442 protein-coding genes, 10 pseudogenes, 1 riboswitch and 8 other annotated features (2 of these 461 cut by a window edge) are annotated in these 461,373 nt (G+C 34.3%); of the genes and pseudogenes, 104 read left to right on the top strand and 348 right to left on the bottom strand.

Annotated elements, in window-relative coordinates; genetic code table 11:
- The 4 genes from AABL52_RS15240 to AABL52_RS15255 all read right to left on the bottom strand — a co-directional run.
- Window positions 1–845: the 5' end (the start) of an ABC transporter ATP-binding protein gene (locus AABL52_RS15240; RefSeq protein ID WP_341517845.1), read on the bottom strand. 952 nt of this gene lie to the left of the window's left edge; 845 of the gene's 1,797 nt are visible here — the first part of the coding sequence; it begins with the start codon at window positions 843–845; its stop codon lies off the left edge, out of view.
- Complete coding sequence (locus tag AABL52_RS15245; protein ID WP_341517846.1) at window positions 838–2,592, bottom strand: ABC transporter ATP-binding protein; 1,755 nt, start codon at window positions 2,590–2,592, stop codon at window positions 838–840. The genes AABL52_RS15240 and AABL52_RS15245 overlap by 8 nt, the downstream gene beginning before the upstream one ends.
- 346 nt (window positions 2,593–2,938) lie before the next feature.
- Entirely contained in the window at window positions 2,939–3,823 is an 885-nt protein-coding gene (locus AABL52_RS15250; RefSeq protein WP_000528685.1) for a GNAT family N-acetyltransferase, read from the bottom strand.
- Between the two features lie 261 nt (window positions 3,824–4,084).
- The gene (locus AABL52_RS15255) at window positions 4,085–4,771 is read right to left on the bottom strand and encodes an MOSC domain-containing protein (RefSeq protein WP_341517847.1); all 687 of its coding nucleotides are present in this window, start codon (window positions 4,769–4,771) and stop codon (window positions 4,085–4,087) included.
- A gap of 157 nt (window positions 4,772–4,928) precedes the next feature.
- Here AABL52_RS15255 and AABL52_RS15260 point away from each other — a divergent pair, with 157 nt between their 5' ends.
- The gene (locus AABL52_RS15260; protein ID WP_098239437.1) at window positions 4,929–5,831 is read left to right on the top strand and encodes a LysR family transcriptional regulator; all 903 of its coding nucleotides are present in this window, start codon (window positions 4,929–4,931) and stop codon (window positions 5,829–5,831) included.
- Window positions 5,832–5,928: 97 nt separating this feature from the next.
- Here AABL52_RS15260 and AABL52_RS15265 read toward each other — a convergent pair whose 3' ends face one another.
- The 3 genes from AABL52_RS15265 to AABL52_RS15275 form a co-directional block, all read right to left on the bottom strand.
- Complete coding sequence (locus AABL52_RS15265) at window positions 5,929–6,192, bottom strand: hypothetical protein (protein WP_000912562.1); 264 nt, start codon at window positions 6,190–6,192, stop codon at window positions 5,929–5,931.
- Window positions 6,193–6,240: 48 nt separating this feature from the next.
- The gene (locus AABL52_RS15270; protein ID WP_000273362.1) at window positions 6,241–7,365 is read right to left on the bottom strand and encodes a C45 family autoproteolytic acyltransferase/hydolase; all 1,125 of its coding nucleotides are present in this window, start codon (window positions 7,363–7,365) and stop codon (window positions 6,241–6,243) included.
- A 153-nt stretch (window positions 7,366–7,518) separates the two neighbouring features.
- Window positions 7,519–8,562, bottom strand: coding sequence for an aspartate-semialdehyde dehydrogenase (locus tag AABL52_RS15275; RefSeq protein WP_341517848.1), 1,044 nt, complete (start codon window positions 8,560–8,562; stop codon window positions 7,519–7,521).
- 105 nt (window positions 8,563–8,667) lie between these two features.
- Between AABL52_RS15275 and AABL52_RS15280 the strand changes: the two genes are divergently transcribed.
- Window positions 8,668–9,558: a LysR family transcriptional regulator gene (locus tag AABL52_RS15280; RefSeq protein WP_002071708.1), complete on the top strand. Its 891-nt coding sequence runs from the start codon at window positions 8,668–8,670 to the stop codon at window positions 9,556–9,558.
- Window positions 9,559–9,618: 60 nt separating this feature from the next.
- Here AABL52_RS15280 and AABL52_RS15285 read toward each other — a convergent pair whose 3' ends face one another.
- Window positions 9,619–10,245, bottom strand: coding sequence for a PRK06770 family protein (locus AABL52_RS15285; RefSeq protein ID WP_341519729.1), 627 nt, complete (start codon window positions 10,243–10,245; stop codon window positions 9,619–9,621).
- Between the two features lie 190 nt (window positions 10,246–10,435).
- On the opposite strand from AABL52_RS15285, the gene AABL52_RS15290 reads away from it, so the two are divergent.
- Complete coding sequence (locus AABL52_RS15290; RefSeq protein ID WP_341517849.1) at window positions 10,436–11,197, top strand: arginase family protein; 762 nt, start codon at window positions 10,436–10,438, stop codon at window positions 11,195–11,197.
- A 35-nt stretch (window positions 11,198–11,232) separates the two neighbouring features.
- On the opposite strand, the gene AABL52_RS15295 is transcribed toward AABL52_RS15290, so the two are convergent.
- On the bottom strand, window positions 11,233–11,874 hold the full coding sequence (locus AABL52_RS15295; RefSeq protein WP_033656340.1) for an AAA family ATPase: 642 nt from the start codon (window positions 11,872–11,874) through the stop codon (window positions 11,233–11,235).
- A gap of 17 nt (window positions 11,875–11,891) precedes the next feature.
- A complete protein-coding gene (locus tag AABL52_RS15300; RefSeq protein WP_341517850.1) occupies window positions 11,892–12,779 on the bottom strand; it encodes a CPBP family intramembrane glutamic endopeptidase in 888 nt (295 codons plus the stop codon).
- 382 nt (window positions 12,780–13,161) lie between these two features.
- Between AABL52_RS15300 and cspD the strand changes: the two genes are divergently transcribed.
- Together cspD and AABL52_RS15310 are read left to right on the top strand one after the other, a co-directional pair.
- On the top strand, window positions 13,162–13,365 hold the full coding sequence (cspD, locus tag AABL52_RS15305; RefSeq protein WP_000176368.1) for a cold-shock protein CspD: 204 nt from the start codon (window positions 13,162–13,164) through the stop codon (window positions 13,363–13,365).
- Between the two features lie 86 nt (window positions 13,366–13,451).
- Window positions 13,452–13,637: a cold-shock protein gene (locus AABL52_RS15310; protein WP_000286198.1), complete on the top strand. Its 186-nt coding sequence runs from the start codon at window positions 13,452–13,454 to the stop codon at window positions 13,635–13,637.
- Between the two features lie 38 nt (window positions 13,638–13,675).
- On the opposite strand, the gene AABL52_RS15315 is transcribed toward AABL52_RS15310, so the two are convergent.
- Complete coding sequence (locus AABL52_RS15315; protein ID WP_000885373.1) at window positions 13,676–14,227, bottom strand: GNAT family N-acetyltransferase; 552 nt, start codon at window positions 14,225–14,227, stop codon at window positions 13,676–13,678.
- Between the two features lie 370 nt (window positions 14,228–14,597).
- Here AABL52_RS15315 and AABL52_RS15320 point away from each other — a divergent pair, with 370 nt between their 5' ends.
- On the top strand, window positions 14,598–15,146 hold the full coding sequence (locus AABL52_RS15320; RefSeq protein WP_144563563.1) for a hypothetical protein: 549 nt from the start codon (window positions 14,598–14,600) through the stop codon (window positions 15,144–15,146).
- 82 nt (window positions 15,147–15,228) lie between these two features.
- On the opposite strand, the gene AABL52_RS15325 is transcribed toward AABL52_RS15320, so the two are convergent.
- The 5 genes from AABL52_RS15325 to AABL52_RS15345 form a co-directional block, all read right to left on the bottom strand.
- Entirely contained in the window at window positions 15,229–16,629 is a 1,401-nt protein-coding gene (locus AABL52_RS15325) for a protoporphyrinogen oxidase (protein WP_341517851.1), read from the bottom strand.
- Window positions 16,630–16,689: 60 nt separating this feature from the next.
- Complete coding sequence (locus AABL52_RS15330) at window positions 16,690–17,418, bottom strand: alpha/beta fold hydrolase (RefSeq protein WP_341517852.1); 729 nt, start codon at window positions 17,416–17,418, stop codon at window positions 16,690–16,692.
- Between the two features lie 115 nt (window positions 17,419–17,533).
- Complete coding sequence (locus AABL52_RS15335) at window positions 17,534–17,683, bottom strand: aspartyl-phosphate phosphatase Spo0E family protein (protein WP_000424361.1); 150 nt, start codon at window positions 17,681–17,683, stop codon at window positions 17,534–17,536.
- Window positions 17,684–17,849: 166 nt separating this feature from the next.
- The gene (locus tag AABL52_RS15340; RefSeq protein ID WP_341517853.1) at window positions 17,850–18,797 is read right to left on the bottom strand and encodes a hypothetical protein; all 948 of its coding nucleotides are present in this window, start codon (window positions 18,795–18,797) and stop codon (window positions 17,850–17,852) included.
- Between the two features lie 25 nt (window positions 18,798–18,822).
- Entirely contained in the window at window positions 18,823–19,383 is a 561-nt protein-coding gene (locus AABL52_RS15345; RefSeq protein ID WP_270705433.1) for an XRE family transcriptional regulator, read from the bottom strand.
- A gap of 171 nt (window positions 19,384–19,554) precedes the next feature.
- On the opposite strand from AABL52_RS15345, the gene AABL52_RS15350 reads away from it, so the two are divergent.
- A complete protein-coding gene (locus AABL52_RS15350; protein ID WP_341517854.1) occupies window positions 19,555–20,442 on the top strand; it encodes a DMT family transporter in 888 nt (295 codons plus the stop codon).
- Window positions 20,443–20,480: 38 nt separating this feature from the next.
- On the opposite strand, the gene AABL52_RS15355 is transcribed toward AABL52_RS15350, so the two are convergent.
- The 3 genes from AABL52_RS15355 to catA form a co-directional block, all read right to left on the bottom strand.
- Window positions 20,481–20,993, bottom strand: coding sequence for a GNAT family N-acetyltransferase (locus AABL52_RS15355; RefSeq protein ID WP_341517855.1), 513 nt, complete (start codon window positions 20,991–20,993; stop codon window positions 20,481–20,483).
- A gap of 151 nt (window positions 20,994–21,144) precedes the next feature.
- Complete coding sequence (locus tag AABL52_RS15360) at window positions 21,145–22,089, bottom strand: GNAT family N-acetyltransferase (RefSeq protein WP_341517856.1); 945 nt, start codon at window positions 22,087–22,089, stop codon at window positions 21,145–21,147.
- Between the two features lie 202 nt (window positions 22,090–22,291).
- Window positions 22,292–22,942: a type A chloramphenicol O-acetyltransferase gene (catA, locus tag AABL52_RS15365; RefSeq protein WP_098239472.1), complete on the bottom strand. Its 651-nt coding sequence runs from the start codon at window positions 22,940–22,942 to the stop codon at window positions 22,292–22,294.
- Between the two features lie 199 nt (window positions 22,943–23,141).
- On the opposite strand from catA, the gene AABL52_RS15370 reads away from it, so the two are divergent.
- Window positions 23,142–23,324: a DUF4021 domain-containing protein gene (locus AABL52_RS15370; RefSeq protein WP_001060705.1), complete on the top strand. Its 183-nt coding sequence runs from the start codon at window positions 23,142–23,144 to the stop codon at window positions 23,322–23,324.
- A 47-nt stretch (window positions 23,325–23,371) separates the two neighbouring features.
- Here AABL52_RS15370 and AABL52_RS15375 read toward each other — a convergent pair whose 3' ends face one another.
- Entirely contained in the window at window positions 23,372–25,603 is a 2,232-nt protein-coding gene (locus tag AABL52_RS15375) for an MMPL family transporter (RefSeq protein WP_341517857.1), read from the bottom strand.
- A 122-nt stretch (window positions 25,604–25,725) separates the two neighbouring features.
- Between AABL52_RS15375 and AABL52_RS15380 the strand changes: the two genes are divergently transcribed.
- A complete protein-coding gene (locus AABL52_RS15380; RefSeq protein ID WP_141524388.1) occupies window positions 25,726–26,343 on the top strand; it encodes a TetR family transcriptional regulator in 618 nt (205 codons plus the stop codon).
- A gap of 127 nt (window positions 26,344–26,470) precedes the next feature.
- On the opposite strand, the gene AABL52_RS15385 is transcribed toward AABL52_RS15380, so the two are convergent.
- From AABL52_RS15385 to AABL52_RS15410, 6 genes are all read right to left on the bottom strand, one after another.
- Window positions 26,471–27,124 carry an MBL fold metallo-hydrolase gene (locus AABL52_RS15385; protein WP_341517858.1) on the bottom strand — a complete coding sequence of 218 codons (654 nt, stop codon included), beginning with the start codon at window positions 27,122–27,124 and terminating at the stop codon, window positions 26,471–26,473.
- Window positions 27,125–27,190: 66 nt separating this feature from the next.
- The gene (locus tag AABL52_RS15390) at window positions 27,191–27,598 is read right to left on the bottom strand and encodes a GNAT family N-acetyltransferase (protein WP_341517859.1); all 408 of its coding nucleotides are present in this window, start codon (window positions 27,596–27,598) and stop codon (window positions 27,191–27,193) included.
- A gap of 577 nt (window positions 27,599–28,175) precedes the next feature.
- Window positions 28,176–28,646 (bottom strand): DMT family transporter, encoded by a 471-nt coding sequence (locus AABL52_RS15395; protein WP_341517860.1) that lies wholly within the window; start codon window positions 28,644–28,646, stop codon window positions 28,176–28,178.
- Between the two features lie 16 nt (window positions 28,647–28,662).
- Window positions 28,663–29,358 carry a Crp/Fnr family transcriptional regulator gene (locus AABL52_RS15400; protein ID WP_340422843.1) on the bottom strand — a complete coding sequence of 232 codons (696 nt, stop codon included), beginning with the start codon at window positions 29,356–29,358 and terminating at the stop codon, window positions 28,663–28,665.
- Window positions 29,359–29,377: 19 nt separating this feature from the next.
- The gene (locus tag AABL52_RS15405; RefSeq protein ID WP_341517861.1) at window positions 29,378–29,803 is read right to left on the bottom strand and encodes a DMT family transporter; all 426 of its coding nucleotides are present in this window, start codon (window positions 29,801–29,803) and stop codon (window positions 29,378–29,380) included.
- Window positions 29,804–29,978: 175 nt separating this feature from the next.
- Window positions 29,979–30,464 carry a DUF2798 domain-containing protein gene (locus AABL52_RS15410; protein ID WP_341517862.1) on the bottom strand — a complete coding sequence of 162 codons (486 nt, stop codon included), beginning with the start codon at window positions 30,462–30,464 and terminating at the stop codon, window positions 29,979–29,981.
- Window positions 30,465–30,674: 210 nt separating this feature from the next.
- Here AABL52_RS15410 and AABL52_RS15415 point away from each other — a divergent pair, with 210 nt between their 5' ends.
- Both AABL52_RS15415 and AABL52_RS15420 read left to right on the top strand, forming a co-directional pair.
- Entirely contained in the window at window positions 30,675–31,277 is a 603-nt protein-coding gene (locus AABL52_RS15415; protein WP_341517863.1) for a DUF2441 domain-containing protein, read from the top strand.
- Window positions 31,278–31,314: 37 nt separating this feature from the next.
- Entirely contained in the window at window positions 31,315–32,253 is a 939-nt protein-coding gene (locus tag AABL52_RS15420; RefSeq protein ID WP_341517864.1) for a nucleoside hydrolase, read from the top strand.
- 153 nt (window positions 32,254–32,406) lie between these two features.
- Here the strand turns inward: AABL52_RS15420 and AABL52_RS15425 are convergent, their stop codons facing one another.
- Together AABL52_RS15425 and AABL52_RS15430 are read right to left on the bottom strand one after the other, a co-directional pair.
- Window positions 32,407–33,273 (bottom strand): MBL fold metallo-hydrolase, encoded by an 867-nt coding sequence (locus AABL52_RS15425; RefSeq protein ID WP_001186123.1) that lies wholly within the window; start codon window positions 33,271–33,273, stop codon window positions 32,407–32,409.
- Between the two features lie 79 nt (window positions 33,274–33,352).
- On the bottom strand, window positions 33,353–34,141 hold the full coding sequence (locus AABL52_RS15430; protein ID WP_341517865.1) for a class I SAM-dependent methyltransferase: 789 nt from the start codon (window positions 34,139–34,141) through the stop codon (window positions 33,353–33,355).
- Window positions 34,142–34,276: 135 nt separating this feature from the next.
- Here AABL52_RS15430 and AABL52_RS15435 point away from each other — a divergent pair, with 135 nt between their 5' ends.
- The gene (locus AABL52_RS15435; RefSeq protein ID WP_341517866.1) at window positions 34,277–35,014 is read left to right on the top strand and encodes a ZIP family metal transporter; all 738 of its coding nucleotides are present in this window, start codon (window positions 34,277–34,279) and stop codon (window positions 35,012–35,014) included.
- A gap of 82 nt (window positions 35,015–35,096) precedes the next feature.
- The gene (locus tag AABL52_RS15440; RefSeq protein ID WP_341517867.1) at window positions 35,097–36,797 is read left to right on the top strand and encodes a pyruvate oxidase; all 1,701 of its coding nucleotides are present in this window, start codon (window positions 35,097–35,099) and stop codon (window positions 36,795–36,797) included.
- Window positions 36,798–37,109: 312 nt separating this feature from the next.
- On the opposite strand, the gene AABL52_RS15445 is transcribed toward AABL52_RS15440, so the two are convergent.
- The 12 genes from AABL52_RS15445 to AABL52_RS15500 form a co-directional block, all read right to left on the bottom strand.
- The gene (locus AABL52_RS15445; protein WP_341517868.1) at window positions 37,110–37,955 is read right to left on the bottom strand and encodes a DUF2785 domain-containing protein; all 846 of its coding nucleotides are present in this window, start codon (window positions 37,953–37,955) and stop codon (window positions 37,110–37,112) included.
- Window positions 37,952–38,710, bottom strand: a complete 759-nt coding sequence (locus AABL52_RS15450) for an alpha/beta fold hydrolase (protein ID WP_341517869.1) — start codon at window positions 38,708–38,710, stop codon at window positions 37,952–37,954. The genes AABL52_RS15445 and AABL52_RS15450 overlap by 4 nt, the downstream gene beginning before the upstream one ends.
- Window positions 38,711–38,827: 117 nt before the next feature.
- Window positions 38,828–39,832, bottom strand: coding sequence for an ABC transporter permease subunit (locus AABL52_RS15455; RefSeq protein WP_120450134.1), 1,005 nt, complete (start codon window positions 39,830–39,832; stop codon window positions 38,828–38,830).
- Window position 39,833: 1 nt separating this feature from the next.
- Window positions 39,834–40,700, bottom strand: coding sequence for an ABC transporter permease subunit (locus AABL52_RS15460; RefSeq protein ID WP_097845116.1), 867 nt, complete (start codon window positions 40,698–40,700; stop codon window positions 39,834–39,836).
- A gap of 54 nt (window positions 40,701–40,754) precedes the next feature.
- The gene (locus AABL52_RS15465) at window positions 40,755–42,017 is read right to left on the bottom strand and encodes an MFS transporter (protein ID WP_236078348.1); all 1,263 of its coding nucleotides are present in this window, start codon (window positions 42,015–42,017) and stop codon (window positions 40,755–40,757) included.
- Window positions 42,018–42,255: 238 nt separating this feature from the next.
- A complete protein-coding gene (locus AABL52_RS15470) occupies window positions 42,256–43,287 on the bottom strand; it encodes an alpha/beta hydrolase (protein WP_341517870.1) in 1,032 nt (343 codons plus the stop codon).
- Window positions 43,288–43,559: 272 nt separating this feature from the next.
- Window positions 43,560–45,443 carry an ABC transporter permease gene (locus tag AABL52_RS15475; RefSeq protein ID WP_341517871.1) on the bottom strand — a complete coding sequence of 628 codons (1,884 nt, stop codon included), beginning with the start codon at window positions 45,441–45,443 and terminating at the stop codon, window positions 43,560–43,562.
- An 11-nt stretch (window positions 45,444–45,454) separates the two neighbouring features.
- Window positions 45,455–46,222, bottom strand: coding sequence for an ABC transporter ATP-binding protein (locus tag AABL52_RS15480; protein WP_341517872.1), 768 nt, complete (start codon window positions 46,220–46,222; stop codon window positions 45,455–45,457).
- A 252-nt stretch (window positions 46,223–46,474) separates the two neighbouring features.
- Window positions 46,475–48,394: a threonine--tRNA ligase gene (gene thrS, locus AABL52_RS15485; RefSeq protein WP_341517873.1), complete on the bottom strand. Its 1,920-nt coding sequence runs from the start codon at window positions 48,392–48,394 to the stop codon at window positions 46,475–46,477.
- Between the two features lie 44 nt (window positions 48,395–48,438).
- Window positions 48,439–48,661 (bottom strand) — a binding site (T-box leader).
- A gap of 37 nt (window positions 48,662–48,698) precedes the next feature.
- Window positions 48,699–48,922 (bottom strand) — a binding site (T-box leader).
- Between the two features lie 124 nt (window positions 48,923–49,046).
- Window positions 49,047–49,754, bottom strand: coding sequence for a pseudouridine synthase (locus AABL52_RS15490; RefSeq protein ID WP_001222159.1), 708 nt, complete (start codon window positions 49,752–49,754; stop codon window positions 49,047–49,049).
- A 186-nt stretch (window positions 49,755–49,940) separates the two neighbouring features.
- A complete protein-coding gene (locus AABL52_RS15495) occupies window positions 49,941–50,561 on the bottom strand; it encodes a YdbC family protein (protein WP_341517874.1) in 621 nt (206 codons plus the stop codon).
- A gap of 192 nt (window positions 50,562–50,753) precedes the next feature.
- Window positions 50,754–51,116 (bottom strand): hypothetical protein, encoded by a 363-nt coding sequence (locus tag AABL52_RS15500; RefSeq protein WP_341517875.1) that lies wholly within the window; start codon window positions 51,114–51,116, stop codon window positions 50,754–50,756.
- Window positions 51,117–51,244: 128 nt separating this feature from the next.
- Here AABL52_RS15500 and AABL52_RS15505 point away from each other — a divergent pair, with 128 nt between their 5' ends.
- Together AABL52_RS15505 and AABL52_RS15510 are read left to right on the top strand one after the other, a co-directional pair.
- The gene (locus AABL52_RS15505) at window positions 51,245–51,820 is read left to right on the top strand and encodes a hypothetical protein (protein ID WP_341517876.1); all 576 of its coding nucleotides are present in this window, start codon (window positions 51,245–51,247) and stop codon (window positions 51,818–51,820) included.
- Window positions 51,821–52,028: 208 nt separating this feature from the next.
- Window positions 52,029–52,148: riboswitch (glycine riboswitch) on the top strand.
- Window positions 52,149–52,255: 107 nt separating this feature from the next.
- On the top strand, window positions 52,256–53,623 hold the full coding sequence (locus tag AABL52_RS15510) for an alanine/glycine:cation symporter family protein (RefSeq protein WP_098239505.1): 1,368 nt from the start codon (window positions 52,256–52,258) through the stop codon (window positions 53,621–53,623).
- A gap of 47 nt (window positions 53,624–53,670) precedes the next feature.
- Here AABL52_RS15510 and AABL52_RS15515 read toward each other — a convergent pair whose 3' ends face one another.
- Both AABL52_RS15515 and AABL52_RS15520 read right to left on the bottom strand, forming a co-directional pair.
- Window positions 53,671–54,201 carry a DinB family protein gene (locus tag AABL52_RS15515; protein WP_000666443.1) on the bottom strand — a complete coding sequence of 177 codons (531 nt, stop codon included), beginning with the start codon at window positions 54,199–54,201 and terminating at the stop codon, window positions 53,671–53,673.
- A 14-nt stretch (window positions 54,202–54,215) separates the two neighbouring features.
- Window positions 54,216–54,983 carry a DUF3891 family protein gene (locus AABL52_RS15520; protein WP_098239511.1) on the bottom strand — a complete coding sequence of 256 codons (768 nt, stop codon included), beginning with the start codon at window positions 54,981–54,983 and terminating at the stop codon, window positions 54,216–54,218.
- A gap of 205 nt (window positions 54,984–55,188) precedes the next feature.
- Here AABL52_RS15520 and AABL52_RS15525 point away from each other — a divergent pair, with 205 nt between their 5' ends.
- Window positions 55,189–55,461 carry an HU family DNA-binding protein gene (locus AABL52_RS15525; RefSeq protein ID WP_001043907.1) on the top strand — a complete coding sequence of 91 codons (273 nt, stop codon included), beginning with the start codon at window positions 55,189–55,191 and terminating at the stop codon, window positions 55,459–55,461.
- Window positions 55,462–55,503: 42 nt separating this feature from the next.
- On the opposite strand, the gene AABL52_RS15530 is transcribed toward AABL52_RS15525, so the two are convergent.
- From AABL52_RS15530 to AABL52_RS15575, 10 genes are all read right to left on the bottom strand, one after another.
- Window positions 55,504–56,043 (bottom strand): cold-shock protein, encoded by a 540-nt coding sequence (locus tag AABL52_RS15530; protein WP_341517877.1) that lies wholly within the window; start codon window positions 56,041–56,043, stop codon window positions 55,504–55,506.
- Window positions 56,044–56,078: 35 nt separating this feature from the next.
- Window positions 56,079–56,828 (bottom strand): 4'-phosphopantetheinyl transferase Sfp, encoded by a 750-nt coding sequence (gene sfp / locus AABL52_RS15535; RefSeq protein ID WP_097845128.1) that lies wholly within the window; start codon window positions 56,826–56,828, stop codon window positions 56,079–56,081.
- A 67-nt stretch (window positions 56,829–56,895) separates the two neighbouring features.
- Window positions 56,896–58,335: an MDR family MFS transporter gene (locus AABL52_RS15540; RefSeq protein WP_341517878.1), complete on the bottom strand. Its 1,440-nt coding sequence runs from the start codon at window positions 58,333–58,335 to the stop codon at window positions 56,896–56,898.
- The gene (locus AABL52_RS15545) at window positions 58,335–58,559 is read right to left on the bottom strand and encodes an MbtH family protein (RefSeq protein WP_000184069.1); all 225 of its coding nucleotides are present in this window, start codon (window positions 58,557–58,559) and stop codon (window positions 58,335–58,337) included. The genes AABL52_RS15540 and AABL52_RS15545 overlap by 1 nt, the downstream gene beginning before the upstream one ends.
- The gene (locus AABL52_RS15550) at window positions 58,556–65,713 is read right to left on the bottom strand and encodes an amino acid adenylation domain-containing protein (protein WP_341517879.1); all 7,158 of its coding nucleotides are present in this window, start codon (window positions 65,711–65,713) and stop codon (window positions 58,556–58,558) included. The genes AABL52_RS15545 and AABL52_RS15550 overlap by 4 nt, the downstream gene beginning before the upstream one ends.
- A gap of 31 nt (window positions 65,714–65,744) precedes the next feature.
- Window positions 65,745–66,638 carry an isochorismatase gene (dhbB, locus tag AABL52_RS15555; protein WP_098239519.1) on the bottom strand — a complete coding sequence of 298 codons (894 nt, stop codon included), beginning with the start codon at window positions 66,636–66,638 and terminating at the stop codon, window positions 65,745–65,747.
- A 30-nt stretch (window positions 66,639–66,668) separates the two neighbouring features.
- A complete protein-coding gene (locus tag AABL52_RS15560; protein WP_341517880.1) occupies window positions 66,669–68,285 on the bottom strand; it encodes a (2,3-dihydroxybenzoyl)adenylate synthase in 1,617 nt (538 codons plus the stop codon).
- A 12-nt stretch (window positions 68,286–68,297) separates the two neighbouring features.
- Window positions 68,298–69,497, bottom strand: coding sequence for an isochorismate synthase DhbC (gene dhbC, locus AABL52_RS15565; protein ID WP_341517881.1), 1,200 nt, complete (start codon window positions 69,495–69,497; stop codon window positions 68,298–68,300).
- A 25-nt stretch (window positions 69,498–69,522) separates the two neighbouring features.
- On the bottom strand, window positions 69,523–70,308 hold the full coding sequence (gene dhbA / locus AABL52_RS15570; RefSeq protein ID WP_341517882.1) for a 2,3-dihydro-2,3-dihydroxybenzoate dehydrogenase: 786 nt from the start codon (window positions 70,306–70,308) through the stop codon (window positions 69,523–69,525).
- 633 nt (window positions 70,309–70,941) lie between these two features.
- On the bottom strand, window positions 70,942–72,144 hold the full coding sequence (locus tag AABL52_RS15575) for an L-lactate MFS transporter (RefSeq protein ID WP_000749494.1): 1,203 nt from the start codon (window positions 72,142–72,144) through the stop codon (window positions 70,942–70,944).
- A 482-nt stretch (window positions 72,145–72,626) separates the two neighbouring features.
- Here AABL52_RS15575 and AABL52_RS15580 point away from each other — a divergent pair, with 482 nt between their 5' ends.
- Entirely contained in the window at window positions 72,627–72,812 is a 186-nt protein-coding gene (locus AABL52_RS15580; protein WP_000646789.1) for a YkvS family protein, read from the top strand.
- A gap of 58 nt (window positions 72,813–72,870) precedes the next feature.
- Here the strand turns inward: AABL52_RS15580 and AABL52_RS15585 are convergent, their stop codons facing one another.
- Window positions 72,871–73,170, bottom strand: coding sequence for an ArsR/SmtB family transcription factor (locus AABL52_RS15585; RefSeq protein ID WP_000214798.1), 300 nt, complete (start codon window positions 73,168–73,170; stop codon window positions 72,871–72,873).
- A 330-nt stretch (window positions 73,171–73,500) separates the two neighbouring features.
- Here AABL52_RS15585 and AABL52_RS15590 point away from each other — a divergent pair, with 330 nt between their 5' ends.
- Window positions 73,501–73,674: a hypothetical protein gene (locus AABL52_RS15590; RefSeq protein ID WP_341517883.1), complete on the top strand. Its 174-nt coding sequence runs from the start codon at window positions 73,501–73,503 to the stop codon at window positions 73,672–73,674.
- 93 nt (window positions 73,675–73,767) lie between these two features.
- On the opposite strand, the gene AABL52_RS15595 is transcribed toward AABL52_RS15590, so the two are convergent.
- The 4 genes from AABL52_RS15595 to AABL52_RS15610 form a co-directional block, all read right to left on the bottom strand.
- Complete coding sequence (locus tag AABL52_RS15595) at window positions 73,768–76,857, bottom strand: SMC family ATPase (protein WP_341517884.1); 3,090 nt, start codon at window positions 76,855–76,857, stop codon at window positions 73,768–73,770.
- Window positions 76,854–78,011 carry an exonuclease SbcCD subunit D gene (locus tag AABL52_RS15600; RefSeq protein ID WP_341517885.1) on the bottom strand — a complete coding sequence of 386 codons (1,158 nt, stop codon included), beginning with the start codon at window positions 78,009–78,011 and terminating at the stop codon, window positions 76,854–76,856. The genes AABL52_RS15595 and AABL52_RS15600 overlap by 4 nt, the downstream gene beginning before the upstream one ends.
- Window positions 78,012–78,026: 15 nt before the next feature.
- Window positions 78,027–78,266, bottom strand: a complete 240-nt coding sequence (locus AABL52_RS15605) for a DUF2584 family protein (protein WP_000667352.1) — start codon at window positions 78,264–78,266, stop codon at window positions 78,027–78,029.
- Window positions 78,267–78,450: 184 nt separating this feature from the next.
- Window positions 78,451–78,708, bottom strand: a complete 258-nt coding sequence (locus tag AABL52_RS15610; protein WP_001119406.1) for a hypothetical protein — start codon at window positions 78,706–78,708, stop codon at window positions 78,451–78,453.
- A gap of 316 nt (window positions 78,709–79,024) precedes the next feature.
- Between AABL52_RS15610 and AABL52_RS15615 the strand changes: the two genes are divergently transcribed.
- Window positions 79,025–80,080: an enoyl-CoA hydratase/isomerase family protein gene (locus AABL52_RS15615; RefSeq protein WP_341517886.1), complete on the top strand. Its 1,056-nt coding sequence runs from the start codon at window positions 79,025–79,027 to the stop codon at window positions 80,078–80,080.
- A gap of 191 nt (window positions 80,081–80,271) precedes the next feature.
- A complete protein-coding gene (locus tag AABL52_RS15620; protein ID WP_097845140.1) occupies window positions 80,272–80,904 on the top strand; it encodes a LysE family translocator in 633 nt (210 codons plus the stop codon).
- 70 nt (window positions 80,905–80,974) lie between these two features.
- On the opposite strand, the gene AABL52_RS15625 is transcribed toward AABL52_RS15620, so the two are convergent.
- The 8 genes and pseudogenes from AABL52_RS15625 to AABL52_RS15660 form a co-directional block, all read right to left on the bottom strand.
- Entirely contained in the window at window positions 80,975–82,435 is a 1,461-nt protein-coding gene (locus AABL52_RS15625) for a CoA-acylating methylmalonate-semialdehyde dehydrogenase (RefSeq protein WP_000633353.1), read from the bottom strand.
- 36 nt (window positions 82,436–82,471) lie between these two features.
- A complete protein-coding gene (locus AABL52_RS15630; protein ID WP_000719432.1) occupies window positions 82,472–83,362 on the bottom strand; it encodes an NAD(P)-dependent oxidoreductase in 891 nt (296 codons plus the stop codon).
- Between the two features lie 16 nt (window positions 83,363–83,378).
- Window positions 83,379–85,088 (bottom strand): acyl-CoA dehydrogenase family protein, encoded by a 1,710-nt coding sequence (locus tag AABL52_RS15635; RefSeq protein ID WP_341517887.1) that lies wholly within the window; start codon window positions 85,086–85,088, stop codon window positions 83,379–83,381.
- A 306-nt stretch (window positions 85,089–85,394) separates the two neighbouring features.
- A complete protein-coding gene (prpB, locus tag AABL52_RS15640; RefSeq protein WP_000312646.1) occupies window positions 85,395–86,303 on the bottom strand; it encodes a methylisocitrate lyase in 909 nt (302 codons plus the stop codon).
- A 19-nt stretch (window positions 86,304–86,322) separates the two neighbouring features.
- Window positions 86,323–87,759: a 2-methylcitrate dehydratase gene (gene prpD / locus AABL52_RS15645; protein ID WP_000598119.1), complete on the bottom strand. Its 1,437-nt coding sequence runs from the start codon at window positions 87,757–87,759 to the stop codon at window positions 86,323–86,325.
- A 98-nt stretch (window positions 87,760–87,857) separates the two neighbouring features.
- On the bottom strand, window positions 87,858–88,979 hold the full coding sequence (gene mmgD, locus AABL52_RS15650) for a citrate synthase (protein WP_033656041.1): 1,122 nt from the start codon (window positions 88,977–88,979) through the stop codon (window positions 87,858–87,860).
- 397 nt (window positions 88,980–89,376) lie between these two features.
- A pseudogene (locus AABL52_RS15655) lies at window positions 89,377–89,566 on the bottom strand (HesB/YadR/YfhF family protein); the annotation flags it as partial.
- 71 nt (window positions 89,567–89,637) lie between these two features.
- Entirely contained in the window at window positions 89,638–90,783 is a 1,146-nt protein-coding gene (locus AABL52_RS15660) for an MFS transporter (protein ID WP_341517888.1), read from the bottom strand.
- Window positions 90,784–91,020: 237 nt separating this feature from the next.
- Between AABL52_RS15660 and AABL52_RS15665 the strand changes: the two genes are divergently transcribed.
- Window positions 91,021–91,302 (top strand): hypothetical protein, encoded by a 282-nt coding sequence (locus tag AABL52_RS15665; protein WP_341517889.1) that lies wholly within the window; start codon window positions 91,021–91,023, stop codon window positions 91,300–91,302.
- A gap of 70 nt (window positions 91,303–91,372) precedes the next feature.
- Here AABL52_RS15665 and AABL52_RS15670 read toward each other — a convergent pair whose 3' ends face one another.
- Entirely contained in the window at window positions 91,373–93,871 is a 2,499-nt protein-coding gene (locus AABL52_RS15670; RefSeq protein WP_341517890.1) for a transglycosylase domain-containing protein, read from the bottom strand.
- A gap of 469 nt (window positions 93,872–94,340) precedes the next feature.
- Between AABL52_RS15670 and AABL52_RS15675 the strand changes: the two genes are divergently transcribed.
- Window positions 94,341–94,547 carry a KTSC domain-containing protein gene (locus tag AABL52_RS15675; protein ID WP_000423628.1) on the top strand — a complete coding sequence of 69 codons (207 nt, stop codon included), beginning with the start codon at window positions 94,341–94,343 and terminating at the stop codon, window positions 94,545–94,547.
- 61 nt (window positions 94,548–94,608) lie between these two features.
- On the opposite strand, the gene AABL52_RS15680 is transcribed toward AABL52_RS15675, so the two are convergent.
- The 4 genes from AABL52_RS15680 to AABL52_RS15695 all read right to left on the bottom strand — a co-directional run bounded on the left by AABL52_RS15680 (window position 94,609) and on the right by AABL52_RS15695 (window position 97,129).
- Entirely contained in the window at window positions 94,609–94,821 is a 213-nt protein-coding gene (locus tag AABL52_RS15680) for a YqaE/Pmp3 family membrane protein (RefSeq protein WP_000990224.1), read from the bottom strand.
- A 187-nt stretch (window positions 94,822–95,008) separates the two neighbouring features.
- Window positions 95,009–95,668, bottom strand: coding sequence for a DUF6944 family repetitive protein (locus AABL52_RS15685; RefSeq protein ID WP_097845148.1), 660 nt, complete (start codon window positions 95,666–95,668; stop codon window positions 95,009–95,011).
- 185 nt (window positions 95,669–95,853) lie between these two features.
- Window positions 95,854–96,561 carry an SDR family oxidoreductase gene (locus AABL52_RS15690; protein ID WP_341517891.1) on the bottom strand — a complete coding sequence of 236 codons (708 nt, stop codon included), beginning with the start codon at window positions 96,559–96,561 and terminating at the stop codon, window positions 95,854–95,856.
- Window positions 96,562–96,793: 232 nt separating this feature from the next.
- Window positions 96,794–97,129, bottom strand: a complete 336-nt coding sequence (locus tag AABL52_RS15695) for a hypothetical protein (protein WP_341517892.1) — start codon at window positions 97,127–97,129, stop codon at window positions 96,794–96,796.
- A gap of 208 nt (window positions 97,130–97,337) precedes the next feature.
- Between AABL52_RS15695 and gerPF the strand changes: the two genes are divergently transcribed.
- The gene (gerPF, locus tag AABL52_RS15700; RefSeq protein WP_088091385.1) at window positions 97,338–97,553 is read left to right on the top strand and encodes a spore germination protein GerPF; all 216 of its coding nucleotides are present in this window, start codon (window positions 97,338–97,340) and stop codon (window positions 97,551–97,553) included.
- 215 nt (window positions 97,554–97,768) lie between these two features.
- On the opposite strand, the gene AABL52_RS15705 is transcribed toward gerPF, so the two are convergent.
- The 6 genes from AABL52_RS15705 to AABL52_RS15730 form a co-directional block, all read right to left on the bottom strand.
- Complete coding sequence (locus AABL52_RS15705) at window positions 97,769–98,104, bottom strand: YolD-like family protein (protein ID WP_098239531.1); 336 nt, start codon at window positions 98,102–98,104, stop codon at window positions 97,769–97,771.
- A 496-nt stretch (window positions 98,105–98,600) separates the two neighbouring features.
- Complete coding sequence (locus AABL52_RS15710) at window positions 98,601–99,008, bottom strand: hypothetical protein (protein ID WP_341517893.1); 408 nt, start codon at window positions 99,006–99,008, stop codon at window positions 98,601–98,603.
- 278 nt (window positions 99,009–99,286) lie between these two features.
- Window positions 99,287–99,505, bottom strand: coding sequence for a hypothetical protein (locus AABL52_RS15715; RefSeq protein WP_341517894.1), 219 nt, complete (start codon window positions 99,503–99,505; stop codon window positions 99,287–99,289).
- 506 nt (window positions 99,506–100,011) lie between these two features.
- A complete protein-coding gene (locus AABL52_RS15720) occupies window positions 100,012–100,863 on the bottom strand; it encodes a peptidylprolyl isomerase PrsA (protein ID WP_341517895.1) in 852 nt (283 codons plus the stop codon).
- 200 nt (window positions 100,864–101,063) lie between these two features.
- A complete protein-coding gene (locus tag AABL52_RS15725; protein ID WP_341517896.1) occupies window positions 101,064–102,071 on the bottom strand; it encodes a glycoside hydrolase family 25 protein in 1,008 nt (335 codons plus the stop codon).
- A gap of 525 nt (window positions 102,072–102,596) precedes the next feature.
- Entirely contained in the window at window positions 102,597–103,187 is a 591-nt protein-coding gene (locus tag AABL52_RS15730; RefSeq protein ID WP_340421809.1) for a hypothetical protein, read from the bottom strand.
- A gap of 276 nt (window positions 103,188–103,463) precedes the next feature.
- Between AABL52_RS15730 and AABL52_RS15735 the strand changes: the two genes are divergently transcribed.
- On the top strand, window positions 103,464–103,658 hold the full coding sequence (locus tag AABL52_RS15735; RefSeq protein WP_341517897.1) for a hypothetical protein: 195 nt from the start codon (window positions 103,464–103,466) through the stop codon (window positions 103,656–103,658).
- Window positions 103,659–104,455: 797 nt separating this feature from the next.
- Here AABL52_RS15735 and AABL52_RS15740 read toward each other — a convergent pair.
- From AABL52_RS15740 to AABL52_RS15770, 7 genes are all read right to left on the bottom strand, one after another.
- Window positions 104,456–105,067, bottom strand: coding sequence for a hypothetical protein (locus AABL52_RS15740; protein WP_341519730.1), 612 nt, complete (start codon window positions 105,065–105,067; stop codon window positions 104,456–104,458).
- 106 nt (window positions 105,068–105,173) lie between these two features.
- On the bottom strand, window positions 105,174–105,710 hold the full coding sequence (locus tag AABL52_RS15745) for a C1q-like domain-containing protein (protein WP_061679487.1): 537 nt from the start codon (window positions 105,708–105,710) through the stop codon (window positions 105,174–105,176).
- Window positions 105,711–105,953: 243 nt separating this feature from the next.
- Window positions 105,954–106,265, bottom strand: a complete 312-nt coding sequence (locus tag AABL52_RS15750) for a hypothetical protein (protein WP_341517898.1) — start codon at window positions 106,263–106,265, stop codon at window positions 105,954–105,956.
- Window positions 106,247–107,269 carry an anti-sigma factor gene (locus AABL52_RS15755; RefSeq protein WP_341517899.1) on the bottom strand — a complete coding sequence of 341 codons (1,023 nt, stop codon included), beginning with the start codon at window positions 107,267–107,269 and terminating at the stop codon, window positions 106,247–106,249. Before AABL52_RS15755 ends, AABL52_RS15750 begins: the two co-directional genes overlap by 19 nt.
- On the bottom strand, window positions 107,259–107,759 hold the full coding sequence (locus AABL52_RS15760) for a sigma-70 family RNA polymerase sigma factor (protein WP_341517900.1): 501 nt from the start codon (window positions 107,757–107,759) through the stop codon (window positions 107,259–107,261). Before AABL52_RS15760 ends, AABL52_RS15755 begins: the two co-directional genes overlap by 11 nt.
- A 632-nt stretch (window positions 107,760–108,391) precedes the next feature.
- Entirely contained in the window at window positions 108,392–108,643 is a 252-nt protein-coding gene (locus AABL52_RS15765; RefSeq protein WP_061678419.1) for a DUF3947 family protein, read from the bottom strand.
- Window positions 108,644–108,701: 58 nt separating this feature from the next.
- Complete coding sequence (locus AABL52_RS15770; RefSeq protein ID WP_341517901.1) at window positions 108,702–109,055, bottom strand: hypothetical protein; 354 nt, start codon at window positions 109,053–109,055, stop codon at window positions 108,702–108,704.
- A gap of 1,198 nt (window positions 109,056–110,253) precedes the next feature.
- On the opposite strand from AABL52_RS15770, the pseudogene AABL52_RS15775 reads away from it, so the two are divergent.
- The 3 genes and pseudogenes from AABL52_RS15775 to AABL52_RS15785 all read left to right on the top strand — a co-directional run bounded on the left by AABL52_RS15775 (window position 110,254) and on the right by AABL52_RS15785 (window position 112,154).
- Window positions 110,254–110,534, top strand: a pseudogene (locus AABL52_RS15775) (site-specific integrase).
- Between the two features lie 129 nt (window positions 110,535–110,663).
- Window positions 110,664–110,978 carry a thioredoxin family protein gene (locus AABL52_RS15780; RefSeq protein WP_166704314.1) on the top strand — a complete coding sequence of 105 codons (315 nt, stop codon included), beginning with the start codon at window positions 110,664–110,666 and terminating at the stop codon, window positions 110,976–110,978.
- Window positions 110,979–111,272: 294 nt separating this feature from the next.
- A complete protein-coding gene (locus tag AABL52_RS15785; RefSeq protein WP_000380387.1) occupies window positions 111,273–112,154 on the top strand; it encodes a cation diffusion facilitator family transporter in 882 nt (293 codons plus the stop codon).
- Here AABL52_RS15785 and AABL52_RS15790 read toward each other — a convergent pair.
- The 5 genes from AABL52_RS15790 to AABL52_RS15810 all read right to left on the bottom strand — a co-directional run bounded on the left by AABL52_RS15790 (window position 112,144) and on the right by AABL52_RS15810 (window position 114,887).
- Window positions 112,144–112,779, bottom strand: coding sequence for a phosphatase PAP2 family protein (locus AABL52_RS15790; RefSeq protein WP_000833365.1), 636 nt, complete (start codon window positions 112,777–112,779; stop codon window positions 112,144–112,146). The genes AABL52_RS15785 and AABL52_RS15790 overlap by 11 nt on opposite strands.
- Before the next feature lie 77 nt (window positions 112,780–112,856).
- On the bottom strand, window positions 112,857–113,612 hold the full coding sequence (locus AABL52_RS15795) for a sporulation protein (protein ID WP_341517902.1): 756 nt from the start codon (window positions 113,610–113,612) through the stop codon (window positions 112,857–112,859).
- On the bottom strand, window positions 113,594–114,415 hold the full coding sequence (locus AABL52_RS15800; protein WP_098239212.1) for a serine/threonine protein kinase: 822 nt from the start codon (window positions 114,413–114,415) through the stop codon (window positions 113,594–113,596). The genes AABL52_RS15795 and AABL52_RS15800 overlap by 19 nt, the downstream gene beginning before the upstream one ends.
- On the bottom strand, window positions 114,415–114,597 hold the full coding sequence (locus AABL52_RS15805) for a hypothetical protein (RefSeq protein WP_000473374.1): 183 nt from the start codon (window positions 114,595–114,597) through the stop codon (window positions 114,415–114,417). The genes AABL52_RS15800 and AABL52_RS15805 overlap by 1 nt, the downstream gene beginning before the upstream one ends.
- 110 nt (window positions 114,598–114,707) lie before the next feature.
- Window positions 114,708–114,887: a YozD family protein gene (locus AABL52_RS15810; protein ID WP_000658451.1), complete on the bottom strand. Its 180-nt coding sequence runs from the start codon at window positions 114,885–114,887 to the stop codon at window positions 114,708–114,710.
- Between the two features lie 150 nt (window positions 114,888–115,037).
- Here AABL52_RS15810 and AABL52_RS15815 point away from each other — a divergent pair, with 150 nt between their 5' ends.
- Entirely contained in the window at window positions 115,038–115,205 is a 168-nt protein-coding gene (locus tag AABL52_RS15815; RefSeq protein ID WP_000456535.1) for a DUF3930 family protein, read from the top strand.
- A gap of 4 nt (window positions 115,206–115,209) precedes the next feature.
- On the opposite strand, the gene AABL52_RS15820 is transcribed toward AABL52_RS15815, so the two are convergent.
- The 10 genes from AABL52_RS15820 to AABL52_RS15865 form a co-directional block, all read right to left on the bottom strand.
- Window positions 115,210–115,872 carry a hypothetical protein gene (locus AABL52_RS15820; protein WP_000101496.1) on the bottom strand — a complete coding sequence of 221 codons (663 nt, stop codon included), beginning with the start codon at window positions 115,870–115,872 and terminating at the stop codon, window positions 115,210–115,212.
- A 188-nt stretch (window positions 115,873–116,060) separates the two neighbouring features.
- Window positions 116,061–116,276: a YozE family protein gene (locus tag AABL52_RS15825; RefSeq protein ID WP_000750725.1), complete on the bottom strand. Its 216-nt coding sequence runs from the start codon at window positions 116,274–116,276 to the stop codon at window positions 116,061–116,063.
- Between the two features lie 72 nt (window positions 116,277–116,348).
- A complete protein-coding gene (locus AABL52_RS15830; RefSeq protein ID WP_000995761.1) occupies window positions 116,349–116,621 on the bottom strand; it encodes a YokU family protein in 273 nt (90 codons plus the stop codon).
- On the bottom strand, window positions 116,618–118,039 hold the full coding sequence (ablA, locus tag AABL52_RS15835) for a lysine 2,3-aminomutase (protein ID WP_341517903.1): 1,422 nt from the start codon (window positions 118,037–118,039) through the stop codon (window positions 116,618–116,620). Before ablA ends, AABL52_RS15830 begins: the two co-directional genes overlap by 4 nt.
- Before the next feature lie 210 nt (window positions 118,040–118,249).
- Entirely contained in the window at window positions 118,250–119,635 is a 1,386-nt protein-coding gene (gene rocR, locus AABL52_RS15840; RefSeq protein ID WP_341517904.1) for an arginine utilization transcriptional regulator RocR, read from the bottom strand.
- A 98-nt stretch (window positions 119,636–119,733) separates the two neighbouring features.
- The gene (ablB, locus tag AABL52_RS15845) at window positions 119,734–120,579 is read right to left on the bottom strand and encodes a putative beta-lysine N-acetyltransferase (RefSeq protein ID WP_340421784.1); all 846 of its coding nucleotides are present in this window, start codon (window positions 120,577–120,579) and stop codon (window positions 119,734–119,736) included.
- A complete protein-coding gene (locus AABL52_RS15850) occupies window positions 120,576–121,844 on the bottom strand; it encodes a peptidase (protein WP_000436668.1) in 1,269 nt (422 codons plus the stop codon). Before AABL52_RS15850 ends, ablB begins: the two co-directional genes overlap by 4 nt.
- A gap of 15 nt (window positions 121,845–121,859) precedes the next feature.
- The gene (locus AABL52_RS15855) at window positions 121,860–122,522 is read right to left on the bottom strand and encodes a CoA transferase subunit B (RefSeq protein WP_340421781.1); all 663 of its coding nucleotides are present in this window, start codon (window positions 122,520–122,522) and stop codon (window positions 121,860–121,862) included.
- Complete coding sequence (gene atoD / locus AABL52_RS15860) at window positions 122,507–123,205, bottom strand: acetate CoA-transferase subunit alpha (protein ID WP_000208105.1); 699 nt, start codon at window positions 123,203–123,205, stop codon at window positions 122,507–122,509. The genes AABL52_RS15855 and atoD overlap by 16 nt, the downstream gene beginning before the upstream one ends.
- Window positions 123,202–124,512 carry an aspartate aminotransferase family protein gene (locus tag AABL52_RS15865; RefSeq protein WP_001205889.1) on the bottom strand — a complete coding sequence of 437 codons (1,311 nt, stop codon included), beginning with the start codon at window positions 124,510–124,512 and terminating at the stop codon, window positions 123,202–123,204. The genes atoD and AABL52_RS15865 overlap by 4 nt, the downstream gene beginning before the upstream one ends.
- A gap of 985 nt (window positions 124,513–125,497) precedes the next feature.
- Here AABL52_RS15865 and AABL52_RS15870 point away from each other — a divergent pair.
- Window positions 125,498–126,247: a DUF4397 domain-containing protein gene (locus AABL52_RS15870; RefSeq protein WP_098259251.1), complete on the top strand. Its 750-nt coding sequence runs from the start codon at window positions 125,498–125,500 to the stop codon at window positions 126,245–126,247.
- A gap of 33 nt (window positions 126,248–126,280) precedes the next feature.
- Here AABL52_RS15870 and AABL52_RS15875 read toward each other — a convergent pair whose 3' ends face one another.
- Window positions 126,281–127,414: a BA2291 family sporulation histidine kinase gene (locus tag AABL52_RS15875; protein ID WP_000425104.1), complete on the bottom strand. Its 1,134-nt coding sequence runs from the start codon at window positions 127,412–127,414 to the stop codon at window positions 126,281–126,283.
- A 233-nt stretch (window positions 127,415–127,647) separates the two neighbouring features.
- On the opposite strand from AABL52_RS15875, the gene AABL52_RS15880 reads away from it, so the two are divergent.
- The gene (locus AABL52_RS15880) at window positions 127,648–128,040 is read left to right on the top strand and encodes a YueI family protein (protein WP_000247566.1); all 393 of its coding nucleotides are present in this window, start codon (window positions 127,648–127,650) and stop codon (window positions 128,038–128,040) included.
- Between the two features lie 121 nt (window positions 128,041–128,161).
- Here the strand turns inward: AABL52_RS15880 and AABL52_RS15885 are convergent, their stop codons facing one another.
- Together AABL52_RS15885 and AABL52_RS15890 are read right to left on the bottom strand one after the other, a co-directional pair.
- Window positions 128,162–129,586 carry an aldehyde dehydrogenase family protein gene (locus AABL52_RS15885; protein WP_341517905.1) on the bottom strand — a complete coding sequence of 475 codons (1,425 nt, stop codon included), beginning with the start codon at window positions 129,584–129,586 and terminating at the stop codon, window positions 128,162–128,164.
- A gap of 132 nt (window positions 129,587–129,718) precedes the next feature.
- Window positions 129,719–131,074, bottom strand: coding sequence for a hemolysin family protein (locus tag AABL52_RS15890; protein ID WP_002108356.1), 1,356 nt, complete (start codon window positions 131,072–131,074; stop codon window positions 129,719–129,721).
- Between the two features lie 354 nt (window positions 131,075–131,428).
- Between AABL52_RS15890 and racA the strand changes: the two genes are divergently transcribed.
- Window positions 131,429–131,971, top strand: a complete 543-nt coding sequence (racA, locus tag AABL52_RS15895) for a chromosome-anchoring protein RacA (RefSeq protein WP_000456016.1) — start codon at window positions 131,429–131,431, stop codon at window positions 131,969–131,971.
- A gap of 96 nt (window positions 131,972–132,067) precedes the next feature.
- On the opposite strand, the gene AABL52_RS15900 is transcribed toward racA, so the two are convergent.
- From AABL52_RS15900 to gntK, 16 genes are all read right to left on the bottom strand, one after another.
- On the bottom strand, window positions 132,068–132,664 hold the full coding sequence (locus tag AABL52_RS15900) for a hypothetical protein (RefSeq protein WP_341517906.1): 597 nt from the start codon (window positions 132,662–132,664) through the stop codon (window positions 132,068–132,070).
- A 275-nt stretch (window positions 132,665–132,939) separates the two neighbouring features.
- The gene (locus AABL52_RS15905) at window positions 132,940–134,790 is read right to left on the bottom strand and encodes a hypothetical protein (RefSeq protein WP_341517907.1); all 1,851 of its coding nucleotides are present in this window, start codon (window positions 134,788–134,790) and stop codon (window positions 132,940–132,942) included.
- The gene (locus AABL52_RS15910; RefSeq protein ID WP_341517908.1) at window positions 134,780–136,600 is read right to left on the bottom strand and encodes an AAA family ATPase; all 1,821 of its coding nucleotides are present in this window, start codon (window positions 136,598–136,600) and stop codon (window positions 134,780–134,782) included. Before AABL52_RS15910 ends, AABL52_RS15905 begins: the two co-directional genes overlap by 11 nt.
- A 106-nt stretch (window positions 136,601–136,706) precedes the next feature.
- Window positions 136,707–136,967, bottom strand: coding sequence for a hypothetical protein (locus tag AABL52_RS15915; RefSeq protein WP_000391452.1), 261 nt, complete (start codon window positions 136,965–136,967; stop codon window positions 136,707–136,709).
- 75 nt (window positions 136,968–137,042) lie between these two features.
- Window positions 137,043–138,470 carry an arginine-ornithine antiporter gene (gene arcD / locus AABL52_RS15920; protein ID WP_000129473.1) on the bottom strand — a complete coding sequence of 476 codons (1,428 nt, stop codon included), beginning with the start codon at window positions 138,468–138,470 and terminating at the stop codon, window positions 137,043–137,045.
- 213 nt (window positions 138,471–138,683) lie between these two features.
- Complete coding sequence (locus AABL52_RS15925; protein WP_341517909.1) at window positions 138,684–140,195, bottom strand: ABC transporter permease/substrate-binding protein; 1,512 nt, start codon at window positions 140,193–140,195, stop codon at window positions 138,684–138,686.
- A 3-nt stretch (window positions 140,196–140,198) separates the two neighbouring features.
- Window positions 140,199–141,146 (bottom strand): ABC transporter ATP-binding protein, encoded by a 948-nt coding sequence (locus AABL52_RS15930; protein ID WP_341517910.1) that lies wholly within the window; start codon window positions 141,144–141,146, stop codon window positions 140,199–140,201.
- 100 nt (window positions 141,147–141,246) lie between these two features.
- A complete protein-coding gene (locus AABL52_RS15935) occupies window positions 141,247–141,804 on the bottom strand; it encodes a YdcF family protein (protein WP_341517911.1) in 558 nt (185 codons plus the stop codon).
- 86 nt (window positions 141,805–141,890) lie between these two features.
- Window positions 141,891–143,360 (bottom strand): RNA-guided endonuclease InsQ/TnpB family protein, encoded by a 1,470-nt coding sequence (locus AABL52_RS15940; protein ID WP_341517912.1) that lies wholly within the window; start codon window positions 143,358–143,360, stop codon window positions 141,891–141,893.
- Window positions 143,361–143,530: 170 nt separating this feature from the next.
- Window positions 143,531–144,760: an MFS transporter gene (locus AABL52_RS15945; RefSeq protein WP_341517913.1), complete on the bottom strand. Its 1,230-nt coding sequence runs from the start codon at window positions 144,758–144,760 to the stop codon at window positions 143,531–143,533.
- A 1-nt stretch (window position 144,761) separates the two neighbouring features.
- Complete coding sequence (locus AABL52_RS15950) at window positions 144,762–145,298, bottom strand: NADPH-dependent FMN reductase (protein ID WP_000780350.1); 537 nt, start codon at window positions 145,296–145,298, stop codon at window positions 144,762–144,764.
- 148 nt (window positions 145,299–145,446) lie between these two features.
- Window positions 145,447–146,598, bottom strand: a complete 1,152-nt coding sequence (locus tag AABL52_RS15955; protein WP_341517914.1) for a glycosyltransferase family 1 protein — start codon at window positions 146,596–146,598, stop codon at window positions 145,447–145,449.
- Window positions 146,599–146,632: 34 nt separating this feature from the next.
- On the bottom strand, window positions 146,633–147,853 hold the full coding sequence (locus AABL52_RS15960; RefSeq protein WP_098259046.1) for a tetratricopeptide repeat-containing glycosyltransferase: 1,221 nt from the start codon (window positions 147,851–147,853) through the stop codon (window positions 146,633–146,635).
- 271 nt (window positions 147,854–148,124) lie between these two features.
- The gene (gnd, locus tag AABL52_RS15965) at window positions 148,125–149,021 is read right to left on the bottom strand and encodes a phosphogluconate dehydrogenase (NAD(+)-dependent, decarboxylating) (protein ID WP_341517915.1); all 897 of its coding nucleotides are present in this window, start codon (window positions 149,019–149,021) and stop codon (window positions 148,125–148,127) included.
- An 18-nt stretch (window positions 149,022–149,039) separates the two neighbouring features.
- A complete protein-coding gene (locus AABL52_RS15970; RefSeq protein ID WP_000260199.1) occupies window positions 149,040–150,389 on the bottom strand; it encodes a gluconate:H+ symporter in 1,350 nt (449 codons plus the stop codon).
- 14 nt (window positions 150,390–150,403) lie between these two features.
- Window positions 150,404–151,942: a gluconokinase gene (gene gntK / locus AABL52_RS15975; RefSeq protein WP_341517916.1), complete on the bottom strand. Its 1,539-nt coding sequence runs from the start codon at window positions 151,940–151,942 to the stop codon at window positions 150,404–150,406.
- A 513-nt stretch (window positions 151,943–152,455) separates the two neighbouring features.
- Between gntK and AABL52_RS15980 the strand changes: the two genes are divergently transcribed.
- Together AABL52_RS15980 and AABL52_RS15985 are read left to right on the top strand one after the other, a co-directional pair.
- Window positions 152,456–153,358, top strand: a complete 903-nt coding sequence (locus AABL52_RS15980; RefSeq protein ID WP_341517917.1) for an ABC transporter permease subunit — start codon at window positions 152,456–152,458, stop codon at window positions 153,356–153,358.
- Window positions 153,355–154,374, top strand: coding sequence for an ABC transporter permease subunit (locus tag AABL52_RS15985; protein ID WP_141524397.1), 1,020 nt, complete (start codon window positions 153,355–153,357; stop codon window positions 154,372–154,374). Before AABL52_RS15980 ends, AABL52_RS15985 begins: the two co-directional genes overlap by 4 nt.
- A 130-nt stretch (window positions 154,375–154,504) precedes the next feature.
- On the opposite strand, the gene adhP is transcribed toward AABL52_RS15985, so the two are convergent.
- The 15 genes from adhP to asnB all read right to left on the bottom strand — a co-directional run bounded on the left by adhP (window position 154,505) and on the right by asnB (window position 168,589).
- Window positions 154,505–155,542: an alcohol dehydrogenase AdhP gene (gene adhP / locus AABL52_RS15990; protein WP_063262781.1), complete on the bottom strand. Its 1,038-nt coding sequence runs from the start codon at window positions 155,540–155,542 to the stop codon at window positions 154,505–154,507.
- Between the two features lie 360 nt (window positions 155,543–155,902).
- Complete coding sequence (locus tag AABL52_RS15995) at window positions 155,903–156,757, bottom strand: MurR/RpiR family transcriptional regulator (RefSeq protein ID WP_073518470.1); 855 nt, start codon at window positions 156,755–156,757, stop codon at window positions 155,903–155,905.
- 192 nt (window positions 156,758–156,949) lie between these two features.
- Window positions 156,950–157,597 carry a response regulator gene (locus AABL52_RS16000; RefSeq protein WP_000694652.1) on the bottom strand — a complete coding sequence of 216 codons (648 nt, stop codon included), beginning with the start codon at window positions 157,595–157,597 and terminating at the stop codon, window positions 156,950–156,952.
- Window positions 157,598–157,611: 14 nt separating this feature from the next.
- The gene (locus AABL52_RS16005; RefSeq protein WP_341519731.1) at window positions 157,612–158,709 is read right to left on the bottom strand and encodes a sensor histidine kinase; all 1,098 of its coding nucleotides are present in this window, start codon (window positions 158,707–158,709) and stop codon (window positions 157,612–157,614) included.
- 178 nt (window positions 158,710–158,887) lie between these two features.
- Complete coding sequence (locus tag AABL52_RS16010) at window positions 158,888–159,781, bottom strand: mechanosensitive ion channel family protein (protein WP_000055438.1); 894 nt, start codon at window positions 159,779–159,781, stop codon at window positions 158,888–158,890.
- Between the two features lie 296 nt (window positions 159,782–160,077).
- Window positions 160,078–160,626, bottom strand: coding sequence for a cysteine hydrolase family protein (locus AABL52_RS16015; protein ID WP_341517918.1), 549 nt, complete (start codon window positions 160,624–160,626; stop codon window positions 160,078–160,080).
- Between the two features lie 114 nt (window positions 160,627–160,740).
- Entirely contained in the window at window positions 160,741–160,995 is a 255-nt protein-coding gene (locus AABL52_RS16020; RefSeq protein WP_341517919.1) for a hypothetical protein, read from the bottom strand.
- A gap of 65 nt (window positions 160,996–161,060) precedes the next feature.
- A complete protein-coding gene (locus AABL52_RS16025) occupies window positions 161,061–161,549 on the bottom strand; it encodes a hypothetical protein (RefSeq protein ID WP_000713501.1) in 489 nt (162 codons plus the stop codon).
- A gap of 259 nt (window positions 161,550–161,808) precedes the next feature.
- Window positions 161,809–162,456 (bottom strand): nitroreductase family protein, encoded by a 648-nt coding sequence (locus tag AABL52_RS16030; protein ID WP_001105300.1) that lies wholly within the window; start codon window positions 162,454–162,456, stop codon window positions 161,809–161,811.
- Window positions 162,457–162,554: 98 nt separating this feature from the next.
- Window positions 162,555–163,430, bottom strand: coding sequence for a D-amino-acid transaminase (gene dat / locus AABL52_RS16035; RefSeq protein WP_341517920.1), 876 nt, complete (start codon window positions 163,428–163,430; stop codon window positions 162,555–162,557).
- Window positions 163,431–163,560: 130 nt separating this feature from the next.
- The gene (locus AABL52_RS16040) at window positions 163,561–164,523 is read right to left on the bottom strand and encodes an ABC transporter substrate-binding protein (RefSeq protein WP_341517921.1); all 963 of its coding nucleotides are present in this window, start codon (window positions 164,521–164,523) and stop codon (window positions 163,561–163,563) included.
- 133 nt (window positions 164,524–164,656) lie between these two features.
- Entirely contained in the window at window positions 164,657–165,511 is an 855-nt protein-coding gene (locus tag AABL52_RS16045; RefSeq protein WP_341517922.1) for a phosphatase PAP2 family protein, read from the bottom strand.
- A gap of 345 nt (window positions 165,512–165,856) precedes the next feature.
- A complete protein-coding gene (locus AABL52_RS16050; RefSeq protein WP_340421823.1) occupies window positions 165,857–166,186 on the bottom strand; it encodes a hypothetical protein in 330 nt (109 codons plus the stop codon).
- 48 nt (window positions 166,187–166,234) lie between these two features.
- Window positions 166,235–166,594 (bottom strand): GNAT family N-acetyltransferase, encoded by a 360-nt coding sequence (locus tag AABL52_RS16055; RefSeq protein WP_097844593.1) that lies wholly within the window; start codon window positions 166,592–166,594, stop codon window positions 166,235–166,237.
- A gap of 93 nt (window positions 166,595–166,687) precedes the next feature.
- Window positions 166,688–168,589: an asparagine synthase (glutamine-hydrolyzing) gene (gene asnB, locus AABL52_RS16060; protein WP_000333823.1), complete on the bottom strand. Its 1,902-nt coding sequence runs from the start codon at window positions 168,587–168,589 to the stop codon at window positions 166,688–166,690.
- Window positions 168,590–168,806: 217 nt separating this feature from the next.
- Here asnB and AABL52_RS16065 point away from each other — a divergent pair, with 217 nt between their 5' ends.
- On the top strand, window positions 168,807–169,271 hold the full coding sequence (locus AABL52_RS16065) for an Hsp20/alpha crystallin family protein (RefSeq protein ID WP_001288083.1): 465 nt from the start codon (window positions 168,807–168,809) through the stop codon (window positions 169,269–169,271).
- 35 nt (window positions 169,272–169,306) lie between these two features.
- Here AABL52_RS16065 and AABL52_RS16070 read toward each other — a convergent pair whose 3' ends face one another.
- Window positions 169,307–169,894 carry an SCO family protein gene (locus AABL52_RS16070; protein WP_341517923.1) on the bottom strand — a complete coding sequence of 196 codons (588 nt, stop codon included), beginning with the start codon at window positions 169,892–169,894 and terminating at the stop codon, window positions 169,307–169,309.
- Window positions 169,895–170,229: 335 nt separating this feature from the next.
- Here AABL52_RS16070 and AABL52_RS16075 point away from each other — a divergent pair, with 335 nt between their 5' ends.
- Window positions 170,230–171,204: an MBL fold metallo-hydrolase gene (locus tag AABL52_RS16075; protein WP_000167210.1), complete on the top strand. Its 975-nt coding sequence runs from the start codon at window positions 170,230–170,232 to the stop codon at window positions 171,202–171,204.
- 338 nt (window positions 171,205–171,542) lie between these two features.
- On the opposite strand, the gene AABL52_RS16080 is transcribed toward AABL52_RS16075, so the two are convergent.
- The 4 genes from AABL52_RS16080 to AABL52_RS16095 all read right to left on the bottom strand — a co-directional run bounded on the left by AABL52_RS16080 (window position 171,543) and on the right by AABL52_RS16095 (window position 174,104).
- The gene (locus AABL52_RS16080; protein ID WP_033656332.1) at window positions 171,543–172,385 is read right to left on the bottom strand and encodes a DegV family protein; all 843 of its coding nucleotides are present in this window, start codon (window positions 172,383–172,385) and stop codon (window positions 171,543–171,545) included.
- Window positions 172,386–172,537: 152 nt separating this feature from the next.
- Entirely contained in the window at window positions 172,538–172,789 is a 252-nt protein-coding gene (locus AABL52_RS16085) for a DUF2535 family protein (RefSeq protein ID WP_033656333.1), read from the bottom strand.
- Window positions 172,790–173,132: 343 nt separating this feature from the next.
- Window positions 173,133–173,876, bottom strand: a complete 744-nt coding sequence (gene tatC, locus AABL52_RS16090; protein WP_341517924.1) for a twin-arginine translocase subunit TatC — start codon at window positions 173,874–173,876, stop codon at window positions 173,133–173,135.
- A 42-nt stretch (window positions 173,877–173,918) separates the two neighbouring features.
- Entirely contained in the window at window positions 173,919–174,104 is a 186-nt protein-coding gene (locus AABL52_RS16095; protein WP_000492443.1) for a twin-arginine translocase TatA/TatE family subunit, read from the bottom strand.
- Window positions 174,105–174,317: 213 nt separating this feature from the next.
- On the opposite strand from AABL52_RS16095, the gene trhA reads away from it, so the two are divergent.
- A complete protein-coding gene (trhA, locus tag AABL52_RS16100) occupies window positions 174,318–174,974 on the top strand; it encodes a PAQR family membrane homeostasis protein TrhA (RefSeq protein ID WP_061679535.1) in 657 nt (218 codons plus the stop codon).
- Window positions 174,975–175,014: 40 nt separating this feature from the next.
- Here the strand turns inward: trhA and AABL52_RS16105 are convergent, their stop codons facing one another.
- From AABL52_RS16105 to AABL52_RS16130, 6 genes are all read right to left on the bottom strand, one after another.
- Entirely contained in the window at window positions 175,015–175,734 is a 720-nt protein-coding gene (locus AABL52_RS16105; protein WP_098259051.1) for a lysophospholipid acyltransferase family protein, read from the bottom strand.
- A 111-nt stretch (window positions 175,735–175,845) separates the two neighbouring features.
- Window positions 175,846–176,481: an FMN-dependent NADH-azoreductase gene (locus tag AABL52_RS16110; RefSeq protein ID WP_000170041.1), complete on the bottom strand. Its 636-nt coding sequence runs from the start codon at window positions 176,479–176,481 to the stop codon at window positions 175,846–175,848.
- Between the two features lie 242 nt (window positions 176,482–176,723).
- Window positions 176,724–178,709, bottom strand: a complete 1,986-nt coding sequence (pbpC, locus tag AABL52_RS16115; protein WP_341517925.1) for a penicillin-binding protein 3 — start codon at window positions 178,707–178,709, stop codon at window positions 176,724–176,726.
- Window positions 178,710–178,863: 154 nt separating this feature from the next.
- Entirely contained in the window at window positions 178,864–179,352 is a 489-nt protein-coding gene (locus tag AABL52_RS16120; protein WP_341517926.1) for a dihydrofolate reductase, read from the bottom strand.
- Between the two features lie 19 nt (window positions 179,353–179,371).
- On the bottom strand, window positions 179,372–180,328 hold the full coding sequence (locus AABL52_RS16125; RefSeq protein WP_326340919.1) for a thymidylate synthase: 957 nt from the start codon (window positions 180,326–180,328) through the stop codon (window positions 179,372–179,374).
- 115 nt (window positions 180,329–180,443) lie between these two features.
- The gene (locus tag AABL52_RS16130; RefSeq protein ID WP_341517927.1) at window positions 180,444–183,026 is read right to left on the bottom strand and encodes a family 78 glycoside hydrolase catalytic domain; all 2,583 of its coding nucleotides are present in this window, start codon (window positions 183,024–183,026) and stop codon (window positions 180,444–180,446) included.
- Between the two features lie 184 nt (window positions 183,027–183,210).
- Here AABL52_RS16130 and AABL52_RS16135 point away from each other — a divergent pair, with 184 nt between their 5' ends.
- Together AABL52_RS16135 and AABL52_RS16140 are read left to right on the top strand one after the other, a co-directional pair.
- The gene (locus AABL52_RS16135; RefSeq protein WP_341517928.1) at window positions 183,211–184,668 is read left to right on the top strand and encodes a serine hydrolase; all 1,458 of its coding nucleotides are present in this window, start codon (window positions 183,211–183,213) and stop codon (window positions 184,666–184,668) included.
- A gap of 123 nt (window positions 184,669–184,791) precedes the next feature.
- Entirely contained in the window at window positions 184,792–186,075 is a 1,284-nt protein-coding gene (locus AABL52_RS16140) for a S41 family peptidase (RefSeq protein WP_341517929.1), read from the top strand.
- Between the two features lie 35 nt (window positions 186,076–186,110).
- On the opposite strand, the gene AABL52_RS16145 is transcribed toward AABL52_RS16140, so the two are convergent.
- The 6 genes and pseudogenes from AABL52_RS16145 to AABL52_RS16165 all read right to left on the bottom strand — a co-directional run bounded on the left by AABL52_RS16145 (window position 186,111) and on the right by AABL52_RS16165 (window position 190,813).
- Entirely contained in the window at window positions 186,111–187,040 is a 930-nt protein-coding gene (locus AABL52_RS16145; RefSeq protein ID WP_000849643.1) for an aminoglycoside phosphotransferase family protein, read from the bottom strand.
- Window positions 187,041–187,102: 62 nt separating this feature from the next.
- A pseudogene (locus AABL52_RS27150) lies at window positions 187,103–187,297 on the bottom strand (VOC family protein); the annotation flags it as partial.
- Between the two features lies 1 nt (window position 187,298).
- Window positions 187,299–187,934 (bottom strand): HAD family hydrolase, encoded by a 636-nt coding sequence (locus tag AABL52_RS16150; protein ID WP_001174998.1) that lies wholly within the window; start codon window positions 187,932–187,934, stop codon window positions 187,299–187,301.
- A 105-nt stretch (window positions 187,935–188,039) separates the two neighbouring features.
- Complete coding sequence (locus tag AABL52_RS16155) at window positions 188,040–188,627, bottom strand: YpjP family protein (RefSeq protein WP_001134419.1); 588 nt, start codon at window positions 188,625–188,627, stop codon at window positions 188,040–188,042.
- A gap of 283 nt (window positions 188,628–188,910) precedes the next feature.
- Window positions 188,911–190,110 (bottom strand): ABC transporter permease, encoded by a 1,200-nt coding sequence (locus AABL52_RS16160; RefSeq protein ID WP_341517930.1) that lies wholly within the window; start codon window positions 190,108–190,110, stop codon window positions 188,911–188,913.
- On the bottom strand, window positions 190,103–190,813 hold the full coding sequence (locus AABL52_RS16165; protein WP_341517931.1) for an ABC transporter ATP-binding protein: 711 nt from the start codon (window positions 190,811–190,813) through the stop codon (window positions 190,103–190,105). Before AABL52_RS16165 ends, AABL52_RS16160 begins: the two co-directional genes overlap by 8 nt.
- 153 nt (window positions 190,814–190,966) lie before the next feature.
- On the opposite strand from AABL52_RS16165, the gene AABL52_RS16170 reads away from it, so the two are divergent.
- Window positions 190,967–191,398, top strand: coding sequence for a GNAT family N-acetyltransferase (locus AABL52_RS16170; RefSeq protein ID WP_000009787.1), 432 nt, complete (start codon window positions 190,967–190,969; stop codon window positions 191,396–191,398).
- 29 nt (window positions 191,399–191,427) lie between these two features.
- On the top strand, window positions 191,428–191,955 hold the full coding sequence (locus tag AABL52_RS16175) for an HAD-IIIA family hydrolase (protein ID WP_000181714.1): 528 nt from the start codon (window positions 191,428–191,430) through the stop codon (window positions 191,953–191,955).
- A 57-nt stretch (window positions 191,956–192,012) separates the two neighbouring features.
- Here the strand turns inward: AABL52_RS16175 and AABL52_RS16180 are convergent, their stop codons facing one another.
- The 6 genes from AABL52_RS16180 to AABL52_RS16205 all read right to left on the bottom strand — a co-directional run bounded on the left by AABL52_RS16180 (window position 192,013) and on the right by AABL52_RS16205 (window position 197,422).
- Complete coding sequence (locus AABL52_RS16180; RefSeq protein ID WP_097844607.1) at window positions 192,013–192,453, bottom strand: GNAT family N-acetyltransferase; 441 nt, start codon at window positions 192,451–192,453, stop codon at window positions 192,013–192,015.
- The gene (locus AABL52_RS16185) at window positions 192,450–192,923 is read right to left on the bottom strand and encodes an SAM-dependent methyltransferase (protein WP_341517932.1); all 474 of its coding nucleotides are present in this window, start codon (window positions 192,921–192,923) and stop codon (window positions 192,450–192,452) included. Before AABL52_RS16185 ends, AABL52_RS16180 begins: the two co-directional genes overlap by 4 nt.
- 87 nt (window positions 192,924–193,010) lie before the next feature.
- Window positions 193,011–193,709, bottom strand: a complete 699-nt coding sequence (locus AABL52_RS16190) for an aspartate/glutamate racemase family protein (RefSeq protein WP_000848584.1) — start codon at window positions 193,707–193,709, stop codon at window positions 193,011–193,013.
- A gap of 147 nt (window positions 193,710–193,856) precedes the next feature.
- Complete coding sequence (gene eutG / locus AABL52_RS16195; RefSeq protein ID WP_001158509.1) at window positions 193,857–195,059, bottom strand: alcohol dehydrogenase EutG; 1,203 nt, start codon at window positions 195,057–195,059, stop codon at window positions 193,857–193,859.
- Between the two features lie 52 nt (window positions 195,060–195,111).
- On the bottom strand, window positions 195,112–196,551 hold the full coding sequence (locus AABL52_RS16200; protein WP_098259058.1) for a GntP family permease: 1,440 nt from the start codon (window positions 196,549–196,551) through the stop codon (window positions 195,112–195,114).
- Window positions 196,552–196,759: 208 nt separating this feature from the next.
- Window positions 196,760–197,422, bottom strand: a complete 663-nt coding sequence (locus AABL52_RS16205) for an HAD family hydrolase (RefSeq protein WP_341517933.1) — start codon at window positions 197,420–197,422, stop codon at window positions 196,760–196,762.
- A gap of 196 nt (window positions 197,423–197,618) precedes the next feature.
- Between AABL52_RS16205 and AABL52_RS16210 the strand changes: the two genes are divergently transcribed.
- Together AABL52_RS16210 and AABL52_RS16215 are read left to right on the top strand one after the other, a co-directional pair.
- Complete coding sequence (locus tag AABL52_RS16210; RefSeq protein WP_016134364.1) at window positions 197,619–198,416, top strand: lipid II flippase Amj family protein; 798 nt, start codon at window positions 197,619–197,621, stop codon at window positions 198,414–198,416.
- Window positions 198,417–198,440: 24 nt separating this feature from the next.
- Window positions 198,441–199,016, top strand: a complete 576-nt coding sequence (locus AABL52_RS16215) for a nucleotidyltransferase family protein (RefSeq protein ID WP_341517934.1) — start codon at window positions 198,441–198,443, stop codon at window positions 199,014–199,016.
- A gap of 39 nt (window positions 199,017–199,055) precedes the next feature.
- On the opposite strand, the gene AABL52_RS16220 is transcribed toward AABL52_RS16215, so the two are convergent.
- The 4 genes from AABL52_RS16220 to AABL52_RS16235 all read right to left on the bottom strand — a co-directional run bounded on the left by AABL52_RS16220 (window position 199,056) and on the right by AABL52_RS16235 (window position 204,925).
- Complete coding sequence (locus tag AABL52_RS16220) at window positions 199,056–199,970, bottom strand: alpha/beta fold hydrolase (protein ID WP_341517935.1); 915 nt, start codon at window positions 199,968–199,970, stop codon at window positions 199,056–199,058.
- A 36-nt stretch (window positions 199,971–200,006) separates the two neighbouring features.
- Window positions 200,007–201,347, bottom strand: coding sequence for a sodium-dependent transporter (locus AABL52_RS16225; protein ID WP_341517936.1), 1,341 nt, complete (start codon window positions 201,345–201,347; stop codon window positions 200,007–200,009).
- A 116-nt stretch (window positions 201,348–201,463) separates the two neighbouring features.
- Window positions 201,464–201,712: a binding site (T-box leader), on the bottom strand.
- A gap of 172 nt (window positions 201,713–201,884) precedes the next feature.
- Entirely contained in the window at window positions 201,885–203,183 is a 1,299-nt protein-coding gene (aspS, locus tag AABL52_RS16230; RefSeq protein ID WP_341517937.1) for an aspartate--tRNA(Asn) ligase, read from the bottom strand.
- Between the two features lie 108 nt (window positions 203,184–203,291).
- Window positions 203,292–203,503 (bottom strand) — a binding site (T-box leader).
- Window positions 203,504–203,569: 66 nt separating this feature from the next.
- A complete protein-coding gene (locus tag AABL52_RS16235) occupies window positions 203,570–204,925 on the bottom strand; it encodes a UDP-N-acetylmuramoyl-tripeptide--D-alanyl-D-alanine ligase (protein ID WP_341517938.1) in 1,356 nt (451 codons plus the stop codon).
- Between the two features lie 246 nt (window positions 204,926–205,171).
- Here AABL52_RS16235 and AABL52_RS16240 point away from each other — a divergent pair, with 246 nt between their 5' ends.
- Entirely contained in the window at window positions 205,172–205,651 is a 480-nt protein-coding gene (locus AABL52_RS16240; protein WP_341517939.1) for a hypothetical protein, read from the top strand.
- Window positions 205,652–205,757: 106 nt separating this feature from the next.
- On the opposite strand, the gene AABL52_RS16245 is transcribed toward AABL52_RS16240, so the two are convergent.
- Entirely contained in the window at window positions 205,758–207,269 is a 1,512-nt protein-coding gene (locus tag AABL52_RS16245; RefSeq protein WP_016088089.1) for a M36 family metallopeptidase, read from the bottom strand.
- A 335-nt stretch (window positions 207,270–207,604) separates the two neighbouring features.
- On the opposite strand from AABL52_RS16245, the gene AABL52_RS16250 reads away from it, so the two are divergent.
- Window positions 207,605–208,189 carry a TetR/AcrR family transcriptional regulator gene (locus AABL52_RS16250; RefSeq protein WP_016088090.1) on the top strand — a complete coding sequence of 195 codons (585 nt, stop codon included), beginning with the start codon at window positions 207,605–207,607 and terminating at the stop codon, window positions 208,187–208,189.
- Window position 208,190: 1 nt separating this feature from the next.
- Window positions 208,191–209,276, top strand: a complete 1,086-nt coding sequence (locus tag AABL52_RS16255; RefSeq protein ID WP_341517940.1) for a DUF418 domain-containing protein — start codon at window positions 208,191–208,193, stop codon at window positions 209,274–209,276.
- Between the two features lie 52 nt (window positions 209,277–209,328).
- On the opposite strand, the gene ileS is transcribed toward AABL52_RS16255, so the two are convergent.
- The 13 genes from ileS to AABL52_RS16320 all read right to left on the bottom strand — a co-directional run bounded on the left by ileS (window position 209,329) and on the right by AABL52_RS16320 (window position 227,622).
- Window positions 209,329–212,430, bottom strand: a complete 3,102-nt coding sequence (ileS, locus tag AABL52_RS16260; protein WP_341517941.1) for an isoleucine--tRNA ligase — start codon at window positions 212,428–212,430, stop codon at window positions 209,329–209,331.
- A gap of 54 nt (window positions 212,431–212,484) precedes the next feature.
- Window positions 212,485–212,724: a binding site (T-box leader), on the bottom strand.
- 98 nt (window positions 212,725–212,822) lie between these two features.
- Entirely contained in the window at window positions 212,823–217,025 is a 4,203-nt protein-coding gene (locus AABL52_RS16265) for a tetratricopeptide repeat protein (protein WP_341517942.1), read from the bottom strand.
- A 317-nt stretch (window positions 217,026–217,342) separates the two neighbouring features.
- Entirely contained in the window at window positions 217,343–218,221 is an 879-nt protein-coding gene (locus AABL52_RS16270) for a class I SAM-dependent methyltransferase (RefSeq protein ID WP_341517943.1), read from the bottom strand.
- A gap of 176 nt (window positions 218,222–218,397) precedes the next feature.
- On the bottom strand, window positions 218,398–220,086 hold the full coding sequence (gene argS, locus AABL52_RS16275; protein ID WP_341517944.1) for an arginine--tRNA ligase: 1,689 nt from the start codon (window positions 220,084–220,086) through the stop codon (window positions 218,398–218,400).
- Window positions 220,087–220,131: 45 nt separating this feature from the next.
- Window positions 220,132–220,346 (bottom strand) — a binding site (T-box leader).
- A gap of 40 nt (window positions 220,347–220,386) precedes the next feature.
- Complete coding sequence (locus tag AABL52_RS16280) at window positions 220,387–221,163, bottom strand: class I SAM-dependent methyltransferase (RefSeq protein ID WP_341517945.1); 777 nt, start codon at window positions 221,161–221,163, stop codon at window positions 220,387–220,389.
- 49 nt (window positions 221,164–221,212) lie between these two features.
- Window positions 221,213–221,647 (bottom strand): BrxA/BrxB family bacilliredoxin, encoded by a 435-nt coding sequence (locus AABL52_RS16285; protein WP_000063705.1) that lies wholly within the window; start codon window positions 221,645–221,647, stop codon window positions 221,213–221,215.
- An 83-nt stretch (window positions 221,648–221,730) separates the two neighbouring features.
- The gene (locus AABL52_RS16290; RefSeq protein ID WP_000634892.1) at window positions 221,731–222,114 is read right to left on the bottom strand and encodes a thiol-disulfide oxidoreductase DCC family protein; all 384 of its coding nucleotides are present in this window, start codon (window positions 222,112–222,114) and stop codon (window positions 221,731–221,733) included.
- 3 nt (window positions 222,115–222,117) lie between these two features.
- Window positions 222,118–223,245: a conserved virulence factor C family protein gene (locus AABL52_RS16295; protein ID WP_341517946.1), complete on the bottom strand. Its 1,128-nt coding sequence runs from the start codon at window positions 223,243–223,245 to the stop codon at window positions 222,118–222,120.
- Window positions 223,246–223,379: 134 nt separating this feature from the next.
- Window positions 223,380–223,718 (bottom strand): single-stranded DNA-binding protein, encoded by a 339-nt coding sequence (locus AABL52_RS16300; protein ID WP_000982032.1) that lies wholly within the window; start codon window positions 223,716–223,718, stop codon window positions 223,380–223,382.
- A gap of 158 nt (window positions 223,719–223,876) precedes the next feature.
- Complete coding sequence (locus AABL52_RS16305) at window positions 223,877–224,131, bottom strand: DUF4318 domain-containing protein (protein WP_016134349.1); 255 nt, start codon at window positions 224,129–224,131, stop codon at window positions 223,877–223,879.
- Between the two features lie 144 nt (window positions 224,132–224,275).
- Window positions 224,276–225,007: a Bax inhibitor-1/YccA family protein gene (locus AABL52_RS16310; protein ID WP_001260655.1), complete on the bottom strand. Its 732-nt coding sequence runs from the start codon at window positions 225,005–225,007 to the stop codon at window positions 224,276–224,278.
- 75 nt (window positions 225,008–225,082) lie between these two features.
- Window positions 225,083–226,978: an ABC-F family ATP-binding cassette domain-containing protein gene (locus tag AABL52_RS16315; protein WP_341517947.1), complete on the bottom strand. Its 1,896-nt coding sequence runs from the start codon at window positions 226,976–226,978 to the stop codon at window positions 225,083–225,085.
- Window positions 226,975–227,622: an HD domain-containing protein gene (locus AABL52_RS16320; RefSeq protein WP_336181382.1), complete on the bottom strand. Its 648-nt coding sequence runs from the start codon at window positions 227,620–227,622 to the stop codon at window positions 226,975–226,977. Before AABL52_RS16320 ends, AABL52_RS16315 begins: the two co-directional genes overlap by 4 nt.
- 109 nt (window positions 227,623–227,731) lie before the next feature.
- On the opposite strand from AABL52_RS16320, the gene AABL52_RS16325 reads away from it, so the two are divergent.
- Window positions 227,732–228,520 carry a hypothetical protein gene (locus AABL52_RS16325; RefSeq protein ID WP_341517948.1) on the top strand — a complete coding sequence of 263 codons (789 nt, stop codon included), beginning with the start codon at window positions 227,732–227,734 and terminating at the stop codon, window positions 228,518–228,520.
- A gap of 628 nt (window positions 228,521–229,148) precedes the next feature.
- Here the strand turns inward: AABL52_RS16325 and AABL52_RS16330 are convergent.
- Both AABL52_RS16330 and spoVS read right to left on the bottom strand, forming a co-directional pair.
- Window positions 229,149–230,300, bottom strand: coding sequence for a hypothetical protein (locus AABL52_RS16330; RefSeq protein WP_341517949.1), 1,152 nt, complete (start codon window positions 230,298–230,300; stop codon window positions 229,149–229,151).
- 752 nt (window positions 230,301–231,052) lie between these two features.
- Window positions 231,053–231,325: a stage V sporulation protein SpoVS gene (gene spoVS, locus AABL52_RS16335; protein WP_000427792.1), complete on the bottom strand. Its 273-nt coding sequence runs from the start codon at window positions 231,323–231,325 to the stop codon at window positions 231,053–231,055.
- 482 nt (window positions 231,326–231,807) lie between these two features.
- On the opposite strand from spoVS, the gene AABL52_RS16340 reads away from it, so the two are divergent.
- The gene (locus AABL52_RS16340; RefSeq protein ID WP_097844632.1) at window positions 231,808–232,365 is read left to right on the top strand and encodes a preprotein translocase; all 558 of its coding nucleotides are present in this window, start codon (window positions 231,808–231,810) and stop codon (window positions 232,363–232,365) included.
- 165 nt (window positions 232,366–232,530) lie between these two features.
- Here AABL52_RS16340 and AABL52_RS16345 read toward each other — a convergent pair whose 3' ends face one another.
- From AABL52_RS16345 to exsG, 3 genes are all read right to left on the bottom strand, one after another.
- Window positions 232,531–234,114 (bottom strand): esterase/lipase family protein, encoded by a 1,584-nt coding sequence (locus AABL52_RS16345; RefSeq protein ID WP_423250481.1) that lies wholly within the window; start codon window positions 234,112–234,114, stop codon window positions 232,531–232,533.
- A 238-nt stretch (window positions 234,115–234,352) separates the two neighbouring features.
- Complete coding sequence (locus tag AABL52_RS16350; RefSeq protein ID WP_000830260.1) at window positions 234,353–234,562, bottom strand: hypothetical protein; 210 nt, start codon at window positions 234,560–234,562, stop codon at window positions 234,353–234,355.
- A 215-nt stretch (window positions 234,563–234,777) separates the two neighbouring features.
- The gene (gene exsG, locus AABL52_RS16355) at window positions 234,778–234,930 is read right to left on the bottom strand and encodes an exosporium protein ExsG (protein WP_000395678.1); all 153 of its coding nucleotides are present in this window, start codon (window positions 234,928–234,930) and stop codon (window positions 234,778–234,780) included.
- A 208-nt stretch (window positions 234,931–235,138) separates the two neighbouring features.
- On the opposite strand from exsG, the gene AABL52_RS16360 reads away from it, so the two are divergent.
- From AABL52_RS16360 to AABL52_RS16390, 7 genes are all read left to right on the top strand, one after another.
- Window positions 235,139–236,074, top strand: coding sequence for an excalibur calcium-binding domain-containing protein (locus AABL52_RS16360; protein WP_341517951.1), 936 nt, complete (start codon window positions 235,139–235,141; stop codon window positions 236,072–236,074).
- A 196-nt stretch (window positions 236,075–236,270) separates the two neighbouring features.
- On the top strand, window positions 236,271–236,978 hold the full coding sequence (gene ric / locus AABL52_RS16365; protein ID WP_341517952.1) for an iron-sulfur cluster repair di-iron protein: 708 nt from the start codon (window positions 236,271–236,273) through the stop codon (window positions 236,976–236,978).
- A gap of 208 nt (window positions 236,979–237,186) precedes the next feature.
- The gene (gene nirB / locus AABL52_RS16370) at window positions 237,187–239,592 is read left to right on the top strand and encodes an NADPH-nitrite reductase large subunit (protein ID WP_341517953.1); all 2,406 of its coding nucleotides are present in this window, start codon (window positions 237,187–237,189) and stop codon (window positions 239,590–239,592) included.
- A 15-nt stretch (window positions 239,593–239,607) separates the two neighbouring features.
- Window positions 239,608–239,925, top strand: a complete 318-nt coding sequence (gene nirD / locus AABL52_RS16375; protein WP_341517954.1) for a nitrite reductase small subunit NirD — start codon at window positions 239,608–239,610, stop codon at window positions 239,923–239,925.
- A gap of 58 nt (window positions 239,926–239,983) precedes the next feature.
- Entirely contained in the window at window positions 239,984–241,408 is a 1,425-nt protein-coding gene (locus AABL52_RS16380) for a uroporphyrin-III C-methyltransferase (protein WP_341519732.1), read from the top strand.
- Window positions 241,405–242,115 carry a sirohydrochlorin chelatase gene (locus AABL52_RS16385; protein WP_341517955.1) on the top strand — a complete coding sequence of 237 codons (711 nt, stop codon included), beginning with the start codon at window positions 241,405–241,407 and terminating at the stop codon, window positions 242,113–242,115. Before AABL52_RS16380 ends, AABL52_RS16385 begins: the two co-directional genes overlap by 4 nt.
- Window positions 242,108–242,581: a precorrin-2 dehydrogenase gene (locus AABL52_RS16390; protein ID WP_000282580.1), complete on the top strand. Its 474-nt coding sequence runs from the start codon at window positions 242,108–242,110 to the stop codon at window positions 242,579–242,581. Before AABL52_RS16385 ends, AABL52_RS16390 begins: the two co-directional genes overlap by 8 nt.
- Window positions 242,582–242,801: 220 nt before the next feature.
- Here AABL52_RS16390 and AABL52_RS16395 read toward each other — a convergent pair whose 3' ends face one another.
- The 9 genes from AABL52_RS16395 to moaA form a co-directional block, all read right to left on the bottom strand.
- Window positions 242,802–243,719 (bottom strand): AEC family transporter, encoded by a 918-nt coding sequence (locus tag AABL52_RS16395; RefSeq protein ID WP_341517956.1) that lies wholly within the window; start codon window positions 243,717–243,719, stop codon window positions 242,802–242,804.
- An 85-nt stretch (window positions 243,720–243,804) separates the two neighbouring features.
- Window positions 243,805–244,548, bottom strand: coding sequence for an amidohydrolase family protein (locus AABL52_RS16400; RefSeq protein ID WP_341517957.1), 744 nt, complete (start codon window positions 244,546–244,548; stop codon window positions 243,805–243,807).
- A gap of 467 nt (window positions 244,549–245,015) precedes the next feature.
- Entirely contained in the window at window positions 245,016–245,213 is a 198-nt protein-coding gene (locus tag AABL52_RS16405; RefSeq protein WP_242257129.1) for a PspC domain-containing protein, read from the bottom strand.
- A gap of 268 nt (window positions 245,214–245,481) precedes the next feature.
- On the bottom strand, window positions 245,482–246,651 hold the full coding sequence (gene narK / locus AABL52_RS16410; RefSeq protein ID WP_000841867.1) for a nitrate transporter NarK: 1,170 nt from the start codon (window positions 246,649–246,651) through the stop codon (window positions 245,482–245,484).
- A gap of 80 nt (window positions 246,652–246,731) precedes the next feature.
- The gene (gene moaD, locus AABL52_RS16415) at window positions 246,732–246,965 is read right to left on the bottom strand and encodes a molybdopterin converting factor subunit 1 (RefSeq protein ID WP_341517958.1); all 234 of its coding nucleotides are present in this window, start codon (window positions 246,963–246,965) and stop codon (window positions 246,732–246,734) included.
- Window positions 246,962–247,432 carry a molybdenum cofactor biosynthesis protein MoaE gene (locus AABL52_RS16420; RefSeq protein ID WP_341517959.1) on the bottom strand — a complete coding sequence of 157 codons (471 nt, stop codon included), beginning with the start codon at window positions 247,430–247,432 and terminating at the stop codon, window positions 246,962–246,964. Before AABL52_RS16420 ends, moaD begins: the two co-directional genes overlap by 4 nt.
- Window positions 247,433–247,476: 44 nt before the next feature.
- Window positions 247,477–248,766, bottom strand: a complete 1,290-nt coding sequence (gene glp, locus AABL52_RS16425) for a gephyrin-like molybdotransferase Glp (RefSeq protein ID WP_341517960.1) — start codon at window positions 248,764–248,766, stop codon at window positions 247,477–247,479.
- Window positions 248,767–248,808: 42 nt separating this feature from the next.
- A complete protein-coding gene (locus AABL52_RS16430) occupies window positions 248,809–249,822 on the bottom strand; it encodes a molybdopterin-synthase adenylyltransferase MoeB (protein ID WP_001158117.1) in 1,014 nt (337 codons plus the stop codon).
- A 17-nt stretch (window positions 249,823–249,839) separates the two neighbouring features.
- The gene (gene moaA, locus AABL52_RS16435) at window positions 249,840–250,853 is read right to left on the bottom strand and encodes a GTP 3',8-cyclase MoaA (protein WP_341517961.1); all 1,014 of its coding nucleotides are present in this window, start codon (window positions 250,851–250,853) and stop codon (window positions 249,840–249,842) included.
- A gap of 278 nt (window positions 250,854–251,131) precedes the next feature.
- Here moaA and AABL52_RS16440 point away from each other — a divergent pair, with 278 nt between their 5' ends.
- Window positions 251,132–251,824, top strand: coding sequence for a Crp/Fnr family transcriptional regulator (locus AABL52_RS16440; RefSeq protein ID WP_000013863.1), 693 nt, complete (start codon window positions 251,132–251,134; stop codon window positions 251,822–251,824).
- Between the two features lie 93 nt (window positions 251,825–251,917).
- Here the strand turns inward: AABL52_RS16440 and narI are convergent, their stop codons facing one another.
- Genes narI through AABL52_RS16460 form a run of 4 tightly spaced genes read right to left on the bottom strand, consistent with a single transcriptional unit; the run spans window position 251,918 to window position 258,323 of the window.
- Window positions 251,918–252,607 carry a respiratory nitrate reductase subunit gamma gene (gene narI, locus AABL52_RS16445; protein WP_000969207.1) on the bottom strand — a complete coding sequence of 230 codons (690 nt, stop codon included), beginning with the start codon at window positions 252,605–252,607 and terminating at the stop codon, window positions 251,918–251,920.
- Between the two features lie 17 nt (window positions 252,608–252,624).
- Window positions 252,625–253,155: a nitrate reductase molybdenum cofactor assembly chaperone gene (gene narJ / locus AABL52_RS16450; protein ID WP_341517962.1), complete on the bottom strand. Its 531-nt coding sequence runs from the start codon at window positions 253,153–253,155 to the stop codon at window positions 252,625–252,627.
- A 19-nt stretch (window positions 253,156–253,174) separates the two neighbouring features.
- The gene (gene narH, locus AABL52_RS16455) at window positions 253,175–254,650 is read right to left on the bottom strand and encodes a nitrate reductase subunit beta (RefSeq protein WP_341517963.1); all 1,476 of its coding nucleotides are present in this window, start codon (window positions 254,648–254,650) and stop codon (window positions 253,175–253,177) included.
- Complete coding sequence (locus AABL52_RS16460) at window positions 254,640–258,323, bottom strand: nitrate reductase subunit alpha (protein ID WP_341517964.1); 3,684 nt, start codon at window positions 258,321–258,323, stop codon at window positions 254,640–254,642. Before AABL52_RS16460 ends, narH begins: the two co-directional genes overlap by 11 nt.
- A gap of 555 nt (window positions 258,324–258,878) precedes the next feature.
- Between AABL52_RS16460 and AABL52_RS16465 the strand changes: the two genes are divergently transcribed.
- The 3 genes from AABL52_RS16465 to AABL52_RS16475 are packed head-to-tail and all read left to right on the top strand — an operon-like array spanning window position 258,879 to window position 263,280.
- Complete coding sequence (locus AABL52_RS16465; protein ID WP_341517965.1) at window positions 258,879–259,841, top strand: AAA family ATPase; 963 nt, start codon at window positions 258,879–258,881, stop codon at window positions 259,839–259,841.
- Complete coding sequence (locus AABL52_RS16470; RefSeq protein WP_341517966.1) at window positions 259,841–261,055, top strand: DUF58 domain-containing protein; 1,215 nt, start codon at window positions 259,841–259,843, stop codon at window positions 261,053–261,055. The genes AABL52_RS16465 and AABL52_RS16470 overlap by 1 nt, the downstream gene beginning before the upstream one ends.
- Entirely contained in the window at window positions 261,052–263,280 is a 2,229-nt protein-coding gene (locus AABL52_RS16475) for a transglutaminase TgpA family protein (protein ID WP_341517967.1), read from the top strand. Before AABL52_RS16470 ends, AABL52_RS16475 begins: the two co-directional genes overlap by 4 nt.
- A gap of 84 nt (window positions 263,281–263,364) precedes the next feature.
- Here AABL52_RS16475 and bsaA read toward each other — a convergent pair whose 3' ends face one another.
- Window positions 263,365–263,847, bottom strand: coding sequence for a glutathione peroxidase (gene bsaA / locus AABL52_RS16480; RefSeq protein ID WP_000219423.1), 483 nt, complete (start codon window positions 263,845–263,847; stop codon window positions 263,365–263,367).
- Between the two features lie 224 nt (window positions 263,848–264,071).
- Between bsaA and AABL52_RS16485 the strand changes: the two genes are divergently transcribed.
- The 4 genes from AABL52_RS16485 to AABL52_RS16500 all read left to right on the top strand — a co-directional run bounded on the left by AABL52_RS16485 (window position 264,072) and on the right by AABL52_RS16500 (window position 266,426).
- Window positions 264,072–264,281 (top strand): DUF3925 family protein, encoded by a 210-nt coding sequence (locus AABL52_RS16485; protein ID WP_000844973.1) that lies wholly within the window; start codon window positions 264,072–264,074, stop codon window positions 264,279–264,281.
- 97 nt (window positions 264,282–264,378) lie between these two features.
- Window positions 264,379–265,350 (top strand): MBL fold metallo-hydrolase, encoded by a 972-nt coding sequence (locus tag AABL52_RS16490; protein ID WP_341519733.1) that lies wholly within the window; start codon window positions 264,379–264,381, stop codon window positions 265,348–265,350.
- Between the two features lie 85 nt (window positions 265,351–265,435).
- On the top strand, window positions 265,436–265,870 hold the full coding sequence (locus tag AABL52_RS16495; RefSeq protein ID WP_001174526.1) for a hypothetical protein: 435 nt from the start codon (window positions 265,436–265,438) through the stop codon (window positions 265,868–265,870).
- A gap of 310 nt (window positions 265,871–266,180) precedes the next feature.
- Entirely contained in the window at window positions 266,181–266,426 is a 246-nt protein-coding gene (locus tag AABL52_RS16500) for a hypothetical protein (protein WP_000285969.1), read from the top strand.
- A gap of 54 nt (window positions 266,427–266,480) precedes the next feature.
- Here the strand turns inward: AABL52_RS16500 and AABL52_RS16505 are convergent, their stop codons facing one another.
- Together AABL52_RS16505 and AABL52_RS16510 are read right to left on the bottom strand one after the other, a co-directional pair.
- On the bottom strand, window positions 266,481–267,161 hold the full coding sequence (locus AABL52_RS16505) for a DUF3600 domain-containing protein (RefSeq protein WP_341517968.1): 681 nt from the start codon (window positions 267,159–267,161) through the stop codon (window positions 266,481–266,483).
- Window positions 267,158–267,736 carry a sigma-70 family RNA polymerase sigma factor gene (locus tag AABL52_RS16510; protein ID WP_341517969.1) on the bottom strand — a complete coding sequence of 193 codons (579 nt, stop codon included), beginning with the start codon at window positions 267,734–267,736 and terminating at the stop codon, window positions 267,158–267,160. The genes AABL52_RS16505 and AABL52_RS16510 overlap by 4 nt, the downstream gene beginning before the upstream one ends.
- 205 nt (window positions 267,737–267,941) lie before the next feature.
- On the opposite strand from AABL52_RS16510, the gene AABL52_RS16515 reads away from it, so the two are divergent.
- A complete protein-coding gene (locus tag AABL52_RS16515) occupies window positions 267,942–268,928 on the top strand; it encodes a quinone oxidoreductase family protein (protein WP_341517970.1) in 987 nt (328 codons plus the stop codon).
- 29 nt (window positions 268,929–268,957) lie between these two features.
- Window positions 268,958–269,596: a zinc dependent phospholipase C family protein gene (locus AABL52_RS16520; protein ID WP_341517971.1), complete on the top strand. Its 639-nt coding sequence runs from the start codon at window positions 268,958–268,960 to the stop codon at window positions 269,594–269,596.
- A gap of 44 nt (window positions 269,597–269,640) precedes the next feature.
- On the opposite strand, the gene AABL52_RS16525 is transcribed toward AABL52_RS16520, so the two are convergent.
- The 6 genes from AABL52_RS16525 to AABL52_RS16550 form a co-directional block, all read right to left on the bottom strand.
- Entirely contained in the window at window positions 269,641–270,024 is a 384-nt protein-coding gene (locus tag AABL52_RS16525) for a VOC family protein (protein ID WP_341517972.1), read from the bottom strand.
- A gap of 55 nt (window positions 270,025–270,079) precedes the next feature.
- A complete protein-coding gene (locus AABL52_RS16530; protein ID WP_341517973.1) occupies window positions 270,080–270,889 on the bottom strand; it encodes a sugar phosphate isomerase/epimerase family protein in 810 nt (269 codons plus the stop codon).
- 188 nt (window positions 270,890–271,077) lie between these two features.
- Complete coding sequence (locus AABL52_RS16535) at window positions 271,078–272,247, bottom strand: DEAD/DEAH box helicase (RefSeq protein ID WP_341517974.1); 1,170 nt, start codon at window positions 272,245–272,247, stop codon at window positions 271,078–271,080.
- Window positions 272,248–272,266: 19 nt separating this feature from the next.
- Window positions 272,267–272,794: a hypothetical protein gene (locus tag AABL52_RS16540; protein ID WP_149237467.1), complete on the bottom strand. Its 528-nt coding sequence runs from the start codon at window positions 272,792–272,794 to the stop codon at window positions 272,267–272,269.
- A 90-nt stretch (window positions 272,795–272,884) separates the two neighbouring features.
- On the bottom strand, window positions 272,885–274,573 hold the full coding sequence (locus AABL52_RS16545; RefSeq protein ID WP_012644371.1) for a formate--tetrahydrofolate ligase: 1,689 nt from the start codon (window positions 274,571–274,573) through the stop codon (window positions 272,885–272,887).
- Between the two features lie 94 nt (window positions 274,574–274,667).
- A complete protein-coding gene (locus tag AABL52_RS16550; protein ID WP_098258623.1) occupies window positions 274,668–275,348 on the bottom strand; it encodes a class I SAM-dependent methyltransferase in 681 nt (226 codons plus the stop codon).
- Between the two features lie 204 nt (window positions 275,349–275,552).
- On the opposite strand from AABL52_RS16550, the gene AABL52_RS16555 reads away from it, so the two are divergent.
- Complete coding sequence (locus AABL52_RS16555) at window positions 275,553–275,891, top strand: hypothetical protein (protein WP_001253205.1); 339 nt, start codon at window positions 275,553–275,555, stop codon at window positions 275,889–275,891.
- A gap of 30 nt (window positions 275,892–275,921) precedes the next feature.
- Here AABL52_RS16555 and AABL52_RS16560 read toward each other — a convergent pair whose 3' ends face one another.
- The 4 genes from AABL52_RS16560 to ytfJ form a co-directional block, all read right to left on the bottom strand.
- Window positions 275,922–276,134: a hypothetical protein gene (locus tag AABL52_RS16560; RefSeq protein WP_000798748.1), complete on the bottom strand. Its 213-nt coding sequence runs from the start codon at window positions 276,132–276,134 to the stop codon at window positions 275,922–275,924.
- A gap of 69 nt (window positions 276,135–276,203) precedes the next feature.
- Window positions 276,204–276,524 (bottom strand): hypothetical protein, encoded by a 321-nt coding sequence (locus AABL52_RS16565; protein WP_341517975.1) that lies wholly within the window; start codon window positions 276,522–276,524, stop codon window positions 276,204–276,206.
- A gap of 51 nt (window positions 276,525–276,575) precedes the next feature.
- Window positions 276,576–277,352: a hypothetical protein gene (locus tag AABL52_RS16570; protein ID WP_000014093.1), complete on the bottom strand. Its 777-nt coding sequence runs from the start codon at window positions 277,350–277,352 to the stop codon at window positions 276,576–276,578.
- A 160-nt stretch (window positions 277,353–277,512) separates the two neighbouring features.
- Complete coding sequence (gene ytfJ, locus AABL52_RS16575) at window positions 277,513–277,938, bottom strand: GerW family sporulation protein (protein WP_000349987.1); 426 nt, start codon at window positions 277,936–277,938, stop codon at window positions 277,513–277,515.
- Window positions 277,939–278,070: 132 nt separating this feature from the next.
- Between ytfJ and AABL52_RS16580 the strand changes: the two are divergent.
- Window positions 278,071–278,856: pseudogene (locus tag AABL52_RS16580) on the top strand (GNAT family N-acetyltransferase).
- 25 nt (window positions 278,857–278,881) lie between these two features.
- On the opposite strand, the gene AABL52_RS16585 reads toward AABL52_RS16580, so the two are convergent.
- From AABL52_RS16585 to AABL52_RS16610, 6 genes are all read right to left on the bottom strand, one after another.
- Window positions 278,882–279,706 (bottom strand): phosphotransferase family protein, encoded by an 825-nt coding sequence (locus AABL52_RS16585; RefSeq protein WP_341519734.1) that lies wholly within the window; start codon window positions 279,704–279,706, stop codon window positions 278,882–278,884.
- Between the two features lie 89 nt (window positions 279,707–279,795).
- Window positions 279,796–280,224, bottom strand: coding sequence for a GNAT family N-acetyltransferase (locus tag AABL52_RS16590; protein ID WP_098486394.1), 429 nt, complete (start codon window positions 280,222–280,224; stop codon window positions 279,796–279,798).
- Window positions 280,221–280,592 carry a cupin gene (locus AABL52_RS16595; protein WP_341517976.1) on the bottom strand — a complete coding sequence of 124 codons (372 nt, stop codon included), beginning with the start codon at window positions 280,590–280,592 and terminating at the stop codon, window positions 280,221–280,223. Before AABL52_RS16595 ends, AABL52_RS16590 begins: the two co-directional genes overlap by 4 nt.
- A 12-nt stretch (window positions 280,593–280,604) precedes the next feature.
- Window positions 280,605–281,090: a GNAT family N-acetyltransferase gene (locus AABL52_RS16600; RefSeq protein WP_073518551.1), complete on the bottom strand. Its 486-nt coding sequence runs from the start codon at window positions 281,088–281,090 to the stop codon at window positions 280,605–280,607.
- A complete protein-coding gene (locus AABL52_RS16605; protein ID WP_341517977.1) occupies window positions 281,087–281,647 on the bottom strand; it encodes a 2'-5' RNA ligase family protein in 561 nt (186 codons plus the stop codon). The genes AABL52_RS16600 and AABL52_RS16605 overlap by 4 nt, the downstream gene beginning before the upstream one ends.
- Before the next feature lie 6 nt (window positions 281,648–281,653).
- Window positions 281,654–282,220 carry a GNAT family N-acetyltransferase gene (locus AABL52_RS16610; RefSeq protein ID WP_340421590.1) on the bottom strand — a complete coding sequence of 189 codons (567 nt, stop codon included), beginning with the start codon at window positions 282,218–282,220 and terminating at the stop codon, window positions 281,654–281,656.
- A 137-nt stretch (window positions 282,221–282,357) separates the two neighbouring features.
- Between AABL52_RS16610 and AABL52_RS16615 the strand changes: the two genes are divergently transcribed.
- Window positions 282,358–282,984: a DUF1648 domain-containing protein gene (locus AABL52_RS16615; protein WP_001065173.1), complete on the top strand. Its 627-nt coding sequence runs from the start codon at window positions 282,358–282,360 to the stop codon at window positions 282,982–282,984.
- 26 nt (window positions 282,985–283,010) lie between these two features.
- On the opposite strand, the gene AABL52_RS16620 is transcribed toward AABL52_RS16615, so the two are convergent.
- Window positions 283,011–284,123 carry a metallophosphoesterase gene (locus AABL52_RS16620; protein WP_341517978.1) on the bottom strand — a complete coding sequence of 371 codons (1,113 nt, stop codon included), beginning with the start codon at window positions 284,121–284,123 and terminating at the stop codon, window positions 283,011–283,013.
- Between the two features lie 121 nt (window positions 284,124–284,244).
- On the bottom strand, window positions 284,245–284,667 hold the full coding sequence (locus AABL52_RS16625) for a GNAT family N-acetyltransferase (RefSeq protein WP_001025905.1): 423 nt from the start codon (window positions 284,665–284,667) through the stop codon (window positions 284,245–284,247).
- A 130-nt stretch (window positions 284,668–284,797) separates the two neighbouring features.
- Between AABL52_RS16625 and AABL52_RS16630 the strand changes: the two genes are divergently transcribed.
- Window positions 284,798–286,198, top strand: a complete 1,401-nt coding sequence (locus AABL52_RS16630) for a PLP-dependent aminotransferase family protein (protein WP_341517979.1) — start codon at window positions 284,798–284,800, stop codon at window positions 286,196–286,198.
- Window positions 286,199–286,244: 46 nt separating this feature from the next.
- On the opposite strand, the gene AABL52_RS16635 is transcribed toward AABL52_RS16630, so the two are convergent.
- Window positions 286,245–287,090, bottom strand: coding sequence for a YitT family protein (locus tag AABL52_RS16635; RefSeq protein ID WP_073518559.1), 846 nt, complete (start codon window positions 287,088–287,090; stop codon window positions 286,245–286,247).
- 169 nt (window positions 287,091–287,259) lie between these two features.
- Window positions 287,260–288,468, bottom strand: coding sequence for a macrolide family glycosyltransferase (locus tag AABL52_RS16640; protein WP_341517980.1), 1,209 nt, complete (start codon window positions 288,466–288,468; stop codon window positions 287,260–287,262).
- A 385-nt stretch (window positions 288,469–288,853) separates the two neighbouring features.
- On the opposite strand from AABL52_RS16640, the gene AABL52_RS16645 reads away from it, so the two are divergent.
- Genes AABL52_RS16645 through AABL52_RS16655 form a run of 3 tightly spaced genes read left to right on the top strand, consistent with a single transcriptional unit; the run spans window position 288,854 to window position 291,349 of the window.
- Window positions 288,854–289,732 (top strand): nitrate reductase, encoded by an 879-nt coding sequence (locus AABL52_RS16645; protein ID WP_341517981.1) that lies wholly within the window; start codon window positions 288,854–288,856, stop codon window positions 289,730–289,732.
- A 23-nt stretch (window positions 289,733–289,755) separates the two neighbouring features.
- A complete protein-coding gene (locus tag AABL52_RS16650; RefSeq protein WP_341519735.1) occupies window positions 289,756–290,643 on the top strand; it encodes a GNAT family N-acetyltransferase in 888 nt (295 codons plus the stop codon).
- A complete protein-coding gene (locus AABL52_RS16655) occupies window positions 290,636–291,349 on the top strand; it encodes a class I SAM-dependent DNA methyltransferase (RefSeq protein ID WP_341517982.1) in 714 nt (237 codons plus the stop codon). The genes AABL52_RS16650 and AABL52_RS16655 overlap by 8 nt, the downstream gene beginning before the upstream one ends.
- A gap of 20 nt (window positions 291,350–291,369) precedes the next feature.
- Here the strand turns inward: AABL52_RS16655 and alr are convergent, their stop codons facing one another.
- Entirely contained in the window at window positions 291,370–292,545 is a 1,176-nt protein-coding gene (gene alr / locus AABL52_RS16660) for an alanine racemase (RefSeq protein WP_097845664.1), read from the bottom strand.
- Window positions 292,546–292,716: 171 nt separating this feature from the next.
- Between alr and AABL52_RS16665 the strand changes: the two genes are divergently transcribed.
- Window positions 292,717–293,178, top strand: a complete 462-nt coding sequence (locus AABL52_RS16665) for a DinB family protein (RefSeq protein WP_341517983.1) — start codon at window positions 292,717–292,719, stop codon at window positions 293,176–293,178.
- Window positions 293,179–293,186: 8 nt separating this feature from the next.
- On the opposite strand, the gene AABL52_RS16670 is transcribed toward AABL52_RS16665, so the two are convergent.
- The 12 genes and pseudogenes from AABL52_RS16670 to AABL52_RS16725 form a co-directional block, all read right to left on the bottom strand.
- On the bottom strand, window positions 293,187–294,368 hold the full coding sequence (locus AABL52_RS16670; RefSeq protein WP_341517984.1) for an MFS transporter: 1,182 nt from the start codon (window positions 294,366–294,368) through the stop codon (window positions 293,187–293,189).
- Between the two features lie 174 nt (window positions 294,369–294,542).
- Window positions 294,543–295,088: a MarR family winged helix-turn-helix transcriptional regulator gene (locus AABL52_RS16675; RefSeq protein WP_341517985.1), complete on the bottom strand. Its 546-nt coding sequence runs from the start codon at window positions 295,086–295,088 to the stop codon at window positions 294,543–294,545.
- A 146-nt stretch (window positions 295,089–295,234) separates the two neighbouring features.
- Window positions 295,235–296,011 carry a Cof-type HAD-IIB family hydrolase gene (locus tag AABL52_RS16680; RefSeq protein WP_341517986.1) on the bottom strand — a complete coding sequence of 259 codons (777 nt, stop codon included), beginning with the start codon at window positions 296,009–296,011 and terminating at the stop codon, window positions 295,235–295,237.
- A 6-nt stretch (window positions 296,012–296,017) separates the two neighbouring features.
- Window positions 296,018–296,518: pseudogene (locus tag AABL52_RS16685) on the bottom strand (histidine phosphatase family protein); the annotation flags it as partial.
- A 141-nt stretch (window positions 296,519–296,659) separates the two neighbouring features.
- A pseudogene (locus AABL52_RS16690) lies at window positions 296,660–297,560 on the bottom strand (RNA-guided endonuclease InsQ/TnpB family protein).
- A 640-nt stretch (window positions 297,561–298,200) separates the two neighbouring features.
- Window positions 298,201–298,323: pseudogene (locus AABL52_RS16695) on the bottom strand (histidine phosphatase family protein); the annotation flags it as partial.
- Between the two features lie 180 nt (window positions 298,324–298,503).
- Window positions 298,504–299,808 (bottom strand): hypothetical protein, encoded by a 1,305-nt coding sequence (locus AABL52_RS16700; RefSeq protein WP_000715297.1) that lies wholly within the window; start codon window positions 299,806–299,808, stop codon window positions 298,504–298,506.
- A 304-nt stretch (window positions 299,809–300,112) separates the two neighbouring features.
- Window positions 300,113–300,802: a hypothetical protein gene (locus AABL52_RS16705; RefSeq protein WP_341517987.1), complete on the bottom strand. Its 690-nt coding sequence runs from the start codon at window positions 300,800–300,802 to the stop codon at window positions 300,113–300,115.
- A gap of 192 nt (window positions 300,803–300,994) precedes the next feature.
- The gene (locus AABL52_RS16710) at window positions 300,995–301,705 is read right to left on the bottom strand and encodes a hypothetical protein (RefSeq protein WP_341517988.1); all 711 of its coding nucleotides are present in this window, start codon (window positions 301,703–301,705) and stop codon (window positions 300,995–300,997) included.
- Between the two features lie 318 nt (window positions 301,706–302,023).
- A complete protein-coding gene (locus AABL52_RS16715; protein WP_341517989.1) occupies window positions 302,024–303,289 on the bottom strand; it encodes a hypothetical protein in 1,266 nt (421 codons plus the stop codon).
- Window positions 303,290–303,601: 312 nt separating this feature from the next.
- Entirely contained in the window at window positions 303,602–304,573 is a 972-nt protein-coding gene (locus AABL52_RS16720; RefSeq protein WP_097845786.1) for an SPFH domain-containing protein, read from the bottom strand.
- Window positions 304,574–304,575: 2 nt separating this feature from the next.
- The gene (locus tag AABL52_RS16725) at window positions 304,576–305,004 is read right to left on the bottom strand and encodes an NfeD family protein (protein ID WP_088029544.1); all 429 of its coding nucleotides are present in this window, start codon (window positions 305,002–305,004) and stop codon (window positions 304,576–304,578) included.
- Between the two features lie 273 nt (window positions 305,005–305,277).
- On the opposite strand from AABL52_RS16725, the gene AABL52_RS16730 reads away from it, so the two are divergent.
- Window positions 305,278–306,495, top strand: coding sequence for an MFS transporter (locus tag AABL52_RS16730; protein ID WP_341517990.1), 1,218 nt, complete (start codon window positions 305,278–305,280; stop codon window positions 306,493–306,495).
- Window positions 306,496–306,545: 50 nt separating this feature from the next.
- Here the strand turns inward: AABL52_RS16730 and AABL52_RS16735 are convergent, their stop codons facing one another.
- The 5 genes from AABL52_RS16735 to spoIIP all read right to left on the bottom strand — a co-directional run bounded on the left by AABL52_RS16735 (window position 306,546) and on the right by spoIIP (window position 311,307).
- The gene (locus tag AABL52_RS16735; RefSeq protein ID WP_341517991.1) at window positions 306,546–308,021 is read right to left on the bottom strand and encodes an amidase family protein; all 1,476 of its coding nucleotides are present in this window, start codon (window positions 308,019–308,021) and stop codon (window positions 306,546–306,548) included.
- Between the two features lie 187 nt (window positions 308,022–308,208).
- Entirely contained in the window at window positions 308,209–308,655 is a 447-nt protein-coding gene (locus tag AABL52_RS16740) for an NUDIX hydrolase (protein WP_000217582.1), read from the bottom strand.
- Window positions 308,656–308,678: 23 nt separating this feature from the next.
- Window positions 308,679–309,419, bottom strand: a complete 741-nt coding sequence (locus AABL52_RS16745) for a M15 family metallopeptidase (RefSeq protein ID WP_000747713.1) — start codon at window positions 309,417–309,419, stop codon at window positions 308,679–308,681.
- Between the two features lie 11 nt (window positions 309,420–309,430).
- Complete coding sequence (locus tag AABL52_RS16750) at window positions 309,431–309,928, bottom strand: GNAT family N-acetyltransferase (RefSeq protein WP_341517992.1); 498 nt, start codon at window positions 309,926–309,928, stop codon at window positions 309,431–309,433.
- A gap of 224 nt (window positions 309,929–310,152) precedes the next feature.
- Window positions 310,153–311,307 carry a stage II sporulation protein SpoIIP gene (gene spoIIP, locus AABL52_RS16755; protein WP_341517993.1) on the bottom strand — a complete coding sequence of 385 codons (1,155 nt, stop codon included), beginning with the start codon at window positions 311,305–311,307 and terminating at the stop codon, window positions 310,153–310,155.
- Between the two features lie 89 nt (window positions 311,308–311,396).
- Between spoIIP and AABL52_RS16760 the strand changes: the two genes are divergently transcribed.
- Together AABL52_RS16760 and AABL52_RS16765 are read left to right on the top strand one after the other, a co-directional pair.
- Window positions 311,397–311,693, top strand: a complete 297-nt coding sequence (locus AABL52_RS16760; RefSeq protein ID WP_097845793.1) for a hypothetical protein — start codon at window positions 311,397–311,399, stop codon at window positions 311,691–311,693.
- 4 nt (window positions 311,694–311,697) lie between these two features.
- Entirely contained in the window at window positions 311,698–312,003 is a 306-nt protein-coding gene (locus AABL52_RS16765; RefSeq protein ID WP_340421576.1) for a permease, read from the top strand.
- Here AABL52_RS16765 and AABL52_RS16770 read toward each other — a convergent pair.
- The 4 genes from AABL52_RS16770 to cbpA all read right to left on the bottom strand — a co-directional run bounded on the left by AABL52_RS16770 (window position 311,976) and on the right by cbpA (window position 315,340).
- Complete coding sequence (locus tag AABL52_RS16770) at window positions 311,976–312,503, bottom strand: DUF1572 domain-containing protein (RefSeq protein ID WP_000351100.1); 528 nt, start codon at window positions 312,501–312,503, stop codon at window positions 311,976–311,978. The two genes, AABL52_RS16765 and AABL52_RS16770, sit on opposite strands and share 28 nt — an antisense overlap.
- Before the next feature lie 17 nt (window positions 312,504–312,520).
- The gene (gene csaA, locus AABL52_RS16775; RefSeq protein WP_071721684.1) at window positions 312,521–312,850 is read right to left on the bottom strand and encodes a chaperone CsaA; all 330 of its coding nucleotides are present in this window, start codon (window positions 312,848–312,850) and stop codon (window positions 312,521–312,523) included.
- Window positions 312,851–312,918: 68 nt separating this feature from the next.
- Entirely contained in the window at window positions 312,919–314,256 is a 1,338-nt protein-coding gene (gene brnQ4, locus AABL52_RS16780; RefSeq protein WP_423250482.1) for a branched-chain amino acid transport system II carrier protein BrnQ4, read from the bottom strand.
- A 436-nt stretch (window positions 314,257–314,692) separates the two neighbouring features.
- The gene (cbpA, locus tag AABL52_RS16785) at window positions 314,693–315,340 is read right to left on the bottom strand and encodes a cyclic di-AMP binding protein CbpA (RefSeq protein WP_341517995.1); all 648 of its coding nucleotides are present in this window, start codon (window positions 315,338–315,340) and stop codon (window positions 314,693–314,695) included.
- A 244-nt stretch (window positions 315,341–315,584) separates the two neighbouring features.
- Here cbpA and AABL52_RS16790 point away from each other — a divergent pair, with 244 nt between their 5' ends.
- From AABL52_RS16790 to AABL52_RS16800, 3 genes are all read left to right on the top strand, one after another.
- Entirely contained in the window at window positions 315,585–316,454 is an 870-nt protein-coding gene (locus AABL52_RS16790) for a hypothetical protein (RefSeq protein ID WP_000055287.1), read from the top strand.
- Window positions 316,455–316,662: 208 nt separating this feature from the next.
- Window positions 316,663–317,970, top strand: coding sequence for a hemolysin family protein (locus AABL52_RS16795; protein ID WP_098258724.1), 1,308 nt, complete (start codon window positions 316,663–316,665; stop codon window positions 317,968–317,970).
- 1 nt (window position 317,971) lies between these two features.
- Window positions 317,972–318,454 (top strand): DUF456 domain-containing protein, encoded by a 483-nt coding sequence (locus AABL52_RS16800; RefSeq protein WP_000217326.1) that lies wholly within the window; start codon window positions 317,972–317,974, stop codon window positions 318,452–318,454.
- 24 nt (window positions 318,455–318,478) lie between these two features.
- Here the strand turns inward: AABL52_RS16800 and AABL52_RS16805 are convergent, their stop codons facing one another.
- The 4 genes from AABL52_RS16805 to cls form a co-directional block, all read right to left on the bottom strand.
- Window positions 318,479–319,099: an NAD(P)-dependent oxidoreductase gene (locus AABL52_RS16805; RefSeq protein ID WP_340421575.1), complete on the bottom strand. Its 621-nt coding sequence runs from the start codon at window positions 319,097–319,099 to the stop codon at window positions 318,479–318,481.
- A gap of 243 nt (window positions 319,100–319,342) precedes the next feature.
- Complete coding sequence (locus AABL52_RS16810) at window positions 319,343–319,522, bottom strand: hypothetical protein (RefSeq protein ID WP_001045960.1); 180 nt, start codon at window positions 319,520–319,522, stop codon at window positions 319,343–319,345.
- 187 nt (window positions 319,523–319,709) lie between these two features.
- A complete protein-coding gene (locus tag AABL52_RS16815) occupies window positions 319,710–320,168 on the bottom strand; it encodes a spore coat protein (RefSeq protein ID WP_000340555.1) in 459 nt (152 codons plus the stop codon).
- Between the two features lie 31 nt (window positions 320,169–320,199).
- Complete coding sequence (cls, locus tag AABL52_RS16820; RefSeq protein ID WP_341517996.1) at window positions 320,200–321,384, bottom strand: cardiolipin synthase; 1,185 nt, start codon at window positions 321,382–321,384, stop codon at window positions 320,200–320,202.
- 160 nt (window positions 321,385–321,544) lie between these two features.
- Between cls and AABL52_RS16825 the strand changes: the two genes are divergently transcribed.
- On the top strand, window positions 321,545–321,631 hold the full coding sequence (locus AABL52_RS16825) for a YjcZ family sporulation protein (protein ID WP_000505094.1): 87 nt from the start codon (window positions 321,545–321,547) through the stop codon (window positions 321,629–321,631).
- 126 nt (window positions 321,632–321,757) lie between these two features.
- Here AABL52_RS16825 and AABL52_RS16830 read toward each other — a convergent pair whose 3' ends face one another.
- The 8 genes from AABL52_RS16830 to cotH form a co-directional block, all read right to left on the bottom strand.
- Complete coding sequence (locus tag AABL52_RS16830) at window positions 321,758–322,264, bottom strand: acyl-CoA thioesterase (protein WP_000141166.1); 507 nt, start codon at window positions 322,262–322,264, stop codon at window positions 321,758–321,760.
- 195 nt (window positions 322,265–322,459) lie between these two features.
- Entirely contained in the window at window positions 322,460–323,329 is an 870-nt protein-coding gene (locus AABL52_RS16835; RefSeq protein WP_000488035.1) for a TIGR03943 family putative permease subunit, read from the bottom strand.
- Between the two features lie 3 nt (window positions 323,330–323,332).
- Window positions 323,333–324,229, bottom strand: a complete 897-nt coding sequence (locus AABL52_RS16840) for a permease (protein ID WP_000418724.1) — start codon at window positions 324,227–324,229, stop codon at window positions 323,333–323,335.
- Between the two features lie 198 nt (window positions 324,230–324,427).
- Window positions 324,428–325,369, bottom strand: a complete 942-nt coding sequence (locus AABL52_RS16845; protein ID WP_000932392.1) for a magnesium transporter CorA family protein — start codon at window positions 325,367–325,369, stop codon at window positions 324,428–324,430.
- A gap of 184 nt (window positions 325,370–325,553) precedes the next feature.
- Window positions 325,554–326,933: a putative polysaccharide biosynthesis protein gene (locus AABL52_RS16850; RefSeq protein ID WP_341517997.1), complete on the bottom strand. Its 1,380-nt coding sequence runs from the start codon at window positions 326,931–326,933 to the stop codon at window positions 325,554–325,556.
- A gap of 96 nt (window positions 326,934–327,029) precedes the next feature.
- A complete protein-coding gene (locus AABL52_RS16855; protein ID WP_000881202.1) occupies window positions 327,030–327,632 on the bottom strand; it encodes a DedA family protein in 603 nt (200 codons plus the stop codon).
- A 104-nt stretch (window positions 327,633–327,736) separates the two neighbouring features.
- Complete coding sequence (locus AABL52_RS16860; RefSeq protein ID WP_341517998.1) at window positions 327,737–328,354, bottom strand: NUDIX hydrolase; 618 nt, start codon at window positions 328,352–328,354, stop codon at window positions 327,737–327,739.
- A gap of 106 nt (window positions 328,355–328,460) precedes the next feature.
- Window positions 328,461–329,537, bottom strand: a complete 1,077-nt coding sequence (cotH, locus tag AABL52_RS16865) for a spore coat protein CotH (protein ID WP_097845801.1) — start codon at window positions 329,535–329,537, stop codon at window positions 328,461–328,463.
- A gap of 181 nt (window positions 329,538–329,718) precedes the next feature.
- On the opposite strand from cotH, the gene exsB reads away from it, so the two are divergent.
- Window positions 329,719–330,279, top strand: coding sequence for an exosporium protein ExsB (gene exsB / locus AABL52_RS16870; protein WP_048543130.1), 561 nt, complete (start codon window positions 329,719–329,721; stop codon window positions 330,277–330,279).
- Between the two features lie 45 nt (window positions 330,280–330,324).
- On the opposite strand, the gene AABL52_RS16875 is transcribed toward exsB, so the two are convergent.
- From AABL52_RS16875 to AABL52_RS16900, 6 genes and pseudogenes are all read right to left on the bottom strand, one after another.
- The gene (locus AABL52_RS16875) at window positions 330,325–330,936 is read right to left on the bottom strand and encodes a phosphoserine phosphatase 1 (protein ID WP_341517999.1); all 612 of its coding nucleotides are present in this window, start codon (window positions 330,934–330,936) and stop codon (window positions 330,325–330,327) included.
- 12 nt (window positions 330,937–330,948) lie between these two features.
- Window positions 330,949–331,494, bottom strand: coding sequence for a short-chain dehydrogenase (locus tag AABL52_RS16880; RefSeq protein ID WP_341518000.1), 546 nt, complete (start codon window positions 331,492–331,494; stop codon window positions 330,949–330,951).
- A 12-nt stretch (window positions 331,495–331,506) separates the two neighbouring features.
- Window positions 331,507–331,923, bottom strand: coding sequence for a FosBx1 family fosfomycin resistance bacillithiol transferase (gene fosB / locus AABL52_RS16885; RefSeq protein ID WP_088063110.1), 417 nt, complete (start codon window positions 331,921–331,923; stop codon window positions 331,507–331,509).
- A gap of 58 nt (window positions 331,924–331,981) precedes the next feature.
- Window positions 331,982–333,643 carry a peptide ABC transporter substrate-binding protein gene (locus AABL52_RS16890; RefSeq protein WP_088063109.1) on the bottom strand — a complete coding sequence of 554 codons (1,662 nt, stop codon included), beginning with the start codon at window positions 333,641–333,643 and terminating at the stop codon, window positions 331,982–331,984.
- 76 nt (window positions 333,644–333,719) lie between these two features.
- Window positions 333,720–334,732: pseudogene (locus tag AABL52_RS16895) on the bottom strand (DUF2628 domain-containing protein).
- A gap of 7 nt (window positions 334,733–334,739) precedes the next feature.
- Window positions 334,740–335,192: a methylated-DNA--[protein]-cysteine S-methyltransferase gene (locus tag AABL52_RS16900; RefSeq protein WP_000283891.1), complete on the bottom strand. Its 453-nt coding sequence runs from the start codon at window positions 335,190–335,192 to the stop codon at window positions 334,740–334,742.
- 134 nt (window positions 335,193–335,326) lie between these two features.
- Here AABL52_RS16900 and namA point away from each other — a divergent pair, with 134 nt between their 5' ends.
- Window positions 335,327–336,364, top strand: a complete 1,038-nt coding sequence (gene namA / locus AABL52_RS16905; RefSeq protein WP_341518001.1) for an NADPH dehydrogenase NamA — start codon at window positions 335,327–335,329, stop codon at window positions 336,362–336,364.
- Window positions 336,365–336,833: 469 nt separating this feature from the next.
- Here namA and AABL52_RS16910 read toward each other — a convergent pair whose 3' ends face one another.
- Both AABL52_RS16910 and AABL52_RS16915 read right to left on the bottom strand, forming a co-directional pair.
- Complete coding sequence (locus AABL52_RS16910; RefSeq protein ID WP_097864419.1) at window positions 336,834–337,493, bottom strand: oxidoreductase; 660 nt, start codon at window positions 337,491–337,493, stop codon at window positions 336,834–336,836.
- Window positions 337,494–337,608: 115 nt separating this feature from the next.
- Window positions 337,609–337,758 carry a hypothetical protein gene (locus AABL52_RS16915; RefSeq protein WP_000540924.1) on the bottom strand — a complete coding sequence of 50 codons (150 nt, stop codon included), beginning with the start codon at window positions 337,756–337,758 and terminating at the stop codon, window positions 337,609–337,611.
- A gap of 267 nt (window positions 337,759–338,025) precedes the next feature.
- Between AABL52_RS16915 and AABL52_RS16920 the strand changes: the two genes are divergently transcribed.
- Both AABL52_RS16920 and AABL52_RS16925 read left to right on the top strand, forming a co-directional pair.
- Window positions 338,026–338,976 (top strand): metal ABC transporter substrate-binding protein, encoded by a 951-nt coding sequence (locus AABL52_RS16920; RefSeq protein ID WP_341518002.1) that lies wholly within the window; start codon window positions 338,026–338,028, stop codon window positions 338,974–338,976.
- A gap of 134 nt (window positions 338,977–339,110) precedes the next feature.
- On the top strand, window positions 339,111–339,581 hold the full coding sequence (locus AABL52_RS16925) for a GNAT family N-acetyltransferase (protein WP_097845835.1): 471 nt from the start codon (window positions 339,111–339,113) through the stop codon (window positions 339,579–339,581).
- Between the two features lie 50 nt (window positions 339,582–339,631).
- Here the strand turns inward: AABL52_RS16925 and AABL52_RS16930 are convergent, their stop codons facing one another.
- From AABL52_RS16930 to AABL52_RS16940, 3 genes are all read right to left on the bottom strand, one after another.
- Window positions 339,632–340,378, bottom strand: a complete 747-nt coding sequence (locus tag AABL52_RS16930; RefSeq protein ID WP_341518003.1) for a VOC family protein — start codon at window positions 340,376–340,378, stop codon at window positions 339,632–339,634.
- 18 nt (window positions 340,379–340,396) lie between these two features.
- On the bottom strand, window positions 340,397–340,921 hold the full coding sequence (locus tag AABL52_RS16935) for a PadR family transcriptional regulator (protein ID WP_327805535.1): 525 nt from the start codon (window positions 340,919–340,921) through the stop codon (window positions 340,397–340,399).
- Between the two features lie 107 nt (window positions 340,922–341,028).
- Window positions 341,029–341,979, bottom strand: a complete 951-nt coding sequence (locus tag AABL52_RS16940; protein ID WP_063261328.1) for a CobW family GTP-binding protein — start codon at window positions 341,977–341,979, stop codon at window positions 341,029–341,031.
- Between the two features lie 166 nt (window positions 341,980–342,145).
- Between AABL52_RS16940 and AABL52_RS16945 the strand changes: the two genes are divergently transcribed.
- Window positions 342,146–343,048 (top strand): aldo/keto reductase, encoded by a 903-nt coding sequence (locus tag AABL52_RS16945; RefSeq protein WP_341518004.1) that lies wholly within the window; start codon window positions 342,146–342,148, stop codon window positions 343,046–343,048.
- A gap of 24 nt (window positions 343,049–343,072) precedes the next feature.
- Here AABL52_RS16945 and AABL52_RS16950 read toward each other — a convergent pair whose 3' ends face one another.
- Both AABL52_RS16950 and AABL52_RS16955 read right to left on the bottom strand, forming a co-directional pair.
- Complete coding sequence (locus tag AABL52_RS16950) at window positions 343,073–343,657, bottom strand: GNAT family N-acetyltransferase (protein WP_001068754.1); 585 nt, start codon at window positions 343,655–343,657, stop codon at window positions 343,073–343,075.
- An 84-nt stretch (window positions 343,658–343,741) separates the two neighbouring features.
- On the bottom strand, window positions 343,742–345,205 hold the full coding sequence (locus tag AABL52_RS16955) for a flavin monoamine oxidase family protein (RefSeq protein ID WP_341518005.1): 1,464 nt from the start codon (window positions 345,203–345,205) through the stop codon (window positions 343,742–343,744).
- A gap of 239 nt (window positions 345,206–345,444) precedes the next feature.
- Between AABL52_RS16955 and AABL52_RS16960 the strand changes: the two genes are divergently transcribed.
- Together AABL52_RS16960 and AABL52_RS16965 are read left to right on the top strand one after the other, a co-directional pair.
- Window positions 345,445–345,636: a DUF3896 family protein gene (locus tag AABL52_RS16960; protein ID WP_000815499.1), complete on the top strand. Its 192-nt coding sequence runs from the start codon at window positions 345,445–345,447 to the stop codon at window positions 345,634–345,636.
- A gap of 105 nt (window positions 345,637–345,741) precedes the next feature.
- Window positions 345,742–346,743: an LLM class flavin-dependent oxidoreductase gene (locus tag AABL52_RS16965; protein ID WP_341518006.1), complete on the top strand. Its 1,002-nt coding sequence runs from the start codon at window positions 345,742–345,744 to the stop codon at window positions 346,741–346,743.
- Window positions 346,744–346,788: 45 nt separating this feature from the next.
- Here the strand turns inward: AABL52_RS16965 and AABL52_RS16970 are convergent, their stop codons facing one another.
- The 3 genes from AABL52_RS16970 to AABL52_RS16980 all read right to left on the bottom strand — a co-directional run bounded on the left by AABL52_RS16970 (window position 346,789) and on the right by AABL52_RS16980 (window position 348,946).
- Window positions 346,789–347,733, bottom strand: coding sequence for an alpha/beta hydrolase (locus AABL52_RS16970; RefSeq protein ID WP_341518007.1), 945 nt, complete (start codon window positions 347,731–347,733; stop codon window positions 346,789–346,791).
- A 206-nt stretch (window positions 347,734–347,939) separates the two neighbouring features.
- Entirely contained in the window at window positions 347,940–348,395 is a 456-nt protein-coding gene (locus AABL52_RS16975) for a DUF3939 domain-containing protein (RefSeq protein ID WP_000488200.1), read from the bottom strand.
- 107 nt (window positions 348,396–348,502) lie between these two features.
- Window positions 348,503–348,946: a Dps family protein gene (locus AABL52_RS16980; RefSeq protein WP_000105194.1), complete on the bottom strand. Its 444-nt coding sequence runs from the start codon at window positions 348,944–348,946 to the stop codon at window positions 348,503–348,505.
- Window positions 348,947–349,187: 241 nt separating this feature from the next.
- Between AABL52_RS16980 and AABL52_RS16985 the strand changes: the two genes are divergently transcribed.
- Entirely contained in the window at window positions 349,188–350,228 is a 1,041-nt protein-coding gene (locus AABL52_RS16985) for a YkvI family membrane protein (protein ID WP_000370200.1), read from the top strand.
- Between the two features lie 36 nt (window positions 350,229–350,264).
- Here the strand turns inward: AABL52_RS16985 and AABL52_RS16990 are convergent, their stop codons facing one another.
- The 5 genes from AABL52_RS16990 to AABL52_RS17010 form a co-directional block, all read right to left on the bottom strand.
- Complete coding sequence (locus AABL52_RS16990) at window positions 350,265–350,633, bottom strand: DUF3979 family protein (RefSeq protein WP_061676460.1); 369 nt, start codon at window positions 350,631–350,633, stop codon at window positions 350,265–350,267.
- 296 nt (window positions 350,634–350,929) lie between these two features.
- The gene (locus AABL52_RS16995; RefSeq protein ID WP_000539576.1) at window positions 350,930–351,235 is read right to left on the bottom strand and encodes a hypothetical protein; all 306 of its coding nucleotides are present in this window, start codon (window positions 351,233–351,235) and stop codon (window positions 350,930–350,932) included.
- Between the two features lie 194 nt (window positions 351,236–351,429).
- Window positions 351,430–353,412: a HAMP domain-containing methyl-accepting chemotaxis protein gene (locus tag AABL52_RS17000; protein ID WP_341518008.1), complete on the bottom strand. Its 1,983-nt coding sequence runs from the start codon at window positions 353,410–353,412 to the stop codon at window positions 351,430–351,432.
- Between the two features lie 204 nt (window positions 353,413–353,616).
- Window positions 353,617–354,666, bottom strand: coding sequence for a ribosome small subunit-dependent GTPase A (gene rsgA / locus AABL52_RS17005; protein WP_341518009.1), 1,050 nt, complete (start codon window positions 354,664–354,666; stop codon window positions 353,617–353,619).
- A gap of 182 nt (window positions 354,667–354,848) precedes the next feature.
- Window positions 354,849–355,376 carry a DinB family protein gene (locus tag AABL52_RS17010; RefSeq protein WP_098872365.1) on the bottom strand — a complete coding sequence of 176 codons (528 nt, stop codon included), beginning with the start codon at window positions 355,374–355,376 and terminating at the stop codon, window positions 354,849–354,851.
- Window positions 355,377–355,572: 196 nt separating this feature from the next.
- Here AABL52_RS17010 and AABL52_RS17015 point away from each other — a divergent pair, with 196 nt between their 5' ends.
- Entirely contained in the window at window positions 355,573–355,920 is a 348-nt protein-coding gene (locus tag AABL52_RS17015; protein ID WP_000426313.1) for a DUF4257 domain-containing protein, read from the top strand.
- 84 nt (window positions 355,921–356,004) lie between these two features.
- Entirely contained in the window at window positions 356,005–356,229 is a 225-nt protein-coding gene (locus tag AABL52_RS17020; RefSeq protein ID WP_341518010.1) for a hypothetical protein, read from the top strand.
- 53 nt (window positions 356,230–356,282) lie between these two features.
- Here the strand turns inward: AABL52_RS17020 and AABL52_RS17025 are convergent.
- From AABL52_RS17025 to AABL52_RS17035, 3 genes and pseudogenes are all read right to left on the bottom strand, one after another.
- Window positions 356,283–356,490 (bottom strand): annotated as a pseudogene (locus tag AABL52_RS17025) (hypothetical protein).
- Window positions 356,491–356,538: 48 nt separating this feature from the next.
- Entirely contained in the window at window positions 356,539–357,714 is a 1,176-nt protein-coding gene (locus AABL52_RS17030; RefSeq protein WP_341518011.1) for an MFS transporter, read from the bottom strand.
- Window positions 357,715–357,763: 49 nt separating this feature from the next.
- Entirely contained in the window at window positions 357,764–358,699 is a 936-nt protein-coding gene (locus AABL52_RS17035; protein WP_341518012.1) for an aldo/keto reductase, read from the bottom strand.
- A 108-nt stretch (window positions 358,700–358,807) separates the two neighbouring features.
- Between AABL52_RS17035 and AABL52_RS17040 the strand changes: the two genes are divergently transcribed.
- A complete protein-coding gene (locus AABL52_RS17040; RefSeq protein ID WP_001259913.1) occupies window positions 358,808–359,116 on the top strand; it encodes an ArsR/SmtB family transcription factor in 309 nt (102 codons plus the stop codon).
- A gap of 311 nt (window positions 359,117–359,427) precedes the next feature.
- Here the strand turns inward: AABL52_RS17040 and galT are convergent, their stop codons facing one another.
- Window positions 359,428–360,912 (bottom strand): UDP-glucose--hexose-1-phosphate uridylyltransferase, encoded by a 1,485-nt coding sequence (galT, locus tag AABL52_RS17045; RefSeq protein WP_098258852.1) that lies wholly within the window; start codon window positions 360,910–360,912, stop codon window positions 359,428–359,430.
- A 731-nt stretch (window positions 360,913–361,643) separates the two neighbouring features.
- On the opposite strand from galT, the gene AABL52_RS17050 reads away from it, so the two are divergent.
- On the top strand, window positions 361,644–365,144 hold the full coding sequence (locus AABL52_RS17050) for an endo-alpha-N-acetylgalactosaminidase family protein (RefSeq protein ID WP_341518013.1): 3,501 nt from the start codon (window positions 361,644–361,646) through the stop codon (window positions 365,142–365,144).
- A gap of 273 nt (window positions 365,145–365,417) precedes the next feature.
- On the opposite strand, the gene AABL52_RS17055 is transcribed toward AABL52_RS17050, so the two are convergent.
- The 11 genes from AABL52_RS17055 to AABL52_RS17105 form a co-directional block, all read right to left on the bottom strand.
- A complete protein-coding gene (locus tag AABL52_RS17055; protein ID WP_341518014.1) occupies window positions 365,418–369,770 on the bottom strand; it encodes an endo-alpha-N-acetylgalactosaminidase family protein in 4,353 nt (1,450 codons plus the stop codon).
- 455 nt (window positions 369,771–370,225) lie between these two features.
- Window positions 370,226–371,233, bottom strand: a complete 1,008-nt coding sequence (lacD, locus tag AABL52_RS17060) for a tagatose-bisphosphate aldolase (RefSeq protein ID WP_341518015.1) — start codon at window positions 371,231–371,233, stop codon at window positions 370,226–370,228.
- 15 nt (window positions 371,234–371,248) lie between these two features.
- Window positions 371,249–372,184 (bottom strand): tagatose-6-phosphate kinase, encoded by a 936-nt coding sequence (lacC, locus tag AABL52_RS17065; RefSeq protein ID WP_341518016.1) that lies wholly within the window; start codon window positions 372,182–372,184, stop codon window positions 371,249–371,251.
- A 26-nt stretch (window positions 372,185–372,210) separates the two neighbouring features.
- Complete coding sequence (nagA, locus tag AABL52_RS17070; RefSeq protein WP_341518017.1) at window positions 372,211–373,359, bottom strand: N-acetylglucosamine-6-phosphate deacetylase; 1,149 nt, start codon at window positions 373,357–373,359, stop codon at window positions 372,211–372,213.
- Between the two features lie 20 nt (window positions 373,360–373,379).
- On the bottom strand, window positions 373,380–374,546 hold the full coding sequence (locus AABL52_RS17075; protein ID WP_341518018.1) for an SIS domain-containing protein: 1,167 nt from the start codon (window positions 374,544–374,546) through the stop codon (window positions 373,380–373,382).
- 64 nt (window positions 374,547–374,610) lie between these two features.
- Entirely contained in the window at window positions 374,611–375,507 is an 897-nt protein-coding gene (locus tag AABL52_RS17080) for an ROK family protein (RefSeq protein WP_341518019.1), read from the bottom strand.
- 107 nt (window positions 375,508–375,614) lie between these two features.
- Window positions 375,615–375,782 (bottom strand): DUF6903 family protein, encoded by a 168-nt coding sequence (locus tag AABL52_RS17085; protein WP_340421553.1) that lies wholly within the window; start codon window positions 375,780–375,782, stop codon window positions 375,615–375,617.
- Window positions 375,772–377,943, bottom strand: coding sequence for a 1,3-beta-galactosyl-N-acetylhexosamine phosphorylase (gene gnpA, locus AABL52_RS17090; RefSeq protein WP_341518020.1), 2,172 nt, complete (start codon window positions 377,941–377,943; stop codon window positions 375,772–375,774). The genes AABL52_RS17085 and gnpA overlap by 11 nt, the downstream gene beginning before the upstream one ends.
- 12 nt (window positions 377,944–377,955) lie before the next feature.
- Window positions 377,956–378,945, bottom strand: a complete 990-nt coding sequence (locus tag AABL52_RS17095) for a carbohydrate ABC transporter permease (protein WP_000449886.1) — start codon at window positions 378,943–378,945, stop codon at window positions 377,956–377,958.
- A gap of 14 nt (window positions 378,946–378,959) precedes the next feature.
- Window positions 378,960–379,850 (bottom strand): carbohydrate ABC transporter permease, encoded by an 891-nt coding sequence (locus tag AABL52_RS17100; RefSeq protein WP_341518021.1) that lies wholly within the window; start codon window positions 379,848–379,850, stop codon window positions 378,960–378,962.
- A 69-nt stretch (window positions 379,851–379,919) separates the two neighbouring features.
- Window positions 379,920–381,263, bottom strand: coding sequence for a carbohydrate ABC transporter substrate-binding protein (locus tag AABL52_RS17105; protein ID WP_341518022.1), 1,344 nt, complete (start codon window positions 381,261–381,263; stop codon window positions 379,920–379,922).
- A gap of 169 nt (window positions 381,264–381,432) precedes the next feature.
- On the opposite strand from AABL52_RS17105, the gene AABL52_RS17110 reads away from it, so the two are divergent.
- The 3 genes from AABL52_RS17110 to AABL52_RS17120 all read left to right on the top strand — a co-directional run bounded on the left by AABL52_RS17110 (window position 381,433) and on the right by AABL52_RS17120 (window position 384,594).
- A complete protein-coding gene (locus AABL52_RS17110; RefSeq protein ID WP_340421550.1) occupies window positions 381,433–382,293 on the top strand; it encodes an AraC family transcriptional regulator in 861 nt (286 codons plus the stop codon).
- Window positions 382,294–382,362: 69 nt separating this feature from the next.
- Window positions 382,363–383,226, top strand: coding sequence for a PucR family transcriptional regulator (locus tag AABL52_RS17115; RefSeq protein WP_340421549.1), 864 nt, complete (start codon window positions 382,363–382,365; stop codon window positions 383,224–383,226).
- Window positions 383,227–383,490: 264 nt separating this feature from the next.
- Window positions 383,491–384,594, top strand: a complete 1,104-nt coding sequence (locus AABL52_RS17120; protein ID WP_340421548.1) for an ABC transporter ATP-binding protein — start codon at window positions 383,491–383,493, stop codon at window positions 384,592–384,594.
- 209 nt (window positions 384,595–384,803) lie between these two features.
- Here the strand turns inward: AABL52_RS17120 and AABL52_RS17125 are convergent, their stop codons facing one another.
- From AABL52_RS17125 to AABL52_RS17135, 3 genes are all read right to left on the bottom strand, one after another.
- A complete protein-coding gene (locus AABL52_RS17125) occupies window positions 384,804–385,754 on the bottom strand; it encodes a serine protease (protein WP_341518023.1) in 951 nt (316 codons plus the stop codon).
- A 254-nt stretch (window positions 385,755–386,008) separates the two neighbouring features.
- Window positions 386,009–386,296: an AbrB/MazE/SpoVT family DNA-binding domain-containing protein gene (locus tag AABL52_RS17130; protein WP_000648284.1), complete on the bottom strand. Its 288-nt coding sequence runs from the start codon at window positions 386,294–386,296 to the stop codon at window positions 386,009–386,011.
- A gap of 115 nt (window positions 386,297–386,411) precedes the next feature.
- Window positions 386,412–388,292 (bottom strand): ABC transporter permease, encoded by a 1,881-nt coding sequence (locus AABL52_RS17135; protein WP_341518024.1) that lies wholly within the window; start codon window positions 388,290–388,292, stop codon window positions 386,412–386,414.
- Window positions 388,293–388,562: 270 nt separating this feature from the next.
- Here AABL52_RS17135 and nadE point away from each other — a divergent pair, with 270 nt between their 5' ends.
- Entirely contained in the window at window positions 388,563–389,381 is an 819-nt protein-coding gene (gene nadE / locus AABL52_RS17140; RefSeq protein WP_097843375.1) for an ammonia-dependent NAD(+) synthetase, read from the top strand.
- 199 nt (window positions 389,382–389,580) lie between these two features.
- Here the strand turns inward: nadE and AABL52_RS17145 are convergent, their stop codons facing one another.
- The 4 genes from AABL52_RS17145 to AABL52_RS17160 form a co-directional block, all read right to left on the bottom strand.
- Entirely contained in the window at window positions 389,581–390,042 is a 462-nt protein-coding gene (locus tag AABL52_RS17145) for an NUDIX hydrolase (RefSeq protein ID WP_341518025.1), read from the bottom strand.
- A gap of 30 nt (window positions 390,043–390,072) precedes the next feature.
- Window positions 390,073–390,270, bottom strand: a complete 198-nt coding sequence (locus AABL52_RS17150; protein ID WP_000362873.1) for a DUF4083 domain-containing protein — start codon at window positions 390,268–390,270, stop codon at window positions 390,073–390,075.
- Between the two features lie 103 nt (window positions 390,271–390,373).
- Window positions 390,374–391,534, bottom strand: a complete 1,161-nt coding sequence (locus AABL52_RS17155; RefSeq protein ID WP_341518026.1) for a transglutaminase domain-containing protein — start codon at window positions 391,532–391,534, stop codon at window positions 390,374–390,376.
- A gap of 146 nt (window positions 391,535–391,680) precedes the next feature.
- Window positions 391,681–392,433: a YwqG family protein gene (locus AABL52_RS17160; protein ID WP_341518027.1), complete on the bottom strand. Its 753-nt coding sequence runs from the start codon at window positions 392,431–392,433 to the stop codon at window positions 391,681–391,683.
- Window positions 392,434–392,656: 223 nt separating this feature from the next.
- Here AABL52_RS17160 and AABL52_RS17165 point away from each other — a divergent pair, with 223 nt between their 5' ends.
- Entirely contained in the window at window positions 392,657–392,803 is a 147-nt protein-coding gene (locus AABL52_RS17165) for a YjcZ family sporulation protein (RefSeq protein WP_000540425.1), read from the top strand.
- 87 nt (window positions 392,804–392,890) lie between these two features.
- The gene (locus AABL52_RS17170) at window positions 392,891–393,856 is read left to right on the top strand and encodes a patatin-like phospholipase family protein (RefSeq protein WP_341518028.1); all 966 of its coding nucleotides are present in this window, start codon (window positions 392,891–392,893) and stop codon (window positions 393,854–393,856) included.
- Window positions 393,857–393,964: 108 nt separating this feature from the next.
- Here AABL52_RS17170 and AABL52_RS17175 read toward each other — a convergent pair whose 3' ends face one another.
- Together AABL52_RS17175 and AABL52_RS17180 are read right to left on the bottom strand one after the other, a co-directional pair.
- Window positions 393,965–394,132 (bottom strand): DUF3933 family protein, encoded by a 168-nt coding sequence (locus AABL52_RS17175; protein ID WP_000816385.1) that lies wholly within the window; start codon window positions 394,130–394,132, stop codon window positions 393,965–393,967.
- 12 nt (window positions 394,133–394,144) lie between these two features.
- Complete coding sequence (locus AABL52_RS17180; protein WP_120449868.1) at window positions 394,145–395,590, bottom strand: PLP-dependent aminotransferase family protein; 1,446 nt, start codon at window positions 395,588–395,590, stop codon at window positions 394,145–394,147.
- Between the two features lie 115 nt (window positions 395,591–395,705).
- Between AABL52_RS17180 and AABL52_RS17185 the strand changes: the two genes are divergently transcribed.
- Window positions 395,706–396,320 carry a LysE/ArgO family amino acid transporter gene (locus AABL52_RS17185; protein ID WP_341518029.1) on the top strand — a complete coding sequence of 205 codons (615 nt, stop codon included), beginning with the start codon at window positions 395,706–395,708 and terminating at the stop codon, window positions 396,318–396,320.
- Window positions 396,321–396,373: 53 nt separating this feature from the next.
- On the opposite strand, the gene AABL52_RS17190 is transcribed toward AABL52_RS17185, so the two are convergent.
- The 23 genes from AABL52_RS17190 to AABL52_RS17300 form a co-directional block, all read right to left on the bottom strand.
- Window positions 396,374–397,603, bottom strand: a complete 1,230-nt coding sequence (locus AABL52_RS17190; protein WP_000913350.1) for an MFS transporter — start codon at window positions 397,601–397,603, stop codon at window positions 396,374–396,376.
- Window positions 397,604–397,840: 237 nt separating this feature from the next.
- The gene (locus tag AABL52_RS17195) at window positions 397,841–398,047 is read right to left on the bottom strand and encodes an alpha/beta-type small acid-soluble spore protein (RefSeq protein ID WP_000113545.1); all 207 of its coding nucleotides are present in this window, start codon (window positions 398,045–398,047) and stop codon (window positions 397,841–397,843) included.
- A gap of 126 nt (window positions 398,048–398,173) precedes the next feature.
- Window positions 398,174–399,016, bottom strand: a complete 843-nt coding sequence (locus AABL52_RS17200) for a sugar phosphate isomerase/epimerase family protein (RefSeq protein WP_341518030.1) — start codon at window positions 399,014–399,016, stop codon at window positions 398,174–398,176.
- A 154-nt stretch (window positions 399,017–399,170) separates the two neighbouring features.
- The gene (locus AABL52_RS17205) at window positions 399,171–400,301 is read right to left on the bottom strand and encodes an RNA-guided endonuclease InsQ/TnpB family protein (RefSeq protein ID WP_341518031.1); all 1,131 of its coding nucleotides are present in this window, start codon (window positions 400,299–400,301) and stop codon (window positions 399,171–399,173) included.
- Window positions 400,302–400,945: 644 nt separating this feature from the next.
- Window positions 400,946–401,950 (bottom strand): DUF6005 family protein, encoded by a 1,005-nt coding sequence (locus AABL52_RS17210; protein WP_341518032.1) that lies wholly within the window; start codon window positions 401,948–401,950, stop codon window positions 400,946–400,948.
- 44 nt (window positions 401,951–401,994) lie between these two features.
- Entirely contained in the window at window positions 401,995–402,249 is a 255-nt protein-coding gene (gene asbD, locus AABL52_RS17215; protein ID WP_001250754.1) for a petrobactin biosynthesis protein AsbD, read from the bottom strand.
- The gene (locus AABL52_RS17220) at window positions 402,246–403,484 is read right to left on the bottom strand and encodes an AMP-binding protein (RefSeq protein ID WP_341518033.1); all 1,239 of its coding nucleotides are present in this window, start codon (window positions 403,482–403,484) and stop codon (window positions 402,246–402,248) included. Before AABL52_RS17220 ends, asbD begins: the two co-directional genes overlap by 4 nt.
- Window positions 403,471–405,309 (bottom strand): IucA/IucC family protein, encoded by a 1,839-nt coding sequence (locus tag AABL52_RS17225; RefSeq protein ID WP_341518034.1) that lies wholly within the window; start codon window positions 405,307–405,309, stop codon window positions 403,471–403,473. Before AABL52_RS17225 ends, AABL52_RS17220 begins: the two co-directional genes overlap by 14 nt.
- Before the next feature lie 59 nt (window positions 405,310–405,368).
- Window positions 405,369–407,177, bottom strand: coding sequence for an IucA/IucC family protein (locus AABL52_RS17230; protein WP_341518035.1), 1,809 nt, complete (start codon window positions 407,175–407,177; stop codon window positions 405,369–405,371).
- 298 nt (window positions 407,178–407,475) lie between these two features.
- Window positions 407,476–408,024, bottom strand: coding sequence for a GNAT family N-acetyltransferase (locus AABL52_RS17235; RefSeq protein ID WP_002071419.1), 549 nt, complete (start codon window positions 408,022–408,024; stop codon window positions 407,476–407,478).
- Window positions 408,025–408,093: 69 nt separating this feature from the next.
- Window positions 408,094–408,774 (bottom strand): MgtC/SapB family protein, encoded by a 681-nt coding sequence (locus AABL52_RS17240; protein WP_000119503.1) that lies wholly within the window; start codon window positions 408,772–408,774, stop codon window positions 408,094–408,096.
- A 159-nt stretch (window positions 408,775–408,933) separates the two neighbouring features.
- Window positions 408,934–409,590: a YkyA family protein gene (locus tag AABL52_RS17245; protein ID WP_341518036.1), complete on the bottom strand. Its 657-nt coding sequence runs from the start codon at window positions 409,588–409,590 to the stop codon at window positions 408,934–408,936.
- A 14-nt stretch (window positions 409,591–409,604) separates the two neighbouring features.
- Window positions 409,605–410,426, bottom strand: coding sequence for a peptidoglycan-N-acetylglucosamine deacetylase (locus tag AABL52_RS17250; protein WP_000409392.1), 822 nt, complete (start codon window positions 410,424–410,426; stop codon window positions 409,605–409,607).
- Between the two features lie 101 nt (window positions 410,427–410,527).
- Window positions 410,528–411,889 carry a sensor histidine kinase gene (locus AABL52_RS17255; RefSeq protein ID WP_098873312.1) on the bottom strand — a complete coding sequence of 454 codons (1,362 nt, stop codon included), beginning with the start codon at window positions 411,887–411,889 and terminating at the stop codon, window positions 410,528–410,530.
- Window positions 411,886–412,575 carry a response regulator transcription factor gene (locus AABL52_RS17260; RefSeq protein ID WP_001142160.1) on the bottom strand — a complete coding sequence of 230 codons (690 nt, stop codon included), beginning with the start codon at window positions 412,573–412,575 and terminating at the stop codon, window positions 411,886–411,888. Before AABL52_RS17260 ends, AABL52_RS17255 begins: the two co-directional genes overlap by 4 nt.
- A 13-nt stretch (window positions 412,576–412,588) precedes the next feature.
- Window positions 412,589–413,836: a hypothetical protein gene (locus tag AABL52_RS17265; RefSeq protein ID WP_097843383.1), complete on the bottom strand. Its 1,248-nt coding sequence runs from the start codon at window positions 413,834–413,836 to the stop codon at window positions 412,589–412,591.
- A gap of 274 nt (window positions 413,837–414,110) precedes the next feature.
- Complete coding sequence (locus tag AABL52_RS17270; protein ID WP_000093639.1) at window positions 414,111–415,112, bottom strand: LCP family protein; 1,002 nt, start codon at window positions 415,110–415,112, stop codon at window positions 414,111–414,113.
- Between the two features lie 283 nt (window positions 415,113–415,395).
- Window positions 415,396–417,699: a glycoside hydrolase gene (locus AABL52_RS17275; RefSeq protein ID WP_341518037.1), complete on the bottom strand. Its 2,304-nt coding sequence runs from the start codon at window positions 417,697–417,699 to the stop codon at window positions 415,396–415,398.
- A 213-nt stretch (window positions 417,700–417,912) separates the two neighbouring features.
- Window positions 417,913–418,122 (bottom strand): DUF6366 family protein, encoded by a 210-nt coding sequence (locus AABL52_RS17280; protein WP_000846275.1) that lies wholly within the window; start codon window positions 418,120–418,122, stop codon window positions 417,913–417,915.
- 112 nt (window positions 418,123–418,234) lie between these two features.
- Window positions 418,235–419,128, bottom strand: a complete 894-nt coding sequence (gene thrB / locus AABL52_RS17285) for a homoserine kinase (RefSeq protein WP_341518038.1) — start codon at window positions 419,126–419,128, stop codon at window positions 418,235–418,237.
- A complete protein-coding gene (gene thrC / locus AABL52_RS17290) occupies window positions 419,125–420,183 on the bottom strand; it encodes a threonine synthase (protein WP_341518039.1) in 1,059 nt (352 codons plus the stop codon). Before thrC ends, thrB begins: the two co-directional genes overlap by 4 nt.
- On the bottom strand, window positions 420,176–421,471 hold the full coding sequence (locus tag AABL52_RS17295) for a homoserine dehydrogenase (protein WP_001066912.1): 1,296 nt from the start codon (window positions 421,469–421,471) through the stop codon (window positions 420,176–420,178). The genes thrC and AABL52_RS17295 overlap by 8 nt, the downstream gene beginning before the upstream one ends.
- Window positions 421,472–421,625: 154 nt before the next feature.
- Window positions 421,626–421,857: a binding site (T-box leader), on the bottom strand.
- 114 nt (window positions 421,858–421,971) lie between these two features.
- Window positions 421,972–422,203 (bottom strand) — a binding site (T-box leader).
- Window positions 422,204–422,437: 234 nt separating this feature from the next.
- Window positions 422,438–423,076 carry a pyridoxamine 5'-phosphate oxidase family protein gene (locus AABL52_RS17300; protein ID WP_341518040.1) on the bottom strand — a complete coding sequence of 213 codons (639 nt, stop codon included), beginning with the start codon at window positions 423,074–423,076 and terminating at the stop codon, window positions 422,438–422,440.
- 82 nt (window positions 423,077–423,158) lie between these two features.
- Here AABL52_RS17300 and AABL52_RS17305 point away from each other — a divergent pair, with 82 nt between their 5' ends.
- Window positions 423,159–423,767 (top strand): NUDIX hydrolase, encoded by a 609-nt coding sequence (locus AABL52_RS17305; RefSeq protein ID WP_000141351.1) that lies wholly within the window; start codon window positions 423,159–423,161, stop codon window positions 423,765–423,767.
- Between the two features lie 48 nt (window positions 423,768–423,815).
- On the opposite strand, the gene AABL52_RS17310 is transcribed toward AABL52_RS17305, so the two are convergent.
- The 5 genes from AABL52_RS17310 to AABL52_RS17330 all read right to left on the bottom strand — a co-directional run bounded on the left by AABL52_RS17310 (window position 423,816) and on the right by AABL52_RS17330 (window position 427,716).
- On the bottom strand, window positions 423,816–424,154 hold the full coding sequence (locus tag AABL52_RS17310) for an SdpI family protein (protein WP_120449859.1): 339 nt from the start codon (window positions 424,152–424,154) through the stop codon (window positions 423,816–423,818).
- Between the two features lie 72 nt (window positions 424,155–424,226).
- Window positions 424,227–425,054, bottom strand: coding sequence for a peptidoglycan-N-acetylglucosamine deacetylase (locus AABL52_RS17315; protein WP_341518041.1), 828 nt, complete (start codon window positions 425,052–425,054; stop codon window positions 424,227–424,229).
- Between the two features lie 117 nt (window positions 425,055–425,171).
- Window positions 425,172–426,044: an aminoglycoside 6-adenylyltransferase gene (locus tag AABL52_RS17320; protein ID WP_341518042.1), complete on the bottom strand. Its 873-nt coding sequence runs from the start codon at window positions 426,042–426,044 to the stop codon at window positions 425,172–425,174.
- A 131-nt stretch (window positions 426,045–426,175) separates the two neighbouring features.
- Complete coding sequence (locus tag AABL52_RS17325) at window positions 426,176–426,847, bottom strand: O-methyltransferase (RefSeq protein WP_341518043.1); 672 nt, start codon at window positions 426,845–426,847, stop codon at window positions 426,176–426,178.
- A gap of 149 nt (window positions 426,848–426,996) precedes the next feature.
- Window positions 426,997–427,716, bottom strand: coding sequence for a 3-ketoacyl-ACP reductase (locus AABL52_RS17330; protein WP_000818988.1), 720 nt, complete (start codon window positions 427,714–427,716; stop codon window positions 426,997–426,999).
- Window positions 427,717–427,912: 196 nt separating this feature from the next.
- Between AABL52_RS17330 and AABL52_RS17335 the strand changes: the two are divergent.
- Window positions 427,913–428,492 (top strand): annotated as a pseudogene (locus AABL52_RS17335) (DUF3139 domain-containing protein).
- Between the two features lie 23 nt (window positions 428,493–428,515).
- Here the strand turns inward: AABL52_RS17335 and hitS are convergent.
- The 3 genes from hitS to AABL52_RS17350 form a co-directional block, all read right to left on the bottom strand.
- Window positions 428,516–429,589 carry an envelope stress sensor histidine kinase HitS gene (gene hitS, locus AABL52_RS17340; protein WP_341518044.1) on the bottom strand — a complete coding sequence of 358 codons (1,074 nt, stop codon included), beginning with the start codon at window positions 429,587–429,589 and terminating at the stop codon, window positions 428,516–428,518.
- Window positions 429,586–430,263 (bottom strand): response regulator transcription factor, encoded by a 678-nt coding sequence (gene hitR / locus AABL52_RS17345; RefSeq protein WP_217993853.1) that lies wholly within the window; start codon window positions 430,261–430,263, stop codon window positions 429,586–429,588. The genes hitS and hitR overlap by 4 nt, the downstream gene beginning before the upstream one ends.
- Window positions 430,264–430,351: 88 nt before the next feature.
- Window positions 430,352–432,112, bottom strand: coding sequence for an ABC transporter ATP-binding protein (locus AABL52_RS17350; RefSeq protein ID WP_341518045.1), 1,761 nt, complete (start codon window positions 432,110–432,112; stop codon window positions 430,352–430,354).
- A 240-nt stretch (window positions 432,113–432,352) separates the two neighbouring features.
- Between AABL52_RS17350 and AABL52_RS17355 the strand changes: the two genes are divergently transcribed.
- Window positions 432,353–433,117, top strand: coding sequence for an alpha/beta fold hydrolase (locus AABL52_RS17355; protein ID WP_001194294.1), 765 nt, complete (start codon window positions 432,353–432,355; stop codon window positions 433,115–433,117).
- A 98-nt stretch (window positions 433,118–433,215) separates the two neighbouring features.
- Here AABL52_RS17355 and entFM read toward each other — a convergent pair whose 3' ends face one another.
- Complete coding sequence (gene entFM, locus AABL52_RS17360) at window positions 433,216–434,502, bottom strand: enterotoxin EntFM (protein WP_098237705.1); 1,287 nt, start codon at window positions 434,500–434,502, stop codon at window positions 433,216–433,218.
- 712 nt (window positions 434,503–435,214) lie between these two features.
- Here entFM and AABL52_RS17365 point away from each other — a divergent pair.
- Window positions 435,215–435,385 (top strand): hypothetical protein, encoded by a 171-nt coding sequence (locus AABL52_RS17365; protein ID WP_000789343.1) that lies wholly within the window; start codon window positions 435,215–435,217, stop codon window positions 435,383–435,385.
- Window positions 435,386–435,427: 42 nt separating this feature from the next.
- Here the strand turns inward: AABL52_RS17365 and AABL52_RS17370 are convergent, their stop codons facing one another.
- Window positions 435,428–436,030, bottom strand: a complete 603-nt coding sequence (locus AABL52_RS17370; RefSeq protein ID WP_341518046.1) for a nitroreductase family protein — start codon at window positions 436,028–436,030, stop codon at window positions 435,428–435,430.
- Between the two features lie 245 nt (window positions 436,031–436,275).
- Window positions 436,276–437,229 carry a D-alanyl-D-alanine carboxypeptidase family protein gene (locus tag AABL52_RS17375; RefSeq protein WP_097843398.1) on the bottom strand — a complete coding sequence of 318 codons (954 nt, stop codon included), beginning with the start codon at window positions 437,227–437,229 and terminating at the stop codon, window positions 436,276–436,278.
- A 188-nt stretch (window positions 437,230–437,417) separates the two neighbouring features.
- On the opposite strand from AABL52_RS17375, the gene AABL52_RS17380 reads away from it, so the two are divergent.
- Window positions 437,418–438,419 (top strand): S66 family peptidase, encoded by a 1,002-nt coding sequence (locus AABL52_RS17380; RefSeq protein WP_097843399.1) that lies wholly within the window; start codon window positions 437,418–437,420, stop codon window positions 438,417–438,419.
- A gap of 88 nt (window positions 438,420–438,507) precedes the next feature.
- Here the strand turns inward: AABL52_RS17380 and AABL52_RS17385 are convergent, their stop codons facing one another.
- The 12 genes from AABL52_RS17385 to AABL52_RS17440 all read right to left on the bottom strand — a co-directional run bounded on the left by AABL52_RS17385 (window position 438,508) and on the right by AABL52_RS17440 (window position 451,992).
- Window positions 438,508–438,954, bottom strand: a complete 447-nt coding sequence (locus AABL52_RS17385) for a DUF6376 family protein (RefSeq protein ID WP_000695195.1) — start codon at window positions 438,952–438,954, stop codon at window positions 438,508–438,510.
- Window positions 438,955–439,043: 89 nt separating this feature from the next.
- Window positions 439,044–439,265 carry a hypothetical protein gene (locus AABL52_RS17390; protein ID WP_000461288.1) on the bottom strand — a complete coding sequence of 74 codons (222 nt, stop codon included), beginning with the start codon at window positions 439,263–439,265 and terminating at the stop codon, window positions 439,044–439,046.
- Window positions 439,266–439,471: 206 nt separating this feature from the next.
- Window positions 439,472–442,033, bottom strand: coding sequence for a glycosyltransferase (locus tag AABL52_RS17395; RefSeq protein WP_341518047.1), 2,562 nt, complete (start codon window positions 442,031–442,033; stop codon window positions 439,472–439,474).
- A 445-nt stretch (window positions 442,034–442,478) separates the two neighbouring features.
- A complete protein-coding gene (cydC, locus tag AABL52_RS17400) occupies window positions 442,479–444,203 on the bottom strand; it encodes a thiol reductant ABC exporter subunit CydC (protein WP_341518048.1) in 1,725 nt (574 codons plus the stop codon).
- Between the two features lie 2 nt (window positions 444,204–444,205).
- Window positions 444,206–445,921 (bottom strand): thiol reductant ABC exporter subunit CydD, encoded by a 1,716-nt coding sequence (gene cydD / locus AABL52_RS17405; RefSeq protein WP_341518049.1) that lies wholly within the window; start codon window positions 445,919–445,921, stop codon window positions 444,206–444,208.
- Window positions 445,921–446,937 (bottom strand): cytochrome d ubiquinol oxidase subunit II, encoded by a 1,017-nt coding sequence (cydB, locus tag AABL52_RS17410; protein WP_063261808.1) that lies wholly within the window; start codon window positions 446,935–446,937, stop codon window positions 445,921–445,923. The genes cydD and cydB overlap by 1 nt, the downstream gene beginning before the upstream one ends.
- A complete protein-coding gene (gene cydA, locus AABL52_RS17415; protein WP_064476356.1) occupies window positions 446,924–448,327 on the bottom strand; it encodes a cytochrome ubiquinol oxidase subunit I in 1,404 nt (467 codons plus the stop codon). The genes cydB and cydA overlap by 14 nt, the downstream gene beginning before the upstream one ends.
- 617 nt (window positions 448,328–448,944) lie before the next feature.
- Window positions 448,945–450,000, bottom strand: coding sequence for an LLM class flavin-dependent oxidoreductase (locus AABL52_RS17420; RefSeq protein WP_341518050.1), 1,056 nt, complete (start codon window positions 449,998–450,000; stop codon window positions 448,945–448,947).
- Window positions 450,001–450,083: 83 nt separating this feature from the next.
- Complete coding sequence (locus AABL52_RS17425; protein WP_327939602.1) at window positions 450,084–450,527, bottom strand: MarR family winged helix-turn-helix transcriptional regulator; 444 nt, start codon at window positions 450,525–450,527, stop codon at window positions 450,084–450,086.
- A 147-nt stretch (window positions 450,528–450,674) separates the two neighbouring features.
- The gene (locus AABL52_RS17430) at window positions 450,675–451,004 is read right to left on the bottom strand and encodes a carboxymuconolactone decarboxylase family protein (protein ID WP_341518051.1); all 330 of its coding nucleotides are present in this window, start codon (window positions 451,002–451,004) and stop codon (window positions 450,675–450,677) included.
- Window positions 451,005–451,015: 11 nt separating this feature from the next.
- A complete protein-coding gene (locus tag AABL52_RS17435; RefSeq protein WP_341518052.1) occupies window positions 451,016–451,411 on the bottom strand; it encodes a tautomerase family protein in 396 nt (131 codons plus the stop codon).
- Window positions 451,412–451,452: 41 nt separating this feature from the next.
- Window positions 451,453–451,992 (bottom strand): DUF4865 family protein, encoded by a 540-nt coding sequence (locus AABL52_RS17440; protein ID WP_341518053.1) that lies wholly within the window; start codon window positions 451,990–451,992, stop codon window positions 451,453–451,455.
- A 120-nt stretch (window positions 451,993–452,112) separates the two neighbouring features.
- Here AABL52_RS17440 and AABL52_RS17445 point away from each other — a divergent pair, with 120 nt between their 5' ends.
- Entirely contained in the window at window positions 452,113–452,901 is a 789-nt protein-coding gene (locus AABL52_RS17445; protein WP_097843409.1) for a LysR family transcriptional regulator, read from the top strand.
- A gap of 96 nt (window positions 452,902–452,997) precedes the next feature.
- On the opposite strand, the gene AABL52_RS17450 is transcribed toward AABL52_RS17445, so the two are convergent.
- From AABL52_RS17450 to AABL52_RS17490, 9 genes are all read right to left on the bottom strand, one after another.
- Entirely contained in the window at window positions 452,998–453,951 is a 954-nt protein-coding gene (locus tag AABL52_RS17450) for an ABC transporter permease subunit (protein WP_141524191.1), read from the bottom strand.
- Window positions 453,952–454,000: 49 nt separating this feature from the next.
- Window positions 454,001–454,861: a branched-chain amino acid ABC transporter permease gene (locus AABL52_RS17455; protein WP_000382803.1), complete on the bottom strand. Its 861-nt coding sequence runs from the start codon at window positions 454,859–454,861 to the stop codon at window positions 454,001–454,003.
- Between the two features lie 21 nt (window positions 454,862–454,882).
- Window positions 454,883–455,584: an ABC transporter ATP-binding protein gene (locus AABL52_RS17460; protein WP_097843411.1), complete on the bottom strand. Its 702-nt coding sequence runs from the start codon at window positions 455,582–455,584 to the stop codon at window positions 454,883–454,885.
- Entirely contained in the window at window positions 455,562–456,335 is a 774-nt protein-coding gene (locus AABL52_RS17465) for an ABC transporter ATP-binding protein (RefSeq protein WP_341518054.1), read from the bottom strand. Before AABL52_RS17465 ends, AABL52_RS17460 begins: the two co-directional genes overlap by 23 nt.
- Window positions 456,336–456,426: 91 nt before the next feature.
- Window positions 456,427–457,644 carry a substrate-binding domain-containing protein gene (locus AABL52_RS17470; protein WP_098237695.1) on the bottom strand — a complete coding sequence of 406 codons (1,218 nt, stop codon included), beginning with the start codon at window positions 457,642–457,644 and terminating at the stop codon, window positions 456,427–456,429.
- A 234-nt stretch (window positions 457,645–457,878) separates the two neighbouring features.
- Complete coding sequence (locus AABL52_RS17475) at window positions 457,879–459,675, bottom strand: 6-bladed beta-propeller (protein ID WP_033656318.1); 1,797 nt, start codon at window positions 459,673–459,675, stop codon at window positions 457,879–457,881.
- Between the two features lie 62 nt (window positions 459,676–459,737).
- Complete coding sequence (locus tag AABL52_RS17480) at window positions 459,738–460,733, bottom strand: 3-oxoacyl-ACP synthase (protein WP_341518055.1); 996 nt, start codon at window positions 460,731–460,733, stop codon at window positions 459,738–459,740.
- A complete protein-coding gene (locus AABL52_RS17485) occupies window positions 460,733–461,149 on the bottom strand; it encodes a MaoC family dehydratase (RefSeq protein ID WP_341518056.1) in 417 nt (138 codons plus the stop codon). Before AABL52_RS17485 ends, AABL52_RS17480 begins: the two co-directional genes overlap by 1 nt.
- Before the next feature lie 4 nt (window positions 461,150–461,153).
- On the bottom strand, window positions 461,154–461,373 hold the end of the coding sequence (locus AABL52_RS17490) for an o-succinylbenzoate--CoA ligase (protein ID WP_341518057.1). 1,271 nt of this gene lie beyond the right edge of the window; 220 of the gene's 1,491 nt are visible here — the last part of the coding sequence; its start codon lies off the right edge, out of view — the gene reads right to left on this strand; its stop codon occupies window positions 461,154–461,156.

Below are 461,373 nucleotides of genomic sequence, written 5' to 3' on the forward strand. Positions count from 1 at the left end.
ACAAGTCCCATACCTAAGTTATTAATAAAGTTCATACTCGGAAAAATAAAAGCTGAAAATGTATCCGCCTTCGTAGCTGAAATTCTTAGCTGTTCATTAATTTTATCGAAATTTTGTACGGTTTCCTTTTCTTTCCCGTATAACGTTGTAACATCCGCTCCGGTTATAGCTTCCTCAATATAACCATTTAATTCTCCTAAATCTTTTTGGCGCTTTGCAAAGTTTTTACCACTATAAGCAACTAGTTTTTTTGTAACGAAAAACATAATAGGTACTGTAACTAAAGTAACAATCGCTAATATCCAATCTAATGCGAACATCGCAATCGTTACACCTATAAAGGTTAATGCTGATGAAATAATTTGTACAACACTTTGTGTCAACGCTTGATTCAAATTATCTATATCATTTGTCACACGACTCATTAAATCCCCTTGCGAACGTACATCAAAGAACCGTAAAGAAAGCGTTTGGATTTTCTCAAAAATATCTTGTCGTATTTTTTGTATCGTTTTTAATGCAACATTAACCATGACAAATGTTTGTAACCAAGTTAACAATACTGTTACACCGTAAATCGCGATAAGTAACAAACACATTCTTGCCGTACCGCTTAAATCTTTCGGTACAATATATTGATCTATAATTACTCCCATTAAATACGGACCTAACAGCCCAAGTAACGTCGTAACAAATACTAAAAATATAACGAACGTAAGAGCAGCCTTTTGGTACCCCATATAGTTCCATACTCTCATTACAGTTCCTTTCGTATTTTTAGCTTTACCCACCTTAGACGCGTTACGCCCACCTTTATTAGCAAATTGTCCTTGAAAATTACGCATGTTCTTTCCCACCTTCTTTATTTAAATTACCACCTTGGGAAAGATAAATTTCTTGATATACCTCACATTGTTCTAACAGTTCTTTATGTGTACCATCACCAACTAATTCACCGTTATCTAAAACGAGAATTTTATCAGCATCTATTATAGATGAGATTTTAGAGGCGATTAATAATGTTGTTGTTCCTTTATATTCTGTTCTTAATGCCGATTGAATGTTAGATTCTGATTTCGCATCAACTGCTGATGTAGAATCATCTAATATCAGAATGGATGGCTTTCTCACAAGCGCCCTTGCAATTGAAACACGTTGTTTTTGTCCACCTGATAAATTCGTCGCACCTTGTGTTAAATGATATTGATATGAATCTTCCAACTTGCTTATAAACTCAGTCGCACAAGCTGATGAAGCCGCTACTTCCAGTTCGTCATTCGTTGCATCTTCTTTACCATAACGTAAGTTCTCTTCTATGCTACCCGAAAACAACAATGCCTTTTGAGGTACAAACCCAATTGAAGCACGAAGTTTTTGTAAATCGTATGCTCTAACATTGATTCCATCAATGCATATTTCACCTTGATCAACATCGTATAAACGCGGTAATAGTTTTGCTAAAGTAGTTTTACCACTTCCTGTAGAACCAATAATTCCTACTTTTTCACCTTTACATATGTTAAATGAAATATCTTTTAAAACATATTCATTATTTTTCGTGTAACTATAACTAACGTTTTTAAAGTCAATTTGCCCCTCGATTTGCTTAGGTGCAACCGCATTTGTTTCGGTCGTAATTTCAACCTCAGTATTTAAAACTTGCTGTACACGATCCGCAGATGGAAATGCTCGCGCGATTTGCATAAATACCATACTTATAGACATAAGTGACATTAAAATAATATTCAAATAGTTTATAAACGCTAATATAGCTCCTACTTGAAGAGTTCCATCAAATACTTTTTCTCCACCAATCCATAGTGTTGCGACAATCCCGCCGCTTACAACTAACATAATGATTGGCATCATTATGGAAATTAGCTGCACCGCTCGAATATTTATCTTCGTTAAATTTGTATTAACATTTCCAAACTGAGTAATTTCATATTTTTGTCTTACATACGCTTTAATAACACGTACTCCAGATAAATTTTCTTGTAGCTTTGTATTCACTTTATCTAATGCTTCTTGCACTTTTTTGAACGTCCCGCTCGCTTTACTTGCAATGAATATAATCGCAAGTAATAAAATTGGAACAACTACAAGTAATATAGGAAATAACTCGCGTGCTGTTACAAAAACAATTATTATACTTCCGATAAATAACAAAGGACCACGAACAAGAACACGTAATGTCATCGTCATCGCCGCTTGAATAGAAGTAATATCATTTGTCACAATCGTTAATAACTTTCCAGTTCCGAACGAATCACGATTTTCGCTAGAAAATGTTTCTATTTTCGCAAACACATCTTTTCGTATGTCAGTAGCGAAATTAACAGATGCTTTTGTAGAATACATCATACACCCAAGTCCTCCAACTAAACCGAGTGCTGCTGCTCCTATCATAAGAAGCCCCATCTTTATTACATAATTCAAATCCCGATTTGCTATCCCAACATCAATAATATGTTGCATAATAGTCGGTTGAATTAAGTCCATCGCAACCTCAAGTACCATAAATAGCGGTCCAATTATAGCGAAGAACATGTATGGTTTTAAATACTGTAATAACTTACGAAATGATTTCATACATAATCTCCTTTTCCCATGAAATTACCACTGAATAATTCATATCCCTCCTTATTTAAGTGATATAGTTTGTAATTTCTTTCTTATTCCTATTATATTATGTAAATTAATATTTAACATTATTAAATGATACGCATTAATGACTTTTCGGTCAATAAATGTGCTTTATATTACACAATTAGAAAAACCGTATTCTTAAATTGAAAGAATACGGTTTTTATCTATATGAGTTAAACTACAAAATTTATTCTCAAATTCATTTTTTCAGGTAAACTTCAAATATATAAACCTATTTAAATAGTATTTATACTTATATACTCCCCCTCAAAAATATCTATATAAACATTTAAAACTCCGTTAACACTGGGAATTTTAATCCTTTAAATTCTAACTCTTTATTACTTCGAACCATTAAACACTTACTTGACTGTAATTCTGTAAATTGTACATCCTCAATCCCTAATTGATCTGGTGAGAAGTAAAATTCGATTTCTGTAAATCTTTCAGCGATTTCCCCGCATATTTCATCTAAAACTGGAATTACTGGTGCAAACACTCCATATAATTTCAACTTTTTATTATCTACTTCATACACAATTAGAGCATCTAGTTTCTCTGAATAATACAATTTCTCATTCCATTCCGAATCATACATATTCAAATAAAACGAAGGATGGAAGTTTAATGTTGAAAAATTATTTGAAAGTCTTTGGCTACTATCAATAGTTTCATGTATTAACTTTCTATCCTCTTCCATATAATAATCTAACTTTCTAAGTAAGGAATCATTATTATTCTTTTTATCATATAGAATAGTCATCAAATATTCCTGCACGACTTTAAATCCAAATGATTCATATAGTTCAGGTTTTTCTGTAAACAATAATGTACATTCACATTTCTTATCGATTTCTTCTATCATTTTATTCATTAATTGTGTCATGAATCCTTGTCTACGAAAATTAGGGTGAGTCATTACCGATTGAATTCCCGCTGCATTTATTCTTTCACCATTTACTAGCAATGGTAGCGAAAATGCCGCAACATTTGCAACCGCTTTGTCGTCATGTAAAAATGATAAAGCTTTGTATGTATTATCCCAATAACCTCTCTCTGAAAAATCATTCAATGTTTGAATTGAAATCCCAAACACTTCTTCAAATAAAGGAAATAACTGCTCTCTTTTCGGTTCTTCTAAAAGAAGTTTTTCAAAATTTTCAACATTCCCCATGTAGTCCCTCCATACGTTAATTCCATCAAATTAGATTTAGTTATATAACCTGCTCTTAATGTAATAGGTCTTACCAATCAATATACTAACATAAAACATAAAAAAATAGTCTAATTAATTTTATGTTTCGACTATTTGAAAATAAGTCGAATAAAACAATATTAAGATTTTTGAATATTAATAAGTTTATTATATAAAAATAGTGCTTTCTAAGTCGTTTTTACTAATAGAAATGCACCATTTATAAAAAATATTTTTTTATTATTTTTTTCCTTCTAGTCTCTCCTGCGTGTTAATTTCTTCTCCCCTCATTCGCTTTTCAAACGTTAGTCTCCAACTTGTAGAAAGTGCATGAACATCTAAAACCCTTTTTAATCCTTCTATATTTTGTTTTTCCTTATGCATGATACGATTAGCAAATGCTACTGTAACACCTTTCGGATCAGACTTTATTAACTTTAATGTATCAACAGGTGATACCCATCCTTCTTCTAATACCCGAAAATAAAACCCTGTATATCCTGTTTCTTGAAAATATAATGGTAACTTTGGAATATTGTATTTCTTAGCTAATTTAAAACATGGTTGCCTTGGCTGCGTTACTTGTACAATTGCTTCTCCAATTTGAAATGTATCACCAATACAAACATCCTCTTCACGCATATCACTAATTGTTATATTTTCTCCGAATGCTCCATATACAAGATCTTGATTCAACTCTTTTTCCCAATATCCATAATGTTCTCCCGAATATACGCACACCGCTTTATCTACTCCGCCATGATGCACTAAATCCGCCTGGCCATCCCCATTAAATTTTACAAAGGATAAAAACACCGCTTCCTTTACTTGTTTTTTATTTATGCCTGTATGAATTACCTTTCCGCCGTATGTAATCTCTTTTGGTAACCCTATATTTAAAGATAATAATTGATATTCATTTTTCATTCTATTTCCTCCTTTAAAGGTGTCACATGAATTTCTCTCTCGATTTATTTTCACAACTATCTCTGTTATATAAAGTTGATTATAAAACCCGAAAAATCATTGTTCAATCCAATTATTTATATAATAATGATAGGTATAACCTATCATTAAACTTGAGGTGATCCCCATCGAATTACGACAACTTGAATATTTTTTAGCTGTTACAAAAGAATTACATTTCACAAAAGCAGCTGAGAAATTAAATATTTCACAGCCTTCTCTAAGTCAGCAAATACGTGCATTAGAACATGAAGTTGGAATGCCACTTTTCGATCGCATTGGTAAAAAAATATCTTTAACTAACGCCGGAAGGATTTTATTATTACATAGTAAAACCATTTTTCATGAAGTCGAACAAGCTCGTTCTGCTATTCAAGATTTAAACGGGTTACAGCAAGGTTCCTTAACAATAGGATCATTGTTAACCGTCGTAAATTATTTACTACCACCCGCTATTTTAAATTTCAATCAATTATATCCCAATATAGAACTCTCTGTATTAGGGCTTCGTACAGGAGATATTCGCGAAAAATTATTACAAAATGAACTTGATATTGGCATTACATTTCTCCCGATGCAAGATAAAGAGATTATTTCTATCCCTCTATATAAAAGTGAACTTACATTAGTCGTACCAACCGGTCATCAATTAGCTGAACGTAATCATGTATCTATTGCTGAATTACAGAACTACCCTTTAATTCTATTACCTAAAAATTTCTTTTTAACCGAACTAATTACATCTCATTGTCACAAATTCAATTTTATACCAAAACCAATTTTAGAAATTAGTACGATGGAATCTTTAATCCAAATGGTTTCAAAAGGAATGGGAATTACAGTGTTACCAAAACCGTATATAGACTTTTTACAAAATAAAAACATTCAAGCTATTAAAATAGAAAATCCTACTCCAACAATAGAAATTGGGCTTATTTATAGAAAAGATAAATATATGTGTGCTGCAACCCGAGAATTTATTGAACAACTAAAAAGAACAGTACGTTCTTTACAAAGCTAAACGAACAAAAGAGATTATCCTATAAAATCGCTTCACAACGACCTAGTAGAATAATCTCTTTTCAAAATAAAACATCATATTAAGATTCATATAGATTTCAATGTACCTTTTTAGATATTGGAATATATTTCGTGAAATATGCTCCAACTAGCAATAATACGATTGAAATGAACCAAATAAAAATCCCTCCAAAGTTAAACCAATATGCAAACAAATTCAAGATTGCTAGTGTAAAGAAACAAATTGAAGTTAACGCACTCTTCAATCCTTTTATCCCTGCTTTTTTTCTTTTTTCATAAGTAATATACATTGAAACGGCAACAAATAAGATAAGAACAATCGGTAATATAATTTTTAGCAATGGCATTCCCTCCCGTATATACACCTTACTATTACCATTTTATCTCATTTATTCTTTTGGAATCAATTCATTATGCTCTTCTCTCCAAAAGTCAGCATACGTTTTATTTTTAAATTTCACATTCACCTCAGAAAAAGATAAACTTTCTCCAACTTTCAATGAGTACCAGTCGTTGAAAAGTGGAGATCCAAAACAAATATTCATTGTATGATTATGTAAATCAAATAAGACAGAATGCAAAGTTCCAAACCACTCTTCATAATTATGTACTGTCAGCCCAGTAGGATATTCTTTTTCTACTAATCCTTTTAAAGATTCCATACTCACTTGTTCATTTCGATTTAAATGATCATACAATGTGTGATATCTGTTTGTAGATTGTTCTAATCTCCTACTATTTAATTTTTGAATAGGTAAACTAATCGCATGGTTTGTTGATACGATAAAATCTTGGTTTTCCTCATTGATTGTGGTTATGGATTTATACCCGTCAAATATTTCAATTCTTGCTGCGTCTAAAGGATCCGCTACAATTAGATTAATATTACTTGCAATTGGCATTTCAACTATAAGTGATTTCGCCTCCTGCACATTTTTACATTTCTCTAATATTACTCGAATTACCGTAAAACATTGTAAACCACTTAACACTGGCTTTCTTAAACCTGCAATATTTCCTACCGGTTGACCACATGCTGAAAATGTAACGGATAACCCATGCTCATTAACACCCTCTGTTCGGCCAAAATAAAAAGTAGAAAAGCCACTATGAGCATATGCACCTTCAACATGCGTTGAGCAAAAACGCATATCATCTATTTTGGGCGACAAATCATAATTTCTTAATACATATGTGTGTTTTGAATCTGTCTTTTTAGGTAATAGGACACAATGACTACATCCAGCCTTTAATAAATTTTGATAATAATACATCATATGTTTAGAAGGAATTTTCAACACTTCACAAAAACCTTCAATTTCTTCATTAACTCCAGGACAATATTGATTTAATATATTTCTAGATTCTGCCCAAAAGTTTTCTGATACTAAATGATTTAATTGTATAAATTGTGGGATGAGATACGAATGATTTTTCACAAACTCTCCTTGTTGCTTTCCGATATCATAATGACTTCCTTTTAATGATGAAAAATACCCCTTTACTTCATACATCACATTTCCCCCTCACATTGAATATATCCATATCATACCAAATGAAATTTAATCATTCTTGATGTTTTTTACTGTCATTCAAATCAAATGTGGCTGGGATAAAATAAAAACTAGGAAACTGTAATCATTAACAGTTTCCTAGTTTTCTTAATACTAAATGATTCCCTCTTCCACCAACGTTTCTGCAATTTGAACTGAGTTCCAAGCGGCCCCTTTTAATAAATTATCGGAAACGATCCAAAGATGGAAACCTTTTGGTGTATCAGGGTCTTTTCTAATTCTCCCGACAAATGTATCTATTTTACCTTCTGCATATAATGGCATTGGATACAACTGTTCACTAGGATTATCTTGTAATATAACACCTGATGCATCCAGCAGTACTGCTCTTATTTCTGCAACAGTTGCTTCTTTTTCAAGTTCAATATAAACCGATTCTGAATGCCCTGAAACAACTGGAACACGCACACAAGTAGCTGCCATTTTTAAATTGGGATCTTCCAAAATTTTCTTCGTTTCTTGAATCATTTTTACTTCTTCAAATGTGAAATCATTATCTGTGAATATATCTACTTGTGGCAGTACATTAAACGCAATTGGATAATGGTTTTTATCTTTCTTCACAGGTAATATAGTACCCTTAACCTCTTCACCTGCAAGCATTGACTTAGCCTGTTCTTTTAATTCTTGAATCGCATGAATTCCTGATCCTGATACAGCTTGATACGTTGAAACGATAATTCGTTCTAAACCAAATGATTTTCGTATTGGCTGAAGAGCTGTTACCATCTGTAATGCTGAACAATTCGGAACTGCAATGATACCGTTATGCTCCTTTAAAGTGTGCGCATTTACTTCTGGAACAACGAGCGGTACATCGTGAGCCATTCGGTATTCACTCGTGTTGTCAATTACGATTGCACCACTAGACACTGCATGATTAACAAATCGTTTTGAAACTTCTCCTCCAGCGCTAAAAAAGGCAATATCTACACCTTCAAAACTAGTTGTTTTTGCCTCTTGTATCATTATCTCTCGTCCTTGAAACTGCACTACCTTACCAGCGGATCGTTTTGACGAAAGCAATGTAACTTCAACTATATTAAAATTAGTTTCTTTCTCTAACAGTTCAATAATTTTCTGTCCAACTGCACCTGTAGCACCCACAACAGCTACATGATAGCCCTTTTCAATCATCTTTTCTCCTCCAATATCACTTAAATGAATATTTTTACAATTTTATTTTATAAAGAATTTAACCATTTGGAAAATTGAAATACGTGATATAATCATTCACAAATCATGATAATAAAAGAGGAATCACTTATGGAAATGAGACATGTTAAAACTTTTTGTGCCATCGTTAAATATGGTAGTTTTTCTAAAGCTGCTCATGCATTAGGTTATGCGCAATCTACTGTAACAGCGCATATGAAAGCATTAGAAAACGATTTACACCTCCCTCTTTTTGATCGATTAGGGAAAAAAGTACTTCTTACAAAAGCAGGTCATCAATTTCATCCTTATTCTCTAGAATTACTAGCTATTTATGAAAAAGCGCAAGAAATCCCTCAAAATGGTGATGATTTAGAGGGAACATTAAGTATTACATCTAACGAATCATTAGCAGTGTACCGATTACCAAAATTATTACGTATGTACAAACAGGAGAATCCGAAAGTAAATATCGTACTGGAAACAACTACAAACGAACAAGCAATGAATAAGCTACGTGAAGGAGAATCAGATGTAATTTTTATAATTGGAGAAAGTATGGAACATAATGATTTTATTACGCGTACTTTTTGTAATGAATCATTTGGCTGGATTTTACCTCCCCAATACTCTACACACTCTAATCCATTTTGTTTATTAAAGGATACCCAGTTTATCTTTACAGAGCAATGCTGTGGCTATAGACCAATGGTAGATCGTTTTTTATGTCAAAGCGGGAATATTCCAGCTAAAACATTTGAAACTTCCAACGTTGAAGTCATTAAACAATCTGTCATGTGTGAGTTAGGAATTTCAATTCTTCCTTACATCGTTGTACAAGAAAGTTGTCAAAAAGAGCAACTCTATTTTCAGCCTATCGAAACGCCAACAGTTATTCAAAGCCATGTAATCTATCATAAATCCAGATGGATTTCACCCGTTTTACAATCGTTTCTTTCCTTACTAGAGAAAAACTAAAAAGTGCACAAAAAAAGAGTAATTGCCTAAAAAGCAATTACTCTCCTCCAATATATTATCTTATTTAGTAGCCTGTCCCCCGCCTGCAATTAATTTACTACCTGAATATGTACCTTTTTGCATAAACACTTGATTAATTAATTCTTTTTGTTCCGCTTCTGACATTACTCCTTTTCCTTCGCCTAAATTCCCGCTTTGTAATTTCCAAATCTTATTGTGATCCGCATCCATCTTTTCATATTTCCCTTGTTTCCATCTCTCTAAAATGTCTGCATATGTATTTCCTTGTACTAAATCATTACTCTTTACAATATCAAGTAAACTTTCAATACGTTCTTGTGTGATAAAAATATAGCCCCATTTTTGATCAGCTTTCGTTTTTTGATGAGCCATTTCATGTAATGCTGTCTGTATGTTCTCATCTGTCCACTTGAAGTTTTTATTAAAGCCGCTATTTGGCAATGAATGATTTCCATTTTCTAAAAGTTTTGCATCTTCAGCTTTTACATTACTATCAGCCAGTACCTCTGCTGCTGGAGCGGCTGGTGATGCCTTTTTCGCAGCTGGTTTACTATTATTCAAAAAATACAGCATGCCATATGTTACACCTACTCCGATTACCGCCATACCAGCTATTATACTTATTATTTTAAATAATGTTTTCATCTTGCTTGTTTCCTCCCACATATCCCATTTCATATTTTCTATTTCCTGAACCACATATGTATTTCCTTATATTATATTTCTTTCTTTTATAAATTGAAAGATTATTCTGTAAAAATAACCCATCTATTTCAAATACAAATCCACCTCTAAGCATTTCGTTTTAACTTTATAAAAATATATGCTAGCCTACATATAAAGGAGATGAATAAATATGAGTTTATTGTATAGCGGTTTAACTTTTTTGAACTTTGACGATACATATTCATTACAAAATAAACTTCGTTCTTATTCACATGAAGATATTGATTTTAGTCATATAGAGCACTCAAACCTGTATTGCGAGACTTCTTCTTTAATGCGGATAAAACAGGAGTTATATCGTAGAAAGCAAAAAGGAATTACTTTTATCGGTTCTGGAAATTATCATTATGTATCTTATTTACTACTAAAAGAAATAGATGAGCCATTTAGCCTTATTTTATTTGATCATCACACTGACATGAACTTAAAAGAAGAAAATGAACAAACTCTTATTTCTTGCGGCTCATGGGTATCATTCGCTCTTGAAAATAACCCGAAATTAAAGAAAGTAATTATGATTGGGCCTTCTTCTTTAACAATACATTCTAATGATCATTCATGCGTAGAAGTGTTCCCGATAGATACGTCAAATGAAATATCTACTCATACAATACTTTCGCATATTCATACAAACACTATATATGTAAGCATTGATAAAGATGTTTTAGATTCAAAAGTAGCTATTACAAATTGGGATCAAGGACATATGAAACTCTCTACACTTTTAAAATATATTCATGTTCTTATTAGAGATAAAAATGTCTATGGTATTGATATTTGTGGTGAACTACCGGTTTATCCTTCTCAGCTCTTTCTAGTTACATATACAAATGCCATTAAGAAAAATGAAGAAGCAAACTTACAAATTTTAAAATCAATTTATAATACATAAAAAATAACGAGCACCTTATAAAGCACTCGTTGTTTTTATGCACGTTGTTCTTTTAACCACTTCGTAATCGCATCTAACCTCGAAATATCAAAACGGCTCTCTTCAGACACATTTAAATCGTTTAAACTTTTCACAATTGCTAATTCATTCGATTTTACACTTTTCGCATCAATCATTTTGCAATACCCGTCTGTAACAGCATTTAAATTTTCATAATAACGTTGAAACGATTTTGATATTTGTAAATGTTTTTCAAAGTTTCTTCTTCTTTTTGTCTCGTCAGATTCTTTCCGTTTTCTAAGTTCTTCATCATTCGTATATAAATAAAAATATTGATCAGGAAAACCAATTTCCCTATGTATCAGCTTTTCTTTATAAAAGTTTTCTATTAAAGATAACGGCTGATTAAATACATCAAAATGGAAACACCAATTATAACTAAGTGGCTGATAAATATCACCATCAAGTATTACTAATTCATATTGCTCTGACATCTGCACTGCTATTTTCCAGCGTTCTACTTGCTTTTCAAGATACCATGTTCTATGTTCGTTTTTTGGTCTTTCAAATAATACATTCACTTCAGGTATAATGTATGCACCATAATTTTTTTCTAACTCACGACAAGTGCTGCTCTTACCAACAGCACTCGCTCCCTCAAATGCTATAATCCCCATTGTTTCTCCCACTTTCATTAACTTAGATCTCTTTGTTTTACTTTTCCCCCCCATAACTGTCTCCATAAAACAATTGAAGCGATAGACAGCATGATTGTTGTTATGATACTCCCCTCAATTCCGAACGAGCCTCCATGGAGGAATTCCGATCCGTTTGTTACAGGTTTAAAGAGTGGCATAGAATACATCGTCATTCCACTTACTGCAAAGCCATAAATATTAAACTGTGCCCAATTCCACAACGAATGCCACGCGCATATCCCCCAAAGACTACTGTCCTTCAAAACATAAAAAGCTGCAAATACACCAACTAATATTATATTCGAAATTGAAAGAATTGTAATACCTGGATTTAGTAAATGAAGAAAACCAAATAAAAAAGAAGTTACAACAATTCCGATCCATATACGGCTTCTAATAGAAAGCACTGGAAATAACCAACCTCGAACAACGATTTCTTCTGTTGCACCTTGTATTAAAAAAGCAACTAAAGATCCCACAATTCCAAGTATAGCGGTTGGCGTGATTTGTTGCATTTGTAGTTGTACATTTCCTGTTAATAAAAGTAGCATGACTGGTATTGAAATGAAAACAAAACCTATTAATGCACCTCTCAAATATTTTCTTATCCATTGATTTCTCCAAAAGCCAATAGATGCAATTGATCTTTTTTCTGCGAATCTAATCCATAAAAAAACAAAAAATATAGCACCGCCAAATGACAATATCATCTCAATATTGCTATAAATCGCCTTCATTAAAAGTGTTTCTGCTTTCGGTAAAAACAACATAAATAACATGAACAATTCACCTAAAGTTAAAAATACAATTGCAAGTATAACAGCAAATATTGGATGAACTTTTTTTCTTCCTTCTTTGGCTGATTCAATTATTTTAAATTGCAATATTCTCGCCTCCTTAACAAATACATCAGCACTATTCTTATACTATATATCGTTTTCCTAACACAAATTTCCAATAAAAACATTCAATGTTTAGCATAAACCCAAATTTGGAATAATATATAAATAAAAGAGATGACTTTGTGCGTTTTACTATTATCACCAAGATTATTCACTGGTATTACCAGCACTTGCTATTTCCCACCATTTGTTGTAAGATAGTAATTAAGGTCAATTTAACACTATATTTTCTTTGCATATTATCAAGTATCAATCAGGAACATTTTATACTCCTTATGGATTTTTGATAATATGTGAACTTTTATTTTTCATTCAAATAAGGCCGATCATATTGTAATCTTTTTAAATTTTAGGAGGCATTACCATGACATTAACAGGTAAAGTAAAATGGTTTAACAGCGAAAAAGGTTTCGGTTTCATCGAAGTTGAAGGCGGTAACGACGTATTCGTTCACTTCTCAGCTATCACTGGCGACGGCTTCAAATCTCTTGACGAAGGTCAAGAAGTTAGCTTCGAAGTTGAAGACGGTAACCGTGGACCTCAAGCTAAAAACGTTGTAAAGCTATAATTCAAACAATAAAAAGGTTGTTACCAGCTCGGTTAACAACCTTTTTAATATATAACTAAAATTTTTTACATAAAAGGAGTGGTTATATGTATCGCAATCGAAAGAACGATGTAGCAGAAGTACCACCAGAACAAACACCTGTTTGGGAATGTGAAGCAGAGGATTGTTTAGGATGGATGAGAAAGAACTTTTCATTTGAAGAAGAGCCTAAATGCCCTTTATGTAAAAGTAGCATGAAAAGCGGAGAACGTTTATTACCTAAATTAGGTTAATTTTTACTTAACCCCTCTTTTATAAGAGGGGTTTTTTATTATAAATTTATATTCTCTACATCCGTTCGAACTATAGAATACAATAGCGCATCATGTTGCTTATTTCCTTGATGAATGTATCCCCGTAATAACCCTTCCTTATGAAAGCCTATTTTAGATAACATTTTACAAGAAGTAACATTTTCAGGGTATGTAATAGCTCCAATTCTAAATAAACCTAAATCTTGAAATCCATAATGGATAATTTCTTGTGCCGCTTCTGACGCATACCCATTCCCCCAATAACGAGGATGTAAGTCATATCCAATTTCAGATCGTTTACTCCATAGTTGTAAATTATTTAATCCTATTGTACCTACTAAAGTATTTGTTTCTTTTAATAAAATCCCCCATCGTATTGCTTTTTTCTCGAAGTAATTTTTTGAAAAAGATTCAATCATACGTGAAGCTTGTCCAAACTCTGTAAAAGAATTCATACCGTAATAACATGTCACTTCATCCAATGAAAAAATTTCATATATTTTTTGACAATAAGATTGTTCTATTTCAACTAAACGTAAACGTTCTGTTTCTAATATAGGAAATGCCACAGGATCACTCCTTTCTTTCTACTTATTCATTATAGCAGAAAAAGTATTTATAATTAGGAAAGTCCTCAATGTCCCATTTATCAAATATTTCTAGAAAAGCTTATCCTCTTAATTCAATATGAACTAAGAGTAACCCTTCTTACTTTTGCATGAATAGAAAAAATAAAGAGATGATCAAAGTACTTTGATCATCTCTTTATTCTATATTTTTAAAATGAATTTTTTTCATTTCCATCATTCCGCTCGTAATAATATATCTAATAATTTCGATTACACACTCACTTTTCCCTTCTAAAATAACACCCTTCCCCATACATTTATGGTAAAATATAGTTAATATTATATTTTATTGTGGAGGTGTAACTGTTCTATGTATATATTCATCGGTTTGTCCCTCTTACTCATATTACTCATTTTTTTATTCGCAAAAAAGTTCGCCCCAAACTCATTTATGATGACTAGTTTTAAAGGCAATAGCTTTAAAACTTTTTCAATCGGCATTTTAATTGCAGCCACTCTTTCTCTTTCATATGGAATCTATCACGCAGCAACATATCAACCTAAACATTTAGATATCACACTACAAAATCAAAACTTTACTGTTTTCGGTAATGTTGGAGAGGTTGGATATTTCTCAGAAGAATTACTAAAAAAAGATAAAGAAGTTGAACTATATTTCGCCTCTTGGAAACCAATGCAATTGAATAGTCCAGAAATAATAGTAAACTATCCTTCGGGTAAACAAGAAACCTGGAAACCGAAGATTACATTAATTCCTGCCAATAAATTAAAAGAGCAACATAATATAAAAGAACTCTATCAACTCTCATCATATTCATTTAAAGAATCTGGGAACATAACCTTAACAATTACCGAGAATAATACAACAAATAAAAAGGTCTCAATTCAAGTTAAATAAATAAAATGTCCCTCCCGTATAACGGAGGGACATTTTATTTATTTATTTATTTATTTATTTATTTATTTATTTATACGTATTATTAATTGGACGGTTTATGTAATGTTGCCATTATTTCATTTGCAGTGTTCTTTCCATTTCCAATACACGCACCAATTCCGACACCATAATATGAAGCACCAGCTAAGTATACATTAGGATAAAGATCCGTCATTTTTTCTTGTAATGTTTGAACTGCTTGATTATGTTTTAAATGATATTTTGGCATTAAGTCTTTCCAATTTGTAACTTCAACTACTTCTGGTTCACCTTTAATTCCGAGACTCTTTTCAATATCATATAAAGCGACTCGTACTAATTCTTCTTCACTATAATTTTTAATCGTTTCATATACTGGATTGGTACTCTTATAAAACATTCTTACTAATAACTTTTGGTTTCCAGATGTATGTTTCCACTTTCGGCTTGTCCATGTACAAGCATCACAATGTAAATCACTATTCTCCGTTACGATAAATCCTGTGCCATCCGCTGGTAATTGTTCATCTAATATGTCAAATCCTAAGTAAATACTTATAAGAGATGAGTTTTTAAATGTATGGAACTGCTTGTTTAACTCATTAGACTGTAATAAAGTTTGTGCAATATCATGCGGAGTTGCTAAAACAACATAATCTGCTTGAATTGATTCATGATTTGCAAAGGAAATTTCATAGCGATCACCTTGTTTCCTTACAGCTGTCGTTATAGCGCCTTTCTTAACTACTGTCTCAGTCAGCACCTCTTCTAAACGATCGATAATCGTAGATAGCCCACCTTTAAATGATACGAACTTTTTGTTTCCTGCTGATTGAAACTGTTTTTTATTCTCTTCAAAACCTTTAATAATACTTCCATATTTATTTTTATAATCCAGTAAATACGGTAATGTCGATGCCATAGTAAGTTCATTCAATTTACCAGAATATACACCTGAAAGCACTGGGGCAATTTGTCTTTCCACTAATTCTTTCCCTAAAAAGCTTTCTAAAAATACAGCAAGTGAAGTATCTTTTGTAAACTCTTTATTTTTCGTTATGAAATCTTTTAAAGCAACAATTTTCCCTTTCGTTGATACTAGCCTACTGCTGAACAATGACTCGACACTCATCGGTATCCCAAATATAGTGTCAGAAGGAATTGGATGTAAAGTATTATCAGAATATATGTAAGAAATACCCGTTTCGTTATATACCATTTGTTCTTCTAAATTTAAATCTTTTACAAGTGGCATAACATGTTCATTACGAGCAACGATAGAATCTGCTCCTGATTCCATGATAAAATCTTTTTCTTCTACACTATGGATTTTACCGCCTAAATACTTTTCTTTTTCTACAAGGATTAAATTTAAATCAACATTATAATCCTTTTTTAATTTTTCTAAATAAAACATAGTAGAAAGTCCCGTTATACCTCCACCGATAACAACAACTGTTTTCATATGTGCTGCGCTCCTAACCGATACAATTAATAATTCCTTTATTATTATACCCAAAAGTCCTTATATTCGACTAGCAGCTTGTGCATTCTGTAAGAAATTAGACAATATATTCGAATAGATTTCCGGTTGATCATTATGCACTAAATGACCAGCAAACGGAATTACAGCAATATGTATATTGTCGTTTAATTGTTTGAACGTTGTAGCAGCTGTAACTTCATCTTCTGAATCTCCCCCAGCTATACAAAGTGTAGGAACTTGAAGATTAGCTACTTCACCTGTTTCATCAAATGGATACCAATCTTTAACTTGCCACGACTCAAGTAATGCTTTCCAATCACTTTTTTCATGAATTTGATTCATATAAGTTACAACTTCTTCATTTTCCATCAATTGCTGATGACACTTCGCTTCATACTCCTGAGACTCCTCCCAATTTTCTCTCTTAATCGGAAAGACACCTGAAAAAGTTAATGTTCTCACTCTATCTGGATATTTTTTTGCAAATAATAAAGCGATTAATCCTCCTAGAGAAACACCAGCTATATGACATCTATCAATTTGCAAATGCACTAACGTATCATGTAAATCCTGTACAGAGCGTAAGAAATAATTCTCCAATGTCCCCCCTGATTTTCCATGTCCTCTTAAATCTGGACGAATGACTTGATAGTTTTTTTCTCGAAAAAATGCTACCTGCTCTTCGAATTCTACTAAACCTGTCATACCTCCAGAATGTAAAAGCACAATTGGTTCTCCTTCACCTGAAATGTTCGTATGTAATATCATTTATTCCCCTCCTTTTCAAATTGAATATTCTATTAATTAACAGTATATAAAATATACATCTGAATTTCCAAATAAAAAAGAACTATAACATTTTCAAATCATGTCATAGTTCTTTTTATTTTAAAAACATAAAGTAATTAATTAATTTGTCTATTTCTTGGCTTAATGCTAATACTTTTTCATGTTGAATTCCGTAATCCGATACTAAATATAAAAGCTCTTCTTTCTTTATTTCAATGACTTTTTCCAATTTCACTAATTCCATGTCGTTTTACTTCTCTCTCCAATACTAAAATGTATGTATTTTAGTATAGCCTATTTACATAATTAGTAAAAGTAAAATACGCATGTAAAAATATTACAAATATTAAAATAATATACTATCAACAAGCAATTTTAATTGAGCCCTTTATATAAATCATTAAACTTCACTACGTATTAATAATAAATCGATATTTCTCTAATGTTATATCTTTATATTTTGGAGCCCTCTTAATATGATCAAAGTAACTATATGAGAATTTAAAGACATGTCCGAAATCCCAATCAAATGCACTATAGTCTTTTAACCAAAATTGATTTTCTGTTGGTAATACATGAGCACGTTTAGATTCAATTAAAGGTAAACGATCTATAGGTGAGTGCAAGTTTATTTCAGTATTCGGCATAAGATTTTGACTAGCACGTAACACGTATACTAGCTTTAACAGTGGACGCAACGCTCGGTAGAATATATCTCTATGCCCTAATTCATACATAATATTAATTGCATGAGAAAAAGTAAGTAGATGACCAATTAAATCATGGTGTGCTTCCGCTCTATAAATAATATGAAATTGCGAGAGCTCCTTTAAAATAAATGTAGATAATTGTTTCGGATTTCTTAATTCATTTACTATCTCATCATTTATATGTAATTGTTTTACTTCCTTTGTTGTAAAACCAATCCATGATCTGCCTGGAATTGTTTTTCGAAACGATAATATAAGATTAGTAATCCCTTCAATCTCTTGATTATCTCCCCATTTTTGTAACTCTTTTATAGCTAATAAACTTAATGCAGCATAAATGACATTATGCCCTACCCAATGAAGTTCATCAATTGTTTGTTCCAATGATTTTATAATCATTCTTTCAGCACTTTGAAAATCTATTTCTTCTTTTTTATCGATGACTTCACCTAGATTTTGCTTGATCAACATTATTTTTGTTTGGGAATACATATTATGAGTTATTTCTTCTTCCATATAGTTATCTTTCATGAAAAAATAACTAGCAATTGCAGCTGCTCCGAAATGTGCATGCCAAATATCATTTGTTAGTCTTTTACATCGAGAAATAATTGAAAGGCCATCTCTTAAAACCGTTTTATTTTCCATCTTTTTATCCCCCATCACTTTATACTCATCCTAAAGATGGCGTCAATACAAATAAAATATGATTAGATTCATCACTTTTATTTAAAAAACGATGTTTCACATTTGGCGGAATACGTACAACATCACCTTCTTCTAAAAAATATTCTTTTCCTTCTAATTCCACATACACTTCCCCTTTCATAACAACAGCAATCTCTTCCTTATCTTCATGTGAATAGTGACTTTCCGTTGTATTTGCTTTTTTATTTAAATCCATCATTAACATTTCAATACGTGCTTTCATAAAATCCGGTGTTAATACATCATATACAATGTGATCATTATTTTCCCGATATACTTTTTTTCGATCTTTTTTCTTAGATATGAGAGTATCTGTATCGATTTCATTAATAAAAAGTGTAAATAATGGTACATTTAATGCTTTCGCAATTAATTCCAATACACTTAAAGAAGGATTCGCATATCCTCGTTCAATTTGACTAATTAATGAAGTACTAATCCCAGCATAATCAGCAAATTCACGAATCGTCATATTATTTTTCTTGCGATAACTTAATACAGTTTGTCCGAGTCTATCATGTATCATTGTAAAAACTTCCTTTCGTCCATCATATTGCATGTTTCATTACCTTTGTGCTGACATAGTAAACAAAGGCAAATAATCCTTTCCTAACGTCTCAGGGACTTATATACTAACCATTGTACATTATATCGTATTTAGTTCATTATAATAAACATTCTATTGGAGGGACAAACTATGAAATCACCTATTCTTTCATATTGCATCTTATTTTTCGGCGTATTTGCCCTATCAACTTCAGCAATTTTTGTAAAATTAGCAGATGCTCCTGCGGCTATCATTGCTTTTTATCGATTATTATTTGCGGCACTCATTCTGTTACCCTTGTTACTTTTCAATAAAAATAATCGAAACGAGCTAAAAATAGTAACAAGAAGACAATGGGGGTTCGGTTTCATATCTGGATTATTTTTAGCTGCACATTATATACTTTGGTTTGAATCATTACAATATACTTCGGTAGCAAGTTCTACAGTTATCGTAACATTACAACCTTTATTTTCAATGATTGGTGGTTACTTTCTATTTAAAGAGAGATTTACAAAAGGAGCAATTATTGGTTGCCTCATCGCTATTTCAGGAAGTATTGTCATTGGATGGCAAGATTTCCAAGTTAGCGGAGAAGCTTTATACGGGGACATTTTAGCATTTATTGCGGCAGGAATTATTACCGCATACTTTTTCATTAGCCAACATGTTCGTAAAGATTTATCACTTATACCGTATTCGGTAATTAGTTATGGAAGTAGCGCCTGTTTTCTTGGTATATTTGCTTACATGCAAAACGAAGCTTTCATCCATTATTCTACACAAACTTGGGTGTGCTTTATTGGCTTAGCTTTCATTGCTACAATTTTAGGCCAAACAATTTTTAATTGGTTATTAAAATGGATGAGTGCTACTGTAATCTCTATGAGTATTTTAGGAGAAACAATTGGGACTTGTATACTAGCGTACTTTATATTAAATGAGACCATTTCTATACAACAAGGACTAGGCATTACAGTTATTTTTATTGGCTTAGCATTATTTTTAGTGCAACCAAAACTGCCTAACAACAACTAACAAATAAAAAGCATGACAGTATACTGTCATGCTTTTCACTATTCATTATGTACGATTAAACCATCAGGTCTAAAACGACTCATCATAATTTCATTTATAAACTTTCCGTGAGCCTTCAAATTCCCTATCTTTACTCCCTCTTCTACAAATCCGAATTTTTCATATAGTGACTTCGCTTTAGGATTCGTTTCTAAAACACCAAGCTCTACTCGCTCTAACATTAACCAATTATCAGCTAAATCAAGCATTTTAGTAAGAAGTGCTTTCCCAATGCCCTTATTTTGATATTCACTATCTACCCCTATAAATAAATCACCCGAATGAGATCTACGTCCCGGGCTTTGGGTTAACCCAACAAAACCAACAACTTCCCCATCATACTCTGCAACAAATTCAAATTGATTTGGCGCTAAATTTCGAATTCTATTTTCCATTGCATCTACACGCATGCTTGGTAAGAAAACCATATAAGGTAAAACATCATCTTGTATACATATACGATGAATAGCTCTAGCATCTTGAATTTCTACCGCTCTTACTTTGATCCCCATATCTTCTCTCCTCCATATCCATAACAATACATTTCCATTCTAGAACCCTGGGCGAAATCCCTTCTTCTCTTTATTTCTTTATGTTATTTTTACATAATTATTTCAATATAGCATCCGATTTACGAACACCTTACCTACACCGAATTACAGGTTAACTTTTTACTTTATTATATAACTCAAGAAGATTTTCAATTGGAATACCATTTATTTTCATACCAGTTATATCACAATTTTCTATTTCAATATTTTTCATATTACTATTACTAATCGTACTACCTTCTAAATCACATCTATTAAATAAAATAGGATTTTTATCTTCTCCAAGACTTGTATCTTTAAATTGAACTCCACCTAAAGTCACAAAATTAAATTTACTACCTGAAAGATTTAAATCTGCATATGAAGAACTTCTAAAATTTATATTTCTAAATTTTGATTGACTTACATTACAATTACTCATATCCATATGCATCATATTACTCCCAACAAATGAACTGTTTTTTGCATTCACTTGATAATACTCTGTATTTGCTAGATTACAGTTTTCGTATTGGCTATTTTTCATATCTTTATTCTTTATTAGGTTCCCTTCAACCGACTCTACAGTTATTCTTTTTACATAACAATACTCATCTTCAGATTTAAAAATTATTTCATAGCCCATTTTTTTATAAAAATGATGATTATTACGTTGTCTACTGGATGTTTCGAGATCCCAAATTCTTATGTTCGGATATTTCGCTTCTATTAATTTAATAACATGTGAACCAATTCCTTTTCCTTGATAAACAGGTTCTACAAAAATACGATCAATTCGGCCATATGACTTACCTGAGATCGTAACTATAATTCCCCCGATTATTTTTCCGCCCATTATCACTTTGTAACAATCCAATTCTTCAATCGAATATTTCATCATTTCAACTGAAGAATAACCTGGTGGTTGTATGTTATAGTCAATTACATCCCCTTGACCGCATAGCCATCGTTTTGCTTCTTCATCAAATGTTCTTGCCATTATTTCTGTTAATTTTTCTGCATCTAGAATTGAAGCTTTTTCTATAGATATTATTGTCATTTTTGTTTTCCCCTTCATTGTTACAAAATAATAAGTTTTGTGAACGATATAGATATAAAATACAGAAAATTAAAATCAATCATTCTATTTACTATTAAACTACAAATCAACCTATATCTTCCACTATTTATTAGTATTAATGAATAAAAAGAGACCATGCTATATAAACATGTTCTCTTCTTTTTTTCATTTTCAATTGTGTATAATTAAAGATTAGATATTAATTAAGCCACTCGTTACAACTATTACTTAACTTCTGTAAATCCTCTATAAATCGACTCGCATGATATCCATCACAAACCGAATGATGTACTTGCAATGAAACTGGTAGTATAACCTTATTCTCTTCATTAAAATATTTCCCACAAGTTATAATCGGTAATAGAAAATCACCATCATTATTAATATTTAGATTAAATCCAGTAAAACTAGCCCAAGGTATGCTAGAAATCGGAAAAACATTTGGCGGCATATTCTCTTTCGTGAAGAGACCATGCACATTAGTATAGCATCTCATATCTTCTTCGTAATTTTTATAGAATATGTGGAAATCACTAGAATAATCCGTCCATATACTTGAAAAAGACTTATCATCTTTATGGAAGATTGTATAACTTGGTATCATTTCCTCCCAATAGCCTAAAACTCCTTCATCGTTCAAACATGTTCGAAATTCTTTATGATTATTTATTACTCTAGAAATTAAATAAATAAAAACGGGATAAAATTTTATTCCCTTTTGATGTAATTCCTTTAATAACCTCGTAATATCAACATTCACAGTCACACTAAACGTACATTTCAACTTTAAATAATGTTCAAAATACTGCTCTCTATTCCAATTTTCTCTGTCAATTATATGAAACCTCATTTTAATAGCCTCCTAAAATTTCATTTTATTTTAGAAGGCTAACTTTCTTGTTCTCACCACAATTTTTCACTCCTTACAATTTAAATTTATCCTCAAGTTTTTATTAAATTATATAACATCTGCAAAAATCCGTTCACATATTTCTAGAAATACATCCACATACTATAAATAAATCAAATGAAATTCGGAGGATGCCTACATGAATAACAAAAATGTAAATAAAAAAGAAACTGTTACCGAAAACGCTACACCTATTCAAAATGATAATACTGCAAATCTTAATATCGAAGAACAAGCAATGAACGGCTTATATGGAATGCCAGAAACTATTATTGAAGATGCTGATCACACTGAAACTGAAGATTTAAATTCAAAAAATTAATGGACTACATAGAAAAAAGCCAAGGAAAATATCCTTGGCTTTCTTAACTATGCATCCACCTTTTGTACTTCTTCACTCTTTCTCGAAAGCTTTCCTGGCCAAAAAGCAAAGCGTCCTAGAACAACTGTAATTGCTGGTACAAGTAACGGTCTAACAATAAACGTATCTAGTAGTACACCAATTGCAGTTACAATACCAAATTGAACAAGAACTTGAATTGGAAGTGTACCTAATACCGCAAAAGTTCCTGCTAAAATTAAACCTGCTGATGTAATGACACTACCTGTTTGTATAACCCCATTTTTTACTGCATCCAAATGATTTTGTGTCTTTCTGTTTTTCCATATTTCTGAAACCATAAAAATATTATAATCTTCACCTAAAGCAACTAAAAATACAAATGCGTATAACGGTATTGCACCTTGAATGGCCGGCGCTCCCATACCATAATGAAGTAATAACCACCCTGCTCCTAATGCCGAGAAGAACGATAATACAACAGTTACAATTAAATAAATCATCGCAACAATTGATCGCAAGTAAACAAGTAATAATAAAGCTATAATACTAATCATTACTGGAATGATAACTGATTCATCACGTTCCGTAATTTGCTTTGTATCATATAATGACGCCGTTTCTCCGCCAATCCATAGTTGATCTTCTGCATTACTAACCCCAGCATCTTTTAATACTTTTTCTACACTGTTTTTCAATTTAGGGACTTGATCTAACGCTTCAATTGAGTATGGATTTTCAACTAAAGAAACCTCATACATTTGTATTTGCTTATTTTCTTTGCCCTCTTTTGGATCTTTCACAGTTTTTACGAAAGAAAACTTCTCTAGTTCTTCTTTAATAGGAAGCTCTTTCCCCTTCGAATCAACAGCAACTTTTACTGGCGCTAGTTCACCAGCTGAGAAATGATCACTAATTAACGTAAACCCTTCGCGTGAAGGCATATCTTTTGGAAACGATTCTAATAAGTCATATGTGTATTGAATACGTGGTACAAATGATGCCAATCCACCTAATACAAATACAGTAAGCATAATTATTGTCCACGGTCTTCGTACTACAACATCTCCAAGTTTTTTACTAAAGGCACCTTTTGATTTTTTAACTTTTACGACTTTCTTTTTCTTTCTTGCAAATTCTTCATTCATTGAAGCTGTTCTCGGTATAAATGGGAAGAATGCAGCTCTACCAAAAATTAATAATAACGCTGGTAAAATTGTTAAAGCAGCAATGCCCATTATGAATACAGCAACACTAAATGGTACTGCAAATCGATGAAAGGCACCATAATGAGCAAGTAATAATGTTCCTAATCCAAGTACAACAGTTAACGCACTCATTATAATTGCTCCACCAGAAGCTTTAATTGCAAGTTGCAGCGCCTTATATTTACTTTCTTCTTCTAGCAAGTACTCTCGATATCTTGAAATTAAAAATAAACAATAGTCCGTTCCAGCACCAAACAATAATACTGTCATGATTGATATCGCCTGAGCATCTACTTTAATCCATCCGTGATCAGCTAAAAAACCAAGCGTAGGACTAATAATACCGTATGCAAAGCCAACAACAAGTAAAGGTAAAATTGCTAAAATCGGTGAACGGTACAGTAAAATTAATAAAACTAATACGAGTAATACAGTAGCAATTAATAATTTCACATCTGCTTGACTAAATAAGCTAACTGCATCCGTTTGAATACCTACAGGTCCAGATAATCGTACGTGTAAGCCAGCGTCACTTAGTTTTCGTTTGAATGGATCTTCATCGATCTTACTATTCACTATGTTTTTTAAATCATCAAGATTTCCTTTTAATATATCTGTTCCAGCTTCCTTGTTAAAGAATACCGGTGTAACAAATGATGTACCATCTTTTGATGCACTTTTTGATAATACTTGTTCTGGTAATGTATCAAATGGCGGTAACGTTGATTGCTCCTTTAAAGGACTAGCTTTTAACTCTTTATAAACGTCTTGTATGAGTTTATAATCCTGTGACTGTAATCCACCATCCTTATACCATACTACTAATAAAGGATTCCCTGCATTATTCGGAAACTCTTTTTTCATAAGTGCTTCCGCTTGCTGCGACATAGCTGTTTCAGGTAAATTTTTCGGATTCGGTTCTTTCGTACTGTTTACTTGTGGCAATGTAAATGAAAGTACTAATGTAATAAGAATCCAAATCGATAAAGTTATCCACTGCGTATGCTTCCCTGCTACAAGCCTCCCTAACATATGTAACGGGTGCTTTTTCATAAAAACCCACCTTCCTTTTTTCCTCTACCATTAATTATATATACTGGTCGGTTAATTAATCAAGATTGAATAAAAATTTGTGTTATAATTATCTCAACAATACATGTCAGGAGCGAATGGATTTGGAACAAAAACAACGTCCTCTCGGAAGGCCTCGTCAAAATAAAAATACAAAATCTAAAAAAGAAATGATTTTAGAAGTTGCAACTCGGCTATTTCTTACTCAAAATTATCAAGTCGTTTCCATGGATGAAGTTGCAAAAGTTTGTGGTGTTACGAAAGCAACCGTCTACTATTACTATTCAACAAAAGCAGATTTATTTACCGCTACTATGATTCAAATGATGGTACGTATACGCGAAAATATGTCTCAAATCCTTTCTACAAATAAGACTTTAAAAGAAAGATTATTGGACTTCGCTAAAGTCTACTTACACGCAACGATGGATATTGATATGAAGAATTTTATGAAAGATGCAAAACTATCATTATCTGAAGAACAATTGAAACAATTAAAAAATGCTGAAGACAACATGTATGAAGTATTAGAAAAAGCACTTGATGATGCAATGCAAATTGGAGAAATCCCAAGAGGAAACGCTACTTTTGCGGCTCATGCATTCGTATCTTTATTATCAATTGGGAATTTTAAAGATGAAAATCACAATCCTATTCTTACAAATATAGATGAATTAGCCCAAGAAATCGTTTCTTTTTATTGGAACGGGTTAGGCCGTTAATCTTAAATAGATTTCATTTAATAAAAGAGCATGTTTGAAAAAAATTCAAACATGCTCTTTTATTATTTATTAACTATTAATTAGATTATACTTCATGACAGTTTAACAAAAAATTCCTCTTCAACTTTTACAAATTTTGAATTTGAATCTTTATATTCTCCTTACTTAATCCCCCATGGTAACAAACTACCGATTTAATATCTAGATTTGAATACTTCTTCAAAGACTGTTGTGCTTCCTTAACATTTAAAGTTGTTGGGGCGTGAATTCCTCCTAACTTTCCATTTACACTATACATAGAGTCACCCGCGATAAGAGTTTTACTTTGCTTCATATATAAACTAATATGACCAGGAGTGTGCCCTGGGGTATGTAAAATTAATATCCCACCGCAATATGGCAGTTCTTGCCCATCAATCACAGTATCACTCACTTTTCCTTTTGGTGGATTCTTTACTTGTCCATCCTTCAGTAAAGGAAACTCCCCTTCAATATAAGGTTTATCTAACTCGTGCGCATAAACTTTAATATCACTTACACCATTCTCCAATAAATCAGGAAGGCTACCTATATGATCTATATCCTGATGTGTCAAAATCACAACTTTTAGCTTATCAAAAGATACCCCAACTTTCTCCATCTCTATTTGTATATCTTCAAATTGTCCAGGGAAACCAGTATCTATTAACACTGCCATTTCATCATCCCATAAAAGAATTGGGTGAATAATAAATTCTTGAAACTCAAGTTGTAACATTTCTATCCCTTTAGCAATCTCCATACAGCAACTCTCCTTTATACTGAAGCTTGAAGATACGTACGAGTAAGCTGGAAATACAAAGCTCCACTATCTTATAATATGTTTTGTCATTCCAACAGAAAATGCCTCAAACCCTATAGATTCATAATAAGATTGCAATTTTTCCACACACATAAGTTGAGGAATAACCTTGTTTTGTTCACAGTGATGGATTAATCGTTCTACTATTTCTTTTCCAATACCAATGGACTGATACTCTGGCAATACACAAACACCACAAATAACGCCCGTAATTACACCATCCGATATAATACGTCCCATCCCTACTAACTTCTTATCATCAAAAGCATATATTACATACCAACTTTGTTTACACATTTGTTCTAATTCGTTAACCATTAATTGAAGAGAATTCCAACCTAAAGATTCATATACAGTTAATAATCCATTGAAATTTTTTGGGTGTTCTATTGTGTAATTTATACTATTATTCATGTAAATACTCCTAACTCTATCGATTGTTTATATTTTATAAAAGGGTAATTTTATAAAATATAAACAAACTTCCATAACAACAATATAATTCCTTCTCAACATAAAATAAAAAGAAGCTAACTTCTCCTCAGTTAACTTCTTTTATATAAATCCATCATTATATTATTAACCAAAAATCATACAACTACAGACGATCAGGACAAACAACACTAATAAACTGTTTGAGAAATAACCCATATAATACTACCCCTTTATTTCATTATGTTTTAGATTTTACCATAAATTTTTTTACAGCATAATAACTGAAAAAGACATTGTATTCATTAGTTTAATATACTAGGTAATATTTAATTTTAATCATAGACTACTTTATAGATACTTATCCTATTACGATAGTTCACATAACTTCAAAAGAATAAGTGCATATATAAGATCACAATTTATCTAAGGCTTCTTTACTTATTTTTCAACTGTGCTAATTGATAACTTACGATTTCCTCAAATAAATGTAATACCTTCACAAAAAGAGTATTCACTACTATTACTCTAATCATTCAAAACTCTCCCTGTAATGTATTTAAGCTCTATCCTCATTTATATTAATATCTTTCTTATTCGAAAAGATATTTTTAAAAATGCCTACTCCAAAAATTAATAAGCCTATACCAACTAACTTATTTATTTGTAATGGGACGCTCTCCATTCCGAACAATCCAAATGTATCAATGGATAACGCAACGACCAATTGAGTAATAAGGCTAATTAACACCGTATACGCTGGACCTAAACTCTTTATTGCACCCATTATACAAATAATTAACCCGATGCCAAACAATCCACTTACATAAAACAAATAATTTGTAGTATACACTTTAATGCTAATACTGTTTTCTGTAATGATATAAAATAGAATAGAACTTATGAGACCTATTCCAAGAACACATGCTGTTGTTAACCACTGTCCTACACTTTCATTTACCTTTGCATTAAAAACAGATTGTACGCTAATTAATACGCCAGCTATTATAGCTAAACTAAATCCAATCATATTCCCTCTCCCCTATTCATTGCTCATATATATTATTTTTAGCAACTTCCTTCATTCTAAAAAAATCTTTAATTACAATAACTCCATTGTTCTTTTCAATTAATTTTTCTTTATAAAATTTTTGTAACACCCGAATTACGTGCCGATAACTTACTCCTATAAAATCCGCAATACTTGATATCGAAGTTGCATCCAAATCTTTTTTATACATATTCCCGTTACTATCAGTAGAAATAGAAAGTAAATAACTAGCTACACGTACTTCTACTGGATAAAGTAAATTAAGAGCTGTAAAACGAGTCGATATTTTTAACGTGTTCGCAATATTTTCTAGCAAGAACCTCATTAATTTAGGATTTTGTAATAACTTGTTTTTAATAACCGTATGAGAAATAGAGATTGCTACAACTTCTGAACAAGCTTCAACCGCATTATGCGCTTTGCTATTTTGTATGAATTCAATATCACCAACAACCGCCAATGGATTGATAAAGCGCAGGATTAGTTTCTTTCCTTCTGGTGTAATCGTGTAAACTTTTACTTTACCTTTAACAACAAAATATAAACGATCCATTTCGTCATCTATATTGCAAATAAGCTCGCCTTTTTCAAAATGATTTAATTGAAAATAAGCTGTACCTATTTCTGAAAAAGCCTCGAGCGTTTTATTGGTTTTCAAATAATGAATAATTAAATCTGATCTGTTCTCCACATTCATTTCCTCCTTCCATTTACATATTAAATACAACAATCCCTATAATCATTACTATGGTTCCCACAATATGATATCTCTCCATCTGTATCTTTTTTATTTGAAATAATCCCTTCATTTCAATAAGAGTTGCTGTTAATAATTGAGCAACCATAAGTGTTCCAGCTGTTAATGTAACTCCCATTGAATGTATCGCTACTGTTTCTGCACAAATAATTAACCCGCCAAGTGCACCAGCTACTAAATATATTTTTTTCACATCCTTCAAATCCGCTATTTTCTCTTCTTTCTTTAACAAAAATATTGTTGTTGCAATAAGGAATCCAATGAAATGCGTAATAATACTCGTCGACCATATACCGATATGTGAACTAAGTTTCGCATTAAATGTGCCTTGTAGTGTAATAAGTACGCCAGCTAAAACAGCAAATATAATACCTTTCAAAGAATCATCTCCTAACCTTCTATTTCTGACTTAATTAAACGCTATATTCCTATAAAGGCAAAAGGACAAATGTCACATCAGTATGAAAATAACTGCGAATGAACAAAAAAACACACATCAAAATAATTGAGGTGTGTTTTTTGTTCATTAATATATATAATTTTAATAATAATAACTACGCTACATTAACAGGTTTATTCTTCATAACAAACTTTCCAAATATAAAACGCACAAGCGGCCCCATAATTATTAATTGTAATGGATACGCCATAATGAAATTTTTAATAAAAATTGAAAAATACATCGAAATAAACGAGTCTCCTTGTAGTCCACCATGTAAATACATCATAGCCATTCCGTAAAAAGACATAAAGAAAACCATTCCCATTACCATAGCTGTCGCCATCGCAATAATAATATTTACTTTTTTGGATTTATCAAACGGTAACGCGAGGACAAGTTTTTTCGCACAAGGTCCAACGATACATATTTCAATTAATAGTGCAATAATGAATCCAATTAGTAGTTCTAATGCGATCTCCTTAATATGAATTGGTCCCCCTGTTCCGTTCATGAATAAATTATAAAACGTCATTACAATAACCATCCCAAGGCACATCATCATACCAAACTGAAGGTTTTCCTTTCTTGTTGTTGGCAATTTCTATCATCCTTTCTGTTTAAGTCTTTGTCATTATATCGATTGTGGAAACCTCTTCGTAAGTGAACATTTTGTGAACAAATTTAAAGCGTTATCATATTTTCTTTCCTTTCTGCTCAAATTCACACGTTTACTTATAAAGGTTTTATATATTTCAATGTTGAATTACTAAATTTAACATTAAATAACATTACTACTAGGAGGATAACTATGTATGAACAAGAGTTTTACGCATATCACATCGTAACAAAGAAAAAAATGAAGATGGGACAAATCATTCATTTCAATAAAAATCAAACGAATACCCTATTTCAGTTCTTTTTTGAAAGAGAACATTTAAATTCTAACGGTGAAGATGCTATGCAAATTTTAAAAGAACATTATACAAATGAAGAATTACACATAAAGAATGAAAATGCTAAAGTAATTATGGATTATATGGATCAAACAATTAGAGCCGTTAGAGAAACGATTGTAGAAATGGTTAGGCTACAAGAATTCCCTGAATACCCTTCGAGATTATCTTGTTTATATGCTGCAAATAGCTATGAAGATGCTTTAAAATGGAAAGCATTATTTGATTCTTACAATCGAGAAGTTTTGCAGGTTGTTAAACTACGGGTAATTGGACATTGTTTTGAAGGTGATGGAAATCTTTTACCGAAAGAAGATGGTATTCCTTTTTCTCAAAAAATTGAACAAGCTAGAGAGTATTGGAGAGGAAACGTTAGTAATGAACTTCCTGAGTTACTGATCAATGAAAAAATTGAAATTGTGAAAATTATTGATGATTTTTCCGCAATTCATATTTAATTCCTAACTAAATCATATAGGATGGAGATTAACAAAGATGAAAAAAGTGTACTTCAATCATGATGCTGGTGTGGATGATTTAATTTCACTATTTTTATTACTCCAGATGGATAATGTCAAGCTTACAGGTGTTTCCGTTATCCCTGCAGATTGCTATTTAGAACCAGCAATGTCTGCAAGTCGCAAAATTATTGATCGCTTCGGCAATGGAAATATTGAAGTAGCTGCATCAAATTCCCGTGCGAAAAATCCATTTCCAACAGACTGGCGGATGCATGCATTTTATGTAGATGCTTTACCAATTTTAAATGAGTCTGGAAAAGTTGTAACACCTATAGCGGCAAAACCTGCACATCACCACTTAATTGAAACCCTACTACAAACTGAAGAGAAAACAACTTTATTATTTACAGGTCCGCTTACCGATTTAGCCCGTGCACTATATGAAGCACCTGTAATCGAAGAAAAAATTGAGCGCCTTGTTTGGATGGGAGGAACATTTCGTACTGCCGGCAATGTTCATGAACCCGAACATGATGGAACAGCTGAGTGGAATTCGTTTTGGGACCCTGAAGCAGTAGCTCGTGTTTGGGAATCAAAAATTAAAATTGACTTAGTGACACTAGAAAGTACAAACCAAGTCCCATTAACTATAGACATACGTGAACGTTGGGCAAAAGAGAGAAAATATATCGGTATTGATTTCCTTGGTCAATGCTATGCAATGGTCCCTCCTCTCGTTCACTTCTCAACGAACTCTACTTACTATTTGTGGGATGTATTAACTGCTGCGTTTGTAGGAAAACCTGATCTTGCAAAATTACAAACAATTAATAGTAGTGTTCATACAAATGGACCTAGCCAGGGGCGTACAGTGGAATTTGATGGTGGGCGACCTGTAAACGTAGTATATGATGTACACCACAATGGATTTTTTAACTATATAACTGAATTAGCCAAGAAAGCTTCTACTTAAACCACTATCTATACGAAAAAATAAATATAATGGCATTATTTCAGACGATAAACCCCTATTTAGAATGTGGTTGAAACTACATATTTAACTATTGAAAAGAGTATTGAATTATATTTCAATACTCTTTTTGTCCAATTTGATTAATGTAGTGTCTTACAGATTATTCATTTCATAACCATTTACAAAAAACGTTATTGTTTCTATTTCATCTTCATTTAATTCTCTATTTACGTTTTGTTTATATGCTTCCTTTATGCTCTCTTCAACGCCTTTATGAATTTCTGTATAAGTTCCCACTGTTTTTAATAAATGCATTTCTTGTAAAAACTCAGCCCGGCTTATAGCTGTCCCATGAGAAAGAATATAAGTTTCAGCATCAAATGCCTCCAACTCTTCTATTAATTTAAACGTTCGTTTCGTCGAATAGTTCCACTTTGAAGAAAAGATATTTGCATATATACAGTCTCCTAAAAATAATATCTTTTCTTCTTTCACGTAAATAACAACTGAATCATGTGCATGATCTCCGCCGACATGTTTTAACACGCATGTCACTTCACCAAGGTCTAATTCAATTTGATCCTGGAACGTTAAGGTTGGAGGAATAATTTTAATATTTCTCTCTTTTTCTTCAAACTCTTTCTTGATGCAATCCGCACAAAATGCAATTTCAGTACCCTCTTTTACGCGTGAGTCCAACGCTTCATCTGTCCATTCATAAGATACTAGTGATTGCATTTCTTTTTTCGTTTCAGCATGCGCAATAGTTAATGCATCTTGTAGTACAGGCAATCCAAAAATATGATCCCAGTGCCAATGCGTTAATGCTACGAAATCCGGACTTGGTACATTCTGTTCTTGTAGCATTTCTAGAAATAATTGTGCATGTTCTTCTGAATTCCCCGCATCAATCATTACAGTTTTTTCTTGTCCAACGACCATTCCTAATATAGGTCTATCTGTTTCAGAAACAGGTGTCATATACCAAAATGAGTTTCCTATTTTTTTAATTTGCTGCATAATTAGCTCCTCCATTTACTACTATTCTCTTCAATTATTATCTGTAAAACCTTCATCCAGCACATAGCATGAAATAACACTATTTTTTCTTCCGGCAAACTACTACCATAGAATAGCAGTCTTCCCCTAACTCATTTCCTTCCCAATCATTAAATATATGTAATAATTCAAAACCATTCGCTGCTAATAATCTTTCTAACTCCTGCGGATATGTATAGCGCAGATCAATCGTTGTTTTCAGTTCCTCTACTTGCCCATCATCCTCATAAAATCTTCTTGTTGTTATGTAGTGCTGTATTTGCTGAATTGAATCGTATGTCATTTCAGTATATAAATTACATTTTCTTCCCATTTCATCACTAATAGTTGTCCAATATTCTTCTGTAGATGGTTGTATTAATTCTTCTTTTGAAGGAAAACGTGTATCGAATATAAATATACCATTATCAGCTAACACATGATGGATAGATGTTAATAAATTATTTTGATCAGTATTCGTAAGAAAATGCTGAAATCCGTGGCCAACCATAAATGCTAACGGAATCGTTTCTTCAATCTTTAATTGTAAGCAGTCTTGTTGTAGCCATTTTACTTTTTTACACTCCGTAGATTTTCTCTTCGCTTCAGCAAGCATACCTTCATGTATATCTACACCAATCATTTGATATCCATTTTCTATAAATGGAATTGTAACCCTTCCTGTACCGCAGGCAATATCTAGAATCCATTCATTTTGTATATTTAGTTTTTTTGCCCATGATAGTAAAAACGGAAAATCTGATAAACTTTTATTTTCTATATCATATCGTTTTGGATTTTCATATTCAGATAGACTCCACTTTGTTTGCAAACGTATTCCCCATTTCATATTTCCACTTAAGTTTAATATATAAATTATAACGAATTATTAGTTTTTTCTCTATAATCAAACACAATTACTTGGACTAATCTAACTTTCCTTTTCGTAAGCTAAAAATAAGTGGAAGAATCGGAGTGTGATACGATGGAACGATTATGGATTCCTATGATAGTTACATTTTTTTCATTCGGTGGATTACTATTAGGCGGTGCTGTCGGCATTGCTACGCGCCAGCTAATTGAGGAAAAAATGCATCGTTTATATGCATTATGTGGCGGAATTTTGCTTGGGCTTTTATCCCTTGAAATTATTCCTGAAACATTTGCAAGCTATGAAATAATCGGCCCTATACTCGGTATAGCTATCGGTATTTTAGTTATGAGCTTATTAGATAACTATTGTCATCATCCAATGATACATAAAAAAGATCAACAAGCATGGCAAACTTTCCTTTTTCTTTCTTTTGCTATATTTATTCATAATTTGCCGAGTGGCTTTGCATTAGGTACAGCATTTATAAATCATAATGATTCTGCCATTCCTTTCTTACTTGCGATTGTAATTCACCATATTCCTGAAGGCCTAGCATTAATCATCCCCTTCCTCTTTACAAAGCATAAATACATTTCATTTTTATTAACGACTTTATTACTTTCACTTATTCTCGGAACTGGTACTGTTTTTGGCATTTTGATGGAAGGAAAGGCTCTACATTTACAAGGGCTCATTATGGGGAGCGCTATCGGTTCACTTGGCTATGTCACAATTCATGAAATGCTTTGGAAGGCTAAAAAACAGCTCTCCTTCCTTACATTTTTAACATGGGCAACTAGCGGTTTTTTACTAATAACAGTATTTACACTATTTACTGCTCATCATTAAAGATAATAATATAATCATTTGTATATTTTTCCTTTTTCTCCAAAACATAATAGTATCTACCTAATTATAAGGAGGAAAAATTATGTTTGGGAAAACAGCCGGTGAAGCACTAGTTGACCTATTAATTGACTGGGGGGTAGAACACATATACGGAATGCCTGGAGATTCCATCAATTCTATAATTGAAGCTTTAAGAAAAAAACAAGATAAAATCAAATTTATTCAAGTTCGCCATGAAGAAGCTGGCGCACTAGCTGCTGCTGCCTATGCTAAGTTAACAGGAAAACTCGGCGTTTGTATGGCAATCGCAGGGCCAGGTGCTATTCATTTATTAAATGGTTTGTATGATGCAAAACTCGATAAAGCCCCTGTTCTAGCAATTTCAGGTCAAGTAGAAACCGATTTACTCGGGACGGATTTTTTCCAAGAAGTAAACTTAGAAAGATTATTCGATGATGTTGCGGTTTATAACCAGCGCATTATGTCAGCAGAACAGCTACCAGCTGTCGTGAATCAAGCGATTCGAATGGCTTATACGAAAAAAGGTGTATCTGTTCTTACAATTCCAGATGATGTTCCGAAATTTGAAATAAAAAGTGGGGCTCGTGTTACAAATACTTCTTTTACATTACCTGAGTTATTTCCGCAAGAAGAAGATTTACATGCTGCAAAACTCGCAATAAATGAAGCGAAAAAGCCTGTTATTTTAGCTGGAAAAGGTGCGAAACATGCGAGAGAATCTTTACTTACTTTCGCGGAACACATTGGTGCTCCAATCGTACTTACATTACCAGCTAAAGGGATTATCCCTGATGAACATCCACTTTGCATCGGTGGATTAGGATTAATTGGAACGAAACCTTCTTATGATGCAATGAAACATGCAGATACTTTAATTATGATTGGTACTTCTTATCCGTTCACTGGTTTCTTACCCGAAAAAGCAAAAACAATCCATATCGATACTGATCCTGCCCAAATCGGAAAACGTTACGTAACAGATATCGGCTTAGCTGGTGATGCTGATAAAACATTAAAATGGTTAATTGAAAATGTAGAAAAACACGAGGACCATTCCTTCTTAGAGCATCATCAAGAAATGATGAAAAAGTGGGAGGAAAAATTACACAATCAAGAAGACGATTCTTCTACTCCAATTAAGCCACAACGTGTTTTGCATGCACTGCAACAAGTAGCTCATGATGATGCAATATTATCAGTCGATGTCGGAAATGTAACCGTTTGGACAGCAAGGCACTTCCGTATGACAAATCAGCAATTTATTATTTCTAGCTGGCTCGCAACTCTTGGCTGCGGTTTACCTGGTGCCCTTGCTGGAAAAATTGCTTTCCCGGATAAACAAGTATTTGCTGTTTGTGGTGATGGTGGTTTCGGAATGACAATGAACGATTTCGTAACAGCTGTTAAATATAAACTGCCAATCGTTGTCGTCGTTTTAAATAATAATAAGATCGCCATGATTAAATTCGAACAAGAAGTTATGGGGAATATCGAATTTGGTACAGACTTAACAAACCCTGATTTTGCAAAATACGCAGAGGCGTGCGGAGGTATTGGATACCGTGTTGAGAATGTAGATGAACTACTTCCTGCTTTCGAAAGTGCGGTAAAGCAAAATAGACCGTGTATTATTGATATAGTTGTTGATGCTAACGAAGCACCAATGCCAGCAAAAATCACATTTGGTCAAGCAGCTGGTTATACGAAGCATATGATAAAAGAATTATTTGAAGAAGGTAAGATTGATTTACCACCACTTTAAACGAAAAGACGAGGATAGATAAAGCAGAAAGTATTATGCATTATCTATCCTTTTTTGTACATGTACTAAAACACATTTTTAGGCCTTATTGAACTAAAGCATTCGTTAATTCAATAAGCTTTATAGAAATGCTGCCCTTTAGTTCAATGAGAAAAAACGGCCTTAATTGCAGCCATTGCCTCTCCTTTTGTGCGTGGTGGGTGGTACTTCCATTTTACCAATGGATGGTTTCTTTTTGTTTTTCTTGACATAAAAAGGGGCAAAGTCCCTCAGCCAATTTTCCATGGCTTTTGGGACGGCCCCTCTAACCCTTTAACTGAAAGAAAACCTGTTCAAAACTGCCTCAGTACTAAATATGACAGTGTTAAGCTCATTCCCTCGGCTATCTTTTCCCCTTCTGAAATAGAGACTGCGTAAAAAATTTTTGCTGTTCACGCGAGCAATCACCTGACTGCGACTTCTCGGCAAATTGCAGCATTGCGCTAAGCCGCTAATCCAATCAGCGATTTCTTGATGTGGAAGTAACTCTTTGTCAATCATCGTATCCACGATGTTTACCAACCGCTCATCATCCTCATCGCTAAAAATGTGTCTACCATTATGAAGCATGCCAGAAATAGCGACAAGAACCTCACGCAGCATTGCGACGCTGCTCTCCTCGCACTGCACCAGCTCGACAAAAACATCCGCACCATGAGACGCGCTGTGAGCCCAGCCTCCTACTGAAATGTAACCTCGCAGATCCTTCTCCTCTTTATAATAACGGAGCATCGCATGTATTAATTGCTCAATTTCCGCTTGATTAAAAAATGGATTCTGTCTGTGACGTTGCACAATCAAAGCGATAGGTAAAGCAGAGAACGTCCTTGTAAAAACTGACTGATCATCCTCGCTACCAATACTATAGAACAAATGGTTCTCATCAGTCAGAACAGTTAAGAGGCTTCGTAACTCCTCTTCACTGAATCTATTCTCTTCTCTAATCCAAATATAAAACATCGAATAAATCAGGTTATCCCGTAATTCTGGCTGAGGATCGCCAATATATTGAAGTAACAAAGGTAAGAAGTCTTGATGCCGCTCACCTTCGAGTAACTGATACTCATCCTTCTCAATTCTTTGCAAATCCAGCATCAATTTAGTCCTTGTATCGCTCATTTCTCCATCTCCTTCAACATTAACATAATCTCCTCTATAACAACTTCTGGCTCATCATGATGAATATAATGTCCACTTCGACTAGCAATCCGGTACTTGCTTGACGTTGATAGCCATTGGAATTCTGCTTGGAGTCTTTGCTCAATTCCCAATATTTCTTGAGATGGCCATCCCTCTTCAACATTGTCAGGTAAACCTCTTGTAATAATTACAAGAGGGAGGTTACTTTGCTTTGAATGATCAACGATTTGCTTATAACTTTGTATTTTATCAATCTTCTCACTATTCAACATAGGATTCTCGTAATATTCCCTATTTCTTGCAAGCAGATTTTCGGGTAGAACCTTTTCATAGGCAAGTTCTTTATATTCCGGTGCAGCGTCAACCAAAATCATACCGCAGATGTTCAGTGGATAAAGGCTGGCATATAATCTAGCGACCAAACCACCAAAAGAATGTCCCACCAATATATAGGGCTTCTCCACTTCAAGCGCTAGCAACAATTCGTTGAGCTCCTCGACTAGATCATAGCAAGTCGTCGGGACGGATGCGACTTGCCCCCTGCCAATACCCGACCTGTTATAGGAAAAGGTTGATGTTTTTTGCGATATTCGGTCTTGGACTTTATTCCATGTTTCATAGCTATCGCCTAACCCTGCTATGAAGATTACACTTGGAATACTGTTACGTGAATATTTATTTAATAGTCTATAGTTATCACATATATCAATTATCTTTTTATTTTGTTTAGTCACTTTTAATCACCCAGTTCAATTATAGGCTTTATGCTATCGATATCCCTACAATAATTTGATTATTATATATTTTTATAATTTTACTGCTTTTCATTTTGTAACTTCAGCTATCTCTCTTTATTTTTGTATCTCTCTATAGAAAGAAAAATCATTCACAGTATGCTGTATTTGTTTCTCTTCCTTCACTTCTTTATCCTTGTTCTTAGATATTCTTACATTCCCTAGTTTAATCGCATCTTGCATACTATTACTTACTAAATTCCCCGCCAATATTGTCATACTATAAAAAGCAATTGGTATAAGTACAATCCATGTATGTGTAGTTAAGTGACGGAAGTTTTGACCAATTAGGCCCGTCCATTCCTTTGTTACACTATCTGGATCCATTCCACTGAAGGTTATTGTTCCACCAAAAAATAATTGCAACAAACCCAGGTGTAAAAGAAGTAATAAAGTACTCACAAACTGTTGAGCTACTAATAAAAGAAATGATGGTAACATATGCGGCCATATATGGCGCTTCAACCTATGCCACTTACTTCCGCCGAGCACAGTAGCTGCCAACATAAATTCTTCTTTCTTAACACGCTTTACTTCTTGCGCTACATACAACATAACTGTTGGTACAGCAAGGCATACAAGTACTATAATTTGAAATGCCACACGCAAATATAATGGCACAACTTCTGCTCCACTATCAAACGTTAAAACTTCATTTAATATAAAATAAGAAATCATAACCATCGGTACAATACTAAAAGGATCAAAAAAGGATGAAATAACTGGAAAAGAACGTTTACCATACATACCAAGAAGTAAACCAATTCCCCCTCCAACTATAACTCGTAATATCGCTATAATTATACTCGCTCCAACTGTCCATTTCGCGCCTTCTATTATTAATTGAACAAGATCGCGGCCTTTCACATCACTTCCAAACCAAAATTTACTTGATGGTGAAAATGGAGCTGCCTCTAGTTCCCCTTTTTCGTTATACATCATCGTAAGTTCACGAATATTCCCATCAAAAAACACCGTATATCCAATACTAACAATCATTAGTACACTCAAAAAAGTAATACCTACCCAAAATCTCACATCTCTTTTTACAACTTGCCACATGTTACACACGCTCCTTTATCACATTTTGTAAAAGCGTATGTAATATACGAAATAGTATAAAAAGCGGTACATATAATATTACTAGACTCACTGTAAATATTTCTAATTTAGAATTTTCTTTTACAAAAACAAACATACCATATGTATTAAATATCCATTCAATAATATATAAATTGGAAAGCATAAATAAAATATTTGTTTTCGCATAATAAATTGTCGTCAATAAAACATTTCTTGAAATATGATGTGTCAAAATATGCCGTAAGCTTAACCCTTTACTCTTGGCAAACAAACTATATTCTTTCTCTAATTCTTCTTTAAATCGTAATAACAATAGTTTAATAAACAATAATGTTGTTGGTATTGTAAGACATATAATTGGTAACAAACGTATCCTTTCTTCCCCTAATCCAGCCAGTTTGACCGGCATAAATCCTGTTTTTTGAAACATAATTACGACAAGAAGTTGTGATAATAAAATAAGTAAAATATCCGGTATACTCTCAAACGTAAGAAAAACCCCGTTCCACATTTTCTGTTTCATATGAGAACGTTGCAATACCCAAACGACAAGTATATACGCTATAAGCAAAGATAGTAAAAACGCTGATAGAAATACAATCATCGTTTCAAAATAATGAATCCATATTTGCGGAAATAATTTTCTTGAGTCCCGAAATCCATATGTAATTTCACCCGGTTGTAGTAACTTCCCTCCAAGAAATACAATCGTGTTCCAAAAACCGATTAAATCGATTTGCAATCCCTTAAATAAACGTGGCAGCGCACCTAGGCAGATTATACATAAAATTGCAGCTACTAGTTGTAAACAAGTAACCCCACACCATTTAACAATTCGCATCAACATAACGATTTCCCCTTACCATCCGATAGAATATTCAGAAATCAAAAACCACATTTATTACATCTCTTCAACTATACCTTGCACACGTTTCTTCCCACTAGGTAAAATGGTTTGATATAAACACGTAACAAAAAATAATAAACCAAATAAAATAATAAACAACGTATCTGCACGAATCCATTTCGGGAACAACATCGCTATCGCACCGAGAGATAACAGCTGAAATCCTGTCGTTAATGGACTAAGTAAACTTTGAACACGTCCCATGAATGATTCTTCTACAATTTCATACATCCAGCCCATAATTGCAACATTAATAAACGGTAAAAAGAAAGTCGCAAAAGCGATACATACATAAAAAGACCATACGTGGTTTACAAAGTAACACATACCGAAAAAGACCCCTGAGCCTGCCATACCAAAGACAATAATAGGCTTGGGTGCATATTTCTTCCCTACACTTGTTGCTACTATACTTCCAATTAACAATGAAATCCCTCCAACTACACCGCCCACCATCGCTAAACTTTCATACGTTGCTGGTGCTAATTTATATTTTAATATGTAGGTAGTGGATACGCTTAAAATACCATTTAATAGTCCAAATACGATAAATCCTAAAAGTAATTTTTTTAAAGTGTCATTTTGATATATATACTTGATCCCTTCTTGAAACTCTGTTATTAACATCTTCAAATTAACTTCTTTCCATTTTGTTCTACCGTTTGGCAAACGCACTTTTTCTGGAATGGAAATCGTTTGAATCAAAATACCACTCATAATAAAAGTGAGCGTATTCACTAAAATACTCCCGTAAATTCCAAAAGTCCAATACACCATCGTTGCAATTCCTACACCAAACAAAGCATATAGACTATTTACCATTTGATTCACACCTGCTGCTGCACCGTATTGGTCTGATTCAACTACTCCCTGTATCATCGACTGTTCTGATGGAGAGAAAAATTGTATACATGCATTTTCCAAAAATAAAAATATAAAGACGAGTATAATCATTCCGTAATAAAGCGAAATTAGAATTCCAATATTACAGAGCGAACAACATATGTTACTTACCGTACAAATACGCTGTCTATCAAAACGATCCACTACTGTCCCTACTAATAGAAAAAAGATTAATGCAGGCAATGCCATCATAATTTGTGTCATCGTTGCGTAAACTGGCTGTTTTCCGTATTGATCTAGCAAATAAAACATTAAAGAAATTCCAGCAATCATAGAACCGAGTCGCTCTAAAATATTTGCTAGAAAAAAACGTGCATACACTTTGTTGCGAAATAACTGTAGCATTTCTTTCATACTTCTAACCCTTTCCCTCGACAAAATTTTATTTTTTTAGTCATTTCTCGGAAGTTATATTATATTTTTCGACCATTATCCAATCTTTTCCTTCTATATAGAGAACATTGTAAAAAGACTCTTGTCATTTATACAAGAGTCTTTTTATATAACTTCGCTTCAGTTAATACAATGTATCAAAAAATCTGGATACGTCTCACTACCTTTTTTAATTCTCTAAAATTCGGATATACTTTGTTTATTTTATGAATGTATCGCACATCCACTTATAAAATTTTTCTTTCTCTTCAAATTGTGGATAATGAGCTGATTTCTCAAAAGTAATAAATTCTTTTTGAACTGCTTCAATCTTATCAAAATATGTTTTTGCTGCATGATATGAAGTGTTATAGTCATATTTCCCCATAAGGAAATAAAACGGTAGCTTTATTTTAGTCACCTTATTAGGCAATGGATTCTTTAAATCCTTTTCTAATAAGACCGTTTGAGAATGTGATAGTCCAACGTTATAACGAATTACATCTAACAAGTTATATTCATTACTAAGTAACATCCCGATATTATCACCATCTGGATTTTCAATATGTCTTGATGTTCCACCATATTTCGCAACATAATTTCGCGGAGTGTATGTATCACCATTTTTAATTTTTTCAGTCAACCCATTTAAATAGGAAACCTCATCTGTATTCCCAGCATTTTGTGCCTGTTCAATCACATAGTTTAAACTATCCATTTCACTTTCTACTGTATCACTCATCTGCCCTATACCAACATATGCTTCATATTTTTCAGGAGCTTTATTGGCAGCTTGCATTCCAATATATGTACCGTAAGAATGACCAACCAATATTACTTTTTCTTTACCAAGACGTTTTGAAACATAATCTGTCATAGCTAATACATCTTCTACAAGAAAATCTGATGTAAGATTCGAATAGTCTTCAAAGAAATGATATGACTTCCCACTCGCTCTTTGATCGTAATTTACAACTGTGAAATTCTCTTCCAATAAGTTTTGGTATTTTTGCGCATATGGTATTTCTGAAGTTCCTGGTCCACCATGTACAAAAATAATAACTGGATTGTTCTTATCTTTTCCGCGTATCATAATTTCATGACCACTTCCATTTATCTCTACTTGCTCTAATATACTTATACTGTTATTCCCCTTTATTTGCGAGGTCCATGTAGGAAATATTAGTGCTACGATTAATAATAGTGTAGTGATGGCACCAATAAGTTTTATTAGTTTTTTTATCTTCTTCATAAGTAGTCTCCTTTCTTTAAAATTTATAAAAACATCAATTTAATTCTGTAAAACTCCCTCAAAATAATATGAATATATAACAATTTCTCTCTCTAATTTCATCTTGCTCGTTTGCACATTCTTAATATCCCATACACTTCTTAACTTTCCGCTATATAAACTCTTAATATTTTCTTAATTTTCAATACACGATTCGTAGAAAGACTCGTTCACAATGTATTACAAATATAGAAAAGAGTCCTTGTTTTCTAAACAAGGACTCTTTTCTATAACTATTTCGCTACTTCTTCTTTCGGCATTACCATACCTTTATAAAGTTGGACAGTAATCCAGTAATAGATGAAATAAATGACTAAGAAAATCCCAATCGGCACCCACACCTTTACAAACGGGTCAACTAATATAAAACTGAATAAGTTAAGCCCTACTAACACGTGGGAAATTCCAATAATCGCTGGGAAGATAAATAAATATGAAATTTCTTTATAAATACTTTTCGTTAACATACTACGTCTCACACCGATTTTTCGTAACATTTCATAACGGCGTACATCACGAGAAGCACCTGTTAATATTTTGAACATTAGTGAACTTGCCATCATTGCTAAAAAGGCAATTCCAAGGAAAAACCCCATAAACATTGTTCCACTCATGAAACTGTTCATAAACTGATAAATTGTCATTTTTGTAAATAAGTCTACTTTTGTACCTGTTGTTTTTTCAATTTGTTCTTTTTGTCTCTTGTCTATTTCAATTAACAACGGTTTATATTTTTTCATATCATCTACTTTTGCTAATGTTACACTATGTTCCGTTCCTTGAACTGCTTTGTAGTGTTCTTCATCAGCAATTCTTACAGGTTTTCCGTTAAATTGATTATGTGTAATTTGTATTTCTCTTACAACCGCATCTTCCCAATCCCTTGGCATACGAGGAAGTTTATTGGCTGCTTCGGGAGCTTCCAAAGCAGAATAAACAGGTTCAGTTAAAGGTTCAGCCACACGTTTACGAGCAGGCTCTTTTAAAGTTTTTGTATCAAAGTGATCGGAAACGAGTGGTGGTTTCTCAGTTAAGTCGTTACGTAAATAATAAACCGCTTCTCCATCTACTTTATACTTGTACTTACTTTCTTCAACAATTTCCATTTCTTTCAAGGCCGCTTTATCTTGTTCATTTGGATCATGAATTACAACATCATATACACGAGAAAAGTCTGTCATAATGCCGACATTTTTTTGAAACGCCATACCTGCCGTCATTGCCCCTGCACCTAATGCAATTAACATCGCTACCGTACCTAATACCCTCGATAAACTATTTACTCGAAAGCGTAACTGTGCATATGTAAAACTATTTAAGCCTGTTTCATTTCGTTTTTTATTCCCTTTAATTTTCATCACAAAAAATGGGAGCAATGAACTAAAGATAAAATATGTTCCAAGTGTTGTAACGATTGTCGCTATTATAAAACCGACTTCAGCAAACATTTTTATATTTACCATAAAATAGTATCCTGTACTTACTAGCAATATACCGAGTACTGTCATTATAATAATGCGAGTTTTACTTTTCTTCACTTCATCTAGTGTTTCATCTTCACGAATTAACTCCAGTTCTGTTTTACGTAATAACCGGATGCTATTCATTAAACCAGTAATAAAAAATAGTATTAAGAAGAAAATAGCTGTAACTAAGATTGCTGGTGTATATACAGATGAGTAACTACCTTTCGCTGAAATTTCCATACCATTCATTAAAAAGTTTCCTGCTACACTTGCAAGTAACATCCCTACTAAAATCCCGATAATAATACTGACAATACCCATACCGAATGTTTCAATAAATAATAATTGCGCTACTTTTTTCTTTTTCGCACCGAGCATCATATACATACCGAGTTCTTTTCTTCTTAATGTGAGCAAGAAAGAATTGGCATATATAATATAAAATACAGTAATGAACGATAATAGTATGGCACCTACCCAAAATACGAGTCTAATACTACTAATAAGACTATTATCCTTCGTAAATTCACTATTCATCGCCATCGTTTGGAACATGTAGAAAATACTAATACTAATAACGAGACCAATAAGTAAAACCATATAATCTTTTAGCATCTTTTTCATACTATGACGTGATAATTTGAATAACATAGTCTCGCCCCCTACTTAGACTCAGCGGCTGAGCCCATATGAGCGAGCACACCTAAAATGTCTTGATAGAAATCTTCTCGCGTTCCTTGACGCTTTAACTCTTTGTATAGAAGGCCGTCTTGAATAAATAAAATACGTTCACAATAACTGGCACTAAATGCATCGTGTGTAACCATTAAAATACTTACATTGTGGTTTTCATGTAAATCTTGCATCGCTTCTAATAAGCTTTTTGCATTTTTACTATCAAGCGCTCCTGTCGGTTCATCTGCTAATACAATTGCTGGATTATGTACTAAAGCACGAGCTGCCGCTGTTCTTTGCTTTTGCCCACCAGAAACAGCAGTTGGATATTTTGTTAAAATTTCAGTAATCCCTAACTTCTTCGCAACCTCATTCACCTTTCCAGTAATCTCGCTTGAAGGTACGCCTTGCAAAGAAAGTGGTAAAGCAATATTTTCATAAATTGATAAGTTTTCTAGTAAGTTAAAATCTTGAAAAATGAATCCTAATTTTTGAGATCGAAAATCTGATAAAGCATTCCCCTTCATTGAAGTAATATTTGTGCCAGCTATTGTCACACTGCCACCTGTCGCTTGATCCAGTGTACTTATCACATTAAGTAGTGTCGTTTTTCCAGAGCCAGAAGGACCCATAATCCCGACGAATTCCCCTTCTTTAATACTTAATGACACACCCCTTAATGCTTTTGACTGATTCTCGTTTCTTTTCCCATACGTTTTTTCTACACGTTCTACAGTAACTACGTTTGTTGACATCTCTTTCACTCCATCCCTTTTGTATAAAATGAATTTCTCACATATTTCTTATCTTTTTCTCATGTAAACCCTTAATAATTTTTTAATTTTTCAATCAGAAAGGATTACACGAGTTACGCAAACCTTTTTCCTATTTCATATTCTCACTTTTCTACAACTCGTTCCTTCGATTTCGCTTACATTTACCTTACATTTTTGTAAGGTAAAAAAGAAAACACACCCTTTTGAATTGGTGTGTTTTCTTTTTAAACTTTATTTCCGATTATTTATTTCCTCTTTCATACTTTCCACAAACCCATTTAGTTCAACAACCTCTGATTTTTCTTCCCCGTATTTACGTACATTTACAGCTCCGTTCTCCATTTCCTTATCCCCAATAACAAGAATATAAGGAACTTTTTGCATTTGTGCTTCTCTTATTTTATATCCTAACTTTTCATCCCGTACATCTCGTTCTACACGAACACCAGCTTGTTCTAATTTATCTGCAACTTCATCTGCATATTGTACATGGACTGCATTCGAAACTGGAATGACTTTCACTTGAACTGGTGCCACCCATGCCGGGAACGCACCTCCAAAGTGCTCAATTAATATTGCTAAGAAACGATCTAAAGATCCTAAAACTGCTCTGTGAATGACAACTGGCCTTCTCTTTTCATTCTTCTCATCTATATAATTTAAATCAAACTTCTCTGGCATTTGGAAATCTAGCTGGATTGTTCCGCACTGATGACTTCTATTTAAAGCGTCTTTAATATGAAAATCGATTTTCGGTCCGTAAAATGCACCGTCACCTTCATTTAGTCTATATTTATAATCCAATGAATGTAATACATTTTCTAATGATGCCTCTGCTTGCTCCCATAACTTATCATCACCCATTGAATCTTCTGGACGAGTAGAAAGCTCTACTTCATATTCGAATCCGAAAGTTTTATAAACGTAATCAATTTGCGCCATTACGGATTTGATTTCATCTTCAATTTGTTCTGGTGTTACAAATAAATGAGCATCATCTTGGCAGAAAGTACGAACTCTTAATAATCCGTTTAATGCCCCGCTAAATTCATGTCGGTGTACTTGGCCGAACTCGCACATACGAATTGGCAATTCGCGATAAGAGTGTAATTTATTTTTGAACATTAACATATGTCCTGGGCAGTTCATCGGTTTTAATGCGAAGCTTTTATTATCCACTTCAGAGAAATACATGTTGTCCTTGTAATGTCCCCAATGTCCCGATTTCTCCCATAACTCTTGGTTCATCATAAACGGAGTACGTACTTCTTGATACTTATATTCTTTTTGAATTTCTCTTAAAAATGCTTCTAATTCATTTCGGATAATCTGTCCTTTCGGTAAATAAAATGGCATTCCCGGAGCCTCTTCTGAAAACATAAATAACTCCAGCTCACTACCTAATTTACGATGATTTCTTTTTGCTGCTTCTTCAACGAAATGTAAATACTCTTCTAATTCTTTTTGAGAAGAGAACGCAACACCATATATACGCTGAAGCACTTGATTGTTACTATCACCTCGCCAATATGCACCAGAAACGTGAGTTAATTGGAATGCTTTCAAATATCCTGTTGACGGTAAATGTGGTCCTCTACATAAATCTACAAATTCACCTTGTTTATATAGTGTTACACTTTCCCCACTAGGAATTGCTTCTAACAGTTCTAATTTCAGGTGATCATTCATTTCTTGAAACAGTTTTGCTGCTTCTTCTCGAGAAACTTCAACTCGCTCTATTATTACATTTTCATTTATTATCTTTTTCATTTCTTTTTCGATTTTCGGTAAATCTTCTACGTTTACACTACTTGGAAGGTCCATATCATAATAAAATCCATTTTCAATAACCGGCCCTACACCAAGGTTTACATTGCCATACATTCTCTTTACAGCTTGCGCTAAAATATGTGCCGCAGAGTGTCTTGCAATTTCTACCCCTTCATTAGAATCTATAGTAACGATTTCTACTTCCGCATTTCCTTCAATATTTCGGCGTAAATCATATAACTGATTATTTACTTTCCCCGCTACTGCTTTCTTTTTTAAACTACTGCTAATGGATCCAGCAACTTCTTCTAAAGTAATTCCTTTTGCAAATTCTTTAACGCTACCATCTGGAAATTTAAGTTCAATCATTTGTTCTTTCATTTTTCATCTCTCCATTTCATAATAAAAAGCACACTCATCCCTAAAATAGGGACGAGCGTGCTTTTACCCGTGGTTCCACCCAGATTCCCATTGTAAATATACAATGGCTTCTTTTACGGTAACGTCGTTTACACGGCACTAGATACTTAATTTCCCCAGTGCAGCTCTAAGGTGGTAAGTTATTTTTCTGCGTTAGGAAGTTCTCAGCTTTCCTTCCTTCTCTGTATAACCGGGTAAAATAACTCGTGTCCTTTTCTTCGCTTATTATGAAATTGAATGCAAAAAAGCATATTCATCCCTAAAAATTAGGGACGAATATGCTTATATTCGTGGTTCCACCCAGATTCCCATCACAAAAAACATAATGGCTTCTTTTGCGATAACGTCGCTTACACGGCACTAGATACTTAATTTCCCTAGTGCAGCTCTAAGGTGGTAAGTTATTTTTCTGCGTTAGGAAGTTCTCAGCTTTCCTTCCCTCTCTGTATAACCGGGCAAAATAACTCGTGTCCTTTTCTTTGCTTTTATAAGTACATCCATTAATTGTTATTCACTATATCCTATTCATTTTATTATTGCAAGTGTTTAAAAAAGTTTTTTTATTTAATAGAAAAAGAAACCAAAATAGATTTTTGGTTTCCCCTTCTCAATTTTACCAATCTTGTGGTTCATAATTTAAGTCTGAAAATAGACGTCGTTTCTCTTTCTTCGATAAATCTCTCCACTGTCCAACAGGTAAATTATTCAATTCAATATTCATAATTCTCGTGCGTTTTAACGTGTATACTTGATAACCTAAAGCTTCACACATACGACGAATTTGGCGATTTAGCCCTTGTGTTAAAATAATGTTGAACTCATATTTTGATAACTGTGTGATCTCACAAGGAAGTGTTTTCGTTCCTAAAATCTTCACACCCGCTGCCATTTTTTCTAAGAAATCAGGTGTAATTGGCTTATCTACAGAAACGATATATTCTTTCTCATGTTTGTTTTCAGCACGTAAAATTTCGTTAACGATATCACCATCATTCGTTAACAAAATTAAACCGTCTGAGTCTTTATCAAGACGTCCAATATGACTAATTCGTAAAGGATGATTCACTAAATCGATAATGTTACCTTTTACAGCTTTTTCACTTGTACATGTAATACCTACTGGTTTATTTAAAGCAATATATACGTGATCTCGAGCAATACGAAGTTGCTCTCCATTTACGCGTACATCATCACCTGGATTGACTTGGTCACCAATTTTTGCAACCTTACCGTTAATAATTACTCTTCTCTCATTAATTAATTTATCTGCTCCACGTCGAGACGCTTTTCCAGCTTCACTAATAAATTTATTGATACGCAAATTAGGCACATCCTTTTCTAAACAAAATTTCAAGCTCACACTGCTTCTACCGTACAATACAAAAGGGTAAGCCTTCTATTATAACTTAAATATATTAACATGAAAGGGTATATAACGTCTTCTATTAATTACTCGTTTATAAGAAAATGTCTTTATTATACATTCATTTATGCACGTATTGTACACTTAATATACAAGCCACTCTCCCTTACATATAGCTTGTTTACCTCTTATATCTTTTAAATCATCATGAATATTAGCTAGTTTATACAACTCATGGAAAATCTCTTTTACATAATTTTGATGCGCCATTTCATCTTTCCAATAAGTTAACACTATGTAACGATTTTCAGCTTTTAAAGACTTCCCAACAAATCCAGCTAACATCCCTTTTTCTTTTTCCATTCCTGTATTCCAAATTGTTTCTTGTTTATGTAAGAAATACTTTTCCTTTCCCACCTTTACATCACATATAGCAACTCTTACGAATGTTCCTTTTGTAACAACATCTTTCAAAGACTTATCAGTAATATCATACAACGTTTGAAACAATTCAATTTCACATGAAAGAAACGTATCCTCTTGATTACTATTTACATAAATTATATCGTGTGCACCATTCATAAATGACTGATATGCACTTCGATCTTCCCATAAAGTAAATACACATGCCTCATCTTTATTCCATCCACCAAATTGTCCATGAAATCCATCTAGATGCTGTATATCACGCCATTTTTCTTGTGCGATTGAAAATAACTCTTTTTTCTCTTCTTCTACCTTACAGTATATTGTTTTTAGTAACATTTTTAGTTCCCCCTTAGGCTATAATTTATCTTCCACATACAACTTTTAGTTTACATAATAATTTTATGATCTCTTTATCCGTATATAGAACGAATCATATTTATCACTACTTCTATCAAACCATCTATCTGATTTTATTTCAAATAATTCAGAATAAAGAAAGATGTAACTCTTAATGAATTACATCTTTAGCTAGTCTCCCTTATTCATCTTTTTCTCAAATAAATAATACGTTAGTTCTCCCGGATAATGTAATACAGTTACCTTCCTCTCCCCCTTTTTAAAACTAAAAGTATGCCCGTTTTCCCCTAAGTTCTCCCATCCACTGGCCTTTGTAATAGGCATTACACTTATATATTTATAATCCTCTTCCTTTTCATCTTTAATATGGATTGCTGACATTGGTACTGGAAAATCTTCAATTTTAGATTCTTTGTCCAAATATATAAGTGCAAATAAACTAACTAATAACATAGCCATTGAAATATTTGAAACTATTTTTCTTTTATTCATTTTTACTAATAATCCTCTCTTCTCACATATAACTTTCATCATTTTACTAATATTAATTATTTATGTATAGAAAAAATATAATTAAAAGCAATTCCAGACTATTTTCTCTACCATTAACAACATTATTGCTATATATAAAAATCAAAAGATTTTTTTGGAGGTATTACCCGTTGAAGAAATTATTTTTTAATAAATGGACAATAGTTATTTCTATTTTTATTATTATCTGTACAATTTTCTACGCAATTAAAGATAAAAATAATAACGCAAAAACTACCGTAGAAACAGTTGATACAAAAAGTTTTAAAACTAAATTACAACCAAAAATTGATGAATTAACTACAAATTATAATGACATCATCGAAAAAGATTGGTTGCCTGCCTGGGAAGAAATTAACACGAACGGAGATTCAGTAGACAGAGATAAACTATTAGTCACAACGACTGCTATTTCCAAACAATTCGAAAAAATTATGAACGAAATAGACACTCTGAAAATTAAAGAAAACATATCGGAAGTACAAATACAAGAACAACTAATTTATTTCACAACTGAATTTAAGACTGCTTCTAAATTTATGAAAAACGCAGCAGATTTAATTATAGACGGAGCAAATAACTCTACTCCATCCAATGAAACAATTGAAAATACTAAACATGCTTTAGGACTTGCGGACCAACATATTGTACTCGCTTTATCTACTTTAACTGAAGTGGAAGATAAATTAGGGCTTTCTAAAAAATAAAACTTTTTACTATTTTAAAATAAAAAATGATTGCATTTCACATTTTGTCTGTCTATAATGTTTTTATTGATTTACAATCAATGTTCTTATAAATTTTATAATTCGGATGAACCATTCAGGAGAAGGTCTATTGATCTACCGACGGGGCAAAAAGTTGTACAACCAACTTTGAAACTCTCAGGTCTTGGTTACAAGTAGAACTGCATGGGGACGAATCTCTGGAGAGACTCCCTCTCGCTATATATAGCGCGGAGGAAAACGAGCACCGAAGGAGCAAATCCGCTACTATTGCGGATAATCTCTCAGGTAAAAGGACAGAGACAAGCGAAAGAAAAAGCCGATTTGTATCGGTTTATTTTTCTATCCCTTGTTTCTCCAGAGACCATTTCATTTACTTGAAGTGGTTTTTATTTTTTCTAAAAAAGGAGAATACAGATGGAGACAGTAAGTACAGTATTAGAACAAATCAATCACTATGTGTGGGGATTACCAACATTGTTGTTACTCGTTGGTACTGGTATCATTCTCACAGTGCGTTTAAAAGGTTTACAATTTAGTAAACTATTATACGCTCACAAACTAGCATTTAAAAAATCAGAAGATACATCTTCCTCTGGAGATATTAGCCACTTCCAAGCTCTTATGACAGCTATGGCGGCAACGATTGGAATGGGAAATATAGCCGGTGTTGCAACTGCTGTGACGATTGGTGGACCAGGTGCAATCTTTTGGATGTGGATTACCGCGTTATTCGGTATGGCAACAAAGTATGCGGAAGCAATTCTTGCGGTGAAATACCGAGTTAGTAATGAAAATGGTGAATATTCAGGTGGACCAATGTACTATTTAGAACGTGGTTTAGGCAAGAAATGGCTTGCTGTTTTATTCGCTATATTCGGTACAACTGCTTCTTTCGGTATCGGTAATATGGTGCAATCTAACTCAGTTGCAGAGGCAATGCGAATTAATTTCTCTTTCCCCCCTGCTTTAACTGGTATATTAATGTCGTTTTTAATTGCTATTGTTATTTTAGGTGGCGTTAAAAAAATTGGGAAAGTGACAGGATATATTGTTCCTATTAAAGCTTTCTTTTATATCATTGCTGGTCTTATTATTATTTTCTATCACTACGATCAAATTCCAGAAGCATTTTCACTTATTTTTTCTGGTGCGTTTACTGGTACTGCAGCTGCTGGAGGTTTTATCGGTGCAACAGTTGCATCAGCTATTCAAATCGGAATGGCGCGCGGTGTATTTGCGAACGAAGCTGGTTTAGGGAGCGCACCTATTGCAGCAGCGGCTGCAAAAACAGATTCGCCTGCAAAACAAGCTTTAGTTTCAATGACTGGTACTTTTCTAGATACATTTATTGTATGTACTATTACAGGACTTGTATTAATTACTACAGGTGCATGGAAGTCAGGAAAAACCGGTGTTGAAGCTACAACATTAGCATTCCAATCTGTATTTGGTACTGCTGGTAGTATGATTCTCGGTATCGCGATTATATTATTTGCCTACTCTACTATTTTAGGATGGTCGTATTACGGAGAGAAATGCGTGGCTTATTTATTTGGAGAAAGTGCCGTTAAATATTATAAAGCAATCTTTATCGTCATGATTGCAATTGGTGCAAATTTAAAATTAGGTATCGTATGGACATTTGCTGATATTGCAAATGGACTTATGGCAATTCCAAACTTAATTGGCCTGATTGGGTTAAGTGGTATTGTTGTATCTGAAACGAATCGCTTTTTACAAGCAGAGAAATTGAAAGAAAATCATAAAAAACAGGCAAGTTAATCACTAAAAAAAGAATGGCTTATCTATAATAGCCATTCTTTTTTTCTCTATTTCAATTCCTTTCCCTTTTGCACCATATGTAAATACAGCACAAAATCCGTCATTGTCGATGAATGACCAAGTTGACGAATCATTGCTGTTATATTTCCTCTATGATATGTCCCATGATTTACGACATGTTGTACTAACTCTAAAATTGAAGTTTCTAATTTCCCTGCATATGGATTCTCGATAACAAACACAGCATTCACGTCTTGTATTGTATTTAAAAAGTCTTTATATTGATTTACCATGTTTTCAAACATTTTTTCTAATTCATATAACGATTTATTTTCGATTTGTGTTCGTAAAATTTCTCGGTCTTGTATTGCTTCATTCATACTTTTACCATGCAATATGTGTAACCACACTTGATCTGTAATATACATATGTGCAAAAGTATCCTTAATTGATGGAAATACACTCTGTATCTGTTCATTAATAATAGTCTCATAGTTTGGTAATTCTTTTAGTCGATTTATTAATCGTATATTAGCCCAAGCATGGTAATCCACCTGTTTTAACATGTACTCTTTCAATCAAAATCGCCCCCCTATTGTATGAAATGAATGGTATGTTTCTTCACTTTTGATTCTCTATCAGCCTTTACAATTCCTTTTTCTTCAATTTCACGTTTATTTATAGTTTTATATTTTACATACGTATGAAATTCAGTTTGAAATGGAAACGGTGTAATCCGAATTGTTTCCTCATCTACCCATTCAGCTTGAATAGGTTTCCCTTCTTTACTATTAAACATTTCTGTTCCTTCAAAACCATCTTTAAACAAATCAATTTCATTTTCCTTTTCTACACCAGGTTTATTCATACATACATATAAAGAAAGTTCATCGCAAAATTTTAATAATCTATAATGTTTATCGAACATCGCAAATTGTTCTTTTGTTAACGTTTTCAATATTCTTTTTTGTCGTTCCAATTCCCCTGTATAAAATGACATCATCTCTTCATCTTCCTCATTTAATGGAAATGATAAAAAATGTTTACTACAAAGTAATGCTCCGTATGGATTTGAATCTTCAATTTCATTCAAACCAATTGTATAAAAAACAAAGCGTAATGAACTTGGACAGTCCATAAATGTATATGGGATATTTTTAGCATCATTCAAAATTGGAACTTTATCAAGTTCTATCCATCCTCTATCATGCTCATATATTGCATCAATAGCCGCTTTTAAATATTCGTCATCTTCAAAAAAATCTTCTTTTATATACTTCGCAATTTCCCCAGCTAAAAAACCGTGATCATGTTGACGAATTAATATACTTTCTTTCTCATCTTTTTCACGAAAAATCATCCGTATACTCCCCCTCATCCTCATATTACATTGTTTTCTATGCATCAATTCTTAATTAATCCCTAATTATTAGCAGGGATTCAGTTTCTTGCAACGAAATTAACATAACTATATAGCATTCTTTCTAACAATATAAATAGCTTTATCTTTACTATCCATTATACTAAATCATTCATTCCAAAAAATTTTTTTATGAGGTGAAAACATGAACAAAACAGAATTAATTAAAAATGTAGCACAATCAGCTGATATTTCTCAAAAGGATGCTTCTGCAGCTGTACAATCTGTTTTTGACACAATTGCTACTGCATTACAATCTGGCGATAAAGTTCAATTGATTGGCTTTGGAACTTTTGAAGTGCGCGAAAGATCTGCTCGTACAGGACGTAACCCACAAACTGGCGAAGAAATTCAAATCGCTGCTGGTAAAGTGCCAGCATTTAAAGCGGGTAAAGAGTTAAAAGAAGCTGTGAAATAAACAAGAAACCAGCCTATAAAATGGCTGGTTTTTTGTTTTCTATTAAAGCAGAGTTTTTATATTCTCTGCATGATACACTTCACAAATATAAAATATACATTTGCAGTTACTTACAATTTGATATTTTCTAGTTGGATACACATTCGCCGTAACAGAGCATCCATCAAACAATTCAATAATATTTCCAGATGGCTGATATCCTTCATATAATACGTTCCTTCTTACCTCCATCTTTTCTATAAGTTTTTCAACTGGAATGTTTCCCCTCTCTAACTCACACTTTATTGTATTTGGTAAAAACGAAGTATCGGCAAAAATGAGATTTTCAGATAATACTTTTCCTTTATAACTAACATTGGATACACGGTAAAGAAATGTTCCGTTTTTATCAAAAAAATTCTTTGCTTCTTTCGGGATGTACTGTCTATCAAGTACCTCTTGTTCGAGAACATCAAACTGAACTATATCATTCAAAAGCTTTTCTAAAGCATGAATAGATGATGTATCTCCAGAAAATAAAATATTTTTAATTGCTTGTACATTATAAGTGAATTCATTTGTTCTATTTTCCGCTACTAACATGAGGAACACCTCTTCTATAAGATTTTTTATTTAGCTTATTTATAATTTAAAAGCGCTACTGCATCTAACTGTGTGATTTCAGTTACTTCTTTACTAAATATTGCAATTGAAGCCATATAATCTACACTCGGCCTTATATCTGCTATCATTGTATTTTCTACTAATTCTTGCCTATCCTTAAAAACTAACAAATTTGGAGAATCATTTGGAGCCGATACAGTAATATGTACTGGCGGAATCATTAGTCCTTCACCTGTCGCTTTTAGTACTGCTTCTTTTCGGGTCCAATATGTTAAAAAACCTTCTATTTTCTTTTCATTAGGTAATTTCATAATTTGCGCTATTTCAATGTCCGTTAATACGCCCTCTGCCATTTTCATAACATCTACATTTGGATTCATTTGTTCAACATCAACGCCTACAGGCGCAGATTTAGTAAATGCAACAACAACCCACTCACCTGAATGTGAAACAGATAACTGCGGCATGCCTTCTGGTAATTGTGGTCTACCATGTTGTAACTTACATACTGGGCATATTCGACTAATCGGTACTTGAACAGGTGAAATAGAAAGTATTTGCCCAAGAACTAATCTACTAATTACACAACCTATTATAAAACGGACACGATCTGTCGAGTGGTGATAAGAATTTGCTTTCTCTCGTTCAACGTCATTTAGTAAATTGTAATGCCATGATTGTAAATCTGAAATTCTTGCCCACCATATTTGACAATCATTCTCACTAAGAGTTGGTACAGAATCTACAAATTTACTCTCTATCATGTAAACTCTCTCCTTCTAACAAACAATATCATTTTATTTCAAAAGAGTATTATTATTTTATAACTTATTAATTTACAACTTCTTTCTCTTTTGGTAATACAGGTAACGGCTTTTTCTTCTTCTTTGACATTATCTCTTTATCAGAAATACGTAAAGAAAATAGTAATGCTACGAGTAAAAATAGTGCAGATCCAATTAATGCAGCTTGATAAGGCAAGAAATCTGCCTGTGTATGATTCTGTATTTCATTACTTCCAAACCCAGATAATATGCTAGCTAATACAGCAACTCCTATTGCTGAACCTAATCGATTTTGCACATTGAATATAGTCGTTGCTCTTCCCATAGAAGGTGGCATTATATTGTTAAATGCAGAAAATTGAACTGCACCGACAGACTGACCTAAGAAAATACCGATACCAAACAATAATGTCCGTATTTGCCATGGATTCGTATCGTGATTTACAAAACTTAATAAAACAAAGATAACCGCTGTACAAGCTAATCCAATAGAAATTACCTTGCGAGCTCCTAATTTCTTATATGACCATGGTACAATCTGTGACGATATCATTAATCCAATCGCCTCTGGGAATGTCGTAAGACCTGATTCCAGTGCGGAAACTCCTATTACATTTTGATACATAAGCGGAAAAACAAATAACATTCCTAGTAAACCAGCGGATGAAAACAATGAAATTAGACTCATTTTTCTAAAGACTGGTTCTTTTAATAAGCGTAAATCTAACATCGGTTGCTGTACTTTAAGTTCAACAATGATAAACAATGTAATGAATATAATCCCAGCTATTCCAGTACATATAATCTCTGGAGAATCCCAGCCTTTTGATGGACCTTGGCTAAGTGCATAGATAAGCATCGCAAATCCTGGTGCTGAAAGAACAAAACCGAGAGAATCAAAGCGACCAGCTGATTTTTCAATATGCTCTTTTAAAAATAGTAGACCGAATAGTAACGCTACGATTCCAAACGGTACATTAATATAAAATGCCCAGCGCCAAGACATTTGATCTACAAAAAAACCGCCAATAATTGGTCCTACTGCCGGTGCGACAGCAATTGGCAACACAATAAACCGTGAAATTTTCGGCCTTTCCTCTGGTGAAAATGTTCGGAATAACATTGCCATCCCAACTGGTGTTAAAAGCCCCCCACCAGCACCTTGCATGATACGAAATATATTCAATGAAGTAATATCGTTTGCTACTCCGCATAATGCAGACGCAGTTGTAAATACGAAAAGAGCTGTTAGAAATACTCTTTTCGTACCGAAGCGATCTCCTAACCAACCAGAAATTGGAATAAAAACAGCTAAGCTAACTAAATACCCAACATTAACTGTCCCCATCGCAGATGGAGGAACTTGTAATTCTTTACTTATCGTTTGCAGTGCTACATTCACAATTGTTGCATCCATCGCAGCCATAAACATCGCTGTTATATATACGATACTTACAACTAGTTTTGGATTTATTTTTTCCTTCATTATCGTTTTCCTACTAATATTTTTTCGCCAACTTGATTACTTTTTGGATTCAAATCTTCCCAGTTATTTTCAACATATTGTAAACAATCATTCCTACTAGCCTCTTCATGTACGACATTCCAACCAATAGGTACATCGAGAAAGACAGGCCAGAGAGAATACTGACCCTCCTCATTTTTTAATACTTTATATGTGTAATTATCATTTTCGAATGGATTCGTCATACTGTACTTACCCCTTTCTTATCCTGCAAATATTTCGCTAATACTTGTCCAATTTCTGTAAGTGGTCCTGGTTGACATAAATCTTTATGTCTACAATCAATATCGTGTTGCACAATTTCCCCGTCTAAATAATTTAGCCACGTATTTGGAGAAATAGGATCAAACCAGTCTGGTATAACAGTAGATCTAAAGAATAAAATATCTCCGTTATAAACTTTCGGTACATATTTCCCTAACAATCCTACCGAATTTACATACGTTTCTTTCAAATTCAAAATCGTCTCTTCTTCAAGACTTGCTAATGCACTTCCATCTTTACGAAGTATTTCTGCTGCACTTTCCATCGTAAGTGGTTTACCATCCATATTATCTGGATCATATCCACCTAAAGCAAGTAAGGCGATTAATGCTTCTTCTTCAGTAGGTGCTTCCGTATTCGGTAAGAAGTGACCAGGATAAGAATCTAGCATAACGAGTAATTCTACTTCTTCCCCTTCATTTTGCAGTTGCGCCGCCATTGCATGCACAACATTTCCTCCGAGCGACCAACCGAGTATACGATATGGTCCGTGAGGCTGTACTTCACGAACGTGTTTTAAATAATCCGCCGCCATCTCCTCTAAACTTTTTGGAAGTTCTTCATTTTTAGCGATACCGCGTGCTTGGACACCGTAAATTGGATAATCTGTTCCTAAAGATTTCATAAGTCCTGCATAGCACCAACTTAATCCACCTGCTGGGTGTACACAAAATAGTGGCAATTGGTCTCCGCTTGCTCGTAATGGAAGCAACACATCAAGTGCACTTTGACTATTTCCCATTTCAAGTCTTTCTGCAAGCCCTGCAACAGTAGGTGCTGCAAATAAAGTTCCAATATTTAATTCCACTCCAAGCGCTTCTTTAATTCGGCTCATAAGCTGCACCGCAAGAAGTGAATGACCACCAAGATCAAAGAATCCGTCATCAATTCCAATTTGAGGTACACTTAAAATCTCTGTAAATAAGTCACATAACATTTCTTCTTGCGGTGTTCTTGGTCCACGACTAGAAGATGATGCGATAAATTCTGGAGCTGGCAATGCCTTTCTATCTAATTTACCGTTTGGAGTTAAAGGTAACTCATTTACTACTACAAAAGCGTATGGAACCATGTAATCTGGTAAACTACCTCCAGCATACTGACGCATATCATTCGTATCAATCATTTCATGATTAGATGCGACGATATAAGATACTAATCGTTTATCCCCTGGTTGATCTTCCCGTACAATAACGGCTACTTGCTCAACTTTAGGGTGTTTCATTATAACCGCTTCTATTTCCCCTAATTCAATTCGGAATCCACGAATTTTTATTTGGTGATCTGCACGCCCTATATAATCTAGCGTCCCATCTTTACGCCAACGAGCTAAGTCTCCTGTACGATACATTCTTGTACCTGGCTTACCAAATGGATCTGCGATAAAGCGTTCTGCAGTTAAGCCCGCTCTTCCTAAATAACCACGAGCAAGCCCAGCACCTGCAACATACATTTCTCCCACTACTCCAGGTGGCACTGGTTGTAAATAGTTGTCTAATACGTATACTTTAAGGTCTGGTATACTGCAACCAATTAAACTATTCGCGCGTAAAGAAACAATATTCTCATCTAACTCAATATAACTAACATGTACTGTCGTCTCTGTAATACCGTACATATTAATAAGCTTTGGTGCGTTATGAGGATGTCGACTATACCAATCTTCTAATCGACTTAGCTCAAGTGCTTCTCCTCCAAAAACAACGTATCGTAAAGATAATGTTTGACCAATCTCTTCATTTTCACGATCTGCTTGCATCAATTGATAGAACGCTGATGGTGTTTGGTTTAAAACAGTAACCTTTTCCTTAACAAGAAGTTGTAAAAATTCTTTCGGCGAACGACTTACAGTATGTGGTACTACGACTAGACGCCCTCCATATAATAAAGGTCCCCAAATTTCCCAAACCGAGAAATCAAAAGCATAGGAATGGAACATCGTCCAAACATCGTTCGCGTCAAACTGGAACCAATGATCAGTTGCTCCTAAAAGTCTTACTACGTTTTGATGAGGTATCATAACGCCTTTCGGTCTACCTGTTGAACCTGACGTATAAATAACGTAAGCAATATGTGAAGGCAATATTGGCTTCATACGCTCCATTTCATCAATATTTTCTTCACTATATTTCTCAATCTCTTTTATTATTTTTATATCATCAACTAAAATTTTCAGTTCCTCATCACATTCAATTTCCACATCTGAATTTGTTAAAACACATGATGGTTTCGCATCATGGAGCATAAATGAAATACGTTCAGACGGGTAATCTGGATCTAATGGAAGATAGCCTGCTCCTGCTTTAAGAACCGCAAGTAAACTCACAACCATATTTAAAGATCTCGGCATTGCTAATGCAACAAGTTGATCAGGACCGACTCCTTTTGCTATTAGCAATCGAGCTATTTTATTCGCTTTTTTATTCAATTCTTCATAAGTTAATTTTTCATCTTCAAAGACGACAGCAATAGAATTTGGATTTATATAAGCCTGTTTTTCAAATAATTGTGGTATTGTCATTTCTGGTACAATTTGAAAACCACCATTCCACTTTTCTAACACTGTATTTTTCTCTGCCAAAGTTAATATTTCTAATCTACCAATTGATTGATCCTGATTTTTCGCCGCATCGTCTAATAACAGAATGTATCTTTCTATTAATTTTTGAACCGTTTCACGTTTATATAAATCAGTACTAAACTCTAACAATCCATGTAAGCCATTTGGCGTACCATCAACTCCGTTACTCTCGCTAATTTCAAATGTTAAATCAAATTTCGCAGAGCCAACGCTTTGAATTTCAAGGCTCGCTTCTATATCCGGAGCATCAAAGGTTGCTTCTGGCGTATTTTGGAAAGCTAACATAACTTGAAACAGCGGATGACTATTTCGTGTACGTACTGGATTTAACACTTCAACAAGTCGTTCAAATGGTACATCTTGATTTTCATAAGCTGCAAGATTTACTTGCTTCACTCTATTCAATAATTCTTTAAAACTTGGATCTCCTGATGTATTTGTACGTAACACTAATGTATTTACAAATAAACCGACAATATCAGAGAGAGCATCATCGTTTCTTCCAGCAATCGGACTACCGATTGGTATATCAGTACCTGCACCTAATCTTGTAAATAGTGCACTAAGTCCTGCTTGCAACACCATAAACAAACTAACCCCATTTTTTCGTGCAAGCTCTACTAACTTACTATGCATACCCCCATCTATTTGAAAATGAATTGTTTCTCCACGGTAACTCGTTTCAATTGGACGCTGGTAATCTGTAGGCAATTCCAATTGATCTGGTAAACCCTTTAACTCTTGTTTCCAAAAATCTAATTGTGTTGAAATGAGACTCTCTCGTGTTGTTTCATCACCTAGCAATTTCTGTTGCCAAAGGGCATAATCTGCGTATTGAACTGGAAGTGTCTCCAGCTGTACTCTGTCACCTTGACATCGCGCTTTATATGCCGTTGTAAAATCTCTCGTTAACGGTTGTAATGACCAGCCATCCCCTACAATATGGTGCAATAGAATTAGCAATACATGTTCGTTTTCATTCACTGTAAATAGTTGCAAACGAACTGCTGGTTCAACATCGAGGTTAAAGCTATATCTTACCGCCTCTGCAAGCACACTTTCTAATTCATCTTTACACGTTCTTGTTATAATCATTTCTAAATTTAAATTTTCCATATCTAAAATTTTCTGATAGGAACTACCTAATACGTTAGGGAAAATTGTTCTAAGCGTTTCATGTTTCTCAATTACATCATAAAAGGCACCTTGCAATGCTTCTTCATTCAACTTTCCAGTCAAACGAATGACTAACGGAATATTATAAGTAGGGCTTGGACCTTCTAAACAATTTAAGAACCATAACCTACGCTGTGCAAATGAAAGTGGAACTTCATTTGGTCTACTTACTTTCTTAATAGCTGGTCTTGCACTTTTTGCTCGGTCTAATTGTTTCGCTAGTTCGGCAACAGTTGGCGATTCGAATAATTTTCCAATTCCTAATTCGACACTTAACGTTTCACGAATTCTTGCCATTAAACGAGATGCAAGAAGCGAATGGCCTCCCATTTCAAAGAAATTATCATCAATGCTAATACGAGAAACACCAAGTACTTCTGCAAATAAATCACATAATATTTCTTCTTTCGGATTTCTAGCAACTCTCTCCTTATTCATTTCATTAAAATCAGGAGCTGGTAATTTCTTTCTATCAACCTTTCCATTTGGTGTTAATGGTAATTCTTCTAACAACACAAACGCTGAAGGTACCATATAATTCGCTAAACTTTCTGAAACATAAGAACGAATTTCTGCAAAGTTAATTGTATCCTTCTCTTCAGCAACGATATACGCAATAATTCGTTTATCATTTGGGCGATCTTCTCGTACCATTACTACTGCTTGTTTAATATTTTCATGTCGTTGTAATACCATTTCAATTTCAGCTAATTCAATTCGGAAACCACGGATTTTTATTTGATGATCTGCTCGGCTCACGTATTCCAGCACACCATCGTTACGCCATTTCACAAGATCACCTGTGCGGTACATGCGCTTCCCTCGTTCTCCAAAAGGATTTGCAACAAATCGTTCCGCCGTTAACTCTGGTTTTCTTAAATATCCGTTTGCAAGTCCTTCACCCGCGATATATAATTCACCAATTACTCCAGGTGGAACTGGTTGTAATCCTGCATCTAATACATACACATCTGTACTCCAAATCGGTTTTCCAATAGAAGGTATACCAATTTCATTTTCGTCGATGTTCTTGAAAGTAGACCAAATAGTCGTTTCAGTAGGTCCATATAAGTTTGTAATAGAGCAACCTAATTCTTTTAATGTATTTGCTAAATGAGCTGGAAGTGCTTCACCACCAACGAGCGCTTTTAGCCCTTGTAGTCTCTCTGGATATTCCGTTACTAACGCCTGCCAAAGCGTTGGTGTAGCTTGCATAATTGTCGCTCTTTCTTCTTGTAACAATGCCGTTAACGCAGAAGGTTCTTGAATTACTTCTTTTTGTGCGATTGTTAAACTTGCACCACTAATAAGAGGTAAATAAATTTCTAGTGCAGAAATATCAAATGCAAACGTGGTAACTGCTACTAAATGATCATTTTCATTTAATGAAAACATATCGTCCATAGCCAATAAAAAGTTACTTAAAGCTCTCATAGGAACAATTACACCTTTTGGATTTCCCGTTGATCCTGAAGTGTAAATTGTATACGCAGGCTTTAAAAGTGATTCATCTTTCCTAAATGGTAGATTCATATGAGAATATGCTTTTAATGCTAGTTCTGTTTCTTCTCGATCTAATTCGATTTTTTTTATATCATTTTCTATAACTAAAGTAGATGAAACAGATGAATGTGTGATGATATAAATTGGTTTTGCATCATTTACTATATAATTTATCCGCTCAGCTGGATATTCTGGATCTATCGGTAAATACGCTGCACCAGCCTTTAAAACTGCTAGCATGCTAACTACCATTTCTATTGATCTTGGAAACACTAAAGCTACAAACTGATTTGACCCTATTCCTTCTTCTACTAAATAGTGCGCTAGTTCATTCGCCCGTTCATTTAGCTCTTTATACGTAAGGTTTACTCCGTTACACGTAACCGCTATTTTATTTTGATTTTTTTGTACTTGTTTTTCAAATAATATAGGTAGAGAGATTAACTTATCAGCTTCCTTAGTTTCATTCCATTCCAATAAAACTTTATGATTTTCTTCAGGAAGAGTAATGTTTATGCTTCCAATCGACGCGTCTTTTTGATATGAACTTATCATTAATTCTAATACATTCATAAATCTCTCTTTATGCAGCGTTAGTTCCGCGCCATTATATACTTCCGGATTCGCATCAAAATGAATCATTAACTCATTTTCATCGAAACTTTTATAAACATTTATCGATAAATCATCGACAGGTCCTGCTGATAAATTATGTGTAATACCACGATTCCCAGCAAAGTTAAGCCCATAATCAAAAGGCATAACATTCACTAACGGTCCGAATAACCTTTGATTTTCACCTAGTAACTTTAAGTCTCTTCTTAATTCCTCATGACGGTATTTATGATGACGACGTACGTCTCGAATTTCTTTAGAAACTTGCTTTAATAATTCCGCAAGAGTTATATTTGGAGTTACTGTGAGACGAAGCGGTACTAAATTCATTACCATACTCGGTGTATAAATAGATGCTGAACCTAGGCGCCCCATCATCGGTAAACCTAAAACAATATCATTTGCACCTGTTAATTTATGCATATAAATACTTGTTACAGCGACAATAAATTCTGGCCAACTTGTTAAGGAAACATTAATATCTTCTAATAAAATTTTCGTGCTAGATCTGGATAAATAAGCTGTTTCTCGTAAAAATCCATTTGATGTTCTCGGCGCTCGTTCTGCTAAGCTTACAACTTCTGGTTCATCTATAAACTTCTCTAACCAAAAAGTACGATCTTCCTGAAATTGTTTCGACTCACGATATTCAATATCTTCTTGTACAATCTTTGAAAGAGAACCAAATGGCTTCCCTTTCTTATTTGTTTCTTCTATTAAAGATGTATACTCTTTCGCTACCTTTTGGCTAAGAAGTGAAAATCCATAGCCATCCATCACAATGTGATGGATGCGCTGATACCAAAAGAAACGATTATTTTCAACTTGAATAAGTGCTTCAGTAAATAATGTATCTGTTTTCAAATCGACTGGCATAGATAAATCATTTTTCATCCATAATTTAGCAGCTTCTTCAGGATTTTCTTCTTTACGAACATCAATAAAATGCATATGAAACTGTAATTCTTCAATAACTTGCCATGGTCCCATTTCATCCTCTTCGAAACGAACATGTAGTGTTTCTGCTTCTGTTACAACTTTACGTACTGCTAATTCAAAAATACCTTGATTAATATTTCCGTTTATTTCTACATATTCCCCAGTATTATAAATCGGATTCAACGGATCTAATTGCTGTGCAAACCACATACCAGTCTGCGCAGATGATAATGAATGACGAACCTTTTGACTATTAGGCATTCTTTACTACCCCTTTATTATGTAGTCTATATTAAAGTACATGTTCTGTTTGCGGAGATAATAAGCGGTACCAATCGACAACGGTTGGGTTCTCTGCTAAATCTGCAAAAGTGATTTCTTTTCCTTCGCGACGCCACTTCTCTACTAAACTCATAATTCTGACCGAATCGAGTCCTCTATTTAATAAATCTTCATCAGTTTCAACACTTTCTACTGGTTCACGAAGTAATTGTGCAACTAGTTCATGCACTTCCTGTAAAGTGATCACTTCACTCTTATCGCCTTTTACATTTTGTAAATCTTTTAACAGTAAGTTGGTTGATGTCGTTACTGCACATCTATTAGATGCATACTCTAATGCTTGTTTATGATGCTCTAATGAAAAATCCGCCACTGAATCTGCTACAAAGAACGGCTCTATACCATCCATAAACGCTTCACAAGCTGTTAAAAGGCAGCCAATATGCGCATAAATACCGCAAATAATAAGTTGATCTCTTCCTTGCTCATTTAAAATTTCTAATAGATTTGTCTTTTTAAATGCACTATATCTCCATTTTGTTAAGAATATATCATTCTCATCAGGAGTAAGTTCATCGACAATTTTCTTTTTATCTGGTCCAGCAGGAATACCATCACCCCAGAAGTCTTGTAATAACCCTCGTTGTTCTAACGTTTGTCCACCTGGTTGTGCTGTATAAACAACTGGTATACCAAGTTCCTTACATCTTTCTCTTATCACCTTAATATTTGAAATGAGTTCTACTTTCGGTGACTCTTTATCGCTATATGCATCAAGAAAATATTCTTGCATGTCATGGATTAAAAGAACCGCACGTTTTGGATCTGGCGTCCAGTTCACTTTATTTTTTGGTAGTTCTGATTCAACTGGCATTTTGTATACTGAAATAGATGGGATAGCCATCTAATCACTTCCTTCCAATTTTTATATTCTTTATCGTTTTACGGTAATAAGCTTTTCAGCAATGACTTTACGTAATTCTTTTTTGCTTACCTTTCCAACACCTGTTTGCGGGAATGATTCAATAAATTCAATTCGATCTGGAATTTTATAAACAGCTATACCGCGTTCTCTTAAAAACATTTTTAATTCACTTACTGTCGGAGCTTGTCCGCGAGCTATAACAAATGCACAAGTACGTTCTCCTAAATAATCGTCAGGCATTGATACAATTGCAACATCATGTACTGCATCATGTGCTAATAGATGATTTTCAACCTCTTCCGCAGCAACTTTCTCACCACCACGGTTAATTTGATCTTTATCCCTACCTTCTACAATGATGTAGCCTTGTTCATTTACTTTCACAAGATCACCTGTACGATAAAATCCATCTTCTGTAAATGAACGTGCATTATGCTCTTCCGCTTTATAATAACCACGAATTGTATATGGTCCTCTTGTTAATAAACTTCCTACTTCACCAACTTTTACATCGTTATCATTTTCATCAACAACCCTTACTTCGTCGTATGTAGACATCGGTCTACCTTGTGTATGAATGATGATTTCTTCAGGATCATTTAATCTTGTGTAATTTACTAAACCTTCTGCCATACCGAACACTTGCTGTAACGTACATCCAAATGTAGGGCGTATACGCTTTGCAACCTCAGCGCCAAATTTCGCACCTCCGACTTGAATCACTTCTAGGCTCGATAAATCGTTATTACGAGAAGATGCAGCATCAAGCCAGATCATTGCTAATGGCGGAACGAGAGCAGTAATCGTAACTTTTTCTTTTTCTATAAGAGCAAATGCCTCGTCTGGACTACCTCCATTTGCCAACACTACTTTTCCACCCGCATAGAAAGTTCCAAATGTCCCTGGAGAACTCATCGGGTAATTGTGTGCTACTGGAAGAACTGCCATATAGACGCTATCCGTATTCAAATTACAAATTTCAGCGCTAACACGTAAACTATAAATATAATCATCATGTGTTCTAGGAATTAATTTAGAAAGTCCAGTTGTCCCTCCTGACAATTGAAGAAACGCAACATCACTTGGCTGAACTTCTGGTAATGGAATGGAATCTATATACAGATCACTTATGTTCACAAACTCTTCTTCTTCTCCCACTACAATTACATGTTGTAAAGTTGGCACTTTCTCTTTCACTTCTCTTGCTAGTTTTCGATAATCAAAGCCGAGAGCCTTATCTGAAATAATGTAAGCACTCGCCTCACCAAACTCACAAAAATAACTAATTTCACTGCTTCGATGTGAAGGTAGTGCAAAGACAGGAAGTGCTCCAATTCGAAATAGCGCAAAACATATTTCGAAAAACTCGATAACGTTAGGTAATTGGATTACAACTCTATCCTCTTGCTTTATTCCTAAGTTCAGTAAACCTGACGCTAAGCGATCTACTTTTTTATCAAGCTCACTATACGTAATATGCGTATTACCACTTACAACCGCAATTTGATCTCCATATTTTTCAGCCCGCTCTCTTAACATCCCGCCAAATGTTTCACCAAGCCAACACCCTTCCTCTCGATAGTGATCGGCAAATTCTTTTGGCCACTTTGTATAACCTGTTAACATTCTTTCTTCCCCCTATTTTTCATTCAATGAATTATCACTTAACCCTAGAGCCTTCAGCATTGTTTGGAACTTAGCTGATGTTTCTGCTAACTCATCTTCTGGTTTTGACTCAGCAACAACTCCCGCTCCTGCAAATAGTCGAAGTGTATTTTCTTGCACTTCAGCACAACGAATTGTAACAATCCATTCACCATCTCCATTTAAATCGCTCCATCCTAGCATTCCTGTAAAGAATTCACGGTCAAATGGCTCAATTTTTTGAATCGCCTCTCTCGCTTCTTCCATCGGCGTTCCGCAAACTGCTGGCGTAGGATGAAGAGCAATTGCTAATTCTAAAGAAGTAGTATTCGGATCCTTTAGTTCACCTTTCACTTCAGTAGACAAATGCCACATCGCTTCACTATGAATAACAGATGGTTTTTCTGGAACATGTAATGTGTGACAGTATGAGCGAAGCGCAGCAGCAACTGCTTCTACTACTACCGCATGTTCATGTAAATCTTTTGGAGAAGAAAGTAATTCCTCTGCTCTTCTTTTATCTTCTACTGGATCATCACTACGCGGTCTTGAACCGGCTAACGGATTAGAAATAACTTGCATACCATTACGTGAAACGAGTAATTCAGGGCTTGCTCCAATTAATGTCTTATTATTCTCGTTTTCATCTTTCGGTAAATTAACAGCAAATGTATAACCGTGCTTATTATGCTCTGCTAATTCTCGAAGAAGTTTTTGCTTATTAATCTTTTTGGAAGATTTAACATCTAACGATCTAGATAGAACGATTTTCTTTAAATCTCCGTTTTGTATTTTTTCAATTCCTTGCTTCACACCATTCATATACACTTCCGGATCTGGTACAGGCGTCATTTCAAATGTTAAGTTTTCAGTTGTTTCAAGCTGATTTGTTGTATCTAATTGTAATCGTTCAGATATTCTGCTATATTCTGGTACGATAAGTTGCACTTCTTTTCTGCGATCAAATGGCAAAGCACCAACAACGATAGGATTCGGATTTCCAGCTTGTTTTGCATTACGTAATACTGCCTGTACTAGTTCTGGAAAACTTTCAATTTCACGATGCTTTACTGTAGTAAGCTCTCCTTCTGTCAATATTGTTCGAGTAGGTGAAGCGAAAAAGAATGAAGATTCAGTCTTATAATCTTCTAAAAGTTTTTCTGACAGTTCCTTTACAGCCGTAAGTTCATTCATAATATAGTAGCCCCCTATTTTTTTATTAAACGCCTAATGTAGCTCCGCCATCGACACATAAATTATGCATTGTAATATGACTTGCTTTATCTGAAGCTAAAAACAATACCGCTTCGGCAACTTCTGAAGGCTGTGCAATTTTTTGTAATGGTATACCGAGTCTATATGTACTTTGAGAACCAGCAATGATATTTTTTGCTCCATTCTCATCAGCCCATAGTAACCTTTGCATTTCAGTTTCAGTTGAACCTGGAGAAACTAAGTTACAGCGAATGTTATATGCTGCAAGTTCTAATCCTAAACACTTCATAAACATCGTCGTTGCAGCTTTGGATGCCGCATATGCAGCCATATCCATTCTCGGGGTATTTGCTGCATTGGAACCAACTGTAACAATTGCCCCTGAATTTCTTTGCATCATACGTTTACTTACCGCTCGGGACATATAGAAAACTCCTGTAGAATTTACAGAGAATGTTTTATTCCAATCTTCATCACTTAAAGAGTGAATCGCCCCCATACGTAAAACCCCTGCAACATTAACTAATATATCTATCGGTGCTATATCATTTTCAATACCGTTTACCATGTCTTCAACTGCGGTACTATCACTCACATCTAAACGAAACGTTTTCATACGTATTTCATTTAATTCATTTTCATTTAAGAGCACATTTAACCCCTCTTCATTTTGATCAACCGCAATAACTGTAGCTCCTCTTTCTAAAAACATTTTGGCAACAACACTACCTATACCTTGGGCTGCACCTGTTACTAAAACCGTTTTCCCATCAAATTCCCCTAAGTTCATTTCCTCTATCCTTTCATTTGAAAATTAATCTAATTAAACAAATAATGATAAAGATTATCATTATCAATGTAAAAAATAATACACTTACTAAACTAATTGGTCAAGTGTACTTTTCATCAAAATATTATTCATTGATAATGTTTTTCATTTAATATTCTTACATCGAAATGATAATCTTTCTCAATAAACTTGTCAACCTATTTTTATTTTTCAGACAAAATATTTTAGTGATTCTCAATACAATTACATCTAAAAGCAATAATAAGTACCTACATTACACATTTAAACTCATTTTTTGTAAAATTGAAGAAGATAAACTGTAGATACCTTCATTTACAAAGCCTTATCAAAAACTCAAGTATATATTTTCTCAACATTTTTCTGAAAATATCGAGAAAATATATCTTGCAATTACTGATGTATGTCTTGTTTATAATTTAAGATTTAATACATATTTCGAATATAATGTATCACTTTTAATATTCCAATATAATCCAAATGAGTGTTTCACTCACTTTTTTTGTCTCAAATGGTTCCAAAAATTATATAACCTCGTTAGAATAATTCATAAAAAAGCACCCTATTTAATAGGATGCTTTTTCGTAATCATAGTGTGATAGAAGATTTATATACTTATGCTACGCTGCGATACTCATCTTCTCGCTCTTTTTTCTGCTTAGGTGCTTGAATTACAATTGCTATAATAAATGACACGACACATAATACGCCGATCACCATAAAGGTTGGTTTGAATCCACCCAGAAGTGCACCGATAAAGGAACCTGCAAGCGCTCCAAATCCAAATCCTTGATACACAATTCCGTAGTTCTTACTATGGTTTTTCATACCATAAAAATCACCGACGATAGCTGGGAAAATAGTGATATTTCCACCAAAGCAAAATGCTACACTTGCTACACATACGAAGTAAATACCATAATTTAAATCTATGAAACTTAGAACTAAGACTGAACTTGCCATAACAACAAAAGTACCAGTAACGATTTTTAAACGACCGATTTTATCTGATAACGGTCCTAAAATAATACGACCTAATGTATTGAAGATTGCAACCATAGCCACCGCATTAGCTGCTGTCGCTGCGCTAAGTCCTACAAGTTGAACACCAATATCTTTTACCATACCAATTAAGTATAAGCCACTCATACATGATGTAAATAACATTATAAATAATAAGTATACTTGTTTTGTGCCTAACATTTCTTTCGTTGTATATTCATGAGTTTTTGTTTCATGAACCGCACCTTGATCAGCAGCTTGATGGATTAAACAAGCTCCAAGGACAATCATAGCTGTAACAATTAAACCCCAGTATATAAACGCTTGTGATACGCCAACTGATTCAATTAACTGTGCGTTAACGTATTTAAAGATTAAGCTACCTGAACCATATGCAGAGACAGAAATTCCAGCAATTAAACCTTTACGCTTTGGAAACCACTTTATTAAATTGGATAGTGAAGTGATATATGCTGTACCATCTGCATAACCTACAACAACTCCTGCTAGTACATACAGCAATATTAATGAAGAAGCTTGTGAACTAAGTACTAACCCAAGTCCTAATGCCAGTCCAGCTATCATAATAAGTTTACGAAGTCCCCATTTTTCTTGCAATTTACTTGCAAATAAAGTTGAAAATGCTAAGGAAAGACTAGTAATTGAGAAAGTTATAGCAACTGCGTTAAGACTCCAACCGTATTTGCTAACTAAAGGCTGATTGAATAAACTCCATGTATATATTGTTCCAAGCCCCATTTGTACGATGACTGTGCCAAGGACAACCAGCCATGGATTAACATTTGATTTTTTCATACCTTCCCGCCTCCTCTTTCTATTTCAATGCTTTTCGCTAAATTTACTTTTTTTATGTTCATATTGACCACCTCTTTTGATTTAACACCTTCATTGTATAAGATGTTCCCGCTTATGTAAGCACTTACAAGACAGAGCGTCAAAAATATGGAATCAGTTACAGAAAACGAAGGACGAAATACAAAAAAAGAATTATTAAATACGTAAGTAGCTATTATCATGTTTTACATCCGTATGACTTACAGCTGTTTTATCCTCTTCTTTTATAAAAATTATTTCTCAAGTTATATCATAGTTAGATTACAAAATTTTGATTTTCCTATACAAAGAGAAAAAAATGATTTTTACACTACGATGCACTTTATTTTTTATAAAATAAAAAATATTTTATTGATAAACAAAACTAAATATTCACTAATATATCTATACGTGGTTTAATATATATAATAAAAAAATATTTCTGTCTTTAATGAGGAGGTACTATGAAAGCAAACGTAGGGGATACTATACTTTTTCAACGAAATAATTTAAAGATTACAGGATCTGTACTAAAACTTTATACTGAATCGGTCTTAGTTGAAATCACAAATGTAAGCGGTGGTACTTTTGAATTTGATCGAACAATTGTAAATCATAAAAACTATAAAATTTTAAATGCGAATACATAAAACAACACAAAATAGCCCCTGCTTACCAGCAGCGGCTATTTTATATGAAAATACTTCATTAGTTTATATATCCTAAAACACTTACAATCTTACTCGCTTTTAAATTATTAATGTGATAATAAATTTCTAACCCTCTTCTTTCAGCTCGTAACACTTTACCCTTCATTTTTGATAAATGTTGTGAAACCGTCGATTGTGGAATGTTTAATAATTCTGTTAATTGCGTTACATTACAAGTTTTTCTCGTACTTAATTCATTTACAATTTGTAATCGGATTGGGTGAGCCATAATTTTTAAAATATCTACATCTTCTTCTGAAACTAAACTTTTTCTCATTTCACTCGTATATGTTGTCATAAGACATTCCCCTTTTATGTGAATTTCTCTTATTTAGATCTATTTCCAAAATATTTAAAACTCCGATGTGAAACCTTTATATAAAAATAATAGAATTTTAAATTTTTAAAAACAGAATGAAATACAATTCACTTTATTTATTTGGTACATATACATAATACAATGTTAATATGTGCTCTATGTGAAGTTAGCATAAATTTATAATGAAGATTTTTCAAATAATTCACATCTAACTATATACTTTCTCCTAACACTATCCAGTGATTTTAACATATTTTAGGCATTTGTATATACTATCTACAAAACAAATGTTGTTTGGGAGGAGTACAAATGCCAACAATGTTACAAGAAGAAGTTGAAGAAGCTCGCGAAACATATGTCAGTCGTATCATATTGGTCAGTGGATCAGCTTTATTTTTAGTAGGTGGTGTTATATCCGCAATTTCGGCCTTTAAAGCTTATAATCGTTTGGAAAATACACCGCCTTCTCCAGATAACGCCTAAGAATAACAAACAAATGCCACCTCAATAAAGAGATGGCATTTGTTTTATCATAAGTTCTATACTAATAACTTAAAGTATGAATTATAATTGAACTTACTTCACCACAAACCTCGTCTGACTACACCCATCCTTCTGCTTCGTTACTTCTAATACAGCTGGCATTGCGTTTTTCAGCTCTTGAACGTGTGAAATAACACCGATAAATCGGCCTGATTTTTGTAAGTCAATTAAGGCGTCAACCGCTTTTGTTAATGACTCCTCATCTAATGAACCGAATCCTTCGTCGATAAACATCGTTTCGATGGAAATACCGCCTTCATATGCTTGAATGACGTCTGCCATTCCGAGCGCTAAGCAAAGCGATGCATTAAATTTCTCACCGCCAGATAATGTTTTTACATCGCGTGTTTGGCCAGTATATGCGTCGTATACATCTAATCCTAAGCCACTTTGACGATTTCTCTTTTCAACTCGTTCACTTCGTTTTAAATAAAATTGTCCATTTGATAATTTACGTAATCGTTCGTTTGCAATTTGAACAATTTGTTCTAAATACTCAATTAAGATGTAACGTTCAAATGATATACGGCTTTCGTTATCACCTTTCATTACTTCATATAAATCAACAAGTTCTTGGAACGCTTTTTCTTCCTCATGAATTTGCTCATCAATACGTCTAATATTTTCATGTAAATCAAAAATATATGTTACCGCATTTTGCGCACGTTGACGTTTTTCTTTAATGATATCGAGATTAATTTGTAATTCTGTTATGTGTTCACCTAACGCTGTAATATCCATATACTCTTTATCTTTTAATTCAGCATGTAACTCTTCAATTTGTTTTGCAAGTACTTCAAGAGATGAATAATAGCTTTGAATTTCTTTTTGTAACATCTCCATCTCGGCATCATTTAATTTAGCTTCTTTATACGTAGATTGATCTGTAAATCCGCTCTGCTCAAGCTCTTTCATAAAGCGCACGAAAGTCTCTTCTTTCTTCAATTTTGTACTTTCAAATTGATTAGAAGCACTTTCCTGTTCTGCTTGAATTCTTATATTTTCATTTTGCCAATGTTGATACGCTTCCTGCACTTTCTTCCATTCGTCCTCCATTAATTTGAGTTGATGCATAGCTTGGTCAAACTGGACTTTCCAAGCTCGGACTGTTTGTAAGTTTTCAGGAATATTTTTCTTATCATGTTCATATGACGTACGAAGCTGCATACACTCCATTTCTATACGGTGCTGCTCTGTTTCTACCTCACGCTGTTGCTTCTGAAGTGCATCCACTTTTTCTTCTACGCTTTTTATATTCACAGCAGTTTGCTTACGCGTTTCTTCGCTTGCTTTTAACGTATTCACTTCAGTTACTAATTGTTTTCCCTTTTGAACAAGCGCACTATATGTTTCAGCTAATTCTTCCGAGCCATAGCCTCGCTTCTTAACCTCTTCTATTACCTGTTTATATTGAAGATGATAGAAATTCCATTTCTCCTCTAATTGAACATGTAATTTTTCAGCAACATTCTTCTTGTCTCTTAAATCATTTAACTCTTTTTCATCGATCGCATTACTTTGCTCTGTAGCCTTTTTCGGATGGTCCGTACTACCACATACTGGACAAGATTCACCATCATGTAGATGAAGAGCTAATATTCCAGCTTGTTCACTTAACCAGCGGCGTTCCATATTTTCATATGCGTTCACTGCCATTTGCATCTTATTATATGCCGCTTCTTTTTCTTGCTCGAATTTTTGTTTTTCTTGCCCAACATCATATGCTTGCTTTAAAACTTTTGCATCTTCTCGCATATTCGTTAGTTCTTCTACTTTATCGACATATTGCTCAAGTGCTCGTTCTAATTGCTGCAATTCACCAGACATTAGCTGTTTTTGATTTGTATGCTCGTCTAATTGTCGCTCTAAGTTGTGCATACCTTCTTTTAATTTCCCAACTTGAATTTCTGCATTTTGTAAATTCAACTGCTTCTCAGCTAATGATGCAATAATCGGTTGTAACTCTTCTAATCTTTGAACAAGTTTTTTTGCATCTTCTCTCTCAGGTTCTTTATTCTTTATTGCTTCATATTTCTCCTGAGCTAGTTCAAAGCTATTCGTTATATTTTCTTTTTTGGCGATTATCTGTTTTAACAAATTTTCAGCCTTCTGCTCATTTTGTATTGCTTCTTCGTACCATTGTTCAAATGGTAATAAGCGCTTCGCTTCTTCGGCACGTTTAAAAGATGTTTCTTTCATTTCAATAACTGTACGGTTTTCTTGTAAAGTATTATATTTCTCATTCTTTTGTTGTAAATCTATAAATTTCTCATTTACAGATTTCGCTGCATGAAAACGTGTTTCAGCATCTTTTAATTGCTTCGTTTGAACTTCTTGTTCTACTTGTAATTGCTCAACTTCTGCCTTATACACATCTGTTTCTTGTTCTAATGCTTCTACTACTTGATGCGTATTTACATGTTCTTGTTCCACTAATGTCTCTAATAATGATCCATCTCGGATTGGTAATTTAAAAACATTACGAAAATGTAGCTCTCGCTCTTTCTGTTTTTCTTGTAAGACGTCTTTCCATTGTTTTCGTTTTTGATCAAGTAACTCACGCATTAACTTATAACGATCTGTTTTAAAAATACGACGCAAAATTTCTTCTTTGTTTTCTGTCTCAGATGTTAATAGTTTTCGGAATTCCCCTTGCGGTAACATAACAATTTGGCTAAATTGATGTTTACTTAAACCAATTAAATCTTCCACTTTTTTATTTACATCCGTTACATGAAAACGATCAACAGCTGGAACCTTCTCTTCACCAATCACTTCATATAATTCTACTGCATGTCCTGTAATCGTCTTGTTCCCTTGTTTTTTATGTCCAAGTTGTCGTTTTATTTCAAAACGTTTCCCTTTTAGCTGAAAGGTTAGTTCTACACTAGTATACATATTATCATCAGCAAATTGACTACGCAGCATGCTCGTATCACTACGTTCTTCTCCGCTTGCCTCACCATATAACACATAACAAATCGCATCAAAAATCGTTGTCTTTCCAGCTCCTGTATTCCCAGAAATGGCGAAAATACGATGATCTCCAAGATCGTTAAAATCGATTACTTCTTTCTGTTTATACGGTCCAAATGCTGTCATAATAAGCTGAATCGGTCTCATCCTCGTTCACCTTCCTGTTCTTGCACTATTTGTAGTACCTCTACAAATAGACGTTCTTTCTCTTCTGATAAATCTAAGCCTTTCATTTCTTTATAAAAAGCCTTTAATAGCGATAAATCATCCGTTTTATGTCTTGAAACTGTTACTTCATTTGACTCTGTGAACTCTCGTCTTTGAATAGATCTTTCAACATGCATTGCATTTGGATATACAGAGCGTATTTTTTCCATTGGCTGCAAGACAGGATTTTCATCTAATAATTTTACAAACACGTAATCTTCACTTATTGGATGTTGTAATAATTCATCTATTTTTGCTTCTACTGTTCGCATTTTACGGCGTGGTGTAAGTAACCTTTTTTCAATTGTTACTTCACCTTGCTCGTCCAGTTCTACAATATAATATCCTTTTTTATGTTTTTCTTCAGAAATAGAATATGCAAGTGGCGAACCTGAATATCGAATTGACTCATTACGTACGAAATGCGCTTGATGTAAATGTCCAAGCGCTGTGTAATGAAAATTATCAAAATAATGACTATTTACGTATTCAGCACCACCAATTGAAAGTGGTCGTTCTGCATCACTTGTATTCTCCTCTGCTTCTCCCGCAGAAGTTACAAATGCATGACCTACAAATACATGTCTAGCTTCTTTATCCATCGTTTCAGAAAGCTCATTCATAAAAATACGCATCGCATCATCGTGTGAACGTACGTCTTCATTTTTCAATACATGTCTAACTATGCTTGGATCAGCATATGGAACGAGATGGAAGTGAACCTCACCATGTTCATCATTTAATATAATTGGATCATATGGAAATTGAAATTGTCCCACAATAAATAACCCTTGTTTCTTCATTAAACTACTACCAAAATGAATACGATCAGGACTATCATGGTTACCTGCAACCGCAATAACTGGCGTTTGTAAATCAATCACTATTTTTTGTAACACATCATTTAATAAGTCTACTGCTTCTGTTGGTGGAATTGCTCGGTCGTATAAATCGCCTGCAATAATTACGGCATCTGGTTTTTCTTCTTCAACAGCTTGTACAAACTGATCTAATACAATTTTTTGATCTTCAGTCATATACACGCCATGAACAAGCTTTCCTAAATGCCAATCCGCTGTATGAAATAACTTCATATTGTCCTGCTCCTTTTAATTTACTGATTTTAGTGATACGAGTTGATAGTTTATAGTAGTTTTTCCGTTCTCCCACTCTAACTTTTGTATCATTGCACTACCAATTCTTTCTTCATTTGATTTATATAAAGGTAATATTTCTTGAACTGTAAATAAGTGATAACCATCCAATTTTAATTGAAATACGTTTTCTTCTATATGTAACCTTACTTCTTTTTCATTTGAAATAATTTTTGTGTGCATCTCAAATTTCATGATAGATACAACCCCTTTTTCTAATCTCTACACTATTAATAGTATATTGGCTATGCAAGATTGACAAGTAAATACACGGCAAAGTATATACTTTTCTATCGCTATATGTTTTTTATTTTTTACATATAATACGGTATGTGAAATTTTATTTTATACAAAAATAAAAATGCCTCATGTGACATCTTTATTTTTGTATAAAATCTTTCATTACATAATATAAAACTGTAATTAAAACGATCGCTACAAAAAATGAAAATACAGCAACAATGTACCCATCCTTATTTAATAAAATACAAAAAGAAATAGATATGATAAAAATCGGAAATACGAGACGTACTTTATCCTTCACTTCCTCTGTCGTATCTGTATGATGAAAAAACTGAGTTATCCCTATCATTAAAGAAGACAAAATAATCACCGACAACAGTAAAGGTCCTGGCATCCCGATTTCTCCTTTCTCTTTTTCTAATGAAAAGCAATATTTCTTTTATCATAATCATTTCAAATACCCTTTTTCAGATGACTATGTACAATTTACACCTATATAATAGCGTGTTTATCATGATAACTTCAAATAATTACAATTACAGTAATGTTGTAATATTCATTTTCAACCTCCAAAATCCTGCAAATATAGCTCGTCAAAATATGCATTGGGCAAATTAACATATATCGCCAACTTTAGACAAAGTTTATAAAGGACATTTCAGTACGTATCAAGAATTAAGAATAAGAAGATATGTAAGGGAGGATGAATTATGACTGAACACGTTTTATTTTCTGTTAGTGAAAACGGAGTTGCATCAATTACTTTAAACCGCCCAAAAGCACTTAATTCTTTATCTTATGACATGTTACAACCAATTGGGCAAAAACTGAAAGAATGGGAAAATGACGAGCGAATTGCGCTTATCGTATTAAAAGGAGCTGGCACAAAAGGTTTTTGTGCAGGCGGCGACATTAAAACTCTTTATGAAGCACGTTCAAATGAAACTGCATTACAGCATGCGGAACGTTTTTTTGAAGAAGAGTATGAAATTGATACATATATTTATCAATATAAAAAACCAATCATCGCTTGCTTAGATGGAATTGTAATGGGCGGAGGTGTCGGTCTTACAAATGGTGCGAAATATCGAATTGTAACTGAGCGTACGAAATGGGCAATGCCAGAGATGAATATCGGCTTCTTCCCAGACGTCGGTGCTGCTTATTTCTTAAATAAAGCTCCAGGGTTTTCTGGCCGCTATGTTGCTTTAACGGCATCTATTTTAAAAGCTTCAGACGTATTATTTATAAACGCTGCTGATTACTTTATGACATCTGATTCATTACCAAATTTCCTTACTGAACTTGAAAGTGTAAATTGGCATAAAGAAGATGATGTACATACTAATTTAAAAGAAGTCATTCGTACATTTGCAACTGCTCCAAGCTTAGAAAGCGAACTTGCTTCTTCATTAGAAGAAATGAATTCACACTTTGCTTTCGATACAATTGAAGAGATCATCCATTCATTGGAGAAAGATCCAAGTTCCTTTGCTATAAAAACGACAGAAACGCTATTATCAAAATCCCCTATTTCATTAAAAGTAACATTAAAACAGTTTATCGATGGCCAAGATAAGTCCGTTGAAGAATGTTTCGCTACCGACCTTGTACTTGCTAAAAATTTCATGAGACATGTGGATTTCTTCGAAGGAGTACGCTCTGTTGTCGTTGATAAAGATCAAAATCCGAATTATAAATATAAGCAGTTAAGTGATGTTTCAGAAGAAGATGTAAATCGGTTCTTTAACTTACTAAACGCATAAGTGGTGGTTTACCCCCTCACCAATCATCCGTTCATTCGGGATAAACCTGAGGCTATATATTCGTGTAATTACGCGGATGTATAGCCTCTTTCCTATTTAATATTTTTTAATAAAATTTAATTTTATTAAATCGAAATATGTGCTACACTATTTTTAATCAAATATTCTAAAAATAAAAAGGAGGAGCGACTATGATTGAAAATTTTTTTCTTTTCATCATTATGTCTATTTGTCTTATTATTTTACCTGGTCCTGATACTGCAATGGCCACGAAAAACACATTAGTTGCCGGTAAGATGGGTGGAGTAAAGACAGTGTTCGGCACATGTATTGCACTTTTGATTCATACGTTAGCAGCAGTAATCGGACTATCCGCACTTATTGTAAAGTCAGCTCTTTTATTTTCTATTTTCAAGTACGTTGGAGCTCTATATTTAATTTATATTGGTATTAAAGCCCTTTTAGCAGTAAGAAATAAAGAAAGTGTTGATACAGCCGATATACCTTTAAATCATGAAGACGAACACTCTTCTTGCTTTCGCCAAGGGTTTCTTACAAATTTATTAAACCCGAAAGTTGCAGTCTTCTTTTTAACCTTTTTACCGCAATTTTTAAATCCAAATCATAATACGTTTATCCAACTTCTCGTCATGGGCCTTACTTACCTCGTTTTAACAGTAATTTGGTTCGCTTTTTATATATTTTTAATTGATAAAATTAGTGCTTTTATGAAAAAACCGAAGACGCAACGTTATATTCAAGGGTTAACGGGAATCGTCTTAATTGGTTTTGGTATTAAACTAGCTTTTGAAAAAAATAATTAACAAAACGAAAACCACCACTATTCTAAGTGGTGGTTTTCATTTAATAACCGATTTGGCTGTCTACTCTTTATTAAAACCAGCGCTCAGTTACAACTTTTTTACGTGTATAGAATTGTACACCATCTGTACCATTTGTACCTAAATCACCAAAGAATGAAGCTTTATTTCCTGCGAATGCGAAGAATGCCATTGGTGCTGGAACGTTTACGTTTACACCGATCATACCAGCATCGATATTATCACGGAACGTTTGTGCATGCTTACCGTTTGACGTATAAATAACTGCACCATTTGCAAATTTAGATTGATTTGTTAGTTTAATACCTTCTTCTAAATCTTTAACTCTTACAATGCTTAATACTGGAGCGAAAATTTCATCTTGCCAAATTTTCATTTCTTGATTTACACCATCAAAGATTGTCGCACCTACAAAGTAACCTTCTCCAACTTCTTCCTTAATTTTGCGGCCATCTACTAATAAAGTAGCTCCATCTGCTACACCGCTATTAATATAGCCTAGTACACGCTCTTTATGAGATTCACGAATTAATGGTCCAACATAATTTTCTTCGTGGAAACCATCACCTACTTTTAACTTCTTCGTCTCTGCTACTAGTACGTCGATGAATTCATCAGCAATTTCATCTACTACCGCTACTACTGAACATGCCATGCAGCGTTCTCCACTACTAGCGAATGCAGAACCAATTACTCCTTGTACTGTTTTCTCAAGATTGCAATCTGGCATTACAATCGCATGATTTTTTGCACCAGCTAACGCTTGTACACGTTTCCCGTGTTTCGTACCCGTTTCATAAACGTAACGAGCTACTGGCTCAGATCCAACGAACGAAACAGCTTGAATATCTTTATTTTCTAAAATGCTATTTACAACATCTTTTCCGCCTTGTACTAAATTTAATACACCTTTTGGGAAACCAGCTTCATAGAATAACTCTACAAGTCGCTCAGCTAAAAGTGGCGTTCTTTCAGATGTTTTTAATACGAATGTATTACCGCAAGCAATTGCAAGTGGGAACATCCATAATGGAATCATCATTGGGAAGTTAAACGGTGTAATACCCGCAACAACTCCAATTGGATAGCGCCAAATCGATCCATCAATGCCGCTAGCAATATTCGGTAGAGCTTGTCCCATCATTAAATTTGGTGCAGATGTTGCAAGTTCTACTGCTTCAATACCACGCTGTACTTCACCAGTTGCATCTGTTAATGTTTTACCATTTTCAAGCGTAATGATTTTAGCAAGCTCTTCTTTGTTTTCTTGTAAAAGCTGTAAATATTTATACAATTGTCTTGAACGGTTCGGAACTGGCACTTTAGACCATGTTTCGTATGCTGCTTTTGCCGCTTCAACAGCTTTTTCAACATCTTCTTTCGGAGATAGCGGAACGTAAGCGATAATTTTTCCAGTCGCCGGATTTGGAACTGCTTCTACTTCTGTACCAGTAGATTCTACCCACTCACCATTAATATGATTTTTTACTCGTTTAATTTCAGTTGTAATCATTATATTCTCTCCTTTTTTATGATGTATTTACGTCTATTATTTTTGATTAGAAATTAATTGCTCACTAACTTTCTTATATAAAGCAGCCATATCGTTTTCACCATACCCTGCTTCACTTGCTTCTTCATATACATTTAATAGCATTTCGCTTACTGGTAAGTGAAGTTCGCTTTCTTTCGCTAAATCTACTGCAAATCCCAAATCTTTCTTTAATAAATTCACAGTAAAGCCTGGCTCGTAGTTTTCTGATGCAATAAAACTGTTATAATTGCGCTCATAAATTCTACTTTGACCGTAACTTACATTTAAAATATCAAACATTTTATCTAAATCCATATCGTTCTTTTTCGCTAATGTTAAAGCTTCACTCACACCAGCTGTATAAAAACCAATTAATAGATTATTAATTAATTTAACTGTTGTACCACTATCAATCTTCTCACTAACATGGAAAATGTTCGCGCCTAGTACGCCCATGATAGATTCCGTTTTCTCATATACCTCTTTTGATCCACCAACCATAAACGTTAATGTACGATTCTCGGCGCCAATTACCCCACCACTAACAGGTGCTGCTAAAAAGTCTACTTTCTTTTCTTTTGCAGCTTCTTCTAACTGTTTATTTAACTGTGGAGATACGGTACTTGTATCAATTAAAGCCACATTCGAATGACTATTTTCAAATAATCCTTCTTCCCCAAAATATACCGCTTCAACAGCGCGAGGTGAAGGTAAACTTGTAAAGATCACATCGCATGTTTCTGCTAGCTTTGAGATTGATAAGCCAATAATTCCTCCTTCACTTTCAAAGGAAGCTTCAGCCTCTTTATTTAAATCCACACCGTATACTGTGTAACTTGATTTAACTAAATTTTTAGACATTGGAAGACCCATGTTACCTAAACCGATAAAACCAATCTTTTTCATATCGCTTTCCTCCTATTTACACAATATACTTTCCTCGATTTATAATAGCTTTCGCAATCTCTCTCTTTTTTGTAAATACGTTCGTGTATAAAGGCACTAATAATTGACGAATTTCAGTTAAAATCACATGTCTATCTTGTTCTTCTGTAACAGCCGCTGAAAGTATAGAAATCGCCGCTTCTTCTACTTTACGATAGCCTTCTTCACAAATAACGTCAGTTATCATTTGTTTCGTACGCTCTTTCTCTTCACCATTTTTACTAATGGCTTTACTCGTACGTAAAAATGCTGATTCCATAACGTACACTTCCGTTAACATATTTGATAATACACGTGAAAATTCTTGCTCTTGATCAATTTTTAAACCTGGAGTTTTAGAGAGCGTTTTCAAAGATTGTTTCAACAATTTTTTCGCTAATAAAATGTAACGATGGTTTCTTTCGACATTTGCTACATCAATCTCTACTTCAGTATCTTCAATTTGTTCCATTTGCTTCATTAACATTTTGGCAACTGTTAATCTATTAATTTCGTTCGTTCCTTCAAAAATACGACTAATTCTAGCATCACGATATAATCGTTCTACTTCGTACTCTTGCATATAACCGTATCCACCATGAATTTGTACTGCTTCATCTACGATATGACCTAGTGTTTCAGAAGCATTTACTTTATTAAGTGCACATTCAATTGCAAATTGAGACATTTTCTTCATAAGATCTTCATCACTCTCATGAATTGCTGCATCAATTACACCCGCTGTACGATAAGCTGCACTTTCTGCACCATATGTAGCAATGATCATATTTGCAATTTTCTCTTGAATCATCGTAAAATCTACTAACTCCGTTTGGAACTGTTTTCTCTCTTTTCCATATTGAACCGACAAACCAATTGCTTGTTTTGCTGTTCCAATATTTCCAAAAGCAAGCTTTAGTCTAGCAAAGTTTAGAATATTAAGAGCTACGTGATGCCCTTTCCCAACTTCTCCTAAAACATTTTCAGCAGGAATGACAACATCTTCTAAAATAAGGGTAGCCGTTGAAGAACCTTTAATCCCCATTTTCTTTTCTTCTAGTCCAATAGATACGCCTTCACATGTTCTTTCGACAATAAACGCTGTCATTCCTTTATTTGTCTTCGCAAAAACAACGTATACATCTGCCATATGAGCATTTGTAATCCACTGTTTCTCACCATTTAAATTCCAAGCTGTACCATCTTCATTTAATACTGCACTCGTTTTTGCACTTAAAGCATCAGAACCAGCATTCGGCTCAGTTAAAGCATAAGCCCCAATCCATTCTCCAGATGCAATTTTCGGCAAATATTTTTCTTTTTGTTCTTTCGTTCCGTAATATATGTAAGGCAATGTACCTACACCTGCGTGTATATTAAATGAAACGCTAAATGCACCAGCGTATCCCATTTTTTCTGCTACAAGTCCTGAAACTGCCTTTCCTAACTCAAATCCACCGTAATCTTCTGGAACCTCGATACTTAATAATCCAAGTTCTCCAGCTTTCTCAAATAATTGACGAGAAACTTTATAGTTATGTTGTTCAATATTCTCCATTTGTGGAACAATTTCTTGCTTAACGAATTGTTCTGTCGTTTTTGCGATTAAATCTTCATCACCAGAAAAATCTTCTGGCGTAAAGAAAGTATGATTCACATCTTTATTAAGCGAAAAAAATTCATCCCACGGTAACTTCGTTTTCTCCATCTGAATCCCCCTATCATTTCGGCCTTACTTACTACTACGTATGCTCGTCTACGATGAGTGGAATTTCTTATTTTTGAAAACAGAAGGCGATGAATTTTCACATCAAGCAGTCCGTTTTGCCAAAGATGTATTCTCATCGCCTTAGTTGTTTTATCCCGCTTTAATGGGCAGTAAGACCCCCGCCTCAAAATTCAGCGAAAGCAAAGAAGTTAGGCGGGGGATCAACTGCCCATAAAAGTCCGATTGGTTCAACTAATAATCAGTGGGGGATGAAGAAAACCCCCACTGATTAAAGTTTCACTTTATCTATTGATCCTCTGATAATACTGTTTTTGCAATTCCAGTATCTAATTCTTCAAAGTCATGATATGAAATTGTTTCATATAACTCACTTCTCGTTTGCATATTTGAAAGTGCATCTTTTTGAGAACCTGTTTCCTTAATTAAAGTAAACACATTCTCATATGCTTTCGCTGCAACGCGAAGTGAAGTTACAGGATAAATAACCATTTGGAAGCCCATATTCGCAAATTCCTCTGCACTATAATACGGCGTTTTGCCGAATTCAGTCATATTCGCAAGTAAAGGTGCATTTACTTTACTATTAAATAGACGGAACTCTTCTTCTGATTGAAGCGCTTCAGGGAATATCGCATCTGCGCCTGCTTTTACATAAGCGTTCGCTCTATCTATCGCTTCATCTAGACCTTCTACACCGCGAGCATCTGTGCGCGCTACAATATATAAGCTTGGTGCAACTTCTTTAATCGCTTTAATCTTTTGAACTAACTCTTCTGTCGTAACGAGTTTCTTACCATTTAAATGCCCACATTTCTTTGGTAATTGTTGATCTTCAATTTGAACAGCTGCAACTTTCGCTTCTACCATTTCTACCGCTGTTCTCGCTACGTTGAGAACACCGCCAAATCCTGTATCAATATCAACAAGAACTGGTAAGTCTGTAGCTCTTACTAGATCTCTTGCTCTCTCTGCTACTTCAGTAGACGTCACGATTCCTAAATCGGGTAGTCCTTTACTTGCAGTATAAGCAGCTCCTGATAAATAAAGAGCTGAAAAGCCTGTATTTCTCGCAACTAAAGCTGCCATTGCGTCATGAGCACCAGGAATTTGCAAAATATCATTTGCTTCTACTAAAGCTCGGAAGCGATTCGCAAGCTCCTCTTGTGTTGACTGTTTATTCACAACCCAAGCCATTCTAAATTCCCCCCTATTATTAAATTAAGAATAGATCTACAAATTCGTTTACATTCATATTTTCTAGTTTCTCTTCATTTAAACAAGCTTCATGAATTTGTTCTTGTTGCTTACTAGAATAATGACCTGCCATATTTGCAGTGAATTTTTGAACAACTTTTGGAATTGCTTCGTCTCTACGGAAACGGTGACCAAGTGGATATTCACATTCCACGTTTTCTGTTACAGTGCCATCTTTGAAATGGACTTGAACAGCGTTGGCGATTGAGCGCTTGTTCGGGTCAAGGTAATCTAAACTGTACTGTTTGTTTTCAACAACAACCATCTTATTACGTAATTCATCTACACGTGGATCATTTGCTACTGCATCCTCATAATCATCCGCAACGATATCTCCTTTTAATAAACCAATTGCCGTAATGTATTGTAAACAATGATCGCGATCAGCTGGGTTATTTAATGGACCTTCTTTATCAATAATACGGATTGCTGACTCATGAGTTGTAATTGTAATACGATCAATTTCTTCTAATCTTTCTTTAATTTCTGGGTGTAATTTCACAGCACACTCTGCCGCTGTTTGTGCATGGAACTCTGCTGGATATGAAACTTTAAATAATACATTTTCCATTACATATGACTCTAATGGTCTTGCTAACTTTAATTCTTGTTTATTAAATAATACATCTTGGAATCCCCATCCTGGTGCAGATAAAGCTGTTGGATAACCCATTTCACCTTTTAGAGCAGTCATCGCAAGATGAACACCGCGGCTTGTTGCATCACCTGCTGCCCATGATTTACGTGAGCCAGTATTTGGTGCATGACGATATGTACGAAGACTAGAATTATCAATCCATGCATGTGATAATGCATTAAAGATTTCTTCACGTGTTCCGCCAAGCATTTTTGCAACTACAGCAGTTGTTGCTACTTTTACATATAATACGTGGTCAAGACCAACACGGTTTAAGCTGTTTTCTAAAGCAAGTACACCTTGAATTTCATGTGCTTTAATCATCATTTCTAGTACTTCACGTACTTTTAATGGTTCTTTTCCTTCTGAGATACGAACACGGCTAATATAATCTGCAACTGCTAAAATTCCGCCTAAGTTATCAGATGGATGTCCCCACTCTGCTGCAAGCCAAGTATCGTTATAGTCTAACCAACGGATCATACATCCGATATTAAATGCACCTTTCACTGGATCAAGTACATATGACGTCCCTGGTACACGTGTACCATTTGGCACGATTGTTCCTGGTACAACTGGTCCTAGTAATTTCGTACATTCTGGATATTGTAATGCTAAAATTCCACATCCAAGCGTATCAAGTAATACGTAACGAGCAGTACTGAATGCTTCTGCGCTAGTTACCTCTTTATTTAATACATAATCCGCAATTTCTTCTAATAATGCATCTTTTTGTTTAATTTCATTTGTTTTAATCATGCTATTCTTCCCTTTCTGTCGAAAATTCGTTATTATTAATGATGGGTGTCGGTCAAACACCCATCTGGCGGGCGGCGCAAACAACTCCCCAGTTGTTCTTATTTACTAAGTACATGTCGCTCGCCAATGTAATTTACACGTGGACGGAACAATCGATTGTTCGTATGTTGCTCAATTACGTGCGCACATAGGCCCACTGTTCTAGAGCTAAAGAAGATTGGTGTGTAAAGTTGAATTGGGATACCAAGCATCCAATATACTGGAGCTGCATAATAATCAAGGTTTGGATAAATTCCTTTTTCCTTCTCCATAATCTTTTCTCCAGCTTCACACATTTCATATAGTGTATAATCACCTTTTACATCACATAACTGCTTTAAAGCTTCCTTCATCATCAGTGCTCTTGGATCCATCTTCTTCATGTACACACGATGTCCAAAGCCCATAATTTTTTCTTTGTTATATAGTTTCTTCTGTAGCAATTCTTCAAACTTCTCAACATTACCAGCTTCTAAAAGCATGTACATAACGGCTTCGTTTGCACCGCCGTGTAAGCTACCTTTTAAAGAGGCAACTGCACCTGTTAAAGCACCATATAAGTCGGATTGCGTTGATGCAATAACGCGCGCTGTAAATGTAGAATTTGGCATTTCATGTTCACTATATAAAACAAGGGAACGATCAAAGATCTTCTCCTCAAGTTCAGTTGGTTTTTTACCTGTTAACATATAGAAGAAATTCGCGCTATATGTTAATTCCTGAAGGGGCTGAATTGGCTCTTCATTATTTAAAATATGATAGCTATTCGCTACAATGTTTGGTACTTTACTCAATAATTTGTACCCGCGGCTTTTGTTTACCTCTAACGAGCGGTTTTCGATATCATTATCGTAACCAGCTAATGCGGACACACCTGTACGCAATCCATCCATCGGGTGCGTTTCTTTCGGTAATGCCTTTAATACGTTGAATACACCTTCTGGTACCGCGTATTCTTCTTTTAATTTCTTTTCAAGTTTTGCTTTTTCATCTTCATTTGGTAGATGTTCTTCCAATAAAAGGTGCACAATGTCTAAATACTCTTTTGTTTTTGAGAGTTCGATTAAATCATACCCTTGAATTACAATTTCACCTTTCACTGTGTCAAGAAACGAGATTTTCGTCTCCGCTGCCACTATACCATCTAATCCCGGGGAAAATTTTTCTTCAGCTTTCATCATTATTTCCTCCAATCCTAATAGATCTTCGTGCACATAACTGTAAGCCTTTACAATACTGTGAAACTACATTTCTATTTCAATGTATCAGAGTTTTTAGAAGATTTCAATTTATTTTACAATGATAAGTTTCCTATACTTTTACCGATGTAACAATACAGTTTTTCAAAAATAATTTTCATATTTTATAAAGAAAGGACAGACTTCTTTACATGTCCTATTAAAACAAAATATAAGGATGACTCAGAAAATCCCATAGAATATATCATTTACCCTATTTTCTTAAGAAAATAAAAAAAAACGAGCTGTATACATATACAACTCGTTTCTACATGATATTTATTTCACTATCTCATCAATATAATTCTTATATAAAACTTATTTATTTTTAAAAAAGTTATTATTTTACATAATTAAATTGAATTTCTTTCGTTTCCTCATTGTAACATTCAACTAAATGATAGTTTTTAAAGTACTAAAGATTATAAACATCCCCTAAAATAGAATGTCTTCTTTCTCAACTGATACGATTTCCCCATCTGTGATTTCTCAGAAACTATCCCTAAAGAATAGTCAGGCTGAATTGAACTATAAATATGTTATCCTTTAACCATCGCAAATCGTTACGTTCAATTGAAATTTTCATCTTTGTTACTCCCGTTTACGCAAATTCTTTTTTACCTAATCGCTGTTTTACAAAAAAGACGAAAATAATTAAAGCAAGTAATCCTGAAATTGCACTACCTGCAAATAAAATACGGTAACCAAACATTTGCGAAACAACTCCAAGTAAAATCGCACCAAGTCCAATCCCTAGATCAAATGCGGTAAAGAACGAAGCGTTAGCAACTCCTCTTTTACTCGGGTCAACAATTGTAATCATCGCTGCTTGCAATGCCGGCTGCGCTGAACCGAACCCAACACCGTATAATACAGCAGCAATAATTACACCCATTAAACTATTTGAAAGTGTTAATACAACTATTGCGATAATAGTAATGCATAGTGCCGGGAGTATGATAAATACTTCACCATACTTATCTAATAGTTTTCCTGAAATTGGTCGTACAATCGTTAAAGCAACTGCATATACAAGAAAGAATGTCCCAGGATTCACATCAATTGACGATGCAAATAGCGGTAAAAATGTCGTAATCCCTCCATATGCAAATGATAAAAAGAAAACAACAATCGTAATTGATAGAACCGATTTTTCAAACAACTGCATTTTCCCTTTTTCTTTTTGTGGTGTGAATGGCATTTTCGTCATGAACGATAATAGGACTGCCATAAAGGATAAAAGAGTTGCTAACAAGAATAGACCGTAAAATGAATAATGTTGTACAACCGATAATCCAATCATTGGGCCGATTGCCATTGCAATTGTCATAGCCATCCCGTACCACCCCATCCCTTCACCACGGCGGGAATCTGGAATAATATCAGTTATCGCTGTTCCAACAGCTGTTGTAGAAACAGCCCATGTCACCCCATGAATAACCCGCAAAACAGCTAAAAGGACAATAGTCGACGCTAAATTATAAGAATACATCGTTATCCCAAAAAAGATGAGTCCGAAAATAATAAAAGATCTTCTACCATATTGATCTAACATTCCTCCGATAATCGGTCGTATTACAACTGCTGCTATTGTAAACATCCCCATCATAAGTCCAACTTGTGATTCGTTGCCACCTATCTCTTTAATAAAGAGCGGCAGCGTTGGAACTAGTAAATAAAATCCTGTAAATAAAAATAACATTGCGAAAGTCATTTGAATAAATGATTTCGTCCATAATCGTTCCATTAAAATTCCTCCATAAACACGTATGTTCTTGCAATTAACACCTCCATTTTACATTTTCTTAATTTCTTTGCCCTCCGTAAATAGACGTATCTTTTTATAATAAATGGTCCACTACCAATTTAAATTGGTCTTACAACTTTATACGTATACATTAGCCTAAAGTCCTATCTATATGTACCTTTATATGCGTGAAAAGAATATACTACTTTATTATCACAACTTAGGAGTGATTATTTTATGTGGGTATCTTCAAGAGTGACAGTCGTCGTTCCTTCGACTCCTGGGATACACGTTCCAGCCGTTCATACAGCTAGTTCCGATGCAGGAATTGAACTTCCTGCAACTTGGCAACAATATCAAATTCCAGGTCAAGTTACTCCCTCATTTTGGCATCATGGTGCACATCCAAGTAGTACTACCTTTCAAAGCCAAAGTTATCCTCCACTACCTCAGGCTCAAGTTTTTTATCATTTCCCTTCCATTTATTTTCAAAATTTCTATGGTACTTTTAACATTTAAACGAAAAAAGCACTTAAGAATGTAATCTATACAAATCTTAAGTGCTTTTTAATATTTTTATAAATTTTTCTTACTGCCCATTATTAGCAGGGGCCTCTCCTGCATTTCCACCAGCATCTGGTTGTGTGGTCGCTGGTGGAGTTGTATTTCCTTGACCACCTCCATTATTTGCTGGAGGTGTTGTTCCTTGGCCTCCTCCATTATTCGCTGGAGGTGTCGTTCCTTGGCCTCCTCCATTATTTGCTGGAGGTGTTGTTCCTTGGCCTCCTCCATTATTCGCTGGAGGTGTCGTTCCTTGGCCTCCTCCATTATTTGCTGGAGGTGTCGTTCCTTGGCCATTCCCATTATTTTGTTCATTTTGTTTCTTTTGTTCTTCTTGTTTCTTTTGCTCTTCTTGTTGCTTTTGTTCTTCTTGCTTCTTCAGTTCCTCTTGTTGCTTTTGTTCTTCTTGTTTTTTAAGCTCTTCTTGTTTCTTTAATTCTTCTTGTTTTTTCTCTTCTTCAGTTTTTTGCTGTCGATCTTGTTTAGGTTGTTCTGTTGTATCCTGTACGCTCGTATTTGGAGAAGAATCACGTTTTTCCCCTTTTATACGTAGCTCGCTACCTTCTTGAATTACACTACTTGGCATTTTAAATCTTGATTTATCTGTAGCCATCTTGCTCATCATTTCTTTAAAGATCAACTGTGCAATTTTCGTATTTTTACTACTAATATACTCGTCTTTACCATCTTTCATATATCCAGTCCATACTGCCATCGTATATTGCGGCGTATATCCTGCAAACCAACTATCCCGAGTTGCACTTTCTGGAATTTTATATTGAGCTAATTGTTTTGAGTCATAGTTTGTAGTACCAGTTTTACCAGCTACATCTAATGAACTAATATTTGCCGCTGTACCAGTACCTGATGTCACAACTGAACGAAGCATATCAGTAATCATATATGCTGTAGAATCAGCCATTACTTGCTTTGGTTTTTGACCAAAACTTTGTGACTTGCCGTCTGGATAAACTACTTTCTTAACAAAATGTGGCTTCGTATACTTACCATCATTACCAAATGCCGCATAAGCACCCGCCATTTCGGTTGGTGATACTTCGTTTGTACCAATAGCATTAGATTCTTTCGGTGCTGAATTAAATGGAATACCTAATTTCTCAGAGAATTCCTTCGATTTATTCAGTCCTACTTCTTTTGCCGTTTTAACAGCTGGGACGTTACGTGACATTTTTAACGCTTCACGCATAGTAATTGGACCTAAATGACTTCTGTCCGCATTTCTAACTTCTTGTCCCGTTGAATATTTAAATGGAGAGTCATCAATTTGATGATACGTAGCCCATTTTAAGTATTCAATAGCCGGTGCGTAATCAAAGATTGGCTTCATAGTTGAACCAGCTGCACGGTCTAAATCAATTGCCATATTATGACCTTTAAATACTGCTTTATTTTCACCGCGCCCACTACCTATAGCACGAACCTCACCTGTTTTCGTATCCATAAATGTGAATGCACCTTGGAATTTATCGTTTGGATAATCAATGATATTATCATTTAAAATATTTTCAGCAAATTCCTGTGCTTTTGGGTCTAATGTTGTATAAATTTCTAAACCGTCAGAACCAATGTTAGCATCTGGCAATTCTTTTTCTACTTCTTTTACAACTGCGTCCATAAATGCAGGGTATGGCATTGTTTGTAGTGGAGTTGCAGGCTGAAGTCCTTTTTCCACGTCAACTTTTGATGCTTCTTCCATTTCCTGTTTTGTTATATATCCATGTCGATGCATTAAGCTTAGTACAACATTTCTTCTTTCTGTTGCCCTTTGAACATTTTCTTTTTTCGTTGGATCATAGTTATTCGGTGCTTTCGGTAAACCTGCAAGCATCGCAACTTCTGGTAATGTTAACTCTTTTAATTCTTTACCATAGTAATTTTGTGCTGCTGTTGCGATACCATATGAACGGTTTCCTAAGTTAATTTTATTTAAATACATTTCTAAAATTTCATGTTTTGAATATTGTTGTTCTAGCTTATACGCTAAATATATTTCCTGAACTTTACGTTTTGATGTTTTCTCCATCGATAAGAAGTAGTTTTTAATAACCTGCTGCGTTATCGTACTTCCACCTTGAGAACCGTAATCTCCTTTAAGACTCACCAAAACTGCACGGGCAGTACCTTTGAAGTCTACTCCGCTATGCTCATAAAAACGTGCATCTTCTGTTGCTAAAAATGCATTTTCTACCAATTTAGGAATTTGATCGTACGTAACATTCGTCCGTTTCTCTTTCCCGTATTCATATACCAAATCGCCATTTTTATCATAAATTTTTGAGGATAACGGATTAACAAGTTTTGCTTTCTCAAGTTTAGGTGCGTCCTTAATCATTACGAAGAAGGTAGCAACCCCCGCCACTAAACCAACAATACCAAGTAATAAACAAGTAATTAAAAACTTACGAAAGAACGATGTTTTCCCTTTTGGTTTTTGTGTTTTAGAAGCTGGTTGTTTTTTCTTTTTAACTTGTCGTCGCTCCTCTCGAGAACGATAATTTTCTGACATGTTACTTTCTCCTGCCTTTCAATTCTCCCGTTGATTTACTTAAAAATATTGAGGTCACTTTCTAAACTGTATTTAATTAAGAAAGTATATTGACCTGGAGCATTCAATATTTTCCTAATTCACAGATTATAAATTTTATAATACTTCTTATACAAACTATTTTCACTTCTATTTTTCCTAATAATGCTGCCCCTTTAAGCATAGAATGTAAAAAGTGAATTTTTCATACCTCGTATAAATAATATACCTTTTTTTCAAATGGTCAATATTTTCTTATTTATAAATCAAAGGTGAAATAAAAATAGCACAACAATATGTACTTCGTGTGAACTTCCTTATAATTACGTATAACGAACATTTAATATATTGCATATAAGTATAATACCTCTTTATTTATAAGGATTTCAACACTACAACCTCAACATCTACAAGAAATCATTAAAAATGAAAAGTGAGGAGTTGCGTAATAATGGAGCTATCTCCCGTGATTTCAAAAAGTTTAGTTGCAGTTGGTTATAACCCATTTTCTATGATTTTACGTATTCAATTAAAGAATGGAATGTATGATTTCTTTAACGTGCCTGAAAACATTTACACCGGTTTATTAAACGCACACTCTAAAACTAATTATCACAATACTTATATTAAAAATTCTTTCCGCTATACGAAAATTTAAACTTAAACAAAATGAAAAAGAAAGGAGGTAATCCCCCTTTCTTTTTCATTTCACGACTCAACTATCTTCTATTTCTCTTATTCATTTCATCATATGCTTGAATTTGTTTTTTTAATCGTCGATCTGCTTTTTTATCATGTACAACTAATATCGCATGGATAACGCCTGGAACCCAAAAAATTAATGTTAATATGAAGTTAATTATTGCTTGAAATGGTTTTCCACAAAATAATACAGCTACAGGCGGAAGAAGAATTGCCAACAAATACATCATCTCTTGAAAACTCCTTGCTTTGTATTTTTTATCTCTCTTCGTACGCTAATAGGACCAATTATTTTTATTTACTACTAATATCTTTTCTACTGCTATATATTCTATTCTAATACCAAAAAACCTATCACTTCAACTTTTCTATTTATGTAAAATTTAAATTTTACACATCTCCTTTATATGAACAATTTCATATGATTATTTTTTCTAACCTTTCTTCTTTCTCTATTAAAGTTAGTCCAATCGCAGAAATAGCCGTTCCTATCGCTTGTATCCAAACACCAATGAGTGCTATTATTCTCTCATTTTTCTTATCAACCGTACTATCCTCCTTTTCAATTTCGTTATTTGATATATTTATAATACCTTGATATGCTTGAAGTCCAGCACCTAAACTTTGCAGAGAATTGCCTAGTATTATAATTCTTTGTATCGCTTTCATCTGAAGCAAAGCTGCTTCTACTCCTAAAAAAGCTCCTATCGATTGTAAACTGTTCCCGACAATAATGAGATAATCATTCTCTTTCAATTGTTCATTTATATTAAAATATGTTCCTATTACATTTGATATATTCCCTAACGCTAATAACTCAATGCCCATTTTATCGAGCATTTCACTTTTAATCTCCAAACATATATTTTGATTTTCTCTTTCGCCTTCATCTTCGGTATCATTACTCGCTATAATTTGTAATATATACCCGAGGGCTTGTAATGAGCTTCCTACAATTACAAGATCTGATTCAACTTTCTCTTCTCCAATAAATCCTCTTGTCGTCCCAATAGCCGCTGTAAGATTTCCTCCTACTTGAAACCATGCTCCCGTCACTTTTAAACCGCTTGGATTCATTCTTATCACCTATTTAGAAATTTTCTATTGCTTTCGAAATACATAAATGGCATCCTCTTTCTCATATTTATTTTCTACATGCAATTTTGTGCATTCTATAATGTGTTAAAAATACAAAAAGCACCTTTAAGGTACTTTTTTATACAAAGTGTGTATCACTGAAAATATGCTAATTCAATGTATATTTACATACATTCTGGGCATGTCAATGAAGCTCCATTTTTATCTACTGTTATATTTAATATATATTTAATCGCATTACGTGACCACATTTCAGGTGTGGGTGATTCATTTACATACTGTGGCGCACATGAATACAGCATTGGAGTGCTAATGCTCCCGCCTGGATCTAAAGCAACAACAGCCATGCCATAGGGCAATTCAAGTGCCATAGATTTCGTGATACCTTCAATTGCAAACTTTGAGGCACAATATGGCGCCAGCTCAGCTTCTCCCTCCCGGCCCCAGCTAGAACTCATATTAATAATCATACCTTCTTTCCTAGCTACCATCGCTGGGACAAATGCCCTAATTACATTTACTACACCATTTACGTTTACATTCATTACATTTTCGAATTCTTGAGCTGTTACTTTCCACAGTGGCGCATTTTTATTAACAATTGATGCATTATTTATTAACAAATCAGGTGCTCTATGTCTATGCAGTATATAATTTGCCCAACTACTTACTTGCTGGGAGTCTGAGACATCAATTATTTGAAAATCATGTATATTACCGTAATATTTTTTCAATTCTTCAATTTTATTTTTTGAACGCCCACAGCCATATATAGTCCATCCCAAATCATGAAATCGATCAACCATTGCACGACCTAACCCTTGCGTCACTCCTGTAATCATTACAATTTTTCCAATTTCGTTTCGTTTCAAATATCTCTCCTCCTTTACAACATTTTACACTCTTCCTTTTCATTCAGCCATTTACTAAAGTATCAACTCATTTCATACTTTAGAAGGAGTTTTTATGTAAATAAAAAGAGTAACCGTAACAGTTACTCATGCTTATATATCAAAAAAATCATTATTTATTTCGTTATTGCTTTTATATTTCAGCTTCTTTTTCCCGCATTTCTTACACCAATTCATATAAGCTACACCTAGATTACCTACTGTTGTTTAAATTCTCAATCTCATTTTGCAACATTTTGAATTGTTCAAAATGCATAGTGATAGATTGACTATTTCCATAATCAACACTATGCTTCACAAATAAAACACCAGTGTCATGAAAAATTGCTTCCAGTTCTTTTCTGATGGATACTTTCATTATATGTGCTGTTTTAATAGCCGATAAAATTGCAATTTCATTAAACTTTAATTTTATTTCATTTGGACAAAATGCTTCTTCAACCAATATAACTTCATTGCTATAAATAAGTGCAACAAGATTACTTGATTTTGCATCTGTTAAATCTACTTTTTTTATAACATTATTCATTACATTTTGCCTCCTTTGATTTCGTATATATTAATTATACAATTTTTTTTAAAATTAATCGACCTTACATTAATTTTAAAATACTTTTATTGTAGGATTAAGCTACACTTCAAACGTTTTACTATTCCACAATTTTTGTTACATGAACCATTTGGACTATAAGGCCATATAGTAGTATTAACAAATGATTATAAAGCGGGTGAAAACTATGCCCTCAGTTGTAGGGAATTTAGTTGTACAAAATAGTAACGGTTCATTTAATTTAGGCGATTTCTACAATGTTTCTCCGAAAGAAAATACGAAGGCTTATAATGGTTCTGGTGCTACAAACGTTGGTTTTGTTGTTAATACTTTTAATGGTGTGAGCGCGACTAATACTTTTGATTCTGACCTTGCAGATCAAAACCAAGTAGGTACAGCGTAGTCCTATTTTTTTCATCGTACTGTTTAGGAATAATAAATTTGTCTATACTATAATCAGGCTGTTACACAGCTATTATCGATTTTTGGAGTACCCTATCTTTTTCTCCCTTTCCCTGGGGCTTAGCAGCTAGTATGAAGCTAGCTGCTTTTTCGTTTCATTTTTTCTGTTCCTCATCTAACAAAATTAAAAAGCTAAAATTTAAAATTCAGCTTCCTTTACGTTATTTCAATAATATCTGTAGTATTAAATACGTAAGTTTTATAAAATGCGTCCGTACATATTACAATGCGCTTTAGCGGGTTTATATGCACAACTGTCATATAGCTTGTAAGTATGTAGCCATCTTCAAAATATGTCACCAATATTTCTTTCTCAGACAATAATGACGTTAATAATTTATCAGAAATTCTCTCTTTTGCTTCTTTTGTTAAGAGCGGTTTTTGTACTTTAAACTTCTCTCCAACAATCTTTCGCATACTTAATAACTGTTCCGACATTACTGTAAATGGAACCCATTCTCTTTCTGCTTTCTTCACCTTTACATCATTCATTTCTTTATCTCCTTGATCATTTATCCATTCTATTTCACATGTATTGTTACTCAATTATTCTTTCATAATGCTAGGCTCATATTTCCCCCGCATTAACAAAGTAGTAAAGCTCCCACCTCAAAATCGGCACATGTGAGGTATATAAGTCGAAAACCAACCGCCCGTAAACGTCGAATTGGTGAAAGCTAATAATCAATTGACGATAAGCACCTCACTGATTAATATTTCACTTTATTTCTAATTCATATACTATCTACACTCAAAAGAACACTCGTTCTAATTATACACGAACATACATTCTTTTGAGAAGAGATATAATTATATTTTTAACAAAATATAATTCGAATCATTTTCTTATACATTTATCCATCATTGATTTTCTCCTTCATCAAATGCGTTTTTCACTTCTTATTCAATAGGAAGTTCACATATTTACTAAAAAAGCGACTTCATACAAAATGAAGTCGCTTTTTTCTAATAACGTATATTTCTATATTTATTTTTCTATCCTGACAAGTGTTCTTTCTGGAATCAAAATTTCATCAATTTTAAAATGATTTATTTTTAATTTTAATTCCCCCACTCGTTCCTTATCTTCATCACCAACCCAACAACTGAATAATTCAAAATAGTCACCTTCATTTAAATATCCTTCCATAATCGAGCATAAAGCTAATAGCTTTTTTTTAGCTTCTTTCTTCTCCTTTTCAGTTTGCCACTCATCAAGTTCAATGCCCCAACTCGTTGAAACTTCATACGTGTAATTTGTTTGGAATTGAAACTCTTGTACAATTTCAAGCATACTTTCATCTGAAAAACACGATCCAAAAACAATTACATCATTAGAATCTGGATCTGTTAACGGAATTTCTACATTGCAGCCTATATAACTTGCTAAACTCATTTTTACTCCTCCAATTTTCGCATACAAAATACTTCATATGAACATTTATCTACTCGAATATAAAATCCCTGCCTAAACGAAAAAGTTTTAATTTTTCAAGTTTATTAACCAATTATAAAATGAAAGCATATATTATAAAGAACGAACTCACAAAATTTAGGGGATTTATAACGAACCACAATTCGTTCCTTATGAATTTCTATGAAAAGAGAGCAATGTAAACACTCTCTTTTCGTACATACTGTATAAAACTATTTATAAATAATTGGTCCTAATTATTAAATATATTTTGGTTGTACTATTATATGTAACTCCCTCTCTGTTTCTGCTTTTTTTGGATTACGAAAATACTCTAATTCGTACTTTAATACTTCATACTCAACCATCCCAATCTTAATCCCTTTCGTTTCCTTTAAAATAGCTAATAAGTTACTTATCTCTTCATCATATGATTCAAAAACCTTCCCTCCACCTTCTCTTTGAAAAACTACTTTCATATTTTTTCCTCCTACATAATATATTTATCTATTAAATAATTTGTTTAAAAGTATTCTTTCTTTATCCTAAAAATTTTATACTAAAAAGAACATCCTTTTTTAGTAGAATGCTCTGCTTTTCACTTCATTTCGCATCAATATTTTTCAATAATATTGTATGTTTCATTCTGCAAATTATGCTTATCCACTTCAATAAAGTAACATTTAAATCAATTAGGATTTTGTTCATTCTCGACTAATAATTAGCCTACATCAATCAGATTTCCTATAAATAGTGGGAGGAAATTAATAAATTCACTTTATATTTAATGAAATTAAGCAAACGAAACATTATAATATCAACTTTCTTTGAAGCATTGATCATTCCAATTTAAAATAATTACATAAATTCCCATTGTAATTCTTAATATTTAAATGTAATATTATATTGTCTTACTATCTATTTATAACTCACACACTAATTAGAAAAGGGAACCTATACAGGTTCCCTTTTCTAATTACAATCATTATTTCTTTTCTAGAAATTCAAATGTATTTTTAAATTCCTTATCATTCACTTTAATATCAGCATCTTTCAATAAATCATTGACTACTTGTTGTTTCCATTTACCAGTCGTATCTTGTAGTCTTTGCTGTTCTAAATCTTTACGAATTTGATCTTTTACTTCATCAAATGGTTTCAATTCTTTTTTATCTGTCACTTTAATAATATGGTACCCGTAAGTTGTTTTTACCGGCTCACTTACTTGTCCCGCATCTAATTTAAATGCAGCTTCCTCAAATTCTTTCACCGTTTGCCCTGGAGCAAAACCAGTTATTTCTCCACCTTGTTCTTTTGAACCAGTATCTTCCGAGTATTGCTTCGCTAAAGCTGCAAAATCTTCACCATTATTTACTTTCTCTTTCACTTCTTTAGCAGTCTTTTCATCTTTCACTAAAATGTGACTTACTTTCATTTCTGGTTTATAGTTTTCTTTTACATCTTTTTCTGTGACCGTCGCTTTAATCGCTTTCTCAAATGCAATTTCTGGCTTCATTTTTTCTTTTAATTCATCTTCGTTTTTCAATCCAACTTGCTCTAAAGTCGATTTGAAGTTGTCGCCCATCTTCTCTTTTGCTTCTTCTACTTGTTTTTTTGCTTCCTCATCTGAAACTTTATATTTATCTAGCAATGCCTTACTTAACACCATTTGGTATAAAGTACTTTCCCCATATTTTTGTCTTAACTCTTTACTTAACTCTTTCTCTGAAACATTTCCTACTTTTGATGTTACTACGTTGTCTGAGGAACCGCATGCAGATAATGCTAGTACTACGCATGAAATAATCGTTCCTAAAAATAGTTTGTTCTTTTTCAACCCAAAATACCTCACTTTTATTATTATATAAGAATAACTATACAGTGTTGTTGTGTAAACAATGTGTTTTCCACATGTAATTCATTTCATTTGAATAAACTAAGTATCATGTTCTTTTTGTTTAAAAATTAAAGGTCATCTTACTATGTATCAGCGCGATGACCTTTTACGTATTCCTAAAAACATGTAACTACTAATAGTTACTTAATAGTTATATGTTCTTCCAATATCCAATTATTTTGCCCGATATCTACCGCATTTTTCACTCTGCCCCACACACGAAAAGATTTTGACCCATCAATATTTCCTTTATAGTTTATACATTCAGGTTCTGCATAGTAGTTAACTCCATACCCAACAGGATATTTTGAAGATGCATAAAACCATTTCACATCAAAATATTTCACATATACCCACTGTTTATCGTTTCCTAAGCAAATCATATCTTTATCTGCGCCCCCCCAATAACCACGTAAGACTATATATGGAGTTTTTTGAGTGATTGTACCTGTAAACTGAGGATTCGCAGGATTTTCATATACGTTTATGCCATACCCATCATCATATTTTGAAACTGCAATACCAATACCATTTGGTTGCTGCGCATTCTCTTTTTCAGATAGAATAGATTGATTTACTTGATCTGAGCCTATAAACCAAGAAAGCGACTTATTTCCTATTAATTGATTCAAATCACATTTCCCAATACCAGGAACATATCCTGAATCAGTATATTGCCAAATATCACACGGATATGCTGGCTTATTTCCTCCATAACGAGGAATCCATACAAAATCAACTTCAATATTACGTGATCCAAATGATACATACGTGTGATGCCCGACATATAGCCCTACTTTTTTCGCGCCTAAACGGCGTAATTCATCTATATACGCTTGTATCCCCCCTTGCATATCCATCATCGTTTGAATTTCTGCGTCCACCACCCAAAACTTGGCAGATTTATCGCCACGACTCCAAAAATCTTGTGCCTCTTTCCTTGCATCAGCAATAGATATGAAGCGACAAAATGCATAATTACCAAATGGAATATTGCGTTTTTTCATTTCAGTCACATAATTTTGATACATAAAATCTATCGTATTCGATCCATCTTGAACTCTAGCAATAACTAAATCTAGCTGAGATGCTGCAATATCCCAATTAATCGTTCCATTCCATTTTGAAATATCGATAATATATCCCAATACAATTCAACCCCTTTTTATTATCATATTCCAAGCTAGCTTTATTGAAAGCTCCTTATGCCTAATACTAGCTATCTATAATATAAATAAAGGGAATTTATATTATTTTTCAAAACATATAATCTTTTAATTATACTCCCATTAATTTTATTTATATTTCATACAGTCCATTCACAAATTCGAAATATGCACTATCATCTATTAGTAAATAATATCAATTCATTAGCCTTTCATTAGCGCTATTATTAGAAACATTTTCATTATTACTACTCATTGATATTAATCTTCTTTAGACTAATAAACATATGTATGACAGCTAACTTTCTGTGTTTCTAACGGTTACTCTATATTAACAAAAATAATTTATCTTTCATTTCTTATATATTTTCACATCAAACATACTACCTTTATACGCTTTATATTTATCCGTGGAAATTTCAGTCACCATCCGCAAATAGCTAGACAATGTAACGTTAATACATATAAAAAAGACATTTTCTATTAAAGAAAATGTCTACTTACAATCTAGTAAAACAGTTTTGGTGTTAAATCTGTATTTTGTAATTGTGCACTCTCACCGCTCGGAACACAGCTTGTGGAGAATAAAATTGGGATATCACAAATGTCATCGTTCATTACATCATGAAATACATTTGCAGCAACACCAGTAAATGTTTGACATAAATTTGAAATATCATCGTTAAAAAATTGAATCACTTGTGCAGCAAAAACTGGAAAGACAACATTTGATCCACCAGGAAGCTGCGGCTGTACAACAACTTGTTCAAAATAAGGATTATTTTCTAACGCCACTTGAAATAAATGAGCAATTTCAAATGCATCTAATGGACATGGAAGTGGATTTACAATGTCATTTTCATTATTCGTTACAATAACTGTTACACTTACATTCCCAAATTCTACAAAAGATTTTAGAAGCGTTGCTAACGCTATCGCTTTTTCATTACTTAACGCATGCACTAAAATAATATAATTCCCGCCAACTGGAATTAGCGGACCAACTGAAACGGTTGGATCTGCACCAATTGAATTTTTTAACTCATTGAAATATGTGATCCACGGTGGTGAAAGCTGAGCTTGTACATTTTCTTGCACTCTTTCATTACCTCCTAATACAATTCTTACTATTATAATATGTATCAAGGAAAAAAGTGTATTAGATAAATTACTTATTTTTTGCTTTTACCTATTATATCGATTAAACATTTTATAAAAAATTCTCAGTTTCCAATGCATTTTTCCACATTTGCACCACGCCATAAAACCCCATATCATTATCAACGCAACTAAAATTTCATATTATATTAATACGCCTTTATAATCTGAACGAAAAAGTGCAGTATAAGATACTGCAGATGAGGAGCTGATTTCATGAAAAAAGAACCTATCGTGGTCAAAGTTCCACCAAATTCAAAACTAAAAGTTACATTTTTCGGTCCTTGTAACGAGGTAATTACAAATGTTTCTATAATTAATCAACTTTCCACACCTAAGTGTCAAACTATTACGCAATATCCAAACTATAAAAAATACGAGACTGAAGTACGATCATTATCCAGTTGTTAATCTGTTTTATTCATAGTCCTAACTATTTAGGTAGTTAACTAAATAACTTCGATAAAAGACTAAAATTACTCATTTCATGATATTCCATTGATAATCTATTGATTTTTCACACGTTTTTATTAATTGAGCATATATTATCGTATGGAGATTATCCACTCATAAAACCTATCTTTCTTTAGAGCGTACCGTTTGTGTATGCTCTTTTTTTTATTTCCCCCTCATACTGTACATATAACCTGTTCACTTTTATATTTCACCTGTGGTAATCCACCTGATGTTTATAATCCATGTGAACTCAACAATACTCCTTTATTTATTATACTTTCACTACTCTGTTACATTAGTGTATTCATTCGAGCATTATATTCATCTAATATATTCCCCTTCTAAATTGACCAAATATGTATTAAAATCCTTTTACCTATGTTAAAATATGTAATTTCTATATAGTAAAGAATAAAACCGTAAAATAACTAGCAAATGTAATGCTAAAGGACTTTCACCATCATGTTACTAGTTTCGTTGTACTCTTTTTATTATCTGTAGAAGATCTAATAGCCCTTTCAACCTCAAAACTGCAAAAAATTATTTTGAAAATTTATCTTTCATTTTTTATGTTATACCTTATTGCTGTTTTTATTTTCACTTTCATCATTACTTCCTAGCATGCGAAATGCTCCTGAAATAAACTACATTCAACCTATTTACTTATATATTTTAGAAAAACAATAATAATACCCCCACCATTTGGTAAAGGGGATTAAGTAAACATATTGAAAAGTATTTTATTCTATTCGCTATTTAATTGGCGAAGGAAATCTTGCAGCTTCAAAATGAACCGTATTCAAACCATTAACATTTTGAACAATTACTCCAGCAACACTACTCTCAGCAAAAACTTCAACTGAATCTCCTGCTTCTAATTGTAGAATAGACGTTACTGAAACATCATTATTAAAAAATACCCCGGTCCCAAAGAAATCATTATCTATTGCTATTGCTGGATTTCCATTCACACGAATTTCAACTCTAGCTCTGTAATTTACATTAAAATCATTTGGAGAGAATGTTATATTTCCTAATACATTATATACACCTTTCGTCTTCGGAATAAAAATAGATGTTGCTGAGTTATATTCATTTGCTAGATCAAACTGTTCATTTTGAAATAATACTTTAACTGAAGTATTTTCAGGAACAGGTTGATTCATTGTATTTACAGCTCTAAATGCAGACGCTCTTACAAGATTTTCTTTTTTATCATCACAACAATTCACTTTTACATACTTTCTATCACATTGACTATTTTTTCTGAAGCAATCATGACTTTTCTCTTTGTAACCTTTACAATACTTGCAGTAATAATAAGACGTAGTAAGTCCCCCTTTAAACTTATTATTACATACTATGAAATATAGATTAGAATAGATTGGACAAACTGCTACTATTTTCAATTGAATAAAATATCCCCACCATTTTGGTGAGGATTACCCTTTATCTTCTGTATACTCGACTTTATTTAATTGGCGAAGGGAATCTTGCCGCTTCAAAATGTGAGCCGTCTTCCGAGGTACTTAAAACTCCGTCTATGCTACTTTGTGCATAAACCTCAACTTGATCTCCTTCATTCAATTGAATAATCGTCGAAACACTTACTACATTTCCAAAACTTATTGGACCAAAAAAATCATTATCTATAGCTATTGCTGCGTTTCCATTCACACGAATTTCTACACGAGCTCTATAATTTAAGTTAAAATCGTTTGGAAAGAAACCAATCGTTCCAATTATAGAGTAAACCCCTCTAGTCTTCGGAATAAAAGTAGACGTTGCCGGATTATACTCATTTGCTAAATCAAATTGTTCATCTTGGAACAATACCTTTACAAAAGTATTGGCAGGAACCGTTTGATCCACCGTATTTCTAGCTCTAAATGCTGATGCCCTTATAAGCATGTCCTTGTTGTTATTACACTTACTCGTGTTCTTACAACAATCATGCTGTTTCTTTTTATACTCTTTACAAAACTTACAGTAGTTATAGCAAGACATACTAGTTCCCCTTTCATGCTTATTCCTACATATTATGTAAGACGGACTTGTAATGTTTGGACGAGCTATTATTTTAGTACTATACTTGCCACCTATTTTATGTGTACGTGAGCGAAAAAGATATCAATAAAAACACAACCTAGATGTATAGTGCACTCCATTCAAATTTGATAGATTCTTCTCTTATTTATTTTACTTTCAATATAAAAAAGAGCGAATCTACATTCGCTCTTTCCCACATATTTATGGCCCAAAACTTATTATCCAACCTAACATAAATCCAAAGAAAGCAAACAGTAGCATAAAAACAAATAAACTACAAGCCCACAATGCATATTTTCGACTTTTTCTTTTTGTGATCATCCCTACAACTGAGCACACCACTCCAATACCAACTATTTGTAGAAAGCCTTTACCTATAAATGCTTCTTGAATAAGCAATATAATGTTCAAATACATTAGAGCTAAAAAGGCAATAATTAATGAAATAGTCCCCATCCACGATTCTTGTTTATACATATGATTCTTTCTTTTTTTTAAGAATGCCAATTCCATAACCTCGCTTCACCTACTTTCAATTTTCTAACTTTTTCGTGGCTCATTAATTTTTCAACTTCTCCTTTAGGTCCAGTTACAACTGCCCCATAAGTTTTCACCCCATTTTTTTCAAGGAAAGAAATTCGCTTTGACAACTCTAATACTTTCGCTCTAGATAGCTTCACTGCTAAATTTTCATGCTTCTGCAATGACTTTAAAACAGTAATAAATTGTTCCTCATGAGGTGAATCACTTTCAAAAGCACCACTTGGACTTGCAATCATATCTGCTGGGAAGCCAATCGGGGCTACATACATACCCTCATCATTCGTTTGCTTCTCCTCTAATCCTGTATTAACGGCATACCAAACGATATCAATAGTAGGAAACATATCTGTTACTTCTTGTACACTTAATAATTCCCTAAAAGATACAAATGCTTCTACAACAGACTCTTGCGGAAGACCCTTTAATACCTGTGCTTCTTCGCTACTATTATAGGACGCATTATAATTATTAGGATGAGACAATACTTCGTTATCTATATACGGGATTTCTGGAATTTTTTCATCTGTTGTATATTCACGACTTACTTTCGTTGCTGTACTTAATAAATAATCTGTTTTCTCTTCTCCTATTCGAATATCTTTCTTCCCTATCCTTTTATACAAATCAAAATGCAATTGTAAACTAAGTGGTAACAACGTTTGCTCCATGTCCCTATCTTTCAAAAATACATTTGGTTCTGTTACACTTAACGTTTGATTTACTACATTCCGTATCTCCATCGCGTTTGTAGGTGCCAATGTATAATATAAAAGTGTAAATATATATAAAATAGGTTGAATGAGTAATAAAAAAGTAAATACAATTAAAACATTTGTAATACGCGCTCTTTTTTTACCTATTTTCAACACTTGCTCTTGTTTTCCATCAGGTAGTGAAGCCGGTCTTTGCTGAAAAGCTTCTTGTAACAATTCTTTATAATCATCTTGTTCAGAATGAGGTTTATCATTTGTCATTTTGACTCTTTTCCTCCTTTAACAATTCTTTTAATCTCTTTCTCCCGCGAAATATGTGACTTTTATACGTGTTTAACTTTAAATCTAATACAGATGCACCCTCTTCGTACGTTAATTGATGTACGTCACATAATAAAATAACTTGCGCCTCCACCACTGGTAAAGTATGAATAATCTGAATTAATTTTTCATAACTATTTTTTGCGACCACGTACTCTTCTGTGGATTCCCCTGCTTGTATTGTCTCTAATTCCTCCGTTCCTACAAAGGTTACTTTTTTCTCTTTCCTAATAAAATCAATAAACGTATGATATGCCACTTTAAATAGCCATGATTTTACCTTTTGGTTTTCATAGTCTTCTAAATAAAGATACGCCCTATAAAAAGTCTCCTGCATCAAGTCCTCCGCTACGTGATGGCTACGAGAAAGGGAAAATAAATACCGGTACACATCGTTTATATAAACCTTATATATTTCTTCAATCTCCATCCCCCTCCTCCTTTCATATATAACACGAATAAAGAAATTAAAAAGTTGCATTATTTTTTCTTTTTTATTAATAAAAAAGAAATTTTATACATTTCAATAACTATTTACAATTATAAACAAAATATAAGATATTATGGCTGTAAATATCTTTCAAAACCAGCCAAAAAACGATTCAGCTGTTCTCTTAATCTTGTAATTTGATAGTCATAGGACAATCATACTGTATGATATAACCACAGATAGAACTTCGTTGTTGAATCTTAACCTGGTTCGCGTAAATAAACCTTCATGTTTCTTTTCATGCAAAGCCACTAGTCATCATTTGTCATGATTAGATAATTCCCATTCTTTTTTTAATCGATATCTTCTCATCAAAAAAACTCCACTTGTATTATGTACGGAGATTATCTCATCGGTTATTTACAAATTGTAGGTGCGGACTATTTGACGCTTATACATACACAATTTCATCCCCCTCAATTGTCCCCGTCATTTACGGGCAATAAGACTCACACCTCAAAATTCGGCACTTGCAAGAAAGTTAGGCGGGAGCCGCGCTGCTCATAAAATTCGATTGGTGAGGGCTAATAACCGATTTTGGATGCCCGCCCCATACTGATTGAACTTTCCATTTATAAATTAAATACAGTTCCATATGGGATAGTAAGAAAAGAACTTCCATACGGTGTAATAGGTTGCACTGGATAAAAATATTCCATGGATGAATAATATGGCTGGATACTTTGTTGCTGCATTTGCATTTGTTGTTGCATTTGTAACGCTTGTTGAACAGCTTGAACTGTACTTTGTGCTCCACTAAACGTTATTGATGTACCATACGCTGGGCGTATACCAGCTTGAGAAACATAATATGAATAAAACATTCTCCCCACTCATTTCCATTTCATTTATTAAAAACTGTTAAGCTACTTTACTTTCGTCTTATCCCCAAGAGAAATGATAAATATATTCCCCCGTTACACTTTGATTAATCCCAATAATTCTAGCAAACCTCATTAAGTCCGCCCCCTGAAGAAAATACATCGCAAGCATAACTGGTACTTGTGACCACATAAATTGATAAAACTCCTCGACTCTCTGGTTTGTTGAAACAATTAGATCATTTACAGGCCCTTGATTCCATACAGAAGTTCTAACTGAATTAAACGGAAGATCTTTCCCATTAACGACTATTCGTGCCATGCTTTGAGTTATATCCACATCAATTCCCTCCATCATTACAAAAATCGGACCTGTGTATTTACTCCTATTGTTATAAATATTCTTTACTTTCATAAATGTCTAAGGCAAATCTCTATTTTTCACTTCTATTCAAATTAATTTATTTATTAAAGTAAAAAACAAATGAATTTTTAGTATTCAACTCCCGCAACTTGCATGACATTTAAATCTTTTATAACCTTGTTCACTTTTAACAATCTGATATGCAAAATTACATATCTTATTATCTCAATATCACTTTATTAACTACACTTTAATAAGAATCCATTTAAACACCCTGATAAATCAACGTTTGTAAATTAATTCCTTATTCAGAAATCCACCCCTTTATCCTTAAACACTATATTCGAATAATTATATTGGAATTTCTTGTTGTATACACATCTATCTTTTTCAGGTATTATATACGAGAAGAGTAAGGTAAGAGTTACTCTTTGCCATTTTAGGAAAGGTCCTGTTGGAAACAACAGGACCTTTTTTCGTATAATTGCATTTTCATTTATTTCCGCCTTATAACTATTTCATTATTTATCAAAAACACTATGCTCACGTATCATACATCTGTAAATCAATGAATATGCATGCCCTTTACAAAGAAAATAAACAAGCACGTTATTCGTCGTTTTAACGATAGCGCGCTTCACTCATCTTCATTATTTTGTTTCTTTGATTTTTCATTCTCTTCTTTCTGAGCTTTCTCCACTGCTTTTAAAAACACTTCCAATGCTTTTTAGTATTATTATCATTTAGTGAGGATAGATCACCTCCTCTTAGAAAGTATTCCATGATTACCAAGCTCAATAAGAAACACAAAAGCAACGGCACTCATGCACCGTTGCTGATTATATAAAATGAATTGGTATTTTTGTTTCTTTACCCATTTCAACAACCTAATTCCCCCTGACTTCTTAACCGCTAAATAATTCCCAAAATGTTCTTATGATCCCTTACGCGTTCCACATCATGTTTTTTCTTTCACTCTATACAATAGAGTACAGCAATTTCCCCTCTTGTTAGTCACGTTTCTTTCACCCACATTACTTTATTTGGTTGTAATTATTGCTGGGACTCAGCTAACTCCGCCCTAATCTCTTCTCTCACAACTTCACGAATAAATTCTTATAACGATTCCTCTAAATTCATACATGCATCCCCTACATCATTTTTTAAATTTCCTGCTTGTTGTTTAATTCACTCATAAAATTTATGAGTGATCATCCACCGTTTAACTTTTCTAAGTACCAGAAAGAGATTGCTTGTTTTATCCGACATTACATTTCAGTCGCTTCATAAACATCTCATAAAAATATGTGAGGAAAAGAACGTTATGACGATGGCTATCATGAATACAACTTGATTTACTCTACTTATAAAGGCAATCCAAGCAATTCAGAAGTTTGACACAGCTCATGAAAAAGCTTATAAAGAAAAGTAAGGTTCCTAATATTCGTTTCTAGGATTTAAAAGATTACAAGTAAACGTTTAGTAGGTATCACACTGGACACTTACCAAGATGTTGTACCAGAAATTTAAGAAACTGCGGTGGATCAATTTGCAAACCAATTATTCGGAAAGAAAACTCTCGTTAGAAGTTTTCATTTCACAGCAAATACACCAACTAAATAACCAAAAATATTAATAGTGAAAAAGGAGAAACAAATCATGAAAGAAATCAAATCAGAACAGGAATTCAAAGACATCATCGCAAGTGAGGAGCCAGTAATTGTTAAGTTCTTTACTACATGGTGTCCAGATTGCGTACGTATGGACAACTTTATCGGAGATGTAATGGAAGAGTTCAATAAGTTTGAATGGTATTCTATTAATAAAGATGAGTTCCCAAGTATCGCTGAAGAGTATCAAGTAATGGGTATTCCAAGTTTACTTGTATATCAAAATGGCGAGAAGCTAGGTCACTTGCATAGTGCTAACGCAAAAACTGAAGAGCAAGTTACTGAGTTTTTAGAAGCATACTAAGATGAAAACCCTCTGAAAAATATTTTCTAGAGGGTTTTTATTTTGCCCAATCATCTTTCAGCAGTGTAGTATACTGATTCATCATAATACATGTACCCTTTCACCTATCTCTCGATCAAAATCGCGTTTACACCCTAACTTTGCACTTTACAACATATTTTTCCTTCACGAAACTTTGTTATCCCCTTCTTAAAAAGCTAAAAAACGTCAACAATGTTTGTATAGACCCACACGAGTTTCGTTTGGTACTCTATTTATAGAAGGAAATTCCTTGTAGAAAGGTGAGTGATTAAAATGGATACTCTTTCTCATAAAGAAGCTGATAAAGGTGCAATTGTCAGCATTATGGCCTACATATTTTTATCCTCTATGAAAATCATCATCAGTTATATTACCCTCTCTAGCGCATTACGTGCTGACGGTTTAAATAACTTAACGGATATCGGTGCTTCTTTAGCAATATTAATTGGTTTAAAAATTTCTCGTAAACCTCGTGACCCAGATCATCCTTATGGGCATTCGCGCGCAGAACAAATTGCATCACTTGTTGCTTCTTTCATTATGGCAACGGTCGGTTTAGAAGTTGTTATTAGTGCCATTCAATCTTTTTTAAATCCGAAACAAGCAGCGCCTAATGTACTTGCTGCATGGGTAGCCTTATTTTCTGCTGTCGTTATGTACTGTGTGTATTTGTATACGAAAAAGGTTGCAGCACGCACAAAAAGTAAATCATTAGAAGCCGCTGCAAAGGATAATTTATCAGATGCTCTCGTAAGTATCGGTACAGTAGTAGGTATTGTCGGTTCACAGTTCCAACTGCCTATTTTAGATCCTATTGCCGCTTTACTTGTCGGCCTTATTATTTGTAAAACTGCATGGGAGATTTTCGTAGAATCTTCTCATATGTTAACAGATGGAATCGATCCAGATAAGATGGAAGAGTACGCTGGTGCTATTGAACATATTGGCGGCGTGGAAAACATCGTAGATATTCGCGCTCGGATGTACGGAAATCAAACGTACGTTGATATTACAATCGAGGTTGATGCTCGTATGGATGTTGGTGAAAGTCATTGTATTACTGACAACATCGAGGCTATGCTCCGGAAAAAGTATGGCATTTACCACGCACACATTCATGTTGAACCAATGGAAAAAGAACCTATTATGACATAGGTTCTTTTTTAATGAACGTTTTATGAAATATAACACATAAAACGAGCCAGCTACCGCCAGCTGCCCATCCTGCTAATATGTCAGATGGATAGTGCACGCCAAGATAAATTCGGCTAACTGAAATAGATAATACAACAAAGCTCGCTATAAAAATAATCAACAATTTTTTATGCAATGTAATACGTTCTTCTGTAATTGTGACGTATGCAATAAATCCTAAAAAAGCAGTAGCATTCATCGTATGACCGCTCGGAAAACTATAACCAGTTGCCGTAACAAGCTGCGTTACATCAGGTCTTGCTCGTTCGTACCATAGTTTAAGCATACTGTTTAAATAACGAGATCCATAATAATTAATTGTTAGAAGTAATGCACTAAGCAACTTTTTTCTAACGAGAAAATACATTACAAGAATGATGAGTAACGGAAAATATATTCTTTTGGAACCGATAAAAGACACCCAAGTAAAGTAGGCTGTCAAGTAATCGTTTCGAAAGCTTTGAATAAAATGCGCGACTATATTGTCAAATTTCTCAATACAAGCGGTATGATACGAAAGTGATAATACGACAAAACAAATGAGTAGCGTAAAACTTAACAAGTATAAATGTCGATATCGTTTCACATACATAACCTCACTATGCAAAAAAATGGAGCGGTTGTTTTAGTTTTCCTCTCCATCTCTTTTTTATGCATAGTTTATTAAAAAATATAATTGTTAATTTTTTCTTGCATTGTTGGAATATCTTCGTTCGTTACTGTAAAGCGAACCACTTTCTCGTCAAGATCAAGCGCTTCCGCAAATAAACGTGCTAATCCGCGAGATTTTCTGTCTACTTCCATAATAATTTCTAAGCGATCGTAAGCGCTTGGTAAGATTAATAATTCTAATTCATCTAATTTCCCATAATACTCTCCGGAAACAGGAACAAACTCAAATTCTTGTGCAAACGGAACTTGCTTACGTAATCGATACGGTAATTCTTCACATTCTATATGGCGCGCTTTAAAACCTAATTGATTTACACTCTCTAACACACTATTTAATAGTGCATTGGGCAACACTTGAATGTAATCACGATCACTTGGATCTATACTGCGTTTAATATCAAGACCTGTATGCACCCAAACTGTTTTCATTCCAAGTGTAAGCGGCGTTTCCACTGGCATTATAAATGAAAATGGAATTTCTTTTTTTTCATTCGGCTCAACAGAAAAAGGTTCTGTTAACTGAACTCGCTCTAGATCATAAGTTGCTGTTACTTTTTTATCATCCACTTCTCGTACATACGATGTTGATAACGTTAAGTAAATGCTTTCAATTTGTTGGCTAACTGAACCACCAGTTATATGAACCTTACCTAGTATCTCTTCTCCAACAATATACTCATCTTTTTCAAGAACTGTATCTACTTTTGCATTACCAATACCAACGCTTGCTAAAAACTTTTGAAACATGGATCCTCCATCCTTTCTAAAGCAAAAGCTACATCTTTTTTTAAATCTTGTACATTCTCATAGTATGGCATTTTTATTTGTAACATTCGCATAAGCATTTCACGGTTATAATTTTCCAAAGTTAATTCGTCATACCATGGTTTTTCATGTTTTTCATTAGATTCATAGCCTGCATATAATAAAAATAACGAGAAATGACCAAGCGCATAAAAATCACTACGAAAGTGAACTTCTCGCATCAAAGCTTGTTCACCTTCGTAAGTTGTAGCTCGTTCATCACCCTCACCCTTTAATTTAGCTAATCCAAAATCAATAATACTAATTTTATTTTCTTTCATTAATATATTCGGAATGCGTAAATCTCGGTGGATAATACCTTCACTATGAAACACCGATACAATTTCTAATATTTCATATAAGATTTTAAAAACTTCACGTTCTGTATATACATGCCCATCTAAGAAAATATAATCTTCGAAATTTTCGCCTGGCATATATTCCATCACAAAAAAGCTTTTTTTCTCCCATACGAAATGATCATATAAACTAGGAATTGCATGATGATTTAATGTTTGTAAAATCATTTTCTCTTGTTCAAATGATTTTCTACCAGACTCATACCTTTGTTTACTTTGTCTTAATTGTTTTAAGACTTTATATCTATTTATTTGTAAGTCATTAACGACATATGTAACCCCATAACTGCCCATTCCAATTACTGATTCAATTTTGTAACGTTCTGCAACGATTGTATTTTTTCGCAGTGGTCTATCAAATAAAGCTAGTATACGACGCCATTTCATCAGCTACTTGAAAAGAAGCTACGGCTTTTACGCTTTCTTTTATAATGTTGATGCCCATAACCAGATGAACGTCGTTTATAATCGCTACTTGAATAAGAGCGACCTCTATGGCGATAATCACTACTAGAATACGAACGATATTTTTTCCTACCTAATAAAGAATCAATAATTTTTTTGAACATCCCTTCACCTCTTGAGTAAAATTTTCTTTTAATTATACCAACTATTACCGACTATATTTGTGACAAGTTTGTAAAGAGTAAAAAACGACGAGTTAAGCCCGTCGTTACTTTCACTCATCCTCTTCATCAAACACTTCATCAATCATACATTTCTCTAATAAGTACTCGAATGTAATATCTGCGAGATCTTCAATTTCTTCTCGTTTTGGGACGTATCCTCTTTCAATTAGTTGCTCATAAAAAAACTCCGCAATCTCTTCCGTATCAATTACGACTTCAATTTCCTTCATGAGCATCACTCCTTTATTTCTGTTTTATGAAAAAATCTCAAAAATATGTATATGAGATTAGAAAAATAGTTTTTCTTTTTTTATAGGTCATATCCTTTGGACGAGATGCATACGATGGTAGTACAAGCTATCAAAAAGGGGGATTTAATTATGGAATACCAATATGAGGTAGAACAAGAAGTAGGGCAAACAAAAGAAGAGTTCATGCATGAAGATCAATGGGCAGACTCTCTTATTAAATGGCTTTTTATTTTTTTAATAATTGTAGGCATACCTTATACTGCATATGTTGTTGTTCAATTCATTCTCTCTTTCTAGTTAACTATTTTTTCTCTGTCAATTTAACTAAATAATTATGAACAACATCCATAACAATTTTGTATTCTTCATCTTTAAATGTATCAAATAACAATTGATAATCGTTATAAATATCAAGTAATCCATCAATGATTTCTTGACGATTTGTCTTAACACTCACTTTTTTTGAGTTGTTAATTGACTTTAATTTTCCTAAATCTAATTTATTCATACCAGCTTTATCTTGTTTCATTTTCTTCAAAATTGCATTTGCCGTTTGAGCGTTGGCAAGTAGCGTTAAATCTGATTCATCTGCTTCTAACCATTCACCATCCGTAATTCGTGACAATTCATATATTGTATCTTCCCATGCGTCATTTTTATATCTCCATACTTCTGTACGAAAACCAACAATTCGAAACACATCTTTATCGTATCCTGTTACTTGCACGAGATCACCAAATGTGAAATTATAATTTAATTCAATCCATTCAGTTTCACCCTTTTTCATGTCTTGCTCTGAAACGTGCTGCAATGTTTGCTCTACGTAAAATCCATCATGATTATTGACTTCGTATACGTAAACTCCATCTAATACCTTCATATTTGTGATTTTACCAACGGTTCCATATAGCGTAATCACGACTATGTCCCCTACGTTATATTTAGGTTGCTTTTTCCTTGCCATCTATATCTCTCCTTTTTTTGACGTCGTGATTTTGATAACAGTATATGCAACCTACATAAAAACGCTTATCACAGAAGCGTATATTCATAAATTTTTTCAATAAAAAATATCACCATATGAAAATTTGTTTACAACGTAAAAAAAGCTAGCAAATAGACTAGCTTCACGTCAGAATTTTCATATTGTTTTTATCTCTCTTGTATGTATAAATCCCAAGCTTCATCAAATATAGACATACTTTCTAGCATTCCACTTAATTCTAAGTATGAACTAATTTCATCGTAATCTTCAGATTGCTTCGGAAAGCTTAAATCATCGTACATTGCCTCTGCTAAATTCGAAATTTCATTACTAAATAAAGCGGCACGATGCTTCATCATATAGTGGTAAAATGTCTTTTTCAAAAATATTCCCTACCTTTCTAACTTGGATACATTATACAAGGCAAAATAGAAAAAAACCAGCATAAAAGCTGGTTAAAAGTCGAAATAATTTCTTTTTAATAGACGTGGTCTTCCCATTAATTCTTCATATGTTAGTTGTTTTGGTAAATCTTTCGTATAAATTAAAAACAATTGATCTTCTATTTCTTTCACTGTTTGATCTGCTTGATAGTCCATACCACATGAGGAACAAGAAATGCATGGTGTCTCTTGGATTTCAATGGCTTTCGTACCATCTGGTAATTCCCAATATACAGTATTCAAGCTTTCTTTCGCTTCTGTACTGTCACACCACATACAATTCATACTGCATCACCCTCATTTTTTTTGTCGTTTTCTTCTAATTTAGCCATTTGCGATTGATACTTTTTATCTTTAAGTTGATCGCGCTTATCACGTTTATCTTTTAGCGATGCATGAGTGTCATTATCTTCATAGTCTTTACGACGACTCATACGCTGTAAGTCGTCTGGAACAAGGTTGAATTTCTTATCACTCATAAGACCTGCGATACCAACATCTGAACGTTTTTCTTCATAGTTTGGATAGATTTCTTTAAAGTACCCTTCTGCTCTTCCAGGGATATAGCTCTCTGGCTCTGGATACGTTGTAATAACACCTTCAAAGTTACGAAGCACAACTTTATCTGCACTTTGCGAAATTAAATAGTTTGGTTGAAGCGCAATTTTCCCGCCGCCTCCTGGTGCATCAACAACAAATGTTGGAACCGCATAACCAGATGTATGACCGCGTAAACCTTCAATAATTTCAAGACCTTTAGATACTGGTGCACGGAAATGACCAATACCTTCAGATAAGTCACATTGATAAATGTAGTATGGACGTACACGGATTTTTACTAAGTCATGCATAAGTTTTTTCATAATTGGAACGCTGTCGTTAATACCAGCTAAAATTACTGCTTGGTTTCCAATTGGAACACCAGCATTTGCTAGCATTTCACATGCCTTTTTCGATTCCTCTGTAATTTCAATAGAAGTATTGAAATGTGTATTCAGCCATACTGGATGGTATTTTTTAATAATGTTACATAAGTTTTCTGTAATACGCTGCGGGAATACTACCGGCGCTCTCGTTCCGATACGAATAATCTCGACATGCGGAATCTCTCGTAAATTTTTTAATACATATTCTAAAATTTTATCGTTAATAAGAAGACCGTCACCACCAGAAATTAATACATCTCGTACTTGTGGTGTATCACGAATGTAACCAATTGCATCATCTAATTGTTTCTTCGGCACACCCATTCCAATTTGTCCACTAAAACGACGGCGTGTACAGTAACGACAATACATAGAACATTGATTCGTTACTAAGAATAATACGCGGTCAGGATAACGATGCGTTAACCCTGGAACTGGTGAATCTTCATCTTCATGAAGCGGATCTTCTAAATCATATTTTGTTTTATATAACTCTTCCGAGATCGGTACAGATTGCATCCGAATCGGACAGCGTGGGTCATCAGGATTCATTAGCCAAGCATAGTACGGTGTAATATTTAACGGGATCGTTTTTGTTGAAATTCTAACACCTTCTTCTTCTTCAGGTATTAAATTAATCACTTTCTTTAAGTCATCCAAAGTTTTGATCGTATTCGTTAATTGCCAAACCCAGTCATTCCATTGTTCTTCAGTAACATCCTTCCACAACTCGATATCCTTCCAGTGACGATTTGGTTTGTATACATCATGTAACATTGCTATTCCCCCTTTTTATACGCTCATCCTTTATATAAGCAATAGTTATGCCAACTTTACATTATTGATAAGTAAATGTACGGAGAACGCTATTACATCAGCAAAAAAATATTTGTAAGCACTGTATGAAATCCATACATACTATCATATTCATTACTTTTTATATATGTAAACGCTCTTTTATTGGTGCAAACACACAAAAACCGCCAATTATTCGGCGGTTTTGTCGTACTTACTCAGTTTATATTGCAGCGTTTGGCGAGGGATACCTAACATTTTTGCAGCTTGTAATATATTACCTTCCGTTTCAATTAACGCTTGATCTATTAATTCCTTTTCCGTTTGATGAAGCGCTTCTCTAAGTGGCAATATGCTCTTCTTCTTCGGAAGACTCTCTTTCCGAAATGTACGTGGTAAACAATTTGCTGTTAATGTATTACCTTCTGCAATTATGACAGCATGTTCAATCGTATGTTTTAGCTCCCGAACATTTCCAGGCCATTGGTAAGCTTCTAGTCTTTCTTTCGCTTCCTTATCCATTTGAAGTACACCTTTTTTATAACTTTTATTATATTCTTTCAAAAAATAAGACGCTAATAATAATACATCCTCAGTTCTTTCACGGAGCGGCGGAATATATAATGAAAAGACATTTAATCGATAATATAAATCAGTGCGAATTTTATTCTCTTTTAAACATATTTCTGGTGGCTGATTCATTGCGGTAATAACGCGAACATCTACTTTTCTCGTCTTATTATCACCAATACGACGAATAACACCATCTTCTAATACACGTAGCATTTTCGCTTGTAAATCGAGTGGCATGGAATTCAGTTCATCTAAAAACAATGTCCCTCCATCTACAAGTTCAAACAATCCCGCTCGTTCAATTGCTCCAGTGTAGCTACCTTTCGTCGTTCCAAACAATAAACTTTCTAATAGCGACTCTGGCAAAGCTGCGCAGTTTTGTGCAATAAACGGCTTGTTTTTCCGTTTAGAAGCTTCATGAATCGCTTGTACAAATAGCTCTTTCCCTGTTCCTGTTTCCCCATATATTAAAACATTTGCATCAGTTGGCGCTACTTTTTGTGCTAATTCTTTCGTCTGTTTAAACCGAGCATCATTCGTCACGATCGTCTCAAATGCAACATGCTTTTTGATTGCTTTTTTTCTAGATGACCGCTTTATTTTTGACTGCAAATCGACAATTGTCTCCGTAAGTTTTTGAACTGTGGAATAATCCTTTGCAATTTCAACAGCTCCAGCAATATTTCCATCTATAAAAATAGGTAACGTCGTATTTACTGTACAAATGTCTTCCCCATTTAAATTTTGATAATGTTGCACTTGATGAACGATTGGTTTTTTTGTATCTAACACTTTCATTAACGTACTTGTATCCCTAGATAAAGAAGGGAACGCTTCTAATAAATGTTTACCTAACACTTTTTCAATTTTTGACCCATCATGTTTTGCAGCTACGGTATTATAAAAAATTGTAATACCATTTTCATCTACTGCGTGTATAGCCTCATCAATACTGCCCAAAATCGCTTCAATGACTTCTTGTGTCGAAACTGCTAGCAATGTCATCCCCCCTCTTGCCGAAAATCCAGCAATTATATGCCGGATTTTCGGCATACCTATGTGCGATTATAAGCATGACGATTCCGTTCTATTTTTATACCGTACTATTTAGACAAATCTTTCACCCATATATTCATATCTTCCAGCTTATCGAAAATATAGCAATTGTTCGCCAGTCTTCCTGTATACGTATAACCTAACTGTTGAAAGGCCGCATTCATTCCAAAAGAAAGCGATCGAGCAATTGTATAGGAACAGAAAATCGATTTTTCTTGCAGTTCTTCTTCTAACTTAATTAGTAAACTTTTCATAAACCCATGCTTACGATATTCGGGTAAAGTAGCACAATTCGTTAATTCTGCATTCCCTTCTTTTATATTCATTTCTGCAGATGCTGTACTAATTATTTTCCCCTCGAATTCATACACATAGTATATTGTATCGTCTTCTTTCATCGTTTGTTTTACATAACTCGCTTCGTTTAAAGGAGTCGGATAAACTTCAAATACTTTTCCAAAGACAACGGCTAATTCTTCCGCGTCCTCTTCTGTCGCTTTTCTTAATAAAAATTTCTCTGGGACTATTTTTTCCTTTACTTCTTTTGCTTTAACACCGCTTAAGATGGTATCTTCCTCAGCCCAATGAATACTATTTCGTCTTTCATCATTAATAAATTTCACGAAGAAATATGCATCATGACCTTGAAAATAATGCGGTATTGTTGCTTCCAATAAAAAACCGAAAGAGAGCCATGTAGAAACATGCTCTCCCTTTCCTTTAATAATACATTTAGTGAAAGAATGCTTCTCTGCTAATTCGTCAATTGTTTGGATAATCCTCTCAATATTTCCTGTGTAGTGGTCTACTCGAATACGTTTATTAAAATAGTCTAAAACGCCTTCTACTGTATAGCCATTCGTCTGTTCTCTAAAAGATTCATAGTATTTCATTTTTTCACCTCACACCAATCTAGTAATGTACATGCAATAACTTTTGCGGCAGCTATCATTTTATCAACTTCTATATATTCGTTTGGATAATGTGCTACTTTCGTCTCTCCTGGACCAAATACTATCGTTGGTACACCTGCGATTTGTGTAAATAAACCTCCATCAGTCCCCCAAGGAGACGCTTCAATAATTGGTTTGTTCCCTTCGATTTCAACAAAGTTATGCTCGAGTGTCGTAATTAACTCATGATTTTCTTCTAGTTCACCAGGAACCCATCTCGCTCCAAACCATTCTACTTCTACAGGATTTTCAACAAACCAATTGTCCACATCATTTAATTCAGCGATCCAATTCTCGAACTCTTCTTTTGCTGCCTCTATAGTCTCATTCGGCGCAATACCACATCTTCCTTCTAAAATTAACGAATCCGGAACAGAACTTGGCCAGCTCCCACCTTCAATTTTTCCAATATTAATTGGAATTGGAATCGGGATTCCTTTAAATAATGGATCTGTAATTCGATCATTTCTCTTCTCCTCCAATTTTCTCAAATGATCTACAACAAACATACTTTTTTCAATTGCACTTACTCCTTCATAACGCGTTCCACCGTGTGCTGCTTTACCTTTCACATGTAGACGAAACCACATGGAACCTTGTTGTTTCGGGAAAAACTTCATATTTGTCGGTTCTGGAATAATGACACCATCCGCTTTATATCCTCGTAATATAGTCGCTAATGTTCCTGCCCCGCCGCTCTCTTCTTCTATTACACTTTGAAAATAAATATCTCCTTTTAATTCAATACCAGATTCAATAATGGCTTCCATCGCAAGCATTAGTGCGACATTTCCGCCTTTCATATCCGTTGTTCCACGACCATATATACGATTCCCTATTTGCTCACCACTATAAGGGTGATGGTCCCACTGATTCACATCTCCTTCTGGTACGACATCAATATGTCCATTTAATATCATAGATTTCCCGTCGCCACTTCCTTTTAAAGTTGCCACTATGTTCGGGCTATCTGAAAAACTTGTACGTGGTGATACAAAATAAGGATGATCTTTCATTTTAGAAAATGAAGGTTCCCAAATATCAAGATCTAAACCTAGCTCACGTAATTTTTCAATCACAATTGCCTGCGCACCACTTTCATCACCAGATACGCTTTTTTCTTGAATTAATCGTTTTAAAAATTTTACGCTTTCCTCTTCATGACTCTCGATATAATCACAAATTTTCTTTTTTAATTGCTCCATATATTACATCTCCCCTCATTCAATTACTAGTAAGTTAGAGCCAATTTTGAAATCAGCTTCTGTATGTTGTCTTATATCTTCCACAGTGTATGGGCTCATTAATTCTTGTAAAATGAGTCCACTCTGCGTCACTTCCATAACTGCCATATCCGTAATAATTAAATCTACACATTTCTTTGAAGTTAATGGTAATGTACACTCCGAAACAATTTTTGCATTTCCGTATTTATCGACATGATTCATCACTACAACGACCCGCTTCGCTTTTTGTGCCAAATCCATCGCTCCCCCAATACCTGGAACGCGTTTTCCTGGTACAATCCAGTTCGCTAAATCACCATTCTCACTTACTTGTAATGAACCAAGAATCGTTATGTCTAATAAACCTTTTCGAATCATCCCAAACGCTGTACAACTATCAAAATAGCTCGCTCCTGTAATAAGAGAAGTCGGTAAACCTGCTGCATTACATAAATTTTCGTCTTCATTCCCTTTTCTTGGCGTAGGTCCCATGCCTACAATTCCATTTTCCGCATGAAACATAACGTTTATATCGTCAGGAAGATGATTCGGTACAAGCGATGGTATACCAATACCTAAATTTACAATCATACCATTCTGTATTTCTTTCGCCGCGCGCCTAGCAATCTTATCTCTCACTTCTACGCCCATACCCATTTCCAATTCACTCCTTCCGACGGTACAATATAATTTACAAATACTCCTGGGACAACAATTTCTTCTGGATCTAAACTTCCAAGTGGAACGATTTCCTCTGCTTCTACAATCGTTATATCCCCTGCCATAGCTACGTGAGGGTTCATGTTACGAGCGCTTTTATCAAACACAAGATTACCAAACGGATCCGCTTTTTTCGCATATACAATTGCAACCTCAGCAGTTAATGCTGTTTCAACTAAATATGTCTTACCATTCATTTCAACTGTACGTTTTCCCTCTTCTACAATCGTATCAACACCTACATCAACTAATACGCCTCCAAGTCCTACACCACCAGCGCGAATACGCTCTGCTAATGTTCCTTGAGGGGAAAACTCGATTTGCAACCTTCCTTCGTTTAGCTGTCTTCCTGCATTTGGATTTGAACCAATATGTGAAGTGATTAATGATTTTACTCTTTCATTCGTAACAAGTCGACCGATTCCTACATCAGGAAATCCCGTGTCATTTCCTATTAAATTTAAATTTGTAACTCCTTTTTCTAAAATCGCCTGTATTAAAGATGGAGGGGATCCAATCCCCCCAAATCCTCCAAACATTAATGTCATATCATCGTGGAACAAAGAAATTACTTCCTCTATCTCTTTTAATTTACCGAATGTATTCGTAATAGTTGTCATGCGATACTATGCCCTCCTTTTTGCATCATTTCTTCTACACTTTTTGCAAAAATTGAAAGTAATTCATCTAACTCGGAATATGTAGTTGTCATCGGCGGTGCTACAAGCAGTGCACTATCTTCTTTTCCTGCTTGCCCTGAAACAGCTTGGTATAAAAGAAGACCATTTTTAGCTGCAACCGAAATAAGTTCCGACGCTTTTGTAAACGGTTGCAATTCTACTCCAATCAGCAACCCTTTTCCGCGTACATCAGCAATGATTGTCGATTGTTGCTGAACTTTCTGTAGTCCTTTTATTAAATACTCTCCTTTTTCTGCTGTTTTTTCAGGTAGATTATGTTTCTCCATATACTCAATAACAGCTAGAGCTGTTGCTGCAGATAATGGATTTGCACTTAATGTATGCCCACTCATAACTGAACGCGACCCACGTAAAATTGGCTCCATAACACGGTCACTTACAATCGTCGCTGCCATCGGTGTATATCCAGCTCCTAAACCTTTACCAAGAGTCATAATATCCGGTTCTACACCCCAATGCTCCATCGCAAACCATGCGCCAGTACGACCAAGCCCTGTCATTACTTCATCCGCAATAAATAAAATATCGTAATGACTACAAATATCTTTAATGACTTTATAATATTCTTTCGGTGGAACGACTGCGCCCCCAGCTGCTCCGATAATTGGTTCAGCGATAAAAGCTGCGATATGTTCTGCACCAATTCTTTCAATTGATCTTTCTAGTTCAGTCGCACAAGCAAGCTGACAAGTTGGATATACCTTTTGCACCGGACATCTAAAACAATATGGAGCTGGAATAGTTGGATAATCTTCTAAAATTGACACGAAACGTTGTCTGCGCAGTGGATGCCCAGACATTGATAAGGCTCCCATCGTAATACCGTGATAACTCATCCATCGTGACAAAATTTTATGTTTCCCTTGAATACCTCGCTCTTGAAAATGCTGGATTGCAATTTTCATAGCTGTTTCATTTGCTTCCGTACCACTATTCACAAAAAAGCTCCAGTTCAAATCTCCTACACTTAAATCGCTTAATTTCTTCGCTAATTTTTCAGCTGGTTCACTCGTAAACTGTGATCTATAAACGAAAGCAATCTCCTCTGCTTGCTTTTTGATAACGTCCGCAATCTCCTTTACGCCATGCCCAATACCTGCCGTAATTGCCCCTGACGAGCCATCAAAATATTTATTTCCGTTTTGATCATACAAATACACACCTTTTCCATGTGAAATCATTGGATACGGCTGACCAACAAGTGGTTTAATTAAGTAATCGCGCATAGCGCTCCCCCATTTCTCCAATTTGTATATATATATGAAGAAAATTGACGTTTCTTTCATAAAAAAGAACCCTCTGCGAAAGCAGTGATTTTATCAAAAAACTATTATAAAATATACAAATGAGTGCTTAATATTAATTTCGAAAACAGAAAATTCAGAACTTAAATCGAAGACCAACCCTTATCTATACGCTCAACTAACCCTCCTTTATATAAAATAAATGCTTCACTACATGTTTTCTTAACATAATGTCAGCTTCCCTCAATTGCCGACATTGTGTAAACTTCGACGAAACTCCCTTTAAACTCCTTCCTATTCTCCTACTTTATATTGCATATTTTCAAACAAATCTCGACAATTAATCCCACTAAATGCATAGTAATTATTTTAAAGAAACCAAGATTCCACATACATCCCCATCCGTTTTATACAATAAAAAAAGAACCGATTAACCACATTAATCAGTTCGGCACGACGCTCTTTTATCAGTTAACACCTTCACTTGCTAACGTAAATAGAAACAATAGCATTACAAATTCAAATTTCATCCTACAGCCTAAAGCACAAAATCGTCCATAACTCCACTCACAAATCCTTGCGGGATATCCCCATCCCAATATTTCATTCCTTTCCTCAATTTCAAACTACCTTTCCTTTATAATTTATGTAGGACAATTATCACTTTGTATGTGTATTCGCCCATAATTTAAAAAATCCCTAGTTTTCTAAGAATTTGGGACATGTTTTCGATGTTTCACTTGTTTCACTCTTAAGTTTTAATTTCGAAATACAAACTTCATCAGCTCATATGGAGAAAATATTGTTGTGTCCTCTAGAAATTTATAACTCTCGTTCACCTAAACTACACTTATCCGTAAAAATACTTATTATTAATTTCCTACCTTTCTCTTTTAAAAACAATTTTTTTGCATAACCTCTTTCTTGCTAAGCATATAGTGTTAATGATGACAAAGGAGGAATGTTCATGTCTCAATCTGAAATCGAAAAATTAGGACAAGAAGCTACACGTTACGAACAGCTCGCTCGTTACTATCAATTTCATAATCCGAAAAAATATGTAGAACTATATATGAAATATTATGATGCGCTTACGAAACTTGTACAGGCATATGAAAAAAGAGATTCACAAGAAGCTGCTTTACCGTCACACATAAGGTTTTTTCACTCAGCTTCCAATACACCCGCGGTTGACATTTTAGTAAACGGTCAAAAGGTTATTAAAAATATTTCATTTAAACAATTTAGTCCCTATTTAACATTAGTACAAGGTAAATACCGTATAGATATTGTTCCTGTCGGCAATGAAACTCCCATCTTTTCAGCTTTAGTACCGATAATGGGAAATCACTCTTATACTTTTGCCGCAATAAATAGTGACAATCATATACAATTACAACCTATGCTTGATAATACACATTTACCAGCTGGTCAAGCAAAAATACGCTTTGTACATTTTTCTCCGGATACCCCTGTTGTGAATGTAAGTTTAAAAGGTGGAGATCATTTATTTGAAAATGTACTCTTTAAACAAATTACAGATTTTTTAGAAGTTAGCCCTGGTACAGCAGATATTGAAGTTTCACTCGCAGATAATGCAAGTGTCTTGCTAACTATACCGAATTTCAAAGTCGAACCGAACATCATTTATACCATTTCAATTTTAGGTTATTCAACGAAAGATCCTAAATTAGAAGCCGTTATCCTTACAAATTAAAACAGTCTACACCATTCATTTGGTGTAGACTGTTTATTTTTGAAACTCAATTTGAAATTCTGTCCAATCGTTATCTGAACGACACATAATGGACCCATTATGTTTTTCTACAATTTGTTTACATACAAATAACCCAATACCAGTTCCTAACTTTTTAGTAGTTACAAATGGTTCGAAAATCGTTTCTACATTTTCAGCTGGAATCATTGGTCCATTATTTTTTATTACAATTCGAATTGCTTGATCTTCTTCAAATACATCAACGATAATTTTTCGTTCTTCTTTTATCGATTCAAGAGCGTCAATTGAGTTCATTAATATATTTAAAAATACTTGTCTCACTTCACTCCGATAACCAACAAGCGGAATTGGGTACGGCAAATTCTTTTCAATCGATACATTTGCATTAACCAAACTCGGATATAAGAACTGTATAATATCTTGAAACAAATCATTGAGCCAAAATTGTTCTGATTCCGTCCACATTTCTTTTTTCGATACGAGTAAAAATTGCGAAATCCGAAAGTTTAATTGGTCTAATTCATGCGAAATAATATCTAAATACGATAAACTAGGATGATCTGCCTTTAATAATTTGACAAATCCCATAATTGAAGTAAGTGGGTTACGAAATTCATGTACAAAACTAGCTGACATTTGCCCTAATATCGTCAGCCTTTCTTTATGTGTTTCGTTAATATATTGCTGTTTTTCCTCTAAATTTCTTGATATAATTTCCGAGTATTTTAAAACAGTATAATAAATTAATTTGTCAAAACAAGTATGTATTTGAGCCATAATTGGTTTCAATTCACGTGCGCTAACATCTAATTCACACATCGCTTCAAAAAGCTCATTTCTTCCCACGTTTGCATTATAAACAAAATCTCCAATATTCGCATCTGCTCCTGCACGTTCAATAGCAATTTTCTCGCATAATGGCTGAAGATAATCTATATCTTTTTCTTCCATAGTAAGTTCGATAATTAACTCTAATAAATCCTCTCCATTTTGAACTGCTTCTAGTTTAAATGGATCTTTATCGGAAATTATCATTTTGTTTTTCCAGTTCTCAACGAATTGGTGCCTGTTGTTTTTCAAGTACGAACAAAATACTTCTTTAATATCCTTATCGATTGGAAAAACCCCCATTCCCTCCATTTCCATACGACGAACACCCTTTATATTTTGAATATTAACACAAAAAATGCGATTCGTTAATAGATTATTGTCACATTTTGTTAATATGTGTTGATAAAATTTTTAATGCCTTTATTAATTGTTTAGATTGATACATTCTATTTTCCTTCCTTTCATTCAAAATTTTTAACATTCGATGCGACTTTTTTTGCATCCTGCCTCATTCTTTCGTACAATAGAAAATGAAAGGTGTGAAAAATATGGTAAATAAAAATGTGGAAGATTATCTCCAAGAAGGCATTTACGGCCAAAAGCAGAACAAACCAGAAGAACGTAATATGTATTTAACTACATTACGTGAGCGTGTAGAAATCGCTTTAACTATCGGTCAAGTAATGCAAAGTAATGTATATTCTGAAGTAGCTAGTAGTATGCGCGCTTCTCAATCATTACAAATATTCCTAAATGGTGGCATTGCTTACCCACATTTATCAAAATACATTAAATTAGCAAATGAAAAAAATGTTCCTTTTACAATTGTTCAAAATAAAGGCATAGAAACACCCATCGGTTTAGTATTATCTCATAGCACTGCTGTTGACAAAGAACAAATTTATGTAGAAGATGCTATTTTCAAACAAGAAATGAAGTAAAAGGTACACTTGGTTAAATTAAATCGTTCCGAGAAACGTAAAACAAACAATAAAAAAACGAGTATGGAATCGTAAACATTTCCTACTCGTTTTTTATTAGGATGTTTAAGCTCGATCTACTTTATTTTTTAATACACACTAATTTCATTTCTGTCATTTCTTCTATTGCATATTTAATTCCTTCACGCCCCGTACCACTTTCCTTAACACCACCGTAAGGCATATGATCTACCCTAAACGTTGGAATATCATTAATCATGACACCACCAACCTCTAGCTCATCAATTGCACGCATTGCTTTAAACAAATTATTTGTAAACACACCTGCTTGTAGACCGTAACGTGAATGATTTACTTGCTCAATTGCCTCATCAAATTCTTTAAATGTATTTACTGTCATGAGTGGACCAAATACTTCTTGGCACTGAACAGATACATACTCTGGAACATTTGTTAATACAGTTGGTTCAAAAATCCTTGCATCACGTTTCTTACCACCGTATAAAACAGTTGCACCTTCCTTAATAGCTTCTTGCACCCACATTTCTATTCGCTCTACATCTTTTTTCGAAATTAAAGCCGATACGTCCGTTTCTTCCAGCAATGGATCACCTACAACAACTGTTTCCATCGCTTTCTTTAGCTTTGAAAGAAATTCATCCATTCTCTTTTCATGTACAAAAACACGTTGTACCGAAATACAAACTTGTCCATTGTTTACAAATGCTCCCCATTTTACACGTTCAATTACTTCATCTGTTAATTCTACATCTTCATCAATAATAACAGCAGCATTTGATCCCAGTTCCAACGTAACTCGCTTTAATCCAGCCTTTGCCTTAATTCCAATTCCAACTTTCGGACTTCCCGTAAATGTAATGGAAGCAACATCATCATTTGTAACTATCGCCTCACCTACAGTTGAACCGGGACCGGAAATAATATTTAAAGCTCCTTTTGGCAATCCTGCCTCTTCAAATAATTCAACTAATGCGTAAGACGATAATGGCGTTTGATCAGCTGGTTTTAACACAACTGTATTTCCGGCAGCAATTGCAGGGCCGACTTTATGTGCCACTAAATTTAATGGGAAATTAAATGGTGTAATAGCTCCTATAACCCCTATCGGTTTTCGTATTGTGTATGCAATACGCCCATCTGCACCAGGTGCTGCATCAAGTGGCAGTGTCTCGCCGTATATACGCTTCGCTTCTTCCGCTGCAAATTTGTATGTCTGAACGGTACGATCTACTTCTCCCCTCGCAGCACGAATTGGTTTTGCAGCTTCTTTTGCAATAATCTCTGCAAATTCTTCTCTTCTTTCATCCATTTTTTGTGCAACCTTCTCTAAAATAGTCGCACGATCATATGCAGATAATGTATTCATTTTTTTCATTGCATTTTTTGCAGCAGTAACAGCCTCTTGTACATCTTCTTCCGTTCCTTGTGCAATTTCCGCTAACGTTTCTTCAGAATATGGTGCGTATAATGGTTTATACGTGTCTACAGACTTCCAATCTCCATTTATATATAAATGCTTTTTCATAACTCTTCCCCTTCCAAATATATGTATACAACAATATTTCACCTAGTGAAAGGTCTGACTTATGCCATTGTATCATAGCCCTTATTCTGCAAAAAACATTATGCTCAAAAAAACCCTGCCATATAGCAGAGTCTACGAACTAATTTGTTCTTGAAATGGAATTTGTTTTTCATCTTCTAAAATAACAATTGATTCTACAGTTTTTGTAACTTCTAATCTCTTTATATAGTGTCCATCTAATTCTTTTACACAAAACTTATAATTTTCAATTTCAATGAAATCCTCTTCAGCAATTTCTATATTCTTCGTTAAAATCCAACCACCGATTGTATCAACACCATTATCATCAATTGTTAAACCTAATAACGTATTCACTTCACTAACAAGCACTTTTCCCTCTAGTATTGTTTTCGTTTCACTAACTTGTTGAATTTCTGGCTGTTCATCCGTATCAAACTCATCTTGAATATCTCCCACTATTTCTTCTAAAATGTCTTCAACTGTAACAAGTCCAGACGTACCACCGTATTCATCTATCAATATAGCAATATGCGTTCTTTCTTTTTGCATTTTTAAAAATAAGTCGTGTATTGGGATAGAGTCGATAACTAAAATGATTGGCCTAATATATTGCTCTACTTTCTTATTACTTACTGCATTATGCTGCACAAAATCTGTGAAAATATCTTTAAAGTTTACAAAGCCTATTACGTGATCTTTGTCCCCATCTACAACTGGATATCTCGTATATTTTTCCCGAGACATTTTTTGCAAGGCTTCTTCAGCAGGCATTTCTTTACTTATAATATGCATCTCAGTTCGGGGTACCATTATTTCTTTCGCTATACGATCATCAAATTCAAAAATTTTATTTACATATTTATATTCAGATTGATTAATCTCTCCATTTTTGTAACTTTCTGAAACTAACAACCGTAATTCTTCTTCTGAATGAACCTCATCGTGCCCTTTCGGTGGTTTCAGCCCTAACAACTTCGTAATAATTCGGGCTGATCCATTTAGGATCCAAATAAATGGAAACGCCATACGATAAAAGAAAATTAACGGTTTAGCAACAAACAAACTCACTTGTTCAGCTTTTTGAATCGCGAATGTTTTTGGGGCCAATTCCCCTATTACAACATGTAAAAATGTAATAAACAAAAACACTAAAATTACAGCAAAAATGTCTGCTAGTTGAGTAGAAATGTTCAAATTTACAAAAAGCGTGTCAAACATTTGCTTTAACGCCGGTTTACCAAACCACCCAATCCCCAGAGCTGTAACTGTTATTCCTAGCTGACAAGCAGATAAATATTCGTCTAAGTTTGTAATGACTGTTTTGACAGATGTTGCGCGATTATTTCCTTCTGCAATTAAATAGTCAATTCGTGAACTTCGCACTTTAACAATTGCAAATTCTGCTGCGACGAAAAATGCCGTTAAGGCAATTAAAACAATCACTATACTTATACTATATATGTCCAAATACTTCTCCTTACTTACATTGTAAGCAAGGAAGCCACCTCCTACTTAATTTTATTCAAGTGAAGTAAGCATTCTAATACTCTAACAAAATTCTACATTAGCAACCACCTTTTTATATATTATATGCATACATAAAAAAGATATTTATCATTATGATAATCTAATTCATTTCCCTTAGTCAAATGATTCTAAATCTTAAGATAAAACATTTTTATATACACGATATATTCTTCACAGCTTCATTTCGTGAAAAAACACTTTCTTTGCCGATTCCACACTTCTTTTGTCACACTAGAAGGGAACTTCCTTCATAGATCGAAATCATTCAACAGGATATATATAGGAGGGATTATTTTGGAATATAAAACACCATTTATCGCAAAAAAATTAGGTGTTAGCCCAAAGGCTGTTGTCCGGATTGCACAACAATTAAATCTTACGATAGAAAAAAATAAATATGGTCACTTTATTTTCACACAAGAAGATTTAGATCAAATGTTAGAATTCCATCTTTCACAAATAGAGCAGTCTCAAAACTCTCACCCTACTCAAAAAACATCATCAAATGATGTTGAAGAATTAAAAACTCAAGTAAATACAATTGTTCAAGACAAATCATCACATGAATTTGAGCAATTAGCAGCTCAATTAAACACTATTACGAGAAGGCTAGATCGAATGGAAGAACAAATGCAAGATAAGGCAAATGATGTTGTTACGTACCAACTTTTACAACATCGCCGTGAAATGGAGGAAATGTTAGAGCGAATTCAAAAGCTAGAAGCTTCCCTGAAGAAAGAAGAACCAATATATATTACTCCCGATTCAAAACCAACATATGAACGAGAAAAGAAGCCGAAGCGCCGCAAAATGATTTTTAGTATATTTGGATTATAATTTTTAGACCCTTATTAAAATAATAAGGGTCTTTTTTCATGAAGAATGACTTCATATTAAAATAGCATTCTCTTTATTATATATATTCATTTCGCTTTATTTTGTTAACATAATATTTTTACTGTATTCTGCGATTAATGCCTGTGCATGAGCATTCCCTTGAATCACATCTCGAAATTCTTTTAAAGAATACAAATGAGTAGCCCCTTTTCGGGCATGAATTCGCACTGGTACACCTTGTAAAGTATCATGAAACTGAAATGGCTTATCTACCGGTTCAATTGGGAAACCGAGTGTTAATAAATACATATACATTCTTTTTGTAACTGCTGCAATATACCATTCTGCTTTCGTTTCTAATGCATGCATAAATAAAATAGCTGTTAGTCTTTTGAAGTGTCCTCTCCCACGAGACGTTTTCGCAATACTTAACTTGCCTATTTCATATACATTTTTCAAATCTTTTACTAAATCATTTTTAGAAAACGGATAGAAAAACTCAGAATTTGATTGCTCTGGTACCGTATACTTAATACATTCTACTGTACCGATATGATGTTCATCTTCTATTAATAAAAATCGTGATGGATTTAAATTACGTTCTACGAACATTAAGTTTCTTTCTTCACAAAAATCTCCCCATAGTTGCTCGAACCAAAAATGTTCTTCCTTTGTTTGAACCCGCTGGAACATATTTCCCCGCCTTTCCCATCGCCGCTCTGTTTTTGATAACGCTTTCACTATCTATCATATAAGAACACATCTTCGTATGCAACTAAAAATATTTACGACTTATTATATTCTGCAAAATGAATTAAATTCCATCTTAATCGTCTTTTATCCCTCATGTACCGTTCTTCTAACACCATATTTATATTACTTTCAAATTCAAATCGTATGAGGCTTCCTTCCATACTGCATATAATTCTTCTTAATCTAAAAAAATCCTTTATAAAAAAGGATTTCTTTTACTTCTTTATGCTTTTTAACCACTTCTCAAAAATTTGTACCATCCCATGTTTTCCGGCTAATTTCTCTTCCCCTTGTTTCGTTTTATATGGATATAATTGCAAGAACACACCACACCCGGACTCAATTCTTTTACTATGCATATGACTTCCTGGATATACACAAATAACTTCATAAATGGCCCTTCGATAATATACTCTCTTTCCATCCTGTTCTTCTACATATTTAATAGACCAATACTTATACATTTGCTCAGTTGCTTTCGTATTTCCAACATGTTGAAAAATGTTGTACATGGGGCTATACTTCACTTCAATAATAATAGAAGATTGATATACGTATTTCCCTTCTTCCTTTACATAACAATCTAAGCGAATATCTGGCTTCTTCGTATCTTCTCCATTATAAAAATTACTCCCTTTACTTAATGCAATAAGAGGATGTGTTTCAATTAAATCATTGAATGCGACATGTACTCTCATATCATCTCGATGTAAAACTACTGTCGTTCCATCCTGTAATCCATCTACATAAAAATGTTCTTTTATTTGTTCCCGGATGGAATTTATAGCCTCAAAACCAATTTGCTCTAGTATGGAAATAACGATAAAAAAAGTGTAATATTCATACACTAAAAATGTTGGCTTATAAACAAATAATAAAGATGGAGATTGATCTGTATATTGTGGAAGTAAATCTAAATGCTGTAGTAGTTGTTGATGTGGTATCGGTAAATTATGTGAGTTCATGTTACCCGTTTCGGAAACTTCTCTCCAAAATGGAGAATGCATTAAAGTTTGAAAGTATTGTACACTTTCATGTACAAAATGCGCTAATATTTTATATTCTTGTATCTTCATAGAACTTTTTCGCAAATCCGCCTCTTTTAGTAAATGTATATTTTTATATTTTTGTTTCTCTCTATCGGTCACTGATCCATTACGCTCAATTGTTTGTATAATCGTTTTTACAGCTTGAAATTCTTCTGATTTCTTCTTTTTTGCTCTTTCTAATATTTCAATTGTTTGACGTAAAAAATTTTCAGCTTCAAGTAAATAGAGATTAAATTGCATCGCTTTAAATTTAAGAAAAGCATTTTCCTTACTATTTTTTTGTTCTATAAACTTACGATTATATTTTTTTGCATAAGGTTTTCTTTCCGCCACTACGGCTCCTTTTCTCGTTGCTTTCCGCTCCTTTTCTTCCCATTTATATTCATGTATAAATTTTGAACTCAATTCTATTTTCTTAAAAATTTGCTTTATCTTTTTCATTTTTTGTGGCAACTTTCTAAGTAGCACTAAATAAGAAGAATCTTCAATATCACTGAGTGCTGGGAAAGTCTTTTTATAATAACCTCTATCTAAAATCAACTCATTTAAAATTGACTTTACATAGTTTTGAATCATTTCAAATTGATCATCAAAAAAATTTTTGGGAACGACTTGAAAAGCGCCATAATACGTTTTATCTTCTATATTCACTTCAAAATGATATAAGCCACAACGCCATGGATAAAAAAATTCCGTTTTTCCATGTTCATATATTAATACCTTTTGTTTTTTTTCATTTATTTCATATTTTGACTCTTTTATATTTTTCTGTCCCTCATATACTTTATTCCATATAAAAGTAATATTCATTGGACTTTCATAATGGTAATGCAATCTGATTGGTTTTAATTCTTGTACTTTATAAATACATTGAACTAATGCTGTAGTAGATGTACAAAGACGATTTAATAAAATATATTCCCCTTTTGCCTCAGACCCAATAATTAACTTTAATACAAAAGGGAGTGTTTCTTTCGTATCAACGATTTCTGTTTCATATCGCCTTTCATTTTGCATAGCCATACAACTCCAGTTCTCTACGCTTTTCTCTTATATATGCTAAAGAGTGTTCAAATGTAGATACTCTATTTGCAAGTTGTGATTGTAAAAGAGGTACTAATGTCGCCCCCCTTTTTACTTCTTCAGAAAGTAAAGACCCAACCATCATTTCAGTCCCTCTTATTTTCGTCAATACACGTTGCTTGATTTGTAAATCAAATCCTTCTTCTCTACTGATCATATAAGAATGATTATTTTGAAACGGTATATTTTGCAAATAAGTAGCTATTGCGTTTGCACATCGAAATGAAATTCCCTTTGACATATCATGTGATGACAATACATCATGTAACTTATCTAATAGCTCTAACTCTTCTTCAGAAAACACCTCGATCATCGCTTTATTTCTGACCCAACTTATACGAAATTCTCCTGCAGTTACTTTCAGGGGTGGTTGTAATACAATTTTCTCTTGTTCCATACACATCTCACAAAACGGAATCTTTTGTAACGTTATTAAATTCGTCCGATCTAATAATCGATCTGAGAGCTCTTTCGTTGTTTCATCAAAATTTACTGTTCCTACAAATATAATATTTTCACCAATTTCAATTGTTGGTGGAATTGGATTTTCTTTTTCTTGTACACCTTCATACAAATTTAAAATACGGTTTTGCTTTTCAAGTTGAAGAACAGATAGAAATGGAGTAAACCAATGCTCAATATGTGCCATATTCATTTCATCAAAAACGATTATATATAGCTGATTTTGATTTTCTTTTGCCTTCATTAACGCCCTAACTAATTTTGTTTCACTTTCAATAAAAGTACCATTTGGGTGAAGGTAACCAAGTAAATCATGTGGTTCTTGATACGATGGTGAAATCGGAATCCACACCAATTCTTCCCCATACTGTAATCCAAGTGCTTCTGCATAAGCTTGCACAAAACGGGATTTCCCGGCGCCTGGTATGCCACCAAGAATCGTCAACATATTTGTTTTCGCACTTATATGAAAATTGTAAATATCCGTTTCATCCAAATAGAGCCCTTTATTGCTCACGAAATTTTTTACATACTGTAAAAAGACGGATTCACGCTCATCCCATTCCCATTCATCCTTGTGTACTTTTATTTCCTCTACTTCTACACGCTTACCTTCTTCAGTCATTCGTTTTTTTAATTGCTCATACATGTGATTACTTACAAAATACAATTGATCTTCTACCGCTATTTCTACATGCTTACTCCAGTCATTAAAGTCTATATACTTACATTCCCGCTGCTGTTCAAAATAGGCAATTGAACTAATTGATGATGACTTTAGAGATATATTTCCATATAACCTTCCGTCGTGCCACAATAATTCAGGAGGCTCAAAGTCTTTCGGATATTTTGGCATTAGAAATGACAAATAGCCATTTCCAAGTTTTCTTTCTAAAGACTCTACTTTTTTGTATTCGGAAACTTTAGGTACTGGAATCATTTTATAGCCATTTGCCATTTCTCGCGGTTCTTCTGCACAAATTAACTCCACATATATATGCCCTCTCTCGTAATAGAGACGAAACATAACCAGTTGCTTTTCTAATTTTCTTTTCTTTAATTCCGAAAAGACCTTTTCATTCTTTTTATTGCTACATAAACCTTCAAATACGTATGGTTCATTTTTTAATTGCTCTTGTAACGTGAATGGTATTGGCGATAGGCATTGTACAAAGAAGTTCTCTCCATTCTTCTCTCTCTCTGCTTTTGTAAACTTTCCGATAAATCTCATATAGTACATTCGTTTTATAAAACTTGGCTGAAGAGCTTTATGTAATTTCACCTTCGTCACCTTCTTTTTTTCATACTATTCTTAGTGTATGAAGGAAACGAAAAACTAGAAACAAAAAACCTGACGTTATCCGCCAGGTTCAAAATGAAAACGTATATTAATGAGATGGAAATGCTTTTTTCTCTTGTAAAATGGCATTATGTGCAATTTTCATTTTAGCAAGTACATATCGTAATCGATCTTCAGCGTTTTCATCTGTATTTTGCTGTAATTCCGCCAAATTCTCTACAGCACTCGCTAAATTTTCAATCACTCCTCTTAGTTCAGGATGATGATTAAAAAAGGATTCTTGCACTAATACTTTCCTTACTTCACTCGCTAAATCAACAATTCTGGTTAACTGTTCTTTTTCTTCCATTTTCATCCCTCCTGAATATCTTATGTATTAAATATTCTCTAGACAAAGAAAAAAGCCCTTTATTTAAAAGGACTTTTACATTTTTATATTTCCAGTCAATAACATATAGATTGATGTGATAGCTGCAATAACAATTGCCCACATTACATATCTCTCAATACCTCTAAAACAACGATTTCCTTTTTCTTTTCTTGCATACGTGTAAACAATAATCCCGATTCCATATACGATTGAAACAAGTAATAAATTTTTCAAACCTGCTGCATATAGAAGCCATACTGAATAAATAGAAGCAATTAAAGCTAACGAGCCGTTTTTTACTTTTGCATCTTTTAGTTCGTTTGTAATAACTAATTTGAATTGGAATAACGCAGATAATAAATATGGTACTAAAATTGATGTTGACGCTATGAAATACATAATTTGATATGTTGATTCTGAAAACAGAACGATTATAAATATAATTTGGGCAACGCCATTTGAGATCCATAATGCCATATGTGGCGTTTGTTTTTTATTTGTTTTCGTAAAGACTTTCGGAAACACGCCATCTTTTCCTGCTACGTGGGAAATTTCAGAAACAAGTAAAAACCAGCCTATTAATGTACCTACAAGTGAAGCAACTAACCCGATGTTAATAGCAACTGCGCCCCATGTCCCAACAACATGCTCTAATACATGTCCCATTGACGGAGTTTCTAACACAGAAAGCTCTCCTCTTGTCATCGCTCCCATTGACAAGACAGAAATTAAAATATAAATAGACATTACTAAAATAAGTCCAAGTACGGTCGCTTTACCAACATCTCGGCTATTTTTCGCTCTACCAGATAATACTACCGCTCCTTCAACCCCAATGAAAACCCAAAGAGTTACAAGCATTGTATTTTTCACTTGGCCTAGTATAGAGGAAACTGAGATCGTTCCTTCTCCCCAAAAATCATGTGTAAATGTATCCCAGCGAAACGCTGTTACCATTACAACAATAAATAATACGATTGGAACTAATTTCCCTATCGTTGCAATAACATTCATAATAGATGCTTCACGAATTCCAAATAAAATTAGAAAATGAAGTGTCCATAATAAAAGTGATGCTCCTACGATAGATGCAACATTATTCCCACCTTTAAAAATTGGGAAAAAATAACCTAATGTACTAAACAGTAACATGATTGTTGCAACGTTTCCTAAAATTCCTGCTAGCCAGTATCCCCATGCACTGTTAAATCCAATATATTCACCGAAACCAGCACGTGCATAACTATAAATTCCGCCCTCAAGCTCTGGTTTTTGTCTTGCTAACGTTTGATATACGAGCGCGAGTGGAATCATTCCCATTGCTGTAATACACCAACCAATTATTATAGAGCCGCTATTTGCTCCTACTGCTAAATCATGCGGTAAACTAAAAACTCCGCCACCAACCATTGTTCCGACTACTAATGCAATTAATGGAAAAAATCCTAACTTCTTTTCTATTTGTACCACCCCATCTGTCATTCTAGGTGTTATGTTCGTTCAACTATTAAAGTCACCTTTTTCTCTAATAGACGTTTCTCTTATATTTTTTCAGGAAAACATTACTTATTCTAAAAGAAAATGAAGAAAAATGGAATACTTTTTTGAAAAAATGTATAAGTATGCACAAAAAAACCGTTCACTTTGTAATGAACGGTCATTTCATACATATAAATTTGTATATTTTTTGTAAAATTAACGAAGTAAATTCTCTTTTTGTAAAAATTGTTTTGCTACTTCTTCACTACCTTTACCATTCACATTTACTTCATAATTCATTTTTCGCATTTCTTCATCTGTAATCTTCCCAAATAATTTATTTAATACTTTTTCAAGTTCAGGATATTTCTGTAACGTCTCTTTTCTTAATAATGGTGCACCTTGGTATGGTGGGAATAATCCTTTATCATCTTTTAGCACTTTAAGTCCGTATTGCTCAAGTTCACTATCAGTTGAATATGCATCGATTACGTTTACATCCCCTGATTGAATTGCACTATAACGTAGTTTCGGTTCCATTGTTTTCACATTTGAAAACTTATATTTATATAATTTTTGCATTCCTTTATAACCGTCTTCACGATCAGCAAATTCTAATGTGAATCCTACTTTCGCATCCTGTGCAATTTTTCCTAAATCAGAAATTGTATTTATATTATTTTGATCTGCTATTTTTTTCGGCATAGCTAGTGCATACGTATTGTTATACTCCATCGGCTTCAACATCACCATATCATATTTCTTTTCCATTCCAGTGCGAGCTTGCTCATATACTTCATCCCGATTTGTGCTTTTTGGCTCTTCTTTCACGAAAGTAGATAAAGCTGTTCCCGAAAATTCAGGGTATATATCTACTTCACCTGATTTCAATGCTTCAAATACAAATGATGTTTTTCCAAGACCTGGTTTTAATTCTACATGTAAATCGGTATCTTGTTCGATAAGTTGCTTATACATTTGAATTAAAATTTCAGGTTCTGATCCAAGTTTGCCGGCAATAACAATATCTTTCTTTTGTGTATTCCAAAGAAATGGAGAGGCAATCATGATACAAACAATACATATCATCCATATAACACGCTTAGAAGAGCGTTTTGGACTCTCAAGCACACGAAGTACTACATCAAAGAATAAAGCGAGTAACGCGGCCGGTACGGCCCCTAAAATGATAAGTGCATGATCATTTCGATCGATACCTAGTAATATGAGTTTACCGAGCCCACCAGCACCTATAAGAGCTGCTAATGTAGCCGTTCCAACAATTAATACCATCGCCGTACGAATACCGGCCATAATAATTGGTAATGCAAGAGGAAGCTCTACCTTCCACAGTCTTCTCCAGCTATTCATCCCCATAGCTCTCGCTGCTTCGATTAAAGATTCATCTAACTCCCTTATTCCTGTATATGTATTTCGTAAAATAGGTAATAGTGCATACACAACTAATGCAATAATGGCTGGAAGTTTTCCAATTCCTACTAACGGAATTAAAAGTCCGAGTAATGCCAGTGATGGGACCGTCTGCATAACTGCAGAAGTTCCTATAATAAACTCAGCCATTTGTTCTTTTCTCGTTAATAAAATACCAAGTGGTACCGCAATAATTACTGCAAAAAATAATGAAATAAGCGATATTTGTAAATGCTCACTTAATGCAGTAAGTAATTCTATTTTTCGTTCTTGGAACGTTTGTATAAAATCAGTCACTGTTTAGCCTCTTTCCTTCATTTGTTCAACTATGTAATTGACAATATGACGACTTGTTAAAGCTCCAACATATTGACCATTTTCTTCAACTGGCACTGATTCTTCAGCTTGTAAGCGAATAAGTGCTTCTTGTAAAGGAGAATGCAAAGATAAAGCAGTCCCTTCAACTCGTGTGCGATCGTCTAGCGGCATTAAATCTCCTATATTCATGCCCTCATACCAAAGTCGTCCACGATTTCCAATGAACTCCTCCACAAATTCATTTTTCGGATTATGTACAATTCCTTCTGGTGTATCTAATTGAACAACTTTTCCTTCTTTCATAATGCAAATACGATCTCCAAGCGATAACGCTTCTTGCATATCATGCGTTACAAATACAATTGTTTTTTGAATCTTTTTTTGCAATTGTACAATATCCTTCTGAAGCTGCTCCCTACTTAATGGATCTAACGCACTAAATGGTTCGTCCATAAGAACGATTTTCGGATTTGCGGCTAATGCCCGTACAACACCAACGCGCTGCTTTTGACCTCCTGACAATTCATCAGGCATACGATTGCGATATACGTCTGGATCTAGCCCGACCATCTGTAGCAATTCATCGACACGTGCTTTTGTTTTTTCTTTGCTCCATTTTCTCATTTCAGGAACAACTGCAATATTTTCTGCAATTGTCATATGCGGGAACAAAGCGATTTGCTGCAACACGTATCCTATATTCCAACGTAATTCGTTTATATTATATTGTTGAATATCTTTTCCATCGATTACAATCGATCCTTCAGTCGTTTCAATTAAACGATTAATCATCTTCATTGTCGTTGTTTTCCCGCAACCACTCGGACCAATGAGAACAAAAAATTCTCCCTTTTTAATTTCTAAATGCAATGAATCCACTGCTTTCGTGCCATCTTCATACGCTTTTGACACATGATTAAATTGAATCACAAATACAACTCCTTTATCGTTGTTTCCTTTATTTTGATGGAAGATGGCATTCATTTCAAATGATACGCTTTTAAATTAAAAAAGAGCTCGCATTTGAGCTCTAACGGTCGAACAATATTGTTTTCATAATAGCAGCATATTCGCGAACATACATTTTTCTCTTAGAACGAATTGGTGTTTCAGCAGCTAGCGCCTCCATCTTCATACCTAAACGCTTTGCAATTATTTTCGTTCGATATAAATGATATGTATTACTTACAACTACCGCATGTTTCACATTATATAAATCCATACTAAATTTTAAGTTTTCATACGTATTTGTAGATTGATCTTCTATTAAAATACGACTCTCATCTATACCGTGTACCATTAAATAATTTCTCATGCTATGAGCTTCCGATATATCTTCATCTTCTCCTTGACCACCTGAAACAATTACTTTCGCTTCAGGATGGGAAAATAAATACTCCAACGCTACATCCAAACGATTTTGAAGAGATAAAGACGGTCTATCTCCAAATAACTTTGCACCCAGTATAAGAACGTACGGAGAGTGATAGCTTAACTTTTCACGAGCAACTTTGTTCATTCGAAAGGTCATATAAAGGATGTATAGCGGAGGTAATAATACGATTATAAGTATGATCCATTTGTTCATATATACGTTTGCACTCCCTTTCTTTTTATTATATGAACACTCCCCCACTTAGCAAAGCTTGAAGTGGGGGTTTCTAACGTTTCGACCTAACGGACGATTAACGTCAGGGGAGTTAACACATTAGCGAGCTGTTTCACGCCTAACCCCTCTATCCCATTTGTCCATGCATTTGGGATTACTTTTCGTAAAATGTTAGCCGCAGCATTTACATCTGCATGAATTAAAGTTTTATTTGCTGAACGATATATGCCGCGCTTTATTCGTTTTCCTGAAAAAGTTGTATTTTGGTCATTTTCTCCATACGTTGGAATGAAGTCGTTATCCAGAAAACTTGCTTTCGATGTATATGATTCTTCAGTTACAACAACTTGAATGCCTACAACATTTGCTTTGTATGTAATCATTTGAATCAGTAAACTATATGGGATATGACAAAACGATTGGTTATTTCTTTTTCCCATATTCGTTTCTTGTTTCCAACTTTTGTTTTGACCAATAACGATTTTACAAACTTCTTCTTCTTGAGCTAGTTTTACGATATGGTGACTAACTTTATGGAAGACGTCTTTTATTTTCAAGTAACGTTTTTGATGAAGTTTTTCTATCCTTTTAGAAGTAAAAGGTCCTTCATTCGTTTGTTTTCCATTTCTAAGAATGCTTGTAAAATGACTCTTCATTTTGTTGTAATATTGATTTATGCTTTTGACATGTTTGCCCTTAACAAGGACAGGTTTCATACCTGTGTTTGTTACGATGGTTGCAAGGTTATCAATCCCTAAATCAATACTCATATAACGAGCATTCTCTTCAATCATTTGTTGTTCAGAAGGAACATCAATTACCAATTCCACTACATATTCATTGTATTTTGGAATCACACGAACTTGTTTCAGTTTACCTTCAGTGAAACCTAGTTTCCCAATATTTAATTGTAATTTCGTCTTTGGAAACTTTAAAAATCTACCGTTTTTAATGATGCAATCTTGGTTTGTATACAGAATCTCTTTCTCAGAAGAAAGAATATACTTTGGGATCCTAGGCATTCCAGCATATTTGTTTGGATTCTTTTTATAGTCTTTTAAACTAGCAAAAAAAGATTTCCAATTTTGGAACAAACCTTTCATGATTGACTGGCTACATTGCGTAGGCAAAGCTCGATAATCATTTTGAATCATAGTCTTAAATAGTGCATCTAGAAAGTTGTAATCTACATAAGGGTTTTCAAAATTAGGTTCTGAAAACAAATTACATGTAATCTCTTTCTGTTCTTCTTTAGGCTTTAATTTCTCTTTTTCCAATTTCTTCTGATAGGCAAGAAGTTGTGTGTCATTCATCTTACCAATATTTTTATGAATATTATCCAGAACTTCTTTTTGCAAAGGCTGCAACTCTTTTTCTTGTGTTAATCCAGTGTACACCTGGCGTATATAAAAGTTTGTGGTGTTGTACATGTTCTTAGCGTTATGACAACATTCTTGAAAATAAGAATACATACGATGCCCTTTTTTAATCCAAATTTGAAGAGTTTTATAGTTTGATGGGTTTTCCTTTGTCATTTTATTCACCTCCTTGTTAAGGATATTATAGCAAAAAAGAACATACGTTTCCGTTTTTTTCTCGAAAATAAAATATTTCTTTCGATTCACCTCACCACCTTCACTTACGTTTAGAGGTGGGAGTCCTCTCGAAAGGAATGATAGAAAAAGATTGGAAGGCAGAAGGTTTTTTAAACGATTGATTTATTAGAAACGTTCGTCCCTACTTTACGTTGTGAATATACATAATAAAGAGCAATTCCTAATGATAGAATCAATATACAGCTAAGTACGTAAAACGGGAGCATTACCCCAGTTTTAGATACACCAGCTGTAAACAGCATTAATAATACAATTCGTATTCCTGTACCAATTAATCGAAATAAGCTGTCTACACGTCCCATTACTTCGTTTGGAATTTCCTCCATCATCAATACATTTCTTGCGACTCTTGTACCCGCATTTCCAATTGCATGAAAAATTGCAAGTCCATATAACAACATTACGGAAGGTTCAATAATCATTGCGGTAATTGAAATTACATATAGGAACATCGTCATGACGATTGAAATTTCTATTTTGATATATTTCATCATAATTGGAATACTTATTCCCGCAAGAACCGCTCCGACACCGTACATCATACCTTCTATTGCGTATACTGAGGCACTGGCTTTTAATATATCTGAAATGTATACCGGGATTAAATAATTTGCCATCATAACACCGATAAAAGGCATATAAGTCGCAAGTAAAAACCAAAAGAACTTCGGACGCTTTTGCATGAAGTGAATTCCTTCGAACAATTGCTTCTTAAATGTTACTTTCTTTTTTACTTCCTTTTTCTTTACGTACGGTATACATAAGAAAAGGATGAATGCTCCTGCAAAAGTTAACATATCTACTAACAAAATCCATTTTAAAGAAATGATTTCAATAAGAAAGCTTGCAGCCGCTCCTGATATAACTTGCGTTAACTGTCCTTGTATTTCCATTGTTCCACTTAAATTTTTATAATGTTCTGCTTGAAATATCTCTTGGTTGAACGCAAATATTGTAGGATAAAATAATAAATAGTAAAATGACCCTGCTATATATATAAGAATATAGTGAATTGAATGATAAGGTTGCCCAGTAAATCCCCATATAGCCATCATTCCTATAACGACTATTCCAATACCTTCATTACATAATAATAAAGATTTTCTTGAAAAACGATCAATACTTTGCCCAATAAACGGTGTTAATAAAAACATAATCAGAGTTGCGATGCTGGAAACATAACCAAACGTTGTATCTCCACCACTCTCTTTAATTAACAACCACGGAATCGTTATCATAACAATTCCGGAACCAATAGCTGATAAACTATTGGCCCCTAGAATAAAATACAAGCGTGAATCTTTATACAGAGATGGCATATCACTCAACTCCTAGTTGTTTTTTCACCTCTTTATATACGCCCATATATGCTTTTAATTCTTTAACTAAATCATGAATTAATGGTTTTGCATCTTCTCCCAGTTCACCGTCTTGTACATGAAGTCCATCAAGCACAACTTGTTTTGGGATGGCATTTGCATATACCCCTCTAGCAACAGTGCGCATACTGTTTAATGCGTTAATTCCACCTTTACCGCCTCCTGCAACTGCAAGTAATGCGACTGGTTTATGAACAAATTCACTACTACTTAAGTAATCTAACGAATTTTTCAACGCACCACTCATTGCATTATGATATTCAGGTGTACATAGTACCACACCGTCTGCAGTTTTCACTAACGCCTTTAATTTTTTTACCGCTTCTAATTCACGTTGTGATTCTTCCCCATTATATAAAGGCAGTTCCTCTGCTGCTAAATCGTATAACTCCCCTTCAAATTGATCAGCAATATATTTTGCCACCACACGCGTTCTACCGAATTTTCTTGGTGTACCGTTAATAACGACTAGTTTCATAATTATTTCTCCCCTTTGTTTTCAAGTTACACTTATATATTATCAGAAATTTCTATACAAAATACAATATAAAGAGGGAACTAGCTTGATAAAATAGTATGATAGGCAAAAAAAGAACTCATACGAAAGTATGAGTTCTTCACAATTACTATTCTCCACCCTTATGACTCAGTATACCTCTGCTTCCATTCGCTTCAAAATGGGTATACGCTTTTTCTGCTAATTTATTACGTTCTTCTGGTAAGGCTATATATTTCAAAATATTTTCTATTATTTTTTCGTACGAAGTAAACAAAATTCCTGGCCACTCCATCTCGTCATCTGGATTACTATTTTCCGAAATAATAAACTTTCTATTTGCCACTGCATAAGATATCCGAGGTGTTTCAAGAATACCTGACAAGTAAAAATGAATATTTAATATAATTTTAGACCTAGCAATCAGCTCATTTCTAGCAATTCCCCACGCATTATTTTTAAAAACTATATTTAAATTTGGAGCAGCTGCCTTCAATTGATCAAAAATAGCTTGCCGCCTCGGATTAAGAGCACCTATAAACAGTATATCAATATCTTCAGTAATCTCATCTTCAAATGCATCTTTTTTTATTTCCAAAGTTGGAGCATAGTTCATTCCTACATGTTTTATTTCTTTTCCTACCCCTTTTTGTTTTAACCATGCTATATTTTGTTTACTATAATCCCAAATTTCCTTATCTTTTAATAACATTAAATAAAGGGGATGCGCATAAGGACTTCCTTCATATAGCTGTTCTAAATTATAAATAATTGCATTTTTCGGAAGTAGATTCGGGTTATGTGCATATGTATGCGCTCCAAAAACAATTGTATTTTTCACATTTTCTAGTATTGTTTCTGATATAATTGCTGTATTTCCTTCCTGCTCCAATCGCCATTTCAAAGCTCGTGCAACATCTATAAAACTTCCATACGTCTTTGGGCATATAAAAAGACAATAATCATATTCTTTATTCAAATAGGCTTCCATTAACCTTAAATTATTTTTATATAAATCCACATCCGGATATTTCAGTAAAAGCTCATTTGCATGTTTTTTTGCTACTTTATATAATCCAGCATAATAAGCAGCAATGCACCTTCTTAATTCAATTCTTTGCCGATGCTCATCTGAGGCGTCCATGTCTAAAAGAAGGTTTGCGACACAATACGCTTTTAAATGATCACGATCATAATAGTAATCTAGTAGTGGCATCAATTCTTCATACGTATTTCCATGCACAGATTCACCTAATTCAAGCGCCCATCGTATTAATTCCATGATTATTCCACTACTCCTTTAACCGAAATTGTATTTAATAAAATTTCGCATTACTTTCTACCATATTTGCTATATGCAACGGTAACTCTTCTTTTTTCGATTCCAAATATTTTTGTGATACTGCACCTAAATGTTTTTTATGCGGTATATAAAAAGCACTTATAGAAATCTCATAGTCAAATAAGTAATCATACACATGATAATCTACAAATAGAAGGTCATTTTTCGGAAAAGGAATTTCCTTCCCTTGCAACGCATACATCAAAGCAATATTATTTTGAGATTTTAATCGATACATTCTTGCAAGCTGGTATAATGGTTCAGCCCGAGTTGGTCTATATTCCCACGCTTTTTGAAAATAAAGAATAGCTAATGCTGTATATTGTTCTTCTTGATTCTTTGCATTTGCTATTTCATCAGCTTCTGTTACTTCATATTGTTTATTTGCTGAACGGTTTGCTAATTGTTCATAACAAAATCCTATTCGCAATAACGAATAGAACACCTCTTCAACCCATCCCCCTGCTTCCACTCGTTTTTTATACCATTTAATCGAATCTTCAAGTTGACTTAAATGAAAATAAGTTTGGGCTAAATAAAATAAATATCTTATATGCAAATCTGGCGTTGTTTCTGGATCACTCAAGCCTTGTAACAACAACCTCTCATCTCTCTCAAATTTATCAGCTTTACTCCCACCATCTCCAGGATCGTTAACGACAAGTGTCTCTAGCCTATCTACTCTCGTAACATAATTCGCATCAACTTTTGAACGATCTATATCCCAATACTCATGAGTAACACCGACAGATTTCCATGGTAAAGAAGCTTTTAGAAGGCGTGTAAGCCAATACTTAATATGAATATCATATTGCAATGTAAGATAATGGTCTTCTGTTAAACTAGTCTTATCAAAATCAGGATCAACTTCTAATATCATATCCGCATCTAATATTAATAAATAATCTGCTTCTGGATATGTTTTTTGTGCCAATGAAACAGCTAAACTTCTGTTATAACCAAAGTTTTTAAATGGTTCATGATGAACTGTTCCAGGGACTTCATTTTCTTTACACCAATTTTCAATAATTTCAGGTGTATTATCAGTTGATCCCGTATCACAAATAGAAACAAAATCTACAATTGATTTTGTAGCATTTAAACATCTTTCCATAATTCTAGACTCGTTTTTAACAATCATACAAAGACATAACTTTTTTTCTTCTCCTGCATTCTTTACTTGCTCATTTCCCATTTAACCACCTCATATTTTATTAACACGCTCTTTTCATATGTAACACTATTTCATAGCTTCACTGATGACATAACCATCCTTTTACTATTTATGAAAACTTCATTTTATTTATTCTTATTTTTATGTTGGGACATCTTTCATACTTCCCTTTATATTTGATACAATCAGTACAAATAAACAATGATTGATTGGTATTTATAAATTAGAAATTTCTTACACTATAAAAAAAGAAACTTGCGCTTATACACAAGTTTCTTTTCAAAATCATTTCCTATTTTTTCACAACTTCATGTCCACCGAACTGATTACGAAGAGCTGAAACTACTTTTCCGTGGAATGTATCATCTTCTTGAGAACGGTAACGCATAAATAATGACATTGCGATTACTGGTGCTGCCGCTTGAAGTTCAAGTGCGGTTTCCACAGTCCATTTCCCTTCTCCTGAAGAGTTCATTATCCCTTTAATACCATCTAGTTTAGGATCCTCTGCAAATGCCTTTTCAGTTAAGTCCATTAACCAACCACGGATAACTGATCCGTTTGCCCATACTTTTGCAACATCTTCATAATTGAAATCAAAATCACTTTTATCTAATACTTCAAATCCTTCAGCGATTGCTTGCATCATACCGTATTCAATACCGTTATGAACCATTTTTAAGAAATGACCACTTCCGACGCGACCCGCATAAGAATAACCATTCTCTACTGCTAAATCTTTAAATAAAGGTTCTAATTGATCGTAAATTTCTTTTTCTCCACCAACCATTAAGCAAGCACCGTCTCTAGCTCCTTCTACACCGCCTGATGTTCCGATATCTACGTAATGTAAACCAAAGCTTTTCGCTTCTTCCGCACGGCGTAACGTATCTTTATAGAATGAATTTCCACCTTCAATAACGATATCGCCTTCCTCTAATAATGGATACACATCTTTTAATACTGATTCAACAACTTCTCCCGCAGGTACCATTACCCAAATTGTACGCGGAGCTTCTAGTTCAGCAATCATTTCTTTTAATGTATGACGAGCAGTAATCCCTAAAGCCCCAGCCTTTTCAACAAGCTCTTTATTTACATCGTATACAACTACTTCATGCTTGTCTTCATATAGATGTTCTGCTAATGGGAATCCCATTTTTCCTAATCCAATTAAACCTAGTTTCATATTAATCAATCTCCCATTCTATACAAATATATTTAATAACGAAATTAGTCCAAGTGCTACAACAGATAATATTGTCTCCATTGCAGTCCATGTTAATAATGTTTCCTTCACAGTCATTCCGAAATACTCTTTAATCATCCAAAATCCAGAATCATTTACATGTGATAAAATTAATGATCCTGCACCTGTTGCAAGTGCTAATAGTTCAACGTTTACACCTGGTGTACTTGCTGCAATCGGTGCTACAATTCCAGCTGCTGTCATCATAGAAACTGTAGCAGATCCCGTCGCAATTCGGATAAGTGCCGCAATTCCCCAACCTAATAATATCGGTGAAATATGAGATTCTTTCGCCATTTCTGCGATTGTCGTTCCAATTCCAGAATCTAATAATACTTTATTAAACGCGCCGCCTGCACCGATAACTAACAGTATGTTCGCAATAGGCCCTAAACAATCATTTGTAAATTGTAATACTTTATCTTTTGAGAAACCTTTTGCATAACCAAGACTAAAGAAAGAATATATCGTTGCAATTAATAATGCGACGATTGGATCTCCAATAAAGTGTAATACTTGTGCAAGTTGACTTGATTTACTTAGCGCAACTTCCGCAATCGATGCACCTAGCATTAGAAATACTGGAAGTAAAATAGTAAACAATGTATTTCCGAAACTAGGAAGTTCCTTCTTCTTATCTCTTTCAATAAATTGCTCTGCTATATCTAATGGCACTTCTTTATGTATACGAGCACCAATCCATTTCCCGTAAAGCGGACCTGAAATGATTGCAGTTGGAAGTCCGACAATTAATGCATATAAAATTGTTTTCCCTACATCTGCTTTAAAAATACCTACCGCTGCCATCGCTGCTGGATGCGGTGGCACGAGTCCGTGTACAACAGATAGTCCTGCTACTAGTGGAATACCGATTGTAATAAGTGATACCCCGGTTTCTAACGCAATTGTAAATACTAATGGAATTAATAGTACAAATCCAACTTGGAAAAATACTGGAATCCCTACTAAAAATGCAACAAACATCATTGCCCAGTGAACACGTTTTTTCCCAAAACGCCCAATTAATGTGTTAGCAATTCGTTCAGCACCACCAGATTCGGCCATCATTTTTCCAAGCATCGTTCCTAATGCTAAAACTATCGCTAAAAACCCTAACGTATTACCAAGCCCTAGTTTAATAGAATCGATAATCCCTGGATCTTTTGGTGAAGTTCCAATCAATGGCATTCCCATTGCTAGCCCTACACCAATTGCTGTTAAAATTAACGCGACAAATGGATGCCATTTTACTACCGTAATAAGTAAAAGTAGTATGACAACTGCCGCTAGTACGATCCCAACTACCATTTCTCCCAATCCCCCTATTGTTTACGTTGGAAAGCAGCTATACAATCAAATTCTTCTTTCAAGCGATTGTAAAGTCGTTCATACATATAAAACATTTCTAAATATATAGCCGTATTTTCTTTATTCGGTACATGGTGATGTACAATATCAATCCAATCCTTTACCTCTTCAAGAGAATCAATTTTTCCTACAGCATATAAAGCAACTGCCGCTGCCCCAAGCGCAGATGCTTCATGACTTTCAGGAACAAGCAATTCTTTTCCCATCATATCGGATAGCATTTGTCTCCAAAATGCAGATTTCGCAAACCCTCCTGAAACGCGTATTTCAGTAAGTGGCCCTGTACAATCCCTAATTGCGAGTGCAACAGAATATACGCTCATACAAACACCTTCCATGACTGCTCGTATAAAATGTTCTCGTTTATGCTGAAGATTAATTCCAAAGAATGTACCACGCGCATTTGCATTCCAGTAAGGTGCACGTTCTCCAGAAAGAAACGGTAAAAATAGCAATCCACCTGCTCCAGCTGGTACACTTTCCGCATACTTAATTAATAAATCATATGGATCAATGCCAAGCTTCCTTGCAACTTCTTGTTCTGGGCTACCAAATTCATCACGTAACCATCTCAATAATATTCCGCCGTTATTCGTTGGTCCGCCGATCACCCAGTGCTCGTCTGTTAATGCATAACAAAATGTTCTTCCTTTTTCATCTGTATTAACACTTGATGAAATTGTTCGAACCGCACCACTTGTTCCAATCGTAATTGCAGCCGATCCAGCCGATATTGCCCCAACGCCTACATTCGCAAGAACACCATCACTTGCACCAATAACAACTGGAGTATCTTCACGAATGCCCATTCTTTGTGCTAATTCAGGTTTCATCCCCGATAAAATATATGTAGTTGGCACAGGTGTTGATAATTGTTCTGGTGACATATGTAACATCGTTAAAACATCTTCATCCCAGTTTAATGTTTCTAAATTAAATAACCCAGTAGCAGATGCTATCGAATAATCCACTACGTAACGTGAGAATAATTGATACAAAACATACTCTTTAATGGAAATAAACTTATAAGCACTCGCGTATAATTCTGGCTCTTCCTCTTTCATCCACAATAATTTACAAAGCGGCGACATCGGATGAATTGGTGTACCCGTTCGTCTATAAATGTCATGCCCATTCATATGTTGTAATAATTTTTCTGATTGCTTCGTACTTCGATTATCTGCCCAAATGATAGAACGCGTTAATGGCGCACCATTTTCATCTACTGCAATTAATGCGTGCATCGCTGTACTAATACCGATTGAAGAAATATCTTCTGGTAACACGTTACCTTTTCCGATGGCAACGCTTACAGTTTTATATACAGCAGCACATATTACATCAGGATCTTGCTCAGCCCACCCGACTTTCGGTTGAATAATTGGATAATCAACTGCATGTGATGCAACGACTTTTCCTTTTTCTGTGAACACAACCGTTTTTGTACTTGTGGTACCGATATCAATCCCGATAACTCTCCCCCTTGTTTCCATGCGAATCTTCCCTTCGTTTCTAGCAAAATACGATCTAGTAAACCGTTTACATGAATTAGTATATAAAATATTTTTTCTTTAATCAAGTTTTAAAAAGAAAATTTTTTTCATCCAAAAAAATAAATCCCCTCATTCCATTTCACTTACATACTAAATTTAGATTTTCCCCGCAATAAATTTGCTTTATATTCGTTACGCAACACACTCTTTTTCTTTCATTAACAACGCATATATATTCCTTCCATACGTTCTATTCATTTGCATGAAAAAGTAGTTGTACAGCAACTACCTCTGCAATGGAAATTTTTTTGCACTTTGCTCGCTTTTATTGTATTAAGTTCACTCGTCTTTTTATCTTAATAGTCTTAGAGCGTGGATCCTACTATCACTTTATTAACTTGTAAATATATGTTCCATAATATAAAATCTAATAGTATTTATATTTTTCAGAAAAATAAAACAATATATTAGACTTTATTGTATAATGTTGTAAAAAGATGTCGGAGGGATTTAATGTTACATAAAATATCTCAATTCACAATTAAGCTTTCATCCATTCTTTTATCACTGTTACTATTATTAAATTTACCTTATTTATTTATCACTCAACAAGGATTTACCTTTCAACCAATTTATTTTTTTGACCAGATCGTTACTATGTTAAAACAGGTTTTCTCCCCTGAATCATTGTTGGTTATAGGTTCAGACCCAAAGTATGGTCATTTAAAAACAACACCATTATTTCCAACTGTTTTAGAACCTTATCTATATTCATTTACTATATTATTTTTAGCCTTTTTGCTTGCGCTCTTTATCTCATCTAGCATGGCATTTTTTTATTTTTTAGCAAAAGATTATATAAAAAAATGGATAAACCGAACTGTGTTCATATTAGAAGCTGTCCCTGATATGATGATGATGATTTGTTTGCAAATATTTTTCATATGGGTACTTCAGAAATTCGGAGAAGCTCCTTTCACCATTATTTCCTATAATGAAAATCGAGCTTATTTACTCCCTATTTTATCTTTATCTGTTTTACCTACATTACAAATGTTTCGAATGATGGTGTTATACATAAAAGAAGAACATGGAAAACATTACGTAGAGGTTGCATATGGCAAAGGCCTTTCATCAAGTTATATACTTTGTATTCATTTATTCAAAAATATATCTATCCACTTCTTCCACCATTTAAAAACGATTTTTGTTTTCTTACTGTCTAACTTATTCGTTTTAGAATTCGTTTTTAATATGCAAGGCATTATTCAATTTTTATTTAAAAAGGCGTTTATTTCACCTCCAGCTGCATTTATCATACTTATCATGATTATTTTACCGTTTTACGCCATTTTTCAAATAATCTCTTTCATGATGAATAGGTGGCAAAAGCAATTGAAAGGAGCAGCTTTATGAAATCTATTTGGAAATCAAAACGCTTTTTAATCGGCTTTACTTATTTATTCATACTTGTTTCAGCTAGTTTTATTTATAGTTGGTTCTTTAAAGATACCATCCCAAAAACTCCCCAGTTACTTTACAATGAAAATAACGAATTGCTTGGAAAGGCTCCCTTTCCACCATCATTAATACCGCCTTTTGGATCGGATCGTTTTGGAGAGTCTGTTTTCTTACAAATTATAGAAGGAGCAAAATTTACCATTTTATTAGCCGTGGCAATTAGCTTCTTTCGAATTTTATTCGGAACATGTATAGGAATCCTCTTAAGTTTATATGCTCCAAAATTCAAGAGATTTTTCCAGTCATGCTCAGAAGTTTTTTATTACATTCCTACTTTATTTATCGCATTTATACTCATCACGCCCGTTAATATTGTAATCGTATCAAATGCTGATAGATTAGATCCAAATATTTCATTTGCGTTTTATCAAGTACTCGTACTTATTTTCGTCGCTCTGCCTACACTTTCTTTATATATATCCTCAGAGGTTGATGAATTTATGAAACAAGATTACATTTTAAGTTCCCAATTGCTAGGGGCTAGCCGTTTTCATATCATCAAAAAACACTTACGAGTCTTGTTACTTGATCGCTTATTTGTGTTATTCATGGAACATATTGTCCAAGCGCTCATACTCGTTATCCATTTAGCGTTGCTTGATATTATAATTGGCGGGATCCAAATGCGGGAACTCTATGATGGAGCGCTCAAACCTGTTTCTCTATCTAATGATTGGGCTGGCCTTATTGGATTAAATCGTTATGAAATGAATCTTTCGTGGTGGATTATTTTTTATTCTCTCGCTTCATTCTTTATTACGATTCTCTTTATTAAGCTTATGACAATCGGGATTCAAGATGCACTGAAAGCAAGAGATTCGCAAGTTGTAGCAATTCAAACCGTTCCAGATCATAAGAAATTTGTTAAAAGTAAAGATTCTTTTTCGTTTGCAGATAAAGTGAACTTTTGATCATCTCTCATGAATCGGTATTGATATAAAAAGAGCTGGTCCCTGTTGGATGCAGGGATCAGCTCTTTTCTGGCGTCTAATTTTTTTACATGTCTTTAGCTAGACTCATACTTTTTATATTTAATGTGAATTATTTACAATCACAATTATGCTGTTTAAAATCGATTACCATACGTCCTTGAATTCTACCTTGTTCCATTTCTTCGAATACATTTTGTACTTTATCTAGAGAACAAGTTTGAACAACCGGCACTACTTTTCCTTCTGCACCGAACATGAACGCCTCCTCTAAGTCCTTACGAGTACCAACTAGAGAACCAACTACTTCAATTCCATCTAGTACAAGTCGCGGAATGTTTAAATCCATAGTTTCTACTGGTAAACCTACTGCAACGACTTTACCACAAGCACGTACTGCATCAACTGCTGAATTAAATGCTACTTTAGAAACGGCTGTTACTACAGCAGCATAAGCACCACCAAACTCATCTTGAACAATTTTATCAGCAGGACCTTGAGAAATTGGATTGATAGTCATATCAGCGCCAACCTCTTTTGCTAAGGCTAATTTATCGTCATTAATATCTACTGCAATTACCTTTGCACCAAATACGTTTTTAGCATATTGGATAGCTAGGTTACCTAATCCACCACAACCATAGATGACGATAGGTTGACCAGGTTTAATATCTGATACTTTTATTGCTTTATATGTAGTTACGCCCGCACATGTAATTGATGATGCTTGAGCAGGATCTAATCCTTCTGGTACTTTCACCGCATAATCAGCTGTAACAATACATTGTTCCGCCATACCACCATCTACTGAATAACCAGCATTCTTAACTTCACGGCAAAATGTTTCTCTACCAGTTACACAATATTCACAACGTCCACAAGATTGGAACATCCATGCAATACTTACACGATCACCTATCTTTAGTGAAGTAACATCATCAGCAAGTTTCGTAACAATACCTACACCCTCATGACCAAGGATACGGCCATCTGTGTTTCCAAAATCATGATTTGCAACGTGTAAATCAGTATGACAAACTCCACAATACTCTACATCTACTAACGCTTCACCTGAGTGTAACGGACGTAATTCCTTTTCAATAACTTCAATGTTTGCTTTACTATTTTTATTAACTACTACTGCTTTCATATGTGATCTCCCCTTTAGTGTTTTAGAATTTTAATGAGTACATCTCAAAACTTCTGTCTTCACTGATTTGGCTCATCATTATGCCAAATTTAAATGTTCAATCATCATTACACGTTCATCATAACATGGAATTTTAAAAGCTTATTGTTAAATATTGAACAATATTTGAATTATTAACCAAATGTTTTCTTACTATATTTAAAGGAAAACTGAATTTCCATCCATATATCGTTTATTAAAATTCTAGGTGCGAAGTATACGACTCAATTAAGAAAGATTCTTAAAATAGAGAATTATAATCATCAGATTTTCGCAAAAGAATATTGACCAATATAAAAAGCCCTTCAACTGAAGGACTTTTTATATTCGTTTCATCGAAATTGTTTCACGTATACTTTGTAAATTTTGCAACGTTTCTTCTTGGCGTTGTAATGATAATCCAACGTATAAAGTATCTAACAAACTTAACTGTGCTAATCTTGATGAACTGGCTTCTGTGCGGAATTCCGTCTCACGTGTTGAAGTATATAACGTAATATCAGCAAGTTGACTTAATGCTGATTTCTGATAGCTCGTAATTGCAATAATGCGAGCTCCCCTTGCTTTTGCTACTTCTAACGCTTCCAGTAACCCTTTATTGCTACCAGAATGAGAAATTGCAATGACCACTGCTTCTTTAGTTAGTAAACCCGCACCCATAATTTGAAAATGTGAATCTGTATGAGCAATACAAGAAATACCTGTTCTCATAAATTTATGATATGCATCCATCGCAATAATACCGGAACCACCATTTCCATAAAACTCAATACGGCTTGTATCTTGCAATACTTTTACAGCTTGCTCTAGTGCTGTATCGTTTAGCAAATGTAATGTATCTTGCAGTCCTGTAATATGCGAATGAAAAACTTTTTTAGCAACAGTTACCATGCTATCTTCCGCCGATACTTCTTCATGAATATTTTGCATTGGAGTATGTACAATTTCACGAGCTAATGTAATCTTTAAATCTTGAAACCCTTGAAAACCAAGATGCTTACATAAGCGAAATATCGTAGCTTCGGAGCTATTCGTAACTTCAGCTAATTCTGTAATAGATTTATGTACAACATCTTGTGGATGTTTCAATATATGTTCAGCAATACTTCGCAATTTCGGTGATAAACCGTTTAACGAAGCCTGAATCTTTCCAAGCCCACTTCTTGTACCTGGCATAACATATCTTCCCCTTCCATCGTAGCTTTATTGTACCTAATTATCGAAAGAAGAAAAACCTTTATTTGGCACTACTATAAATTGAAGTTTTAATTAGCGAGCGCATTGTACATCTTCCAATGATTATTATCCCGAAAATAGCGGGATAAATTTTAAAGGCTCCTATGTATTCTGTCGCAACATAGTACATAATTATTCAAATTTATTATTCCCTCCATGCTTCACCGCATATAATGCAGCTTGCGTACGATCATCTACTTCCAGCTTAGCTAAAACATTTGAAACATGTGTTTTTACAGTTTGTTCTGTAATATGAAGTTCTGCTGCAATTTCCTTATTGCTTCTCCCTTTCGCAATTTCACGAAGTACTTCTTGCTCTCTTTTCGTTAACATGGAAAAAGGGTTTTCTTTTTCTTTCTTAATTGCTGACCGTCCTAATAGTGCCGGGGTTACTTTCGGATGAAAATTCGTATTTCCTTCATGTACTGCAATGATAGAAGCGACAAGTTGCTCAGGCTGTACTTCTTTTAATTGATAACCATCCGCTCCAGCTTCTAGTGCTGGTAAAACATAATCTTGCTCTGAAAAGCTACTTAATATAAGTATCTTTATTGTGTCATCATATTGTTTTATCCGTTTTGTTGCTTCAATACCATCCATCTTCGGCATTGATAGATCCATTAATACTACATCCGGCCTTTCCGTTCGGACGAATGTTAATGCCTCTTCACCATTTTCTGCTTCCCCAACAATTTCAAATTCTTCTCTCGTTTTCAAAAAGAATACAAGTCCTCTTCGAACAATATGATGATCCTCAACTAAAAGTAATTTAATCTTCAACCTTCTTCTCCCCTTCAAACCGGCAATTGAATTTCAATTTTCGTACCCTTTTTCAGTTCCGTTTTTATTTGAAACGATCCCCTCATTAACTGAATACGTTCCTTCATACTTTTTAAGCCGAGCGCTGTCTCTCTTACGTGATCTTGTATAAATCCTATTCCGTTATCCTCTATATAAAAATATAACTGGTTATTTTCTATTTTTAGAAGAACATTTACCTTTTCACATGAAGCATGTTTTTTACAATTATGTATTGCTTCTTGACTAATACGCCATAAAACTTCTTCTATTTCATCCCCAATTGAAACCATTCCATCAATTCGAACTTCCACATGAATCCCTAACAACTTTCCGTAATTTTTAATTGCTTCTGCTAAACCTTTCTCTAATCCTTCCGGTCTTAATTGCCAAATCAATAGTGTCATTTCTTGTAATGCTTCCTGTGATAATTCTCCAATATAACTTAAAATCTCTTGCAAATCTCTATCTTGCGTCATATTTAGAGTACCTTTTGCTGTTAGCATAATAGAAAATAACAATTGTTTTACTGAATCATGTAAATCACGAGCTAATCGATTTCTTTCAGCTACCACTACATATTTACGTTCTTTCTCCACTAACTGAATACGTTGTATTGTCGTTCCTATTTGAAATGCAATTGATTCTAATAATGCTAATTCTTCCTCTGAAAAATGTGTTTTTTGGGGCGAGGCCACATTTAATAAACCAAACTTCTCCGCCCCAGACCTAAGAGGAATTGTCGCATGATGCGTAACATCTTCTGTCTCTCCCCAATTACATTCAATCGCATCCTCTATCCGCTTACATTCAATAATATTTGTTGCTTTTTCTAATCTCCCATTCACAAAACGCTCTACACACCAGCAGTCTCCTTCACACATTGGCTTCTTTTCTTGCCACGTAAGAGCTGGCGGTAAGTTTTCATCTACAAGCATACGGTGCTTTCCACTTTCATCGATAAAGAATATCCACCCTGTTTGTAAATTCATAACTTGTAACAATGTATGTAACACTTTTTCTAACATGTCTTGTAAGTCTGTTGCTTCATTTAATAATTCTGCAATTGCTTTTAATGCTTCTAAACGATGCATCTCTTTTTCTTCAAAGTTCATTTTCATCACCAACTACCATTATAACATTAAGAAATTTCTAAATTCTACAAATTAAAAAGAGCCAATTTCCTTTGGCTCTTTCTTTATCTCAATCATTTTATTATTATTTTTCTATCCAATGTTAGATGCAGAATTTTTGTTAACAAACTGTTCTACTTTAACTATCCGATAAAGATTGTCCAACACGGGCATGCTGTAAGCTTTCAGTAGTAACGACCATATTTGCTGCTGGCATCTGCACTTGATTCTTATGGAACATAGACATTAATTCAAATCTTACTTGTCTAGAAGTTTCAAAATAATCTTCTGGCTTTATTAAACCTGTAATACAAAATTCATATCCAACGTATTTAAGATTCGGGTTTAAATCTGTAACACCAACATATTTAAACGGCTCAACAGCTTCATCCTCTACTTTATAAAGACTTGGAGCCAATTTTTCATTACAATTCACACAAACTTCTTCCAACAATTCCTTAACTCTTGTAGGATCTTCCTGATAACTTACCGTAATCCGTTCAATTACGCGCATCCATCCTTTATTAAAATTTTGTATTGTCCTAATCTCTCCATGTGGTATAGTTAGGAGTTTTCCTGACCATTCACGAATTTGCATAAAACGAATACTAATTTCCTCAATTGTTCCTGAATTTGTTCCGTTAAAAGTAACAAAATCGCCAACACGAAACTCTTTGTCCGCTAATCGCGCAAAGCCTAATATAACATCTTTTAGCATCTGTTGTGCAGCAAAGCCGATAACAACTCCCGCTATCCCTGCACCTGCAATGATACTTTTTATATCTACAAATTGGCTAATTAAATATATGATTAGACTGATGATAATGATATATCTAAAAATAGATCGAATCACACTTTGAATCGTTTGTTCTACCTCTTCATCAAAAAAGCTTGATTTCCTAAAAAACCAATCAATAATACGGTTGATTACAAATGAGATAATGATTAGAACTAAAGCAAATAGTAAAAATCTTAAAAGTAAAAACTCTCTTACATAATTAAAAAATTCTTCAGTATACGTTAATAAACTCATCCATCCACACCCTTAACTAATGAAAATTTCATGAAAAACTAATTTATTGTCATAACTTTTGATTTCTTTAAAACTTGTTACACTTTCTTCTATAAATATACCCTTTTTCATCACCTAAAGGGAGCTGACGATTGAAATTTTATTAAATGAATTTATTTTAAGACCTCAATACTTCCCTAAACAAAAAGGGGAATATTAACACAACGCCGAATTGTTCAGTTAAAAATATTTTGACTCGCGGAGGTTACTAACAATGGGCTATAACGTAAAAAGAGACCTTTTTAAAGGCCTCTTTTTCACTTTACTTCTGCATGTAAGCATGACTTGAAATGTCCAAGTGCAAATTCATGTCCTTGTGCATTAAAAGATGCAACCGCCTTTTCATAAACCACAATTTTGAATCCTTTATTATAAGCGTCTACTGCTGTGTGAAGAACGCAAATATCCGTACAAACACCAACAAGATGAACTTCTTCTATTCCTCTTTCTCTTAACTTCATCTCTAAGTCTGTTCCTGCAAATGCACTATATCGTGTTTTGTCCATGTAATATACATTCTCAGCACTTTTATATGTTTCGTATACATCTTGCAATTCACCAAACAAATCTCTTCCATTTGTACCAGCGATGTTGTGAGGCGGGAATAACTTTGATTCTGGATGATATACATCGTCTTCCTCATGTTTATCGATCGCAAAGACAACATAATCTCCATTTTCAATATATTGCTTCGTTATATGTACAATTCCCTTCTCAATTTCTTGCCCTGGTTTCCCGCATGTTAAAGCACCTTTTTCAGCTACAAAATCATATGTATAATCAATATTAATAAGCGCTCGTTTCATAACTACTATCTCCCCTTCTTCTGTTTCACAGTAAACAATAGAAAATTTGTTATTACGACATCGTATGTACTATTCGACATTTCAAATGAAATACCTACATTTTTCTTTTAAAACTTACCTTAATCCGAGTTTATCATATAATGGATAAACTATGATAAAACAAATAGCTCCTATTAACAAGTCATGAATTTGATAATTAAACGTAATATGAATCACCTCTTGTATAGTAAACCAAATTACTGACAGTATTATACTAATCAAGACGATATGAATACATGGATTCACACCTTCAACCTCTTTCTCTGCAATAGTAATAACAAGTGAGTTCTTCCTATGTAATCGTATTAGAAAACGAAACAAGTGATTCACTATTTCATCCTCTGATTCAAACAAAAAAGTACATCACTTTTTGAGTAATGTACTTTTTATTCTTATTAAGATGCAGGTTTTGTTTCAAATGTTGCTTGATTAAAACTAATAACCTTTCCTTTCGGGTCATTGTTTTCATACTGAACTGCAGTAATCGTATGACTACCTGTCTCAAACATCTTTTCTTTTAATTGTACTGTTGTCTGTGTTGTACTAGTGACTTGATATTTATCTGCATATACTTGATCTACAAATACAAATGTTTCTTTATCGTTTTGAAAATTAGAAAGCTCTAATTCAACATGTTGAATTAAAGTATCCTTTTTGATGAATACAGCCGGTATATTACCATTCTCAGACGTGCCATTTGGTGTAATAACTTTTACTTTTCCTTCTCCAATTGGCACTGCTCCCTCAGGAAATAAAACTATATTCTCATTACTAGCGTTTACAACTTTTTCTTCCTGCTTTGATTGTGTACCCTCTTTTTCCTGTGGAGTACCGCAACCAACTAGTAACAATACAGACAATCCAGTGATTATGAATTTTTTCAAAATTCATCCCCCCTGTCATTTCATTATAATTTATTATACAAAAATAACTTTTAATTTTTAAAACTACTTTCAACACTTTCATGAACAAATAGAATATTGCTCACGATTAATGTATCATACTTTCCTTAATAGAACATTAATTTTTTTTATGAAATAAATAGTAATTCCCTCTTATCTATCATTTTAGCCCAACAGATTAATTACATACCCGTCCAAAATAAAAAGACATTGTTCATACAATGTCTTTTTATTTTGAGCTTTAAAAAACAAATGTTGTAATCTCATCTACTTCTTTTCTTGGAAGTTTCTTCGGCTTATCTTTCGGGAAACCGAGTGAAATAACCATATTTATTTGTTTTTCAGGCTCAATTTGTAAATATTGTCGTAGTTCATCTTGAGCTAACAATACCGGTCCTGTCATCGGACAAGTACCGAGCCCCTTCGCATGTGCAGCTAACATTAAATTTTGTGCTGCTAAACAGCTACTCTTAATCCCTTCTTCTTCCCAAACTGAATCTGGAACAAAAGCAATTGGATCAAATATCTTTTCTCGAAATTTTGATTCATATGGTGTTGCCAAACACACGATTAATACTGGCGCCTCCGAAAAAGCTGTTGCATATGGTCCGAAAGAACGTGTAAGTAATTTCCCTGCTTTCTCTTCTCCGTTTTCTGCCGCTTTTGCCGCAAGTTTATGTAATGCATCCCATGTCATTTGTTCAATTTCTTTAATTTTCTCTCGGTTCATAATGACCAAGAACTCCCACGTTTGTGAGTTCGTATCACTCGGTGCATAACGAGCACAATCAATAATTTCTTTTATATCACTAGTGGATACTTCTTGTTCTGTGAACTTCCTAACACTTCGTCTACCGTGAATTACTTCTTTAAAATCTTCATAATTCATACATTAAATCCCCTTTTTACAGCGTTTTCAAAACTTGTCCTATGCTTGAATTATATCATGAAAAAAAGCTGGAGGAATACCAGCTTTTTTCTTCAATATTAGTTCGTAACTTTAAAAAAACGAATACTTTCTTCATATGCAACTTGGAGTTTCTTTGTAATTGGCCCTCTTCCGCCGGTTCCAAACTGTTCATCACCTATTTGAACGACTGGGAATATTTCAAGTGGTGTCGCTGTGAAGAAGCACTCATCAGCTTCATACACTTCTTGTAGTGAAAATTCTCGTTCTTCTACTTCAATATGTAACTCTTTCGCTAATGTAATAACGAAGTGACGTGTAATGCCGTGGAGAATGAAATTGTCAGCCGGATGTGTAATCAATTTATTATTTTTCACCATAAAGAAATTTGAATGACACCCTTCCGTTACAATTCCATCTCGTACTAATATCGCTTCTTGATAGCCTTGTTCGTTTATTTTATTTTTAATCATAATATTAGGTAGCAGATTTAAAGATTTTATATGACAGAACTTCCAGCGTATATCCTCTTCTACAGTAACTTTTATTCCTCGTTCCATTGCAGCAATTGGCCTTGGAAACGAAACTATATTTGCAAAATATGTTGGTTCCATATTTGATTCATACACATGATTACGTGCTTGAGCACCTCTTGATATTTGCAAATATACATTCCCATCTTCTTGAAAGTGATTTTTTTCAATCATTTGATGTAACTCTTCCACCAACTCTTCCTTAGTAAACGGTGGAATTAGTTTTATTTCTTCCATAGAATTAAAGAATCGTTCTAAATGTAAATCTAATAAATGTGGCTTCCCATCATATAGTCTGAATACCTCATATATACCATCGCCAAATTGAAAGCCTCTCTCCTCTAATGGAATCATCGGCTGTTCTTCCTTCGTATTTACCATTCTCCCGTTAAACAAAATCCAATCTTTATGAGTAGCTTTCATTTATTCCCACTCCTTTATTCCATGATTGGTTTTATTGTACAACTTATCCACACCTAAAAGAAGGAATTTTCTGTATTTTAACAAATAAAAAGTACATCACTCATTTAAAGTGATGTACTCGACCGTGCATTTACTTCAGAAAATATTTTTCAATATCATCTAACATAAGATTGGCAGCTACAATACCACCTGCTGTATTCCAAATCACTTCATCTACTTGGAATACTTTATTATCTTTAGAAGCCTGTAACTGCTTAAAGAGTGGATCTTCTGTCCATTCTTTCGCTAACGTGTTTCCTTCATTATTCTTATCCGCATCTTTATCAGATGTGAAATAGAATATATAGTCCCCGTCCATACTTGGAATTTGTTCTTTTGTAATTCCTTTTATCGCAAATTCATCTTTATCTTGTAGTGGTGGTCGTTTAAATCCAATATCATTTAATACAACGCCTGAGAATGAATTTTTTTGATAAATACGAACATCACCTGGGACGAAGCGAATAATGGAAACTTTAGAGTTAATTTTATCACCTAATTGTTCTTTTATTGCTGCAATACGCTTTTTATAATCATTAAGAGCATTTTGCCCTTCTTTTTCTTTATTTACAGCTTTTGTATAAAGCGTAAAGTTTTCTTTCCAATCACCGCGCAATGTTTCAGCATATACTGTTGGCGCAATTTCTTTTAACTGCTCATATATTTTTTCGTGACGCATTTTATTTCCTATAATTAAATCCGGCTGAAGCTTCATTACTGCCTCTAAATTAATGTCACGCTCAGTTCCTACTACTTTCGTATCTTTTAACTCTTTCGCTAAATGAGGATACCATTCATCACCAGCTCGTGGTTTTGTAGTTCCAACTGGTGTTACTCCAACAGTTAAAAGTGCCTCAGCACCTTCATTCGTTAAAACAACAACTCTTTTTGGCGTACCATTTACTGCCGTTTCCCCCATTGCATGTTTTATTATATATGAATCTTTTGCTTTAGCTGATGTATCATTTTCTTTCTTCTCTTCTTTACTACACCCTGCGATTATGATCGTTAATAACATAACGCAAAATATAAACAAGTTTTTAGTGCGTGTCATAAGTCCTCCTAGTTGAAATTGATTATCATTTACATTCTAAAGAGTAATGTATCTCTCATACATTGTCAATAGATATATTAGAAAACTTTTTCAATATATATAATCTAGACCTTATTTTTATTCAAACTATTACTTATTTGCTACTCACATTTTTTAACCGTAACATATGAAAAATAAACGGACATATGAAAGTAATTGTAATTCCAGTCAATACATAACGTAAATAATACATGTCAGGGATTACTTTTTTTAGTATGAGCTGTATCATGAACATGAAACTAAGACCTAATACTGTTTTTACTACCTGTATTTTCAAATTATTATTTTCGTTCATTTTAATAAAATGATTTTCTAACATGATGCCAATCGTAGAACCTGTCAAAACTCCAAGCAATTTTAAATTATCTATTTGGTCTGTCGTAAAATACATAATGAGTGAAACAGCCAATATAATTCGTTGTAACAAAATAAATTTCCTATCACTTAATTCCACTATTACTTTCGTATATAAATAAACAACTGTGACACTAATTAAAACCGCACCTACTATATCACTGAGCCAATGTACACGTAAATAAAGACGAGAAATAGCAACCACTATTATAAAAATAATTCCAATGATCCAAATGATTCTCTTTTTACATAAACTCATGAATGAACTCCAAAATGTTGTCGCTAACTGGACGTGTGTACTTGGAAAAGAATAACCTGCGGCTGATTTTTCATATAAAGCTTGAACTCCATCGTATGTATACGGTCGCGGGATTTTCATGAATTCTTTTACCACTATCCCTATATACCCAGAGAAACAAAGCATAACAATCATATGAAATGCTTTTCTTTTAGAAACGCACCAATATAAAATCGAAATTATAACTAAATACAGCGTTTCATTTGCAATACTGGATATAAATCTGAAAAGTATTGTAAGCACACTTCCCTCCAGACTGGTCATCCATTCAAGAAATAACATATCAATAATAAACATACAAAAAACGATACCTCCTAAAAAATTTCCTTCTTCAATTTGTCAGCACTTAAGATAAACTAGTTGATTTACATTTCAAATTTATACACCTACTTACGTTATAGATTAAGAACATATAGTACCACATACTAACAACAGATAATATGTATAATCATCTAATCATTTCAATAAATTCTAATGAATTTTTGAGCTTTATATACAAAAACATCTGTATCTCGTTATTTCATTTCTGATATTTCATCTCAGATTGCACCCATAGCAGTTCGTATTGTGTGTTATATGGAACTTCTATTAGATAAAGTTGTTTACTTACTATAAAGCTATTACAAATACAAAGAAACCGCCTTATGTAAGGCGGTTTCTATCATTTTGCTTTAACCAATTTAAAATAAATATATACGATTGATAGTGAATATAACGTATGCAAAATAAAAAGAATAAAAGAGCTATTCCAGTGCTACTATACAGCAAACCGAACTTTAAAAAAATATTTAAAAGCGGCGGAAAGTTCGTTATGTTTTGTAATGTAATCAGCATACAAAATAAAAGGAAAAACACAGGGGCATATTGTAATTCATACGGCTTTTTCTTCTTATTCATTCTTTTTCGAATGAACATATGGATTAGCTCTGCTACTAGAAAACACCCTCCAATTAATACAAGACCAGAAGTCATCGTCATATATCCACCTGCCTTATATTTATCCCGCATAACTACGCATCGTTATATTTTTTTCACATATATTCCATCTTCTTCATTAAAACCAAAGCTCTCTATGAAAGATTTAGCTTGTTCTGTTAATTCCGTTTGTAATACCTTTATCTCTTTCACATTTCTTTCTTTCATCATCGTTTCAAATGTAAAATATGTATTTGTTCCATAACCATAACTTTGATAATCAAAGTGAATAATTAACTGAGATAAAACCGCACTCTCCTCTTGAACACGATAATCTATTACACCAATATATGTATCATCAACTTTCACACAATACTGTACCTGATTCTCACTTAAACTATGTGAGCGAAACATTTCTTTAACAACGTTTTCATTTTCTACATTTACTTTTTCAAACGTAATCATATGTTGTCCATCCTTTTACTATTATTGTATCAATAATTCGTTCCATTTATGAAAAAAACCTTAAGATCATATGCGATCTTAAGGTTTTTCTAATTAAACTAAGCTATACGCACGTTTCGTTTCTTCGTGGAACTTATTCGTATCGTATTTATGCTCAACATAAATTTGATGCCATACCATAAACGCAAGTACAGTCCAAATTTTACGGCTATAATCGCCTTTATCTGCACAATGTGCTTCCAGTAAGTTTAATACATACTGTTTGTCGATTAAATGCTCTGTTTTACTCTCGTTTATAATATTGATAGCCCAATCATGCATTTCGTCTTTTAACCAGTGACGAATTGGTACTGGGAATCCAAGTTTTTTACGATCTAATACGTGATCTGGAACGATTCCGCGTGCTGCTTCACGTAAAATAGCTTTCGTAGTTCCGTTAGCAATCTTAAATTCAGTTGGAATTTTAGATGCAACATCGAATACTTCTTTATCTAAGAACGGTACACGAAGTTCTAATGAGTTTGCCATTGTCATTTTATCAGCTTTTAATAAAATGTCACCGCGTAACCATGTGAACATGTCAATGTACTGCATTTTGCTTACATCATCATAATCTTTAATTTCGTTATACAATGGTTTCGTGATATCCATATAGTTAACACTTTCATTGTAATACTTCATTAATTCAACTTTCTCTTCTTCACGGAAGATTTTCGCGTTTCCATAGTAACGCTCTTCAATTGGCGTACATCCACGCTCTAAGAAGCTCTTTCCTTTAAAGCCTTCTTTAAGAGCACCACTTAATGCTTTTAGAACGCTCTTACCTGGGCTAGGAATGTAAGAGAACATTTTTAGTGAGTTTGGCTCACGATAAATGTTATAACCACCAAATAGCTCGTCTGCACCTTCACCTGAAAGAACAACTGTTACATGCTTACGTGCTTCTTTTGCAACGAAGTACAATGGTACAGCTGCTGGATCTGCTAAAGGATCATCCATATGCCAAATGATTTTTGGGAACTCATCCATAAACTCTTTCGCTGAAATGAATACATTATGGTTTTTAACGCCTAATTTCTCAGCAGTTTCCTTGGCAACATCAACTTCACTGAAGCCACGTTGTTCAAAACCAATAGAGAATGTTAAAAGATTTGGATTCATTTCTCTTGCGATAGAAGCGATAATAGATGAATCGATACCACCAGATAAGAATGAACCTACTGGTACATCACTGCGCATATGCACTTTTACTGAATCATATAACACATCACGAATTGCTTGGATATGCTCCTCTTTCGTTGCGCTTGAAGCATTGAAATAAGGTTTCCAGTAGCGATGGATTTCCATCTCTTTACCGACTTCTTTTACGAAATAATGACCAGGCTCGATTTTATTAACATCAATTGTTAATGTTTCTGGCTCTGGACCATATTGGTACGTAAAGTAATGTTGTAGTGACGTTGGATTAACGCCTTTATCTTCCATCACATGCATAATACTTTTCTTCTCAGATGCGAAGAATGTAGTATCACCTTGTTGTGCGATGTATAAAGGTTTAATACCGAAGTGGTCACGTGCACCGAAAAGTTTCTTCTCTTCACGATCCCAAATCATAAATGCAAACATACCACGAAGATAGTCTACACATTTTTCTTTCATATGTGCATACAATGCAATGATAACTTCTGTATCAGATTGCGTTGCAAACGTTGCACCTTTTTCAAGTAACATTTCACGTAATTCTACATAGTTGTAAATTTCACCATTAAAAATAATTACATATCGATCATTTTCATAAGTTAGCGGCTGATGTCCTGCCTCTAAGTCAATGATGCTTAAACGGCGGAAGCCAAATTGTACATGTTCATCACGAAAATATCCTTCGTCATCTGGACCGCGGTGGAAAATCATCGTGTTCATATTTTCAAATTGATGTTTTTCTGTTTCTGAAAACTCTCTAGGGTTTTCACATAAACATCCTACAAAACCACACATACTTCTTACCCTCTTTCAGTTTTCATTCTGTCTATATACTACTATATCAACCCTATTTATACTAGCATAATCAATTGAATATGGCGACCAAAAACTATAAAAAAATCACTCCATTTCACATTTTTAACAATTTTTTATGAAAACATGAAAACTAGGCAATCACCTTTCTCCGCTTTTGTCATATGATATTGCAAATTGATTTCTAGGAGGGAATACCATGAGTGAAGAAAAAAAAGACTCTTCTCGCCCACCGGTTCGCAATTATTTAAAGCAAATTGATGATTTCTTCGAGCAAACACCACTTCGCAATGTAATCGCTGATTTAAATCATTTTTTCCAAAAAGGAAACCGTTTATTAACATTCCCTGTAGATTTATATGAAGTTGGTGAAGAACTCGTTGTTACAGCTGAACTACCAGGTATCCAAAAAGAACAAATTCAAATTGAAATACAAAGTGAATACTTAAAAGTCTCTGTAAAAGAAGAGATACTTGAAGAGGCCGAGGAAGAAACATCTCATAACTATTATCGCCGAGAACGTTCCATTTCAGAAGCATCAAGATTGATTAAATTACCGTACTCAATTAATAAAAAAGCAGCGAAAGCTTCGTATCAAAACGGCGTGTTAGAAATTCGAGCACCAAAGCTACCACAACAGCATGACATTTTATCCATAGACTAATGTAAAAAAAAGAAGGGTGCTGTGCACCCTTCTTTTTAATCCGCTAATCGCTTCATATCACGTATAATGTCTTCGTACGGCGTATTACTAATGCCACTATACTTTTTCATTACTTTTCCGTTTTGATCAATTAAATAAAATGATGTACCATGCATAACTTGACCATTCTCCGGTTTATCTACAAGTGATTGGAAATTATCTTTTGAAAACTTTGTAATATCTTCTAACGAATAACCCGTTAATAAATTCCAGTTACTAGTATCCTCTGTAAACTTTTGAATGAAAGCCTTCAGATTCTCCGGCTTATCAAGGTCTGGATCTACACTAAACGATACAAACTGAACGTCTAATTTCTCTTCTTTTGCCATCTTTTGCAGTTTTGCCATATTAGCAGTCATTGGCGGACAAACTGTTTGGCAATTTGTAAACATAAAGTCAGCAACCCAAACTTTCCCTTTTAAATCTTTTGTACCAAATGACTTTCCATCTTGATTTGTAAATTGGAAAGTTTCTAAATCCCAATTCAATGGTTTACGAAGCTTTGAACCCGATTCACTACATCCAACAAGTACAAAGAGACAAAATACAACCATAAGACCAATTATTTTTTGATAACGCTTCATATATAAACCTCTTTTCTCTATCCTAAATTTAAATAGGTTATGTTTATCATAACAAAAGTTAACACTACGAGAAAATTGTTTACTACATTTGTTCACGAAATCGTACGAATTTACGTATGTTACTTCTTTATTTCAAGCGAATTACTAGACAAAATATATTTTTTTACTATTATTTCTCTAAATAGAATTTGCAAAACTAACTTTATTGTTACTTTTGTAAACGTATCCCCCTATTTTTTAACAATTCCTTAAACATTCATCCATGTTATACACTGTATTCCTTAACAACATTTCGGTACAATACAATTACAACGATTTTAAATGAGGTGATGTTCATGACAAAACGTTATGAAAATATGGATAATGTAAGCACAAAAAAATCAATTCGTTCCTTCATACGTTGGCGAAAAGAGCGAAAACAAAATAAAAAGGATTTTTCTTTTTTAGTAGAACAATCACCTGTTAAACAAAGTAAATTCCTACAAAACAACTTTGAAAAGACGACTGTAACTTGGATTGGTCATTCCACATTCCTTATCCAAACGAATGGGCTGAATATATTAACAGATCCAGTATGGGCTACTAAATTAAAATTAGTTCCAAGACTTACTGAACCCGGTCTTTCTATACAAGAACTACCTAAAATTGATATTGTCCTCATTTCGCACGGTCATTATGATCATTTAGATTTTTCAACGCTTCGCCAGCTAAATGATGATGTTTTATACCTTGTACCTATTGGATTGAAAAAATTATTTACTCGCAAAAAATTCACTCACGTAGAAGAGTATAATTGGTGGGAAAATACAACAGTTAGTGATGTTTCCATTCACTTCGTACCTGCCCAGCACTGGACGAGAAGATCCTTATTTGATATGAATACCTCTCACTGGGGGGGATGGATTATTAATAATGAAACAACGAAAGAAACCATTTACTTTTGTGGTGACAGTGGTTATTTCCAAGGTTTCAAAGAAATCGGCAAACGCTTTTCAATTGATATTGCCCTTATGCCAATTGGCGCTTATGAACCAGAATGGTTTATGAAAATATCCCACGTTTCACCCGAGGAGGCTGTGCAAGCTTATTTAGACTTAAACGCTACACACTTTATACCAATGCATTACGGAGCTTTTGCACTCGCCGATGAAACACCTCGTGAGGCAGTAACAAGGCTTCGAAATAATTGGAATTTACGTATGTTACCATGGGAACAACTGCATGTACTCTTTTTAGGCCAAACTTTTCCTTATAATAGCGTAACAAATGATAAGCAAACAAATGAAAAAAGTGAAACGTTACACGTATAACGTAACTACTGATTTTCTATATCCAACATATACTATAGAAAATCATAAAGTGAAACTGTAATCAGTGGGTGTTTTCTATGAATGAATATTTACAGACTCGCTATATCATTAGCGGTAGTGCCTGTATAGCCCTTCTTATATCTTACTTTCTATTCACATAAAGTGAAACTTTAATCAATAGGGGCTTCATCCCCCATTGATTATTAGCCCACACCAATCGGGCGTTTACGGGCATCCTGACTCCAACCTAACTTCTTTATTTCCGCTAATTTTTGAGGTAGAGGGTTTTATCGGCATAAAAAAGCTACTTGAAAATATATTTCAAGTAGCTTTTTTTATTACTCTGCTAAATACATAAATCCGATTGCTCCCGGACCTGTATGAGTACTAATAATAGGCGTTGTAAAGAAAATTTCTGATTTAGCAAATCCACTTACTTTTTCAACAGCCGCTTTTACATTTTCAGCTAAAGGAATTGCTTTCGCATGTGGAATTGCCACAGCTTTTACAACTTTTCCAGCTGTATCTTCCTCAAATAACTTAGCTAACGTTTTTACAATTTGCCCTTGGCTACGCACTTTCGTTACAGGGTTATAAACACCATCTTCAAGGCTAGCAATTGGTTTTATATTAAGTAGCGAACCGATAAACGCTTTTCCTTTACCGATACGCCCACCCTTCACTAAGTTTTCTAATGTATCTACTACTACATATAAACGAGTATTCTTTCTCACTTCATCTACACGTTTTAAAATTTCTTCTAGTGAGCGTCCTTCACTTGCCATTTTCGCAGCTTCTATTACTTGATATGCTAAAGCATGTGTAATAAATTGAGAATCAACAACTGTTACTTTTGTATCGGTCATTGATGCAGCACTATTGGCAGTTGCCACAGTACCACTCATTCCACTTGTCATATGAATGGAAAGCACTTCACTTCCATCTTCACCTAACTTGTCATACATTTCTACAAATGTACCCATTGCCGGTTGTGATGTTTTTGGTAATTCCTCTGATTTGATCATTTCTTCAATAAATTCATCAGGTTGTAAATCAACACGATCTAAATATGTTTGTCCATTTACAGAGATTGATAATGGTAGCACATGAATGCCATACTTTTCGATTACATCCTGCGCTAAATCTGCAGTTGAATCTGTTACAATTTTAATTTTTTGCATATTATATTCTTCCCTTTCCAATACGCTCTCCTTGTTATTATACTAGCATTCCCTGTGCTTTCAACAATTTCGAACAAATTTCACCAAATTAATTATATTTTTATACCTAAAATGAAAAAGACAGAGTTTATTAACCCTGTCCAAACTCCGTATCATGCATTTTTTTCAAGGGTATTCGTATTATATACATTTAAATAATCATTCCACTTCAAACAATTTTGTAAATATTCACGGAAAGAATACGAAAATCTTGGGTGCTTTTGTTTTTGAATTTTTGCAATAAATAATTGAAGACGAGACTGAATTAGAAACGATAATGGATGCTGCGCCTGTAGGACAGGGATTTCGAATATTTTAATACAATCCCCTGTTGAATGAGTGAAATAAAAACTTTTCGTAATCACAATATCAATCCTCTTTTTCATTGGATTTTTGAACTTCCTCTACTTTACGCTGTAACACGTTGTTTATAGTGGAGACTTCTATGAATACAAAAGTATACTTAGTCAATCCCTGTAGTCCTTTTGGTTAGAAGATTTATACTCTATTCATCTCCACCTAATCCATCCTCCGTCCTAAATATCCGATAAGACAGGAATCTCGTTATCCGTATATTGCTGAATGATTTTAGTATAAACTTAGTAAAGCGCAAAGTTTGTCTAAATTTTGGAGATTCTATAATTTTTTTCTTCTTTATATTGTATACGTTTATAGCTATAGTATAACAACTAAATAAAAAAAGTGCCTTTATAACGAGGCACTTTTCGACTGTATTTCTTCTTCTCTTTTCTTTTTTCGCTTACTAACAATCTTTGATAAAGCGATACTAATTTCATAAATACAAATAAGCGGTACCGCTACTAAACTATGCGATAAAAAATCAGGCGGTGATATACACGATGCAATGATAATCAATGCTACGTATGCATACCTTCTTATTTTTATTAGAAATTCCGCCGTCAACAATCCTATACTCGTTAAAAACATGACTACTACAGGTAATTCAAAAATTACAGCAAATGGAACTGTTAAATTTAGAACAAAATGAAAATACTTTTCTGTCGTAAACATCGTATTAAACATTTCATTACCTATCGTAGTTAAAAAATGAAATAAAAACGGCATTACAACGAAATATCCAAAGCATAAACCTGCAATAAATAATATAGACAATACCGGTATATACATTACTGTCATCTTTTGTTCATTTGGATGTAAACCCGGTTTTACAAATAACCAAATTTGTATAGCAGCAAAAGGAATTGTACAAACGATAGCAAATACTGTAGCAATCGAGAAAAAAACCCATAATACATCACTTGGACCGAGAACAGTTAATTTCATTGGTAAATCTTTTACAAGCCAAAAATAAATATCCTTCGTAAAAGTAAACCCAACAATTAAAAATAGCACAAAGGATAGCACTGTATATATTACTCGTTTGCGAAGCTCAACTATATGTTCTACTACACTCATTTCCCGATCTTCCATCTCGTTCACCACACTTTATTTATCCATTACAAGGAAAATTCATTACATTTTTTCTTTCTTTTCTTTCTCTTGAAATGCATCATCAGTCAATTCTTTCGTTGATTTTTTAAATTCTTTTAACGTTTCCCCTAAAGCCTTTCCGATTTCCGGCAATTTTTTCGGCCCAAATAAAATGAGTACAGCTACTAAAATTAAAATTAATCCTGGAAAGCCAATATTTGAAAACATTTCTCCATCCCCTTTATTAGTAGATTCCTTGTCCTACTATTGCATAATTTTATTTTGTCAAAAAAGTTTGAAAACGTCAACAAAACCATTGCCTTTTGTCAAAAAAATTAAAAAATATAATCAATTATACAAATTTCATTTTCTATTGCTCTTGTGTATGATATGGTAAGGGAAATGACATATTATTTTATGATAGTAGAAAGGATTTGCATTATGACTGAAAAAATGACACGAATGACACAATTTGTGAAAGAAGAAATTGCAAATGCAATTACACATGGTATCGGTGCCATTTTAAGCATCCCTGCCTTAATCATATTGATTATACATGCCTCTAAGCATGGTACCGCATCTGCTGTAGTTGCATTTACGGTTTATGGTGTAAGTATGTTCTTACTGTATTTGTTTTCGACATTGTTACATAGCATCCACCATCCAAAAGTAGAAAAATTATTTACTATACTAGATCACTCAGCCATTTATTTATTAATCGCTGGCACATATACTCCTTTTTTACTTATTACGCTTCGTGGACCATTAGGCTGGACGTTACTCGCTATAATATGGACACTAGCAATCGGAGGTATCGTCTTTAAAATTTTCTTTGTACGCCGCTTTATTAAAGCATCAACATTATGTTATATCATTATGGGATGGCTCATAATCGTTGCTATTAAACCACTTTATGAAAATCTAACTGGGCACGGTTTTTCACTACTGTTAGCGGGCGGAATTTTATATTCTGTAGGGGCTATATTCTTCCTTTGGGAAAAGTTACCTTTCAACCATGCCATTTGGCATCTTTTCGTTTTAGGTGGTAGTGCGATGATGTTTTTCTGCGTACTCTTTTATGTCTTACCAACAGCATAATAAAAAAGGTTTCAGCTTATATAAGCTGAAACCTTTTTTATTATTTATGTAATTGTGATGCGATAACATCTTGTGTATGCTTCGTTAACTCTTTAATATCCATATTCGCATACTCTTCAGGTGTAATTGGCTTAGAAATTGTTACTGTTGCATGAGCTCGTTTCATACGGTTTCCATTCGCTTCAAACATCTTATATGTCCCATCTAATGTTACAGGTAAAATTGCTACACCAGATTTTACTGCAAGGTGAAAACTCCCAGCCTTAAACTCTCCAATTTCGCCACCTTTACTTCTCGTCCCTTCTGGGAAGATCACGATAGAATGTCCATTCTTTAACAGCTCAATTCCATCTTTAATCGCTTGAAGAGATTGACGGCGATCATTACGATTCATAAATACACAATTCATAAGTTCCATCCATGTTGGTACAACTGGGAACTTTTTAATCTCTGCTTTTGAAACGAATCCAATTGGTTTATTTAAGTAACCTAGTAAAACAGGGATATCCATATTACTCTGATGATTACTTACAACTAGTACCGGCTTGTCTTTCGGAACATTTTCAAGTCCCTTTACTTCTACCGTTCCTCCAGCTACACGTACCATTTTCTTACCGAACCAATTTGTCGTTTTATACACAACATTATCTTTTTCTTGTGGTGACATCGTATTTACTTGTCTTTTCAGACGCCACATTCTCGGTGTAATCGCAATTACAATTAAAATTAAATAAAAGATTTTAAAAAACGTTTGAATCATACAGAACCCCCACCTATTATCATTCCGACCTTCATTATACTAGACAAACGAAGGAAAAAGAAGAAAAAATGTCCAAACAACAAGTGTTTGGACATTTTTAAGTATTCTATATTAGAAACGTTTTGCTAATTCACGAGCATTAGCAATTGCTGCTTCTTTAATTTCTTGTGCTTTTTCAGGGTTTGCATTCATACCTTCAACTGCAATATATTCAGTATCATTTACACCAACGAATCCTAATACTGTTTTTAAGTGATTGCGACCGAAGTCTACAGCTGCGTATGCTCCTTCAGAATAAACGCCACCTGTTGCTTGAATGTGAAGCGCTTTTTTGCCTTCTAATAAGCCAACTGGTCCATTTTCAGTATATTTGAATGTTTTACCTGCGATTGCTACGTTATCTAAGTATGCTTTTACTACTGGTGGATAGCTAAAGTTCCACATTGGAGTTACGAATACATAACGATCCGCATGCATGAATGTTTCTAAGTTTGTGTTCATTGCTGCAACTTTTTGTTGTTGAACTTCAGTTAAAGTTTCAAAGCCTTCACCTGCTGCAAATTTACCCCAAGCAGCAAATACATCTGCATCGATTGCTGGTACTGTAGTGTTGAATAAATCAATTGTTACCACTTCATCTTGTGGATGTTCATTTTTGTAAGTTTCGATGAAAGCTTCCCCTACTGCCATTCCGAAAGAACCTTCTGCTGAATTTGGATTTGCTGTAATAAATAGTACTTTTGTCATTGTATTCTCTCCCTTTTACACATTTTATCTTTAATTTGAGATTTGTAATTTGAAAGTAAATAACTTACCTTATGTAAGTATAATACAAAAAGTTGTGTGTGATGTCAATAAAAAATAGCTACTTTTTTTTCGTAAGTTAATGATTTATTTTATTTCTTTAAAATTAGGTATAAAGATATTAAGAATTATTTCATACAAAAAGGCTATCTCTATAAATTATAGAGATAGCCTTTTATTACATATTATTTTTGAAAAACATGTTTCACTTTTTCAGCAGGAATGTTACTACCGCCTCTACCTTTTACATCTTCAATCATCATCGTAATGACCATATCTGGTGAATTTAAATCAAATGCAGCGAACCATCCTAGTTCTTTTCCTTCGGCCTCTTTTGATACTTTTAATTCCGCTGTACCTGTTTTTCCAGCAAGAGTCATTCCATCAATTTTAGCAATTTTCCCAGTACCATCTGGATCATTAATTACTTTCGTCATAGCAGTTTTTAATATATCCTGATTGCCTTTTGAAATGACATTCTCTTTCCAAACTTTTGGTTGCTTATCTGTTTTAATAATATATGGAGAAGGTATATTTCCATCATTAACAATTGGTGCGTACGTTAATGCTAGATGGAGTGGCGTCATTAATACTTGTCCTTGTCCATAACCTGTGTCTGCCATTTGAATATCATTTTTAATACCATCATTTGCGATTTTAGAAGCAGGGAATCCATATTCAATTGGTAGTTTCTCATCGAATCCGAATTTTTTCGCTTCACTCATAAATTTATCTTTTCCGATTTTCAAAGCTTCTTGTGCAAAATAAATATTATCCGAGTATTTCATTGCTTTATCAAAATCAATCGGATTTGCATCTTTCACACGTGTTACATAATAGTTACCCCAAGAAGAATCTTTTGTCCATTTCAATCCTTCAATTTTCAACTCTTCTTTTGGATCAATTGTTTTCGTTTCAAGACCGATTGCAGCTGTAATCGGTTTAAATACGGAACCTGGAACTGATAATTGTGTAAATCGATTCGTCATCGGTTTCTTTGGATCATTATTTACTGCATCACGTTGCGCTTTTGACGGCCCTCTTGTAAGGGTGTTTGGGTTATAAGCTGGTGTACTCACAAGTGCAAGTGTTTCTCCAGTCTTTGGATTAATTGCTGCACTTGACCCTACCTCATTTTTCATTTCATTATAAATTTCGCTTTGAACTGCACTGTCAATCGTTAAAGTTACATTTTCTCCATCAACAGCTTCTGTTTTTGCTAAATTTTTAATTTCTTTTCCTTGCGCATCTTCTACGAAGACACGACCACCTTTTTTACCGCGTAGCTTTTCTTCCAGTACTTGCTCTAAACCAGCTTTACCTACTGGATCATCAGCTTGATAACCTTTCTTTTGTAGCGTTTTTAAATCTTCAGCATTCACTTTTCCAATATAGCCAGTAAGATGTGCTGCTTCTTCTCCTAATGGATATGAGCGAACATTTACTGGCTTTGTTGCAACACCAGGTAAATCTATGTACGTATTTTGTGTTGCTCCTTCAGGCAATATTCCCATTGGTACAAGGTAATTTGGCTTTACCCATTTAGCTGCTAGTTTTTGATCAATTTCTTCTACAGACATATTTAGCAACTTCGCTACCGTTTCTTTCGTTTGCGGAGCAGCATCCCCTAACTGTTCAGGAATCATTCCGATTTCAGAAGCTTTACCATTTACCGCAAGATATTTACCGTTACGGTCATATATTTCTCCGCGCTTCGGCTGCGTCGTTTGCATACGCACTTTACTATCTTTTGTCATCCCTGGGAATATAAAATCAGGAGTCCAATCTACTTTCCAAGATTCTTTATCTCCATCTTTTTCTTTCACCATTTTTGCTTCATGGCCAAAAGTGATCTTACCACCAACTGTATCCATGCTTACTTTAAAAGGAACAGGGCCTTCATCTGTTTTATCTTCTTTTACTTCCCCTGTTTCTACTTTTAAATCTTTCACTTCAATGCCAGAATAAATTTTTTCATATTTCTCAGTGAAATCTTTCTTTGAAATATCTTTTTTTGCCTTTTCTGATAATTGATCATACATTTCTGCAAACTTTTGTTTATTCCATGCTTTTGCATATGTATCAAACGCTTCTTGTGGTTTTTCTTCTTTACCGCATCCCACTAACATGAATGTTAAGCAAAGAAAAAGAATCCCCCATATCTTTCTCAATCGATTCTCCTCCTCTTTCTATATGAATACTCTTGAAAATTTTAGCATTTTTCATGCTACCTTTTATTATAGCACTATCGAATACCATCTATAAACGTATATTGATGAATACAAATAAAAAGATTGATGCGAATTTTCACATCAACCTTTATTATTATTGTTGCTTCTCATATACATGGTAATAGTACGTATACGGATTTTTTTCATCTGTTAAACCTTTTTCTACAAAAACTTCTTTCCAATTTGTCATATCGATTTCTGGGAAGAATGTATCTCCTTCAAATGCATGATGAATTTTTGTTATATATAACTTGTCTACGTAAGGTAAAAAGAGATCATAAATTTGCGCTCCGCCAAAAACAAAAATCTCCTCTTCATTTTTACATAGTTCAAACACTTCTTCTACAGAATGTGCTACTTCACAACCTTCAACATGATACCCTTCATTACGAGTTACAATAATATTACGTCTTCCAGGCAGTGGTCTACCAATCGCTTCGTAGTTCTTTCGGCCCATAATAAGTGAATGACCCATCGTTGTTTTCTTTACATACTGTAATTCACTTGGTAATCGCCAAGGCAAATTATTATCTTTACCAATTACTCTATTCTCGTCCATTGCAACCATAAATGAAACAATCATCTTTTCATCTCCTCTACAATTATACTGCAACCGGTGCTTTAATTGCTGGGTGTGGATCATATCCTTCAATCGTTAAATCTTCCATTTCAAAATCAAATACAGATTTCACATCTGGATTTAATGTAAGTTTCGGGAATGAACGTGGTTCACGTGCCAATTGCTTTTCTACTTGCTCAAAATGATTCGTATAAATGTGAGCATCTCCAATTGTATGAACAAATTCTCCTACTTCAAGTCCGCATTCATGGGCAATTAAATGTGTTAGTAGCGAGTAACTTGCAATGTTAAATGGAATTCCAAGGAATATATCTCCACTTCTTTGATATAGCTGACAAGAAAGTTTGCCATCCGCTACATAAAATTGGAATAACGTATGACAAGGAGGTAATGCCATACTTGGTACATCTTCAGGGTTCCAAGCAGAAACGATTAAACGACGTGAGTCTGGTGTTTTTTTAATCATTTCAATTACATCTTTTAATTGATCAAGTGTCTCACCAGCTGTCGTTTTCCAAGCACGCCACTGCTTACCGTATACGTCTCCTAAATAACCATATTTATTCGAGAAATCATCATCTTCTAAAACGTTCTTTTTAAACAATTCCATTTGCTCATCGTACTGTACTTTAAATTCCTCATCTTGTTGTGAGCGAAGACCGAAATCAGTCATATCAGGACCAGTATACTCATCGCTTTCTACCCAGCTCTTAAATGCCCATTCATTCCAAATATTATTATTATGCTGCAATAAATAACGAATATTTGTATCACCTTTCATAAACCAAAGCAGTTCACTTGCTACAAGGCGAAATGGCACTCTCTTTGTCGTTAATAAAGGAAAACCTTTACTTAGATCAAAACGCATTTGATATCCAAATACAGATACAGTGCCTGTCCCTGTACGATCTTCTTTCTTCGTACCATGCTCCATTACATGGCGGCATAAATTTAAGTATTCATTTTCAGCATGTTTCATATGTAGAAAAACCTTCTTTCAAATCTCTAGTCTATATGGATTTTATCATAAATTTAATGCTAACAGATTGAACAAACTAAATTTATAAAAAAACATTTCTATACTTAACAAAATTCTACTTCTGTATGTTCTTACAAAATCTAAATTCATATGCGCCTGAACCTAATTTCATTTCAGGCATATCACTTGCCTTCCAATCATCTTCCACTATTCGTAATGTGGCTGATGTATTTGTTGGCACATCAACGTTTAATACTGCTTGTCCATGTTCTACACGCCAATCAATTTTAATTTCTCCATATGCTGTTTCACGCTTTATACAAACCCAGTCTAAATTAGAATTAAAATGAGGCTGAATATAAAAATGTTTATATGCAGGTTTTGTTTCATCCACTTCTAATCCAACAATATATCGGTATACCCATTCAACGATAGAGCCATATGCGTAATGATTATAAGAATTCATACTATCATTCCAAAGTGTTCCATCCTCTTTCACGCCATCCCAATGTTCCCAAATCGTTGTGGCACCTTGTTTCACTTGGTATAACCATGATGGATAATCTTCATAAAATAGAAGCTTACAAGCAAGGTCATGACGGTTAAAATCGCTTAATATTAAATTTAAATATGGTGTTCCTATAAAACCAGTTGTTAAATGATTGTTACTTTCTTTTAAAAGCTCAATTAACCGATTAAATACCTTCTCCTTCACATCATCTTTCACTAGTTCAAAAAGAAGTACTAATATGTGGGCTGTTTGAGTATTCGAAATTAACCTACCATTTGGTGTAACGAATTCATTTTGAAACGCTTGAACAATATTTGCATGTAATTCTTTATAAAACGTAGCATCTGTTTTTTCGCCTAAAATCTCAGCAATTTTTTGTATAAGCGATGTTGAATACGCATAAAAAGCCGTAGCAATAAAATACTTGTCTGTTCCGCCTTCATATACATCGGGTTTCGTATCTAATGCAAGCCAATCCCCTAAATGATAGCCTGTATCCCATAAATACTCGTTCTCACCTTGTGAACGTATGTAATCTATATACTTCTTCATACTTTCATATTGTTCTTTTAAAATCGATACATCTCCGTAATGTAAATAATGAACCCACGGACATATAATTGCTGCATCGCCCCAACCACCGGAAGTATCCAGATTAAAATCCGCTCTTTTTCCAAACGCATCTGGTATAACTAAAGGCACAGCTCCGTTTTTATTTTGGTCAAGCGATAAATCTTGAAGCCATTTTTTAAAGAACAATTGGACATTCATAATTTGCGTAGCTGTCCCAATGAACATTTGTGCATCTCCTGTCCATCCGAGTCGATCGTCTCGCTGCGGACAATCTGTTGGCACATCAAAAAAATTCCCTCTTTGAGACCATTCCACATTATGATGAAGTTGATTGATTAATGGATTGGACGTTTCGAATTCAGTCGTTTTTTCCATATCTGTATGTAATACAATCCCTTCAAAATCTGCTATTTGAGGCGGCTGGGTTAATCCACTTATTTTCACATACCTAAAGCCTTGATATGTAAAATGAGGTTCAAACGTTTCCTCTTCCTCTCCTTTTGCTATATACACTATTTTTTGTTTTGCCTTTCGGAGATTTCCAGCGTAAAAACTACCGTCTTTATCCAATATTTCAGCGTGATGCAATTCTATCTTTTGACCACTATAAACATGACGGACTATAAATTGAACCCAACCTACCATATTTTGCCCCATATCAATAAGCCATTCGTGATTCGGTAGTTTTGAAATAGAAATTGGTTTTATAATTTTCATTTTACGAATTGATTTATTTTCTTGCGCAACAACTATTTGTTTAGAATGCTCAAGTACTTCAACATTTTCTAGCTCTTGCACACTTTCTTCTAGTCTAGCATCGTATACTTCACCTTCATAAATTTCTGAGTACAAAATTGGGCTTGAAGTTACCTTCCATGTTTCATCCGTTACAATTTTTTCTTTCGTTCCATCTTCATACGTTATATGTAATTGAGCAATTATTGCTCGTCTTCTCCCATAATAATTACGTACATGATGCACGGTAATCGGCCCTTTATACCAGCCGTTACCCACCAGAGTAGAAATATCATTTTCCCCTATCTTTAATACATGTGTTATATCATACGTTTGATACAATACTCTCTTATCATAACTTGTCCATCCAGGAGTAAAATAACACTCTCCAATACGCTCTCTATTAATAGAAGCCTCATATATTCCTAAACTAGTGATATATAAGCGTGCTTTTTTAACTGCTTTTTTAATAGAAAAACTTTTATTAAAAGACATAACTTGCGTTCGTTCTTTTTTCGCAGTAATCCAGTTTCCGCTCCAATTATCTTGCCCTTGTAACCCCGTCTCCCAAAATCCTACTTTAGACCAAGATGATTCTTCTCCGTAATTATCCCATACCTTTACCCGGTAAAAATAACGTGTCTCTTCTCTGTATGAAAATGAATTGATTGGTATATGTAAACTTTGATCTGTTTCTACTTTTTGCGAATCAAACATTAAAATTTCAAAATCTCTATCCTTCGCAACCTGCAGTTGATAAGCAAATTGTTTTACATTTCGGTTACTCGACTCAAGCTGCCAACTCATTTTCACAACTTTTGAATCTATACCTATCGGATTTTTTTTATTATCACAAAGCACTCTCTTTATTGTTAGCACACTTCTTCACCATCTTTTCTAAATCTTAATTTAAATTAATTATAATAAAAATAAAATTCTAAATAAATAATAATTTTATTCATTCTTACAAAATTATTAACTTTCCATATTTATAAAGGTTTTTATTTTCTATTACCGAAAGTATAGTGCGGTAGAACAAAATTTATATTTGGAGGTTAGAAGTATGTCTAAAATTGAAACTCCTGTTATGACTTCTTTACAAACAACGGTTGAAAGAATGATGAAGGATTTACATGTTCCTGGTTGTGCTGTAGCTGTTATAAAAGATGGTGAAGTTATTATTTCAGAAGGTTTCGGCTATCGTAATATAGAGACAAAAGAGGCTGTTACACCGAGTACTCGGTTCGCAATTGGTTCCTCAACAAAAGCTTTTGGCACACTTTCATTAAGTTTATTAGCGCAGCAAACAAAGTTTAATTGGGATACTCCTGTCCAGACTTATATACCTAACTTCTCTTTATCTGAACTACTTGCTAGCTCACAAGTTACAGGACGAGACTTAGCTTCCCATCGCACTGGGGTTAGTCGTCATGAGGCTCTTTGGTACAGCTCTTCCTTATCTCGAAAAGATCTCGTTGAAAAAATAAAACATTTACAACTTGATGCACCGTTCCGCACAGCATTTCTTTATAACAACTTAATGTATGCAACAATTAGCTACATTGTAGAAAACATTACGAATCAAACGTGGGAGCAATACGCTACAGAACATATTTTAGAACCTTTAAATATGAGACATACAAATTTCTCTGTTACAGATTCACAAACTACAGATGATTATGCTTTACCTTACGTTGAAAATGACGGTGAAATAAAAGAAGTTCCATTCCATAACATCGATACAGTCGGCGCTGCTGGATGTATTAATTCTACAATTGAAGATATGGCAAATTGGGTACTTCTTCACTTAAACAAAGGGAAATTTGGAGACCATGAATTAATCTCCTCTGAATTATTACAACAAATGTATACACCACATAATTCCATTCCAGATCAACCAGTTTTATCACTTCCTGAATCTCCATTAAATAGTTACGGCCTTGGTTGGTTTATTAGCGCTTATCGTGGTAAAAAGGTTATTCATCATGGCGGTAATATTGATGGATTCTCAGCGCTTGTTTCATTCATGCCAAATGAAAATGTAGGTCTTGTTATATTAACGAATGCTGGAGGTACATTACTTCCTATTTATCTAGCAAATCAAATTTACGACGGGCTACTCGGATTAGAAACTATCGACTGGCATAAACGTGCTGTAGAAGATACTGAGAAAATGAAGGAAATGATGAAAGAAGCAACTGAATCACTTCCTGAACAAATGAAAGGGACTACACCTTCTCACAAATTAGAGGATTATACTGGTACTTTTGAACATCCTGCATATGGAACATTACAAGTATACAAACGAGATAATTCGTTATTTGTACAATTTATGGAGATGGATATTCAATTAGCTCATCATCATTACGACATCTTCTCTGCAAAAGTTGACTTATTCCAAATGAAGATGAGTCTACTATTTGCATATGAAATGGATGTGAAAGGTAAATTCCCATCCCTTCAGTTACATGTACCAGCTATGTTAAGTACGCAGCCGCTTGCATTTAAGAAAATTAAATAAATATTTTAATAGAGGGATGATAACACATCCCTCTATTCCTCTTTTCTCTATGCAAAAAAGGATAATACGTAAAGGATACAGAATTCTATTATTTAACTAATTAAATTATCTGGAGGAAAAGCTGTGTACACAGAAATTTTCAAAGAAGTTGTTTCGATTACTCATCACGATTATTCCGGTTGTATTGATAAAAAAGGATGTGACGATCCTACTACTTATTTACAGACAATCGAGAAATTAGAGAAACACGGAGAACTGACACCAGTTCATTTCACTGAAATTGTACGTGATTACTTACTAGACTTTAAAGATAATCATATGTTTTTCAAAATGTACTCTAACAATCAACCTCTTAACAGTGTTGGCTTCCAAGTGAAAAGATACGAAGATCGCCTATATATTACATCCACTTCACACGAAGTAAGAGTGAAAAAAGGACAGTCTATACTAGCATTAGATAATATGAAAATTCCTGAGCTATTAATAAAATATAAGAAGTATTTAAATGAGGCTACATATGAACGAGAAAAATGGGATTATGTTTTATTAAAATCGTCAAATTGTACACTTATAGATGAAGATGGATTGACTCAAACAATTACTTTACAAAAGTATAAACAAAATGAATACACGCCTATTCATTCATTTAAACAGCATAATAAAGATACACTTTTAATTACTTTGACAGATTTCGCAAACACTGAAGCTATTAATAAATTATTAGACTCACACAAAAATGAGCTAAATTCTTTTCCCAATTTAATTATTGATGTGCGTTTGAATCGTGGTGGAAGTGATGATGCATTTTTTAAATTACTTCCTTACATATTCAAAGACAAAGAGATTTCCCTTTTCGATTCTTCAGATATAATGCAATTAAATCATACGGAACGAAACTTTCATTTACGTATGAAAGACATCGAAATGGAAGATTATGATTCTTTAGACGAACTTTCCAAAATATTCACAGATATATTTATTCAAGATTTAAAAAAGAATTATAAAAAAGGGTTCGTTACATTTGATCCTTCTGAATTACCAAAAGAACTTCAATCATTAACAATACACGGAAGAAAATCACCTACTAGAGTAGTGATATTAACAGATGTTACATGCGGAAGTTCTGGTGATTCTTTTGTAGAAGTTGCAAAAAAATCATCGAAAGTAAAAGTAATAGGTCGTCCTACTGCTGGTTTAAATGATTATTCTAATTTAGCGGTAATGAAATGGGCTGATACATTCGCTCTTTATTACCCTACTTCACGGCTTTCTATTATAGATAAAGGCGAAGGAATGTCCGGAATTGGTATACAACCACATATACATATCCCATGGACTCCGGAACATATACAAGAAGATATAGATGTAAAGTTAGCATTACAACTGCTTCAAAACGAAGAATGGTAAAAAATAAAGGTAGATGTGAATCACACCTACCTTTTCTATTTCATATCAATCTTTTCTGGTTGAAACCAAATTGGCTTTAATAACTCAAAGTTTTTATGATCCTCTAAAACGATAGTAAGGCGTTCTAACGTATCATCTAACATATGTGGTGCTGCTCGTAATGACCAGACAACTGATGAGAAAACCGTCATGCCAACATATACCGCATATAAATTCCAGAACTCCTCTGGTATTTTCCCATTAAAGTAGCCTTCTATTTGTCCGATTGAATACGGAATACTAATGTCTCTTGCAAATAGTGCAATCTTTACGAAATCATGAAGTGGGTCGCCCCAGTCATAGCCATTAAAATCAACAACACCTACATATTTCCCATCTCGCACAATTATATTTTCTAAATGAAAATCATCGTGTTGAAATCGATTTGGGCGGTTCTTTAAATATTTTTCATTTTCATCTATAAACTTTATGATTTTATCATCATTTTTTATTTTTATTCCACATGTTTTATATGCCTCTACATATTTTTGGTGTTTTTTCATTGCTCTTTCATACCATGGAAGAATATCCTTAGAAGCTTCATATGTATGCATTTTTGCTAAATCTTTTCCTGCCTCTATACCAATCTCATATTGTTCTTTTGGTGAATACGTAGGCAATAGCTTCTTCGCATCTTCCCCTTCTATATATGAGAAAATACTATATACACCTTCTTCTTCCAATACACCTATTTCAATCGGCCTTTGTGCCTGTACGTTACGTTTTACCATTTCATTTAAAATTTGAAATTCTATTTTCCTTCTTTCATACTCTTGTATATCGCCAATCCGTAACAAATATTTTTCATTATCAATTGTCGTAACTATATATTTCTTATCAGGAGAGAAACCTTTAGAAATTTCTTCAATATTCGCTGCATCTTTTATTATTTGTATATTATTTTGACATGCTGTAATTGTTTTCATTTTTATTCCCCTTACATTTCTACATTTGGTCTATACGCTACTTCTCTATTAATAGCTTGTTATCTAGGCCATAACGTCCTTACGATTTCCTCGTCTACTTCTTTAAAACATATTTCACTTTCTCTCGTACTATATGATACTATATTTACCTTTCTTCATCCAATTATGGAAAATAACAAATCATAAAAAGAAATGGACTCCTCTAATTTGCTACCCAAAATTCAATAATGATGAATGCCTGCACGAAGTGTATTCATATTAAGAATATGCCCCTTGCACTACTTGCACAATTTCCATCGGTGTATTGACCATATAATCTGGTGCATCTTTTTTCACTGTTTCAATAACATCATACCCCCAAGATACCCAAATTACGTTCACCCCAGCCTTTTTACATGCTGCTACATCTCGCTGTTCGTCACCAACGTATAACATATCTTTCTCTGTTATCTTTTTGGATTTTAAAAACCTTTTTATCATTTTATCTTTCCCGAACAAATTTTTTGAACAATACACTTCTTGAATATTTTCTATATCATTATTGTGTAAAAATGCCCGAATATGCTCTTCTGAGTTCGATGATATGACTGCAATCCCGTAACCTTTTTTATGTAGTTCATCTAATACATCCTTCATCCCATGGAACAAAATAAGATCTTTTATAGCAGGTTGATACAATTTATAAAACTCAAGTGCTAATATCGGTAGTTTATACAGTGGTACATCGAGTTGTTTACATCGCTCTGGCATCGTTAATTTACGTAAATACTCAATTTCTTCTTCCCTTACCGTTTTATATCCGTGCTTTTCAGCAAGTTGATTATAAATTGGTACAAATATATTTTGTGAATCTACTAATGTGCCATCAAAGTCAAAAACAATATACTTTTGCATTCCCATACTCCCTTTGCTTCTTTTTCTAAACCTATCTTATTCAACACCGTAGTTGTCTTACCCTTCTATATACATAAAAAAGAACAAGATTTTCTCTTGTTCTTTTTAAGAAAGCCACTTTGGCGGTACATTCGTATTCCAATAAATATTTCCTAATTCATGGTGTCCAGAGTACCCATCATCAAAACGGTGATAGTGGAAATTAAAATAATAACCATCTTGCGGTGGATGATCTCTTCTTACATGAAATCGCAATAAGTCATTTCCTGATTTCGTGTCATACACATGAAAAATCTTTTCATTATTTCCGCCAGCTGGCCTTTGAGAAATCGCTAATGATTGCAATGACTCCTCTGGCACATCACTTGCAAGCTCAGCAATTGCCTCTTCAATTTTCGGTAATATTACATCTTTAAACTCATCTTCAATTACTGGACCAATTTTAGTGCCAAACTTTTGCATCGACTGCTTCTCTGCTTCTTGCATTGCGTACGTAATAAAAGTATCAGTGGTTAACCTGTCATTCGTTTCTTCATATGTATAGGACGTACTCTCCAAATTTTGTTGCCCAGCTGTGCTCGTAGGCTTGTCCGCAGCTTTGGCATTATCAAGCAATATGGAAGGAGGCGTCACTAAACCAAATGTAAATACGGTAATTAATGCGACTAAGGTTTTTCTAAACCAATTTGGCATGTATGTTCCCTCCCCTTTCACTCATTATGTTTTATAAAACGGTTGTTCCTTCTATTATACAAAATGATTGTAATTTTTGCACTTTACAATTTTGTTAACGTTCACATATTTTTCACTTGAATATGAAATTGTAAGATTTCATACAATATAAGTACAACAACAATGAGGAGGCAATCCGATGACTTTAGACGTCATGTATTCCGCCGCAAGCATACTCGTTTTAGTATATTTTCTTTATCAATGTGTGACAGATTAGAAAAAGAGCCGTTTAGCGGCTCTTTTTCTATGGTAAAAATACAATCCAACCAATCCATATTATAAAAATAACCCCGGCAATTACAGCTGGTAATAAATAAAAATGAGAAAGGATAACTATTCCATACAAAAGTAGTACTGGAAGTAATAAATAGCGATCTGCCTTCCATCTTAACAATAGTAATTTTCCTTCATCACAATATAAATGAAGAAACATTTTTTTCGTAAATTCATTCCAATAATCGCGCGCATAACGAGAAATTGCAACTAAAGTAAATGCAAGAATAATAGCTGCAATCCATCTCGGACTCATAATAATACTGACAGTGCTTATACATAGAATTTGAATATAGAATATTCGTGCACTACTTGTACGGAAAAATTCTTTTAAAAAGGATTCAACAATACGAGATTCCTTTTTCTTCCCTAAAAACTTTTTAGAACGCGGAAACATCCACGGTTTTTTATTCGAACTACTCGGTTTAGCTGTATGACCACCAACTTGCATAATCCCACTTGTCCAGCGCATACTTTCTTCTTTCTCTTTCTCAACTTCTTTAAAAAAGCAATTTTTATAATTCAATTTTTCTTTTATCAATACGATAATTAGTAAAACTGCTAGACCGATACTTAGTATAGAATAAAATGGATTTTTATAAATAAGAAGCAGACTCACTCCAAAAAAGGTTAAACTTATAGAAAACATTACATTTTTTATAATCCATAGTAGCCATCGTTTCCCCACACGTACATGAATAAATCTCGTTAATAGCGACAACAGAAATCGAAATACAGTAAAAAACAGCCAAAATAATACGACTTGTATCTTCGTCACTCCGATACCTTTCATCAACACTGGTAACATAGCAACTACTACTATTACATTCGTTATCGCTATTCGAATAAACGTATATGTCATGCCATACTGGATTAACTTTTGCATGTGAGCGGGATACGAAATTAAAAATAAACTATCCGCTTGTTCAAAAAATGAACGAACTCCTCTTGAATATGTAATCACATAAAATGCGAATAGACCTAATCCGAAATAAACTGTCTCTTCCATCGATAATTCTTCTATCCATAGTGAACGATAATAAATTCCTATAAATATAAGTGCAGGAATAATAATATATAGCGCAACTGTCCAATCAGTTATAGAACGTATGGACTTCCATTTACGCCTCACTTCATAACGCAATCTTTTATAAAATTGTTGTTTAATCATGTTGTTCACGCCTTACGATTACATCAAAGCAGTCTAATAATGAACTCCCTGGCATTTCCGCTAACGTTTGGATTGCTTCTAAATGTCCATCTGCGACTAATGTACCTTGTGAAATGAGTAAAAATCTCTCACAAATTCTTTCAGCTGTGTCTAATACGTGCGTACAAAGTAATATACCTGCGCCGCGTTCTTTCTCTTTATATAAATAACTTAAAAACTCTTTCGTAGCTACTGGATCTAAACCGATAAAAGGTTCATCAATGATATAAAAATCCGGTTCAGTTAAAAATGCCAAAATGAGCATTGATTTTTGTTTCATGCCTTTTGAAAACTTTGATAAATACTCATGTTTATGTTTATCCATTCGAAACATATGTAATAATTCTTCAGCTTTCCTTTCCCAGCTTCCGCCCTCATTCTCACGAGCAGCCATTAATAATTCAATATGTTCCCATAGCGTTAAATAATCATAATATGTCGGATGCTCCGGCACATATGCATAAGGGTTCTTTTTTTCACCGAATGATATTTCACCATTCATATTTACAAGTAAACCGAGCATCGTTTTAATCGTCGTACTCTTCCCAGCACCATTCGCACCAATAAGTGCAACTAATTCACCTTTTTTAATTGAAAAAGCAATATCATGAATTGTCTTTTCCCCTATATCATATCCGGCAGAGCGGATATTCACGTCTAACATACATTCCCCTTCTTTCCATTTCCAATACAATCAAGGAAAAGAATAACATATAACTATCTATATATCATTAAAAAATATTTATTTTCATAGCAGGAATAAATATTTTTTAACAGAATATTTAATGTTTGATTACATTTTATTGGAGTGAATTATATGTCTTTTCAAATTCGCGAAGCTACGATAGACGATATAGATGCACTTTGTTCTTTAACAAAAGAATTAAAAGGTTCCTCTATTTCCTATGAAGATATGAACAACCGATTGCGATTCGTAAAAATGAGTCCTTTTGATTTTTTATATGTTTATGAAGAAGAAGACACTATATACGGATTACTTGGGTTTCGTATACGTGAAAATTTAGAAGATATAACTCGTTATGGGGAAATTTCAATTATTAGCGTTGATTCTACAATACGACGAAAAGGCATTGGACAAGTATTAATGGATTATGCAGAACAATTAGCCAAAAAACATAATTGTATTGGTACATGGCTAGTTAGTGGAACAAAAAGAGTAGAAGCACATCCTTTTTATAAAAAATTAGGATATGAAGTGAATGGATATCGATTTGTAAAACATTTTTAAAATACTTATAAATAGAAAGGACTAAAACTATGACAAACATCGAAGCTATTTTTATTGATCGTGACGGTACAATTGGCGGTGACACTACAATACATTATCCTGGATCTTTTACATTATTTCCTTTTACAAAAGCAGCTCTGCAAAAACTAAAATCTCGTAATATAAAAATTTTCTCTTTCACAAACCAGCCAGGTATCGCAGACGGGATAGCGACTGTTGCTGATTTTGCACAAGAATTAAAAGGGTTCGGCTTTGATGATATTTACGTATGTCCTCATAAACACGGTGATGGTTGTGAATGCCGCAAACCCAGTACAGGTATGCTGCTGCAAGCAGCCGAAAAATATGGGCTTGATTTAACCAAATGCGCTGTAATTGGTGATCGCTGGACTGATATTGTTGCAGGAGCAACTGTACATGCGACGACGATATTAGTTCGAACAGGCGCTGGACATGATGCTTTACATACGTACCGTCACAAATGGGCACATATTGAGCCGAACTACATTGCAGAAAACTTTGAAGATGCTACAAATTGGGTTTTAAATCAACTATAATACAAATAAAAAGAGACGTTTTCACAATGAAAACGTCTCTTTTCATTTTATATTTTTTTAAAATGTTAATTCATAATGGAAATAACGATTATCTCTCAAATAACCATTTTCAGCGTATAATCGCTGTGCTGATAAATTATCAATCTCTGTTTGTAATTTTACACCTTTTGCACCATTTTCTAAGGCAAATTCTTTAGCAGCTTCTAGTAATTTTTTACCTGTTCCTGCTCCGCGCTTAGTGGCCTGTACAAACAGATCATTTAATATCCATAATTCTTTCATCGAAATGGAAGAAAATGATGGATATAATTGTGTGAATCCAATATATTCACCGTCTTCAACTGCCACGAAAATAATGGATTCTTTTCTCTCGATTCGATTTCGTAAAAATACTTTTGCTCCTTCTATATCGGAATCTTGTCTATAAAACATACGATAATTATTAAAAATTGATGCTAGTCCATCTAAGTCTGCAATTGTTGCCTCATATATTCTCATTTTACTCCATTCCCCTTCCAATACTGTCTCATTATATCCGTTGCCCATTTAGGCTGTACAATTTCTTCTTTCGGCATAAACTCTTTCATTATCGGCTTTATATCCAATATAGGGGTGCCATCAATAGCATCTAACCCCTCAACCATAATTGATTTACCTTCTCTTTTGATCACCTTTACAATTGTGGCTCCTATGCGATTCGGACGATTTTTCCCGCGCTGTGCAAAAATGCCTACTTTAGGATAATCTTGATTATTTCTAGGATGTCTAGCAAAATATTGAATTTGTTCATCAGCTACTTTATGAAAGTAAAAAACAACTTCAATGTGAGAAAATTTTTCAATCCCTTGTATACTTTCTTCTGTATACATTTCAGTTAAAGTAATATAGGATCTTACTTCTCCCCATTCATCGTCTTTTATTTCCTTTCTTTCATTATGTACAAATGCGATTGGCTGAACTGAAAACATACGCATTCCCCCTTGAATGTAACCACTTACATTATAAAGTATTTTCAGAATGTTTTCCACAAACACGAACTAGGTTACATAATATAATTATACTCTATTTTGTAAAGCAAAATTAACTGCTTCAACTGCATGTATATGAGTTGTGTCGAATATCGGAACTGATACGTCTTCCTGCTTTATTAATAATCCTATTTCTGTACAACCTAATATGATTCCTTGTGCCCCCTCTTGTACTAGCTCTTCTATAACTCTTTTATAATACTCCCTAGATGGAGATGTTATCTTTCCTAAACATAATTCTGTATATATTACTTCGTTTACCTTATCTCTATCCTTTTTTGATGGAACCATTACTTTTATATGATTTTCCTCTATGCGTAATTTATAAAAGTCTTGCTCCATTGTATATTTAGTTCCAAGTAAACCAACCTTTTGAATATCTTTCTTTTTAATTTCTTTTGCAGTTGCATCAGCGATATGTAAGACTGGAATATGAATATTCTCCTTTATTTTCTCAATTACTTTATGCATTGTATTTGTGCAAATAATTATAAAATCGGCTCCTCCCTTTTGTAACGAATATGCTGCATTTCCTAATAATTCTCCTGCTCCATTCCAATCTCCGTTAGACTGGAATCGTTCAATCTCTTCAAAGTCCACACTATTAATCATACATTTTGCCGAATGTAACCCTCCTAATCTCTCTTTTATTTCTCCATTTATGATTCGATAATATTCAGAAGTTGATTCCCAACTCATACCACCAATTAAACCTATTGTTTTCATTACATAACACCTACCTTTGACTATTTTCTTTAGCTAATCATAACATTTTATTATGTATATTATACACAATAAAACAAGACTTTACGTTTATAATATAAAGTCTTGTTTTAACTATTTCCAAGGAAATTTTATAAGAATATTCTGAAATTATTTTTCTAATGTTTTTATAGAATCTTCATATTGATAATGGAAACACTCTCGATACAACTGTTTAATTTCATCATATGATGGCACACGTGGATTATTTGCTGGACTTCCACTTTCAATTGCATCTGATGCCATTTTAGAAATAGCCTTTTCAAATTCAACTTCACCAATTCCGTATTCTTTTAAGTTTGGAATTCGGAGATCAAAACAAAGTTTTTTTATTTCCCTCAGCGTGTAGTCTGCTACTTCTTCATCACGATAGGAATACAAATCTTTATTTAAACAACGTCCAATTTTCGCTAGTCTTTTTACTGCACTAACTTTTGTATATTCTAAAACTGTAGGTAATAGTATTGCATTTGATATACCATGTGGTACATGAAATAACGCCCCTACTGGTCTGGACATTCCATGAACTAGCGTAACAGATGCATTTGAAAATGCGATTCCAGCTTGTAAGGACGCAATCATCATCGCTTCTCTTGCCTCCATATTCTCTCCATCTTCATATGCAATACGTAAATATTTCATAATACTTTCAATTGCGGAAAGTGCAAGTACATCGGTAAGTGATTGTGAAACTTTAGAAATATATGCTTCGACTGCATGACATAATGCATCTATCCCTGTTGCTGCTGTAATATGCGGTGGTACCGAACGTGTTAGAATTGGGTCAATAATCGCTACTTGCGGGGTGAAATTTGGATGCTTCATCATCATTTTTACATCTGTTCGTTTATTCGTAATTACTGCTACACTTGTTACTTCCGATCCAGTACCAGAAGTTGTTGGGATTGCAATTAGTGGTAGCGGATCATTGTCTATTTCCATATCTTTTTGGACATAATCTTCCACTTCTCCACCATTTGTATATAACACCGCAACTGCTTTCGCTGCATCTATACAACTTCCACCACCAATACCGATAATAAAATCACACTTTCCTTCTTTACAAAGTGTTAACGCTTCTAACACGTGTATATTTGTAGGCTCAGCATTTACTTTATTATATGTAATAACAGTTATACCTTTCGTATTTAGTTGTTGTATACACCTCTCAACATATCCTAAATCCTCCATAATTGTATCCGTAACTATAAACGCTCTTTTCCCCAACTTCTTAGATTGTTCCCCCAGCTTTTCAAGCGAATTTCTTCCATATAATACAGACTTCGGCATACGGAACTCAGCAACTTCTTGCAAGTACTCCACCCCTTCTTACCCTAATTAATGTTTTAGTTTATAAAATATCGGCTTAATAAATTCCTGTTACAGTATAGAATGCAATAACTAAAAACACAGCAACCGTTTTCAAAACTGTAATAGCAAAAATATCTTTATATGACTGTTTATGTGTTAAACCTGTCACTGTAAGAATAGTAATAATAGCCCCGTTATGCGGTAATGTATCCATTCCTCCTGATGCCATTGACACAATACGATGCATCACTTCTAATGGAATATCAAATTGATTGGCCGCTGCAATAAACTTATCTCCCATCGCACTTAAAACAATTCCCATTCCTCCTGATGCAGAGCCTGTAATACCTGCTAAAATATTCGTCGTGACCGCTCCATTCACTAGAGGATTTGTGAATGTGGCAGAAATACCATCTCTCATAATTGCGAAGCCTGGAAGTGCCGCGATGACACCACCGAATCCAAACTCAGCTCCTGTATTCATCGTTGCAAGTAGCGCTCCACCAATACTTGTATTCAATCCAGCTTGAAATCCTGTTACTACTCGTTTCCAATATAATAATAACGTAGTTACTATACCTATAATAAGTGCCAATTCTACTGACCAAATTCCAACTACTGCACTTAATTCTACTTTTCCAAATGTTTTCATACCAATTGTAGAAAAATCAAAACCATTTGGGTACCACTTCGGTATCATAATAGTAAACACCTTATTCATTACACCTACTAAAATAAGTGGTATAAAAGCAATCACTTGCTGAATTCTTGTAATTTCAATACTTTTAAGTAACGGCATATCTTTTTGTTCTACTTGCAAAGAAGCTGCTGTTTCAGTATCCCCATCGTTAAAACCAAAATACCCTTCTCCTGCTGACTTCGCCTTCTTACGTCTACTCTCTAAGTATAGTAAACCTAACGTAAGTACAAAAATTGCCCCTACAATACCAAGTATCGGCGCAGCATAAATGTCCGTTTTAAAAAATGTTGTAGGTATTACGTTTTGAATTTGTGGTGATCCAGGTAGCGCATCCATTGTAAACGTGACTGCTCCAAGTACAATCGTTCCAGGGATTAAACGCTTCGGGATATTCGCTTGTCGAAACAGCTTAGCTGCGAACGGATATACAGCAAACACTACTACGTACACACTAACACCACTATACGTTAAAATCGCACCCATTAATACAATCGCTAAAATCGTACGTTTTTCACCAACTAACTCTATAATTGTCTTTGCAATCGAGTCTGCAATTCCTGACATTTCAACTACTTTCCCAAATATTGCCCCAAGTAAAAATACAGGGAAATATAGTTTAATAAAACCTACCATTTTCTCCATAAAGATATTCGAAAAGAAAGGTAATACAAAACTAGGCTCTGTCAAAAATACCGCAAATAATGCAAATATCGGTGCAAATAAAATAACAGAAAACCCTCTATATGCTACAAACATTAGTAAACTAAGTGCTAATAATATAATAACTAGCTCCAATTATACCCCTCCTTTAGACTGAAAATTCTAAATTTTATAGATAAACTTCTACTAATCTTTTGATTCTGACACCCCTCCTCTTATTCATACAAATTTTTCATGCTAAAAATGTCTAATTATAAGTATTCGATTACATATGAAAAATCCCTTTAAACATAAACGATTTCATCGTCATACGTTATAAAGGGATGTTTAGTCTCTATATTTACTACTTTACCAAACTATTTTCTAAACAAAAATGATGTAGTTCTTTTACATCCTTTACTATATAAGTCGCACCAACTTCAGTCAATTCTGTTTCACTACCATAGCCATATAATATACCGACTGAAGCAATTCCATTATAATTCGCCCCTATGATATCGTGTTTTCTATCTCCAATCATAACAATTTCTTCTTTATTAAGTTCTTCATTTGTTTGTAAAATATGAGCAATAATTTCTTCTTTTTTTATTCTCGTACCATCTAAATTACTTCCAATAATACCTTCGAAATAATTCGTTAGTTGAAAATGCTCTAAAACTTGTTCAGCAAATATAGTAGGCTTTGAAGTTGCTATAAATAAACGATTTCCGGTATCTTTTAATTGTTTTAAAAGATTTGGAATATCCTCGTAAACATTATTTTCTAACAATCCACGCTGCTTTAAATACTCTCTGAAATAAAAAACAGCTCGTTCAACTTCTCCTTCATTCATATTGTATCTCTCTACGAATGATTGCTGAATGGGCGGACCAATAAATGAATTTAACTCGTTTATATGTAATTCTTCAATTCCAAGCTTTTTTAATGCATACAATACTGAATTTACAATTCCTTCTTTCGGATCCGTCAATGTTCCATCTAAATCAAATAGAAATGTTGTGTACATGTTTCAATCCCCCACTCATTTTACTTTATACGTAACATATAACAGCTTTTCCCACTTCTTCTTTTATTATAATACTATCATTATCTTTTTTTCTGAAAAATTACTTTTCCTATGTCACATACTTTCAGTTACAAAAAAAGATACATATGGTAAAGTAAAAAAGTTATAATTATTTTAATAGAAACTGGTGAAACAAATGTCAATTACGTTAATTTTTATAATGGCCTTTACAATTATAATTCACGCAGTCGAAACAAGTTCTTATAGTATTCGATTAGCAGGAGTTCGTTTGAAAAAGATTGCCGTTGCTTTATCTGTTGTAGGGATGGTATTACTTATTTCAAGAACATCAAACTTACTACAAGCCTTTTTAATCGGTGGAATTGTCGATGAAGCAAAATTAGATTCTTCTATTAATTTAGAGCATATTATACGACTTGTACTATTATCTGCTTCTATCGGTACATTACTTGCGATTTTACTATATCCAACTTTGACCAAACTATTTGGATACGTCATTCAAAACTTTGAAACAGACGGTTCTTTCATTCGAATGATGAAAACGAATAACATTCAAAAATTAAAGTACACAAAAAGATATGTACGGTTTCCAAAGTTAGAAATGATTCATAGACTACGCATTGGTGGTATCCCAAAGCGTATTATGCTTATTAACATGTTTGCTACTGCAATTTATACAGCAGGGGTTCTTTCTGCCCTTTATGCCTCTTTTCTAAATCCAGATTACGCAACAAATGCAAGTACAGCTTCTGGCCTTGTGAATGGTTTTGCTACAATTTTATTAACAGTGTTACTCGATCCACGTATAGCACTTTTGACAGAACGCGCTTTACAATCAGAAAATGGCGCTGAATCTATGAGTAAAATGTATGGCTGGCTAATGATATCTAGACTTCTCGGTACTTTACTCGCACAACTGTTGTTCGTACCAGGTGCTTACTGGATTTTATGGATTATTGAACTGATGCATTAATTTACTAGAAAGGTGGATTTATCAATGAAGATACAAACAGAGCAAGATATCGTTCGCTTAATAGAAAACGACGAATGGATGATGAATGTATTACAAATGGCCAAATCACTAGAACTACCTGATTGGTGGATTTGTGCCGGATTTGTTCGTTCTAAAATTTGGGATACTTTACATAATTACGAAGCTAGAACGGCTATGCCTGATGTTGATGTGATTTATTATGATAGTCTACATAAAGATGAGATATACGAACAATCATTAGAAACGAAATTAAAGAATATTGATGCTACGATCCCTTGGTCGGTAAAAAATCAAGCTCGTATGCATGTAGTGAATAATATGCCACCGTATTCTTCTTCTGTTGATGCTATTTCTAAATTTCCTGAAACAGCAACTGCTTTAGGAGTTACGCTTGACGAACTAAACAACGTCATATTAACGGCCCCATGCGGGATTGAAGATGTGCTCTCATTACAAGTGAAACCGACAGCTCATTTTCTTGAATCGAAAGAACGAATACATATGTACAAAAATAGAGTTAATAAAAAGAATTGGCAAGATAAATGGCCTAATATTACAATCACTCATCCAGAAATTTAAAATAGAGCGCTTCGCATTATACGAAGCGCTCCTTCTTTTTTAGTTCAAAAAATGAATGACTGTTTCAGCAAATCGATCAGCTTCCTCATAATGTGGTGTATGGCCACTCTCTTCGAATACAATATACTCTCCATTTTGAGCATCTTTATTAAACGTATCAATTTGTTTTTCACACGTTACTGCATCGTATTTTCCTACAATTAATAACATTGGATTTTGTATTTCTTTTATTTTTTGTAATAATGAAGTATGAACTGCTCCTTCTACTTTTAATCTATCAAAATGAATTTTGGAGCGATTTGAAAATACTTCCCACACTTCATCACTATATAAACTCTCGTCTGTCACATCTTCCTTATAATTGTAAATCTCCATTCTTTTTTCTTCTAATTTATCACTTAGTCTTATATAAGCTTCTAGCAACTCTTCTGAACTAGCATTGCTAGAAGAATAAGCAAGGGACTCTTCTGCTACTTCTTCTTTTCCATATTTTTTTAATAAATGCCCTGTCTTTTGTAACAAAGCTTTACTTGTTAATGCAAAATCAAAAGTTGGCCCTTCAAATATTATTCTCTGTATTGAACTTGGATATATCGACGCATATAACAATGCTACATATCCACCGAAAGAATGTCCAATTACAGACCACTTCTCAATGTGTAATACTTTTTTTAGTTCCTCACAGTCTTCAATCAAATCATTTAATCCAAAAGCTTCGTCCTCAGTAATTTCTTCTGAGCGACAAACACCTCTTTGATCAATCATAATTACATATAAAGAATCTTTTAAACGTTCCGCTTGATGAAATGAAAAATCATAGCAACTTTCTCCCGGTCCACCATGCAAGAATAAGACTGGTTTATCTTTAGGATTTCCATGCGTTTCAACGTATAGCTTTTTCCCTCTAATATTCATGTATTTCCCTGCTTCTATCAAATTCGCCTTTATAATCATCACCTCATTTTTTACTGAATATTATAACATTTGACATTAAATAATTCCTATTACGTTTAAAAAGACGATGATTATTGCAAGTGGCGCTACAAATCGAAGTAAAAACGCCCAACAAGTAAATACTTTCTTTCCATAATTTCCACCTACAAAAAACTCTGCTTCTAGCACCTTTTTTTCCATTTTGAATGAAACGAAAATACTAATAAATAGCGCTCCGAGTGGCATTAATATATTACTAGATAAAAAGTCTACTGCATCAAAAATATTTTTTCCAAAAATTGTAATATCACTCCATACTCCAAATGATAGTGCGGATGGTATACCCACTAAGAAAATGCTGAAACCGATCATCCATGATAATTTCGTTCTTCTTTCTTGTTCACCATTTGCTAATGCTGAAACAACTGTCTCTAATAGAGAAAATGCTGATGTTAATGTCGCAAATGTAAATAGTGCGAGAAATACTGTTAAGAAAAACCCACCGAATGGAATTTGACTAAATACTGATGGTAATACGATAAATAGTAATCCAGGCCCTTCTGTTGGCTCCATTCCTAATGAAAATACGGCCGGAAAAATAGCAAGACCTGCAAATAGTGAAACAAATAAATTCAATCCAACAATTGTTATTGCTGATTTTGGTAAACTTTCTTTTTTATTTAAATACGAACTATACGTAACCATAATCGAAATTCCTATGCTAATCGCAAAGAATGATTGGCCCATTGCGAACAAAATACTTTCTGAAGTAATCTTTGAGAAATCTGGTTGTAAGAAAAACTTCACACCTTGCATTGCATTATCAAGTGTTAACGAGCGAATAATAAGAGCAACAAATAAAACGAACAATGCTGGTAGCATATATTTACTTGCTTTTTCAATTCCATTTTGTACACCCTTTGATACAACCCAAATCGTAATGAACATAAAAGCGAAATGCCCCATAATCGCCCAAGCGGGATTTCCAATTGTTTCAGTAAATAACGAACCGTAATTTTGTCCCGGAGTTATAAGTTGTCCAGTTACTCCTCTGAATAAATAAATTAGTACCCATCCACCTACAACACTATAAAACGAAAGTAGTATAAAACATGTTCCAACGCCAAGGCGTCCAATCCAGTGCCATCCTGTATTAGGTGCGATACTTTTAAATGCGCCAACTGCTTGTTTCTGCGTACTGCGTCCAATCATAAATTCAGCTATAAGTAGTGGTAGTCCAATTAATACAGTAAATAATATAAAGATTAAAAAGAATGCTCCTCCCCCACTCTTCCCAGCGATATAAGGAAACTTCCATATTGCGCCTAGTCCAATTGCAGATCCTGCTGCAGCCATTATAAACCCTAATTTCGAAGTCCATTGCTCCGTCTGTTTCATCTTATTTTCCTCCTAATTACATCTTTTTATATAAATAATTAAATTCTATAAACCAATCCGAATAAACCCTCCATTTCTATTTCCATAAAATAAAAAAATGGCCTAGCGTCTCTATATAAAGAGACGCTAAGCCATTTACTTAACGCGGTACCACCCTTATTGATTCCATTATGAATCCACCTTAGTAGTAATCGTTTGATTACAAACCTAATATCGAAGGTTAACCGTTAAGATTTACTAAGAATGTGATTCCGTTCCACCTTACTGCTCCTAGGCGAGTTCAGGATGTCATTTGACTATGTCACACCAACCCATAGCTCTCTGTACAAATATACGACCTTACTACTCCTATTCAACACAATTAAATATTTAGAATATATTTTCTTTTGAAATTAATATGAAGTATATCGGTTATATGTGTAACTGTCAAGGGATATATTAAAATTTGATGAGAAAGTGTTGAATTATATTAATGAAGAAATAAAAAATCCGTTGTACTATTAAATAGCACAACGGATATACTTCCTTCCCCTATTATTAAGGGATAAGTCTTGTACAGTCCCTTGGAAAAGCACTCGCCTCTCGTACATTTGTTAATTCTAATAGTTTGTATACAACTCTCTCTAATCCAATTCCAAAACCACCATGCGGGGGACAACCGTATCGAAATGTATTTAAATAAGATTGAAATTTATCTGGATGTAATCCTTTTTCTTTAAAAGAAGCAAGTAACATTTCATAATCATGAATTCGCTGTGCCCCTGATGTTATTTCTAATCCCTTATATAATAAGTCGAACGAATCAGTAATAGATGAATTCTCTTTATTCGGCATTGTATACATCGGCCTAGTTCCTTTCGGATAATGTGTAATGAAAACTAACTCACTCTTATATGTTTCCTTCACATATTTTCCTAGTAACTTTTCACCTTCTGTATCTAAATCCCCAATTGGCGATTCTTTTAGGTACTTATTTTTCAAAACTTCTTGCGCCTCTAACAATGTAATTTTCGGTATTTCTGTAATTGCAGGTACTTCTATTTGTAATAGTTGTAGTTCTTTTTCACAGTTTTTTGCTACTTGTTGAAACATATATCGTAAAACATCCGTTTCTAATTGCATCACTTCATAAAAATCATGAATAAATCCAAGTTCTACGTCTAACGATATATATTCATTCAAATGACGGGAAGAATTATGATGTTCCGCTCTGTAAACAGGGGCAACTTCAAAAACACGTTCTAACCCTCCAGCTACCATCATTTGTTTATAAAACTGTGGTGATTGTGCTAAATAAGCTTCTTTTTGAAAGTATGGAAGTTTAAAAACATTTGCTCCTCCCTCTGCCCCTTGCGAAACAATTTTCGGAGTAAATATACGTGTGAAATCGTTCTCTACAAGAAATTCACTAAAGCTCTGAACGAGTGTAGATTTCACTTTAAATATCGCCTCGATTCGCTCATGTCTTAATGATAATACCCGCTCATTTAGTAGTTGATCTAAGCCAACTTGCAATTTCTTTTTATTTATTTCAAATGGAAGTGGTTCTGCACCATTTAATATTTTCACTTCGTGAGCAAGCACTTCAACTCCTAATTCTGTTTTCGAAGTCTCTACTATTTGACCAACTACTTGAACGACACTTTCCACATCTACCTTAAATCCAGCTAACTCATTTTCTAATACACATTGCATAACTCCTGAGCGATCCCTTATTAATAAAAAACTAACATTACCTAGATGACGAATCTTTTTTACCCATCCTTGAAGTAATACAACCTTTCCACTTTGCTTTTTACATTCTTTTGTGAGTGAACGCTTCATTATTGACTCCATTATTTTTCCCTCCAGTAATTTTATATTTATTTACGTTATTGTTGTTGTCATCGTCATCATCCACGATCACTCACCTCCTTTCAAAGAATACAAAAATCCGCCCCTATAAATAGGGACGGATTTTTCCGCGGTACCACCCAAATTGTCATAATGACCATCTTAGCCCTGATAACGGTAGGTACCGTTTGCTTTTACTAATAATCACGTTCAAAGCAACACTCACAGGTGTCTTTCCATCATGCGGTATCGCAACCTTCCCAGCAACCGGCTGCTCTCTGTAGACCTTTGCACCATGTACTTTTCCTGATCATCACTTTTTATATTTACAGAGTATTCTATCTCTTCGCTTTATAAAACGCAAGCCTTTTTAAATATATTTTCATTTTTCATATCCAATTTTGTACAATCTCCTCTAAAGCCATTCCACGTGAGCCTTTCAATAATACAACATCATTTTCCGTTATTACTTTTAATACTTCCTCTGCTATTTTGGTCTTATTATTAAATGACTGTACTTTTCCTGTATCATATTTCTTTCTTGCTTCTTCCGCTACAATTTCAGCTAACTCTCCATAAGTAAATACATATTGAATGCTCTCTTCATTTAACATTTTACCGATTTCTCTATGATATGTTTCAGCATTCTTCCCTAACTCCAACATATCCCCAATTACTATCATTTTTTTCTTATAGGCATTTAATGTCTGTAACGTTTCAATTGCAGCCTTCATTGAAGAGGGACTAGCATTCCACGCATCGTCAATAATTGTAAAACCTGTTTTGGCAGTTAAAAATTGAAAGCGCATATGAGTAATATTTACTTGCCGCAATGCTTCCTGTATTTTTTCTGTAGAGATATTGTAAAATTGACCTACGGCGATTCCGACAATTGTATTTAAAATATTATGTTTTCCATGTAAGGGAACATCGTACTGTATTTTTGAATCATTTAATTTAAAATGAACACCATATCCATCTAATTTCACGTTTGTTGGAAACAAATCATTTGTATACTTTTCACCAAATGCCTTACACTTTATACTCAATAGATTCTTATTTTTCAAAAGCAATGGTTCATCACCATTATACAAACATAATCCTTCATCTTTTAATCCATCAATAATTTCTAATTTAGCCTTCGCAATCTCTTCTCTTGATCCAAGCGTTTCTAAGTGAGACTGGCCAATCATTGTAATGATCACTACATCCGGCTGCGCTATTTTTGATAAGTTTCGAATTTGTCCTTTTTCACTCATTCCCATTTCAAGTATTAAAAACTCTGTATCTCGTTTCATTTCTAAAATTGTTAACGGCAAACCGATTTGACTATTTAAATTCCCCTTTGTTTTATGCACACGATAAATTGTACTTAAAATCGTGTTTACAATATCTTTTACCGTTGTCTTGCCATTACTCCCTGTAATTCCAATCACTTTTACATTTAGCTCTTCTCGGTAAAATTGTGCCAATTGTTGCAAAGCAAGCAAAGTGTCATCTACAAATATAATTGGCATCCCTTTTGGAGGAGTACCATAAGACTTTTTCCATAAGGAAGCGACAGCTCCATTATCCATTGCCTCTTTCACATAATCATGTCCATCTTTCAACCTAATGATTGGAACAAATACATTTCCTTCTTTAATGCTTTTGGAATCTATGCAGACACCATGTATCTCTATATGATGAAACGATTCTTGTAACCCTTCACCACCTACTACCTCTTCAAGTTTTTTCAAATTCATCTGGATCAAAGCATCACCCAATTTCCATTTTATTACATAATTACCGTTTTATTTACGCATATTAATAAAGTGAAACTTTAATCAATGGGGATTTTGTTCTTCCCCACTGATTATCAGCCCTCACCAATCGGGCTTTTACGGGAAGCCCGCCCCCCACCTAACTTCTTTACTTTCCCTCAATTTTGAGGTGGAGGGTCTGACTGTCCGGCAAATAGCGGGTTAAAAATTTCATAGCGAGGTGTTTATATGAAAAAAGCGATTAGTTTCTTTCTTCTTTTGTTATGTCTAATTGTAGTGAATGAAACGTACGCCTACTCACCAAAAGCTTTACCGATCTCCCAAAACTCTGATCAATGGAAAGTGAATATTGATGAACCGAAGAACAATGATAAAAATATGCTTCAAGCTAAAAAAGATGAATTTAATACATATCAATTTTCAGTAAAAAATGTTGGAAACAGTGAAGTATATAACGTACAAGTCGAAGTATTCCGCAACGAGCCAAAAACAAAAACGAAATATGAACTCTTTTCCCTAAAGGAAAGTCGTTTAGCAAGTGGAAAAACTGGATTTAGACATGCTAATTTTCCAGTTTCTACAAAAGCAGATGTAGTTGATGTAATCATTACTTGGCAAGAACACCCTTTCCGCTCCATGAGAAATGGTCAAAAAGTTGAGTCTCGAAAATTTAAAGAGCATTTTGTTTTTAAAGATGAGAAAAAATAAACGAATGTAGCTAAATCCACACTACCATTCATTTAGCTACCTTTACTAGTACCAGTTCATAAGCAAATTAAAAAGTCGTGGCTTATAAATGCCACGACTTTTTACATTAATTCGTACTAATTCCTCTTGCTGCCCAAATACGATCGATATCAGCAGCATGTTGTCCTCCATATAAAAGAGCATCCGCTTGCTTAATTGCTTTTGCTCCATCACGGAATTTAGAGTTTGGTGTTAATGACCAATGTGATTGTAAAATAATTTTCGTTGCTACATCACGTCCAAAAGCTTGTGCCATTTCGTATTGACCTTGCGCCCAAATTTCACCATCATCATGCACTTCATTCGTTATATCTTTCGGATATACTTTATTCGTATCTAATCGGCGTAAGCATGTTGGATCTGAACTAGAATAAGCTGTCGCATCCCATTCTCCAACACATGCTTTACCATATCCAGTAGTCGATACTGCATCTTCATATGTAGCACCTAAGAAGTCGCCAAATCCTTCTCCCATCGCTCCACCTTCTGCTGAACTACCAAAGCCAGGAACTTGGTTATCTTGAATCGAATGCCCATACTCATGTGCGATAATACCAGCATCTTCTGCATCATCAACACCTCCAGTACCGAAAGTTAAAGCTTTTGTTGATGGAGAATAGAATGAGTTATCATCAGTTGTACCATTAACATTCACTTTTATCGAACGGTTATTAATATTTTTAAAACCTAACCCTTGAATGTAACGCTGTAATGTATCGATATGATAATACGACATCACATCTTCAAAGCTATCATTTGCACGTGTATAGTTAAATTGTAAGTTTGTAGATTTTGTTTTTGCTTTTGAAGAAATCGTTACATACTCTCCAATTAAAAATCCTGTTCCATCTAAACCTTTTAACGTAACAGTCTTCAATTGGTTCGTTAGAGCTGTTGAATCTGCATCATTATTATCTTTTAGGCCAACTTTACTACCACTAGATACGACTGGGTTAGGTAAAAATACTTTTCCTGATCCTTCAGCTTTTCGATTTATATCAACCTTTTTAATTAACTTTCCATTTTCTGCATCAATAAATGTTTCCCATGCACCAAATGGATTATTAGAATGGACTACAACTTTATATACTGGACGAGCAATTCCTTCTTCAACAATATATCCGAACTCTTTATCTGTAGGAGCCCATAAATTTTGCTCACTTGCTTCTCCAACATACGCCATTGATTTTTGTATTGCATCTTTTTCACTAATTTTTGTCGTTACTTCCTTCACACCTGTAACAGGCTGATAATCAGAAACAGCGAGTACTCCCTTTCCCTCTCCGTTAAGCGTAACTGTTATTTGTTTTGAAAATACAGGTGCACCATTAACAACTTGTTGGAACCTAACATATGAAGCTACTGACGTTTCTGTTGTAGAAATATATTGCAAGTCTGAGAGGTCAGCTTTCAATCCATACTGCGCAGCATTTTCTTTTAAATATTCAGTTGCTTTTTTCTGCGGTGAATAAGCTTCTAGCTTTACTTGCTGTTGTTTTTCCAATGCCGAAACCGTAGAAATCGTCCCCATTACTAATGGCACAGTCATTGCCATTGCCACCATTTTTTTATTAAACATAGAACCACTCCCCCTAATAAAGTAGCTCAACCTTATCCCATTACCACTAGGCAATCATTCCCCACAAAATGGGGGGATAAAAATTGAATCTACGAGTAATTCTCTATAAACAATTCTATTACCTTTCCATTTAGGGTGAGTGAAATTTTCTCAATATTTATGTGTAAAGTAAAAACAATACTTTAGAAAGAAATTTCTAAATCCATTCCTTCCCTTCCCCCCGAAACTTTTCATATTACTGTGTAAAAAAATAGGCCGTTTTTTACCTAACGGTAGGTTGAAAAAATCACTTATGAATGATACGATGTTAATAACCTTTTTTTAGGAGGAACTATATGAGTAAAAGTGAAGAAACACTCTCTTCAATAATGGAAGCAAGTTATCGCCTTTTTGCTACGTACGGTATTGCTAAAACAACTTATACGATGATTGGTGAGGAGGTTGGTATCGCAAAACCATCTATATATTACTACTTTAAGTCTAAAGATGCCTTAATTGAATGTATTTTTACAGAATTATGTAAAGCGATGCAGTTCTCTTCGTATTTTCATACAGAAGAATTTACGAAACCAAATTTTATTGAAAAATGCACTGCAATTGGTCTTAAAATAATTGATGAACAGCGAAACGACCCTTATTTTAATCGTGTGTTGCAAGAGTATGTATTACTATCTTCCAGAAACAATATGTACAAAGATCGATTACTAACTGTGCAAACAGAATATTTACATGGATTTGAAGTACTCCTTACAAAAGCAAATGAACTTCAATTAATTGAAAATAAAAATTTAGTTTCAAAAGCTCATATGTTAGCATTAGTGCTTGATAATATCGGAAATTTTATGATGATTGACGCAAAGATAGATTATAAACAAATTTGGATTGAAGCTGTAAATAGCATTTTTGAAAGAAGGGATTGAAGTGAATACTAATAAGCGCATTATCGGCTTAGATTTTGCTAGAGCTTTGGCGATGTTTGGTATGCTACTTGTCAATTTCATGGTAATAACAGGTGCAGAAGGAAATGGTCCCCCTTTTTTAATAACCTTCATGTCAATATTTGAAGGTAGAGCTTCTGCTTTGTTTGTTATACTTGCAGGCATCGGTATAACTTTAATGACTAGGTCAGCCGTTGCTAGCAATGAACAAATAAAAATTTCTAATAGCCGAAAGACCATCTGGAAACGATCACTTTTCTTATTTATTTTAGGATTACTACTATATGTAATGGAGTGGACTGGGGATATATTACACTATTACGGTGTTTACCTTTTCATTGCTGCATTACTCATTACAGTACGCAAAAAAGTATTACTATTGCTATCTATTATTATCCTACTCATCGCACAATCTCTTCAGCTTACTTTTAATACTTTCGAGGGCTGGGGAGGTCCAACTCCATTTATAAATTATGTAGACTTCTGGACAATAAAGGGTTTTCTTCGCAACTTATTCTTTAATGGGTATCACCCAATTTTTCCTTGGTTCTCGTTCTTCTTAATCGGTATGATAATTGGCAGGTTAGATCTTCATAATAAGAAAATTAAAGAAAGATTACTCTTACTGGGTATTACAATCACAATATTAACAGAACTTTTATCAAAAGGACTTACACACTTTTTTATTCCATACATCGGCAAAGAAGCCGCCACATTTTTATTTAATACAGGACCCATTTTACCAAACATTTTATATATTTTATCTGCTACAGGATCCGCTATTACTATATTAATCATATGCCTCAATATCGCTGAAAAATATAGTAATACTTGGTTTGTCACTTCCATTGTACAAACAGGACAATTAACGTTAACTCATTATGTCAGTCATGTATTTATCGGTATTGGGACATTAATTCTATTAAATAGAATGGAACATCAATCACTACTATTCGTTTTATTATTTGCTACTGCATTTTTCATTTCCAGTATTTTGTTTAGCGTATTATGGAGAAAGAAATTTTCTAGAGGACCTATCGAATGGATTATGAGGAAATTAGCTAGTTAATTTACCTCCATACGAAAAAGGAAGTTGGAATGATTCCAACTTCCTTTTTTCTTTAATGAGCCGCGCTTAATTTAATTCGAACTTTTGCTTCACCTAAAGATAGTTCATCGTCTTCCTTTGTTAAATGATCAAATGTAAATTGCTTAACGAGTAAGTTTTCTTCCAACAACTCTTTATGATTCGTTAACGTTCGCTTTAGTTCTTCCTCTGTATCAAGAATAACATCGACTCGTAAATTAACCGGTAAATTCAACTGCTTACGATATTCTTGAACCGCTCGAATGAATTCACGCGCTACTCCTTCTTGTAACAATTCTTCCGTTACATTCGTATCTAACATAACTGTATATTTTCCGTTAGTCGTATTAGAGAATCCTGATTTTGCAACTTTCTCTACTAATACATCTTCAGCTGTTACCACTACTTCTTCTCCTGGTGCAGCTTCGTAAACTGCTCTTTCTGTAGATACAAAGTGTTGTACTTCTTCTTTTGATAATTGTTTTAGCCAGCCATTTAATGCATTCACATTTTTACCAAACTTCGGCCCAGCTGTTTTAAAGTTCAGCTTTAATTGATAGGACGTATATTTCGTTTCATCGAGTTCAACATGGAACGCTTTGACATTTAGTTCATCCATGACGATATCACGATACGATTCCCAATCCATATCATTCTCATTATGTGCTAGTAATACAAGTTCCGCTAACGGCTGTTTTACTTTTAAAGAATGCTGATTACGATTACTTCTTCCAAGTTCAACAACTTGTAAAACTGCATCCATTTCTGCTTCTAATTTCGGCTGAAGTAGTGATTCGTTCACAACTGGATAATCCTCTAAATGAACGCTACTTCCAGTTAAATTTAAATGAATATCTTCAGCGACAAACGGTGTAAATGGTGCGATTAATTTACTAATTGTCACAAGCACTTCATGAAGTGTCTCATACGCAGCTGCTTTTTCTGCATTCATACCAGATTCCCAGAAACGATTACGTGATCGTCTTACGTACCAGTTACTTACTTCATCTACAAGCGCCGCGATTTCACGAGCTGCATTCGTAAATTGATACTCATCAAGTGCTGTTCTCACTTTTTTCGTCGTGCTATGCAATCTTGATAATACCCATTCATCCAATTTCGTCCGCTTTACATCATACGTTTCTTTCGGATTATACTCATCTAAATTTGCATATAAAACGTAGAAGCTATACACATTGACTAATGTATCTACAAATTTAGATTTTGCTTCCAGTACTGTTCTTTCAGAAAAACGCTTCGCATTCCACGGAGCACTGTCAACGAGTAGCGCCCATCTTAAAGCATCTGCACCAAACTGATTTACTAAATCAACTGGATCTAGTGCATTTCCTTTACTTTTAGACATTTTCTGTCCTTCTTCGTCTAATACATGCCCTAGCGATAACACTCGCTTATAAGGCACTTTTCCTGTATATAGTGCTGATACTGCTAATAAACTATAAAACCAGCCGCGCGTTTGATCAATGCCTTCTGCAATAACATCTGCTGGAAACTGCTCTTCAAATAACTCTTTATTTTCAAATGGATAATGATATTGAGCAAATGGCATGGAACCACTATCAAACCAAACATCAATTACTTCTGGTGTACGATTCATTGTACTTCCGCATTTTTCGCAGCAAACTTGCACTTCATCTACATACGGCTTATGCAATTCTAAATCTTCTGGTGTTTCTTTCGTACTATGCTTTCTTAAATCAGCAATGCTTTTCGGTGCGAATTGATGATCGCAACTTTCACATTCCCATACATTTAATGGTGTTCCCCAATATCTATTTCGACTAATATTCCAGTCCACCATATTTTCTAAAAATTTACCAAAGCGTCCATGTTTCATATGGTCTGGATACCAAGTAACAGAATCGTTATTTTGTAAAAATGTATCTTTAATTGCAGTTGTTCGGATTAGCCAACTCTCTCCTGCATAATAAAGAAGTGGTGAATCACAGCGCCAGCAATGCGGATAGCTATGTTCATACTTTTCTTTATGATATAGTAAGCCTTCCTTCGCTAAATAACGAACGATATCCACGTCACAATCTTTTACAAATTTCCCTTTCAAAAATGGTACAGCTTCTGTATACTCACCTTTCTCATCTACAACATGCAAGAATGACAATCCTTCACTTTGAACGACTCTATAATCGTCCTCCCCATATGCTGGAGCGATATGAACAAGTCCTGTACCACTATCTGCCGTGACAAAATCTGCTTCAATAACATGGTAGCCATTCGTAACTTCTTTCATTGGAAATGGTGCTGTATAAGATGTGTTTACTAATTCATCACCTTTATGAACAGATAATATTTCATAGTCTTCTTTTAATACATCTTGTACACGTTCTTTCGCAACAATGTATACATGACCTTCTTGTTTCGCTTTCACGTACTCCATATTTGGATTTACAGCGAGCGCAACATTTGCTGGAAGTGTCCAAGGTGTCGTTGTCCACCCTAAGAAATATTCATTTTCACTATCTTTCACTTTAAACTTAACTGTTGCACTTAAATCTTTTACTGTTTTATACCCTTGTGCAACCTCATGTGAACTTAGTGAAGTTTGACAACTTGGGCAATATGGTGAAACTCTATGTCCCTTATACAATAAGCCTTTTTCATGAATCGTTCCTAAAATATGCCATACACTTTCGATATATGGATTCTCTAACGTAACGTATGGATCATCCATATCTACCCAATAACCGATGCTTTCAGTGAATTCACGCCACTGCTTCTCATATGTGAATACACTTTCTTTACACTTCTGAATAAATGGCTCAATTCCATACTCTTCAATTTCATGTTTACCAGAAATACCAAGTTGCTTCTCAACACCTAATTCTACAGGTAAACCATGTGTATCCCATCCCGCTTTTCTTAACACTTTATAACCAGCCATCGTTTTATATCTTGCTACTACATCTTTAATTGTTCGTCCAAGTGCATGACCTACATGCGGTAATCCATTCGCCGTTGGTGGTCCTTCATAAAACACAAAAGATTGTGCGCCTTCTCGATTCTGAATTGATTGCTCGAAAATACTTTGCTCGTTCCACTGCTTACGAATACGTGTTTCTCTCCCAACAGCTGACTCTTTTACATCTACTTTCTTCATCTACAATCACTCCTTTTGAATGTTTTAAAGCACACAAAAAACCCGTCCCTATGAAGTAGGGACGGGTTTAACCGCGTTACCACCCTAATTCTATTAGCTCTTCGCTAATAGCACTTAGCAACGTACTATCATACGTGTTCTTTGTAACGGTAGACATCCGTCCGGGCTTACTTATTTTCAGCCTCGGCTCCTCGGAGATGATTTTCAAATAACGTCTGAACACCGGCTTTCAGCAACATACCGGCTCTCTGGGGAACAGTACACTATTTTACTCTTTCTCGTCTTCAGATTTGTATACTTTGTTAAAAGCTATTTTATGCCATTGGGCAACAAATTGTCAACTAATTCGAAATATATTTTTATTTATACCCTTTTTCGCGATTCTTATACAATTACTTTTCAAATTCTCGCAATGCTGCTAAATTTTCATCATCCTCGATAAGTTCAGCAAAGAATCCGGATTCATCCTCACGAAGAACAATTTCAAGCTCTTCCTTCGCCTCTTCAATTCTGTTTAACTGCGCTAAATAACAAGCACGATCGTATCTTGCTAACAAATCACTCGCATCAATTGTTAATACTTCATTTGCTATTTTTTCTGCCTTTATCGTTTGTCCGGCACCATGATATGAAGATGCTAAAGAAAGAAGAATCGCTGTTTCATTTGGATGATGTATAGAAGCATTTTCTAATATATGAATCGCCTCTTCAAACCTTTCTTGACTTTGATACATTTCTCCTAAAGCAAGAAACGCTCTACTTACAAAAGGTGTTTGCTCCGTTAATTGTAAGGTAATCTTTTCTGCTTTTCTTTCTTCCCCTATTTTAAAGAATACTTGTGCTTGTAAAAGAAGCGTATCATAATCATCTGGTAACTCTCGAACCATTTGCTTCGTTAATTCTGAAGCATCCCGTAACATATCTTCTTCCTCACACTCTATGAATAGATTTACAAGTTGCTTTGCTACATCGTAATCCCATCTATTTTCTAACGATGTTTGCAATACATCTATCGCCTCTTTATACATCGCCACATTCTCGTAAAATAGTGCAAATCGCTGCGCTGCCATACTATTTTTCGGATTTAACTTTAACGAAATTTCATACAAATCAATGATTGTAGTAATAATCGAAATTTCTTTCGCACGGTTTTTCATACGATAAAAAGCTCTCGTAATTATGGATTTCTTCGGCTGTTCATTTTGTTGACGTTCAATCCATCTTTCTGTAACTGCAGATGCAGCATACATAAATGCCATACTTCTATCTGCCTTCTTCACTTTTAACGTATGAAGAAAATCTCGTATGTTAGACAATTTCTTATGTTGTTCTATCGATTTTACATATACATCAAATATACGTTCATTATTTGCATCTTTTTGTATCACTTTCATTGCAATCTCAATTGCTTTTTCATTTCTATTTTTCACTAACACTTTTGCATAATGATATAGAACTTCTATATGCTCACCATCTAATTGTAGCGCTTCTTCAATCTGTACTTGTTCTTTATCTATTTCATCCATCGCTCCATACACATATGCAATCGCATCTAATCGCCATATTTCAGGTACTTCGTCCGCTAATTGTTCTAGTTCCGTCAGTAACTCTTCCTGAAGATTCATTTCTACTGAAAGCTGTGCCAAATATTCCATATTAATATGCATCGGCTCTTCTTTCATCGCCTGAACCATATGACTTTGTTCTTTAGAACGGTTTTCTTCTTTTTCGTATATTTCCGCAAGCTGTAAATGTACACCTACGAAATTCTCATCAAGCTCTAAACATGTTTCATACGCTTGTTTTGCTTCCGTCAATTGCCCTAATGCCATGAGTGTTTCACCAATTCGGTAATAAGGTAATGCCGTTTCCTTTTGTTCTATCGACTTATTATACCTTTTCATCGCTTGGCCGTACTGCCCAATAGATTCATATAAAATACCTGTATAACAACCGTATTCGCTTATTTTATTTCTTTCTTTGTGTAACGTTCTTAAGAATGCTATACCTCTTTGTACAAATACTGTTCCTTTAATTCTATTCACATATTCATCTAACGCACTTGCCACATTATATTCGCTCTGCTTTATACCACTCTCTAACTTAGACAAAGCTACTTTAAACCCTTCTTCATTTCCACCAAGTTCAACCTCAGCATCCCATAGAACCATTCCCGCATTCATAAGAAAATCTTGGCTCTTTTCAATTTGGTTTTCAATACCGAGAATATATTGTTTCGCTTCCTTGTACTGTTCTTTCGCCATATAAACTTGCGTAAGTCCAAAGTGAGAATAAACATCATCATGATTTTCTTCTAAAGCACGATTATACAATGTTTCTGCTTCTTCCAGACTATCATTTTGAAAATGATAGTCACCGAGTTTTACGTATAGAGGTGCCTTATCGTCACAATTCTCAATACCTTTTAATAAAATTTCTTTCGTACTTTCCTCATCCTTCAAATCAGACTCGTATATTTCCGAAAGTTTTGTATAGATGTAAGGTGCATTACTATCCAAATGAATCGCTATTTTAAGCCCTTTTATCGCTAAATGTAATTTCCCTAAATGATGCGCACATCTCGCGCGCTCATACCATACATGTGCCTCACTTTTATTCTCTCTTAATAGGTCATTAAAAATTTCATACGCTTCTTCATATCTTTCTAAATCTATTAATATTAACCCATGATTCGTTAAAGTGAATCTTTCTGGACTACGTTCTAAAGCAACTTGAGAAAACTGCAACGCCTTTTCAGATTGATCGATATACATGTATGATAAAGCGAGAAAACTCCAAGCAATCGGCTGATCTGCGTCTAATTGTAATGATGAACGAAAACTTGAAATCGCTTCTATATAACTTTCCTGTTCAAAAGCATATCTTCCGTTTATTAAATGATATAAAGCACGATTATTTTTCTTCTCAACACTTATCAGCATTTGCCCGGCTTTTTCTAATTCTTGAAGGCGAATAAAGCACTGCGCACCATGCAATTTAACAAAATCCGAGTTCGGAAACTTCTCCATTAACTTTTCAATACAAGATATAATAAACTCATTATCTACTTCAACATCTAAATGCTTAACCGTATATAACCACGTATTCGGATTATCACTCGTCTCTTTTAAAAATTGTACTAAGTTATGAATCCCCTCTTGATCATGTTCATCTAAATGATCCGTAAGAGAAAAAACAGATTTAAAATAATGATTTTCTTCTTCATTTAAAAATGCTAGTTGCTCCTTCTTTTCTTTCGGAACAAACGTAATCGCTAAACAACCTGTGTAACGATATTTTTCTTGTAACTTACTATATTCCACAATAACTGGTTCTATAAAGTTCGGATCTTGAACATAAAAAACTTGTAACGTATCATCATATCCAGATAGCACTTGCACATGTGAAGCATGCTCAATATCTATACTTAATAAAACAGGAATCCCTTCATTAAGTAGTCTCTTATAATTTTCCTCATTCCCTTTAAAATAACGATATTCATAACCTAATTCTTCTAAATAAGAAACAGTATCTGAAAACTTCGAGCCTGTCATATCAAAAATAAATTCTGCTATTTCATCTTGTGTACGTTTTTCTCCCCATAATTGCAACATCATTTCTAAACTTGTCGGAACACAATAATTATCCTTTTGGACAATGGGAACTATCGGTAAGTGCACCTTTTTTCCATCTGGATTTTTTTCTAAATTATGATATAAAGATTCTTTTAAACTTTTTTCTTCTTTTAATAACTGTTGTAAATCTACAAGTTTATTCATTTTGTAAAGCGCTTCTGCACGTAAATGTACAAAGTAAGCTTTATACGCATGATAAGGAAGTTGATTATTTAAGTTATCTATTACCGCTAACATTTCTTCATACTTCCTTAAATCTAATAAATATTTTACCTTTTCAAAATGAAAATATGGTACTTGCGGGAACTTTACAATCGCATCATTAATTAGCTGTAATGCACGTTTTTGTTCTCCTTGATTCGCATATAACTGTGATAATAAATAGGTAGATAACTCTTCACAATCTTTATGCTGCATGCCAGCTATAAATTGCTCTTCTGCTTTCTCCCATTCACCTGTATGCATATAGACGTAGCCCCATTTATCAAAAACGGCACGTGCACTGTACTCCTCTGCCTTTTGCATATAGATTAGGGCTTCTTCATTTCGTTTCATTTCCAACAGACATCGTACTAACGTAAAATATGTTTTCGCTAAAAGATCAGCTTCTATTTCTTCTTTATTTACTTCTTCTAATGATTCTTTTAACAACTGTTCTACTTCAAGTATTTTCCGCTCATCAATTAACTCATCACAATATAAAGAGAGCGTTCTCATATTTGGGAATTTTTTGTAGGCGTAGCGAATGAGGAATGAACTGTATTGGTGCATAAGTCCTTCATCAGTAAGACGTATTAATGTATCAAACTCCTTATGTGAAGGAACACTAGCAATCCAATTCTTCAAATAAGATAAAGTATTCTTTTCTTTTATATATAAAATTTCATTATTTATTTCCTGTAATCCATCTATAAATCTCTTGTCTTTCAAACAAGCATCTAACTGCTTAAAATCTAGCATGTATTCACCTCGAATATTTATTTGCACTGCTACTTGCTTAGATTTTACACATCATATTGTAGGTATTCAACTAAAATCTCCTATAATGGATAGTATTATTTAATATTATTCGAATTTATAACAAAATATAGTAAAAATGATTGTTTTTCTCTGTATTTTGTTTGATTATATGGAATAACGTAACATGAGGATCTTATCTATTGGAAGCTGGAATCCATACATGAAATTATATCGGCGATTTTCAAAATTTATCAGCGATTATACGGTGGATATCGACTTACCGACAAAAATGACAATCCTCAATAAATCGCTATCTTTCAACATTCTATGTCACCAAATGTAATTTTCATATTCGGAGCATATACTAAAGAAGAGTGCATTTGAAACGCTTTAAAAAATCGGAGTTCAGCTTCATATTGAGCTAGCGCATCATTATATGTTAATCCTCTAGTCATTAAACGCTCTATAAATTGCTGCCTATCACCTGGATTCCCTGCAATCCCCTCTTCTTTTAATGATTGATACAAACTTTGTTTATCATTATGGTGCATATTAGAATCTAAAAAGTTCACTTTATCACTTACTCTGCATTGAATATTTTTCACACCTAGTTCACTTAAAAACATCGGTATTTTCATACCAATATTTCCATCTTTTCCGCTTCTCTGCATGTCACTTTCAAATAACTGCTGCAAAGTACCTAGTCTAATAATTTCCGATTGATTCTCTCCATTTAAAGAGTATGAAGACATATTTGATATCCAATGTGGTTCAAAACAGATTATTTTTCCGCCCCTTTTAACTGAATGCATCATTTTTTGTAGTATCGTTTTTGGCGAACTCATATGTAATAAGAAAGCATGACAAATTGCTATATCGTATGTATCGTTCAATTCAATCTCTGTAGCATCTCCCTCAAGAAATTCTGACTCAAACGGAAGTAAACAAAACAGATCTCTCGCTTCAGCTAGTAATGTTTCTCCACTATCAATGCCTGTATACTTTGACCCTTCTGGAAGTAAAGGCATTAATACTAAGCCTAAATAACCATATCCACAACCATAATCAACGATATGTACTGGCTTAGTAATCTTCCAAACCATATTTACTAAAAAGCTTACATAATCGTCGTTGTAATATAAATCTCTTGTATTTTTTAAATATGTTAGTTTACTGTTCCAATCGTACGTTTCCAATTTTAATGCCCCCTTTATATATATGACATTACAATTCTCCATTTAATAAGGACATTCCTACACTTGAAACAATTCTAGAAAAGTTTAAATTTAATAAAATTAAACTTCTGCTTTCACATTTTCTATAAAAATAAATAGGCATACATTATCTACTATGATACGTATACCTATTTATTTTACATCTCCTCAGGAGCATCCACCCCAAGTAAACGTAATCCCTCTTTTAATACAACTGTCACAGCATACACTAATGCAAGTCTGCTGTCTTTCTCTTCGCTCTCTTCTAATATACGAACATTACCGTAGTATTTATTAAACGATTGTGCTACATCTAATACGTATTTTGAAATGATTGATGGCTCATTTTTGTTGAAGGCTGCTTCAATTACTTGCGGAAACTTATTCAGTAATTTTACGACGCTCCAGCTATGATCATCTTTTAATGCAAACGTACACGTTTCAAATTCCACACTTTCTTTTCTTAAAATAGAGCAAGCACGTGCATGTGTGTACTGTACGTACGGACCTGTTTCCCCTTCAAATTTCAGCATATTTTCTAATGAGAATTCGATATTATGCATACGCTCGTTTTTTAAATCGTGGAAGATAACTGCACCAGCGCCGACTTGCTTTGCTACTTCTTCTTTCTGTTTTAAGTTTGGATTTTTCTCTTCAATATTTCGTTTTGCAAGGTCTATTGCTTCCTCAAGTACTTCTTCAAGTAAAATAACTCTTCCTTTACGTGTCGACATTTTCTTACCGTCTTTTAAAATGAACCCAAACGGTACATGTTCCATGCCATCAACCCAATTGTAGCCAATCTTTTTTAATACAGTGAAAAATTGATTGAAGTGTAAACTTTGTTCCGGGCCAACTACATAAAGTGCTTTATCAAATGCATATGTGTTTTGACGATATAACGCTGCCGTTAAGTCACGTGTTGCGTAAATCGTTGCGCCATCGGATTTTCTAATTAAGCAAGGCGGCATTCCCTCTTCTTCTAAATTAACGACTAACGCGCCTTCTGACTCTTCAAGCAAATCATGTTCTTCTAAAATCCCAATAAAATCTTCCATTAAGTTATTATAAAAAGCTTCTCCTTGAAAATTAGTAAATTCAACACCTAGAAGTTCATAAATACGAGAAAATTCTTTTAAGGATTCATGACGGAACCAATTCCAAAGCTCAACAGCTTCTTTATCACCTTCTTCTAATTTCTTAAACCAAGCACGCCCCTCTTCTTCTAGTTCTTCGTCGTCTTTTACCTCTTCATGGAATTGAACGTATAACTTAAATAATTCACGTATTGGATCCTCTTTAACTACTGCTTCATTTCCCCATTTTTTATAGGCGGTAATTAACTTTCCAAACTGTGTTCCCCAATCCCCAATATAATTAATTCCTACAACTTCATAACCACATTTTTCAGCAATATGTTTCAGTGAATTTCCAATCATTGTAGAACGTAAATGCCCCATTGAAAAAGGTTTCGCGATATTAGGAGAGGAATAATCGATAACTACCGTTTTTTCACAGCCAAAGTAATTTTGACCGTACTCTTCTTTCTCCGCTAAAACCGTTTTTAATACTGCATCACTTACAATTTCACGATTAAAAAAGACATTTACATAAGGACCAACGGCCTCTACTTTCGTAAAAAATGGATCACTTAACTTCTCCGCAACTTCCTTTGCGATAATAGCTGGTGATTTTTTATATTGCTTCGCAAGTGAAAAACATGGAAATGCTACATCTCCGAATTCATCTTGTTTCGGCGTTTCGATTAAATCTAAATTTTGGTTTTTCGTTAATTCATTCGTGAAAATATTAGATAAACTTTCCGCAAACTGCGTTTTATAATCCATACTACAACCTCCTTATTTTTTAAAACACAAAAAACTCGTCTCTAAAAAAGAGACGAGTTTAAACCCGTGGTACCACCCTTGTTGTTCATTACGAACCACTTTCCCGTTTATAACGAGGACAGGGTGCCTCGGCTTTCTCTACTATTCGTTCAAGAAGCATCTCCGAAGTGCGCTTCATCTTTTTATTCCGCACTAGGCTCACACCATCCCTAGCTCGCTTTCCTTCCAAAAAAGACTACTCTCTTCATCACAGACAGTATATTTAATTAATTATTGCTTATTATACATCTTTTCAAACAATTAGCAAGGGTCAATTACACCAAAGTGAAACTTAGCACTTTTTCTTTTGTTTACGTGAAAATTATGTTTTTCAAATCTAGAACTACGGAAATGATCTTTCAGAACGACACGCTTTCTCGCCACACGCCTCGCTTCCGCAATTGTTTCATCAGTAATATCATGATACAAAGCGAAGTGTTTTAATCCTTTTATTCCATCTGATTCTATAACAGTTTCTTCAAACATTGGATCAAGGTAAACGACATCATAACTATTATCTTCACATTGTTTTAAAAATGCGTAATGCTCCGTTTGCTTCACATCGATTCGTTGCATTGCTTCATCGATTTCAGAAACGGATGAAGACCATGTTTTTAAACCATTTTCCATAATATAAGCCATATATTCATTGCCTTCAAGTCCCGTTACTTTTCCGCTTTCACCAACAATATAACTAGCTACAATACTATCTGATGCCATACCGAGCGTACAATCTAGCACTGTCATTCCACTCTCTAATTGCGTGGCTTGTACAAACGGATCGTGTTCTCCGCGCATTAACCTTTTCACACGAAACATCGCTGAGTTTGGATGAAAGAAAAACGACTCTTCCGTTCCTCTTGGATAAATTGCTAATCGGTTTTTCCCTACAACAAGTACATCTTGTTCATACTGCTCATGTAGTTTATATACTGGTATGTCATTACGTTTAACGAAAGAAACATTTAATTCTGCTGCTACCTTGTTTGCATAATCTGTCATTTCTTTGTTCGTTCTTCCTGCTGTTGTTACGATCATTTTTTCACCTCTATATAAAGAAAAGAGGGAGATTTACTCTCCCCCTTCTTTAGCAATTCTTTTCGAAAGCTTGTTCTAAGTTCGTAATAATTTCGTCCATAGTTGCACCTTCAATTTCATGACGGTGAATGAAGTGAACAACTTCTTTTCCTTTTAACAATGCCATAGATGGTGAAGATGGAGGAATTTCTCCGAAGTATTCACGCATTTTTGCAGTAGCATCTTTATCTTGGCCTGCGAATACAGTTACAAGATGATCAGGTTGTTTTTCAGCACGAACAACTGCTTGACCTGCTGATGGACGTGCTAAACCAGCTGCACAACCACAAACTGAGTTTACAACTACTAAAGTTGTACCTGCCGTGTTTTCCATAAATTCAGTTACAGCTTCTTCTGTAGTTAACTCTTCAAACCCAGAACGTACTAATTCTTGACGCATTGGGATTACCATTTGGCGCATGTATTCTTCATAAGCATTTGACATCTTGTAATCTCTCCTTCAACTTTCATTCCAAATTCATCATATCACGCTCTATTAATAGGTGCAAAAGAAAGATAACGATGATTTCATTTTTTTGTAGGGATTTCACAAACCCCACCGCGGCAATGTCCAACTGGGACAAGTTTTCTATTGTTAGCGATATAATCGTATACTTTACTTCCAAATCCAAGTACGATAGACAGTTTTATAAATGGAACGGCAAACCAATAAGATGGAACGGACTTTGCTAATACATGTATGCTATGAATCCCGTCATACCACTTATTATTTTTTAAAATATACAATCTTTGTTCCATCTTGCTTTGTAGTTCTTGAGAAAGTTCATACTTCTCAACTACATCTTCATCTCGAAATGAAACAAATTGCATCTTACCCTTTTTATCTAGTTTTTTCGTACGTTCTGCAACCGCCGTACACATCGGGCACCAACTATCATAGAAAACAATCATACATTATTCCCCTTTACGAGACTCCGTCATTTGTTTCCATACAGAACCTTTTGCTTCTTCTCCGCCTTCAATACGCTCTAATGCTAGACGCGCTTGCATCGCTACTTCAAACTCCGGATCATCTTGCGCTGCTTTTAATGCAGGAATCGCACTTTCATCTCCAAGTTCAAATAAGAACATTGCTGCACGCCAGCGTACTAATTTACTTGAATCTTTCAGAGATTTAATCATAACGAACATCGCTGCTGGATCACCTACGTCTGATAAGCAATCGCCCGCTGTACGGCGAACACTTACTGAACGATCTAATAACGCTTTATATAATAACGGCAATACCCCATCACCTTTTACCATACCTAAATACGCTGTTGCTAAACGGCGGATTGAAACTTTTTCATCATCTAACGCCATCTTCAACACTGGCATATCTTCTTCAGTAGGATCCATTTGCTCTAATGCTGCAAAACGATTTTTCCAGTCAGCATCTTTCATCATCTCTACTGTTACTTTATACGGCTCACGCTTTTGAATCGTTACTTCAACAGCACCTGCCTGGTTTAATAATTCTTTAACTGTTTCATTTACACGTTCTTCTGAATAAGCAGCAACAATCTCTTCCACTACTTCTTTCCCGATTTCTTCAAAATTACCGTAACGTGTACTTTGTTCCACCCATTTACGTTCTTTTACAACGTTTGGTGCAGACATTTGAACTTTCATAATTGATTCTTTAAAACGATCTGGTAAACCAACACGTTCTTCTGTTGTTCCATCTGTTAACTTTACTTGCATTGGAATTGTAAAGAACATTTGAACAAACACTTTCACTTCTCCAAAATGAGCAAGTTGTTGTTCTTCACTCTCTTCTACTACCTCTTCGCCGAAAACAGCACGAACTTGTTGTAATAAAACTTTCCAGTCATACTTTGCATTTCGCTCCACCGCTAAAAAGTCGGCTACATGATATACACCTTTAATGCCTTCAATTTTCAAAATTTCTTGCACTTGTATTGGTGCTTGCTCTTTATTTTCATTTGTATAATTATTACGCGCTCCTGATGGTAATACTTCATTCAAAATAACTTTCATTGTATTTGGACTTGGCGTCGGTTCAATTGCTTTAATCTTCACGTAAAAAACTCTCCTTTATTGCATGTTCTTAGGTGTATTGTAACATGTTCCACCTTTCTAAACCTACTCGGATGCTTTATTTTGCTGATTTCTTTCAACCTAATTGCCCCAAACCCATTGTTTAAAGTCCCCTCTTATTGTGATGCCCCCTCCCGCCTTCTCTCCAAAAATGTAATGCTCTCAATTACAACTTCCGTTTTATATATTCTCTTACCTTGATCATCCTCGTAATTACTCGTATGAATACGCCCGGTAATTCCAACAAGAGACCCCTTCGTACAATATTCAGTTACATTCTCAGCCGCTCTTCGCCAAACGACACAATTAATAAAATCTACTTGTTGCTCACCTAAACTATTTCGAAAACCTCTATTCACCGCAACACATACTCGTGCATAAGCGACGCCTTGCTTTGTGTAGTATAATTCTGGCTCCTTTGTCAATCTACCGATTAATACAACTCGATTCATCATAAGTTATACCACCTCACGTATTTTTCTTCATTGTAAAGAAAAATGTTTGAAGGGTAAAAAGCGTAAAATAATATATTTTAAAGTGAAAAATATTATTTTATATCTAATAAAAACAAAAAAGAAACCTTACATATTTTAAACATGTAAGGTTTCAAAATTTATACTTCACTACATGATATGTAATATCCACCGCGAGCCATCTTTATTTCAACGCGGTACATTACATTTTCTAAGTAAAAAGTAATCGGTTTAACTTTACTCTCAAATTTTAGTTTTTCATTACATTCAGCCGCATATCCTTCTATTGCTGAAGTAATAACTTCTGCTGACGGATATGTTAAAGCTTCATCTAGTTCTATGAAAAAACTTTTAGAAAATAGTTTTTTCATAATCCCTTTCTTCTCTTTCATCATATGCCATCCCCTTCAATTCAAACTATCACCATCCATATTATACCATACCCTCAATTTATCCCGCATTAACGGGCAGTAACAGCCCCACTGATTAAAATCTTTGAAAATAAAAAAATCCTGCATTTTTCATGCAGGATTTTTTTATTAGTCATTTTTCGTAAAGTAAGAAACAAAACGAAGAATTTCTAAGTATAACCAAACTAATGTAAGCATTAGTCCCATTGCAGTATACCACTCCATATATTTCGGAGCTTGACTACGTACACCATTTTCGATTAAATCGAAATCTAGTAATAAGTTTAATGCAGCAACTACGATAACAACTGCACTAATAATAATGCCGATTGTACCACCTTGGTGAATGTACGGAACCGTTACACCAAACATGTTTAGTAGAAATACGACTAAGTACATAACCATAATTCCAAGTGTCGCTGCCATCACGCCTGTACGGAATTTATCCGTTACTTTTACTACGCGCGTTGCATATAACACTAACATTGCAAATAGAATTGAGATTGTTAGTAATACAGCATTTAAAACGATAGAATCGCCAAATTTCATTGTATAAACCGCTGAAATACTACCCAATACTACCCCTTCTACCGCCGCATAGATTGGTGCACCAAAAGGTGAAATACGCGGGAAGAACATAGACGCAAATGCGATGATTGCCGCAACGATTAAAGCACCAATTAATACTGGCATCTTCATCGTCCCCTGCATCATCTGTATGTATGAATAGACAGACGTTGCAAGTAGCAAGATAAGCATAATAAACGTTTTGCCTACTGTTCCGCCAATCGTCATCGCAGAAGCGCTTGCTCCCTCTTTACGGAATGCCTCTTTTTTCAACATTGGATTAGATGTTCTCATTTTTTCCCTCCTAAAATAGGTTCTACCAATAGTGTAAAGTTTTTCTCTTTACTTTTCAATATATGCAGCTTGTTTTTATTTTAATCCTTCAACGATGTCTGATAGTTCACTCCATCTTTCCATCGTTTTTTCTAGCTCTTCTTCTGTTTTCTGCTGTGCTTCAGATAATTCTTGTGCCTTTGTGAAGTCAGATCCAACTTTCGCAAGTTCTTTCCCAATTGACTCAATTTTCTCTTCTAGTTCGGCAATTGTATCTTCAATTGTTTCCCATTCACGCTGCTCATTGTATGAAAGTTTACGTTTACGTTGTTGTTTCGGAGCTTCTTCTACCACTTTTTTCTCTTTTTGAACTTCCGCCTTCTCAATAAGTTCTTTCGTCTTTTCCATTTCTAAAAAGTCCGTATAACTACCTAGGAATTCACGCACTTCGCCTCCGCCACTAAAGATGAACAATTCATCTACTACTTTATCTAAGAAGTAACGGTCATGCGATACAGTTAAAACGACACCTGGGAAATCTTCTAAATAATCTTCCAGTACTGTTAATGTTTGTGTATCTAGATCATTCGTAGGTTCATCAAGTAAAAGTACGTTTGGTTCTCCCATTAAAATACGTAATAAATATAAACGTCTTCTTTCACCACCAGATAGTTTACCAAGCGGTGTACCATGTGAATGCGTCGGGAATAAGAAACGTTCTAGCATTTGAGATGCACCAATTACTTTTCCATCTGTCGTATGAATAACTTCTGCAATCTCTTTAATGTATTCAATCATACGCTGATTTAAATTCATCTCTTCATTTTCTTGCGTATAGTAAGCAACTTTTACAGTTTGTCCTACTTCAACTTCACCACTATCAGGAGCTAACTTACCTGCAAGCATATTTAATAGAGAAGATTTTCCGCTTCCATTCGCTCCAATGATTCCGATACGATCTCCTGGTTTCACAATATGATTAAAGTTGTGTAATACCGTTTTATCACCGAATTTTTTCGTTACATCTTTTAACTCAAGTACTTTTTTGCCAAGGCGACTTCCGCTAAGCGCAATATCAACTGACTGTTTTGCAGCTGGTCCTTCTTGACCTTTTAACTCATCAAATCGTTGAATACGTGCTTTTTGCTTTGTCGAACGAGCTTTTGCACCGCGGCGGATCCATGCTAGTTCACGGCGATATAAGTTTTGACGTTTTGATTCTTGCGCAATTTCTTGTTCTTCACGAAGTGCTTTCGCTTCTAAAAACGTACTGTAATTCCCTTCATAACTATACAGTTTTCCATTATCTAATTCGAAAATACGATTCGTCACACGATCTAAGAAATAACGATCATGGGTTACAAGTAATACCGCACCTGTATATCTTGCTAAATATTCTTCTAACCATTCCACTGTTTCATGGTCAAGATGGTTCGTAGGCTCATCCAAAATTAATAAATCAGGTGTTTCAATAAAACATTGCGCCATTGCAATACGCTTTTTTTGTCCACCAGATAGGTTTCCAACAGTTGCTGTAAAATCAGTAATTCCTAATTTCGTTAATAACGATTTTGCATTCGCATTTGCTTCCCACGCACTCATTGCATCCATACGTTGCTGCACTGCAAATAATTGTTCCTGTACTTTTTCATTACTTGGATCTTTTTCGATATTTAATAACGATTGTTCATAATCACGAAGAAGACGAATTAAAGGTGTATCACCATGGAACACTTGCTCTAATACTGTTAGTTTTTCATCAAACTCTGGTTGCTGTGATAAATAACTAATTGTATACCCACGTGAATGCGTCATATCACCTGTGTCAGGAGTTTCTAACCCTGCAATAATTTTTAATAATGTCGATTTACCAGTACCGTTTACACCAATAATTCCGACACGTTGTCCTTCTGTAATACTACATGATAATCCATCAAATAACGGTTTTTCTCCGTATGATTTCGATAAGTTTTCCACAGTTAACATTTTCATATTTGTGCATTCCACTCTTTCATAAATTGTTCAATAAACTGTTCCATATAACGATGACGAACTTCAGCCTCTTGTTTTGCTGCGTTCGTGTTCATTAAGTCTTTTAGTTTCAAAAGTTTTTCATAAAAATGATTTAAAGACGGATCGTTATTTTTTCTATATTCATCTTTCGTCATCACTTCACGCGGAGGAATAGTTGGATCATACATTAATCTCCCTTTCGCTCCACCATACGCAAATGTGCGAGCTATTCCAATTGCTCCAAGTGCGTCTAAGCGATCCGCATCTTGAACAAGCTTCCCTTCAAGTGACTCCACTTTACCGCCATGACCACCTTTATAAGACATATTGGCAATGATATGAAGAACATGTTTACTTTCCTCTTCTCCCACATGTAATTCTTCTAACCAATCAGAAACTTTTTTCATTCCTGCTTCTTCGCTTTCATTTAACTTCTCATCTGCCACATCGTGAAGTAATGCTGCCATTTCAATTATAAAACGATTTCCTCCTTCTTGCTCGGATAAAGAAATCGCCAGTTTATGTACGCGTTCAATATGATACCAATCATGCCCACTCGCATCTTTTTCTAAAATATGTTTTACAAAAGTAATTGTTTTTTGAATCTTTTCTTGTTTTGTCATTTTATCTTCACCCAGTTACTTATTGTAACACGCCCGCATTTTTTCATCACATATTTTCTTGTCCGCCCATACACTGAGTGGTAAGCATCATCATGAAGGAGGAATAAATATGTTCTATAATAATCAACCGCCTTATCCACAACAACCATTTTACCCTCAGCAACAGGACAAAAGATACACAGAGCAATATGAAGAACAAGAGCAACAATATGAACAAAATCCATACGAAACACCGCAAAATCAAGAGCAACAATATCAGCAAAACGCATACGACACACGTCCAAATTATGAATACCCTCAAAACCCATATGCAGTACCGCAAAATCAAGAACAACAATATCAACAAAATCCATATGCAGCACCACAAAATCAAGAGCAACAATATCAACAAAATCCATATGCAGCACCACAAAATCAAGAGCAACAATATCAACAAAATTCATACGCAACTCAGCCGCAACAACCGCAATACCAGCCGCAAATGTATCAACCAAACTATGGCGCGCGTGTTTCACCTCCGGCACCACAAACAATTGATCCGACACAACCACAAATTTTACCACCGGGACCAACACTTGATATTACACAACCGCAAATCTTACCACCAGGACCAACATTTGATATTACACAGCCTCAAATCTTACCGCCTGGACCAATTACAGAACCAACACAACAACAAATTCAACAAGTTGTCGGTACACAGTTTTTACCTTTAAAGAAACCTGTACTAGATTTCGTAAAACCTTGGGTAGATTACGGTTTAAATGAAGCAAAACATACATCGCACAAACATGCTTTAACAGAAGTTGCGGCGATTATGTTTTTAGTTGGGAAAGGATTCAATCCAACGATTGCACATTATATTGTGGAATCTTGGGAGAAGAATGAGCAGTTTTAGAGGTTTTTATTCTCACAAAACTATAAAAGTGTCACAAATGCCTGGTTTATAGCATTTGTGACACTTTTTGTTTGTTATATTATATAAATAAACTTAATATTCTTTTATGTATTTTAGTGTTCACCTCCACAATTATTTCTTTCAATCATTGAAATCAGAGTACTTTCTATATCCTTGTTCAATAACAACATCATACCGTTTATTATCTTTATCAGACCTTGAATCCTTATTATTATACACAGTGATATCACCATTGTTTTTTAGCCATTCCAGATTTTCATGAACATATTTATAAATGAATGATCTAGTTTCTTTTAATGAATTAAATACTTTAGAAACAGTATCAGGGCTTTCCCCATTACATGACTAAATATACTATTTTAGTTATATTCCAACTTCGATTGCTACTGTGGGTATGGTCACTTCTACTATAATACTTATAAGTCCTATATTACATTTTATTTTCTTAAAAACTATCCTTATACTTATTAAAAATATTATAAAATTAATATATGAAAATTGCATTTATCAAACAAAATATCAATGTCCTTTTTAAACTATACTATATATAGCATATGAATTTTTATGCTACATACATCGGAGAATTTTTAAAAAAACTTTAATATCTCTAACTTTCGTTTTGTTTTCTCTGCTCTTCTTCCCAATCTGCTTTCTCATATTCATTCATTTCGTCTTTAATTCCTAAATATGTAGCAACTGACAGTACAATTAAGTTTACACTTAAAAAAACCTGTAATGTATGAAGGAACTTCCCTAATGGTTTCAAATTAACTATATCAAATGATATATTAAACGCTGATACAGATCCACTATATAATAGATAATCTAAATATCCATCAATTAATATTGATGCTGGTAATATCCCACTTATATAGTGTGGCTTCAAATAATACAATATAGAAAACAAAAAAACAAACTCTAAGTAACTATGTATCGCTAAAGAAATTCTATGCCCCCGTTTAAGATTTGTAGAACGATTTCCAATATCTAAGTCACGATTCATTTTCGATTTTACAACATCATTATAAAAAGCCACTGTTACTTCAATACCTCTAGATATTAATCGTACAAAAACAAACATAAATAATAGATATTTTATATCATTTTGATTAATAGTTATTTTAATCGAATTTCCAAAACCAGGAATCAGACTATTTTGATAATCCATATTCTTGATAAGTATACTTATCAAGATTAAGAAACCCGCAGAACAAATATTTTTCCAATTTGAATATATAACAAAAGACTTTAATCTTATTTTCTCTTGGTGTATTTCACATCCATAAGTTCCTTTTCCATCTTTATCCTTACAATCAATATCTCTATTTAGATAAAAATGTTTTTCAGACCCTTTATACTTTCTTAATAGACATTTTTTATTTAATTCTTTTCGCTCCCGTAGGGTGTATTTAAAAACATCAGCAAAAAAATAATCATGTGAGAAAATAAACTTTAGAAAAAAATCCACATTGCCCCTATAATAATAATTCTTTAAATCTTTATAGGAAATTTTTTTTATTTGATTCTCACTGTTATCGCAATGTGTAAATACAATCTTTTTGAATATACTTGCATGAAAAAAATAGGACCATAAAATTGATGCTATATACGCAATTATAAACATAGTGATTAAATATCCATTTAAAAAATTTATGATTTGTGAAGAAAATACAAATACAAATATAAATGAAATGAAAATAGATTTCCTTTTCCACATTTGATTATCGAGTTTTTTATTTTGAAGTTGCTTTTGTGCCATACTTTTCTCCTTATTTTTATACTCATTTAGTCTTTACAGAAATACGTTTTAAAGATATAGCTATATCTTTTATTCTTTTCACATGCCCTTACCTTTGTTCCTTAACATATCACATAGTTCATTGATTACCGCCAATTTTAATGTATACCTTAATACCATAACTTCATTGTAACTTCCTCACACTTAGCACCAAAGATAACACCTTTTTCTTAACCCCATTTTTCAGTTAGATTTCATTTTATCCACAATTAAATTCTTTTCTTCCATCTAAAGAACATCAAATTGTTGTATAAAATCACTCAGGCTACTCCTTATTTAAAATACCTTATATAAATATAGTAATATTTTCTAAAATATACAATACCCCACTACTGGAACTTCGAATTTTTTTTAAAAAGCACCTTGATTTTCAAGTATGAACAAAATATAAGAATTAACAATTTGATATCCTACAATCCTTTATATTTCAGAACTTTGTAATTACCTCATTGAAATCTTTGAAAAAGAATGATCCGTTTTAGAGTTTTTTATTAGAATACATAAAACCTTCAAAAATTCGTTAAATTAGAAATTAAAGGACATGAGTCCGGTACAATCCCCCCCTCTAGGAACCTCCAAATAAAATATCAATTATAATTTTCGAAAGTTATTTCCACAAATCATAAAAAGTGTCACAAATGCCTGTTTTACAAGCATTTGTGACACTTTTTGTTTGTTATGTTAAATATCATTTCAATACTGAGTTACTGCAGTTACCTTCTCTTTCTAGGACCAATAATTAATTTAATCGCCGTTCTTTCTTGATCATTAATAGTAACCTCTTGAAATGCTGGAACAAAGGCTAAGTCAATACCACTTGGTGCGACAAATCCTCTTGCAATCGCAATTGCTTTTATTGCTTGATTTAAAGAACCCGCCCCAATCGCTTGAATTTCTACATTTCCACTTGTTCTTAGTACACCTGCAATTGCACCTGCCACTGAATTTGGTTTTGATTTTGAAGATACTTTTAATATATTTTCCATGTAAGTTGCTCCCTCTATTATTTAATCGCTCTTTTGTTACCGTTTAAAATATTTCAACGTATCTTTTACTACTATTCACACCAAAAGCAAACAATGCTACATATGTACATTCATTCGATACTTTTCGTCTTCTTCCTGCCCCGCTACGTAAATAAAGACGAACAACCATAAACTCTAATATACAAACGTTTTAAAAGATAGACATTTGCTTTAACGATCACATCATTGCAACTGAGACTACTGGTTTTATTTTTACATGTGAAAGCGAAATATGCGTTTCCGCTCCACTTCAATATCCTAAGATATTCCGCTTGTATTTTTATCAAATCATTAACCTTTTTTCTTCAAGAATTGTTACAGCTACTTTTCTATTACTATATTTCATTATATTAGCACATTATAATCCAAATCTATCACCTTTTATATAAGACAGGCATAAAATACTATGAGTATACACTTCATTCATAATAGGAGGTAATATATTGGGTTCGTACTATCATTCTTCAAACTCCAATAAAAAATGTTCATGTAAATCTTCTTCTAGCTCATATAAAAAATGCTCATGCAATTCCTCTTCTAGTTCCTGTAAAAAAAACTGTCCGGCATACGGCACTTTTTGGCAAACAGAGTTTATAACTGTTCCTTTCGGAGATCCTTTTCCATTTAATCACGTTGGCCCTATAGCAGGAGGAGTTTCCTTACTAAATCCTACTACTATACAATTTAGTCAAGCTGGTGATTATAGAGTTTCTTTCATTTCAACGATTAACACTACTTTAAATCCTGTATTTCCACATATACCAGTCATGACTATATTTTTAAATAATAATCCACTTGCTAATAGTCAAGGTGACTTTGCTTTTCAAATGAATACTTCATCAAATAACGAATGCCTTCAACTTGCAGGCGAAACGATTGTTACAGTACCAGCTAATGCAACCCTTCAACTGAAAAATAATAGTGGTTTTAATCATCAAAGTATTATAACTTGTGATAATGGTATCAATGCAGTTGAATTAACAGTTATAAAACTAAGTTAATAATCATCTTCTCATTCAGATGCTATTTCAGCATCTTTTTTTATTGAAAAATGTTCTTTTGATTCCCATTATGCTTTTCTGTTCATCTAATAAACATGAAAAAAGTACCGAACTCTTCTACTACAAATGTTCGGTACTTTTTTATTAAAAATCTCTCATTCTTTCTTACTTCTCCACATAAACCGACTTAACGATTGTACGATTATATGGTTGTCCTTCTTTATTCATTCCTTTTATATCCATCGTAACGTTGTATACTCCTGGTTGCTTTATGTCCTTCAAAGCACCAGTAAATGTAGTATTATTAACATTTTGTAATTCATTATATTCAGAGACTAGTTTTCCTTCTTTATTAACTACTCTTACTGTTATGGAAAGATCCCCTTTCATTTCAGGTGCTACAGGTGATTTTTTCAGTTTATACTCAGATTTATTTGCTTTAACTTTTGTAGGCATTTGAAGAACAAATGGTGCGTCATTCTTGTAATCGCTTACAACTAAAAATGCATCTTTCGACTGCTTCGCCATCATTTTCACTTTCCATTCTCCTACATCCATTTTATCAAATTTAAATGTTCTAATAGTCGCACCACCAAAGAAAGATTCACCTTCACCAGTAGTTATAACACTATCCTTATTTGTATATATTTTTCCTTTTGGTGATATCATTTGTACTTCTACATCAGAAGAAGCAGTTAATATAGAAACGATACCTTCTGCCTTTTTATCAACGGCAACAGTTTGCTCTATCCACTGATTTTGTGGCAATTCTCCGCCTAAAATATTTTGATTTGAAGTTGTATTTAATTGTTCTATATTTTCATTTGAACTAGTGCTGGATGCTACTAAAGCTGGTACAGCTACATTTGATGTACGTAAATATGGTTCAATTCGCGCGAAAACAGCTGATCCTTTTCGTATATTATCATGATCGAATCTGGAATCTGTAAATAAATGCGTTCCATACGGTAACTTAGCACTCCACTCATTTACTAATCCATCATTTGAACCGTATGATGACAAATAGAACCCGCCCATAGATAAAGCAGAAAATACTGGTCCCCAGCTAGTCCCGGTAGCCGTATAGTAACGGTTTAATTTAGCTGCTGGATTATTATCAATCGTTGAACGAAATTTTGCCATTTCCCCCATTTGTAATGAATACGTACCATCATCTTTTTGCCCTAATATAGAAGCAAGCCATCCTGCCCACCAACTATATGATAAATCTGCCAAGTTTGATCCATGATGTGGCGTCGCAAGCGTAATAACATTTCCTACAAATCGATTTGCACCATATCCTACTAATGCAGCCTGTGTATCGATACCGCCTTTACTATGTGCTACAATATTAACTTTTTTACCGAAGTGATTATATATTTCTTCTAATTTTTGTGCTAACAATTTTCCGTTGTCCCACTGACTAGCTGACCCTTTCCCAGCAGCATCATATAATTGTATAAATACTGTTTGATAGCCTGCTTTTAAAGCATAGTCATACATATCATTTATATCGTGATACACTGTCTTTCCATACCAACTATCAGCATTCCCATTCCTTCCTTGTACAAAAAGAATTGGAGGCTTATTCTCATCGTAATTAGCAGGTTTTTGACCTAAAAACCATTCTCCAGGTGTAAATACTTCTTTATCTGGAAATCCCGTTTTAATTTCTTTTACTTCCTCCGCCTCTACCTTCGTACTAACAGCCATCGGAGTTATAATAAAAAATGCGAGAAATAATAACATACACCTTTTCAAAATCCTCATTAACATTCCCCCTTTTTTGAAAGGAAGCACTATTTTACTCTAGTTATTTTTGCAGGTGAAATAAATAGTAACTGTCCTTTCTTATGAAACGTTATTCTCTCAACATGTATTCATTCCTTTTCCTATTAAGCTCATTAAAAATTTCTCAACATATTTCTAGCTAAAAAAGCTGCGTATAAAAGGTCTATTTCATAACCTTTTATACGCAGCTTCTTTCTTATAAATCAATGATATACTCATCATCATATTTATCGTATTGGAGCCCTGATCCTATTTTTGATTCCGTAACTTGATCTCTTAAAAACGGTGCAGCTTCCATTTTGCTAGTTGCAATTTCAATTCCATATTTTTTCGTTAAATGGGCTAATTCTATTAAAAACCACTCTCTTCGCAATGTAACTGGAATATCCAATGTTCTTCTTTTCATATATAATAGCACCTCTTTAATTTCATAACTTAATGAACATCACTACATGCACGTGTGAAAACTACCTTTCATCACTAACATCCAATGAAACATTATAGTATATGCATGTCCATTTTAAACGTGCTATTACAAAACATATTTTAGTATACATAATCATATTATGTAAGAGTAGAAGAGAAAGGTATATCCCTTCCCTTCTACTCTAGAAACTTAAATTAAGAACATCTTGGTACACCTAAAGCTAAGAATAAACCTGCTACTCCCGCAGTAATCGGTACTTTTAACGTAATAACATCGTCTACTTTCGTTACTAAAAAGAAAGCATTACCTTCTTGTAATATACAAGTTACCAATAATTGAAATTCCATTTAAACCCCCTCCTTTCAATCGATATATTATACTTTATGAATTCCCTTTAAAAATGTAATAGGAAATACATCTATTTTTCCTTATATATTAAATAAATGTTTATAAGTCTATTAAAAGTACTAATTTTCTAATTTTATATAAATCGTGTAATATCCAATAAGTTCCTATATAATCAATAGTGAAAATCTTACAAATGGAGGTATAAAAATGGCGATTTTGAGTAATATTGGTGCAGCTTTATTTTTTATTGCTTTTATTCTTTTAATACTATGTATCATTTCATTCTTTAAGAAAAATGGAAAAGCAAAACAATATGGTCGTCCTACTGTTATTCTTTTTATGATTTCAATTCTCTTAATAGGAATGGGCACTACAAAATCTGAACACCCAGTCATCGATTTTTTTGCTACTTTAAGTTTAATTTTATTTATTTTTTTCCTTGTTCTAGCAATCTTATCCGTAATTAAAAAGACAGGTGTAGCAAAAAAACAATTTATTATCACTGCTATTTTATTTGTCATTTTTGTTGCATTATCAAGTATTTCAGCTCCTTCTTCTGAAAAGACGACAGCAACAAATAAACAAGTCGCTTCTAATAAGGCAGAGAAAAAAGATGATAAAAAGAAAGAAGCGGACGAGAAAACTCAAAAGCAAGAAGATGAGAAGCATCTAGCCGATGAACAAGCTCGTAAGCAAGAGGATGAAAAACGCCAAGCCGAAGAGCAAGCTCGTAAGCAAGAGGATGAAAAACGTCTAGCCGATGAACAAGCTCGCAAACAACAAGAAGAGCAAAAACGTCTAGCTGATGAACAAGCTCGTAAACAACAAGAAGAGCAAAAACGCCAAGCTGATGAACAAGCTCTTAAACAACAAGAAGAGCAAAAACGCCAAACTGATGAACAAGCTCGTAAGCAACAAGAAGAGCAAAAACGCCAAGCTGATGAACAAGCTCGTAAACAACAAGAGGAACAGAAAAAAGCACAGCAAGCTCAAACACAACCTGCTGCAAGTAACAATAGTAATGTAACTTACAAAAATTGTACTGAAGTTAAAAATGCTGGAAAAGCTCCATTATATAGAGACCAACCAGGTTATAGCTCTAAACTTGATCGTGATGGCGATGGAGTTGCATGTGAAAAATAGTAGTAAAAAAGAAGCTTCTAGTAAGCTTCTTTTTTTATTATCAGAAACGATTGCAACGAATTCTCTTCCTTTTATAAAACTCATTTTATTATTCTCAAAACTGACACATAATAAGTGATTTCAATCACCACATTGTTTTTCATTTATCGCTATTCTTAATTTAGATATTACATTTAAACTTTATGGAGGCATTCATATGGAACATACATTTACTGAAACTTCAATTGTTGGTGAGATTGTTACACAATTTCCGAAAGCTAGTGATCTTTTTAAATCATATAGAATAGATTTTTGTTGTGGTGGTAATAAGCCGCTTATTGATGCAATTCATGAAAGAAATTTATCGGCTTCTGAAGTAATTACAAAGTTAAATACACTTTATCATAATACGAAACGATTAAATGAATCTGAAATTGATTGGAAAAATGCTTCTTATCGTGAATTGATTGATTATATAATTCATAAGCATCATCGTTATTTACATGAAGAGTTACCACAGTTAAGTCCATATGTGACGAAAGTCTTACGCGTTCATGGAGCGAATCAGCCTCATTTAGCTCAAATTCATAAGCTATTTCATGAACTTAAAATGGAATTAGAACAGCATTTAATTAAAGAAGAAACGGAAGATTTCCCATCAATTTTAGAATTTGAACAAAATCCAACCGATGAAAACTATGCAAAGTTACGTAAAGTAGTAGATGAACTAGAAAATGAACACAATCATGCCGGAAATATTATAAAAGAACTTCGTAAAGTAACAAATGACTTTACGCCTCCAGAAGGCGCATGCGGCACTTATCGACTTGTTTACCAACGCCTTGAAGCACTAGAGTCTGATTTATTTGAGCATATTCATTTAGAAAATAATATTTTATTTCCACGTGCCATTACGAGAGCATAAATCAAGTGCAGGACATGAGTGTAAATACTTATGTCCTGCTTTTTCGTTTTGCGAAAAATATCCACATCCCCTTCACATAAAACCGAATTTTAACAATTTGTGAATCATTATAAAAATGTGATAAATATCACATCTCCCCCTTATTTGATTTTCTATAATAAAAATATAATCCTTTGTTCAATATTTCACATAAAAAGGGGAAACGAAAATGAAAAAACGTTTAGTTATGATCGGAAATGGTATGGCTGGCATACGTTGTATCGAAGAAATTTTAAAACATAATAGTGATTCATATGAGATTACTATTTTGGGAGATGAACCGCATCCAAACTACAACCGCATTATGCTCTCTCATGTTTTACAAGGTAAAACAAATATGCAAGATATCATTATGAATGAATATAGTTGGTATGAAGAAAACGAAATAACTTTGTATACGAATGAAAGAGTTCAAAGTATTAACCGAGAAGAAAAAATTATTATTACAGAAAAGAATCGTACTCTTACATACGACAAGCTCATTATCGCAACAGGTTCTAGTGCTTTTATTTTACCTGTTGAAGGTTCCGCACTTCCTGGTGTAACAGGATTTCGAACTATTGAAGATACACAATTTATGATGGATACCGCTAAAGAAAAGAAAAAGGCCGTTGTCATTGGTGGTGGATTACTTGGTTTAGAAGCCGCAAGAGGTCTTATTGACTTAGGAATGGACGTACATGTTGTTCATTTAATGCCTAGCTTAATGGAGCAGCAACTAGATACGAAAGCAGCTTCTCTATTGCGTGAAGATTTAGAAGCACAAGGCATGAAGTTTCTCATGGAAAAGAAAACGGTAAAGATTCTTGGTACAGATCATGTTGAGGGCATTCAATTTGAAGATGGTGAAGTTGTAGATTGTGATTTAATCGTAATGGCTGTCGGAATACGACCAAATACGCAAATAGCAAGAGATGCTGGTCTAATTGTCAACCGAGGTATTGTAGTCAATGACTATATGCTAACGAATGATGAGTCCATTTATGCAGTTGGCGAATGCGCAGAACATGATGGTATCGCATATGGACTTGTTGCCCCTCTTTATGAACAAGGCACAATATTAGCAAAACATATAACAAATTTACAAACGAATGGATATACGGGCAGTATCGTTGGTACGCAATTAAAAGTTGCTGGTTGTGATTTATTCTCTGCTGGCCAAATTTATGAAGATGAACAGACGAAAGCGATATCGATCTTTGATGAATGTAAACGTTCCTATAAGAAAGTATTAATTCGCGACAATAAAGTTGTCGGTATCGTTTTATATGGTGACGCAGCTGATGGTACACGCCTCTTTAGCATGTTAAAGAAAGAAGAAGACATACAAGAATATACAGCCGCTTCCCTTCTTCACAAAGCTGGTGAGGAAAGTGAACTTGACGTTGCTACAATGAGTGCGGATGACACGATTTGTGGATGTAATGGTGTTACGAAAGGTACAATCGTTCATGCCATTTTAGAACAAGAGCTAACTACTTTTGAAGAAGTTAAAGGATGCACGAAAGCCGCAGGATCTTGCGGTAAATGTCGTCCGCTTGTGGAACAAGTTTTATCTCATACACTCGGAGATGCTTTTGATGCTTCTGCACAGTCTGCTGGTATGTGCGGATGTACAACTTTATCACGTGATGAAGTCGTAGCGGCCATTCACAAGAAAGGTTTGAAATCTCCAAAAGAAGTACGAAATGTTCTTGGTTTTGCACAGGAAGACGGCTGTTCAAAATGTCGCCCTGCTTTGAACTATTATTTACGTATGGCGATTCCAGAAGAATATGAAGATGATAAATCATCTCGTTTCGTTAATGAAAGAATGAACGGTAACATCCAGCACGATGGTACATTCTCTGTTATTCCACGTATGTACGGTGGTGTTACAACAGCAGATGATTTAATGAAAATTGCTGAAGTTGTGAAAAAATACGATGTTCCTCTTGTGAAAATTACAGGTGCAAGCCGCATTGGCTTATATGGTGTTAAGAAACAAGATTTACCTAACGTATGGGCTGACTTACATATGACTTCGGGATATGCGTATTCAAAATCGCTTCGTAATGTAAAATCATGTGTCGGTTCTCGCTTCTGCCGTTTCGGTACGAAAGATTCATTAGGACTTGGTATGTTACTTGAACAATCATTAGAAATGGTAGATACCCCCCATAAAATGAAGATGGGTGTAACGGGTTGTCCGCGTAACTGTGCGGAAGTACTGACGAAAGATTTTGGCGTTGTTTGTGTCGAGAATGGATACCAACTTTATATTGGCGGAAATGGCGGTACGGAAGTACGCGAAGCTGATTTTGTCATGATCATCCCTACTGAAGATGATGTCCTTCGCATCGCTACAGCTTATATGCAATATTATCGTGAAACTGGTATTTACGGAGAGCGTACTGCCTACTGGACAGAACGTTTAGGCTTCGATCACATAAAAGAAATACTACAAGATGTAAGTATGGTTAGTACGTTAAATGAACGTTTCCAAACAGCTCGTAGCACATATACGGAAGCATGGGGACAAGCACTAGAAACGAAGTCATTAAAAGCGATGTATGAAGTAGAAACTGTGAAATAAGGAGCTGTGACCTTTATGATACAAACGAAAGAAAAAATAAAAGTTATGCGTGCGGAAGACCTTCCTATTCAAATCGGTAAAGAAGTGCAAATAAAAGGTATGTCTATCGCCCTATTCCGTCTTTCAAATGGTGATATTCGAGCTGTAGAAAATCGTTGTCCTCATAAAAACGGACCGTTAGCAGAAGGAATTGTATCTGGAGAATTCGTCTTTTGTCCGCTGCATGATTGGAAAATCTCATTAATAACAGGTGAAGTTCAAAAACCTGATGACGGCTGTATTCAAACATACGAAGTAGAAGTTATTGATGGTGACATTTATTTATACATGTAATTTACGAAAGGAAGCCTCCTCTGGCTTCCTTTTAAATAAAAATAGATGAGGTGCGATGATGAACGGATATGTATATTTAGTTGGTGCAGGACCAGGTGATGAAGGGCTTATTACAAAGAAAGCAATAGATTGTTTAAAGCGTGCAGATATCGTTTTATATGACCGTTTATTAAACCCTTTCTTTCTTAGTTATACAAAAGAAACATGTGAACTTATTTATTGCGGAAAAATGCCAAAGAATCATATTATGCGCCAAGAAATGATTAACGCCCACCTCCTTCAATTTGCGAGAGAAGGAAAAATCGTTGTCCGCTTAAAGGGCGGAGATCCATCCATTTTTGGCCGTGTCGGTGAAGAAGCAGAAACTTTAGCAGCAGCGAACGTTCCATATGAAATTGTACCAGGTATTACATCTAGCATCGCCGCTAGTAGCTATGCAGGTATCCCCCTCACCCACCGTAACTACAGTAATAGCGTCACTTTACTAACTGGGCATGCAAAAGGTCCTTTAAGCGATCATGGAACATATAATTCATCCCACAATAGTGACACAATCGCCTACTACATGGGTATAAAAAACTTACCTACAATTTGTGAAAACTTACTGCAAGCAGGAAAAAAAGACGATACGCCAGTAGCAGTCATTGAATGGGGTACAACTGGAAAACAACGCGTTGTCACAGGAACTCTTTCAACCATTGTTTCTATCGTCAAAAACGAAAATATTTCAAATCCATCTATGACAATTGTTGGTGATGTCGTTTCCTTACGGGATCAAATCGCTTGGAAAGAACGTAAACCATTACATGGTAAAAAAGTTTTATTTGCTTCCGCAACAAATAAAACTTTTTTAATGAAGCAAAAGTTACAAGAAGCTGGTGCAGAAATATATCAAATTCCTACTTTCAAAAAGGTAGAATACATATTAACACTTGAACAGATCAATGAAATCTTTAACGTTGATCGCCTTGTTTTTTGTTCAGCTAAAAGTGTAGAAATATTGATGAGATCATGTAGTAAACACCAAAAAGATATTCGTTCCTTACAAGCAAATCTGCAATATATGAACGTTGCCACTCAAGAAAAACTTATGCAATATGGGCTACTAAGTAAACAAGCAGAGCTCTCTTCCGATACAACTGTTTATTTAGGACGAAATATTAACCGAATTGCTTTTATTCAAGAGAAAATTGGTGCTGGCTCCTATATGATGACTCATGAATATACAATTGATCATCGCTTCGATGAAGTCCATTCTCGGATGCTTTCTGAATTCTCATGGGATAGCATTGTGTTTGACGGCCGTGCTTCAATTGATACATTTTTATCAGAAATAAAACGACTTGGCTTTATCGATATTCTTACTCTTCCCTTCTCGTATACCGACGTTCCAACTTTACACTATGCGAATAAAATTGGTTTTCATCATGTAGATGAGCAATTACAAAATATGATTATGAAGAAAGATTTGGTGATACGATGAAAGGAATTGTATATGTTGGGCACGGGAGTCGCTTGCAAGAAGGTAATGAACAATTCATTCACTTTATTCAATCTGTTATGAAAGAACGTAACAAAAGAATTCAAAAAATAGCTTTTCTAGAACTAACAACACCTACCATTTCGGATGCAGTTACAGAAACGATACTAGAGGGAGCAACTGAAATAATGATTGTACCTGTTTTATTATTTGCAGCAGCTCACTATAAACGTGATATTCCTTTTGAACTAGAACAGCTACAAAAGAAATATCCACAAATTACATTTTCAGTTGTACCTCCTTTTAGTACGCATCCACATATGGTGGAACTTGTAGTAAAAAGAATACGTGAAACTATGCCAATGCAAGGTGGTAGTATTTTACTCGTAGGACGAGGTAGTAGCGATTTACAGCCGATACATGAGTTACAACAAATCGGAGCAGCTGTCGAACGAAAACTCGGCATGCCAGTATCCTGTTCCTTTTTAACGAAAGGAACGCCCTCTTTTACGGCTGAGCTCAAGAAGATAATATCGACTGCGTCCCATGTATACGTCATGCCGTATCTTCTCTTTACCGGATTGTTGCTTCAAAAAATTAAGTTGCATACGAAAAAATACAATCACGTTACGACTTGTAACTGCCTACAATTTGATACATATATGAAATTAACATTATTAGAACGAATGGAGGAATGTGTGTATGTATAACATGTACCCTCTTATGTTTAATCTAAATAAAAAAGTTGTCGTAATTATTGGTGGAGGTAAAATCGCATATCGAAAAGCGTCTGGATTAAAAGATACAGGCGCTTTTGTCACCGTTATCAGCCCAGAAATTTGCGAGGAAATGAAGGAACTTCCTTATGTTACTTGGAAGCAAAAAACTTTTGCTAATGATGATATTAAAGATGCTCACCTTATTTATGCAGCTACAAATCAACATGCTGTAAATATGATGGTCAAACACGCTGCCCATGATTTTCAATGGGTTAACGTTGTAAGTGATGGTACAGAATCATCTTTTCACACACCTGGCGTCATCCGACATGATGAATATGTTGTCACTATTTCAACTTCAGGTAAAGATCCATCGTTTACGAAGCGTTTGAAGCAAGAATTAACATGTATACTTCCTAATCTTATAAAAAAGCTTTCTCGTATCCACAAATTATAATCTATTTTTCAGCTAAAATAGTAATTACCTTTGGACAAACGTTTTTTAGAAGCGTTTGTTCTTTTTGTTTTGGTTTCTTTTTTGAATAAAGTCGCTTGATTATTGGACATAGTCCAATTGTAAACGACACCTACTATTTCAAAGACTATTTTCCTCTTATATCGATGGAATTTCCGTCCATCATTTACCGCCTCAAATCCATTCGGTTTTAAACGTATATTCAAAACAAAATATATGACAAATAAATAACGGTAGTTACTGTAATAATGCTGAAAAGTGTTGAAAATAAAACGATTTGTGCATGTAGTTCGGGCTCTATTTGATACTCCATAGCAATAGTTGATGTATTTCTTGAAGTAGGAAAAGAACTTGCAATAAATAATGATTGTGCAACAATTCCATCAATGTTTAAGAGGTAGATCATGGAAAGTGCTAATAATGGCCCCATCAGTAACCTTCCAATTAAAGACCATGTTATGACTCTATGGAAAAAATTAAGCTTAATGTTGGCTAATTGCGCTCCTAGCAATATGAGTGCTATTGCAACAAAACTATTCGCAAGATGATTAAGAGGTAGAAAGATAGAATTAGGTATTTGAATTGTAAAAGATTGAAAGAGAACCCCTAATATCAGTGCATGAAATACAGGCAGTCTTAGAAATGATTGAATAATACTTCCGATTGTTTTTGTTGCTGATAGTAAGTTATATATCCCATACGAATAAGTTAAAATATTCTGAAAAACAACAATGAAAATCTGAATGGAAACCCCCACTGGATTGTGACTGAAAATCAATTGACTTACTGGTAATCCATAATTACCGGAATTCATTAACGAAATGCTATTTTTTAGAGCGGCACTCTCTCCTTTTTCTAACTTTAATGTTTTTGAAATAAAATGACTTACTATCATCATACTCAGACTGTAAAGCATTAAATAGTATATTATCTGGAGCAACAAACCTGTTTCTATACTAATATCATATATATTCACAAATACAGCCGCTGGCATCAAGCAATAAGTAATAAGTGTAGATAGCTGCTTTAAGTTAAATTGGAACTTTCTTTGTAAGATTGCACCAATTAGCATCAATATTAATATTGGTAATATTACGTCTAATATAATAAAAACAAACATTTAAAACCTCATTCTACATATATTTTAGTTGGATGAAACACTTTACTAAATATGGACACATTTAATTCAAATGTAGACCCTGACGCTACCCAAAATACCATTTATAAGCATTCGTATACAGGATATTATCGGTAGCTTGTTCATCAAATAGCTGTTGAATCAATTTGATATCTCCATACTCAAAAGGTCTTTTGGCTCTTGTAGATGGTAAATCTGTTCCAAACATAAGTGCATCTGGATTAACTTCATAAATCGACTTTAAGGCATTCTCAACATCTAATTCGACACGACCAAAACCAGTAGCTTTCACATGTACCCCTTTATCAACTAGTTTTAATAAATGTGGTAAACCTTCTTCTGATAACCCTAAATGGTCAATTGATATAGCTGGTAATTTTTCTATAGTAGATGCAATTTCGGGTAACTCTTTTGCATCAATATAAAGCTCACTATGCCATCCTACTAAATCAGGAACTCTTCTAGCAAAGTAATCCAGCTTCGATAAATCTTCTGAACCACCTCTTTTAATATTAAAGCGTAATGCTTTTATCCCATTTTCATTTAAATTTAGTATTTCTTCATCCTTCACTGTAAAGGGTAATTGTGTTACGCCACAAAATGTTGAACCCAACTGTTTTAGTGCCTTTAATAAATATTCTTGATCAAACCCTTGGAAAGAACCAGATACGATCGCTCCACCAATTACATTCAAATTAGGAGTTTCATTCTGATAATCTTCTACAACAAAGTTGGGTGGAAAATATCCTTGGTTCTCAATAATCGGAAAATTAAAATCAATAATATGAAAATGTGCATCAAAAATTCTCATTTCCCTCCCCTCTCTTTTCCTTAACATATCAAATATAACTCATAAAGAAAATTAGGGATTATTTATACAAATTCATAATTTTATCTTATCAACCTAAACTGTATTCTTTATTTCAAGTGTACTTTTTCACAATATCCATTAGCCTTACCAAAAAATCTGGCCCTAAAAATATGCAGTTTTTTCTCGTTATAGATACCTCCATATGTTTTTGAATTTCATAACATTCAAATATCTTAATATAATTTTATGCATATTAATAGATAACTTTTAGAAAGGAGCGACTATTTATCGATTCGTTAGCGATCAATAGTCATCGTTTAATTCAAAAGTTATTATTTTCGTTCTCGATATATTCCGACAAAGGCAAAGTACCTTTCTAGTACACTAAACGTGTAAGAGGCGAAGTACCTTTAGCTACTCGTTCCTTTAAAGTTCCCCATTGTGGAATTCGATTTAATTTCATACATTTATCGCTTAATTTCTTTATCTGTAGGCAAAACAATTGCAGCTATTATATAAAGTAAAACTGTAAATCCGCTAGAAAAAAAGGCTGATAATGCAGTTACTATGCGAAGGATACTTACATCAATTCCATACTTATCGCTTAAGCCACCTAATACACCTGAAACTTGTTTATCTTGAGTAGACTTATATAATTTTTTCATCTAAACACCCCGCTTCAATTAAATATTTGTATGTTAAAAATTAGTTCGATCTTTGGCAGAAATTTAAAATTTCTTTAACTAACCTGCCCTTTAATTGAATACTATCTGACATCTATATTTTAACATAAAACCCCATAAATCTTCTGTTTTTCATTTTAAAACCACATTATTTTAGAAAACAAGCTTTGTTAAATTAGCATTAAAACATATTGAGGCCTATTACTAAAAGAACCACCCTAGATTACTTTAGGATGGTTCTTTTTCTTTATTAATGATTCTTTAACATCACTAACAGCTTTTCTTGACTATACATCCACACTGTAATGATTAAACAAGCAAGTGCGACTTCTGATAATGCCATAAATCCAATTGCATAATGACCTGTTAGTTGGAATAGTAAAGTTAAAATTAGCGGCGGGAAGAACCCTCCTAGTCCGCCTAAAGCTGAAACGAGTCCGTTTACAATCCCTGCTTGCTCTGAGAAGTACATTGGAACGAGTTTGAAGATTGTACCATTACCAATCCCTGCACAAAATGCGACTAGTAAGCAACCAAATGTATACACGTTCATACTAGGCATAAAGGATAAAATAATACCTGAAAGTGTTAAACCGATAAATACGAAGATTAATATTTTAAACGGGTTAAACTTATCACCAAGCCAACCACCAATTGGACGCATCATTGTTGCTAATACGATGAATCCAGCTGTCCGCATACCTGCATCTACTTTTTCTAATCCAAAGTGAGATACTAAAAAGTTTGGTAAGTATACTGTAAATGCGACAAACGATCCGAATGTTAAAAAGTAAAAGATACATAGAAACCAAAGTTTTTCATTTTTATATACACCTTTTATTTGTTCCATTAATGGTGTATTCACCTTTTTCTCCTTACGATCTCCTAATAAAAAGTTCATAAGTGCAAACGCTGCAAGTAAAACTAAATAACACTGTACTGTCGTTCTCCAGCCAACTGAAGTTGCAATGACAGGTGCTAAAAACGAAGTAATTGCTGTTCCGGCGTTACCGACACCGTAAATACCATTTACAAAACCGTGACTCTCTTTCGGAAAGTATTTCGGTAAAGAAGTTACCCCTACGGAGAATACGGCCCCACCGATTCCGACGAATAAGCCACCAATAATTAAATCCATCATTGAATTGGCAACACTAATATAAAAGACAGGAAATAATAATAAAATAAAACTAATAAAGAATAATTTTCTTGCTCCGAAACGATTTGTCCAATAACCAATTGGAATGCGAAGAACAGAACCTAAAATAACCGGTACTGCTGTTACCATAGAAATTTGTCCCGCAGTTAATGGAATATCTGCTTTAATATAAGGCATTAATGATGATAAAATGACCCATACCATAAAACCGATAACTAGATTAGAAGTTTGTAAACTTAATTGAAAATTAGGACTTTTCATCCTGTTCCCTCCTATGTATGCATAGTTATATTTATTCCCTCCAGCCTAATCACGTCCTAACATGATTAGGCTGAAAAGAATCAACCACCACTTACTGGCGGAATCATTGCTATGACATCGCCAGTTTGAATGATGTCATCCTCATTTGCATACTCTTCATTTATAGCGACCATTATCTCACCTGAAATCGCTACGTTGTATTTCTTAATGAGCACTTCTTTTAGTTCAGCAACCGTAATATTTTCACAATCTATGTGTAATGCTGGCGTACTTACTTCTTCTTGTAAATGTGCAAATAATAGTACTGCAATCATATTCTCATCTCCTTTCCAGGCTCACCATTCTCATAAGCTACATTCTCTAACTGATCACCTATCCATGATTCACCATCTTCCCAGAACTCTTTCTTCCAAATGGGAACAATTTGTTTTATACGCTCCATAATATATTCATTCGCCTCATAGGCAGCTTTACGGTGTGGTGTAGAAACAGCAACGACAACAGCAAGATCAGAAATTTGTAATGTACCAATGCGATGTGTAATAGCGACATATGTCCCAGGCCACTTCTCTCCTACTTCGGTGCCAATTTTCTCAAGCTGTTTTTCTGCCATTGTTTTATATGCTACATACTCTAAATAAAGCGTACGACGGTCTTTCGTAAATTCTCTAACAGTACCAATGAAAGTAGTAACTGCGCCGCACTCACGACGAATTACTTTGTTTGTAACTTCTTCAATTGAAATAGGTGTATCAATTACTTCATAATACGTATGTATCATCTTGCACCTCTTATCTTTGTATAAGTTAGCAATCTATTTTTCTCTTATTTATACGATCGAAGCGGTTCTTCCCACGGCCACTCACTTCCAGCGTTTGATTCTAATAACAGTACCGAAACAGTTATTCCTGCTTCAAACCCTCTCGTTCCTCCCGGCAGGACGATACATGCATTTGCCTCTGCAAGTGAAGAAATTGCACTAGATTTATCTAAACCAACTGGTGTTGCTTGCAATTGGCCATCTACAATTTCTACTTTCCCTCTTACAAAACGCGTAAATGGGTTTGCTTTCGGAAAGTCTTTTTGTAATATTGCTTCTGCACTAAATACGTGCGGATTTTTCTTATGCAAGTATGTTCCAATGACTGGTCGAACATATAATTCACATCCGACATAGCAAGCAGAAGGATTACCAGATAGACCAAATAGTAGTTTTCCTTCTACCTCAGCTACAGTTGTCACACTTCCTGGTCGCATCGCTATTTTGTTGAAAAGTACATTGGCTTGCAATCTCTCATAAATAGCAGGTAAATAGTCATAGTCTCCTACCGAAACGCCACCAGTCGTAATTAAAATATCAACTTCTTTTATCGCTTTTTTTACAGTGTTATAACACGTCTCTAAATCATCAGCGAATTGTCCATAATACTGTACAGCCCCGCCCGCTCGTTCAATTTGAGCAGCAATCATATAAGAGTTACTATTTCGTATCTTCCCTGGCTTTAATCGTTCATGTACTTCAAGCAATTCACTCCCTGTCGTCACAATCCCAACAACCGGTTGTTTTACAACATGTACTACACTATAACCAAACGTAGCAAGAAGCGCTGCTACTCCAGGGTTAATAACAGTCCCTTTTTTCACAAGAATGCTATTTTGTTTTACATCCTCTCCTTTAAAAGAAATGTTATCACCGGCGGCGAAGGAGCGTTTTAATTTCATATACGTCTTTTCTTTTTCTTCAAATCCTTCTGTTAGCTCTAACATAACAACGGCATTACACCCGGATGGAATTGCCGCTCCTGTCATAATACGTACAGCTTGAAATGGTTCCACTTCTTCTGTAAAAACAAAACCGGCTCCAATTTCACCAATCACTTCAAACAGAATGGGATTACTGCTACTTGCTTCCTTTGTATCTTCTGCTCGAATCGCAAACCCGTCGTACGGAGAGCGATCAAAATGAGGAACATCATGATCTGCAATAACATCTTCTCCAAGCGTTCTACCGTAGCTTTTTATTAGAGAAACCTTTTCTATTTCACCCTGGTAGGCATATTCCATTACACGCGCAACTGCTTCTGCCACCGGAATTGGTATACGTTTTTCTAACATTCTTTTTCACCTCGTTTTAATAAGGGGCAACGCTCTTTCTGTTCATCCTATATATTTTGCGTATAATCGTTTTGCTATTTTCACATCATTTGTTCCATGAATAAATGCCCTACCATCTGTAAATAAAACGAAACGATATTCATCAATTAGAAATGATAGTAAGTAAGGCGTTTTTTGGACATGTACACTTTTTTGTAATCGTTTTTGAATTTCGTTTAAATTAAAATCTCTCTTTATTCCTGAACGGATTTGAACTGTATTCCGTCCGCATAGCACTTCCGTTTTCATCTGCGCTTCAAATGCTAGACTTGGATACGTTCGTGATTTCCCACAAGATGGACATGTACTTTTTTTCTGTCTATTTACTTTTAATGAGAGATATTGATTGTTCCAAATATCAAATGATAACATCGTTCCTCTTAGCAACTCATAATCATCCACCAATATTTTCATCGCCTCTGTCACTTGGTGAGCAACAACCATCTGTACAGCTGGCTGAATAATTCCGGCTGTATCACATGTTGCACCGCCCATAGGATGATCCATTAGACAGCGAAAACATGGTGTTTCCCCAGGAAGAATTGTATACGTTACACCGTAACTCCCGATGCATCCGCCGTATATCCAAGGTATATTCTCTTTTTGTGAAATGTCATTTATAAGTAGACGCGTATCGAAATTGTCGGTCGCATCTATTATGAGATTCACTTCTTTTATTAACCCTTCTATCTCTTGCATCGTGACATCTGTTACAACTGGTACAATTTCCACTTCAGAATTAATCTTTCTTAAATGTTCTGTCGCTGCAATTGCTTTCGGTTTAGACTGCTGTGCATCTTCTTCTGTATATAACTGTTGCCGCTGTAAATTACTCCATTCGACGTAGTCACGATCGGCAATTGTTAATTTCCCAATTCCCATCCTAACGAGCGCTTCTGCATTCGCAGCCCCTAGTGCACCCGCACCGATTAGGAGCACATGCTTTTCTCTCATTTTTCTTTGTCCTATTTCACCAATCCCAGAAAACAATACTTGCCTTGAATATCGCTCTTGCATAAGGAATCCTCCTTTCGCTATCCGCCAATGTATGACATTTCAATTTTTGGACGTTTATTTGTACTTTCCGCCGTTCTTTCATCTGAATATCGATCTGTTCTATATTGCCACGTATGTTGTAAAATTTTTAATAGTGATGCATCAGAAATATTTTCTCGAAGAAGCGTTCGTAAATCCGTTCCTTTCGTTCCAAATAGGCACGTAAAAAACTTGCCGTCTGCCGAAATACGGGCTCTCGTACAAGAAGAACAAAACGACTCTGATACTGAAGTAATAAATCCAACTTCTACATCGCTCCCTACATATCGATACAATTTCGCAACTTCTCCAAAGTAACGAGGTTTAACAGGTTCAATCGGATATACGTGATTAATCTTCTCTATTAATTGTTCCTTCGTAATAACTTGTTCAAAATTCCATCCGTTCGTACTGCCTACATCCATAAACTCAATAAAACGAAGCTGAATTTCTTGTTCTTTAAAATAACGAGCCATATGAAGGATTTGACTGTCATTCATTCCTTTTTTTACGACCATATTTACCTTTACTTCTAATCCAGCAGCCTTTGCTGCTTCAATTCCTTTTAGTACAGGTTTTGTACTTACATTTCTCCCATTAATTTTTTGGAAAATGTAATCCTCTATCGCATCTAAACTAATATTTACACGTTTTAATCCCGCGTCTTTTAACGCCTTAGCTTGTTTTGCTAAATGAACTCCGTTTGTTGTGAGTCCAATATCTTTTAAGCCTTCTAGCTTTGTAAGTCTTGCGATTAGTTGAGGTAAGTCTTTACGTAATAATGGTTCACCGCCAGTAAGCCTAATTTTTTCAACTCCCATACTTATAAACAATCTTGCTAATCTTTCTATTTCATCGAACGTTAATAAAAACTCTTCCTGTAAAAAAGCGTAATCAGGTCCGAACACTTCAGCAGGCATACAATATGTGCACCTAAAATTACAACGATCGATAACTGAAATACGCAAATCTTGAAGTGGCCGTTCTAAAGAATCTTTCATTTTCTCGTGCATCTATATCCCTTCTTTTCTGCTGCAATCCTTAGTAAGTTTTCAATTCTGTATTTGCCTTTATTATAAAAAATAAGCTACAAATTCAATGTGACTTTTCTCACATCACTTTCCCCATTCAAAAATTCTTCACAAATCTGTTCGAATTTTGTTCACATCTCCAGCCACTACTCCTTACGGTCATTGAAATTTCACTTTTTTTCAAAAATATCTCTTGCATTTTCATCATAATTACATTCAAAATAAGAAATATATTGTTAACGAGAAGAAAGGTGATTGCTGTGGCAAACAGTATGACATTATCTCAAGATTTAAAGGAATTACTTGCATCTGTTGAGTATAAAATGCAAATTAAAAAAGGAAGTTTTATTTTTCAAGAAGGTATGGAAGCAACCGAACTCTATATCATCCACTCAGGAAAAGTACAAATTAGTAAACTAAGTGCTGATGGGCAAGAGTTGACACTCCGTATTTGTTCGGCATATGACATTATTGGAGAATTAACATTGTTCACGGATAATGCAAAGTATTTATTAAATTCAAAATGCCTTGAAGATGTTGAAGTAGGCGTTATAAAGCGTGAAACCTTAGAAAAAGCATTACTCCAAAAACCCGCTCTTGTATTTGAATTTATGAAATGGATTAGTGAACATTTAAGAAGAATGCAAACGAAGTTCCGAGATTTAGTATTACATGGCAAAAAGGGTGCCCTGTATTCTACTCTCATTCGAATGACAAATAGTTACGGTGTGTTAAAAGAAAACGGGATTCTTATCGATTTACCATTAACGAATCAAGAACTTGCTAATTTTTGTGCAACTTCACGTGAAAGTGTAAATCGAATGTTAAATGAATTAAAAAAGCAAGGTACAATTTCTATTCATAAAGGAAAGATTACAATCCACGATTTACAATTTTTAAAATGTGAAATTGCTTGTGAAGATTGCTCTGCTTCTGTTTGTAGCATTGATTAGCATCTTATTTAGGTATTTATATTTATAAAGAAAGCCGAGGTCTCCAATTAGATCTCGGCTTTCTTTATAAGTTACTAAACATATAAAACAAAATTATTTTTTCAATTCATTTGGAATACGTCTTCTGTAAATTACATAACTACGGCTTACGTATTTAATTGGGGCACTAAATACATGTACTAGTCTAGTAAATGGCCATACTGCGAAAAGCCCCATCCCTGCGAGAATATGAATTTTAAACCACACTGGTACTTCCGTCATGTATTCAACTTTCGGTTGGAAAATAAAGAGACTTCGGAACCAAGGACCAATTGTTGTACGATAATCAAACCCTTTTGAGTCGATGTTCAAAAATGTTGAGGAAAGTCCTGCCAGCATTACGATCAGTAATAAAATAAGCGCAATATAATCTCCCTTCGTACTCGTTGCAATGATACGTTTTACTGTTACGCGGCGGTACGTTAATATAATTAAACCGATGATAGAAGCCATACCAGCCGGAAGTCCGAAACTAATTGCCATTGTGTGATACATATGCTCAGAAATACCTATTGAACGATATACAGCTTCTGGAATTAAAATTCCCATAACATGACCGCCAATTACGAACATGATCCCAAAGTGGAATAATAGACTTCCGATTCGGAGCATTTTCTTTTCTAATAGTTCACTAGACTTTGATGTCCATCCAAATTGATCATAGTTGTATCTGAAAATATGTCCACCGATAAAGATTGCAAAAATGATATAGGGAAACAATACCCATAGAAATTGATCCATCATTTTGACAACTCTCCTTTCTAATTTGTCTGTACACCCCATGTATCGATAGCAAGTAGAACAGCCGCAAGAATTGGTTCATACATACTACCTGCTTCTTTTAACTGAACATGTAATGCTTGTATGTTCTCTTTGTATTTACTCATAATCGGTTCACTGTCTTGCTCATTTGCATTTGCAAAAAACTCTAGTAAAAGTGGTAAATAATCAGGTAGTTCTTTATCTGTTACTTCAAAACCAGATTTTTTATAATGCTGCTTTAACTCTAGTAATTCAATACCTCTTTCTCTTTGTTCACCAGTGTTCATATACGTTAAATACATATTAGTCTTTTTACCAAAATCAAATGTATATACGTAACCATCAATTAATTGATCGTTCTTTTTATTTAATGCTTGCTCTATAAATACTGTAAGTGAGGCTTTAACATCGTCCTGTTCAATTTCTTCAACCTCTTCTTGTAATTCAGTTAAAGCTTCTCTCCACCCTAGTTCCGGGTAGGAGAGAAGGAATGAAGAACACGAAAAAGCAGTTTGCAAACTTTGTTTCATATTTTTCCGCCCCCATTATTTAAGAAATTGTCATACAAGAACCTGGTCCACCAGCGAAGGATAAACCACAGCTTCCTTGTTCGTTATATAAATCTTCAACTTGTTCGCGGTGAGTGGCCGGAATGACGAAGCGATCTTTATATTTCGCGATAGCAAGAAGACGATACATATCTTCTACATCCTGTTTCGTTAAACCGAGTTCTTTTAATACCGCTTCATTTGGTTCTTTATTAATTTGAAGTGCTCTCATATGTGTTCGCATAACAGCCATTTTTTTCAATGTAAGACGAATATGTGATTCATCTCCTGCAGTGAGTAAATTCGCTAAATATTGAATTGGAATACGCATATTATCAATAGCAGGGAAAATCTCTTCTGCTAGCCAGTTACTACCTTTCCCCTCCACCATGTTCATAATTGGGCTAAGCGGCGGGATATACCAAACCATCGGCATAGTACGATACTCTGGATGAAGAGGTAGAGCGATTTTCCAATCGATAATCATTTTATAGATTGGTGACTGTTGTGCCGCTTTAATCCATTCTTCAGGAATTCCTTGTTTTTTCGCTTCAGCTGCTACTTCTGGATCATTTGGATCTAAGAAAACAGTAAGCTGAGATTCATATAAATCTTTTTCATTTTCAACAGAAGCCGCTTCTTTTACTTTGTCAGCGTCATATAGCATTACCCCAATGTATCGAATACGCCCTACACATGTTTCCGAACAAATTGTAGGCATACCAGCTTCAATACGCGGGAAACACATTGTACATTTTTCAGCTTTATTCGTTTGCCAGTTAAAGTACACCTTTTTATACGGACAAGAAGATACGCAAAATCTCCATGCACGACATGCATTTTGATCGACAAGAACAATCCCATCTTCTTCACGTTTATACATCGCACCAGATGGACAAGAAGATACACAAGATGGATTCATACAATGTTCGCATATGCGTGGTAAATACATCATAAAGACATTTTCAAAATCCGTTTTAATTTCTTCTTCCATTTTCTTTACGTTCGGATCTTGTAATCCTGTTATATGCCCGCCAGCTAAATCATCTTCCCAGTTTGGACCCCATTCAATTTTGTCGATAAATTCACCTGTAATTGCTGATTTCGGACGAGCAACTGGCTGGTGCTTACGCTGCGGACTATTTGTTAACGTTTCATAATCATAGTTCCAAGGTTCAAAGTAATCATCAATTGTTGGTTGGTCTGGATTGTGAAAAATATTCATAAGGCGCTTCATTTTCGAACCGGATTTCAGCTGAATTTCACCATTTTTCAATTCCCAGCCGCCTTTATATTTCTCCTGATCTTCCCATTGCTTTGGATAACCAATACCAGGTTTCGTTTCTACGTTATTGAAGTACATATATTCAGCACCTGGACGATTTGTCCAGGTGTTTTTGCACGTTACGCTACAAGTATGGCAGCCGATGCATTTATCTAGATTCATTACCATTCCGACTTGTGCTTTAATCTTCAAGCCAATCTACCTCCTTCAGTTTGCGAATTACAACGTTTAAGTCACGCTGGTTCCCAGTTGGACCATAATAGTTAAATCCATAACTTAATTGACCATATCCACCAATCATATGTGTCGGTTTTACATGAATACGGGTTGGACTATTATGCGTTCCCCCGCGGTTACTTGTTAATTTCGTACCAGGTACGTTAATGTGACGATCTTGCGCATGGTGCATAAATGCCATTCCTCTCGGTATACGGTGCGTTACAACGGCACGCGCTACAACAACACCGTTACGGTTAAAGCACTCGATCCAATCATTATCCGCAACGCCAGCTTCTTCAGCGTCCTCTTTATTCATCCAAACAGTTGGACCACCTCTAAACAGCGTTAACATCGGTAATGAATCGAAATACATACTATGAATCGACCACTTATTATGCGGTGTTAAATAGTTTAGTGTAATCTCTTTTCCTTCTACTTCAGGCCGTGATTTACGGAACGGTTTATGTTGCAAAATTGGTTTAAATGTTGCCATCGTTTCACCAAATTCTTTCATCATGTCATGATCTAAGTAGAAAGATTGTCGACCCGTTATCGTTCTCCAAGGGATAAGACGTTCCACATTTGTAGTAAACGGTGAGTAACGGCGTCCACCTTTTTCTGAACCTGTAAAGGCTGGAGAAGTAATTACTGTTTTTGGCTGTGCTGTAATTTGTTCAAATGTGAAGCATTCTTCTTCACGTTCTTCTGCTAAATCACGTAATTTTAAATCCGTTTGTTTTTCAAGTGCTTCCCATGCTTTTACAGCCATATGACCATTTGTTGTAGAAGAAAGTGTTAATACCGCCTCAGCAGCATTGATTGCTTCTTTTATGTCTGGACAACCTTTCGCAATAGAATCCGTTCGAACGACTCCTAATCGGCTCTTTAATTGCTCATATTCTTTTTCTGCAGACCAAGAAATCCCTTTCGTACCAATCGGTTGTTTTCCGGTATTCGGTCCTAGCGCAGTCATTTTGTCATAAATCGTTTTATAATCCCTTTCGACAGCATGAATTTGTGGCATCGTTTTACCTGGGATCGGTTCACACTCACCTTTACTCCAGTCTTTTATCTTGCCAAGTGGTTGCGCTAATTCTTGTGGTGTATCGTGAAGAAGTGGTGTTGCCACAACTTCTTTCATTGGTTCAAGATCGATTTTCTTCGCTAAATCTGACACAGCTTTAGAAAGAGAAGTGAAAATATCCCAATCAGAGCGCGCTTCCCACGGTGAACCGATTGCTGGATTAAATGGATGTACAAATGGATGCATATCTGTACTACTTAAATCATGTTTTTCATACCAAGTTGAAGCTGGTAAGACGATATCAGAATAAAGCGCTGTTCCAGCCATACGGAAATCTAAATTAATGAGTAAATCAAGCTTCCCTTCTGGCGCTTCTTCATGCCACTTAATTTCTTCTGGTCGTAATGAATCGCTATCGTCATTCATTAATCCATTCGTTGTACCTAATAAATGTTTTAAGAAATATTCGTGTCCTTTACCAGAACTTGAAATTAAGTTTGCACGCCATACGAACAAGTTACGCGGGAAGTTATTTTTATTATCAGGATCTTCAATCGCAAATTTCAGTTCTTTATTTTTTAGTTTTTGCGCAACGTATTTTCCTATTTCTTCTTGCGTTGTTGCACCAGCAGCAACAGCTTCTTTATATAATTCAATCCCATTTTTCTCGAATGTCGGATACGAAGGCAACCAGCCAAGTCGTGCCGCTAATACGTTGTAATCACCATGATGTTGATAACGAGAGTTGCCTTCCACTGGTGATGCTAAATGTCCCACTGGTGTATCTTCATAGCGCCATTGATCTGTTACGAAATAGAAGAAAGATGTACCGTTTTGTAATTTTGGTGGCCCTTGCCAATCTTTTGCCATCGCGATCGTTTGCCATCCTTCTGCTGGACGTAATTTCTCTTGACCAACGTAATGCGCCCAACCACCGCCGTTTACACCTTGCGCTCCGACGAGAAGAACAAGATTTAAAACAGCGCGATAAATCGTATCAGAGTTAAACCAATGGTTAATACCAGCTCCGACAATAATCATTGAGCGACCATTTGTATCAACAGCATTTTGTGCGAACTCACGAGCGATTTGAGTAATAAGCTCTCGTTTTACTCCTGTCATTTTCTCTTGCCATGCAGGAGTAAACGGTACGTCATCATTGAAGTCTTTCGGCTCTTGTCCGCCAAGCCCTCGGTTCACACCGTAATTTGCTAACGTTAAGTCGTATACAGTTGTAACGAACACTTCGCCTTCTTCTGTCATAACCTTTTTCACTGGAATTGTACGTTCTAATATTGTATTTCCATCATCAGAGAAGTACGGAATTTGCACCGTTTTAATCGCTTCCTCCATTCCAAGTAAAGATAGACGTGGTTCAATCTTTTCACCTGTTTCTTCATCTTCTAAACGTAAGTTCCATTTCTTTTCGTTATCCCAACGGGACCCCATTGTGCCGTGAGGTGTTGCAAAATCATTCGTGTTCTCGTTCCAAAGTACAGGTTTCCATTCTCCTAACTTCGTTTCGCGTCCAATATCAGAAGCGTTTAAGAAACGATCAGCAACGAATTGATCCCCTTTTTGTTTCAATGTGACGAAGAAAGGAAAATCAGTATATTGCTTCGCATAATTTGTGAAGTATTCCACTTGATTATCTACGTAAAATTCTTGTAAGATTACGTGCCCCATTGCCATCGCAAGTGCACCATCTGTACCTTGTTTCACACTAATCCAATCATCCGCAAACTTTGTAGATTCAGCGAAGTCAGGACTGACAGAAACGACTTTCGTTCCTTTATATCGAACCTCTGCTAAAAAGTGTGCATCTGGTGTTCTCGTCATCGGTACATTTGAACCCCATGTCATAATGTAACCAGAGTTATACCAATCACTACTTTCTGGTACGTCTGTTTGATCGCCCCAAATTTGCGGAGAAGCTGGTGGTAAATCTGCGTACCAATCATAAAAACTAAGCATTGGTCCACCCATAAGTTGCATAAAGCGACTACCAGCTGCATGACTTAACATTGACATAGCTGGAATTGGCGAGAAACCAACATTTCGGTCTGGACCATATTTAATTACTGTATAAAGTAAAGAAGCAGAAACGAGTTGTAACACTTCATCCCAATTCGCACGAATGAATCCCCCTTTACCACGCGCCTGCTTATACGTACGTGCTTTTTCAGGGTTCTCCACAATACTTTTCCAAGCATCTAATGGTGACTCGTTATTTTGTAGTTCTTCTTGCCACATATTCCAAAGAACACCACGTACATACGGGTATTTCACACGAAGCGGGCTATAAATGTACCAAGAAAAACTTGCTCCACGTGGGCATCCTCGCGGTTCAAAATCAGGCATATCAGGACCTGTAGTCGGATAGTTAAGCTCTTGTCCTTCCCAAGTTACAATTCCATCTTTCACATATATATTCCAACTACATGAACCAGTACAGTTCACGCCGTGTGTAGAACGAATTACTTTATCGTGCTGCCAACGCTTTCTGTACACATTCTCCCATTCGCGATCTTCATATGTTTCTTGCGTATGATTATCGTTATAACGATCTATTGGTGAAAAATATTTTAAACGTCTCATTAGTGCTGAAGGTTTCTTCTTCATACTGTTCACTCCTTTAATACGTCTCTCTTACATACCCTTACTATAAGAGAGGTTGTAAAATACAGATGTGACATTTCGCACAGTTCAAGAGATTGTCAAAAATTCAGTAGAAAATAAGTTTGAGGGAAGATCTTTTGTTCCATTGTGAAGATGTATAGTTAATCTTGATTATTAGGAGAATAGTATTTTGAGGTATCGACTATTTTGCAAAAGAAAAAACGCAGGAGACACTCCTACGTTTTTCTTTATAAATATATGAAAAAGAGTTTTGATATTATTTTAAAACTGCCATACGGGAAATATCCTAAATTGAATGTGAAGAATTTTTTCTTCATCGATATTACCTTATATCAAGACATATTTCACATTATACTACAAATCATTATTTACCATATTGCCCTTAGTTACGGAAACAATTATACTAGATGTAATCCGATAAATAATCTGAATATTCTTAGAATTAAAGATAAGAGTTTCACTACTCACAAATAGAAAGATAAATTATATTTTCCACTAAATAGATTAGAAAACGATAATAACATTAGGAGGATTACGATGCACCAGCTTGATTCATTACATCCCATTATAGAAAAAATAATTAACAATATTGAAAAGTTAATGGTCGGAAAGCGAAAAGAAACGATCTTAGCTTTGACAGCTCTCTTAGCTGAAGGTCATGTACTATTAGAAGATGTTCCTGGCGTTGGGAAAACAATGTTAGTACGTGCTCTTTCTAAATCTATTGATGCTGATTACAAGCGCATTCAATTCACACCTGATTTACTGCCATCAGATGTTACAGGTGTTTCTATTTATAATCCGAAAGAGCTCCAATTTGAGTTCAAGCCTGGACCAATCATGGGGAATTTTATACTTGCTGATGAAATTAATCGTACATCTCCAAAAACACAGTCTGCCTTACTTGAAAGTATGGAAGAAGGTAATATTACAATAGATGGCATAACAAGACCGTTACCAAAACCGTTCTTTGTAATGGCTACACAAAATCCGGTCGAATATGAGGGAACATATCCTTTACCAGAAGCACAGCTCGATCGTTTCTTGTTGAAACTAAAAATGGGATATCCTACACCAGAAGAAGAATTTGAAATTTTAAACCGGATGGAAAAAACGAATCCCCTCTCCCATTTACAAGCTATTACTACAATAGAAGAATTACTTTATTTACAACAAAGCGTACGGGAAGTAAGTATGGACAAGGCAATCAAGCATTACATTGTAAAGCTTGTTAGTCAAACTCGTTCTTATAGTTCTATACAACTTGGTGCAAGTCCGCGTGGCTCGATTGCTTTAATGAAAGCTTCACAAGCTTATGCTTTTATCCATGGAAGAAATTATGTTATTCCAGACGATATTAAATTTTTAGCTCCTTACGTATTGGCTCACAGACTCATTCTAAAAATGGAAGCAAAATTTGAAGGAATTACAGGAGAACAAGTTATCGCAAAAATCGTTGCACGAACTACCGTACCGACTCAAAAGAAGATGAACCTTTGATGGAACGAATACTACGATCACTCTATCATTTTACTAAGTTATCACTCATTCCGTTATGCCTAGTCTTAACATTTGTATACGCTATGCTTCAAGGAGGATTTGTAAGTTGGTTTTTGTTTTACAGTATGATTCCTATTGGCCTTTATTCACTATTAATCCCCTTCTATGCTTTACGGAACGCCGATGTAAAACGAATAACAAATCAAGACGAATATGTAGCAGGAGAACCATTTTTAAGTACGATTACAATAAAAAGAAGTTTTCCTTTTCCCTTACTTTATTTAATTATAGAAGATGTGCTACCATCACGATTTACAAATTGTAAACAAACGAAGATGAATAAAGTAATACTCTTTCCAGGATTGAAACGAAATATTTCGTTTCAATATGCAATTGACACAATCCCTAGAGGAGAGCACTCTTTTTCAAGCGTACGTGTCAAAACTGGCGATTTATTCGGTATGATAGAGAAAGAAATAACTTTTTCAGTTCCAGATACATTTTTAGTCTATCCTCAGTATGTAGATATAACATATCGACAAATGGAAAATCATTTCGAACAAGGAGCACTTTCAGCAAATATAAATTTAGTAAAAGACTCTACCATTTCTGTCGGTGTGAGAGACTATAAACCTGGTGACCGCTTTTCATGGATTGATTGGAAAGCAACTGCACGAACAAACAACATTATGACGAAAGAGTTTGAACAACAGCGCAGCCATAATATTATGATATTCATTGACAGAACCCCATCCCCTCTATTCGAACCAGTCGTCACATTTACTGCCTCTATTGTCAGGTCTGTCTTGAAGCAAAATTCACCAGCGTCATTCGTCTCTGTCGGAAAAGAACGAACTTTCTTCCCTTTAGACAATGGAGATAGTCAGTTGCATCAAATCTTTTGTCATTTAGCGAAAGTACAAGCAGATAGTGTATTCCCGCTCTCACGGAGTGTAGAAATGGAATTAAGAAAAATTTATGAACCCGTCACGATTATACTCGTGACAAGCGATCTTTCTCCCGATATTCAAAAGGCGGCTGACTTTGCTGCTATAAAAAATAGAAAATTAATGGTGTTTGTCGTAAAAGAAAAAGCAAACCAACTCTCACATCGAGAACTCAGTATTCTAGAAACTCTACAAAAACGAAAAATATTTGTAAATGTGGTTTATGGAAACCAGTATACAACCGTGTTTTTTGAGGTGAGCAAATGATAACATTACAGGCAAAAAAACAATTGGATATGACTAGATTTTTCATGCATGCATGCGCATTTCTACTTTTACTAGAATGGCTAAGGCCCCTCATAGGTATTACAAACGTAGGTAGATTAGATATTTTTGTAATATTTATAGGTATTTGCTTAACTCTCTCTTTTTTTCAAACAAGGTGGCAGATTCCTATAAAGATCGTCACAATTTTATTCATCATTCATTTCCTGTATTATAAAAACGCTTTTATAAATCCATCTTGGCTAATGAAATTTTTTACTGATATTTCTCGAAATGCCTCCTTGTTATTCCAGGGGAATTTACTAGATATCTCTCCAGTTTTTCCAACACTTTTATTTTTTTTATCATTTTGGTTTTTGAGTGCTTTCATTTCTTTTTGGATGATTCATAAAAAACGTGGGTTGTTATTTCTTATATTGACTATTATTTATATCACCGTTTTTCATAACTTACATTTATACAATGCAAACTACGCTATTATTCGTACTGTTGTCATCGGCTTCTTTATGCTTAGTCTTCTTCGCATAGAACGAATAAAAGAGATGGAACACTTACAAAATTATGCTAGAGAAATCTCAAAATTACTTAGACCTCTTACAGTGTTTATTGTATTGTCAGCGACCATCGCATACTTCGCTCCAAAATTTGGTCCTCAATGGTCAAACCCAATGGATTTTTTAAAATTCAACACATCCGAAGCAAGTAATCAGCAAGAAGTTTCTAGAATTGGGTATGGTTTAGATGACTCGAGATTAGGTGGTCCTTTTGAGGCTGATCCTACAATTGTTTTCACAGCACAAACGCAAAACAAACAATATTGGAGAGTCGAAACGAAAGATTTTTATACAGGAAAAGGCTGGGAAGTTTCTGAAAATCAAAAAAAGGTTTCTTTTAAAAATAAAAATGACGTCGTGAGCTGGTACGAACAAAATACAAAAACGGAGACAACAAAGGCAACAATCAACATGCAAAAAAGTTATCCTCACCTTACCTATCCAGCAGGGTTAGTATCAGTTGAAGCTTCTTCTAATGTATCATACAGCGTTGACCCATTTTCAGAAAAAATCTATACGATGGATGGAAATTCTTCTACTACTTTACATTCATATAAAGTAACATATGAGGTCCCGGAATTTTCCATAGAAAACTTGAAAGTTGTAAAAACGAATGAAGGCCAAGAAACAAATCCTTATTTCATGACAAAGTACACGCAACTTCCCGAATCATTACCGCAGCGAGTAAGAGACTTAGCTGTTAATCTAACAAATGATAAAGACAGCCGATATGATAAAGTATTGGCTATTGAAAACTACTTTTCCGGCCATTCTTTTGTATATGAAACAATGAATGTCTCGTTCCCTGCCAAAAATCAAGATTATGTAGATCAATTCCTTTTTGATACAAAAAGCGGCTACTGTAGTAATTTCTCGACATCTATGATCGTGTTACTTCGTTCCGCCGGGATTCCTGCTCGCTGGGTAAAAGGTTATACGGAAGGAACTCTTGATAATACGCTTGCCTCTGCAGAAGGTGAGGATGTTTATAAAATCGCGAACGATAACGCACACTCTTGGGTCGAAGTATACTTCCCTGGATACGGATGGATTCCATTCGAACCAACAAAAGGATTTACTAATCCCTATAATTTCACAAATAATACTCCTGCTCCTACTATACAAAATAGCGAAGAAACTAATTCTCAAAACGAGCAAATGCACCAAAGAAACAATGAAGCAAAGCTCAAAAGTTTAATAGAAGATACAGAAGAAGCTCCTACTAAAAAGATTACAAATGCTAAAAATAGATTTTCTTGGTGGTACGTATTCCTCTCTTCGATACTAATTAGTATTATAGGATACACTCTCTTCGCTACTAGAATGAAATGGATTACATTTTTTATCATTCTTTTCTATAAATACCGAAAAGATGATGCTGTTTATAGCAAAGCTTATGGCGCACTTTTAAAACAATTTGCGCGAATCGGTATACGACGAGGTGAAAGTCAAACATTCCGAGAATATGCTCTCCACATCGATACACTTTACAACTCGGCCGATATGCAACAACTTACTTTTAGTTATGAGAACGCTATGTATCAAAAGGGACAGGCTGCAGCAGAATGGGAAAAATCCGTACACTTATGGGAAATCCTTATGAAAAAAGCAGCTTCTCCGCCTAAATCAAATGACTTCTATTCAGCGATTTAATCTTGATAATATGAGTTGAACGAAAACGCCTCAAAGAACTACATTGTTCTTTGAGGCGTTTTTTAATAATGTGAAACTCCTATTTTATTCTCCAAGTACCTTCTCAATCTCAACCTCTAAATCTCCCGGCTTTGTCTGCGGCGCAAAACGCCCTACTACTTTCCCGTCTTTTCCGATTAGAAACTTCGTAAAGTTCCATTTCACTGCTTTCATACCGAGTAAACCTGGTGCTTGTTCTGTCATATATGTATACAGAGGATGAGCTTTATCACCTTTCACATCAATCTTTGCAAACATCGGGAAATTCACACCATAGTTTAATTCACAAAAACTAGTAATATCCGCTTCTGTACCTGGTTCTTGTCCTCCGAATTGGTTACAAGGGAAACCGAGTATTTCAAGTCCTTGGTCTTTATATTTATCATATACTTCTTGTAATCCTTTATATTGTGGTGTAAAACCACACTTGCTAGCTACATTTACAATAAGAAGCGCTTTTCCTTCGTAATCTTTTAATGATTTATCTTCTCCTGTTATCGTTTTAGCTGAAAAATCATAAACTGTCATTGTCCTTACCCCTCTCTTCACTATCATTCTATGTTTATACTATACTACATTCATGAATATACAGCTCTTATTACGTACTTACACTCCGAAATGATAGCGCTTTATTTCTGTTTGAAAATTCGACACAAACTACTAGACTTTTATGTTGGAAAGTTTTACAATTAAATTGTGAACAAAATGTGACAGTTTATATTCCATTATAAAAGAAAAGGATGGTGTTCATTATGAAAACTGCACAACATGAAACGATTTCAAATCGCGAGTTTTATTTCGTACTATATATGATGTTATTGTATGTGATTGGCTGGGTAATCGATGTAAATGGTTTATTTTTAAGCTCCTACTTTAATTTAGCAGGAGAGATTATGCTTCCAATCGTAGGTGGCATAGTTGGACTGTTCGTTATGTCTATCAATAAAGAACAAGCAAAATAACAACACTTTAAAAAGGCAGAAGACGAAACTTTCGTTTTCTGCCTTTTTTCTATTTTAGCGTATAATAGAAACATGCAGTAAATAAGGAGTGGTAATGATGAAAAAAGTAGAGCAATTATCTTCTCACCTATATCTGATTGATGATTTCGATTTACAACATAATGAACGAACTGGTACGTACGTTTTATTAGGTGACGATATTACTTTAATTGAAACTTGTGCAGCCCCTTCTCTTCCGTATATTTTAGATGGCTTACAACAATTACATATTGATTTAAACGATGTAAAAAACATTATCGTTACACATGTTCATTTAGATCACGCCGGGGCTGCTGGTTTAATGATGGAAAAATGCCCAAATGCTACTTTATATGTGCATTCTCGCGGTGCTCGTCATATGATTGATCCAACAAAACTTATTTTAGGCGCAAAAGCTGTATACAAAGAAGATTTCGATAAACTATTTGATCCAATTCTTCCTATAGAAGAAGAACGTGTTCGTATTGTACAACATGGTGATACGTTAAAAATTGCCGAAGATCGTACACTTACATTTTACGATACACCGGGACATGCTAAGCACCATATTAGCATTCACGATTCATTAACAAACGGCATTTTTACTGGCGATACAATTGGCATCTATTATAGAGAACTCGCAGACCTTGGTGTAGAACTATATTTACCATCAACGTCTCCTTCACAATTCCAACCAGATGCGATGATTGCTTCTAAAAATTATATTCAAAGTATGAATGTAGATACTATTTATTTCGGCCATTACGGCGCATCATCCAATGTTACAGAAGTATATAACCAACTGGAACATTGGTTACCTATTTTCGTTCATACTGGAAAAGAGGTCTTTGAACAATATAATGATTTTGACGAAGCGACTAAAGTCTTACAAACTGTATTAATGGATAAAATCTCTTCTCACCTTACAAAATTAAACGTCCCATCAGATCATTCCGTTTATAACATTTTACATCTAGATATAGAAATTAGCGCGATGGGCATTATAGATTATTTCACGAAGCAAGAAAAAGCAAACTCCACTATTAACTAACCGTAAAAGAAGAGATATACAACAGTGATTATTGTATATCTCTTCTTTTTTTGAATATATTTTGAGTAAAGGATGGTGGAATGCAATGCAAAAAGTAATGCTATACCTCTGCTTTACATTATTTATCGTCTTATTATTATTCGTCGGTGTGAAAATTCAATTTTATTTAGATACAGATGCGCAGGCAAACTTTAACGTGTATCCAAGATTATTCTACTTTACACTCTTCCCTCTTATAGTCGGCATTTTATTACGATTCCTTCAATCGATTAATCGCGAAACGAGTAAACAAAACTGGCGCTTTCAACCGGATAAATTTATCGCTATTACTGTGCCTACGCTATTCATTTCCTTTTCTCCAGCTCTACTCTTTTCACCAGTTGGTGCATACCTACCCTATTTAACTAATATTATTCTTATAAATACAACTTTTGTTACGATAATAAGTTTAATAGCTGGCTATTCTCTTTTAGATTGTTTTATACAAAAAGACAAAGAGAATAGTAAGGAATATAACTAAGGGATTTCCCACTTTCACTTTATTAAGCAAATCAAGATAATTCTGCCCTGACTTGTATGCAAAAGAACCTAATGTTCAATTTTTAAGTTTCGTTGGTTACGGTGGTTTATTTATAAGTGCGATATTACTTGTAAGAGTCGCTATTCATGCGGTAAGGAAATTTAAATAATAATAAAACGAGTATACAATCACATAGATTATATACTCGTTTTTTATTTTTTACATATTCAATATATACTAGGAAATTTATGCTAAACTAAAGAAAATCGTGTACTAAGTTAAGTGACACTTCAACTAAGGGAGAATTATTATGTATAGACTTTTTGGATTCTCATGTCTAATGTTTCTCGCAAGTATATGTTCTTTCTTTATCCTCAGAGGACCTAATGCAAATTTAACCTTAATTATTACGATTCTAGCTATACTTTCATTACTCGGTATTATTTTTGCAATCACATCAAAGAATTGGTTATTCGGAATAGTTGGTACGGCATTAAATGGCGTAATATTAGTAGTTGTATACTTCCTATTGCTAGCAAAAGGAATAGGTGGTTAATATATTTATATTTCAATAAGAAAAGCTCACAGCTTGGGCTATGAGCTTTTTTACTTATCTCACCTTTTCATCTACATACTCCATAAACTGCTCCGCATTAATAAATCTTTCTTTGTACGCCTCAGGTACTTCTTCTACTTTCATCCCACCAGTTGATTTTGTCTTTACTTGTACGATTTCATATGTCATTAAAGCTTCCACATAACGGTCAAACTCTTCTTGTGTTAATACCTCTTTACTAGATTTATGACCATTTAATTTATCAAAGTATGGTTGAAGCCCCATACTTACCTTCTTCATCTCTTCTCTTTTTCCTGGTGATAATTGATCATAATCAATATTACCGTTTGAATCTCCGTACGCAAGCTTTGCATTTGTTAATTTTTTTAGTTCTTTTGTAAACTCTTCATATTCCTTCGCACCCATCTCATCTTTCGCTTCTGATAATTTTGCATTTAAACGCATATACGCCTCTAATGTCATCGTTCCGGCATGTTTTTTTAAATTCTCGAAAGATCCGTATATACCATCCGCCATAATAGATTGATATGCAAAACCAGTCGTCGGGATTAAAAAAGCCGCTGCAAGTACTCCTGCAATAAGTCGTTTCTTCCTCTTACTCCCCCCGCGTTTCATTGCAATTTGAACAATTACTTTTTCTTTTAACTCCGGCGGGGCAACAATTCCCTTCGCTTCTTCTTGTATAGATTCTCTAACTCTACAATCTAAACTCATTTCACATTCCCTACCTCTCCTAAAAAGATTTCTTCTATTTGCTCTTTTTGACGTAGTTTCTTTAATGCCGCGTGAATTCTAGATTTTACTGTACCAATTGGAATATGTAATATTTGTGCTACTTCTTCTTGTGAATAATCGTGTAAGTATCTTAAAATAATAACTTGTTTCAATTTATATGGTAAATTATGAATGAGTTCGATTAGTTTTTGATTTGATATTTTACTTACAACATCGTTAGAAAAATCAATTTGTACTGGTTTTCTTTGCTCTTCTGCTTTTTTTATAATGCGTAGTCGCATCCACCTCTTTCTTCTATAAGAGTGAATTTGTTTAATCGCAAGTCCAATTAGCCAAGGACGAAATGGCTTCTCGCTATCATACTTACGAAGCGATTCATATAGTTGTATGTATATTTCTTGAACGACATCATCTACATCTGTTTTATCCTCTATTAAAAAATGTGCTGTCTTATATACTTCTTGAATCGTTTTATCATACAAATCGCTATATGCTTCTTTATTGCCTGATAAAGTTAAATGGATTAAATTTATATACACCATTTCATCCTTCATGTACCTTCCCTCCTTTGTCTTATACTATATATTGGCAAGTAATTGAGATTTCGTTCGATTTCCCCAAAAAGTTTTATATAAATTAATATAATGATCGAATGAGTTCATAAGCTTCACTTATAAAGTCGCATAACTATTATATAATTTTCCAATTTCTAATGAAGATTTAAAATAATTTATATAATCAAATTTAGGAGGATATATAATGAAAGCTATCGTTGTAACGTCATTCGGTGGTCCTGAAGTGATGAAATATACAGATGTGGCTATGCCGACTGTTTCAGAAGATCAAGTTTTGATTCGCGTTGTTGCTACTAGTGTAAATTTCGCTGATATTAAATCGCGTTATGGCAAAAAAGGAAATACAGCACTACCTTTTATACCAGGGATAGATGCCGCTGGTATTGTAGAACGTGTCGGTTCTAATGTGAAAAATATTTATCCTGGACAACGTGTCATTGCTTTTCCTCAAAAGGGATCTTACGCAGAATACGTTGTCGCAAACGAAAACCTTACTTTCGTTTTACCGGATAAAGTCGATTTTCAAACTGCCGCTGCTTGTCCAATTGTATCTTTTACAAGCTATAATTTACTCTCAAATGTTGCAAGGCTTCAACAAGGTGAGTCTGTACTCATTCATGCAGCGGCTGGCGGAATTGGTACGACAGCAATTCAACTTGCAAAACTATTAGGGGCCAGAACTGTTATCGGTACTGTGGGAAATGAATCGAAAAGTAAAATCGCTTTAGACGCTGGAGCTGATTATGTTATTTGTCATCAAGATGAGGATTTTGTAGAGAAAGTCAATGAGCTGACAAATGGTGAAGGGGTTGATGTAATTTTAGATTCTATTTCTGGAACGGTTTCGGAAAGAAGTTTAAAATGTCTTGCTTATTACGGTCGCCTCGTTCATTTCGGAAATGCAAGCGGTGAAATTGGTAACTTTCAAACGAAAGATTTACACGCAAGTTGCCGCTCTATACTCGGTTTTAGCTTCGGCACTACACGAAAAAAACGTCCTGAACTACTCCAAGAAACAGCACATGAAGTTTTCCGTTATTTACGTGACGGAAGTTTGCAAATTAAGGCTACGAAATCTTTTCCACTTCAAGATGCAGGGAAAGCACATGAATGGGTCGAAAGTAGAAAAAGTACAGGGAAAGTAATACTAACTGTCCAGTCCTCTTCCTGAAATGAATACTTGAAATCGAGGTGTCATTCATGGGATCACGAATTATGCATGCTATTATCGCCAACAAGATTGCCGAAAAACTATGTATTCAAGATAAAACTTCTTTCATACTTGGAGGTGTAGCCCCTGATGCTGTTCATTCAGTAGAAGAAAAAGGCGCTTCACACTTTTACGCTGGCACAACGAAAAACTATACGAGAAGGATAGATTTCAATTCTTTTTTTCAAAAATATAAAGTTCATATGGATTCCCCTTTTCTTTTAGGTTATTACACTCATCTCATTGCCGATGATAATTGGCTAAGCGGCTTCTTTCTACCGTGGCTAAAAAATAGAATAGAAAATGACGCAACGATCGCACCTATGTACTATAACGATTTTAAATTGTTAAATGCAAAGTTACTTCATCATTACGATAACGAACAACGGCTCTTCTCTCTTCTCAATCAAGAGGCTCACATTATGGATATTGAAGAGGTTTCTAAAGAAAACGTATTAGCTTTTCGGAAGTATCTTTTTGAAGATATGTTGTATCCAGAGCAACATCTGCATGAAGACTTACAAGTATTTACGTTTAATCAAATCGTTGGTTATATTGAGACAGCTATTGAAAAAGGCGTATTTTATATTAATCAACTCTCTAATGAAAAATCCACTTCAAACATGTAATCCCCCTCAATATATTTGAGGGGGATTTTCACAAAACAATATTATTATTTGTTCTTTTCCATAACCGCAAAATAATTCCCTTCACTATCAGCAAAGTTAAATACTTTACCAGAAGGCATAGTTACCATTTCGCCAACAGTAACATTTTTATTTTTTAAATCTGTATATAATTGATCAAGATTTTCTGAGAAGAACATTAGGGACGGTGTACCAAGATTTAATTCTGGGCTCATTTTAGAAATCACTTCTTTATTATGTAATATAATGCTCGTTTCTGCACCGCTAGTTGGAGCGATTTCAATCCATCTCATTCCTTGCTTGTTATCTTCCTCTGTAACTACATGAAACCCTACCTTTTCCGTCCAAAAGTTTACTGCCTCATCTTGATTATTTACATATAACATAATTTGTCCAACTTTATGAATCATTTCATTTCCCCCTAATGGTTTTTATATTCTATGTAGCTTTCTACAAGTGCTATCTTTATTCCTTTTGAGTTGGTATGTACTTCTTTGCAAAATTTATCGACTGACTCATCCCATCCAGTTCGTCAAAATAATTATTTCTTTCAATCATGTTATATCCGTCGAATCCAATTTCATCTAATACCTTGAAGAATATATCGAAATCTACTTCACCATTTCCTGCTGCTACTTCTATATACTTACTCGAACCATTACTTTTCACTTCTTTACAATCTTTAATATGAGTTTGTACTATATAATCTTTTAATAGTAATAAACTTTCTTCCGGATTTTCATTTACATCACTTATTAAGTTTGCTGGATCAAAGTTAACCGCTAGTCCTTTCGAGTTTGCAGTTTCTAAAAATCTTTTTAATACTATTGCTTTTTCAGATCCCGTCTCAATAGCAAAGACTCCCCCAAATTTGAACACTAATCCCCCAATCTCATAACAAATCCGTACCATTTTATCATAGTACTCACTTTTTTCATCACCTGGAACTTTCCCAATATGAGCTGTTATGGTCTTTGCTCCCAGCTCCAAACCTCTGTCAGTAATATATTTAATCTGATCTATTGCACTGTCAGCTTCTATTCCTATAATTCCATTTTCTCCAAAGCTAATTGCCAATGACGGAATCTTTATTCCATTAAAGGATAAGCTTTTCTTTAAAGCACTCCACTCTACCATTGGAATATTAGCTAAGTTGAAGTTTTTATTCATAGCATATAATTGAATATATTCTAAATCCCATTCCCTTGCTTTTTGTATTCCTTCGTTTACTTCAATATATTTCGTATTCAAAAACATTCCTAATTTCCTATCCATATATGTACCTTCTTTTTATTATTTCGCATCAGTTTAATATTCGACTCTCTTTATATTACTTCCTTGTACATATGTTGATTTAAAAAGTGATAATAGATACATTTTAATAACCATTAATAAAACTCCTTGTATTATTCAATTGCAAATAAAAAAGACGTAACTACAAATAGTTACGTCTCCCTAATTATTTATCTAGGCTTTTTCTTCCCAGTAAATGCTGGTTTCTTTTTCTTTGGTGCTTTCGGTTTCGTTTCTACAAATGATCCGTTGAACATTTCTTGCTTCGTAAATACGATGCCTAGTTTTTTCGCAAATTGCAGTAATTTACGCTCTTCTTGTGGAGTTACAAGAGATACAACAGTTCCTTCTTTACCCATACGTCCAGTACGTCCTGAGCGATGAATATATTGGTCTACTGTGTCTGGTAATTCTAAGTGAATTACATGTGTTAAATCATCAATATCAATACCGCGTGCTGCAATATCAGTAGCAAGTAGAATTTCTAATTTCCCGCCGCGGAAAGCACGCATCGTTGCTTCACGCTCTTGCTTACCTGCTTCTGCATGAAGAGCTGCTGCTTTCATTTTACGGAACTGCAATTTCTGAGTAATTTCATCTAAACGGAATGGGTCATTTAAGAAAGCAACTGCTTTTACATCGCCCATATGCATAATTCTTCTTACGTAATCATTTTTTTCGCGTCGCTCACAAATGATATACGTATGCTCAACTAAGCTTTTTGACTCTGCACGTGTTATACGTACTAATTGTGGTTCAACTGCTAAATCACGTGCAGCATCTTCTGCCGCTTTTGTAATTGTCGCCGAGAAGAATACTAATTGACGATCTCGCATTGTAGATTTAATTACATCTTGTACTGCGCCCATCATCTTTTGTTTTACAATTTGATCAAACTCATCAAATACAATCGTTTTTACTTCATGCATCTTTAGCTTTTTCATTCGAATTAATTCTAAAATACGTCCTGGTGAACCGACAATTACTCTCGGGTGTTTCTTTAATTTTTCAACTTGGCGCTTAATATCTGCACCACCAATTAAAGATGCCCCTGAAATTTCAGTCCCTGCTGTAAACTTTTGAACCTCTTCGTGAATTTGCATAACAAGCTCACGTGTTGGCGCTAAAACAACAACTTGTGGTTGTTTTACTTCAGGATTAATTTTATGTAAAAGGGGTAATAAGTACGCTAATGTTTTTCCTGTTCCAGTTGGAGATTCAGCTATAACGTCTTGTCCTTCTAAAATAGTTGGAATCGCTTGTTTTTGAATTTCAGTTAATTCTTTAAAACCAGCCTTCTCCCAAGCTTGTTGTAAAAATGGTTGCATATCTTTTATCATTTGTTTTTCTCCTTTATCTCTATTTTTGAAGAAAATGTTGTATTGTTCGCACCGTTTCTATCATGTGTGAAATAACAGCTATTAAATCATCAACATGGTCTTCTGTAATCGCTTTTTGAAATAGAACCTCTACCTTATTATGATATGAAATCGCTTGCTTATTATATTCGTATGAAATTTTTTGCGTAATCATTCTTTCTTTTCCCCATATAGAATGCATGAAAGTTTCAATTTCTTCACACACTACCTCTGGCTTTTCTATCGGGAATGAAAATGCTAACTTCATTTCACAACCTGGTGTAAATTGTGGTACTTCCAATATTTCACCAGACAAGTTCTTTGCATCTACAGATAGTGAAAATGTTGCTTTTACTACCTGTTCGAACGGTTCTGTTAATTGAAATGAAATATGGTATATACGACTTAATGAGGCCAGGTCCATCATATCTTTTCGATCTGTTACAAGAATATCTCCATGTAAATCAAAATCATAAACAGCACCTTCTACGATTACTTTTAAATTATCAAAAGCAGTTGGATCAAACATAATTTCCTCCAAAAAACAGGCGCCTTTCGATGGAAAGGCGCCACTTGATGTATATATAGTTTACAGATAAACGAGATGAATTACAACCTTTTAGAATAAACCTACTGCTTTTCCATCTTCATTTACATCCATTTGTAGTGCTGCTGGCTGTTTTGGAAGGCCTGGCATTGTTAACATTGTACCTGTTAACGCAACGATAAACCCTGCACCAATAGATGGTTTTAGCTCACGAATTGTAACGATAAAGTCAGATGGACGACCTAATTTTGTTGCATCGTCAGAAAGAGAGTATTGTGTTTTAGCCATACAAATTGGTAGGTTACTCCATCCTTCTCCTTCATATTGAGCTAATTGCTTACGTGCTTTCGGAGCAAACTCAATATCTTTTGCACCATACACTTTTTGAGCAATTGTACGAATTTTTTCTTCTAATGGTAATTCTAATTCATAAAGTGGTGCGTAGTTGTTCTCACCTTTTTCGATTTCTTTTAACACTTTTTCAGCAAGGTCAACTCCGCCTTGGCCACCCTTTTCCCAAACTTCCGTTAAGGATACTGCATAGCCACGCTCATTGCACCACTCTTGTAAGTATGCAACTTCTGCATCTGTATCTGTAATAAATTTATTAATTGCAATTACGAAAGGTACACCGAAGCTTTGAATTGTTTCAACATGCTTCTGTAAGTTTTCCATACCTTTTGCTAATGCGTCTACATTTTCTTCTTTTAATTGATCTTTTGCTACACCACCATGCATTTTAAGCGCACGAATAGTCGCAACAATAACAACTGCTTCTGGTTTAATGCCAGCTGCACGAGCTTTAATATCTAAAAACTTCTCTGCACCTAAATCAGCACCGAATCCAGCTTCTGTAATAACATAATCACCTAATTTTGCTGCCATTGTTGTAGCGATAACACTGTTACAACCGTGAGCAATATTCGCAAATGGTCCGCCGTGAATGATAGCTGGTGTATTTTCTAACGTTTGTACTAAGTTTGGCTTTAATGCATCTTTTAATAATAATGTTAACGCACCTTCTACACCTAAATCTTTAACCGTTACAGGTTGATTTGCAAAGTTATAAGCAACTACGATGCGAGATAGACGCGCTTTTAAATCTTGAATATCTGTTGCAAGGCAGAATACCGCCATAATTTCAGATGCTACTGTAATATCAAAACCGTCTTCACGTGGTACACCTTGAACTGGTCCACCAAGACCAATTACTACGTTACGAAGGGCACGATCATTTAAGTCAACACAGCGTTTCCAAACGATTTTACGTGTATCAATTCCAAGTGTGTTTCCTTGTTGGATATGATTATCAATAAACGCTGCTAACGCGTTATTAGCAGTTGTGATCGCATGGATATCTCCAGTAAAGTGAAGGTTAATGTCTTCCATAGGTACAACCTGTGAAAAACCACCACCTGCTGCTCCACCTTTTAGCCCCATCGTTGGTCCAAGAGATGGTTCGCGAAGTGCAATTACTGTTTTCTTACCAATTTTATTAAAAGCTTGACCTAAACCAACTGTTACTGTTGATTTACCTTCTCCAGCTGGAGTTGGGTTAATCGCTGTTACTAAAACAACTTTACCGTCTTTCTCGTTCTGTAAGCGCTTAAAAATGTCAAGAGATAACTTACCTTTATAATGCCCGTATGGCTCTAATTCATCTTCTAAAATATTTAATTCAGCTGCAATTTCTTGAATCTTCTTCATACTCGCTTCTTGTGCGATTTCAATGTCGGATTTAACTGTTGTAGTAGTTGTCATATACCCTAGTCCCCCTTTAATTGGTTCTGATGATATTGTATCAGTTTTTTGTATTTTCTGCACTTATTTACCTCCTAAAAATTCTTTCATTTCTTTATGCATTTTTTAGCATAAATACCCATAAGAATGTTAACGATTGTTGTAACTCGATAGGTAGTTGACCTAGCATCTTCTCATTTACTCCGCGCTTATATACACCGATGCCATCTATAACTTCAAAACCTTGTTCTTTCGCTAACTGTTCAAATTCCCACGGCATCATCGTATTACAAACAACGTCTTTGCCGTATAAACGAGGATAACTGTTCTCTCGTGGTTTTGCTGTCGGCCCTAGAATTGCAATACATGCATACCCATCGCTTTTTAAAACGCGCTTTATCTCATTTAATGCCCGTAATGGCTCCTCGGTCCATTCTAAAGAATTTATTGCAATAATTGATTCAAATTGCTCATTTTCAAATGGCAAGGAAGAAAGATCCCCTTTTATAAAAGATAAATTCGGTCCTTCTCCGCGCCCCTTCCCTTTTTGAATCATCACTTCTGATAAATCTACTCCAACTGCTTTATAGCCCGCGCAACTTAATTTATATGTACCGTATCCATCACCACAACCAACATCGAGCACTTGAGCTTCTTTTTTCACATATTGTTCAAAAAATGGAATGATTGTACTCCTACTCCCGCTGTCCCACATCTCTTGACTATTTTGAGTCCAAAATTCTGCACTACTATCCCATTTTTTCTCTGCTGATTCATGCCAATTAAATTTCGTCATACATTCCCCTGCCTTCACGTTTTATCACTCATTTCATTCTACATCATTTTCCAAAATTCCTGTTTATCTTCATTAGGAGATGTACCAGCTAATAATGGAATCTTTATTCTCCAATTTTTGCTTTACCTGGGTTTAACTCATACTCATGTTCTTCTCTTTATGTAGGATACTATAGGTACACCCAATTGAAAGAGAGGGATGTACATGCGAAGAAAGAGAAATCATCATTTTAAAAGTGGTGAAAAAAACGAAGAGTATGCAGCTGAAATATCACCAGCTGGCATTCCGATTAGACATAACCGGAAAGAAATTGCAAATGAAATAGAAGGTACAAATACCGGTGCAATGGTAGGCTATGTCGCTTTATTTCTTTCGCTTTTCTCAATTGCATTTTATCCGGTTACACTCGGCTCTCTTGCGATTTTAGTCGGCTTATTAGCTGTCAATTTCGGAGCAAGAACACTTGGATATACAGCAATTGGTTTTGGTAGTTTTTCTGTTTTATTTACTTTACTCTATCCGCTTGCTTTGTCAGCGTTTTAAAAAAAACACACCAAGTTATACTTGGTGTGTTCATTCGTGATACAACATAATATGACCGCATCCACAGCAATGTTTCGCTGTAATTTCTTGAAACACTGGATAATTCTCTTCGTCCCGATGCTCAATAAACACCTTTTCAAATCGATACATATTTTGTGCATATGCCCAATCTTGTTTCGTACGTGCATACAAAGTTGAGGAAAAAAACTCCTCACCACCGCAAACGATACATGTATTCTTCATTACTACCCCTCCTATGCTTGTCTTACTTCATCTATATGAACATAAGCATAAGAAAAAGACCTTCTATTACTAGAAAGTCTTCTCTGAAACAAAAAGAAATGTACCAAACATTCCTACTCCGCTATATTCTTTCGTAACACCAGCTTCTGTTTTAAATGTTTGCTTTACAGTCATAAAGAATACACTATTTCGTGCATCTGTACTTTCAAATTGTAGTTTTTCTGTTTTACCATCTACATTTTGTGTGCATTCAAAACTACTCTCGTCACATTTCAATGCATACTTGTCCTCTACATACACTTTAAAATCTGATTCTTTCGGACAAGTAATAAGTAAAATCGTCACAAGAATAATACTTATCACACCCACAATTGTATAATATTTCTTCATTTGTACTCCTTTCAAATGACAAGAAAACTTGACTTCATGCGCCAAGTTTTCTTAGTCCACAACCCATTGCCATTCCTGTTCTTTCTTATCAAAAATGAGCCAACCTGTCTCTGTTGCTTCTTCTTTCAATTCATCGATATTATCTAGTACCTCATCCGTACTTTCATACGAACCAACTACATATACCGGAATTTCAAGACCTCTTCTTGACTCTATTTTCCCTGCTAGATCAATATAAAGACCATCTTCCATTAATGGAATAAGCCCCATAATCACTTCTTTCGAAATTGCTGGGAAAATTTTCGATTTTTGGAACAAAGAAAAACGTTTCTTACCGAAAGCACCGAGTTTATAAGGAATGACTTTACTTAACATTCCTACAAAATCAGCAATTCTACGATAATACACTTTGTTGTACCATCCATCATCATGTGAAAAATAAACAAATCTATTTTTCAATAGCGGAAAGAATGTTCTTGCAAGTGGTTCTTTTTTGTGAGCCAAATATAAAAGCTCCGCAATTTCTTTTGGCTCTAATTCATCTAAATCGCTTGCATCATCAAAATCTACCCAACAAAATTCATCAAATTCATCAATCTCTGCTTGAATTAGCTTATGTATATTTTCTTCCTCAACATATTCAAATAAAGTATGATAATGAAAATCTGTCCATTCAAAGTTATGCTTCAAAAGCAACACTTGATGAAGCGGTGAAGGGATGTTACTTGCAAACTCTTTAAACGTAATTCCTGATGTAATAAAACAATGACCCCGACGATTACCATTAATATATATCATATTCTTTACTTGGTCAGATCCTCCAGACAAAGCACCTAGCCACCTTCGTTTTATATGTTTCAATTCTATAGCATATTTTAACATGAAAAATTTTAGAAACATAGAAAAAAATTCAAAAACTATTTACAATTTCATGTGTTTTATTACATAGTGATTACAAGAAAAAACGCCTGCTCGTAAGCAGGCGTTTTTAAAGGATTTCATCTGGGTTTTGAGGATGATGATTTCCCTCTTTCTTTTCATCTTTTTGGAACATCGATTGAATTTTATCAATTGTTTGTGGAGCTAATTCAATCATTTTTTCTGCTAAATGTGTCGCATTTTGTAGATGCAGAATATTTACTCCATCTTTATTCACTACAAGAAATGCTACTGGTGTAATAGAAACACCACCCGCGCTACCGCCACCAAATGCAGGGTTACCGTTCGCTCTTTGTCCATCATTCGTTTGGAAATCAGAACCTCCTGCTCCAAACCCGAACGCTACTTTAGAAACCGTTAACACCACACCACCGTCAGCCGTTTGAACAGGCTCTCCAACAATCGTATTTACATCGACCATTTCTTTTAAATTTTCCATTGCCGCTTTCATTAACCCTTGAATTGGATGATCCACCGTTCATAACCTCCTTTGTCATATCTTTCCTAGTTTTTCCGAAAGTTGGTGAACTAAACATAAAATTTTATATTGATTTCAAAAAACTTAAGTTGTAATATTTAGAAAAATAAAAAAAGAGGTGGATTCTTTATGATGAGAAAATTAACAAAGAAAGATCATGAACAAGTATTCGCTTACCTAAAAGAAGAAGCAGCCCTTAACTTGTTTATTATTGGGGATTTAGAAGCTTTCGGTTATGAAACAGACTTTCAAGAATTATAGGGCGTATTTAAAGAGAATGGAACATTAAAATCGATTTTACTCCGCTTCCATGATGCATTTATACCCTATAGTAAAGAAGAATTTGTTACCATTGATTATGAGGCACTTATTTCCGCCTATAGGCCGCTTAAAATCTCTGGCAAATCAACTATTGTAGAAAAATTTGAAACCGCTCCGAGTATACAACTAGGTGTCAAAAATGAAATGTATTTTTGTGAATGTCTAAATGACAACAACTTACCTATTACGCCTGTCCAAGAAACAATTAAACTTGCCACACTAGATGATGTACAGCGAATAATGCAATTACGAAGTAACATAGCTGAATTCCCGACTGCTAATGAATCAGAAAATATACTAAGACAAGCTCTCGAAACAAATACAGGACGTACGTATTATATTGAAAAAAACGGCGCTATTATTGCATCTGCCTCAACTTCCGCTGAGAATTCATTATCCGCCATGATAGTTGGAGTATGTACACACCCGAATTATCGCGGGAGCGGTTATGCTTCGCTTATATTACAGAAAATGATTCGGGACTTTACGAATGAAGGCCGAACACTTTGCTTGTTTTATAACAATCCGACTGCTGGACGAATTTATAAACGATTAGGGTTTAAAGATATCGGAATGTGGACGATGTATCGATAATAAAAAGCCGATTTAAAATCGGCTTTTATACATACGGTGCTATTCCAGCTTCAAAGGCTTTTTTATCATTATTTAGTACACCAAATAATGCTTCTTGAAGCGCAAATGTACTCTTATAAAAATACATTCGTTCCTTTACTACTTCTAAATTAGGATAATGGGCTGCAAATAGTTGTAAAAACTCCTCTCCATAACTAGCTAATATCCCTGCAAAATCATAAGCAGGATCCCCAATGCTCGCACCACCAAAATCTATGACTCCTGAAATATCCTTTTTTGTTGCACTATATAAAATGTTTGTCATGCCAAAATCCCCATGAACAAGACTCGATGTAAAATTAAAATGACTCTCTTCATTTAAATACGTTTCAAAAGATAATGAAACTTCTTTTTTTGCCTCTTCTCTCATATATGGATAAACATAATCTTTTAATTGACTATACAAACTATTTATTTCTGAATACATATCAGCACTATCATATTGCATAATACCTTCAAATGTAGATAACGGAATTTCGTGCAACTCTTTTAAAAATCCCGCCAATGTGCACGCAAGTTTCTGTAATTGCTTTTCTTCATTTATTCCCGTAAAAAAAATTTTCCAAAACGGTTCCCCTTCAATCATTTCATATCCTGCAAATACTTTCCCTGTTACTTCATCGTGAAACCTTTGATAACTTAGGTTGGGAATTTGAAGCGTAATGAAGGATCTTATTTTCTCTAACAACTGTATTTCTATTCGAAGTTTCTGAATACCTTTTTCATATTTCGGAAAACGGAATACTACATTATCATTTACAATTAATACATCATTATTTTGGCCAACTTCATTTATATTAGCTGATTTTATTTATAATTCAGGACAAACCCTTTGTAAATACGAAACATACTCATTTTCTTTTCTCATTCTTTCCCCTCTCCCGTTCAAGCCTATTGTTCTCACTTCAAAGTCATAATTACCTGTCTTTCAACAAACCCAAACTCTTCGTACATCTCTTTCGCAAAATTTCCAGCAAATACATTTAAACGAATTTCTGAATAATTCTTTTGTAATTCCTTAATACCAGCCTCCATTAACTTTCTTGACAATCCTTTCCCACGGTACTCTGGAAAAACATACAATTCGTATATAAACCCTAGTTTTTCATGAGAAAAATAGTCCGTATTTTCCCCTATTAATATCCATCCCATTACATTGTTTTCTTCTTTAACGACTAAATAATATGCTCCCTTTTCTACAATCGGCCTTGTAAGTTCAATTGCTTTCTCTGTACTTAACTGGCAATTCCCTCTTGTCCCTTCAAAAAGTGATTGAGCTGCATATTGTATTATTTTGCCCGTTTCTTCCCGATTTGCCTTTTCTATCATTTTTCACAACTCTCCTCTTTAATAGGCATTAATATCGATTGTTCCAGTTCCTCCGCTTCCATAACAATTCCCATCAACCCCTTTTCCGTACTCGTTTCATGAAATTCGCCCTTCTCCCAAAACACAGCTTGTCCCGCTTTCACCTTCACTTTTTCTTTATCTTCTCCGCATACATATCCTTCGCCGCCCACAATAAGAAGCAGTTGCGATACAACTGCTTCATGATATCCAATTATTCCATTCTCTTTTAAATGCATAGCACCAATATGTATTTTCCCTTGATGATTTAATATTTTCGACATTATGAAATTAGATTGAAATGCTGTGATTTGCTTTCCCACTACTTCACTACAATCAAAAATTTTCATTACTGGCCCTCCTTATACGTATAAAACCATCCTTACTGTCTGCATCATATGTCCTTCAAAATCTTCTTCAAATTCCTCTAATTGTGCAAAACCTTTCGCTTCATAAAAATGTTTTCCTTTTTCATTTGCTGCTTCTACATGAATATATAATTTCCGAATTCCTTTTAATGCCGTTAACCCTTTTTGTAATAAAGCACTTCCTATCCCTTTCCCTTGCTGATCTGGTAACAAATAAATCGCACCTAATTCTGCTTCATTTTGCAGTCTAACAGGTGAAAAATTCGCAAAGCCAATTACTTCTCCCTCTTCTTCCGCAACGAATAAATGTGTATTTTCGAGACGATATTTCATTTTTTCATCAGAATAAGCCTCGTCTAAGAAACTGTCTTGAATCTCTCTCGGAATAATACCTTCGTACGTATCATGCCAAGCTATTTTCGCTACTGATTGTACAGCGTGAATATCTTCTTGCTTCATTTCTCTAATTACATATGTCATCTCGATGTCTCCATTCTCTTAAAATTATATTCTGCTAATATACTAGAAGAAATGGCAGAACCATTTTCATAATTCACCTTAATTAATTTTAATTTTTCAATTGAAGCTATTGCGTAATCAAATTTTTCATATATATATTCCATTACACTTAAAAACTGATTTGCATGTAACTTAATTGCAATTGTACAATGCGGAACCCATTTTCCAGGCACATAATATGAATTTAAATTATCATGAAAAGTTTTAAAATAATCATGATAAGAATGATGAATTCTTAACAATTCATCGGTAATAGTCGGTGCTAGAAAGATTGTTCCGTTAGTAGGAAAAGTTCCAACAGAAGGAAAAGTTACCTCAGCCATATTCTCTTGAGCTGCTACAAACTCCTCTAATTTCTCCTTATATAAATGAACGTCTAACTCATGGTAATCAGCTAATGTAATATGAGGTTCTACTCCTGCTAATTGATTTGTGCCAATGATATTTGTTATTTCATTTTGCAATTCTATAATTTTATTAGTAAACACACGATCAAATGTAGCAATAATAGCGTACATACTTCCTCACCCCTCCGTTACATATAGCGCTTCCCATTCTTCACGAATCATACCCATTCGAATAGAATCATAGTATGTTCCGTTGTAATAACGGCATTTGCGCATTCTACCTTCTAAAGTCATTCCTATTTTCTCCGCTACTTTCATCATTCGTTCATTACCAGACCAAGTCGTGATTCCTACCCTACCAATTTCCATCTTTTCAAATAGTAAATCTCGATATAACATTAACGCTTCTGTACCGTAGCCACCATTCCAGTAATTTGGATTATAAATAACAAGCCCCATCTCCAACCAACGCGTCGGTTTATGCTCCCAATAAAATCCGATTGTTCCTATAATTTGGCCGTTATGTTCTATAATTAATTTAGATAGAGGTTCTTCTTTTAAACGTGTTTGCATCCCCTCTTTATAAGATGGGTATTCTTGCATTAGAAACGGAAAATACGGTGCATCCCATTTTTTCCATTCTGGATTTTTTTCTTTAAATACGAGATTCCATAATGGGTTTATATCTGATTCTTCAATTGTACGAATTGTAACTTTATCCCCTTTTACTATTACGTTTTGCATAATTTTCCTCCTACAACTCTCTTTATTTCATATATAATTATAATATTTTTTCAGAAAAATCAAAACAAATATCATTTATTATATTGTATAATTTTGTTATAAGATACCAATTATTCATGTAGAAAGCTGGTGATTCAATGAATAATCGATTTAGTATTGCTTTATTTCTCACTATTATTACGACAAATAGTATTCTCTATTTTTTCTTACCTTCAAGTATTGTTACGAAATGGGACTTCAATGGAACGCCTACATCAACAATGGATAAAAGCACTTTTGTTATCGTAAATATAATTATATGTTCCTTCTTATTCTTTTTATTTTTAGCTTTATCTAAAGCAGCCAGTAACCAGAAATCTCACCTTTGGATCGGCAACACAATTTTACTTTTTTTATTTTTTGTCGATATTGTCATCGCCCTCATCGCTCTTGGCTATGCACTCCCTCTTGATCATTTCATATTTATAGCATTAGGGATTTTATTTATATTGATAGGCTATTTCAGTTCCAAAATTGATACGACTAAATCTACAGTTTCATTGGAATGGAATGATAAGCACCTTGAAAAAAGAGCTTCAAATATTTGTAGTATTTCAATGATAATAGCAGGTATTTTCCTAGCTGGACTTCCATTTATCGTTTCTGCTCCGTATAGAGGTTATGCTATACTCACAATTATTTTAGGGATGACGATTGTCATTTTACCGAGTACGATTTATTTACTTATGAAAGACAGCAAGCAATCTACTCATATAAAAAGATAATAAAAAAATAGGAGGCTCCATACCTCCTATTTCATCTTTTCTATCTCAACTAAAATACCTTTCTCTATCCAGCCTTCTATTCCATCTCTTTTAACTAAATCATATCCTGAACAACTGCCATCAATGAGAGAAACAATGTCCCCTTTTCTTACGCTTATTTGTGCACAAGAAATATCGGTTTTCACAGTGTATTCACCTGAATTAAGTTGCCTAATATATTCATTTTTCACAAAGAGTAATTTATTCGTTTCTCTTTGCTTACATATCCTATAATCTTTCAACTTCTCCATAGGCTCTATGTAATAATACGGATATGTCACCCCGCCCTGCATGTCTGAATTCGCATTAAAATCTGCTATCACTTCATACTCTGGAAAATAATCTACATATGTATAAGAAAACATATCATCTGCTCTTGTCCTCTGAATGATAAATGCGTTTAATTGCCCTGCCTCTTTAATCGCATTTCCACCGTCAATCGCAATAATCTTTTTCTCCTTATCAATAACTGGATTGTTAGACGGTGCGTTGTCTGAATAGTTTACAACAGGCCAATGACCGACAACTACGTACTTATTTGCTCTATGTGATTTATTGAAAAACTCCGGCATTGCTATCGCATTTTTTCGTTCCGTTTCTTTCCAATCTTCTCTATCTTCAAGGCCAGCATGTACAAAGATATAATCTTCTGTTTCAATCGCTGTTGGTAATTCTGTTAGCCACTTTATTTCTTTTGAAAAATGGCTCATTAATACTTCCCTTACTTTTTGAATAGACGTATCTTCATGAATAGAGAAATGCACACATTCTAACCATTCATTAAAAATCGAATGCTTTCTCGTACATAAATAATTGATAAGACCAGGATTTTCATTTAAAAGCGCATCAACTAAAACTTCACAATTCCCTTCAACAACGTGAACATTTGAATTATTCTTTACAAGATTCATTACGTAGTTTACTACACCGATGCTATCTTTTCCTTTCTCACAAAGATCACCATTAATAATTAAATAATCTTCATCTTTAAAATTAACTTTATGTAGTAATTCTTTTAAAAGTGGTAATTCTCCATGAATATCAGATATTACGATTACTCTAACATCATTAGGGATTGATAGTTTCTTTATTTTTTCCAAGTATAAGCGCTCCAATCATTCTCTGTATTATTTATATAAAAAATAATTCAACAACATAAATTATAAACCTTTCTAAAAGAAATAGGTTCTATATATTATGTCATATAGAACCTACCCTTCTTTATAATTCTTTATGAAAAGAATAGCTTACCTTATCATAGCCTTCTCTTTCATAAAAGCGGTGAGCGTCTAATCTAGGAAACGCTGATGTAAGAGCGATGGACTCACATTCATTTTCTTTTCCCCAGTTCTCTATATACGAGAGTAATACTTTCCCATATCCTTTTGAACGATGTGCTTCCGCAGTTACAAGGTCATACACAAAAACATGTTTCTCATTATAAAAATTCGTACAAATCGCTACACCAGCTAGACTAACAACTTCACCCTCTTCATTACGTAGCGAAAATAGTTTATAATTTTCTTCTTTCATTTTTTGAAATAAAGAACTTGCTTCTTCTTTTGAAAGTTTCGTTCGTAATTGCTGTAATACCGGGAATACATCATGTAAGTCTGCCTCTGTTACTACCGCTCTAATATTCATTATGAATCTCTCCTTACTATTTATAAAATTTTCTAAATGTTATATCATCATTATAAGAAACAACTGCCCTTAACTTAAGTGACAGTTCTATTCTTTTTTATAAGGCCAGTATAAAGAGGAGCGTCTACGAATGGATCTTACTATCCCCTTACAATTACAAAGTAAAACACCCATTTACATACAGATTTACGAATATATAAAACGAGAAATTTCTCATGGATCACTATGTGCCGGTACACGCCTTCCTTCTCATAGAAATTTAGCTATGCAACTTAATGTGAGCCGTATTACAGTTGAATCTGCTTATCAACAATTACTAGCTGAAGGGTATGTAGAAAGTAAACCGAAGCGTGGGATTTTTGTTGCAGAAGTTGATATCGATGTCATTCAAAAGAAACAGCAAATTGCATCAAACAGTGCTAACAATATAGAAAACGAACAATATGATTATGATTGTAGTCAAGGACTTATTGATCAAAAAGCTTTTCCGATAACAAACTGGAAAAAAGCAATAAATGAGACTTTATTTCAGTATGAAAATGAATTGTTTGCTAAAGAAGATCCACAAGGTGAGCTCGTTCTACGAGAACATATTTCAAAGTATTTATATCATGCTCGCGGGGTACACTCTTCACCTGATAAAATTATTATCGGTGCAGGCACGCAGCCTCTTCTTTGGCTACTACTCCAGTTACTTGGTTCAAAAAAGGCATATGGAATCGAAAATCCTGGATTTCACCGTATACCTGCTATGATTCAAAGTTCTGGCCTCCGCGTTCACCCTATCCCTTTAGATGATAAAGGGATTCATATTCCCGCTTTACGTGAATCAGGTTCCAATGTAGCGTATGTCACTCCATCTCACCAATTTCCACTTGGAATCATTATGCCGCTATCTAGAAGACTCGAGTTATTAAAATGGGCGAATGATTGTAAAGGCTATATTATTGAAGATGATTACGACGGGGAATTTCGCTATATAGGAAAACCTATTCCTTCTTTACAAGGGCTAGATTCAAATGAACGTGTTATTTATATGGGAACTTTCTCAAAATCTTTTTTACCTTCTTTACGAATGGGATATATCGTTTTACCACCTCATCTATTAGGAGCTTATCAAGAACTTGGTGGTATGTTTAAACAAACAGTTTCTACGCTGCAACAACTTACCTTTGCTACCTTTATTCAAAATGGTGATTGGGAACGCCATATTAACCGTAGCCGCACGTTATATAAAAGAAAACATATTTCTTTAATTAAATCTATTACAAACGAAATGGGAAATAACGTTCATGTACTTGGTGAACAATCTGGACTTCATATCGTACTTCACGTTCATAACGGGATGAATGAACAAGAACTTATTCATGCGGCTGCGAAACAACGTATTAAGTTATACCCTCTCTCCACATACGATTCTGTTCATAATATAAGGGAGGAGTCGTATGTATTGCTCGGTTTTGGCAGTATTCCAGAGAATCGTATCGAAACTGTTGTCCAATTACTGAAAAAAGCCTGGTTCCCTAAATAAGAATAGCTCCACGCAAGTTATACTTACGTGGAGCTATCTTCATTCACTATTTTTCTGATTTCGCTGTTCTTCCTGGTCGTTTAACACCTGTTGTTTCTGTTGAATAGGAAGCTTCAATGATAGCAGTTGGATCTACAGAGAGAACGAGATCTTTCATTTTCGGATAAATGAAACGGTTTGTAATACAATAAATAATTCTCTTTTCTTCTCCTAAAAAACCACCTTCTCCATGTAGATACGTAACAGATAATTGCAATTCTTTCATAAGTAGATCGCCTATTTCTTTATTTTTACCAGAAATAATCATAACGCTCTTTCCTTGATTTATACCATCTAATATGAAATCAATCATCTTCGTAACAATATAGAAAATTGCTAATGAGAACATCGCTTGTTCGATTGAAAATAAAATCGCTACAAATGTGAAAATAACTGCATTTACAGCAAGTAAGAATGTACTAATTGGTACTTTAAAGTGTTTGTTCATCCAAACTGCTAACATTTCTGATCCATCTATTGCTCCGCCCATTTTCACTACAATACCAACACCAATTCCAAATAGGACTCCACCATAAAGTACAATTAATAATTCAGAAGTGGTAATCGCTGGAAATGGTTTTAAATAGATTAATCCAAGTGTTGTAACAACATTTGCATAAGATGTACGGATGAAGAACTTCTTCCCCATTACTTTTGCAGTAAAAAGGAGGATAGGAATATTAAGTCCTAAAAACACTCCGTAAAGTGGTAATCCGGCAACTTTATTTGCCATAATAGCAATGGCCGTTACCCCGCCATCTACTAATCCATTAGGTGCTAAAATAAGCTCTAATGAACCCGCTACAATAATCGATCCAATTGTTAATAATACGTATTCAAATACTTTCTTCATTCATTACCCCCAAAACTTATGTATTTTCTTAGTATTATTTTAACGTAATTTTACTACTAATTCAAAGATATGAGTTTATATACACAAAAGTTTCACCTTTGCAGTGATTTTTTATGTAATTTATTTATAGAAACACACTTACATATTACAGTAAGTGTGCTCCAAACATTTATTTAAGTTTTGAGTATGAATTCATTTTCATTTTTAATATTTCATCAACTGCCCTATTATACCCACCAGCATTTCGAAGTGACTCTCCAACTTTACGACTATTTTCCTTAAACGTTACATCATCCATTACTTTTTCTACAGCTTCACGTAACGATTCAGAAGTTAATTCTTTACGATTAAGCCTTATTCCAGCTCCTACTTCACTCACTCGTTTCGCAACTAAAGGCTGATCTCCTGTTACTGGAATTACAACTAACGGGACACCGTAATATAGTGCTTCACTCGAACTATTCATACCACCGTGTGTCACGAATACATCAGTATGCTGTAATATTTCTAATTGCGGCACGTAATTATACAACATAAAGTTATTCGGAATGTTTTCAAATTGACTTATATTTATCTTCTTACCAGCAACTATTATGACTGTCGCTTCTACATCTTTAAACGCTTCAAAACATTTTTCATATAGCTCAGGTTGTTCATTAAAAACTGTTCCCATAGAAATGAAAATCAATTTTTTATCCTTTAAATCTACCATAGGAAAGCTGCCTACTTCTTTACGCGTAGCAATTGATGGGCCGACGAACTTATACGATTCATCGAATACATCTGAACGCGGCTGGTATTCTTTTGAAGTATATACGATAGTAATATCTCCAGGATGATTCATAATATCATACATACTATTACATTTCATTCCATACTGCCTATTCCATTTTTCCATTCCCGCTAAACAAGATAGATATAATGGATTCGTTTCGTCTACTTGTCTTGATTCTTGTTCATCATTAAAAGTAATGTACTGATTAAAAGCAAATGTTGTACAAGAAGAAATGCTAGGTAATTTTAAAACATTGGCTATAATACGTCCTACCGGAAAATGATTATCGTATATCAAGTAATCGTACTTTTCCCCTTTTGTTTCTTCTACAATTTGAGTCACAATACGCTCTGATGCTTCAATCATATGAGATAGCATCGACAAAGGACTCCCGCCTTCATTTACTCGTTCCATAATATTAATTTGAGAGAGGAAATTCTCAAACACTCGGAATTCTGCACCTGTTACTTCAATCTTCTTTCTATAATCTTCAATACAATACGAAACAACTGTCTCCCCTCGCCGAATTAACTCACTTACAATAGCTAAAGTCGGATTTATATGACCTTCTCCAGGGAAATTTATTACGAGTACATTTGCCATCATATTCTCTCCTATCTAATATAATTAATAATTAATTATATTAATCAATTTAAAACTATTATATAGGAATCTATTCTACTTCTTCATATTCTTCTCTTCATTTTATTATTGAGAAATATTTTTCATAACCTACATTATAACTCTCATAAAAACACGATTAACTCTTCATTTACTGAAAAATACGAGATTTACATTCGGGTATTTTTATAGATTTATCACCGGAATATTATTTTGATAATTCATACAAAACTAGAAAAATAATATTTCCATACTGATTTCTCACTATAAATTTATTTAAGTTCTATGTTGTCCTCATCATTATCCACTTGGAACATATTCTGTTATATAATAAATTTATAGAATTTACAGAAAAAGGAGCCACTTCATGCTACAACAACTATTCACTTCACCTATTTTATCTGTTCAAACTTTACACCCAGGTTATGAAGACCATGCAAGCGATGTGTTTCTCGTCCAAACAGAAGATGCAGAAGTCATCGTTCGTTCTTCTAAAATGAATGAAGAACCAAATAATGATTTTTGGTGGGGATGTAAAAACCTATTTGGAATTGATCCAAGGAACGTACATCATTTAGAAGCTGTACATACATTGCTGCAAGCACATACTCATCTTCCTATCCCAGCAATATTAGAAAAACATATTTTAAATGGTCGTGAATTCGTTGTAGCCGAAAAGTTAGTAGGTAACACAGTTCAATCTTTTATCGGGCAACCTGATTCTATTTTATTCAGTCTAGGAAAAGCGCTTGCAGAAATACATACATTTAAAGCCGATTACATAGGAAATGTGTCAGGTTCCTTCCAAATTACACTAGATGAATTCCAATCACACATTTTGAATGTGAGTAAAGAGCTTGTGACTATGTTTTATTCCGATAATGAAAGCATACAAAGCGCATTTCCTACTTTTGAATCACAACTTTCTTCCTTACCAGCACCAAAGAAATCAACGCTCGTTTTAATTGATATGGATCCTACTCAGTTTTTATCAAATGGTACATCTATTACAGGCTTAGTAGATACAGAAGCCTATGCAGTTGCTCCAAGGGAGTTTGATTTTATCGGCTTAGAATATATATTTACTGAAAAAGAGGCTCATGCTTTTAAACTAGGTTACGAAACCATCATGCCCATTCCTGACCTTGCAGAATGTAGATCTCCCTATCGATATTTGTACCGATTATTATCTGTTCAGGGCAGCGTGGAGTTAGAAAAGTGGCTAAGTCATCCATCCTATTTTTAAATACGAATGCGAGGGATTATGAAATGACTATTGAACAAAAGAAATCTTTAACAGCGAACGAAATTCAGCAAATGCAAGATTTAGCTTACATTTGTGGGCAACACGATAAAATTGATTACTCTTCAGATTTACATGTAAACTTTTTAACTGCTCGTAATAATGGAGAGATATATGATTTCCTATTTTATGATAATACTCAATTAATCGGTGCATTAAGTATGTATGACTTTGAAAGACCGACAAAACTGGAGTTAATAGGATTTGTTCATCCGAACTATAGGAAACAACATATAGGCACTACTCTGTTACAAACCGCAATGAAAGAAATACGAATAAAAGGGGCAGATGAAGCTCTTATTATTATAAATGGGGCGTCTGCTTCTGGGAAAGAATTTGCAAAGCATATGAAGTTACCTTATTTATATAGTGAATATAGTATGGCGTTCAAAACAAAAGAAGTGCAAAAAACAGCAAAGAATACTATACAGCTCACTCTTGCATCTTCAGAATCACTTCTTGATCTTATTGAACTTTCCAGTAAAGCTTTTGGAGATTCAGTAGAAAATACCTCTATATGGTTACAAAAAATGATGAATTCACCTTCTTATCAAGTTTACAGTGCTCTTATCGACGAAAAAGTGATAGGAACGATTACAGTTTCTGAGCAAGAACAATCTACTACACTATCAGGCTTCGCCGTTCATCCTTCTTATCAAGGTAAAGGATACGGAAAAGATATTCTTAGTTATATGGTACATACCCTTATTACAAAAGGAATATCAGCAATTGAATTAGACGTCGAAACGAAAAATAACCACGCTTTAAAACTATATACACAATGTGGTTTTGAAATAAAAACAAAGCATGACTATTATAATGTAATGAATTTTGAGGAGAATACATATGTCTAAAAAACTAATTTATTCTGATTATGATATTTTCGCATCCATTTATAATAAACATTGGGGGCATTATGCTGAACACTCTTATCTACTTTTGGAAAAACTCGTTTTACAATATGCACCACCACATTCTCATATTTTAGATCTTTGCTGCGGGACTGGTCACCTTTCTAAGAAATTAATTGATAATACTTTTGTAGTAACTGGTATAGATGGTTCTGCTCAAATGATTGAATACGCACGTCAAAACGCGCCAGACGCAACCTTTATCGTCGATGATGCTCGTTATTTCAATATAAATGAGCTATTTCACTATGTTATCTCTACTGGCGATAGCTTAAACCATATTTTAAAATTAGATGAATTAAAAAATGTTTTTCGTAATGTTTACTCCGTATTACATAGCGAAGGTACATTCGTATTTGATATGAATATGGAGAAAGGTTTTCTTGAAAATTGGGTTTCTTCATTTCATATTTCAGCGGAAGAATATGTTTGTACGATTGATTCTACCTATGATGATAAAAATAAAAAAGCAGTAATGAACTTTATACTATTTAAACATGACATAAATAATACTTGGACAAGAAGTGACTTTTCTTTTGAGGAAGCTTGTTATTCCATTGAAGAAATAATTTCTTCAATGGAATCTGTAGGTTTTAAGAACATTCAAATACACGGTACAAATAGAGCATTTTTCATATGTCAAAAATAAAAAAACTGAATCATATTGATTCAGTTTTTTCTTAGTATATTTACGACAGCAGCCGTTTCATTATTTTCTTTGTAAACACGTGGAATTCTTCTGTCTAACATACATGTAACTTCATAGTTAATTGTACCTAACATATCCGCGATTTCTTCTACTGCAATGTTTTCTTCGCCTTGTTTACCGTAGAATACTACTTCGTCCCCAACTTGTACTGGCATTGCTTTTGAAACGTCTAACATGAGCTGATCCATACAAACACGGCCAATAACAGGTACTCGAACTCCATTGATTAATGCATGCCCTTTATTAGATAACTGACGATTATATCCATCAGCATAGCCAATCGGTACAGTTGCAATCCATTCTTCACCAGTCGTTACATACGTATTCCCATAACTTACACCACGATTCTTCTTCGCATGTTTAATGTGAGCTATTTTTGATTTTAACGACAAAGCAGGCTGTAAAGAAACGACTGCATGATCTACCTCTTTTGAAGGATACATTCCATAAATTCCAATACCTACACGAACCATATTTTGAAATGTATTGCTAAGTTCCATTGATCCAGCACTATTTGAACTATGAATATATGGGATATGAATTCCTAATTCTTTCGCTGCATTGACAGCTTTTTCAAATAAACTTGTTTGCATATTCGTATATGATTTATCAATTTCATCTGCCGTAGAGTAATGCGTAAACATTCCTACTACCTCTATATACTCCATACGGTTTAATTCTTCTAAAAATGGTTTAACCTCTTCTTCTTGTAAACCGATACGACTCATTCCTGTATCAATTTTCACCTGAATTTGCGCTTTCTTTTGAAGACGGTTTGCAATTTCATTTATACCTTGTAAATCTTCACTTCTATAAACAGTCATCATAACGTCATATTGAATTGCCTCTTCCGCAGCTGCTACTGATGTATAACCTAAAATTAAAATCGGCACGTTAATTCCTGCTTCTCTTAACTCTATCGCTTCATCTACAAATGCAACTGCAAGCTGATTTATTCCTGCTTCAATAGCAGCTTTCGCAACTTCAACCGCCCCGTGGCCATACCCATTTGCTTTTACAGCGGCCATCATTGCAATATTTTCATCATTCACTCGTTTTTTAAATTCTTTTACATTATGTTTTACTGCATTTAAGTCAACTTCAATAATTGTATCTCTTCCATATTTCAAACTCATTGGTCTAACTCCTAACTCAATAATTGCATTCCATTCTATTTCACGTTTCATATGACCTTTTACAATATAATACTTTTCAATATGCTAGTCAAACTACTAGAATTTTCGGAATTTTGAGTATGATATAATACCCTTAAGAAACTATTATATACGGAGATGAGGAGAATTACAATGTTTGTAGAATCTGCCTTGCATCAACTTAAAGTTGCTGTTGATACTTCTATTCAAATGTTTAACCAATATAATGAAGCCGATTTAAAAATACAGCCCATTCACGCAAAGCGATCTGTATTTGAAATGTGTGCACATCTTTCTCTTATTTGCCATGCAGATCTATTGATTTTAAATGGTATTACAGAAAAACAACTACACACTTTTTATAAAGAACAAACACCCGAAACAATTACGCAAATGCAACAAACGATGGTACAGGGCTACGATTTACTTTCTAAAACTTTTTTATCCTATTCCAATGAACAATTAGCAGAAATTAAAACTGCTTATTGGGGTATTTCTTATTCACTCTTTGAATGGTTGCTTGAAATTGTTGCACACTTTTATCATCATCGTGGGCAAATTCATATTATATTATGTGAACATACGAAAGATCCTCACATTCCTTTATTTGAGTGATTTTTCACTCATTCATTATTTATAAATAGAGAAGCTATAAAACCAATAAAAAGTATCATTCCTAATAAAATAAACGTTTGAGCATAACTTCCTATTTTCATAAGATAAATAGAAATAATGGGTCCTATACTAGTACCTAAAAATAAAATAAAAGTATAAATAGAAACTGCTATTCCCCTTGCTTTCCCTCCCAATTGGCCGACAAGAGCGACTAAAGACGGAACGGATATAGCAATACCTATTACAAAACAGACACTCATTATGACAAGAGGAGGCAAATACGAAACAAAGCCCATTGCACTTAGACTAAAAATAGCGACTAGCAACCCACCTTGCAGAACTTTCCTTACTTCGAACCTCTTTGTTAAACGACCTGTAAGTGGTGACAGCATCATACCAATTAGCCCCGCTAAGCGAAAATAAAGGATTTGTTCTGCAGTTAAATTATAAGTAGGAGAGCTCAAATAATTCCCTAAAACAGTATACATATTAACAAAAGCCATTAATAAAACAAACGCAATCATATAGCTCAATACTATGCTTTTATGTGTAAAGACTTTACCCATCTGTTTAATCGGTCCAAAAATATCAGTATAAGATTGAGATATCTCCCCTTTCGGAAGAGAATACTGAATCCATACAGCAGTAATCATATAGACAATGCTAAGAAGAAAGAACACCATATGCCATCCAAAATGTTGACTAACAACCGTACTTATTACCTGACCTACAATTCCAGCTACTAAAAAACCGGTACTAACAAATCCTATTGTTGTAACCTTTTTTTCTACTGGAAACATTTCTACAACGTAAGCTAACGCTACCGGAGAAAATGTTGCTGCTGCTATCCCCTGTAAGCCCCTAAAAATAACAAGCCACAATATACTATCCACAAACCCTAAGGAAAACGATATAATCGACAGAGCAAGTAATCCAATAAAGATTACTTTTTTTCGCCCATATTTATCAGAGATTGCCCCAAATAACAAGCAACCTATAGCAAAGCCAACAGAAAATATACTGCCTGTAGCTGCAGCTTGTGCTAGTGAAACATTAAAAAGGTCTGAAAATAGTGCAAGTAAAGGAATTGTTACATATAAGCTAGACATCACTACCATACCCGACCAACATAATACAACGGTCATTATTGTGTAATTTTTTTCACTATTTATTTCCTTTCCTATTTCCATCAGAATATCTCTCCCTTATTACAATTTTTTTATCACTTTAAAGCCTCTAAAGTACGCTTACTTATTTTAATTACATCACAAAAAGTATGACTGTCTCAAAAGTTAGTTAAACATATAATAAGGCAAACTAATTATATTCCCAAATAAATAAGTTGATCCTCATAATCAACTTATTTACCTACCTTCTCCTAATTTCACCTGCATATTTACTTGCATTTTATTTAATAGCTTCTCTAAAACTTGACGCTCTTCTTGATTAAAGTCGTCAACTAACGAAGCGCAAGATAACCAAAAAGTTGGTAAAGAGTGTGTAACTAGTTCTTTTCCTTTCGGAGTAATTTTCACTTTTAATCTTCTTCGATCTTCAGAATGATGGAACCTTACAATTAACTCTCGTTTCTCCATCCAATCTAATAAGCCAGTGACAGAAGCACGTGTTATCCCTAATCGACTCGCGATATCCGAAGGACTCATATTCACTTCTTCCCCATTTGATTCCATTTCACGCAAAATAAACAACAGTAAAAAATCTAATTTACTTTCCGAAATACCAAGCGGAGCTAAATCTACATCAACAGCATCAAGAACATTATCAGACGTCCATAACATTAACAAACCAAGTTTTGCTGCGATTGGATCCGTATCTGCTGATGCCGTCTTTTTTATTAACTCTGCATACGGCCCAATCCCTAAAGGAATAGAATCATTTCTTGCATTCATTCATCTTCACTCTCCTTTCTTTTTAATTAATTAGTTTACCTAACTACTTTTCATTATAATCATATTTTCCCTTTTATTGCAAGAATATTATTACAAAAAAACCCTGTCATAAAAGCAGGATTTTTTACACTGACTAGCTATTATTTTTAAATAATACGAAACTTATTTAAGGCAAAAGAAATACCACCTTCACTTGATTTCGTTGTAACGAAATCCGCTCTTGTTTTTAACTCTTCTCCGCCATTCCCCATCGCAATACCTAATCCTACATACTGCAACATCTCAATATCATTTCTACCGTCACCAAAAGCAACCGCTTCTGATTTACAAATGTTTAAGTGATCCAATACTTTTTGAATTGCAGTTAGCTTGGATACTTTATTATCTTCCAATACATTTATGACATAACCATGAAAACGCTCAAACGTAAGCATAGGATATCTTTCAAGAAATTTTTGAGCTTCGATTTCATCTGCATACAGACATAAGCAATAGATTTCTTCTGACAAATCCCTGCTTTTTTCAGGATACTTCTCTAAATTCAACGTCTCGCTAAGCGCTCGCATTACACGCTCATTATCCGGTGCTACTCCGTTCATTGCAAAATCCTCGGTAAAATAAGAAATACCGTGACCATGTAATTCAGCAAATCTCGAGATATCATGAACCATTTCACGTGAAAGCACTGATTTATGTATAACTTTTTCACCACATTTTATATGGGCACCATTCGCAGAAATAAACGTATTTATGCCTAGTTCTTTAAACTGCGAGCATAAACTATACGGTCTCCCTGTTGTAACAACTACGTGAATCCCTTTTTCTATTAATCTTAGTATCGCTTCCTTTGTACTTTCGTGCATACTTCTATCAATTTCGCTTAAAAGAGTACCGTCAACATCAAAAAATACTACTTTGTACATAGGTCTCTACATCCCGTCCAAATGATTTATATCATTAATGAAATGTACTGTTTTTTGTTCACCATCAATTTCAATTAAGCTTATTCCCGTATCTCCCATTTTAAAATAATAATCCATTGAAATGGGCATTTTGAAAAACGCACGTAAAATACTATTTATTACACCACCATGTGCAACAATTGCAATTCGGTCATATGTATTCTCTATCACGATTTTAGAAAAGATTCCTTCTATTCTCATTCTAAATTCAATAAATGATTCTCCGTTTTCAAAACGATCATGAAGAAACTTTGGTTCTGGATATTTCTTTGCTTCTTCAAAAGATAAGCCAGCTTGTACCCCATTATTAAACTCCATTAATTCCTCTTCTAATTGAATTGGGCATCCAATTCCTTCTGCTAATGTTTCACCAGTTTCGCGAGCACGTTTTAATGTACTTGCCCAAATGAAATCTGGTGGAAAATCTGCTTTCACTTTCTTTACAAGCCTTTGCACTTGCTGTCTTCCGATACGATAAACTTAACTAAATCTATACAATTCAATCAAATTTACACGAGTTAGTGCTTCATCGTGTTCTCGCAACCCCGAAGGGACGAGGGGTATAACACTCCACACGAGGCAGTATCGTTACCTCCTATTATCAAGCAATTATTTTACCCATCTTGATAAATTTATCGCAGCATTTACATCCCTATCGTGATGGCTATTGCAGGAAACACAACACCACTCACGTATTTTTAAACTCCACTGTCCTTCTGATTGAACTGAATGGTCGTATTTTACGCCGCAACATGAGCAAATCTTGCTTGAAGCGAACCATTTATCAGCTTTTACATACTCAACGCCGTACTTCTCACACTTGTATGATAAACATTGAAAGAAGAAGTTTAATTTTTGAAATGAAAATGCTTTCGATAGTTTTTTGTTTTTTAACCTTGGCATCTTTGTTTATATTTCGTTCTTTCATACCATTAGAAGCTACCAACAGCTCTTTTAAACCAACATCCACACCAATCGACTCATCGGTTAGTTCTTGTAATTCAAAGTCTTCTTGGAATCCTACACTAATCCACCAGTGACGACCGTCAAATGTAACTCTTGGATTGGATGGTTTTTTGTTTCTTGGTAGTTGTTGGCTTGTTTTCACTTCTCCAATAGACTGAATATGAACTACTTTCTTTCCTATAATCAGTCTTTCATAATTAGCATAAAATCCTTGGATTAAATCTTTTTTGGATTTATAAGAAGTGTGATAACTATTTTTGTACTTTTTGAACGAATGTTTCCTCGCCGTATCAAAATCTTTTGAAGCCTGTTTAGGAACTTGTGCATTGATGTCTTTTAACCACTCATATTTCTTTCGCTTCTTGATCTTTGTAAATCGTTTCTGTAAAGCTAACTGTGAAACAGATTTTCCAAATAGCTTATAGTATCTATCACTCATTCTTTTACAATAGTTATAAGCAAATCTTGCAGCACCAGCATGGTTTCTAAGCACTCTTTCTTGTTCAGGCGTTGGAATCAGTCTGACTTTCTTCGCCAATATCATCAGAATGTAACTCCTTTAATGAAAGATTTGTTCTTCTGAATCGTAGCGTGTTCCACCAGCATTCTCCTAAGACTACCAGGATACAAACCTGTTAATTCCGATACTTGACTAACTCGTGAAAATTTCATTATTATTCTCACCTCATTGAACTAAATACAGAACTTACGTTCGATAAATTCAATAAAGTTTGATAGATTCAATAAAATTTATCTTGTTCAACTAAGGGCGCAATTCCTTAGCCAGTTCTCTTATGAACTTCTCATGTTTTCACATGAGCGCAGACTATATGTTTATCTACTTAGAGATAGAGGATTTTTCCACCACCATAGGCTTGTGATGTACTCTCGTCAGTTATACGAGATAGTCGTTGAACGTTCATCTTATCCATTTTGACTTAGATGATTCGAGGCGGAAGACCCATTGTTCTAGTGTTTAGGTTTTAACCTTGCACCATCTGATTGATTTTTTCTGCTTTCGCAACATTCACGCTCGCTATTTCTAGCCACGTTGTAGTTCAATTAGCTTTAGGGATTGCCCGCAGTTAACCCTCACTACTAGCCAATCACTTGACTAGCAGGGCTTACTGATATATTTAATTAACTTTCGTTATAATTGGTTAAATAAATCGTAATAGTTAGTTACCCTTTTCTGTTAATTCAAAGTCAGCTCGTCCTTCATGTACATGTAAAATATCTGCTTGGGATTCACCGTGACGTATTAATAATATTTGCACTTGTTTCCCACTCCCTCGTTTAATATCCACAAAATCCCATTATATCATATTTTAAATTTTCTTTAACAAAATATATTACTTTGACAGTTTTTTAATCCATCTAGTAAACGTGTTACTCCACTTAACAATTCCAAGCACTCTAAACTTATTATTCTTTCAATAGTGACAAACAAAAAAGTCCTATATATAAGTATAGGACTTTTTTGTCTATTAAAATTCAGCTTGAGCTGTCTTTATCAATTGGGCTTTGTAAGATACAATTCCTTTTCCTTCTGTCACACTTTCACGTTCACTTTTGAGGTCGATTGTTGCATTTTCACCGTTAATAACTAATGTCCCAGTTCCTTTTGTACCAGTGTCATCTGTCCAATCAAATATCCAGGTTGTTTCATTTTGTTTTGTAGCCTTTGTTTCGAACATACCGGTAAATTTATTATTTAGGCGCTGTTCTACATTCAGCGTAGCTTTATCTATATTCGGATTAGATTCAGTAGTTCCCCATGTTTGAATGAATACACTTACCTGATTCTCACTATTACTATCAACAGGGTCGAAGAACGCCTTTAGCGGTTTTGATTGTTCCGTATTGTTAATTGGTCCATCATTTGGGTTATTGCCATTAGGCTGATTTGTTCCTGCGTTGCTATCAGACTTTGGCGTTGCTTGCTTTGCTCTTTCTTCCTCCATTGCTTTTTCTGACGATCTTGTTAGGACAATTGGATAATCCCCTTGAGTAATGCGTATTTTATCCTTATTAAGTATTTCTAACTTAAATTCTAAAGCTGGTTCTTGATGCGTACCAGGATACATAAATGTATATTCCGGTTTTCCTGAAAGAACATTTTTTTGTATATTTTTAAAATTCACTACTGCAGTGTAGTCCGTTTCATATAAAGCCATTGCAGAAACTTCAATTATATTTTGACCTTTTTCAACTATCTTATAAAAATAAGTTTTATCCTTTTCGCTCTGCCACATTCCTTTTAGCCCTTTTGTTGCATCTAAAGCATAATCCTTAATTGTGATAGTTATCTTTCTTGTTAATTCTCCATTATACTTTTTATTTTTATAACTAACTTCAATTTCCACACTTTTTTTTGAAGGCGACTCGTTTACAATGATGTTCACTTGCCCACTATCGGTTATTTTTGCCTTAACAACATTTTCGTCTTTTGATTTAACAGATAGAAATTCCTTTTCATCTACTCCTAAGTTTATCGTATTTTCTTTCGCTGTTCCTTCATCGTATAATCTTACGGATAAATCAATATTTTTTTCTTCACCAGTCTTCAGCAATACTTCATTAGGATTTGTAATAAGTTCCTTGGCTATTATATTTGCATCCGATTTTTCCACATTCACATTTGTTTTTTGTTCTTCTTTCTTCGGTTCTGTTTGCTTCTTCTCAGTTTGCTGTCGCTCTGTATTCGTTTTTGCCCCCTGTGATTGATACACAAAAATTGCAGCCATACACACAATAATAATCCCTATTAAAATAATAATTCCCTTTTTCACAAATTCCCCTCAATTCTACTTTTGATAACTATTTATATATAAAATTGACTAAGACATTTAAAATATATTACAAATCACAAACATATAAAACATTTATTTTGAATATTTTTTATTTTCCCTCAAAAAGCAGGTATAAAATAAATAACGCATTGCAAGACTAAGAAATTAATAAATATATTATTGTACACAATATAAATAAAACACCATCATAAGATGGTGTTTTTCCTTATCTATCGCATCTACAATATCGTTCCGGTTGACCGCAGGTATCACAGCATTCACACGGATACGAGTCGCATTAACTTCAACACATGCATGGATGTACATTACATTCGCTGCAACAACAGCAATTGCGTTCAACTTCACCACACCCGAAACAGCGAGCTGCATGTATCTCATCTTGATAGTCTCTTTCTTGTGGACTACGTCCTAAAATGTCATCAGCTGCATCCACCATATGTTCACAACCGCTTTGTTGTCTATAAAAGCGTGCACTCTCCTCAACTTGCCTCATTTGTTCTTTCTGTTCTTCCTCTAATTTTTGAGCATTCTGTATCATTGCATTTATTTGAGCAAGCCCAGAATTATTCAGGTTATTTTGTACATCATAATCGTTATTATGTTCATAAGTACCACTATATCCGCCATACCCTGTATTGGCGGGCCTTATTATAGGTTCCCTAATTGGATTACTGTTAAAACCTCCGCCATAATTCCTTTTATCATTTTGTTCTTTTTTTCTCGTTGTATCATACAATATTCCTGCTGCAAATAATGCAAGCAAGATGGCAAAAGCACCAAAAAGAATCGAAATAGATACAGCCACCAAGAATAACAAAACAGTACCTAAAAAAAACAATACACTTTTTACATTTTTGTATACAATTGTAGAAATCACAATAATTAAAATACAACTATATTCTATGATTGCAGCGCTTGGTAGATCAAAGTAATACCAAATGATCGGTATAATTGTTGCTAATATTACCCACATAAATTCTTCCCCCTTGTTTTCCTCTCTTACATATCATAAGAAATATATTACAAAAAATAAATGTATATTATTATTTTTCTTAGAAAAAAAGACACATATAAGAAAAACGATAGAAATATATATCATTTTTTTCTATCAATAAAACGTGTAGACACAATAAACAGCGGAATTATAATTCCACTGTTTGCTGTTTTACTTAATATTAATTCCGAATTTATCTCCAAATTTCAAATCAGCATTAGGAGCAATAGTAATTACGGCCTGACCTTTCTTAATAGCATGTAATGTATATTCCTCAACAGGTATTGCAACTCTGCCTTCATGAGGAACTTCATCCATACTTAACGTATCCGCACTTACTAAGATTTTAAGCGGCTGATCTGGGTCCATATTCTTATGGTGGAGTTTTAACGTCTGCCCTACTGACATTTGTAAAAGTCCATCCGCCCCTGGAATATGCCAAATCACTTTATTAGTCCCTTTTTCTATTTCAAAATCTATAATGTACTCTCCATTCTCCCCAATCTTGACTTGATTATCATCATCTGCTGTTTTACCTGCTGATTCAGTTTGTGCTTTAGTTTTACTCTCTTTTTCAACCTGTTTAACACCACTAGAATCTGTAGGCTTACTTTCTTCTGTAATTTGTTTTACATTACCTGCAACAGTCTGCTCCTTAGGTTTATTCTGTTCAGCTTGTTGTTTCTCACTACTTGATGTAGCTTGCTCCTTCGGTTTACTTTCTTCAGTTTGTGACTTTTCACTACTCGATTCAGTTTGTTGTTCCTCACTACTTGATACCGATTGCTCCTTCGGTTTGCTCTCCTCGATGGTTTGTTGTTTTTCACCGCATCCTGATAATGAAATCAGTATTACAATAAGTAAAAACCAGCCTTTGCGCATATAACCAATCTCCTTCCCCTTGTATACATGTACTTTCTAATATTCCTCCATCTAGCATGTTGATTTGTATTCTTTTATTCAACAAATCTCTCCCAAAAAGCGCACCGCATACGGAATCTCCATTAAATGATTTTCTTAAAAAATAATTAAATCAAACTTTGATCCACCTCATTATGGTAAATAATTCTATGTACTTACTTTTTCCAAACACCCTAAACCTACAATTATTCCAAAAGAATCAAATAAGAAAACTCCTATCTATACGTATAAGATTGGACTTTCCTCGTCTTTTAGAATTCTTGGCTGTGCTGTTTTTTACTAGTCCTTTTTAAGTTTTACGTTTTGAGTTATGATTCCTCTTCCTTCAATGCTATTTCGATTTCCTTTTAAGTCTAACGTTACGTTGCCTTCTTGGAATGTAATAGTACCTGTTCCTTTGGTTTCAAAGTTATCAACCCATGTGAATGACCATGTGGAATCATTTTGCTTTATAGCATTCGATGTAAATATCCCCATCATTGAAGTTGTTATTCCGTTACTATTATTAGACCGCTGTTCTACTTGGATTGTTGCATTTTCATCATCAATCATGGTAAACAAAGCGCTGACAAGAAGTTTATCTTCACTTTGGATATTATAATACTCTCCATTTGGTTTGTTATTTTGACTTGTTTTTGCATTATTATCTTGTTTTGGTTGTGTATTGGTGCCTTGATCCCCTCCAACAGGAACTAACTGCTGCGCTTGTTCGAATTCTTGTTTAGACGATTTCATCAAATTCAATATATCTTTCCCTTTGTGCACAATAATTTTGTTTACACTAACTTTCACTAGTGTGAATTCTTCATCTGGTGGTATATCTCCATCTTGTGCGTACACCTGTGTATACTTCATTTTTCCGGATAATTCTTTTTGCTTATATGCATTAAATTGAACATCACCTGTATACCAGATTTCATACAGATCAAACGCTTGAAACTCTATATTTTTTGAGTTTTTCTTATTTATTTTCACAAACAATTTTTTATTATTTTCATCGCGCCAATAACCTTCTAATCCTTGTGTTACATTTGTTTGCTGGGTGTTAATTGTAATAGGTATCTTTACTGTTGATTCTCTATTTTTCTTTTTATTTCTATAAGCGATCTCAATTTCCGTACTTTTTTGTGATGGAGACTCATTTGCAATAATTTTCACTTGTCCATTTTTCATTATATTCGCCTCTGCAACATCATCGTTTCTAGATTTAACGGATAGAAATTCTACTTCATCTACTCCTAGGTTAAACGTATTTTCTTTCGTTGTATTTTCATCATATAATTTTAAAGATAAAGTGACGCTCTTTTCTTCACCAGGTTTCAACGATACTTCTTTAGGATTTGGAATAAGTTCCTTAGCTATTGTATTTGCAACCGATTCCTCCACATCCACAGTTGTTTTTTGTTCATCTTTTTTCAGTTCTGTTTTCTTCGGCTCGGTTCGCTTTTGTTCTGTATTCGTTTTTCCCCCCTGTGATTGATACAGAAAAAATGCAGCCATACACACAATCATAATCCCTATCAAAATAATAATTCCCTTTTTCACAAATTCCCCTCAATTCTATACTACTTAATAACTACTCTTTCTTTTCTACTTTTGATAAATATTTACATGTAAAATCGTCTAAGACATTTAAAATATATTACAAATCACAAATATTTAAAACGTTTATTTTGAATATTTTTTACTTTCTGTTAAATATTAGTATGAAATTAAAAACGTCGAGAAATATTACTTATAAACAGCTAGGCAACTAATTACAACGCTGTGCATCCAAACAATGATAAACACTGTCCACTATTATTACACGAACCAAAAATAAAAAGAGAAATGGCATCCCATTTCTCTTTTTCACTCTTATTGTTCTTTTGGTTTATCTGAAGAAGGCAATTTCTTCGCTTGTTTTTCTTTAAAGATTTCTCCAATTGCCCCAAGAGTACCAAGCGTCTCAATTGCATTAGACGGAATAAAGACTTTATTTGCTGGTCCTTTCGCAACCTCAATCAATGATTCAAATGATTTATAAGCAAGTACGCGTTCATCTAAATCTGCTGCACGAAGTAATTCAATTCGATTTTGTTCTGCTTTTGCAATTTCCTCAATCGCTCTTGCTTCCCCTTGCGCTTCTAGTTCCTTTGCTTCTTTTATACCTTCAGCTTCTCGAATACGTGCTTCTTTATCCCCTTCAGCCATTAATATTTTACTTTGCTTTTCCCCTTCAGCACGAAGGACTTTATCTTGTTTTGCAGCTTCCGCTTCTAAAATGATCGCACGTTTATTACGTTCTGCTTTCATTTGTTTTTCCATTGATGCTTGCACATCTTTCGGCGGATTAATATCAACAACTTCAACACGTTCAATACGAACGCCCCATTTTTCTGTTGCTTCATCAAGTGCTAAGCGAATTTCTGTTGAAATTTTTTCACGACCAGATAACGTTTCATCCAGTTCCATTTTACCGATAATTTGGCGCATCGTTGCAGAAGTAATGTTACGAACACCATATTCATAGTTCGAAATACCATATGTCGCAAGTTCTGGTTCCACAATTTGATAGAAAATAATTGTATCAATTTCTACTTGTACATTATCTTTCGTAATTACCTTCTGCGGTGGTACATTCGTTTGTTGAATACGTAAGTCATGATATACACGAACGCGGTCTACAATTGGTATTAATAAATTTAATCCCGGCTGCATAATACGCTGAAACTTACCAAATCTCTCCACGACTCCAACTTTTTGCTGTGGAATAATTTTAATTGTTAATGCGATAAATGTAACAACAATTAGTGCGAAAATAATCGTTAATGTTAATGCTACTGCCATATTTATTCACTCTCCTTTTTTACTTGTAATATAGTACTATTCCTCTTTATAACAATAACTTTTTCTCCAGCATCAATTGGATCATCTGCAATAGCTGTCCAAGTATCTCCATCCACCTTCACAATACCATTCGCTTCATTTGTAATCGCTTGCATAATAATCCCCTTTTTACCAACTAGCATATCTACTGTATCAGTAAAACCTTTTGCTTCTCGAAAGTTTTTTGAAATTCTTTTTGTAAAGAAAGTCAATGTTAAACTTACAATCGCACCAGCAATAACTTGTAACAGTAGTGCATCAGGAGCAAACAAAGCAATTAGACCTCCGACAACAGCTCCAATTCCAAGCCAAAGCATATAAAACGTAATCGACAACATTTCTGCAATAAATAAAATACCAGCTATTATAAACCAAATTACCCAAGCAGCCATATACAACCCTCACTTTCTTTCTCATTTTCTATATGTATATGAAAAAAAGAATGGTTTATCCGCCCTTTCTTATACGCGGGCGCTTACTACAAGCTATTGTACATATTCACTGTTATAATGAGTATTATTAAAATACTATATTAATATATTCTTCATTATACATGAAAATCCCTTTCAAAAAGTGACAAAAAATTAAATTCTTTCGAAAATTTAATTTTCAAATTATAATTATTCTAACTAGTGGAATTTTTTCAAAGAAAGCGGTGTATTTATTTGCATAATCGTTCATTAACTTACTATTTAGGATCAAAAATATGCATTACTCTCGCTGACATCGTATACATTATGATTATTACAACCCATATGTATATCACAACGAAATCAGCAACATTAACTGCTCTGTTTCCATTACTCCAAGTCATAACTAATCTTATAGCAAATACATCTGCACCACTTATAATGAATCGTTTTCCATCTTATTCATTACTTTTTACACTACAATGGACAAAAACTGCTCTATTATTTTTATTAATGACATTATTCCCAGCCTTGTCCACAAACATTGTAGCACTATTCATTTTCATTTTTTTCATTTCATTATGTAGCGGCTGGAGCGCACCATTATTATACAGTATCCTGCCTCGCCTTACACGAAAAGAAAAATTAGTAAAAGTAAATAGTATTTTTTCCTTTTCCACACAAATCGCGCAAGCCGCTGCTTATTCATTTACAAGTGTTATTGTTCTTCAAATCGGCGCCACTTCTACACTTATGATGAATAACATATTGATGATCTTTGGATGTGTTGCACTACACGCTTCATTACGTTCCATACATACTGAACGAATAATAGAGTCTTCTTCTTCAAAAGGCGCTGCTTTATTGGAAGGTTGGAAACTCTTATTTCGGAATCCTTCTCTCCGTACCGTTACATGTATGGACTTAATTGAAACTTTCGCAGGGACGATATGGATCGGTGCTATTACGATGGCTTATGTAACGACTGTCCTTCATAAAGGCGAAGAATGGTGGGGATATATTAATACAAGTTATTATGTTGGGACGTTAATTGGCGGGATATTAGCGTGGAAAATGAGTACATACATTCAAAACAATTTAATACGCTCCATGGCGATAGGCTCTCTTATGTTCAGTATTCTTACATTTTTATATGGTATGACAAGTAGCGGGTTTATTGCGCTTTTTCTATGCGTTCTAATGGGTCCTTGTTATCAAATTAGAGATATTTCTCAAACGACAGTGCTACAATCAAGCGTCGCCCCCACTTTACTATCAAAAATGTATACAGCTCATGGTGCACTCCTCTCGACAGCTTCTGGTCTTTCTATGCTTAGCGTTGGAATTATTACCGATTTGTTTGGTGTTCGTACGATTTATATCATCGCTGCTTTTCTTATTTTATGTTCTGCTTGTTTATCTTTTAGCCTATTAAAATATCATAAGACAGATCAAAAAGATATTTCAATGTAATCAATAAAGTAAAAAGGACAGGAACTCCTGTCCTTTTTACTTTATTCTATTTATGACAAACCCGGAATCTCCCTATGTTTTGTCGCTTGTTCAAAAGCATATGCTAGTTTAATCAAGATCCCCTCAGAAAAAGCCGTGCTTGCAAGAGTAATTCCAAACGGTCTCCCGTTATCCATATATCCCGCCGGTATCGCTATAGACGGATAACCTGCTTTCGCACATATAGTGGAGCCGATATAGGAAGGGAATAAAATCGCATCGAGATTATATTTTTTCAGTGCAAAGTCAATACCTTGTTCTTGCGAAAAATATATATCTTCTAATCTTGCGTTTATATATTCAGGATTGCTTAACGTATTGGGAAAATCTTTTCTTCCTTCTAACTTAGTTTGCCCATATTTCAAAGCTCTTTCTGCTATGTTCTCGTTAAACTTCATTAACTCTGAAATAGAATGTACCGGAATAGTAGAAGGTAATTTCGAAAGATAGTTATCTAAACTATGCTTTAGTTCATAAAGCGGAACTCCCCAGCTCCATTCTCTATGAAAAGAAAGAATATCAATATTTTCTACTACTGTTGCTCCCTTACTACGCAATACTTCAATTGTTTCCTTAAACAATTTTTCATCATACTCACCAGATTCATAATAATCTTTTGGCGCATTGCTATATACACCAATCTTCGCTCCATGTAAGCCATTAACATCAAGATATTTTGTATAATCATGTTCTGCTATACCTTCACTTTTATGAGTAGCTACATCCTTCTCATCTACCCCAGTTAAACTCCCTAGCAAAATAGAAGCATCTGTTACTGTTCTCGCAAATGGACCTGCTGTATCTTGCGAATACGTAAACGGAATAATGCCTCTACGACTAATTAGACCGACAGTCGGTTTAATACCGACTACAGAATTTTGAACAGCTGGACTTAAGATAGAAGCATCCGTTTCTGTTCCAACAGATACTACTGTAAAGTTAGCAGCAACTGCTATCGCAGATCCTGTACTTGAGCCACCAACAAACATATCATCCTCACCTGTACCGTAAGGGTTTATTGTTTGTCCACCTCTTGCACTATATCCAGCCCACATGTCAAATGACATTGCATTTGCTAACTCTGTCATATTTGTCTTCCCTATTATGACTGCTCCTGCTTCTCGCAGTTTCGTAACGAGAAATGCATCCTCACTACTAATATTTTGTTCCAAGGCAATCGTACCTGCACTTGTATGCATAGAATCATTCGTTTCAATATTGTCCTTAAGTAAAACAGGTATACCATGTAATGGACCTCTTATACCTTTTATCTTTCTTTCATAATCTAACGCTTCTGCAATAAAAACAGCATCTGGATTGATTTCTAAAATAGAATTAATTTTTGGTCCGTCTTGATCATATTTTGCAATTCTATGAAGATAATACATAACTAATTCTTTTGAAGTTAATTGTCCAGCTTCCATCGCTACTTGTATTTCATGAATTGTTAATTCTTTTTGTAATTGTGTGTTGAACTGAATCTCCATCTTCATTCTCCTTCTATAAAGCCTTTTATTGATATCATGTATCTATTTACTTGTTCATTTTCTCCGCTCCTCGCATATACAACTACAATCCAATTAAAAGAATTCAACTTACCAATGTAAAAACCTTTTATTTCCTGAAAAATATAAAAAGTCTGAAACGAGTTCACCTTCGCTTCAGACTCTTTTACTACTTTACACATACCTCATCTAGCAAATGTAAAAACTCCCCTTGTTTCCCGGCTAATTCAGGGCATTTTGCAATATCAATCCATTCGTAGCAAAATACTAAACCTTCATCTTCCTCACCAGCACTTACAATATGTTCCCAATCATCTTTTACATCTGTTAGTAACGTTACATGGAAGAAATGGCGCTTTTGATATTCTTTTTTGTCTTTCACAAGTATGATGTAATCGGCTAGGAATCTTTCTATGCATAAATGGCGTAATCCAGATTCTTCTTGTACTTCACGTAAAAGCGCCGCTTCTAACGTTTCCCCTTCGTCAACTGTTCCCCCTGGTATTTGTATACCAGCTTCAGGTATATCACGATGTTTAAAAACAAGCAGTTGCATAACTCCTTCTTTTTCTCTTGTTACATATGCGTGTACTTTTTTCTTATATAACACCGTCATAATCCTTCTCTCCCCTCAATTGTTCACTGCGTTACTTCTTCAAGTGTCAGTTGATTTTCATATAAATATGTAGCTTGTGGATTTCCCACATACCTCACATGCCATGGTTCATATCGATAACCTGTAAGCGATTCTTTCTCTTTTGTATATCGAATGACAAAACCAAATTTATGGGCATTTTCAGAAAGCCACTGCCCTTCTTTCGTTTCGCCAAAAATTGTCTCTAATTGAAACTTAGCAGATTGAGATGTAATATCCATAGCTAGTCCAGTTTGATGTTCACTTGTTCCAGGAACTGCGCTAGACATCGCTGTTTTTGCTTCTCCATCTTGTTTTTTATACATCGTATTTAATGCTTTTTGTCGATCAAAAGATCTAAATCCAGAAACCGCAAAAAGAAAAGCGCCCTCCTTATCAGCTTGCTGAAACATTTCCTCAAGCGCACCTGCTGCCTCTTTTCTCATTTTTTTCTTTTCTTGATCACCTTCACTTGAGTAACGCACTTTCGGAATAACTAAATCTGGCGGTCTATATCCATCTGGTAAACGCCTATTTTTATTCACAAGCACAAGCATCGAATTTGGATTACTAATTACCGCAATATCTCCATCCATATTCGCAATCGTTTCTTTCGCTTTTGGAAATATGTTATTTACATTTACCTCACGCGCCTGCTTATCCTTATACATTTTATAATTGATTCCTGCTACTCCAACAATGAGTATCATCGCTATGATACCAAGTAGTGTCCATCTTTTTTTCATATAACGACCTCTTATTTTAATAATTTGGCCATTTCATACTCATCGATGTTCTCTCCATCGATAATAAGAGCAGCTCTTTTGACACCTTCTTTCTCAAATCCAGCTTTTGTATATAGTGCCTGAGCTCTTGTATTGTGGGCCATTACCGTTAATTCTAAACGCCATATATCATGTAATCTTGCCCACTTCTCAGCCTCTTTAAACAATCTCGTCCCAATACCTCGCCCGCTATACTCTTGCAAAATACCAATTACAATACCTGCTACATGTCTTTTTCTTTGAATATGATTTCCATTCACTAAAATAAACCCTACTATTCTCTCATCTTTAACTGCTACAAATATCGTTGCATACTTATTTTCTATAAAGCGATGAATCATTTGTTCTTGTTGCTCGGCTGTAAATCTTCTTTCTCCTGGTTCATATAACATAAATTTCGTTTCTTCATCTAATTTCTTACTTAATTGCAAAAATGGTGCTGCATCTTCTATTTTGATCTCCCTAATCACTTCTATCACCCTGCCAGTTTCATAATAAAAAGTTTTCCTTGTAAAAAGATTTTCTCTATTTCCCTGAAAATCCCTTTGTAAATCTCCCAGTATAATTTGACAAATTTCGATATTACTATAGCAACGACAAATTATGTCTATTCTGTGACGTCTCATCATTACAAAAAAAACGCAAGCTTTACACTCACGTTTTTTCAAACTCTCCCACTCATTTATGTTTCACTTTATCCATTCACCTTTTCTGCCTGCCAGAAATATTCACCAAACGCTTTAGCAAGGGCATCAATCGATCTATTTAGTTCTTCCTCCGTATTATCTACGCCACCAACTTCAATTAATATTGCTTGCCCGGATAAGTCTTGATTGTAGACACCATTTCCTGTTTGGAATCCTTTTTGAATGACACCACGACTCATTCCTGGATACTTCTTACTAATCGTCTCATGTAAAGCTGTTGCTAATTGCAGGTTTTTTTCATAGTTTTTGTTTCCTTTCCCTATTACAAATGCAAGCTTCGCATATGATTTATCGCCAATGGTTTTTGTCGTAACATTCTTCCGAGCACTGTCACGGTGTAAGTCGAAAAAGTACTGCAGTTCTTTATTGCCAGTCATTGCTTCTTGTACAATTTCCCGTGACATTTTGTAAGAACTATTACTATTTAACCCTTTACTAATCAACTTTTGACCGATATCTGTCTTGTCGTTAGTAGCTCCGATCCCTTCGCTTACTAATTGTTCACGAAATCGATCGCCCACTATTGATATGTTCGTAACAGAACTGGTCGCTTTATTCGCATTTGGATCGTTTGCTAAATTAAGTAACGGCAAATAAGATTCCCAACTATGCGAATGATAAATAAACGCAATTTGTCTTTTTCCTGTCGTTTGAGCCGGTTGCTTTTTCTCTTTGTTCGTATCTGGCTTTTGAGCCTGTCCACCTTCACCAGTTCGTTCTTTTACTACTTCTTCAAGTGGAACGCTCGACTCTATCGGTAAGTTAGAATAATTTGTCCCTTCACCCGCAATTACAATTTCTGTATCGTACTTACCAAAACCAGGTAGCTCTTTGCCAACAAAACTGCGTACATCATTAAAACGAATATTCGTAGCCATCGAAAAGAGAAAAGAAGAAATCGAAAAATCTTGATTTAAATTTCGATACTCTTGTGTAAAATAATGATTCTCTTTCCCAAGAACGTACATGTAACCATTCATCGATAGCTCATTTAACCAATTATATAAATACGTTGACTTTGTCTCTTTCATAGAAGTTACCATCATACTAATAAGAAAGAAAGTCGCTAGTACTGTAGCAATAATAAATAAAACTAACTTACGTACACTTGTGAATTTCACATAAAAAAAGCCTCGATTCATACTATCACCCTCTCTATTCCAAGTTATGTACAAGCTCTAGAGAATAGACCGTCTAAATTCCGGCTATATTGTTTATGAGGTGAAATGAATTGAAGCTACTAATAGGAACATTACCCATTGTACTATCATTTATTTTTTATTGGTTTGCTAAGCATCATACAATCCGTGTTGCTTTACATCTTTCAGCGTACTTAGCACTTTATGTACTCGGTACAATTATTTCTATTAATATATATGATGTTTTAATACAAGATTTAGTTTTCATGACAAGCATTCATGGTATTTTACTAAATCCATTTTTTCTTATATCAGGAGCGTATATAGGGATATACACTTTATACTTACTTTTGTCTTACATGATTACAAATATGAGAAATGGGGCGTAACGAAATGCAACCACCATTCATCTGTCATATATGCAAAAAAAGAATTGCGCGAAAGAAAGATCTTATTACTGCCACATCGTACTTCCGCTTATTTTTATTTCACGGTAATTGTTTTAAACGACAGCAAGTGTTCATCTCACGATTTATTCCTGTGAATACACTTTTTAATTTCTTTCTTATTATATATGGACTTATTTTTGGCAGCATTCTTATGTTTACAGAGCCATCTATCATTTGGCTTATTTTTTTGTTTCCTATTCTATATCGGTTTCTTTCCTATTATTATGTTGAACGTTTTTTCTCTAAATAAAGTGCAGACTGTCCTTTCGGAATACTTAAACATTCCCACTCATTTTCTTTTAACATTTTACCGATGTAAATAATCTGTCCAATATGCAAAGCGTAATGAGAAATTTGTCTTTCAATTGCTTGCATAACAGTCTGTGCTTCACCGCGAATATATACCGTCTGTAATAAATGTTCCGGCGTTAGGACATTCATCGTTTTAAAAACATATTCCCATCCTTCATTCCATACTGTGAGTACCTCTTCCTTAGAATGATAGCCACCTTCAAATTCAGCATCTCGGTTACGATCTATTTTTTCACCATCAGATGTTAAAAAATCCGTCCATCTAGAACGCATGTTTCCGTTCAGATGTTTTATAATAACCGCTATGCTATTAGTTGCTTCATGAGAGGACCATTCAATCTGTTCATGCGATAATTGCGAAAGTACCCGTTCCCCTTGTTTCTTTGTTGCTTTAAAATTTGAAATGGCACATTGTAAATATTCTCGTCCAATATCCATGTTCCCCCGCCTTTACACTAACTAATTTTCGTTCCATTTGGTAATTCCATATTCGGCTGCAGTAATACGACATCACCAGCTTCAGGTACTCCTCCTAAAACAAGTACTTCTGATTTAAATCCAGCTACACGTTTTGGCGGAAAATTTACAACAGCAGCGATTTGCTGACCGATTAAATCTTCTGGGGTATATCTCTTCGTAATTTGAGCACTTGACTGCTTAACTCCAAGCTCTCCAAAATCAATTTTCAGTTTAATCGCTGGAACTCTCGCTTCTTTAAACTCCTCTGCATGTATTACAGTTCCAATTCTTACATCCAATGTCAAAAAATCTTCAAAATTAGCCATTTTATCATTCCTCCCATTTATTACTTAGACAAAATACTAAAATCCCCTTTTTAAAAAAAGAAAGGCGCCTAAGCACCTTTCTTTTGTAGTTCACTTGATTCATTTGATTTATAGAAGAAGAAACCGAGAATCCCGCCAATACATGATGGGATTAACCATCCTATTCCTTCTTTATATAATGGTAACATTTGTAACACGTTAGAAATCGCGTCAATTTTAATGTTCGCACTTTCTAAACCGCTAAAGAAACTAATTAACAATGCACCTAAAATAGCTCCAATATAAATTGTATTACGCTTCCCAATCCATTTATGGAAGTACGAAAGTACAATTAATACAATTGCAACTGGATAAATGACCATTAACACCGGTAAAGTAACTGCGATTAATTGTGTTAAACCTAGGTTAGATACAATTAAACTAAACACACATACCATTGTTACAATCGTTTTATGCGAAAGTTTTGGGAATAAGTTTGTAAAGAAGCCTGCACAAGCTGATGTTAATCCAACAGAAGTTGTTAAGCAAGCGAGTATAATAACAACCCCTAATAAAATTTTACCACTTGTTCCATATAACTCATTTACAACATTCGTTAAAATAAGCCCACCATTCTCTGATACACCAAGTGATGTACTCGTTGAACCAAGATAAGCAAGTGATAAATAGATTAACGTTAAACCAAGTACGGCAATAATACCTGATACTACTGTTATTTTTGCAACTTCACTACTCTCTTTTATCCCTTTAGAGCGTATAACTTGTACAACGACAATTCCAAATACGAGAGCACTAATTGCATCCATCGTTAAATATCCTTGTATAAATCCACCAAAGAAAGCATTTTCTTTGTATGCCGCTAGCGGCGCAGCTGGCTCTCCAATTGGATCAATAATTGCCTTTCCGACAATAACAGCAACAATCAATACTAACAATGGTGTAAGAAATTTTCCGAACCAATCCACTAATTTAGATGGATTTAATGATAAATACCACGTTATTCCGAAGAAAACTATCGTGAATAGAAACAGCATGTACCATTCTGAAACCAATGCCTCTGATAGAAATGGCTTCATACCCATTTCAAATGAAACGGCTCCCGTACGCGGAATCGCGAAAAATGGTCCAATCGCTAAATAACTAATCAATGGAAAAATAAACGCAAATATAGGGTGAACTCTAGAAGATAACGCTTTCAAGTCCCCCTCTACAAACGCGACAGCTGTTACAGCTAATAGGGGTAATCCGACTCCCGTTACAAGGAATCCAATTGTAGCAACCCAAACATTCTCTCCAGCTTGTTGCCCTAAAACTGGTGGGAAAATTAAATTTCCCGCTCCTAAAAATAGTGCAAATAGCATTAAACCAATCGCTACCGTATCACCTGGCCTTAAACGTCCCTTCATACTTTTCATTTGCATAGCACTTTTTCATTGTTTATCTCTATTTTCACAATATACTATGCATCCTCCTCTCTGCTCAAGATGATAAAATATGCCCCTTACAAAGCAGTGTCTTTCTCCATAATTTCTCCATTCCCCTTATTCTTACTCTAACTATTAATTTTTGATTTTTTTGAATATTTAACCCATTAGAGTGGTATTGCGTGGAGTATAGTTGTCAGACCTATTTGTTTTTATCACACATATAGTAACATATTTAGTTGAAAAATAAAAACATATTTTCAAATTGATTTTTTTGAAAATCAAAATTATCTACATTTTTTATTCTTTTACACAAATATTGTTACAATCTCACCTTTTATCCCACCATTATGTTCAAATAACTTTATGCACGCAACATAGCAAAAGCCACCCAACATAATTAGATGGCTTTTGCATGTCACTCTATCGTTTCAACTTCACGTGGATTTTGCATCTCTTCCACATACACAACTCTAAATCCGTGATCTTCTAAATCTTTCAATAATGTCTCTAATTCACCTTCGTTAAACTCTTCTCCTAATGTAAACATAATTCTACGAACTAATAAGGCATCATTATCAAAAGTCATTAAACTTTGGATACCTGTATATTTTTTTAATACTGTTGATAATTTTTGAATGGCCCCATTATAATCTTGTGTTCCAATCATGACAGAATATTTACTAGAATGAACGCCCCAAGCATCTTCTAACAACTCAAAAACTTTTTTATGCGTTAAAATTCCAAGGAAGACTCCTTTTTCATCAACCACTGATAAATAAGGTAATTTTTTTATTGTAAAAAATACCTTAAAGAACGAAGAATCTTCTCTGACATATCCCTCTTTATCGTTTAATAATTGTAATACACTCTCTTCCAGCGAACCTTTATATTCTAAAATATCTACTTTATATATATTCCCTAAATATTTCTCTTTTTTTTCATCTAAAACTGGTACACAACGATAGCCAGTTTTATTTAAATGCCCCAGTGCTTCCCCTATTGTCATTGAACTTGAGCAAAATAAAACTTCCCTTTTCGGCACATAATTCCCTTTAATCCTCATAAACAGCCTCCTTATGTTAAAATACTTTCTGTGCCATAACTATATTATATTTTCAGAAAAAAATAAATAATTTATTTTACTTTTCTGAAAATTATTCATTTTCTTGTCATAATTTATTCACGTTTCATTCACTTATATCCCTTACAATACTAAACTTCTTTAAGAAAAATATATTGTAACTTACACAGAAAAAAGCTAAAATAAGAATAAGAATTTTCTGAATATTCTAAGAGTAGGTGATTACATGTCTTTATTGCGCTCACATATATGTAAATTTATCGTCGGTGTTCTCATTATTTTTATCATTAGTCCTATCCCTGCTTTATTCATTACACATAAATACTCATACATAACTGGCTTTATAAGCATTTTCCATAACTTCGCACAACTTTCTTCTATGACAATTCCAAAGATTGATTGGATGCACGAATCTATCTTTTTCTCAGCAAATCAGATGGTTCATACTTCTAATCATACAACACCGTTATTCCCTTACATATGGGAAATATATTTTGTATCGATTGTTCGTTTTACCTTTACTCTTGCGATCGGATTCTTCATCAGCTTAGGGATCGGCCATTTATTTTTTAAAGTACCTCATTCTGTTAAGAAGTTCACTTCTTTATTAAGATGGATACCGTACTCTTTTTGTACTGTATTATTACAATGCTCAGTCTTATTTCTACTCCTATACATCGCAAAATTTATAAAACTTCCCTACTACTCATCTTTTATCATCGTTTGTAGTACTTCCATGATTATCGTTATGCAAGCAATAAAAAAATGGGTCCCTTTCTTAAGTAACAGAAATGAATATGAAATAAAACAATCTTCTTTCCTTGTAGATACATTGTTTTTGGCGCTTACTTCAAATCATAAATCTATTCTAGGTTCCATTATTCTTTCATTCGTTTTTATGGAATGCGTTTTTCACGCAAGCGGACTATTACAATTTATCGTTCAATTCGGCGGAAATGCACCTGTAATTGTTACAATAAGCTTACTACTTTTGTATATCCCGTATTGCATACTCTCTTTTCTTCAAACACTATGGACGACAAACCACTTTAAACAACAATCCTACGCTTTAACGAGAAGTATTCCAAAATCTTAATGTGAAATAACCCTCTAGAATCTGAAAGTAGGGGGTTATTCCTTTTGTATAGCGGACAAAATAACAGCACATTCAAAAACTATTGCAGAAACATACCAATATTTACCCTTTTTCTTTGACTATTCTTTTCATTTGGATTTATTATAAAAGCATAACATAATTGCAGGAGGTGACATCTTTATTCCAAACTACGGAATAGAGAACACACTTGGACATATTAAATATTTTTCTCATCTTTGTACTTATCCTAATTTCCGGCTTTTTCGTTGCATCAGAATTCGCTGTTGTAAAAGTACGAAAAAGTCGAATTGACCAGCTTGCAAATGAAGGCAATAAACAAGCTTTAGCTGCAAGAAGTGTCATATCTAATTTAGATGTTTATTTATCAGCTTGTCAGCTCGGGATTACGATTACTTCTTTAGGGCTTGGTTGGCTTGGTGAACCGACTGTTGAACATTTACTACGACCGCTCTTTGAAAAGATTAATATTACTGGAACAATGGCGAATACTTTATCCTTTATTATTGCTTTTAGTGTTATTACATTTTTCCATGTTGTATTAGGTGAATTAGTTCCAAAGTCTTTCGCAATTCAGAAAGCAGAAGCAATCACACTTAAGTTTGCACGACCACTTATTTTATTTGATAAAATTATGTATCCATTCATTTGGTTACTTAATAGTGCAGCTATCTTTTTCACAAAATTACTCGGCTTAGAGCCTGCGAAAGAAAATGAACTTGCCCATTCTGAAGAGGAACTACGACTCATTTTAGGTGAAAGTTTTAAAAGCGGTGAAATAAACCAAACCGAATATAAATATGTAAATAATATTTTTGAATTTGACGACCGAGTTGCAAAAGAAATTATGGTCCCTCGTACAGAAATGATTTGCTTATCTACTGAAAACACGTTAGAAGAAAATATGAATATCGTCGCAACTGAAAAGTTTACACGCTATCCGATCATCGAAAAAGATAAAGATGATATTATCGGTATGATCAATACGAAAGAAGTTTTTCACGATCAAACAAAAGGCATTCATAAGCCACTTGAATCTTACATACATCCAGTATTAACTGTATTTGAAACTGTTCCAATTCGCAAAACACTCGTACATCTACAAAAGAATCGTGTTCAGATGGCAATCGTTATGGATGAATATGGTGGTACGGCTGGACTTTTAACAATGGAAGATATTCTTGAAGAAATCATTGGAGAAATTCAAGATGAGTTTGATGCGGATGAATCACCTATGATTGAAAAACGTACGCCAAAGCTTACTGTTTTAGATGGGAAGGTACTCATTTCTGAAGTAAATGATATGTTTGGCCTACATATTGATGATAGCGATTTAGATACAATTGGAGGCTGGTTCCTCTCTCAAGCAGTGGACTTAAATATTGAGGCTGGTTATTTCATTGAATTTGCCGGTTTTCAATTTAAAGCACTAGAACTTGATGGACATCAAGTAAAAAAAATTGCGGTACATAAATTAGACACGAAGAAGGAGTTATAAAGTGACAGTATTATTAACAATCTGTATCATTGCCTGTTTCATTGTTTCATTTCTTGCCTTTATTTACCCTATCATTCCTGGCATCCTTGCTGTATGGGCTGGATATTTCATTTACCATTTTGGTATAAATGGCGGAGAACTAACAACTTCCTTTTGGATTATTCAAGTCATTTTCACACTTTTCATTTTCGTTGCTGATTTTATTGCAAATGGATATTTCCTAAAGAAATACGGGAGTTCTAAATGGGGCGAACGTGTCGGTATGATTTCTATCATTGTCGGGTCTTTCTTCTTCCCACCATTCGGTTTAATTATCATACCGTTCTTATCAGTATTTATTACAGAACTCATGCATAAAAAAGCGCCAAAAGACGCCTTTCTAGTAGGAGTTGCTACTGTAGTCGGTTTTTTAAGCAGTACAGTAGCGAAAGCCATTCTCCAAATTATAATGATTATCATATTTGTATGTTATATCATCTTTTAACCATCCCAATCTCGGGATGGTTTTTTAATAAGAAATACCTACTCGACTATTCTCATATTCGTTTTCACTACATAGATTCCACGTAAATTGCGCTGTATCACCAACTGTTATTTTCGCTCCCCCTTCCGGTAGTACATCTTTTTCAGTTCGATATACCCCTGTCACATCACCGTCTATTAAATGCGTCGGACAAACGACCGTCCAACATAAAGTACTACGACTAAGTATCTTATATGCAGCTAAATGATCTTCTGCTGCGGTTGTTGTCTTCCTTTTTGATTCAGTTGATTGAAATCGATATAACTTTAAATTTGTTCTTGCTTGTAAAATACCAGCTGTTCCTATTGTAATGATTTTATGAATGCCTTCTTCTTTCATTTGCTTTATAATTAGTGGCATACTCTTCGCTAATGTCCCATTTTGATCCGTTCCAAGTGCACTAATTACTATATCGCTTCCTTCTATCGCTTTCTTTATATCATTTTCATTCCATGCATTACCTTCTATAACTCGTAACCTTTCATGATGTATTTCCATTCTATTTACATCACGCGCTAATGCAGTCACTTCAGCTAAATCCTTTAATGCTAATTTTATTATGTTTGAACCTACTCGCCCAGTTGCTCCCAATATACATACTTTCATTTATTTCCCCCTTTTTCATTCTTTCTCTATTTTTCAATAATCTCACTCAATTTACAACAAAAAAGCTTCCTCATATATAAGAGGAAGCTCTATTATTATTTTACCCCGCCTTAACGGGCAGTAAGATCCCACCTCAAAATTCAGTAAAAACAAAGAAGTTAAGTGGGGATCAACTGCCCGTTAAAGCCCGATTGGTTCAACTAATAATTAGTCGGGGATGCCCCCACTGATTAAAGTTTTACTTTATTTCTTTTCTTTAGAATCCGTAGACTTCTCAGTTCCACTTGTTTCTTTATCCTTTTTGTCCTCTTGTTGTGTTGTTGTATCGTCTTCTTTCTTCTTGTCCTCACCTTTACTACAACCTACCATTAATAAAGAACTTGCAAGTGCCATAGCAGTTAATGATTTAACCCATTTGTTCATTTGCGTTTCCTCCTTTAGATAGAATATGTACAATCCCATATTACTCTCTATTTTTAAAGGAAAGATTGAAAAATAGTAAATAAACGGTAAATATTTGTAAATTTTCTGATAATAGACATAGACTCCTATTCTTTTTTTCTCCATGAAAAATAAAAAACTAAGGCGCCTATCTTTCCGCCTTAGTTTCTTATGCAAACTTCTCATTTTCATATACATGTTTAATCTTATACTCTTTCTTCACAACATATTGCCATACACTATAGGCATAACGGTTCATTTTCAGGAAGCAATTTTCTAAAAACGAGCGGAATTCTGGATTCGCAACTTCAACCGCCACTTGAGCGAACTTTAGTGCTAACCGTTTTAAATGCGAAATATAACAAGTTGCAATATGGACATCCCCTGTATATTTACTATCATTTGCATTTTCGTTTTCATAAAAATGAAATGAAATTGGTTCACAAGTTATATGCTGTACATTCTCTCCTTCTTGAAAATTCACTTGTTCATTATATGCTTGCAGCATATAAGGTAAATGCTGCTGTAATAGCTCCTTTAATTCTTCGTCTCTTACCTTTCCTGTATACTCCCCAACCTTATATATAAGCATATAACTATACCTCATTAATTCTTTCATACAATCCATGAAAGTGCCTCCCTTCTCTTTTGTCTATATGTTATAAATATGATGCTATAACATTTGCTATTCTTGCTAAAAACCAATCCCATTTACTAATTTTCTCAAAATCTTCTTTCGAAAATCTTTTTGATTTATGAAAATCTACTTTTAATCGGTTCCATACGTCAGCAACAACTTTTTTATCATATATGAGACAATTAGATTCACAATTTAAATAAAAACTTCTATTGTCAAAATTCGCTGTACCTATATCGACAATTTCTCCATCAATGATTGTTACTTTCCCGTGAAAAAAACCATTCCGATATTGATAAATTTCCGCTCCAGCGTCGTTCATATCTTTCAAATACGGATAAGCCGCTTGTTTTAACAATACCGCATCACTTTTAAATGGTACGAGAATTTTCACATTGACACCACGATGTAATGCATCTTTTAACTCATTCATCATTTCTTTACTTGGTACAAAATATGGCGTAGCAATAATTAAAGACTTTTTAGCCTGCTTTAAAAGCGCTCCATATTTCTCCCATAAACCTTTTCCATCTGAAAATAAATATTGATATTTCACATTCCCTATCGCAGGTAAACTTTCATTTACAGGCATTTTTTCTCCTGTATCTTCTTTCCAGTCAGCAGCAAATTTTCTTTCCATATCCATAGCACCATTGCCATTGACTCGTATATGATAATCACGCCACGGACCAAATTTCGGATCTTGTCCAAGATACTCCTTTCCAATATTAAAACCGCCGACGTATGATACCTTCCCATCTATCGTAACAATGCGTCTATGATTCCGTTGATGCAATGAATAGAATACATGTTTCAGTTTAAGCTTTTTACTAAACGTAAACTGGACACCGTTTCTTTTTAGTTGACGAATTATCTTTTTCTTCAGCTTATATCCACCTATTCGATCGACTGACAATTTCACTTCTACTCCGCTCGATGCCTTTCTCTCGAGTAACTGCAAAAATTCTTGGCTTATTTCATCTTTACCTACAATATAAAAGTGGATATATATGTACTTTTCTGCATTACGTATATCCTCAAATAAATTCTTATATAACTCTTCGCCGTTTGTATATAGTTGAAAATCACCTAATCGAACTTGTCCTAATTCATATTCACTAGCCATTTTTTTCCCCATTTCCAAATCGATGTTCATCCAAATGAATACACCTACTAAAAAAAGGAGTACAGCGAAAAAGTGTTTCATGGATATTTTCCTTTCTCCATTTACTGTTATTTCTATATCTTCCCTTTTTTAATACATTATCATTCAAGAAAATATGTCATTACATGATATATGTCCATATCAAACGATAGCTCATTTGCATATTGTATGTTGTATCTTAAAATAAAAGGAGGAAATAACAATGGGCTTCGCACATGGTAATGGATTCGCGCTATTAGTCGTATTATTTATCCTCTTAATCATCGTCGGTGCTGCTTGCTTCTGCTAAGTAGTTATCGTCATATGATATGTGGATGAAAAAACTATAAAAGCGGACACCTATTTTTAGGTGTCCGCTTTTCATATGAAAAACATTTCAGTCCGTTATAATACCGTTAACGACTACATATTCAACTCAAAAAGTTAGTAATGTGGCTACTTTCTTACTCTCCGCCTTACGTATATGACGTTGTTCTGCACGTAACACAGCAATGCGATGTAATTCTTTCTCTTCTTCTGTTTCGGGGATTACTCGAGGAACTGGAACTGGATTATTGTCCTTACTAAGTGCAACGAATGTAACAAATGATGTTGCTGCTATACGTTTCTCACCTGAAATTAAATCTTCTGCTACTACTTTCACAAATACTTCCATAGAAGTTCTACCTGTCCAAATTACAAAGGATTCATAACTAACACAATCTGAAGAGCGAACAGGATGTAAGAAATCTACCCAATCCATAGATGCTGTCACACATTCTTTTCTTGCATGCCTCGTTGCGGAGATAGAAGCAACCATATCCATCTCGGCTAATATCTTTCCACCAAATAGCGTATTATGATCATTTAAATCTGTTGGAAATACTCGGCTCGTTTTAAACACTCTGGATTCATTAGCTGTTTTTCCCTTTACTTCAGTCATTGTTATCACCTCTTTGATTATTTAATCCGCTATTTGCAGACATTAAGACTCCCACCACAAAATTCGGCTGGAGCAAAGAAGTTCGGTAAGAGTTCCATTTCCCATTAACACTAGAACGGTATGAGCTTACTATCACTACACGTTTAATATTAACAACATTCAGAACTCTTAGTCCACAAAAAAGAACCGATGTAATCAATCGGCTCCTCTAAATACATATTGTTCTTTCGGCTGTTCAACTTTATTCCATTTTGTTACTTCTAAAACAGGAATGTTCGCATGGAATGGCTGATAAAATTCCGTTGATATCTCTCCTTCAACTTGAATCCAATCATCATTGTTCCATTCTACCCCTTCTGGTTTTTTCACTAACATACCATATACACCTGAATCCGCTACACAATGTATAATACCGAAACGGAATAAGAAATATTGTTCTTTTTGAGAAGAATCATCTTTGAAAACAAACCCTTTAAAAGATAATTTTTTCCCGGTAAACTCACCAGGATAATTATAAATTGTTTCCATCCCTTTTAGAAAATCTTCATCTTTTAAAGTAATACTATCTTTCGTAACAAACTCTTTTTTCCCTTTCTCCATTACACCACGGTATCCTTCTTTCCCGTAATAAATACTCGTATCAGGTCTTAGAAATTGCCTTGTCATAAATGGATCTTTACTTTCTGCTTGTGCTACTGGAAAATGAAACCCTTTCGCCTTAACAATGTCCGAATCTAATGTTGCAATCGGGAAAAACAATCCTGTGACTATCGGAAAACAAAATAATGTGTACGAAAATGCTTTTTTCCACCAAGTATTTTCATCTTTCGAATGATCATGCCCGCAATGGCTATGATCGCAACCACAATTGTGCTGTTCTTTTTCTTTTTGATGTTCTTTTTGGAAAACGATAATAATTTGAACGACCGTTAAAAAACCTAAAATAATAGCTGCTGTTTTTGATAAATAGGCATACTTCATATTGATATACTTCGTAATATTACCTGAAATATGAAGCTGCGCGATTAAGATTGTAAAACCTAATAATATATATGCTCGAAACATAACCTACCACCCCATCGCATAAATGAGTAGTGAGCTTGCATAAACAACAAGTGTAACTGTAACTGTAACGACAATTACAAATTTCGTTTTAAATGTTGCAAGCATCATAAACATATTTTTAATATCCACCATCGGTCCGTATACAAGGAACGCGACAAGTGATGCTGTTGAAAATGTACTTTGGAATGACGAAGCAATAAATGCATCCGCTTCTGAACAAAGTGATAAAATGTAAGCAAGTCCCATCATAACAGCTGGTGAAGAAAACGGCCCTTGTCCTATAGCAAGAAGTGTTGAAGTTTGTACGAACGTTTGAACTGCCGCTGCAATTAACGCACCTAATACTAAATATTTTCCCATCGAGAAAAATTCCTCAACAGCATGCGTACATACATCCCACATTTTTTTACGTAATGGACGCTTATGATTCACTTCTGGGAAGTGATCATCTCTTAATTGATGTTCTTTAAACATAAATGATAATATAATTCCAACGATAATTGCTACGATAATCGCTACAATAGAACGATACCATACCATGTGCATACTGCTTCCAAAGGCAACGTATGTTGCAAATAATACGACCGGATTAATAATTGGCCCAGTTAACATAAATGCAATCCCGGCATATGGTGGAACCCCTTTTCCGATTAACCGCCTTACAATCGGAACGATTCCACATTCACAACCCGGAAACATCATACCTAAAAAAGTAGCCATTAAAACAGACAGAAATCGGTTTTTCGGCATCCATTTTGCTACCATATCTTCTGTCACAAACATTTGAATGAATCCTGAAATAAATACACCAATGAGCACAAAAGGAAGTGCTTCGATCAAAATAGAGATAAAGATTGTATTCATTTGCAGGAATGCTTTCGGTAATTGAAACAATTCCATGATGTATTTCCTCCAACTTTTCATTAACAATATGTAATTTTAACCCTATTTTATTAATTGGACAAGGCTTATACGGAATTCCTACCTTTCAGATACATTACATTTTATAAGTTATATTCTATTCAAAACTTTGGATTTCATAGCAAAAAAGCTGCTCTAGCGCAGTTACACAACTATGCTAGAGCAGCTTTCTTCTCGTTAAAAGTAACGTTTCTTCCAAAAAACAAACGCTAATGTGAAAGATAGTGTTACACATATTATGAGTACAATTACAAAACCATGTGCTTCCCCTTCAAACGGAACCTTTACGTTCATTCCAAAGAAACTAGAAACCATCGTTGGTAACGATAAAATGATTGTGATAGACGTTAACAGTTTCATAACACTATTTAAATTATTTGATATAACGGAGCTAAAAGTATTCATCATTCCACTTAAAATGTGACTATATATTTCCGCCATTTCAATCGCCTGTTTATTTTCAATTAATACATCTTCTAATAAATCTTGATCGTCTTCATACATTTTTAAAAATGTACTGTTACGCATTAATTTTTGAATTACAATTTTATTCGCCTTTAATGATGTTGTAAAGTAAACTAAACTTTTTTCAAGGCCTAGCAATGTGAAAATCTCTTTATTTTTCATCGACTTATTTAATTGATGCTCTAAATCGATTGTTTTTCTGTTAATTTGCTTTAAGTATCTTAAATAATAAGTAGAAATCGTATATAAGAGCTGAAGTGCAAAGCGTGTCTTTTTAAACGTATAAAATTCTTTAATACGTTGATTAATAAAGCGTTCGAAAATTGGGTTTTCTTCTAAACAAATTGTCACAAAGCAATCTGGCATTACAATCATACCTATTGGAATCGTGTCATAAATCGAATTTCCTTCTTCATCATGTCTAACTGTTGGAATATCCACGATTATTAAGGTATTATTGTCTTCCTTTTCAATACGAGAGCGTTCTTCATCATCTAAAGGGTCTTTAATGAAATCTAAGTCTACATTTAAAGTTTGTACTAGATATTGAATTTCTTCTTCCGTTGGATGAAGTACATTAATCCAGCAACCCTTTTGCATTTCCTCAACCTCTTGTAGTTTTCCGTTTCGGTCTGTTAAATAAATATTTAACATACTATCACCCCGATTCTTTTTACATGTAGGAATCTACCTCTCTTACAGAACAGTTTTTGAACCGCCATTCTCAGCATATGAAACATACGTTTAAATTTCAATAGAAAAATTATTTTGAAAACGTTTTTATAAGAAAAATATTCTAAACAAAGAAAAAGACAGAGTGCTCTCTGCCTTAAAAAGCTTATGTTGCCTTTATAACATATTTAGAAAGCATCCACAAGTTAAAGCCAACTGAAATCGTATAACCAGCGTATGTTGAAATAATAAAACTTACATAATCGAAATACGGAAGCAATACGATATTTAAAACTATCTTTACAATAATGCCAATTACTAATCCTAGCACTGTTTTCTGTTGTTGATTAATTCCTTGTAACATCGCAGCTGTTACTGTAAAAAGCGAAAATAGTATACAGGCAGGAGCATAATACTGTAAAATAACTCTCCCCATCTCCGGATCATTTCCGGCACCAAATAAAAGAGTATATACTGGTTTTGCTAACAACATCATTCCAATCGCCGCTGGTACCGTAATACCTACTACTAATACATTCGTTCTCGTAAAATGTTTGTACAGTAACTTCACATTCCCTGCTGTATAGGCTTTTGTCATCTCAGGTACGAGAGACATACTAAAAGCAGTCGCAACGGAAACTGGGATGAGTACAACCATCTGAACAAGACCAATTATTGCATTTATCTTCTCCGCTTCTCCTTGCATATACCCTATTTGTATAAGTAGTTTATTAATTGTAAATGTATCAATCGTCTGATACAACGGAATTGCTAAACCAACCACAACAAACGGTATTGAATATGTAAAGAGCTCCTTATACAGTGAGAAGAAAGATTTCGTTGTTTGCGGTATACTTGCCATCTCTTTTTTCTTTAAGTGTTTTCTCCTTCTTATGTAATACGTACTTAAAACAGTTAATCCACCTATCGCTCCCATAAAGGCACCGAACGTTGAAATACCAACTGCTAGCGAGATAGAAGCTTTTAAAATATATAAAACGACAAAGCTTCCTATTAAAATGGTTAAGACCCTAAAAAACTGCTCAACAACTACACTTAAAGCAGAAGGCCCCATTGATTGAAACCCTTGAAAGAATCCCCTTAATAAACTCATTACCGGTACAAGTATTAACGCAAAACTTACAATTTGGATATTAGTAGTGACCGCTGCTACACTATTCCCCGTTTGATCATTTCCATCGATTACAAGTTTAGCTAAATGTGGAGCTAATATATATAGCGTAAAACATGAGATTACTCCCATTATTAACATAAAAAAGATACCGCTCTTTAGCACTCTCTTAACCGTATGATAATCATTCAGTTGATCATATTTTGATACCATTTTTGAAACGGCAAGTGGTAGTCCCATCGTCGCAATGCTGAGCATAATCGTATATGGACGATATGCATACGTGTATAAAACGTACCCACTCGTACCGACCATTGCTGTAAATGGTATAACATATATAAACCCTAACATTTTAGATATCATCGTTGCCATCGTTAAAAATATCGTTCCACGTATAAACGGTGACCCTTTCATCACATTCCTCCGCTACGCTTTATTATTACACATTATGGACAACTCCTTTTTTTTAGAACCGAAACAAATAAAAAAGCCAATGAAAAATCATTGACTTTAACGCGCTGCTTTCTTCTTTTTGAAATACTTCAAACCGAAGTATAGAGCAACAAAAAGAACAGCTCCTATAATTATGTAATGTGTGTAATCAGATGCATACTCTTTAATGTGTCGCCAATTCCCGCCAAGCTTTTCACCTAAGTATATAAATAGTATTGACCATGGAATAATCGCAACTACTGTATACAGTGTAAATAGTTTTAATGGCATTTTAGCTAATCCTGCTGGAATAGAGATTGCATGACGTACGACTGGAATAAAGCGTGCAGAAAAGATTACTCCTGCTCCGTAACGCTTAAACCAACCTTCCGCTATGTCTAAATGGTGTTTATTAATAAGTAGATATTTCCCATATTTCTCTACAACTGGACGCCCTCCGTAATATCCAAGCCAGTATAAAAAGATTTGGGCTAAAGTACCACCAATAGTTCCGGCGATAACTGCACCGACAAAACTAATTTTACCATCCGCTACTAAAAATCCAGCATACGAAAGTACAATTTCACTCGGGATAATTTCAATCATTAAAGCTAGCGCTACTCCAAAGTAACCTAAGCTTGCAAAAAATTGCAATAACTGATCTATTATGCTTGCTAACATTTTATTTTCTATCTCCTTTTTTCTTCACATACCATCCCATTATTACATAAAGGTTGCATTCTGCCAATATCTTCATTTCAACAATATGATTGGCATAAGCATGATTAATCTATTAATATTTCTTTCTGAGGTTCTTTCATAAAGGCAAACATTTCTTTAATTTGTTCTTCGGTATTTCTAGCAATCGATAAATTAGGCAATTCATTTTCACCAAAGAACTCCACATCTTCTGTTTCAATACTCGTTTTCTTTTCGCCACCAATAATCTTACAGCCAATAAAAATTTTATATACGTGTGTTGCTGAAGGCGATGGTTGATGTTTTTCTTTATCAAATATAGCGAATAGTTTAAAATCATCCACTTCATAACCCGTCTCCTCTATAACTTCTTTTGCTGCTACTTCTGTTGGCGTATAGCCGATATCAGCCCATCCACCTGGCAACGCCCATTTCCCATCACTTTTTTCTTTCACAAATAATAACCTTTCATTTTGAAAAACGACTGCTCTAATATCAACTTTTGGTGTTTGATAGCCTGTCTCATTTGCAAATAACTTCTCTACAACTTCCCAATCTGTCTTTGTATAATGTGACATCATCGAAATGGAAATATCCCGTAATTGTTGGAAACGATCTATATCATACACATCTTTAGAATACGTTAAACCCGCTTGGGCTATAGCTTGTATTTGTTTTACCCAATCAATCCATTTTACCGTCATGTTTCCACATCCCCCATACTCTTTTAAGTGAATAGTAAGTCAGTTTTGTTGATACATCTTTATTATACAAAAAAAGAGATTGATAATGTTCCAATCTCTTTCAAAATTAATCCAATTCATGTAAGTGGTCTTGTATATATTTTCTTCTCTTATTTATATATTCATAAATCATATCAGCTTCTTGATCAAATGTTTCTAATTTTTCTTTCATATAGGGATCTTGTAGTAAATATGGACGAATCGATTCACACAAACCTTCTACTTTCGGCATCATAAACGAAACAGTAAATTGTTCTTCTAGTATTTCTTCCAAAATACTTCGGTATTGCTTTCTAAATACAGGTATATCTAACAATCTTGCACTTAACGTGTTATAGCCTTGAATACGAATATACTCATGATTTAGTGGTCTTCCTTGTACATCTCGCCCCCAAGTTGCATCATAATCCCACGGTATCACTTCAAATAAATTTGTTTCATCGTTATGATATAGTGCATAGTTATGAACGAAACCATCAAAGTTTTGTGTAAAAATAACGCCAGCTAACCATCGTAAATATTTATCAACATGCAAAAACTTTCCAATTTCTTTTTCATAAGCTTCCCTCGACAAAGCATTCGCTTGAAATACAAATTCACTAAGCTGTTCTTCACTATTTTTATTCGAATATTTAAATTCATAACCCGCAAAGAGCTCAGTCTTAACATCTTTATCTCTCTCACTCATTAAAGAAAAATTCGCATCATCATCTATTGCATAATAAATAGAACCACTCGGTAATCCTCTATTTTTCAAAAAGTTTTCATCAACTGATTCTAACTGTAAATATACACCTTGAATTTGACCATTAATTTTTATAAATACATGTTGTGATTTTGGTGAAAGTACACCAATATCATGAAAAAAGTCTAAAGATAGTTTGTTTCGTATGAGAGACGGATCCATAAACTCAGAATTTAAATGAATTTCTTTCGCACCTTGAAATTTTTTCGGTTTATAAAACATAACATGATAAGACTTTTTCTCAAACTCACGAATATGAGCCCCCCGGTATACGATATCAATATCATACTTCTTTTTTCCATAAGTTAATTTTGCTGGCACTGGACTATCTGACCAAATGTCTTTTTTTAATTCCACTAAGTACATTGGATGAATAAAAAAATCATATGAAGGTAGCATATTTTCTCATCCCTTCTCAGTTCTCTTCATTCAATGTATGCACCTTGCCTTGTCCATACATCCGCTATCATCTATTTATATAAAATTACACTCTTGTCCTGTTCAGAAAGACGTCATATCTCATATCATGTTAAGGAAAAAGAATACCTTTTCAACTTAATACATGATAAGGAGGATTTCTATGAAACGTGATATTAGAAAAGCGGTTGAAGAAATCAAAAGTGCTGGGATGGAGGATTTCTTACACCAAGATCCAAGTACTTTTGAATGCGATGATGATAAATTCACTCATCATAATTGTACAACTGGATGTAAATGTACAACTGGGGGTAAATGTCCAAGAACAAGATGTACTCGCGTGAAACATTGTACGTTCGTTACAAAATGTACGCATGTAAAAAAATGGACATTTGTTACGAAATGTACTCGTGTACGTGTTCAAAAATGGACATTTGTTACGAAAGTAACGCGTAGAAAAGAATGCGTTTTAGTTACAAAACGTACTCGCAGAAAACATTGTACTTTCGTTACAAAATGTATACGCTTTGAAAAGAAATTTTTCTGGACAAAACGAAGTTTCTGTAAAAAATGCGAATTCTTCCCTAACAGACACGGTCACTCTTGCGACGATTCGTGTGATGACGGAAAGAAATGGAACGATTGCAAAGATGGCGGACATAAATTCCCATCTTGCAAAAACAAGAAATTCGATCACTTCTGGTATAAAAAACGTAATTGCTAGTTTTTATGCCTATAAAAAAAGGCCGTTTTGCGGCCTTTTTTACGTTTATTGAAAGTGACTTATATCTGCAAATTGCTTCACTTCACCTTTATCCTCTTCAAATTCTATTATACTTAGACTAGCACTATGCATAAATGGATCATCCCATACATTTTCTATTTCAATACCCGCAAAATGTCCTACAAGTAGCTTTGCCGCTGCCGCATGAGAAACAATTAATATACTTTCTCCTTTATGCTTTTCTAGAAGAAGCTGTATCCCCTCTATTACCCTTTTATAAACAGACTCAAAATCTTCTCCTGATGTTGACTGAAAAAGATGTGGCTCATACCAAAATAACTGTATTTCGTCTGGGTACTGCCTTTCTATATCATCGACTGTCTGTCCTTCCCATATACCCATGTTAATTTCATAGAAATGCTCATCCGCGATTATCGGTATATCACGTTCGCCCTTTATTAACTCTGCAGTATGAAGGGTTCTTTCACTCGGACTACTATAGATCGCATCGATAGATAAATCTTTCATTCGATCTCCTAATTGCTTAGCTTGTAACATACCATTTTCAGTTAAAGCAGAATTTTTCCTGCCTTGCATTCGTTTCTCTACATTCCATTCCGTTTCACCATGCCTTGTTACATATACCGTTGTCTTCACTTCAATTCCCCCTTACCATGTCGGCCGCAATTCCCACGGTTCTACTCGTCCTACAATCCATTCATCACATTTACTTTCAATTCCTTTTATTACTCCATCCGATATTTCTTCATGAGTAAGCCATCTTCCGTATGTATCTTCTAATATAAAACCTAATATTATTCTATGGTAGCTACACTGCGTACCTCCTATTTTTTGTGCGGGCATACGCGACGCTTTACTACCTAAAATATGAAAAACATTGTATGTTTTAGACGATAAGTCTAATTCTCTACAAATGAGTGATAACGTACCCTTAGCACTTGCGTGTATCCATGCGATAACTAATGTTATTGGGCCATTCCTCTCAATTGTGTTTTTAATAGCTAACTTTACATCGTCATCATGATGATAATCTAACGGAAGGCATGTGATACTTTCAGGTGTGGTACTCTCCCGTTTAACATTTTCTAATTTCACTTCATCTCTTCCAATAATAGAAACATGAAACCCTTGCTCACAAAGCCACATAGACACCCTCTTTAGCATTCCCGTTCCACCAATTACTAACGCATGCAACTTCTTCCCCCCTTAGTAAAATGTCATATGAGGTTTATCTTCCCTATAATAATTAATTCGGTCTTGCAATGTCCCTGAATGAAACTCAAACTTATGTCCATCAGGATCAACAAAATATATAGACTCACAATCTCTTACATCCCGTTCTCTTCCTTGTAAAATATGAACATCATTTTCTTCTAATCGCTGTATTAGACGTTCAAAGTCTTCTTGTTCAACAGAAAATGCAATGTGCGTATAAGATTGATGAATCTCATTTCTCGGAATATGTTTCTCTTCATTAAGTGCTATCCATACTCCACATATGTTAAAATACGCCAATTTTCTCCCTTTAACTAATAATTCTCCTCCTAATACTTTTTCATAAAACATAATAGAGTTTTCTAAATTAGACACTGAAAAACAAAGATGATTGATTCCCCTTAACAACTATAATTCCTCCTTATACAAAAAAAGATGAGCGAAAATTCACTCACCTTTTATTATACTATTTTTTTGTAATATATGCCCATTTATAACTGAAGTCCCCGCCAAACGTATGATTCGCAATACCTTTTACAAACGGCTTCTCTAAATAAGCTGTGCTTTGTTGATACGTAGGAGAAATGGCAGCATCTTGACCAATTAAGATTTTTTCAGCTTCCGCAAGTGCATTCCAGCGTGCTTTATCATCTTTTAATAGCTCTCCTTTTGATTTCGCTACTAAATCATCATACTTCGGATTAGAATAATTCATTTCATTAAATGAGCTTCCAGTAACAAACATATCAATATAAGTCATTGGATCTGGATAGTCAGGGCTCCATGCAGATAATGAGAATTCATATTCGAATTTCTTTTCTAAATCTAGCTTCTGCTTGTATGGTTGCTGTTTCAAATTCACTTTAATACCAGGTAAGTTTTTCTCTAATTCTTCTTTAATAAAGTCGCCTACTTTTTTACGGCTACCATTATCATCATTTAGTAATTCAACCGTAATTGTATCTTGACCAAGCTCTTTCTTCGCTTCTTCCCATAATTTTTTTGCTTTCGCTGCGTTATCTTTACTATCACGGAAGTTTTTATTTACAGAGCGGAAGTCTTTTCCATCCGGACCTGTCGTGAATTTTTCAGGTACTAAGAAATATGCTGGCAAAGAACCGTCATTTAAAATGACATCAGCAATTCCTTTTTTATCGTATGCCAAATCAATTGCTTCACGAACTTTTTGATTTTTAAACGTTGCATTTTTTTGGTTAAAACGTAAGAAATACATACGTGGATCTAACTTCGTTTTAAATTCATCTGGCTTATTCTTTTTATATTTATCAACAAATTCAGAAGTTAAAATAACTCGATCTGCTTGATCACTATCATATAAATTTACTCCAGTGCTCGTTTCCTTCACAATACTTACATTAATTTCGTCTAACTTTACAGTATCTTTATCCCAATAATTAGGATTTTTCTTTAACTGATAATTTTGTTCATGTTTCCATTGACTCATTGTAAATGGTCCATTATATAATAATTTATCTGCTTCTAATCCGTATTTATCTCCTTGCTCTTTCACATATTTTTCATTTAATGGGAAAAATGTAGGGAACGACGTAAGCTCAAGAAAATAAGGTGCTGGTTGCTCTAATTCTACTACCAACGTTTTATCATCCTTCGCTTTAACACCCAATTGATCTGATGGTAATTCTCCTTTATTTACTTTCTGTGCATTTTTCACATCAAATAAAATGAATGCATATTCTGCCGCTATTGCTTTATCTAATGTACGTTGCCATGCATATACAAAATCTTGTGCTCGAACTGGATCACCATTTGACCATTTCGCATCACGTAATTCAAATGTATATGTCTTTTTATCTTCACTAATCTTCACATCTTTTGCCATGCCTGGTGTTGGTTTATTATCTTTATCTAGACGATATAAACCTTCCATTGCATTTACAAATACACGGAAAGATACAGAATCCGTTGATTTAGATGTATCCATTGAAGGAATTTCAGCTGTTTCTAGCAAATTTAAAACTTGTTTATCTGCCATTTCCTTATTCGATTCTTTCTTCGTTGTCGAAGCCTTCTCACCATTCCCACATCCTGCAACCAATACACTCGTCGTTAACGCAAGTGCAGCAATTGTTGTTGTCTTTCTCTTCATTCTTCCTTCCCCCAATCTATATGTATAAATGAAAGCTAGCATAATACATATTATTATACAAAAGATTCAGATTATTTCAAATATTATTTTTGTACAGTAAAAAAAGAAGCGGATAGAACCCTTTCTATCCGCTTCTTTTTCTATTCCTTTTACTTGTAATCCATCCTCTATGTCAAATGGATTTTGAACTTTAAATATTTCGTCCATTATCTTCAAAAACTCTTCCTCATTTTTGGATTCGCCATTAATCGTCAATGAGTACGGCTCAATCTCGCCCAATTTATAATCAACAACAAATTGGATTTTCACCTTTTTCCTTGGCATATCAGGACTTTCTCCTTGGAACTCTACCAATTCTAATCCCTCTGTGCCACGATAATATACCCAACCTGGATTTCTAAAATAATTTTCAAACGATTCACCAATGGAAAAGAACGGATATTCATATAGTGAGCCTGCACGAACCTTTTGTATAATATCTCGATCAGTCGGGAAAAAGAAATGGCTGAAAAAGATACTAGCAACCGCTAAAATCGTAACGATGGTTGCTCCCATTTTACTCGTTCCACCACTATCACAGATGAGATACTTCTCAACCGACTCATCTTGAATTTCTCGTGCTTTTATTCGATATATACGTCTTTCTGCAAATTGATAATATAATCCATTCGCAAAAATAGCCATTCCAAATAAAATAAAAACGAGTAACAAAAACGTAAGAGGCACCATATTAATGATCGGCAGTGCTACGTTGAATCCCATATAATAAGAAAACGCATCGCATGCTAATAATAACAATATAAATAAAGCTGCAGGCAAATAATACTTACGATATCCAAGCCAACCTACATTAAAAATAGCTGCCCAACCATTCCAGCTCCACCTAGCAATCCGCTTTTCCTCAAGCTCCCATTTCCGTTTGTAATTCGGATATTGTCTCCCTACATATACTTCTAATTCCTTGTCTATTTGCGAGCATCCTTCACCTTGTTCATTATGCAAGGTCCGCTGGCAACTTTCACAATTCAACTGATCTCCCTCGCAAAGTTGCCCACAATTTATACATTTCAAAACAATCCCTCTTCCCATCCATACGTCATTTCAAAATACCTTCGTGTTTTAATAGCCACTCTTTCCTCCATAAACCACCCGCATACCCAACAAGCTTCCCACTCTTTCCTATTACACGATGACACGGAACGATAATTGAAATTGGATTACGACTATTTGCTCCTCCTATCGCTCGTACAGCTTTCGTATTTCCAACCTTCTCTGCAATATCTAAATATGAAGCACTGACACCATAAGGAATAGTATAGAGCGCATCCCATACATTTTTTTGAAATGATGTTCCCTCAGCAGACAGCGGGACCGTAAACTCTTTTCTTTTCCCCTTAAAATATTCATCTAACTCATTTATACATTGAACTATCGTTTCATTTTTATGTTCTTCTTGTCTCTCATCAACAAATATAACAGACGTAATTCCTTTATCGTTCGCTGTAATTTCCAGCAAACCTAATTCACTTTCATAATAAGCCTGGTACATATGTCATCCTCCAATTCAATTCATATTAATTATTGTAACACGAATAGACAAAATTTTTCGTATAAGCGTTTTATTAGGGAAAACAAAAAAGAGAATGATACAATGTAAAAAAATTCAATCTAGGAGGCTGTTGGATGATTCCCAAACTTTTTTCATCTTATACAATTAAGAACGTTACATTAAAAAACCGTATCGTTATGTCACCTATGTGCATGTATTCATCAGAAAACGAGGATGGTCAAGTAACTAATTTCCATCTCATTCATTACGGAACAAGAGCTGCCGGTCAAGTTGGTTTAGTTATGATTGAAGCGACAGCCGTGTTACCTGAAGGAAGAATTTCTAAAAAAGACTTAGGTATATGGGATGATAGCCTAATTGAAGGCTTACATAAAACGACAACTTTTATACATGATAACGGTGCAAAAGCTGCCATTCAACTCGCTCACGCCGGAAGAAAAGCAGAATTAGAAACGGATGCTCTTGCTCCATCAGCAATTCCGTTTAATGAAACAATGAAAATACCAGTAGAAATGAATATACAGCAAATAAGAAATACTATATTAGCTTTTCAGCAGGCTACAATACGATCAAAACAAGCTGGATTTGATATTATTGAAATACACGGCGCTCACGGTTATCTTATTAATGAATTTCTTTCTCCACTTTCTAATAAGCGGACTGATGAATATGGTGGCTCACGTAAAAATCGCTATCGTTTCTTACGTGAAATTATTGACTCTATAAATGAAGTTTGGAACGGACCGTTATTCGTTCGTATTTCAGCAAATGACTATCATCCTGATGGGTTAACGGTTCAAGATTACGTTCAGTATACAAAATGGATGAAAGAACAAGGGGTAGATGTAATCGACTGTAGTTCTGGGGCTGTTGTACCAGCACACATCGATGTATATCCCGGGTATCAAGTACAATACGCGAAACATATTAAAGAGCATGCTAACATTGCAACTGGTGCTGTTGGATTAATTACGACCGGGGCACAGGCAGAACAAATTTTAAATAATAACGAAGCAGATTTAATTTTTATCGGACGTGAGTTACTTCGCAATCCTTACTTCCCAAGAATAGCCGCCAACGAACTTGGCTTTGAGTTACAAGAACCGTACCAATACAAGCGAGCACCAGGGAAAATCCATACGAATAAATAAAGTGAAACTTTAATCAGCCCTCACCAATCGGACTTTTATGGGCAGTTGATCCCCCACCTAACTTCTTTGCTTTCGCTGAATTTTGAGGTGGGGGTCTTACTGCCCATTAAAGCGGGATAAAACCAAGAATATTATGTACGTCTACTTACAGAGAAATTAAAAGTATACTACAAGACTATATTTGTTATTTTATAATATCATTTTAAGGTGTATCAACATTTTGCTTGATACGCCTATTTTTTTATCCCCTTATTCTAACTACGTTTAGCATCACATTTAAATAACTTTATATAATACAAATTAAATTTAATGAATAAAACAAGCACAGTCACACTCTAAATATGCGACAAGGTTGTGATCCACATTCCATAATGTGGATCACAACTGAACTAACAAAAAAAAACAATTTCTCAAATTAAGTAGGAAATTGTTTTTTTATTATAATATTATACTGTTTTAAATTCGTTTGTTATTCTATCGTTGTAATTTCATTTGAGTTATAAAAATAGATACCAGTTTCTTCTCGCAATGCAGTGATATACATCCCTTTCGCCACATCTTTCGCTGAAATTGGTTTATACTTTTTGAAAGCCCCTTTAAATATAAATGGAATCATACGAGATAACTTTTCAGCCATTCGTTCACCAAAACGAAATTCTTGTCGATTTCCTACTAATAAAGACGGCCTAAAAATGTGAATACCACCAATCACTAATTTTTGTAATTCCTCTTCCATTTTCCCTTTCACTTGCGAATAAAAGAAAAACGATTTAGGATTTGCTCCCATCGAGGACACAACTAGGAAATTTTGCACCCCTTGTTTTTCAGCTAAACAAGCAGCTCGTAACGTATATTCATAATCTACCTTTTTGAAATTTGCCTTTGTTTTTGCTTTTTTGATTGTTGTTCCTAGGCAACTAAATACGTCATCTACAGCGAAAAATTCTTTATATTCCTCTAACATCGAAAAATCTACTTGCTTTTGCTGTAATTTTTCATGTTGCCATTGCATTGGTTCTCTTACAAAAATAGTAACCGAATCGTAGTAATCTGATTCAAGTAATAGACGCGTTATCTCTTGTCCAACTAAACCACTTGCACCAAGTACTAACGCTGTTCGCTTATTCATATATGCATATACCTCTTATTTTACTTTTCTCTCCTTCAGTAAAATACAACTTTTAGGAGTTTCCTTCTCTCATTTTACCACAAGTAAAGCACTATGCGTACGCATAGTGCTTTACTCACTCTTTTTTCTCATCTTTCTCTCGTAATTTTGTGACTGTTGATGCATCTCCTAAATTACTTATTAATCTTCTTAAAAAAATTAAGACTAAGGCTAATGGGAATACTACCGCTAATATCAATAAAATAGCTTCCATTAAGTAACCCAAACACTCATCCCCCTCTACACCCTCCTTTCATATATATGAACACAGCGTTGTCACATATGCATGTATTCGCAAAAATAACACATCTATATTTGACAACTTTATAACAAAATCAAATCGGAATGATTATTATTTATTGCAACTTTATAAAAGATGTATTATACTAAGTTCGCAAACTAAAACGTAATTATTCCGTTTTGTATTAAAATGATATTTTTCTTCTATAATTGGGGAAAATATATCCGTAAAAAAAGAAAAGAGGAGAACTTCATGCCTAAAAGATTGACTATATTTTCATTCTTACTTATTTTCACTTTAATTTTTACTGGCTGCTCAAATAAAAAAGAAGGTAAGGCCAAGAAAGATGGAAAACTAACTGTTTATACAACTATTTTTCCTCTTGCTGATTTCGCAAAAAAAATTGGTAGCGACTATGTAACTGTTGAAGCGATTTACCCGCCTGGTGCAGATTCTCATACATTTGAACCAAGTCAAAAACAAACCGTACAAGTTGCAAAAGCCGATTTATTCGTTTATAACGGTGCTGAATTAGAACCATTTGCTGAAAAAATGGAAAAAGCATTGCAAAAAGAAAATGTTAAAATTGTAAATGCATCAAAAGGTATTGAACTGCGTACTTCTACAGAAGACGAGCATCACGATCACGGAGACGGCCATAAAGAGGATGAACATCATCACGATAAAGACCCGCACATTTGGTTAGATCCTACTTTAGCAATGAAACAGGCAGAAAAAATTAAAAATGCACTTGTAGAATTACAACCTGACCATAAACAAGAGTTCGAAAAAAACTTCGCAGCACTTCAAACAAAATTCACTGATTTAGATGATCAATTTAAAGCAGCTGTTGCGAATGCAAAAACGAAAGATATTTTAGTTTCTCATGCGGCTTATGGTTACTGGGAACAACGCTATGGCCTAAAACAAATTGCTATCGCGGGTATTTCAGCTTCTGATGAACCATCTCAAAAACAGCTTGCTGACATTACAAAAACAGTAAAAGAACATAATCTACAATATATTTTATTTGAAACTTTCTCTACTCCAAAAGTAGCATCTGTCATTCAAAAAGAAACGGGTACAAAAATTTTACGCTTAAATCATCTTGCTACTATTTCTGAAGATGATGCGAAGAGCAATAAAGATTACTTCACTTTAATGGAAGAAAACGTAAACACATTGAAAGAAGCTACAAACTAATCATTTTTTTAAAGAAGCTGCATATGTCATGCAGCTTCTTTTTTATTTTTCCTTACTTGACTTGACCAAAATAACAAGTAAAATTATCCATATTAGCTTTTAAGCTATATTAATTTAGAAGGTGAGTTGGAATTATGACTCTTCACATTTGTGAAGTAACAGAAAAAAATTGGCGTTCGGTAGCTGCTTTAAACGTCGCAAAAGACCAGCAGCAATTTATTGAAAGCAATGCGTTTTCTCTAGCAGAATCATTATTTGAGGGAAACGGAACGTCAGTAGGGTTATACGATGGAGAAACACTTGTAGGATATGCAATGTACGGATGGTATTGGGAAAAACGTAAAAGCGTATGGTTAGATCGCTTTATGATTGACAAGCAATATCAAGGAAAAGGATACGCAAAACGTTTCCTTCGCATACTCATTCAATTCTTACAAGATAAATTTGAATGTAAAATAATTTATTTAAGTTTACATCCAGACAACAAACTCGCAATGGGATTATACGAGTCATTTGGCTTCCGCTTAAATGGCGATATTGATGACGAAGGCCCAGTTGTAGGTGTTGTAATGGAGTTACTATTAGATGAACATACAAGCCTGTGAAAACAGGCTTTTTATTATTTATTTATTTATTTATTTATTTATTTATTTATTTATTTATTTATCAATGTCACATTTTCTATATTTAATTTCTTCTCCCTATTTGCTTCACTTTTACAATCTAGTATTACCTCCGTAAGATGCTCATTCGATTGAATTAAATGAATTACTTGATTGTTTAAATGGATTATTATTTCTTCTTCCCCATTTGTAACATCTGAAAATAGACAACTAACTATTTCCCTATCTTCATTTGTTATTTCTCCATATAGCTTTACCGCAATTATTCCTGAAATGCCCTGTTCCACACTATTTGGATACATATATTTCTCCATATATTCTCTGCTCTTTTGATTGTCCATCTGTTGTAGAAAGAATTGAAACGGCATCCCCTTCATCGGCTGTATGTATGCATTTTTCCATGGCATAGTTTTCTTAAATAAATTAAAAAACCACTTATATTGTAATGGTTCTGGTTTTGTAATTTCAATTCCACCTTCTATCATTTTTTCATACACTTTATCTATATTTTCAACATCAATTGCCAATCCGATAAGTCCTCGATGGCCAGCATAATATTTCTGAACCCACTCTTGTACCCAGCCACCACCATCTTTTGTTTTTACTCTTACTAATTCTAAATATTCTTTTCCAATCCATACGTTAGATACTTTAAAGCCTTTCGTTCCCTTTCCCCATTTCGGAACATATGGAAGTCCGATAGAATGTACGTTTTTAATCATTTCCTTATTTTCTTGTATCTCTTTATTTACATTTACAACAAGATGATCAATTTTCATATTCTTCCCACCTTATTTTTATTTTTCCAATAGTTTTTCTAACTTATGAATAAATCGAAGTTGCATCTCACATTGTTCATACATATTTTCGAAAATAAGTTTCACATACTCTGGTGCATGATCTTTCAGTCTTTCTCCTTCCCTCATTTCTTCATAAGTAGCTAATATTTCTCTTTTCTGTTCATCTAAAGCTTCTAAAATCTCTTCTCTCATACCCTCTTCTTCTGAAAGAAAAGTTAATGCTGTATATAAATGTTTCGGAAACACAACTGATGACTTTTGAAACGACTCCTTTAATAGTCTTTTAAATTCTTGACTTCCCTTTTCTGTAATACAATATATCGTTTTTGAACGTCTACCAGTCATTTCAATTGCTTTTACTTGAATTAATTCCTCATTTGTCATTTTTTTTAACGCGTGATAAATAGAAGCCGGGAACACCTCTGCCCATTTACTACTTTGCACCATATGTAGCGCCTGCTGTATTTCATAACCAGATAGCGACTCCCTTTTAGTAAGCAATCCAAGAATCATTAAACGCACTTTTTATCCCCCCTACCCTAACAAAATACTAAATATTTAGTATTTTTATAATATTTTAATACGAATTCCAATTTTAGTAAACAAAAAAGCCTGCAATATATGCAGACTTATTTCACACACTCCTCAAAATGTTCTTGGAACCATTCTTTATTAATATCTTTTCCGATAAACACGACTTCACTTACTCGTTCTTCGCCCTCTTGCCACTCTCTATCGTATGATGCAGCAAACAGTGTATGCACACCTTGGAAAACGATACGTTTATTTACTCCATCAATCGATAATATTCCTTTGTAACGATATAAATATTCACCTAGTTCTTGAACGACAGCTGACATCCATTCATTTAGTTTTTGTAAATCTAACGGACGTTCTTCACGTAGTACAAACGATTTTACACCTTCTAGATGATTATGCTCTGTATGAGGATAAATTTGTAACGTATCTTTCGTTTTAAATGTTTGAATTTGAAGTAACGATTGAATATCTACATCACAGTTAGTCGCCTCGATTAACTTTGCAGTGGGGTTAATACCTTGCAGTTCCTGCAAGAGATTTTCCTTTTCACTTTCATCCACTAAATCTAATTTATTTACTAAAACGACATCAGCAAATGCAATTTGTTCCTTTGCTTCTAGTCCTTTTTCAAAATGTTTATGTATATGATAACTATCTACTACTGTTACAACACCGTTAATTTGGTATGCAGATTGAATAACAGGATCTAAAAAGAATGTTTGAATAATCGGACCTGGATTTGCAAGACCAGTCGTTTCAATTACTAATCCATCAAAATCCATTTTCCCTTCTGCTTTTACGTCCAGTAATTGTTTTAAAGCGACGAGTAAATCTTCACGTACAGTACAACATAAACACCCATTCGTCATCTCCATAATCTCTTCTTCGACATTCATAATCAACTGATTATCAATACCAATTTGCCCTATTTCATTTACAATCACTGCTAATTTCTGACCGTGATTCTCTGATAAAATGCGATTTAATAATGTCGTTTTCCCTGATCCAAGAAAACCAGTTAATATTGTTACTGGAATCATTCCCTACATCTCCTTATAGCTATATGTTTCTACATTATAGCATATAGAGAAAATCGTTTTTGTAGCAAAACATATTTATTGTATGTAAGACACTGTAACTATATAATAATACATAGCAAGAAAGCCTTTTCAAAAAAAACATTCATTCATCAAGGGGGTACTTATAATGGAACGAGTTCAAATGGCTGAAACGCTAGAATTTTCTCGTATTATTCAAGGTTTTTGGCGTTTAGCAGAATGGAATATGACAAAGCAAGAGTTACTTTCTTTCATTGAAGCTTGTATGGAAATGGGAATTACTACTTTCGATCACGCTGATATTTATGGCGGCTATACGTGTGAAGGATTATTTGGAGAAGCGTTACAACTCAAGCCTTCCTTACGCGAAGACATGCAAATTGTCACAAAATGTGGAATCGCTCCCCCATCGCCGAAATTTCCAGAGCGATATGTTGCTCACTACAATACGAGTGCTGAACATATAATAAAAAGCGCGGAAGACTCATTACAAAACTTACATACAGATTATATTGATGTATTGCTCATTCATCGCCCTGATCCATTTATGGATCCAAATGAAGTAGCAGAAGCGTTCTCGCGCTTAAGACAAGAAGGCAAAGTCCGCCACTTCGGTGTATCTAACTTTTTACCTTCACAGTTTAATATGTTAAGTTCCTATTTAGATTTCCCGCTCCTTACAAATCAAATTGAAGTATCTGCGATGCATCTTGAGCATTTCGAAAAAGGAACAATTGATTTATGCCAAGAAAAACGAATCAATCCTATGATTTGGTCGCCTCTTGCTGGCGGAGAAATCTTTACTGGTCAATCACAACGTGCCGTACGTGTACGTGAAACTTTACAGAAGGTTGCTACTGAACTAGGTGTTGCTAGCATCGATACAGTTATGTATGTATGGTTGCTTGCTCATCCAGCTAACATGATGCCAATCGTTGGATCTGGTAAATTAGATCGTGTTAAAACAGCCGCTCTTGCTACAAAAGTTAATTTAGATCGTCAACAATGGTTTACAATTTTCGAAAGCTCTAATGGACATCCTGTACCATAATACAGAAAAAGAAGAGCTATTTCTTTACAGCTCTTCTTTTTCATATGTATTTCTAGTCATGGCAAATACACACATATCCCTTAATCCATTTCCATCTACTGCAACACTCGCACTTTCTAACGTACCTTCTAACTTAAAGCCTAATTTCTCAGGTATCGCTCTACTCTTCTTATTTAAAGAATCGCATCGAATTTCTACGCGGTTTGCTTTCAGTTCAGTGAAAGCGAACTCCATTATACCTTTTGCAGCCTCTACCATATAACCCTTTCCACTAAATCTCGAATCGATCCAATACCCAATTTCAAATTGAGGTATATCCCAATTAATACGATGTAATCCAGCTGATGCAATAAATTCACCTGTTTCTTTCGAAAAAACTAGTAATCTTAAATCCTCACGCTGCAAAAATTGAATATGCGATTTTCTAATACTCACTTCTACTTCTTCCTCTGTTTGCTCTTTTTGTGCAAAAACCATCCATGGTTTTAATTCTTTCATAGAAGCTTGAATTGCATCGTATACAACTTTACCGTCACCTGGTTTTGGCATTCGAATAATTAGCCTATCAGTATAAAATTCAGAAGGAAAATCAAATAATAACGGATTCACTTTCAACACTCCCCATATTTCTTTTATATATAATAATATCCATCTCAAGTTACACAGTAAATAAATTTCTGAATTTTAAACCTTTTATTCATTTACCTCTACCGCTACACGCACACCAGATTCAATGGCACCTTGTATCCATCCGTGATATAACGTTGTATGATCACCTGCAAAGTATAATCTCCCCTCTGGTTTTATAATAACTGGTTGTAGTTCGGATTCTTGACCTGCCTGAAATAGCGCAAATCCTCCAAGTGCATATGGATCCAATGTCCAACTTTTTGATATGCCAGACATGAATTCATCATATACTTGACCACCTAATATTGTTGCCAAGTTGTGTAATGCGTAATAAATACGATCTCCCTTTGATAACCCATCCCATAACAACGCATCATAAGACCATGTATAGCTGCCTAACATCATAGCAGGTCCTTTCTCTCCAATTCCGTGACTTGGATAATAGGCATAACGAATTGGCAAATCCGTTATAATTCTCCCACCTAACTGTCCTTGTTCTTCCCAAAATCGACTTTTAAATTGCATTCCTATTTTCGTTGCTGGCATATAATGCAATTCACGAATTGCTTTCCATTTTTCATGAGATATAGAATCAAATGGATCTATTTCCACAAAACGCATTGTCGAAAATGGAATTGTAATAATAACTAAATCCCCTGTAATACTACTATATTCAAAAGTTTCTTCGTTTCGATAAAAGGCTGTCACACCGTTATCGTGCTGATGTATCTTCATTAATTTTTGATTATATATAATATTTTCTTCTAATTGTGGTAAAAAGGACTTTGGTAATCTATCATTTCCTCCTACAATTTCACAAAATCCACTCTCCTCTTGCATAATATATAAAAAACGTAACGTCTCAACAAATGACCTTTCCAAAAAACCTTCTAAATCTAATAGAACACCAATCATCTCAATTGTTTCTGGTGAAAAGTAAGTATTATATTGATAAGGATGATACTTTAAAAATTGTCCTGTAGAGTATCTTCCAAAATCCTTTACTACAATATCCCAATTTTTCTCTGGGTTCTTTTTTATAAAATTTATAATTGGCTGTACCGCTAACAATAATAGCTCCTCAGACGTTTTCCCGACTTCATTCATTTCCACAGGATACTTTAATATACTTGGGTCTTTTTCATATTGTTTTAATGTCGTTTTCCGGCCATTTACGTAAATAATATCCGTCTCATTCCTATTAATAAAAGGGCTTACCTGTAGCCCAAATTTTCTTATATAAGCCATTGTTAATGTGTGCGAATATGGAATTCTCATTGCCCCTACATCCAAATATAATCCGGTATCTTCCATTCTAACCGTCTCTATACGGCCACCTACCCGGTTGTTTGCTTCAAAAATCTTTACTTCATGTCCTGCAGCTTTTAATAAAGATGCCGAAACTAATCCAGCCATGCCTGCACCTACTACAATAATTTGCTTCGGGCGCGTCGTCTTCTTTAATCCTTTATTTATAACTTTCAACACTTCATCCATCTCAGTGTTATACATTATATCTTTCTGCACAATTCCACCCCTTACTTCATAAAGTGAAACTATAATCAGTGGGGGTCTTCCCCCACTGATTATTAGTTGAACCAATCGGGCTTTTATGGGCATTAGTGGTTTAGTGCATTTTATTCATAAATTCCTATAAACATAACAACATAGCAAGTGGAATATTCACTAAAAGTACATAAGAGATAGCTCTCACATATCTTCACGCTTCGTATAATATAGCAACAGCAAAAAAGGAGTGGTTGAAAATGAAACAAACTTACGACTACCACGATACAAAGAAGTATTTAGAAGGAAAGAAACAACAACTATGCAACAAACTTAGTAGTATGCATCTATCTAAAAAAGAGCGTGAACAATTAAATCTTGAGATTGATAACTATGAATATATTTTAGACCTAGTCGAAATGAATCATTATGAACGGGGCTTTTCTCGTTAGAAGTAGATATAGGATGTATCCACTTCTTATTTTGAGCATTTTATTACGCATTTTTCGTAAGTAAATATATAATAGGATGTACATTAAGATTGAGAGGTATATTCTATGATCAAATTAAGTGTATTAGACCAATCACCTATTTCAGATGGTAGTACAGCAGCACAAGCTTTTTCTCATACAGTTACACTTGCACAAGAAGTTGAAAAACTAGGATTCACACGTTTTTGGGTATCTGAGCATCATAATTCCGTCAGCCTTGCTGGTTCAAGTCCTGAAATACTTATTTCTCATATTGCTGCAAAAACGGATCGTATGAGAGTTGGTTCAGGTGGTGTTATGTTACCGCACTATAGCCCGTATAAAGTTGCTGAGAATTTCCGCGTTTTAGAAGCTCTTTATCCAAATCGTATTGACCTTGGTGTCGGCAGAGCACCTGGCGGTATGCCAATTGCAACTCGCGCACTACAAGAAGGAAAAATGGTCTCACTGGATCAATATCCAGAACAAATTGCAGATGTTGCAATGTACTTACATGATCAAGTACCAGAAAACCATCATTATGCAAACTTAAAGGCTACTCCTGTCATTCCAACATCTCCCGAGATGTGGATGCTCGGTTCTAGTGGAGAGAGTGCTATGATTGCTGCAAAACAAGGTGCTTCTTTTGCATTCGCACAGTTTATTAACGGATACGGTGGTCCTGAAGTAATGAAGGCTTATCAGGAACAATTCCAACCTTCCTATTTAGGAGACAAACCAAAATCAATCGTCTCTATTTTTGTTATTTGCGGAGAAACAAATGAAGAGGCGGAAAAAATTGCTTCTAGTTTAGATTTATCAATCTTATTACTAGAACAAGGAAAGCGTACAACTGGTACTCCTTCTATCGAAACTGCACAAAATTATTCATACAGCGCTTATGATTTATTCCGTATAAAAGAAAATCGTCAACGTATGATCGTCGGGGGTCCATCTTCTGTGAAAGAACAAATCGTAAACTTAAGCAAAGCGTACAATACTGATGAATTTATGATTGTTACAATTACTCATCGATTTGAAGATAAATTGAATTCTTATCGCTTACTAGCAAATGCTTTTCATTTATAATGATAAAAGGGAGATCCATCAATTACGATGCATCTCCCTTTCTTACTACTTATTGTTTTCATTTTCTATATATTCAATAGCCTCCTTTAATGACTCATCAAAATGATTAGGATAATCATGATTTAAGTTAGGTACAACTTTATACGTATGTTCAATGTGTCTATCTTTTAATAACTGAACAAATTGCTGCGTACATTCAAAACAATCTTCATCTTGATCCCCGCACACTATATACCCCTTTATATTTTTATCTTGTAGCACTCCCAATAACTCATCCCATTCTTCAATCTCTGGAAGCCACGGCGCCACAAAAATAAAACCATCTACATCTATATCTTTTTGTAAAATTGTATACAAAGCTACTCTTGCGCCAGCAGAAAAACCACCCATTATTACACTTTCTACTGTATGATTTTCAATAAACGTAACGTAATGCTCTTTTAATTCTTCTTTCCCTCTTTGTATATCATCCCAAACAAACCCATCTGAAAACTGAATTTGCGAAGACTGTGGTAAAGCCAACGTATAATCTTGATCCAAAACAGATTTCCAATATGGTTCTACTATTGCTATATTTTCTTGATCTCCGTGCATTGCAATAAATAGTTTTTCTTTTTTCTTACCTTCAATAAATTTCACGTCTGCTCGTTCTGTTTTCTTTGCTAATTCTTCTCTCTCTTTACATAATTGAACCATTTTATGAAACTCTTCAAATTTATGTAGTGGTTTTAAATCGTCGTCCGTAATTAAATACTCATTTCCATACCAAAAACCCTTTTCTATAATGGCTTCCTTCATTACATGCATCGCTTCTTCTTCAAGCCCTGCTGCACTCGCTAGTGCATATTTGAAATTATATATTTGCGCCTCATTCCCCACTATGCCTTTCGCATGCTCCATTATATAAGTGTATGCTTCCAAACTTCCTTTATTTACGTAACAATGTAACGTTTCATTTAATAATTGAATGTAAGTCATACTATTTTTCATACCCCATTCCCCCGTAATCTTTTATAATATTTATTTCTCAAACCTTTATACCATTTTGTAATCACTGTATATAGCTCATACTAACAGTACTTAATCATTATTCCTCTTCGTCCAATAAGTTTAGTATAAAGTTTAATAATTAGAAAAATCAATATTTTTAAAAACAAAAAAAGACAACAATATATTTATTGTTGTTTTCCATACTTCTATCCACTCTTTTGTTTTTTTCTGTCTGGTTTACTTGAAACTAAATAATGTTTTTCTGAAATATATAAATTTCTTTTTAATATACGATTTAAATACGGTCCTAATTTCATCCCACATATAAGGCGATCTTCACTACCTTCAACAATTGGAAACATTTCTTTTTCTGTTACGTATTGATCTACTGCTTTTTGTACGATATCAATTTCTTTAACTAGGTTTAGATTTTCTTCTGTATGTTCAAATACCTCAAGCGTTTCCTTCGTAATAAGAAAACTATTTGTTGGAAATGCAAGTAAATACGGCTTTAACAAATCATAATTTACTGTATAATCATCATTTACTAATACTGTATAAACAATATTAGCATTCTTTTCTAGAAACTTAGCCATCGCTTGTTCTAATTCATCTTTCGTTATTTCACGCTCTTCTTTTCCAGTTCTGAAAAAGCGAAACATCGCATCGCCTCCTTTTTACTATATTATAGCATAAAAGAAAACTGAAAAATTACAAAAAAAGCCATTGAAAGAATTTTTCAATGACTTTTTTCTTTATATACTTATATTTATTTTAAGAACGCACTTAACATCCATACATGTTGTTCTAATGTTGTATGAATTGCTAATAGCATGTCCGCTGATGTTTCATCACCAGCTTCACCAGCAACTTCCATACCTTCTTTTAATTCTTGAATAAGTGCAGAGTAATCATTCACTAATGTTTGCACCATTTCTTCTGCAGACTCCTTGCTCGTCCCTTCATTCACACTAGATGTTGCAAGATATTCTTTCATTGTCGCTAGCGGTTTACCTTCCAACGCTAAAATACGTTCTGCTAATTCATCAATATTTGTTCCAGCTTCATTGTAAAACTCTTCAAATTTCTCATGTAATGTAAAGAAGTGTGGTCCTGTCACATACCAGTGATAATTATGTAATTTCACATATAACACATTCCAGTTTGCTACCTGCTTGTTTAATACTTCAACAACATTTGTTTTCGTACTCATACAATCCACTCCTCTTATCATTTCATAATGTTTATCTTTTAATAACCTAGTTACATGTTACCATACATTTCCTACCCTTTGGAACGATTGGCTCATATGTAACAAAGTTTTAACACCTTTAATACTTCCCTAATATCTTTTAATTCATGTATGTTTTCAAACACTTCATACGTCTAATTGTCCAAGCTCATACATATGCATAATAGTAAATCAAGCTCATCGTAGTAGAAAGAGGGATAACATGGACAATCAACAATGGCAAGTAGCAAAGAAGGTCGCTGCTACTTATATTGGAACAGTCGTTGGAGCTGGATTTGCTACTGGACGAGAAATTGTTGAATTTTTTACAGTGAATGGATTATATGGAACAATTGGCATATGTGTAAGTGGGTTTTTTTTTATTTGGCTTGGCACAAAGATGATGTTACTTTCATCACAAATTGGTGCATTTTCAGCGCAAGAATTTAACAAATATTTATTTGGAGATGTATTTGGAAATGTTGTAAACACACTATTATTACTCGTATTATTTGGTGTAACGAGCGTTATGTTATCAGGAGCTGGGGCGGTATTTGAAGAGCAACTTCGTTTACCAAGACAACTTGGTATTTTCATTATATTGATCGCCTGTCTCATTATAGGTAGTCGCGGATTACAAGGGGTTTTTGAAGTTAATACACTTGTCGTACCTATTATGATGATTTTTATTATCGGACTTGCTATTACAACTTTTTTTCACGGTACAACTCCTATTAGTGACACTATTCCTGCAGAAAGCTGGAATATGAAGTGGATTACTAGTCCTATTACATATGTCGCCTTAAATCTTTCGCTCGCCCAAAGCGTTCTCGTCCCGTTAGCCAGTGAAGTAAAAGATCGAAAGGCCATTTTATGGGGCGGTATTTTAGGTGGTGCAGGACTATCTTTAATTTTATTATGTAGCCATTTAGCTATCTTATCAGTCGATCAATTTTATCAATATAATATCCCAATGGCTGAAGTCATAAGAAAATTCAATGCAACTTTTCACTTTTTCTTTGTTCTTATCATTTTCGGTGAAGTGTTCACAACTTTAGTTGGCAATGTGTTCGGAATGACAAAACAAATGCAATCCATCACCAGTTGGAAAAGTAACAATATTATTTTCTTTATTTTACTAATTAGTTATTGCTTTAGTTACATTGGTTACAGTGAATTACTCCACATTCTATATCCTATAATTGGATGGGTCAGCATCATTTTACTTCCAATCATTGCTTTTAAACAACTTCAAAAAACATAAAAGAAGCATCCATGTTATTGGATGCTTCTTTTATGTTCATTCACAATCATCACATACTTCCCAGTATGGCCCCATTTCGAGTGCTAAATATGGCTTTAATTGCAAGCGAATCATCCGACTAGGCATACGTTCTAAAACAAATTGAATCCCTTCTTCCTCTTCGTCTAATTCAACTTTTGAAATCGCAATTCTTTGCATAGTAGAAATAGGCATTCCATCTTTATATAAAGTGATTTTCACCTCATCATATTCATTAAAATACAATTCAACACTCATTTGATTTTTCAACATTTCATCAACAATTTCATATTTATCATTTCGTTCCTGGATTATATATTTCCAGCCGCCTCTACCTTCTTCTTTCGGAGCTGCTTGAAATAATGTCATCAAATCCTCGTATAGCATAAGATAACCCCTCTCTTACTAAAAAACGATGAGTATTTTATATACCCTTTATCTCTATCACTATCCATATGTATTGTACCATATATCGCCGTTCTTACCGTATTCATTTGCCTCATAACGGTATGTAAAACACCTGATTCTCTTCATTATTATATGAATTATCTCTTACTTCATTTCTTACTATTCTTCTTAAGCTTTCAAATCATATCAAACTTAATGAAATGCTTTCTTTGTCCATCCTACACTTATTATTTCCTTGCAACAACAAAAAAGAAGAGTGACTTATAACACTCTCCTTAAAAGAATTTCCCAGTAGCTGCTAACGCTAATACTAGTATTAAAATTGTAAATAATAATGATACGATGAAACTAAAAATAGGTAATGCTTTCTTTTCATTCTTCTTAAAGAGTAACTTTAAACTAAGAAAGATGTTTACTGGTACAAGTATAAAATAAAAATATTTAACAATTTGCACCGAACTATTCGAAAGTGTTTTTAAAACAAACACTTCAATTAGAAAAACAATAAAAAATGAAATACTTAACCAAAATGAGACATAACTAAGCCAAGAATGTCTTTTGGTACCCCAATAAACTCCCATTGTAATCTCCTTTATTTGCATTCTATATGATTATAATTATACACAAAGTTAACAAATACCTCTATTTTTCGACAAATATAATACAAAATATTCCTTTAAATATTATTAAGATACTCTCTATCTCATTTAATATTACATAGTAAAAACAGACTACTCCAATAGCATACTGCTATTTTGGAGTAGTCTGTCCTCTGTTAAACTTTAAATCTTTCAATTAACCCTTGTAACTCCTCAGCCATTTGAGATAATGTACCAGCCGCAGAACTAATCTCCTCAATGGATGCTAGTTGTTCTTCTGCTGATGCTGCAACGTTTTGAGTACTCGTCGCATTATTCTGTGCTGTCATTGCAATTTGACCTACTGAAATAGATACTTCATTTGCACCTTTTGACATCCCATTAGCCGTTTCAACCATCGTTTTAATTTGATCTGCAATTTCATTTGTAGATTGTAAAATCTCAGTAAAGTTTTGCTTCGTTTCATTCGCAATAACAAGTCCAGATTGAACTTCTTCATTTACATGACTCATCGATTTTACTGTCTTACTCATGTCTTCTTGTATTTCACATATTAATTTACTAATTTCACTAGAAGATACGCTAGACTTCTCTGCCAATTTACGTACTTCATCTGCAACGATTGCAAATCCTCTTCCATGCTCTCCCGCTCTTGCAGCTTCAATTGCCGCATTCAAAGCTAGAAGATTTGTTTGATCTGCAATATTTTGAATTACTTCTAGTATGTCACCAATTTGTTTTGATTTATTATTTAGTAACTGTATAACTTCATCCGATTGTGAAACAGATTCTGCAATAGACTGCATTTGATTTACTGTTTTTCCTACTAGTTTCTCGCCATCTTCTGCTTTTTCACGAGTATGAGCAGAAGCTGTATTAATTGATGATGAACTATTTGCTACATGCTGAATTCCTTCTGTTACATCAAATAGTAACATTGCACCATTTTCCACACTTGTTGTTTGCGTCGTTGCCCCGCTCGATATTTCATCCATTGCCATTGTAATTTGCTCAGTCGCTTCGCTTGCTTGTCTTACACTTGCCGTTAGCTCTTCTGATGCTGCCGCAACATGTCCAGCCGAAGTATTAATTCTTCCAATTAGCGTTCGCAATGCATCTGTCATCTCATTGAATCCTTTTGCAAGTTGGCCAATCTCATCATTAGAATGAATTTCGATTGTTTGCGTTAAATCTCCCTCACTTATTTCTTTAGAAGTATTAACTAATCTTTTTAATGGCTTCGTTATAGAAAGTGTCACAAAATAAATAAGTGCTCCGCCTATAACTAATGAAATGAACATAACAATTAACATATTATAAAATACAGGTTGAGCAGCTTCAATTACTTCATTTGAGTACATCGTCCCACCGATTTTCCAACCTGTTTTTACATTTGTAGCAAATACCATTTGCTTTTCGCTACCGTCATACGTATATGAAAAAGCGCCGTGATTATCTTCATAAATTTTCTTCGCCCAAGAATCGGCTGCTTTTTCTCCTGATTTTTCTTGAGGATGTGCAATTATTTTTTGTTTCCCATCTAAAATGAAAGCATACCCTTTTTTACCAATATTGATTAACTTTGTTGTTTTTAATAAATTATCTAAACTTAAATCTACCGCTACAACACCGTTTTTATCTTCTGCTTGTTTTGCAATCGTTACGACAATATGTCCATTTCCTTTTGCCTTATACGGCTCAGTAATTACAATACCACCTTGTTTTGCCACTGCATCTTTATACCAAGAACGTTCTGTTGGATCATAGTCTGCTGCCATTTGTATATTTGGTTCTTGCACAAATTTCTTATCATTCCCAGCAACGTATACTTGTTCAACATCTTTATTCAAATTGATATATTGAGATAACATTTTTCTTAATTCATCTTGATTATCCCCTTGATACATATTACCTTGAATCACCCGTGCAAAATTATTCACATCATTAAATTTTGCATCAATCATTTGATTGATTAAATTATCTAATATTTTTATATTGTCGTGAGCACTGCTCGTAATTTGTGATTCAAAATTCTTTTTAGCCGTTTGATAAGACATGCCTCCGATAATAGAGACAGCCGCAATTAAAATGACAAAAAATGAAATTAGTAGTTTTTTTGCTACTTTCATATCACGAAACCAATTTAATAATCTATCCATTACAAACCTCCTGCTTTTCAATTTCAAAAGTTAAATCTAGTGAATTGTAAATATTTCCTATTCCCGAATTATTATTTTCATAACCTATTATGATGAATACTTTGTAAAGTTTAAACAATTAATTTCTCTTTGTCCATATATATGAATAATATTATTATAAAATTTACAAAAGCAAAAAGCCAAAGGGGACCACCCTTTGGCTTTTCATATTTTTTTATGCTGTTTAGAAATCTTTTTCCACTTATCACGCTCTGCTCTTGCAAGAACAGCATCTTGTTTTCTCATAAAGTACGCCAGTTCTCTTTGTAGTTTTTTATAGCTTTGCAAACGATTTATCGTAATAATTCCGTTATCAATTGCATGATGCACTGCGCACCCTGGCTCATTTTCATGCTTACAGTCCCTAAAACGGCACGTTTTTGCTAATTCTTCAATATCAGAAAATGTTGTTTGAATTGCATCGCTTCCTTCCCAAAGTTGCAGTTCCCTCATACCTGGAGTATCAATAACTAAACTACCACTCGGTAATCGGAACAATTCACGATGAGTTGTCGTATGCCTTCCTTTACTATCTTCCTCACGAATATCTCCCGTTTTCGCTACTTCAAGTCCTATAAGTGCATTTAACAAAGTGGATTTTCCAACCCCCGATGATCCGACTAAAGCAATTGTTTTTCCTGAAGAAACAAATTGCTGCAACGATTCAATACCAGTATGTTCTAAACTATCAACGATGAAGATCGGAACACCAATTGCCACAGCTTCCGTTTCTACAATTTTCTGTTCCACATCTTCACATAAGCTACTTTTTGTTAAAACAATAACAGGCATTGCACCACTTTCATACGCTAATAGTAAATAACGTTCCATTCTTCTTACGTTAAAATCATGATTAAGTGCATTCACTAAAAATAGATAATCTACATTTGCTGCTATTACTTGTTCTTCCGTTCGAGTACCAGCCTCTTGTCTAGAAAAAGAGCTTCTTCTCGGAAAAATACGATGAATAATTGCTTTCTTTTCATTCTCTATTTTCTTTATAAATACCCAATCACCAACCGCTGGATAATCTCCCTTTGTTACTGCTTCATGTCGAAACTTTCCAGACAGCTCTGCCATATATTCACCATCATTACAAATAATTCGATATATATGCTTATGCTCAAGTAAAATACGTCCTACTTCAAAGTTCTCTACAGCTTGTTCCTCAAAAAAAGAATCCCAGCCGAATGATTCTAAAATATTTTGATTCAAATTGATATCCTCCCTAGTTTAAGCTAAGCGGAAGGATCGTGCGCTAACTTATACAGTCTCGCCCTTTCCATCCACTTTTGTATTTGGTTTATTATTCATATAAGTTATTTTCGCCATAATACATCACCCCGTTCTCATTTTAATTACTCTTATTATATGGAATATTTATTTAAAAAGCTACTTTATTTAACGTAATTTTCAAATAATTTATTTTTCATCATTCTAATTTGCCCACGATGATTAATCTCATCTTCTAGCACATGAAACCACAGATAGTGCTGGTTATACGCTACATCGTTAGGCCACTTTCTTTCTGACATAAGCCATTCATCATCTTGTTCACTCAAATACTTCAGAGATTCTTCTCGAACACTTTGTAAAAGTTGTACATAATACTGTATGTCATGACCACGAATTGTTTTCCCTGCTTCCCCTAAATACAGTGCGTCCTCCCATATTTCTAATTCTTCTTTTGTAAAGTCGCGCTCTTGAAATGAGATAAGTTGATGAGCTTTTTCTATAGCTGCTATATGTTTTAATAACGCTCCAATAGAATTTCCTCCACTCGGCATAATTAAATCTAATTGCTCAACTGATAGATCTTTTATTTCCTGTAATGTTACAGCCCTCGTATGCTCCAGCATGCTTACTAATTCCCCTATATTTTTTGTATAACCATCCACACTTCTTATTCGATAATCTATATTCATCTCACGCACCCCTTTCCACATTCATATTAAGGAATAACCGCTTCATATAATAGACTGAAATATATCAGATTTTTCTGTTATAATTAAATTGAATACGTAATAAACCCAAACAAACTTTCTCAATATGCTTCTATGAAATATTAAAAGGAATCAATATAAAAGAATCGAATCTTATTCACTAAAAGGAGTGGATTCGATGGAAATGTATCAATGGCTAACCGCTATACTCGTTGGTGGCATTACCGGTTTCGTTTCCCATCTAATCAATAACCAAGGTAAGTTATTGCTTCCACGCCGTTTGAAAACTTTTTTTCACTTTGGGTTTTTGACTGATATTTTCACTGGTAGTCTAGCTGCACTTCTTGGACTCGTTTTATTCGATGTCACCTTAATAAAAGAAATTATAAAAGTATCCATTGTGACTGCTATTTCCGGTCAGACTTTCTTACTGCACCAAGCGCTTGGTGGTGAGCAGGCTAAAAATACACAAATTGGGAAAGCTGATGAGAAGATTCAAGAAATTGACAAATTATTACGACGTTAGTGTATACTTTCTTTAAAAATTATTGCTATAATAAACAATAAATATTTTCTATTGCGTCGTTTGTCAGAAGAAAGGGTGTTTCGTATGACAAAAAAGAAAATAGAAGATTTCTTAACAAACACTGAAAAAGAGGAACTGCTAGAAAACTATAAATGTTTACGAGAAGCCCGCACAAAAAGCGAAGCTAACTATTTTGGTGAAGCAGTAAATCATCTATTAAATAAAGTAAAACAACGAATTATTAGAGATGCAGGCATACACGATGAAAATGCAGCAACTGTTCAATCAAAGAAAAAAGCACTGTTTTAGTTCATTAACTAAAACAGTGCTTTTTGTTTAGAAAAATTTTCTTCCCGCATTTTTCACATTACTTTCACATCTATTTCACAAATATAAGTAGTCCTATATGATAAACTAAGTATATCCTTTTCCAAGGAACTATATGCCGATTTATAAATCCCTATCTTTATAGGGATTTTTTATTTTTGGATTCCTTATAACTTTGTTACAATACATTTCTACTACTATTTCTATACTTTTAGTAACCACTGTAATTAAAAGCACATTCATATATTCACACTCTTATTAATTCTGGTTTGCGAAATATTTATATAGGCTTTATGATGCAATTCCTGTTTCACTATTTTCAGTAAGTTTTTCACTTTTTCTAAACAGAAATAAAGCTACTACATATAATAACGCAGTAAAACTACCTATAAGTATAAAATTGTGAGATGCTGCAAATAACATTCCTGCTATTGCCGATCCAATCATTTGACCAATATACATAGAAGCATTTGCAAGCGCTGCTCCTGTTCCTCTTGCTGCACTAGACAGGTTTTGTAAGTGCCTCATCATTAATACAAATAAAATCCCTGTCACAAAAAATAAAACAAAGAATAATAGCTCCACAAATATAATTTTCTTTACATAAGGTAGTAATACATATAGCACTGCTGTAAATATAATTCCACCATAAAAAGAAAGGTTATAACCAATTTTATTTACGATTCTTGGGCCCAAAATATTCCCTGTTAAATTTCCTAACCCTAATACAAGCATAGCTGTTCCTATTTCATGAACTTGTAAACCAAATTGAATGGAAAGCCATGCACCGAAAAATGAAAATGCAGCAAAATTACCAGTTTGAAAAACAAAATATGCAAAATAAGAAAGTGAAACCTTTGAATCTGTAAGTAATTGTTTATAGCGCTTTAAGATGTTTGTTTTACTTCCACCTATATAAACTGGTTGTATTTCTGGTAATACTACATAGATAAGAATCACAAGTAGTGCTGATAATATACCAATGACGAAGAATGGTGTTGTATAGTGTACCATTGCCAAATACGATCCAACTGGCAATCCTAAAATTTGAGAGATTGCTAACCCTGCTGTTGCAATTCCAATTGCCTTTACAATTTGCTCCTTCTCTATAAGGAGCGGAATAGATGCCCACACTTGTGGAGATACAAAGGCTGCACTTACACCTGCTAAAAATCTAAATGCTAGCATCCATAGAAAACTCGGTGCCATTCCACATAAAAACGTACTTAACGCAAAACAACTCATTCCTATTACCATCACTTTTTTTCTGTTTAAGCCATCTGATATAGGACCAGCAATAAGCGCAAATCCAGCGTATCCTAAAGCATATGAACTCACCATCCATCCTGATAGCTCAGTTGAAAAATGATACACCTGTTGTAATGTCGGTAAAAGTGGTGAAATTAAGAAAGTATCTGTACCTATCATAAACATGATCATAAAGAATACAGCTAGTACTCTTTTCATTTAAACCTTCTCCTTTTATATAAAAAGAGGGAACTCCCCCTCTTCTCAACTAAGCTTCTAAAATAGATTCAATCTCTTTCATAACCTTCTCATTCAGTGATACTTCCACCGCTCTTACACTTTCTCTTATTTGCTCCGCTCGTTTCCCACCAGGAATAACAGTATCAATTCCTTTTTTGTTTAGTAACCATGCTAAAGCTAAATGCGAAACTTCGATATTTTTTGCTTTAGCTAAACCTTTTAACTTTTCAACTTTTTTAAAGTTACTCTTATATGTATTTTCTTCAAATAGATTTACACTTTGACGCCAATCCCCTTCGCTCAATTTAAAATCTTCTGTATATTTTCCACCTAATATCCCAAAGGCAAGAGGTCCGTATGGAATAAATGAAATACCTGATTCTATACAATATGGCAAAAGTTCTTCCCCAGCAGCACGATCCAACATATTATACGGTGATTGTACAACATCTATTTGTCCATACTGATTCGCTTCTTTTAATTGCTCTACGTTTACGTTAGATATTCCAATTGCACGAATTTTTCCTTCTTCTTTTAGGCGAGTAAGCTCTCCAATTGAATCTATGTAACTTGTTTCTGGATTTGTAAAATGTAAATAATATAAATCAATATAATCAGTTTGTAATCTTCTTAAGCTATTTTCCACAGCATTTCTTAAATAGCTTCGCTCATTATTAATATAAACCTCTCCATTTAATAACGGCTGTATTCCACCTTTTGTAGCAAGTACAACTTCTTGGCGTTTTCCTTTCAATACTTCTCCTACCAATTCCTCTGATCTACCGAAACCGTATGAATCCGCTGTATCAAAAAATGTAATCCCTTGCTGGATAGCTTCTTCTATTAATCGTTTTCCTTCTTCCTCATTCACATCAGCATATAAATTATGTCCCCCTACAGCGTTTGTTCCTAACCCCAACTTTGAAATATGTAGTCCTGCCTTTTGCATTTTAGTATACTTCATTGTTTCTCCCCCTATATTTCTATTGTTCGAATATATTCGAACAATAGAAATATACCACTTTATATGTTATAGTGCAAACTATATTAACTTATACAAGCAGGTGAAAAAATGCGTACTCTCTATCATCCAAATCGAGAAGAAATTCAATTCTCTTCTGTCTTATACGCACTTAGCGATCAAATTCGTTTACAAATTGTAACGATGCTACTAGAGAAACATGAACAATCTTGTGGTGCGTTAAACATTCCAATTGCGAAATCAACTTTATCCCACCATTTTAAGGTTTTACGTGAATCCGGTGTTATGTATACACGCCTTGAAGGAACACAGCGTTTCATTTCAATTCGTGAAGATGACTTACATGCTAGATTCCCCGGTTTATTAGACGTCGTATTACATGCAACCGAACCATACTAAAAAACATCTCATATTCATATGAGATGTTTTTTAGTTTTTGCTATTCTTTTAATAAAACGCAACTTTAATCAGTGGGAAATTGATTTATCACACAATAGGAATATAAACGACTCATTCTTTTTTACTTTATTTTTGTACTGGATCCTTTGGACACTTTAATTATTTGATTACATTTTATACACATCATTAATATAGGGCCACCTATCTGTTTCAATCCCTGTAGTTGTTTATGCTCACACTTCCCTATCTTATTCCCTCCCCTATCACATAATTTGGTCATTTTGTAATCATTAAAACTACTAAGTCCATTCCTAATGTAATGTCTGAATAAAACGTTTAAATGCCGATATCCCTTCGTCATCTCGTTTAAAAACACCAGCATCTTCAAGCGCCTGTATAAATTTCTGTCCTAATTCTTCTCTTACTATCTCCTGTACATTTTGTTCATGTATCCGATTGTCATATTTGATTTTTAATTGTTCTGCCCATCGCATATGAGGCGTTGGAATATCACTTGGAATGTTAAGTAAAAATTTTTCCACTTCCTGAAGTTCTGTTTTTAAACGCGCAGGTAGTACAGCTAACCCCATTACTTCAATTAGACCGATATTTTCTTTTTTAATATGTTGTATTTCCGCATGAGGGTGAAAAATACCTAGCGGATGTTCTTCACTTGTACGATTGTTTCGCAAAACAAGATCCAATTCGTACATATTATTTCGGTAGCGGGCAATTGGCGTAATCGTATGATGTGGAACATCATACGTAAATGCGAATATATTAACGGATGGATCACTATACCCCTTCCACCTCTCTAATATGTACTCCCCTGCATTTACTATTTGTTCTATGTCGTTACTTCTTAAGCGAATAACTGACAGAGGCCATTTAATAATAGAACATTGCATTTCTGAAAATCCGGTGAGTTCAAAAATCAAGTCGTTTGATGCATTTGCCATAGCAAATTCATAACTTCCACCTTGATAATGATCATGTGATAGAATAGATCCTCCTACAATTGGCAAATCTGCATTGGAACCAAGGAAATAATGCGGGAATTTTTCTACAAATCTTAACAAACGTAAAAATGTTTGACGGTCAATTTTCATATCTCGGTGTTCTGAAGACAATACAATACAGTGTTCATTGAAGTATATATACGGAGAATACTGTAGAAACCAGCTTTCATCTGTAAGGTTCATCCGGATCATACGATGATTTGAGCGTGCTGGATGTCCAATTCTGCCTCTATATCCTTCATTCTCAATACAGAGTAAACATTTTGGATAATTTGTACTTTCCAATACTCTCTCTCTAGCAATTTGTTTCGGGTCTTTTTCTGGTTTTGATAAATTAATTGTAATATCAATGGGTCCATATTCCGTATTCACTTTATAATTTATATTTTTGTCAATTTGCTTCATTTGTATATAGTTGCTATTTTTACTTAATTCATAGAAGTAATTTGTTGCAGCTTTCGGATTTTGTTCGTATTTTTCATAAAATATAGAATTGATAACGGACGGTTTAGACATAAAAACATCCATAATTGCACTTGCTAAAATCTCCTTCTCGTCCATTACTGCCTCAATGACTTTATGCATACAAGCAAATTCAATTAACTCTTCCAATAACTCCGAAATTGCTTTCTTTGCGGGCGCTGACGTTTCCACTACAAAGTCATCTAAACGAAGTAAAGAAAGAATTTTATTCCTTGTATATATTTCATCTTCTTTTTCAATTAATTGAACTTCAATAGCCCGATCAATTAACTGCTGGATAGCTTGATATATCATCAGTATATACCTCCTCTAACCTTATAACGGTTTATGTTGTTACGATGCCATTTCTATGTACCTTTTATAATTTTATGAACAGACGTATAGAATAACCACCATTCTAATATACGTTTTGCTTTCTCCGAAGAAGCTATTAGCATACTTGAATCGCCCGTTTAGCAAGCTATTTTGTTACATTATACGTACGTAAAAACACTTCTACAATCAACATCTTGTCGTATTTTTTAGACATCTTGCTTTTCACTTTTAACATCTCACTAAAAACATAAAAAAGAATATTTTTTCAAGAACGATTTCCGACGATTCAATGAACACAATGAGGTCTATTTCCATCAAGATAGACCTTTCATTCACAATGATTACACTAGCAATAAAACTACCTTTAACTTCTTTACCTCTGTGTCCCTCCCCCTGAAGCAAACCGGTCAATAATAAACGTACCTGCTCCGATATCACTGCTGTCTTATTTTATTTATCTTATTTTCAACATTACAAAAAACAATATTTCTAAAAAACAGAGCAACATCTCTCTTGTGTAAGCGTTTCACAAAAAGTAATCTATAGGTACAGATAGATACTGGAAACTACTTCTGGTTTTAATAGATTCTCAACTACTCTACAAGCTTCACATTCTATCAAAATATTAAGTTTAGAAGGCCCAAAAGTGATCTATACCTGTGAAGAACCATCAATATCAAAAGTGCCAAAATGGAAACGAGGGGGTACATATGAAAACATCAAAAAAGAAGTTCAGGAGGACAATTGCAACACTTGTATCGGGTTGTGTCGTAGGTTCTATTTGTTTTACAAACGGTTATCTAATCCAAGCTGAGGGAACCACGGATACTAAACAAGCTGAAAATCAAATCATTTCTCAAAGCCCAAATTCGGTTATTTCATCTAATCAAATGAACGTTCTTGTTGATGCGAATTTTCCAAGAGTCATTCAATACGATTTAAAATCTGGAAATGGAGCTGGAAAGACTTTTTACGGACAGACTGAGGCATTAGATACAATCCTTATTAATGACGTAGCAGTAAAACCAAAAGTAAAAGCAAAAGTTCTATCAGATAAAGTTGTATATGAGATGACGGTAATAGACGCTCATAACAATATTTCTGCGGTTATTACTGCTGAGTTGGTTGTTAAAGAGAATATATTAGAATTCAATATTACAAAGATCGTCGACAACAAAATCGTAAAAACTATTGAAATTCCAAATCATAATTTAATTTCTGTAAATAACAGTCAAAAAGATGCAGTGCTAGATGGCGTACAAATGTCAACAAATACACGTATTAATGGTGACAGACAAGTAAAGGTAAATGAAAATTTAATTACGAAAGATGAAGAGCAAAAAGGATATATGTATGCTTTTCTTTCTACTGATGAATTAAGTGCAAGTATATGGTCTAATACGGAGAATAGTTTAGTAAAAAAATTGGCTCCAGATTCTTATACTGCAAAGACTGATGCCCAAAGAATTACTGCAAATGCTACGACTAATAGTGCAGGGAAAAAAACAATTGGTCTAAGTAGTACCTTCTGGACGTATCAAAAATCAGAAGAACATCGTAAAGAAGATGGCACTCTAGAGCTACAGGATGGGACAGTTAATAAGATAGATGAAATGCCGTCGGTGAAGGTTATCATTACCGCTGACGCTAATGATGATAAAAAGATAAACTGGCAAGACGGAGCAATCGCTTATAGGAAAATTATGAACGAACCTCTAGGGGCAGAAAAAGTTCCAGACTTAGTTGGCTACCGTGTTAACATGAACTTTGGCAGTCAAGCCCAAAATCCTTTCTTAATGGCTTTAGACGGTGTGAAAAAGTTTCATTTAAATACTGATGGACTAGGACAATCTATTCTACTGAAAGGTTATGGTAGTGAAGGTCATGATTCTGGTCATTTAAATTATGCTGACATTGGAACCCGAATTGGCGGTGCAAAGGACATGAAAACGTTGCTAACAAAGGGTAAAGAATATGGGGCAACTTTTGGTGTTCATGTGAATGCAAGTGAAACATATCCAGAGTCAAAATATTTCCAAGAAGATCGTTTATTAAAAAATCCAGATGGAACTTATAAGTATGGTTGGAACTGGATTGATCAAGGAATAAACATTAATGCTGATTATGATTTAAGAAATGGCAGAGCACAACGATTCAAAGATTTATATGATGCTCTTGGTGGCAAAAAGAATGATTTAGATTTTATTTATGTAGATGTTTGGGGTAATGGACAGTCAGGTGATAATAGTACATGGCCGAGCCGTCAATTAAGTAAAGAAATAAACAGTTTAGGTTGGCGCTTAGGCAGTGAGTGGGGATATGCGAACGAGTACGATTCCACATTCCAACACTGGGCAGCCGATTTAACTTATGGTGGATATACCCTAAAAGGTATTAATAGTACCATCACTCGTTTCATTAAAAACCATCAAAAAGATGCATGGATTGGTAACTATCCTAAGTATGGAGGCGACGCAGATGCTCCATTATTAGGTGGATACAGTATGAAAGACTTTGAAGGTTGGCAAGGTAGAAGTGACTACAAAGCGTATATTGATAACTTATTTGCGGTGAATGTTCCAAGCAAATTCATTCAACATTATAAAGTAACACAGTGGGAAAATGGTAAAGCAGTTGAAATGAAAGATGATAAACAACAAACTTACAACTGGGTACCAGGTATGAAGTCAGTATTAAAGGACGAATCTAGTGAAAATATACTTACAATTGAAAGAAAATCAAATGATTTTGCAAATGATAAAGATGGCTATCGAACAAGAACTATGACATTAAATGGTAAGCAACTATTTGAAGGTAAACCTGGTGACGAAAAGTATTTATTTCCATGGTCTTGGGATCAAAATGGAAAAAAATTATCAGCAGAGAATGAAAAATTATATCACTGGAACACAAACGGTGGAAAAACAACGTGGACTGTTCCAACTGGTTGGCAAGGTACCGTTAAAGTGTATGAGTTAACAGAATTAGGTAAAGAAAATATAAAAAATGTTAAAATTGAAAATGGAAAAATCACATTAGATGCAAAAAAATCTACTGCATATGTAATTTATAAAGGGCCAAAATCCAATAAAGATGTTAAATGGAGTGAAGGAATGCATCTTATAGATGCTGGATTTAACAGCAATTCCCTAAAAGATTGGAAAATCAAAGGAGACTCAAAAGCAGTTAAGATTACGAAGAGTGAAGGTAATAATAATATGCTAACAATCTCCAATAATAAAAAGAAAGTAAATGTTACTCAAAAATTAACAGACCTAAAACCTAATACAAAGTATGCTGCATATGTTGGTATAGACAACCGAAGTGAAGCACAAGCAAGTATAACGATTACTTCTAACGACAAAGAGTATACAAATAGTACTGGTAAATCTATCGCTAAAAACTATGTAAGAGCATACGCACATAATACACTAGGCTCTGAGCAAGCAAAAGCTGATGGTCAAATGACTTCAACTGTGGATGGAACAAGTTACTTTCAAAATATGTATGTGTTTTTTGAAACTGGTAAAAAAACATCAGATGTAACTATTGATTTATCTAGGGATGGTGGAAATGGTGCAAGTTACTTTGATGATATTCGCATCGTGGAAAGTAATGCCGAAAACCAAGTAAGCAATAATAAATTTGTACAAGACTTTGAAAATGTAGTACAAGGCATCTATCCGTTTGTAATTGGTAATATTGAAGGCGTAGAAGATAATAGAACACACCTGTCTGAATTACATGCACCATATACACAAAGAGGTTGGAACCAAAAAATAGTAAATGATGTTATCGCAGGTAAATGGTCACTTAAAACAAATGGATTAACAGAAGGCGATGCTCTTGTGTACCAAACTATCCCTCAAAACTTCACATTTAAACCAGGAGTAACGTATAAAATTACTTTTGATTATGAAGCAGGTAGTGATGGGACGTATGCAGCGGTGACAGGTAATGCTCCATTTGAAGAAAAAGGAGTATTAACTAAGGAAGAATTAAAATCAACCGCAAGCAGTGATAAGAATGCAAAAGCTGGCACATATTCCTTTACTTTAACAGGAGATAAATCGGGGCAAAGCTGGTTTGGCATTTATTCCACTAATAAAGCAGCTAATACTAACGATGTGAAAGGATCACAAGCTAACTTTAACGGTTACAAAGATATTATGCTTGATAATCTAGTTATCGAAGTAGTGTCAAATAAATAGAATCAGTTGCTTTATATTGAAAGAAGTTGTCTCAAAAGGTCCTTAAAAATGATCTTTTGGCGACAACTTTTTTTATACTCTATAAATATAAGAGGATCGTTCCTTTCTGTCTGTAATTTGGTTGTGGTGACATACTTATATCAAAAAGAGGTTAACCCATATAGCTACTCAGCTATCTTTCGGTCAACCTCTTTTCATTCACGATATTACACGAACTATAAAACTATCTTTATCTTAATTCGAGATTTTTACCTCTGTGTCTCTCCCCTGTAGTCACCTTTTTTCAATACGTAAATTATCTAAAATAAACGTACCTGCTCCGGTATCCCCGTTTAAATTCGTTCCATCACTGAAAATTCCGACATAAGTTTGACCGTTCTCAGAACCTGTCACAGTAAACTCTGCTGTTTTTGTGTCAGTAGATGCAGTAAGAGTGTTATTCACACTCAATCCCTTTGCACTCGCAATGTCTCGAACATCAATTTCTTGATCCCCTGAAATAAAGCGGAATGCATTTGCTGTCGTTTGGTATTCAAATGATACTTTATAAGTTACGCCTGGTTCGAAACGATAATTTTGAGGAATAGTACGGTACAGCAAGCCTTTATTTCCAGTGTTCACTTTAACGGACCAATTCCCACCTAATACATCATCGACTAGTTTTTTACCTGCCCATCCTTTTTGCGTATATGGAGCATGCAGTTCAGACAGATGAATTCTGTTGTCTTCTACTCCTTCTGTGTTACCGATAACGAATGGGTAAATACCTTGTACTACCGATTCAAAATCTTGTTTAAATTCCGTTGGTGAGACATGATTTTTTAAAGACTTTTGAACGATCCGAATATCATCAAATTTTGTGTTTCCTTTTCCAGCATCACGGCTGAGAGTTAATTTAGCTTTATTAGTTACAGCCGTAAAGCTTACTTGCATGATTTGCATTTTGCTATTGTATCCATCATTTGAAGCATGTGAATCTGCCTTAACATAGTTCTTTTGCAGGCTGCGAAGTGTGTAATTGTTAACGTCTTCTTTCCCACCTGTTACTGTAATTCCGGCCTTTACATCACTATTGTTTTCAACATATACCTCTGCTACATAATCTTTACCTGGTTCCAAACCAGTAAGGACACGGGAAACAGTTGTATCTTTTGACGGACTATCAATATTCAAGTAGTAATCTCCACTACTTACATTGCGGTTGCTTCCAGTTTGATTCGTTCTAACGACGCTTATAGCTTTGTTATCCCCCTCAATAGTTGTATATGCACTTACTTTTCCTGTATTGAATCCCGCGTCATATATATGAGCACCCTTGCTCCAATCATAGTCAATAATTTCCAAACCTTTATCTCTTTTTGGTACAACAATATAAGGAGTTGCCGCACTAGCTGTCAAAGTTACCTTATTATTTACAACCTTGACTTCTTTCATATCTGCTCTACCACGATCTGTCAGTTTGTATACATATACACTAGATGCACCTTTATATTCATCTGGAAGTGTCCAAGTTGTTGTACCACCTTCCAAATTCCAGTGATATAGTTTTTCAGAATTAGAAGTTGGATTTTTAAAATCTTGTTTCACCCAAGGAATTAAATAAGTGTGTCCATCAAGTACAACGTTTCCATTCAGTGTAATCACACGTTCCCTAGAGTTGTCTTTTCTAGTTACATCGACAACATCCCCATTACTTGGGTCTTTCAATTTTATTTCCTTTTCTAAGTTTGTCTTGCTTTTATCCCCTTCTACAGCTGTCCAATTCGTTACATAATATTTTTGTAAGAATTTAGTAGGTAGATTCGTATCAAATGTCATGCGAATAAAATTATCAAAATTCTTATCAGATTGCCATCCTTCGAAACCAGCTAATTCAAATCCACCAAGTAACGGATGATCAGCAGTTCCTCCTACTTCAGGCCAATTCAACACCCAAGAATCTCTTTGGTGATTGCTAATAAAGCGTAGTACTTCTGAGTTGATACCTTTACTTTCCGGTCCACCATAGTTTTTATCGGTAGCCCAGTGTTGCCACGTTGAATAATTGGCCATAGAACCACCAAATTCCGTTGTTAGCCTCCAGCCCCTATCTTTAAATTGATCTGCTATTCTATTTGATTCCCATTGATTTTGATACCATACATCTAAATAAATAAAGTCAAGATCTGGAACAGCAACTTTCAATTCATCTAGTCTTTTCGCACGCGCTCCAGTATACAAATCTTTTAATTTATTAATTGTATAAGATTGATCTAGCCATCCCCATCCTAAAGAATTTGGACGATCAATAAAATCATTGTTGAAAGCTTTCGCTTCAGGATAAACTTCTTGCGCATTAATATGGACACCAAATTGGGTATTATACTTACGCCCCTCTTTAATAAGTGTATCCAAATCTTTAACGCCACCCATACGCTCACCTACATTACCGTAATCCGGATGACCACTGTCATGTCCTTCGTTTGCATATCCTTTTAATAAAACAGCCTGCCCCAATTCATCTGTAGCAAGAGCAACCTTTTTAATATTATCTGCTGTTTTTAAGAATGGTTGTTGTGCTTGTGATCCGAAATTCATTGCAATACGCATTCCAACATTATTGTTTACATCTTGATATCCTTTAATGTCTTGCATAATATCACGGTATGCAATCGCCGCATCCTGCCAATCTGTCTTATTATCAGTATTCAAATCTTTAGCGATAGCTATTTTAATAGTTGGTTTATTTTTTTGTGGTTCTGGCATAAAATCTCTTTGGTAATAGAGTGCACTAGAACCTATCCCCATTGCCTTAGCACCATTTTTATTTACATATCGATTTGCAACTAAGTTTTTATAGCCATCCACTTCTGAACTAGACCATACACCCGCACTCAATTCGTCAGTTGATAAAAATGCAGTATAATTTTTAGTAGATGTACCTATTTCCCCCATAGAAGAATTTACGCTTACATCCACATCTCCTGATTTCCTAACATCAGTACTAATATTCGTTAATTTAGCTTTTGCACCTTTTTGCTCCGAATTTACTGAGATAACGTTCATTTCAGCAAACTCAACTGTTTCAATTTTTGCACTACCATTATTTTTAATTTCATCGAAACTATAAATAACTTTATTATCATTTACTTTCAAAGATACTTTAAATACAGCATCAAGATTTTTAATTTCATCCACAACTTTTAATGTATATAGCGCTTCACTATCGCTTAACTTTTCAAAGCTTACTTTAGGATAGTATAGTGCACCATTTACTTTCAATCCGTAAACAGGTGATTCTTGCCCGTTCATTACTTTATCGCCAACTTTGTATTTCACAACCCGCGGGAATACTTGGTCAATAATGACATCCATATACTTTGACTTTAATGTATCTTCTACTGGCGTGGTATCTGGAGGTTTTGATGCACTATATTCCTTGATTTTGATATTAGAAATCGTAATATCAGCAGCACCGCGGCTTTTTTCAAACCCTAGTCCCCCCGCTTGATCTACACCACCAGTTAAAGTCCAAGAGTCTACCTTTCTATCATCAATGTATAACGTCGCAACATCGTCCATGAATACTAAACGTAAATGATATGTTTGTTTTGCTTGTAACGGTACGTTTGAAGTCATCGACGTCCAATTGTTTATAGGTCCAAATGTTTCACCAAAATACTGATCATTCGTATCCCCTGTTCCCACATATGTGTATGCAGATGCATTTTGAACACGATAGATTAATCCAAAGCGATTCATCTTATCAGTATTAGTAGTAACATCCGCTTCAAAAACACCATTTTTAATCACTTTCATTTGGTTATAAACAATTCGATTCTTTTGGGTAGATGTAACACCGAAAGTGGCTGAACCATCTGCATTATAAGTAACTTTTCCGTCGCCTGAGATAATTTTAAAGTCGCCTTCTTCTAATTTATTATCCGTAATGTCGACCAGTTTTTCATCTCCTGGATCCGTGCCTCCATCACCAGGTGCAGCTCCTAATTCAATGAGAACTTGACTTTTTTTATCTCCAAAAGCACCAAGTTTAACTGCTTCCTTACCTGTAAGGAGGTTATTTACATCATTAGGTAAAGTAACCGGTCCAAATAAATCTTTTCCATCTAATGTAATGTTCATAGTGGTTGCGTTATAATCGATTTTTATGGAATGTGAGCTCCCAGCCTCTGGAAGTGAAACATTCGGTCTCGTTTTTAACCAATCACCTTTTCCTTGATATTTGTATTCATAGAACCATCCAAGTGAGTCGTAGCCTACAAAAACGAAGTTATTATTATCAATATAATGAGGATAGAAACCAAATCTAGTATCTTCTCCACTGGTTTCTGGAGTAAAAGTATACGCGATTGTTCCCGATTCTTTAGCGATTTTATTTTGTTCTTGAAAAATTGCAGCTTTAGCCCCGTTATCGTTTCCAGCACCTGCTCCAAGCCTTACATAGGACTTCCCATTTTGTTCTATTATTGCATTGATTTCGTTTCCTCCTGATGAAATTGTGACCCACGGATTAGACACATTTGCTCCTACATGTAATGGTACAATCATGCTAACTAAAAATGTCGGCACAATTAGCACAAGTGCAAGAAGGGTATTAAAAGCTCTCTTGAAATGCTTATTCTCCAATTCTTCTCCCCCTTTTAAATTTAAATTTTAGTTAAAAACAATACCTGCACATTCATTTTTAAAAATATACCAAAATCTGAAAGGTACCGCTTTCACTTATGTTTAGAATAGTTTTTTTCAAGTGCCCTCTCAATAAAGATATTGTTTCTTTTTTTAGTTATATTGTCTTTTTAAAACGCTTACAAAATAAGGATATTGTTACCTTTTTAAGTATGTTTTTTATTGAATTTTATACAAAAATTAATATTCTTCGGTTTATATATATAAAGATCGCTCCCCCTCCCTATAGTCATGAACTGTTCTGGGCTTTTAATCTAGGATTTGCGACCATACTAGACGCACTAAAAAATGAGCAGACGAATGTCTACTCATTTTTATTCATTCCATTTAAAAAGTCGTTCTGGTGCAAATATTTGTTCAAGAAATGAAGGACATATGAAAGAAAAGATATTGTACTAACTTTGAAGCTCAGCTGCTACTTTTACTTTAGCAAACCATGAGTTAGCTGTCTCTTTCAATACGAGATTCAGTTCTTCAGTATTCCTTCTACCAATATCTTTTAACCAATCACGACCTGCTTGTTCACCGCCTATAGCAAACGGAATAACACCGTCTTTCCAAGTTGCCCGACCACATAACACTCCGTTAAAGGTAGATCCGGAGTCTTTAGCAAATTTTAATGTTTCTTGAAATAATTTTGCGTTTACTCCGGCACTCAGGAAAATAAATGGCAGCTTAGTTGCTTCACTTTGTTCTTTAAAATAGGAAGCTGCTCTTTCTTTACTGTAAACAAATTCACCTTCTGCATATCCTTCTACATAGTTCATATCTACTGGAACTTCTACTTTTAATACATCTACTTTATATTGCGGTTTTGAGAACTCCTTCATGGCCTCAATTACTTTATACGGTTTTATTTTTGCATATGCTTTATTTTTCAAATCATCACTGTCAGCATCATACGTAACAATCTCTAAGAAAAATGGTATGTCTTCAGCTACACACTCAGATCCGATACGTTCCATATAGACATGTTTATAGTTATTAATTTTTTCATCTTCATTGACATCATAGTAGAGTAAGAATTTAATGGCATCGGCACCTGCTTCCTTTAATCGTTTCACTGACCATTCTGGTAATAAATCCGGCAATCGGCCTACTTCTGATGCATCGTATCCAGTCTTTTCATACGCTACGATTAAGCCCGATTCTTTATCGCGGACCTTAGCCGCTGGCAGACCGTATTCAGGGTCCAAAAGAATCGCTGTAGCAAATGGTGTTAATTCCTCAGAAACTAATTCTTTGAAACGGATAATGCCTTCATCTCCAACATGACTTGCACCGCCAGACGCAAGCATTTTTTTCAATGAACCACGTTGATCAATAGCCAATGCTCCAATTATGCCATTTTCAGCAGATAAACGTTTTAGAGCTTCCAATTTATTTTTGGTTAGTTCTAACATCAACATTCTCCTCTTTCAATCTATTTTTTCAACTTTAACGAGATCAAAGTAATGTTTAAACTTATTCACATTAATATAGCCCGTTCCAGCTTCCATCGTATTTAACATTCCTGTAGTCATCGCCGTTTTAAGAACAATCTCGACCGTTTGGCTTTGATGTAGGGCCACAGCTAATCCTGCTACAGTCGCATCACCAGACCCAACCGGATTGACCACTTCTATTTTCGGGATCGTAACTCTGTAATAGTCCTCGCCGTGCTTAACAAATGCACCTTCACTACCCATTGACACGATAATCCACTCAATCCCAGTAAATAGTTCATGATTTAATACTTGCTTTAGATTTATGATTCCCGCGTCCATGTTAATGCCTAACAGCTGAGATAATTCCGCTTTATTCGGTTTGATTGCGAATGGTTTTTCTTTCTGAAGCATCGCTTGTTTCAAAGATTCCCCAGACGAATCCATAATTACTCGAATTCCATGTTTATGACAGATTTCTAACATTTGATAATAATAGTTAGTCGGTAACCCTTTCGGTAAACTGCCCGAAATTGTCACAAGTGAAGCTGCTGTAAGTTGCAACTCAAACTTTTCTAAAAAACTAACCCCTTCTTCTTTGGATAATGTTGGCCCAGATTCTAAAATCTCTGTTTGCATCCCTTCATGAAGAATGGCAATACAATTTCTTGATTCTTTTTTGATTGTCAAAAAGTCATTTGGAATATTGACTTTATTTAATTCTTGAATAATGTATTCCCCAATCGTACCACCAAGCACACCTGTCGCTAGGACACCTGCTTCCATTTGAGCGATCACTCGCGCAACATTCAAGCCTTTTCCACCAGCAGTTTTACGAACCGCTTCCACACGGTTAACAACATCTAACTTTAATTCATGAATCGGATAGGAAATATCGACCGATGGATTCATGGTGACAGATAGTATCATTGGTAATCCCTCTTTCAGAAATTTGTTTAAGCTTGAAAACGGCATACACCGTCAAGATAGGTAGCAGTTACATCCATCTCTGGCGTCATCACAATAAAGTCAGCATCATATCCCTCGGCAATCTTCCCGCATTCGCCATCGAGCTGCATACTTTTAGCTGGTGCCGTACTCGCCATGTAAATCGCTTCCTCAGGTGTGGCAATTCCCCACTCGACGACATTTTTTACAGCATCTTTTAATTGCAAAATGCTCCCTGCTAAACTTCCGTTTTCCAAACGAGCCATCCCCTCTTTTACTTTCACAGGAAATTCTCCCAGCTGATACATTCCTTCAGGCATACCTCCAGCCATCATACAATCGGACACCATTACAACCTTTTCTCTGCCACGGATATTCATTAAAATATTTGTGGAAACAGGATGTACATGATGTCCATCACATATGATTTCGGCAAAAACATCTTTTAAATTCATGGCCGCTCCGACCATCCCTGGCTCACGATGATGCAATGGACTCATTCCATTGAAAGTATGAATAAAAATGGAAGCTCCTTTTTCAACCGCTTGCTTTGCTTCTTCATACGTTGCGTCACTGTGAGCTAACGCCACTGCAATCCCTTCTCCTACAGCATATTCAATAAATTCCGCTGCCCCTTTCCTTTCAGGTGCAATCGCGATTTTTTTAATAGCATTATTTGATAATTCTTGCCAAACTTTCAACATTTCAACTGATGGGTCACAAAAATATTTCGTGTTTTGTGCTCCTTTATGCTTTTCAGTAAAAAACGGTCCTTCTAAAAAGATTCCTTTAATTTTTGCACCTTGCACTTTTGTGTAATTGGCACCAATCATTTCAACGACGTTATTTAACGATTCTATTGAGGATGTTAAAGTTGTCGGTAAAAAGGATGTAACGCCGCAAGAAAGGAGTCCTACCGAAATTTGGTTCAGTCCCCCAAAACTATTGTCCATAATGTCATGATTTCTAAATCCATGAATATGTGTGTCTACTAGGCCAGGAGCGATCCAATGTCCTCTATACTCAATAATTTCTTCCGTATCCTCTGGCCTAGTTTCCGAAAAAACACCGAATTTTCCGTTTTTTACCCCTAAAAATCCAGGCCCCGTAACCATCTCCTCAAGAAAAAACTTATCTGCAAAGATAAAAATAGACATATATGTTTCTCCTATCCAAGTTACTCATATTCGTAAATGGTAACACCTTTAACGACACGGTTTACTGTTCCTGTCGGTGAAGGTGTATCCGGTGTAGTGCCTACTTTCACGGAAGCTAACAGTGAAACTGTTTGCCCAATCATGACAAAAGGTAACGCTAAGTAGGCATCTGGTACAGACTGAGCCTCGCTGCCGAATACAAATCTGTTCCCAGCATAATTAGTTTCTCCATCAACCTCAATGGCACAAATATAACTAGCAATGTCGTCCTGCTGCATTTCTTTTAACATATCTAAATCATATTGACGTGTATACGGATGGTTAGAAACAAACACGAAAACTAATGATTTTTCGTTTACAAATGATTTTGGACCGTGTCGGAATCCGAGTGGTGAATCAAATGCGGTAACAATTTTCCCGGCTGTCAGTTCTAATATTTTTAATTGTGATTCTTTCGCTAAGCCTTCTAAACTACCAGAGCCCAAGTAAATAATTCGGTCAAAATCAAAATCTACTATCTTTTGAATGTCACTTTCTCTTTGAATGACACTTTCACCCATTTGATGGATTTTTTTCACTATCTTCGATTTTTCTTCTGTCGATATAGAATCAAAAACGAGTAATGCCGTTAATGCCATGCAAGTATAACTTCCTGTCATTGCAAATCCTTGATCATTTGATTTTTCAGGCATCAATAACAATAGATTCTTTTCATTATTCACGGCCCGTTTGGCTAATTTACCGTCTTTCGCACAAGTAATCGTTATTTGATACAAATCCGTTACTATTTGCTCAGCTAATTGTACAGTAGCAACACTTTCCGGACTGTTTCCGCTTCTAGCAAATGAAACGAGTACGGTCGGAAAATCCTTTTTGAAAAATTGGTAAGGATTTGAAACTAACGTGGTTGTCGGAATACTTAGTACTTCCCACTGTTGTTCATCGACTTTTTCTATTAAATAAGGGGTGACTGTATCACCGACATAGGCAGACGTTCCAGCGCCTGTAAAAATAACTCGAACCCGGTTGTGTTTCGTTACTATTTTTTGTAAAAACTCATTAATCCCCTCGCTTTTCTCCTTATACAAAGTAAAGGTTTCATCCCATAAATCAGGCTGTCGTCTTATTTCCGCCGTTGTTATCGATGCGCCTAACGAAACTAATTTGTCTTGACTTAATGTAAACATATTCGTCCACTCCTCTATCAATTTGCCATCATGCTCTCCATTAAAGAAGAGCGGCGCCGCCTCATTACATACCTTCAAATACTCGTAATCCTGCACCAACAACTCCATTATTTTGTGCCAATGTACTAATGCTCATCTGCTCCAAAAGATGTTGTTGCTCTGGAAGCTGATACCTTTTCAGATTCTCTTTAATCAACTCTAGTAAAAATGGATTTTTCACAATGACACTGCCACCAAAAACCATTTTATGCGGATCTAATAAACAGGAAATCTTATAAAGACCTTGAGCTACATAATCAGTTACCTCATTGATGATGGACTGATATTCTGGTACCCCGTTTATATAACTAGTAAAAACATCCTTTGTTGAAATCGTATCTACCTGTAAGTCTCTTTTGGCTATTCTCTGAATTCCTGGCCCAGCAGCAATTTTTTCTAATCGTTCATTGTCCCCTCTCGTGAGGACAGGAATCAAACCCAGTTCTCCAGCAAATCCTGCCCCCCTAAAAAATGAGCCTTTATGAATGATAGAACAAGATATTCCCGTACTTATAGTCACGTAAACAAAGGTTTCATCCTCTTTTATATGTGCTGCTCTCCATTCGGCATAAGCCGCCATATAAACATCATTGTCAATCGTGATCCGCTGAATACCAAATTGCTCTTGCAAACGTACCGAAATAGGAAACTGCCTCCAAGGTAAATTGTTTTGAAAAACGGCAATTCCCTTCTCGAAATCTACTTTCCCCGGTACCCCAACACCAATCCCCTCGATATCAGCTATGGAAATCGATGATTTTCTAAGAACTTGTTCCACAGCTTCTACAACTTTACCAAACATTTTTTCTCCGTCTGAAGGATCACTTTTTATTTCCGCACGTTCAAGCAGTTCGCCAGTGTCCGAAATGATTCCCGCTGCAATCTTCGTTCCCCCAATATCAATGCCGACTGCCTTTTTCATTTGTCCGCACCCCTAGGTTTGTATTTGAATTATTGAGTATTTTTTATAATTGTTATCGTTGAATATAAATGTACGATCCCTTGATCAATTCACTTGCCCTGGTTGATTTATACGTATTTCCGATTGTAGTCATAAAGTAGCCCTAAGAGACCAGCTAATCCAATCAACATCATACCCAATTCGAATTTACCAGCCGTCTTTTGGTAGATGATAATTAAAGACAGGCATACGATAAACACAACAATTTTAATAATGAATACAGCACTAGCCTTCATTTAAAACGTCCTCCCATCGAATCTCACTAGGTGCCAATGTCACTTCTTTTCTGTTTCCTTGTCCGTCGTATACAACTGTCTTTTGTTCGATCATTGAATTGTTAACGATCGCCATTTTCTGAATGGATGGATATGCATGGACTTCACAATAAATGTTACTCGCATGGTACTTTTGAAATTCTCCTTCTTTATTGGCAGCATAGTATAATGCGCGCATCAACAGACGTGTATTTTCTTCGCTGTATGGCAGCCCTGCTATATACACAGCTCTACCTTCTCCAAACGGATGACTAGAAAGGTGGACTTCATCATTCGAATATTCGATTATTTCGGTTTTATCTGATAACGCATAAATGTTTTTCATTCCTTCACCAAAATCAAATTGGGTGCTGTCAGCAGAAATAAAGTGATTTTCGACAGGGTTAATAAAATATTTATCTGTTGATAAGCTAAATCCTAATTCTTTGTCAACACCTAAGACGTTCGCCAATTGAAAATAATGTCCTTCATGCTGATAGGCTGTCGGTTCGCCAATACCTATGAAACCTCCACCGTTATACATCCAGGCCCTAATTGTAGTGATTAACTTTTCGTTAATCCAATTAGCCCCTCCTGAAAAAGCTGTGCCTACATCGCCGGCATTAATGATAACGTCAATATCTTCAGGTATCCCTTCGTTAATGACATCATCAAAACTAATGAACGAAACTTCCACAGCAGCCCCACTCAAGGATTCCAAAACACCTAAATAAGAATAAATTTGTTTATACCATAGAGCGTGAGCAACCATATGTGTTTGCCAAGTTCTCAACTTGCCCCAAGAATTCAAAATTGCAACTTTAAGTCCGCTGTATGGTTGAACACCTTTAATCGTGTCATGAATTTCACGAAATTCCTCAGTAACCTTTTCAATATAGGAGATAAATTCCGGGAATTGATAAGCTAGACTTAAATAACCGCCATAGCCGATACGATCAACAGGGTTCCGTAGTAACGCTCTGCGTGCCGTTAACCAGTTTTCATTCGCTTCAATCGTCGGGTTGTTACCTTCGTAAAAAGTGTCTGGGAAGAAATAAGGTAAGAAACGCCCTTCTGTGTAACGAACATGTGGTATATCTGCAATCATACGTAGTGTGGCTCCGCCGCCCACACTGCCTACAACTGCGTCCAATCCGATATTTTCAAAGTATTTCCCATATGGTTCTGTACCAATCCAGTTATCACCAAGGAACATCATTGCTTCTTTTCCGCTTTCATGGACAATATCCACAAGCTTCTTTGCTTCTTCAGCAACGAACTTATGAACAAAATCTATATAATCTAAAAATGCGGTAGTTGGAATTCGAAACGAAGTATTATAATAACCTTGATCAACAATGTCCTCTGGTCTTAAGCGATAGCCCTTTTCTTTTTGAAAAGCATCCAAAGCAGCAACTGAAACACTAGCACCGTATCCGAACCAATCGACAAATTTCTCTTTGCCAAGATTATTGAACACAAGGGTAAAATGATAGAAAAACGTTGTAAACCTAACCACATCTGTATCTGGATTTTCTGTCAGCCATTGTTTTAAATAGTTTTTCATAAATTCATTGGAATGTGGCTGCCTGACATCAAAAGGAATATCATGTGGCTTATCGCCCCAATTATTAGTAATATGATTGTACATTTGGGTTGGATCCCAAATCGCATAGACTAGGAATGAAACCGTATATTCATGCCAAGGAATCGCCTTCGTAATCAAAACACGATTTTGCTCTTCCTTTACTTCCCAATCATTAACGTCAACAACTTTTCCGGTTGTCCGGTCAATAACCTCCCAGTATTTTTTAGGACTGTGAACGTAATCCGGCTTTAATTGTTCCTCAAAGTAGCCTTTCATAAACTCAATTTCAAGGGTTTCAGTAAGCGCAGTATTGAACAAGCTCATTAAATAAAGTTGCTGGCATTCGTCCATGTGCTTCTCTGCGAACTCATTGTGAGCTCGAGCAACAAAATAGGTCGTATAAATTTTCGCATCCAATTGTTTAATATCATCGTCTAGTTTCGTTCCATCACTATCGCGAATCGCATCCGCACCCCATCGTTCCATCAATTCTTTTGTTTCCTTAAGAAAATTTTCTTCACTCGGTAAAGTAACACGGCCTTTTTCCTTTTTCATGTAAATCCTCCTCTAATCCTTTAAACCACCAAGGGACATTCCTTGTGTTAATTTTTTTTGAACAATGATGTATAAAATCAAAGTTGGCAGCATGACAAGAACCATGCCTGCATACATTTGACCATAGTTCGCAGCAGATTTCTGAGCTGCCATCAAGTTCATTAACCCAACAGGTAACGTTTTATTCGGTCCTGGGATTAATGTTAAGGCAATAATGTATTCGTTCCAAAAGGCAAGAAAATTAAATAAAATGACGGCAATAATACTTGGACGAGCTATCGGAATCATGACTGAAATCATTGTTTTAAAATATCCGGCACCATCGACCAACGCCGCTTCCTCATACGTAGATGGAAGCGATTGAAAAAAACTAGACAGCAAGTAAATGGTAAATGGTAACGCCGTTGCCGCATATACCAATGCTAAAACAAATAAATTGTCTAGTAGAAATCCATCACCAATTTGGCCTTGTAAAAAGGTATCTCCGTCCAATAACATCAAGAAAATTGGAACAACAATGTAGTTCACATTGATGAATAATCCAGCTTTAAAAAAAGTATTTATTAACTTGCTTCCTCTAAAGGTATACCTTGCCAACACATAGGCTGCTGGTAAGGCCACAATCAATAAAATGAGCAGAGCCAACGCGGTTACCATAACTGAATTCAACATATAGGTACCCATATTTGCCTTTTGGAAAGCATCGATAAAGTTTTGAAAATAGAAACTTTTCGGCATGGCCCAAGGACTTCCATAAAACTCCGAGTTTTGCTTCACTGAGGCTAAGAAAACCCATGCAACAGGAATAATAATAGAAATTGCTAACGTAATCAGTGCTACATATATAAAACAACGATATATTGCTTCTGTAGTCATACCTTTTTGGGGCTTAACTATTTTTGGGGCTTTATAAGCTGCTTCTACAATCATTTCTTTTTCGGTTCCCATCATATTTGGATCTCGATAAGCTGTTTCTGTAGTCATTCTTTTTTGTGTTTCCATCGTTTTGGACCTCCTTAATACTCCAACACTTCCCTTTTAGTGACACCGCTTATAATTGCAGATAATGCGAATGAGAATAGGAAAATGACCACCCCAATAGCCATACCATAACCGTAAGAAGAATTAGTGTAAGCCTGCTTATACATGTAGCTTAAAAACACTTCCGTCGATCCGTCAGGTCCCCCGCCAGTCATCGCTTGAACGAGTAGAAAACTTAAATTAATCGTACTAATAACGAAGAAAGTTAACGTCGTCCGAATGTTATTCCAAATTAACGGTAACGTAATACTGAAAAATTGTCTGACCCGTCCAGCACCTTCCAAAGCAGATGCTTCATAAAAACTTTCCGGAATACTTGCCATTGCCGCCATATACATGACCATATAATAACCAATCGCTTGCCAAATGAGTGCCCCACCAATGCTGTAAATGGCAATTTTTTGATTGCCAAGCCACATCTTTTGAAGATTTTCAAGGTTAAATAAAGCAAGTATATTATTTAACAATCCTGTAGTTGGATCATAAACTGCAGAAAATATTCCTGCGATAACTACAACGGATAAAATATTAGGGAGATAAAAAATAATTTGAAAGAAACTTTTACCTGTTATTTTTTCTCTCGTTAACAAAGTGGCAAACAAGATCGCCATCACCATCGTGATAAGTGTAACAATAACAATTAATACGATACTGTTTTGGAGAGATCGAAAGAAATTCATATCATTCCATAAAATTTTGAAGTTTTCTAATCCAACAAATACCTTATTATTAGAAAATCCTCCCCACTTATATAAGGACATCCTGAATACCTCAATTGTAGGAACAATCATAAAAATGGCTAACAGTAGTAGTGCCGGTGCAGTGCAAACAAAAATAAAAATTCTTTTTTCTATTGTCTTATTCATGCCATCACCTCAGTTAATAAGTACAATGGTGAGACTAGCTGCTCACCATTGTACGTAGTGAAAACTAATTTATTTTAATGCAGACCGTAATTGGTCACTCACTTTTTCAACAGAGCTTTGCCAATCTTTCACCTTTTTATCACCAGAAATAACACTGTCAATCGTTCTAAATAATGTATCTGGCATACTTACACCTTCAACGGCTTTCGTTGCAGCAAATCCACCTATTCCCACTTTCACTCCATTATCATAGATACTATAGAATGATTTATTTTCACCTGTCAGTTTATTAGAAAGGCCTTTGATAGGTTGAATCGCACTCGATTCAGCAAAAATTTCAGCTGCCTTATCCGAATAAACAAACGTCATGAAATCTTTAGCAAGTTGTTTATTTTTAGCTGCCGAAGGAATCCACATTTGTTCAAAGAAAGTAAATGCATAGCGGTCGCTATTAGCATCGATTGTTGGTAAAGCCATCATGCCCCATTCAAACCCTTTAGATCGAGGAGCTTCTTTCATTTCACCAACTACCCATGTACCATTTGGCATAAACAAAGCTTTGTTATCGAGAACCAATTGTTGATTTTTCTTGTAGTCTTTATCATTTGCATTCGCAACAGTAGTTGGCTCTGTATATTTTCCTAATTTTCCGATAATTTCAAACGATTTCGTTGCTTCAGAACTTTCCCAAGCACCATCTGTATATTTCATAGCTTTATTAAACAACTCAGGTCCACCCACCCCTAGTAATAAAGAGTAGAAGAATGTATCAAAGTAGCCTGTTGTAGGATAAGTAAATAATGAAATCCCTTCTGCTTTCGCTTTATCTCCCAAAGCCCACATCTCATCCCAAGTCTTCGGCACTTCCCAACCTTTTTCTTTTAATAAGCTGGCATTATAGAATAATCCAGTTGGACTATAGAACATCGGTGCCATATAAATTTTACCGTCATTATAAGGATTAGTCGCAGGTGTACCAGTAAGCCCTGGTACTAACTTATCTTTGACTTTAACATCTTCACCATAAACATTTTTATCAAAAACATCAGTAATGTCTTCTAATGCTTTATCTTTAATTAAAGTTTCTGTTAGTGCCTGTTTTCTCCCAGTTGCCAACAACACAACATCCGGATACTTTCCTGCTTTCATATTTGAGCCTATAACATCCTCAAGATTTTTGTCCACTGTCAATTTAACATCAACTTTTGGATTAGCAGCTTCATATGCGTCAATTACTTTGCTCCACATCTCTTTACCATAAGCCGATTCAAGTGTTGCCACATGAATGGTTTGTTTTTCACTGGAGCCTTTACCATCCTTAGAATTATCAACTTTTGTAGTATTACCTTGGCAAGCTATTAAACTAAAAGATAACAAAGCTGTCATTCCAGACAACAATAACTTTTTTTTCATCTCTATTTACCCCCATCTCCTAATCTTCCTTTCATAATTAAAGAATACAAAATAGATAACGCTTTCACAATAAACATCTTGTTCTGTTTTTTAGATATCTTGCTTTTTACTGAATATCCCACTAAAATCTTTATAAAATAGATAAAAAATCTATGAAGGAGGGATTCATTTGTCCAATGAAGTATATGAGATTCCACAGTTTCAACGAAATCATCTTCCCGTAAAACTTCTTTATATAACAAAATCAAAATACGATAAAGATTGGCACAGTACCATTCATGCGCATCACTTTACAGAGCTATTATATATTACTAAGGGCAAAGGAACATTTATCTTTTATAAAGAAGAAATCCCTGTCCAAGAACACAATTTGATTATCATCAATCCAAATATTGAGCACACGGAAAAGTCTGATATGGATTACCCGCTCGAATACATCGCACTAGGTATTCAAGGTCTGTCCTTTTCATCCATAGAAAATCCTAGTCCAGTTACTATTCATAATTATAGCCAGGATCAAAAAAACTTTCTCTTCTATCTTCAGCAATTGGTCGAGGAAGTGGAAAACCATCAAGAAGATTACGATTTAATTATACAAAATATTCTGGAAATATTACTACTTAAAATGATGCGAAAAAAATCTTTTAATGTAGAGAAAACATCTACTCAAAAAATCAATAAAGATATTGAATTTATTAAAAACTATATTAAGCAGCATTTTCACGAAAATATTAGCCTGGATACATTAGCACGAATTAGTCATATAAATAAATATTATCTATCCCATTCTTTCAGGAAATTCGTCGGCGTTTCACCTATTGAATACTTAATTCAAACTCGTATTAGAGAAAGTAAAATATTGTTAGAAACTACCAACTATTCAATTTCTAACATTTCAACTATTACCGGTTTTTCTTCCCAATCATTCTTTGCACAATCATTTAAACGAGAAACGAATCTATCTCCTTCACAATACAGAAACGCTATCAATTCTAGCAAAAATATACCAGATTCTAGTGCGAAAATTTAAAGAGAATTGCAATGAATCTATACTTCTTTAAAATATTGTTACTATTATTTTTGAAAGGAGAATATTCCTATGATTCAACAATTAAAAACATATTATGGTGAGGATATCAAAATCAATGAAGCTGTGTTGTCTGAAGATTATAGCTGGTTTTTAGTTGAAGGAAACAAAGTCGGGATTCGAAAAATCCGATTACATCAAAGGGAACATCAATTGCTTTCATCCATATTAACGCCCATTCATACTGATACATTTTATAAAACAGAAAAAGAAAAATCGTGGCATGAAGCACTATATAAAAATAACAATATCTCTATATTATCAGTTCGGTTTTTACACTTCTTCACAACACAACCTATAATAGAAAGAGAAGAATTTCAAGATGCTTTACAGTCTATGTTTCCTGTCACCACTACAACAATATGGGAAACTTCGCAAACTGGCGTCCTCATATTAGAAGAAAATGTACCGGAGTCTGTATTGCAAGCAGCCCTCGATACACTAGAAACAGATTTTTTTATATCCCTATCCTTCTTTGTTGGTAGACGCTATACGCAAACAGCTGAATTTGCTTATCTGTATCAATCGGAGCGAAAATTATTTTCTATTCTTTCTCCCTATTTATCCAAAAAAATTATACACATTGAACAACTGCTCCCTTATCAATTAATAATCTCATTACCAAAAGAAGATAGAGAAAAATACACGAATCAATTATTGGCACACATTTCTAATAACAAAGAACTTATAGATAGCGTTAAAGTATTCTTCCAATGTAACTTAAATGTATCTCTTGCAGCGAAACAATTATATTTACATCGTAATACTTTGCAGTATCGAATTGATAAATTCATTGAAAAAACAGGGATTAATATAAAAACTTTTGAAGGTGCAGTAGCAGTTTATATGGCGTTTCTTTCTTTAGATATCTCGTGAAGCTCTCATGAAAGACGATAAAATATTCATTTTCTCATACCATCATTGTTTTATAACTTGGAAACTCTTTTAACATATTTTTCTACGACAAAGTAATACTTTTATCCCATATCTATAGATGAAAGTATATCCTACAGTTGCTTTTTTGGTTCTTAAATCTGTAAACTTGCATAAAAGCCTCTCATTCTTTTGTGCACAATGCCGATTTACTTACGCTCTTAATAATCTTATAATTCAATTAATTATAAGAAGGAGTGAATAATTATGACCGAACTAGTATTAGATCATATTTTTAAAGTTTACGATAATAAAACCACTGCTGTTTCTGACTTTAATTTACATATTGAAGATAAAGAGTTTATCGTATTTGTCGGTCCTTCTGGATGTGGAAAATCAACAACTCTACGCATGATCGCAGGTCTAGAAGACATTTCTGATGGTTCGTTTTATATTGATGGAGAGCGTATGAATGATGTCGCTCCAAAAGATCGCAACATTGCGATGGTATTTCAAAATTACGCACTATACCCGCATATGACTGTTTATGATAATATCGCGTTTGGCTTGAAACTACGCAAACTTCCAAAAGATGAAATTAATCGTCGAGTAACGGAGGCATCGAAAATATTAGGGCTCGAAGATTACTTACAACGAAAACCGAAGGCATTATCAGGTGGACAACGCCAACGGGTTGCACTAGGAAGAGCTATCGTCCGTGATGCAAAAGTATTTTTAATGGACGAGCCTTTATCGAATTTAGACGCAAAATTACGCGTAAGTATGCGTTCAGAAATCTCCAAACTGCATCGTCGTTTAAATACGACCACTATATATGTGACACATGATCAAACAGAAGCAATGACAATGGCATCACGCCTTGTTGTTATGAAAGATGGGCTCATCCAGCAAGTTGGTACTCCAAAAGAAGTATATGATACGCCTGAAAACATATTTGTTGGTGGATTCATTGGTTCTCCAGCTATGAATTTCTTTACTGGGACATTACAAGATAACTATTTTCACATGGAAAATATTCGCTTCAAAGTACCAGATGGACAACTAAAAACATTAAAGCAAAAAGGGTATAATGGACAAAAAATCATACTCGGTATTCGTCCTGAAGACATTCATGATGAGCCAATCGTTCTTCAATCTTCTCCTGAATCCACAGTCGAAATTACAGTAGAAGTTGCTGAATTATTAGGCGCTGAAACGATGATTCATGGAAAACTTTCAAATCAAAATTTTATTGCGCGAATTAACGCTCGTTCCGAGATTAAAGCTAACGATTCACTTCCATTAGCTTTTAGTTTAGCGAAAGCACACTTTTTTGATATCGCTACCGAACAACGTATTCGTAATAATTAATGAATGAATTTTTCTAACTTTGGATAAAGTTGTCCCTTATATCAAACTCTTCTTTTTTAATTATATGCATAGCTTCTATTTCAGAAAAAACAAATATAACTGTGCCCAACATTTCATGAAAAAGAATTAAATACTAGATTCCCCAATATATGCGACAGAACCATACAAAAAAACATCTCATAAAATTATGAGATGTTTTTTTGTATTTACTATTCTTTTAATAAATCTATTAAACCATTCCCTTCAGACGTACGTTCATATCCTAAAGGTACAGTTCTTTTAATAAGTTGTGCATATATTTCTGGCTCTGATAACTTTCTACCATATTCTCTCTCACACTGCTTAATGAGCAATGCGAGCACTCCAGCAACATGCGGTGTCGCCATAGAAGTACCACTTAATACCGCATATTTCCCTTCAGGATACGTAGATAATATTTCATCACCTGGCGCCACTAAATCAATTTCTTGATTTGAATTACTAAAACATGCGATTTTCCGTTCTAAATTGACAGCGCCGACTTCAATCACTTCTGCGTACGCACCTGGGAAGTCTAGTTCCTCCGTGTTATCATTACAATCTCCATTATTCCCAGCAGCACATACGACGAGAACATCTTGCTTTACCGCGTTTTGAATTGCTTCATGTAATTCTGGAACGTCTTGCGGACCACCAAGTGACATTGAAATGATTCTAACTCTTTCTTTATTAGGCCCTCTCCAATTTACAGCATAATGAATCGCCTCAATAATTTGCTCATAACTTCCAGAACCATCTCCCGCTAAAACCTTTAACACTAACATTTTAGCAAGTGGTGCGACTCCTAAAACACCGACACCATTTTCAGTCGCTGCTATTGTCCCCGCTACATGAGTACCGTGTCCGTTATTATCAAGATAAATATTCGGATCCCCTTCGTAATCTTTCGTGAAATTTCTTCCACCGATAATGCGATCCTTTAAATCTATATGATTCACATCACAACCTGTATCTAATACGGCAACAACAATATCTTTTCCTTTCGCACTCTTCTCCCATACTTGTGGAGCATGAATGAGTTGTACACCTGGTGGAATTTCATTTACTTGTTCAACCACCTTATCTACTGTAAAAGGAATCAATTGTATACCTTTTTGTTTATTCGCTGTACTACTATTCATCGTAATCCCTCCTGAAAATATATTATTTTCATTTCAGACCACTTTTGAAAACGTTTAAATGTAACATTCGTTTTATTCGTTTCATTTTCCTTCCTTAAAAATATTTCTCAATATAGCTTACTAATTTTATACTACTCTTTTTATTTATCTCGTAATTTTTATTCACCAATAACCAAAATAAAAGGACCAATTTAATGGCCCTTTTATAGTTTTTAAAGAATGATATGAAATTTTAAAAATAAAATAAATTAAGACTAAGCTTCACTCTTATTTAAAAACTTCTCTATTTCTTTTATTAAATGTTTCGCTCCATCTATACTAACAGTAATGTTTCCATTTGCTAATGATATGTTTTGATCTGAAACATCACCTGTTATTTGACAAGCATTGTAAGGTTGATATTTTTGTAAAATGATTTTTTCTTCTTCTACGAAAATTTCAAGTGGTGATTTGATTTGGATTCCTAATACTTCTCGTAACTCTTTAGGAATAACAATTCGTCCTAATTCGTCTACTTTTCGAATAATTCCTGTTGCTTTCATATTACTCCCCCCTTACTTTCTATTATTTTTTCCACCTCGCTCTTTCCATTTTATCACTTTTTGGTAATACTTGTATCTTTTTAGAAAATTTTGTACTCAAGTTAAAAAAACACAATTAACGAATACGTAATCTCTCTTTTAATTGTTTTAAATAGCGAGATCGTATTAGTAAGAAATATACAACTTGAATTCCTATGAAAATACTTAATACAATCGCATTTTCTTTAAATAGCGAGTACTCAAACATCTGTCCCAGTGCAGTTAACGCTACTGCCCCGTGTAATGTTGCAACACCTATTGGAACGAAGAATAAAAGTGCCAATCGGATTGTAACTACTTTCGATAATTCCCCGCTCGTTAAACCTACTTTTCGAATCATTTCAAACAAACGAGTATCATCCTCCAAATCAGAAAACAAACGGAAGTAAAGGAAGCTTCCTGCACATACGAAAAATACGATACCAATAAAGAAGCCTACAAATAAGATTGGTCCTGCGATTTGTAAACTTTGGTTTTGTTCGTACTCTTCTGCACTAAACGTTGCATGTTCTTCATAAGTCTTCATCTGATGCGTAAGTTCTTTACCAACCTCTATTTCATCTTTCGTTCCTTCTGTTTTGTACACATAATCTTTTTCCTCTTTAAAGCCATCTTGTAATGCATCATACTGATTTTTAGAGATTACATAAACGTTACCTCGCAGTATTTTACTTAACGAAGAGGTATTAACTTTTTTAACTTTTAAAGATTCATTCAAATGTGGTAAAGTAATTTCTTTTCTTTCTTTCAGCGGTGGTCCTGGTATATCGACTGATAAAAATAAAGCTTCTTTATTTGCTACAGGTTGAAATGGTTCGCCTGTTAACCTCGCATATTCCTCATAATCTGATTCTTTTATGAAAATAGCACTTCTTAACGACTGTTCCTCTGCCCTTTTCGTTGAAATAGTAGCTTTAGAAGCTGCTATATTATGTTTCTTTAATCCTTCGTCAATCATCTTCAAATGCTGTGATTCATTACTATTTCCTTGCTTAGAATGATACTGAAACGCAATTGGTCTCTCCATAATTCCTTTCGTCATTGATGTGAAACCAACTAATGTGCCTATTGCTGAAAATGCTACAGTTGAAATAATAGTTACAATAAAGAACATTCTTGCGTTGTCTCTCATACGGTAAGCTAAATCTGATAACGTAATTATATTTGTCTGTGTCCAATAGAAACGTTTACTTTTTTTACATAATCTAATAATAAAGACACTCAACTGCTTGTACAGCAAATACGTACCAATAATGACTACCGTTGTAACAGGAATCATCATGACAAATACCATTGCACCATGTGACAGAAGCGCTCCTGTATATCCCGCACTAAGTAATATGACTGCTAATATAGAAGAAATAATAGATGCTTTCGGTTCTGGCTTCGCTTCTGCTGATCCTCTAAACAATTTCATAATTTTATTTTTTCGAATCATTCCTGCACTAAATAATGAAATAATCATAAATAATACGAAAAACATAATACTCGTTACAACAATGGCTTTCATTGGTATGTAATAAGCTAAAGAAATATCTAATTTTAATATCATCGGAGCTACAAATATTAATATTCCGGAAAATAGCATTCCTGTAAGTATTCCAAAAATAATTGCCCCTATCCCAATCATAATATTTTCAAAGAAGATAAGACGCTTTAATTGATATTTCGTCATACCTAACATCATTAAAATTCCTAATTCACGCTTTCTCGTTTTTAAAAACATTCCCATCGAATATAAAATAAAGAAAAACGTAAATAAGTAAATAATGGACTGTGCAAAAGACATACTTATGAATACATAACGTCCCAATTCTCCAGCGCTTAATGCCGGATGAAACGCAAAAAATGAGTACACAAAAAAGGCCATAATTGCAAATGCACTACTTAAAAAATATGCTGAGTATGTTCGTCTATTTCGCGTTACATTCCGATATGCGAGTTCTCTAATGTTCATATTACTTCTCCGCCCTTCTGCTAACTATGTTCTTATATTAGTAAAATGCGGAAATAGCTTCCATCGATTCAAATGACAAAAACCTTACATTATTGAAAGGTTTCAAAAAATTGCTTAAATGAAACAGTTTCATTATAATGACTACATTCATATTCATACACGCATCCTATTGTATATTCGTTAGTTTTGCGAAATAATAAAGGATAGAAGTATGTACCAATATACATATAAACTTATTTACCGCTTTAATATGAATAGGAGGAAAACATAATGACATTACAAGAACAGATTATGAAAGCATTACATGTTCAGCCTGTAATTGATCCGAAAACAGAAATCCGTAAACGTGTTGATTTCTTAAAAGATTATGTAAAAAAAACGGGTGCAAAAGGATTTGTACTTGGAATTAGTGGCGGACAAGACTCTACATTAGCTGGACGTTTAGCTCAGCTTGCAGTGGAGGAAATTCGTAATGAAGGTGGTAACGCAACGTTTATCGCCGTGCGCCTTCCTTATAAAGTGCAAAAAGACGAAGATGATGCACAATTAGCATTACAATTTATTCAAGCTGATCAATCTGTTGCATTTGATATCGCGTCAACAGTTGATACTTTCTCAAATCAATACGAAAACGTATTAGGTGAATCATTAACAGATTTCAATAAAGGTAACGTGAAAGCACGTATCCGTATGGTTACGCAGTACGCAATCGGTGGTCAACAAGGGCTTCTTGTGATTGGAACTGATCACGCTGCAGAAGCTGTTACAGGATTCTTTACAAAATTCGGAGATGGTGGTGCAGACCTATTACCATTAACGGGATTAACGAAACGCCAAGGACGCGCTCTATTACAAGAATTAAGTGCAGACGAGCGCCTTTACTTAAAAATGCCAACAGCTGATTTATTAGATGAAAAACCAGGTCAAGCTGATGAAACAGAGTTAGGTATTACGTATGATCAACTTGATGATTATTTAGAAGGTAAGGCTGTTCCAGCTGACGTAGCAGAAAAAATTGAAAAACGTTACACAGTAAGTGAACATAAAAGACAAGTTCCAGCATCAATGTTTGATGATTGGTGGAAATAGAGTGAAACTTTAATCAGTAGGGGTTCTCTTCATCCCCCACTGATTATCAGCCCTTACCAATCGGACTTTTATGGGCAGCCCGACCCCCACCTAACTTCTTTGCTTTCGCTGAATTTTGAGGTGGGGGTCTTACTGCCCATTAAAGCGGGATAAATTAAACATAAAAAAGAAGCTAACCTCATTAGCTTCTTTTTTTATGTTAACGATACACCCCTACTCTTTTCTCTAGTAAGTCCTGCAAACAATCCTCATGTTGTTGATTAAACAATGGTGGCGTTTTATTTAGCGGGAAAAACTTCAAATCTAACGTTTCATCACCGTCTATTTTTTTCTCTCCTCCGGTAATTGAAAATGAAAAGAATATTAAAATGGACTGGGCTCTATCTCCATTTGGATATGCTTGAAAATATTTTGTATACACCCCAATAAGCTCATTTATTTCTACATCATAGCCTGTTTCTTCTTTTATTTCTCGAATCGCAGTTTCTGCGGCAGATTCTCCAATTTCCATTGCACCGCCAGGAAATCCCCAAGCATTAAAATCACCTCTTTTTTGCAGTAATACTTCTCCATATTCATTCAACACACAACCACCCGCAAAGTTTATGAGAACACAGTCGTGTCCTACTTTTTCACGTAATTCTTTTATATAATTAGCCATCCTCTTCCCCTTTTCATACATCTTCTATCATTATTTCTTTTCTTTTTCCAGCAATTCAATAATTCGCTCTAGCTTCTTATTCATATTAATTACATGTTGTTTTTTTGCAGCGCTGTTTTGCATTAACCTTCTAACAAACAAAGTAAATGATAGGAAAAACAAAATGATAAGTCCGATTACTAAACAAGCATATATCAATGCAAAAATATTATTTTCGAACAAATCCATTTAGATTCCACATCCTTCCTTTTTATATTTTATCATACAATTCAGTTTTTTGAAGTGATACATAATAAAAAGAGCACCTTTTACAGATGCTCTTTTTCATTGCTTAATAGGTAAATGTAATTGTCACTAATGAATAATCTGCCATCGCACTATAAGGTGCTACTTGATAAGATACACGCTTTGCACCTTTTGGCCAATTTATTTCATTTAACACTTTCTTTATATCTTGCATTGTTCCATCCATAGATTGCTTATATCGTACTTCTACCTTCTCTGGCTTAGAAGCGAATTGTTGCTGTAATTTTTGCTTAAATTCACCGTAATTGTCTGCCCCGTATTGTGCAGATAAGTATTTTAAGTTTGTTTCTTTTAAAATTTGTTCATATGCAGCAGTCTTTGAGCTACCCGCTTTTATTTTGTTTGTTAATTCACCAAAGTAACTTGTAGTTGCTGCTGGATATTTACTACGATCCCATTCGTGATCTTTACTTAATTGCTCATCAGACATATTAAAATATGAATATGTTATGCGCCCAGCTTTATCCGGTACTGGATCATCGAATGTCGTATCAATATGATACCATTTGTTTTCAATGTTCACTATATTCCATGCGTGAGCTTGTCCATTTCCTGTACCTGTTACAATATGGTTTTGGATACCCGCTTCTTTTAGCAATTCATATGTTAATAACGTATATCCTTGGCAAACGGCAGAACGATTCGCTAATGCTTCATATGCTGTATACGCTTTATAAGACGTATCATAAGATACATGTTTTACAACGTAATCATGAATAGCTTTTACTTTCTCATGCTCATCCATTCCAGGTTTTACAATTGAACCGATAATTGCTTTTGCCTGCGATTTTACATACTGTGTTTGCTCTTTTGATTCACGATATTTCACTTCCAGTGTAAACGTATAGTTTCCTGGTAACCCTTTAATAGAATATTTAGTAGAGGCTACATTATATTTTACATACTCATCTGTATCTACAATTTTATTAAACTCGCCATACAATTGATCCATAACATTTCTAGCATTTCTATCTTTCGTTTTATATGTGATTGTAATATTTTCTTCTCGATTATCAACCTGTTTTTTCAATTCTTTTCTGAAATCATTTAATAGCTTTGCATCTGATTGTGTTGTCGCTACAGTCGGATTCGTAGCTGCATAAGATACCGTTGACGCGTGTAAGCCTCCCATTACTATAGTTGAACAAAGCAGGGTAGCTGTCACATACTTACTTGTCTTTCCCATCTCGTCACTCCTTACATTCTATAACTATACGAAAAAAGTATCGTATAGTTTCAGAGTATACAATACTTTTTCGTATAGGTCATATGAGATTATGCATATTTAACATTGTAAAAAGGCTGTTCTTTTTACAAGAACAACCTTTTTCATTAAAAAGTTTGTAATACACAACATGCATTTTCAAAACGTCGATTTTTTAAGTCTTCATTTCCAATGCAGAAATAAAGCATCCCTAAATCTCCCCACATCATATTACAATTTTTAGTATCTGAATCAATTTGGAATAAAAGTGTCATTTGCTGCGGGTCTATTCCCATATATTCTCCTGTCTCATATAATACTTCCTCTTGTACAGAGAATGGCTCTCCAAACATTTGATGGTTATCGTAGTTGTCTGGGATTAGTTCTTCAAGCAATTGTAAGAAACGATCTGAATCAGCCTCATCTTCAATGAAAAGTTCTGGCAATTTATATGTCAGTTCAAACGTAGTTGCACACTGGCTATAATTCGTTTGGAATCCATCTGCTCTTCGTAATTGCTCTACAGGAACATCATAATAAAGTACACGTCCCGCTTCAGTTGGGTTCACATCTTCTTCAAAGTAATTTCCAATGCTAAAGAAATATAACATCCCCGTATTAGGAAGATCATGATCCATACCAACATTTTGTAAATCATTTAAATTAAATTGAGCGATAAACTGTAACGGATTCCCTTTGTGCATTGGGTATTCAAATGAATCTGGTAAATCGGGAACGCCGCCCACTTTCGAACTACCTATTGCTACTGTTTCCTCCTGCTTTGGCACAACTTTCACACAAGGAAATACAGTATGAATAAGTTCCTCTTTCAAATGTGTCAGCCCATATTTATCAATTAATACTTCAATTTTATTTTTCATAAATTCTCCTTACATGTACATACTTATTTGTATCATCGCACAAAGATTATACTCCATTCTTTGTAAAAACAACAAGCCTTCAAAAAACGGGCTCTTCCATCATACGCGAACAAGTTGAAAAAAGCATAGTATACATTGTTCCTACAAACACGATAGTTCATTATTTCTTCCAGTACATTTTCCCCTCGTTCATTTTTATTTTTAATTTAAGGAGGAATTCCACATGGGTTACGGATATAGTTGCGGCGGTTACGGTTACGGCGGTAGTTGTGGTGGATGTGGTTATGGAGGTTTCGCTTTATTAATCGTTTTATTTATCCTTCTAATCATTATCGGAGCTAGCTGTTGGGGTGGCTTTGTAGGCTGCTAGTAAATTTAAAAACTATTGTAAAAAAGCACGTACAATACGTGCTTTTTTGCCATTTCCAAATCTTTTATTCGAAAGGAAGTATGTTTAATGAAAATTGATGGTGTTTTTGAAGGAGGCGGTGTACGCGGAATTGCGCATGTAGGGGCAATTTGCGCGTTAGCTGAAAAAGGCTATGAATGGGAACGTGTAGCTGGAACATCAGCTGGTTCCATTATCGCTGCGCTCCTAGCAGCAGGATATTCTTGTTCAGAGTTAAAAACAATTATAACTGATATTGATTATAATAAATTTACGAAAAAAACCTTTATTGACAGAATCCCGTTTATCGGCAAAGGATTAAGTGCATGGACTACTCTTGGTATTTACTCTAATATTTTTATAGAAGAATGGATTGAAGAATTACTTCGAAAAAAAGGAGTTCACTTATTTACAGATTTGCCTGATTTAAATAAGCTTAAAATTATCGCTTCTGATATAAGTAATGGTAAAATGGTTGTCTTTCCTGATGACTTACCAAACTACGGATTTTTAAATTATCGTTTCTCTATTGCTAAAGCTGTAAGAATGAGTAGTACAATCCCCTTCTTCTTTGAACCGGTAAAATGGAGAACTCCAAAATGGAAGCAACCTTGTTATATGATTGATGGAGGGATTTTAAGCAATTACCCCATTTGGATTTTCGACTCACCTTCCTCTCCTCGCTGGCCGACTTTTGGGTTTCATTTCGTAAAAGATGAGATTCAAGCTGAGCCAGCCCACTATAACGAGCCTATCTCCATGTTCAAAGGACTTTTTAAAACAATGATGCAAGCCCATGATTTACGTCATTTAGATAAGGAATCAAAAGCAAGAACGATTACAATTCCGACTGGGTCCATTACAAGTACAAACTTTGAGTTAACAAAGGAAGAAAAAGAGTGGCTTTACAATTCTGGTTATAACGCCGCAAATAAGTTTTTACAATCTTGGAACTTCAGACAATATATTGATGACTATAGAAACGGAAATCAGGACCGAAAAACGAATCGATATTTCCGTCAACTTGACTCATAATACTATTATTTTTCATACGAGAACACGTAACACTTTCAAAAAAAATAAGCCTAGTAATATCATATAATACTAGGCTCATTTACTTCCTGCATCAATATTATTTGTTGCTTAAGGATACGTTAACCCTTCTGCTTCTTCCGCAGTAATAACTGTGTATCGATTTCCTGTTCGTAATCCTAACAATTCTGCTTTTTCAATTGCATCCTGCTTCGTCTCCGCATAAGCAGCTAAATATTTTTTCCCATTAATAATTTGGCAAATTACATATTGTTTCATTACTTTCTCCTCTTACTTTTTCATTAATTGTGCAAGCTTTTTTATACCTATTTCAATTTCTTCTAACGTTGCGTATGAATAGGATAGACGCAAAAATTGGTTTGCACTTCTATCATACAAATTACCTGGATTTAATAAAATCTTTTCTTTCAATGCTTTGTCAAATAAGCTACGGTTCGAAACGGATACATTCATATGTAGCCAAATATAAAAACCACCTGACGGTTTATACCAAGTTGCTATATCATGACAATATTTCTCTAACATTTGTATCATAAAATCTCTGCGCTTTTTCAACTTAGTTCTTACAAACTGTAAATGTTCATCATACAATCCATCTGCAAACCATTCCGCTGCAATTTGTTGGGATATAGAACTTGAACCATAATCTGTTTGCATCTTTATGTCTGCCAATCTTTGAATGACTGGCTCAGATCCAACAATCCATCCAATTCTTAGCCCTGGACTAATGACTTTAGACATACTCCCGATATGTAGTACAATCCCATTTTTATCATATGCTTTTAAAGGTTTTGAAACAGGCCCATCAAACCATAAGTCTTGATACACCGCGTCTTCTATAATAGGCAATCCAATTTCGTTACATATTTCCATAACTTCTATTCGTTTCTTTTCGTTCATACTAAAGTTTGTCGGATTATGAAAAGACGGGATTGTATATAAAATAGATGCATTAAATTGCTTCTTATATTTCATAATATATGATGCATGTAAACCATTCTCATCCATCGGTATTCCAATTAAGCGCATTCCTGCTGATTGAAAAACATTAAGAGAATATAAATATGATGGTTTTTCTAATAAGATGGATGCCCCTTTTGGAAGAAGCCCCATAGAAATAAGTTGCAAAGCTTGAATTGCTCCTGAAACAATTAATATAGAATCAGGAGTTACATATACACCATGTCCTTTTAAATAGTTCGCAATTTTCTTCCTTAAATAGAAATTCCCTTTCGGTTCTTCATACCCAAGTATCATACTCGACCTTAAAAGCTTATTCATAATATCTTTCATCTTTTTTTCAGGTAAAAGACTTGGCGCGAGCTCACCTGTTCCTAAACGAATTACATTTGGATAAAATTCAGCTTGGTTAATCTCTTGAATAGCAGGAAGGTTCGGATAATGAAGTCCTGTTTCTACATAAGACTGCCAATTAGGTGGCGGGGCATAAGCTAAGGTATTCACATTATTATTTACAACAATTGTTCCTTTCCTGCCATTTCCTTCAATGTATCCCTTTGCCACTAGCTCATCAAAAGCCATTACAATTGTACTCCGGTTCACACCAAATGTATGTGCCAAATCTCTTTGTGAAGGTAATTTCGTTCCAACAGTCCATTCTCCATTAACGATTCTTTCTTTTATATACGTTTCTATTTGTTTATACAGAGGTGTCGTTAGAGACATATTCGGTTTCCAAACGAATCTTTCCATCATATCACCTTATATTCTTTTTGGTTGGTAACCTCCCCAACCATATGGATGGATACAAATTTTCATTTCTTCTATACAATATACACTATCATAATAAATTTAAATAGGAGGTAATATGATGAGTGAAGCAATTATTCATGGTATCATTCTTGCATTTGGTCTTATCATTCCATTAGGTGTCCAAAATGTTTTCGTCTTTAACCAAGGTGCGAGCCAACCAAACATTTGGAGGGCAGCTCCTGTAGTATTAACTGCCTCTATATGTGATACGTTACTCATATTAATTGCGGTGCAGGGTGTCTCCCTTGTACTCCTTACTTTTTCTTGGCTAACTAACACGTTATATATAATTGGATTTTTCTTTCTCCTATATATGGGCTTTGTTATTTGGAGAAGTAACCCTTCCAACGATATAAAACAAGAAAGCAGCATGCCATTAAAAAAGCAAATCCTTTTCGCTGCATCGGTTTCGTTATTAAATCCACATGCAATTTTAGATACACTTGGTGTAATTGGAACAAATTCTATTCAATACATAGGAAGTGAAAAATGGGCTTTCACACTTGCAACTATTATCGTTTCTTGGATTTGGTTTATAAGCTTAGCTTTAGCGGGGAAATTTCTAAAAAGAATAGACTCAACTGGAAAGACCATCGCATTATTAAATAAGTTTTCGGGTCTCATCATATGGAGTGTCGCAATTTATATGTTAACACAAGTGATTTATTCTTAATGAACGAAAGAGAATTGCATGTTCCATAAAATATCATGCAATTCTCTTACAAATTATGAAGTAGGTTCCGGTTCCTGTTTTACGTTCTTTTCCTCTTTTGCTGGTTTAATCCAAATGATCGCTATAACTGCACCAATACCAGCGAATATACTTGTTAAATAAAACACTTCATGGTCAGCACCTTTCATGAAAAAAGAGTATAGAGGTGGTCCAGCTGCTACACCGATAAATCGCATGGAACTATAAAATGACGTAACGGTCCCCCTTTGCTCCTTTTCAATCCCTTGTGTAATTAAAGCATCTAAGCATGGGAGTGCCATACCAATTCCGATTCCCATAATAACGAGACAAAGAAGTAGTAAATAGATTCCTTTTATAAATAAAGGAATAATGACTGAAGCAGAAGCCATTAAAAAACCAATATAAATACACTTCTTCATCACATTTTGATTATCTCCAATTTTTTTACCAGCCATATATGAACTAAGTGAGAGTACAAGTAACGGGATAGCAAGTACACACCCTTTCCATATACCATGAATGTCATACTTTGATTCCAGTATAGTCGACAAATAAAAGAGAATTCCGAATAAAATAAGCATAATAATTGCACCTAATACAAAAATGGCAATCAACCATCTTCCCTTTTCTCGAAACGTAGAGAGAATAGATTTTATAAACTCTTTAAGTGGTGGTACTTCTCCTTCTTGTTTCTTTGCCTTTACTAGAACAAGTAATAAAACAATTGATACTACACATAAAATTGGAATCGCCCAAAATGGTAAGAACCATACAATGGCAGCAAGAGCAGATCCTAAAATAGGGCTCAGCACTTTTCCAAATGTATTTGATGTTTCAATGATTCCTAAACCTGTACTAACTTGTTTTTCATCTTTGTATAAATCACCAACACACGGTATAACAACTGGCATTGCACCAGCAGCACCAATACCTTGAATCGCTCTACCAATCAATATCCAAGTGTAGGGATTATCAACTTTCCAAGATACCCAACCAGTTATCGCTCCTCCTATAGCCGCAATCAGCAAACTTGGAACCATTACCATCTTTCGTCCCCATCTATCTGATAAATAACCAGCAATCGGTATAAGTAAAATGGCTACAATAGAGTAAATTGTAATAATCATGGATACTTGAAATGATGAAATATGTAACTTCTTTTCGATAGTCGGTAGGATTGGAATGAGCATTGAATTCCCTAATGTCATAACAAGTGGAACTGATGCAAGCGCAATTAAACAACAGTTTTCTTTTTTTAACATGTTGGCTTCGGAACCCTTTCATCGTATATTTCTTACCATATAATAGCCCTGGTGGAACGTAATTTTTCATTCCACCAGGGCTATTACATCTTTACTACTTCCCATTTACAACAAAAGAAATTGGGGAAAATATAGTATAATTCCTATTCTTTGAATCCAACTCGCAATATATCCATACCAATTAATTGAAAAAAAAAGAAAGGAAGAATCCTTCCTTTCTCCTATAACCTTCTACAATTAGCGAGTATATCCGCCACCAAGTTGTTGTTCTGCCATCGCTACTAGACGTTTTGTAATTTCACCGCCTACAGAACCGTTTGCACGTGAAGAAGTGTCAGCTCCAAGTTGTACACCAAACTCTTGTGCAATTTCATATTTCATTTGATCTAAAGCTGCTTGTGCTCCATGTGATGCTAATTGATTAGAATTACGATTTCTAGCCATTACCAATCACCTCCTTATTTATATATAAATTGTGTTAAATTTTAATTTAAATACATGGTAATTTTTGGTTATTTGTATTTTTAAAAAAAGAGTCTCTACAATGAGAGACTCTTACATCATTTTATATTAAGAAGTTACTACTTCTAAATTTCTATTTATTAATACTTTCATTTCTTTTTTTAATATATCTTTCGCATGATGTCCAAACCATTCGAGTGAAGCGAAATGGTCAGTATCTCTCACTTCCTGAATAATCTCATCATAATTTACGACACCTTCAAATAATGGAACCATACCAATTCGACTTCCCGCTGCTGCATATACATTATTCGGCTCAAACACATGTAAATAATCTGCTGACGATATATTCTTAAAATGATAATGTTGTATCCACGGCTTTAGTCGCTGGAAGCTGTCTATTGGATTTGCTCCAGACTCCCATATATGAAGAAAATCCAGGTTTATTTTCAAATTCGGATGATCTACTTCTCCTAATAATTCCAAAGTAGAAGGCAGCGTATCCGTTAACGTATTTGGATGTGTTTCTAAAAGTACATACATATTATGCTGAGCAAATACTTCACAAATGATGCGAATACGATTCACATATTCTTTTCTCTCCTGTTCCGAGAAATCTTCGCTACCTTTTTGTCCAGCAAACGTACGAATTTTGTTCGTTTTAAACCAATTAGCTAGTATTGCAAGTTGTTCACATTTCTCTATCGTTTTTTCAAAATCTGCCGACAATGATATGTCTAAGTAATCACTTATCATTGTAATTTCCAAGTTTTTATTTTTTAAACAATTCAATTCTCGTTCTGTCGTTTCATATTCTTGCATATACAAATTTTGTGCATGTGTCCCCCACAATTCAATTCCTTCAAAGCCGTTTTCATATGCAAATTGAACAATATCAGTAAATGAAATTAATTGATGGCGAAAGGAAATAGTACATAATGAATATTTCATAGGTTCGAACTCCGATACGATAAACTTAACTAAATCTATACAATCCAATCAAATTTACACGAGTTAGTGCTTCATCGTGTTCTCGCAACCCCGAAGGGACGAGGGGTATAACACTCCACACGAGGCAGTATCGTTACCTCCTATTATCAAGCAATTATTTTACCCACCTTGATAAATTTATCGCAGCATTTACATCCCTATCGTGATGGCTATTGCATGAAGCACAACACCACTCACGTATTTTTAAACTCCACTGTCCTTCTGATTGAACTGAATGGTCGTATTTTACGCCGCAACATGAGCAAATCTTGCTTGAAGCGAACCATTTATCAGCTTTTACATACTCAATGCCATACTTCTCGCACTTGTATGATAAACATTGAAAGAAGAAGTTTAATTTTTGAAATGAAAATTCTTTCGATAGTTTTTTGTTTTTTAACAGGTTTGAGATAGATAAGTCTTCCACAACAATCCTCATTGGTTTGGTTTTCACCAATTTAGCTGTCGCTTGATGGATATGGTTATTTCGGATATTCGTAATTTTCCTAGATAACCGCAGGTGCTCAGCTTTCGCTTTTTCATATCCGGCAGATTGAATTTTTACACCTTTTTTAAATCTCCTAGACATATCTCTTTGTGCTGACTTTTTCCTTTTCAAAAGTTTTTTAACCTTGGCATCTTTGTTTATATTTCGTTCTTTCATACCATTAGAATCTACCAACAGCTCTTTTAAACCAACATCCACACCAATCGACTCATCGGTTAGTTCTTGTAATTCAAAGTCTTCTTGGAATCCTACACTAATCCACCAGTAACGACCGTCAAATGTAACTCTTGGATTGGATGGTTTTTTGTTTCTTGGTAGTTGTTGGCTTGTTTTCACTTCTCCAATAGACTGAATATGAACTACTTTCTTTCCTATAATCAGTCTTTCATAATTAGCATAAAATCCTTGGATTAAATCTTTTTTTGATTTATAAGAAGTGTGATAACCATTTTTGTACTTTTTGAACGAATGTTTCCTCGCCGTATCAAAATCTTTTGAAGCCTGTTTAAGAACTTGTGCATTGATGTCTTTTAACCACTCATATTTCTTTCGCTTCTTGATCTTTGTAAATCGTTTCTGTAAAGCTAACTGTGAAACAAATTTTCCAAATAGCTTATAGTATCTATCACTCATTCTTTTACAATAGTTATAAGCAAATCTTGCAGCACCAGCATGGTTTCTAAGCACTTTTTCTTGTTCAGGCGTTGGAATCAGTCTGACTTTCTTCGCCAATATCATCAGAATGTAACTCCTTTAATGAAAGATTTGTTCTTCTGAATCGTAGCGTGTTCCACCAGCATTCTCCTAAGACTACCAGGATACAAACCTGTTAATTCCGATACTTGACTAACTCGTGAAAATTTCATTATTATTCTCACCTCATCGAACCAAACGTAGCACGTACGTTCGATAAATTCAATAAAGTTTGATAGATTCAATAAAATTTATCTTGTTCAACTAAGGGCGCAATTCCTTAGCCAGTTCTCTTATGAACTTCTCATGTTTTCACATGAGCGCAGACTATATGTTTATCTCTTTAGAGATAGAGGATTTTTCCACCACCATAGGCTTGTGGTGTACTCTCGTCAGTTATACGAGATAGTCGTTGAACGTTCATCTTATCCATTTTGACTTAGATGATTCGAGGCGGAAGACCCATTGTTCTAATGTTTAGGATTTAACCTTGCATCATCTGATTGATTTTTTCTGCTTTCGCGACATTCACGCTCGCCATTTCTAGCCACGTTGTAGTTCAATCAGCTTTAGGGATTGCCCGCAGTTAACCCTCACTACTAGCCAATCACTTGACTAGCAGGGCTTACTGATATATTTAATTAACTTTCGTTATAATTGGTTAAATAAATCGTAACAGTTAGTTACCCTTATATTAAATTCAATGAACTTGCACTAGTTAAGACAGACTGATTTTTCTCCATTTTTCTCCATAACAAAAACTGTTTCTCTAGTTCACCCTTAATCTGCAGTTCAATTGCATTCATTTCATCCAACTTTTCAACAATTGCTAATAACATACCTTTATTATTCATCATTGCCATTTTAATTGCACGATACTGTACATTTGTAAATCCTTGTACAATATCTTCTACCCGATCACACCAATAATCAAACTCTTGCTCCGAATATTGCAACGTTTCACGGAAGTATGCAAAGGCATGTTCATAACTATATTTACGTATTGCAAGTACTGGTATTTGTTTGACTGCCGCTACAAGACTAGAAAGCGAATACCCTTCTACTTCATTTGCCATTTTTATAATTAAATTTTTCAGCTCCATAGTCAATTCATTATCGTTTCTTTTGAAAGTTTCTATGAAATAACTCGCTACCATTTCTTCTGTTGGCTCCTGAATTTTTTCTATATCAATGAAATACCCTCCGCCAAATGGGTTATCTCGAACAGAGTGAAGTACTTTTTCTCTTTCCATATTCCCTTCCCAGCGAAAATCAGGATCTAGCATGAACCATTCTTCTTCTTTCTCTGTCTTTGATATCATTAAGTAATGCGGAAACGGTTTTTGATGGAATTTATTTTCCCTCTCTGGCAATAGAGACATATCAACCATTACAATGACATAGCGATTCTCTGGCTTGTTTTCTACTAATTGTAAAAACGTTTCTACATTGCTATCCTTATCTTTTGCATAATCATACCATTCGTTCACTTTTATGCCATACAACTTTTCATACCATAATAAATAATTATCGTGGTTAATATTTTCGGAGTGATACGAAATAATGCCGCCTTCTGTTATATCAAAATCGCCGTCCCATAGTCCGAAATAAAAGGGACGAAAATCAATATCACTACGCCTTTTTATAATTTCGCAAAAACAACTCACTAAACAGTGCACTTTAATTGAAGTCATATTCTCATCCACTTTCCTAAAGGCTAATTATTCACATTTACTTCTTATACCGGTTGTAACTCCTCCATAAAATCAAGTAAAGATCCTACAGTAAGAAACGCTTTTGGGTCTACCTCATCCTCTGGAACGCATAGCTTTACATCCATTTCTATGTATACTATAAGCTGTAACATCATTACCGAATCTATATATAAATCTTGGTTCAAACGCATCGTTTCTTCTAAATGTGTTACATTTTTTAGTTCCATTTTTTCTATCATAATTTTCAAAATTTCATTTTTTAATGTTTCACGTCTCATGTTGTAACCTCTCCCATCTCTAGTAGCTTTCTACTTACTTTTCCAGTTTTATTTTTCGGAATCTCAGTTACACTTTCAATCTCATGTGGAACTTTATAAGATGGTAAATGCTGCATACACCATTCTCTTATTCGCACTGGATCAACATGGGAGATGACTTTCGCTTTAACAATTTCGCCCATCACGGGATGTTTCCCTCGATATACAATTGCCTCTTGAACACCTTCTAGTCGAAGCATTGTTTCTTCTACCTCTAAAGGAAAGACTTTTAATCCTGAAACGTTAATCACATCATCCATGCGCCCCATAAAATGAAGGCCTCGCTCCGTCTTATACCCCAAATCTTTCGTGAAAATTTCCTTATCGTTCATTTTCACTACGATTTCTTCAGGCATATTTTCATCTGAACCGATGCTTATACTCGCATGAGGTAGTGGCTTCCCTAAATCTAAATGGCTTTTCATATCATGACATATACTAATACAACCTGCTTCAGAACAACCATATTGCTGCATCATATATGTTGTCGTTTCTTTTAGTTTATAAAATAATGCTTCTGGCAAAGGTGCTCCAGATGTCATAATTTTATGAAACTGATACGTTCCTTGCGGGAAACTCCCCATAATATGTAACATAAGTGGTACTGCATATATGATATGTTTTTCTGTATGGCGAACGATATTTAATGCGAATTTAGGGTTTTTATTCGTAATGATGATAGGTTTACTTCCCCTTGTAATTGCAGATAACGTACCACATATTAGTCCGTATGAATGTGAAACAGGAGCCATAACGATCGGCACTTCATCTACTTCACAGTTTAAAGATTCATTATAAGCAGTAATTTCTGTATCCACTTCCGTCCATGCTCTACGAATCAGTTTTGGTTCTCCTGTTGTTCCAGAACTATATTGCAATAAAGAAGGCTCTTCTAATAAAGCGTTCACTACTTCTAATTTCGTAAAACCGCTATATTCTCCATATAAAATCCCAATACAATTTGCACGCTTTGCCATTTCAATAGCCGTTTCTTTTGGCGTATCTTCATGTATAAGTAAAACTGAGGCTTTCTTTTCTTTTAAGAAAAACACAAGCGTAATAATATCGAATGGATCTTTCAGACAAAGCGCAAACCTATTTCCTACTACTTCTTGAAATTGCTCCATTTCCTCATAAACTTGTAACCTCAAATCAAAATCACTTTTGCTATACTCTTCTTTATTAACGATTAGCATAATTTCCCCCTGTAACAACTGGATTTTGTTTGTTTAGTTGTCTTGCTCTATACAATGGATTTGGAACTTCATGAACGAGCGATTCCACATCCATATATAATCGACGCTTCGTTAATTGCTCAGCATAGAATGTAGGAGTGTATAGCTGAATACTTTCAAATCTATCTTTCAAGTGTGGATATTTTCTAAAATGATTTTCAATTTCTTCGACAACTATCATCCAAAAACTTTCTTCTTTCCAATCATATTCATCCGTAAGTACGAAAGCTAATTCTCCTACATTAAATAAGAACAGTGCATCTAATACCATCTCTTGTAAACATTCAATACGATCCATTTCAAAGAAATCATTCATTTTTCCATTCGCATACGTTTTATGCATTTTAGTAAAGTCCGGACATTTATTAACTTCTTTTAAGAATGGACGATAAAACTCAAGTCCTTCATGGAAATCCTTTAATGCAATACGGACAGGTAGCCCTTCTTTATGAACTAAAATCATATTTTGTCCGTGTGATTCTAACGTCATCCCATGCTCTACAACAAGATGTATAACTGGTATGATTGCTTTTCGAATCAGTAATCGTAGCCAATTTTCTATCCCATATTTGTTTAACCATGTATCAATAACTGGTGTACCATCTTTCTCTTTTGCATATAAGCCGTTAAAGGGAACCGCATCCTCTTGCTCATCTAAATGAAGATGAACACTTTCACGCCAAATGCATCCTAATGAACCATATGTGGCTTTCTTATTCGTATCATACGTTACACTCGAAAATTCTTTTAACAAAATGATGCGTGATTCATCCCTTAAATAAGAATCCCGACTTACGATATCACTTAACCAATTCGATATAGCTGGTGCACTCACAACTGAATATGGTTTCAGCGTACGGAGTGTTGAAGTGTTAAGTATGTTCAACGACAACTTTACATATGGTCTCTTTGGATGCGTAACATTTCTTAACGTCCTCATTGATTGTTGCGCGCAATAATCATCCGCTGATTGTCCTAAATAAATAATATTTTTATCCTGTATATGATCAGCGTAATTTTGAATGATGAAATTCTCCCATTGCCAAGGATGAACAGGTATAAACACGTACTGTTTTGGATTACATCCCGCACTGTGAATTCGTTCCATATACGTTTCTAATGTATGCGCGCCTATCTCACCTTTTAAAATATTGTCATAAACCACTTCATTTTCATAACCTGCAGCTGCATATTTCTTATGGGCTGCAATCCATATAAGTTTTATTGGCCTCATAAATTCATATCCATATTGAAAATTGTCGCGATATTGAAATCCAATGCGCGCTTTATAGCTAGGATGATATGGGTGACCGTCTATTAAATGGCTTTCAAAGTCATCGTATGATTTTTGAGTATATTTCACCTTATTATGTCTTTCATATTGTGCAACCGTGTCCTTAAATATCGTTTGTTCTAATTCGTGAATAAAAGAATCTAATTTCGTTTGTTCTACGTTAACAACTCGAAAAACTTCTTCTAAAAATTGCGAAACTGATTGTACTTCTTGTTTTTCCTCTTGAAATCTTACTATTAATGAATCTATAGAAATACGTCCAAATGTCATTCGTTCTCTTCCATAGCATTTATACGTGACACTTTTGTTCTCTTCATCAAGTCCTTGTATTATAAAGAGAATTTGTTCTTCACTTTCTATACGAACTGGCGTAATGATTCTCTCATAAATTAACGATTCTACTAATTGACGTAACACTCTTCTTCGCACTGAAATGTAATCTTCTGATTCAAGCGCCTTCAATATTTTCGTATGATACATGTCCACCCTCATAACCCCCTCCACCTTACGAGAAATACCATTATTTGTATTACGTGAAATTTTAACGTTATTTATGAACGAACAGCCACTTCTCTAACGAGCGGATTCTGTACCTGTACGTAAATTGCTTGTTCTAAAGGATTACTTAACTCATCGACATCAAAAAATCTCGTTAATAAATTGGCTTTACATGCCAACTTATCCTCTTCTAACAATTCTCTTAAAAAGGTAGAAGGCTCACGGTTATAAGGAAGGAACGACTCAAGTACAGATCTTAATTCAGAGAGAAGAATTTCCTCCTGAATTAATCCTGCTGTGCCAAAACCGTTAATGAGTCCAAACATATGATTAAAAATTAAGTAGTAACGAAATCTTTCATCTACAATATAATCGTCATATAAATTTCCAGTACGTTCTCCAATACCAGCTAACTCATTATTAAGCATCTCTTTCATTGAATTACAGAAATAAAACCCTTGATTATCACGGAAATAATATTTAACCGGATAACCGTCCTTTAGCTGAACAACACTATTTTGTTGATGAGCTTCTAATGCAACACCATAACGTAAATACATCCATACCATCGGCTTTAAAGAAATATTCATATATCGTCTGAACCACTCTAAACTGACTTCTTCGCAGCTTCTACTTTCTACATCTGCTAGTCGATGAATAATATTCGATAAACGAGTACGCTCTCCAGGTATAGCATCTTGAACTAGTCCAGCAATTAATGTAGCGTCATTTGCATGTTCTCTATAAAAAGGATTTTCTCGTATTATTACTTCAAATCCAGATTCTTCTGCTCCGTAATTTAATGTAATAAATGCTGGATCACAAATAAAATCAAAACCCGGAAACTTTTCTAGCACTTCACCAATCGCTGTATTTAGCATTTCCTTTCCTTCAAGACCACTTTCTAGTTCCTTCAATTTGTTAATGCGCATTGAATTTGTTACTTTTACTGGAAATGAAAACTTAAGCATATATTTTGAGTGGGGATGATATAACGTCCTAAGTGATGATGTTGCCATATAATACTTACCGGCCGGACCGATATATTCAAGTACTCCTTGATTTAACCAATCCTGTACGTAAGATTGGTGTAATAGCCATTCTGCCTGAAGGGGATGAATTGGAAGTAATGAATATTCATCTTCCTTACAATACTTCGATATAAATTCCTTACTCACCATCTCATCATTACGTAACTCTTCTTTTAGAATTACTGTTGCAGAATCAAATAATAATGATTTTTCATTTACTATACTTTTATGTGCTCTAAAATAATGAAGCTGACATTCTCCTTTTAATTCTGGAGAATACATTGCGTTTTTCCATTCCAAAATACCTTGTCTACTCTTTGGCGTTGGATGCGTTAAATGTCCAAATAATAAAGATTGCTCCGCCTCTATAAAGGATGTATGGAAACCGTATAATACAGATGTATCTTCTATTCTCTCTTTTATAAATTCCTCAATATTTTGACAACTACGTATAACTCGAAGCATAAGTTCGGCAGGATTCGTCCCTTCTCCGTAGTTGATAGACATCTCTTTTATTAAGAATGTAATAACTGTAACGTAATCTGCTTTTATAATATTCTTATTTTCTCCCATTTGATAATAAAATTGTTCTCCAAACAAGTGGCGATCTGTTGCTGATTTATATATAACTTCTCCATACAAAGTAACGTTCTGCGCCGATAGTCGGCAACATAAATATGTGGGGACTGTATCTCTATTCAACTTATTACTGAAGATACTTACTATTCTTTCATCCTCCGTAATCCATTCTCCACTCCCTGTTTCTCTTAAATAACAGTTTAAAAAGCTTTGTAATGTTGCATGTTCTGCGATTTGTTTCGCATGCTGCATGTTGGTCCTCCTCTTTATATTAACGCTATGAGAATTTCATATTACAATTGATAATTGAATATCGTTATCAACTATGATTCTAATTGATAATGATATTCAATTCAATAGTATATTTCAGAATTTTTTTATCTAATTTAATTTTCCTTATTTTCCCTCTTTTCTTTAATCTAGTTAAAAATACACGAAAAAAATTCTCACTTTCAAACTACATACTTACTTTTTTCATTAGTAATCCCCTTCAAAATAGTTAAACAAAAGAGGTATACCTTAATTGGTATACCTCTTTCAAACATAAAGTTTACATAATAATATTATTTATATCCCTCCAACAATATGCTGTCTCTTCTACCTGTACTCGCTCTAAAAATTTTGTATCAATTTTTTCTGGATTATATTTTTCATAAAACTTTTTAGAAGGATTATTCGTAACAACCCAAACTAAAAGTGATTGCATATCATTGTTTATACATTCCGATAATAAAGCTTGAAATAACTTTTGTCCTATTTTCATTCCTTGATACTCTTGTAAAAGGTAGATCGCATATAATTCCCCGTCACAATTATATGCACCACTTCTTTCAACTCCCCCGTCAATGAACCCAATTATTGTTCCATCTAACGTCTCTGCTACAAATCTATATGGGTATTTATCTTCTTGTTGAAAAATGGTTTCCCATTGTTTTTCTCGTTGCTCATATGTTATATTTTCTAAAATTTCGTCAGCAAATATCCCTTTATACGTTGTTTTCCAGCTATCAGCATGCACCTTTGCTATACCTGGTATATCATCTTTTATTGCTCTTCTAATATGTATTTCCATCATTTCTCCCCCTTGTTTACTCATCATTATATCAATTTATTCCCTTAAAAATCCAAATAAAAAAAGAGTGAATTCACTTCACTCTTTTTTTCACAATTATCTACTTTCCACTTCAACTGAAACTACTCGGTCAATCTCTTTTAGGGAACTATATAACTCTGTTGTATATAAATCCTCTGGAGCTAAAATAACCATCTCCAGTTGCTGAAATGCTCCACTATCTATATCTTTAATTTTCACTCGTTTCACATGCATACCTAAATTTTTGATTTGCTTAAATATACCATCTAACTCATGATGCTCTTTTACAGTAATTTTTATAGATAAATCCTTTTGTCTTAATGAATACGGACCTGCAATTTTCACAAGTTGTGGAAGTACGTTAATTGCTAAAATAATTAAAATCATAGCAACCGTCGCTTGTAAATAAAATCCCGCCCCAATTGCTATACCTAAAGCTGAAGCAGCCCACACCATAGAAGCTGTCGTTAATCCAGAAATAACGTCATTACTTCTTCGTAAAATAACACCTGCCCCAAGAAAACCAATCCCACTCACAATTTGAGCAGCTAGACGCATTGGATCCATATTTGTATGCCCTGGAACAGAATATACATGTACGGCTTCAATTGAAACCATCGTAATTAAACAACTTGCTACAGAAATAACCATACTTGTTTTCACACCAAGTGGTTTATTCTTTAGCTGCCTATCTATCCCGATGAATAATCCTAAAAAGAGTGCTAAACCTAATTTGAGTAAAAATTCATATGACATATTTCCATTCTCCTTACTTTACAATGTTTCCCTTGGAATAATTCACTATAACTCTTTTATGATATCAATTCCAGCCTTTTCTATTCATTTAACGTAAAAAGCCGAAAAAACATTTGTGACGATGTTTCTCCGGCTTTTTATTATGCTTAAGATTCTTCTTTATTTCTGATCTTTAATCTTAATCTCTGCATCTTTGTAGAATGCTAATTTACTGTCATTATACTCTTTTGTAAAATTGTTAAATTGCTCTTTTGATTTTTGTGCTTCCACAGTTGATTCATTAACAGCTTTAACTTTTTCACCAATCTCTTTTAATTTCGTTTCTTTTACTTTTAATTTTTCATACAGTTCTTTTTCAGTCGCTAACGCCTTCGTATAATTTTCATTCATCTTCTGGAATGCATCATAACGGTTTTTATACGACTCTTCTACTGCTTTCGCTTGTTTTTGTAACTTCTTATCTTCAAGCTTCTCTATATTTCCTTGCACAGATTTCGTTTCTTTCTGAGCTTTTTCTAGCATTTCTTTCTCAGTTTTTAATACTTTTTCACGGTCATCTACATTTGCAGTAGCTTGCTCTATCTTCTTCATAACAGCGTCATTATGATCTTTACCTTCTTGTAAAATTTGAGAATATAGCTCTTGACCTTCCTTCTCTAACTTCTCTAACTTCTTCGCTTCATCAACTAATGATTTTTCTTGTGTTGCCGCTGTTTCAAAAGCTGTATAAAGATTTTCTTCTGTTTTTTCACCGAAACAACCTGTTAATAGTCCTACTGATAGTGCTCCAACTACTGCTACTTTTCTATACTTCAACGTTCATTCCTCCATTACATACGGTTATCATGCCAGAAATTCACTGGGAAGTGACTCTCTTCATGATAAGCTTCAAACTCATAACCCTTTTCTTTTAACCCTTTTAAAATTGCTGGCACAGCAGCAACTGATTGTGGGTGAATGTCATGCATTAAAATAACTTCCTGTGGTTTTGTTGCATTTGTTATTACGTTTTGAGCAATTTGTGCTGCCGCTGCATCAACTTGCACTTTGTTATATTTCCAATCTAATGAATCAATTGTCCAATCCCATACTTTAAAACCGCCCTCTACCACTTTGTTTCGAAGACCTTCATTTAATCCAGGCATCGAACCGTATGGCGGACGTGTTAATTTAGGTGATTTTCCAATAATATTTGCGATTAAGCTTTGATCTTCTTTCATTTCATTTACATACTCGCCATTTTTATATAACTTTGCAAAATTATGTGTCATACTATGCATACCTACATAATGACCCTCTGCATTTTCACGTTTCACTAAATCCGGAAATTCTTTCACATTCGCTCCAATTAAAAAGAACGTCGCCTTCGCATCATGCTGTTTTAACATATTTAACAATTCAGCCGTATATTTCCCTGGGCCATCATCAAATGTAAGATAAGCAACTTTTCTTTCTTTCCCATTAAAACGACTTGGTGCCGTTTTATTCATTTCTACTTTCGGTTGTTCACTTGCAAGCTGTACTACGTTTTCTTGTTTTGCAACAGCCTTTGCTGGTGACGTAATGGATTGAAACATGAAATACCCAATAGCTACTGCTGCAATCGCTATTAAAACGACTACTACTCGTTTAATTTTAAAAGCTTTTTCCATTCTATCGAATTCCTCTCCCTATTAATCTTATATATAAATCACCCAATATAATTATACATCTATTTATTTTATTACACTATATAAACAGACCTATATATGTATTATAATGGGAGTTTTATCAAAATGGTTGTTCCTATTCCTTCTTTACTTATAAAACTAAGTGTACCTCCATGAAGCTCTACCATTTTTTTAACGATAGCTAAACCAAGACCGGCACCTGTAGCGTGGTTATTAATCTGGTAAAATGACTGTTCTATATATGGTAAATGCTCTTTAGCAATTCCAACCCCTTCGTCTTTCACCTTGATCACTGCTTGTCCTTCATTTTTAGTCGCTTCAATATATACTTTACCATTTTTATGTGAATATTTAATGGCATTTTGAACAATATTCAAGAAAACTTGCTTTAGCCTATTTCGATCTCCCATCAATTCAATTCGTTCTATAGTTTTAATGAATTGCATTTGCTTCTCTTCAGCATTAGGAGTTAATTGCCAAATCGTCTCCTCTAGTATATCGTATAATTGCACCTTTTGTTTATATAAATTGAAATGATTTGATTGTAATCTTGAAAAATCTAGCAATTCTTCTACTAAATGAATCAATCGGTCTGTTTCACCTGATATAATTCCCATGCCTTGCTTTATCTCTTCTTCCGTTAAATGATCTACCGTTTTTAACGTCTCACTCCAACCTTTAATTCCAGTTAAAGGCGTTCGTATTTCATGAGAAACCGAAGCAATGAATTCATTTTTCATCTGTTCCGCTTGTTCTATTTTATTAGACATATGATTTAAACTATGTGCCAGCTCACCTAATTCACCAGGATAATCCTCTTTAATTTTATTTTTCAACGTTCCTTCTGCGATTTGTGAGGATGCTTGAATGATAGATTCAATTGGCTCAACAAATGAATTGGCTAAGCGCCTGCTAATTAAGAATACAATGCCTGAAATAACAATACCTACAGAAATAGTAAACATAATGATTTCGATAATCTTTGCATTTACATTCGTTAAAACAGTCGTATATTTCAAAATACCTATCGTTTGTCCTTGATGAATAAGTGGACTAATCACTTCTAATTGTTTCACATTTTCTTTCGTAGTAGTCACTTGATGGTACATTTCTCCTTCTAGTAACGAATACGGAATAACTACTTTACCTTCTACCTTTTGTCCACTTGACGACTGAATAATTGTGCCATGGCGATCAATTAATTGTAATTCAGTTCCTTCTAACTGAAAGCTCTCAATTATATCCCCGCTGTATTCTTGCAAACGAATAAAGTATAGTGAATTGTATTCAGAGAAAAATCGTGTACTTGTCTTCGCATGAGATTCTATATATTGCACAATACCATTATAATAATATCGATAAATGGAGACTGAAAATACGACTTCAAATAATACAAGCATAAGTATAATGACCGTCATAAAATATAAAGTCACTTTTCTTTTCATCTTATGCTTTCCTTCCACACATATCCTTTTCCCCACACAGTAAGGATAAATTCAGGTTCTGATGGATTACATTCTATCTTTTGACGTAACCGTCTCATATTTACATCTACTACTTTCGTCTCACCTACATAATTCGTTCCCCAAATCATATTTAAAATTTCATCACGCGAAACCGGCTTTGAAGCCTGATTCATTAAATATTGTAATATCATATACTCTGTAGGGGTTAAATCGACTAATTGTCCACTTTTATATAATCTCTCTTCTATAACATTTAACGAAAACGGGCCAGATATGATCGTATTCGCTTTTTCATCATGTACTTCTATTCTTCTTAGTAACGATTGTATACGTGCAGTTAATTCCACTGGACTAAACGGCTTTGCGATATAATCATCTGCACCAATTCCTAGTCCTTGTACTTTATCTTCATTTTGTACGCGTGCGGTTAACATAATAATACCTATTTTTTTATTTTCTTCCCGGATGGATTTACAAACTTGAAAACCATCAATTCCTGGTAACATTACATCAAGCAATGCTACATCAACAGTATGTTCACATAAAATCTGTAACGCCTCTTCTCCCGTACTAGCTTCTAACACATAAAATCCAGCACGTTTCAAATTTAAGACGATAAAACTACGGATAGGCATTTCATCTTCTAAAACTAAAATTGTTGGCATAATTTCCACCTCCCTACTCTTGTTGATAATCCGCTAGCGGTTTTACATATGCTTTCACTTTTTCAAATTGTGGTTGTTTCGGTACGGCGTATACGTGAGAAGCCGTTTTCACTGCTGCCTCGTAACCTTTTATTTTGAACCATTCTTTCCGCTTAAATATATGGACTTCAAGCCATAGTTCATTTGTCGTAGTATCTATAAACTTTTGAACATCTGATGCTTCTCGCTGAACTGGGACAGTTATTTTTCCAATTAACGTTTGCGGGATTTTGACAAAATAACCTTTCTCTATATTTACATATCTTTCTTCTATCGGTTTAATTCCATCTTCACTCCACTGAATATAACGTTCAAACATCGTACTCTCTCCGTACGATACTTCTTCCCAACCTTTTGGACGCACTGTACGAACAAATTCAATAATGCCGTCTTCATTTATATCTTTGCTTTCGACTACATAATCATTGAATAAATCTTCTTTTCCATCTATAGGTAGTGGCTCATAATGACCTTTATCAAATTTTGCTACATATGTTATTCCTGAATGAGCGCCAACACCTGCGTCAATTACAACCGCCTTTAGTGATTTAGAAATGCGGCCCATTTGTATTCTTTGAATGCTATTTATAAATGGATCGAATGACGCTTCAGATAAAGTCTTAAATTGTTCCATGAACTCAACTGTCAATTTCTCATCCTTTTCATACGTAACAAGGCTTATATCTTTCAATCCATTTTTATTTAAATCCTCTATGAATAACTTCGTATAACTTCGATTATATATTTCCTTCATATCTTCATTTTCTTCTGAAAAAACATACATAACATGTTCTAACGATTCACGATTGACAGAAATTCCGATTAATAACTCTCGCTTCCCGTTCCCTGTAAAATCACCGACTTCAACGATATCTACATCTCCACCATCAAATCTATGTGTGGACTTTACTTTCCAGCCATTTCCGACTTCTTCATATACGGCTAAATATACGCTATGATCTTCATTCGGCAATTTATAAAACAAGATGGCTTCTTTCTTATTATCTTGTTTAAAATCCATTGACCAAATCATCTGTTTATCTTTATTAGACATTGGAGTAAGCAATCGATAATTAACAGGCAAATCTTTATCTACTTGCTCTTTTAGTTCATTAATCCATTTTTCATTGGCAGGAGCATCCATTAAACTTGTTGGAGCTTCAGACATTTTACATCCAGTCAACATAAAAATGATTCCCATAATGCCTATCCATTTCTGCATATGATATCTTTCCTTATTACAGATTTTCATTATTTTTCTTTACTTTTTGCTTCTCCAATATTCTCATACATATGAGTATAATTTTTCTAAAATAAAAAATCGTTACAGAAAAGTTACAAATCCATTCCGATGAACGAAACAAAAGAGTTCAACCTACCTTTTGACAGCAATTCATCTCCACCTGAATTGTTGGGTTTCACCCGTAACACAAATCAGATGGAGTCTTCTTTCCAAAAGGGATAAAAAAAGATTGGCAAAGGCCAATCTTTTTTTATTATTCATTTCGAACTGGTTTTGGTGTTACACCTAAATGCTCATTTAATTTTTTTGAAATATCTTTTACATTTTTTTCGTTTGGAATGTAATAATAAATACCTCCGATACGTTTATCCGTACCTTCTATTTGCATTTTTTCCATTTCTAAATTAGATCCTGCCATATTTTTTGTAATCGCAAGCATATCATCGAAAGTTAAGTTCGTTTTCATATTTTTATCAACCGCATCAAGTAAAGAACCCATTTTGCTAATTGATTGCACAGACATCGCTTTTTTTGCAATTGCTTCTATTACAAGTTGTTGTCTTTGTCCACGCATTGCGTCACTATCAATTTTACGCGTTCTTGCAAGTGCAAGTGCTTGTTCTCCATTTAAATGTTGGAAGCCTTTTTCTAAATGAATCATACCCGCTTGGTCTTTACTATCTTGCTCTGTGAAAGTAACAGGTACATCAATATCAATACCACCAAGTGAATCGACAATTTGTACGAATGATTCAAAGTTAAACTTCACATAATAATCAACAGGAACATTTAAAAATCTTTCCACTGTATCTCGTGTACTTTCAACACCACCAAATACGTGTGCATGTGTAATTTTATCTAATTTCTTTCTAGATGGAATATATACACGTGAATCACGCGGAATACTTACTAATTTAACTGATTTATCATCTTTATTAATTGTTGCTAATAAAAGTGCATCTGTGCGAACAGCTTCACCATATTGACTTTTTCGCATTTCACTACCATCTACACCCATAATTAAAATAGAGATGTTATCCTTTAAAGGCTCAACTTCTTTATCACGTTTTGATGATTTATCAATTTGTGCATACGCATCACTTACAACCGCTTTTGCTTTATTATATATTAATGATCCATATCCTACTCCTCCAAAAATAAGTAGGAAAAATGGAATTAAAATGAACCATTTTATTGACCTTCTTTTAGAACGTTTTTTATTGCTTCTCGTATTTTGTTCTAATTCAGAGCTCATCTTCATTCGCCTCTCTTTCTCTTTCCCTAGTATAATGTATGTCTAACAATCTTCATATTGAATTTCCTTTCAAACACCTTACATTTTTGTAAGGTTACATGATGAATCCAATATGTATTCCATTTCACATTATACTCTCGTGCTTATTTTTGGCAAGTCACTATTTTTCAACTTCAAAAATTTAACGCTTCGTAACATCCGAAATTACAGATTTATAAATTTATTCGTTTCGAACCCTTCAATTTTCACCTGAAAAATTAGTAATGCAACAATACATTTCATATTATCCCTCAAGCGGTGTATACATTGTTTTCTTCCCATGATTATATATAACAGCGGATTTTGCTTTTAGTTTCGCCTTATCTATTTCTATCTCTTCATTTGAGAAATTCACAATAACTTTAATATCTTTTCCATATGAGGCAGATTGGACTAATTTATCTTCTGACAAATATGCAAAATTCGTCATTTCTTCTTTTACTGCCTTTTTATGAACTTCATTCCAAACTTTCAGATGCTGCGTAATTTCTTGTTTATGCTTATTCCACTCTACTTCATCTAAATGGTACAACGGAGGAACATTATACAATAACTCATATAGCATACGGTTTCCTACCTCATCTTTTACTTTCAAGCTTCCCCATTCCCAGTGATGCGTTGTAATTACAGAATCGTTGTATACTAATTTATATAACGGTACCGAATATACTGGATTTAAATATACTTGTTTATATTCTTCTTTCAACGGTACTTGTTTTGCATATTTTTCTGGAACATTTTGATTCGGTGACCAATATCCACCCACATAATACGGACTTGTTTTATTTTTCCTCATATCTTCATCGTCCCATTTAATAACCGGCGTTTCAATGCCGTGAGCAAATGCAATCGTGCTACTTGCAAAGTCATTTCCGCCTTCTGAACCAACTACCATACCTTTTTCTTGTGCAATATAATCCATGCGTTGCAACCTTGCTTTTAAATCTTGTTCTTGTGTTGTTATATGTTTGGCCGAATAGTCATCATAAATTTCACCTGTCGCATCACAATCAATAAACCATGAATTATATTTAGGTCCATTTTGTAATATATCGTTCATTCGCTCTTTTACACTAGGAAGAGATAAAGTTGGATTTAATTTTCGCCCTCTACCTAAAAACCCTTGCACTTTTTCTCCATTGTTCTTCGTCACAGTTGCCTCTTCATATAACGATGGATCATGAAAAGAAGCTGTATTCCAATTTTTATCAGCCTTTTCGTGAATAGAATGGTAAGAATCATACGGACCAACTAAATATCCCATTTTCTTAGCTTCTGTCACGAAATCAGGCTGCATATACCCTTGTTCCCAGTTCGGTAACCCAATCCACGCATTGTCTATTCCTGCTGCTTTCATTTCCTTTATAATATCCGTTCCATCTGCCTTACCCCATTTACTTACTTCTTCAACCGCATCACCGAGCGCCGACTTTAATACATGCTTATTTAAGTTATATAACTCCATCTTCGATAACTGATCCACGCCTTTGTTTAATAACCCACTAGCCTTCTGATCAACTTTTGGGAAAATATCCTTTTTATACAATTCCTTCATTGATAATACTTCATTTACATAACGCAAAATAACATTTTTTTGGTACTGATCAATGAAATCTTGTTTACTTACTTGCTCAAATACATTCAATTCTCCAGGCTCCGAACTATTCTTTTGAATAAGCTCTTTTATATGGCTAAACACAGGACTATTTATTTTCTCTCTTATCTTTGGCCAATTTACGTTACTGTCAGACAAACCATTTTGATTCCAAAAATAAAAATGAGCCGCACCATAAAGTTTTTCAATCTCTTTATTTTTTCTAGCCTTTTCTTGTAATGTTTTAAATTCACCTTTTCTAGCAATAGTATCCTTATACAATTTAGCAATACTGACTGCATCATTATTTGTCACATATAATTGAAATCCATATGCTTTATTTTTATTTATACGCGGGAATTCATGTATAAAATCAAATCCTATTTTCGGATCCGAATGAAATTTCAATTCATTATTAAACATATTGTTCGCAATATATACAATGGAATATTTCGAACCATTTAACGCAAAAAACTTCATAGAAAATGATTCAACAAATGAATATGCATCATCCTTTAAAAACTTCTTCCAATTTTCATCATTACTCGGAATTTGCTTACCTTCCCATAACGGAAGTGTATAATTTTCAGCTTGTACTTTCGGCCACGTAAAGCTTTCTGCACCAGTCGATTCCACTTCAATATTTAAGTGATCTTTTTTCTTTTCTAGATTCACTTTTACTTTTTGATCTGGATATTCCCAAGATGTACGATCCTTGTCTTTTTTAACATTCGAAACCTTCATTTTCGGTAACGGCTGTGACGCCTGTTCCTTTACACCATCATGTTCTACAGTTAACATGAAAGTCTCTGGATTTACATCGTAAGTAAACTCTTTATACGTCGCTTTCTTTACTTCAGACTCTTGTACAGTCTTGTTACCTTTTACATCACACCCAACTAAAGTCGAAAATGACATAGTTGTAAGAAGACATATTGCTATCATTTTTTTCATCTTCTGCACCTCCACCACTGAATATACAGGGGCTTTGTTACAGAAATGTGGCAAAAAAATAGAACCAGCATAACGCTAGCTCTATTTTGAGTATTATAAATAAGTGTGTATGAACAACTATAATTTGCTTAAAGTATATGTAATACAATAACCGTGTTTTTTCATCCTCACTACTTATAAAAGCAAATAATTCATAACTTTAATGGGCATTTCTTAACTAAAAAAATAAGTGTATATAATATAGCCTAAAACTAGCACTAAAATTACTAGCGCTGTACCTTTCCAATTCATACCACCTGTCATATCAACTGGACTACCGGATTCAGCTCTGTTTAATCCATCCTTTAAAGAGCCGGTAGGATTATTTTTCAATTCACTTTGCCTTATACGTTCTCTTTTTTCTTCTGGTGACTCTGTCTTCATACGATCACCTCCAAATGAATACACCCTTTACTAAATTATACATGATTACTTTTCTTTTATATGCCCACTGAAAAGATATTTACAACAAAAAAAGCTAGGAATGCTAGCTTTTTTATAGCCCTATATGTTCTTCTTTATTTACAGTAATTCCTCTATGATCGATTTCTAGCTCACACACTTTCATAGACGTAAATACTCTCGCTAATTGCTCAGCAATTTCTTGACGTTTATCATATGGCGTCAATATAAAAATGGATGGGCCTGCACCGCTAAGCGCTGTGCCGTATGCTCCAAATTCTTTTGCACATTTACGAATAGATGGTAATAACGGGACCAGTTCTAAACGAAATGGCTCGTGAAAATGATCTCTTTCCATCATTTCACCTACAACTTCCCACTTCTTTTGACAAAACGCAGCTACTAATACGTTGCTGATTGCACTAGCCTTAACTGCTTCATGAAATGGAAACACATCTGGTAATACAGATCGGCTTTCATCTGTATTTAACTCTTCATTTGGAATAAGAGAAATTACACCTAATTCCTTACTTTCAATTCTTACAACCGAAACATTCTTTCCATCAAGTGCTCCGATTACAGTTCCTCCTAATATCGAAGCAGCAACATTATCTGGATGTCCTTCAAAATTTGTAGCAATTTGAACTTTTTGATCAGTTGTTAAGTTCAAATTGCCTAGTTGATTCGCAAGCTCTATCCCAGCTACAATTGCTGATGCACTACTTCCTAGCCCTCTTGTTAGTGGGATATTACTAGTAACTTCTATTATATGGGGTGATAAAGAAGGACTCACCTTACATGCCGTGCTAACAATTAAATTTTTATCGTCTGTCGGAATAGACTCTTCAAAGGAATGAATTACTTGCCATTTATCAACTTTTTCTTTTACCACCACATCTAAATATAATGACAAAGCTATTCCTACTGAATCAAATCCAGGTCCAACATTCGCTGTACTAGCAGGAACACGAATACTTAATGGTATCACGACATAATCACCCCTTTAATATGCTCTTTAATTTTTTCTATATTATTTGAAACACTTGCAATATCTAATGTATTAGAAGAGATTGCGATATCAGGATCTTTCAACCCATTTCCAGTTAAAACCGCAACAACTGTCTCTCCTTTTTTGATTTTTCCAGATTGAACATGTTTAATAACGCCGGCTAATGAAGCATTTGATCCTGGCTCAGCGAAAACCCCTTCTGTTTTTGCTAATAATCTATACGCATGTAATATTTCTTCATCTGATACCATATCTATTTCACCGTGAGACTGCTTGGCAGCCTCTACTGCATATGACCAACTCGCTGGGTTACCGATGCGAATCGCTGTTGCAATTGTTTCAGGTTCTTCAATGACATGTCCCTTTACAATAGCAGCTGCTCCTTCCGCTTCAAACCCGTGAATTCTTGGCTTCTTATAGCCTTTTTCTTTCTCATATTCACAGAAACCTTTCCAGTACGCTGTAATATTTCCAGCATTTCCAACAGGAATCGCTAAAACATCTGGTGCACTTTGCAACTGTTCACAAATTTCAAATGCTGCTGTCTTTTGCCCTTCAATTCGATAAGGATTCACTGAATTTACTAATGTAATCGGCTCTTCAGCAGCAATATTTCTTACAGCCTTAAGTGCATCATCAAAATTTCCTTCTATTGAAATAATTTCAGCTCCATAGGCGACTGCTTGCGCTAATTTTCCATGTGCAATCTTTCCTTCAGGGATTACGATTATACATTTCATTCCAAGGCGTGCCGCGTATGCTGCGGCCGATGCCGAAGTATTACCTGTTGATGCACAAATAATTGCCTCCGAACCTTCTTCTTTCGCCTTCGCAACAGCCATTACCATACCACGATCTTTAAAAGAACCCGTCGGATTCGCTCCTTCATACTTACCGTATAACTGAATTCCTAATTGTTTTGATATGTTTAATAACGGAATAAGCGGTGTATTTCCTTCCATTAAGCTCACATCAGGTGTATTTTCATTCACCGGTAAATAAGAAGCATACTGTTTTAATAATCCTTTATACATATTGTTTTTCCTCCTCAATAATGTAATAACTGTTTATTTCACTTGCGACATCTTCTATCGCTCCTAGCACTCGTTCGAATTGATACTTTGAAGTTTGATGTGTCACAACAACGACTTCTGCAAGTTCACGATTTAAAGGTAATTGAATAACTTCTTTTAAACTTACAGAATAATTAACGAAACATTCTGTTATTTTTTGCAACATCCCAGGTTCATCTCGTAATGAAATACGTAAGAAATATTTCGAAACGACTTCTTCATCTCCTTGTAATTCATACGGTTCTGGTTCTTTTAACGCACTTTTATTTTTCGGAACTTGATTCATACTTTTAACAATTGAAATAATATCACTTACTACAGCAGAACCAGTCGGTAACTTCCCAGCTCCAGGGCCGTAAAACATTACTTCTCCTACCGCTTGACCGTGAACATATACTGCATTAAATTCATTATTTACATTTGATAATGGATGATGACTTGGTAAAAGTGTCGGTTCTACACTTAAATGAATGGCTGATCCTTGTTTCTCTGCTTTCCCAATTAATTTCATAGTAAACCCTAACTTTTCAGCCATTTGTAAATCTTCTTTTTCGACCTTTCGAATCCCTCTTACTTGCACATCATCTAAAGAAACATTCATCGAAAAACCTAAGTTTGCAAGAATGGCTACCTTTCTCGCCGCATCTAGCCCATCTACATCCGCTGTTGGATCCGATTCTGCGAAACCTAATTTTTGTGCTTCTTGTAACGCCTCTTCATACGACCATCCATTTTGACTCATCTTTGTTAACATGTAATTTGTTGTACCATTTACGATTCCCATTATTTTTTCAATTTGATCTGATGCTAATCCGTCTGTTAATCCTCTTAACACCGGAATACCGCCCGCTACACTTGCCTCGTAACATAAATCACAATCATTATCGTTCGCCAGTTGGAGAAGTTCTGCACCGTATACAGCCATTAAATCTTTATTTGCTGTTACGACATGTTTCTTATTTCGTAAAGCCTTAACAATGTGCTGCTTCGCTTCTTCAATTCCGCCCATTACCTCTACTACAATATCAATATTTGAATCATTTAGAACTTCATCGACATGACTTGTTACTACAATTCCATCAATACAAACATCACGTTCTTTTTCTAAATCACGTACAACGACTGTCTTTACCTTCACTTCATACCCTGTATCAAGTGCAATTTTTTTATAATGTTCTTTCAAAATATGGACAACACCACTTCCGACCGTACCTAAGCCTAACACCCCAACATTAATAACGTTATTCATCTTCTAATCTCCTCCTACAATTTTATTTTTTATCTTTATCAATCACCTTGCTCTGCTTTTTAATCATGCAGGTGGTGGTTATTTCCGTACGTACAAATCGTTTCATGTTACAGCACCTCCTTTCAAAGTAATAAAAAAACACACTCATCCCTAGGAAAGGGACGAATGTGTTTTCGTGGTTCCACCCTTGTTCCAACCTAGACATATTTCTCCCTAGATTGCTCAAGTTCAGATAACGGCTGATTCCGTCAATAATTACTAGATTACTCGTTCACTATTGAAGTTCAAAGGTGGTAAAACCATTTCTCGTGTTAGGAAGCTCACACCCTTGGCTCCCCTCTCTGTAAACCGTAAAAATGATTTCATGTCCTTATCGTTACTTTTCGTTCATGTTTATTTGTTAACTCATTATACTCGCATAAAAAACAAAATCAATACTATTTTTTAATTATTTTTAATTTTCAATCTCAGGAACTATAAAAAAACACACTCATCCCTAGGAAAGGGACGAATGTGTTTTCGTGGTTCCACCCTTGTTCCAACCTAGACGTATTTCCCCCTAGATTGCTCAAGTTCAGATAACGGCTGATTCCGTCAATAATTACTAGATTACTCGTTCACTATTGAAGTTCAAAGGTGGTAAAACCATTTCTCGTGTTAGGAAGCTCACACCCTTGACTTCCCTCTCTGTAAACCGTAAAAATGATTTCATGTCCTTATCGTTACTTTTTCGTTCATGTCTATTTGTTAACTTATTATAATTATCAACTTTTTAAAAAGCAAGCCTATTTTTACTAACTATTTTCAAAATCATTTTTTATTATATTTCACAATAACATTTTACAATTGCCGCTCGATTTACCTATTTTGTTATTTCTCCAGTTTGTAAATCAATGGTTCACATATAAATATCCCATTCTAAAACGCGTAGATACTTACCTTACAAAGATATATTAATAAAGTTTTTTAATACAATCTTTTCGTATAACTTTCTTCTAAAGAACGTGCAACATCCTCTTCCGAAGTATTTACTTTCGCGTGCTCCAGCAACATTTTTGCTGCTGAAGGTAACTCTTTTTTATTTAACCAAGATTCTGGATCCCACATTTTCGAACGAATAAAAGCTTTTGCACAATGAATGTAGCATTCCTCTATTTCAACAACAATTCCAAGTAGCGGAGTGCGTCCATTCGCCTGCATTTCTTGCAAAATTTCTTCGTCGTTTGTTATATACGCTCGGCCATTTATTCGGAGTGTCTCCCCAAGACCTGGAATAAAAAAGAGTAATCCTACACGTGGATTTGAAATAATATTCAAAATGGAGTCTATACGGCGGTTGCCTGGTCTTTCTGGAATAATAATTTTATTATTATTTAATACGTAAACAAATCCAGGTGCGTCTCCTCTCGGCGAAGCATCGCACTCTCCTAATTTATTTGCAGTAGACAATACTAGAAAAGGAGATTTTGACAAAAAATCTATGCAATGGTGGTCTAATGATGAAATAACTTTCTTTAACGCTCGCTCACTTGGTTGCCCCAATATTTTCCGTAATTCTTCCTCTGTTGAAATAATCGATTTTATTTCTTTACTCTCTATCCCCACTATTAACCACTCCGTTTTTCTTTATTTTCCCAAAATTCAATACAAATATTGTATAATAAAATTTGCAGAAAGGGGAATTTAAATGACAGAGTGGTTAACAATATTTGATCCTGAAAGAAATACACTTGGGAAGAAATTGCGTGATGAAGTGCATCGTGACGGTGATTGGCACGAAACATTTCATTGTTGGTTTGTAGAAAAAGATGATGAAGATATGTTCTTATATTTCCAATTACGCTCTAAAAATAAAAAAGAAGCTCCGGGTATATGGGATATTACTTCAGCCGGACATATTATGCATGATGAAGATGTACAAATTGGTGGTCTTCGTGAAATTAAAGAAGAACTGGGGCTTTCTTTTCAAACGACTGAGTTAGCATACAAAGGCATCTTTAAAATAGATTATGAAATTTCAAATCTTACAGATCGCGAGTTTTGTCATATGTATTTTCACAATGTCATCAATCCACTTCCATTCGCACCAGGTGAAGAAGTAGACGATGTGATGAAAGTACATGCAACTTCTTTTCTACAACTACTAAAAAGAGAGATTTCATCTTTTACAGCTATTTCTGTTTTAAGCAATAAACCGATAACGATAACATTTGAAGATATTTATCCATATGATCTTGCATACTATGAATTTGTTATAGAAAAAGGAAAAGACTTACTAGAAAATAATAGTTTATAAATAAAATAGGACTCCTAGCATTATATTGCGTGGAGTCCTATTTTTTCATTATTGTTCAAGTATTTTTAATCTACTCTCTACTCGTATAAATAAACGAATGATTAATAACAGCATAATCACCATAATCGCTATCATTGTATGTGGATATCTAAACAGTATACTAACAACACTTCCAATTAACATCATGATGAATCCGTTTTGCTTCATCACTTCTGAACTATACCTATTACCTACATCCCATAATTCTTTATTTTTCATAGATCGTTTCGTACGATAACCATATGCCGCATTAATATCGGTCGGTGGATTTTTTTGAAGGACAATTGCCGCAAGTATAAATATAATACCTATTAAAATACTCATTCCTATGTTTATTAGTGCATACATCAATTATATCCCCTCCTAACCTACAGCTTCATCATACGACATAATCCTGTTTTTTCCAATTCCACAACACATTCATTTTCTTTCTTTTGATGTCTGGAACATACTTGGAAGTGTTACAAAACGCGCCCCTTTTGTTTTTAACTGAGGAATGATTTTGTCTAGTGCATCTACAGATCCTTGTAAACGCCCACCTGGAGTCGAATGCTGAAGGATAACACTGCCAGGAAATGAATTCCCTAACACATTATTTGTAATCGTATCAGCGCTTATTCCTTTCCAATCAACCGTATCAACACTCCATTGTACAATCATAAAATTTTGCTCTGTTGCCCACTTCAATTGATTTTCAAGTATTTCACCGTACGGTGGACGAATAAACTTCGGTGCATAACTAGCTAAACGATTTAATATTTCTTCTGTTTTTATAATTTGATTACGGTACTCAGTATCATTTACTTTCGCTAAATTTGGATGGCTGTACGTATGATTGCCAATTACATGCCCTTCATTCGCAATACGCTTTACTACATTCGGAAACTTTTCTGCATTTTCACCGAGCAGGAAAAATGTAGCTTTTACATTATGTTGTTTTAACTTATCTAAAATTTTCGGCGTAAATTCTAAATCTGGTCCATCATCAAATGTAAGAGCGACTTCCGCTTTATTATACGGTCCTGAAAATGCATAAGCATATTTTTCGACCCACGAAAATGGTGTCCACGATCCACGCTCATATGCTTTCATTTGTACTACATAGTTTTGCGGGATATATGCGTATGGCAATGAATTTATATAGTCACCATAGTAAAATGAGTTATATGGCATATAGGCGTACGAAACATCTTGTTCTAGTCCCCATTCATATGGAGCAAACATTTCTGGCGAATAAAAATAATACATGATAAAAACCTCCCTAAAATTTCATATGTGATTCCTCTGCACTTTGTTAGAGAAATTCTTATTCATAAACAAAAATAAGACTGTCCTTAATTAGGACAGTCTTATTACTTAATAAAACTAATAAATTACTTTACTATCTCTCAGTAATGTTCTCACATGTTTTAAATAACTTGTCACTCTGTCATCATCAACTTGCGGGTATTGATATCCATAAGCGTTAGCAAATTCGTTCGCAACTTCCCTAAACATATCTCCCATTACAAAAAATGACTCCCATATGTCTTCATATTCAGCATTCGAATAGGTCCTTTTAAATTGCTCCCACATATCTTTTTCAATATATTGCTCAAAATGCTTCCCAAACTTTCCTGCATTACCTGTAAAGTCTGTTTTCATACCAATATGCCATTCTAGCATTACAATGAACATATCTCGTACTGGACCATCGAGCATCCCTTTCGCATAAGAAAGTTCTTCTCTCCATAGTCCTTTCCCTACATTCGTACTACACCACCAAAATTCATTACAGCAATCTAAAAACTCTTTTTCTGTAGGCTTTTGTATTAAGTAATCTTTATCGCTTGCTGGTGGAAATTCAACAATACAATTATCTTTATCCAGAAGCAGTTTACTTAAACTATCTTGTCCAACGAACTTATTTATCAAATCAAATGGAACGAGCGTTAAATCAATTCGATTTCCATCCATAAACTGCATTAAATACGGAAATTTCCCGTCTTCGTCCGCTGGAATTAATGACATTTCTTCTGGCATTTGTACAATCATTATTTCTCCAAATCTATGAATCCAATTATGATTAGACGTAAAAGATTGTATATCACTTACAACATACATAATATCATAGTCTTGAAAACAATCTCTTTTCACATTTGGATTTACACGTGATCCATTCATGATGACAGCTCGGATTCTATCATCCTCTTTTGCTGTATCCATAATTAAGTCTAACATTTCTTTTTCAGTTCTCATCTATTCCTTACCTCCAATTTTTATATAAACTTATATTTTCAAGTATGTTGGAGGTCCACGAGCTAGCTGCGTTATACACGATACATGTTATAATTTTTGAAATTTCTTTTTCATCTTTTTATCTCCTTTCGTCATTCTTTTACGACTGCCATGACAAATCCATCGTATCCTTTACTTCCTACAGTTTGAAGCGCAGTAGCACTTACACGTGGCTCTGCAGCTATTAATTCATAGAAGCGACGTATCCCTTGCACGCGAGGATCATTACTCATATTGTCAATAACTTCTCCTTCACGTACTACGTTATCCCCAATAATTATAGTACCAGGGCGTGATAGCTTCAGTGCCCATTCAAAATAAGCAGGGTTATTTTGTTTATCGGCGTCTATAAAAATAAAATCAAATGGTTCATACTTCTCATTTTCGATTTGCCGTAAAGATTCTAAAGCTAATCCTGTTCGTACTTCAATTCTATCATTCAAATTGGCACGCTCAATATTGTTACGTGCAATTTCTGCATGTTTTTCATTTGCTTCCAATGTAACAACTCGGCCTCCAGATGGCAATCCCCTTGCAAGCCATATCGTGCTATATCCACCTAGAGTACCAATCTCTAATATATTACGAGCCCCTTGAATTTGTACTAGTAGTTGCAAAAACTTACCTTGCGTTGGCGATACATCGTGTGCTGGTAATTTAGCTGCAGCGTTTGCTTGAAGAACTTCTTCTAATGTAGAATCTTTCGGTATTAATACATCACTCACATATTGATCAACAGCCGTCCATCTCTCAATCGTACTCATGTAAATACCATCCCCTTCAATTTCTTAATACTTTTCTACCATTCACTTTTGATTATACTGTAATTTCTGTCTCATATACAAAAAATAAAGAAGGGACATCCACTCCATCACAGAATAGATATCCCTTCTTTTGTTTCTAAATTTATCCCTTACGGATTAGTAGACCAAAGTCCTGCTGATTTAATAAATGTACGTTTATTTAATTTCAGCTGTGCTACGATAAACTCTGCAATATCTTCTGCTTGCATTACTTTATCTGGGTTTCCATCAGTTAATCCTAAATCTACAGCCATATCCGTTGCTACTGTACTTGGTGTTAAAGCTGTCACACGAATGTTATGTTTACGAACTTCCATCGCTAACGATTCTGTTAAGCCAAGAACACCAAATTTAGAAGCACTGTATGCACTTGTTACAGGTGCACCCTTTTGTCCTGCTGTAGATGAAATGTTAATGATATCACCAGATTGTTGTTCAATCATACTTGGTAAAGCTGCACGAGTTGCATAGTACACACCCATTAAGTTTACTTGAATGATTTTTTCCCAATCAGCAACGTCTAGTTCTAAAAACTTACCGAATTTAGAAATACCAGCGTTATTAATTAAAATATCGATAGATCCTAAACCGGTTTTTAACGTTTCAATTGCAGTCGTTACCTCTTCATATGAAGATACATCAGCAGTCGCAATAACAGCTTTTACGCCTTCTGCTTCTACTTCTTTCGCTACAGCTTTTAAGTTTTCTTCTGAACGAGCTAAAAGACCTACGTTTACGCCTTCTTTCGCTAATGCAATCGCTACAGCACGACCAATCCCTCTACCTGCTCCTGTAATTAAAGCATTTTTGCCTTGTAATAATTCTGCCAAGTATAACACTCCTTAATCGTCTCAGTTGTTTATTATTATATTAAAAGTGTAACTATATTTATGTAAAAAGGCAATGATGCACTTTCATGTGCGTAGGTTACCTGTGGGTAACTATAATATTTTTTTATAAGTCTCACATGTTTTATCATCATTCATGTAAAATAAAAATAAATCCAGCATAGGGGAGTGTATGTGTATGAAAAGAAAAAAATGGTTCTTGTCACTAACTGCAGTCGGACTATGTATCATATTTTTTGCGATGTACTTTATATTTGGTAATCCACTAAATTATAAAGTAATAGAAAAAGATACTAGCAATTATCTCCATACTATAAAAAACTATAAGCAAGAAGAAATACAAAGCATAACTGGAAAATATACTCCCATTTATAATATCGGCTATTATGCAGAGGTAGTATATAAAGACGAACCCTATTTTACATACTCTTATACATACGATAATAATAATACAAGACAATGGCATTTTAGGAAGACATACTGAATCATTTGAGCATCTTAATTTAAATTGGTCACTGTTCGACCAATTAATAAGAGGTATTCATACAAACTTACAAGAAAGAGGTTTAAGTGAAAAAAAGGATTATTCTATACGAAGCGTTCAATTCATTGATATCGATGATGATAAAAACGGTGCAGAAGCATATGTTAACTTTAAGAAAGATACAAAATCAGATTATTCATACCGTATGAATAACGAAGGAAAGGCTTATCAATATAGTTGCAGTAACGGGGAATGTATTTTTAAAGAGAAATAGTGTTAGAAGATATCCTCCTAACACTATTTTCCTTCATTATTCGGAATACACACAATAAATTCTGCGCCATTCCCTTCCTCACTCTCGACTTTTATTTCTCCTTGATGAAGGTCGAGTACTTTTTTTACGATGGCCAAACCTAAGCCACTTCCTCCATAAGTACGATTTCGTGAAGTGTCCGCTTTATAAAAACGTTCAAAAATATGTTGTTTCTGTTCTTCGGATATACCAATTCCCGAATCACGAATACGTACTTCCACTACTTTCTCATGTTTTTGTAACTGGATTGTAATTGTGCCACCACTTGGCGTAAATTTAATACTATTATGAATTAAATTAATCCACACTTGACTCATACTTTCTTGGTCAGCAATAACATTTACTTTTTCTAAATCCAGTTCTAATTCAATTTCTTTTTCAGCCCAGAGCGGTTCACTATTTAATACAATTTGCTTTAACTGTTGATCTAATCGATACGCCACTCTTTCTGGTGTATACTCTTCCGCCTCTAAAAGAGTTAGTTTCAGTAAATTTTGACTTAGTTTAGATAATCTCGTCGTTTCTGTTTCAATAATAGTAAGATAATGCTTTCTTTTTTCCTCCGAAAGATTATCATCTTGTAGTGCTCTTGCGAATCCTTTTATAGAAGTTAATGGTGACTGTATTTCATGAGAAACATTCGATACAAATTCCTGACGCATTTTCTCCATCGTATTCAGTTCATCTGTCATATCATTTATACTTTTTACGAGTACACCAATTTCTCCATCATACTTTTCTTCATTGCGTATTTTTACGGAGAAGTCTCCTTTTGCAATTTTTTGTATCGGTTCAATAATCGTCCAAATCATTGCCTGTCGTTTTGGTCTCATTAATATCCCAATCAATGTCCAGATAAGAACAATAAATACAAAGCCGACCATATCACTAATTAAAAAAGTAACAAACGGCGATACATTTACTTCCAGAGCATTCAATATACTAGTTGCTACATAAAATGCGATAGACCAAATTATAGTGAGAAAAGAAAAAAGCGCTAATACCGCTCCAATTACTTTCAACATCTTCAGCCTACTCATTTGTTTTCTTTTCCTCATTTACTTACCTCTAAGCGATACCCTAAACCTCTTATCGTTTTAATACTGAACTTCGACTTCTCTTCTTGAAACTTCTCACGTAGCCGATTAATATGAACGTCTAGTGTACGTTCATTCCCTTCAAAATCATATCCCCATACATCTTCAATTAATTGCTCTCTCGAACACGTTCTTCCTGCTTTAGAACCTAAAGTAAAAAGCAATTCGAATTCTTTTAGCGGTAATGTAACTGTTTGTTCTCCAACTGAAACTTCAAATGTTTTACGATTTAACAATACATCTCCAACTTGAATCGATTGCGACACTGTAATTTGGTAACGTTTCAATAATGCCTTAACTCTCACTACTAGTTCTATCGGATCAAATGGTTTTACAAGATAATCATCCGTGCCAAGGTGAAATCCTTTTACTTTTTGGGACGTCTCCCCTTTCGCAGTTAGCATCAAAATCGGAATATCATAGTACTTCCTTAATTCAAAACATACATCAAATCCATCCATATTCGGCATCATGATATCAAGAATAACCATATCAACTTTTACTTCATCTATTTTCTGAAGTGCATCTAGACCATCAATTGCCTCATATGTTTGAAAACCTTCTCGTTCTAAAAATACAGAAACAAGTTCTCTAATATGCGGATCGTCGTCCACTATTAAAATGTTAGGTATCAAAGAAACCATTTCCTTTCTAATTAGCATCCGTAATAAAAATTTTAAAAATGAATAATCAGCGGAGTACCACCCCCACTGATTATTCATTTTATAATGCGCCCTCTTTAATTTTCAATTGTTGCGTTGCAAATTCGCGATACATATCATGTGTGCGTAACAATTCATCATGTGTACCGCTTCCTGTAAGATTCCCTTTTTCTATAAAGATAATTTTATCGGCATCTACAACAGTAGAAAGTCTATGTGCAATAACTAACGTTGTTCTGCCTTTCATTAAGTTATTTAACGCCTTTTGAACGACAGACTCTGATTTACTATCTAGACTGGAAGTTGCTTCATCTAACATAAGAATTTGTGGATTTCGAAGTAATGCTCGGGCAATGGCAATTCGCTGTCTTTGTCCTCCAGAAAGCTTCACACCACGTTCTCCAACTTCTGTTGCGTATCCGTTTGGCAAATCATGAATAAATGCATCAACATATGCCATTGCTGCTACTTTTTCAATTTCTGCATCAGTCACTTCACCCTCAACACCGTAGCAAATATTATCACGAATCGTTCCATCAATTAACGGACTATCTTGTGATACGTAACCGATTTGACGTCGCCATGACTGTAGTGAATAATTCTTAATTGAGTCTTTTCCTAATTTAATAGCACCGCTAGTTGGCTCATAAAAACGTTCTAATAGTGAGAATAACGTCGTTTTCCCGCTACCACTTGGTCCTACAATTGCTGTTACTTTTCCTGATTCAATTGTGAAATCAATATTCTTTAAAACTTGCTCTTCTTCGTTATACTCGAAATGTACATTTTCAAGAACGATTGGTTGCTTAGCATTTGTGACCTTCATACCAGTTTCATGATCTTCTACTTCATATTCTAAAATTGTATTAATTCTTTCCGTTGCACCAATTGCCTTTTGGAATTGTGTAAAGAACATAGATAATTGACTCATCGGCATTATAATTTGTACTAAATATAAAATAAACGCTACTAGTTCCCCTGTTGTTAATGCACCGCTAGAAACACGCATTCCACCATACCCTACGATAATAACAAGCAATGCCATTAAAACAAACGACATAACTGGTGAAATTAACGCTTGCACTTTACCTTCTTTCAAACCAAATTGCAATAACTTTTCAATACCTTTATTTCCAGTTTCATATTCCCTTTTTTCTGTGTTCGAAGATTTTACTAAACGAATTTCTGATAATACTTGCGTTAATACACTAGTAAAAGAAGCCGTTTCATCTTGAAGTGCTTTTGAAATCTTATACATTTTTCGTCCAAGTGGAACTAAAATAAGTACTGATAATGGAATAACGGTTAAAAGTAAAAGTGTCATTTTCCAATCTAAAACAAATAATACAATTAATGATCCAACAATTGAAATACCACCTGTTAATAAGTTTGACAAGTGCTCAGAAATTAATGTTTTCACAACTCCTGTATCATTTGTCATACGGCTAATTGTATCGCCTGTTCTATTTTGATCATAATAAGTTACCGGTAAAATAAGCACCTTTTTCCACAAGCGTTCTCTCAGTCCAGCTACAATCTTCTGCCCAATATAATTTAATAAATATATAGATAATCCTGCAGCTATAGTTTGCATAATAAAGAATGCAACTAGCCCAATAATTTGTCCTGTACTTATTGACGAAAGTGAAAAATTATCTACTAACCCTTTCGTTAACATCGGTATAAATAAACTCGCTCCTGTAGAAAGCAAACTCATTAATAACGCAAAAGCAAGAATCCCTTTTGGAGGATTTGTATCTTGAATAAGGCGTAAAAACTGCCTCCAGTTCCCTTTTTTCTTCATCTCATTTCTAACTTCCATTCCTGTTCATCTCCTCGTGTTAAACCAAACTGTTCTTTCTAAAAATAGAATACAATACAAATGTAAACTGAATGTAAACACACTTTTTCTGTTTTTACAAAATATACATACAAACGCATCTTTACAACAGATATAAATATCTGATATTATTACCTAGTGCTAAATATTATTTTATGTGAATTATAAATTACCAATTTACGATACTATATAAATCTCCCGTTATTGAAAGGAGTATCCTTTTTGCAAACAAATATACATTCCGAAAAGGAAACAATTATTTTTATTCATGGATTAGTCGGCAATCGTCGTGCCTTCAAAAAAGAGCATAAACGATTTTCCGCCTCTTACAACGTTATTACTTACGACTTATTAGGTCATGGTGATGATAAAGGTGCAGATATCGAATTTTCATTACAGCGTCTCGTAGATCAATTATTGAATTTATATGAAAAAGAAGGCATTCAAAAAGCTCATATTTGCGCTCTAAGTTACGGCTGTTATATCTCTACAATTTTTGCACAAATGCATCCAGAAAAAGTATTGAGCATTTGTCACATTGGTGGACATTATAATAATCCATCCCTTTTATATAACGTATTTCAAAAGTTTTGGGAGAAGCGAGGAGACGAGTACTCTAAATGGCTCTCTCAATACGCAAATACCATTTTCCCAAGTGGCATGCTAAAAGCAAATCCGTTCGCAGTCATTTCAAGAAATATTTATTACCGTTTCGGATTGCAATTACATTCATCAATTATCGCCCAATCATTACGGCATCGTTTAGAATTCGATTTAAAATCTAAATTAAAATCACTTCCCCACCCTATTCTATGGGTAATGGGTGAACATGATCATCTCTATAAATCTTGTCTTTTTGATTTGAAATCCATTCTTCCTAACGTTTTATATAAAGAAATACCGCTTGCAGGACATGCAGCAAACTTATTTCGCCCGAACTACTTCCATGACCTATACGCTCGATTTTTAAATGGGAAGTTACAGTAAAAACTACTACATTTCCAATTTATTCAACTATAAAAAGGCTTCCCAAGTTTCCCTGGAAAGCCTTTTCTCTATACGAAAAGTATATAAACTACTTTTTCTTAGTATGCTTTTGTGTAACCTAACATGTGCTTGCTCCAGTAAGAGTTACTTACAGAACTAATACGTACACCAGTTGCATCAGTTTCTGCACTAATGAACTGACCGTTCCCTAAGTAAACACCCATGTGAGAAGGACCTGATTTATAAGTATTTTGGAAGTATACTAAATCACCTGGTTGTGGATTGCTAGTTTTTGTTTTAGAGCTCCAGTATCCAGCAACTGTTTGACGAGCGCCTTTATGACCAGTTTGATTTAATACATAGTGAATGAATCCACTGCAGTCAAAACCAGCAGGTGTTGTACCAGCAGTTCTGTATGGTGAACCATTTAAAGATCTAGCGAATCCAGCGATTGAAGATGTATTTCCACCTGTTGTTGGTTGTTGTACGTCTTTACCTGGTTGTTGAACGTTATTTGTAACATTATTGTTATTCGTAACGTTGTTTACTCCGCCTTTTACAAACTTAACGAAGTCTGCACTTACGTAACCTGTACGGCCATTATGGTTAATTTTGTACCAACCATTTTCAGCGCCAGTAACGTTTAATACTTTACCGTTTGTTACGCCACCGATTACAGCGTTGTATGTAGCTGGGCCTGTACGTACTTTTAAAGCACCAGTGTTAACAACATAAGAACCACCAGTTTGAACTGTAGTAGTATTGTTGTTTGTAGTTGGTTGTTGTGTTTCGTTAGATACAGCAGAACCACCTTTTGTTACGAAGTCTTTGCTTACGTATCCAGTTCCACCATTGAAGTTGATTTTAAACCAATCTTGTACTTCACCAACAACTTGTACTGTTTTACCTTTATTTACAGAACCTAATACTGTATGAGATGTACTTGGGCCTGTACGTACGTTAAGTGAAGAAACGTTTACTGTGTAAGTACCAGTTCCTTGTTGAACAGTAGTTCCTGTTTTACCACCAGTCGTTACGAAGTCACCACTTACATAACCAGTTTGACCGTTTACAGTTACTTTGAACCAACCGTTTTCTTGTCCAATTACTTGTAGTACTTGACCTGATTTCACTTTAGAAATCACGTTATGTCCTGTACCAGCACCTGAACGAACATTTAATACATCAGCTGTTACCGTGTATTTTAATTCAGAAGTTGTTTCTACCTTTTTTGTTTCAGTTACAGTCGTTTGAGTTTGAGTTTGAGTTTGTCCATTAATTTCTTTTAGCGCCTCATTTGAAACTTGTGCTTGAGCAGAATCCATACCTGGAACTGCAACACCCACTACAGAAGCTGCTGCTAAACCTGCAATTACTTTTTTCATAAGTTGTCTTTACTTCCTTTCCCTACTATCCTCTTAAAAAAACTTATAAACTTAATACATTACAATATTATCAAAGTAAAATATTCATTAAGTTCCATTTTTTAACAAGAGTTTTATTTTTCACACAGAGTTCATTTTAAACGAATGAAGTGAATTCCGTGTGAACTTCATGTGAACTTTACCATTAAACTTATTGTTTTTGCAATGCTTTTTTCAATTCTCTTATGTATTTCATTGAAAATTCGACATTTCATTCATTATCTTAATATATATTTTCCTATCCACTCCGAAAAACTCTATTAATCTAATACAATGCAAAGAATGTACTTCCTATTAAGGTTCCTTCCATGAAGCATACTCTTATCATGACAAAAAATGCTTTTTTTATCAATAGTATAATATTTTCTGAAAACTTTTTTTGATACTGTCTATCGCCTTTAAAAGATTTGATAATTTGTAAGATTTAACTTCAAAAATTCTGTTCTAATTTGACGAAAATGCACATTCCACTCACTATTTTCCGCTACATATGGAATTTTCAGGATATTTATATTATCATATATACAGTGGTGTCTTAATCCATACATGTATTATCCACACTACCCGGAAGCCAATCGAACTTTTACAGGTCGGTATTCTCCACGTAGCATTGAATTTTGAGATGGAAGTCTTATCGCCTGCAAATATTGTGATGAAAGAAGGAGGTATATTTATGAAAAACATAATAGATGATCCTATAAATAAAAATATAGAACTGTACTATGCTTTTTTTCAATTCGTTTCAATTATTACCTTACAAAAAATATCAACTATTGAAACACGTAAAAACGAATTAAAAAATCAGATGAAAAATTCCTATCAAAAAAATCCTTACTCCTTATAAAAAGGTGAACAGATTATATTTCTGTTCACCTTTTATCCCGCATTATTTATAAATTTTCACACGATTCTCTAAAGGTTGGTATTCTTTTTCACCTGCAGTTACCACCGGTTTACCAAACGGCATTTGCGCAGTAAGTTTCCAGCTTTCTGGAACTTCCCATTCTTTTCTCACTTCTTCATCAATTAATGGATTGTAATGCTGCAATGTAGCACCAAATCCTTCAATTTCTAAAGCCGTCCAAATTGCAAATTGTAACATTCCTGAGGATTGTTGAGACCAAACCGGAAAATTCTCTTTATATAAGGCAAAGTTTTCTTGCAGTTGTTCCACTACTTGACTATCTTCGAAGTATAGGACCGTTCCATAACCATTTTTAAATGCATTCATTTTTTCTTCAGTAGATGCAAAATTATTTTCAGGTACAATTTTTCGTAACGTTTCTTTCGTAATATCCCATAACTTATCGTGTTGTTCTCCAAGCAAGACGACAACGCGAGCGCTCTGAGAGTTAAAAGCTGAAGGTGTATGTTTTACAGCATGATAAATCACTTCTTGAATTTTATCATCAGAAACTACTTGCTCTTTACTAATCGCGTAAATAGATCTTCTGTCTTCAATTGCCGAGTAAAAATCTTTTGCCATCATAATTCCCTCCAATTTTCATTTGAGGCTTTTTCATATGTACACATCATATTCTGCCTCTTAAAACTTATCATTAATAAGTTTCTAACTTTATACTATCAACAAACAATAATAAACTCAAATAATAACACTCACATTTTTTACCTTCTTATTTCCTAGTTCTAAAAATAAAAAGGTAATTTATCGTTACCTATAATAAGTAACAACAAATTACCTTTCTTATATAATGATCTAACTCAATATTTCACTTAATTAACTAAGCCAAATGCATAAGACATTAACTTATTCGTCTCTGTAAAACGCTTCGTTTTACCTTTCGTTCCCATTACAACTGTAATAATACGAGTATTACCTTGTTTTGCTGTACCCGTAAAACAATACCCCGCGCTATCTGTAAATCCTGTTTTTAATCCGTCTATTCCTTCTATATATAAAGCTTTATTATTTTTGTTTAACATATCATTTGTACTTATAACATTAATATTATTAAATGCTAACTGACTTTGACGTAAATGAGTCACTTCTAATATTTCTGGATAATCTTTTATAAGATGATACGCCAAGTTTGCTACATCAGCAGCTGTCATCTTTGTCTCACTTCCATCAGGTTCTTGTAGTCCTGACGCATTTGCAAATTTAGCATAATCCGACATTTTTAACTGCTTTGCTTTTTCATTCATACGCTGAACGAAATCTTTCTCTGTTTTTGCCATATGTTCTGCTAAAGCTACAGCCGAATTATTTGCTGATTCAATCATTAATGCATGATACAAATCTTTAACAGTTAATGTGTCATTAACTTGGACTGGGATTCTCGCACCCTCTGTTTGTGCCGCTTTCACACTCATTTTCACCGGATCTTCCCAGCGAACTTTCCCATTATGTACATTTTCTAATAGTAGGTACGCTGTCATCATCTTAGACATACTTGCTGGCGCAAAAGCTTCATTTTCATTATGTTGATAAATAATATCTCCATTACTCGCATCGATAATCATAGCTGCTTTTGCATCAATTTCCGGTGGTATGTACTTTGGTGGCACTACTTTTTCAGTTAATCCTGTTTTAGGTAGTTCTGCCACCTGTAAAGGTTGTCCCTCTACATTTGTTGCACTCTTTTGAGTTCCTTGGAATAAGAACCAACATATCCCTAAAATAATGACTACTAGGATCGTCAGCCTTCCCCATTTTAACCGCTTCATTTCAAAACTCCTTTAGCAAACCATTTATACACTCACATTTAACCATAACAACAATTACTTTATATCGTCAAGGTAAAAAGCATATTTATTCATCCTATACATTTATGTTACACTTAAAATACCGAAATATAAGAATATTCAATGTTGCATTATCGTAATTTAACTATTTAATAGAAAGGATTCTTACGATGCTACTTCCAAAAACATTAAAATACGGAGACACAATCGGCATTTATTCGCCCTCTTCACCAGCAACCTACACTTCTCCAAAAAGATTTGAACGAGCGAAATCCTACTTACAACAGAAGGGATTTCACATATTAGAAGGTTCACTAACAGGTCGACATGATTATTATCGTTCTGGTAGTATACAAGAGCGTGCCGAGGAACTGAATGCTTTAATAAGAAATCCTAATGTAGCTTGTATTATGTCAACAATTGGCGGTATGAATTCTAATTCCTTATTGCCCTATATTGATTATGATGCTTTTCAAAATAACCCTAAAATAATGATTGGTTATTCAGATGCAACAGCTTTATTGCTAGGGATTTATGCCAAAACAGGAATTCCTACATTTTATGGTCCGGCACTCGTCCCCTCCTTTGGAGAATTTGAGCCTTTTGTAGATTATACATACAACTATTTTGCAGAAACATTACTACATAATCAAGTGCTTCCTTACAACATAAAACAACCTTTATTTTGGTCAGATGAATTTATTAATTGGGAAGAGAAGACGAAAGAAAAAGAACGTAGACCAAACAATTGGATTTCTGTAACAAACGGACAAGCTACTGGCCGTATTATTGGTGGGAACTTAAATACAATAGAAGGCATTTGGGGTAGCCCTTATATGCCAAGCATTCAAGAAGGTGATATTTTATTTATTGAAGATAGCTCAAAAGATGCAGCTACTATTGAAAGAAGTTTTTCATTACTTAAAATTAACGGTGTATTTGAAAAAGTTTCAGGTATACTTCTTGGAAAACATGAGCAATTTGATGATTGTGGTACGAATCGCAAACCTTACGAAATATTAGTAGAAGTACTGCAAAATCAAAGAATCCCTTTACTTGCTGACTTTGATTGTTGTCATACCCATCCGATGATTACTATGCCGATAGGTGTTCAAGTGAACATGGATGCAACGAATAAAACAATACATATTTTAGAAAAGTGGCAGTTATAAAAATCGCTTATATTATAGGAAGAAAATATTATTAACTTTCCATTAGAAAACATAAAAAAGCTCCGTCCATCACAAACGGAGCTTTTTATTATTGTCCTAAATTTTGAACCTTGTCTTTCAAATCACGAACTTGATCTATCGTCTGCATAAGCTCAGAGTTTTTAAATTGCTCTACATCCACTTTTCCTTCTTCTATCTTCGTCATTGCCGTATCAATTAATGTATTTAACTTTTCGTTATATACGACGATTTGCTGATGAAGATCCTTCGCTACATCAGGCGGTGTTAATTCATTGAAAGCAGGTATATCTTGTTTAATTTCACTAAGCTTCGTTTCTAATTCTTTTCGAGCTTCGCTATCATTCACAGCCTTTTCAGCTAATGCTGGTGCATCATTTGCAAATGTACTTATTTCATTTACATAGTCTGTCGCTTTTTGAGCATAATCTATGGAGTTCTTTCCTTGCTCTACTAGTGAACATCCCATTAAACCAATTGAAACTATACATACTAATAAAATTGATTTGATTTTCATTTTAGACTCCCTTCGTCATTATACTTGTCTGTAATCTTCTTTATCATAACTTCTAGTTAAATCACCTACAACCTTTTTCAAATAGCTATTTAACCGCTCACATGCCCTATTATCGTTACAACATCTATTTCTATATGTACGCTAATAATATCTTCAATTATATCCATATATCCTTGTCCTATAGCTGCTCCATAGTGTAATGTAAGCCCCTTCTTTTCATACACTGACTTTGGCACTGAAAAAATAAATCTCCTCAAGTTTCTTTCATCAGCAGGCTCCATAATTAAAACAATTCCATCCTCTTCAAACATATACACTCGCCCTCCAACTTTACATTCACTATGGCTCAGTATTGCCTTTGTCAGCTAAATTTAAAACCAAAAAATAAGTTGAACATTGCTCTATAATTAAAATAAGAAGCATTAATTCTTGTTTTAAGGTTTAATGCTTCTTCAAAACTTTGATTTAACTGTCCATAATCCGTATTATGCGAATTATTTCAATTCCCCTCAATTCTTCATTTCCGGACAATATAGAGTACATTAGTTTCAGATAAACCAAATTTCCTCGCACTTCTCATTCCTTGTTTTTCAGCTATGTTATACAATTCAACCTTAAATCCTACATTCATTAATCGTTGTATAAATCCTGATTGATTATAAATTCTTACATGTTCTTCATGACCAAAAGCTAATTTTCTCAATTTTGGCGTTAAAATTAATTCATTCTCTATAATAACATCTACATTCATTACGATTGGAGCTTGAATAATTCCCCATCCATTTGTTTTTAATACTCTATATAACTCTCTCATCGCTTTTTCATCATCTTGAACGTACTGTAATACATGACCACATAAAATCACATCAAATGTATCATTTTCATATGGAATTCTAGTAACATCAATTTCCTGCATTAATGGATCCTTCGGTTCAATATCTCCACATACATATGTAATATTTTTAAACTGAGCAAACCAACTTCTTAACTTCGCTTCTGGTGCAATATGAAGCATAGTATCATTTCCACTTAATAAATCCATTTCTCTTTCAATATATACACGATATAACCTTTCACGGTCCATCGAATCACATACCGGACAAATCCCCGTATCTTTATTCCACATCTCGAATTTATATTTTGGAAAAGCGTAATGTTCTGGCCAAGGAGAAAATTTTTCAAATTGTTGATTGCAAAATTGACAATAGCAGACTTCTTTCTCAAATAAAAGATGAACTAACTTATTTAGTTCCTTCTCTATCTTTTCATTATCAATTTGATTTAATTGACTATTATTTACCGCATTCTTAATTATTAACACCGCATTTTCCAAACAATGAGTTAAACATTCTTTATAATCTTGCTCACAATTTAAAAACCCACTATTATATGCATCTAGTATTAATTCATTCCATTCTTCAATTGTCTTTAATGTAAATTGCATTTGTTTTTGATTTTCCTCACTATGTTGTCTAAAATAACTAAGGGGTTCCTCTATATAAACTACTTTCCCTTTCCTCATCATATCTAGCCATGTTGCAATGTCATGAATAGCAGAGTAATCCTTCCCCTTAAAACACCCAAAATCCCCTCCCAAAAATTTTCGATTAAACAGAACTGTTGTAGGCTCACCAACTACATTTTTTAAGTTTTTTAACATATAATCCCCTAATTCTTTCCCTTCAAAAAGTGTAGTTTCTTTGGCAATTTTCATATTCAATGTTGATGGTGGTAATATTTTTCCATTGTCATCAATTAATTCACGATATGACGTCACAAACGAAATGTTTTCTAGACTAAAAAAACAGTTCATCATTCTTTTAATCTTTTCAGGATGAAATAAGTCATCATCTAATAAAAAGTTTATATAATCTCCATTTGCAAGTTCTATACACTTATTAAAGTTCTCTGCTTCTAATCGAGGTTTATTTTTAACATATGTGATACAACCATATTCACTTAAATATGGTTGTATCATCGCTTGAACTTCACCGTTTGTACTATCGTCAGAAATTATTATTTCGATATTTTCATATGTTTGATTCAAAGCACTTTTGAGAGCTAATTCTAAGTAATGAGGTTTATTATAGGCAGGAATCAGTATACTGACTTTCGGTAAATGAGACTTGTTATTCTGATACTGTTTTTTCTTTTCTATATTTATTTCCTTTCGCTTAATTTTTCGGTAATAGTCTAATGTATATAATATTGATGATGGAACTAATTTTTTTGCATAGTCTAGGAAATTAGTTATCGCTTTATATAACTCTTTTTCAGTAGATAAAAAACCATACTTTTCTCCAACTATAATACTATGCGAAAAATCCTCTACTCCATCCATCAGTTTATTAGATTCATTCAACTGTTGACCTGAATGTAATCGGAAGTAACTAAGTGTCTCTGCAATATATACTGCTTTTCCTTTACTTAATAAAGATAACCATGAAGCTATATCTACATTACATAAATACCTTCTCTTATCAAAAATCCCATACGGTTCTTGTAAATCATTTTTACGAAATAAAACTGTTGTCGGTTCTCCAATATAATTTTTTTGATCCACAATTACCCTATTTCCTAATTCTGTTCCCTCTATAATCGTATCCTCTTCAAATAAAAGGACAGTTGAATAAATATGTCGTAGTTCTTTCCCTTTATCATCAATTACTTGACGATGAGATGTTACAAGTTTGATTTCATTATCTAGATCATTGAGAAAATACTTCATCATTTTTTCAATTTTATTCATATGAAATAAATCATCATCCATTAAAAAATTTATATACTCACCGTTGGCTTCATTAAATAACATTAGCGCATTTTCAAATTGTCCGAGAGTTGACCTGTTTTTTATATAAATAATATTTGAATGATCACATAAGTATTTTTGTAACACTTTTTCCGTTTCATCATTCGTGCTATCATCTCCAACAATAATTTCTATATTAGAATATGTTTGTTGTAATACACTACACAATGCTTTTTCAAAGTAGTCAGGACGATTATAAGTAGGAATTAAAACACTTACCAACGGAATTCGCTCTATCGCCTCTTCACTTTTTTCAAAACGATTCCCCATCTTTTCCCCCACCTTTTCGCATATTATTTATATACGCGACATAATATCACATTACTTAAACCGTATGAAACCTTTATACTTTTATGCAAGCCCATAACAAAATATCCTACTTTTCAATCGTAAATATACATATTCAATCATATAAACATTTGATTAGCTTCTTTTTATTCATTTGATTTCTATCATAAAATAATGTAAGGCAAATAAAACGAAACCTTAATTAGAAGATGCTTCTCCATCCCTTCTAATTATCCCCCTCACCAATCGGATTTTTACGTACAATTACTCTCCCGCCTAACTTCCTCTCATCAACCGGATCTTAGGTAGGAGTCTTACTCCCTGCAAATAGCGGGATAAATCTATACCTTAAAAAGAAAATATATTTCTTAACAAAAAATAGCTGCACCATTAGGCGTAGCTATTTTACAATTATTACTTATTCAAACTATATTCCTTTATCTAACTCATAAAGCATACGATACTTCTCGTTTTCTCTCAGAAGTTGTTCATGACTACCTTGCATCACAATTTGACCACGATCAAGGAATATAACTTCATCTACATGTTCAATTCCTACAAGATGGTGCGTAATCCAAATTACTGTCTTTTCTTCCGTTGCAGAAAACATTGTTTCTATTAAAGATAATTCTGTCTTCGGATCTAAGCCGATCGTAGGTTCATCAAGGACAATAATTGGAGCCTCTTGCATGAGCGTTCTAGCAAAAGCAACCCGTTGTCTTTCCCCGCCAGAAAACCTTTTTCCCATTTCATGCATTTTTGTTTGCAATCCATCTGGAAGAGAAGCTATATGCGAAGCTAATTGTGCTTTCTCTAAAGCTGTCCATATCTCTTCATCCGTAGCCTCTGGTTTACCGATTCGTACATTATTTCCAATTGTCGTATCGAATAAATGCGGCTTCTGATTCAATACAGAAATATATTTCGATAAAAGATTCGTATGAGCATGTTCACTATTCAATAAAACTTCACCATGTAACGGGCTTAGCGCACCTGTTAACAATTTTAACAAAGTAGATTTTCCTGTTCCGCTTCTTCCTAAAATGGCGATTTTCTTTCCTGCCTTTATTTGCAGTGATACTTCTTTCAATACAATTTCATTACTATCTGGGTAACTATACGATACATGATTTAATTCAATGTCTATATGTTTTGATGCAACATAACCTTTATCCCCGCGTAATTCCTCTCCATCCTGTAAAACAGCATTACCTTCTACTTGATTTAGACGATGAGCAGATTCTACATATGATGGAATTCGATCGATAGCATCTGAAAGAGGAATAAGCGCGTTTGTAACTGATAACGTCATTAAGACGAAAGCCGCAATAACGGTAGGTGCAATCTGTTCACTTGCCGCCTCATTTCCAGTCCATATGATCATTGAAATAACTACAATCCCCACTACTACTTGAATGATACTGTCCCGAATATGATTCCAGCGTTTCATTCGTTTTTCCGTTTTTAACAACTGAGCATTTTGCTCTACATACTTATCAATGAATTCATTTTTTCTACCACTTGCTTGCCAATCTGATAATCCAAAAACAGCGTCTGTTAGTTGTTGATATAAACGGCTTCTTCCTTGTTTTAAAGTAACATGATGTTGCTTCATTAAAAGTAATGATACAAATGGAAGCAGAAAGACGATAATCGCTAGCATACATGCTGCAATAAGTGCAAACACTACGTCAAATGCACCGATAACAAGTACGAATATGCTATATACAACTAATGCTACTATGCTAGGAAATATTGTACGTAAATATAGGTTTTGCAAATGCTCTATATCTTCGGATAATACACCTAACATATCGCCCGTTTGAAATCGCGAACGGAAAAATAACGCCTGCGGTTCTACTATTCTATATAGTTTCGTTCTCATTTTTTCTAATATGCGTAGTACGACATCGTGTCCAACTAAACGCTCTAAATAATGGAATACCGCTTGTCCTATACTAAACGCACGTGTTGCCACGATAGGAACATATACAGCCATTACATTTTCTGGTCTAAGAGCAGATTTAGAGATTAAATAACCTGAAATGAAAAGTAACATCGCACCTGAACTAACTCCAAGAAGACCAAGGAATATAGTTAAAGTCATTCTACCTTTATTTTGCTGTATATAAGGTTTAATCCAGTTACTCATCTCTATCCCCTCTCTTTCCTGTGAAAATGTAATGCCTCATTCTTTAAAAGTTCTTCATATGTTCCACTTTCTATCATTTCCCCTTTATTTAAAATAAGAATATGATCCATCTGTTTCATCCAGTGAAGACGATGTGTTGCAAGAAATACTAACTTACCTTCAAACAGACGTAACATCGCTTGTTTTATTTCAAATTCAGTTTCAATATCAAGATGTGCTGTAGGCTCGTCTAATAAAATAATTGGCTTTTTGCTTAAAAGTGCACGCGCCATAGCGACACGTTGTTCTTGCCCACCACTAAGCATACGTCCACCTTCTCCAATTCTTTCATACATCCCGTTCGGAAGCGATGTTACGAGTGAACGAAGACCAACTTCATTAATAACTCTTTCCACTTCTTCATCAGTTGTATTTGTTTCATAAAAACAAATGTTATCTTTTAATGAAAGCGGGAAAATATAAGGTTGCTGCGGAATATAAGCAATATTCTTTTGCCACTCTTCACGAGTAGCCCCGTCAATTTCCACACCATTTACAATCATCTTTCCACCTGTAGGAGTTAAAAAACCTGCTAATACGTCGATTAATGTTGATTTTCCTGCTCCACTTTCACCAATCACACCTATAGCGCCGGTGCCTTTCCAAGTAAAATCAATTCCCTCTAATATTGCTTTTGCAGATTCATCACTCTTTACTTTTATATCTTGTAATTTCAAGTTACTGGAGGAATTCCATATTAAATCTACATTTGATTCTTTCTTTCCTATTTCTTTTTGTTGCTGTAAAATCTCTTCTATTTGCTCCATTGCAAGTTGTCCATCTAACGTAGCATGATAATTCGCTCCAACTTGTTTAATCGGCAGAAAATATTCCGGAGCTAAAATTAAAATCGTAAGGGCTGGCAATAGTACAATTGTCCCATCTATTAAACGTATCCCTAATCCGACCGCCACAAATGCGATGGATAAACTCGTAAAGAAATCTAATGCAAAAGAAGAAAGAAAAGCAACTCGCAAAGTACGCATCGTTGCTTTTCTATACCTTTTACTTACTTTTTCAATCTTTCCTTCGTGCTGTTTACTTTTTCCTAAATACTTTAATGTTTCTAATCCTTTTAACGTATCTACAAAATGATTAGAAAGTACTCGATATGACTCATATTGGCTATCTGCCATTTTCTGCGCTGCTAACCCTAGTAGGATCATAAATATAATTACGATAGGAATCGTTACAACTAAAATGATTCCAGACTCAATATCTAACGTAAAAACATATAGTACAATTAGTCCCGGTACGATACTACTTCTAATCATTTTAGGAATTGTTAATTCAATATATGTTTTAAATTTCTCAATACCTTCTATCGATAAGGTAACCAGATGACCTGTTCCAGCAGTTTGAACATACCGTGGACCTAATGTGAAATACGCCTCTATTAATTGTTTTCGCAGTAGCGATCCTGTTTTTTCAGCGAAACGTTCCACTAATATTTGCGATATTCGCACTAGCATGTGACGTACTGCAAACGTGATTCCAAAATAAACCGTTTCATTTAACACAGATTGCACTGTTTCTCCTTGAAATAAAAACGTAATAGCCCGCGCTAAAAACACTGTTTGCACAATAATACTTATAGCTTCTAAAATGCTAATGATTGTTAACACTACATATAAAACTCGGCTACCAGGATACGACGGAAGTCCTCTTTTTCTTTTCATTAGTACTCCAAATCTTTATCTGACTTAACAGGTTGTCTAAACACATAGAAACTCCATATTTGACTTCCCATAACAAATGGCAATATAGCAATTGAAAAATACGTCATCAGTTTTAGTGCATAATCTCCTGATGCTGCATTATAAATTGTTAAATCGTATATTGACCCTAACGAGCTAATTAAGACACGTGGGAACATGCCGGCAAACACACTTGCACTTAGTAAAATGATTGTTAAACTCGTCATAACGAAAGCCCAACCATCTCTTCTTCTTTTATTTAATAATGTTGACGCACATAATGCTACAAAAGCTCCAATCGGAACCATAACCCACTCTGTACCATGACCAGTGAATATATCTGTTTTCCATAACCCTACACCGGCAAAAATAAGAAGTGCTATAATTGCAAGCGGTGCAATTTTCAACGCAGCAATACGTGCACGTTCTCTTAACTTACCAGTTGTACGTATAGTAAGGAATTGCAAGCCGTGAACAATACATAGCAGAAGGAACATAACTCCTCCAAGTAATGCAAATGGATGAAGTAATTGTAAGAATCCACCTACAGCATTTTTCGTCTCATCAATTGGAATACCTACCATAAAGTTAGCAATGGCAACTCCCCAAAGGATAGGCGGTAGCAAACTTCCTAAAAACATACCCCAATCCCAAAAACCTTTCCATTTATGATTATCTATTTTCGCACGGAATTTAAAGGAAACACCTCTAATAATTAAAGCAAGAAGCATAAATACAAACGGAATGTAAAACCCGCTAAATAAAGTTGCATACCAGTGCGGGAATGCTGCGAACATAGCTCCACCTGCACAAACAAGCCATACTTCATTCGCGTGCCAAAATGGACCAATTGTATTTAAGTAAATTCTTTTCTCTAAATCGTTTTCCCCTAAAAACCTTGAAACTATACCTACACCGAAATCGAAACCTTCAAGTACAAAGAAGCCTACGAATAGAACTGCAATAATGATAAACCACAACTCATTAAGAGATAACATACTCATCCTCCTTATCAAATGGATCATGGCTTTGAGAATCCTGTTTCGTTTTCTTATTCTCATGTCCTTTAATGACACGAACGAATAAGTAAATAGTAATTCCACCTATAATTAAATATAGGGATGTGAACGAAACTAAAGAGAATAATACTTCTCCGAACGTAACATTTGGAGATACAGCATCTTCCGTTTTCATAACACCGAAAACTACCCAAGGCTGACGTCCCATTTCAGTCATAATCCATCCTACTGTATTACCGATAAACGGTAGTGCAATTGCATACACCATTAATTTTAAATACCAAGTTTTTTCAGCTAAACGATCTTTTCTTGATAAGAACCATCCGTACGCTCCTAGAAGAAGCATAAATGTTCCACTCATTACCATCGCTCTAAAACTCCAGAACATAGTGTGTACTGGCGGTATATAATCTCCAGGCCCATATTTTTCTTCATATTGTTTTTGAATTTGATTCATTCCTTCTACTTGACCACTAAATTTATCAAATGATAATAGACTTAGCATATAAGGGATTTGAATTTCAAACGAATTTTCTTGCTTCTCTGCATCAATTTTCGCAAATACTGTAAATGGCGCTGGATCCTCACTTGTATTCCATAACGCTTCAGCTGCTGCCATCTTCATTGGATGTGTCTTAATTAATTGTTGTGCTTGCGCATGACCGAAGAATAATACTAGCGCAGTTGTAAGTGTTCCAACAATGATAGAAATGCGGAACGATTTTTTAAACACTTCAGTTTCTTGAGCTTTCGTTATTTTCCATGCACTCACACCTGCAATAAAGAATGCACCAGTTGCAATTGCCGCTGTAATTGTATGCGGGAATTGTACCCATAATTGTGGGTTTTGAATAATCGCTAAGAAATCATTCATTTGTGCACGTCCATCTGCTGCCATTTCATACCCTACTGGCGATTGCATAAATGCACTTGCAGTTAAAATCCAAAATGCTGATAACATTGTTCCAATTGAAAGGAGCCAAATACATAAAAGGTGAACGCGCTTCGGCAATTTATCCTCACCGAATACCCATAAACCTAGGAATGTAGACTCAATGAAAAATGCTAATAAACCTTCAATCGCAAGTGATGGACCAAACACATCACCTACGAAACGTGAATAGGTTGACCAGTTCATACCAAACTGGAATTCTTGTAGAATACCAGTTACTACACCTACCGCAAAGTTTACAAGGAATATTTGTGTCCAAAACTTCGTCATCTTCTTATAAATTTCTTGTCCCTTTACCACATATAACGTTTGCATTAATGCAATGATAAAAGCTAAACCAATAGACAGTGGAACAAAAAAGTAATGGAAAATCGTTGTTGATGCGAATTGTATTCGTGCCAATTCGAGCGTTTCCATACTACAATCACTTCCTTCATAATTTTTTATATCGTATTTTCGATTGAGTTGTATGAATAAAACAACTCAAATCTTAGAAATATAGAAAGATAAATTTGTTTATGTACTTTTAGAAAATATAAATTTTCAGTTTTCAAGATCATTACAAAAGAACTTTCTCATAAAATTTACCTTTTCACTATTTCAGTAGTGTTTTATCCGTTAATCGAATTGTATAATATACCTGCATAGTAAATTCAGCTGATTTTTGACGTATTATTGACATCATTTTGTCTGAAATATGTCTTTTGTCATTTTTTTGAATTAAATTTTTTTCATTAATAAAATGTATTTTTTTAATATAAGACTTACTTTCGTATCAATAAAATAATCGTTTTTCTCTTTATACACTTGACTTTCTTATGAAAAAATGTCCTCTTAATCAATGAAGAAATCAGTTGTTTTTTTGTCAAGAGGAAAATGTATTTTTAAAATTCAAACACACAATATTGTTATTCAAAAATAGAAAATACCCTCCCTCCTTCTAAACTAAAAATTCATTTTTTTGTCATTTTTCCAAACTGAATTCATACACAAAAAAATACCGAGAATCGATTAGACTCTCGGTATTTTTTAAATTATTTCGCTGTATGTTTTCTAACAGCCGGTAAAATTTCAGTAGCAATTAATTCAATATTTTTCTCAATTTTATTACGTGGTACACCACCAAAATCAATTTGTGCCATAAAACGTTGTTGTCCAAACAATTCATATTGGTAAAGCATTTTTTCAATAATTTGTTGCGGGCTACCAACCATTAATGCGTCACGGTAATCTACTGCATTTGTAAATTGTTGCTTCGGATACCCACCACCGCGCAGTGTAAGCATACCAGCATTAATATGAGGATAGTATTCATTAAATGCATCTTGTGAATTTTTTGCTGTATAAAATAAACTCGTTGTTGCAACTGGCAAACTTGCTGGATTAAATCCACTTTGCGCCGCAGCCTCACGGTAGGCATCTACTGATCCTTTAAAATTAATAGCTGGACCACCTAGTGTTGTTATCATCATTGGTACACCCGCACGTCCTGCTTTGATTGCACTAGCTGGTGGGCCACCAACTGCACGCCAAATTGGTAAGCTATTATTTTTAGCTCGCGGAATAACCGATGCATGTGCAAGCGGTGCTCTGAACTGTCCGTTCCATGTTACATGTTCCTCTTTATTAATTTTTAATAAAAGATCCATTTTCTCTTCAAATAACTCTTCATAATCATTTACATCATAACCAAGTAAACTATATCCCCCAATACGAGATCCACGACCAGCCACGATTTCTGCACGTCCATTAGAAATTAAGTCAATTGTAGCAAAATCCTCATATACTCGTACCGGATCAGATGTACTTATTATCGTTGCTGAACTTGCAATTTTTATATTTTTCGTTGCTTGTGCAATAGCCCCTAAAATAACTGTGTGAGCTTGTGTTGTAAAATGCGTTTGATGACTTTCACCGACAGCAAATACATCAAGTCCAGCTTCATCCGCTAACTTAGCTGTTTCAATTAATTCATGAATTCTTTGTTCTGCACTAATTTTCTCTCCGTTATGCGGATTTAAAACATGATCCCCAATCGAATATAATCCAAATTCCATTCCTTTACTTGTATCCATACGGTATTTTTCCATAGTTGCTCTCTCCTTCTATTCAGTCGTATTAACTTTCTACATTCAACCATCATTTGATTAGTCAATTGATATTGTAAAAAAAATTACTCTTGCGGTAATTCTTTTTTTTCACTATGCTTATGCACTTTCGTCATCAGCTCATATAATATTTTCTGCTCTTCTTCATTTAATACATCATCAAAAAACGATGATTGAAATGCAAGTTGCTCTGGCAATGCTCTCTCTAAAGCTGCTTCCCCTTGCTCTGTCAAGCTAATTGTTTTCGTTTTCCAATCTTGTTTTCGCACAATATATCCTTCTTTTTCAAGACGAGTTAACATACGAGAAATACCGCCTTGTGTAACAGTTACCTTTTCAGCTAATTCCATTTGTGTTAGTGGTTGATACGTACGTATTTGCAAAAGCACATCAAATTGAGCTGTCGTTAAATCAAAACGTTTTAAAAACTCATTTGACATCTGATTACTTTGGTTCGTAAATCGTATTACACGTAACCATATTAATGACCCTATCGTGTTATCACGCATATTTGAACACTTCCTATCGTGAATCTTATTATCACTTTACTACGCAAGTGATAATAAAGCAAGAGAAAACGTTAAAAATATCTCATTAGAGTATTGCATAAATAACGATAAGAAAGAATTCATGTTTAAATGAATTCTTTCTTATCGTTATTCTGAACTTTCCATTTCATTCATTGCTATATTTAAAGCAGCTACCGCTTTGGGCCAACCACCATAAAAAGCCATATGTGTTATTAATGCAATCAATTCATTTTCTTTAATTCCATTTTGTTTGGCCAGTCGCAAATGAAATGGTATTTGTTCTGTCTGATTAAGACTAATTAATGCAGCTAATGTACATAAACTTCTTTCTCTCAATGTTAAAGTGGCATCCCGCCACACTTCCTCGAACAATATCTCTTCACTATAATGAGCAAATGCAGGTGCCATTTCTCTCATTTTCTTTTGAATACAATATTCAATGGATTCATTCATCATTTCACTCCCCTTCATTTTACCAATTGTGCCAATCCTTGACCAAACGACCAATTTTCAGCAGATGTCTCATTTAGTGTAATAAAAATGTCTGCACTTTTTATACTAGAACATTCAGAAACCTTCAAGGATATCGACTGATACAGATCCCTTTTCTGTTTTATCGTTCTTCCCGGTCCACATGTAATAGAAACATAAATCATATTCTCTGTTCTCTTTTCTCCTCCTTCCAACAAATAATATGGATTATATAAAAGATGATTTTGCGAGTAAGATAAAAACAGTTGAAAATAATCATTTTCAGGGATGTTAAAACGTTCAATTAATGAAAGATGAATACATTTACCTATCTTTTTCAACTCTTCTTTATTTAATTTATTTTCATGATAATAAACATTCACAAAAGGCATACATTTTCATTCCTTTTTCTTAATTTAACTTCAACAAGTTTTCATCGTGAAATGTGCAAAATCTCATATACTGTAACACTTTTATTCGTTACCATGTCAGGCTTTTCTTCATAAAAACTAAACTGACTATATCTCCATTTATCCGGATTATATACTATTACATTTCCTAAACACTCTTCTACATTCTGATTCATAATGGTAGATTGAGCCCCCAACAATGATTCTCTGTGAGAAATATTACCTATATATTCAACAACATATTTACTTCTCTTAAAGTCATCACTTAGATTAACAACTAATGGAACACCTATATTTATTTGTTGCCACCCAAAAGATTTTAAAATATTATCGTAATACCCTTCAAAGATAAATTTGTTCATTCCTTCATGGCCATTCCAAACATATAAAGGTGCATAACAGTTATAGAAATTCCCATCCTTACCTGTCTCAGTAATTAAATATGCTTTGAAATTCAATTCTTGAAAACCATCAGTTTTATATCCATTATCCTTTACCCTTTTTTTAATAATCTCCATGTCATAATCCTTTGGTAAAATGACCTTATATTGCATTCCAATCATGTTTATCACTCACTTTCAATCTTATATACACAATGATAAACCGATGATTGACTAACGTAAAATAGGTATAAATTATGTTTGATATCATTTATAATGATACCGTATAAGGGGCTGAGATATATGGAAATAAATGATCTTATTATATTCAAAACTGTAGCTAGCGAAGGTTCTATTAGTAAAGCTGCTAAAGAGTTAGGATATGTTCAACCGAACGTAACTGAACGAATCAAAAAATTAGAACTAGAATTAGAAACTCCTTTACTACATAGAGATAATAAAGGCGTTTCCTTATTACCCTCTGGTGACATTTTATTAGACTACACGAATCAAATATTAACTCTTGTAGAGGAAGCGAAAGTTAAAATTAAAACGAGTGGTTCTTCTTATATCATCGCGACGTCACAATCTATTTTGACCAATTATGTAAGCAAGCGTATTAAAGAAAATTTCAGGAATTATCAAATATATGTAGAAAATAGTAGTCATTTGCATAAATTACTGCAACAACAAAAAATTGATATGGTCATTACTTACGAGGATGATCCCGAAGCAACTTTTAAAAAAGTATTTACTACTTCCATTTCTGTAGGCTTATTAAAAGCGAAAAAAACGCCTATCATTGACTATTCAAAGGAACTCTTCTTCGTTAGTAATGATAAAAAATGCCCTTTTAGAAATAAGACGATACAATTTCTAAAAGAAAATAATTTATCTCAAGGTCAACTTCAACAATTAGATTCTTATTCGCTTATGGAAGAGTTTATTCAGGACGGTAAAGGAATAGCCTTTTTACCGATTAAAAATGATAACTTAGTGCCCATTGAAGATGTTCCAATTGAGAAATTAGCTGTTCATTTTTTTACAAATCAAAACTCTTTAAAACAAATACCTAATGAATTATTTGATTAGGATAATATCTTTAAACTAACTAATTACATACACCAATAAAAATCCCTCCTTTACGAATCTAAAAGAGGGATTTTCATATTCTATAGAATTGATTTGTCACACGTTTTGCTCCACTTCTGCACTTTTCTCTTTCTTATTCCGTTTCATATTCTTCAAACTCTTTACCGTTCCAACTAATCCTTTCGGGAAAACTAGCAATACGATAATGTACAATAACCCAAGAATAATTGTCCATCGTTCAAAAATTGGATACGCTGTAGCTAGTTCTGATAAATAGTATTTCAGTGATTCAATAATTCCTGCTCCAGCAATTGCTCCAATTAACGTTCCAACGCCTCCAATCATTGTCATCAATAATGCATTTAATGTCATTTCAATTGAAAATACAGTCGTATTAACAAAACGCAATGTGATAACAAATAAACCACCACTAATCGCAGCTACTACTCCTGCCACAATGCTAGCAATAATTTTATAATGAAGAACTTTATATCCTAGTGCCTCAACACGTTGCTCATTTTGTGAAATTGCTTTTAATACTTTTCCAATTGAAGATTTTGTGAAAAGACGTAACAGAATAAAAATGACAATTAAACATATAAGTGTTACATAATAAAAGGTAAAACGATCACGGAATAAGTCTGGTACACCAAATGTAAAACCGTCTCCTCCATGAGTGAGTCCACGCCATTTTTCAGCAAGTACGAAAAACAACTGTGAAATAGCAAGTGTTAACATTGCATAAAAATGACTTTTCAGTCGTAAAGAAAGCAAACCGATTATATAACTAACAATTGCTGAAATGATAATTGCAGCTACTAGCCCTATAAAAAAGTTCGTTATAGATACTCCTTGCCGATCAAATAAAAGCGCTACGCCATATGCCCCTATTCCAAAGAACATACAATGGCCGAACGATACAATTCCGGTATATCCAAGTAATACATCAAAACTCATTGCAAAAATAGCAAAGATGAAGATTTGAGTGAACAAAATTAACAAGCTCCGTGAATCATTTACGAATGGAAATACACTTAAACAAATGAGCATACATACTCCGAAGTATACTTTAATTCGATTTGAAGTGCTGTTCACCATGTCACCCCTTTTCACCAACAAGTCCGTTTGGCTTCACTATTAAGAAAAATAGTAACATTAACATATTAATTGCAAGCGATAAATCCGGTATAAAATATGCTGTAAAAGCACCAGCTAATCCGACAATTAAAGAAGCGATTGCTGAACCTTGTACGCTTCCTAACCCTCCTATGATTACTACTATGAAAGCTAAAATCGCATACTGCATACCCATCTCTGCAAAAATAACGCCTGAATACGGTGCTAATAAGAAGCCTCCCAACGCTGCCATCCCTGCTCCTAATAAAAAGACGAAAGAAAATATCGCTTTTACGTTAATACCGAGTGCTTGAACCATCTCTTTATCCATTACACCTGCGCGAATCATAAGACCTATTTTTGTTTTTTTGAGCAATAATAGTAAGGCAATGTAAATGATGATCCCAATTAAAATAACGAATAGACGATATTTAATTAATATAACACCTTCAAATGTATAACTACCTTGTAACCATAACGGTAATTTAGCACCAATTGGATTCGGTCCCCAAAATACTTTAATACATTCACTAAGTACAAGCATTCCTCCAAGCGTCACAAGAAGCTGGCGAACATGATTTCCATATACCGGTCTAATAAGGAATCTTTCTAAAATGAATCCAAGAAACATACCCATTGCAATTGCTCCAACTAACGCTAATACATAACTACCTGTCGTATTAAATAACCAAACACCTGTAAACGCTCCCCACGCAAATAAACCACCATGTGCGAAGTTTAAAACGCTCATTAAACCGAAAATCAGTGAAAGACCTGATGCTAATAAAAAAATAAGCATCCCTGTTGAAATCCCATTTACAAATAAATTGATTAACACATCCATCCTTCTCACCTCGGATTCATGTTAAGAGATTCCTAAATATTTGTGACACATTTCCTTATCCTCTTTTAATTCATGCATAAAACCGTTATGAACAATTCTTCCGTTATCCATAATATAAAAGTAATCACCAATTTGACTAGCCATCATAAAGTTTTGTTCAACGAGTAAAACTGTTGTTTTCTCCTTCATTTTTAAAATAGCTATCATTAATTTCTCTATCATAATAGGGGACAAACCTTTACTCGGCTCATCAATAAGTAATAAACCATCACTATTAATAAATGCTCTTGAAATTGCTAGCATTTGTTTTTGTCCGCCGCTTAAGAGTCCACTTTTTTTGTGCCAAAACTGCTTTAAATCTGGAAATAGTTCAACCATCCACTCAATTTTCTCTTCCGCTTCTTCTCCCTTCCCCCTAGCAAGAGCGAATGTTTCTTCTACTGTCAGGTCGTGAAAAATACCTTGATTTTCTGGTACATAACCTATTCCTTTTCTTGAAATTAAATGTGTAGATAATCCATTTACTTGTGTACTATCATAATAAATTTCACCATGTGCGATATGGTGAAATCCCATAACCGAACGTAATGTCGTCGTCTTCCCTGCCCCATTTCTTCCAAACAGTACAGTAATCGTTCCTTTCTCAACAGCAAGAGATACCCCTTGTAAAATATGAAACTGATCTAAATACGTCTCTATATTATTCACTTGTAATAGTGCCACTATATAATCCCCCTAAATAAGCACTTTGTACACGCTCATCTTTCATAATCTCTTCGGGCAAACCTTCAGCTAATAGCTCTCCATGGAATAAAACGATAAGATGGTCTGACAAACCTAGTACCATATCCATTTTGTGTTCAATCAGTACAATCGTACTCTCTGGATGTTTTTTAATATTCTCAATCACTTGTAAAATAGCCGGTACCTCCTCAACTGATATACCTGCCGTCGGCTCATCAAGTAGTAACACATCTGTTTTTAAAGCTAATAACATTGCAAGCTCTAACTTTCGTTTTTCTCCATGTGCTAAATCTTTCGCTAATACATGTTCTTTCCCCTGAAGTAATACAGTTTTTAAGAACCGTCTCGCCTCTCCAATTTGTTGCTTAAACTTTGCCGAACTCGGAAAAAAACTATAGTAATCTTGCACGAATGATTGAACACTTAATCGAACATTTTCAAGTACCGTTAACTCCGGGAATATATTTGTAAGTTGAAAAGAACGACCAATTCCTAATCGAGTTCGATCCGAAATTGATAATTTTGTAATCTCTCGTCCTTTAAAATATACTTCACCCTTCGTTGGAGAAATTTGTCCACTAAGTAAATTAAATAACGTTGTCTTTCCTGCACCGTTTGGTCCAATAATAGAAATGAGCTTTCCTTTTTGTACTGTTAAATCCACGTCCTTAATAACATGATGCTCGCCAAAAGATACGCTAAGATTTTTCGTTTCTAACAAATGTGTCACGAAATCCCTCCCTTTAAAGCTATAAGTATGAAAGAAATACGTATAAAGAGGGTACACTCCCTCTTTATACAAAAACAACAGAAAATTCAGTCTATTTATTTTGAACTGGTGGTTCTGTCTCTTTCATCGTTAATTCTCGCTCTAATACTGGCACCGGATAATCAACACCATCTTGCTTTTTCAATGTAATGGAATACAGTGTCTGCATCGCTTGGTGATCCTTTTCTCTAAACTTCATCTTTCCTTTCGGTGTATCAAATTCCATTCCTTCCATTTTCTTAATCAATGTATCTACATCTGTATCACCTTTTGTTTTCTTTAAAGCTTCTACAATTGAAATTGCCGCTGACATTCCCCCTGCTGTAAATAAATCTGGCACCGCACCATTAAATCGTTTTTTATGTTCTTCCACTAACCAATCATTCACCTTATTTTTCGGGAGTGTATGATAATAAACAGAAAAACCTTGCATTCCTACTAACGCATCCATCGTTTTTAATGCCGGTATATCTGGTGCACCGGTAGAAATTTTAATACCTTGCGCTTCCACATTCATATCTTTCAACTGTTTCCAAGGTGAATTTGCCCCTGCCCAAACGATAAATAAATAATCTGGTTTTGAGCTAATGATATTTTGAATATTAGCAGTGAAGTCAGTCGAATTTGTATCAGCATATTGCTCGTTTACAATATTTGCACCTAACTTCTTTGCTCCAGCTTTAAATGCCGCAATTCCTTCACGGCCGTAAGCATTATCTTGTGCTAACGTTGCTATTTTTACATCTTTTTTAGCAATTGCTGCTGCACCAGCGACTGCATCTTGAGATGAATTTCTACCTGTTCTAAAAATGTATTTATTCCAGTTCTTCCCGGTAATACTATCAGCTACCGCCGGTTCTACAACCATTATTTTTTCATATTCTTCTGCTAATGGTAAAACCGCTAATGTATCACTTGAACTAGACGATCCAACTAAAAAATCAACTTTCTCTTCTTCTAATAATTTCGTAGCTTTTTTAACTGCTACATCAGCTTTTGTTTCCGTATCTTCTACAACAAACTTAATCTTCTTCCCTTCCACTTTCCCAGTTCCACCCGTTGCATAGTCTAACCCTAATTCAAATCCGTTCACTGTTTGTTTTCCATACGATTCTAATGGACCTGTTAATGATGCAAGAACCCCTACCTTAATCGTCTTTTCATCCTCTGTACTTGTTTTCTTTCCTGAACAAGCTGCCGTTATTAATAACGAACCTAACACACAACCAGTAGCCATCATTCTTAGCCATTTACGTTTTTTCATCGACATTGTGATCCTCCCCATACTTTACTTTCTGATAGAATCAAACACGCCAAAGTTACCCATCCGTAATTATGACTTTTTCTTTGAATCATATAAACGAGATTGTTAGTATACATGTATCTTCTCCGATTTCCATGAAACACCTTTACAATTTAATACAAATATTTTATTCCTACCTATACCGTATTCCTAAACTATTAAACTTCTATCCTTTCTAACAAGCATTTTGAGCCTCTAATACTAATTAGCTTTCTTAAAAAATTGAATTCTTTGGAGTAAACCATCTGTAATAATGATATTCCCTTGGCTATCCACATCTATTCCTTGTGGTGAGAAAAACTGCCCTGATATACCACTAAAACTTCCAAAAGACTCTAAAAAATCCCCATTTTCATTATAAATATTCACGCGATTATTAGAAGTATCTGTGACATACACCGTATTATTTATATCGATTTCAATTCCTATTGGCAAAAAAAGATCCCCGGGACCCTCTCTCCAATTTTCTAGTGGATCTAAGTTTCCAGTTCCATGATTTGTACCCCATTTTGTAAGAAAATTACCCTCATTATCAAATTTTTGAACCCTATTATTAATCCGATCCACAACATAAATATTATCTTTTGAATCAACCGCTAATTGCATAGGTTGAAAAAACTCTGCCTCTCCACTTCCTTTTCTCCCCCATTCTTTCATATATACAAAGAATGGACTAAATTTTTGAATACGATGATTTTCTGAATCAGCTATAAATATGTTTCCTTTACTATCAATAGCTATTCCAGATGGAAATTGAAAAAAACCTGGTAATACTCCAAATGAACCATATGAAGCAAGTGCTATCCCTGAATTAGTGAATTTTTGAATACGATGATTTACAGAATCAGATACATACACGTTATTGTAACGATCCGTTGCAATTTGTCTTGGAACATAAAACTGTCCTGGAAGACTTCCGTATCCTAGTGGTCCACCAGCACCAAATAAACTTCCCCACTTCCCAACAACCTTCCCAGATGTATCATATTTCAAAATTCGATGATTAAAGGAATCAGATACAAAAACATTTCCATTCTTGTCTCTTTCGACATCATAAGGTCCTGCATATTGTGTATTTCCATTCCTATCATTACCTATAGTTTTCTTCATTACCGCTGTTAGGCCTACTTCATTATATAAAAGTACACGATTATTTCCCGTATCCGTTATATAGATATTCCCTTTACCATCCGGAAGAACTTGATTTGGATAAACGAACTGAAAAAAGTTACCTACTGTATATAAAAATTGATCTTTATTTGTAAATTTCATTATCCGATTGTTATAAGTATCTGCTACATATAGCGATCCAGATGTTGAGTCAAAATTTATTCCTCTTGGATGGTAGAATTGATATGGGCCTAAACCTGCAATTCCTGCTCCGATTACTCGCTTAAACTCCCCTTTTTTATCAAACACTTGAATACGATTGTTATAAGTGTCTGCAATATAGACCTCGTCTTGTTTATTTATCGCAATACCTTGTGGTAAAGCCATTTCTCCATTCGCCTTTCCATAACTCCCTATTGTTTGAATATACTGCCCATTCGGGCTATATTTTTGAATCCGATGATTGTATTCATCCGTAATATAGTAATTGTTATCGCTATCTACTGCAATCTCCCTAGGAAACGAGAACTGCCCACTTCCTTTACCTTTTGTTCCCCAACTTTTAATAAATTGAAACTCCTCATTAAATTTTTGAATACGATAATTCGCTGTATCCGCAACTAAAATATTACCTTCTTTATCAACAGCAATACCAAATGGCATATTAAACTGTCCCGGACCTTCACCTAAAGTTCCTATAGCATCAACAACTTCTCCATTCTTATCTATTTTCAAAACCCTATTATTCCCCATATCAACAACATACAGAAATCCTTTTGCATCCCTTGCCATCGCCACCGGTGTCCTTAATAACTTAGAAGGATCTAGCTCACTCCCCCATGATTTCACATATTTTACAGCAGAGGCATTTCCTACAGAAGCAAACATCCATAGACTCACAATAACAATGAAAAAACAACATATAATTTTTTTAATAAAATCCATCTTTACTACCATCTAATCACAGTCGCTGCCCACGTATACCCAGTCCCGGCACTTACTACTACTGCAATATCTCCAGGCTGTAATTTTCCCTGTTCATTTGCAAAGTGAAGGCCAATGCAAGGATCAAGCGCTGACATATGTCCATAATGATCTAAATATACAACTTTTTCTTCTGCTAGCCCTAGCCCCTGTATCAATTCTATTAACATAGAACGTTTTGTATGCAGTGGTAACAATACTTTAATATCTTTAGGAGTAAATCCACTTTTTCTTAGCGCCTCCCTAATAACCTTATCAAAATTAGAGATTGAAACCCGGTCTAGACGTTCTTTCATACTATTAGGATCTATTACATCAATATAATGTTGTCGATTCTCAACTGTATCATAGCTCGCAACCTGCTTTGATCCACCTGCTGGAATACGTACATCTTCATGAAATGAACCATCTGTTATAATCGCACTGCCTAATATTTCACCGTTTCGAGCATCTTTTTTTACTAAAGCTGCGCTTCCGCCATCAGCGAAATTAAACATAAAACGTGAGCGTGGATTATCATAATCTACAATTTGAGATTCTTTACATCCACCTACTAATAATATATTTTCAATTGAGTTATCGGAGTAAAGCATATCTTTTGCGACTTTGAGAGCAATAGGAAAGCAAGAACTAACATTCATAATTTCAAAAGCATAAGCATTTTTCAATCCAAGTTCATGTTGAATTTTTGGGGCACTTGACCATACGTGGTAATCTTTATGTGGACTGCCAAAATAAATGACTACATCAATAGATTGAGGATCTACTTGTAATAATATTGGCTTTGCAGCAGCAATAGCTAAATCTGATGCATGCATTGTGTCATCTGCGACATGTTTTTCATATAAACCAAACTTTTCTATAATAATTTTCTCAGGGATACCTGTTTTCTTAGATAGATCTGCAGCCGTCTCTACGTCTTTTGGGAAGAAAACACCAGTCGTTTCAACCCCAATATTCATTAGACTACTCCTCCTTCTTTTGGCACCATCATAGTCGCTACACCTGTCAATACTAAATCTCCTTTTTGATTATGGCATTCAGTTAACAATTTCAAAGCTCTCTTTTCTATCATAAATTCTTGCACTGTAGCCGTAGCTGTAATTGTATCTCCTATAAAAACTGGTGCTGTAAATTTAATAGTTTGTTCCATATAAACGGATCCTTTTCCAGGTAAATGAATCCCAAGCAATTGTGATAATAGACTGGAAGTTAGTAAACCATGTGCTATTCTTTGATTAAATCTAGTTTGTTTCGCATACTCATGATCAATATGAATTGGATTAAAATCCCCACTCAAACCTGCAAATAATACAAAATCTGTTTCTGTTATCGTTTTACTACATGATGCCTGTTGACCAGTGCTATACATCGTCATCTCTTCACCTGCTTTTCAATTGATTTGCTAACTGTACTTTTTGAATTTTACCAGTTGCATTTTTAGGCAATTCCTCTAGAAATACAATTTCTTTTGGAACTTTATATTTTGCTAGAAATAAACAACAATGTTCAATGACTTCCTTTTCAGTTAATTCACTGCTACTCTTTTTCACAATAAAGGCGATTGGAATCTCTCCCCACTTTACATCTTGCCTACCAACG

Origin of the sequence: Bacillus paramobilis (genome assembly GCF_038096195.1) — a bacterium.
Taxonomy (GTDB): domain Bacteria; phylum Bacillota; class Bacilli; order Bacillales; family Bacillaceae_G; genus Bacillus_A; species Bacillus_A mobilis.

Bases quoted from the DNA above. Each gene is read 5' to 3' on its own strand.
- AABL52_RS17480 (WP_341518055.1), bottom strand. From the start codon at position 460,733: ATGAATATTGGGGTTGAAACGACTGGTGTTTTCTTCCCAAAAGACGTA.
- arcD (WP_000129473.1), bottom strand. From the start codon at position 138,470: ATGACAGATGGGGTGGTACAAATAGAAAAGAAGTTAGGATTTTTTCCA.
- AABL52_RS17145 (WP_341518025.1), bottom strand. From the start codon at position 390,042: ATGGCTAATTATATAAAAGAATTACGTGAAAAAGTAGGACACGACTGT.
- AABL52_RS16625 (WP_001025905.1), bottom strand. From the start codon at position 284,667: ATGAATATTAGAGCGGTAGTAACAGAGGCAGACTTACATGATGTATTC.
- AABL52_RS15805 (WP_000473374.1), bottom strand. From the start codon at position 114,597: ATGTTCAAAAAAATTATTGATTCTTTATTAGGTAGGAAAAAATATCGT.
- gerPF (WP_088091385.1), top strand. From the start codon at position 97,338: ATGCCCTCAGTTGTAGGGAATTTAGTTGTACAAAATAGTAACGGTTCA.
- AABL52_RS16040 (WP_341517921.1), bottom strand. From the start codon at position 164,523: ATGACACGCACTAAAAACTTGTTTATATTTTGCGTTATGTTATTAACG.
- glp (WP_341517960.1), bottom strand. From the start codon at position 248,766: ATGTTAGAAAAACGTATACCAATTCCGGTGGCAGAAGCAGTTGCGCGT.
- AABL52_RS15330 (WP_341517852.1), bottom strand. From the start codon at position 17,418: ATGATATTACATACGAACATTTCAGGTGAAGGAGAACCAATTGTGCTT.
- cydB (WP_063261808.1), bottom strand. From the start codon at position 446,937: ATGTTATCTCTTAATGAGTTGTGGTTTATCATTATTGCAGTTCTATTC.
- AABL52_RS16635 (WP_073518559.1), bottom strand. From the start codon at position 287,090: ATGAAGAAAGTATTTGAATACGTATTATTAACAATTGGATCGATTATT.
- AABL52_RS15765 (WP_061678419.1), bottom strand. From the start codon at position 108,643: ATGTTTTATTCATATTATGTTTCTCAAGCTGGTATACGCCCAGCGTAT.
- aspS (WP_341517937.1), bottom strand. From the start codon at position 203,183: ATGGAGTCAATAATGAAGCGTTCACTCACAAAAGAATGTAAAAAGCAA.
- AABL52_RS15955 (WP_341517914.1), bottom strand. From the start codon at position 146,598: ATGGAATTAATACGATGGGCGCTTGAATTAGGTGAATCTGTGCATGGA.
- AABL52_RS17315 (WP_341518041.1), bottom strand. From the start codon at position 425,054: ATGTATTATTTTTATTCGCCAGAAATGTTTGCTCCATATGAATGGGGA.
- atoD (WP_000208105.1), bottom strand. From the start codon at position 123,205: ATGACAACTATTACGAATACATTCGGTAAATTAAAAGAGATAGAGGAA.
- AABL52_RS17420 (WP_341518050.1), bottom strand. From the start codon at position 450,000: ATGGAAAAATACCGTATGGATACAAGTAAAGGAATGGAATTTGGATTA.
- AABL52_RS16770 (WP_000351100.1), bottom strand. From the start codon at position 312,503: ATGGATATTGGACGAGAATATTTACAATGTGCCATTTCAAATTTTAAA.
- AABL52_RS16510 (WP_341517969.1), bottom strand. From the start codon at position 267,736: ATGAAGGATGAAATGGTGTATATAAATTTAATCCATTTAACTTTATCA.
- trhA (WP_061679535.1), top strand. From the start codon at position 174,318: ATGACTGAAAAAATGACACGAATGACACAATTTGTGAAAGAAGAAATT.
- AABL52_RS16160 (WP_341517930.1), bottom strand. From the start codon at position 190,110: ATGATTAAACAACAATTTTATAAAAGATTGCGTTATGAAGTGAGGCGT.
- AABL52_RS17175 (WP_000816385.1), bottom strand. From the start codon at position 394,132: ATGAAACAATATGTAATTTGCCAAATTATTAATGGGAAAAAATATTTA.
- AABL52_RS16475 (WP_341517967.1), top strand. From the start codon at position 261,052: ATGATAACATTACAGGCAAAAAAACAATTGGATATGACTAGATTTTTC.
- AABL52_RS16310 (WP_001260655.1), bottom strand. From the start codon at position 225,007: ATGAGAACATCTAATCCAATGTTGAAAAAAGAGGCATTCCGTAAAGAG.
- AABL52_RS17280 (WP_000846275.1), bottom strand. From the start codon at position 418,122: ATGAAGACAGAGTCACCAGAAGAAAAAAGAGAACGTATAAGGCAAAGT.
- AABL52_RS16680 (WP_341517986.1), bottom strand. From the start codon at position 296,011: ATGTACAAAGTAGTATTTTTTGATGTTGACGGTACTCTTTTAAGCGAA.
- AABL52_RS17115 (WP_340421549.1), top strand. From the start codon at position 382,363: ATGATTCAACAATTAAAAACATATTATGGTGAGGATATCAAAATCAAT.
- AABL52_RS16460 (WP_341517964.1), bottom strand. From the start codon at position 258,323: ATGAAGAAGAAACCTTCAGCACTAATGAGACGTTTAAAATATTTTTCA.
- AABL52_RS16520 (WP_341517971.1), top strand. From the start codon at position 268,958: ATGGGATCACGAATTATGCATGCTATTATCGCCAACAAGATTGCCGAA.
- AABL52_RS16590 (WP_098486394.1), bottom strand. From the start codon at position 280,224: ATGATAGAAAAGGCAAATCGGGAAGAAACGGGCAAAATAATACAATAT.
- AABL52_RS16740 (WP_000217582.1), bottom strand. From the start codon at position 308,655: ATGACGGTGTTATATAAGAAAAAAGTACACGCATATGTAACAAGAGAA.
- AABL52_RS16395 (WP_341517956.1), bottom strand. From the start codon at position 243,719: ATGTTTGTTTTTATTATATTAGACGTAATATTACCAATATTAATATTG.
- AABL52_RS16535 (WP_341517974.1), bottom strand. From the start codon at position 272,247: ATGATAAAAGATATGCAACCATTTTTACAACAAGCTTGGGAGAAGGCT.
- AABL52_RS17270 (WP_000093639.1), bottom strand. From the start codon at position 415,112: ATGAGCTCTGAATTAGAACAAAATACGAGAAGCAATAAAAAACGTTCT.
- cydA (WP_064476356.1), bottom strand. From the start codon at position 448,327: ATGGAAACGCTCGAATTGGCACGAATACAATTCGCATCAACAACGATT.
- AABL52_RS15970 (WP_000260199.1), bottom strand. From the start codon at position 150,389: ATGGTAGTTGGGATCGTACTAGCGGCAGTTGTCATACTACTTTTACTT.
- lacD (WP_341518015.1), bottom strand. From the start codon at position 371,233: ATGTTAGAACTAACCAAAAATAAATTGGAAGCTCTAAAACGTTTATCT.
- AABL52_RS15350 (WP_341517854.1), top strand. From the start codon at position 19,555: ATGAAATCACCTATTCTTTCATATTGCATCTTATTTTTCGGCGTATTT.
- AABL52_RS16300 (WP_000982032.1), bottom strand. From the start codon at position 223,718: ATGATGAATCGAGTTGTATTAATCGGTAGATTGACAAAGGAGCCAGAA.
- AABL52_RS15575 (WP_000749494.1), bottom strand. From the start codon at position 72,144: ATGAAAAAATCAAATGTTAATCCATGGCTGGTTGTCCTTGGCACAGTC.
- AABL52_RS16165 (WP_341517931.1), bottom strand. From the start codon at position 190,813: ATGTTAGACGTGAATATCCGCTCTGCCGGATATGATATAGGGGAAAAG.
- AABL52_RS15885 (WP_341517905.1), bottom strand. From the start codon at position 129,586: ATGAAAAAGCATTTATATATAAATGGAGATTGGAAGTCTGTAGACACG.
- AABL52_RS17380 (WP_097843399.1), top strand. From the start codon at position 437,418: ATGCTACTTCCAAAAACATTAAAATACGGAGACACAATCGGCATTTAT.
- cydC (WP_341518048.1), bottom strand. From the start codon at position 444,203: ATGAGTAACTGGATTAAACCTTATATACAGCAAAATAAAGGTAGAATG.
- AABL52_RS15755 (WP_341517899.1), bottom strand. From the start codon at position 107,269: ATGACAAATGATAAACCTCATTCTGAACAAGATGATTATAAAGAATTG.
- AABL52_RS16530 (WP_341517973.1), bottom strand. From the start codon at position 270,889: ATGGATAGGAAATTAGGAATGTTTTTGAATACGAAATATATTGAAGTA.
- AABL52_RS15560 (WP_341517880.1), bottom strand. From the start codon at position 68,285: ATGTTAACAGGTTATACAAAGTGGCCAAAAGAATTTGCCGATCACTAT.
- AABL52_RS16855 (WP_000881202.1), bottom strand. From the start codon at position 327,632: ATGTTAGCAAGCATAATAGATCAGTTATTGCAATTTTTTGCAAGCTTA.
- AABL52_RS17485 (WP_341518056.1), bottom strand. From the start codon at position 461,149: ATGACGATGTATAGCACTGGTCAACAGGCATCATGTAGTAAAACGATA.
- AABL52_RS15250 (WP_000528685.1), bottom strand. From the start codon at position 3,823: ATGGGGAATGTTGAAAATTTTGAAAAACTTCTTTTAGAAGAACCGAAA.
- AABL52_RS16015 (WP_341517918.1), bottom strand. From the start codon at position 160,626: ATGAAACGAGCGCTTATTAATATTGATTATACATATGATTTTGTAGCT.
- mmgD (WP_033656041.1), bottom strand. From the start codon at position 88,979: ATGATGAAAGCTGAAGAAAAATTTTCCCCGGGATTAGATGGTATAGTG.
- AABL52_RS17210 (WP_341518032.1), bottom strand. From the start codon at position 401,950: ATGACTTCAATTAAAGTGCACTGTTTAGTGAGTTGTTTTTGCGAAATT.
- AABL52_RS15665 (WP_341517889.1), top strand. From the start codon at position 91,021: ATGTGGGTATCTTCAAGAGTGACAGTCGTCGTTCCTTCGACTCCTGGG.
- AABL52_RS16145 (WP_000849643.1), bottom strand. From the start codon at position 187,040: ATGAAAACAATTACAGCATGTCAAAATAATATACAAATAATAAAAGAT.
- rocR (WP_341517904.1), bottom strand. From the start codon at position 119,635: ATGACATTGCTAGCAGTTTCGACACAAGAAGTCATTGAAGCGATTTTG.
- AABL52_RS15945 (WP_341517913.1), bottom strand. From the start codon at position 144,760: ATGCCATCTCTGTATAAAGATTCACGCTTGTATTTTATTCTAGGGGCC.
- AABL52_RS15270 (WP_000273362.1), bottom strand. From the start codon at position 7,365: ATGTATGAAGTAAAGGGGTATTTTTCATCATTAAAAGGAAGTCATTAT.
- AABL52_RS16285 (WP_000063705.1), bottom strand. From the start codon at position 221,647: ATGTCAAATGCTTATGAAGAATACATGCGCCAAATGGTAATCCCAATG.
- AABL52_RS17040 (WP_001259913.1), top strand. From the start codon at position 358,808: ATGCGTACTCTCTATCATCCAAATCGAGAAGAAATTCAATTCTCTTCT.
- AABL52_RS15340 (WP_341517853.1), bottom strand. From the start codon at position 18,797: ATGGAAAATAAAACGGTTTTAAGAGATGGCCTTTCAATTATTTCTCGA.
- AABL52_RS16550 (WP_098258623.1), bottom strand. From the start codon at position 275,348: ATGACGAAATTTAATTGGCATGAATCAGCAGAGAAAAAATGGGATAGT.
- AABL52_RS16515 (WP_341517970.1), top strand. From the start codon at position 267,942: ATGAAAGCTATCGTTGTAACGTCATTCGGTGGTCCTGAAGTGATGAAA.
- AABL52_RS16180 (WP_097844607.1), bottom strand. From the start codon at position 192,453: ATGAGAATATATGAGGCAACAATTGCAGACTTAGATGGACTAGCATCA.
- cls (WP_341517996.1), bottom strand. From the start codon at position 321,384: ATGAAACACTTTTTCGCTGTACTCCTTTTTTTAGTAGGTGTATTCATT.
- AABL52_RS17235 (WP_002071419.1), bottom strand. From the start codon at position 408,024: ATGATGAGTAAACAAGGGGGAGAAATGATGGAAATACATATTAGAAGA.
- AABL52_RS15465 (WP_236078348.1), bottom strand. From the start codon at position 42,017: ATGAAAGAAATGCTACAGTTATTTCGCAACAAAGTGTATGCACGTTTT.
- AABL52_RS16980 (WP_000105194.1), bottom strand. From the start codon at position 348,946: ATGAGTACGAAAACAAATGTTGTTGAAGTATTAAACAAGCAGGTAGCA.
- AABL52_RS15455 (WP_120450134.1), bottom strand. From the start codon at position 39,832: ATGTGGCAAGTTGTAAAAAGAGATGTGAGATTTTGGGTAGGTATTACT.
- AABL52_RS16305 (WP_016134349.1), bottom strand. From the start codon at position 224,131: ATGATGAAAGAGAAGAAAGGGATTATGAAAAAACTATTTTCTAAAAGT.
- AABL52_RS16505 (WP_341517968.1), bottom strand. From the start codon at position 267,161: ATGAGTTTAGATTGTAGAGTTAGAGAATCTATACAAGAAGAAGCGAAG.
- AABL52_RS15475 (WP_341517871.1), bottom strand. From the start codon at position 45,443: ATGTTATTCAAATTATCACGTCATAGTATGAAAAAGATGCTAAAAGAT.
- AABL52_RS15435 (WP_341517866.1), top strand. From the start codon at position 34,277: ATGGAACGATTATGGATTCCTATGATAGTTACATTTTTTTCATTCGGT.
- AABL52_RS16290 (WP_000634892.1), bottom strand. From the start codon at position 222,114: ATGATTGTTTTCTATGATAGTTGGTGCCCGATGTGTACGGCGGTTGCA.
- AABL52_RS17265 (WP_097843383.1), bottom strand. From the start codon at position 413,836: ATGCAGAAATGGATAGGCATTATGGGAATCATTTTTATGTTGACTGGA.
- ric (WP_341517952.1), top strand. From the start codon at position 236,271: ATGGAACATACATTTACTGAAACTTCAATTGTTGGTGAGATTGTTACA.
- AABL52_RS16975 (WP_000488200.1), bottom strand. From the start codon at position 348,395: ATGTTTCGCTTTTTCAGAACTGGAAAAGAAGAGCGTGAAATAACGAAA.
- csaA (WP_071721684.1), bottom strand. From the start codon at position 312,850: ATGGCTAATTTTGAAGATTTTTTGACATTGGATGTAAGAATTGGAACT.
- AABL52_RS16860 (WP_341517998.1), bottom strand. From the start codon at position 328,354: ATGACGGTAAAATGGATTGATTGGGTAAAACAAATACAAGCTATAGCC.
- AABL52_RS16400 (WP_341517957.1), bottom strand. From the start codon at position 244,548: ATGAGAATTTTTGATGCACATTTTCATATTATTGATTTTAATTTTCCG.
- AABL52_RS15850 (WP_000436668.1), bottom strand. From the start codon at position 121,844: ATGGAGCAATTAAAAAAGAAAATTTGTGATTATATCGAGAGTCATGAA.
- AABL52_RS17455 (WP_000382803.1), bottom strand. From the start codon at position 454,861: ATGGATGTGTTAATCAATTTATTTGTAAATGGGATTTCAACAGGGATG.
- AABL52_RS15800 (WP_098239212.1), bottom strand. From the start codon at position 114,415: ATGAAATGGCGTCGTATACTAGCTTTATTTGATAGACCACTGCGAAAA.
- AABL52_RS17470 (WP_098237695.1), bottom strand. From the start codon at position 457,644: ATGTCGATGAAAAAACGTAAATGGCTAAGAATGATGGCTACTGGTTGT.
- AABL52_RS16350 (WP_000830260.1), bottom strand. From the start codon at position 234,562: ATGAAAAGAAGAACATTGGATATTCCAGTTACATTGCGAAGAGAGTGG.
- AABL52_RS15810 (WP_000658451.1), bottom strand. From the start codon at position 114,887: ATGAAGGAAATTGAAGTCGTAATTGATACGGAAGAGATTGCGGAGTTT.
- nirB (WP_341517953.1), top strand. From the start codon at position 237,187: ATGAAAAAACGTTTAGTTATGATCGGAAATGGTATGGCTGGCATACGT.
- AABL52_RS15385 (WP_341517858.1), bottom strand. From the start codon at position 27,124: ATGGAGATTGCTAAAGGGATAGAAATGTTACAACTTGAGTTTCAAGAA.
- AABL52_RS15345 (WP_270705433.1), bottom strand. From the start codon at position 19,383: ATGATACATGATAGACTCGGACAAACTGTATTAAGTTATCGCAAGAAA.
- bsaA (WP_000219423.1), bottom strand. From the start codon at position 263,847: ATGACAGTTTATGATTTTTCAGCTAAAACGATAACAGGAGAAGATAAA.
- AABL52_RS16490 (WP_341519733.1), top strand. From the start codon at position 264,379: ATGAAAAAAGTAGAGCAATTATCTTCTCACCTATATCTGATTGATGAT.
- AABL52_RS16720 (WP_097845786.1), bottom strand. From the start codon at position 304,573: ATGGCAGTAGCATTAACATTAACGATTATTTTCGCACTAATTGTTGTT.
- AABL52_RS17155 (WP_341518026.1), bottom strand. From the start codon at position 391,534: ATGGGAAAGACAAGTAAGTATGTGACAGCTACCCTGCTTTGTTCAACT.
- AABL52_RS16105 (WP_098259051.1), bottom strand. From the start codon at position 175,734: ATGATTCAAACGTTTTTTAAAATCTTTTATTTAATTTTAATTGTAATT.
- nadE (WP_097843375.1), top strand. From the start codon at position 388,563: ATGACATTACAAGAACAGATTATGAAAGCATTACATGTTCAGCCTGTA.
- ablA (WP_341517903.1), bottom strand. From the start codon at position 118,039: ATGTTACATGATGTATACAAACCAAATCGTCACTGGAAGGATATCGAG.
- AABL52_RS16430 (WP_001158117.1), bottom strand. From the start codon at position 249,822: ATGCAAGAGCGATATTCAAGGCAAGTATTGTTTTCTGGGATTGGTGAA.
- cotH (WP_097845801.1), bottom strand. From the start codon at position 329,537: ATGCTACCTTCATATGATTTTTTTATTCATCCAATGTACTTAGTGGAA.
- brnQ4 (WP_423250482.1), bottom strand. From the start codon at position 314,256: ATGAAGGGACGTTTAAGGCCAGGTGATACGGTAGCGATTGGTTTAATG.
- sfp (WP_097845128.1), bottom strand. From the start codon at position 56,828: ATGATAGAGAGTAAATTTGTAGATTCTGTACCAACTCTTAGTGAGAAT.
- alr (WP_097845664.1), bottom strand. From the start codon at position 292,545: ATGAGTTTGAAATATGGAAGAGATACAATTATTGAAGTTGACTTAAAT.
- AABL52_RS16190 (WP_000848584.1), bottom strand. From the start codon at position 193,709: ATGAAAACAATAGGTTTAATTGGTGGTATGAGTTGGGAATCAACTTCT.
- cbpA (WP_341517995.1), bottom strand. From the start codon at position 315,340: ATGAGGATTAAAGGGAATTATGTGCCGAAAAGGGAAGTTTTATTTTGC.
- AABL52_RS16325 (WP_341517948.1), top strand. From the start codon at position 227,732: ATGTTCTATAATAATCAACCGCCTTATCCACAACAACCATTTTACCCT.
- tatC (WP_341517924.1), bottom strand. From the start codon at position 173,876: ATGGAAGATCGGGAAATGAGTGTAGTAGAACATATAGTTGAGCTTCGC.
- AABL52_RS16890 (WP_088063109.1), bottom strand. From the start codon at position 333,643: ATGAAGAGAAAGACAACAACAATTGCTGCACTTGCGTTAACGACGAGT.
- narJ (WP_341517962.1), bottom strand. From the start codon at position 253,155: ATGAAACAAAGTTTGCAAACTGCTTTTTCGTGTTCTTCATTCCTTCTC.
- exsB (WP_048543130.1), top strand. From the start codon at position 329,719: ATGAAACGTGATATTAGAAAAGCGGTTGAAGAAATCAAAAGTGCTGGG.
- AABL52_RS15595 (WP_341517884.1), bottom strand. From the start codon at position 76,857: ATGAGACCGATTCAGCTTATTATGACAGCATTTGGACCGTATAAACAG.
- AABL52_RS15670 (WP_341517890.1), bottom strand. From the start codon at position 93,871: ATGTCAGAAAATTATCGTTCTCGAGAGGAGCGACGACAAGTTAAAAAG.
- AABL52_RS16095 (WP_000492443.1), bottom strand. From the start codon at position 174,104: ATGTTTTCAAATATTGGCTTTCCAGGATTAATTTTAATTTTAGTAGCT.
- AABL52_RS15865 (WP_001205889.1), bottom strand. From the start codon at position 124,512: ATGCGCGATTACTTAATTAAACCACTTGTTGGTCAGCCGTATCCAATG.
- AABL52_RS15335 (WP_000424361.1), bottom strand. From the start codon at position 17,683: ATGGAATTAGTGAAATTGGAAAAAGTCATTGAAATAAAGAAAGAAGAG.
- AABL52_RS16150 (WP_001174998.1), bottom strand. From the start codon at position 187,934: ATGCAAAAGTATATTGTTTTTGACTTTGATGGCACATTAGTAGATTCA.
- namA (WP_341518001.1), top strand. From the start codon at position 335,327: ATGATTCCCAAACTTTTTTCATCTTATACAATTAAGAACGTTACATTA.
- AABL52_RS15470 (WP_341517870.1), bottom strand. From the start codon at position 43,287: ATGAAGAAGATAAAAAAACTAATAAAACTTATTGGTGCCATCACTACA.
- AABL52_RS17170 (WP_341518028.1), top strand. From the start codon at position 392,891: ATGAAAATTGATGGTGTTTTTGAAGGAGGCGGTGTACGCGGAATTGCG.
- AABL52_RS15660 (WP_341517888.1), bottom strand. From the start codon at position 90,783: ATGGAACGATTATGGACGAAATCATTTATTCAAATGACTTTCGCAATG.
- AABL52_RS16320 (WP_336181382.1), bottom strand. From the start codon at position 227,622: ATGACAAAACAAGAAAAGATTCAAAAAACAATTACTTTTGTAAAACAT.
- AABL52_RS16940 (WP_063261328.1), bottom strand. From the start codon at position 341,979: ATGATTCCAGTAACAATATTAACTGGTTTTCTTGGATCAGGGAAAACG.
- AABL52_RS16945 (WP_341518004.1), top strand. From the start codon at position 342,146: ATGGAACGAGTTCAAATGGCTGAAACGCTAGAATTTTCTCGTATTATT.
- AABL52_RS16245 (WP_016088089.1), bottom strand. From the start codon at position 207,269: ATGTTTAATAAAAAAATGGTGGCAATGGCAATGACTGTGCCATTAGTA.
- AABL52_RS16345 (WP_423250481.1), bottom strand. From the start codon at position 234,114: ATGTTATTATTTCTCGCATTTTTTATTATAACTCCGATGGCTGTTAGT.
- AABL52_RS16405 (WP_242257129.1), bottom strand. From the start codon at position 245,213: ATGAAAAAATTATATAAGTCTACTCAAGATAAACAAGTTTCAGGTGTA.
- AABL52_RS16125 (WP_326340919.1), bottom strand. From the start codon at position 180,328: ATGAAACATGCTGAAAATGAATACTTAAATTTATGCCGCCATGTAATG.
- AABL52_RS16420 (WP_341517959.1), bottom strand. From the start codon at position 247,432: ATGATACATACGTATTATGAAGTAATTGATACACCTATTTCAATTGAA.
- prpD (WP_000598119.1), bottom strand. From the start codon at position 87,759: ATGATTAAAACAAATGAAATTAAACAAAAAGATGCATTATTAGAAGAA.
- AABL52_RS17085 (WP_340421553.1), bottom strand. From the start codon at position 375,782: ATGAAGGCTAGTGCTGTATTCATTATTAAAATTGTTGTGTTTATCGTA.
- AABL52_RS15715 (WP_341517894.1), bottom strand. From the start codon at position 99,505: ATGAAAGTAGTTTTTCAAAGAGAAGGTGGAGGGAAGGTTTTTGAATCA.
- AABL52_RS15370 (WP_001060705.1), top strand. From the start codon at position 23,142: ATGAATAACAAAAATGTAAATAAAAAAGAAACTGTTACCGAAAACGCT.
- AABL52_RS15985 (WP_141524397.1), top strand. From the start codon at position 153,355: ATGAAATCTATTTGGAAATCAAAACGCTTTTTAATCGGCTTTACTTAT.
- AABL52_RS15745 (WP_061679487.1), bottom strand. From the start codon at position 105,710: ATGTCTTGCTATAACTACTGTAAGTTTTGTAAAGAGTATAAAAAGAAA.
- AABL52_RS15880 (WP_000247566.1), top strand. From the start codon at position 127,648: ATGGTAAATAAAAATGTGGAAGATTATCTCCAAGAAGGCATTTACGGC.
- AABL52_RS17200 (WP_341518030.1), bottom strand. From the start codon at position 399,016: ATGAAATATTCATTATGTACTATTTCCTTTCGCCATCAATTAATTTCA.
- AABL52_RS17225 (WP_341518034.1), bottom strand. From the start codon at position 405,309: ATGAGGGTGGACATGTATCATACGAAAATATTGAAGGCGCTTGAATCA.
- AABL52_RS16110 (WP_000170041.1), bottom strand. From the start codon at position 176,481: ATGACAAAAGTACTATTTATTACAGCAAATCCAAATTCAGCAGAAGGT.
- AABL52_RS17105 (WP_341518022.1), bottom strand. From the start codon at position 381,263: ATGAAAAAAAAGTTATTGTTGTCTGGAATGACAGCTTTGTTATCTTTT.
- nagA (WP_341518017.1), bottom strand. From the start codon at position 373,359: ATGTCTATTTTTATCTTTGCAGATAAGTTTTTTCTTGAGGAGATGGTT.
- AABL52_RS17020 (WP_341518010.1), top strand. From the start codon at position 356,005: ATGACAAAAAAGAAAATAGAAGATTTCTTAACAAACACTGAAAAAGAG.
- asnB (WP_000333823.1), bottom strand. From the start codon at position 168,589: ATGTGTGGTTTTGTAGGATGTTTATGTGAAAACCCTAGAGAGTTTTCA.
- AABL52_RS15445 (WP_341517868.1), bottom strand. From the start codon at position 37,955: ATGAGCGATACAAGGACTAAATTGATGCTGGATTTGCAAAGAATTGAG.
- AABL52_RS15830 (WP_000995761.1), bottom strand. From the start codon at position 116,621: ATGAATTGTATGTGGTGTGACAGTACAGAAGCGAAAGAAAGCTTGAAT.
- AABL52_RS16900 (WP_000283891.1), bottom strand. From the start codon at position 335,192: ATGTACCAGGCTTATTATGAAAGTGAATTAGGTTTGCTGGAAATTACA.
- spoVS (WP_000427792.1), bottom strand. From the start codon at position 231,325: ATGGAAAATATATTAAAAGTATCTTCAAAATCAAAACCAAATTCAGTG.
- AABL52_RS15630 (WP_000719432.1), bottom strand. From the start codon at position 83,362: ATGAAAAAGATTGGTTTTATCGGTTTAGGTAACATGGGTCTTCCAATG.
- nirD (WP_341517954.1), top strand. From the start codon at position 239,608: ATGATACAAACGAAAGAAAAAATAAAAGTTATGCGTGCGGAAGACCTT.
- prpB (WP_000312646.1), bottom strand. From the start codon at position 86,303: ATGGCTTGGGTTGTGAATAAACAGTCAACACAAGAGGAGCTTGCGAAT.
- AABL52_RS15705 (WP_098239531.1), bottom strand. From the start codon at position 98,104: ATGAATGATGTAAAGGTGAAGAAAGCAGAAAGAGAATGGGTTCCATTT.
- AABL52_RS15310 (WP_000286198.1), top strand. From the start codon at position 13,452: ATGTATCGCAATCGAAAGAACGATGTAGCAGAAGTACCACCAGAACAA.
- AABL52_RS15780 (WP_166704314.1), top strand. From the start codon at position 110,664: ATGAAAGAAATCAAATCAGAACAGGAATTCAAAGACATCATCGCAAGT.
- AABL52_RS16790 (WP_000055287.1), top strand. From the start codon at position 315,585: ATGTCTTTATTGCGCTCACATATATGTAAATTTATCGTCGGTGTTCTC.
- AABL52_RS15545 (WP_000184069.1), bottom strand. From the start codon at position 58,559: ATGACGAATCCATTCGAAAATGATAATTACACATATAAAGTATTAAAA.
- AABL52_RS16595 (WP_341517976.1), bottom strand. From the start codon at position 280,592: ATGAAAATTTTTGATTGTAGTGAAGTAGTGGGAAAGCAAATCACAGCA.
- galT (WP_098258852.1), bottom strand. From the start codon at position 360,912: ATGATATATCAAGCTATCCAGCAGTTAATTGATCGGGCTATTGAAGTT.
- AABL52_RS17440 (WP_341518053.1), bottom strand. From the start codon at position 451,992: ATGATTGGAATGCAATATAAGGTCATTTTACCAAAGGATTATGACATG.
- AABL52_RS15875 (WP_000425104.1), bottom strand. From the start codon at position 127,414: ATGGAAATGGAGGGAATGGGGGTTTTTCCAATCGATAAGGATATTAAA.
- AABL52_RS16240 (WP_341517939.1), top strand. From the start codon at position 205,172: ATGAAAAAAGCGATTAGTTTCTTTCTTCTTTTGTTATGTCTAATTGTA.
- AABL52_RS16540 (WP_149237467.1), bottom strand. From the start codon at position 272,794: ATGTTTGATCCAACTGCTTTTGATAATTTAAAAGTAATCGTAGAAGGT.
- AABL52_RS17135 (WP_341518024.1), bottom strand. From the start codon at position 388,292: ATGAACATTAGAGAACTCGCATATCGGAATGTAACGCGAAATAGACGA.
- AABL52_RS16650 (WP_341519735.1), top strand. From the start codon at position 289,756: ATGACTATTGAACAAAAGAAATCTTTAACAGCGAACGAAATTCAGCAA.
- AABL52_RS16970 (WP_341518007.1), bottom strand. From the start codon at position 347,733: ATGAAAAATAGTATGACTTACATTCAATTATTAAATGAAACGTTACAT.
- AABL52_RS17180 (WP_120449868.1), bottom strand. From the start codon at position 395,590: ATGATGGAAAGATTCGTTTGGAAACCGAATATGTCTCTAACGACACCT.
- AABL52_RS15355 (WP_341517855.1), bottom strand. From the start codon at position 20,993: ATGGGGATCAAAGTAAGAGCGGTAGAAATTCAAGATGCTAGAGCTATT.
- AABL52_RS15360 (WP_341517856.1), bottom strand. From the start codon at position 22,089: ATGAAGGGGAAAACAAAAATGACAATAATATCTATAGAAAAAGCTTCA.
- AABL52_RS16055 (WP_097844593.1), bottom strand. From the start codon at position 166,594: ATGATTACGTTTGAAAAAGTAAATGTAGAAAATGAAAACGTTGTTAAA.
- argS (WP_341517944.1), bottom strand. From the start codon at position 220,086: ATGGATTATAAAACGCAGTTTGCGGAAAGTTTATCTAATATTTTCACG.
- AABL52_RS15795 (WP_341517902.1), bottom strand. From the start codon at position 113,612: ATGTTTCAAAAGTTTTTAGCAAGCGTTGGTATTGGTAATGCAAAAGTA.
- AABL52_RS17100 (WP_341518021.1), bottom strand. From the start codon at position 379,850: ATGAATAAGACAATAGAAAAAAGAATTTTTATTTTTGTTTGCACTGCA.
- AABL52_RS15440 (WP_341517867.1), top strand. From the start codon at position 35,097: ATGTTTGGGAAAACAGCCGGTGAAGCACTAGTTGACCTATTAATTGAC.
- AABL52_RS15280 (WP_002071708.1), top strand. From the start codon at position 8,668: ATGATAATAAAAGAGGAATCACTTATGGAAATGAGACATGTTAAAACT.
- AABL52_RS15940 (WP_341517912.1), bottom strand. From the start codon at position 143,360: ATGACAAAGGAAAACCCATCAAACTATAAAACTCTTCAAATTTGGATT.
- AABL52_RS16960 (WP_000815499.1), top strand. From the start codon at position 345,445: ATGAAACAAACTTACGACTACCACGATACAAAGAAGTATTTAGAAGGA.
- lacC (WP_341518016.1), bottom strand. From the start codon at position 372,184: ATGATACTATCTGTCACCATGAATCCATCGGTCGATATTTCCTATCCG.
- AABL52_RS15390 (WP_341517859.1), bottom strand. From the start codon at position 27,598: ATGAATAATAGTATAAATTACACAATAGAACACCCAAAAAATTTCAAT.
- AABL52_RS17075 (WP_341518018.1), bottom strand. From the start codon at position 374,546: ATGTTTACATTAAGTCAAGACAAATTAGTTTCGTTAGGCGCATCGATA.
- AABL52_RS15820 (WP_000101496.1), bottom strand. From the start codon at position 115,872: ATGGCAAGGAAAAAGCAACCTAAATATAACGTAGGGGACATAGTCGTG.
- AABL52_RS17295 (WP_001066912.1), bottom strand. From the start codon at position 421,471: ATGAATAACGTTATTAATGTTGGGGTGTTAGGCTTAGGTACGGTCGGA.
- AABL52_RS16645 (WP_341517981.1), top strand. From the start codon at position 288,854: ATGCTACAACAACTATTCACTTCACCTATTTTATCTGTTCAAACTTTA.
- AABL52_RS16500 (WP_000285969.1), top strand. From the start codon at position 266,181: ATGTATAGACTTTTTGGATTCTCATGTCTAATGTTTCTCGCAAGTATA.
- AABL52_RS16205 (WP_341517933.1), bottom strand. From the start codon at position 197,422: ATGTACACAACATTTCTATTTGATTTAGATGGAACATTGACGGATCCG.
- AABL52_RS15500 (WP_341517875.1), bottom strand. From the start codon at position 51,116: ATGATGAAAGTTATATGTGAGAAGAGAGGATTATTAGTAAAAATGAAT.
- AABL52_RS15285 (WP_341519729.1), bottom strand. From the start codon at position 10,245: ATGTGGGAGGAAACAAGCAAGATGAAAACATTATTTAAAATAATAAGT.
- thrS (WP_341517873.1), bottom strand. From the start codon at position 48,394: ATGAAAGAACAAATGATTGAACTTAAATTTCCAGATGGTAGCGTTAAA.
- AABL52_RS16710 (WP_341517988.1), bottom strand. From the start codon at position 301,705: ATGCGCAAAGGCTGGTTTTTACTTATTGTAATACTGATTTCATTATCA.
- AABL52_RS15580 (WP_000646789.1), top strand. From the start codon at position 72,627: ATGAAAGCAAACGTAGGGGATACTATACTTTTTCAACGAAATAATTTA.
- AABL52_RS16560 (WP_000798748.1), bottom strand. From the start codon at position 276,134: ATGAAGAATACATGTATCGTTTGCGGTGGTGAGGAGTTTTTTTCCTCA.
- entFM (WP_098237705.1), bottom strand. From the start codon at position 434,502: ATGAAAAAAGTAATTGCAGGTTTAGCAGCAGCTTCTGTAGTGGGTGTT.
- AABL52_RS16810 (WP_001045960.1), bottom strand. From the start codon at position 319,522: ATGAACAAATGGGTTAAATCATTAACTGCTATGGCACTTGCAAGTTCT.
- AABL52_RS16485 (WP_000844973.1), top strand. From the start codon at position 264,072: ATGAAAACTGCACAACATGAAACGATTTCAAATCGCGAGTTTTATTTC.
- AABL52_RS17080 (WP_341518019.1), bottom strand. From the start codon at position 375,507: ATGAAAAAGGCAGTCGGCATTGATATTGGGGGAACGAAGATTGCAGCG.
- AABL52_RS17390 (WP_000461288.1), bottom strand. From the start codon at position 439,265: ATGTTTGAAGAGGATGGAATTGTTTTAATTATGGAGCCTGCTGATGAA.
- AABL52_RS17130 (WP_000648284.1), bottom strand. From the start codon at position 386,296: ATGAAAGCAACAGGAATTATTCGAAAAGTAGACGAATTAGGACGAATT.
- AABL52_RS15950 (WP_000780350.1), bottom strand. From the start codon at position 145,298: ATGAAACTAGTCGTTATTAACGGTACACCAAGAAAATTCGGTAGAACG.
- AABL52_RS17255 (WP_098873312.1), bottom strand. From the start codon at position 411,889: ATGAAAAGAAAAGTGACTTTATATTTTATGACGGTCATTATACTTATG.
- AABL52_RS17190 (WP_000913350.1), bottom strand. From the start codon at position 397,603: ATGTTAAAAAAAGAAAACTGTTGTTTAATTGCGCTTGCATCAGTTCCA.
- AABL52_RS15960 (WP_098259046.1), bottom strand. From the start codon at position 147,853: ATGGGAAATGAGCAAGTAAAGAATGCAGGAGAAGAAAAAAAGTTATGT.
- AABL52_RS16735 (WP_341517991.1), bottom strand. From the start codon at position 308,021: ATGGAGATTCAGTTCAACACACAATTACAAAAAGAATTAACAATTCAT.
- AABL52_RS15415 (WP_341517863.1), top strand. From the start codon at position 30,675: ATGTATGAACAAGAGTTTTACGCATATCACATCGTAACAAAGAAAAAA.
- AABL52_RS17385 (WP_000695195.1), bottom strand. From the start codon at position 438,954: ATGAAAATCAAATCAATTTTATTAGTATGTATAGTTTCAATTGGTTTA.
- AABL52_RS15495 (WP_341517874.1), bottom strand. From the start codon at position 50,561: ATGTTACTAAAAACAATATACTGTAAGGTAGAAGAAGAGAAAAAAGAG.
- AABL52_RS16265 (WP_341517942.1), bottom strand. From the start codon at position 217,025: ATGCTAGATTTTAAGCAGTTAGATGCTTGTTTGAAAGACAAGAGATTT.
- AABL52_RS16465 (WP_341517965.1), top strand. From the start codon at position 258,879: ATGCACCAGCTTGATTCATTACATCCCATTATAGAAAAAATAATTAAC.
- narI (WP_000969207.1), bottom strand. From the start codon at position 252,607: ATGATGGATCAATTTCTATGGGTATTGTTTCCCTATATCATTTTTGCA.
- AABL52_RS17425 (WP_327939602.1), bottom strand. From the start codon at position 450,527: ATGCGTGATAACACGATAGGGTCATTAATATGGTTACGTGTAATACGA.
- AABL52_RS15420 (WP_341517864.1), top strand. From the start codon at position 31,315: ATGAAAAAAGTGTACTTCAATCATGATGCTGGTGTGGATGATTTAATT.
- AABL52_RS16965 (WP_341518006.1), top strand. From the start codon at position 345,742: ATGATCAAATTAAGTGTATTAGACCAATCACCTATTTCAGATGGTAGT.
- AABL52_RS17000 (WP_341518008.1), bottom strand. From the start codon at position 353,412: ATGGATAGATTATTAAATTGGTTTCGTGATATGAAAGTAGCAAAAAAA.
- AABL52_RS16670 (WP_341517984.1), bottom strand. From the start codon at position 294,368: ATGGAAATAGGAAAGGAAATAAATAGTGAAAAAAATTACACAATAATG.
- AABL52_RS17445 (WP_097843409.1), top strand. From the start codon at position 452,113: ATGGAAATAAATGATCTTATTATATTCAAAACTGTAGCTAGCGAAGGT.
- AABL52_RS16385 (WP_341517955.1), top strand. From the start codon at position 241,405: ATGAAAGGAATTGTATATGTTGGGCACGGGAGTCGCTTGCAAGAAGGT.
- AABL52_RS15735 (WP_341517897.1), top strand. From the start codon at position 103,464: ATGAAAAAAGAACCTATCGTGGTCAAAGTTCCACCAAATTCAAAACTA.
- AABL52_RS17220 (WP_341518033.1), bottom strand. From the start codon at position 403,484: ATGCTAATCGTTAATAAAGAAGAGTATAGCAAAAGTGATTTTGATTTG.
- AABL52_RS16135 (WP_341517928.1), top strand. From the start codon at position 183,211: ATGTCTAAAATTGAAACTCCTGTTATGACTTCTTTACAAACAACGGTT.
- AABL52_RS16005 (WP_341519731.1), bottom strand. From the start codon at position 158,709: ATGCATCGTTTAGAAGCATTAAAAGCAATTGCAGAATTATTAAATGAA.
- AABL52_RS16170 (WP_000009787.1), top strand. From the start codon at position 190,967: ATGTCTTTTCAAATTCGCGAAGCTACGATAGACGATATAGATGCACTT.
- AABL52_RS16830 (WP_000141166.1), bottom strand. From the start codon at position 322,264: ATGACTGAAGTAAAGGGAAAAACAGCTAATGAATCCAGAGTGTTTAAA.
- AABL52_RS16845 (WP_000932392.1), bottom strand. From the start codon at position 325,369: ATGTTAAATATTTATTTAACAGACCGAAACGGAAAACTACAAGAGGTT.
- AABL52_RS16825 (WP_000505094.1), top strand. From the start codon at position 321,545: ATGGGCTTCGCACATGGTAATGGATTCGCGCTATTAGTCGTATTATTT.
- AABL52_RS17435 (WP_341518052.1), bottom strand. From the start codon at position 451,411: ATGCCTTTTGTGAATGTTTATTATCATGAAAATAAATTAAATAAAGAA.
- AABL52_RS15675 (WP_000423628.1), top strand. From the start codon at position 94,341: ATGGAGCTATCTCCCGTGATTTCAAAAAGTTTAGTTGCAGTTGGTTAT.
- AABL52_RS17165 (WP_000540425.1), top strand. From the start codon at position 392,657: ATGGGTTACGGATATAGTTGCGGCGGTTACGGTTACGGCGGTAGTTGT.
- AABL52_RS17370 (WP_341518046.1), bottom strand. From the start codon at position 436,030: ATGATGGCAAAAGATTTTTACTCGGCAATTGAAGACAGAAGATCTATT.
- AABL52_RS16835 (WP_000488035.1), bottom strand. From the start codon at position 323,329: ATGTTTCGAGCATATATATTATTAGGTTTTACAATCTTAATCGCGCAG.
- gnd (WP_341517915.1), bottom strand. From the start codon at position 149,021: ATGAAACTAGGTTTAATTGGATTAGGAAAAATGGGATTCCCATTAGCA.
- AABL52_RS17350 (WP_341518045.1), bottom strand. From the start codon at position 432,112: ATGGAAGTTAGAAATGAGATGAAGAAAAAAGGGAACTGGAGGCAGTTT.
- AABL52_RS16665 (WP_341517983.1), top strand. From the start codon at position 292,717: ATGTTTGTAGAATCTGCCTTGCATCAACTTAAAGTTGCTGTTGATACT.
- AABL52_RS15520 (WP_098239511.1), bottom strand. From the start codon at position 54,983: ATGATTTTTCGTGAAAAAGATGAGAAAGAAAGTATATTAATTCGTCAA.
- AABL52_RS15615 (WP_341517886.1), top strand. From the start codon at position 79,025: ATGACTGAACACGTTTTATTTTCTGTTAGTGAAAACGGAGTTGCATCA.
- AABL52_RS17015 (WP_000426313.1), top strand. From the start codon at position 355,573: ATGGAAATGTATCAATGGCTAACCGCTATACTCGTTGGTGGCATTACC.
- AABL52_RS16360 (WP_341517951.1), top strand. From the start codon at position 235,139: ATGGCGATTTTGAGTAATATTGGTGCAGCTTTATTTTTTATTGCTTTT.
- AABL52_RS16920 (WP_341518002.1), top strand. From the start codon at position 338,026: ATGCCTAAAAGATTGACTATATTTTCATTCTTACTTATTTTCACTTTA.
- dhbB (WP_098239519.1), bottom strand. From the start codon at position 66,638: ATGGCTATCCCATCTATTTCAGTATACAAAATGCCAGTTGAATCAGAA.
- AABL52_RS15540 (WP_341517878.1), bottom strand. From the start codon at position 58,335: ATGAAGGAAAAAATAAATCCAAAACTAGTTGTAAGTATCGTATATATA.
- moaA (WP_341517961.1), bottom strand. From the start codon at position 250,853: ATGCACGAGAAAATGAAAGATTCTTTAGAACGGCCACTTCAAGATTTG.
- AABL52_RS17120 (WP_340421548.1), top strand. From the start codon at position 383,491: ATGACCGAACTAGTATTAGATCATATTTTTAAAGTTTACGATAATAAA.
- AABL52_RS17230 (WP_341518035.1), bottom strand. From the start codon at position 407,177: ATGCAGCATGCGAAACAAATCGCAGAACATGCAACATTACAAAGCTTT.
- AABL52_RS17320 (WP_341518042.1), bottom strand. From the start codon at position 426,044: ATGAGAACTGAAAAAGAAATGTTAGACTTAATTATGGATACAGCAAAA.
- AABL52_RS16120 (WP_341517926.1), bottom strand. From the start codon at position 179,352: ATGATTGTTTCATTTATGGTTGCAATGGACGAGAATAGAGTAATTGGT.
- AABL52_RS17260 (WP_001142160.1), bottom strand. From the start codon at position 412,575: ATGCCAACAATTTTAGTTTTAGAAGATGAAATGCCTATCCGTAGTTTT.
- AABL52_RS16725 (WP_088029544.1), bottom strand. From the start codon at position 305,004: ATGGCTGCTTGGGTAATTTGGTTTATAATAGCTGGTATTTTATTTATT.
- hitS (WP_341518044.1), bottom strand. From the start codon at position 429,589: ATGAGGAAAAGAAAACAAATGAGTAGGCTGAAGATGTTGAAAGTAATT.
- AABL52_RS16315 (WP_341517947.1), bottom strand. From the start codon at position 226,978: ATGAAAATGTTAACTGTGGAAAACTTATCGAAATCATACGGAGAAAAA.
- AABL52_RS15395 (WP_341517860.1), bottom strand. From the start codon at position 28,646: ATGATTGGATTTAGTTTAGCTATAATAGCTGGCGTATTAATTAGCGTA.
- AABL52_RS16985 (WP_000370200.1), top strand. From the start codon at position 349,188: ATGGACAATCAACAATGGCAAGTAGCAAAGAAGGTCGCTGCTACTTAT.
- AABL52_RS17030 (WP_341518011.1), bottom strand. From the start codon at position 357,714: ATGAAAAGAGTACTAGCTGTATTCTTTATGATCATGTTTATGATAGGT.
- AABL52_RS16990 (WP_061676460.1), bottom strand. From the start codon at position 350,633: ATGCTATACGAGGATTTGATGACATTATTTCAAGCAGCTCCGAAAGAA.
- AABL52_RS16995 (WP_000539576.1), bottom strand. From the start codon at position 351,235: ATGGGAGTTTATTGGGGTACCAAAAGACATTCTTGGCTTAGTTATGTC.
- AABL52_RS15695 (WP_341517892.1), bottom strand. From the start codon at position 97,129: ATGAATAATGTTATAAAAAAAGTAGATTTAACAGATGCAAAATCAAGT.
- AABL52_RS17395 (WP_341518047.1), bottom strand. From the start codon at position 442,033: ATGGGGAATCGTTTTGAAAAAAGTGAAGAGGCGATAGAGCGAATTCCG.
- AABL52_RS15510 (WP_098239505.1), top strand. From the start codon at position 52,256: ATGGAGACAGTAAGTACAGTATTAGAACAAATCAATCACTATGTGTGG.
- AABL52_RS16175 (WP_000181714.1), top strand. From the start codon at position 191,428: ATGACAAACATCGAAGCTATTTTTATTGATCGTGACGGTACAATTGGC.
- spoIIP (WP_341517993.1), bottom strand. From the start codon at position 311,307: ATGAATCGAGGCTTTTTTTATGTGAAATTCACAAGTGTACGTAAGTTA.
- AABL52_RS15275 (WP_341517848.1), bottom strand. From the start codon at position 8,562: ATGATTGAAAAGGGCTATCATGTAGCTGTTGTGGGTGCTACAGGTGCA.
- AABL52_RS16080 (WP_033656332.1), bottom strand. From the start codon at position 172,385: ATGCAAAAAATTAAAATTGTAACAGATTCAACTGCAGATTTAGCGCAG.
- AABL52_RS16380 (WP_341519732.1), top strand. From the start codon at position 239,984: ATGAACGGATATGTATATTTAGTTGGTGCAGGACCAGGTGATGAAGGG.
- AABL52_RS16010 (WP_000055438.1), bottom strand. From the start codon at position 159,781: ATGAGTTTATTAACGTATACTGAAGAATTTTTTAATTATGTAAGAGAG.
- AABL52_RS17095 (WP_000449886.1), bottom strand. From the start codon at position 378,945: ATGGAAACACAAAAAAGAATGACTACAGAAACAGCTTATCGAGATCCA.
- AABL52_RS17475 (WP_033656318.1), bottom strand. From the start codon at position 459,675: ATGTTTGCTTCTGTAGGAAATGCCTCTGCTGTAAAATATGTGAAATCA.
- AABL52_RS16555 (WP_001253205.1), top strand. From the start codon at position 275,553: ATGCGAAGAAAGAGAAATCATCATTTTAAAAGTGGTGAAAAAAACGAA.
- AABL52_RS15935 (WP_341517911.1), bottom strand. From the start codon at position 141,804: ATGAACAAATGGATCATACTTATAATCGTATTATTACCTCCGCTATAC.
- AABL52_RS15995 (WP_073518470.1), bottom strand. From the start codon at position 156,757: ATGCCAGGTACAAGAAGTGGGCTTGGAAAGATTCAGGCTTCGTTAAAC.
- AABL52_RS16225 (WP_341517936.1), bottom strand. From the start codon at position 201,347: ATGAAACAGACGGAGCAATGGACTTCGAAATTAGGGTTTATAATGGCT.
- AABL52_RS15815 (WP_000456535.1), top strand. From the start codon at position 115,038: ATGGAATACCAATATGAGGTAGAACAAGAAGTAGGGCAAACAAAAGAA.
- AABL52_RS15460 (WP_097845116.1), bottom strand. From the start codon at position 40,700: ATGTTGATGCGAATTGTTAAATGGTGTGGGGTTACTTGTTTACAACTA.
- AABL52_RS17250 (WP_000409392.1), bottom strand. From the start codon at position 410,426: ATGGAAAAAGCTTTTAAAATTAAACGAGTAGTAGTCGTTTTAATAGCG.
- exsG (WP_000395678.1), bottom strand. From the start codon at position 234,930: ATGGAATTTCAATTATTGGTAACTTGTATATTACAAGAAGGTAATGCT.
- AABL52_RS16220 (WP_341517935.1), bottom strand. From the start codon at position 199,970: ATGATTATAAAGGCGAATTTGATAGAAGCAGGGAAATACATGAATATT.
- AABL52_RS16235 (WP_341517938.1), bottom strand. From the start codon at position 204,925: ATGAATTTGAAAAAACTTGAAGAGGTAGTAGGTGGTGAAGGGTTACAA.
- AABL52_RS16250 (WP_016088090.1), top strand. From the start codon at position 207,605: ATGAGTAAAAGTGAAGAAACACTCTCTTCAATAATGGAAGCAAGTTAT.
- AABL52_RS15525 (WP_001043907.1), top strand. From the start codon at position 55,189: ATGAACAAAACAGAATTAATTAAAAATGTAGCACAATCAGCTGATATT.
- AABL52_RS15590 (WP_341517883.1), top strand. From the start codon at position 73,501: ATGCCAACAATGTTACAAGAAGAAGTTGAAGAAGCTCGCGAAACATAT.
- gntK (WP_341517916.1), bottom strand. From the start codon at position 151,942: ATGGAAACAAGGGGGAGAGTTATCGGGATTGATATCGGTACCACAAGT.
- AABL52_RS16805 (WP_340421575.1), bottom strand. From the start codon at position 319,099: ATGAAAGTATGTATATTGGGAGCAACTGGGCGAGTAGGTTCAAACATA.
- AABL52_RS15255 (WP_341517847.1), bottom strand. From the start codon at position 4,771: ATGAAAAATGAATATCAATTATTATCTTTAAATATAGGGTTACCAAAA.
- AABL52_RS15585 (WP_000214798.1), bottom strand. From the start codon at position 73,170: ATGACAACATATACGAGTGAAATGAGAAAAAGTTTAGTTTCAGAAGAA.
- AABL52_RS17450 (WP_141524191.1), bottom strand. From the start codon at position 453,951: ATGCTCATTTGTTTAAGTGTATTTCCATTCGTAAATGATTCACGGAGC.
- AABL52_RS15375 (WP_341517857.1), bottom strand. From the start codon at position 25,603: ATGAAAAAGCACCCGTTACATATGTTAGGGAGGCTTGTAGCAGGGAAG.
- AABL52_RS15600 (WP_341517885.1), bottom strand. From the start codon at position 78,011: ATGAAGTTATTTCATACAGCGGATTGGCATTTAGGAAAGCTTGTTCAT.
- AABL52_RS16050 (WP_340421823.1), bottom strand. From the start codon at position 166,186: ATGACTTCTGGTCTTGTATTAATTGGAGGGTGTTTTCTAGTAGCAGAG.
- AABL52_RS15320 (WP_144563563.1), top strand. From the start codon at position 14,598: ATGTATATATTCATCGGTTTGTCCCTCTTACTCATATTACTCATTTTT.
- AABL52_RS16815 (WP_000340555.1), bottom strand. From the start codon at position 320,168: ATGGATTGTATGAAAGAATTAATGAGGTATAGTTATATGCTTATATAT.
- catA (WP_098239472.1), bottom strand. From the start codon at position 22,942: ATGAGGTTTCATATAATTGACAGAGAAAATTGGAATAGAGAGCAGTAT.
- AABL52_RS17050 (WP_341518013.1), top strand. From the start codon at position 361,644: ATGAAAACATCAAAAAAGAAGTTCAGGAGGACAATTGCAACACTTGTA.
- AABL52_RS15750 (WP_341517898.1), bottom strand. From the start codon at position 106,265: ATGGAATTGGCATTCTTAAAAAAAAGAAAGAATCATATGTATAAACAA.
- AABL52_RS17205 (WP_341518031.1), bottom strand. From the start codon at position 400,301: ATGATATTGGCGAAGAAAGTCAGACTGATTCCAACGCCTGAACAAGAA.
- AABL52_RS15245 (WP_341517846.1), bottom strand. From the start codon at position 2,592: ATGAAATCATTTCGTAAGTTATTACAGTATTTAAAACCATACATGTTC.
- AABL52_RS16705 (WP_341517987.1), bottom strand. From the start codon at position 300,802: ATGTGGGTAATATTAGCAACAATTATACCGATCATTTGGTATTACTTT.
- AABL52_RS15980 (WP_341517917.1), top strand. From the start codon at position 152,456: ATGTTACATAAAATATCTCAATTCACAATTAAGCTTTCATCCATTCTT.
- AABL52_RS16610 (WP_340421590.1), bottom strand. From the start codon at position 282,220: ATGCAAAACGTAATAGTAAAAGGGGATAAAGTTACAATTCGTACAATT.
- AABL52_RS16615 (WP_001065173.1), top strand. From the start codon at position 282,358: ATGAATAATCGATTTAGTATTGCTTTATTTCTCACTATTATTACGACA.
- AABL52_RS16745 (WP_000747713.1), bottom strand. From the start codon at position 309,419: ATGAAAAAAAGATGGACACTACTTGGTATCATAGCGATGATACTCATT.
- AABL52_RS15480 (WP_341517872.1), bottom strand. From the start codon at position 46,222: ATGTCAACAAACGTAGTTACTGTAGAACGTGTAGAAAAAACGTATGGG.
- AABL52_RS15425 (WP_001186123.1), bottom strand. From the start codon at position 33,273: ATGCAGCAAATTAAAAAAATAGGAAACTCATTTTGGTATATGACACCT.
- AABL52_RS16605 (WP_341517977.1), bottom strand. From the start codon at position 281,647: ATGTACGCTATTATTGCTACATTTGATCGTGTGTTTACTAATAAAATT.
- AABL52_RS16470 (WP_341517966.1), top strand. From the start codon at position 259,841: ATGGAACGAATACTACGATCACTCTATCATTTTACTAAGTTATCACTC.
- AABL52_RS16850 (WP_341517997.1), bottom strand. From the start codon at position 326,933: ATGAAAGGGTCACCGTTTATACGTGGAACGATATTTTTAACGATGGCA.
- AABL52_RS15530 (WP_341517877.1), bottom strand. From the start codon at position 56,043: ATGTTAGTAGCGGAAAATAGAACAAATGAATTCACTTATAATGTACAA.
- AABL52_RS16765 (WP_340421576.1), top strand. From the start codon at position 311,698: ATGCAACCACCATTCATCTGTCATATATGCAAAAAAAGAATTGCGCGA.
- AABL52_RS16495 (WP_001174526.1), top strand. From the start codon at position 265,436: ATGCAAAAAGTAATGCTATACCTCTGCTTTACATTATTTATCGTCTTA.
- AABL52_RS16390 (WP_000282580.1), top strand. From the start codon at position 242,108: ATGTATAACATGTACCCTCTTATGTTTAATCTAAATAAAAAAGTTGTC.
- AABL52_RS17325 (WP_341518043.1), bottom strand. From the start codon at position 426,847: ATGAGTACGATTGAGAGATGGACGGCTGTTGATCAATATGTGAGTGAT.
- AABL52_RS15685 (WP_097845148.1), bottom strand. From the start codon at position 95,668: ATGAATCCAAGCGGTTTAAAAGTGACGGGAGCATGGTTTCAAGTAGGA.
- AABL52_RS15770 (WP_341517901.1), bottom strand. From the start codon at position 109,055: ATGAAAGTAAAGAATATTTATAACAATAGGAGTAAATACACAGGTCCG.
- AABL52_RS17365 (WP_000789343.1), top strand. From the start codon at position 435,215: ATGAAAAACATAATAGATGATCCTATAAATAAAAATATAGAACTGTAC.
- AABL52_RS16185 (WP_341517932.1), bottom strand. From the start codon at position 192,923: ATGTTTTCAGTTCAGCCAATCGCATTTGTACATAATGAAAGAAAGGAA.
- AABL52_RS17160 (WP_341518027.1), bottom strand. From the start codon at position 392,433: ATGAAAAATAAAATTGAAGTATTAATTGATAAATATGGGCTGACACAT.
- AABL52_RS16545 (WP_012644371.1), bottom strand. From the start codon at position 274,573: ATGACAACTACTACAACAGTTAAATCCGACATTGAAATCGCACAAGAA.
- cspD (WP_000176368.1), top strand. From the start codon at position 13,162: ATGACATTAACAGGTAAAGTAAAATGGTTTAACAGCGAAAAAGGTTTC.
- AABL52_RS15680 (WP_000990224.1), bottom strand. From the start codon at position 94,821: ATGATGTATTTGTTGGCAATTCTTCTTCCGCCTGTAGCTGTATTATTT.
- AABL52_RS16155 (WP_001134419.1), bottom strand. From the start codon at position 188,627: ATGCCAAATTGGTTTAGAAAAACCTTAGTCGCATTAATTACCGTATTT.
- ileS (WP_341517941.1), bottom strand. From the start codon at position 212,430: ATGAAGAAAGTAGATGTAAAAGAGTCAGCTGTTGGGAGAGAAACACGT.
- AABL52_RS16655 (WP_341517982.1), top strand. From the start codon at position 290,636: ATGTCTAAAAAACTAATTTATTCTGATTATGATATTTTCGCATCCATT.
- AABL52_RS15900 (WP_341517906.1), bottom strand. From the start codon at position 132,664: ATGTTCCAGCGGGTTCAAACAAAGGAAGAACATTTTTGGTTCGAGCAA.
- AABL52_RS16925 (WP_097845835.1), top strand. From the start codon at position 339,111: ATGACTCTTCACATTTGTGAAGTAACAGAAAAAAATTGGCGTTCGGTA.
- AABL52_RS16630 (WP_341517979.1), top strand. From the start codon at position 284,798: ATGGATCTTACTATCCCCTTACAATTACAAAGTAAAACACCCATTTAC.
- AABL52_RS15905 (WP_341517907.1), bottom strand. From the start codon at position 134,790: ATGCAAAATGAAAGGCGATATGAAACAGAAATCGTTGATACGAAAGAA.
- AABL52_RS16675 (WP_341517985.1), bottom strand. From the start codon at position 295,088: ATGAATGCAAGAAATGATTCTATTCCTTTAGGGATTGGGCCGTATGCA.
- AABL52_RS17035 (WP_341518012.1), bottom strand. From the start codon at position 358,699: ATGAAGTATACTAAAATGCAAAAGGCAGGACTACATATTTCAAAGTTG.
- AABL52_RS17150 (WP_000362873.1), bottom strand. From the start codon at position 390,270: ATGGATTTGTTCGAAAATAATATTTTTGCATTGATATATGCTTGTTTA.
- AABL52_RS15605 (WP_000667352.1), bottom strand. From the start codon at position 78,266: ATGAAATTTGAGATGCACACAAAAATTATTTCAAATGAAAAAGAAGTA.
- asbD (WP_001250754.1), bottom strand. From the start codon at position 402,249: ATGAGACGTGAAACATTAAAAAATGAAATTTTGAAAATTATGATAGAA.
- AABL52_RS15620 (WP_097845140.1), top strand. From the start codon at position 80,272: ATGATTGAAAATTTTTTTCTTTTCATCATTATGTCTATTTGTCTTATT.
- AABL52_RS17185 (WP_341518029.1), top strand. From the start codon at position 395,706: ATGAGTGAAGCAATTATTCATGGTATCATTCTTGCATTTGGTCTTATC.
- AABL52_RS16280 (WP_341517945.1), bottom strand. From the start codon at position 221,163: ATGATCGTAACAACAGCAGGAAGAACGAACAAAGAAATGACAGATTAT.
- AABL52_RS17305 (WP_000141351.1), top strand. From the start codon at position 423,159: ATGACAGAGTGGTTAACAATATTTGATCCTGAAAGAAATACACTTGGG.
- AABL52_RS17125 (WP_341518023.1), bottom strand. From the start codon at position 385,754: ATGAATAGTAGTACAGCGAATAAACAAAAAGGTATACAATTGATTCCT.
- AABL52_RS17010 (WP_098872365.1), bottom strand. From the start codon at position 355,376: ATGAATATAGATTATCGAATAAGAAGTGTGGATGGTTATACAAAAAAT.
- AABL52_RS16075 (WP_000167210.1), top strand. From the start codon at position 170,230: ATGACAAAACGTTATGAAAATATGGATAATGTAAGCACAAAAAAATCA.
- ablB (WP_340421784.1), bottom strand. From the start codon at position 120,579: ATGAAATACTATGAATCTTTTAGAGAACAGACGAATGGCTATACAGTA.
- AABL52_RS16045 (WP_341517922.1), bottom strand. From the start codon at position 165,511: ATGTTTATTATTGATATGTTATTTCTTGAATGGATGACCAGTCTGGAG.
- AABL52_RS17375 (WP_097843398.1), bottom strand. From the start codon at position 437,229: ATGAAGCGGTTAAAATGGGGAAGGCTGACGATCCTAGTAGTCATTATT.
- AABL52_RS15855 (WP_340421781.1), bottom strand. From the start codon at position 122,522: ATGGGTATGGGCGTAGAAGTGAGAGATAAGATTGCTAGGCGCGCGGCG.
- AABL52_RS16065 (WP_001288083.1), top strand. From the start codon at position 168,807: ATGAGTGAAGAAAAAAAAGACTCTTCTCGCCCACCGGTTCGCAATTAT.
- AABL52_RS15870 (WP_098259251.1), top strand. From the start codon at position 125,498: ATGTCTCAATCTGAAATCGAAAAATTAGGACAAGAAGCTACACGTTAC.
- AABL52_RS16910 (WP_097864419.1), bottom strand. From the start codon at position 337,493: ATGAATAAGCGAACAGCGTTAGTACTTGGTGCAAGTGGTTTAGTTGGA.
- AABL52_RS16210 (WP_016134364.1), top strand. From the start codon at position 197,619: ATGTCAATTACGTTAATTTTTATAATGGCCTTTACAATTATAATTCAC.
- AABL52_RS16640 (WP_341517980.1), bottom strand. From the start codon at position 288,468: ATGGCAAATGTACTCGTAATAAATTTCCCTGGAGAAGGTCATATAAAT.
- AABL52_RS16565 (WP_341517975.1), bottom strand. From the start codon at position 276,524: ATGAAGAAATATTATACAATTGTGGGTGTGATAAGTATTATTCTTGTG.
- dat (WP_341517920.1), bottom strand. From the start codon at position 163,430: ATGAAAGCTACTCATAAAGATTGGATTTTGTTTAACGGGAGAATGGTA.
- AABL52_RS15295 (WP_033656340.1), bottom strand. From the start codon at position 11,874: ATGGGGATTATAGCATTTGAGGGAGCGAGTGCTGTTGGTAAGAGCAGC.
- gnpA (WP_341518020.1), bottom strand. From the start codon at position 377,943: ATGAAAAAGGAAAAAGGCCGTGTTACTTTACCGAGTGAAGAAAATTTT.
- AABL52_RS16930 (WP_341518003.1), bottom strand. From the start codon at position 340,378: ATGAAAATTGATCATCTTGTTGTAAATGTAAATAAAGAGATACAAGAA.
- AABL52_RS15430 (WP_341517865.1), bottom strand. From the start codon at position 34,141: ATGAAATGGGGAATACGTTTGCAAACAAAGTGGAGTCTATCTGAATAT.
- AABL52_RS17310 (WP_120449859.1), bottom strand. From the start codon at position 424,154: ATGTATGCACTAATAAACATAGGAATGAGTATTTTAATAGGTATTATA.
- AABL52_RS17195 (WP_000113545.1), bottom strand. From the start codon at position 398,047: ATGGCTAGAAATCGTAATTCTAATCAATTAGCATCACATGGAGCACAA.
- dhbA (WP_341517882.1), bottom strand. From the start codon at position 70,308: ATGAACTTAGGGGAATTTGATGGGAAAACGGTTTTAGTAACAGGTGCA.
- AABL52_RS17430 (WP_341518051.1), bottom strand. From the start codon at position 451,004: ATGATGAATGAATCCATTGAATATTGTATTCAAAAGAAAATGAGAGAA.
- AABL52_RS15625 (WP_000633353.1), bottom strand. From the start codon at position 82,435: ATGATTACAACTGAAATTAAACGAGTAAAAAATCATATTAATGGTGAG.
- AABL52_RS15635 (WP_341517887.1), bottom strand. From the start codon at position 85,088: ATGGAGAAAACGAAGTTACCGTGGGATGAATTTTTTTCGCTTAATAAA.
- AABL52_RS15785 (WP_000380387.1), top strand. From the start codon at position 111,273: ATGGATACTCTTTCTCATAAAGAAGCTGATAAAGGTGCAATTGTCAGC.
- thrC (WP_341518039.1), bottom strand. From the start codon at position 420,183: ATGTATAAAGGATTATTAAAACAGTATGCTTCTTATTTACCGGTGAAT.
- AABL52_RS17240 (WP_000119503.1), bottom strand. From the start codon at position 408,774: ATGTCATATGAATTTTTACTCAAATTAGGTTTAGCACTCTTTTTAGGA.
- narK (WP_000841867.1), bottom strand. From the start codon at position 246,651: ATGAAAAGTCCTAATTTTCAATTAAGTTTACAAACTTCTAATCTAGTT.
- dhbC (WP_341517881.1), bottom strand. From the start codon at position 69,497: ATGAATGAACTTACGGCTGTAAAGGAACTGTCAGAAAAACTTTTAGAA.
- AABL52_RS16330 (WP_341517949.1), bottom strand. From the start codon at position 230,300: ATGGCACAAAAGCAACTTCAAAATAAAAAACTCGATAATCAAATGTGG.
- cydD (WP_341518049.1), bottom strand. From the start codon at position 445,921: ATGAAAAGAAAAAGAGGACTTCCGTCGTATCCTGGTAGCCGAGTTTTA.
- AABL52_RS15760 (WP_341517900.1), bottom strand. From the start codon at position 107,759: ATGGAGATTGAAGAAATATATAAGGTTTATATAAACGATGTGTACCGG.
- AABL52_RS16215 (WP_341517934.1), top strand. From the start codon at position 198,441: ATGAAGATACAAACAGAGCAAGATATCGTTCGCTTAATAGAAAACGAC.
- AABL52_RS17275 (WP_341518037.1), bottom strand. From the start codon at position 417,699: ATGAAAAAAATGATAGCAATATGTCTTCTTACAACTATGTCATTTTCG.
- moaD (WP_341517958.1), bottom strand. From the start codon at position 246,965: ATGATTGCAGTACTATTATTTGCACATTTACAAGAAGAAGTAAGTACG.
- AABL52_RS16030 (WP_001105300.1), bottom strand. From the start codon at position 162,456: ATGAATTATGAAGATTTTAAAGAAGTAATTCACGGTAGACGAAGTGTT.
- AABL52_RS15610 (WP_001119406.1), bottom strand. From the start codon at position 78,708: ATGCCAGGACCTTTACTGTTGTCGGTGATTATTTTGTCTTCTTTAATG.
- AABL52_RS16070 (WP_341517923.1), bottom strand. From the start codon at position 169,894: ATGAAGCGTTATCAAAAAATAATTGGTCTTATGGTTGTATTTTGTCTC.
- AABL52_RS15915 (WP_000391452.1), bottom strand. From the start codon at position 136,967: ATGGAAGAAAAAGAACAGTTAACCAGAATTGTTGATTTAGCGAGTGAA.
- AABL52_RS15710 (WP_341517893.1), bottom strand. From the start codon at position 99,008: ATGAGTTTAGCAAGTTATATAGGCTGCAATGTAGAAATTCCGTTAACA.
- adhP (WP_063262781.1), bottom strand. From the start codon at position 155,542: ATGAAAGCAGTAGTAGTTAATAAAAATAGTAAAGCAAACATTGAAGTT.
- AABL52_RS15550 (WP_341517879.1), bottom strand. From the start codon at position 65,713: ATGCCTAATAGTCAAAAGGTTCGTCATTCATTATCATCTGCGCAGACT.
- AABL52_RS15325 (WP_341517851.1), bottom strand. From the start codon at position 16,629: ATGAAAACAGTTGTTGTTATCGGTGGAGGTATAACGGGACTTTCTACT.
- AABL52_RS15290 (WP_341517849.1), top strand. From the start codon at position 10,436: ATGAGTTTATTGTATAGCGGTTTAACTTTTTTGAACTTTGACGATACA.
- AABL52_RS16600 (WP_073518551.1), bottom strand. From the start codon at position 281,090: ATGACATATGTAATTAGAGAAATGAAGCAAGAAGATATTCACGCTGTA.
- AABL52_RS16525 (WP_341517972.1), bottom strand. From the start codon at position 270,024: ATGATTCATAAAGTTGGACAAATTATGTTATATGTAAATAATCAAGAT.
- AABL52_RS16840 (WP_000418724.1), bottom strand. From the start codon at position 324,229: ATGGAATTGTTTCAATTACCGAAAGCATTCCTGCAAATGAATACAATC.